This is a genomic window from Pseudomonas sp. NFX98 (assembly GCF_047784845.1).
In the GTDB taxonomy this organism is placed as follows: domain Bacteria; phylum Pseudomonadota; class Gammaproteobacteria; order Pseudomonadales; family Pseudomonadaceae; genus Aquipseudomonas.
In genome coordinates, this window is record NZ_JBLNNF010000001.1 from 173,014 (window position 1) to 544,054 (window position 371,041).

The 371,041-nt window shown below is 59.5% G+C and carries 338 protein-coding genes, 1 tRNA gene, 1 other RNA gene, 5 pseudogenes and 1 riboswitch (1 of these 346 cut by a window edge); of the genes and pseudogenes, 160 read left to right on the plus strand and 185 right to left on the minus strand.

The genetic code is table 11. The features are described from left to right. Positions 1 to 376, minus strand: the 5' portion of a protein-coding gene (locus tag ACM110_RS00745) for a LysE family translocator (RefSeq protein ID WP_416126172.1). Its footprint begins 287 nt before the window's first position; only the first 376 of its 663 coding nucleotides appear in the window; its start codon is at positions 374 to 376; its stop codon lies beyond the left edge, outside the window. A 139-nt stretch (positions 377 to 515) separates the two neighbouring features. Here ACM110_RS00745 and alaC point away from each other — a divergent pair, with 139 nt between their 5' ends. Continuing rightward, positions 516 to 1,724: an alanine transaminase gene (gene alaC / locus ACM110_RS00750; protein ID WP_416126173.1), complete on the plus strand. Its 1,209-nt coding sequence runs from the start codon at positions 516 to 518 to the stop codon at positions 1,722 to 1,724. A 159-nt stretch (positions 1,725 to 1,883) separates the two neighbouring features. Here alaC and ACM110_RS00755 read toward each other — a convergent pair whose 3' ends face one another. Beyond that, the gene (locus tag ACM110_RS00755; RefSeq protein WP_007974485.1) at positions 1,884 to 3,236 is read right to left on the minus strand and encodes a GntP family permease; all 1,353 of its coding nucleotides are present in this window, start codon (positions 3,234 to 3,236) and stop codon (positions 1,884 to 1,886) included. A gap of 81 nt (positions 3,237 to 3,317) precedes the next feature. After that, the gene (locus ACM110_RS00760) at positions 3,318 to 3,851 is read right to left on the minus strand and encodes a gluconokinase (RefSeq protein WP_416126174.1); all 534 of its coding nucleotides are present in this window, start codon (positions 3,849 to 3,851) and stop codon (positions 3,318 to 3,320) included. A gap of 215 nt (positions 3,852 to 4,066) precedes the next feature. Here ACM110_RS00760 and ACM110_RS00765 point away from each other — a divergent pair, with 215 nt between their 5' ends. The 3 genes from ACM110_RS00765 (at position 4,067) to ACM110_RS00775 (ending at position 6,603) form a co-directional block, all read left to right on the plus strand. Further along, the gene (locus ACM110_RS00765; protein ID WP_338582561.1) at positions 4,067 to 5,098 is read left to right on the plus strand and encodes a LacI family DNA-binding transcriptional regulator; all 1,032 of its coding nucleotides are present in this window, start codon (positions 4,067 to 4,069) and stop codon (positions 5,096 to 5,098) included. A 135-nt stretch (positions 5,099 to 5,233) separates the two neighbouring features. Continuing rightward, complete coding sequence (locus tag ACM110_RS00770) at positions 5,234 to 5,869, plus strand: glutathione S-transferase family protein (protein ID WP_416126175.1); 636 nt, start codon at positions 5,234 to 5,236, stop codon at positions 5,867 to 5,869. A gap of 170 nt (positions 5,870 to 6,039) precedes the next feature. Beyond that, positions 6,040 to 6,603 carry a hypothetical protein gene (locus tag ACM110_RS00775; RefSeq protein ID WP_416126402.1) on the plus strand — a complete coding sequence of 188 codons (564 nt, stop codon included), beginning with the start codon at positions 6,040 to 6,042 and terminating at the stop codon, positions 6,601 to 6,603. Between the two features lie 113 nt (positions 6,604 to 6,716). Here the strand turns inward: ACM110_RS00775 and ACM110_RS00780 are convergent, their stop codons facing one another. From ACM110_RS00780 to ACM110_RS00805, 6 genes and pseudogenes are all read right to left on the minus strand, one after another. Next, a complete protein-coding gene (locus ACM110_RS00780; RefSeq protein ID WP_416126403.1) occupies positions 6,717 to 7,256 on the minus strand; it encodes a methyl-accepting chemotaxis protein in 540 nt (179 codons plus the stop codon). A 6-nt stretch (positions 7,257 to 7,262) separates the two neighbouring features. Beyond that, positions 7,263 to 8,036 (minus strand): annotated as a pseudogene (locus ACM110_RS00785) (PAS domain-containing protein); the annotation flags it as partial. Positions 8,037 to 8,628: 592 nt separating this feature from the next. Next, complete coding sequence (locus ACM110_RS00790; RefSeq protein ID WP_416126176.1) at positions 8,629 to 9,642, minus strand: ABC transporter substrate-binding protein; 1,014 nt, start codon at positions 9,640 to 9,642, stop codon at positions 8,629 to 8,631. Next, positions 9,639 to 10,181: a sigma-70 family RNA polymerase sigma factor gene (locus ACM110_RS00795; RefSeq protein WP_416126177.1), complete on the minus strand. Its 543-nt coding sequence runs from the start codon at positions 10,179 to 10,181 to the stop codon at positions 9,639 to 9,641. Before ACM110_RS00795 ends, ACM110_RS00790 begins: the two co-directional genes overlap by 4 nt. Before the next feature lie 116 nt (positions 10,182 to 10,297). Then, positions 10,298 to 11,089 carry a phosphate/phosphite/phosphonate ABC transporter substrate-binding protein gene (locus ACM110_RS00800; protein ID WP_416126178.1) on the minus strand — a complete coding sequence of 264 codons (792 nt, stop codon included), beginning with the start codon at positions 11,087 to 11,089 and terminating at the stop codon, positions 10,298 to 10,300. Between the two features lie 142 nt (positions 11,090 to 11,231). After that, the gene (locus ACM110_RS00805; RefSeq protein ID WP_416126179.1) at positions 11,232 to 12,173 is read right to left on the minus strand and encodes a fatty acid desaturase; all 942 of its coding nucleotides are present in this window, start codon (positions 12,171 to 12,173) and stop codon (positions 11,232 to 11,234) included. Between the two features lie 327 nt (positions 12,174 to 12,500). Here ACM110_RS00805 and ACM110_RS00810 point away from each other — a divergent pair, with 327 nt between their 5' ends. Beyond that, a complete protein-coding gene (locus tag ACM110_RS00810; protein ID WP_416126180.1) occupies positions 12,501 to 12,938 on the plus strand; it encodes a GNAT family N-acetyltransferase in 438 nt (145 codons plus the stop codon). A 63-nt stretch (positions 12,939 to 13,001) separates the two neighbouring features. After that, a complete protein-coding gene (locus tag ACM110_RS00815) occupies positions 13,002 to 13,820 on the plus strand; it encodes a class I SAM-dependent methyltransferase (RefSeq protein WP_416126181.1) in 819 nt (272 codons plus the stop codon). 85 nt (positions 13,821 to 13,905) lie between these two features. Here ACM110_RS00815 and def read toward each other — a convergent pair whose 3' ends face one another. The 3 genes from def to ACM110_RS00830 all read right to left on the minus strand — a co-directional run bounded on the left by def (position 13,906) and on the right by ACM110_RS00830 (position 15,776). Next, positions 13,906 to 14,445 carry a peptide deformylase gene (gene def, locus ACM110_RS00820; protein WP_416126182.1) on the minus strand — a complete coding sequence of 180 codons (540 nt, stop codon included), beginning with the start codon at positions 14,443 to 14,445 and terminating at the stop codon, positions 13,906 to 13,908. Between the two features lie 2 nt (positions 14,446 to 14,447). Further along, positions 14,448 to 15,407 carry a YihY/virulence factor BrkB family protein gene (locus tag ACM110_RS00825; protein ID WP_416126183.1) on the minus strand — a complete coding sequence of 320 codons (960 nt, stop codon included), beginning with the start codon at positions 15,405 to 15,407 and terminating at the stop codon, positions 14,448 to 14,450. 177 nt (positions 15,408 to 15,584) lie between these two features. Then, a complete protein-coding gene (locus ACM110_RS00830; protein ID WP_046816634.1) occupies positions 15,585 to 15,776 on the minus strand; it encodes a CsbD family protein in 192 nt (63 codons plus the stop codon). A 203-nt stretch (positions 15,777 to 15,979) separates the two neighbouring features. Between ACM110_RS00830 and ACM110_RS00835 the strand changes: the two genes are divergently transcribed. Further along, positions 15,980 to 16,357 (plus strand): hypothetical protein, encoded by a 378-nt coding sequence (locus tag ACM110_RS00835; RefSeq protein WP_416126184.1) that lies wholly within the window; start codon positions 15,980 to 15,982, stop codon positions 16,355 to 16,357. 121 nt (positions 16,358 to 16,478) lie between these two features. On the opposite strand, the gene fadD1 is transcribed toward ACM110_RS00835, so the two are convergent. Next, positions 16,479 to 18,179 carry a long-chain-fatty-acid--CoA ligase FadD1 gene (gene fadD1 / locus ACM110_RS00840; RefSeq protein ID WP_416126185.1) on the minus strand — a complete coding sequence of 567 codons (1,701 nt, stop codon included), beginning with the start codon at positions 18,177 to 18,179 and terminating at the stop codon, positions 16,479 to 16,481. 356 nt (positions 18,180 to 18,535) lie between these two features. Then, the gene (fadD2, locus tag ACM110_RS00845; protein ID WP_416126186.1) at positions 18,536 to 20,224 is read right to left on the minus strand and encodes a long-chain-fatty-acid--CoA ligase FadD2; all 1,689 of its coding nucleotides are present in this window, start codon (positions 20,222 to 20,224) and stop codon (positions 18,536 to 18,538) included. Positions 20,225 to 20,449: 225 nt separating this feature from the next. Between fadD2 and ACM110_RS00850 the strand changes: the two genes are divergently transcribed. Next, positions 20,450 to 21,394 (plus strand): lysophospholipase, encoded by a 945-nt coding sequence (locus ACM110_RS00850; RefSeq protein WP_416126187.1) that lies wholly within the window; start codon positions 20,450 to 20,452, stop codon positions 21,392 to 21,394. A 41-nt stretch (positions 21,395 to 21,435) separates the two neighbouring features. After that, entirely contained in the window at positions 21,436 to 21,906 is a 471-nt protein-coding gene (locus ACM110_RS00855) for a MaoC family dehydratase (protein WP_416126188.1), read from the plus strand. A gap of 98 nt (positions 21,907 to 22,004) precedes the next feature. Here ACM110_RS00855 and ACM110_RS00860 read toward each other — a convergent pair whose 3' ends face one another. Further along, positions 22,005 to 22,472 carry a ferritin-like domain-containing protein gene (locus ACM110_RS00860; RefSeq protein ID WP_416126189.1) on the minus strand — a complete coding sequence of 156 codons (468 nt, stop codon included), beginning with the start codon at positions 22,470 to 22,472 and terminating at the stop codon, positions 22,005 to 22,007. Positions 22,473 to 22,675: 203 nt separating this feature from the next. On the opposite strand from ACM110_RS00860, the gene ACM110_RS00865 reads away from it, so the two are divergent. Both ACM110_RS00865 and ACM110_RS00870 read left to right on the plus strand, forming a co-directional pair. Continuing rightward, positions 22,676 to 22,912, plus strand: a complete 237-nt coding sequence (locus ACM110_RS00865; protein ID WP_003213031.1) for a DUF3820 family protein — start codon at positions 22,676 to 22,678, stop codon at positions 22,910 to 22,912. Positions 22,913 to 22,943: 31 nt separating this feature from the next. Further along, positions 22,944 to 24,125, plus strand: coding sequence for an aminotransferase class V-fold PLP-dependent enzyme (locus tag ACM110_RS00870; protein WP_416126190.1), 1,182 nt, complete (start codon positions 22,944 to 22,946; stop codon positions 24,123 to 24,125). Positions 24,126 to 24,127: 2 nt separating this feature from the next. Here the strand turns inward: ACM110_RS00870 and ACM110_RS00875 are convergent, their stop codons facing one another. The 4 genes from ACM110_RS00875 to zwf form a co-directional block, all read right to left on the minus strand. Continuing rightward, positions 24,128 to 24,844: an intradiol ring-cleavage dioxygenase gene (locus ACM110_RS00875; protein ID WP_416126191.1), complete on the minus strand. Its 717-nt coding sequence runs from the start codon at positions 24,842 to 24,844 to the stop codon at positions 24,128 to 24,130. A gap of 180 nt (positions 24,845 to 25,024) precedes the next feature. Further along, complete coding sequence (locus ACM110_RS00880; protein WP_416126192.1) at positions 25,025 to 25,690, minus strand: bifunctional 4-hydroxy-2-oxoglutarate aldolase/2-dehydro-3-deoxy-phosphogluconate aldolase; 666 nt, start codon at positions 25,688 to 25,690, stop codon at positions 25,025 to 25,027. A 17-nt stretch (positions 25,691 to 25,707) separates the two neighbouring features. Continuing rightward, entirely contained in the window at positions 25,708 to 26,421 is a 714-nt protein-coding gene (pgl, locus tag ACM110_RS00885) for a 6-phosphogluconolactonase (protein ID WP_416126193.1), read from the minus strand. Then, complete coding sequence (zwf, locus tag ACM110_RS00890) at positions 26,408 to 27,877, minus strand: glucose-6-phosphate dehydrogenase (protein WP_416126194.1); 1,470 nt, start codon at positions 27,875 to 27,877, stop codon at positions 26,408 to 26,410. Before zwf ends, pgl begins: the two co-directional genes overlap by 14 nt. Positions 27,878 to 28,105: 228 nt before the next feature. Between zwf and ACM110_RS00895 the strand changes: the two genes are divergently transcribed. Further along, positions 28,106 to 28,966 (plus strand): MurR/RpiR family transcriptional regulator, encoded by an 861-nt coding sequence (locus ACM110_RS00895; RefSeq protein WP_173668879.1) that lies wholly within the window; start codon positions 28,106 to 28,108, stop codon positions 28,964 to 28,966. A 106-nt stretch (positions 28,967 to 29,072) separates the two neighbouring features. Here ACM110_RS00895 and ACM110_RS00900 read toward each other — a convergent pair whose 3' ends face one another. The 11 genes from ACM110_RS00900 to edd all read right to left on the minus strand — a co-directional run bounded on the left by ACM110_RS00900 (position 29,073) and on the right by edd (position 42,583). After that, the gene (locus ACM110_RS00900; protein ID WP_416126195.1) at positions 29,073 to 29,927 is read right to left on the minus strand and encodes a D-hexose-6-phosphate mutarotase; all 855 of its coding nucleotides are present in this window, start codon (positions 29,925 to 29,927) and stop codon (positions 29,073 to 29,075) included. 114 nt (positions 29,928 to 30,041) lie between these two features. Further along, positions 30,042 to 31,388, minus strand: coding sequence for a carbohydrate porin (locus tag ACM110_RS00905; RefSeq protein WP_338582587.1), 1,347 nt, complete (start codon positions 31,386 to 31,388; stop codon positions 30,042 to 30,044). Positions 31,389 to 31,544: 156 nt separating this feature from the next. Further along, positions 31,545 to 32,705: an ABC transporter ATP-binding protein gene (locus ACM110_RS00910; RefSeq protein ID WP_416126196.1), complete on the minus strand. Its 1,161-nt coding sequence runs from the start codon at positions 32,703 to 32,705 to the stop codon at positions 31,545 to 31,547. Positions 32,706 to 32,707: 2 nt separating this feature from the next. Next, positions 32,708 to 33,553 carry a carbohydrate ABC transporter permease gene (locus ACM110_RS00915; protein ID WP_416126197.1) on the minus strand — a complete coding sequence of 282 codons (846 nt, stop codon included), beginning with the start codon at positions 33,551 to 33,553 and terminating at the stop codon, positions 32,708 to 32,710. After that, entirely contained in the window at positions 33,546 to 34,454 is a 909-nt protein-coding gene (locus ACM110_RS00920; protein ID WP_338582590.1) for a sugar ABC transporter permease, read from the minus strand. The genes ACM110_RS00915 and ACM110_RS00920 overlap by 8 nt, the downstream gene beginning before the upstream one ends. 149 nt (positions 34,455 to 34,603) lie before the next feature. Continuing rightward, positions 34,604 to 35,896 (minus strand): ABC transporter substrate-binding protein, encoded by a 1,293-nt coding sequence (locus ACM110_RS00925; RefSeq protein ID WP_338582591.1) that lies wholly within the window; start codon positions 35,894 to 35,896, stop codon positions 34,604 to 34,606. Between the two features lie 117 nt (positions 35,897 to 36,013). Further along, positions 36,014 to 37,273, minus strand: coding sequence for an AGE family epimerase/isomerase (locus tag ACM110_RS00930; protein WP_416126198.1), 1,260 nt, complete (start codon positions 37,271 to 37,273; stop codon positions 36,014 to 36,016). A gap of 179 nt (positions 37,274 to 37,452) precedes the next feature. After that, on the minus strand, positions 37,453 to 38,880 hold the full coding sequence (locus ACM110_RS00935) for an ATP-binding protein (RefSeq protein WP_416126404.1): 1,428 nt from the start codon (positions 38,878 to 38,880) through the stop codon (positions 37,453 to 37,455). Between the two features lie 31 nt (positions 38,881 to 38,911). Then, positions 38,912 to 39,643, minus strand: a complete 732-nt coding sequence (locus ACM110_RS00940; protein ID WP_338582594.1) for a response regulator transcription factor — start codon at positions 39,641 to 39,643, stop codon at positions 38,912 to 38,914. 166 nt (positions 39,644 to 39,809) lie between these two features. Beyond that, entirely contained in the window at positions 39,810 to 40,760 is a 951-nt protein-coding gene (locus tag ACM110_RS00945) for a glucokinase (protein ID WP_416126199.1), read from the minus strand. Then, positions 40,757 to 42,583, minus strand: coding sequence for a phosphogluconate dehydratase (gene edd, locus ACM110_RS00950; protein WP_338582596.1), 1,827 nt, complete (start codon positions 42,581 to 42,583; stop codon positions 40,757 to 40,759). The genes ACM110_RS00945 and edd overlap by 4 nt, the downstream gene beginning before the upstream one ends. 220 nt (positions 42,584 to 42,803) lie before the next feature. Between edd and gap the strand changes: the two genes are divergently transcribed. From gap to ACM110_RS01000, 10 genes and pseudogenes are all read left to right on the plus strand, one after another. After that, the gene (gene gap / locus ACM110_RS00955; RefSeq protein WP_416126200.1) at positions 42,804 to 43,805 is read left to right on the plus strand and encodes a type I glyceraldehyde-3-phosphate dehydrogenase; all 1,002 of its coding nucleotides are present in this window, start codon (positions 42,804 to 42,806) and stop codon (positions 43,803 to 43,805) included. A gap of 143 nt (positions 43,806 to 43,948) precedes the next feature. Beyond that, a complete protein-coding gene (locus ACM110_RS00960; RefSeq protein ID WP_338582598.1) occupies positions 43,949 to 44,413 on the plus strand; it encodes a methylglyoxal synthase in 465 nt (154 codons plus the stop codon). Positions 44,414 to 44,490: 77 nt separating this feature from the next. Further along, positions 44,491 to 45,009, plus strand: coding sequence for an RNA polymerase sigma factor (locus ACM110_RS00965; protein ID WP_416126201.1), 519 nt, complete (start codon positions 44,491 to 44,493; stop codon positions 45,007 to 45,009). A 102-nt stretch (positions 45,010 to 45,111) separates the two neighbouring features. Then, positions 45,112 to 46,077, plus strand: coding sequence for a FecR family protein (locus ACM110_RS00970; protein WP_416126202.1), 966 nt, complete (start codon positions 45,112 to 45,114; stop codon positions 46,075 to 46,077). Positions 46,078 to 46,199: 122 nt separating this feature from the next. Beyond that, entirely contained in the window at positions 46,200 to 48,788 is a 2,589-nt protein-coding gene (locus ACM110_RS00975) for a TonB-dependent receptor (RefSeq protein ID WP_416126203.1), read from the plus strand. Between the two features lie 115 nt (positions 48,789 to 48,903). Further along, positions 48,904 to 49,512, plus strand: coding sequence for a biliverdin-producing heme oxygenase (locus ACM110_RS00980; RefSeq protein ID WP_416126204.1), 609 nt, complete (start codon positions 48,904 to 48,906; stop codon positions 49,510 to 49,512). A gap of 150 nt (positions 49,513 to 49,662) precedes the next feature. Further along, positions 49,663 to 50,064: a YbaN family protein gene (locus ACM110_RS00985; RefSeq protein WP_416126205.1), complete on the plus strand. Its 402-nt coding sequence runs from the start codon at positions 49,663 to 49,665 to the stop codon at positions 50,062 to 50,064. 453 nt (positions 50,065 to 50,517) lie between these two features. Further along, positions 50,518 to 51,486 (plus strand): annotated as a pseudogene (locus ACM110_RS00990) (chemotaxis protein); the annotation flags it as partial. A 378-nt stretch (positions 51,487 to 51,864) separates the two neighbouring features. Then, positions 51,865 to 52,392 (plus strand): annotated as a pseudogene (locus tag ACM110_RS00995) (methyl-accepting chemotaxis protein); the annotation flags it as partial. A 171-nt stretch (positions 52,393 to 52,563) separates the two neighbouring features. After that, positions 52,564 to 53,913 (plus strand): CoA transferase, encoded by a 1,350-nt coding sequence (locus ACM110_RS01000; RefSeq protein WP_416126206.1) that lies wholly within the window; start codon positions 52,564 to 52,566, stop codon positions 53,911 to 53,913. A 112-nt stretch (positions 53,914 to 54,025) separates the two neighbouring features. Here ACM110_RS01000 and ACM110_RS01005 read toward each other — a convergent pair whose 3' ends face one another. Next, a complete protein-coding gene (locus ACM110_RS01005; RefSeq protein WP_416126207.1) occupies positions 54,026 to 54,889 on the minus strand; it encodes a DNA-3-methyladenine glycosylase family protein in 864 nt (287 codons plus the stop codon). Next, positions 54,886 to 56,313 carry an arginine-ornithine antiporter gene (gene arcD / locus ACM110_RS01010; protein WP_416126208.1) on the minus strand — a complete coding sequence of 476 codons (1,428 nt, stop codon included), beginning with the start codon at positions 56,311 to 56,313 and terminating at the stop codon, positions 54,886 to 54,888. Before arcD (ACM110_RS01010) ends, ACM110_RS01005 begins: the two co-directional genes overlap by 4 nt. 426 nt (positions 56,314 to 56,739) lie before the next feature. Between arcD (ACM110_RS01010) and arcD (ACM110_RS01015) the strand changes: the two genes are divergently transcribed. From arcD (ACM110_RS01015) to ACM110_RS01070, 12 genes are all read left to right on the plus strand, one after another. After that, positions 56,740 to 58,167: an arginine-ornithine antiporter gene (gene arcD / locus ACM110_RS01015; RefSeq protein ID WP_416126209.1), complete on the plus strand. Its 1,428-nt coding sequence runs from the start codon at positions 56,740 to 56,742 to the stop codon at positions 58,165 to 58,167. A gap of 33 nt (positions 58,168 to 58,200) precedes the next feature. Next, a complete protein-coding gene (arcA, locus tag ACM110_RS01020) occupies positions 58,201 to 59,457 on the plus strand; it encodes an arginine deiminase (protein WP_416126210.1) in 1,257 nt (418 codons plus the stop codon). Between the two features lie 69 nt (positions 59,458 to 59,526). Then, positions 59,527 to 60,537: an ornithine carbamoyltransferase gene (locus ACM110_RS01025; RefSeq protein WP_416126211.1), complete on the plus strand. Its 1,011-nt coding sequence runs from the start codon at positions 59,527 to 59,529 to the stop codon at positions 60,535 to 60,537. A gap of 119 nt (positions 60,538 to 60,656) precedes the next feature. Then, positions 60,657 to 61,586, plus strand: a complete 930-nt coding sequence (arcC, locus tag ACM110_RS01030) for a carbamate kinase (protein ID WP_416126212.1) — start codon at positions 60,657 to 60,659, stop codon at positions 61,584 to 61,586. Positions 61,587 to 61,598: 12 nt separating this feature from the next. Beyond that, the gene (locus ACM110_RS01035) at positions 61,599 to 61,961 is read left to right on the plus strand and encodes a DUF5064 family protein (protein ID WP_416126213.1); all 363 of its coding nucleotides are present in this window, start codon (positions 61,599 to 61,601) and stop codon (positions 61,959 to 61,961) included. A gap of 223 nt (positions 61,962 to 62,184) precedes the next feature. Continuing rightward, entirely contained in the window at positions 62,185 to 63,693 is a 1,509-nt protein-coding gene (locus ACM110_RS01040; RefSeq protein ID WP_416126214.1) for a sigma-54-dependent transcriptional regulator, read from the plus strand. A 348-nt stretch (positions 63,694 to 64,041) separates the two neighbouring features. Then, positions 64,042 to 64,425, plus strand: a complete 384-nt coding sequence (gene gcvH, locus ACM110_RS01045; RefSeq protein ID WP_150703051.1) for a glycine cleavage system protein GcvH — start codon at positions 64,042 to 64,044, stop codon at positions 64,423 to 64,425. A gap of 11 nt (positions 64,426 to 64,436) precedes the next feature. Beyond that, a complete protein-coding gene (gene gcvP, locus ACM110_RS01050; RefSeq protein WP_416126215.1) occupies positions 64,437 to 67,289 on the plus strand; it encodes an aminomethyl-transferring glycine dehydrogenase in 2,853 nt (950 codons plus the stop codon). Between the two features lie 187 nt (positions 67,290 to 67,476). Continuing rightward, the gene (locus ACM110_RS01055; RefSeq protein WP_416126216.1) at positions 67,477 to 68,853 is read left to right on the plus strand and encodes an L-serine ammonia-lyase; all 1,377 of its coding nucleotides are present in this window, start codon (positions 67,477 to 67,479) and stop codon (positions 68,851 to 68,853) included. Positions 68,854 to 68,889: 36 nt separating this feature from the next. Further along, positions 68,890 to 70,014, plus strand: a complete 1,125-nt coding sequence (gcvT, locus tag ACM110_RS01060; protein ID WP_416126217.1) for a glycine cleavage system aminomethyltransferase GcvT — start codon at positions 68,890 to 68,892, stop codon at positions 70,012 to 70,014. Between the two features lie 402 nt (positions 70,015 to 70,416). Continuing rightward, a complete protein-coding gene (locus ACM110_RS01065) occupies positions 70,417 to 70,629 on the plus strand; it encodes a cold-shock protein (protein WP_007931076.1) in 213 nt (70 codons plus the stop codon). Between the two features lie 96 nt (positions 70,630 to 70,725). Continuing rightward, positions 70,726 to 71,214 (plus strand): RDD family protein, encoded by a 489-nt coding sequence (locus ACM110_RS01070; protein WP_416126218.1) that lies wholly within the window; start codon positions 70,726 to 70,728, stop codon positions 71,212 to 71,214. Between the two features lie 87 nt (positions 71,215 to 71,301). Here the strand turns inward: ACM110_RS01070 and nadA are convergent, their stop codons facing one another. The 19 genes from nadA to ACM110_RS01165 form a co-directional block, all read right to left on the minus strand. Continuing rightward, on the minus strand, positions 71,302 to 72,360 hold the full coding sequence (nadA, locus tag ACM110_RS01075) for a quinolinate synthase NadA (protein ID WP_416126219.1): 1,059 nt from the start codon (positions 72,358 to 72,360) through the stop codon (positions 71,302 to 71,304). Between the two features lie 272 nt (positions 72,361 to 72,632). Next, positions 72,633 to 72,708, minus strand: a tRNA-Lys gene (locus ACM110_RS01080). Positions 72,709 to 72,771: 63 nt separating this feature from the next. Beyond that, the gene (queC, locus tag ACM110_RS01085) at positions 72,772 to 73,464 is read right to left on the minus strand and encodes a 7-cyano-7-deazaguanine synthase QueC (protein ID WP_416126220.1); all 693 of its coding nucleotides are present in this window, start codon (positions 73,462 to 73,464) and stop codon (positions 72,772 to 72,774) included. Between the two features lies 1 nt (position 73,465). Next, the gene (queE, locus tag ACM110_RS01090) at positions 73,466 to 74,113 is read right to left on the minus strand and encodes a 7-carboxy-7-deazaguanine synthase QueE (RefSeq protein ID WP_338582620.1); all 648 of its coding nucleotides are present in this window, start codon (positions 74,111 to 74,113) and stop codon (positions 73,466 to 73,468) included. Between the two features lie 166 nt (positions 74,114 to 74,279). Then, on the minus strand, positions 74,280 to 75,119 hold the full coding sequence (gene ybgF / locus ACM110_RS01095; protein ID WP_416126221.1) for a tol-pal system protein YbgF: 840 nt from the start codon (positions 75,117 to 75,119) through the stop codon (positions 74,280 to 74,282). 6 nt (positions 75,120 to 75,125) lie between these two features. Beyond that, entirely contained in the window at positions 75,126 to 75,623 is a 498-nt protein-coding gene (gene pal, locus ACM110_RS01100; RefSeq protein ID WP_003178634.1) for a peptidoglycan-associated lipoprotein Pal, read from the minus strand. A 52-nt stretch (positions 75,624 to 75,675) separates the two neighbouring features. Beyond that, positions 75,676 to 76,956: a Tol-Pal system beta propeller repeat protein TolB gene (tolB, locus tag ACM110_RS01105; RefSeq protein ID WP_416126405.1), complete on the minus strand. Its 1,281-nt coding sequence runs from the start codon at positions 76,954 to 76,956 to the stop codon at positions 75,676 to 75,678. Between the two features lie 17 nt (positions 76,957 to 76,973). Beyond that, a complete protein-coding gene (gene tolA, locus ACM110_RS01110) occupies positions 76,974 to 78,053 on the minus strand; it encodes a cell envelope integrity protein TolA (RefSeq protein ID WP_416126222.1) in 1,080 nt (359 codons plus the stop codon). Beyond that, positions 78,053 to 78,505, minus strand: coding sequence for a protein TolR (gene tolR / locus ACM110_RS01115; RefSeq protein WP_162488917.1), 453 nt, complete (start codon positions 78,503 to 78,505; stop codon positions 78,053 to 78,055). The genes tolA and tolR overlap by 1 nt, the downstream gene beginning before the upstream one ends. A gap of 23 nt (positions 78,506 to 78,528) precedes the next feature. Continuing rightward, positions 78,529 to 79,224 (minus strand): protein TolQ, encoded by a 696-nt coding sequence (gene tolQ, locus ACM110_RS01120; protein ID WP_007995636.1) that lies wholly within the window; start codon positions 79,222 to 79,224, stop codon positions 78,529 to 78,531. Then, positions 79,214 to 79,681, minus strand: a complete 468-nt coding sequence (gene ybgC / locus ACM110_RS01125; RefSeq protein ID WP_150717234.1) for a tol-pal system-associated acyl-CoA thioesterase — start codon at positions 79,679 to 79,681, stop codon at positions 79,214 to 79,216. Before ybgC ends, tolQ begins: the two co-directional genes overlap by 11 nt. A 127-nt stretch (positions 79,682 to 79,808) precedes the next feature. Next, positions 79,809 to 80,870, minus strand: a complete 1,062-nt coding sequence (gene ruvB / locus ACM110_RS01130) for a Holliday junction branch migration DNA helicase RuvB (RefSeq protein WP_150763668.1) — start codon at positions 80,868 to 80,870, stop codon at positions 79,809 to 79,811. Continuing rightward, the gene (ruvA, locus tag ACM110_RS01135; RefSeq protein ID WP_056852661.1) at positions 80,871 to 81,479 is read right to left on the minus strand and encodes a Holliday junction branch migration protein RuvA; all 609 of its coding nucleotides are present in this window, start codon (positions 81,477 to 81,479) and stop codon (positions 80,871 to 80,873) included. Positions 81,480 to 81,593: 114 nt separating this feature from the next. Then, complete coding sequence (gene ruvC / locus ACM110_RS01140) at positions 81,594 to 82,118, minus strand: crossover junction endodeoxyribonuclease RuvC (protein ID WP_338582626.1); 525 nt, start codon at positions 82,116 to 82,118, stop codon at positions 81,594 to 81,596. A 148-nt stretch (positions 82,119 to 82,266) separates the two neighbouring features. Further along, positions 82,267 to 83,013, minus strand: coding sequence for a YebC/PmpR family DNA-binding transcriptional regulator (locus ACM110_RS01145; RefSeq protein WP_338582627.1), 747 nt, complete (start codon positions 83,011 to 83,013; stop codon positions 82,267 to 82,269). A gap of 130 nt (positions 83,014 to 83,143) precedes the next feature. Beyond that, positions 83,144 to 84,919, minus strand: coding sequence for an aspartate--tRNA ligase (gene aspS, locus ACM110_RS01150; protein WP_338582628.1), 1,776 nt, complete (start codon positions 84,917 to 84,919; stop codon positions 83,144 to 83,146). 121 nt (positions 84,920 to 85,040) lie between these two features. After that, entirely contained in the window at positions 85,041 to 85,262 is a 222-nt protein-coding gene (locus ACM110_RS01155) for an FmdB family zinc ribbon protein (protein WP_007977333.1), read from the minus strand. 123 nt (positions 85,263 to 85,385) lie between these two features. Then, entirely contained in the window at positions 85,386 to 85,736 is a 351-nt protein-coding gene (locus ACM110_RS01160) for a ribbon-helix-helix domain-containing protein (RefSeq protein ID WP_416126223.1), read from the minus strand. Between the two features lie 257 nt (positions 85,737 to 85,993). Continuing rightward, positions 85,994 to 86,464 (minus strand): Dps family protein, encoded by a 471-nt coding sequence (locus tag ACM110_RS01165; RefSeq protein ID WP_150772351.1) that lies wholly within the window; start codon positions 86,462 to 86,464, stop codon positions 85,994 to 85,996. A gap of 309 nt (positions 86,465 to 86,773) precedes the next feature. Here ACM110_RS01165 and ACM110_RS01170 point away from each other — a divergent pair, with 309 nt between their 5' ends. Beyond that, a complete protein-coding gene (locus ACM110_RS01170; protein WP_416126224.1) occupies positions 86,774 to 87,376 on the plus strand; it encodes a cold shock domain-containing protein membrane protein in 603 nt (200 codons plus the stop codon). A 60-nt stretch (positions 87,377 to 87,436) separates the two neighbouring features. Here the strand turns inward: ACM110_RS01170 and ACM110_RS01175 are convergent, their stop codons facing one another. Both ACM110_RS01175 and ACM110_RS01180 read right to left on the minus strand, forming a co-directional pair. Continuing rightward, complete coding sequence (locus tag ACM110_RS01175) at positions 87,437 to 87,643, minus strand: SlyX family protein (protein WP_077045694.1); 207 nt, start codon at positions 87,641 to 87,643, stop codon at positions 87,437 to 87,439. A gap of 3 nt (positions 87,644 to 87,646) precedes the next feature. Then, positions 87,647 to 88,072 (minus strand): HIT domain-containing protein, encoded by a 426-nt coding sequence (locus ACM110_RS01180; protein WP_416126406.1) that lies wholly within the window; start codon positions 88,070 to 88,072, stop codon positions 87,647 to 87,649. A 916-nt stretch (positions 88,073 to 88,988) separates the two neighbouring features. Between ACM110_RS01180 and ACM110_RS01185 the strand changes: the two genes are divergently transcribed. Next, a complete protein-coding gene (locus tag ACM110_RS01185) occupies positions 88,989 to 90,317 on the plus strand; it encodes an OprD family porin (RefSeq protein ID WP_338582634.1) in 1,329 nt (442 codons plus the stop codon). A gap of 208 nt (positions 90,318 to 90,525) precedes the next feature. Here the strand turns inward: ACM110_RS01185 and ACM110_RS01190 are convergent, their stop codons facing one another. Beyond that, on the minus strand, positions 90,526 to 91,368 hold the full coding sequence (locus ACM110_RS01190; RefSeq protein WP_416126225.1) for a mechanosensitive ion channel family protein: 843 nt from the start codon (positions 91,366 to 91,368) through the stop codon (positions 90,526 to 90,528). Positions 91,369 to 91,506: 138 nt separating this feature from the next. Next, positions 91,507 to 91,992 (minus strand): YajQ family cyclic di-GMP-binding protein, encoded by a 486-nt coding sequence (locus tag ACM110_RS01195; RefSeq protein ID WP_060539637.1) that lies wholly within the window; start codon positions 91,990 to 91,992, stop codon positions 91,507 to 91,509. A 142-nt stretch (positions 91,993 to 92,134) separates the two neighbouring features. On the opposite strand from ACM110_RS01195, the gene ACM110_RS01200 reads away from it, so the two are divergent. The 3 genes from ACM110_RS01200 to ACM110_RS01210 are packed head-to-tail and all read left to right on the plus strand — an operon-like array spanning position 92,135 to position 95,719. After that, the gene (locus ACM110_RS01200) at positions 92,135 to 93,052 is read left to right on the plus strand and encodes a putative 2-dehydropantoate 2-reductase (RefSeq protein WP_416126226.1); all 918 of its coding nucleotides are present in this window, start codon (positions 92,135 to 92,137) and stop codon (positions 93,050 to 93,052) included. A gap of 45 nt (positions 93,053 to 93,097) precedes the next feature. Beyond that, entirely contained in the window at positions 93,098 to 95,134 is a 2,037-nt protein-coding gene (locus ACM110_RS01205) for a sensor histidine kinase (protein ID WP_416126227.1), read from the plus strand. Positions 95,135 to 95,137: 3 nt separating this feature from the next. Beyond that, on the plus strand, positions 95,138 to 95,719 hold the full coding sequence (locus tag ACM110_RS01210; RefSeq protein ID WP_416126228.1) for a cob(I)yrinic acid a,c-diamide adenosyltransferase: 582 nt from the start codon (positions 95,138 to 95,140) through the stop codon (positions 95,717 to 95,719). A gap of 134 nt (positions 95,720 to 95,853) precedes the next feature. Here the strand turns inward: ACM110_RS01210 and ACM110_RS01215 are convergent, their stop codons facing one another. The 4 genes from ACM110_RS01215 to secA all read right to left on the minus strand — a co-directional run bounded on the left by ACM110_RS01215 (position 95,854) and on the right by secA (position 101,677). Beyond that, complete coding sequence (locus ACM110_RS01215) at positions 95,854 to 96,798, minus strand: Nudix family hydrolase (RefSeq protein WP_416126229.1); 945 nt, start codon at positions 96,796 to 96,798, stop codon at positions 95,854 to 95,856. Continuing rightward, a complete protein-coding gene (locus ACM110_RS01220; RefSeq protein WP_416126230.1) occupies positions 96,795 to 97,427 on the minus strand; it encodes a glutathione S-transferase family protein in 633 nt (210 codons plus the stop codon). Before ACM110_RS01220 ends, ACM110_RS01215 begins: the two co-directional genes overlap by 4 nt. Positions 97,428 to 97,603: 176 nt before the next feature. After that, positions 97,604 to 98,821 carry a bifunctional glutamate N-acetyltransferase/amino-acid acetyltransferase ArgJ gene (gene argJ / locus ACM110_RS01225; protein WP_416126231.1) on the minus strand — a complete coding sequence of 406 codons (1,218 nt, stop codon included), beginning with the start codon at positions 98,819 to 98,821 and terminating at the stop codon, positions 97,604 to 97,606. Positions 98,822 to 98,941: 120 nt separating this feature from the next. Next, positions 98,942 to 101,677 carry a preprotein translocase subunit SecA gene (gene secA, locus ACM110_RS01230; RefSeq protein ID WP_338582646.1) on the minus strand — a complete coding sequence of 912 codons (2,736 nt, stop codon included), beginning with the start codon at positions 101,675 to 101,677 and terminating at the stop codon, positions 98,942 to 98,944. Positions 101,678 to 101,985: 308 nt separating this feature from the next. Between secA and ACM110_RS01235 the strand changes: the two genes are divergently transcribed. Beyond that, positions 101,986 to 102,441 carry a DUF721 domain-containing protein gene (locus ACM110_RS01235; protein ID WP_416126232.1) on the plus strand — a complete coding sequence of 152 codons (456 nt, stop codon included), beginning with the start codon at positions 101,986 to 101,988 and terminating at the stop codon, positions 102,439 to 102,441. Positions 102,442 to 102,530: 89 nt separating this feature from the next. Here ACM110_RS01235 and ACM110_RS01240 read toward each other — a convergent pair whose 3' ends face one another. Continuing rightward, positions 102,531 to 104,012 (minus strand): helicase HerA-like domain-containing protein, encoded by a 1,482-nt coding sequence (locus ACM110_RS01240; protein ID WP_416126233.1) that lies wholly within the window; start codon positions 104,010 to 104,012, stop codon positions 102,531 to 102,533. 189 nt (positions 104,013 to 104,201) lie between these two features. Between ACM110_RS01240 and ACM110_RS01245 the strand changes: the two are divergent. From ACM110_RS01245 to ACM110_RS01265, 5 genes and pseudogenes are all read left to right on the plus strand, one after another. Continuing rightward, a pseudogene (locus ACM110_RS01245) lies at positions 104,202 to 105,233 on the plus strand (cache domain-containing protein); the annotation flags it as partial. Positions 105,234 to 105,326: 93 nt separating this feature from the next. Next, positions 105,327 to 106,091, plus strand: a complete 765-nt coding sequence (locus ACM110_RS01250) for a methyl-accepting chemotaxis protein (protein WP_416126407.1) — start codon at positions 105,327 to 105,329, stop codon at positions 106,089 to 106,091. Between the two features lie 200 nt (positions 106,092 to 106,291). Further along, complete coding sequence (locus ACM110_RS01255; protein ID WP_416126234.1) at positions 106,292 to 107,413, plus strand: glycosyltransferase family 4 protein; 1,122 nt, start codon at positions 106,292 to 106,294, stop codon at positions 107,411 to 107,413. Beyond that, complete coding sequence (locus tag ACM110_RS01260) at positions 107,406 to 108,182, plus strand: DUF2334 domain-containing protein (RefSeq protein ID WP_416126235.1); 777 nt, start codon at positions 107,406 to 107,408, stop codon at positions 108,180 to 108,182. Before ACM110_RS01255 ends, ACM110_RS01260 begins: the two co-directional genes overlap by 8 nt. Next, positions 108,179 to 109,174 (plus strand): lysylphosphatidylglycerol synthase transmembrane domain-containing protein, encoded by a 996-nt coding sequence (locus ACM110_RS01265; protein ID WP_416126236.1) that lies wholly within the window; start codon positions 108,179 to 108,181, stop codon positions 109,172 to 109,174. The genes ACM110_RS01260 and ACM110_RS01265 overlap by 4 nt, the downstream gene beginning before the upstream one ends. Before the next feature lie 73 nt (positions 109,175 to 109,247). Here ACM110_RS01265 and ACM110_RS01270 read toward each other — a convergent pair whose 3' ends face one another. Both ACM110_RS01270 and purU read right to left on the minus strand, forming a co-directional pair. Next, complete coding sequence (locus ACM110_RS01270) at positions 109,248 to 109,424, minus strand: hypothetical protein (protein WP_416126237.1); 177 nt, start codon at positions 109,422 to 109,424, stop codon at positions 109,248 to 109,250. A gap of 82 nt (positions 109,425 to 109,506) precedes the next feature. Beyond that, positions 109,507 to 110,355, minus strand: a complete 849-nt coding sequence (gene purU / locus ACM110_RS01275) for a formyltetrahydrofolate deformylase (protein WP_338582659.1) — start codon at positions 110,353 to 110,355, stop codon at positions 109,507 to 109,509. A 338-nt stretch (positions 110,356 to 110,693) separates the two neighbouring features. On the opposite strand from purU, the gene mvaT reads away from it, so the two are divergent. Beyond that, on the plus strand, positions 110,694 to 111,071 hold the full coding sequence (mvaT, locus tag ACM110_RS01280; protein ID WP_007933316.1) for a histone-like nucleoid-structuring protein MvaT: 378 nt from the start codon (positions 110,694 to 110,696) through the stop codon (positions 111,069 to 111,071). Between the two features lie 101 nt (positions 111,072 to 111,172). On the opposite strand, the gene sbcB is transcribed toward mvaT, so the two are convergent. Beyond that, entirely contained in the window at positions 111,173 to 112,603 is a 1,431-nt protein-coding gene (sbcB, locus tag ACM110_RS01285; protein ID WP_416126238.1) for an exodeoxyribonuclease I, read from the minus strand. Positions 112,604 to 112,787: 184 nt separating this feature from the next. Between sbcB and ACM110_RS01290 the strand changes: the two genes are divergently transcribed. The 6 genes from ACM110_RS01290 to ACM110_RS01315 are packed head-to-tail and all read left to right on the plus strand — an operon-like array spanning position 112,788 to position 119,507. Beyond that, positions 112,788 to 113,513, plus strand: a complete 726-nt coding sequence (locus ACM110_RS01290) for an RDD family protein (protein WP_416126239.1) — start codon at positions 112,788 to 112,790, stop codon at positions 113,511 to 113,513. Continuing rightward, entirely contained in the window at positions 113,510 to 114,487 is a 978-nt protein-coding gene (locus ACM110_RS01295; RefSeq protein WP_416126240.1) for a stage II sporulation protein M, read from the plus strand. Before ACM110_RS01290 ends, ACM110_RS01295 begins: the two co-directional genes overlap by 4 nt. Further along, positions 114,474 to 116,018, plus strand: a complete 1,545-nt coding sequence (locus tag ACM110_RS01300; RefSeq protein WP_416126241.1) for a DUF4129 domain-containing protein — start codon at positions 114,474 to 114,476, stop codon at positions 116,016 to 116,018. The genes ACM110_RS01295 and ACM110_RS01300 overlap by 14 nt, the downstream gene beginning before the upstream one ends. After that, positions 116,015 to 117,181: a DUF4350 domain-containing protein gene (locus ACM110_RS01305; RefSeq protein WP_416126242.1), complete on the plus strand. Its 1,167-nt coding sequence runs from the start codon at positions 116,015 to 116,017 to the stop codon at positions 117,179 to 117,181. Before ACM110_RS01300 ends, ACM110_RS01305 begins: the two co-directional genes overlap by 4 nt. Beyond that, complete coding sequence (locus tag ACM110_RS01310; RefSeq protein WP_338582668.1) at positions 117,178 to 118,179, plus strand: MoxR family ATPase; 1,002 nt, start codon at positions 117,178 to 117,180, stop codon at positions 118,177 to 118,179. The genes ACM110_RS01305 and ACM110_RS01310 overlap by 4 nt, the downstream gene beginning before the upstream one ends. After that, positions 118,176 to 119,507, plus strand: coding sequence for a DUF58 domain-containing protein (locus ACM110_RS01315; RefSeq protein ID WP_416126243.1), 1,332 nt, complete (start codon positions 118,176 to 118,178; stop codon positions 119,505 to 119,507). Before ACM110_RS01310 ends, ACM110_RS01315 begins: the two co-directional genes overlap by 4 nt. 86 nt (positions 119,508 to 119,593) lie before the next feature. On the opposite strand, the gene ACM110_RS01320 is transcribed toward ACM110_RS01315, so the two are convergent. Continuing rightward, a complete protein-coding gene (locus ACM110_RS01320) occupies positions 119,594 to 119,953 on the minus strand; it encodes a PilZ domain-containing protein (protein ID WP_338582671.1) in 360 nt (119 codons plus the stop codon). Between the two features lie 247 nt (positions 119,954 to 120,200). Then, positions 120,201 to 120,584, minus strand: a complete 384-nt coding sequence (locus tag ACM110_RS01325) for a tetratricopeptide repeat protein (protein ID WP_338582672.1) — start codon at positions 120,582 to 120,584, stop codon at positions 120,201 to 120,203. A 170-nt stretch (positions 120,585 to 120,754) separates the two neighbouring features. On the opposite strand from ACM110_RS01325, the gene pyk reads away from it, so the two are divergent. After that, positions 120,755 to 122,206, plus strand: coding sequence for a pyruvate kinase (pyk, locus tag ACM110_RS01330; protein WP_338582673.1), 1,452 nt, complete (start codon positions 120,755 to 120,757; stop codon positions 122,204 to 122,206). 206 nt (positions 122,207 to 122,412) lie between these two features. On the opposite strand, the gene ACM110_RS01335 is transcribed toward pyk, so the two are convergent. From ACM110_RS01335 to ACM110_RS01345, 3 genes are read right to left on the minus strand one after another with little or no spacing between them, the layout of a single operon-like run. Continuing rightward, a complete protein-coding gene (locus tag ACM110_RS01335) occupies positions 122,413 to 123,162 on the minus strand; it encodes an enoyl-CoA hydratase-related protein (RefSeq protein WP_416126244.1) in 750 nt (249 codons plus the stop codon). 28 nt (positions 123,163 to 123,190) lie between these two features. Then, on the minus strand, positions 123,191 to 124,126 hold the full coding sequence (locus ACM110_RS01340) for an iron-sulfur-binding ferredoxin reductase (protein ID WP_416126245.1): 936 nt from the start codon (positions 124,124 to 124,126) through the stop codon (positions 123,191 to 123,193). Beyond that, complete coding sequence (locus tag ACM110_RS01345) at positions 124,119 to 125,225, minus strand: diguanylate cyclase domain-containing protein (RefSeq protein WP_416126246.1); 1,107 nt, start codon at positions 125,223 to 125,225, stop codon at positions 124,119 to 124,121. The genes ACM110_RS01340 and ACM110_RS01345 overlap by 8 nt, the downstream gene beginning before the upstream one ends. A 314-nt stretch (positions 125,226 to 125,539) precedes the next feature. On the opposite strand from ACM110_RS01345, the gene ACM110_RS01350 reads away from it, so the two are divergent. From ACM110_RS01350 to ACM110_RS01375, 6 genes are all read left to right on the plus strand, one after another. Then, positions 125,540 to 127,063, plus strand: coding sequence for a fumarate hydratase (locus ACM110_RS01350; RefSeq protein WP_338582682.1), 1,524 nt, complete (start codon positions 125,540 to 125,542; stop codon positions 127,061 to 127,063). A gap of 189 nt (positions 127,064 to 127,252) precedes the next feature. Then, positions 127,253 to 129,019, plus strand: a complete 1,767-nt coding sequence (locus tag ACM110_RS01355) for a sensor histidine kinase (protein ID WP_416126247.1) — start codon at positions 127,253 to 127,255, stop codon at positions 129,017 to 129,019. After that, positions 129,013 to 130,338, plus strand: a complete 1,326-nt coding sequence (locus ACM110_RS01360; RefSeq protein ID WP_338582686.1) for a sigma-54 dependent transcriptional regulator — start codon at positions 129,013 to 129,015, stop codon at positions 130,336 to 130,338. Before ACM110_RS01355 ends, ACM110_RS01360 begins: the two co-directional genes overlap by 7 nt. Positions 130,339 to 130,648: 310 nt before the next feature. Next, positions 130,649 to 131,968, plus strand: a complete 1,320-nt coding sequence (locus tag ACM110_RS01365; RefSeq protein WP_416126248.1) for an MFS transporter — start codon at positions 130,649 to 130,651, stop codon at positions 131,966 to 131,968. Between the two features lie 347 nt (positions 131,969 to 132,315). Beyond that, positions 132,316 to 132,609, plus strand: a complete 294-nt coding sequence (locus ACM110_RS01370; protein ID WP_416126249.1) for a hypothetical protein — start codon at positions 132,316 to 132,318, stop codon at positions 132,607 to 132,609. 150 nt (positions 132,610 to 132,759) lie between these two features. After that, positions 132,760 to 133,392: a flavin reductase family protein gene (locus tag ACM110_RS01375; protein ID WP_416126250.1), complete on the plus strand. Its 633-nt coding sequence runs from the start codon at positions 132,760 to 132,762 to the stop codon at positions 133,390 to 133,392. Here ACM110_RS01375 and ACM110_RS01380 read toward each other — a convergent pair whose 3' ends face one another. Together ACM110_RS01380 and ACM110_RS01385 are read right to left on the minus strand one after the other, a co-directional pair. Continuing rightward, entirely contained in the window at positions 133,393 to 133,623 is a 231-nt protein-coding gene (locus tag ACM110_RS01380; protein ID WP_150702997.1) for a hypothetical protein, read from the minus strand. 41 nt (positions 133,624 to 133,664) lie between these two features. Continuing rightward, positions 133,665 to 134,018: an antibiotic biosynthesis monooxygenase family protein gene (locus ACM110_RS01385; RefSeq protein ID WP_338582694.1), complete on the minus strand. Its 354-nt coding sequence runs from the start codon at positions 134,016 to 134,018 to the stop codon at positions 133,665 to 133,667. A 427-nt stretch (positions 134,019 to 134,445) separates the two neighbouring features. Here ACM110_RS01385 and ACM110_RS01390 point away from each other — a divergent pair, with 427 nt between their 5' ends. Then, on the plus strand, positions 134,446 to 135,375 hold the full coding sequence (locus ACM110_RS01390; protein WP_416126251.1) for an AraC family transcriptional regulator N-terminal domain-containing protein: 930 nt from the start codon (positions 134,446 to 134,448) through the stop codon (positions 135,373 to 135,375). A gap of 152 nt (positions 135,376 to 135,527) precedes the next feature. On the opposite strand, the gene ACM110_RS01395 is transcribed toward ACM110_RS01390, so the two are convergent. The 6 genes from ACM110_RS01395 to ACM110_RS01420 form a co-directional block, all read right to left on the minus strand. Beyond that, positions 135,528 to 136,583: an ABC transporter ATP-binding protein gene (locus ACM110_RS01395; protein ID WP_338582698.1), complete on the minus strand. Its 1,056-nt coding sequence runs from the start codon at positions 136,581 to 136,583 to the stop codon at positions 135,528 to 135,530. Positions 136,584 to 136,598: 15 nt separating this feature from the next. Beyond that, the gene (locus ACM110_RS01400) at positions 136,599 to 137,447 is read right to left on the minus strand and encodes an ABC transporter permease (protein WP_338582699.1); all 849 of its coding nucleotides are present in this window, start codon (positions 137,445 to 137,447) and stop codon (positions 136,599 to 136,601) included. Next, positions 137,444 to 138,352, minus strand: a complete 909-nt coding sequence (locus ACM110_RS01405; protein WP_416126252.1) for an ABC transporter permease — start codon at positions 138,350 to 138,352, stop codon at positions 137,444 to 137,446. Before ACM110_RS01405 ends, ACM110_RS01400 begins: the two co-directional genes overlap by 4 nt. Before the next feature lie 144 nt (positions 138,353 to 138,496). Continuing rightward, positions 138,497 to 139,600, minus strand: coding sequence for an extracellular solute-binding protein (locus tag ACM110_RS01410; RefSeq protein ID WP_416126253.1), 1,104 nt, complete (start codon positions 139,598 to 139,600; stop codon positions 138,497 to 138,499). A gap of 297 nt (positions 139,601 to 139,897) precedes the next feature. Further along, entirely contained in the window at positions 139,898 to 141,346 is a 1,449-nt protein-coding gene (locus ACM110_RS01415; RefSeq protein WP_416126254.1) for an aldehyde dehydrogenase family protein, read from the minus strand. Continuing rightward, a complete protein-coding gene (locus tag ACM110_RS01420) occupies positions 141,343 to 142,980 on the minus strand; it encodes a 5-guanidino-2-oxopentanoate decarboxylase (RefSeq protein ID WP_338582707.1) in 1,638 nt (545 codons plus the stop codon). Before ACM110_RS01420 ends, ACM110_RS01415 begins: the two co-directional genes overlap by 4 nt. Before the next feature lie 161 nt (positions 142,981 to 143,141). Here ACM110_RS01420 and ACM110_RS01425 point away from each other — a divergent pair, with 161 nt between their 5' ends. Then, on the plus strand, positions 143,142 to 144,023 hold the full coding sequence (locus ACM110_RS01425) for a LysR substrate-binding domain-containing protein (RefSeq protein ID WP_338582708.1): 882 nt from the start codon (positions 143,142 to 143,144) through the stop codon (positions 144,021 to 144,023). A gap of 101 nt (positions 144,024 to 144,124) precedes the next feature. Here the strand turns inward: ACM110_RS01425 and ACM110_RS01430 are convergent, their stop codons facing one another. Both ACM110_RS01430 and ACM110_RS01435 read right to left on the minus strand, forming a co-directional pair. Further along, on the minus strand, positions 144,125 to 144,739 hold the full coding sequence (locus ACM110_RS01430; RefSeq protein ID WP_416126255.1) for an NAD(P)-dependent oxidoreductase: 615 nt from the start codon (positions 144,737 to 144,739) through the stop codon (positions 144,125 to 144,127). Positions 144,740 to 144,767: 28 nt separating this feature from the next. Continuing rightward, positions 144,768 to 145,646 (minus strand): MBL fold metallo-hydrolase, encoded by an 879-nt coding sequence (locus ACM110_RS01435; protein ID WP_416126256.1) that lies wholly within the window; start codon positions 145,644 to 145,646, stop codon positions 144,768 to 144,770. Positions 145,647 to 145,862: 216 nt separating this feature from the next. On the opposite strand from ACM110_RS01435, the gene ACM110_RS01440 reads away from it, so the two are divergent. Beyond that, positions 145,863 to 146,768: a LysR family transcriptional regulator gene (locus ACM110_RS01440; RefSeq protein ID WP_416126257.1), complete on the plus strand. Its 906-nt coding sequence runs from the start codon at positions 145,863 to 145,865 to the stop codon at positions 146,766 to 146,768. Positions 146,769 to 146,938: 170 nt separating this feature from the next. Then, complete coding sequence (locus ACM110_RS01445) at positions 146,939 to 147,115, plus strand: hypothetical protein (protein WP_162837843.1); 177 nt, start codon at positions 146,939 to 146,941, stop codon at positions 147,113 to 147,115. Positions 147,116 to 147,123: 8 nt separating this feature from the next. Here the strand turns inward: ACM110_RS01445 and ACM110_RS01450 are convergent, their stop codons facing one another. Further along, the gene (locus ACM110_RS01450) at positions 147,124 to 148,020 is read right to left on the minus strand and encodes a helix-turn-helix domain-containing protein (RefSeq protein ID WP_338582713.1); all 897 of its coding nucleotides are present in this window, start codon (positions 148,018 to 148,020) and stop codon (positions 147,124 to 147,126) included. 190 nt (positions 148,021 to 148,210) lie between these two features. Between ACM110_RS01450 and pobA the strand changes: the two genes are divergently transcribed. Together pobA and ACM110_RS01460 are read left to right on the plus strand one after the other, a co-directional pair. Then, positions 148,211 to 149,395 (plus strand): 4-hydroxybenzoate 3-monooxygenase, encoded by a 1,185-nt coding sequence (pobA, locus tag ACM110_RS01455; protein WP_416126408.1) that lies wholly within the window; start codon positions 148,211 to 148,213, stop codon positions 149,393 to 149,395. Between the two features lie 79 nt (positions 149,396 to 149,474). Beyond that, a complete protein-coding gene (locus ACM110_RS01460; RefSeq protein ID WP_416126258.1) occupies positions 149,475 to 150,992 on the plus strand; it encodes an MDR family MFS transporter in 1,518 nt (505 codons plus the stop codon). Positions 150,993 to 151,126: 134 nt separating this feature from the next. Here ACM110_RS01460 and ACM110_RS01465 read toward each other — a convergent pair whose 3' ends face one another. From ACM110_RS01465 to ACM110_RS01480, 4 genes are all read right to left on the minus strand, one after another. Next, positions 151,127 to 151,975: a cache domain-containing protein gene (locus ACM110_RS01465; protein ID WP_416126259.1), complete on the minus strand. Its 849-nt coding sequence runs from the start codon at positions 151,973 to 151,975 to the stop codon at positions 151,127 to 151,129. 27 nt (positions 151,976 to 152,002) lie between these two features. Continuing rightward, positions 152,003 to 152,914 carry an ATPase gene (locus ACM110_RS01470; protein ID WP_416126260.1) on the minus strand — a complete coding sequence of 304 codons (912 nt, stop codon included), beginning with the start codon at positions 152,912 to 152,914 and terminating at the stop codon, positions 152,003 to 152,005. Between the two features lie 91 nt (positions 152,915 to 153,005). Further along, positions 153,006 to 154,004 (minus strand): NAD-dependent epimerase/dehydratase family protein, encoded by a 999-nt coding sequence (locus ACM110_RS01475; protein ID WP_416126261.1) that lies wholly within the window; start codon positions 154,002 to 154,004, stop codon positions 153,006 to 153,008. A 68-nt stretch (positions 154,005 to 154,072) separates the two neighbouring features. Beyond that, positions 154,073 to 154,966 (minus strand): LysR family transcriptional regulator ArgP, encoded by an 894-nt coding sequence (locus ACM110_RS01480; protein WP_416126262.1) that lies wholly within the window; start codon positions 154,964 to 154,966, stop codon positions 154,073 to 154,075. A gap of 96 nt (positions 154,967 to 155,062) precedes the next feature. Here ACM110_RS01480 and ACM110_RS01485 point away from each other — a divergent pair, with 96 nt between their 5' ends. The 10 genes from ACM110_RS01485 to ACM110_RS01530 all read left to right on the plus strand — a co-directional run bounded on the left by ACM110_RS01485 (position 155,063) and on the right by ACM110_RS01530 (position 169,184). Continuing rightward, positions 155,063 to 155,464: an ACT domain-containing protein gene (locus tag ACM110_RS01485; protein WP_416126263.1), complete on the plus strand. Its 402-nt coding sequence runs from the start codon at positions 155,063 to 155,065 to the stop codon at positions 155,462 to 155,464. A 6-nt stretch (positions 155,465 to 155,470) separates the two neighbouring features. After that, positions 155,471 to 156,073 carry a LysE/ArgO family amino acid transporter gene (locus ACM110_RS01490; RefSeq protein ID WP_338582724.1) on the plus strand — a complete coding sequence of 201 codons (603 nt, stop codon included), beginning with the start codon at positions 155,471 to 155,473 and terminating at the stop codon, positions 156,071 to 156,073. A gap of 176 nt (positions 156,074 to 156,249) precedes the next feature. Further along, positions 156,250 to 156,846, plus strand: coding sequence for a superoxide dismutase (locus ACM110_RS01495; RefSeq protein ID WP_008022038.1), 597 nt, complete (start codon positions 156,250 to 156,252; stop codon positions 156,844 to 156,846). A gap of 411 nt (positions 156,847 to 157,257) precedes the next feature. Further along, complete coding sequence (locus tag ACM110_RS01500) at positions 157,258 to 159,309, plus strand: putative bifunctional diguanylate cyclase/phosphodiesterase (protein ID WP_416126264.1); 2,052 nt, start codon at positions 157,258 to 157,260, stop codon at positions 159,307 to 159,309. A gap of 238 nt (positions 159,310 to 159,547) precedes the next feature. Beyond that, positions 159,548 to 160,903, plus strand: coding sequence for an imelysin family protein (locus tag ACM110_RS01505; RefSeq protein ID WP_416126265.1), 1,356 nt, complete (start codon positions 159,548 to 159,550; stop codon positions 160,901 to 160,903). A gap of 249 nt (positions 160,904 to 161,152) precedes the next feature. Further along, positions 161,153 to 162,580 (plus strand): di-heme oxidoredictase family protein, encoded by a 1,428-nt coding sequence (locus ACM110_RS01510; protein WP_416126266.1) that lies wholly within the window; start codon positions 161,153 to 161,155, stop codon positions 162,578 to 162,580. A 27-nt stretch (positions 162,581 to 162,607) separates the two neighbouring features. Next, on the plus strand, positions 162,608 to 163,672 hold the full coding sequence (locus ACM110_RS01515; protein ID WP_338582733.1) for an imelysin family protein: 1,065 nt from the start codon (positions 162,608 to 162,610) through the stop codon (positions 163,670 to 163,672). Positions 163,673 to 163,686: 14 nt separating this feature from the next. Then, positions 163,687 to 164,784, plus strand: a complete 1,098-nt coding sequence (locus ACM110_RS01520) for a DUF1513 domain-containing protein (RefSeq protein WP_416126267.1) — start codon at positions 163,687 to 163,689, stop codon at positions 164,782 to 164,784. Between the two features lie 207 nt (positions 164,785 to 164,991). Next, the gene (locus tag ACM110_RS01525) at positions 164,992 to 166,140 is read left to right on the plus strand and encodes an efflux RND transporter periplasmic adaptor subunit (protein WP_416126268.1); all 1,149 of its coding nucleotides are present in this window, start codon (positions 164,992 to 164,994) and stop codon (positions 166,138 to 166,140) included. 14 nt (positions 166,141 to 166,154) lie between these two features. Further along, entirely contained in the window at positions 166,155 to 169,184 is a 3,030-nt protein-coding gene (locus tag ACM110_RS01530; RefSeq protein WP_416126269.1) for a multidrug efflux RND transporter permease subunit, read from the plus strand. A gap of 147 nt (positions 169,185 to 169,331) precedes the next feature. On the opposite strand, the gene ACM110_RS01535 is transcribed toward ACM110_RS01530, so the two are convergent. The 5 genes from ACM110_RS01535 to colR all read right to left on the minus strand — a co-directional run bounded on the left by ACM110_RS01535 (position 169,332) and on the right by colR (position 173,043). Further along, positions 169,332 to 169,556, minus strand: coding sequence for a hypothetical protein (locus tag ACM110_RS01535; RefSeq protein ID WP_416126270.1), 225 nt, complete (start codon positions 169,554 to 169,556; stop codon positions 169,332 to 169,334). 2 nt (positions 169,557 to 169,558) lie between these two features. Next, positions 169,559 to 170,272: a lipopolysaccharide kinase InaA family protein gene (locus tag ACM110_RS01540; RefSeq protein WP_416126271.1), complete on the minus strand. Its 714-nt coding sequence runs from the start codon at positions 170,270 to 170,272 to the stop codon at positions 169,559 to 169,561. 4 nt (positions 170,273 to 170,276) lie between these two features. Next, the gene (locus ACM110_RS01545; RefSeq protein WP_416126272.1) at positions 170,277 to 170,945 is read right to left on the minus strand and encodes a class I SAM-dependent methyltransferase; all 669 of its coding nucleotides are present in this window, start codon (positions 170,943 to 170,945) and stop codon (positions 170,277 to 170,279) included. 150 nt (positions 170,946 to 171,095) lie between these two features. Next, on the minus strand, positions 171,096 to 172,370 hold the full coding sequence (locus tag ACM110_RS01550; RefSeq protein WP_416126273.1) for a sensor histidine kinase: 1,275 nt from the start codon (positions 172,368 to 172,370) through the stop codon (positions 171,096 to 171,098). Continuing rightward, positions 172,360 to 173,043, minus strand: coding sequence for a two-component system response regulator ColR (gene colR / locus ACM110_RS01555; protein WP_128872610.1), 684 nt, complete (start codon positions 173,041 to 173,043; stop codon positions 172,360 to 172,362). The genes ACM110_RS01550 and colR overlap by 11 nt, the downstream gene beginning before the upstream one ends. A 218-nt stretch (positions 173,044 to 173,261) precedes the next feature. Here colR and ACM110_RS01560 point away from each other — a divergent pair, with 218 nt between their 5' ends. Beyond that, positions 173,262 to 174,005 (plus strand): phosphatase PAP2 family protein, encoded by a 744-nt coding sequence (locus ACM110_RS01560; protein WP_416126274.1) that lies wholly within the window; start codon positions 173,262 to 173,264, stop codon positions 174,003 to 174,005. A gap of 120 nt (positions 174,006 to 174,125) precedes the next feature. Here the strand turns inward: ACM110_RS01560 and groL are convergent, their stop codons facing one another. The 4 genes from groL to ACM110_RS01580 form a co-directional block, all read right to left on the minus strand. Beyond that, on the minus strand, positions 174,126 to 175,772 hold the full coding sequence (gene groL / locus ACM110_RS01565) for a chaperonin GroEL (RefSeq protein ID WP_338582751.1): 1,647 nt from the start codon (positions 175,770 to 175,772) through the stop codon (positions 174,126 to 174,128). 49 nt (positions 175,773 to 175,821) lie between these two features. Beyond that, positions 175,822 to 176,115, minus strand: a complete 294-nt coding sequence (locus tag ACM110_RS01570; protein WP_338582752.1) for a co-chaperone GroES — start codon at positions 176,113 to 176,115, stop codon at positions 175,822 to 175,824. Positions 176,116 to 176,362: 247 nt separating this feature from the next. Next, positions 176,363 to 176,839: an FxsA family protein gene (locus ACM110_RS01575; protein ID WP_416126275.1), complete on the minus strand. Its 477-nt coding sequence runs from the start codon at positions 176,837 to 176,839 to the stop codon at positions 176,363 to 176,365. Between the two features lie 66 nt (positions 176,840 to 176,905). Then, positions 176,906 to 177,637, minus strand: a complete 732-nt coding sequence (locus ACM110_RS01580; protein WP_416126276.1) for a HugZ family protein — start codon at positions 177,635 to 177,637, stop codon at positions 176,906 to 176,908. Positions 177,638 to 177,800: 163 nt separating this feature from the next. On the opposite strand from ACM110_RS01580, the gene ACM110_RS01585 reads away from it, so the two are divergent. Further along, the gene (locus tag ACM110_RS01585) at positions 177,801 to 178,559 is read left to right on the plus strand and encodes an SDR family oxidoreductase (RefSeq protein WP_416126277.1); all 759 of its coding nucleotides are present in this window, start codon (positions 177,801 to 177,803) and stop codon (positions 178,557 to 178,559) included. Between the two features lie 116 nt (positions 178,560 to 178,675). Here ACM110_RS01585 and apbC read toward each other — a convergent pair whose 3' ends face one another. After that, positions 178,676 to 179,770 (minus strand): iron-sulfur cluster carrier protein ApbC, encoded by a 1,095-nt coding sequence (gene apbC / locus ACM110_RS01590; RefSeq protein WP_416126278.1) that lies wholly within the window; start codon positions 179,768 to 179,770, stop codon positions 178,676 to 178,678. Positions 179,771 to 180,000: 230 nt separating this feature from the next. On the opposite strand from apbC, the gene metG reads away from it, so the two are divergent. From metG to ACM110_RS01630, 8 genes are all read left to right on the plus strand, one after another. Continuing rightward, on the plus strand, positions 180,001 to 182,052 hold the full coding sequence (gene metG, locus ACM110_RS01595) for a methionine--tRNA ligase (protein WP_416126279.1): 2,052 nt from the start codon (positions 180,001 to 180,003) through the stop codon (positions 182,050 to 182,052). Positions 182,053 to 182,244: 192 nt separating this feature from the next. Beyond that, positions 182,245 to 182,814 (plus strand): electron transport complex protein RnfA, encoded by a 570-nt coding sequence (locus ACM110_RS01600; protein ID WP_416126280.1) that lies wholly within the window; start codon positions 182,245 to 182,247, stop codon positions 182,812 to 182,814. Continuing rightward, on the plus strand, positions 182,811 to 183,827 hold the full coding sequence (gene rsxB / locus ACM110_RS01605; RefSeq protein ID WP_416126281.1) for an electron transport complex subunit RsxB: 1,017 nt from the start codon (positions 182,811 to 182,813) through the stop codon (positions 183,825 to 183,827). The genes ACM110_RS01600 and rsxB overlap by 4 nt, the downstream gene beginning before the upstream one ends. Then, positions 183,814 to 184,800 carry an RnfABCDGE type electron transport complex subunit D gene (locus tag ACM110_RS01610; RefSeq protein WP_416126282.1) on the plus strand — a complete coding sequence of 329 codons (987 nt, stop codon included), beginning with the start codon at positions 183,814 to 183,816 and terminating at the stop codon, positions 184,798 to 184,800. The genes rsxB and ACM110_RS01610 overlap by 14 nt, the downstream gene beginning before the upstream one ends. Next, positions 184,797 to 185,408 (plus strand): RnfABCDGE type electron transport complex subunit G, encoded by a 612-nt coding sequence (locus tag ACM110_RS01615; protein WP_416126283.1) that lies wholly within the window; start codon positions 184,797 to 184,799, stop codon positions 185,406 to 185,408. The genes ACM110_RS01610 and ACM110_RS01615 overlap by 4 nt, the downstream gene beginning before the upstream one ends. Then, positions 185,401 to 185,988 (plus strand): Rnf-Nqr domain containing protein, encoded by a 588-nt coding sequence (locus tag ACM110_RS01620; protein ID WP_416126284.1) that lies wholly within the window; start codon positions 185,401 to 185,403, stop codon positions 185,986 to 185,988. Before ACM110_RS01615 ends, ACM110_RS01620 begins: the two co-directional genes overlap by 8 nt. Before the next feature lie 25 nt (positions 185,989 to 186,013). Continuing rightward, complete coding sequence (gene nth, locus ACM110_RS01625) at positions 186,014 to 186,652, plus strand: endonuclease III (protein WP_416126285.1); 639 nt, start codon at positions 186,014 to 186,016, stop codon at positions 186,650 to 186,652. A 106-nt stretch (positions 186,653 to 186,758) separates the two neighbouring features. After that, positions 186,759 to 186,938, plus strand: coding sequence for a PA3496 family putative envelope integrity protein (locus tag ACM110_RS01630; RefSeq protein WP_416126286.1), 180 nt, complete (start codon positions 186,759 to 186,761; stop codon positions 186,936 to 186,938). A gap of 89 nt (positions 186,939 to 187,027) precedes the next feature. Here the strand turns inward: ACM110_RS01630 and ACM110_RS01635 are convergent, their stop codons facing one another. Then, complete coding sequence (locus ACM110_RS01635) at positions 187,028 to 187,654, minus strand: response regulator transcription factor (RefSeq protein WP_338582775.1); 627 nt, start codon at positions 187,652 to 187,654, stop codon at positions 187,028 to 187,030. A gap of 519 nt (positions 187,655 to 188,173) precedes the next feature. Between ACM110_RS01635 and ACM110_RS01640 the strand changes: the two genes are divergently transcribed. After that, on the plus strand, positions 188,174 to 188,818 hold the full coding sequence (locus ACM110_RS01640) for a hypothetical protein (protein WP_416126287.1): 645 nt from the start codon (positions 188,174 to 188,176) through the stop codon (positions 188,816 to 188,818). Positions 188,819 to 188,902: 84 nt separating this feature from the next. Here ACM110_RS01640 and ACM110_RS01645 read toward each other — a convergent pair whose 3' ends face one another. Both ACM110_RS01645 and ACM110_RS01650 read right to left on the minus strand, forming a co-directional pair. After that, positions 188,903 to 190,120, minus strand: coding sequence for an argininosuccinate synthase (locus tag ACM110_RS01645; RefSeq protein ID WP_008032151.1), 1,218 nt, complete (start codon positions 190,118 to 190,120; stop codon positions 188,903 to 188,905). Between the two features lie 129 nt (positions 190,121 to 190,249). Further along, complete coding sequence (locus ACM110_RS01650; protein WP_416126288.1) at positions 190,250 to 191,155, minus strand: flagellar protein MotY; 906 nt, start codon at positions 191,153 to 191,155, stop codon at positions 190,250 to 190,252. 159 nt (positions 191,156 to 191,314) lie between these two features. On the opposite strand from ACM110_RS01650, the gene pyrC reads away from it, so the two are divergent. Continuing rightward, entirely contained in the window at positions 191,315 to 192,361 is a 1,047-nt protein-coding gene (gene pyrC / locus ACM110_RS01655) for a dihydroorotase (protein ID WP_338582782.1), read from the plus strand. Then, on the plus strand, positions 192,358 to 193,035 hold the full coding sequence (rnt, locus tag ACM110_RS01660; RefSeq protein ID WP_056853601.1) for a ribonuclease T: 678 nt from the start codon (positions 192,358 to 192,360) through the stop codon (positions 193,033 to 193,035). The genes pyrC and rnt overlap by 4 nt, the downstream gene beginning before the upstream one ends. Before the next feature lie 70 nt (positions 193,036 to 193,105). Here rnt and ACM110_RS01665 read toward each other — a convergent pair whose 3' ends face one another. Next, positions 193,106 to 193,708 (minus strand): peroxiredoxin, encoded by a 603-nt coding sequence (locus ACM110_RS01665; protein ID WP_008057532.1) that lies wholly within the window; start codon positions 193,706 to 193,708, stop codon positions 193,106 to 193,108. A 303-nt stretch (positions 193,709 to 194,011) separates the two neighbouring features. Here ACM110_RS01665 and ACM110_RS01670 point away from each other — a divergent pair, with 303 nt between their 5' ends. Both ACM110_RS01670 and bfr read left to right on the plus strand, forming a co-directional pair. After that, positions 194,012 to 194,230 carry a bacterioferritin-associated ferredoxin gene (locus ACM110_RS01670; protein ID WP_056853602.1) on the plus strand — a complete coding sequence of 73 codons (219 nt, stop codon included), beginning with the start codon at positions 194,012 to 194,014 and terminating at the stop codon, positions 194,228 to 194,230. 198 nt (positions 194,231 to 194,428) lie between these two features. After that, the gene (gene bfr / locus ACM110_RS01675) at positions 194,429 to 194,902 is read left to right on the plus strand and encodes a bacterioferritin (RefSeq protein ID WP_416126289.1); all 474 of its coding nucleotides are present in this window, start codon (positions 194,429 to 194,431) and stop codon (positions 194,900 to 194,902) included. A gap of 170 nt (positions 194,903 to 195,072) precedes the next feature. Here bfr and grxD read toward each other — a convergent pair whose 3' ends face one another. From grxD to ACM110_RS01690, 3 genes are all read right to left on the minus strand, one after another. Further along, a complete protein-coding gene (gene grxD / locus ACM110_RS01680; RefSeq protein ID WP_416126290.1) occupies positions 195,073 to 195,414 on the minus strand; it encodes a Grx4 family monothiol glutaredoxin in 342 nt (113 codons plus the stop codon). A 97-nt stretch (positions 195,415 to 195,511) separates the two neighbouring features. Continuing rightward, positions 195,512 to 197,617, minus strand: a complete 2,106-nt coding sequence (locus ACM110_RS01685; protein WP_416126291.1) for a molybdopterin oxidoreductase family protein — start codon at positions 197,615 to 197,617, stop codon at positions 195,512 to 195,514. A gap of 135 nt (positions 197,618 to 197,752) precedes the next feature. Further along, complete coding sequence (locus ACM110_RS01690; protein ID WP_416126292.1) at positions 197,753 to 198,043, minus strand: hypothetical protein; 291 nt, start codon at positions 198,041 to 198,043, stop codon at positions 197,753 to 197,755. Between the two features lie 406 nt (positions 198,044 to 198,449). On the opposite strand from ACM110_RS01690, the gene argF reads away from it, so the two are divergent. Both argF and ACM110_RS01700 read left to right on the plus strand, forming a co-directional pair. Next, positions 198,450 to 199,370: an ornithine carbamoyltransferase gene (gene argF, locus ACM110_RS01695; protein WP_416126293.1), complete on the plus strand. Its 921-nt coding sequence runs from the start codon at positions 198,450 to 198,452 to the stop codon at positions 199,368 to 199,370. Next, entirely contained in the window at positions 199,367 to 200,476 is a 1,110-nt protein-coding gene (locus tag ACM110_RS01700) for an ABC transporter ATP-binding protein (protein ID WP_416126294.1), read from the plus strand. Before argF ends, ACM110_RS01700 begins: the two co-directional genes overlap by 4 nt. An 87-nt stretch (positions 200,477 to 200,563) precedes the next feature. Here the strand turns inward: ACM110_RS01700 and ACM110_RS01705 are convergent, their stop codons facing one another. Together ACM110_RS01705 and ybaK are read right to left on the minus strand one after the other, a co-directional pair. Next, complete coding sequence (locus tag ACM110_RS01705) at positions 200,564 to 201,346, minus strand: PhzF family phenazine biosynthesis protein (protein ID WP_416126295.1); 783 nt, start codon at positions 201,344 to 201,346, stop codon at positions 200,564 to 200,566. A gap of 20 nt (positions 201,347 to 201,366) precedes the next feature. After that, positions 201,367 to 201,837 carry a Cys-tRNA(Pro) deacylase gene (gene ybaK, locus ACM110_RS01710; protein WP_416126296.1) on the minus strand — a complete coding sequence of 157 codons (471 nt, stop codon included), beginning with the start codon at positions 201,835 to 201,837 and terminating at the stop codon, positions 201,367 to 201,369. Positions 201,838 to 202,175: 338 nt separating this feature from the next. On the opposite strand from ybaK, the gene ACM110_RS01715 reads away from it, so the two are divergent. The 4 genes from ACM110_RS01715 to glpD all read left to right on the plus strand — a co-directional run bounded on the left by ACM110_RS01715 (position 202,176) and on the right by glpD (position 207,263). After that, the gene (locus ACM110_RS01715) at positions 202,176 to 203,027 is read left to right on the plus strand and encodes an MIP/aquaporin family protein (protein ID WP_416126297.1); all 852 of its coding nucleotides are present in this window, start codon (positions 202,176 to 202,178) and stop codon (positions 203,025 to 203,027) included. Positions 203,028 to 203,102: 75 nt separating this feature from the next. Then, entirely contained in the window at positions 203,103 to 204,608 is a 1,506-nt protein-coding gene (gene glpK / locus ACM110_RS01720) for a glycerol kinase GlpK (protein WP_416126298.1), read from the plus strand. Between the two features lie 95 nt (positions 204,609 to 204,703). Then, complete coding sequence (locus ACM110_RS01725) at positions 204,704 to 205,459, plus strand: DeoR/GlpR family transcriptional regulator (RefSeq protein ID WP_007971301.1); 756 nt, start codon at positions 204,704 to 204,706, stop codon at positions 205,457 to 205,459. Positions 205,460 to 205,724: 265 nt separating this feature from the next. Beyond that, a complete protein-coding gene (gene glpD, locus ACM110_RS01730; protein WP_416126299.1) occupies positions 205,725 to 207,263 on the plus strand; it encodes a glycerol-3-phosphate dehydrogenase in 1,539 nt (512 codons plus the stop codon). Positions 207,264 to 207,393: 130 nt separating this feature from the next. Here glpD and ACM110_RS01735 read toward each other — a convergent pair whose 3' ends face one another. The 3 genes from ACM110_RS01735 to ACM110_RS01745 form a co-directional block, all read right to left on the minus strand. Continuing rightward, entirely contained in the window at positions 207,394 to 208,500 is a 1,107-nt protein-coding gene (locus ACM110_RS01735) for an NADH:flavin oxidoreductase/NADH oxidase (RefSeq protein ID WP_416126300.1), read from the minus strand. Between the two features lie 251 nt (positions 208,501 to 208,751). Beyond that, a complete protein-coding gene (recJ, locus tag ACM110_RS01740) occupies positions 208,752 to 210,461 on the minus strand; it encodes a single-stranded-DNA-specific exonuclease RecJ (RefSeq protein WP_416126301.1) in 1,710 nt (569 codons plus the stop codon). 57 nt (positions 210,462 to 210,518) lie between these two features. Next, positions 210,519 to 211,061: a YaeQ family protein gene (locus ACM110_RS01745; RefSeq protein ID WP_053155117.1), complete on the minus strand. Its 543-nt coding sequence runs from the start codon at positions 211,059 to 211,061 to the stop codon at positions 210,519 to 210,521. Between the two features lie 147 nt (positions 211,062 to 211,208). Here ACM110_RS01745 and ACM110_RS01750 point away from each other — a divergent pair, with 147 nt between their 5' ends. Together ACM110_RS01750 and ACM110_RS01755 are read left to right on the plus strand one after the other, a co-directional pair. Then, complete coding sequence (locus tag ACM110_RS01750; protein WP_416126302.1) at positions 211,209 to 212,408, plus strand: CaiB/BaiF CoA transferase family protein; 1,200 nt, start codon at positions 211,209 to 211,211, stop codon at positions 212,406 to 212,408. Next, positions 212,362 to 213,330 carry a TIGR02285 family protein gene (locus ACM110_RS01755; protein ID WP_416126303.1) on the plus strand — a complete coding sequence of 323 codons (969 nt, stop codon included), beginning with the start codon at positions 212,362 to 212,364 and terminating at the stop codon, positions 213,328 to 213,330. The genes ACM110_RS01750 and ACM110_RS01755 overlap by 47 nt, the downstream gene beginning before the upstream one ends. 170 nt (positions 213,331 to 213,500) lie before the next feature. Here ACM110_RS01755 and ACM110_RS01760 read toward each other — a convergent pair whose 3' ends face one another. The 6 genes from ACM110_RS01760 to xerD all read right to left on the minus strand — a co-directional run bounded on the left by ACM110_RS01760 (position 213,501) and on the right by xerD (position 220,110). Continuing rightward, positions 213,501 to 213,788, minus strand: a complete 288-nt coding sequence (locus ACM110_RS01760) for a DUF3509 domain-containing protein (protein ID WP_338582818.1) — start codon at positions 213,786 to 213,788, stop codon at positions 213,501 to 213,503. A gap of 162 nt (positions 213,789 to 213,950) precedes the next feature. Continuing rightward, positions 213,951 to 215,306 (minus strand): transporter substrate-binding domain-containing protein, encoded by a 1,356-nt coding sequence (locus ACM110_RS01765; RefSeq protein ID WP_416126304.1) that lies wholly within the window; start codon positions 215,304 to 215,306, stop codon positions 213,951 to 213,953. Between the two features lie 119 nt (positions 215,307 to 215,425). Further along, positions 215,426 to 216,835, minus strand: coding sequence for a threonine synthase (gene thrC / locus ACM110_RS01770; protein ID WP_075945553.1), 1,410 nt, complete (start codon positions 216,833 to 216,835; stop codon positions 215,426 to 215,428). Between the two features lie 66 nt (positions 216,836 to 216,901). Continuing rightward, complete coding sequence (locus tag ACM110_RS01775) at positions 216,902 to 218,206, minus strand: homoserine dehydrogenase (RefSeq protein WP_416126305.1); 1,305 nt, start codon at positions 218,204 to 218,206, stop codon at positions 216,902 to 216,904. Between the two features lie 133 nt (positions 218,207 to 218,339). Beyond that, the gene (gene dsbC, locus ACM110_RS01780) at positions 218,340 to 219,071 is read right to left on the minus strand and encodes a bifunctional protein-disulfide isomerase/oxidoreductase DsbC (protein WP_416126306.1); all 732 of its coding nucleotides are present in this window, start codon (positions 219,069 to 219,071) and stop codon (positions 218,340 to 218,342) included. A gap of 142 nt (positions 219,072 to 219,213) precedes the next feature. Then, on the minus strand, positions 219,214 to 220,110 hold the full coding sequence (xerD, locus tag ACM110_RS01785) for a site-specific tyrosine recombinase XerD (protein WP_338582823.1): 897 nt from the start codon (positions 220,108 to 220,110) through the stop codon (positions 219,214 to 219,216). Positions 220,111 to 220,218: 108 nt separating this feature from the next. On the opposite strand from xerD, the gene ACM110_RS01790 reads away from it, so the two are divergent. Further along, positions 220,219 to 222,021 (plus strand): cation:proton antiporter, encoded by a 1,803-nt coding sequence (locus ACM110_RS01790; protein ID WP_416126307.1) that lies wholly within the window; start codon positions 220,219 to 220,221, stop codon positions 222,019 to 222,021. A gap of 152 nt (positions 222,022 to 222,173) precedes the next feature. On the opposite strand, the gene rplS is transcribed toward ACM110_RS01790, so the two are convergent. From rplS to ffh, 5 genes are all read right to left on the minus strand, one after another. Further along, positions 222,174 to 222,524, minus strand: a complete 351-nt coding sequence (gene rplS / locus ACM110_RS01795; protein ID WP_003175895.1) for a 50S ribosomal protein L19 — start codon at positions 222,522 to 222,524, stop codon at positions 222,174 to 222,176. A gap of 45 nt (positions 222,525 to 222,569) precedes the next feature. After that, positions 222,570 to 223,322 (minus strand): tRNA (guanosine(37)-N1)-methyltransferase TrmD, encoded by a 753-nt coding sequence (gene trmD / locus ACM110_RS01800; RefSeq protein WP_046820359.1) that lies wholly within the window; start codon positions 223,320 to 223,322, stop codon positions 222,570 to 222,572. A 2-nt stretch (positions 223,323 to 223,324) separates the two neighbouring features. Further along, entirely contained in the window at positions 223,325 to 223,861 is a 537-nt protein-coding gene (gene rimM / locus ACM110_RS01805; protein ID WP_053155094.1) for a ribosome maturation factor RimM, read from the minus strand. Between the two features lie 5 nt (positions 223,862 to 223,866). Then, positions 223,867 to 224,118, minus strand: coding sequence for a 30S ribosomal protein S16 (gene rpsP / locus ACM110_RS01810; RefSeq protein ID WP_416126308.1), 252 nt, complete (start codon positions 224,116 to 224,118; stop codon positions 223,867 to 223,869). A gap of 250 nt (positions 224,119 to 224,368) precedes the next feature. Continuing rightward, positions 224,369 to 225,745, minus strand: coding sequence for a signal recognition particle protein (gene ffh, locus ACM110_RS01815; RefSeq protein ID WP_338582825.1), 1,377 nt, complete (start codon positions 225,743 to 225,745; stop codon positions 224,369 to 224,371). 210 nt (positions 225,746 to 225,955) lie between these two features. Here ffh and ACM110_RS01820 point away from each other — a divergent pair, with 210 nt between their 5' ends. The 5 genes from ACM110_RS01820 (at position 225,956) to rlmF (ending at position 233,877) form a co-directional block, all read left to right on the plus strand. Beyond that, positions 225,956 to 226,768, plus strand: coding sequence for an inner membrane protein YpjD (locus ACM110_RS01820; protein WP_416126309.1), 813 nt, complete (start codon positions 225,956 to 225,958; stop codon positions 226,766 to 226,768). 12 nt (positions 226,769 to 226,780) lie between these two features. Further along, positions 226,781 to 228,025, plus strand: a complete 1,245-nt coding sequence (locus ACM110_RS01825) for a transporter associated domain-containing protein (RefSeq protein WP_416126310.1) — start codon at positions 226,781 to 226,783, stop codon at positions 228,023 to 228,025. 241 nt (positions 228,026 to 228,266) lie between these two features. Further along, on the plus strand, positions 228,267 to 229,580 hold the full coding sequence (locus ACM110_RS01830; RefSeq protein WP_416126311.1) for an MFS transporter: 1,314 nt from the start codon (positions 228,267 to 228,269) through the stop codon (positions 229,578 to 229,580). Between the two features lie 229 nt (positions 229,581 to 229,809). After that, positions 229,810 to 232,656: a valine--tRNA ligase gene (locus ACM110_RS01835; RefSeq protein WP_416126312.1), complete on the plus strand. Its 2,847-nt coding sequence runs from the start codon at positions 229,810 to 229,812 to the stop codon at positions 232,654 to 232,656. A 201-nt stretch (positions 232,657 to 232,857) separates the two neighbouring features. Next, positions 232,858 to 233,877, plus strand: coding sequence for a 23S rRNA (adenine(1618)-N(6))-methyltransferase RlmF (gene rlmF / locus ACM110_RS01840; protein ID WP_416126313.1), 1,020 nt, complete (start codon positions 232,858 to 232,860; stop codon positions 233,875 to 233,877). 137 nt (positions 233,878 to 234,014) lie between these two features. On the opposite strand, the gene ACM110_RS01845 is transcribed toward rlmF, so the two are convergent. After that, a complete protein-coding gene (locus ACM110_RS01845) occupies positions 234,015 to 234,296 on the minus strand; it encodes an HU family DNA-binding protein (RefSeq protein WP_003221909.1) in 282 nt (93 codons plus the stop codon). 407 nt (positions 234,297 to 234,703) lie between these two features. Between ACM110_RS01845 and yejK the strand changes: the two genes are divergently transcribed. Next, positions 234,704 to 235,708, plus strand: a complete 1,005-nt coding sequence (yejK, locus tag ACM110_RS01850) for a nucleoid-associated protein YejK (RefSeq protein WP_416126314.1) — start codon at positions 234,704 to 234,706, stop codon at positions 235,706 to 235,708. Further along, entirely contained in the window at positions 235,708 to 236,058 is a 351-nt protein-coding gene (locus ACM110_RS01855; RefSeq protein WP_416126315.1) for a glutaredoxin family protein, read from the plus strand. The genes yejK and ACM110_RS01855 overlap by 1 nt, the downstream gene beginning before the upstream one ends. A gap of 99 nt (positions 236,059 to 236,157) precedes the next feature. On the opposite strand, the gene ACM110_RS01860 is transcribed toward ACM110_RS01855, so the two are convergent. From ACM110_RS01860 to ACM110_RS01880, 5 genes are all read right to left on the minus strand, one after another. After that, on the minus strand, positions 236,158 to 237,093 hold the full coding sequence (locus ACM110_RS01860; RefSeq protein WP_416126316.1) for a glutathione S-transferase family protein: 936 nt from the start codon (positions 237,091 to 237,093) through the stop codon (positions 236,158 to 236,160). An 88-nt stretch (positions 237,094 to 237,181) separates the two neighbouring features. After that, positions 237,182 to 237,493, minus strand: coding sequence for a GIY-YIG nuclease family protein (locus tag ACM110_RS01865; protein WP_416126317.1), 312 nt, complete (start codon positions 237,491 to 237,493; stop codon positions 237,182 to 237,184). Positions 237,494 to 237,533: 40 nt separating this feature from the next. Then, positions 237,534 to 238,004, minus strand: a complete 471-nt coding sequence (locus ACM110_RS01870; protein ID WP_416126318.1) for a nuclear transport factor 2 family protein — start codon at positions 238,002 to 238,004, stop codon at positions 237,534 to 237,536. Positions 238,005 to 238,114: 110 nt separating this feature from the next. Next, positions 238,115 to 239,422 carry a CynX/NimT family MFS transporter gene (locus tag ACM110_RS01875; RefSeq protein ID WP_416126319.1) on the minus strand — a complete coding sequence of 436 codons (1,308 nt, stop codon included), beginning with the start codon at positions 239,420 to 239,422 and terminating at the stop codon, positions 238,115 to 238,117. Then, positions 239,412 to 240,071, minus strand: coding sequence for a FadR/GntR family transcriptional regulator (locus tag ACM110_RS01880; protein ID WP_416126320.1), 660 nt, complete (start codon positions 240,069 to 240,071; stop codon positions 239,412 to 239,414). Before ACM110_RS01880 ends, ACM110_RS01875 begins: the two co-directional genes overlap by 11 nt. A gap of 165 nt (positions 240,072 to 240,236) precedes the next feature. Between ACM110_RS01880 and ACM110_RS01885 the strand changes: the two genes are divergently transcribed. Both ACM110_RS01885 and ACM110_RS01890 read left to right on the plus strand, forming a co-directional pair. After that, positions 240,237 to 240,548, plus strand: a complete 312-nt coding sequence (locus ACM110_RS01885) for a type II toxin-antitoxin system MqsR family toxin (RefSeq protein WP_416126321.1) — start codon at positions 240,237 to 240,239, stop codon at positions 240,546 to 240,548. Beyond that, the gene (locus ACM110_RS01890; RefSeq protein WP_416126322.1) at positions 240,545 to 241,033 is read left to right on the plus strand and encodes a type II toxin-antitoxin system MqsA family antitoxin; all 489 of its coding nucleotides are present in this window, start codon (positions 240,545 to 240,547) and stop codon (positions 241,031 to 241,033) included. The genes ACM110_RS01885 and ACM110_RS01890 overlap by 4 nt, the downstream gene beginning before the upstream one ends. A gap of 64 nt (positions 241,034 to 241,097) precedes the next feature. Here the strand turns inward: ACM110_RS01890 and ACM110_RS01895 are convergent, their stop codons facing one another. The 4 genes from ACM110_RS01895 to ACM110_RS01910 form a co-directional block, all read right to left on the minus strand. After that, complete coding sequence (locus ACM110_RS01895; protein ID WP_003178331.1) at positions 241,098 to 241,862, minus strand: amino acid ABC transporter ATP-binding protein; 765 nt, start codon at positions 241,860 to 241,862, stop codon at positions 241,098 to 241,100. 10 nt (positions 241,863 to 241,872) lie between these two features. After that, entirely contained in the window at positions 241,873 to 242,970 is a 1,098-nt protein-coding gene (locus tag ACM110_RS01900; protein ID WP_416126323.1) for an amino acid ABC transporter permease, read from the minus strand. 10 nt (positions 242,971 to 242,980) lie between these two features. Continuing rightward, positions 242,981 to 244,162 (minus strand): amino acid ABC transporter permease, encoded by a 1,182-nt coding sequence (locus ACM110_RS01905; protein ID WP_338582855.1) that lies wholly within the window; start codon positions 244,160 to 244,162, stop codon positions 242,981 to 242,983. A 65-nt stretch (positions 244,163 to 244,227) separates the two neighbouring features. Continuing rightward, on the minus strand, positions 244,228 to 245,259 hold the full coding sequence (locus tag ACM110_RS01910) for an amino acid ABC transporter substrate-binding protein (protein WP_150702904.1): 1,032 nt from the start codon (positions 245,257 to 245,259) through the stop codon (positions 244,228 to 244,230). Positions 245,260 to 245,725: 466 nt separating this feature from the next. Between ACM110_RS01910 and ACM110_RS01915 the strand changes: the two genes are divergently transcribed. The 5 genes from ACM110_RS01915 to ACM110_RS01935 all read left to right on the plus strand — a co-directional run bounded on the left by ACM110_RS01915 (position 245,726) and on the right by ACM110_RS01935 (position 251,052). Further along, a complete protein-coding gene (locus ACM110_RS01915; protein WP_416126324.1) occupies positions 245,726 to 246,382 on the plus strand; it encodes an alpha/beta hydrolase in 657 nt (218 codons plus the stop codon). A gap of 99 nt (positions 246,383 to 246,481) precedes the next feature. Then, positions 246,482 to 247,957, plus strand: coding sequence for an ATP-dependent RNA helicase RhlB (rhlB, locus tag ACM110_RS01920; RefSeq protein WP_416126325.1), 1,476 nt, complete (start codon positions 246,482 to 246,484; stop codon positions 247,955 to 247,957). A 126-nt stretch (positions 247,958 to 248,083) separates the two neighbouring features. Next, a complete protein-coding gene (locus tag ACM110_RS01925; RefSeq protein ID WP_416126326.1) occupies positions 248,084 to 249,028 on the plus strand; it encodes an ornithine cyclodeaminase family protein in 945 nt (314 codons plus the stop codon). A gap of 146 nt (positions 249,029 to 249,174) precedes the next feature. Continuing rightward, positions 249,175 to 250,302, plus strand: coding sequence for an NAD(P)/FAD-dependent oxidoreductase (locus ACM110_RS01930; RefSeq protein ID WP_416126327.1), 1,128 nt, complete (start codon positions 249,175 to 249,177; stop codon positions 250,300 to 250,302). A gap of 108 nt (positions 250,303 to 250,410) precedes the next feature. Continuing rightward, positions 250,411 to 251,052, plus strand: coding sequence for a helix-turn-helix transcriptional regulator (locus ACM110_RS01935; protein ID WP_416126328.1), 642 nt, complete (start codon positions 250,411 to 250,413; stop codon positions 251,050 to 251,052). A gap of 86 nt (positions 251,053 to 251,138) precedes the next feature. Here the strand turns inward: ACM110_RS01935 and ACM110_RS01940 are convergent, their stop codons facing one another. Beyond that, entirely contained in the window at positions 251,139 to 251,915 is a 777-nt protein-coding gene (locus ACM110_RS01940; protein ID WP_416126329.1) for an ABC transporter substrate-binding protein, read from the minus strand. Between ACM110_RS01940 and ACM110_RS01945 the strand changes: the two genes are divergently transcribed. Next, positions 251,914 to 252,102, plus strand: coding sequence for a hypothetical protein (locus tag ACM110_RS01945; protein WP_416126330.1), 189 nt, complete (start codon positions 251,914 to 251,916; stop codon positions 252,100 to 252,102). The two genes, ACM110_RS01940 and ACM110_RS01945, sit on opposite strands and share 2 nt — an antisense overlap. Before the next feature lie 119 nt (positions 252,103 to 252,221). Here the strand turns inward: ACM110_RS01945 and moaE are convergent, their stop codons facing one another. From moaE to ACM110_RS01970, 5 genes are all read right to left on the minus strand, one after another. Further along, positions 252,222 to 252,674 (minus strand): molybdopterin synthase catalytic subunit MoaE, encoded by a 453-nt coding sequence (moaE, locus tag ACM110_RS01950; RefSeq protein WP_007993258.1) that lies wholly within the window; start codon positions 252,672 to 252,674, stop codon positions 252,222 to 252,224. A 3-nt stretch (positions 252,675 to 252,677) separates the two neighbouring features. After that, entirely contained in the window at positions 252,678 to 252,920 is a 243-nt protein-coding gene (gene moaD, locus ACM110_RS01955; RefSeq protein WP_416126331.1) for a molybdopterin converting factor subunit 1, read from the minus strand. Next, positions 252,917 to 253,390: a cyclic pyranopterin monophosphate synthase MoaC gene (gene moaC, locus ACM110_RS01960; protein WP_338582868.1), complete on the minus strand. Its 474-nt coding sequence runs from the start codon at positions 253,388 to 253,390 to the stop codon at positions 252,917 to 252,919. The genes moaD and moaC overlap by 4 nt, the downstream gene beginning before the upstream one ends. Positions 253,391 to 253,618: 228 nt before the next feature. After that, a complete protein-coding gene (locus ACM110_RS01965; RefSeq protein ID WP_416126332.1) occupies positions 253,619 to 255,013 on the minus strand; it encodes a PhoH family protein in 1,395 nt (464 codons plus the stop codon). 334 nt (positions 255,014 to 255,347) lie between these two features. Continuing rightward, the gene (locus ACM110_RS01970; RefSeq protein WP_416126333.1) at positions 255,348 to 256,472 is read right to left on the minus strand and encodes a polysaccharide deacetylase family protein; all 1,125 of its coding nucleotides are present in this window, start codon (positions 256,470 to 256,472) and stop codon (positions 255,348 to 255,350) included. Positions 256,473 to 256,746: 274 nt separating this feature from the next. Between ACM110_RS01970 and yaaA the strand changes: the two genes are divergently transcribed. The 16 genes from yaaA (at position 256,747) to ACM110_RS02050 (ending at position 277,159) form a co-directional block, all read left to right on the plus strand. After that, positions 256,747 to 257,526 (plus strand): peroxide stress protein YaaA, encoded by a 780-nt coding sequence (yaaA, locus tag ACM110_RS01975; protein ID WP_338582871.1) that lies wholly within the window; start codon positions 256,747 to 256,749, stop codon positions 257,524 to 257,526. An 809-nt stretch (positions 257,527 to 258,335) separates the two neighbouring features. Further along, positions 258,336 to 259,652: a nucleotide sugar dehydrogenase gene (locus ACM110_RS01980; protein ID WP_416126334.1), complete on the plus strand. Its 1,317-nt coding sequence runs from the start codon at positions 258,336 to 258,338 to the stop codon at positions 259,650 to 259,652. Between the two features lie 202 nt (positions 259,653 to 259,854). After that, positions 259,855 to 261,336 carry a mannuronan synthase gene (gene alg8, locus ACM110_RS01985; protein ID WP_416126335.1) on the plus strand — a complete coding sequence of 494 codons (1,482 nt, stop codon included), beginning with the start codon at positions 259,855 to 259,857 and terminating at the stop codon, positions 261,334 to 261,336. Positions 261,337 to 261,371: 35 nt separating this feature from the next. Continuing rightward, positions 261,372 to 262,541, plus strand: a complete 1,170-nt coding sequence (locus tag ACM110_RS01990; RefSeq protein ID WP_416126336.1) for a PilZ domain-containing protein — start codon at positions 261,372 to 261,374, stop codon at positions 262,539 to 262,541. A 9-nt stretch (positions 262,542 to 262,550) separates the two neighbouring features. Further along, complete coding sequence (algK, locus tag ACM110_RS01995) at positions 262,551 to 264,077, plus strand: alginate biosynthesis TPR repeat lipoprotein AlgK (RefSeq protein ID WP_416126337.1); 1,527 nt, start codon at positions 262,551 to 262,553, stop codon at positions 264,075 to 264,077. Next, positions 264,074 to 265,558, plus strand: coding sequence for an alginate export family protein (locus tag ACM110_RS02000; protein WP_338582877.1), 1,485 nt, complete (start codon positions 264,074 to 264,076; stop codon positions 265,556 to 265,558). Before algK ends, ACM110_RS02000 begins: the two co-directional genes overlap by 4 nt. 26 nt (positions 265,559 to 265,584) lie before the next feature. Further along, positions 265,585 to 267,162 carry a mannuronan 5-epimerase AlgG gene (algG, locus tag ACM110_RS02005; RefSeq protein ID WP_416126338.1) on the plus strand — a complete coding sequence of 526 codons (1,578 nt, stop codon included), beginning with the start codon at positions 265,585 to 265,587 and terminating at the stop codon, positions 267,160 to 267,162. 10 nt (positions 267,163 to 267,172) lie between these two features. Further along, positions 267,173 to 268,624, plus strand: coding sequence for an alginate O-acetyltransferase (locus ACM110_RS02010; protein ID WP_416126339.1), 1,452 nt, complete (start codon positions 267,173 to 267,175; stop codon positions 268,622 to 268,624). 8 nt (positions 268,625 to 268,632) lie between these two features. Further along, positions 268,633 to 269,754, plus strand: a complete 1,122-nt coding sequence (locus ACM110_RS02015; RefSeq protein WP_416126340.1) for a mannuronate-specific alginate lyase — start codon at positions 268,633 to 268,635, stop codon at positions 269,752 to 269,754. 208 nt (positions 269,755 to 269,962) lie between these two features. Then, complete coding sequence (locus tag ACM110_RS02020) at positions 269,963 to 271,528, plus strand: MBOAT family protein (protein WP_338582882.1); 1,566 nt, start codon at positions 269,963 to 269,965, stop codon at positions 271,526 to 271,528. 11 nt (positions 271,529 to 271,539) lie between these two features. After that, entirely contained in the window at positions 271,540 to 272,715 is a 1,176-nt protein-coding gene (locus ACM110_RS02025) for an alginate O-acetyltransferase (protein WP_416126341.1), read from the plus strand. Positions 272,716 to 272,732: 17 nt separating this feature from the next. Beyond that, positions 272,733 to 273,389, plus strand: coding sequence for an alginate O-acetyltransferase AlgF (locus ACM110_RS02030; protein ID WP_338582885.1), 657 nt, complete (start codon positions 272,733 to 272,735; stop codon positions 273,387 to 273,389). A gap of 209 nt (positions 273,390 to 273,598) precedes the next feature. After that, positions 273,599 to 275,050, plus strand: a complete 1,452-nt coding sequence (locus ACM110_RS02035) for a mannose-1-phosphate guanylyltransferase/mannose-6-phosphate isomerase (protein ID WP_046820474.1) — start codon at positions 273,599 to 273,601, stop codon at positions 275,048 to 275,050. 237 nt (positions 275,051 to 275,287) lie between these two features. Continuing rightward, the gene (locus ACM110_RS02040; protein WP_338582889.1) at positions 275,288 to 275,752 is read left to right on the plus strand and encodes a multidrug transporter; all 465 of its coding nucleotides are present in this window, start codon (positions 275,288 to 275,290) and stop codon (positions 275,750 to 275,752) included. Positions 275,753 to 275,799: 47 nt separating this feature from the next. Then, on the plus strand, positions 275,800 to 276,624 hold the full coding sequence (locus ACM110_RS02045) for an SDR family oxidoreductase (protein WP_416126342.1): 825 nt from the start codon (positions 275,800 to 275,802) through the stop codon (positions 276,622 to 276,624). 136 nt (positions 276,625 to 276,760) lie between these two features. After that, positions 276,761 to 277,159: a DUF4440 domain-containing protein gene (locus tag ACM110_RS02050; RefSeq protein ID WP_338582892.1), complete on the plus strand. Its 399-nt coding sequence runs from the start codon at positions 276,761 to 276,763 to the stop codon at positions 277,157 to 277,159. 133 nt (positions 277,160 to 277,292) lie between these two features. Here ACM110_RS02050 and ACM110_RS02055 read toward each other — a convergent pair whose 3' ends face one another. The 4 genes from ACM110_RS02055 to ACM110_RS02070 all read right to left on the minus strand — a co-directional run bounded on the left by ACM110_RS02055 (position 277,293) and on the right by ACM110_RS02070 (position 282,178). Further along, positions 277,293 to 278,150, minus strand: a complete 858-nt coding sequence (locus ACM110_RS02055; protein WP_416126343.1) for an efflux RND transporter periplasmic adaptor subunit — start codon at positions 278,148 to 278,150, stop codon at positions 277,293 to 277,295. Between the two features lie 7 nt (positions 278,151 to 278,157). Further along, entirely contained in the window at positions 278,158 to 278,358 is a 201-nt protein-coding gene (locus ACM110_RS02060; protein WP_338582894.1) for a DUF1656 domain-containing protein, read from the minus strand. Beyond that, positions 278,348 to 280,540, minus strand: a complete 2,193-nt coding sequence (locus ACM110_RS02065; protein WP_416126344.1) for an FUSC family protein — start codon at positions 280,538 to 280,540, stop codon at positions 278,348 to 278,350. Before ACM110_RS02065 ends, ACM110_RS02060 begins: the two co-directional genes overlap by 11 nt. 138 nt (positions 280,541 to 280,678) lie before the next feature. Further along, on the minus strand, positions 280,679 to 282,178 hold the full coding sequence (locus ACM110_RS02070) for an efflux transporter outer membrane subunit (protein ID WP_416126345.1): 1,500 nt from the start codon (positions 282,176 to 282,178) through the stop codon (positions 280,679 to 280,681). A 267-nt stretch (positions 282,179 to 282,445) separates the two neighbouring features. On the opposite strand from ACM110_RS02070, the gene ACM110_RS02075 reads away from it, so the two are divergent. The 7 genes from ACM110_RS02075 to ACM110_RS02105 all read left to right on the plus strand — a co-directional run bounded on the left by ACM110_RS02075 (position 282,446) and on the right by ACM110_RS02105 (position 292,402). Further along, entirely contained in the window at positions 282,446 to 283,414 is a 969-nt protein-coding gene (locus ACM110_RS02075; protein WP_338582897.1) for a LysR family transcriptional regulator, read from the plus strand. Between the two features lie 618 nt (positions 283,415 to 284,032). Then, positions 284,033 to 285,193 carry an efflux RND transporter periplasmic adaptor subunit gene (locus tag ACM110_RS02080; RefSeq protein WP_416126346.1) on the plus strand — a complete coding sequence of 387 codons (1,161 nt, stop codon included), beginning with the start codon at positions 284,033 to 284,035 and terminating at the stop codon, positions 285,191 to 285,193. Beyond that, positions 285,190 to 288,303, plus strand: coding sequence for a multidrug efflux RND transporter permease subunit (locus tag ACM110_RS02085; RefSeq protein ID WP_338582899.1), 3,114 nt, complete (start codon positions 285,190 to 285,192; stop codon positions 288,301 to 288,303). Before ACM110_RS02080 ends, ACM110_RS02085 begins: the two co-directional genes overlap by 4 nt. A 9-nt stretch (positions 288,304 to 288,312) precedes the next feature. Continuing rightward, complete coding sequence (locus tag ACM110_RS02090) at positions 288,313 to 288,990, plus strand: heavy metal response regulator transcription factor (protein ID WP_416126347.1); 678 nt, start codon at positions 288,313 to 288,315, stop codon at positions 288,988 to 288,990. Beyond that, positions 288,980 to 290,344: a heavy metal sensor histidine kinase gene (locus tag ACM110_RS02095; protein WP_416126348.1), complete on the plus strand. Its 1,365-nt coding sequence runs from the start codon at positions 288,980 to 288,982 to the stop codon at positions 290,342 to 290,344. Before ACM110_RS02090 ends, ACM110_RS02095 begins: the two co-directional genes overlap by 11 nt. Before the next feature lie 136 nt (positions 290,345 to 290,480). Then, entirely contained in the window at positions 290,481 to 290,705 is a 225-nt protein-coding gene (locus tag ACM110_RS02100; RefSeq protein ID WP_416126349.1) for a hypothetical protein, read from the plus strand. A 200-nt stretch (positions 290,706 to 290,905) separates the two neighbouring features. Then, positions 290,906 to 292,402 (plus strand): diguanylate cyclase, encoded by a 1,497-nt coding sequence (locus ACM110_RS02105; RefSeq protein WP_416126350.1) that lies wholly within the window; start codon positions 290,906 to 290,908, stop codon positions 292,400 to 292,402. A 110-nt stretch (positions 292,403 to 292,512) separates the two neighbouring features. On the opposite strand, the gene lpxC is transcribed toward ACM110_RS02105, so the two are convergent. From lpxC to rsmI, 18 genes are all read right to left on the minus strand, one after another. Then, entirely contained in the window at positions 292,513 to 293,424 is a 912-nt protein-coding gene (gene lpxC, locus ACM110_RS02110; RefSeq protein WP_338582905.1) for a UDP-3-O-acyl-N-acetylglucosamine deacetylase, read from the minus strand. A gap of 112 nt (positions 293,425 to 293,536) precedes the next feature. After that, positions 293,537 to 294,730 (minus strand): cell division protein FtsZ, encoded by a 1,194-nt coding sequence (gene ftsZ, locus ACM110_RS02115; protein ID WP_416126351.1) that lies wholly within the window; start codon positions 294,728 to 294,730, stop codon positions 293,537 to 293,539. Between the two features lie 71 nt (positions 294,731 to 294,801). Next, entirely contained in the window at positions 294,802 to 296,061 is a 1,260-nt protein-coding gene (gene ftsA, locus ACM110_RS02120; protein WP_338582907.1) for a cell division protein FtsA, read from the minus strand. 15 nt (positions 296,062 to 296,076) lie between these two features. Next, the gene (locus tag ACM110_RS02125; protein ID WP_416126352.1) at positions 296,077 to 296,943 is read right to left on the minus strand and encodes a cell division protein FtsQ/DivIB; all 867 of its coding nucleotides are present in this window, start codon (positions 296,941 to 296,943) and stop codon (positions 296,077 to 296,079) included. A 4-nt stretch (positions 296,944 to 296,947) separates the two neighbouring features. After that, positions 296,948 to 297,907, minus strand: a complete 960-nt coding sequence (locus ACM110_RS02130) for a D-alanine--D-alanine ligase (protein ID WP_416126353.1) — start codon at positions 297,905 to 297,907, stop codon at positions 296,948 to 296,950. Beyond that, positions 297,904 to 299,364 carry a UDP-N-acetylmuramate--L-alanine ligase gene (gene murC, locus ACM110_RS02135; RefSeq protein WP_416126354.1) on the minus strand — a complete coding sequence of 487 codons (1,461 nt, stop codon included), beginning with the start codon at positions 299,362 to 299,364 and terminating at the stop codon, positions 297,904 to 297,906. Before murC ends, ACM110_RS02130 begins: the two co-directional genes overlap by 4 nt. Continuing rightward, on the minus strand, positions 299,357 to 300,427 hold the full coding sequence (gene murG, locus ACM110_RS02140; protein WP_416126355.1) for an undecaprenyldiphospho-muramoylpentapeptide beta-N-acetylglucosaminyltransferase: 1,071 nt from the start codon (positions 300,425 to 300,427) through the stop codon (positions 299,357 to 299,359). The genes murC and murG overlap by 8 nt, the downstream gene beginning before the upstream one ends. After that, positions 300,417 to 301,634 (minus strand): putative lipid II flippase FtsW, encoded by a 1,218-nt coding sequence (gene ftsW, locus ACM110_RS02145; RefSeq protein WP_416126356.1) that lies wholly within the window; start codon positions 301,632 to 301,634, stop codon positions 300,417 to 300,419. The genes murG and ftsW overlap by 11 nt, the downstream gene beginning before the upstream one ends. Next, a complete protein-coding gene (murD, locus tag ACM110_RS02150; RefSeq protein ID WP_416126357.1) occupies positions 301,631 to 302,977 on the minus strand; it encodes a UDP-N-acetylmuramoyl-L-alanine--D-glutamate ligase in 1,347 nt (448 codons plus the stop codon). Before murD ends, ftsW begins: the two co-directional genes overlap by 4 nt. 6 nt (positions 302,978 to 302,983) lie before the next feature. Next, positions 302,984 to 304,066, minus strand: coding sequence for a phospho-N-acetylmuramoyl-pentapeptide-transferase (gene mraY, locus ACM110_RS02155; RefSeq protein ID WP_016773275.1), 1,083 nt, complete (start codon positions 304,064 to 304,066; stop codon positions 302,984 to 302,986). Beyond that, positions 304,066 to 305,433, minus strand: a complete 1,368-nt coding sequence (locus ACM110_RS02160; protein ID WP_416126358.1) for a UDP-N-acetylmuramoyl-tripeptide--D-alanyl-D-alanine ligase — start codon at positions 305,431 to 305,433, stop codon at positions 304,066 to 304,068. The genes mraY and ACM110_RS02160 overlap by 1 nt, the downstream gene beginning before the upstream one ends. Then, a complete protein-coding gene (locus tag ACM110_RS02165) occupies positions 305,426 to 306,889 on the minus strand; it encodes a UDP-N-acetylmuramoyl-L-alanyl-D-glutamate--2,6-diaminopimelate ligase (RefSeq protein WP_416126359.1) in 1,464 nt (487 codons plus the stop codon). The genes ACM110_RS02160 and ACM110_RS02165 overlap by 8 nt, the downstream gene beginning before the upstream one ends. After that, the gene (locus tag ACM110_RS02170) at positions 306,889 to 308,628 is read right to left on the minus strand and encodes a peptidoglycan D,D-transpeptidase FtsI family protein (protein WP_416126409.1); all 1,740 of its coding nucleotides are present in this window, start codon (positions 308,626 to 308,628) and stop codon (positions 306,889 to 306,891) included. Before ACM110_RS02170 ends, ACM110_RS02165 begins: the two co-directional genes overlap by 1 nt. Then, positions 308,628 to 308,921, minus strand: a complete 294-nt coding sequence (gene ftsL / locus ACM110_RS02175; RefSeq protein ID WP_338582919.1) for a cell division protein FtsL — start codon at positions 308,919 to 308,921, stop codon at positions 308,628 to 308,630. The genes ACM110_RS02170 and ftsL overlap by 1 nt, the downstream gene beginning before the upstream one ends. Continuing rightward, positions 308,918 to 309,865, minus strand: a complete 948-nt coding sequence (rsmH, locus tag ACM110_RS02180) for a 16S rRNA (cytosine(1402)-N(4))-methyltransferase RsmH (protein ID WP_416126360.1) — start codon at positions 309,863 to 309,865, stop codon at positions 308,918 to 308,920. The genes ftsL and rsmH overlap by 4 nt, the downstream gene beginning before the upstream one ends. Beyond that, a complete protein-coding gene (gene mraZ / locus ACM110_RS02185) occupies positions 309,862 to 310,317 on the minus strand; it encodes a division/cell wall cluster transcriptional repressor MraZ (protein WP_416126361.1) in 456 nt (151 codons plus the stop codon). The genes rsmH and mraZ overlap by 4 nt, the downstream gene beginning before the upstream one ends. 354 nt (positions 310,318 to 310,671) lie before the next feature. Then, positions 310,672 to 311,025, minus strand: an RNA gene (gene rnpB / locus ACM110_RS02190) — RNase P RNA component class A. A 75-nt stretch (positions 311,026 to 311,100) separates the two neighbouring features. Further along, positions 311,101 to 311,973 (minus strand): 16S rRNA (cytidine(1402)-2'-O)-methyltransferase, encoded by an 873-nt coding sequence (rsmI, locus tag ACM110_RS02195; RefSeq protein WP_416126362.1) that lies wholly within the window; start codon positions 311,971 to 311,973, stop codon positions 311,101 to 311,103. A 208-nt stretch (positions 311,974 to 312,181) separates the two neighbouring features. Between rsmI and ACM110_RS02200 the strand changes: the two genes are divergently transcribed. From ACM110_RS02200 to ACM110_RS02215, 4 genes are all read left to right on the plus strand, one after another. After that, on the plus strand, positions 312,182 to 313,993 hold the full coding sequence (locus ACM110_RS02200) for a penicillin-binding protein activator (RefSeq protein ID WP_416126363.1): 1,812 nt from the start codon (positions 312,182 to 312,184) through the stop codon (positions 313,991 to 313,993). Further along, positions 313,993 to 314,355: a YraN family protein gene (locus tag ACM110_RS02205; protein ID WP_416126410.1), complete on the plus strand. Its 363-nt coding sequence runs from the start codon at positions 313,993 to 313,995 to the stop codon at positions 314,353 to 314,355. Before ACM110_RS02200 ends, ACM110_RS02205 begins: the two co-directional genes overlap by 1 nt. A 101-nt stretch (positions 314,356 to 314,456) precedes the next feature. Next, entirely contained in the window at positions 314,457 to 315,050 is a 594-nt protein-coding gene (locus ACM110_RS02210; protein WP_007972584.1) for a phosphoheptose isomerase, read from the plus strand. Continuing rightward, a complete protein-coding gene (locus ACM110_RS02215) occupies positions 315,047 to 315,625 on the plus strand; it encodes a BON domain-containing protein (RefSeq protein WP_416126364.1) in 579 nt (192 codons plus the stop codon). The genes ACM110_RS02210 and ACM110_RS02215 overlap by 4 nt, the downstream gene beginning before the upstream one ends. 171 nt (positions 315,626 to 315,796) lie before the next feature. Here ACM110_RS02215 and ACM110_RS02220 read toward each other — a convergent pair whose 3' ends face one another. The 7 genes from ACM110_RS02220 to rplM form a co-directional block, all read right to left on the minus strand. Further along, positions 315,797 to 316,210 carry a ClpXP protease specificity-enhancing factor gene (locus ACM110_RS02220; protein ID WP_338582925.1) on the minus strand — a complete coding sequence of 138 codons (414 nt, stop codon included), beginning with the start codon at positions 316,208 to 316,210 and terminating at the stop codon, positions 315,797 to 315,799. A gap of 16 nt (positions 316,211 to 316,226) precedes the next feature. After that, positions 316,227 to 316,844, minus strand: coding sequence for a glutathione S-transferase N-terminal domain-containing protein (locus ACM110_RS02225; RefSeq protein WP_007972581.1), 618 nt, complete (start codon positions 316,842 to 316,844; stop codon positions 316,227 to 316,229). Between the two features lie 150 nt (positions 316,845 to 316,994). Beyond that, positions 316,995 to 317,777, minus strand: coding sequence for a cytochrome c1 (locus ACM110_RS02230; protein ID WP_338582926.1), 783 nt, complete (start codon positions 317,775 to 317,777; stop codon positions 316,995 to 316,997). After that, positions 317,777 to 318,988, minus strand: coding sequence for a cytochrome bc complex cytochrome b subunit (locus tag ACM110_RS02235; RefSeq protein WP_338582927.1), 1,212 nt, complete (start codon positions 318,986 to 318,988; stop codon positions 317,777 to 317,779). Before ACM110_RS02235 ends, ACM110_RS02230 begins: the two co-directional genes overlap by 1 nt. Further along, positions 318,988 to 319,581: a ubiquinol-cytochrome c reductase iron-sulfur subunit gene (petA, locus tag ACM110_RS02240; RefSeq protein WP_338582928.1), complete on the minus strand. Its 594-nt coding sequence runs from the start codon at positions 319,579 to 319,581 to the stop codon at positions 318,988 to 318,990. The genes ACM110_RS02235 and petA overlap by 1 nt, the downstream gene beginning before the upstream one ends. Before the next feature lie 268 nt (positions 319,582 to 319,849). Further along, a complete protein-coding gene (gene rpsI, locus ACM110_RS02245) occupies positions 319,850 to 320,242 on the minus strand; it encodes a 30S ribosomal protein S9 (RefSeq protein WP_003228056.1) in 393 nt (130 codons plus the stop codon). A gap of 14 nt (positions 320,243 to 320,256) precedes the next feature. Next, positions 320,257 to 320,685: a 50S ribosomal protein L13 gene (gene rplM / locus ACM110_RS02250; RefSeq protein WP_416126365.1), complete on the minus strand. Its 429-nt coding sequence runs from the start codon at positions 320,683 to 320,685 to the stop codon at positions 320,257 to 320,259. A 245-nt stretch (positions 320,686 to 320,930) separates the two neighbouring features. Between rplM and ACM110_RS02255 the strand changes: the two genes are divergently transcribed. Further along, positions 320,931 to 321,971 (plus strand): NADP(H)-dependent aldo-keto reductase, encoded by a 1,041-nt coding sequence (locus tag ACM110_RS02255; RefSeq protein ID WP_416126366.1) that lies wholly within the window; start codon positions 320,931 to 320,933, stop codon positions 321,969 to 321,971. A 109-nt stretch (positions 321,972 to 322,080) separates the two neighbouring features. Here the strand turns inward: ACM110_RS02255 and ACM110_RS02260 are convergent, their stop codons facing one another. After that, positions 322,081 to 323,217 carry an acyl-CoA dehydrogenase family protein gene (locus ACM110_RS02260; RefSeq protein WP_416126367.1) on the minus strand — a complete coding sequence of 379 codons (1,137 nt, stop codon included), beginning with the start codon at positions 323,215 to 323,217 and terminating at the stop codon, positions 322,081 to 322,083. Positions 323,218 to 323,438: 221 nt separating this feature from the next. On the opposite strand from ACM110_RS02260, the gene ACM110_RS02265 reads away from it, so the two are divergent. The 5 genes from ACM110_RS02265 (at position 323,439) to ACM110_RS02285 (ending at position 329,925) form a co-directional block, all read left to right on the plus strand. Next, on the plus strand, positions 323,439 to 324,359 hold the full coding sequence (locus ACM110_RS02265) for a GlxA family transcriptional regulator (RefSeq protein WP_178120848.1): 921 nt from the start codon (positions 323,439 to 323,441) through the stop codon (positions 324,357 to 324,359). 257 nt (positions 324,360 to 324,616) lie between these two features. Then, positions 324,617 to 326,563, plus strand: a complete 1,947-nt coding sequence (locus tag ACM110_RS02270) for a flavin monoamine oxidase family protein (RefSeq protein WP_416126368.1) — start codon at positions 324,617 to 324,619, stop codon at positions 326,561 to 326,563. Positions 326,564 to 326,740: 177 nt separating this feature from the next. Continuing rightward, positions 326,741 to 327,628, plus strand: coding sequence for a nitrilase family protein (locus ACM110_RS02275; protein WP_416126411.1), 888 nt, complete (start codon positions 326,741 to 326,743; stop codon positions 327,626 to 327,628). Between the two features lie 19 nt (positions 327,629 to 327,647). After that, entirely contained in the window at positions 327,648 to 328,850 is a 1,203-nt protein-coding gene (locus tag ACM110_RS02280) for a hypothetical protein (protein ID WP_416126369.1), read from the plus strand. A gap of 76 nt (positions 328,851 to 328,926) precedes the next feature. Continuing rightward, a complete protein-coding gene (locus ACM110_RS02285) occupies positions 328,927 to 329,925 on the plus strand; it encodes an asparaginase (protein WP_416126370.1) in 999 nt (332 codons plus the stop codon). A 94-nt stretch (positions 329,926 to 330,019) separates the two neighbouring features. On the opposite strand, the gene zapE is transcribed toward ACM110_RS02285, so the two are convergent. From zapE to ACM110_RS02300, 3 genes are all read right to left on the minus strand, one after another. Continuing rightward, positions 330,020 to 331,114: a cell division protein ZapE gene (zapE, locus tag ACM110_RS02290; protein WP_150702964.1), complete on the minus strand. Its 1,095-nt coding sequence runs from the start codon at positions 331,112 to 331,114 to the stop codon at positions 330,020 to 330,022. Positions 331,115 to 331,204: 90 nt separating this feature from the next. Further along, complete coding sequence (locus tag ACM110_RS02295) at positions 331,205 to 332,560, minus strand: tryptophan--tRNA ligase (RefSeq protein WP_416126371.1); 1,356 nt, start codon at positions 332,558 to 332,560, stop codon at positions 331,205 to 331,207. Positions 332,561 to 332,584: 24 nt separating this feature from the next. After that, complete coding sequence (locus ACM110_RS02300) at positions 332,585 to 333,214, minus strand: alpha/beta hydrolase (RefSeq protein WP_416126412.1); 630 nt, start codon at positions 333,212 to 333,214, stop codon at positions 332,585 to 332,587. A 144-nt stretch (positions 333,215 to 333,358) separates the two neighbouring features. Between ACM110_RS02300 and ACM110_RS02305 the strand changes: the two genes are divergently transcribed. Then, positions 333,359 to 333,793: a YhcB family protein gene (locus tag ACM110_RS02305; RefSeq protein WP_008016678.1), complete on the plus strand. Its 435-nt coding sequence runs from the start codon at positions 333,359 to 333,361 to the stop codon at positions 333,791 to 333,793. A gap of 188 nt (positions 333,794 to 333,981) precedes the next feature. On the opposite strand, the gene ACM110_RS02310 is transcribed toward ACM110_RS02305, so the two are convergent. From ACM110_RS02310 to ACM110_RS02345, 8 genes are all read right to left on the minus strand, one after another. Beyond that, a complete protein-coding gene (locus ACM110_RS02310; protein ID WP_416126372.1) occupies positions 333,982 to 335,367 on the minus strand; it encodes an aspartate aminotransferase family protein in 1,386 nt (461 codons plus the stop codon). An 11-nt stretch (positions 335,368 to 335,378) separates the two neighbouring features. Then, positions 335,379 to 336,851, minus strand: a complete 1,473-nt coding sequence (locus ACM110_RS02315; protein WP_416126373.1) for an NAD-dependent succinate-semialdehyde dehydrogenase — start codon at positions 336,849 to 336,851, stop codon at positions 335,379 to 335,381. A gap of 248 nt (positions 336,852 to 337,099) precedes the next feature. Continuing rightward, positions 337,100 to 337,579, minus strand: coding sequence for an Lrp/AsnC family transcriptional regulator (locus ACM110_RS02320; RefSeq protein WP_416126374.1), 480 nt, complete (start codon positions 337,577 to 337,579; stop codon positions 337,100 to 337,102). A 131-nt stretch (positions 337,580 to 337,710) separates the two neighbouring features. Then, a complete protein-coding gene (doeB, locus tag ACM110_RS02325) occupies positions 337,711 to 338,712 on the minus strand; it encodes a N(2)-acetyl-L-2,4-diaminobutanoate deacetylase DoeB (protein ID WP_416126375.1) in 1,002 nt (333 codons plus the stop codon). A gap of 3 nt (positions 338,713 to 338,715) precedes the next feature. Next, positions 338,716 to 339,906 (minus strand): ectoine hydrolase DoeA, encoded by a 1,191-nt coding sequence (gene doeA / locus ACM110_RS02330; RefSeq protein WP_416126376.1) that lies wholly within the window; start codon positions 339,904 to 339,906, stop codon positions 338,716 to 338,718. Between the two features lie 43 nt (positions 339,907 to 339,949). After that, entirely contained in the window at positions 339,950 to 340,942 is a 993-nt protein-coding gene (gene eutC, locus ACM110_RS02335; RefSeq protein WP_416126377.1) for an ectoine utilization protein EutC, read from the minus strand. A gap of 36 nt (positions 340,943 to 340,978) precedes the next feature. Next, positions 340,979 to 341,950 (minus strand): hydroxyectoine utilization dehydratase EutB, encoded by a 972-nt coding sequence (gene eutB, locus ACM110_RS02340; RefSeq protein WP_416126378.1) that lies wholly within the window; start codon positions 341,948 to 341,950, stop codon positions 340,979 to 340,981. A gap of 106 nt (positions 341,951 to 342,056) precedes the next feature. Continuing rightward, on the minus strand, positions 342,057 to 343,451 hold the full coding sequence (locus ACM110_RS02345; RefSeq protein WP_416126413.1) for a PLP-dependent aminotransferase family protein: 1,395 nt from the start codon (positions 343,449 to 343,451) through the stop codon (positions 342,057 to 342,059). 291 nt (positions 343,452 to 343,742) lie between these two features. On the opposite strand from ACM110_RS02345, the gene ehuB reads away from it, so the two are divergent. The 4 genes from ehuB (at position 343,743) to ehuA (ending at position 346,863) form a co-directional block, all read left to right on the plus strand. Continuing rightward, on the plus strand, positions 343,743 to 344,600 hold the full coding sequence (gene ehuB / locus ACM110_RS02350) for an ectoine/hydroxyectoine ABC transporter substrate-binding protein EhuB (protein WP_416126379.1): 858 nt from the start codon (positions 343,743 to 343,745) through the stop codon (positions 344,598 to 344,600). A gap of 75 nt (positions 344,601 to 344,675) precedes the next feature. After that, entirely contained in the window at positions 344,676 to 345,335 is a 660-nt protein-coding gene (gene ehuC / locus ACM110_RS02355) for an ectoine/hydroxyectoine ABC transporter permease subunit EhuC (RefSeq protein ID WP_110658949.1), read from the plus strand. Further along, entirely contained in the window at positions 345,332 to 345,988 is a 657-nt protein-coding gene (ehuD, locus tag ACM110_RS02360; RefSeq protein WP_110658947.1) for an ectoine/hydroxyectoine ABC transporter permease subunit EhuD, read from the plus strand. The genes ehuC and ehuD overlap by 4 nt, the downstream gene beginning before the upstream one ends. Next, a complete protein-coding gene (gene ehuA, locus ACM110_RS02365) occupies positions 345,988 to 346,863 on the plus strand; it encodes an ectoine/hydroxyectoine ABC transporter ATP-binding protein EhuA (RefSeq protein WP_412071275.1) in 876 nt (291 codons plus the stop codon). The genes ehuD and ehuA overlap by 1 nt, the downstream gene beginning before the upstream one ends. 131 nt (positions 346,864 to 346,994) lie before the next feature. Here ehuA and ACM110_RS02370 read toward each other — a convergent pair whose 3' ends face one another. Together ACM110_RS02370 and ACM110_RS02375 are read right to left on the minus strand one after the other, a co-directional pair. After that, entirely contained in the window at positions 346,995 to 347,726 is a 732-nt protein-coding gene (locus ACM110_RS02370; RefSeq protein WP_416126380.1) for an OmpA family protein, read from the minus strand. 103 nt (positions 347,727 to 347,829) lie between these two features. Then, positions 347,830 to 348,474, minus strand: coding sequence for an MBL fold metallo-hydrolase (locus ACM110_RS02375; RefSeq protein WP_416126381.1), 645 nt, complete (start codon positions 348,472 to 348,474; stop codon positions 347,830 to 347,832). Between the two features lie 208 nt (positions 348,475 to 348,682). On the opposite strand from ACM110_RS02375, the gene ACM110_RS02380 reads away from it, so the two are divergent. Continuing rightward, entirely contained in the window at positions 348,683 to 352,297 is a 3,615-nt protein-coding gene (locus ACM110_RS02380) for a M10 family metallopeptidase C-terminal domain-containing protein (RefSeq protein ID WP_416126382.1), read from the plus strand. A gap of 109 nt (positions 352,298 to 352,406) precedes the next feature. On the opposite strand, the gene ACM110_RS02385 is transcribed toward ACM110_RS02380, so the two are convergent. The 5 genes from ACM110_RS02385 to ACM110_RS02405 form a co-directional block, all read right to left on the minus strand. Beyond that, positions 352,407 to 355,142, minus strand: a complete 2,736-nt coding sequence (locus ACM110_RS02385) for a LuxR C-terminal-related transcriptional regulator (RefSeq protein ID WP_416126383.1) — start codon at positions 355,140 to 355,142, stop codon at positions 352,407 to 352,409. 173 nt (positions 355,143 to 355,315) lie between these two features. Beyond that, entirely contained in the window at positions 355,316 to 356,680 is a 1,365-nt protein-coding gene (locus tag ACM110_RS02390) for a DUF1329 domain-containing protein (protein WP_416126384.1), read from the minus strand. Between the two features lie 28 nt (positions 356,681 to 356,708). Then, positions 356,709 to 358,595: a DUF1302 domain-containing protein gene (locus tag ACM110_RS02395; RefSeq protein ID WP_416126385.1), complete on the minus strand. Its 1,887-nt coding sequence runs from the start codon at positions 358,593 to 358,595 to the stop codon at positions 356,709 to 356,711. 337 nt (positions 358,596 to 358,932) lie between these two features. After that, positions 358,933 to 360,615 (minus strand): fatty acid--CoA ligase, encoded by a 1,683-nt coding sequence (locus ACM110_RS02400; RefSeq protein WP_338582966.1) that lies wholly within the window; start codon positions 360,613 to 360,615, stop codon positions 358,933 to 358,935. Positions 360,616 to 360,768: 153 nt separating this feature from the next. Next, positions 360,769 to 361,398 (minus strand): LysE family translocator, encoded by a 630-nt coding sequence (locus ACM110_RS02405; protein WP_008060238.1) that lies wholly within the window; start codon positions 361,396 to 361,398, stop codon positions 360,769 to 360,771. Positions 361,399 to 361,489: 91 nt separating this feature from the next. On the opposite strand from ACM110_RS02405, the gene ACM110_RS02410 reads away from it, so the two are divergent. The 3 genes from ACM110_RS02410 (at position 361,490) to ACM110_RS02420 (ending at position 364,326) form a co-directional block, all read left to right on the plus strand. Beyond that, complete coding sequence (locus ACM110_RS02410) at positions 361,490 to 362,455, plus strand: 2-hydroxyacid dehydrogenase (RefSeq protein ID WP_416126386.1); 966 nt, start codon at positions 361,490 to 361,492, stop codon at positions 362,453 to 362,455. 33 nt (positions 362,456 to 362,488) lie between these two features. Further along, the gene (locus ACM110_RS02415) at positions 362,489 to 363,487 is read left to right on the plus strand and encodes a methyltransferase (RefSeq protein ID WP_416126387.1); all 999 of its coding nucleotides are present in this window, start codon (positions 362,489 to 362,491) and stop codon (positions 363,485 to 363,487) included. A gap of 40 nt (positions 363,488 to 363,527) precedes the next feature. Next, a riboswitch (yybP-ykoY riboswitch) is annotated at positions 363,528 to 363,651 on the plus strand. Positions 363,652 to 363,741: 90 nt separating this feature from the next. Continuing rightward, a complete protein-coding gene (locus ACM110_RS02420; RefSeq protein WP_338582973.1) occupies positions 363,742 to 364,326 on the plus strand; it encodes a TMEM165/GDT1 family protein in 585 nt (194 codons plus the stop codon). A 130-nt stretch (positions 364,327 to 364,456) separates the two neighbouring features. On the opposite strand, the gene ACM110_RS02425 is transcribed toward ACM110_RS02420, so the two are convergent. Further along, positions 364,457 to 365,275: a M48 family metallopeptidase gene (locus ACM110_RS02425; RefSeq protein ID WP_416126388.1), complete on the minus strand. Its 819-nt coding sequence runs from the start codon at positions 365,273 to 365,275 to the stop codon at positions 364,457 to 364,459. Positions 365,276 to 366,637: 1,362 nt separating this feature from the next. Between ACM110_RS02425 and ACM110_RS02430 the strand changes: the two are divergent. Together ACM110_RS02430 and ACM110_RS02435 are read left to right on the plus strand one after the other, a co-directional pair. Further along, positions 366,638 to 366,832 (plus strand): annotated as a pseudogene (locus ACM110_RS02430) (HAMP domain-containing protein); the annotation flags it as partial. Positions 366,833 to 366,946: 114 nt separating this feature from the next. After that, positions 366,947 to 367,690, plus strand: coding sequence for a methyl-accepting chemotaxis protein (locus ACM110_RS02435; protein ID WP_416126414.1), 744 nt, complete (start codon positions 366,947 to 366,949; stop codon positions 367,688 to 367,690). 100 nt (positions 367,691 to 367,790) lie between these two features. Here the strand turns inward: ACM110_RS02435 and ACM110_RS02440 are convergent, their stop codons facing one another. The 3 genes from ACM110_RS02440 to ACM110_RS02450 are packed head-to-tail and all read right to left on the minus strand — an operon-like array spanning position 367,791 to position 368,902. Then, on the minus strand, positions 367,791 to 368,414 hold the full coding sequence (locus ACM110_RS02440; RefSeq protein WP_416126389.1) for an SOS response-associated peptidase: 624 nt from the start codon (positions 368,412 to 368,414) through the stop codon (positions 367,791 to 367,793). 35 nt (positions 368,415 to 368,449) lie between these two features. After that, the gene (locus ACM110_RS02445; RefSeq protein WP_416126390.1) at positions 368,450 to 368,710 is read right to left on the minus strand and encodes a putative signal transducing protein; all 261 of its coding nucleotides are present in this window, start codon (positions 368,708 to 368,710) and stop codon (positions 368,450 to 368,452) included. Between the two features lie 9 nt (positions 368,711 to 368,719). Beyond that, the gene (locus ACM110_RS02450) at positions 368,720 to 368,902 is read right to left on the minus strand and encodes a CPXCG motif-containing cysteine-rich protein (RefSeq protein ID WP_416126391.1); all 183 of its coding nucleotides are present in this window, start codon (positions 368,900 to 368,902) and stop codon (positions 368,720 to 368,722) included. A 137-nt stretch (positions 368,903 to 369,039) separates the two neighbouring features. On the opposite strand from ACM110_RS02450, the gene ACM110_RS02455 reads away from it, so the two are divergent. Further along, positions 369,040 to 370,206 (plus strand): 1-acyl-sn-glycerol-3-phosphate acyltransferase, encoded by a 1,167-nt coding sequence (locus tag ACM110_RS02455; RefSeq protein ID WP_416126392.1) that lies wholly within the window; start codon positions 369,040 to 369,042, stop codon positions 370,204 to 370,206. Positions 370,207 to 370,305: 99 nt separating this feature from the next. Here the strand turns inward: ACM110_RS02455 and ACM110_RS02460 are convergent, their stop codons facing one another. Beyond that, positions 370,306 to 370,584, minus strand: a complete 279-nt coding sequence (locus ACM110_RS02460; protein ID WP_416126393.1) for a hypothetical protein — start codon at positions 370,582 to 370,584, stop codon at positions 370,306 to 370,308. Between the two features lie 193 nt (positions 370,585 to 370,777). Here ACM110_RS02460 and ACM110_RS02465 point away from each other — a divergent pair, with 193 nt between their 5' ends. Continuing rightward, complete coding sequence (locus ACM110_RS02465) at positions 370,778 to 370,984, plus strand: hypothetical protein (protein ID WP_034149566.1); 207 nt, start codon at positions 370,778 to 370,780, stop codon at positions 370,982 to 370,984. Positions 370,985 to 371,041 lie beyond the last annotated feature (57 nt).

The following is a 371,041-nucleotide window of genomic DNA, read 5'->3' on the forward strand; positions in this document are numbered from 1 at the left end:
TCGCACTGGGCGACGACATGGCGAGAAAAATCCCACGGAAGAATTCCTTGCGATGGGAGTTGTGGCCAACTTCGGCGGTCTCGGCCAGCAGTGCTTCATGGTGGATCGCCGAATAAATCATCTTCGCCGCGAAATACACCAGCAGCGCCGAACCGCCAATCCACAGGACCCAGCGCACGGTTTCGTATTGCAGCAAAACCGTCATGCCGGCCAGCGCCAGCACGGCGTAGATCAGGTCGCCGACGCAGGTGCCGAGCCCCAGCGCAAAGCCTTGAAAATAGCCGCGTTGCATCGCCAGGGTGATCATCGCGATGTTCGCCACGCCGATGTCCAGGCACAGCGAAAGGCTCAGCAAAAAGCCACTGGTAAATTCCATCGAACCCTTTCCTTCGGACAAATTTGTTTACTTTGAGGCTGGACAGTCTGCCACAGCTGACCGTACATTCCGCCACAGGTCACCGCAGTGACCAGCGTCGCTCGGACGGTTCCGGGCGCTTACGTTATCCGAGGCAACAATGGCCGAACAAGGTTCGCCGCGCCGCTTTGCGCGCATAGATCGACTCCCCCCTTACGTTTTCAACATCACTGCCGAGCTGAAGATGGCCGCCCGTCGTCGTGGCGAAGACATCATCGACTTGAGCATGGGCAACCCCGACGGCGCCACGCCGCCGCACATCGTCGAAAAACTCGTGCAGGTCGCCCAGCGCGAAGACACCCACGGTTACTCGACTTCCAAAGGCATTCCGCGCCTGCGCCGGGCGATTTCCAACTGGTACAAGGAACGCTACGAGGTCGATATCGACCCGGAAAGCGAAGCCATTGTCACCATCGGTTCCAAGGAAGGCCTGGCGCACTTGATGCTGGCCACCCTCGACCAGGGCGACACGGTGCTGGTGCCGAACCCGAGCTACCCGATTCACATCTACGGTGCCGTGATTGCCGGCGCCCAGGTGCGATCGGTGCCGCTGGTGCCGGGCGTGGATTTCTTCGCCGAACTGGAACGGGCCATTCGCGGCTCGATCCCGAAACCGAAAATGATGATCCTCGGCTTCCCGTCCAACCCTACCGCGCAGTGCGTGGAGCTGGATTTCTTCGAACGGGTGATCGCCCTCGCCAAGCAGTACGACGTGCTGGTGATCCATGACCTCGCTTACGCCGATATCGTCTACGACGGCTGGAAAGCCCCGTCGATCATGCAGGTGCCGGGGGCCAAGGACATTGCGGTGGAGTTCTTCACCCTGTCCAAGAGCTACAACATGGCCGGCTGGCGCATCGGCTTCATGGTCGGCAACCCGGAACTGGTCAACGCCCTGGCGCGGATCAAGAGCTACCACGACTACGGCACTTTCACCCCGCTGCAAGTGGCAGCGATTGCTGCGCTGGAAGGCGATCAGCAATGCGTACGCGACATCGCCGAGCAGTACCGGCAACGGCGTAACGTGCTGGTCAAAGGCCTGCATGAACTGGGCTGGATGGTGGAAAACCCGAAAGCGTCGATGTATGTCTGGGCCAAGATTCCCGAGGCTTATGCGCATTTGGGTTCGCTGGAATTCGCCAAGAAACTGCTGGCCGAGGCCAAGGTCTGCGTCTCGCCGGGTGTTGGATTTGGTGAGTACGGCGATGATCACGTGCGCTTCGCGCTGATCGAAAACCAGGACCGGATTCGTCAGGCCGTACGCGGGATTCGCGGGATGTTTCGGGCGGATGGGTTAGTCACTAAATAACACGATCCCCTGTAGGAGCTGCCGCAGGCTGCGATCTTTTGATCCTGCCGTACAGAGTCAAAAGATCGCAGCCTCGTTTCACTCGACAGCTCCTACAGGGATTTGCTTCACCCACAAAAAAACCGCATCGCTGCGGTTTTTTTGTGCCTGTCGAATCGCTTAGACGAACAGCGACAACAACAGAATAAAGCCAAGGCCAACCACGGAAAGGATGGTTTCCATCGCGGTCCAGGTCTTGAAGGTTTCGGCCACGGTCATGTTGAAGTACTGCTTCACCAACCAGAAACCGGCGTCGTTTACGTGGGACAGTATCAACGAACCGGCACCGGTCGCCAGAACCAGCAGCTCACGGTTCACGCCCGGAATCATCCCGACCACCGGCACCACGATGCCTGCGCCAGTGATGGTCGCTACGGTCGCCGAACCGGTGGCGATACGAATCACCGCCGCCACCAGCCACGCCAGCAGGATCGGCGAGATTTGCGCGTTCACCGCCATGTGGCCGATCACGTCACCCACGCCGCTGGTTACCAGCATCTGCTTGAAGCCACCACCGGCACCGATGATCAGGATGATCGCAGCGGTCGGCGCGAGACTCGCATCCAGCCATTTCATCATTTGGCTGGAGCCGATGCCCTGCTTGTAGCCGAAGGTGTACAGCGACAGCAGCAATGCCAGCAGCAACGCCGAAATCGGGTGACCGATGAGGTCCATGAAGGCGCGGAAGATGTTGCCATCCGGCAGCACGACGTCAGCAAAAGTCTTGAGCAGCATCAGGAACACCGGCAGCAGCACGGTCACCAGCGTGATGCCGAAGCTCGGCAGTTCAGCCGAATCGGTTTCGCGCGCCAGTTGATCCACCAGCTCCTGGTTCGGATGACCGGGGATGTGCTTGGCGATGAACGTACCGAAAATCGGACCCGCAATGATGGCTGTTGGCAGCGCCACGATCAGGCCGTACAGAATGGTTTTGCCGATGTCGGCACCGAACACGCCGATAGCCAATAGCGGACCCGGGTGCGGCGGCACCAGGCCGTGTACTGCGGACAGACCGGCCAGCAGCGGGATACCGATCTTGATGATCGACACGCCAGTGCGACGGGCAACGATAAACACCAGCGGAATCAGGAGTACGAAACCGATTTCGAAGAACAGCGGAATGCCCACCAGGAACGCGGCGAACATCATTGCCCATTGCACCTTGTCCTTGCCGAAGGCACGGATAAGGGTCTGGGCGATCTGGTCTGCCCCGCCCGACTCGGCCATCATTTTGCCAAGCATGGTGCCCAGCGCCAGGATGATGCCGACGAAACCGAGCACGCCACCGAAGCCGTCCTGGAACGCCTTGATGATGGTGCCGATCGGCATGCCGGAAGTCAGCCCGAGGAAGGCTGCGGCAATGATCAGGGCAAGGAAAGGGTGCAACTTGAACTTGGTGATCAGAACGATAAGCCCGATCACCGTGACCACTGCATCGAGCAGCAGGAACGTCTCGTGGGACATGCCAAACATTAGGGGTGTCTCCTGGTTGTTGTTGTTATTAAAGCGGGTAATTCGAAAGCCATAAGGACAGCGCTATCTCTGCAAGCAAAATTAACCGGCGCGCTTCAAGCCGTGCTCAAGCCACCAGTGATGAGCCTGAACGGCCAGCTCATCGACGCTGTGGATCGAGGCATCGAGGGCCAGGGTCAACGGCTCGCCGACGGGGGATTCGAGGGTGGCGAACTGGCTGTCGATCAACGTCGACGGCATGAAGTGACCCGGCCGGTGGGAAACGCGGTCGGCGGCGACTTCGGGGGTCAGTTCCAGGAACACGAAGCCCAGGCCCGGCAAGGCACTGCGCAAGCGTTCGCGATAAATGTGTTTGAGCGCCGAGCACGTCAGCACCGGGCGCTTACCCGTAGCGTCGACGCGGCGCAGTTCATCGCACAGGCTGTCGAGCCAGCCGGCACGGTCTTCATCGTTCAGGGGAATACCCGCGCTCATCTTTTCGATATTGGCGGCAGGGTGGAAAGAGTCGCCTTCAATGGCAGTGGCGCCGCTCAATTGGCACAGGGCCTCGCTGACGCACGTCTTGCCGCAACCGGCAACGCCCATGATGACCAGGGCGGTGATGGGATGATTCATGTAACACCTCAGCGCGCAGACAGCGCTACCTTTGCCAGTTATGACACTAGACCAAAAGCAGAAGTTGCCGACGCCTTTCTTGTCATTTTATGGGTTGCAGCATGTTCGTTCCCAACGCCAAAAAGCTAGGATCAGGCGAACCCCCGCTCACGCATTTGCAGCTGCATCGAGACAGCGCTACCTTAGTGCCTTGAATTTTGTTTGGCAAGCCGTCGATGAATCCAACTAAAAACGATAAAAATACCCGCACCACTGGCCGCCCTACCCTGAACGAAGTTGCCCGCCTGGCCGGTGTCAGCCCGATTACCGCCTCGCGCGCGTTACGCGGCGTCAGCACCGTGGCTACCGAACTGGTGGAAAAGGTGCAGAAAGCGGCGCTGGAACTCAACTACGTGGTCAACCCCGCCGCCCGCGCCTTGGCTTCGGCGCAGAGCCATTCGGTAGTGGTGTTGGTGCCGTCGTTGTCCAACCTTTTGTTCATCGACACCCTGGAAGCCATTCATCAGGTTCTTCGCCCCAAGGGCTTCGAAGTGCTGATCGGCAACTTCCACTACTCCCGTGACGAAGAAGAAAACCTGCTGCGCAATTACATGGCCTATCAGCCGCGCGGCTTGCTGCTCACCGGTTTTGACCGCACCGAAAGCTCGCGGCGGATGATCGAAGCCAGCAACATTCCGTGTGTGTACATGATGGAACTGGACAGTGCCGCCGGGCTCAATTGCGTAGGCTTCTCGCAACTGGCTGCCGGCGAAACCGCCGCCGAACATTTGCTGTCCCGTGGCCGCAAGCGCCTGGCCTACATCGGCGCACAACTGGATCAGCGCACCTTGCTTCGCGGCGAAGGTTTCCGCCGCGCTCTACAAAAGGCCAGCCTGTATGACCCGGCACTGGAAGTGCTCACCCCTCGCCCGTCTTCCGTAGGCCTTGGCGGTGAATTGTTTTTGCAGATGATCGCCAGCCATCCCGATGTCGATGCGATCTTCTTCGGCAACGACGACCTGGCCCAGGGCGCGTTGCTTGAAGCGATGCGCCACGGAATCAAAATCCCCGAGCAAGTCGCGATCCTCGGCTTCAACGACCTGCCGGCCTCAGCCCACATGGTGCCGCGCCTGAGCAGCATCAGCACCCCACGCGAAGCCATTGGTCGCCGGGCGGCGGAGCAGATGTTGACGTTGATGGCCGGCAACACCGTGGCCAAACCGGTGCAGGACATGGGGTTTGAGTTGAAGGTGCGCGAGAGTACCTGACTTTCACTCTCCCCCTCGTAGGAGCTGCCGAAGGCTGCGATCTTGTGATCTTCCTTTCAAAATTCAAGATCAAAAGATCGCAGCCTTCGGCAGCTCCTACAATTGTCTATACGCCATTCTCAATGGAGTAGCTCAATGGAACACTCACTGAAAATTCTCGGCAAAGCTTCGTCGATCAACGTCCGCAAAGTCCTGTGGACTTGCGAGGAACTGGGCCTGTCCTTTGAGCGCGAGGATTGGGGCAGTGGTTTTGCTTCGACCCATAGCCCCGAGTTCCTCAGGTTCAATCCCAACGCCCAGGTGCCTGTGATCATTGATGAGAACGGGGTGTTGTGGGAGTCCAATACCATCTGCCGCTACCTTGCCGCGAAACACCAACACCACCACGAACTGCTGCCCGGCGAACCGGCTGCGCGCGCCCGGGTGGAGCAATGGATGGACTGGCAGGCCACCGATCTCAATGCCTCGTGGAGCTACGCGTTCATGGCATTGGTGCGCAAGGATCCGGAGTTCCAGGACGCGCATCGCATCGACGTCGGCGTGCGGAGCTGGAAGCAAAAAATGGCCATCCTCGAACATCAACTTGCGACCACCAAAGCCTATGTCGCCGGGGCCAGATTTACCCTCGCCGACATTGTCATCGGCCTCTCGGTCAATCGCTGGTTGATGACTCCGATCGAGCGCCCGGACCTCCCTGCCGTCGACGAGTATTTCAAACGCCTGGCGCAGCACCCCGGCTTCCTGAAGCATTGCTGCAATGGCCTACCCTGAGCTGTCGAGCCGTACAGCAAACGTTTGCCGTCCAGCGGCAAAGGTTGACCGCAAACCCTGCTCATTTCTCCAATAAAAATCATCAACCAATTGATTTATTTGATATTTTTTCTTTAGGCACACTCTTTGCTGAAGGCATTGCACCACAAAAACCCACAAGGTCATTCCTCATGTTGGTCAGTGCAAAATCAAACCTGGTAACCCCTCTCCCCAAACGCCCTGGTGAGGATCCGACCGCCGAAGCCGCCGCCGGTCTTCAAAGCGTCATGGCCCAGGCCCTGCAAAACAATGTGCAGGCGCAAACCACGCAAGCCACTACGCAGGTCCAGGAATCGGCAACCCAATCGGCTACGCAACAGGTCAGCGAAGCCGCCAAGGTCAGCGACAATGTCGATGAGGCGTTCGCCAAAACCCGAGTGAACCTGCAAGCGGTCTATGCACCGCTACCTGAAGGCGTCAAGGACGCGATCGGGACCAAAGGCTCGGCCACGGACGAGTTCAAGGAATACATGAGTAAAACCCCGGAGCAGCGCATGCGTGATGCGATCCTTCAGGAGATGGGTCTGACTCAGGAAGAAGTCGAGCAGATGCCGCCGGAGCAGCAAAAAGCGATTGGCGAAGAAGTTGCCCAACGCATGCAGGAAAAGGCTGAAATCGCCAAGGCTGAAAAAGAACAGGAAAGTGGCGACCAGAACAAACTGCAGGTCGTCGACAAGTTCCTCGCTGCGCTCTAACAGGCCGATGTGTAGGAGCTGCCGCAGGCTGCGATCTTTTGATTTTGATTTTTTACAAACAAGATCAAAAGATCGCAGCCTGCGGCAGCTCCTACATTTGCTTGTGCTGCGTGTTAATTCAACTGCAACGTCGAGTTGAACTGGCTGATCGCATCCACCACATGCCGTGATCCCTGCTGAATCTCCAGGATCACCTCCCCCGCCTCGTTCGCCAGCTCTACCCCCAGACCGGTGCGACTCAAACTCGACTGCATGCTCGACACCGCACTCAATGACAAATCATGGTTCTTGCGCACCACGTCGACGATCTCCAGCGTCGCCTGGCTGGTACGTGCGGCGAGACTGCGCACTTCGTCGGCCACCACCGCGAATCCACGCCCGTGCTCACCGGCGCGGGCTGCTTCGATCGCGGCGTTGAGCGCCAGCAGGTTGGTCTGATCGGCAATGCCGCGAATGGTCTGCACGATGGTGCCGATGATGTCGGACTGCTTACTTACGGCATCGATGCTCAGCGCCGCTTCGTTCAGGTCTTTGGAAATGTCCTGGATGATCTGCACCGTCTGCTGCACCACCTCCGAACCCTTGCGTGCACAGACGTCGTTTTGCACCGAGGTGCTGTGGGCCGATTCTGCGGCGGTTTGCAGAGTGGTCATCTGCTGGGTGATGTCACTGGCGAATTTCACCACTTTGTACAACCGGCCCTTGGCGTCGAACAACGGGTTGTAGGACGCTTCGAGGAAGATTGTCTGACCTTGCTTGTTCTTGCGCTCGAAACGGTGCGAGTGATATTCGCCGCGATTGAGCGAGGCCCAGAAATTCCGGTAGGCCTGGGACTCGGCTTCAGCGCGATGACAAAACAGGCTGTGATGCTGGCCGACCACCTCGCTGAGCGAATACTGCATGGTCTTCAGGAAGTTTTCGTTGGCGGTGATTACCCGGCCATCCGGGCTGAACTCGATCACGGCCATGGAACGGCCGATGGCAGCGAGCATGCTTTCGTTTTCGTGTTCCTTGTTGACCCTTGCCGTGATGTCGGTAGCGACCTTGATCACGCTGTGCACTTGTCGGTCAGGACCGAACACCGGCATGTAACTGGCCTCGAGCCAGATTTCCTTGCCACTCTTGTTCAAGCGCGAAAAAGTGCCGCTGACCGGTTCGCCACGGCCCAGGTCACGCCACAATTTGGCGTATTGCTCGCTGCGATAAAACGCCTCTTCGCAGAATATCCGGTGATGTTTGCCGCGTACCTCGTCGACGCCGTAACCCATGGCGACGCAAAAATTTTCGTTGGCATCGAGCACGATGCCATCCGGCGTGAATTCAATCATCGCCATCGAACGGCTGACGGCCGCCAACTTGGCATTGGCCTCGGTCAGCGCGCAGCTAAAGCGTTCGATTTCAAGCAGGTCAGCTTTGTGATGAAGGTTAAACATGGTCGTATCACCCTAAGCGCGGTTTTTTGATTCATGAAAGTTTCAGGTCTTTCAAATCCACCACTACGTTCAATAGAACAGGCACACGCGCCCCTCCAAAAAAGGAAGGACCAGTCAGGTGATTGATGATGTTCGATCGGAGGGGGTCCCTATTGCGACACTCTCATCAAGACATCCTTCTCTTGATAGCCCGGAGTCGGGCCAGCCCTAACGTGCTCATAAGCAAACTCCTTTTCAGGACAGCTCCATTCAAGTGTGTCGGTGCCTTGAATTGCGCACTCTGGGACTAACCGTCACATTGCGGTCGACATAGTTAGTTACACCAGAGCATAGACAGGCATATGAGGCTTGCAAGGCCACTAGTCGGCCAGTATCGAGGACAAAATCGGTTCAGCTCAAAGCAGAGACAAGCGATGGGCGATTTCAGGCGAGGGTTTATCATCGGGAACGAAATTGGCGTCAGTCTTTAAATCAATCGCGAGCAGGCTCGCTCCTACAGGGGATCTCAAGCGCCCACAAATTGTTGTGAACGCTCAGGATCTATTGTAGGTGCGAGCCTGCTCGCGATGGCTATTTTCAAGTCACTTTGAAATTACAAACTCGCACTCACCTTCGTGGCCACCTCACCCGGCACCCAGCCCTTCCACACCTGCGGCTGTTCTCGCAAAAACGCTTCGGCCACTTCCCGCGGCTTCTGCCGTTTTTCACTCATCTGCCCCAGCGTCTGGTTCAGCAGATCGATCGGCAGGTCGACTTTTTCGAAGAACGCCACCAGGTCCGGGTACTGCGCCTTGAACGGTGCAGACACGCCAATCGCCAGACTGGCCGGCATCGAGCGGGTGCCCTTGGGGTTCGGGTTGTTGGCGTCGGCCAGGGTTTTCCAGGCTTCGGCGTCGAACGGCGGTTCGTCGAGCTTCACCAGTTTGAAACGGCCCAGCAACGGCGTTGGTGACCAGTAGTAGAACAACACCGGTTTGCCACGACGGATCGACGACGCGACTTCGGCATCCAGTGCCGCGCCAGAACCCGTGCGGAAATTGACGAAGCTTTCGGTGAGGTCATAGGCCTTGAGTTTCTGGCTATTGACGATTTCCGAGGTCCAGCCGGTCGGGCTGTTGAGGAAGCGGCCACGGCTCGGGTCTTCGGGGTCGCGGAACACGTCTTTGTACTTCGCCAGGTCCGCGACGGATTTCAGTTCCGGCGCCAAGGGTTTGATGCCACGCTCCGGGTCACCCTTGATCACGTATTCCGGCACCCACCAGCCTTCGGTTGCGCCCTTGACCGTGTCGCCCAGGCCGAACACTTTGCCTTCCGCGGCGGCTTTGACCCACGCAGGGCTGCGTCCGGCCCACTCTTCGCCGATCACTTGAATATCGTTTTTCGCCAGCGCCGCTTCGAGGCTGACGGTACTGCCCGGCAAAGTGTCCGTCGGGTAGCCGTAACCTTTCTCGACGATCAGGCGCAGGATCTCGGTGATGAGGCTTCCGCTTTCCCAGGTGATGTCGCCGAAGTGAATGGGCGCGGTTTTTTCCGCTGCCGGTGCCTGGTTGGCAATCAGGCTCAGGGCCAGCAGCGAACTGCCGAGCAGGGTTTTGATCGATCTCATGCGGACCTCTTGTTTTGCAGGGGGCGATTCAGGGATTGATTGGCGCTGTGTCGGGCGCACAGCGCCTCGGAGCGGGTCATGTAGACGCTGACCGAGCGCTGGGAAATGCCCAGCTCGGCGGCGATTTGCGGGTAAGTCAGGCCGTCGACCCGCGACAGCAGAAACGTCGCCCGCACCTTGCCCGGCAGACGCGCCAGCGTGCGGTCAAGGGCCTGTAGTGCCTGGGTCAGTTGCGCCAGTTCTTCGGGTGAAGGCGTTGAGGGTTGGTCAACCTGCAGCAACTGATCGAGGTGCTGACGCTCCAGATCGCGACGACGCCAAAGTTGATAAATCAGGCGCCGGGCGATCGTGGTGAGCAAGGCGCGAGGCTCACGGATGGAGACCGTCTGCGGCGCTTCGAGCAACTGCACGAAAGCTTCGGCGGCGATGTCTTCGCAACCGCTTCCCAGGTACTCGCGCAATCGCGCACAGAGCCAAGGGTAATGGGCGCGGAACAATCCGCCCACGTCATTGCGATGGGAAAGGTCGGTGCCGGACATAGAGGCTCCAGGGTTAGGGGTCGCTGAATGTCCGGTCGTCCGGTGACGCGATCCTAGCAAGGCGCTTTATTCATTAATAATATTTAAAATGCATTTTTATATTCCAGAAATGCATTTCAGCGTAACCGCCCATAGCCCAGCGCTTCAGCCTCGCGCTGATAGTCGAGCACCACCTCATAGTCGACTTCACGGGCCGGCAGCACTTCGCGCAGACCGAGGATTTTCGCCACTTCCGGCAACTCGCCCAAGGTCTGGTTCATCACCTGCCGAATCTCTTCCGCCTGTTCAACGCTGACGCTCGCAGCGGTGATGTACGGCAAGGTCGGGCTGAAGGCACTGCGGGTGACAACGCGCAGGCCGCTCACTTCCGCTTCGGCGTGCCGAGCCAGATAAGCGAAGGTGACGCTGTCGATAGCCGCCAGGTCAGCCAGGTCTTCGCGCAACCAGCGCAGGCTTTCACGATGGCTGCCGCTGATGCCGACCTCCGCGAAAAACTGCCCGTCCCGATGCAGCGGCGCCAGGCGGTGACGCAGCAGGTTCATGCCGCTGTTGGAGTCTTCGCCATTGATCACGCCACGGCTGCCGTAAAAGTCCGGCAGAGTTCGCCGCTGATCATCGGCGCGACTCAGCAGCAGGCTGCAATGGTTGCCGCCGCTGCTGTCCGGCAGCTCATATCGAGGGCGTCCCAGCACCCGGACCTGACCGCGCAAAACTGTCATCAGCGGATAGCCGCAGGTTTGCGTCAGCAGCAAGTGCGGGGATAGCCAAAGGTCGGTCAGTGACAGACCTTCGGCGTTGCGGCGCGTGGTGCCCAGACGTTCGAGGATGCGCGCCAGCCAGCGCTCGTTGGCCTGGCGGATGGGCTCGGGGGCGACGTACATCAAGAGTTCGGCGAGGTGTTGTGTCATCGAAATTGTTCCGTGCAACAAAGAACCCTTGTGGGAGCGAGCCTGCTCGCGATAGCGGTGTAACAGCTTGCATTGATGCAGCCTGATCCGGCGCAATCGCGAGCAGGCTCACTCCTACAGGGTTGAGTGTGGATCATGAAAATCACTGAAACGGATGCCGCGGACTGTCGATCGCCTTCACCCCATGCTCACGCCACAACTGGCCATACCCGCGCACCAGAAACCCGCCGCTGCGCGCCAGCCATTGCTCGCGGCGTGCGCGATAAGCGCGGGGCAAGTCGTACCAGGGCAGGCCGGGCAAGTCGTGATGCACCAGATGAAAATTGAGGTTGAGGAACAGCCAGCGCCATGGCCACGCCGCTTCATTGAGCACGGTGCGCTGCTCCGGTGCCGAGTGCGGACGATGTTCATAGTAGGAGCGAATCATCGCAATCGACAGCGCCGGCACACTGATCAGCGACAGGTAATGCCACACCGGCAATGCGCTGTAGCGCGCGATGAACAGCAGCATCAGCAGGGTCAGCGCGCCATGACTGAGCCACATCAACCAGGCCTGCCGTTCGCCGTTTTTCAGGCGTTGCAATTCTTCAGAGGCCAATGCCAGCAAGGCCAACGGCGCACCAATGGCGAAGCGGCCGAGCACGGTTTTGTTCAGCCAGTGCAGGCCCCGTTCGAACAGTGAACTGCCCTGCCATCGCTCAATGCTCAAATAGCGACTTTCCGGATCACGACCGGGAAGGGTCAGGTCTTCGTCGCGGTGATGCAGCAAATGGCTGTCGCGATACAGGGTGTAGGGATACCACACGGCGAACGGCGCATAGCCGAGGATTTTGTTCATTGCCGGCCAGCGGGTCGGGTGGCCGTGCAGCAATTCATGCTGCACCGACAGCCAGAGCACCACCACGGGAATCAGCAGCAAGGTGCTCCACCAGAGGCCCAATCGATGGCTGCCCAGCACGATGGCGAACCAGGCGCTGTACACGCCGATCAACAACAGCCAGGTCGGCCACTCGGTGCGGGCGGTCAGGCGTTGGCGCAGGGTTTCGATTTCTTCTTGATGGGCGCTATCGAAGTAATGGGGCATGGCGTTGCTCGGATCGGGGACCAGTCCCCTTCTGTGCAACGGCGCCGGGATTTCTTGCAGATTATTTTCGGTGTCGCTCCCGCATTGCGCGGGAGCGATCGGTCAGCGCAGGATCAATGGCCGAACACATTCACCTTCTTGGCTTTCTTGTCGGCGCGCTTTTCAATGGCGGTTTTCGCCGGTTTTTTCTTGTCGGCTTTCTTTGAATCCATACCTTTGGACATGATGCGTACTCCACTCACAGGGGATGTGAGATCAGGTATACACCTATCCTTGAGCACACGTTCTTTTATAATCGCCCGCTTTGCGCACCGACAGTCCGAGACCATGCCCGACACACAATTCACCCAACTCGACGAGCCACTTTGGCCATTGATGAACAAGTTTTACCGCGCTCATCAATCGTCGATGAAAGCGGTTCGCGATGCACAATTGTGGGTCGCCCGGCGCAATGAAATCGTCGGCGCGTTGTGTTTGCGTCCGGTCTCCGGCGGGCATTGGCTGACCGGGCTGTTCGTCGATCCGTCGTGTCGCGATCAAGGGATTGCTGCCGCGTTGATCACTGCAGCGGTGAAGGATTGCGAATTGCCGGTATGGCTGTTCTGTCATCCGGACTTGCGTGGTTTTTATGAGCGGCGCGGTTTTACGTTTGATCCGCCGATGCCCTACGCGATGGTCGAGCGTTTGAGTCGTTATGCCCGCAGCAAGCCGATGATCGCCATGGGCTTAGAACCGTTGGTTAGGTCGACTGTCGATAATGTGTGATCGGCCCATGCGGCCTGCGTGCTAGCCTCGCTGTCGACTTCGACTTCGCTCAGGACGCCCCCCATGAAACCTGCTCTTCTGGCTGTGACGCTGACCGCTTTGCTCGCTCCTGTTTTCAGCCATGCCGCTGCACCAACCGTGTCCGCCGAGGAATATGCCAAGGTATTGGCCGGCAGTTGGCGTGCACCGGAAAACGTCGCGCGCGATGGTTATCGTCACCCGCAACAGAGCTTGCAGTTTTTTGGCTTGGGGCCGAAGCAGACGGTCATTGAAATCACCCCCGGCAACGGCTGGTACAGCGAATTGCTGGCGCCGGTGCTCAAGGACAATGGTCATTACATCGCGGCGGTCCAGGCACCGACGGTCAGTGATTACGCACGCAAGAACGAAGAAAAGCTGAAGAGCAAATTCGCTGCTGCGCCCACTCAGTACGCCAAGGCTCAGGTGCTTGAGTTCGATCCGAAAGCCCCGGCATTCGGCCAACCGGGCTCGGCGGACACCGTGCTGACCTTTCGCAACGTGCACAACTGGGTGCTGGCGGACACCGCGCCGCTGATGTTCCAGGCCTTCTTCACAGTGCTCAAACCGGGTGGAGTGCTCGGTGTGGTGGATCACCGGGCCAAGGACGGGGCATCACTGGAGGACATCAAGCACAGCGGCTACCTGACCACCGATTACGTGGTGAAACTGGCGACCGATGCGGGTTTCAAGCTTGAGGCACAGAGCGAAATCAACGCCAATCCGAAAGACACCAAGGACTACCCCGAAGGCGTGTGGACCTTGCCGCCAGCGTTGACACTGGGCGAGAAGGATCGGGCGAAATATGTGGCGATGGGTGAGTCGGACCGGATGACGTTGCGGTTCGTCAAACCCGCGAAATAAAAAGCAGAATCAAAAGATCGCAGCCTTCGGCAGCTCCTACACGTACACCTGTAGGAGTTGCCGAAGGCTGCGATCTTTTAAAAACTCAGTCGTCGGCGTTGGGATCAAGGTCCGGGAACATCACTTCGGTAAAGCCGAACTTGCTGAAATCGCTGATGCGCGACGGGTATAACCGGCCGATCAGGTGATCGCATTCATGCTGCACCACCCGCGCATGGAACCCCGAGGCGACGCGCACGATCGGCTGGCCCTTTGGATCGAAACCTTCATAGCGAATGTGTTGATAACGCTCAACCGCACCGCGCAGACCGGGCACCGACAGGCAGCCTTCGAAACCTTCTTCCAGCGTCGGGCTCAGCGGTGTGATCAACGGGTTGATCAGGATCGTCTGCGGCACCGCTTCGGCGTCCGGGTAACGTTCGCTGTGCTCGAAACCGAAGATCACCAGTTGCAGGTCCACGCCGATCTGCGGCGCGGCCAGGCCGACACCGCCGACGCTTTCCATGGTCTGGAACATGTCGTCGATCAATTGCCACAGCTCCGGGCTGTCGAACATTTCGGCCGGCACTGGCGGGGCGATGCGCAGCAGGCGCTCATCGCCCATTTTCAGGATTTCACGAATCATGGTCAGGTTTCGTCAATGGTTGGTTTGGGTTGTGAATGATCACGGCCCAGTCCCGACACGTGGTGTTTTTCCTCATGGACGGGACCATGCTCGCCGGCAACTTTTTCGCCAGGGTCTTTACCCTCTCGCGACATGTGCTCGATCACCGCATTCATCTCCGCGCCGAGCAGCAACACGGCGGCGGAAATGTAGAAGTACAACAGCAACACGATGATCGCGCCGATACTGCCATACATGGCGTTGTAGTTGGCGAACTCCTTGACGTACAAACCGAAGCCCAGCGACGCGATGATCCACACCACCACCGCCAGCACCGAGCCTGGGGTGATGAAGCGAAACTCTTGTTTGACGTCGGGCATGACGTAGTAGATCAACGCCACGGCGACCATCAGCAAGATCACGATCACCGGCCAGCGCGCGATGGTCCAGAGGGTGACGATGAAATATTCGAGGCCGACTTGTGCGGCGATCCAGCTCATCACCTGCGGCCCGAGCACCATCAGCGCAGCGGCGACCAACAGCATGCCAGCGATGCCGACGGTGTAGATGATCGACAGCGGAAAACGCTTCCACGCCGGGCGGCCTTCGACCACATCGTAAGCGGCGTTCATCGCGCTCATCATCAAGCGCACACCGGCCGAAGCAGTCCACAGCGCAATCACGATACCCACCGAGAGCAAACCGCCCTTGGACTGCTGGAGCTGGTCAATCACCGGGTTTACCTGTTCCAGTGCCTGGGGCGGCAGCACCAGTTCCGATTGCAGGCGTAACCACGAGAAGAAGTCCGGCAGGTGCAGGAAACCGATCAGGGCGATCAGGAACAGGATGAAGGGAAACAGCGAAAACAGCATTTGATAGGCCAGCGCCGAGGCATAGGTCGACATTTCGTCATCGACGAACTCGGTGACCGTGCGCATCATCACACGGTGGATTGGCAGACCTTTCATGTCCGGAAAAATCATTCGCGTCTCCATTCGCCGCTAACAGGATTGGGTTGGAGTCGTGGCGACTCAGGGGCCGTTTTCATTCATCAAAGTAGCCTACCTGGCGACTTTGAAACAATTTCATCGCTCAAGTTCAGGCTGACACAAAAACGGCCATCCGGGGATGGCCGCTTCGTGCTTTTATCAAAGGCCGGATCAAGCCTTGTCGACACCTTTTTTTACGGCATCCTTGGCCTTGCCGACCGCTTGTTGGGCCTCGCCTTTCTTTTCTTGCACCACGCCTTCGGCGCGCATCTTGTCATTACCGGTGGCCTTGCCGACGCCTTGCTTGACGTTGCCGGCGGCTTCGTTGGCCATGCCTTTTACTTTATCGCCAGTGCTGCCCATGGTGATTCTCCTGCGTGCATTTCAATGTGAGGAAAAGTCGTTACACAAGGTTGACCGGGGGCGTTTGCGGGGAGTTTCATTTATTTTCAGCAGGACATTTCATCGTTCGATGCAGGTTGAGCTTTATGTTTGCCCGGCTACCCTTGAGAATGCGCCACGTATTGGCGCCGTGGCGCTGAAGATCCAATCCCCGCAGGAATGTTATGAAACTCGATAAAAAGCAGGCCATTGCCCGCAGAAACCAGGAACTTGGTGGTGCTGTGCTTGGCGTCAACAACTGCCACTTCACCGAACTGAACCGCAACCGCAATATCTGGTGGTTCGATATTCCGGTGGCGCGCCTGGCCGTTGGTCAGTACGAGTGGATTCACCTGCTGATGCACACCCCGGACACCGACGAACTGCTGCACCTGAAAGTGCCGACGGTGTTCCTGCGCGAGAAGCTCGAAGGCCTGGTGATTCGCAACGAAGGCAAGCGTAAAGCGGCCCTGAGCCTGGAACTGAGTGCCGACAAGGACTCGTATCTGCAGGACATGCGTCCGGCGGGCACCAACGTCAACTTCGCGCCGTTTCGTCAATAAAAAGCAAAAGATCGCAGCCTTCGGCAGCTCCTACATGGATTGTGTTTTCCTGTTGGCGCTGCCGAAGGCTGCGATCTTTTGATCTTCAACAAAAAGCCCCGCATCTGCGGGGCTTCTTGTTTTACGCGGTGGCTTTCTTCGCGTTGATCTTCTTCAGTTCTTCATCGCGCAATTCACGACGCAGGATCTTGCCAACGTTGGTGGTCGGCAATGCATCGCGGAACTCCACGGAGCGCGGGACTTTGTAGCCGGTGACGTTGGCGCGCATGTGCTCCATCACCGTTTCCTTGGTCAGGGTCACACCCGGTTTGGCGACGATGAAAATCTTGATCGCCTCGCCCGACTTCTCGTCCGGAACGCCGATGGCCGCGCATTGCAGCACGCCCGGCAGGGTTGCCAGCACGTCTTCGAGCTCATTCGGGTACACGTTGAAACCGGACACCAGGATCATGTCTTTCTTGCGATCGACAATACGCATGTAGCCATCGGGCTGAATCAGCGCAATGTCACCGGTCTTCAACCAGCCTTCGCTGTCGAACATTTCGTCGGTGGCGTCCTGACGCTGCCAGTAGCCCTTCATCACTTGCGGACCTTTCACGCACAGTTCGCCGATTTCGCCCATCGGCTGCTCGACACCGGCATCGTTGATGACTTTGCACAGGGTCGATGGCACCGGAATACCGATAGTGCCGATCTGGATGTTCTGGATCGGGTTGACCGTGGCCACCGGGCTGGTTTCGGTCATGCCGTAACCTTCGCAGATGGCGCAACCGGTAACCGCTTTCCAGCGCTCGGCGGCGGCCAGTTGCAGCGCCATGCCGCCGGACAGGGTGACTTTCAGTGCCGAGAAATCCAGCTTGCGGAAGCCTTCGTTGTTGCACAGCGCCACGAACAAGGTGTTGAGGCCGACGAAGCCGCTGAACTTCCACTTCGACAGTTCCTTGACCATCGCCGGCAGATCGCGCGGGTTGCTGATCAGGATGTTGTGATTGCCGATCAGCATCATCGCCATGCAATGAAAGGTGAAGGCATAGATGTGGTACAGCGGCAGTGGTGTGATCAACACCTCGCAACCTTCATTGAGGTTGGAGCCCATCAGCGCCTTGCACTGCAACATGTTCGCCACCAGGTTGCGATGGGTCAGCATCGCGCCCTTGGCCACGCCGGTGGTGCCGCCGGTGTATTGCAGCACCGCCACATCGCTGCTGGCCGGACTGGCTTCAGCCACTGGCTGGCCATGGCCCTTGCTCAGCACGTCGTTGAACTTGATGGCTTTTGGCAAGTGATACGCCGGCACCATCTTTTTCACATACTTGATGACGCTGTTGATCAGCAGGCGCTTGAGCGGCGGCAGCAGGTCGGCGACTTCGGTGACGATCACGTGCTTGATGCCGGTCTTCGGCACCACGGTTTCTGCCAGATGTGCCATATTGGCCAGGCAAACCAGGGCCTTGGCGCCGGAGTCGTTGAATTGGTGTTCCATTTCCCGCGCGGTGTACAGCGGGTTGGTGTTGACCACGATCAACCCGGCGCGGATGGCACCGAAAACGGCAACCGGGTACTGCAGCACGTTGGGCAATTGCACGGCGATTCGATCGCCCGGCTGCAAATCGGTATGCTGTTGCAGGTACGCGGCAAAGGCACCGGACAATTCGTACAGTTCACCGTAGGTGATTGTCTTGCCCAGGTTGCTGAATGCCGGTTTGTTGGCGAAGCGTTGGCAGGATTGCTTCAACACTGCCTGAATATTCGGGTACTCGTCTGGATTGATGTCGGCAGCAATTCCAGTTGGGTACTTATCCTTCCAAAAGTCTTCGTTCATGGAAGCCCACTCCTCAGCAACGCGAATTCAGCACCGCATTTGATGCGATTATTATTGGTGTTTGGTCATTGGTGAATCTGGCTGACAGAAGGCCGAGAAGTCACAAAGCGCGCCGAGAGTAGCAGCTTTGCCAAGGGTCGCCTAGAGCCAAAAGCGGCCTCTACGGTCACAATTGTGACTCAAGAATGACAAGCGGTCATTTTAGAGCAAAAAACCTATAAATCCCTGTAGCCCGCAGAAACCGGGGCTTAAAGCAAAAGATCGCAGCCTTCGGCAGCTCCTACGGAGAAATGCGATCCCTGTAGGAGCTGCCGAAGGCTGCGATCATTTGGAGTCGCCTCGAACTCTACATCCTGCTACGCGATATCACGCAACTCCCGCCGCAAAATCTTGCCCACCGGCGTCATCGGCAACGACTCACGCAACACGATGTGCTTGGGCACTTTGTACGCCGTGAAGTTTTCCTTGCAGTAAGCCTTCAGCTCTTCAAGGCTGACTCCAGCCTCACGGGCCACCACAAACAACTTCACCGCCTCGCCCGAACGCTCGTCCGGCACACCGATGACCGCGCAGTTGGCGACTTTCGGGTGGGCCATGACCACGTCTTCGATTTCGTTCGGGTACACGTTGAAACCCGAGACGATGATCATGTCTTTCTTGCGATCGACGATGCGCACAAAACCGTCCGGATCGATCACCGCGATATCGCCGGACTTGAACCAGCCTTCAGCATCCAGCACTTCGTTGGTCGCCTCGGGTTTCTGCCAGTAGCCCTTCATGATCTGCGGGCCCTTGATGCACAGCTCGCCCCGCTCGCCCAACGGCTGCTCGACGCCGTCATCATTGATCACTTTCAGCGTGGTGCCCGGCACCGGCAGGCCGACCGTGCCGATGCGCGACTGGTCACCGTACGGGTTGGTGCAGGCCACCGGCGAGGTTTCGGTCAGGCCGTAGCCTTCGGTGATGCGGCAACCGGTCAATTGCTCCCAGCGTTCAGCGGTGGCCTTGACCAGCGCGGTGCCGCCGGAGTTGGTGAGCTTGAGGCTGGAGAAGTCCAGGGTCTTGAAGTCCGGGTGATCCATTAACGCGACGAACAGCGTGTTCAGCCCCAGCAACGCCGAGAAGCGCCAGTTCTTCAGCTCCTTGATGAAACCACCGATGTCGCGCGGATTGGTGATCAGCACGTTGTGGTTACCGGTCACCATCATGCACATGCAATTCGCCGTGAACGCATAGATGTGGTACAGCGGCAGCGGCGCGATCATCACCTCTTTCCCTTCGCGCAGCAGCGGTTGGCCATCGGCCGCAAACTGACTCAGGCAAGCGCGCGCCTGCTGCATGTTCGCAACAAGGTTGCCGTGGGTCAGCATCGCGCCCTTCGCCAGGCCGGTGGTGCCGCCGGTGTATTGCAGCACGGCGATGTCATTGAGCCCGGCGCTCAGCGGCTTGATCCCCAGGCCTCGGCCCATGCGCAGCGCACTTTTGAAGGAAATGGCCTGGGGCAAGGAATACGCCGGGACCATTTTCTTGACCTTGCTCACCAGTGTATTGATCAGCCAGCCCTTGGCGGCGGGCATCAGGTCGCCCATCTTCGCTTCGATCAGGTACTGGATGTCGGTGTCGGGCAGCACTTCCTGGACTTTCTGCCCGAACATGTTCAGGTATACCAGCGCCCGGGCGCCGGAATCCTTGAACTGATGACGCATCTCCCGCGCGGTGTACAGCGGGTTGGTGTTGACCACGATCAGCCCGGCGCGCAAAGCGCCGAACACGGCGATCGGGTATTGCAGGACGTTAGGCATCTGCACCGCGATGCGATCCCCCGGCACCAGGTCGGTGTGGGCTTGCAGGTAACCGGCGAACGCTGCGCTGTAGCGTTCCAGTTCGGCGTAGGTCAGGGTGACGCCCATGTTGCTGAACGCCGGGCGGTCAGCAAATTTCTTGCAGGAACGCTCGAACACCTCGATGACCGACTTGTATTCCGCGACATCGATGTCCAGGGGAACGCCGGCCGGGCGTTTGTCATTCCAGAAATCAGGTTGCATTGTTCTTGTCCTCTTTACCTGAACCTATCCGGGGCCGCTGGTCTGTCATTTCAAAAACAGAGAGCGGAGCTTCACGGACACTAGCAGCTATGGCGAATCAGGCAAATATGGGTAACGGCGTCATTGACCGTGTGAATCTTCCTGCCGTGGCGTGGGCTGATGCCAGCCTCGGAATGAGCTATACAATGCAACCAACTCGCGCCCCCTGCATGGAAAGGAATCGCCATGATCCACGACACGTTCTGGCTGACCACCAGTGACCGCAGCCGTCTCTTCGTCAACCAGTGGTTGCCCGCTGGCACTCTCAAGGCTGTGATCCTGCTGGCTCACGGCATGGCAGAACACAGCGGCCGCTACGCGCGTCTGGCAGAAAAACTGTGCGATCAGGGCTACGGTGTCTATGCGCCGGATCAACGCGGACATGGCAAAACTGCCGAAAACGGGACGCTGGGCCATTTCGCCGACAGTGACGGTTGGGCCAAAGTCGTGGGCGACCTTGCGTGCCTCAACCAGCACATCGGCCAGCAGCATCCCGGCGTGCCGATCGTGTTGCTCGGCCACAGCATGGGCAGCTACATCGCTCAGGCCTATCTGCTGCATCACAGCGCCAGCCTGCACGGTGCCGTTCTCAGCGGTTCGAACTTCCAGCCTGTGGCGCTTTATCGCGCGGCACGCCAGATTGCCCGGCTCGAACGTTTGCGCCAGGGGCCCAAGGGACGCAGCGCGCTGATCGAATGGCTGTCGTTCGGCTCATTCAACAAACAGTTCAAACCGGCCCGTACGCGTTTCGACTGGCTCAGCCGCGACCCGGCGGAGGTCGATCTGTACGCCAACGACCCGCTCTGCGGCTATCGCTGCACCAATCAAATGTGGATCGATTTGCTCGGCGGGTTGCAGCAAATCAGCAAAGCGTCCAATCTCGCTCAGATCGATCCCGGCCTGCCGTTGCTGGTGATTGGCGGCGAATGTGATCCGGTGAGCGAAGGCAAGCGTCTGAAAGATCTGGCCGACGCCTTGCGCGAGGCCGGCAGCCAGAGCCTGCAACTGACCATTTACCCGCAGGCGCGGCATGAACTGTTCAACGAAACCAACCGCGATGAAGTGACCGCCGATGTGCTGGCCTGGATCAACCAGACGCTGAGCAATCCCCGGCCACACCGAACCGAATAGTTTTTTGTGAATTTTTTTATTCGTCACAGGAATTGAGACAGATGACCCAGGTTACCAACACCCCTTACGAAGCCCTCGAAGTCGGCCAGACCGCCAGCTTCAGCAAGACTGTCGAAGAGCGCGACATTCAGTTGTTCGCCGCGATGTCGGGCGACCACAACCCGGTGCACCTGGATGCCGAATACGCCGCCAGCACCATGTTCAAGGAACGCATTGCCCACGGCATGTTCAGCGGTGCGCTGATCAGCGCTGCGGTTGCCTGCGAGTTGCCTGGGCCGGGCACCATCTACATCGGTCAGCAGATGAGTTTTCAGAAGCCGGTGAAGATTGGCGACACCCTGACAGTGCGTCTGGAGATCCTCGAGAAACTGCCGAAGTTCCGCGTGCGCATTGCGACCCGCGTATTCAACCAGCGCGACGAATTGGTGGTGGACGGTGAGGCGGAAATCCTGGCGCCGCGTAAGCAGCAGAGCGTGACGCTGACCACATTGCCGGAAATCAGCATCGGTTGATGCCTCAAAAAGATCGCAGCCTGCGGCAGCTCTACAGGTGTACACAAAACTCTGTAGGAGCTGCCGCAGGCTGCGATCTTTTGATTTTGAAAAAACGTTTACGAGCGTGCGCGAGCCTGATTCCGCAGCGCTTTCACCTGATCATGATTGCGTTGCACGCCGTGATACTGACGCTCAACGATGTCACGAATGCCCACCAGGTTGTGCTTGTTGATTTTCTCCATGGCGTCTCGGTAAGCCTTCATTGCGTGATCTTCACCACGCTCGGCTTCGTTAAGCACCGCCTCTTCATCCTTGCCGGTAAACATCGACTTCACGTCGACCCAGCGACGGTGCAAATCGCCGCTGACACTGGTGGAAGTCTCGGGATCACCGCCCATTGAACGGACAGCGGCTTGCAGTTCGGCAGCGGCCGTCGCGCAGTCAGCAGAACGTTGCACGAACAGAGTTTTGAGTTCAGGGTGTTTGATGTCTTCAGCGCAAGTCTTGAACCCTTCCTGACCGTCTTTGCTGGTTTCAATCAGGTCGTTGAGTACAGAGATCGCTTCTTTATTCATGTCGGTCATTTTTCAATTCCTTGCGGTTGATGAAAGATGACTTACTCATTGCAGAGCGCATGCCAGCTCGGTAACGATTAATTTTCTTTTACTTTTCAATAACTTAACTTTATCAAAAAAATCTGTATCCGTTTTTTTTGCATGATCTGTCAATTGGCCTGCATGCAGAATGCCTGTATTTTCCGGACTGACCGAATCAAGACGACTGCGCGATGAACCCTGAAAAGCTCGAACTGCTGATAACCCGCGAAATGCCCTTCGGCAAATACAAGGGCCGCATCATCGCGGACTTGCCCGGCCCCTACCTGAACTGGTTCGCCCGGGAAGGTTTCCCCCATGGCGAATTGGGCGGCTTGCTGGCCCTGATGCAGGAAATCGATCACAACGGTTTGTCGGAACTGCTTGAACCGCTACGCGCCAAACATGGCAAACCCGCACCTCGCCACTGATTCATTAATCCCGCCCCAGATTGAGTAGCCCATGCCCGACAATACCCGCCGCGCCCGAGATGAAGCCTTCTGGCTGACCTTTGCCGATCGCTACGATCTGCAACCGGGCCCGATCAATCTGGAAAACGGTTACTTCGGTCGCATGTCGCGCACGGTGGTCGAGGAATATCAGCGCAACATCGAGCTGATCAACCGCGGTAATTCGGTTCATGTGCGCCAGCGTTTCGAACAGGGCGAGAGCGTGAAGATCCAGGCGCAGGTGGCCAAGCTGATCGGTATGCCCGGCGAGAGCATCGCCCTCACCCGCAATGCCTCGGACGGTTTGCAATCGCTGATCCGCAATTACAATCGGCTGCAACCGGGCGACCAGGTGCTGATCTGCGATCTGGAATACGACACCGTGAAGGGCGCCATGCGCTGGTTGGCACGTCATCGTGGTGTCGAAGTGATCGAGATCGATCATACGCATCCCGCCAGTTTCGACAGTTTGCTGAGCACTTACCGCGAGACCTTCGCGCGTTATCCGCGACTCAAGCTGATGACACTAACCCACGTCACCCACCGCACCGGTCTGGTGATGCCGGTGCAAGCGATTGCCGCCGCTGCCAGGGAACACGGCATCGACGTGATCCTCGACGGCGCCCACGCGCTCGGCCAGTTCGAATTCGACCTTGATGAACTGGGCATCTCTTTCGCCGCTTACAACCTGCACAAGTGGATCGGTGCGCCGTTGACCCTGGGTTTTCTCTATATCGCCCCCGAGCGTTTGGCCGACATCGACCCGGACATGGGCGAAATGCATTTCCCGATCACCGACATTCGCGCCCGCACGCCGTACAGCACACCGAACATCCCGGCGTTGCTGACCCTGCCACTGGTGCTCGAAGAGCATTGGGCCATGGGCGGATCGCCCGCCAAAGGCACGCGTCTCAACTACCTGCGTAACCTGTGGGTCGGAGCAGTGCGCGAAGTGCCGGGCATCGAAGTCCTGACCCCGGACGATCCACGGTTGTATTGCGGCATCACGGCGATGCGTTTTACCGCGCATGCCGATCAACAAGTGATGGTCGAGCGACTGCTCAACGAATACAACCTGTTCACCGTGGTACGCAGCGGCGCGGCGTGTGGTCCGTGCATCCGGATTACACCGGGGCTGACTACCACCGCTGACGACATGAAGCGCCTGACCACGGCGCTGATCGAACTGCGCTGACGTCACACGGTGTATTTGTCGAAGTCCTCGGGCCTGATTTGCGTCGACACCGCAAAGGTGTCGATACCGATGGTCATCTGCCCGAAAAAGCCATCTTCGCTGGAATCGCGGCCGAGGGTGTGAACGTTCAGGGTCGAGTCTTCCCCGCCCATGGTGGTGTAAAAGTAATCCTGATCGTTGGTCAATGCTGTCGCGGCCCGGCCACTGTATTGGCGGCTGCCGAGCACCGAGCGCGAGGCCACTTCGGGAAAGTACAGCTGCCCCACCCAGGCCACGTGCCGCTCCTCAAGATAGTTGTTGCCCGAGGTGATTCGCACGGCGACATGAATATGCAGGGCGCGGCCGGCATAGAAACCCGGAAAGATGCTGGTAAAGCGTACGTTGCCCGACTTGTCGGTGAACTGCCCGCCACGCAAGTACGTGTCGTCGTCGGTTCGCGGGATCGCACCGATATCGCCGACGTCGGCTTCAACGTCCGGATTGATTTTGCTCCAGCCCGAATAGGACCCGCGCGCATTGCAGTGCCAGATATCCACCAGCGCGTCAGTGACCGGTAGACCGGTCATGGCATCGACGATTTTCAAGCGCAGCACCAACGGAATGCCATCGGCGCCTTCGCTGATATTGCGACGGATCAGTTTCGGATTGCGGAAATACGGCCCGGCGATCTGCTCCGGGGAAAGCAGGCAAACGGGTGTTGCTGAGGTGTAGGCGTCCATGCCGTTCTCTCTTCCATAAGATGAACGCAGGCTAGCATTGGTCGGTTTTCAGGATGCGGTAACTATGTATCGCAGGATGTCCTTGTGGCTACATCACTTCTTTCAGGCAAAAAAAAACGGTGCACCGACCAAGCGCACCGTAAAGCCGTAGAACACACAACGAAGTGTCGGGTGAAGCGATCAGTCCAGCAGCGCCAGTGCCTCGGCGGTGCATTCCTGAATGCGGGCCCAGTCGCCGTTCTTGATCCACTCCGGGTCAAGCATCCAGCTACCGCCCACGCACATGACGTTTTTCAACGCCATGTAGCTCTTGATATTGGCCGGACCGACGCCGCCGGTCGGGCAGAATTTCACTTCGCCGAACGGGCCGCCCAGGGCCTTGATGGCTGCGACGCCGCCGCTGACTTCCGCCGGGAACAACTTGAAGCGGCGATAGCCCAAGCCGTAGCCTTCCATGATGCCCGAGGCATTGCTGATGCCCGGCAACAGCGGAATCGGGCTGGCGACGCTGGCTTCCAGCAGATCGCGGGTGATGCCTGGCGTGACGATGAACTGCGAGCCCGCCGCTTCGGCGGCGGCCAGCATCTGGCGGTCGAACACGGTGCCGGCACCGGTCATCAGTTCCGGACGCTGCTCGCGCAGGATCTGGATGGCCTTGAGGCCGAACTGCGAACGCAGGGTCACTTCCAGGGCGGTCAGGCCACCGGCGGCGAGGGCATCGGCCAGCGGCAGGACATCCTGCTCGCGGGCAATGGTGATCACCGGCAGGATCCGCGCCTTGGCGCAGAGGCTGTCGATCAGGGCAACTTTATCCGCCATGGAAACGGTCGGGGATGGGTTTTTCATAGCGGCTGTTCCTTGGCTCATGGGCACCAGTAAATCTCTAACGTGGGTTGCAGAAAAGCGCGAATCGGCATTGCGGCGACATCGTCACCGGCCAGTGCGGTATTCAGGGTGGTCAGCTTCGACTGACCGGAAATCGACAGAATCTTGTGCTTGGCCGAAGCCAGCAGCGCCCGGCTCATGGTCAGGCGCTGATGCGGCACGGTCGGCGCCAGCATTGGATAGCAGCGACGAATGCCGTCGGCCTGTAAGGCTTCGGCAAGGTTCGGGCTGTTGGGGAACAGCGACGCAGTGTGACCGTCATCGCCCATGCCCAACACCAACACGTCGATCACCGGCAACTCGGAGAGCAGACGGTCGGCGTGATCGGCAGCCTGTTCGAGGTTGGCGCTGGCGCTGTACAGGCTCAGGAATTGAGCCTTGGCCGCCGGGCCTTGCAACAGGTAGCGCTTGATCAGGCCGGCGTTGCTGTCGGCGTGCTCAACCGGCACCCAACGTTCGTCAGCCAGGCTGACGACCACGTTCGACCAGTCCAGCGCCTGCTTGGCCAAGTGCTGAAAAAACGCCACCGGGCTGCGGCCACCGGACACCACCAGGGTCGCAGTGCCCTGGGCATCGATCGCATCGCTCAATTGTTTGGCCACCTTCAGTGCCAGGCCTTCGGCGAGCAGCGTCGGGCTCTTGAACTCATGGGTGCTGACACCCTGAGGCAGTTTCAAATCAGATATCGCCATACCACGACCTCCCATCCCGCGTGATCAGAGCAATGGAGCTCATCGGCCCCCAGGACCCGGCCGCGTACGGCTTGGGCGCATCACCGGATTTTTTCCACCCGGCGATCAACTGGTCACACCAATTCCACGCGGCTTCGATTTCATCTTTACGGACAAACAGGTTCTGATTGCCGCGCATCACTTCCAGCAACAACCGCTCGTAGGCATCGGGAATCCGTGCGCTGCTCCAGGTGTCGGAAAAATTCAGCTGCAACGGACCGCTGCGCAGCTGCATGCCCTTGTCCAGGCCTTGATCTTTGGTCATCACACGCAAGGAAATGCCTTCGTCCGGTTGCAGGCGGATAATCAGCTTGTTGCTGATTTGCAGGCGCTGCTCGGGAGCGAAGATGTAGTGCGACGGTTCCTTGAAGTGGATGACGATCTGCGACAGTTTTTGCGGCATGCGCTTGCCGGTACGCAGGTAGAACGGCACGCCGGCCCAGCGCCAGTTGCGGATGTCGGCACGCAGGGCGACGAAGGTTTCGGTGTCGCTCTGGGTGTTGGAATTCGGTTCTTCCAGATAGCCCGGCACCGCTTTGCCTTCGCTGTAACCGGCGATGTACTGGCCGCGTACCACTTGGGTGGTCAGGCCTTCCGGGCTGATCGGCGCCAGCGCCTTGAGCACTTTGACTTTCTCGTCGCGGATGCTGTCGGCGGACAGGTCGGCCGGCGGGTCCATGGCGATCAGGCAGAGCAGTTGCAGCAGGTGATTCTGGATCATGTCCCGCAGCTGACCGGCCTTGTCGAAGTAGCCCCAGCGGCCCTCGATCCCGACTTTCTCGGCCACGGTGATTTCCACGTGGGAGATGTAGTTCTGGTTCCACTGGGTTTCGAACAGGCTGTTGGCGAAACGCAGGGCGATCAGGTTCTGGACGGTTTCTTTGCCCAGATAGTGGTCGATGCGGTAGGTGCGGTTTTCCGGGAAGAACTGCGCCACGGCGTCGTTGACCTTGCGCGAGGATTCCAGGTCCGAACCAATGGGTTTTTCCAGCACCACGCGGGTATTTTCCGCCAGGCCAACCTTCGCCAGGTTCTCGCAGATTGCGCCGTACACCGCGGCCGGGGTCGCAAAGTAGGCAATGACCCGCTGCGAGCTGCCGGCCATCTCGGCCAGGGCGACGTAGTCTTCGGACTTGAGGAAATCGACGTGCAGATAAGTCAGGCGTGCGAGAAAACGTTCGACAACGGCTTCGTCCAGCTCTTTGGCACCGACGTAGCGGCGCAGCTCGGAGGCGATGAACGTCAGGTGCTCCTGCTCGCTGCCAGGCTCGCGGGCCAGCGCGATGATCCGCGTGTCCTCATGCAAGAGGCCGGCGCCGTCGAGTTGATAAAGGGCAGGAAACAACTTTCGCAGGGCCAGATCGCCGAGGGCGCCGAACAAGGCAAAGGTGCACGGTTCAACCGTAATCGAGAGCATGATGTTTGTTCTTTTATCAAGTTAAGCTACAAATACCTTTTTTCAAGGCATCACTCAAGGGAAAATGTAGTAATAACCACAACATTTTCGCAAAATACAGATTCCGAGTGGTGGTCGGTCGGAGCCATCAGTAGGATAGGCCACCGTTATGGGCCACACCAAAGGCCCTTTTTGCATTAGCCGCGCGCTTATCGGCGCAGGTGAATCAAGGATACTCATATGGACCGCGTGCGAAATTTACTGGAACAGATCCAGAGTCGCCTTGAAGAGTTGAACAAGGCCGAACGCAAAGTCGCCGAGGTGATCCTGCTCAACCCACAGCAGGCCACCCGTTTCAGCATCGCCGCCCTCGCCCAGGCCGCTTCGGTCAGCGAGCCAACGGTCAACCGTTTCTGCCGTTCATTCGGTGTCAGCGGCTACCCCGAGTTGAAGCTTCAGTTGGCCCAAAGCCTGGCCAGCGGAGCTGCCTATGTCAGCCGAGCGGTTGAAGCTGACGACAATCCGGAAGCGTATACCAAGAAGATTTTCGGCAGCGCCATTGCGTCCCTGGACAGCGCCTTGCAGGCACTGGACCCGAACCTGATCAGCCGCGCCGTCGACCTGTTGATCCAGGCCCGGCAAATCCACTTCTTCGGCCTCGGCGCCTCCGCCCCGGTGGCGCTGGATGCGCAGCACAAGTTCTTCCGTTTCAACCTGGCCGTGACCGCCCATGCCGATGTGCTGATGCAGCGCATGATTGCCTCGGTGGCGCATACGGGCGAATTGTTCGTGATCATTTCCTACACCGGCCGCACCCGCGAACTGGTGGAAGTGGCGCGCATTGCCCGGGAGAACGGCGCTTCGGTACTCGGCTTGACCGCAGAGAATTCACCGCTGGCCAAGGCCAGTACGTTGAGCCTGAACATTCCGCTGCCGGAAGACACCGACATCTACATGCCGATGACTTCGCGGATCATTCAATTGACCGTGCTCGATGTGCTCGCCACCGGCATGACCTTGCGTCGCGGGGTGGATTTCCAGCCGCATTTGCGCAAGATCAAAGAGAGTTTGAATGCGAGCCGGTATCCGGTGGGCGACGAGTTTAATTAGGACGCATAGAGAAAGATCGCAGCCTCGTTTCACTCGACAGCTCCTACAGGTGTACACGTTTCCTTGTAGGAGCTGTCGAGTGAAACGAGGCTGCGATCTCTTGATTTCAGACCCCCACCCGCGCCTGCAAACTCAAATGCGCCCGCTCCCCCGGTTTCAGGCACAGGCTATCGGTGCCGCCGCTCGCGGCCTCCACGCAAACGAATTCGGATATCTCGTTCCAGCTCACTCCCAGCAATGGCCGTGAGCCCGGATGCCAGACCACCGTGTCAGCCGTATCGCCAGTGTCGATGCACAACGCCCGATCCCAGGCGTGGTCATTTAGCTGCAACTCGCCGTCATGCTGGAACACCCGCTGACAGCCGCCATCGACGCGCAACTCGCCTTCCTGCTGGCAAACCTGGCGGTTCAACTGATCGTAACCCTGCGCGCCTTCAAGCCCAGACAGCGCTACCTCACCAACGTCGCCAATACGCCAGTAAGCGTGCAACGCCTGACTCAACTGGCACGGCATGTCGTCCTGATGCTCGGTACTCAGGCGCAAATCCATGCGTTCGCCCAAGTGCGCATGCAGGTCCACCTGCCAGTCACACAACTCCAGCTGCCAATGCAAACGCACGCCATCGTCATCACTGCTGCTGTCGATCAACTTCCAGTCGAGCAAGCGCGCCCAACCATGGGACGGCCAGGCGTTTTCACTCGGATGCCGGCCATACCACGGCCAACACACCGGCACGCCACCGCGAATCGCGCCGACCTGCGGCCACTTCGCTGCGCACCACAACCACGGCTTTTGGTCCTTGGGCTGAAAGTGCAGCAACTGCGCGCCCTGGCGACTGAACACCGCCTGACACAGCGGATGATCAATCACCAACACGTCGCGCTTCTGATAGCGCTCCCACGCGAACACCGGACGTTCGCGCAAGGATTTGAAGAAGCGTTGTAGCGGATGCTCAAGCATGTGCCACGGTCCTGAAAATCATCTGTTGCCGGGGTGCGCCCTCCCCAAAAAAAAGCGGACAGCCTTGGCTGTCCGCAAAAATGCGCACATAGAGAGGAGCTTATCGCAGTCGCGTTAGAACACCGACTGAATTTTCAGGCCGGCGACCAAAGCGTTGTCGACTTCATCCACACCACCCGGGTGAGTGATGTACTGCAGGTTAGGACGCACGGTCAGCCAGTTGGTGACGTGGAAACCGTAGTTGAGCTCGTAGTTGTATTCGGTCTCACGCAGCGGCGAGAACAATGGATCTTCGTAGTTGCTCACACCATTGGCGGCGTTGGTCAGCTCGGCATTTTTCTTCACGTCATCGTTGACATGGATACGGGCGAAGCCGATGCCCAGGTCATCTTTCGGACGTGCATCGAACGGGCCTTTGTACACGAACATCAGCGACTGGTAGTTGTCGACGATGTTGGTGTCCTTGTCGTGGAAAGTTGCGTTGGCGGCGATGTTCAGACCGCGGCTGGCGTCACCGTTATGGCTGGTGAGTTGCTGTTGTGCAACGAACCAGTAGCCGTGCTTGCTGCTGTGGCTGCGATAGGCGTTGCCGCTGGTGGCCGCGTCATCGCCGTTGTCATCTTCACGGACGTCATCGGCGCTGGCAGTGCTTTTGTAGTAACCGACACGGTATTCGCCCGGCAGGTTGCCTGGGTTAGGCAGCCACACCAGTTCAACCGGCAGGACGGTGCCGGCAGTACCGCTGCCGCTGAGCTTGAAGCCGTTACCGTGTTCCAGCTGCGACGGGTTCTGGTTGTACGCGCCGATCTGCGCATACCACTCAGGCGAGATGTTGTACTTCACGCGGATCGCCGCTTGGCTGACCGGCCAGTTGTACCAGATGTTGGTCGCCCAGTTACCCACTTGGGAACCGCAGAACGCCAGGTTCTGGAATTCGCACGGGAAGGTGTTGAAGTCTTCGCCTTCACCGAAGTAACCGGCCTTGACGTCCAGTTTGTTGTCGAGGAACTGATGCTTGATCCACAACTGGGTCAGACGAACCATGTGGCCACGGCCGTAGACTTCCTGCGAGGAGCTCAAGGTGCCGGCACGCGGGTCGCCGACACGGTCGTTGGAGATGTTTTCACCGTTACGGTTGGTCAGCTGGATCTTGGCCTGGGTGTTGTCCCAGCCGAACAGCTTCTCCAGGTCCAGCGCCGCGCCCAGACCGAACTGGTCGGAGTAACGCGCAGTCTTGTCGTTGTTGAACCCGCCGTGGAGGTTGCCGCCCACTTCACCGACGTAATCCATTTTGATGTCGATGCCCTGCTCGATCAGCTTGGTTCGTTCGCCACCCCAATCCCCGGTCATCCATTCTGAATCGGCGCTAAACGCGTCAGCCGCGTGGACGCTACCGGCCAGTGTCATTGCTGCAATGGCAGACAACTGGCAGATAAGCTGAGCGCTGTTCTTCTTCTTCATCCCTACATCCTCGTTTTATTGTTATTAACTTTTCTTTTTCTAACGCGGTTACATCCCCTGTGGGAGCGAGCTTGCTCGCGAAGGCGCAATCACATTCAACATCGATGTCGACTGACCCACCGTCATCGCGAGCAAGCTCGCTCCCACATTGATTTCCTATCGACCTTTGAATTGCGCGACGTTGGCAGCGTGCGATTCGGTTTTCGGTAAGGCGGCAACCCCCAGGCGCTCGCCAGTATTGGCATCGAACAGCAGCACTTTCGCCGGATCGAATTGCAGGGTCAGGGTCTCGCCTACCTGCGGTGCCACGTCCGGCGCCAGACGGCAGCAGACCTTGGTGTCGTTGAGATTGACGAACACCAGCGTGTCCGGACCGGTCGGCTCTGTAACCTGAACTTCAGCGCGAATGGTCGGCAATCCATTGGCATCGCCGTTCGCCAGCATGATCTGCTCAGGACGCAGGCCAAGGATCACTTCGCGATCTTCCAGTCCGGCATCCTGCATGCTCATCGGCAGCTCGCAACGCGCCTGGCCACTGTCCAGCAGCGCGACCAGACGGCCGTCCTTGCGTTGCAGGCGCAACGGAATGAAGTTCATGGGCGGCGAGCCGATGAAGCTCGCCACAAACAGATTGGCCGGGTTGTTGTAGATGTCTTTCGGCGTACCGAACTGCTGGATGATCCCGTCCTTCATCACCGCCACCTTGTCGCCCAGGGTCATGGCTTCGATCTGGTCGTGGGTCACATAGACCGTGGTGGTTTTCAGGCGCTGGTGCATCAGTTTCATTTCGGTGCGCATCTCGACCCGCAGCTTGGCGTCGAGGTTGGACAGCGGTTCGTCGAACAGATAAATCTTCGGACGACGCGCCAGGGCACGGCCCATGGCAACGCGCTGCTGCTGGCCGCCAGAGAGTTGGCCAGGCTTGCGATTGAGCAGGTGTTCGATCTGCAACAGCTTGGCCACCCGGGCGACTTCCTCGTCGATGGCCGACTGATTCATCTTGCGGATTTTCAGACCGAATTCGATGTTCTCGCGCACGCTCATGGTCGGATACAGCGCGTAGGACTGGAACACCATGGCGATGTCGCGATCCTTGGGGCTCATGCCGCTGACGTCCTGATCGCCGATCATGATCGCGCCGCCAGTGATGGTTTCCAGACCGGCGATGCAGTTCATCAGGGTCGACTTGCCGCAACCCGAAGGTCCGACCAGGATCAGGAACTCACCGTCCTTGATCGACAGTTCGATGTTCTTCAAGGTGTCCGGCAGGCCGGCGCCATAGGTCTTGTTTACATTGCGAAGTTCGAGCGTTGCCATGATTACCCCTTGACTGCGCCGGCCGTAAGGCCGCGCACGAAATACTTGCCTGCGACCACATAGACCAGCAGGGTCGGCAGCCCGGCGATCATCGCCGCTGCCATATCAACGTTGTATTCCTTGGCGCCGGTGCTGGTGTTGACCAGGTTGTTCAGCGCGACCGTGATCGGTTGCGAATCACCGCTGGAGAACACCACGCCGAACAGGAAGTCGTTCCAGATCTGGGTGAACTGCCAGATCAGGCAGACCATGATGATCGGCGTCGACATCGGCAGAATGATCCGGCGGAAGATGGTGAAGAAGCCCGCGCCATCGAGGCGTGCGGCTTTCACCAGCGCATCCGGAATGCTCACGTAGTAGTTGCGGAAGAACAGCGTGGTGAATGCCAGGCCGTAAACCACGTGCACGAACACCAGCCCGGTGGTGGTGCTTGCCAGGCCCATCTTGCCGAGGGTGAACGACGCCGGCAGCAGCACGGTCTGGAACGGCAGGAAGCAACCGAACAGCAGCAGACCGAAGAACAACTGCGAACCACGGAAGCGCCACATCGACAGCACGTAGCCGTTCAACGCACCGATCGCCGTCGAAATCAGCACCGCCGGAACAGTGATCTTGATCGAGTTCCAGAAGTAACCGTCGACCGTGGCCCAGGCCTTGACCCAGCCGATACCGGTGACCACGGTCGGCCAGCTCAGCAGGTTGCCGGTGCTGATGTCTTCCGGGGTCTTGAAGCTGGTCAACAGCATGACCATCAATGGAATCAGGTAAAGCAATACGGCGAGGATCAGCACCGCGTAGATCGCGATGCGACTCAGGCTGATGGCAGGTTTGACAGCGAGACTAGTCATGACGCTTGGTCCTCAGCTCGGAGTACAGGTAAGGCACGATGATTGCGAGAATCGCACCGAGCATCAGAATCGCACTGGCCGAGCCCATGCCCATCTGGCCGCGACTGAACGTGAAGGAGTACATGAACATCGCCGGCAGGTCAGAGGAATAGCCCGGACCACCAGCCGTCATCGCCGCCACCAGGTCAAAACTCTTGATCGCGATGTGCGCCAGAATCATCACCGCACTGAAGAACACCGGGCGCAGGCTCGGCAGTACCACTTTCCAGTAGATCGTCGGCATGCTCGCGCCATCGATTTGCGCGGCACGGATGATCGATTGATCGACACCGCGCAGGCCGGCGAGGAACATCGCCATGATGAAGCCCGAGGCTTGCCAGACCGCAGCGATCACCAGGCAATAAACCACGCGATCCGGGTCGATCAGCCAGTCCAGGCGGAAGCCTTCCCAGCCCCAGTCCCGAAGCAATTTGTCCAGGCCCATGCCTGGGTTGAGCAGCCATTTCCAGGCAGTACCGGTGACGATCATCGAGAGCGCCATCGGGTACAGGTAAATAGTGCGGATGAAGCCTTCGCGACGGATTTTCTGGTCGAGGAAAATCGCCAGTGTCACGCCGATCACCAGCGTGATGCCGATGAACATGCCGCCGAACAGCGCCAGGTTCTTGCTCGCCACCCACCAGCGGTCGTTGTCGAACAACCGTGCGTATTGCGCCAGGCCCGCCCACTTGTAGTTCGGCAGGAATGTCGAGGTCGTGAACGACAGAACGAACGTCCACAGGATGTAGCCATAGAAGCCCACCAGAACGATGAACATGCTCGGCGCCAGCACCAGTTTTGGAAGCCAGCGTTGCAATGCATCGAACGGCGAGGCTTTGCTGAACACAGCAACAGAACTCATGGGGAAATCCAGTACGAGAGAAAAGGACTACTTTGGAAATGCTTCCCCTTGTAGGAGTGAGCCTGCTCGCGATAGCGGTGTGTCAGTCACCCAATCATTGAATGACAGATTGCAATCGCGAGCAGGCTCGCTCCTACAGGGGTCAGGCATTACTTGGCCGATTGAACCGCCGCGCCCAATTTCTTGGCGGCGTCAGCCGGGTCGGCTTTCGGGTCGTTGATGTAGTTGGTCACCACATCGAAGAACGCGCCCTGTACCGCCAGCGTGGTCGCCATGTTGTGCGCCATGCTCGGCTGCAGGCCGCCGGACTTGGCGTCTGCCAGGAAGTCCTTGGCGGCGGTCTGGGCGCAGGAGTCAAAACCGTATTTGCCCATGTCCGCCAGCATGTCGTTCCGCACCGGGATCGAGCCCTTGTTGATGCTGAAGACTTTCTGGAAGTTCTCACCCAGCACGACCTTCGCGATGTCCTGCTGACCGGCAGCGGTGCCCGCGTCTTTCTGCTTGAACACCGCCAGAGAGTCGATGTTGTAGGTGAAGGCCTTGTCGGTGCCCGGGAACGCGACGCACTCGTAGTCCTTGCCGGCGACTTTCTTGGCGGCGGTCCATTCGGACTTGGCCCAGTCACCCATGATCTGCATGCCGGCCTTGCCGTTGATGACCTTGGCCGCTTCCAGGTTCCAGTCCTGGCCTTTGCCGTCGGCGTCCATGTAGGTCGCGACTTTCTTCAGCTCGGTCAAAGCCTTGACCATTTCCGGTCCGGTCAGCGCTTTGTTGTCGAGATCGACCAGGGCTTTCTTGTAGCCATCAACGCCCATCACCGAGAGCACAACGGCTTCGAACACGGTGCTGTCCTGCCAAGGCTGACCGCCGTGGGCGAGCGGAATAAAACCCGCAGCCTTGAGCTTGTCACCCGCGGCGTAGAATTCTTCGAGGGTGGTTGGTGGTTTTTCAATGCCCGCTTTCTTGAAGACTTCCGGATTGATCCACAGCCAGTTGACGCGGTGGATGTTCACCGGCACGGCGACGTAATCACCTTCGTACTTCACGGTATCGGAGACTTTCTTGTCGAGCAGGCTGTCCCACTTCTCCGATTTGGCCACGTCTTTCAGGACATCGGTGTCGAGCAGGCCGGTAGACGCCCACTCCTGAATATCCGGCCCCTTGATCTGGGCCACGCCTGGCGGGTTACCCGCAACGGCACGGCTTTTCAGCACGGTCATGGCAGTCGCACCGCCACCACCGGCGACTGCGCCGTCCTTCCAGGTGAAGCCGTCTTTCTCGACTTGGGCCTTGAGGACATCGACCGCTGCCTTTTCGCCACCCGACGTCCACCAATGCACGACTTCCACGGAACCTTTGGATTCGGCGGCAAGAACACTGAGGGGGAGCGCAGACAGGGAAGCGAGAGAAATGACAGTAGCGAGGCGAGAAATCGCATTCATCTAGTAGTACCTTTCTTGTTGTTATGCATGCAAGTCTGGTGCTTGCGCTGCATAGGATTTTAAACAGGGGAAGCCCCTTCGCAGGTAACGAAGGGACGCGCGAATGTCACTGCATGGTTACATAGAACCGCTCTGGGACAACTGTGCCAGCGCACTGGCCATGCTCGGCGCCAGCGGCAGTCGCGGGATCAACAAGGCTTGCCAGGCGTGATACAGGTCGGGTTTTCCGGCCCAGATGTCGGCACTTGGACGGTTCAACGGGTCGAGTTCGTGATGCCAGCTGCCGTCGCAGCGGTCAATGAAATGACTGTCACAAAATTCCCAGAACAGTCGGTACCAGCGCTCGAATTGTTCATCGCCGGTGCGCTTGAGCAAGGCACTGGCGGCGGCGCTGGCTTCGCAATGGGTCCAGTGCAGGCGATGACGAACCACCGCTTTGTTGTCCCAGTCGAGGGTGTAGACAATGCCCGGCGCGCCGTCGACGTCCCAGCCATGCAGGCAATTTTGCTCGAAGAGTTTTTGCGCATCAGTGGCCAGCCAACCCGGCGTCAACATCCCGGCCTGCACCCGCGCCGCTTCGAGGTGCAGCAACAGCCGCGCCCATTCAAAGCCGTGGCCCGGCGTGGTGCCGTAGGGGCGGAAACCGTCGGCCGGGTTGTCGTGGTTGTACTCGCGCAGCGGCTGCCAGTCGCGATCGAAATGCTCGACCACCAGGTAATCGTTGGCGGCGGCGTGACCATGAATCACCCGCTCGACAATGCGCTGCGCTCGGCACAACCAGCGGTTGTCATCGGTGACATCGGCCAGCGCCAGAAACGCTTCGGTGGCGTGCATGTTGCTGTTGGCGCCGCGATAGGCTTCTTCATCACTCCAGTCACGGTTGAAGGATTCGCGCATGGCGCCCTCCTCTTCGCTCCAGAAATACGTGTCGATAATGTCGATGGCATCATCGAGCAACGCTTGCGCGCCGGGGCGTTGCGCGACCACAGCGGAGCTGGCAGCCAGCGCGACGAAGGCATGCAGATAGGCGTTCTTGCCGGTGTTGCCATCGCGGTGCTCAGCGACCGCGAACCAGCCACCGTGCACGGCATCGCGCAGCGGACCGCGCAGTGCCTCGACACCGTGATCGACCAGCTCGGCAAACCCCGGCAGGCCTTGAATGTGGGCCATGGCGAAGCTGTGGGTCATGCGCGCGGTGTTCATGGTTTCGGCTTGCGCGTCGGCCGGCAGATGACCGCGTTCATCGAGATTGCCGAAGCCTTCAGGCAGCTTCGAAGCCTTGGCGAACGCCAGCATTCGCAAGCCTTCGGCAGCGAGCCATTGCTGGTGTGCAGGTGCGTTCAGCCAACTGCTGAAAGCAGGTTGGAAGGTGTGCATGGGAGACCTTTTTTGTTGTTATGACTGAGGGGCAGTCTAAACAACGGGCGATGGCGGGCTTGTAACGAAGGGGGCGAGTTATGTCACCATTCTGTGACAAAGCAAGATCAAAAGATCGCAGCCTTCGGCAGCTCCAGGGATCGGTGTAGGAGCTGCCGCAGGCTGCGATCTTTTGACTTTCAATCTATCGAACGGGGTAACTGCAGGGTCACCCGCAACCCGCCTTCACGCAGGTTTTGCAAGCTGACTTCACCGCCATGACTATGGGCAATATTGCGCGCGATCCCCAGCCCCAACCCATACCCCTGCTGTTGCCCGGCCAAGCGGAAGTGCGGCTCAAAGACTTGCTCCAGCCGCTGCTCCGGAACCCCCGGCCCTTCATCGTCGACATGCAGGACAAATGCACTGTCGTCATCATCGATATGCAGATGCGCGTTCTGCCCGTACTTCAACGCATTGTCGATCAGGTTGCCGATGCAGCGCTTGAGCGCCAACGGTTTACCCGGATAGGCCGCGAGCGCCCGCCCCTGCTGAGTCACGCGGCCATTGCCGTTCGGCGCCAGATACGGCTCCACCAGACAATCGAGGACGTGATTGAGATCCACCGGCTCGATGTTCTCGTGGATGTCGGTGTCTTTCACGCATTGCAGCGCACCTTTGACCAGCAGCTCCAGTTCGTCCAGATCGCGGCCGAACTTGACCTGTAGCTTTTCGTCTTCGAGCAGTTCAACGCGCAGACGCAGCCGGGTAATCGGCGTGCGAAGGTCGTGGGAAATCGCGCTGAACAACTGGCTGCGCTCGGTCAGGTAACGGCTGATGCGTTCGCGCATGGTGTTGAACGCACGCCCCACTTCAACCACTTCGCTGCCACCACCTTCGGCCACCGGCTCGACGTCGGCGCCCAGTGACAGATCCCGCGCCGCCCGCGCCAAACGCTTGAGCGGTCGGCTCTGCCAGTGCACCAGCAGGCCGATGAACAGCAGCAAGAAACCGCTGGTGAGAACGATGAACCACACCTGCTGCGCCGGCAGGCCTTGCTCTTCAAGACTGGTGTACGGCTCGGGCAGCAACGAGGCGATGTACAACCATTCGCCCGGTGCCATTTGAATCTGCGTGACCAACACGGGCGGGTTCACCGGTTCCAGGGTCAGCGCGTAGTGCGCCCAGGAGCGTGGCAGCTCATCGAGCTTCAGGCCGGCATTGAAAATCCGCAGATCCTCGGGACTCACGAAGGACACCGAGATATCAGTGTCGTGACCCAGGGACTGACGCAGCACTTCGTCCACCGCTTTCATCACCGCCGCTTTACGCGGTGTGATCGGCAGGACTTCCATTCCGAGCGGTTTGTCGTTGAGCGTCACCACGAATCGCGTGCCGCCCATGCTGCGCAACTGGTCGAGCACCAGCGGTCGATAGGCCACCGGCAACGAACGAAAGTAACTGACGCTGGCCGTCATCGAATGCGCCAGGCTGCGGGCGCTGGTGACCAGTCCTTCAAGCTGCGTGGCGCGCAGTTGCGACACCCAGATCACACTCGACAACGTCTGGGCGAACAGCACCGCGAGCAAGGTCAGCAGCAACATGCGGCCGAGCAGCGAGCGCGGCACCGGCACCCTTTCTGCGAGTTTGCGCAGGGACTCAGTGACCATTGCTGGCAATCACATTGGCTGCCAATTGATAACCGCTGCCGCGTACGGTTCGAATCAGTCGCGGCGGTTTTTCCGTGTCGCGCAGACGTTGGCGCAGGCGACTGACCGCCATGTCGACGATGCGATCGAGTGGCATCAAATCACGGCCACGGGTGGCGTTGCCAATGGTGTCGCGGTCGAGGATTTGCTGCGGGTGATCGAGGAACAGTTTCAACAAGGCGAAATCGGCACCGGACAGAATCACCTCTTCACCATCGATGTGAAACAGACGATGGCTGACCATGTCCAGCCGCCAGTCATCGAAGGCCAGCACTTCACCGCCGTTGCGCTCCTGACCGAATTGCGCGCGGCGCAACAGGGCCTTGATGCGCGCCTGCAATTCACGGGGGCTGAAAGGTTTACCGAGATAGTCGTCGGCGCCCAGTTCCAGACCGATAACACGATCGGCCTCGTCGGAGCTGGCCGTGAGCATGATGATCGGCACCTGCGCCCGTCGCGGGTGCTGGCGAATCCAGCGGCACAGACTGAATCCGTCTTCGTCCGGCAGCATCACATCGAGAATCACCAGGTCACTGGGTTCGTCGTTCAAGGCCTGGCGGAAACCGGCGCCATCGGGCGTGGTACGTACCTGAAACCCGGCGCGGGTCAGGTAGGTGTCCAGCAACTCGCGTATCTCTTGATCGTCATCGACCAACAAAATCGACTTGTTGACTGAGCTCACTTCGAAGGCATCCTTGTTGTTGGAATTGGGGCGGATTATGCCTGATGAACCTCGGATATTTGTTGCCTGTTCTGGCTTCATCGCTGGCAAGCCAGCTCCCACAAGGGTCTGTGTCGCTCACAAAACCTGTGGGAGCTGGCTTGCCAGCGATGAAGGCGACACGGTCTCAAGCCTGTTCGAGCGCTACTCCCGCGCCAACAAGGCCCGAATACGGCGCCGTCACCAGCCACACCGGTATCCCCTTGAAGTAATCGCTCATGCAACCCTTGTCGGCGAAGCATCGGGCGAAACCGCTTTCGAGGAAGAAATCGGCAAACCGCGGAATCACTCCGCCAACGATGTACACCCCACCACGCCCACCGGTGGTCAGCACGTTGTTGCCGGCCACGCGACCGAGCCAGCAGCAGAATTGTTCGAGCACTTCCAGGGCAATCGGATCGCCCGCCAGCCCGGCAGCCGTGATCGCTTCCGGCGTATCCAGCACAGGCTCATGCCCGTCCACCGCACAAATCGCCCGGTAAACCCGTGGCAACCCGCCGCCACTCAACGCCGTTTCCGCGCTGACATGACCAATCTCATTGGAGATGTGCTGCCACAACTGGGTTTCGCGCGGGCTGCTCAGCGGCAAGTCGACGTGACCGCCCTCCCCCGGCAACGCGGCAAACCGGCCTTCGCCCAGATCGAGCAAAGTACCTACGCCCAAACCGGTGCCTGGGCCGATCACCACCGCCGGGCGCAACGGCTCCGGCGTGCCTTCGCAGACCACGCGGAATTCGCCGGGCTGCAAACGGGTCATGCCCAACGCCATGGCCGAGAAATCGTTGACCAGCAACAGCTGATCGACCTGCAAGGTCTGGCAGAAACCCTTGCGGCTCAAACGCCAGTGATTGTTGGTGAACTTGAATTCGTCGCCGCTCACCGGGCCGGCCACCGACAGGCATACCGAGCCGATCGAACCCGACGCCAGACCGAGCCCGCTCAGGTACAGGCTGATCGCCTCTTCCGGGCTGGCGTGGTCGGCCGTCGCCAGCACCTGGACGCTTTCCAGTTGCTGGTTTTTCCACAACGCGAACCGTGCGTTGGTCCCACCGATGTCACCGACCAAAGCCAGTTTCAATTAAGCGTCTCCAGGGCAGAAGTGAAGGCGCTGGCCCCCTGCTCTGCCGAGCTGAAGGCCATGCGCATGAAACCAAACAGTTCGCGACCGGTGCCGATGTTGTTACCCAACAGGCCCTTGGCCGGCGTGCGCGCTGCGAATTCTTCGGCGTCCACCTTAAGCTCCAGGGTGCCTTTGACGCCATCGACGCGGATGATATCGCCCTCTTGCACCCGCGCCAAAGCGCCACCGACATAAGCTTCGGGGCTGACGTGAATCGCCGCCGGGATTTTCCCCGACGCGCCGGACATGCGTCCGTCAGTCACCAGTGCAACCTTGAAGCCGCGATCCTGCAGCACGCCGAGGAACGGCGTCATCTTGTGCAGCTCCGGCATGCCGTTGGAGCGCGGGCCCTGGAAGCGCATTACCGCGACAAAATCCTTCTCCAGCAAACCGGCCTTGAATGCGTCGGCCAGATCCTGTTGATCCTGGAACACCATGGCCGGTGCTTCGACGATCTGGTTTTCCAAGGCGACCGCCGAAACCTTCATCACGCCGCGACCCAGGTTGCCTTCCATCACTCGCAAGCCGCCCTCTGGCGAGAACGCACGAGCGACCGGACGCAGAATGCTTTCATCGAGGCTTTCGGTGATGCCTTCACGCCAGACCAGTTCGCCGTTGTCGAGGAATGGTTCCTGGGTGTAGCGGCTCAGGCCGTGGCCCATGACGGTGTTGACGTTTTCGTGGAGCAACCCGGCGTCCAGCAGTTCGCGGATCAGGAACGACATGCCGCCCGCTGCCTGGAAGTGGTTGATGTCGGCCTTGCCGTTCGGGTAGACGTGGCTCAGGGTCGGCACCACCTCGGAGAGGTCGGCCATGTCCTGCCAGGTCAGTTGAATGCCCGCCGCCATGGCGATGGCCGGCATGTGCAGGGTGTGGTTGGTCGAGCCGCCAGTCGCGTTCAGCGCGACGATGGAGTTGACCAGCGAACGCTCGTCGACGATTTCGCCGATCGGCATGAAGTTGCCGTTTTGCTTGGTCAGGCGCGTCACTTGGTGCGCGGCTTCGCGGGTCAGGGCATCGCGCAGCGGCGTGTTCGGGTTGACGAAAGAGGCGCCCGGCAAGTGCAGGCCCATGACTTCCATCAGCAACTGGTTGGTGTTGGCGGTGCCGTAGAAAGTGCAGGTGCCGGGGCTGTGGTAGGAATTCATTTCCGACTCCAGCAGTTCTTCGCGGCTGGCCTTGCCTTCGGCGTAGCGCTGACGGACGTCGGCTTTCTGCTTGTTGGAAATACCGGAAACCATCGGCCCGCCCGGCACGAAGATCATCGGCAGATGACCAAAGCGCAGCGCCCCCATCATCAGGCCCGGGACGATCTTGTCGCAGATGCCGAGCATCAGCGCGCCATCGAACATGTTGTGGGACAGCGCCACGGCGGTGGACAGCGCGATCACTTCGCGGCTCGGCAGGCTCAGCTCCATGCCCGGCTCGCCCTGGGTCACGCCATCGCACATGGCCGGAGTGCCACCGGCGAACTGGCCGACGGAGCCGATTTCGCGCAGGGCTTTCTTGATCAGTTCAGGGAAGACTTCGTACGGCTGGTGCGCCGAAAGCATGTCGTTATATGACGAAACAATCGCAATGTTCGCGGAGTTCATCATCCGCAGGCTGTTCTTGTCGTCGCTGCCGCAACCGGCCACGCCGTGGGCGAAGTTGGCGCATTGCAGCTTGCCGCGCATCGGACCGTCGCTGGCCGCACCGCGAATCAATGCAAGGTAAGCCTCACGCGTGGCGCGGCTGCGGGCGATAAGCCGTTCGGTGACCTCAAGGACGCGGGGATGCATGTGTAGAACTCCAGGCTAACGGATGTGGCGACCTGATTGTCTATGCTGATCAAAGGCCGGTGTCGATGGGATGACAGACGGTTTTCTTGATCGGTTGGACCAGTTGATTCAGGTCACTCGTTGTAGATTGAATAAAATATTGCCATCAAAAAGGCTTGTTTTCTATTTTTTTGCGAATAATCTTGTAATTCCAACAACAAAACGACGGTAGCGCAGACATATGACTCTTCGAATCGCAATCAATGGCTTTGGCCGCATCGGCCGTAATGTTCTTCGCGCACTCTATACACAAGGCTACCGTCAGGATTTGCAGATCGTTGCCATCAACGATCTGGGGGACAGCGCAATCAACGCGCATCTGCTTAAGTACGACACTGTTCACGGCACGTTCGACGCCGATGTCCAGCACGATCAGGAAAGCCTGACCGTCAACGGCGACCGCATTGCGGTCAGTGCCATTCGCAATCCGGCCGAGCTGCCTTGGGCCGCTGAAAAGATTGATGTGGTGTTCGAATGCACCGGTCTGTTCACCGACCGAGCCAAAGCCGCCGCGCATATTACGGCCGGCGCACGCAAAGTGATCATCTCGGCCCCGGCCAAAGGCGCTGACGCCACCGTGGTTTATGGTGTGAACCACGACATTCTGCGCCAGTCGCACCAGATCATTTCCAACGCGTCGTGCACCACCAACTGCCTGGCCCCGGTGGCCCAGGTGCTGCACCGCGAGCTGGGCATCGAAAGCGGTCTGATGACCACGATCCACGCCTACACCAACGACCAGAACCTGACCGACGTTTACCACACCGACCCGTACCGCGCCCGTTCGGCCACCCAGAACATGATCCCGAGCAAGACCGGCGCCGCTGAAGCGGTGGGCCTGGTATTGCCGGAACTGGCGGGCAAGCTGACCGGCATGGCGGTACGTGTGCCGGTGATCAACGTATCGCTGGTTGACCTGACAGTGCAGCTGAAAAAAGAAGCCAGCGCCGAAGAAGTCAACGCCCTGCTCAAGCAAGCCAGCCAGCACTCGAAGATCCTCGGCTACAACACCCTGCCGCTGGTCTCCAGCGACTTCAACCACAACCCGCTGTCGTCGATCTTCGACGCCAACCACACCAAGGTCAGCGGCAAGCTGCTCAAGGTATTGGCCTGGTACGACAACGAATGGGGCTTCTCCAACCGCATGCTCGATAACTGCCTGGCGCTGTGCAACGCTGAATAGGCATTGATACGCCCCTGTAGGAGCTGCCGGAGGCTCGGGCCGCGTTCGGACGATCTTTTGATCTTGATCTTGTAAAAATCAACATCAAAAGATCGCAGCCTTCGGCAGCTCCTACAGGTATTTGCGACACCGAGGAGCATGCAATGATCGGTATCAGCTTTACGCAAAAGACCCTGGCGGTGCGCAAGCGCATCGCCCTGGTTGCCCATGATCACTGCAAAGTGTTTTTGCTGGACTGGGCCGAGCGACAAAAAGACAGGCTGGCGCAGCATGAACTGGTCGCCACCGGCACCACGGGGTTGTTGTTGCAACAACGTCTCGACCTGCCGGTAGAAAGCATGATCAGTGGCCCGCTGGGCGGTGACCAACAGCTCGGCGCGCGCATCGCCGAGCAACGGGTCGACATGCTGGTGTTCTTCTGGGACCCGTTCGAACCGCAGCCGCACGACCCGGACATCAAGGCATTACTGCGGGTCGCGGCAGTCTGGAACATTCCGGTGGCGTGCAACGAATGCAGCGCTGATTACTTGCTCAGCAGCCCGATGATGGATCAGGCGCACACGCACCGGATCCCGGATTACGCCACATATTTACAGGGCCGAGCATAAACCTTCACAAATCAATACTTGACCACTCGAGCGGATGATAAGCATTATCATTCGCTCGAAATGGATCAGGTCTTCCCGTGAGTCAATCGCGCTTCAATGACGTCTTCATCACCCAGCGAGTCTCTCTGCTGCGTACGCTGGAGCGGATGGTCAACAATCACAGCACCGCCGAAGACCTGCTGCAGGAAACCTACCTGCGCGTGACCCGTGCGCTCAGCGAACGGGCCATCGATCACCTTGAACCCTTTGTTTTCCAGACCGCCCGCAACCTGGCGCTGGACCATTTGCGTGCGCGACGCATCCATTCGCGCACCATGGTCGACGACGTGCTGCCGGAGGTGGTGGAAAGCATCGCCGCCCCCGCCAGCAGCGCAGAGGACGCCGCCCATGCCGAACAATTGCTCGAGCGTCTGAACGTGCGCCTCAGTCAACTCAGCCCCCGCCAGCAGCAGATTTTCATCCTCAGCCGCCTGCACGGTCACAGCTATCTGGAGATCGCCGAAAAACTCGGCGTGTCGCTCAGCACTGTGCAGAAAGAGCTGAAACTGATCATGACCATCTGCATCGGCGTCGCCGAACGGGCAAACGGCCACTGAGTCGCCCGCTGCTCGACGGTTTTATTCATCAGGGCTACCCTTGGCCCACTTTCGCGCTTCACTAAAAAAACAGCCGTGCACAGACACTGCCGAGGAAACACCGTGACGGACACCCACCGCTCCCCTTCGCCCTCACCGGCGCAGGCCACTGCAGACGCGATGGACCAGGCTATGGACTGGCTGATCGTGCTGGACAGCCCGAGCGAAGAACAGACTCGCCAGTTCCACGCGTGGCTCGCGGCCGAACCGGCGCATGCCGATGCGTTTGCCAAGGCCCAGGCGATCTGGAACGGTCCGCAAGTCACGCAATGCGCGCAAAGCCTGGCTGCGCGGCCTTCCAAAGTCACCGTACTGTCACGCCTGCGCCCGCACTGGAAACCCTTGGCCACCGCCGCCGTGCTGATCCTCGGTCTGTTCAGCTTCAGCAATCTGCCCATGCGCCTTCAGGCCGATCACCTGACCGTGGTCGGTGAACGCCAGCGCCTGCAACTGGAGGACGGTTCGAAAGTCCTGCTCAACACCAATTCGGCGTTTTCCAGCACCATCAACGATCAAAAACGCGTGGCTCGCCTGTATCAGGGCGAGGCGTTTTTTGAGGTCCAGCCCCATCGCGGCCAGCCGCTGGAACTCGACGCCGGCCTGGTGACCGCCAGCGTTCGCGATACGGCTTTTGCCGTGCGTTACCTCGACGGCGTGACACAGGTTCGCGTGCAGCGTGGCGATGTCGACCTGCGCGCCACCCGTGACGACGCGCGGATTCGCCTGACCGCCGGGGAAAGTATCCGCATCGGCCCCAACGGCTTCGATCGCCCGGCCAAACTCGATGCCGCCACCGACCTGGCGTGGGTTCAGGGTCGACTGGTTTTCGAAAACTGCCCGCTGAACCAGGTGCTCGCAGAGCTGCGTCGCTACTATCCGGGCTGGATCATCAACAACAACGAACAGTTGGCCAATGTTGCCGTCACCGGTAATTACCGGCTCGACCAGCCGCTGGACGTGGTCCGTTCGCTGGCCCACATCACCTCGGCGCAGTTGAAGGAATTCCCGGCGCTGGTGATTCTGAACTGAATGAGAATTATTTTTACTCGATAGTCATTCCCCGTACGTCTCGTTATAGCCAATGCAATTGATTCGCATCTCACCATGCCAATCAGCACCTATAAAGATTCGTGCGACACGGAGCGCTATCGATGTCCTCTCGCCTTACCCGCCAGTCCTCTTCACCGTCCCGCGTGCTGTCGCTGCTGACCGCCGCCATCCTGATGGCCGGCACTGCGCCTGTCATGGCCGCCAGCGCCGAGCAGCCTAGCCGCAACATGGGCGACTACTCGTTCGCCATCACGCCGCAACCGCTGGTCTCGGCGCTCAACGCCTTTACCGCCGTGACTGGCTGGCAAGTGGGCTTGCCGGCAGAGCTGGCTGAAGGCGTGGCGTCGCCGGGCGTGCGCGGATCGCTGCCGCCGGAAAAAGCCCTGGATCGCCTGTTGGTGGGGACCAACCTGAGCTACCGCAAACTGGGCAACAACAACATCGTGCTCGAACGCCGCACCACCGCCGGCATCCTGAACCTGCAACAGGTGACCATCAGTGCCACGCGTAACGAGCAGGACGTGAACAGCGTACCCAGCACCGTCACCGTCCACACTCGCGATGAACTGGACCGTAACAACGTCAACACCATCAAGGACCTTGTGCGCTATGAGCCGGGCGTTTCGGTGGGTGGTGCCGGTACTCGCGGCGGGATCAGCGGCTACAACATCCGCGGCATCGACGGTAACCGGGTCCTGACGCAGATCGATGGCGTGGAAATCCCCAACGGTTTCTTCAACGGCCCTTACGCCAAGACCCAGCGCAACTACGTCGACCCGGAAATCATCAAGCGCGTCGAAATCCTCCGGGGTCCGGCGTCGGTGCTGTATGGCAGCAATGCCATCGGCGGCGCAGTCAGTTACTTCACCCTCGACCCGGACGACATCATCAAGCCTGGCCAGGACGTCGGCGCACGCCTGAAGACCGGTTACAGCTCGGCTGACGAGAGCTGGCTCAAGTCCGCCACCGTGGCCGGTCGCGCCGATCAGTTCGACGGCCTGTTGCACTACAGCCAGCGCGACGGTCATGAAACCGAATCCTACGGCAGCAACAACAGCACCGGCCTGACGCGCACCGCCGCCAACCCGGAAGACGTGCGCGCCACCAACGTGCTGGCCAAGCTCGGCTGGAACTACAAGGACGACGCACGCCTGGGCCTGACCTACGAGAAGTACAAGGACGATCGCGACACCGATCAGAAAAGCGCCTACGGCGGTCCTTACTTTGCCGGCGCGCCGACCATTCCCGACAGTGTTTTGCCCGGCGGCATGTACCAGTCGCGTACCGGTAACGACACCATTACCCGTGAACGCTTCGGCCTGGAACACAGCTTCGCCCTCGACAGCCTGTTGGTGGACAACGTCAAGTGGAGCCTGAATCACCAGATCGCCAAGACCGACCAGAGCACCGACGAGGTCTACTTCCCCATCACCCGCAAGGTGTTGCGCACCCGCGACACGCTCTACGAAGAAAAGCAGTGGGTGTTCGACGCACAACTGGATAAAAGCTTCAGCGTCGCCGACACCGAACACTTGCTGACTTACGGCACCACCCTTAAGCAGCAGAAAGTCACGGGCTCGCGCAGCGGCAACGGTACGTGCCTGGCAATCGGTCGCGGCTGCTCCGCCATCGGCGCCACCAGCGCTGCCGATGTGCTGAGAAAATCCAGCGACTTCCCGGACCCGACCATCAACACCTACAGCGTGTTTGCCCAGGATCAGATCAGCTGGAACAACTGGACCTTCCTGCCGGGCCTGCGCTACGACTACACCGAGCTCAAGCCAGACATCACCCAGGAATTCCTCAACACCGTGTCCGCCGACGGTCGCGGCACCGTCAGCGACGAAAACAAGACCTGGCACAAAGTCTCGCCCAAGTTCGGCCTGACCTACGCCTTCAACGACAACTACACCTGGTACGGCCAGTACGCCGAAGGTTTCCGAACCCCGACCGCGAAGGCCTTGTACGGGCGTTTCGATAACACTGCTGCCGGCTACCGCGTGGAACCGAACCCGGACCTGGAACCGGAAAAAAGCCAGAGCTACGAGACCGGCCTGCGCGGCAACTTCGAGCAGGGCTCGTTCGATGTGGCGGTGTTCTACAACAAGTATCGCGACTTCATCAACGAAGACGCGGTTACCCCTGGCTATGACGAACCGACCTTCCAGAGCGCCAACATCAAGCACGCCACCATCAAGGGTGCGGAGATCAAGGGCCGCCTGAACCTCGACGCCTTTGGCGCACCACAGGGCCTCTACACCCAGGGCTCGGTGGCTTACGCCTACGGTCGCAACAACGACAACGGCGAGCCGATCAACAGCGTCAACCCGCTGACCGGCGTGTTCGGCCTCGGTTACGACCAGGACAACTACGGCGGTTTGCTCAGCTGGACCGTGGTCAAGCGCAAGGATCGCGTCGACGACAGCAACTTCAAGTCGCCGGACGGCGTCAGCAGCCAGTTCAAGACCCCGGGCTTCGGCATTCTCGACCTGAGCGCGTATTACAAGGTCACCGACGACGTGACCGTCAGCGGCGGCGTCTACAACCTCACCGACAAGAAATACTGGCTGTGGGATGACGTGCGCGGCTACGACAGCGTCGGCGAAGCGTCGGTAACGCAACCGGCCAACCTTGATCGCCTGACTCAACCGGGTCGTAACTTCGCGGTCAACCTGATCTGGGATATCTGACCTGACTCACCTCACTGCGCGGTTTTCCATCGCCGCGCAGTGAGGTTTTTTTACTGTCAGGCCCGTGCTTATTCGTCTCGTTACCAAGCGCCTCTTTTTCCCCCAAGGAATAGTCATGACTACTCAGGACACCGCACAACGCCCAAGCCTGCGTTCACAACGGTTGAACCAGGTCACCAACGAGCCCCACACCAAACTCGATGCACTGGTCAAAGCTCACGCGCCATTTGAAACCCAGGCCAACTTCGCCCGTTTCGTGGTGGCGCAGTACCTGTTCCAGTCGGAACTGGTGGCGCTGTACAACGATGCGGAACTGACCGCCATCGTCCCGGACCTGCCCGCTCGCTGCCGTGCCGAAGCGGCCAAGGCTGACCTGGCGGACCTGGACACCGAACTACCGGCACCGGTCGCCGGCGCAGTGAACAATCCGAGCAAGGCCGAAGCACTGGGCTGGCTCTTCGTCTCCGAGGGTTCCAAGCTCGGCGCCGCGTTCCTGATCAAGCGTGCCGTGGGCCTTGGCCTGAGCGAAACCTTCGGTGCCCGTCACCTCGGCGAACCGGCCGGTGGTCGTGCGCAAGGCTGGAAAAACTTCGTCAAGACCCTCGATGAACTGGAACTCAGCGCAGAGGAAGAAGCCGAGCTGGATAAGGGCGCCATCGATGCGTTCAACCGGTTTACGGTGTTGTTGGAGCAGGCTTACGCCACTACCCCGGAAGTCGCCTGACACCTACCTCGGATACCCCCTGTAGGAGCTGCCGCAGGCTGCGATCTTTTGATCTTGATCTTCTTGAGGTCGTAAAAAAAGATCAAAAGATCGCAGCCTGCGGCAGCTCCTACAGTTCCGATCAAGCTTCACATCTGTTTTCCTGAGTCCATGCCCACCTCCTCAAAACTCGCCCGCCTTCTCTTCGGCCTGCTGGCCTACGTCAGCCTCGGCATCGGCCTGATCGCCATTGTCATTCCCGGCCTGCCGACCACCGAATTCATTCTGCTGGCCGCCTGGGCCGCGACCAAGAGTTCGCCACGCTTGAGTGCCTGGCTGGAAAACCATCGACTGTTCGGTCCCATCCTCAGCAACTGGCGCAACGGCAAGATCATCGCGCGCCGGGCAAAAATCAGCGCGACTGTCAGCATGCTGTTATGTGCGGGACTTATGCTGGTGATGCTCGACCACGGCTGGCCGATTTATCTGGCGATTGTCGGGATGGGGCTGGGCAATCTGTGGATCTGGTCGCGACCGGAATCACTGCCGCAACACCCGTCATTTCCTCCGTGATTTTCCCCGTTTTTTATCCGCGTTTCGGCAGATTTTCCCGCGCAAACGTTCAACCATGACCGTTCGTCGGCATGCCCCTCATGCAATTTCACCCTCACGCCGATGTGCATTGAATGGCGCTAAATGGATTTGGCGAGTGGAGCCGCAAAGGCTCACAGCCAACCATTCATTCCTTCGCGAGTTCGCCCTATGTTCGACTCACTGTCCATCCGCCTGAAAATCGTCCTGCTCTCCGGTCTGTGCCTGTTAGGCGTGGTCACGTTGATCGTGGGCATGAACTTCTACCAGACCAATCAGAACGATGAGCTGGTCAGCGATTCCAGCAGCAGAATGCTCACCGACAGTGTGCAGAACCTGCTCCAGGCCAAAGCTGCCGAGCAAGCGGTGCGGGTGCAGAAGACATTCGGTGAAACCTTGACGGTGGTGACCGCCCTGGCGGACCAGATCAAGGACATGCGCAACCTGGCTGCCAAGCGTTCGCTTGAGCCCGGCGCATTGCGTGAAGAGTTGAACCTGAGTTTGAAAACCGCCTTCGAGCGCAACAGCAAAGTGCTGGGTATCTGGCTGGCCTTCGAACCCAACGGCCTGGACGGCAAGGACAGCGAGTTCGCCAATGACGCCGCCCGCCAGTCCAACGAGATCGGTCGTTTCGCCACGTACTGGAGCCGTGCCGGGGGTGAAGCGCTCAACACGATCATGGTCGAAGAGGACATGACCAAAACCACGCTGAACTTGAGCGGTACGCCTTACAACATCTGGTACACCTGCCCTCGGGACAGCAAGCGCACTTGCCTGCTCGACCCGTACGCCGATACGGTCGGCGGCAAGGAAATGTTGATGACCACCATTTCCGTACCGCTGCTGGTGGATGGCAAGTCCATCGGCGTGGTCGGCATCGACATTGCCCTCGACGCGCTGCAAGCGACGGCGGTCGACTCCCAGCGTGAACTGTTCAACAGCGCCGGGCACATGTTGATTGTCTCTGGCACTGGTGTGGTGGGTGCCTACAGCGTCGACGCCAGCAAAGTCGGCAAGAACATCGGCGACACACTGGGCGCAGACGGCAAGGACGTCCTGCAGTTGCTCAGCAGTGGCGCACCAAAGATTCTGCAACAGGGCGACTTGATTCGTGCGGTGTACCCGGTCAGCCCGATTGCCGATTCCAAGGCCTGGGGCGTGGTGATCGACCTGCCCAAGCAAGTGTTGCTGGCCGACTCGGTGAAGCTGCAAACAGTACTCGATGACGCCCAGCAAAGCGGCACGATCAAAGCGGTTGTCGTGGCGATCATTGCCGGCCTTATCGGCTTGCTGCTGATCTGGCTCACCGCCTCGGGCGTGACCCGGCCGATCAACAGCGTGGCAGAAATGCTCAAGGCGATTGCCAGCGGCGACGGCGACCTGACCCAACGCCTGCACTACAGCAAGAAAGATGAATTGGGTGAACTGGTCAGCTGGTTCAACCGCTTCCTCGACAAGCTGCAACCGACCATCGCGCAGATCAAGCAAAGCATCACCGACGCGCGCGGCACCGCTGACCAGTCTTCGGAAATCGCCCGCCAGACCAGTGAAGGCATGCAGGTGCAATTCCGCGAAATCGACCAGGTCGCCACGGCGTCCAACGAAATGAGCGCCACCGCCCACGACGTCGCCAACAGCGCATCGAACGCGGCAAATGCCGCCAAAGGCGCCGATCAGTCGGCCCGCGATGGCATGCAGATCATTGAGCGCAGCACCCGCGATATCAATCAACTGGCCGATGAAGTCAGCAAGGCTGTGACTGAAGTTGAGGCATTGGCGGTCAACAGCGAGCAGATCGGTTCCGTGCTGGAGGTGATCCGCAGCATCGCCGAACAAACCAACCTGCTGGCGCTCAACGCAGCGATCGAGGCCGCCCGCGCCGGTGAAAGCGGTCGTGGCTTTGCGGTGGTGGCCGATGAAGTGCGCAACCTGGCCAAACGCACCCAGGATTCGGTGGAAGAAATTCGCCTGGTGATCGAACGCATCCAGAGCGGCACTCGCGGTGTGGTCGCGACCATGCATTCGAGTCAGACCCAGGCCCACAGCAACGCCGGGCAGATCCAGCAAGCGGTCCAGGCCTTGAGCAAAATCAGCGACGCGGTGACGGTGATCAGCGACATGAACCTGCAAATCGCCAGCGCCGCCGAACAGCAAAGCGCCGTGGCCGAAGAGGTCAACCGCAATGTCTCGGCGATTCGCACCGTCACCGAAACCCTGACGGGCCAGGCCACTGAATCGGCGCAGATCAGCAGCCAGCTCAACAGCCTGACGACCCAGCAGATGAAATTGATGGATCAGTTCCGCGTTTAAAAAACACCGCAATCCTGTAGGAGCAAAGCTTGCTCGCGATAACGGTGGGTCAGACACTGCATAGCTGACTGTCAAGACGCCATCGCGAGCAAGCTTTGCTCCTACAAGGGGATTTCATCTACCAGAAGATTTTTTGATCTATGCTCGGCCTCTCGCTCCGGAGGGCCTTCGATGACTGATTTACTCACGTCCATTCAAGCCGCACTCGGCTTGCCGCATACGCCAATCCCGTTCACCGCCACTGGCGCCCTGCCCTCGGCGTTCGCCGTTACGGACCTTGCGTGCGCCAGCATTGCCGCCGCCGGTCAGGCTGTCGGCGAATTGTTGAATCAACAAACAGGACGCTTGCCCATCCTTGAAGTCGATCGACGCCTTTCCTCGTTCTGGTTCTCCAGTTCGATCCGCCCGGTAGGCTGGAACGTGCCGCCGCTGTGGGACCCGTTCGCCGGTGACTACGCCGCCAAGGATGGCTGGATCCGTCTGCACACCAACGCCCCTCATCACCGTGCCGCCGCTGAATCCGTGCTGGGCGCCTGCGCCGACCGTGCCGCGATGGCCAGCAAAGTCGCGCAATGGGTCAAGAGCGATCTGGAGCAAGCCGTGGTCGATGCCGGTGGCTGTGCCGCCGAAATGCGCACTTGGGAACAGTGGCAGACACATCCGCAAGGTCGGGCAGTCGATGCCGAGCCACTGATTCAATTCGCTCATCACGGCAGCCATAACGGCACGCCGTGGCAAGGCTCTGTCGCGCAACCGCTGGCCGGGATCAAGGTGCTGGATTTGACCCGTGTGCTCGCCGGCCCCGTCGCCAGTCGTTTTCTCGCCGGTCTTGGCGCCGACGTTTTACGCATCGACCCGCCCACCTGGAACGAACCGGGCGTGGTGCCGGAGATGACCCTGGGCAAACGCTGTGCTCGCCTGGATCTGCACGAAAAGGCCGACCGCGCACTGTTCGACAGCCTGCTCAAAGACGCCGACATTGTGCTCCACGGTTACCGCGCCGATGCGTTGGAGCGCTTGGGTTACGGAGTCACTGAACGAAAAAAACTGGCCCCCGGCCTGATCGATGTTTGTCTCAATGCCTACGGCTGGAACGGACCGTGGCAAAACCGTCGTGGCTTCGACAGCCTGGTGCAGATGAGCAGCGGCATTGCTGACGCCGGCATGCACTGGAAGCACGCAGACAAACCAACGCCGTTGCCGGTGCAAGCGCTCGATCACGCCACTGGGTACCTGATGGCGGCGAGTGCGATCACGTTGCTGACAGAACGCTTGAGCAGCGGCCAGGGTGGGTCGGCACGATTGTCGTTGGCGCGTACGGCGAAGTTGTTGATCGAGCATGGTCGCGGTAGCGAAGAGTTGTTGCGGGTTGAGGATGAACACGACCAGGGGATGCTGGTTGAGCAAACGCCTTGGGGGCCTGCGCATCGCTTGCACGTACCGCTAAAGATCACGGGGACGCCGTTGCAGTGGGCGGTTGCAGCTTCTGAATTGGGTTCGCATCGCGCGCAGTGGTGGTGACTGGGTGACTGCTATCGCGAGCAGGCTCACTCCTACAGGGACCGCGCACAACCTGTAGGAGTGAGCCTGCTCGCGATGACGCCAGATCAGTCAGCACACATTCCAGATCAGCTCAATCCAAACGACTCAAAGAGGTCCAAAGCAACTGCGCCGCATAACCCCGATACGGCCGCCACGCTTCAGCCCGCGCCAGCAACTGCTTCGCCGTCACCGGCCCACCCTCCAGCGCCGCCAACGCATTGATCAGCCCCACATCCCCATTCGGGAACCCATCCACATCCCGCAGTTGCCGCAGGGCAATGTACTGCGCCGTCCAGTCGCCAATCCCGTGCAACGCGAGCAATCGCGCCACGCCGCCCTCACGCCCGGGCTCAAACAACAACGGATCAGCCAGTAGCGCTTGAGCCACGCCAGACAGGGTTCGACCACGGCTTTTCGGCATCCCCAGCGTGGCCAGATCCGCCACCGCCAGAACAGCGGCCTCAGGAAATACATGGCTCAGGCCATCCCGTGGCGAAGCCAGTGGCAAGCCATATTGCGCCACCAGTTTCCCCGCCAATTTGATCGCCGCACCGACGGTAATCTGCTGTCCCAACACCGCCCGGATTGCCAATTCCAGACCGTCCCACGTCCCCGGCACGCGCAGCCCCGGACGCTCTTCGATCAAGCGTGCGAGCAATGGATCAACCGCCAGATGACGATGAATCGTGGCCAGTTCGGCATCCAGATCAAGCATCCGCCGCAGCCTTGCGACGATCTCGGGCATGGCCGACGGATCAGGAAAATCGAGCGTCAGTTCCAGTGAATCCGCTGTCGCAGGCTGGATCGACAGGGTCCCGCTTGCGCCGTTCAGGCCGATGCTGCGCGAGTAAACGCCGTCAGCCACGGTTTCCAGTCCCACAATCGCCCGTGCCGACAAAAATCCCAGCATCGCCGGCCAGTCATAAGGCGGTTCGAAACCCAGCAACAGCCTCACAGCCTGAGCAATCCGCTGTACAGCCCATACGCCGCCAATCCGGCACCACAGAGGACGCAGGTAAAGATGCCTTTTTCGATGGCGGTGAAGACAGGTTTGCCCTGTTCATGCCGGGCCTTGGCGAACAGGATCACGCCCGGCGCATAGAGCAGCGCCGAGAGCAGCAGATACTTCAAGCCGCCGGCGTACAACAACCACACCGCGTAACTCAGGGCGACGCCACCGACCAGCAGATCCTTGGTTCGTTCTGCGGAGGCGTGTTCATAGGTTTCACCGCGCCCACTCAACAACACCGCATAAGCCGCCGACCACAGATACGGCACGAGGATCATCGACGACGCGAGGTAAATCAGGCTGGTATAGGTGCTGGCGGCGAACAGGATGATCAGCAGGAAAAGCTGAATCATCACGTTGGTCATCCACAACGCATTGATCGGCACATGATTGGCATTTTCCTTGGTCAGGAACGCCGGCATGGTTTTGTCCTTGGCCGTGGCAAAGAGGATTTCGGCACACAGCAGCGCCCACGAGAGCAAGGCGCCCAACAGTGAAATCGCCAGGCCGACACTGATCAGCAGCGCGCCCCACGGACCGACGATATGCTCCAGCACCGACGCCAGCGACGGGTTCTGCAAGGTGGCCAGTTCCGGTTGGCTCATGATCCCCAGCGACAACACGTTGACCAACACCAGCAGCGCCAGCACGCCGATAAAACCGATGACCGTGGCCCGGCCGACGTCCGAACGTTTCTCCGCCCGCGCCGAATAGACACTGGCGCCCTCGATGCCGATGAACACGAACACCGTGACCAGCATCATGTTGCGCACCTGGTCCATCACGCTGCCGAAACTCGGATTGCTGCGCCCCCAGATGTCACGGGTAAACACGTCGGCCTGGAACGCCACCGCAGCGATCACGATGAACATGATCAGCGGCACTACCTTGGCCACGGTGGTCAGCAGATTGATGAACGCCGCCTCCTTGATCCCGCGCATCACCACGAAATGCACCGTCCACAGCAGCACCGACGCACAGGCGATGGCGATCGGTGTGTTGCCCTCGCCGAACACCGGAAAGAAAAAGCCAAGGGTGCTGAACAGCAGCACGAAGTAGCCGACGTTGCCCAGCCAGGCGCTGATCCAGTAACCCCACGCCGAGGAAAACCCCATGTAATCGCCGAAACCTGCCTTGGCGTAGGCGTACACCCCCGAATCGAGTTCCGGTTTGCGATTGGCCAGGGTCTGGAACACGAAAGCCAGGGTCAGCATCCCCACGGCCGTGATCGCCCAGCCGATCAGAATCGCACCGGCATCGGCCTTGGCCGCCATGTTCTGCGGCAGGGAAAAGATCCCGCCGCCAATCATCGAACCCACGACCAGAGCGATCAGCGCGCTCAGGCGAAGCTTGTGCGGGGCTTGCGACATTGTTGCGCCTCCAATGGCTTGGCAAGTATCGGGACTAATTACCGATGAACTAAATGGGTAAAGCGTAATTACGTTTATTGGATAACGCCAATTTATGTCTTTTTATTAACGCTCGATCATTTCCGACCCTCCATATACTCAATCGCTTTATAGATGAAGATTCATACAACAATTGCTTACTGAAAATTCACGCTGAAAATTTGCGTCTCAAAGAAAACGAACTAGCTTCATAAAACCAAGCAATACGATCTGTTCCAAGATTAAAACAGAAAGCCTCTAGGACGGGCCTTTCAGGAAGTCGACGGGTGCCTTCAAACAAACGAAAAAGCCCTTTTTGAATGTGAGCAGGCACTGATCCAAGTCAGCTGATTGAGTTGTAAACAGAACTACGCTGTGAACCCTCTTCACCTGCAATGGAGTCATGCAATGTCTGAAGCTCCCGGAAAACTTCGACTGGGTGCACTGGTTGCCCTGGTAGTCGGTTCAATGATCGGTGGAGGGATTTTTTCTTTGCCGCAGAATATGGCCGCCAGTGCTGACGTCGGCGCCATTCTGATCGGCTGGGCCATCACCGCCGTCGGCATGCTCACCCTCGCTTTTGTCTTCCAGACCCTCGCCAACCGCAAGCCCGACCTCGATGGTGGTGTCTACGCCTACGCCAAGGCAGGTTTCGGCGACTACATGGGTTTTTCTTCCGCCTGGGGTTACTGGATCAGCGCGTGGCTGGGCAACGTAGGTTATTTCGTATTGCTGTTCAGCACCCTGGGTTACTTCTTTCCGATTTTCGGGGAAGGCAACACGGTGGCTGCGGTGATCGGTGCGTCCGTGCTGCTCTGGGCCGTGCACCTGCTGGTGTTGCGCGGAATCAAGGAAGCCGCATTCATCAACCTGGTGACCACGGTCGCGAAGATTGTGCCGCTGGTGCTGTTCATCTTGATTGCGGTGTTCGCCTTCAAACTGGACATCTTCACCGCCGACATCTGGGGCCTGAAGAACCCTGACCTGGGCAGCGTGATGAACCAGGTGCGCAACATGATGCTGGTCACCGTGTGGGTATTCATCGGCATCGAAGGCGCGAGCATTTTCTCGGCCCGTGCGGAAAAACGCAGTGATGTGGGTAAAGCCACGGTGATCGGTTTTGTCACCGTGCTGCTCATCCTGGTGCTGGTGAACGTACTGTCGCTGGGCATCCTGACCCAACCGGAACTGGCCAAGCTGCAGAACCCGTCGATGGCCGCCGTGCTGGAGCATGTGGTGGGTCAGTGGGGGGCGGTGCTGATCAGTGTCGGCCTGGTCATCTCGTTGCTCGGCGCGCTGTTGTCGTGGGTGCTGCTGTGCGCGGAGATCATGTTCGCCGCCGCCAAGGACAACACCATGCCGGCCTTCCTGCGCAAGGAAAACGCCAACCAGGTGCCGGTCAATGCGCTCTGGCTGACCAACGCGATGGTGCAGATTTTCCTGGTCATCACGCTGTTTTCGGCCAGCACCTATCTGTCGCTGATCTACCTCGCCACCTCGATGATCCTGGTGCCGTACCTGTGGTCGGCGGCCTACGCCTTTCTGCTGGCAGTGCGCGGCGAAAGCTACGAAGGCGCGCCGGGCGAGCGGCAGAAGGATCTGATCATCGGCGCCATCGCCCTGATCTACGCGATCTGGCTGCTGTATGCCGGCGGCACCAAGTATCTGCTGCTCTCGGCCCTGCTCTATGCCCCCGGCGCGATCCTGTTCGCCAAGGCCAAGATGGAAATCAACAAACCGGTCTTCACCAACGTCGAGAAGCTGATTTTCGCTGCGGTGGTCGTGGGCGCGCTGGTGGCGGCCTACGGTCTCTATGACGGCTTCCTGACCCTGTAATTCGATTGTTTTGTCATCTGGAGGATCACTGAAATGACCACGGAAAAAGTTAAGTACGGCGTCCACTCCGAAGCCGGCAAACTGCGCAAAGTCATGGTTTGCTCCCCCGGCCTGGCCCATCAGAGGCTGACCCCGAACAACTGCGACGAACTGCTTTTCGACGATGTGCTGTGGGTGGCCCAGGCCAAGCGCGACCATTTCGACTTCGTCACCAAAATGCGTGAACGCAACGTCGACGTGCTGGAAATGCACAACCTGCTGACCGACATCGTCGCCATCCCCGAAGCGCTCGACTGGATTCTGGAGCGCAAAATCACCGCTGACTCGGTCGGCCTCGGTCTGATCAATGAAACAAGCTCGTGGCTGCGCAGCCTGGAGCCACGGCATATCGCCGAGTACCTGATCGGCGGCGTTTCCGGCGATGATCTGCCGAGCAGTTTTGGCGGCAAGTCCATCGAGATGTTCCGCGACTTTCTCGGCAAAACCAGCTTCATCCTGCCGCCGCTGCCCAACACTCAATTCACCCGCGACACCACCTGCTGGATCTACGGTGGCGTAACGCTCAACCCGATGTACTGGCCGGCACGCCGTCAGGAAACCTTGCTGGCCACCGCCATCTACAAATTCCACCCCGAGTTCACCAACGCCGACTTCCAGATCTGGTACGGCGACCCGGACAAGGACCACGGTAACTCCACCCTCGAAGGTGGCGACGTGATGCCGATCGGCAACGGCGTGGTGTTGATCGGCATGGGCGAACGCTCGTCCCGCCAGGCCATCGGCCAACTGGCGGTCAACCTGTTCAAGAACAAAGCCGTGGAAAAAGTCATCGTTGCCGGCCTGCCGAAATCCCGCGCGGCGATGCACCTGGACACCGTGTTCAGCTTCTGCGACCGCGATGTGGTGACGATCTTCCCGGAAGTGGTGAACCAGATCGTCGCCTTCACCCTGCGCCCCGACGAAAGCAAACCGGGCGGCATCGACATCCGCCGCGAGGACACCAACTTCCTCGACACCGTGGCCCAGGCCCTCAACCTCAAGGCCCTGCGCGTCGTCGAAACCGGCGGCAACAGCTTCGCCGCCGAGCGCGAGCAATGGGACGACGGCAACAACGTGGTCGCCGTGGAACCGGGGGTGGTCATCGGCTACGACCGCAATACCTACACCAACACTTTGCTGCGCAAGGCCGGGGTGGAAGTCATCACCATCAGCGCCGGCGAACTCGGACGCGGTCGCGGCGGCGGCCACTGCATGACCTGCCCGATCATCCGCGATCCGATCGACTACTAACCTATTAGCCTCGGCCCGCACTTACCGAGTGCGGACCAAGGGGATAACCGACACCTTAGGAGATCCAAAATGGCGTTCAATATCCATAACCGCAATCTGCTGAGCCTGGAACACCACACCCCTCGCGAATTGCGCTACCTGCTCGACCTGTCGCGCGACCTCAAGCGCGCCAAATACACCGGCACCGAACAGCAACACCTCAAGGGCAACAACATCGCACTGATCTTCGAAAAAACCTCAACCCGCACTCGCTGTGCGTTCGAAGTCGCGGCCTATGACCAGGGTGCCAACGTCACCTACATCGACCCGAATTCCTCGCAGATCGGCCATAAGGAAAGCATGAAGGACACCGCCCGTGTATTGGGGCGCATGTACGACGCGATTGAGTATCGGGGCTTCAAACAGGAAATCGTCGAAGAGCTGGCCCAGTTTGCGGGCGTGCCGGTGTTCAACGGTTTGACCGATGAATATCACCCGACGCAAATGATCGCCGACGTGCTGACCATGCGTGAGCACGCCGACAAACCGATCCATGAAATCAGCTATGCCTACCTCGGTGATGCCCGTAACAACATGGGCAATTCGCTGCTGCTGATCGGCGCCAAGCTCGGCATGGACGTGCGCATCTGCGCGCCGAAAGCGCTGTGGCCGGCGGACGATCTGGTGGCTCGCTGCAAAAAATATGGTGAAGAAAGCGGTGCCCGGATCACCCTCACCGACGACCCGAAAGCCGCCGTCAAAGGCGTGGACTTTATCCACACCGACGTTTGGGTTTCGATGGGCGAACCGGTGGAGGCCTGGGCCGAGCGCATCCAGCAACTGCTGCCGTATCAGGTCAACGCCGAACTGATGAAAGCCACCGGCAACCCGCGCACCAAGTTCATGCACTGCCTGCCGGCCTTCCACAACAGCGACACCAAGGTCGGCAAGCAGATCGCCGAGCAGTACCCGCACCTCAAGAACGGCATCGAAGTGACCGATGACGTCTTCGAGTCGCCGGCCTGCATCGCCTTCGAGCAAGCGGAAAACCGCATGCACACGATCAAGGCGATTCTGGTGTCGACGTTGGCGGATCTCTAAAGATTGACCACTAACCTGTAGGAGCCGCCGAAGGCTGCGATCTTTTGATCTTTGAAGATCAATAGCAAGATCAAAAGATCGCAGCCTTCGGCAGCTCCTACTCAAAAAGGACTTGCACCATGCGTATCGTCGTAGCTCTGGGCGGTAACGCCCTGCTTCGCCGGGGTGAACCGATGACCGCTGACAACCAGCGCGCCAACATCCGGATCGCCACCGAACAGATCGCCAAGATCCATCCCGGCAACCAACTGGTCATCGCCCACGGCAATGGCCCGCAAGTCGGCCTGCTGTCGCTGCAAGCGGCGGCGTACACCTCGGTTTCGCCTTATCCGCTGGACGTACTCGGCGCCGAAACCGAAGGCATGATCGGCTACATCATCGAACAGGAACTCGGCAATCTGCTGGACTTCGAAGTGCCCTTCGCAACCTTGCTGACCCAGGTCGAAGTCGATGCCAATGACCCGGCGTTCCAGAACCCCACCAAACCCATCGGCCCGGTGTACACCAAGGCCGAGGCGGAAAAACTCGCCGCTGAAAAAGGCTGGGCCATCGCCCCGGATGGCGACAAATACCGCCGCGTGGTCGCCAGCCCCAAACCGAAACGCATCTTTGAAATCCGCCCGATCAAGTGGCTGCTGGAAAAAAACAGCATCGTCATCTGCGCGGGCGGTGGCGGCATTCCGACCATGTACACCGCCCCCGGCAAACTGGAAGGTGTCGAGGCGGTCATCGACAAGGATCTGTGTTCGGCGCTGCTGGCCGAACAACTTGAAGCCGATCTGCTGGTGATCGCCACCGACGTCAACGCCGCGTTCATCGACTTCGGCAAACCCACGCAGAAATCCATCACCCGGGCGCACCCCGACGAAATGGAAAAACTCGGCTTCGCCGCCGGCTCCATGGGACCGAAGGTGCAGGCAGCCTGCGAGTTTGCGCGCCATACTGGAAAAGTCGCGGTCATCGGCTCGCTCGCGGACATCGAAGCGATCGTCCAGGGCAAGGCTGGCACCCGCATCAGCACGGCGACTCCGGGCATTACTTACTCGTAAGGAGAGACGTCTATGGCACAGTTTGAGCCAGGTCACTTGCACATCGAACGTCATGCGCTGACCCCGGATGATGTCAGCTACAACCTGCACCTCGACTATGAAGTCAGCAAGAATGACAAAGGTGAAAAAGGCATCCAGTTCACCCTGCATGGCAGCATTCAGGGCAAGGACATGTCAGAGCCGTTTTTCCTGCCCAAGGAGGAGGCCTACAACTTCGCCAGGGATGTGACGAGAATTGCCGAGAAGTACGGGATTCCGAAGACACACAGCCAGATCGGCTCGGTCCACAAGCATTACGACTTGATGTTTGAAGACATCCGGGAGCAGCTGAATATGAAATCAGGCGACCCGGTAAACCCTGAACACTTCGAGTGATCTGTACACATATTCTGTGATCAGCCACAAATCCCTGTGGGAGCGGGCTTGCCCGCGATAGCGGTACATCTGTCGCGTCAATGCCGGATCTGCCACCGTCATCGCGGGCAAGCCCGCTCCCACAGGGGACATCGCTGACCTGAAGTCCTGCGCCGGATTTCACCATTCGCCCGCCCCAAGGCATACTTGCCACCCTCCGCAATCCAGAACCCGAAAGCGCCCCATGCGTATCCACGTCAGCTTCATCGACCGCGTCGGCATTACCCAGGAAGTCCTGGCCCTGCTCGGTGGGCGCAATCTCAATCTGGATGCGGTGGAAATGGTCCCGCCCAACGTCTACATCGACGCCCCGACCCTGAGCCCGGAAGTCCTCGAAGAGCTGCGTGATGCGCTGTTCAGCGTGCGCGGCGTGCAAGCGGTGACGGTGGTCGACATTCTTCCCGGCCAGCGCCGGCACTTGCAGCTTGATGCGTTGCTCGCGGCCATGACCGACCCGGTGCTGGCGCTGGACAGCGATGGCAAGGTGCTGCTGGCCAACCCGGCATTGATCGCCCTGTACGGTCGCGAACCGGCCGGCGAAAGCATCGCCGAGCTGTTTGCCGACCCGGCGTTGCTCGATGCCTTGCTCGAACACGGCTTTCGCTTGCCGCTGCGGGAAATCACGGTCAACGGCCAGACCTTGTTGCTGGACGCCACGCCAATCACCGACGCCGGCGCCCTGCTCACGCTCTATCAACCCAACCGTATCGGTGAACGCCTGTCGGCACTGCATCACGATCACGCCGAAGGCTTCGATGCGCTGCTCGGCGAATCGCCAGTGATCCGCACGCTCAAGGTTCGCGCGCAACGGGTGGCGGCCCTCGATGCGCCGTTGTTTATCCAGGGCGAAACCGGCACCGGCAAGGAACTGGTGGCCCGGGCCTGCCACGCCATCAGCGCGCGACACAGTTCACCGTTTCTGGCACTGAACTGTGCGGCATTGCCGGAGAACCTCGCCGAAAGCGAACTGTTCGGCTACGCCCCCGGCGCGTTCACCGGTGCACAACGCGGTGGCAAACCGGGGCTGATGGAACTGGCCAACCAGGGCACGGTGTTTCTCGACGAGATCGGTGAGATGTCGCCGTACTTGCAGGCCAAGTTGCTGCGTTTTCTCAACGACGGCAGCTTCCGTCGCGTGGGCGGTGATCGCGAGGTGAAGGTCAACGTGCGGATTCTCAGTGCGACCCACCGCGACCTGGAAAAAATGGTCAGCGAAGGTCAGTTCCGCGAAGACCTGTTCTATCGCCTCAACGTGCTCAACGTCGAAGTGCCGCCGCTGCGCGAACGCGGTCAGGACATCCTGTTGCTGGCCCGCTACTTCATGCAGCAAGCCTGCGCGCAAATCCAGCGCCCGGTCTGTCGCCTGGCGCCAGGCACTTATCCAGCACTGCTGGGCAACCGCTGGCCGGGCAATGTGCGACAACTGCAAAACGTGATCTTCCGCGCCGCCGCCATTTGCGAAAGCAGCCTGGTGGACATCGGCGACCTCGACATCGCCGGCACTTCGGTCGCGCGCCAGAGCGATCATGATGTCGACAGCCTGGAACAGGCCATGGACGAATTCGAGAAAACCCTGCTGGAAAAACTCTACGTCAGCTACCCCTCGACCCGCCAACTGGCCAGCCGCCTGCAAACCTCGCATACGGCGATTGCGCATCGGTTGCGCAAGTACGGAATCCCCAACAAGGCTTGAAGCCTGACAATCTCTAATCCCCCACAGGTTTTGTGTCCTGCATGAAACCGCGCCAAAAACGACCTCCACCTGTACTGAAAGCGCTACAGCGGAACGATATCGCTACAACCCTCTCCGATCACCGCTGCGCAAGGCTTTGATCCACCTCGGCTTTTATCCACCGTAGATGCCGTATCGATTTCGCTACACACAGCCCATTTCCGCGATTCGCAAACCTACTTAAATCATTGATTCAAATAGTAAAAACAACATTGGCCGCGATCTTGCTATGTAGTTCTTCATAACCAGGGCATTGCCCAAGCATTCAATCGCGTCCACCAGACGAGTCTGGCCCCTTTAGGAGTTTCCATGAGCGAGTTGCGTTTTACTGAAGATCACGAATGGCTGCGCACCGAAGCTGACGGCAGCGTTACAGTCGGCATCACCGCTTTCGCACAGAACGCCTTGGGTGACGTGGTTTTCGTACAACTGCCTGAGCTGCAGTCCTACGACAAAGGCGCCGAAGCCGCCACCGTGGAATCGGTAAAAGCCGCCAGCGGCGTGTACATGCCGCTCGACGGCGAAGTGCTGGAAGTGAACCCGGCGCTGGACAGCAGCCCTGAACTGGTCAATGAAGATCCGCTGGGCGAAGGCTGGTTCTTCCGCTTCCAGCCTGCCGACGCTGCAGCTGTCGGCCAACTGCTGGATCAGGACGCCTACGACCGCCTGATCAAAGCCCAAGCCGAAGCCTGAGGAGCACTGACATGACTCAAGTCAACCTGACCACCGCCAACGAATTCATCGCCCGTCACATCGGCCCGCGCGCCGGTGACGAGCAAGCCATGCTCAACAGCCTCGGCTTCGACTCGCTGGAAGCCCTGAGCGCCAGCGTGATTCCGGACAGCATCAAGGGCACCAGCGTACTGGGCCTGGAAGACGGTCTGAGCGAAGCCGACGCCCTGGCGTTGATCAAATCCATCGCCGGCAAAAACCAGCTGTTCAAGACCTTCATCGGCCAGGGCTACTACGGCACCCACACGCCGTCGCCGATCCTGCGCAACCTGCTGGAAAACCCGGCCTGGTACACCGCTTACACCCCGTACCAGCCAGAAATTTCCCAGGGCCGTCTCGAAGCGCTGCTGAACTTCCAGACCCTGATCAGCGACCTCACCGGCCTGCCGATCGCCAACGCCTCGCTGCTCGACGAAGCCACCGCCGCTGCCGAAGCCATGACCTTCTGCAAACGCCTGAGCAAGAACAAAGGCAGCCACCAGTTCTTCGCTTCCGTGCACTGCCACCCGCAAACCCTCGACGTACTGCGCACCCGTGCCGAGCCGCTGGGCATCGACGTGGTTGTGGGCGACGAACGCGAGCTGAGCGACGTGACGCCGTTCTTCGGCGCCCTGCTGCAATACCCGGCAAGCAACGGTGACGTATTCGACTACCGCGAGCTGACCGAGCGTTTCCACGCTGCCAACGCTCTGGTAGCCGTGGCCGCTGACCTGCTGGCCCTGACCGTGCTGACCCCGCCGGGCGAATTCGGCGCCGACGTGGCCATCGGCAGCGCACAACGTTTCGGTGTGCCGCTGGGCTTCGGTGGCCCGCACGCCGCTTACTTCTCCACCAAGGATGCGTTCAAGCGCGACATGCCGGGCCGTCTGGTCGGCGTTTCCGTGGACCGTTTCGGCAAGCCGGCCCTGCGCCTGGCCATGCAGACCCGCGAGCAACACATCCGCCGCGAGAAGGCCACTTCCAACATCTGCACCGCGCAAGTATTGCTGGCCAACATCGCCAGCATGTACGCCGTGTACCACGGCCCGAAAGGCCTGACGCAGATTGCCAACCGCGTGCATCACCTGACCGCGATCCTCGCCAAGGGCTTGACCGCTCTGGGCCTGAACGTCGAACAGGAAAACTTCTTCGACACCCTGACCGTGGCCACCGGTGCCGACACCGCCAAACTGCACGATCAGGCACGCGCCCAACAGATCAACCTGCGCGTCGTCGACGCTGCACGTCTGGGCCTGTCCCTCGACGAAACCAGCACCCAGGCCGACGTTGAAACCCTGTGGGCCCTGCTGTCCAACGACAAGACTCTGCCGGACTTCGCAGCGCTGGCTAGCCGTGTTGAAAGCACCATTCCTGCCGCACTGGTACGCCAGTCGCCAATCCTCAGCCACCCGGTGTTCAACCGCTATCACTCGGAAACCGAGCTGATGCGCTACCTGCGCAAACTGGCGGACAAGGACCTGGCGCTGGACCGCACCATGATCCCGCTGGGTTCGTGCACCATGAAGCTCAACGCCGCCAGCGAAATGATCCCGGTCACCTGGGCTGAATTCGGTGCCCTGCACCCGTTCGCTCCGGCCGAGCAAAGCGCCGGCTACCAGCAACTGACCGACGAACTTGAAGCGATGCTCTGCGCCGCCACCGGTTACGACTCGATCTCGCTGCAACCGAACGCCGGCTCGCAAGGTGAATACGCCGGTCTGCTGGCAATCCGCGCCTACCACCAGAGCCGTGGCGAATATCGTCGCGACATCTGCCTGATCCCGTCGTCGGCCCACGGCACCAACCCGGCCACCGCCAACATGGCCGGCATGCGCGTTGTCGTCACCGCGTGTGACGCCCGTGGCAACGTTGATATCGAAGACCTGCGCGCCAAAGCCATCGAGCATCGCGAACACCTCGCTGCGCTGATGATTACCTACCCGTCGACCCACGGCGTGTTCGAAGAAGGCATCCGCGAAATCTGCGGCATCATTCATGACAACGGCGGCCAGGTGTACATCGACGGCGCCAATATGAACGCGATGGTCGGCCTCTGCGCACCGGGCAAGTTCGGCGGCGACGTGTCGCACCTGAACCTGCACAAGACCTTCTGCATTCCTCACGGCGGTGGCGGCCCGGGCGTCGGCCCGATTGGCGTGAAATCGCACCTGACCCCGTTCCTGCCGGGCCACGCCCAGATGGAGCGCAAGGAAGGCGCGGTCTGCGCGGCACCGTTCGGCAGCGCAAGCATTCTGCCGATCACCTGGATGTACATTCGCATGATGGGTGGCGCAGGCCTGAAGCGCGCTTCGCAGCTGGCAATCCTCAATGCCAACTACATTTCCCGTCGCCTCGAAGAGCACTACCCAGTGCTGTACACCGGTAGCAACGGCCTGGTAGCGCACGAGTGCATCCTCGACCTGCGTCCGCTGAAAGACAGCAGCGGCATCAGCGTCGACGACGTGGCCAAGCGTCTGATCGACTTCGGTTTCCACGCCCCGACCATGTCGTTCCCGGTGGCAGGCACGCTGATGATCGAGCCGACCGAAAGCGAATCCAAGGAAGAACTGGATCGCTTCTGCGACGCCATGATCCGCATCCGCGAAGAAATCCGCGCAGTGGAAAACGGCACGCTGGACAAGGACGACAACCCACTGAAAAACGCTCCGCACACCGCGGCGGAGCTGGTGGGCGAGTGGTCGCACCCGTACAGCCGCGAGCAAGCCGTCTACCCGGTTGCCTCGCTGATCGAAGGCAAGTACTGGCCGCCGGTCGGTCGCGTCGACAACGTCTTCGGCGATCGCAACCTGGTTTGCGCCTGCCCGTCGATCGAAAGCTACGCTTAAACGAATGAGGGGGCGGATTCATCCGCCCACTCTCTAGAACACCACCTCCCCCTGTAGGAGCTGCCGCAGGCTGCGATCTTTTGATCTTCATCAAAAGCAAGATCAAAAGATCGCAGCCTGCGGCAGCTCCTACCGGGCGCATCTCCCGTGATAGTTACGCCTATAACAAGAAACCGGAGAACAACTCATGTCGTTAAGCGTGTTCGACCTGTTCAAGATTGGCATCGGCCCCTCCAGCTCCCACACCGTCGGCCCGATGCGCGCCGCCGCGCGTTTCGTCGAAGGCCTGCGCCGTGAAGGGCTGCTGACGGCAACCACCAGCATCAAAGTCGAGCTGTACGGCTCGCTCGGCGCCACCGGCAAGGGGCACGGCAGCGACAAGGCCGTGCTGCTCGGCCTGGAAGGCGAGCATCCGGACACCGTTGACACCGAAACCGTCGCCGCCCGCCTGCAAGACATTCGCGGCAGCGGTCGCTTGAACCTGCTCGGCGAACACAGCATTGCGTTCAACGAGAAAGAACACCTGGCGATGATTCGCAAGCCATTGGCCTATCACCCCAACGGCATGATTTTTCGTGCCTTCGATGCCGCAGGCCTGCAAATCCGCAGCCGCGAGTACTACTCGGTCGGCGGTGGTTTTGTCGTCGATGAAGACGCCGCCGGCGCCGACCGCATCGTCGAAGACGCCACCCCCCTGACCTTCCCGTTCAAAAGCGCCAAGGATCTTCTTGGTCATTGCGTCAAATATGGCCTGTCCATCAGCCAGGTGATGCTGACCAACGAAAGCGCCTGGCGCCCGGAAGCGGAAACCCGCGCCGGCCTGCTGAAAATCTGGCAAGTGATGCAGGACTGCGTCGCAGCCGGCTGCCGCAACGAAGGCATCCTGCCCGGTGGTTTGAAAGTAAAACGCCGCGCCGCCGCGCTGCATCGACAGTTGTGCAAGAACCCGGAATCGTCGTTGCGTGATCCGCTGTCAGTGCTGGATTGGGTCAACCTGTACGCCCTGGCGGTCAACGAAGAAAACGCCAACGGTGGACGCGTGGTCACCGCGCCTACCAACGGCGCGGCCGGAATCATTCCCGCCGTGCTGCATTACTACATGCGATTTATCCCGGCCTCGAATGACGACGGTGTCGTGCGTTTTCTGCTGACCGCTGCGGCCATCGGCATTTTGTACAAGGAAAACGCTTCGATCTCTGGCGCTGAAGTCGGCTGCCAGGGCGAAGTCGGCGTAGCCTGCTCCATGGCTGCCGGCGCCTTGTGCGAAGTGCTTGGCGGCACCGTGCAGCAAGTGGAAAACGCCGCGGAGATCGGCATGGAACACAACCTCGGCCTGACCTGCGACCCGATTGGCGGGCTGGTGCAAGTGCCATGCATCGAGCGCAACGCCATGGGCTCGGTCAAGGCCATCAATGCCGTGCGCATGGCCATGCGCGGTGACGGGCAGCACTTCGTCTCCCTCGACAAGGTCATCCGCACCATGCGCCAGACCGGCGCCGACATGAAAAGCAAATACAAGGAAACCGCCCGTGGCGGTTTGGCGGTCAACATTATCGAGTGCTGATGCGCGCTCATCTGCACCCTTCTTCAGGAGCTGAATATGTCCACCGAACAATTGTTGAAAACCCCGTTGCACGCACTGCATATCGAACTCGGCGCACGCATGGTGCCGTTCGCCGGCTACGACATGCCTGTGCAATATCCGCTGGGCGTAATGAAAGAACACCAGCACACCCGCGATCAGGCTGGCCTGTTCGATGTCTCGCACATGGGCCAGATCCGCCTGACCGGCACCAATGCCGCCAAGGCTCTGGAAACCCTGGTGCCGGTGGACATCATCGACCTGCCGGTAGGCATGCAGCGCTATGCGATGTTCACCAACGAGACCGGTGGCATCCTCGACGACCTGATGGTCGCCAACCTGGGTAACGACGAACTGTTCCTGGTGGTCAACGCTGCCTGCAAGGATCAGGACCTGGCGCACCTGCGCAAGCACATCGGCGAGCAGTGCAGCATCGAGCCGTTGTTCGAAGAACGCGCCCTGCTCGCTTTGCAAGGCCCAGCGGCGGTAACAGTTCTGGCACGCCTGGCTCCAGAAGTGTCGAAAATGACGTTCATGCAGTTCGCCCGCGTAAAACTGCTGGGCGTGGACTGCTTTGTCAGCCGTTCGGGCTACACCGGCGAAGACGGTTTCGAAATCTCCGTGCCGGCCGACAGCGCCGAAGCCCTGGCTCGTGCCCTGCTGGCCGAACCGGAAGTTGAAGCCATCGGCCTCGGTGCACGCGATTCCCTGCGTCTGGAAGCCGGCCTGTGCCTGTACGGCCACGACATGAACACCGACACCACGCCGATCGAAGCCAGCCTGCTGTGGGCCATCTCCAAGCCACGCCGTGCCGATGGCCCGCGTGCCGGTGGCTTCCCGGGCGCTGAAACGGTATTCGCTCAGCAACAGGGTGGCGTCAGCCGCAAACGCGTCGGCCTGCTGCCACAAGAACGCACCCCGGTGCGTGAAGGCGCAGAAATCGTCAACGAAGCGGGCGAGAGCATCGGCAGCGTCTGCAGCGGCGGTTTCGGGCCGACCCTGGGCGCACCTTTAGCGATGGGTTACCTCGACAGCGCTTATATCGCTATCGATACACCGGTGTGGGCAATTGTTCGTGGGAAAAAGGTTCCTTTGCTTGTAAGCAAAATGCCATTTGTTCCGCAACGCTACTATCGCGGCTGATCGTTTGTTCCTATAAGTAACGCGGTTGCGTTAACAGTGCACTAATGTGTAACGCAACCGCCATAAAATAGTGCATCGTTTGGCTGTAAGCTTCGATTATGAACTTTGCTTATAACGATCGAAAACAATTGAACCCCTCTATCGCATAAGCCGATGCTAGTTGGCACAGCACGCCACCAACCCGAGCAAATACGGGCCTTTCACAGGGCTTGTTTTTTCTCCCATAGTTGGCGTAGAGTTTGTTCACTGTGTTTGCATGGGTCGCTTGGAATCGTGACCTGGGCAGTAGCCTACAAGTTAGCTACATCCCGTTTGACGTCTTCTTACTCTCCTGCAACCAGCCCCAGTACTCTTTCATGAGAAGGAGACTGTCATTAATTTTTGCGTCAAAGGAAATAAGAAATGTCCCAACGTCAGAGCGGTACCGTCAAGTGGTTTAACGACGAGAAAGGTTTTGGTTTTATCACTCCTGAAAGCGGTCCGGATCTGTTCGTGCACTTCCGCGCCATCCAGGGCAACGGCTTCAAGAGCCTGAAAGAAGGCCAGAAAGTGACCTTCATCGCCGTGCAGGGCCAGAAAGGCATGCAGGCTGACGAAGTACAAGCAGAAGGCTAATCTTCTGTAACGAAAAAGCCCCTGATGCTGACATCAGGGGCTTTTTTGTGCGCGTAAATCCGTAAAATGGCTTTCTTTTTCCGCCGAGAGCCTGCCATGTCGAAACACCTGCTTAACCCCCAGGGCGAATTTCCTGCCGCTGGCCTGGGTCGTCGCCTGGCAGCGATGTTTTACGACTTCCTGCTATGCACTGCACTGCTGATCGTCACCAGCGGCATCTACAAGATGATCCAGATGTGGATCATCGGTGAAGAAAAAATGCGCACGCTAACTGAAGCCGGGGCGCTTGATGGCGATCCGCTGCTCTCGACGGTATTGCTGTTCGTGCTGTTCGGTTTCTTCGCCAAATTCTGGACCTACTCCGGTCAGACCCTGGGCATGCAGGTCTGGTGCATCCGCGTGCAGAATGCCGACGGTTCATCCATCACCCTGTGGCAAGCGCTGCTGCGCTTTGTGGTGTCGATTGCCTCATGGCTGTGCGTTGGGCTCGGGTTCATCTGGTCGCTGTTCGACAAGCAACAACGCAGCTGGCATGACATGTATTCCAATACCCAGCTTGTGCGGATCCCAAAGAAACAAAAGTAACGCCCACAAAAAAGATCGCAGCCTTCGGCAGCTCCTACATCAATCCCTGTAGGAGCTGCCGAAGGCTGCGATCTTTTGCTTTTGCTCTTAAGCGTTACCCGCCAACTTCATCCGCGCCGCCTGAGTGAAATCAAGCATGCGTTTCAACGGGCGAATTGCCTGAGGAACCAGGGCCGGGTCGACGAATATCTCATTCGTCCCTTCCTTCAAGCTCTTCAGCGTGCGCTCAAGCGTATTCATCGCCATCCACGGGCAGTGCGCGCAACTGCGGCAGGCTGCGCCGTTACCGGCCGTTGGCGCTTCAATAAAGACCTTGTCCGGGCACAGCTGCTGCATCTTGTAGAAGATGCCGCGGTCGGTGGCGACGATCAGGGTCTTGTTCGGCAGGCTCTGAGCCGCTGCGATCAACTGACTGGTGGAACCGACGGCGTCTGCCAACTCGATCACCGACGTCGGCGACTCCGGGTGCACCAGGATCGCTGCATCGGGATACAGCGCCTTCATGTCTTCGAGCTGCTTGGACTTGAACTCTTCGTGAACGATGCAAGCACCGTCCCACAACAGCATGTCGGCACCGGTCTGGCGCTGGATGTAAGTGCCCAGATGCTTGTCCGGGCCCCAGATGATGGTTTCGCCGTTGTCCATCAGGCTTTCGACGATTTCCAGTGCGCAACTGGAAGTCACCACCCAGTCCGCCCGGGCTTTGACTGCCGCCGACGTGTTGGCGTAGACCACCACCGTACGCTCCGGATGCTGGTCGCAGAATGCGGAAAACTCATCGACCGGGCAACCCAGGTCCAGCGAGCACGTCGCCTCCAGGGTTGGCATCAGAATGCGTTTTTCAGGGGTGAGGATTTTTGCAGTTTCGCCCATGAACTTCACACCGGCGACCACAACGGTCTTGGCCGAGTGATCTCTGCCGAATCGAGCCATCTCCAGCGAGTCGGAGACACAGCCACCGGTTTCTTCGGCCAGGGCCTGGATGATCGGATCGCAATAGAAGTGAGCGACCAGCACCGCGTCCTGAGCCTTGAGCTCGGCAGCGATGGCGGCACGGTAGTAAGCCTCTTCGTCAGCGGTCAGCGGCTTGGGCTGCTTGGCATCGAGGTGGGCTTGAACCAGAAGGCGTTCGGAAATCTGCGTCATGTTCGCAAGACCTGCAGGCGCATTCGCGCGAAAGTCGAGTATACACCCGGCTCCGGACCCTTCAGGGTACCGCCGGGAAAGTGAGTATTCATCAGGCACGGACAGCGTTGAAGCTGGGCAAGGCTACAGAATATCCGGTGGATGCAAAAGATGATTCTGACCTGCGTCATGAAGTGCCACCCAAGGCCTGGGCAAACACAAATCGCGGGCAAAAAAAAATCCGGAAATCCTCACTTGCGTGGGCCTTCCAGACTTTTAAAACTGCTTGAAAATGGTGGGTCGTGTGGGATTCGAACCTACGACCAATTGGTTAAAAGCCAACTGCTCTACCAACTGAGCTAACGACCCGCTGTGTGGTGGCGCGTATAATACTGATTTTTAAGGACTATTCAACACCTATTTTGAAATAAATCAAAAATAAGGTGTTGGGTCACTGATTCCGGCCGCGACAAAGCCTTCCGCGCGCAGCCGGCAGCTATCGCATTTGCCGCATGCACGGCCTTCATCATCGGCCTGATAGCAAGAAACGGTCAGGCCGTAATTGACGCCAAGCTTGGTGCCGGCCTGGACAATCTGCGCTTTGCTGAGGTTTTGCAGCGGCGCCTGAATGCGGAAGCCATTGCCTTCTACACCCGCCTTGGTCGCCAAATTGGCCATGCGCTCGAACGACTCGATGAACTCGGGGCGGCAGTCCGGGTAGCCGGAATAATCCACTGCGTTGACACCGATAAAGATGTCGCGTGCGCCAAGCACTTCAGCCCAGCCTAGCGCCAGGGACAGGAAAACCGTGTTACGCGCAGGCACGTAGGTGACGGGAATACCTTCGCCCAACTCTTCCGGAATATCGATGCTGCTGTCGGTCAGCGCCGAGCCGCCCATGCCGTTGAAATTGAGACCGATGACCTTGTGTTCGACCACCCCCAAATCCCGGGCGACGCGTTCGGCGGCGTACAGCTCGGCGTGGGACCGCTGACCGTAGTCGAAGCTCATGGTGTAGCAGCTGTAGCCTTCGGCGCGGGCCATGGCCACCACGGTTGCCGAGTCCAGGCCACCGGACAGCAGGATGACCGCACGTTTTTCCGCAGTGTTCAGTTGTTCCGTCATATCAGCGCCCCGGCTCGTCATTCCAAAGATATTTATGCAGCTGCAATTGCAAGCGCACTGGCAGGTTGTCCGCCACCACCCAGTCAGCCAGGTCCCGTGCATTGAGATCATGGTGACTTGGCGAAAACAGCACTTCACCGGCACGCTTTTCCAGACCGTACTGGATCAGCTTGGAGACCGACCAGTCATAGTCTTCCCGCGAACAGATGACAAACTTCACCTGATCGTTGGGCGTGAGCAGCTCAATGTTTTCGTAGCGATTGCGGTGCGCTTCCTTCGACCCTGGAGTCTTCAAGTCGACAACGCGACTGACCCGGGAATCTACCGCCGAGATATCGATAGAGCCACTGGTTTCCAGTGACACTTCGTAACCGGCATCGCACAAGCGCTTGAGCAATGGGATGGCGTTGGGTTGCGCCAGGGGCTCGCCGCCGGTGACACAGACATAACGCGGACGGAACCCGGCCACTTGCTCGAGGATATCGTCGAGTGTGCGGATGGTCCCGCCAGTGAAGGCGTAGGCGCTGTCGCAGTATTGGCAACGCAGAGGGCAACCGGTCAGGCGCACAAAAACAGTGGGCAGGCCAGCAGTCCGCGTTTCACCCTGCAACGAGTAAAAAACTTCGGTAATTCTCAATGTGTCTTGCATAGTCGCCACGGGCGTAACAGCTAAACAGGCTGTCCGCCTCCGTCAGGCACTTCAAGGAACCCCGGCAATGCGCAGATCCCAAAAAGCGTGTTTCATAAAAAGGGCGTGAATTCTAACGAAAAAACCCGCGACAAGCGCGGGTTTCTGCGAAACGGTTCAAGCAGCCTTACATTTTCTGCAGATCGCGCTGGGCCAACTGAGCGGCGGATGTACCCGGATATTGGGAAACCACCTGCTGCAGAATGCCTTTTACCCGGTCGGTATGACCCAGGCGGCGCTCTACATCAGCGAGCTTGTACAGCGAATCAGGCACTTTGGCGTGCTTTGGATACAGCTGCGAAACCTTGGCAAATGCCTGACCTGCACCTTGCAGATCGCCTTTGGCCAGGTTCACTTCGCCCAACCAGTACTGGGCATTGCCCGCGTATTGGCTGTTCGGGTATTTGCGCAGGAATGCGGCGAAAGCCTGGCTGGCCTTGTCGAAATCCTTGGCTTTGATCAGATCGAAGGCAGCATCGTAATAGAGCTTTTCCTTCGCCGGATCTGCCGGTTCGCTACCCGCGGCGGGTGCTTGAGCGGCTGCCGCTCCTGCACTTGCGCCGGCTGCTGCAGCGGGGGCGTTCAAATCGCCACCGCCGGAAGAATTCTCAGGAGTCGCGGCTGGTGCAACGCCGGTTCCTATGCGCCGATCAAGATCCTGGTATCGCTCCAGGCTTTCTTGCTTCATGCGCGCCACATCATTTTGCAGTTCTTCAATCACGCCCTGTTGGCGCGAGATCTGATCCTGCATCGATTGCAATTGGTTGAACAGCTGGCCCTGTGCCGAGACAGGGGTCGAAACCCCTCCCCCGGCATAGGCGCCGTTCGTACCGTAACCTGCAGGCGGACTATTGCTCCCGCTATTGTTATAGCCGGAGTCGTTATCGACCACAGGAACCGCAGCCCACGCCGCAAGCGGCGCGAGACTGAGAGCCAGAACAGTTACAGCACGACGGCACGTTCGCATGACGAATTACTTACGCAGTTCGACGCGACGGTTTTGAGCCCAGGACTGCTCGTCGTTGCCGGTAGCAACTGGACGCTCTTCGCCGTAGGAAACCAGTTCCAGCTGAGCTGGGGAAACACCTTGCAGTACCAGGTAGCGTTGAACGGCTTTCGCACGACGCTCGCCCAGTGCCATGTTGTACTCACGAGTACCACGTTCGTCGGTGTTGCCTTCCAGAACAACGCGAGCGCCGTTTGCTTTCAGGTCTTTGGCGTGAACGTCCAGAGCGCGCATGGCTTCTGGCTTCAGGTCCGAGCTGTCGTATTCGAAGTAGAAAGTGGTGATTGCGCGCAGAGCAGCTTCTTCGCTCAGGGAGCCGTCAACTGCACCAGTGTTTGCGCCGTAACCAGCGTTTGGATCTACAGCGCCTTCACCGGCATTGTCGCCGCCTTTGGACGAGCAACCTACAGCTACAGCCATGGCCAGAGCCAGCGCAGCAAATTTACCAAACTTCAGCATTTCCATCGTGAAACTCCTAATGAACCCCAGTGTGTTAAGTAAAACGTATAGCGCCGCGTCAGTTCAGGTAAGGGGACCAGGAAGGTTCTCTGACTTCGCCTTGTGCGGTAGGAAGCGGGAGCCTTACGCGTCCATTGATGGACACGAGCATCAAGACTCCCCGGCCCTGCTGGCGGGTGGCGTAGATTACCATGGTGCCGTTGGGCGCAACAGTAGGCGACTCGTCCAGAGTGCTATCAGTGAGGATCTTTACACTACCGCGCTGCAAATCCTGAGCTGCCACTTTGAAATTGGTGAAACCATCCTGGCGATGAATCATTACCAGGGTCTTTTCGTCAGCCGACAGTTTAGGGTTGGCGTTGTAGTTACCGACGAAAGTTACGCGCTCCGCACCGCCACCACCGACGCTGGTTTTGTAGATCTGTGGCTTGCCGCCACGGTCGGAAGTGAAGTAGATGGTCGAACCATCCTTGCCCCAGAACGGTTCGGTGTTGATGCCGGGACCGTTGGTGACGCGGGTGATCTGACGCGAACCGAGGTTCATCACGTAGATGTCCGGGTTGCCGTCCTTGGACAGTACGAACGCCAGGCGATTGCCATCCGGCGACCAGGCTGGCGCACCGTTCAGGCCTTCGAAGTTGGTGATCTGCTCACGGCGACCGGTGTCGATGTTCTGCATGAAGATGCGCGGACGCTTCTGCTCGAACGAGACATAGGCGATGCGCTTGCCATCCGGTGCGAAACGCGGCGACAGGATCGGCTCGCGCGATTGCAGCAGGGTCACGGCGCGCGCGCCGTCATAGTCCGAACGTTGCAGCGTGTAGCGAGTGTTCTTCTCGGAAAAACGCTCGGCCGTCACGTACAGCAGGCGAGTCGAGAACGCACCCTTGATACCGGTGAGTTTTTCGAACGACTGGTCGGCGATGTAGTGCGACATGTCGCGCAGTTGATCGACGCCGCCCGACACGCTGCCGGTCAGCACTTGCTGCTCGGTAGCGACGTTGAACAGTGCGTATTGCACCTGCAGGCGACCGCCCGCCGGAACAATGCTGCCGACCATGACGTACTGGGCACCCAGTGCCTTGAAGTCACGGAAGATGATTTCGCTGGCCTGGCTAGGCTGGCTGATCATGTTCTGCTTTGGAATCGGCGAGTAGTAACCCGAGTTGCGCAGGTCGTTACCGATGATTTCAGCCATGTCGTCCGGCAGCACGCTGCCGCCCTGGTTGCCAAACGGCACCACCGCGATCGGGGTGGCTCGATCACTGCCGCTGGTGACCAGAATGTTTTTCTCATCTGCCATCGCCATTCCTGCCATGCAGCAGATAGCGATTAGCATTCCTCGAAGAAGGTTTCTCACGGGGCTAAATCCTCAGGCGTGAATGTCATCTTGAATGAACGATACGGAGCGAAATCACTCGGCTTCATTCCCTGCATTTCTGTCAAACGTCCAATATTCTTCACTGCCGCTACAGCAGACGCATCAAACGGACCGTCACCACTGGACTTGGCCACGCTGGCCGAAGTCACCGTACCGTCCGGCAACATGCCGATTTGCAGCACCACTGTCATACCTTTGCGTGCTGAAGGAGGACGAGCCCAGCCTTCCGCCGCACGAAGGCGAATCAAATCATCGAAACTGCCGGCGACTTCGTCACCCTGCTCATCTGCCAACGCCTGCTGGCGCTGCGGCGTGTCGGAAAGCAAATCGGCCAAGGCCTGGGCCTTTTTGTCTTCGGTAGATTTACGTGCCGCATCCTGCGCTTTCTTCTTCGCAGCATCGGCAGCAGCTTTCTTCTTCGCTTCATCGGCGACTTTCTTCTTCGCCTCTTCAGCTTCAGCTTTCTTCTTGGCGTCTTCGGCGGCTTTCTTCTTCGCGTCTTCGACGATTTTCTTCTTCGCTTCTTCAGCGGCCGCTTTCTTGGCCTCTTCTTCAGCGGCTTTCTTGGCTTCTTCTTCGGATTTCTTCTTGGCTATATCAGCCAATTGTTTCTCTTCGGCCTTCTTGGCTTCGGCGGTCTTCTTCGCTTCATCGGCTTTCTTGGCTTCATCAGCCTTTTTCGCCTCATCCGCTTTCTTCGACTCGTCGGCCTTCTTGGCTTCCTCGGCCTTTTGAGCCGCTTCTTCTTTCTTTTGTTCCGCAGCCTTCACCGCTTCCTGCTCGACCTTTTTCTGTTCCAACTGTTCGACTTCGGTCTGACGCGCAGCAGATTTCTGCGCTTCACCCGCAATCTTCTGATTGGTCTGGGTGGTCGCCCGACTTTTCGATTTCAGCTGGTACAGGGTCGCCTGGACAATCGGCTTGGCCGGCGGCAGCTCCGGTGTGAAGGCAAAACTGACGAACAGCATGCCGAACACCAGCACGTGCAAGCCAATCGCCCAGACACTAGGCCAGAAGTAGCTTTCCGAGGCGGACGGCTCTCGCTGTTGCTGCATCAGGGCGCCTCGGTAATCAAGCCAACGTTACCGACGCCGGCTTTCTGCAACCCGCCCATGGCGCCCATGACGGAGCCATAGTCGACACTTTTGTCGCCGCGAATGAACACTTGGGTACGCTTGCCGCTTTCGTTGCCGACGCGAATGATCTTGGTCACCGCATCGGTCATCTGCGGCAGGGTCATGGCACGATCCTGCTGCTTCTCGGTGTCGACTTCGCTGCCGAGGTTCCAGTAATAGGTCTTGTCGGATTTGATGGAAATGGTCAGGACCTGGGTGTTGTTGTCCTGCGGCAAGGCTTCGCTGGAAACCTTGGGCAGATCAACTTTCACGCCCTGATTGAGCATCGGCGCAGTCACCATGAAGATGACCAGCAGCACCAACATCACGTCGATGTAAGGCACCACGTTCATCTCGGCGACCGGCTTGCGCTTTTTGCGAGCTCGAGCGATTAAAGCCATTGGAAATTACCTGCTTATTCTTCGCTGGTGTGCACTTTGCGGTGCAGGATCGCCTGGAATTCATCGGCGAAGGTGTAGTAACGGCCCAGCAGGGTTTCGCTGCGAGCAGCAAAACGGTTGTAAGCGATAACGGCTGGAATGGCTGCGAACAGACCGATCGCGGTCGCGATCAGTGCTTCGGCGATACCTGGAGCCACAGTGGCCAGCGTCGCTTGCTGGGCGGTCGCCAGACCGCGGAAGGAGTTCATGATGCCCCAGACGGTACCGAACAGACCGATATACGGGCTCACGGACCCAACGGTGGCCAGGAACGGCAGGCTTTGCTCGAGCTTTTCTTCTTCGCGGGAAATGGCAACGCGCATGGCACGGGCCACACCTTCCATCACCGCTTCCGGGTCAACGCCCGGTTGCTGGCGCAGACGGGAGAATTCCTTGAAGCCGGCGCGGAAGATCTGCTCGACGCCCGAGTCCGGGTCTGGGTTGCTACCCGCCTGACGGTAAAGTTTGGACAGGTCGATACCCGACCAGAAGCGCTCCTCGAAGCTCTCCAGGGCACGTCGACCGGCGCGCAGCAGATTGCTGCGCTGAAAGATCATGATCCATGAGGTCACCGATGCGGCTACCAGGGTCAGCATTACCAGTTGCACCACGATACTGGCATTGCTGACCAGGCTCCACATGGAGGAATGGTCGACGACGTTAGCTTCCACGCTTTATCTCCTGCTTTGAGTGTGTACCCGCGCCGCTCACGTCGGCAAAGGCCGCTCGTAGAGCTTCGGGAATGGCCCGGGGTTTTAAACTTTCAGTGCGCACACAGGCCACCAGAAACTGCCCTTCGCAGAGCAGCGCATCATCCGTAGCCCGCCTGACCTGCTGCTTGAAGCGCAGGCTGACACGGTTCAATTCGATTACTTCAGCGCTTACCAGCAGTTCGTCGTCCAGTCGCGCCGGCGCGTGGTAGCGCGCTTCGCTGGAATGCACGACGAACAACAGGTCCTCCCCTGCCAGCTGCGATTGGGCAAAGCCCAGCTCTCGTAGCCGCTCGGTTCGAGCCCGTTCCATAAACTTGAGGTAATTAACGTAATACACGATGCCGCCCGCATCGGTGTCCTCGTAATAAACGCGACAACGATGTGCGAAAGGCTCAAGCCCGTTTTGCGCGCGCATACTCTAGTGCTTACTCCTCGGGTTGCCAATCCGGCCAGGCAACTGTTTTTCATTGTTCTGCGGCTTTCTCGCGAAAGTACGGTCCTAGGACAGCACAATGCCCGAAAATTCAGCCCGCAAAAGTTAATTAATCGTCCACGGCATCGAGAAACTCGTCTACCACGGGCATCTCGCCCAATCGTGACGGAATGTTTAAGCCGAAGTGCAGGTACGCATGCCGCGTCACCACTCGCCCGCGAGGGGTGCGCATGATGTAGCCCTGCTGAATCAGGTAAGGCTCCAGCACGTCTTCAATGGTGTGGCGCTCCTCACTGATCGCTGCAGCGAGACTGTCCACGCCAACCGGCCCGCCATCGAACTTCTCGATCATGGTCAGCAGCAGACGCCGGTCCTGATGATCGAAGCCACGTTCGTCGACATCCAGCAGGTTCAGGGCCAGGTCGGCAATCGGCTTGGTGATGTGGCCCTTGGCGCGAACTTCGGCGAAGTCGCGTACCCGGCGCAGCAAACGGTTGGCGATTCGCGGTGTACCGCGGGCACGTCGGGCGATTTCGAAGGCGCCTTCAGGGTCCAGCGGCAAGCCGAGGATATTCGCCGAACGACCGACAATCGTGGCGAGGTCGGCCGTGCTGTAGAACTCCAGGCGCTGCACAATCCCGAAACGGTCGCGCAGCGGATTGGTCAGCATCCCCGCTCGCGTAGTCGCGCCGACCAGGGTGAAGGGTGGCAGATCGAGCTTGATCGAACGCGCGGCCGGGCCTTCGCCGATCATGATGTCGAGCTGGAAATCCTCCATCGCCGGGTACAGTACCTCTTCGACAATCGGCGACAGGCGATGGATTTCATCGATGAACAGCACGTCGTGCGGTTCAAGGTTGGTCAGCAGCGCTGCGAGATCACCCGGACGCTCAAGAACCGGCCCCGAGGTGCTTTTGATCGAGACACCCATTTCCTGGGCGATGATGTTGGCCAGGGTGGTTTTACCCAAGCCCGGCGGACCGAAAATCAATGTGTGATCCAGGGACTCGTTACGCCCGCGGGCAGCCTGGATGAACAATTCCATTTGCTCGCGAACGGTCGGCTGGCCGATGTATTCGGCCAGGCTGACAGGACGAATCGCCCGGTCCTGGACTTCCTCGCGGTCACGGGGAGCACCCGTGGCGGCGATCAGACGATCAGCTTCAATCACTTAGATCATTCCCTTCAGGGCACGACGAATCATGTCTTCACTGCTCAAGCCTTTCTCCTTGATCGCGGAAATTGCCTTGCTGGCTTCCTGGGGCTTGTAGCCCAGGGAAATCAGCGCGCTGACCGCATCGTTTTCGGCGGTGTTGACCGGCGCCGGACCGTCCGGCTGGTTCGGCACCAGCGCAAACATGGCCGGCACGGTTTCCCAGGCCTTGAAGCGGTCCTTGAGTTCCACCAACAAACGTTCGGCGGTTTTCTTGCCCACCCCCGGCACCTTGGTCAGCGCCGAGGTGTCCTGGGACTGCACGCAACGGACCAGTTCATCGACTTCAAGGCTCGACATCAAGGCCAGGGCCAATTTCGGCCCCACACCATTGAGACGGATCAACTCGCGAAAAAAGTCTCGCTCACGCTTGCCGACGAAGCCATAGAGTAACTGCGCGTCTTCGCGTACGACCAAATGGGTGTGCAGCGTCAGCGGTTCACCGACCGACGGCAAGCGATACAGCGTGGTCATGGGCACTTCAAGCTCATACCCCAGACCGTTTACATCCAGAATCAGATGCGGTGGCTGTTTCTCAGCCAGAGTGCCGCGCAAACGTCCAATCACGTTACAAATCCTTGAGCGTTGGCCAGCGCTGGGCCAGCGACTGACAGAGCGAGGGGTTCGTGCCGACAAAACAGGCGCAAAACCCTCATTCCAGAAAAATGATTGCTGATGCTATCAGAGACGCAGGCGCCCGCCACGACTGCGTGCCGCACCCAGGCCGTGGGGTAACAGGCTGGAACGGGTGTGAGCATGGCAAATGGCAATGGCCAGGGCATCCGAGGCATCGATTTGTGGCTTGCTGGTCAGCTTCAACATATGCATGACCATCATTTGTACCTGCTCTTTATTGGCGGCACCGGTGCCGACGACCGCCTGCTTAACCTGGGTCGCGGTGTACTCGGCAATTTCCAAACTTTCTTCGGCACCCGCCACGATGGCCGCGCCACGGGCCTGCCCAAGCTTCAGGGCAGAATCGGCGTTACGGGCCATGAACACTTTTTCGATGCCCATGGTCACTGGCTTGTACGTCTGGATAATTTCCCGCACACCGCGATAGACAATCTGTAGGCGCTCAGACAACTCGCCAGCGCCGGTGCGGATACAGCCGGAGGCCACGTATTCGCAGCCACGGCCGGTATCACGAACCACGCCGTAACCGGTGATGCGCGAACCGGGGTCGATACCAAGAATTAAAGTCATAACGCCTGCGCAATTTTGATGCGATGTCTGAGGGTACTGTAGGAGCTGCCGAAGGCTGCGATCTTTTAGCTCTTAAAATCAAAAGATCGCAGCCTTCGGCAGCTCCTACAGGAGAGCGCACCGAAACCTGCGATCTTTTTATGAGTCATCAACCGAGCTGTGCGGCAACCGACTCCGGGATCTCCGCGTTGGAGTAAACGTTCTGCACGTCATCCAGGTCTTCGAGCATATCGATCAGCTTGAGGACTTTCTCGGCGCCTTCCAGATCCAGTTCGGCGCTGGTGGTCGGCAGCATGACGATTTCAGCGTCATCACCTTTGAAACCGGCTGCTTCCAGCGCATTACGCACGGCGTAGAACCCGGAGAACGAGGTGAATACATCGATGGAACCGTCTTCGTTGGTCACCACGTCATCAGCATCGGCTTCCATGGCCGCTTCGATCAGCGCGTCTTCATCGACACCGGCAGCGAAGGAGATCTGCCCCTTGCGTTCGAACAGATAGGCCACCGAACCGTCGGTACCGAGGTTGCCACCACACTTGCTGAACGCATGGCGAACAGCGGCCGCGGTGCGGTTGCGGTTGTCGGTCATGCATTCGACCATCACCGCCACGCCGCCAGGACCGTAACCTTCGTAGGTCAGTTCGACCATGTCGTCGGTATCGGCTGCACCTGCGCCACGGGCAACTGCCCGATCGATGATGTCGCGACTCATGTTCGCGCCAAGGGCCTTGTCCAACGCCAGGCGCAGACGCGGGTTGGAACCTGGATCACCGCCACCCTGACGGGCCGCGACAGTCAGTTCACGAATCCACTTGGTGAAAATCTTGCCTTTTTTGGCATCCTGACGTTCTTTGCGGTGCTTGATGTTCGCCCACTTGGAATGACCTGCCATAACTCGCTCCGAATTCTCTTTGAAACATTGCCCGCCACGCTGTTTCGCGCCGGCCGGCAAACAAAAAAATCTTGAACAGCTCTATCTATAAAGAAAGGGCGCATCCACGGATGCGCCCTTCTGGTCAGCCTTACTCGGCCTTTGGCGTTTCGCGCAGACGAATGTGCAGTTCGCGCAATGCCTTGGCATCGACCTGACCCGGTGCCTGAGTCATGACATCCGCCGCGCTCTGGGTTTTCGGGAAGGCGATCACTTCACGGATCGACTGGGCGCCGGTCATCAGCATCACCAGACGGTCCAGACCGAAGGCCAGACCACCGTGCGGCGGCGCGCCGTATTTCAGGGCGTCGAGCAGGAAGCCGAATTTCTCTTCCTGTTCCGCTTCGTTGATACCCAGCAGACGGAATACAGTCTGCTGCATCTCTTTGCGGTGGATACGGATCGAACCGCCGCCCAGCTCGGTGCCGTTCAGAACCATGTCGTAGGCACGGGACAGCGCGGTTGCCGGGTTGGCTTCCAGCTCTTCCGGGGTGCACTTCGGTGCGGTGAACGGGTGGTGCAAGGCGGTGAAGCTACCGTCATCGTTCTCTTCGAACATCGGGAAGTCGACGACCCACATTGGCGCCCACTTGCAGGTCAGCAGGTCCAGGTCGTGGCCGAGCTTGATCCGCAGCGCGCCCAGGGCTTCGCTGACGATCTTGGCTTTGTCGGCGCCGAAGAACACGATGTCGCCGTCGACTGCACCGACGCGATCAAGGATAGCGTTGAGGTTTTCCAGCGGGATGTTTTTCACGATCGGCGACTGCAGACCGTCAACGCCGGCAGCGCGCTCGTTGACCTTGATGTACGCCAGGCCTTTGGCACCGTAGATACCGACAAACTTGGTGTAATCGTCGATCTGCTTGCGCGGCATGCTCGCCCCGCCTGGAACACGCAAGGCAGCGATACGGCATTTCGGGTCGTTGGCCGGGCCGCTGAACACCTTGAAATCGACTTCCTTGAGCTGATCGGCAACGTCAACCAGTTCCAGCGGGTTACGCAGGTCCGGCTTGTCGGAACCGTAGCGACGCATGGCCTCTTCGAAAGTCATATGAGGGAAATCACCGAATTCCAGACCCAGCACTTCCTTGAACAGGTTGCGGATCATTTGCTCGGTCAGGCCCATGATCTCTTTTTCATCGAGGAAGCTGGTCTCGATGTCGATCTGGGTGAATTCCGGCTGGCGGTCGGCACGCAGGTCTTCGTCACGGAAGCATTTGGCAATCTGGTAGTAACGGTCGAAGCCGGCCACCATCAGCAGTTGCTTGAACAACTGCGGCGATTGCGGCAGGGCGAAGAACGAACCGGCGTGGGTACGGCTCGGCACCAGGTAGTCGCGAGCGCCTTCCGGAGTAGCACGGGTCAGGATCGGCGTCTCGACGTCGAGGAAGCCGTTCTCGTCCAGGAAGCGACGGATGCTGGTGGTCATGCGCGAACGCAGACGCAGCTTCTCGGCCATTTCCGGGCGACGCAGGTCGAGGAAGCGATAACGCAGGCGGGTTTCTTCGCCGACGTCGGAGAACTCGTTCAACGGGAACGGCGGGGTTTCCGATTCGTTCAGCACTTCCAGTTCATAACCGAGGACTTCGATCATGCCCGACGCCATGTTGGCGTTGGTAGCACCCGCCGGACGCAGGCGAACCTTGCCGGTGATCTTCACGACGTACTCGCTGCGCACGCGATCGGCGGCGGCGAAGGATTCAGCGCGGTCCGGATCGAACACGACCTGGGCCAGACCGTCACGATCACGGATATCGAGGAAAATCACCCCACCGTGGTCACGGCGACGGTGGACCCATCCGCAAAGGGTAATTTCCTGGCCTTCCAGGCTTTCGTTCAGTTGGCCGCAATAATGGCTGCGCATCATGGTCGTGGTTTCACTTCTCGTAATTCGAAATTCGGTTGGAGATCCTGCAGCAGCCCCCTGCCTTTAAAAAGGCGTCGGGTGATGCAAGAGCACACGTGTCGTTCAACTCAGGTTCCAGACCTTAGTCAGCTTTGTCGCCGCCGGCCAGGTTCTTCTTGGAACCGGTCTTGAAATCGGTCTCGTACCAGCCAGTACCGCTGAGGCGGAAGCCCGGCATGGACAGCATCTTCTTGAGCTCTGGCGCCTGACAGGCAGGGCAGTCGACCAGCGGTGCATCGCTGATCTTTTGAATGGCTTCCAACTGATGACCACAGGAAGCACATTGATAATCGTACATCGGCATGGAGGTTGTCTCGGCGATCAGATTGCTACCGCGCACGCGGGGTTTTGCGGCAAAGAGCGGGATTATATCCATTAAATGCAGCCTGTGCAGCCGTAAGACTGCACAGATCGACATGCGACCCTTTCACTGCCGAGACTGAGCCATCACCCCACAACCTCCTTCCTTCAGACTGTGTACAACACAGACCACCCGCACCAGTCCGCTGAAGTTCTTCACCCCGCCATGGCGCAAATGCACTTCGCGATCCACGTAAGACAACAACGCGCTGACCGAGCAGCCATTGAGCCGGGCGATTTCGCCCAGAATATCCCAGTAGACCTGCTCAAGTCGCAAACAGGTGGCGAAGCCATTCAACCGCACCGACCGGGACAAGGGCTGGACCAGCCCCATATCGAATTCACTGACAAACGGATCAATCCCTCTATCCTTTACCGGACCGATTGCCCCTTCGTTTCGCCTCTCTCCATAAACCATATCGTTGACACTCCTTTGCCATCTCTCGGTTTTCATAAGCACGCTTATAAAACCGCGAGGGCAAAGTTATATCCAGATGACTTTTTGACCATCTGCGTAGGATATGCCAACAGCTGAGGGCAGATCGTGGAGTGCGTCCTACGCCGTCGGTTTTCCCACGCAGACTGACGAAAACTCGGTCAACAGACAGGTGCTTTTCGAGGGATCAAGGTGACGCGCCAACAGCACCCACAGGGCGCCATTCGCGCGCCAGAGCGTTACTGATCCAGCAGGGCGCGGAGCATCCATGCGGTTTTTTCGTGAACCTGCATACGCTGGGTCAGCAGATCAGCCGTCGGCTCGTCACTGACTTTGTCGAGCAGCGGAAAGATCCCGCGAGCCGTACGGGTGACGGCCTCCTGCCCCTCGACCAATTGCCTGATCATGTCTTCGGCGGCAGGCACGCCCTCCTCCTCTTTAATAGAGGACAGTCGCGCATAAACGGCGTAGGCACCGGGCGCAGGAAAACCGAGGGCACGAATCCGCTCGGCAATCGAATCGACCGCCAGGGCCAACTCGTTGTATTGCTCCTCGAACATCAGGTGCAGGGTCCGGAACATCGGCCCGGTGACGTTCCAGTGGAAGTTATGGGTCTTCAAATAAAGTACGTAGGTGTCCGACAGCAGACGCGAGAGTCCGTCGACGATGGACTTGCGATCCTCTTCACTGATACCGATATCGATTGCCATGTTTTTCCCCTAAAGGTGATGAAATTCATCCAACAGGTGCAGGACCACTCTAGCAAGCCTGTCGCCGCATCGCAGCCCTGGATCGCCCATGAGCCTGCGACAAATCGCCCCCGACACACCGCTGGACGCCCTGATTTGAGTAGCCTGCGGCTTTGCTGTTAAATAGACAGCGTGTCGTGGGTGCCTATTTTTTCCGGGTGCTGCGCATAGGCTGATATCGGGTACGTGTCCAACGCCTCCAATTGTTCTGAAGCGAACCGTGCCTCATCAGCTCTTCCTTGTGAGCTGCCTTAACGTGAGTCAATCAAAATGTTGAAAATCGTCCACCTGCTAATAGGTGCAGCGGCCTTGCTGCTGTCCTTCATCCCTAGCCTGCGTTCCGAAGCCGTACCTTACCTGCAACAGCCCGATGCACTGTACCTGGCCCTTTTCGGCCTGCTTAACCTTACCCTTGCACCCGTCATCCCTTACTGGAACAAAGGTCCACGTCATCAACTGCAAAACCTGGTCAGCGCCCTGCTGGTTCTGGCTGTCGTTCTGCAAACCCTGACGCTGATCGCACCGATGCCCGTCATCGCCGGTCAACCTGCCGTTCTGTTCAGCCTGGTCGCCGCCCTGGCCGCTGTTTTTCTGCACCTGGCCATCAGCTTCTACAAATCGTCACCGGCTGCCGCGTCGCCAAGCTACGACATGAGCAACCGCGATACCGGCACCGTCAAGTGGTTCAATACTTCCAAAGGCTTCGGCTTCATCTCCCGCGATTCCGGCGACGATATTTTCGTGCACTTCCGGGCCATTCGCGGTGAAGGTCACCGCGTTCTGGTCGAAGGCCAGCGCGTGGAATTCTCCGTGATGAATCGTGACAAAGGCCTGCAAGCCGAAGATGTGATCGCCGCCCTGCCGCGACGCTGATCCAAGGCAAAAAAAAACCGCGAACAGCCTGGCTGCTCGCGGTTTTTTATTGCCTGCATTTCAGTAATGCGGAGGCGGTGCCTCTTCTTCGAAAGTCTCGAACTGGCCGGCCATTTCTTCCTGGCGCTTGAGCAGCGCCGCCATCTGCAGTTGCAGGCGCTCCACCGCCCGTTGCTGCGCTGCCAGCACATCATTCAACGCCTGGATGGTGTCATCCTGAAACGCCAACTGACTCTCCAGATCGGTAACGCGATCTTCCAGGCTCATGATTCAACCCTCCACGAACGTGAAATTATCGGTCAACACCAGGCGCAACCGCTCGCGAATCGCCGCGACCTGCTCTGCGCTGTACGGCTTGGCCGGATGTTTACCCCAAACCGGAGCGGGCCAGGCAGCGTCCTCTCGTTTACGCACGATCACATGCATGTGCAACTGACTGACCACATTACCCAGGGCCGCGACATTCAACTTGTCAGCATCGAACGAATCCTTGAGCAACTCCGACAAACGGGTCGTTTCCTTCCACAATTGCAGTTGATCGGCGACATCCAACTGAAATATCTCGCTGATATCGTCGCGACGAGGCACCAGGATGAACCAGGGATAATTCGAATCGTTGGACAACAGCAACCGGCACAGCGGGAAATCACCGATCGGTAGCGTGTCTTGTTGAAGTCGTGGATCTAAAGCGAACACTGCGCGCACTCCCGCCAGTTCATCAATTTTCAGCTTAGCGCCCATCCCGAAAGATCGTGCACCAAGCGACTGGACGGCAGCATACCTGCGAACGGCGCCAGCTTCACGACCAACCACACTACGACCACCTTGAGGTTCCAGTAATGGACGCCAGAGCGCCCCGGGATGAACCACTTCTAAGCAAAACGCACCATTAGCGAACCGGCGACACCACAAAAAGCGCTGAAATGACCGAAACACAACGATGCGCTCATGCTCCGGGAGCCGCCAAGCTGTATGGATTCAGTACAGCGAATAAAAATTTTTGCACCAAAACCGCACAGTGCGTCTACGCTGACTGCTTCGCATATCCGCCAATTACTCAACGGCGGGGTGAACCGGTAACGTTTTTGGTTGTCACGCCGCGGTAACAGGATGGTCAACACGATGCGAAGGATGGCGTCAAGTCCAAACACCAGCAGGATGAACCCCCCGGTTTTATGAGGTTTTTACGGCACCAAGCGGCGCATTAGAAAAAAATATCCATGGAATGCTGATTTGTGCACGCTTGTTGCATTCACACCCACATCGTCTATAAGGCACCGCTGGAAGCGGGAACCCTTTAGACCAATTAAAACAGTGGCAGGGTAGCCCGATGGAGATTCAATCGTTTCACCAGGGACTCTTTTTACCGATGCACCAGCCCAGAAAAACAGCATTAAAGTTGTCAGTCCGGTTGCATCGGGGCTGTAAATTTGCGACATCTAGCAAGCTGTTTGCGACAGGCTCGTAAAGAAGCTGAAAGGTTAGATGCGCAAGTATCGCCAACATTGTCGGCGTGATATAAGTTTGCGCCGACACAAAAAGAAAGAGCCGCCCAGATAATAAAACAGGTGGGACGGCAGTACTCTTCTAAAAACCAAAGGAGCAAATCACGATGCGCGTGATGAAGTGGAGCATGATCGCACTGGCTGTTGCAGCAGGCACCTCGCAGTTCGCAATGGCGTCCTCGCAGGACGAATCCAAGGGTTTCATCGATGATTCGAGCCTGAAACTCAAAACCCGTTTTGAGTACATGAACCGCGATTTCAAGAACGGTGCAGACAACGGTACTTCCGGTACTGCTGGCTATCGTCAGGATTCCGGTCTGAGCCAGTTGCTCACCTACGAGTCGGGCTTCACTCAAGGCACCATCGGTTTCGGTCTCGACGCCATGGCAATGGGTTCGGTCAAACTGGACGGCGGCTCGGGCCACCGCGGTAACGGCCTGTTCGCCAACGACAGCGACGGCAACCCAGAGAAATCCCAGGGCAAGGTAGGCGGTGCAGTTAAACTGCGTCTGTCCGACACCGTCCTGAAATACGGCCAGCAATTCGTTGCCAGCCCAGTATTCGCTACCGATGACAGCCGTCTGCTGCCAGAAGTTGCAACCGGTACCCTGATCACTTCCAAAGAGATCAAAGGCCTGGAACTTAGCGCCGGTCGTTTCACCGCGCTGAGCAAGCAAACCGGTATGGCCCGTGACAGCATCGGCGGTCTGACCGACGAAGACGGCAACCACGGCAAAGGCCTGAGCAACGGCATCAACATCTTCGGTGCCAGCTACGCCTTCACCGATAACTTCACCGGTGCCATCGCTGCGTCGGATGCTGAAGACTACTTCAAAAAGTACTACATCAACCTGAACTACACCCTGCCGATCTCTGATGATCAGTCCCTGAACTTCGACCTGAACGGTTACAAAACCAAAGGCGATGATCGTGGCGACCTGGTCGACGCAATCGGCGACGGCACCCTGGGCGTGGACAACAACCTGTGGTCCCTGGCAGCTGCTTACAGCCTCGGCGCTCACAAGTTCACCCTGGCCTACCAGCAGTCCAGCGGCGACAACGCTTACTACTACGGCGTTGACGGTAACAGCACCATCTTCGTATCCAACTCCATTCAGATCTCCGACTTCGTGGGCCGCGAGGAGAAATCCTACCAAGCTCGCTACGACCTGAACATGGCTACCTACGGCGTACCTGGTCTGAGCTTCATGACCCGTTACGTAATGGGTAACAACATCGAGACCAACGGTCTGGGTGAAGGTAAGGAAAACGAGTGGAACGTCGAGTCCAAGTACGTCCTGCAGGAAGGTCCAGCCAAAGACCTGTCGTTCCGTGTGCGTTTCGCCAACTACCGTGCAAACGGCGCATACCAGAACTACTCGTCTGACAACTACGACACCCGTGTAATCATTGAGTACCCGCTGAGCATCCTGTAATCAGGGTGTAATCCCGGCAGTACTGTAAAACAAAAACGCCCACCTCTTCAGGTGGGCGTTTTTTTATGCCTGCCACAAAGCTGACGCAGCGACAAACAACTTCGATTCATAACATTAGTACTTTTTGAAATGACTCGATCAAAACTCACAAAAAAGCCCAAGAGACTATTAATCTCCTGGGCTCGTACAGTAACTATTGAAAGTACGCTTACTGTACTGCCGCTTCCTGAACCACGCGAACAACCCGCTGCGGGAATGGAATATCGATACCGGCCTTTTTCAAACGATCACGGGACTGCTCATTAAACATGAACATCACATCCCAGTAATCCGCGGTCTTCACCCAGACACGCAGGGAAACAGTGATCGAACTGTCACCCAGTGTCGAAATAACCGCTTGCGGCTCCGGATCTGCCAATACGCGCGGATCCTTGGCCAGGTCCAGCAATACTTGACGAGCCTTTTGCAAGTCCGCTTCGTAATCGACACCTACGTCAAACACTACCTTGCGAGTCGGCTGACGGTTGGTGTTGGTGATGATGCCATTCGACAGGTTACCGTTTGGCACAATGATGGTTTTGTTATCACCGGTGCGCAACACGGTGTGGAAGATCTGGATACTGTCGACAGTACCGGCCACACCCTGAGCTTCGATCCAGTCACCGATGCGAAACGGGCGGAACAGCAAAATCAGCACGCCACCGGCGAAGTTCGCCAGGCTGCCTTGCAATGCCAAGCCGATGGCCAGGCCTGCCGCACCGATGGCCGCCACGAACGAGGTGGTTTCCACACCGATCATCGACGCCACGCTGACGATCAACAGAATCTTCAGAATGATGTTCGCCAGGCTGCTGATAAAGCCTTGCAACGCCAGGTCAGCATTGCGCAACGCAATCAGGCCGCCGAGTTTTTTCGTGACCTTGTTGATCAACCACCAGCCGATGGCGAGGGTGATGACCGCCAACAGCACACGGCTGCCGTATTCCATGATCATCGGGATCCAGGTTTGCGACACCTTGACCAGGTTATCTACTTCAGCATTCAAGTCCATCTACGTTCTCCTGATTTCCGGGCACCCGGCACGCGAAAAATAAACGGCAGAAAGGATCGAGCCCTCGCGGGGTCAACCATTTCTACCGTTGCTTGGGCCTCGGACGCCGAAAACGCCGAGAGGTTCCCGCTGTGTACGTCAGTCGCGGAAGTTGTTGAACTGCAGCGGCATGCCGAATTCCTTGGCGCGCAGTGCAGCGATAGCTTCCTGAAGATCATCACGCTTCTTGCCGGTGATGCGCACTTGCTCACCCTGAATGGCGGCCTGGACCTTCAACTTGGCGTCTTTGACGTGTGCGACAATCTTCTTCGCCATCTCTTTGTCGATGCCTTCCTTGAGGACGGCTTCCTGCTTCATCAGCTTGCCCGATGCGAACGCGTCCTTGACTTCAAGGCACTGCACATCGATTTTGCGCTTGACCAGGGCCAGCTTGAGGATCTCAATCATCGCTTCAAGCTGGAAATCGGCCTCTGCGGTCAGGTTGACGGTCAGGTCCTTTTCCTTGAACTCGAAGCTGCCTTTGCCTTTCAGGTCATAGCGACGATCGAGTTCCTTGACGGCGTTCTCGACCGCGTTGGTGACTTCGTGTTTGTCCAGTTCGGATACCACGTCGAACGACGGCATGTAATCTCTCCAATAAATAGGGGGCGCTCGATCAAGACGGAGCACGCCTGGCTTGCGGTAAAAATCCGCGCTGATTATAACGGGTCTTTCCCATCATTCACTGCGAGCTGTCCATGCGCGCGTCAAACAAGGCAAAAAGCTGATGTCTACCACTTGGCATGTCCTCGGCGCCGGCAGTCTCGGCACGTTATGGGCCACGCGTCTGGCCCGGGCCGGGATGCCCGTGCGGCTGATTGTGCGCGATGCCACACGCTTGCAGGCTTATGAGGCGGCCGGCGGGCTGACATTGGTCGAACACGGCGAAGCACAGTGCTACCCGGTACCCGCCGAAACACCAGACAGCGAAGCACCGATCAATCGCCTGTTGGTCGCCTGCAAAGCTTACGACGCCGAACAGGCCGTTGCGCAATTGGCGCCCCGCCTGGCCCCCGGCGCCGAACTGATTCTGTTGCAGAACGGTCTGGGCAGTCAGGACGCCGTAGCGGGGCAAGTACCGCAGGCACGCTGCATTTATGCCTCAAGCACCGAAGGCGCCTTCCGCGATGGTGACTGGCGCGTGGTGTTCGCCGGCCACGGGTTCACCTGGCTGGGCGATGCCGGCCATCCCGTCGCGCCGATCTGGCTGGACGACCTCGACGCCGCCGGCATTCCCCATGAGTGGAGCACCGAAATCCTGACCCGGCTCTGGCGCAAACTGGCGCTGAACTGTGCAATCAACCCGCTGACGGTGCTGCACGACTGCCGAAATGGCGGTTTGCAGGACCATAGCTGCGAAGTCGCTACTCTCTGCGGCGAACTCACCGAACTGCTTGAGCGTTGCGGTCAGCCTGCCGCCGCCGAGAATCTGCAACAGGAAGTAGAACGGGTGATCCACGCGACCGCCGCCAATTACTCGTCGATGTACCAGGACGTCAGCAACCGGCGCCGCACCGAAATCAGCTACCTGCTGGGCCATGCCTGCAAAGTCGCCTCCCGGCATCAATTGAACCTGCCGCATATCAATCAATTGCAGCAGCGGCTGATCACCCGCCTCCACAGCCTTGGATTGCCCAGCGACTGAGCAGCGGCTACGCTGGCCACTTGTTCCTTTGCAGCGATAAACCTGATGCCATTGCGCCAGCGCCTTGAAAACCTTCCTGTCGGCCAGAAACTGCTGGCCGCCCTGTTGGTGCTGTTGACCACTGTCCTGCTGGTCGCCAACCTGACCTTCATCAGCGCCGCGTATTACATCTCCCAGGAAAGCATGGCGCCCCAGGCCTTGCAGACCATCGGCCGCCTGGTGTCGAACCCGAGCCTGATCTCCGATGCGCTGACTTCACCGCAAAGCGCCCAACGCCTGCTCGACGAACTCAACAGCTACTCGCCGTTACGTGCCGCGGCACTGTACGACGGTCGGGGCGAACGCCTGGCGCAGTTGCAGCATGGCGATCACTTAAAATTGCCGGAACGTTACCGGCACATCGAATCGTGGCAAGCCACCGAGTTTCGCAGCAATCAAATCATCACACTGCCCCGCCCCGGTGCCGCACCTGGCCATCTGCTGCTGGTGGCCAGCAGTGAACTACCGATGGCGTTCTACACCGGGACTCTCACAGCCAGCCTCGGGATCCTGATCTTCAGTGTGCTGTTGTGGCTGGTGATCGCGCGCCAGATCAAACGCCTGATCACCCGGCCGATCCATCAACTCGAAGAGCTGTCCCGCCAGGTGACCCGTGAAGAGAACTACGCCTTGCGCGCCTCCCGGGGCAACCACGATGAAATCGGCAGCCTCGCCGAGGCATTCAACACCATGCTGTCGCGCATCGAGGCGCGGGAGCAGCAGCTCAAACGGGCGCGGGATGATTCCCAGGCCGCTTATGACCAGGCCCAGGGCCTGGCCGAGGAAACCCGCCACACCAATCGCAAGCTTGAGCTCGAAGTCCAGGTGCGCAGCAAGATCGAAAAGAAACTCACCGGGTTCCAGAACTACCTCAACAGCATCATCGACTCCATGCCATCGGCGCTGATCGCCCTCGACGAACAGCTCTACGTGACGCAATGGAACCAGGAGGCCAGCGCCCTCTCCGGCACCCGCCTGGACGAAGCCCTGAATCAACCGATCTTCCTCGCCTTCGAACCGCTCAAGCCGTTTCTGCCGCAACTCAAGCAAACCGTCGAGCAGCACACAGTGGCCAAGATCGAGCGCGTGACCTGGGTCAAGGACGATGACGCCCGCCATTACGCCTTGACGTTCTATCCGCTGATGGGCGGCGCCGGACGCGGTGTGGTGATCCGGATCGACGACATCACCCAGCGCCTGTCGCTGGAAGAAATGATGGTGCAGTCAGAGAAAATGCTCTCCGTCGGTGGTCTTGCGGCCGGCATGGCCCACGAGATCAACAACCCGCTGGGGGCGATCCTGCACAACGTGCAGAATATTCGCCGACGCCTGTCCACCGAACTGCCGAAGAACCTCGAACAGGCCGAACAGGTTGGCGTCGAGCTGTCGACGGTCAACAGTTACCTGCAAGCGCGTGAGGTGCCGCAGTTACTTGACGGCATTCAACAGGCCGGCGCCCGGGCGGCGAAAATTGTCACCCACATGCTCAGCTTCAGTCGCCGCAGCACCCGGCAAATGGCCCCGTGCGACTTGCCGGCGCTGATCGACCAAGCGGTGGAAATCGCCGGTAACGACTTCGACCTGGCAATCGGTTTCGACTTCAAGGGCCAGGCCATCATTCGCCAGTTCGATCCGGCACTCGGCCCGGTCCCCGGCACCGCCAACGAACTGGAACAGGTGCTGCTCAACCTGCTGAAAAACGCCGCCCAGGCCATCCACCAGCGCGAAGACGACAGCGAACCGGGGCGGATCATTCTGCGCACCCGGCTCAACCCGCCCTGGGCAGAAATCCAGGTCGAGGACAATGGCATCGGCATGAGCGAAAACGTGCGCAAGCGTACGTTCGAACCGTTTTTCACCACCAAGGAAATTGGCCAGGGCACCGGTCTCGGGCTGTCGGTTTCGTATTTCATCATCACCAACAACCACAAGGGCCAGATGGAAGTGCAATCGACCCTCGGGCAAGGCACCTGTTTCACCTTGCGCCTGCCACTGGCGGGCACCCCGCTCGTCTCTCAAGAACTCAATCAGCTATCGAGGTAATCCATGGGCTTTCGCTTGTCGAAGATTTACACCCGCACCGGCGACAAAGGCGAAACCGGACTGGGCGACGGCCGCCGCGTACCCAAGGATCACCCGCGGATTGAGGCCATTGGCGAGGTTGATTCGCTGAACAGTCAGGTCGGTGTATTGCTGGCCGGGCTCGCCGCGCAAAGCGCCGAATTTCCGGGACTAAAGGAAGTGATCGAGGTATTGGCGCCCTGTCAGCATCGGTTGTTCGACCTTGGCGGCGAACTGGCGATGCCGGAATATCAGGCGTTGAACGCGGCAGAAATCGAACGCCTGGAAGCGGCGATCGATGTGTGGAATGAAGAGCTGGGGCCGCTGGAGAATTTCATTCTGCCGGGTGGCTCGGCGTTGATTGCTCAGGCCCACGTCTGCCGCAGCCTGGCGCGCAGTGCCGAGCGCCGCTGTCAGCAGTTGAATGCGATTGAGCCGTTGGCCGGGGTTGGCCTGGCGTACATCAATCGGTTGTCGGATTTGTTGTTTGTGGTGGCGCGGGTGATTGCCAAGCGTCAGGGGGTTGCCGAGATTCTTTGGCAAGCGGCGGCGAAGCCTGTGATTTAGTCGGCGCCTTCAAGGACGCCATCGCGGGCAAGCCTTGCTCCTACGGGTTTCGAGTCGATCAGAACATTAGCGAACGACACGAACCAGTAGGAGCAAGGCTTGCCCGCGATGAGGCCAGCAGCCTCACCACAAAATCAAGCCTCAGGCCAAAACGCCCGAATCCCTGCCACACCCTGCGCTCCCGTCGCCCAGGCTTTCTCGACTTCCGCCGGGCCAACGCCACCGAGCAAAAACACCGGTTTGCTGAACCCTTCGATCAAGCTCGACGCCTGTTCCCAGCCCAGCGGCTGAGCCCCCGGATGCGTCAGCGTCGGCTGCACCGGCGACAAAGTCACGAAGTCCACGCCCATCTCTTCGGCCAACGCCAGTTCCTCAGCGTTATGGCAGGACGCCGCCAACCAGCGCGATGCCGGCAGCGGTCGACCGGCCGCCGCGTACTTGCGCAGTTGCGCCGAGGTGATGTGCCAACCGGCGGACGGGAAGTCTCCCAGCCACTCGAACGGCCCCTTGATCATCAACTGCGCTTTGCCGGCACACAGCCCCACCGCATCCACGGCCAGGTCGCGATACTTCGGGTCGTAACCGTTCGGCGCACGCAATTGAATCAACTTGATGCCACCGGCGATGGCTTTCTGAATGCCCCGCAACAGGGCTGGCGTTTCGAGATCTTCCGGCGTGATCAGGTACTGATCCGGCAAGCGCGCCGCCGCGACGATTGGCCGGTTGGCCTCGGGGAACTCATAGCCCGACAAATCACGCGCCGTCACCCAGGCCAATGGCTGGCCTTCGGCGCCGTGCGGCTCGCCGCTGAACGCCGAGACTTCCCAGACATCCAGCAACACCTGCTTGTCCGGGTAATCGTGGCGCACCTTGATCAACGGGCGAGCCGCATTGACCACGATGCCCAGCTCCTCTTGAAGCTCGCGGCCCAGAGCGGTTTGCACCGATTCGTCGGCCTCGACCTTACCACCGGGAAACTCCCACAGGCCGCCCTGGTGTTGGGTATCGGCACGACGGGCAATCAGGATCTTGCCGCTGTCGTCACGGATAACGGCAGCCGCTACGTGTACTCGTTTCACCGCTCGATTTCCTCCAGTCCGGCCTTCTGCCAGGCCTTGAAGGCTGGCCATTGGTAGATGGTTTCAATATAGGCCTGATCAACCGCGGACAGTTTCACCTGATAGGTGCGCAGACGCACGGCGATCGGGGCAAAGAACACGTCAGCCAAACTGATGCGACCAAACAGGTACGGACCCGCTTCGGTCGCGGCAGCACGGCACTCGGCCCACAACGCCGACATGCGTTCGATGTCCGCCTGCACATCTGCCGGAACCGGCGACAGCGCGGCGTCATGGCTCAGGTCGAACGGCATGTTGCCGCGCATGGCGAAGAAACCACTGTGCATCTGCGCGCACGCCGAACGTGCCTGGGCACGGGCGGCAGTGTCTTTGGGCCACAGGTTCGCGTCGGGAAACCGTTCGGCCAGGTATTCGGCAATCGCCAGGGAGTCGGCGATGGTGCCGTGTTCAGTCTTCAACAGCGGCACTTTGCCGGTCGGCGAATGCTTGAGTACTCGCTCGCGGGTGTCTGGCTGGTTCAGTTTGATCAGTTCTTCGGTGTAAGTCGCTCCGGTCAGATCGAGCGCCAGGGCGCCGCGCAGGGACCAGGAAGAAAGCAGTTTGTCGCCGATGATCAGGTGCAGGCTCATAGTCGGGGCCTTTCATGATGAGGGAACACGCCAGTCTAGTTGGCGACTGACAGGCCGCCATCGCGGGCAAGCCCGCTCCCACAGTGACCGCGTTGAACACAACATTTGTGTACGCCACTGAACCTGTGGGAGCGGGCTTGCCCGCGATGGGCCGGGTCGCGCTCGACCGACTCGTCTTAAGTACGGTACTCGGCGTTGATCTTCACGTACTCGTGGGACAGGTCAGTCGTCCAGATGGTTTCGCTGCAATCACCGCGACCGAGTTCGATACGGATGGTGATTTCTTCCTGCTGCATCACCGCCGCGCCCTGGGCTTCGGTGTAGGTCGCGGCGCGGGCGCCACGGCTGGCGATGCACACGTCGCCGAGGAACACGTCGATCTTGCTCACGTCCAGGTTCGGTACGCCGGCACGGCCAACGGCGGCCAGGATACGGCCCCAGTTCGGGTCGGAGGCGAACAGTGCGGTCTTGATCAGTGGCGAGTGGGCCACGGTGTAACCGACGTCCAGGCATTCCTGGTGATTGCCGCCGCCATTGACTTCAACGGTCACGAATTTGGTCGCGCCTTCGCCGTCACGCACGATGGCCTGGGCCACGTCCATGCAAACCTCAAACACCGCTTGCTTAAGCTTGGCGAACAGCTCGCCTTCAGCCCGGGTGATTTCCGGCAAGGCTGCCTGACCGGTAGCGATCAGCATGCAGCAGTCGTTGGTCGAGGTGTCGCCGTCGATGGTGATGCGGTTGAACGACTTATTGGCGCCGTCCAGCATCAGGTTTTGCAGCACGTCGCGGGCAACTTTGGCGTCGGTGGCGATGTAGCCGAGCATGGTCGCCATGTTCGGGCGAATCATGCCGGCGCCTTTACTGATGCCGGTAACAGTGATGGTCACGCCGTCGTGCTGGAACTGGCGGCTCGCACCTTTTGGCAGGGTGTCGGTGGTCATGATGCCGGTGGCGGCAGCTTCCCAGTTGTTGACCGACAGATCGTCGAGAGCGGCTTGCAGTGCGCCTTCGATTTTCTCGACTGGCAGCGGCTCGCCGATCACACCGGTGGAGTACGGCAGCACCTGGTTGGCGTCCACGCCGGTCAGCTCGGCCAGCTTGGCGCAGGTGCGCTCGGCGGCAGCCAGGCCTGGCTCACCGGTACCGGCGTTGGCGTTGCCGGTGTTGGTCAGCAGGTAACGCACCGGACCTTGCACGCGTTGCTTGGCCAGGATCACGGGAGCGGCGCAAAAGGCGTTCAAGGTGAATACGCCCGCCACGGTGGAGCCTTCGGCACAGCGCATGACCACGACATCCTTGCGCCCCGGGCGCTTGATACCGGCCGAGGCAATACCGAGTTCAAAACCGGCAACCGGGTGCAACGTTGGCAAAGGACCAAGACCAACAGCCATGAATGCGCTCCTAACTAAATGATGTCTGCACCGCTCGGCAGGAACGGTGGTTTAAATGGCAAAACGCCGCGACGGCATAGGCCGGTCGCGGCGCGGGTATTTCAGCGATTGAAACGGGTTTTACTGGATCTGCCCGTGGCAATGCTTGAACTTCTTGCCCGAACCGCAGTAGCACAGCTCGTTGCGGCCCAGCTTCTGCTCGTTGCGAACCGGTGCGGTGGCGAGGGCCACATCGACCTCTTCACCCAACTGCTCCGGCTGCTCCAGGCCTGGGGCTTCTTCATGCAGGAACTGCATGCGAGCGGCCAGTGCTTCGGCTTCCTGACGCAGGCGCTGCTCTTCTTCGATCGGATCTTCGCGGCGAACCTGAACGTGCGACAGCACGCGGATCGAGTCGCGCTTGATCGAATCCAGCAGCTCGGAGAACAGCGTGAACGACTCGCGCTTGTATTCCTGCTTCGGGTTTTTCTGGGCATAGCCACGCAAGTGGATACCGTGACGCAGGTGATCCATGGTCGACAGGTGGTCTTTCCACAGGTCGTCCAGCACGCGCAGAACGATTTGCTTCTCGAAGGTGCGCAGCGCTTCGGCGCCCGCCTGGTCTTCTTTCTCGTTGTACGCTGCAATCAGTTCCTGCATCAGTTTTTCGCGCAGGGTTTCTTCGTACAGGTGATCGTCTTCGTCGAGCCACTGCTGGATCGGCAGCGCCACACCGAAGTCGCTCTGCAACGCTGCTTCCAGACCGGCCACGTCCCACTGCTCTGGCAGCGATTGCGGTGGAATGTGCGCGCTGACGGTAGCGTTGAGCACGTCCTGACGGAAATCGGCGATGGTTTCACCGATGTTGTCGGCGGCCAGCAACGTGTTACGCATGTGATAGATCACTTTACGCTGTTCGTTGTTGACGTCGTCGAACTCGAGCAATTGCTTACGAATGTCGAAGTTGCGGCCTTCAACCTTGCGCTGAGCCTTCTCGATGGCGTTGGTCACCATGCGGTGCTCGATCGCTTCGCCAGGCTGCATGCCCAAGGCTTTCATGAAGTTCTTCACCCGGTCAGAGGCAAAGATGCGCATCAGGCTGTCTTCCAGCGACAGGTAGAAACGGCTGGAACCGGCGTCACCCTGGCGACCGGCACGACCACGCAACTGGTTGTCGATACGGCGCGATTCGTGACGTTCGGAAGCGATCACCTGCAAACCGCCCGACTCGAGCACTTGCTGGTGACGTTTCTGCCAGTCGGCCTTGATCTGGGCAATCTGCTCAGGGGTCGGATCTTCCAGCGAAGCGACTTCCACTTCCCAGTTGCCGCCCAACAGGATGTCGGTACCACGACCGGCCATGTTGGTGGCGATGGTCAGTGCGCCTGGGCGACCGGCCTGGGCGATGATCTCGGCTTCTTTTTCGTGGAACTTGGCGTTCAGGACCTTGTGCTCGATGCCTTCCTTGTTGAGCAGGTCGGACATGCGCTCGGACGTTTCGATGGTCGCGGTACCCACCAGCACCGGACGGCCGGCGGCCATGCTTTCCTTGATGTCAGTGACGATGGCCGCGTATTTCTCGTCGGCGGTCAGGAACACCAGGTCGTTGTAGTCTTTACGGGCCAGCGGCTTGTTCGTCGGAATGACGAGGACCTGCAGGCCGTAGATCTGATGGAACTCGAACGCCTCGGTGTCGGCCGTACCGGTCATGCCGGACAGTTTGTTGTATAGACGGAAGTAGTTCTGGAACGTGGTCGATGCCAGGGTCTGGCTCTCGGCCTGGATGTTCAGGTTTTCCTTGGCTTCGATGGCCTGGTGCAGGCCTTCGGACAGACGACGACCCGGCATGGTACGACCGGTGTGTTCGTCGACCAGTACAACCTGACCGTCCTGCACGATGTATTCGACGTTGCGATGGAACAGCTTGTGCGCGCGCAGTCCGGCGTAAACGTGAGTCAGCAGGCTCAGGTTGTGGGCCGAGTACAAGCTCTCGCCTTCAGCCAGCAAGCCGAGGCTGGTGAGCGACTCTTCGACGAACTGGTGACCGGCTTCGTTGAGTTCGACCTGGCGGGTCTTCTCGTCAACGGTGTAGTGGCCGGCCTTGGTAACTTCGCCTTCGACTTCTTCGACATGCAATTCCAGCTTCGGGATCAGTTTGTTGATCTCGATGTACAGCTTGGAGCTGTCCTCGGCCTGACCGGAAATGATCAGCGGGGTACGGGCTTCGTCGATGAGGATGGAGTCGACTTCGTCGATCACGGCAAAATTGAGTTCGCGCTGGAATTTTTCTTCCATGCTGAACGCCATGTTGTCGCGCAGGTAGTCGAAACCGAATTCGTTGTTGGTGCCGTAGGTGATGTCGGCGGAGTAGGCAATACGCTTCTCTTCCGGCGGCTGGAACGGCGTAACCACGCCGACCGTCAGGCCGAGGAACTCGTAGAGCGGACGCATCCAGTTGGCGTCACGACGGGCCAGGTAGTCGTTCACCGTCACAACGTGCACGCCCTTGCCGGACAATGCGTTGAGGTAAACGCCCAGTGTTGCCACCAGGGTCTTGCCTTCACCGGTGCGCATTTCGGCGATCTTGCCTTCATGCAAGGTCATGCCGCCGATCAGCTGGACGTCGAAGTGGCGCATACCCATGACGCGCTTGCCGGCTTCGCGGGCGACCGCAAAGGCTTCTGGCAACAGCTTGTCGAGGGTTTCCCCTTTGGCGACGCGGGCCTTGAACTCATCTGTCTTGGCACGCAATTGATCGTCCGAAAGGGCTACCATTTGCTCTTCGAAGGCATTGACGAGTTGCACCGTCTTGAGCATGCGTTTGACTTCACGCTCGTTCTTGCTTCCAAAAAGTTTCTTTAACAAAGGCGCAAACATATCGGCAGGATCTTCCACACTAAAGGGATGGAGGGCGGCCCCGTGAGTCGCCCGTGCAGCCCTCATGGCCGCATGCGAACGAGCATTCTACCCGGAAACGGAAGTGAGGAAAGTGGCGATATTCCACGATGCTGGCACTGCGCTTTGACGGGGCTCACTTAAAATAGGGGCGTTTTGCTCAACTTCAAGCCGTTCAGGGCAGAAGTTAGTTGTTGATTTAATGGGTAAAGCAGGGACAAAAGCAATGGGTCAGGTGCATCGGGTGCTTTCTGCTACCATGGCGACTCTGTAACTTCAGGTGTTGGATCATGGCATTTCGCCCTCTTACGGCCCGAGCACCCGCCGTTCTGCTTCGCGAAGCCAAGCCGCTCAAAGCCATTCTCGGCCACGCTCAACGCCTTGGACATCTGCAACGTCTGCTCGAAAGCCAACTGCAACCCGCCGCTCGCGAACACTGCCATGTCGCTTCGTGGCGCGAAGGCAGTTTGTTGCTGATCGTCACTGACGGTCATTGGGCTACACGCCTGCGTTACCAGCAAAAACGTCTGCAACGGCAACTGCAAATGTTCGACGAGTTCGCCAGCCTCACGCGAATCCTGTTCAAGGTCCAGCCGCCTACCGTTCAGCAAGGTGCGGTCGGGCATACCATGGACTTGTCGATTGATGCGGCGGCGACCATCCAGGCGACGGCCGATGGCATCAGCGATCCGAACCTGCGAGCGGCGCTGGAACGATTGGCTGCACACGCCAAGACCAAGAACTAGAAACAAGATCAAAAGATCGCAGCCTTCGGCAGCTCCTACATGGAAATGCGATTCCCTGTAGGAGCTGCCGCAGGCTGCGATCTTTGCTTTTAACGACGCTTGTTGCCACCTAATAAAGAACCCATCAATCCGCGCACCAACTGACGACCTATCTGATTCGCCGCCTGTTGCATCGCCGACTTCAGTGCCTTCCCTGCCGCCGTGCCGAGAAACTCTCCAGCCTGTTCGGTGAAACTCGGCTCTGCCGGTTTGCCCGGTGCCGCCTCGGGTTCCGGTGCCAGGCCTTTGCGCCCCATCAGCACTTCATAAGCCGACTCGCGATCAATCGGTTTGTCGTAACGCCCCTTGAACGGCGAGCCACCGATCAGCACGGTACGCTCAGTGTCACTCAATGGCCCGATCCGCGACTGCGGCGGCGCCACCAGAACACGCTGGACCATCTCCGGCGTGCCCTTGTCCTGCAAGGTGCCGACCAGCGCTTCGCCGATACCCAGCTCAGTCAGCACCGACAAGGCATCGAACGCCGGATTCGGCCGGAAGCCGTCGGCCACCGCTCGCAGGGATTTCTGTTCTTTGGCGGTGAACGCGCGCAAGCCGTGCTGGATGCGCAGGCCCAGTTGCGCCAGCACATCATCCGGCAGGTCGCCGGGCGACTGGGTGACGAAATACACGCCCACGCCTTTTGAACGAATCAGCCGCACCACTTGTTCCAGACGATCCTGCAACGCCTTGGGCGTGCCGGTGAACAACAAATGCGCCTCGTCAAAAAACAGCGCCAGCAGCGGTGTGTCCGAGTCCCCGCGCTCCGGCAGTTGCTCGAACAGTTCGGCCAGCAGCCACAGCAGGAACGTCGCGTAGACCTTCGGTGCCTCATGCACCAGACGACTGGCATCGAGCAAATGAATGCGCCCACGGCCATCGGCGGTCGGTTGCAGAATGTCTTCGAGTTGCAGCGCCGGTTCGCCGAACAGGGCCTCGGCGCCCTGCTGCTCAAGGGTTGCCAGGCGCCGCAACAGCGCCTGGCTGGAACCGGTGGTCATCAGCGCCGCGTCGTCTCCCAGCAGTTCCGGGTTGTCCTTGAGGTGATTGAGCAGCGCCTTCAGGTCTTTCAGATCCAGCAGCAACAGGCCTTCGCGGTCCGCGACCTTGAAGGCAGCGTATAACGCCGACTGCTGGCTGTCGGTCAATTCCAGCAGACTGCCCAGCAGCAACGGCCCCATTTCGCTCAAGGTCGTGCGCAATGGATGACCGGACTGACCGTGAATGTCCCACAAGGTCACCGGATACGCGGCCGGCTTATGGTTCAGCCAGGGCATCCCGGCAATCCGCTCGGCAATCTTGCCCTGAGGGTTGCCGGCAGCGCCCAAACCGCACAGGTCACCTTTGATATCGGCGGCGAACACCGCCACGCCGGCATCGCTGAAAGCTTCGGCCATACGTTGCAAGGTGACGGTCTTGCCGGTCCCGGTAGCGCCTGCGATCAAACCGTGTCGATTGGCCAGACGCATGGCCTGGGCGATCGGCTGCCCCGAAAGATCGGCGCCGATAACGAGTTGCAATGAGTCAGGCATTTGGTCACCCATGGTTAATCTTTGGTCGTGCATGGCCGATAGGAAAGACAACAAAGCAGACAGACACAATCTGGTAGGACATTTCCCTTAAGGAGCGACGGAAATATCACTTGCTTTCAACCATGCCCATTTTGCGTTCCTTTATAAAAGCACGCGATGGACATAAAGACCTTAGCGGAACCCCAAGCCATGAACAAAAATCTACGCTTCAGCCATAAAATCCTGCTTGCCGCCGCCCTCATCGTCATAGCCACTTTCGCCTCCTTCAGCCTGTACAACGACTATTTACAGCGCAATGCCATTCGCGAAGACCTGGACAACTATCTCAACGAGATGGGTGACGTCACTGCCAATAACATCCAGACCTGGCTGGCCGGTCGCATTCTGCTGATCGAGAACCTCGCGCAGAACATCGCCATCAACCCCGAGCCAGCCACCGTTGCCGCACTGCTTGAGCAGAAAGCGCTGACATCGACCTTCATGGCGTCCTACCTGGGCGACGCGACCGGGCACTTCACCATCCGCCCGGATGCGAAGATGCCCGATGGTTTCGACCCGCGGGTGCGCCCTTGGTACAAGGGTGCGGAAAACAGCAGCACCGCGACCCTGACCGAACCCTACATCGATGCGGCGACCGGCCAAACGATCATTTCCATGGCCATGGCCTCGAAAAAGTCCGGGCAAAGCGTCGGCGTGGTCGGCGGCGACCTGAGCCTGCAAACCCTGATCGACACCCTCAGCGCCCGCGATTTCGACGGCATGGGTTATGCCTTCCTTGTCAGCGCCGATGGCAAGATCCTGGTTCACCCGGACAAAACCCTGGTGATGAAGTCGCTGAGCGAGGCCTATCCGCAAAACACCCCGCGCATCAGCCGCGACTTCAGTGAAGTAGAGGTCGACGGCAAAACCCGCATCGTGACCTTCACGCCGATCAAGGGTCTGCCATCGGTCAACTGGTACATCGGTCTGTCCATCGATAAGGAAAAAGCCTTCTCGATGCTCAGCGAATTCCGCGCCTCGGCGGTGGTTGCGACGGTCATTTCAGTGGTGATCATCATCGCGCTGCTGGGCATGCTGATCCGTATTCTGATCCAGCCGCTGCACGTCATGACCCGCGCCATGGCCGACATTGCCGACGGCGAAGGCGACCTGACCAAACGCCTGAGCATTGTGAACAACGACGAATTCGGCATTCTCGGTACGGCGTTCAACCGTTTCGTCGAGCGCGTCCACGGTTCGATCCGCGAAGTGTCTTCGGCCACCGGCCAAGTCAACGAAGTGGCATTGCGTGTGGTGGCCGCTTCCAACTCCTCGATGTTCAACTCGGACCAGCAGGCCTCGCGCACCAGCAGCGTCGCCGCCGCGATCAATCAGCTCGGCGCCGCCGCCCAGGAAATCGCCCGCAACGCCGCGCAAGCGTCGAATCAGGCCAGCGATGCCCGCAGCCTGGCGGAAGATGGCCAGCAGGTGGTGGATCGCAGCATTGTCGCGATGAATAAGCTGTCGACCATGCTCAGCGCATCGAGCAGCAACATCGAATCGCTCAACAGCAAAACCGTGAACATCGGGCAGATTCTCGAAGTGATCACCAGCATTTCCCAGCAAACCAACCTGCTGGCGCTCAACGCGGCCATTGAAGCGGCGCGGGCCGGTGAAGCCGGGCGCGGGTTTGCCGTGGTGGCCGATGAGGTGCGCAACCTGGCGCATCGCACCCAGGAATCGGCGCAACAGGTGCAGACCATGATCGAGGAGCTGCAGGTCGGCGCCCGCGAATCCGTCAGCACCATGAGCGACAGCCAGCGCCACAGCCAGGACAGCGTGGAAATCGCCAACCTGGCCGGCGAACGCCTGAGCAGCGTGACCCAGCGCATCGGTGAAATCGACGGCATGAACCAGTCGGTGGCCACGGCGACCGAAGAGCAGACGGCCGTGGTGGAATCGATCAACGTCGACATTACCGAAATCAACACGCTGAACCAGGAAGGCGTGGAAAACCTGCAGTCGACGTTGCGGGCGTGTTCGGATCTGGAGCAGCAGGCGGCGCGGTTGAAGCAGTTAGTAGGCAGTTTCCGTATCTAGCGTCTGATCCGGCCCCATCGCGAGCAAGCTCGCTCCCACAGTGGATTTCCAGTGCAACAAAGATCCTTGTGGGAGCGAGCTTGCTCGCGATGGCGGTCCGACCAACACCACAAAACCTCCACTGATAGCGCACCCTCCGAACCCCAACCGAACATCTATTCTTCATTAAGGTCAACCAAGGAGAGCAACGGACCGGAGGAATGTTCATCGTGCATATCGCTGACATAACCATGTTCTACGCCCCTGCCAGCGGTGGCGTGCGCACTTATCTGGATGCCAAGCATCATCGCCTGTGCAACAGGCCGGGCACCCGTCACAGTTTGCTGATTCCCGGGGCTGTATTCAGTGAACAGGATGGCATCTACACCGTTCCGGCCCCCGCCCTGCCTTTCGGCAAGGGTTATCGCTTCCCCCTCCGTCTCGCGCCCTGGCGCAATGTCCTGCACGATCTGCAACCTGAACTGATCGAGGTCGGCGATCCGTACCTCACCGCTTGGGCGGCCCTGGATGCGCGGCGGCAACTGGATGTGCCGGTGATCGGCTTTTATCACTCGGATCTGCCGCTGCTGGTCAGCAACCGCATGGGCAACTGGGTAACCACCAATGTTGAAGCGTATGTCAGCAAGCTCTACGGCAACTTCGACCGGGTGCTGGCGCCGAGCCGGGTGATGGCAGACAAACTGACCGGCCTGGGCGTGAAGAACGTTTTCGTGCAGCCACTGGGCGTCGATTTGCAGATGTTTCATCCCGATGCGCGCGATCCCGGCCTGCGCGCCGAACTGGGCCTCGACGAAAACACTCATCTGCTGATCTTCGCCGGGCGCGGTTCCAAAGAGAAAAACCTGCCGGTGCTGCTCGATTGCATGAAACGCCTGGGCAAGCGCTATCACCTGCTGCTGGTCGGTTCGTCGATGCCGACTGCTGTGCCTGCCAACGTTACCGTCATCGATGAATTCTGCCCTGCCGCGCAAGTCGCCCGCCTGATGGCCAGCGCCGACGCCTTGCTGCATGCCGGCGATCAGGAAACCTTCGGCCTGGTCATCCTCGAAGCCATGGCCTGTGGCATCCCCGTGGTCGCTGTGGCAGCCGGCGCGTTCGAGGAAATCATCACCGATCAATGTGGCCTGTTGTGTGCCCCCAACGATCCATTGGCCATGGCCAACGCCGTGCGCGAACTGTTCAGCCAGGGCAGCGCGGCCGTCGGGCAGCATGCGCGGCGCCATGTCGAGCAGCATTACGCCTGGGACACCGTGGTCAACAGCTTGCTCGGCCACTATCACGCCGTACTCGGCAGCCAGTGGCCGCGAGCGGCCAATGGCTGAATCAATGCATACGCCCAGCCTGTTACTGGTGCTGCACGATGTCGCGCCGCAAACCTGGATCGATTACCAGCCATTCGTTGAAGCCGTCGACGCGCTCGGCAATGTGCCGATGACCTGGCTGGTGGTGCCGGACTTTCACAAGCACAACGATCTGCAAGCGCATCCGGATTTTTGTCGCCTGCTCTCCGAACGACTCGCCCGTGGCGATGAATTGGCGCTGCATGGCTATTTTCATTGCGATGATGGACCGATGGCAAACAATCCCCGGGACTGGTTCATGCGTCGGATCTATACCCATGAAGGTGAGTTTTACAGCCTGTCCCATGAGGCCGCCCTCGCCCGTTTGCACGCCGGCATTGAAGTGTTCCACCATAACCAATGGCCGTTGCAGGGCTTTGTCGCCCCCTCCTGGCTGATGAGCGAAGGCACGCGCCAGGCCTTGCGCCAATTGCCCTTGAGTTACACCAGTGACGCGCAGCATCTGTATCGCTTGCCGGATTTCACAGCGGTCGATGCCCCCGGACTGGTCTGGAGTGCGCGCAGTGCCTGGCGCCGGGGCTTGTCGAAACTGATCAGCGGTCAACTCGAACAACGCTGGCGACAGGCACCGGTCATTCGCCTTGGCTTGCATCCGGTGGATATGCGCCATGAATTCTCGCGTACTTACTGGCTGAAAACCCTCAAGCGTCTGCTCGACGAAGGCCGGGTTCCGATGACCAAGGCGCATTGGCTGGCACTGCAAAATAAACACGTGGAACGCGCCGCATGAGTCGCGGGATTCTGCTGTTGATCGGCCTGCTCGCCGCGGTGCTGATTCCCTGGCTGTTGGGCGGGAGTGAAACCTGGTCGCGGTTGAACAGTTTTCCACTGAGTTGGCTGCTGGTCATGTTCGGCATGATCCTCCTGTGCTGGGGGGTGAACACCCTACGCCTGCGCCTGTTGCTGGGGGATCAACGCGACAGGCTCAGCCCGGTCAAAAGCCTCGGCGTGGTGATGGCCGCCGAATTCGCCTACTGCGCCACTCCCGGCGGCAGCGGCGGGCCACTGACCATCATGGCGTTACTGGCGCGTAACGGCGTGCGTCCGGCCCGGGGCAGCGCCGTGTTCGCCATGGATCAGCTTAGCGATCTGTTGTTTTTCCTCTGCGCTCTTTGCGGGATTCTGATTTATGCGCTGTTCCAGCACCTCAGCCAGCGCATGGAGTGGCTGCTGATTGTCAGCGCCGTCTCAATGTTCGGTGGCCTGGTCTGTTGCGTGGTGGTGGCCCGTTACCACCGGTTGCTGATTCGCCTGAGCGGTAGGTTACTGGCTCGGCTCAACGTCCAGTCTGCGACACGGGTTCGCTGGGCGCGAAAACTCCTGCATTTTCTGGCGGCATTTACCGACACATTGAAGCTACCGTTTCAGACATTGATCACGGTGTTTGCTCTCACCTGCCTGCACTGGATCCTGCGTTACAGCGTGTTGTATCTGGCACTGCGCGGGCTGGGGGCGGACTTGCAGTGGGCCTGGAGTTTTCTGATCCAGATGCTTTCACTGAGTGCGGGACAATTCAGCCTGTTACCGGGCGGGGCCGGGGCGGCGGAATTGACGTCGGCGGCGCTGTTGGCGCCCATGGTGGGGAAATCCACTGCGGCGGCGGCGATTCTGATCTGGCGGGCGGTGACCTATTACTTCTATCTGCTGGTCGGCGGGCCGGTGTTCCTGCTGATGCTCGGACGCCCGCTGCTCAAGAAGCTGATGAAGCTCAAGCAGGCATAAAAAGATCGCAACCTTCGGCAGCGCCTACAAGTACTGTGTTCCCATGTAGGAGCTGCCGAAGGCTGCGATCTTTTCAAGCATCCCCGGATTTATCGTCGGACTCATCCTGCAACTGCTCCCACAACTCGGCCGCTCCCGGAAAGTCCGTGCCATCTTCCGGGCTCATGTCATCCGGGTCGTACCGGCTAAGGCAACCTTCGCCCAATGTGGCGGGCGCCTTGGAAGTGGCTTTGTCCAGTGGGTCGGCCATGCTCATATCCTCAGTGCAAAAAAAAGGACCTGTAGCGATTGAACGCCCAGGCCCTTCGAATTTCAACCGTGTCGTGTGTTGATCAGAACACCACGGTCTTGTTGCCGTGCACCAGCACCCGGTCTTCGAGGTGATAACGCAGGCCACGGGCCAACACCATCTTCTCGACGTCACGGCCGAAACGCACCATGTCTTCGATGCTGTCGCTGTGGCTGACACGCACCACGTCCTGCTCGATGATCGGGCCGGCGTCCAGCTCTTCGGTCACGTAGTGGCAGGTCGCACCGATCAGTTTCACACCACGCAGCGACGCCTGGTGATACGGCTTGGCCCCGACGAACGACGGCAGGAAGCTGTGGTGAATGTTGATGACCTTGTGTGCATATTCACTGCACAACTCGGGCGGCAGGATCTGCATGTACCGCGCCAGCACCACCACTTCGGCATCGTGATGTTTGACCAGACGCGAGACTTCGGCGAAGGCCGGCTCCTTGTCCTGTGGATTGACCGGCACGTGGTAGTACGGAATGCCGTGCCATTCGACCATGCTGCGCAGGTCGTCGTGGTTGGAAATCACACAGGCGATTTCGCAGTCCAGCTCATCGCTGTGCCAGCGATGCAGCAAGTCAGCGAGGCAGTGGGACTCGCGGCTGGCCATCAACACGACGCGCTTTTTCTGCGCGGTATCGGTGATCCGCCAGTCCATCGAGAACTCTTCGGCAATTGGCGCGAACGCTTCGCGAAAGGCCTCGATACCGAATGGCAGCGAGTCGGCACGAATTTCGTGACGCATGAAGAACCAGCCACTGAGGTTGTCCGAGTGATGGCTCGCTTCGGTGATCCAGCCGTTATGGGACGCCAGAAAGTTACTGACTTTAGCAACGATGCCGACGCGGTCCGGGCAAGAAATCACCAGCCGAAAAGTGCGCATGAGGGGGAAACTCCAGAACTTCGCAAAGGCCGCCATTCTAGCGATTGCGCAGCAAAACTGCAGTATTGATGACGTACTGTCTCGTCCGATGGCTACCGACAAGGCTCCCGGCAGCGCACAAGCCTCACGCTGTCGCAGTGAAGTTAGCCATCTACAAGCACTGGTTTGTAAATATCTGTAGCGCACGATTCGAACTATTTAACAGCACATCCAATGTCCGCCGAATTCATCGTAATTTAATTAAATAAACCCCGGTTAAATGTTTACTTGATGAAACACCCTGACTATTATTGCCGCACTGTCCCCTGCCATCCCGCGTCCTACATAAGGTAGTAACCATGTCCTTGATCAACGAATACCGTGCCACCGAAGAAGCTATCAAAGAGCTGCAAGCCCGTTTGAAGAACCTGTCCCAAGACGACAAACTGCAAACCGAGCTGGAATTCGAAGGCAAACTGCGCACCCTGATGGGCGAATACTCCAAGTCCCTGCGTGACATCATTGCTTTGCTGGATCCGGAATCCAAAACCAAGGCACCACGCGGCGGCGCAGTAAAAACTACCGGCACCAAGCGCGCTCGCAAAGTTAAACAATACAAAAACCCGCACAACGGCGAAGTCATCGAAACCAAAGGTGGCAACCACAAGACTCTGAAAGAGTGGAAAGCCAAGTGGGGCGGTGACGTGGTTGAAGGCTGGGCTACCCTGCTGGGCTAAGCCGCAGCGCTTGTCGCGTATAGATCTGCGACAAAAAATAACGCCAGCATAACGCTGGCGTTTTTTTATGCCCGGACTTTACCCGGCGCTCATGTTCGAATTCAAAGATTCAAACGTTTGCGTAATCCCTGGACATGCTCCTGCCATTGATTGAGTACGTCTTGCTGAAACGGCGTCGCAGTAAGCGCCCATTGGGCTGAGGCCTCTACAAAACTTTCCAGGGTATTCGGCGCCCCCCACTCAGGTGTCGTCAAACGTTTCTGACAGAATATTCGCCAGCGTTCTTGCTCTACCTGGTTCAACGTGTCGGGAAAGTTGCGTGCGCGATATCGAAACAATAATTCCGGCAAGCGTTCATCATCGAAAGGCCATTGCTCTTGAGCTAATTGCACCGGGTCGACGCTGCGGACTTGTTCACATAGTCGTCGATCACGGTCACCGATAAAACCGTCGTATAACTGTTGTTCAGGGTCTTGGCTGACAGAAAAATCCTCACTGGCGTAAATAGCTGAAACTTTGTCCCGCCAGACTTTCTGCGCGTCACTTAGCCGCAGTGCACGCTGCTGATACAGCGCCATATCCAGACCCAAACGTTGCTGATCTTGCGGGCGCAGTACCGACAGCGGTGCCACTACCGGGCATTTATTGATGTGGATGAGCTTCAGCGGCACCGGCAACTCTCCCTCGGCCAGATCATCGCGGCGCGTGTACAAGCGCTGACGCAGGGCTTCGGCGTCCAGATCGAGCAAGCCCTGGGGGTCGAGATGCAGGTCACAGACAATCAACGCATTCTTGTTGCGCGGGTGCCACGCCAGCGGCAATACCACGCCGACAAAGTTGCGCGCCGCGGAAAAACGTCCGGACACATGCACCATCGGTTGCAGCAGGCGAATCTGATCCAGCACCTTCTGTTTACTGCGTAGCTGAAACAGCCAGTCATACAGCTTCGGCTGCTTTTCCCGGAGCAACCGCGCCAGGGCGATGGTGGCGCGCACGTCCGACAGCGCTTCGTGGGCATTGCCATGATCGATGCCGTTGGCGGCGGTCAGGCGTTCGAGCTTGAGTGTCACCTGACCCTCGTCGTTAGTCGGCCAAACGATGCCATCGGGACGCAAGGCATACGCGGCGCGGACCACATCGATCAGATCCCAGCGACTGTTACCGCCCTGCCATTCCCTTGCGTAAGGGTCAAAAAAGTTGCGGTACAGGCTGTAGCGCGTCATCTCGTCGTCGAAACGCAAGGTGTTGTACCCCGCGCCACAGGTGCCGGGAGCAGCCAGTTGCGCGTGCACCCGGGTCATGAAATCGGCTTCGCTCAGACCGAGTTCTGCCAATTGGCCTGGGGTAATGCCAGTGATCGCACAGGCCGCCGGGTGCGGCAGGATGTCGTCACTGGGCTGGCAATAGAGGTTGACCGGCTCGTCTATTTCATTGAGATCGAAGTCAGTACGCAGCCCCGCCATTTGCAGTGGGCGATCGCAACGGGGGTTGATGCCCGTCGTTTCATAGTCGTACCAGAAGATGGAGGTCACAGGCGTTTCCTGAACTGAAGATCGACGAAGTCTAGGCGTTCATGTCCCGCTCCGGCCAGCAATCTTGTGATTCAAACATCTCTGGTTACTCACCGGGCAATACATAGTTATGTCGTTTCCCCCGACGAGGCTGCTAGCATCGGGTGACGAGACATCCCGATCAGGCCACATCATCAGGTTGCCCATGCTCGAGACCACAGCACTGCCAAGGAAAGCGACGCTGTCCCCGCCACTGGATACGCGGTATCAGGTCGAAACGCCGGAAGGCATCGACTTGCCTCTGCGCCCGGCCGGGTTGATGGTTCGTGCATTGGCGTTCGCCATCGATCTGGCGCTGCGCGGGTTGATCCTCGGCCTGCTGTTCATTGTGTTGGCGATGCTGGGGAAACTTGGCGCGGGGCTGGGTTCGTTGCTGATCTTCGCCGTGAGCTGGTGGTACATGGTGCTGTTCGAAGTCCTCAACCAGGGCCGCTCGCCGGGCAAGCAGTGGATGGGCTTGCGGGTGGTGCAGGACGACGGCACACCGATTGGCTGGTCCGCGTCGTTGCTGCGAAACCTGTTGCGCTTCGTCGACCTGCTGCCGTTCGGCTACTTCCTCGGGGCCATCAGTTGCCTGCAACATCCCAGCTTCAAGCGCCTCGGCGACATCGCCGCCGGCACGCTGGTGATCTATCGCGAACAACCGCTCACCCGCCCGCAACTGCCGCCCGCCGAACCGCGTCGCCCGGCATTTACCCTGACCCTGACCGAGCAACGCGCCATCCTCGGTTTCGCCGAGCGCCAGGCTGAACTCTCCCCCGCCAGGGTCAATGAACTGGCATCGATCCTTGCGCAACCGTTGCAGGTTCCGGCGCCACACGCCGTGGCCGAACTCAACGGCATCGCCCGCGGCCTGTTGGGGCCGGCATGAAGCAAGGTCTTTTCGAACACCGGCACATGGCCGAATGGGAGCAATTCACCCTGCTGCTGGAAAGACTGGAGCGGAACAAGGACGCCACGGGTGTCGACAGTTTTCCCGGCGACTACCGGCGCATTTGCCAACACCTGGCGTTGGCTCGCGAACGCGGCTACAGCAGTTTCCTCATCGACTCGTTGCAGCAACAAGTCCTGCGCGGGCATCAACAGCTCTATCGGCATCGCAGCCGATTGGGCGCCAACGCGCTGGCTTTCATCCTCGCGGATTTCCCGCGACTGGTACGCGAACAGTGGCGCTTCGTACTCGCCGCCAGCCTGATGTTTTTCGGCAGCCTGATCGGCTTTGCCTTGCTGGTCTATCTGTTCCCCGACCTGATCTACAACCTGATTCCGGCCGAACAGGTCAGTGAAATGCAGGGCATGTACGACCCGCAGGCCGGTCACCTCGGGCGCTCGGCGGAGCGAGCTGCCAGTGAAGACTGGGTGATGTTCGGCTACTACATCATGCATAACATCGGGATCGCTTTTCAGACCTTCGCCAGCGGTTTGCTGTTTGGCCTGGGCAGTGCGTTTTTCCTGTTCTTCAACGGTTTGACGATCGGCGCGGTGGCCGGGCATCTGACGCAAATCGGCTACGGGCAAACCTTCTGGTCTTTTGTAATCGGCCATGGTGCCTTCGAACTGACCGCCATTGCCTTGGCCGGTGCCGCCGGCCTGCAATTGGGTTGGGCATTGATCGCACCGGGACGCCTGACCCGTGCCGAGGCCTTGCGTTTGGCGGCGCGAAAAAGTGTGTTGCTGATTTGCGGGGTCATGCTGTTTCTACTGATTGCCGCGTTTATCGAAGCCTATTGGTCGTCAATGACGGCACCGACGCCCATGACCAAATATCTCGTCGGCGCGCTGCTCTGGCTGTTGGTCGCGGCTTATCTGCTGTTTGCCGGACGGGTGCGTTATGCGCCTGAGTGACGCCAGTGTGGTGATCCGCCCGCGCCCGACCTGGGAAGCCATGGACCTCGGGGTGCTCTTGAGCCAGCGTCATCGGCGCCTGCTGATGACCAGTTGGGCCATCGTGACCTTGCCGTTTTTTGCGCTGCTGTCCTGGCTGCTGTGGGAATCACCGTCCGTCGCGGTGTTCATCTTCTGGTGGCTAAAACCGGCATTCGAACGCCTGCCGCTGTACATCCTGTCCAAGGCCATGTTTGGTGAAACACCCACGCTGAAGCAGGCGCTTGTGCAATGGCCGCAGTTGCTCAAGCCGCAACTTCTGGCGAGCCTGACCTGGCGACGCTTGAGTATGAGCCGCAGCTTCCTGCTGCCGGTGGTGCAACTCGAAGGGCTGAGCGGTGAGGCGCGCCAGCAGCGTATGCAGGTGTTGTTGCAACGGGACGCTGGCGCGGCGCGGTGGTTGACGCTGATTGGTGTGCACCTGGAAACCGCACTGTGGGTCGGCTTGATGGTGCTGTTCTATCTGCTGCTGCCGCAACAGGTGGCCCTCGACTGGAGCTGGCAGTCGCTGATGACCGCCGCCACTCAGGACTGGCGCTGGCTGGAACACCTGACCAACGTCTTTTATGCCCTGGTGCTGGTGGTTTGGGAGCCGATCTACGTGGCCTGCGGCTTCAGCCTTTATCTGAACCGGCGCACGGTGCTGGAAGCCTGGGACATCGAGCTGGTGTTCCGCCGCATGCGCCAGCGTTTGAACGGCACCACCATTGCGCTGCTGCTGGCGGCGATTCTGTTGCTGCCGTCCACGCCAAGTGTCTGGGCCGCCGAACCGGTGATTACCCCTGACAGCCCGCGCCTGTTGGAACAGCCACTGACCAGCCAGGCGTCCCGAGACAGCATCAAGGCGATCCTCGATCAGCCACCGTTCAAGAACAAGGAAACCGTCACCCGCTATCGATTCGGCGAGGACAAAACCAGCGCCCAAACCCCGGACGACGACAAGATCCCGCAGTGGCTCAAAGCGCTGTTCGAGCTGTTTGACAGCCAACGCTTCGGCGCCGTGGCCACGCTGATCGAGGCCTTGCTGTGGGGCACCGTGATCGGCGCCATCGGTCTGTTGATCTGGCGTTATCGCGACTGGCTGCAAGCCTTCGTCAGCCGTCGCCCAGGCCCGGGCAAAAAAGCCTCGCGACCGATGCCGCAACAGGCGTTCGGCCTGGACCTCAACCGCGAAACCTTGCCCGCCGACATCGCCGCCAGCGCTGAAGGTCTCTGGGAGACTCACCCACGGGAAGCGCTCGGGTTGCTCTATCGCGCCCTGCTCAGCCACTTGCTGCATGACTTTGACCTCACCTTGAAAGAGGCCGATACCGAAGGCCAGGTGCTGGAACGGGTCGAGCAATTGCAACAACCGGCCTTGCTGGCCTTCAGCCGAAACCTGACCGGGCACTGGCAGAACATGGCCTACGGGCATCGTTTGCCGCCGGCGCATTCGCAGCAGGAACTGTGCAACGGCTGGCGAGCCTTGTTCGGTCCGGGAGCGGCGCATTGAACCGGCGCGCCTGGCCGGTGGTGCTCGGCATTTCAATCGCCGTGCTGCTGGCCGCATTGAGTGTTTATCTGTATCTGAAAGCCACGCCCTACCCGGCCGAAATCGATCACGGCCCCGCCCCCGAAGCGCAGGCCAATCCATACCTGGCCGCCGAACACTTCCTGCGCAAGCAGGGCCTGGTCGTCAGTCATGCCAACGGCCTCGATATCCTGCCCAGTCTGGATCCGCATCAGCACAGCCTGTTGTTGCTGGGGGATCGCTACAACATGACGCCGCGACAAATTGATCAAGTGATGAACTGGACCCGCGCTGGCGGGCGCCTGCTGTTTGTCGCCCAATCGCTGTGGGATGAAAAGACCGGGCAAAGCAATGACCTGCTGCTCGACCGGGTACAACTGCACCAATCCTTGAGCAAAGACCTCAAGGATCCACCGACCGCTGTCGACAACGATCCCTACCCGAAACTGACCAAGCTGTACCTGGAGAACGAGGACGCGCCGGCCTACGCCAGCTTCGATACCGCGTTCCATCTCGAAGACCCGAAAAACCTCGCCCAGGCCTGGGCCAACAGTGGCAAGGCCACGCACATGATGCAGCTCAACCACGGGCTCGGTTCGATCATCGTGGTGACCGACGCCGACCTGTGGAAAACTCCGGTGATCGGCCAGTACGACAATGCCTGGCTGCTCTGGTATTTGACGGCGGACACCAGCGTGACGCTGCTGTACGACACCGATCACGACAGCCTGTGGACATTGTTGCTGCGCCATTTCCCCCAGGCACTGGTCGCCTTGATTGCCCTGATCGGCCTGGCGTTGTGGCATGTCGGTGTGCGCCACGGGCCATTGCAGGAACCGGCGCCGAAAGCACGCCGGCAATTGCAGGAGCACCTGCGTGCGACTGCCGACTTCATGTTGCGGCGCAACGGTCAGCACAGCCTGCTGCAATCGCTGCAACAAGACATTCTGCGCCGGGTCCGACGACGTCATCCCGGTTATGACCAACTCGGCGTCGCCGAACAATGGCTGGTGCTTGCGCGCCTGACCGGCCAACCCACACGCGCTATCAGCCAGGCCATGAGCCCGCGACCGAAGCAGCGACTGTCCAGCGCTGAGTTCAGCCGTCAGGTCGCCCATCTGCAAACCTTGAGGAACGCCTTATGAGTGAAGCGATCGAGCCCGACGCTCCCAGCCATGCCGCGCAGCAACGCCAGCGCGCCAGTCAGTTGGCGCAAGCGATACGCGGCGAACTGCAAAAAGCCGTGATCGGCCAGAACACGGTCATCGACGATGTGCTCACCGCATTGATTGCCGGTGGCCATGTGCTGCTCGAAGGTGTGCCGGGACTGGGCAAGACCTTGCTGGTGCGGGCGCTGGCGCGCTGCTTCGGTGGCGAATTCGCGCGTATCCAGTTCACCCCTGACCTGATGCCCAGCGACGTCACCGGACATGCGGTGTACGACTTGCAGACCGAGCAATTCAAACTGCGCAAAGGTCCGCTGTTCACCAATCTGTTGCTGGCCGACGAGATCAACCGCGCGCCGGCAAAAACCCAGGCTGCATTGCTCGAAGCCATGCAGGAACGGCAAGTCACTCTTGAAGGACGCGCCCTGCCCATTGCGCAACCGTTCATGGTGCTCGCCACGCAAAACCCCATCGAACAGGAAGGCACTTACCCGCTGCCGGAAGCCGAGCTGGATCGCTTCATGCTCAAGGTGCGCATGGACTATCCCGACGCCGAGCAGGAATTGAACATGGTGCGTCAGGTCAGTCGCTCGACCCGTGCCGACATGCTCGATGTGCAGCCGCTGCGCACGGTGTTGCAGGCCAAGGATGTGCTGGCCTTGCAACGCATCGCCAGTGATTTGCCGCTGGATGATCAGGTGCTCGATTACGCCGTTCGCCTGGCTCGCACCACCCGCAGCTGGCCGGGCCTGACACTCGGTGCCGGGCCTCGGGCTTCCATTGCGCTAGTACGTTGCGCACGGGCGCGGGCTTTGTTGCGCGGTGGCGAGTTCGTGGTTCCGGATGACATAAAAGGCTGCGCACTGGCGGTGCTGCGTCATCGCGTGCGCATCGCGCCGGAACTGGATATCGAAGGGCTGGAGGTCGATCAGGTGTTGCGGCAATTACTCGATCAAGTCGCGGCGCCGCGCCTGTGAAACCCAGCCGGCTGTTGCTGCTCTGGCTCGCCTTGCTGCTGGCCATCGGCATTGCGCTGGGTGCTTTGCAGGCGCTGGAATTTGCGCTGCCGTCGTACCTTTCGCGGATCAATTGGGGTTTGCTGCTGGCGCTGCTGGCCCTGGCGGTACTCGATGCCATCCGTCTCAAACGCTTGCCCTCACCGCGTCTGCAACGGCATATGCCCGGCAGCCTGGCCCTGGGTCGCTGGAGTGAAGTACGACTGGAGCTTGAGCACGATTTTGCGCAACCACTGGACTTGCAACTCTTCGACCATGTGCCGGACGGCCTGAGTTTCGAACACCTGCCGCTGAGGGTGCAATTACAACCCGGCCAGCGCAGCTTCAGCAGCTATCGTCTGCGTCCGCTCAAACGCGGGCACTTCAGTTTTGAACACTGCGAGGTCAACCTGCCGGGCCCGTTGGGCCTGTGGTCCGACAAACGCTTGCTGAGCGTGACTGACCACACTCGTGTCTTTCCCGACTTCGCCCACCTTTATGGTGGCCAATTATTGGCTGTGGATAACTGGCTCAGTCAGCTCGGCGTACGCCAGCATCAACGCCGTGGCCAAGGGCTGGAATTTCATCAATTGCGCGAGTTTCGCGAGGGCGACAGCCTGCGCCAGATCGACTGGAAAGCCACCGCCCGCCAACGTACGCCGATTGCCAGGGAGTATCAGGATGAGCGCGACCAGCAGATCATCTTCATGCTCGACTGCGGCCGGCGCATGCGCAGCCAGGACACAGAGCTGGCGCATTTCGATCACGCGCTCAATGCCTGCCTGCTGTTGAGCTACGTCGCACTGCGTCAGGGAGATGCAGTGGGGTTCAGCACCTTTGCCAGCGATCAACCACGCTACCTCGCCCCGGTCAAAGGCAGCGGGCAACTCAACGTCTTGCTCAATACGGTCTACGATCTGAACAGCAGCCAACGCAGCGCTGACTACCAAGCCGCCATCACTCAACTGCTTGCTCGACAAAAACGCCGGGCGCTGGTGGTGCTGATGACCAACCTGCGCGATGAGGACGATGAAGAATTGCTGACAGCCGTCAAACGCCTGAGCAAACAGCATCGGGTGCTGGTCGCGAGCCTGCGCGAAGACGTACTCGACAATCTGCGGGAAACACCCGTGCAGACTTTGCCCGAAGCCCTGGCCTATTGCGGCACGGTGAATTACTTGAATGCACGGGTCGAACTCCATGAGCGGTTAAGCGCTCATGGCGTGCCGGTGCTGGATGCGCGGCCCGGGGAATTGGGCACGCAATTGGTCACGCAGTATTTGAGCTGGAAGCGAAGCGGCAGCGTTTAAGATCAAAAGATCGCAGCCTGCGGCAGCTCCTACAGGTGCAAGCATTTCAAATGTGGGAGCTGCCGCAGGCTGCGATCTTTTGATTGTCAGGCTGAAGCCGGCAACGGCTGAAAGCTGAAATACTGCTTCAACGCCTCCACCAGTTGTCCATATTCCGGCGGTGCCCGTTGCAGGGTAAACCCGGCGTCATAGTGGTGAGGCGTTGCGTCTTCGTGGCACCACAGACAACACGCCCGCAAGTCGATGACCTGTTGGCCGCCATCGCCGACGGGGATCTTCAGGCGCAAGCCGAAATCCGCGCCGATCATCATCGGCAACTGACTGATAAGCATCAGTCCGTCTTCAGAGACATTGCCCAGATAGCCAATGGGTTTGTCAGTGATGCTGTTGAACACTTTCAGAAAATACGGCAGTTGATGCCGCTCGATCCGGCGGTCAGTGAACATGCTGAATTCGCTACGCAAGGCCCTTAAGCAGGGCCGCACTAATGCTTCGGAACAGGTCTGACTGTTGTTGCCATAAAGACAAAGCGACCTGCTCTCCCCGATCCTGGTGCGACAGTCCGCGAAACCGCTGCCGCTTACTCCTGCCGATCACAGGTGTTACCTCGGTTTAGAGGCACGGCTCTAAAACCGGTTTATTCGACTATAGCTCACCGCCGCCGGTCGGCCAGCTATTGAATGACAACCAGCATCAGAACTGCGTCGGGCGTACCGCTGCGGCACTGCGGGTCGGGTAATGACCCAGGCTCTGCAAGGTTTCCAGGCGGGCGCGAGCGCGGTAGGCGTATTCGCTTTGCGGGTATGAAGCGATGATGAACTGGTAAGTCTGCGCGGCATCGATGAACATTTTCTGCCGTTCCAGGCACTGGCCGCGCATCATCGACACTTCCGGCCAGACATAAGGCCGCGCCCGGCTGGCGCGCTCGACCTTGGACAGTTCGAGCATGACCTGCTCGCAGTTGCCCCGGTCATAGGCGCTGTAGGCAAGGTTCAAATGATGGTTCATGGAAAATCGGGTGCAGCCCGTGACGCTGAGGGCGCTGATGGCAAGGGCGGCAATGAGCACGAATCGCATGGGGGATCTCCTGTCTTGAACGCTGTATCGACCCGCGGGCGGAAATCTTCAGGCTGCCGGTGCAAAGTTGTAGTGTTCAATAAAGAAAGCATTAAGTAGTGCAAACGAACAATGACTACAACTTCGGACCATAGTAGCCTCACTCAGCGCTTGAACTCAGGAGTCTTTGCATGTCCGTCCGTCGTACCAAAATCGTCGCTACCCTTGGCCCGGCCAGTAACTCGCCGGAAGTTCTCGAACAGCTGATTCTGGCTGGCCTGGACGTCGCCCGCCTGAACTTCTCCCACGGCACCCCCGACGAGCACAAGGCTCGCGCGAAGCTGGTGCGTGACCTGGCCGCCAAGCACGGTCGCTTCGTCGCCCTGCTGGGTGACCTGCAAGGCCCGAAAATCCGTATCGCCAAATTCGCCAACAAGAAGATCGAGCTGAAGATCGGTGACAAGTTCACCTTCTCCACCAGCCATCCTCTGACCGAAGGCAACCAGCAAGTGGTCGGCATCGACTACCCGGATCTGGTCAAGGACTGCGGTGTGGGCGACGAGCTGCTGCTCGACGACGGCCGCGTAGTCATGCGCGTCGATACCGCCACGGCCACCGAACTGAACTGCACCGTGACCATCGGCGGCCCGCTGTCCGACCATAAAGGCATCAACCGTCGCGGTGGCGGCCTGACCGCTCCGGCCCTGACTGAAAAAGACAAGGCCGACATCAAGCTCGCTGCGGAAATGGAAGTCGACTACCTCGCGGTCTCTTTCCCGCGTGACGCCGCCGACATGGAATACGCCCGTCAACTGCGCGACGAAGCCGGCGGCACTGCCTGGCTGGTGGCGAAGATCGAACGCGCTGAAGCCGTAGCCGACGACGAAACCCTCGACGGCCTGATCCAGGCTTCCGACGCGGTGATGGTTGCCCGTGGTGACCTGGGCGTGGAAATCGGCGACGCCGAACTGGTGGGCATTCAGAAGAAGATCATTCTGCACGCACGCCGCCACAACAAGGCTGTGATCGTGGCGACCCAGATGATGGAGTCGATGATCCAGAACCCGATGCCGACCCGCGCCGAAGTGTCCGACGTGGCCAACGCCGTGCTCGACTACACCGACGCCGTGATGTTGTCTGCCGAATCCGCTGCCGGTCTGTATCCGCTGGAAGCCGTGCAAGCGATGGCGCGTATCTGCGTCGGCGCTGAAAAGCACCCGACCGGCAAGACCTCCAGCCATCGCATCGGCAAGGAGTTCACCCGCTGCGACGAGAGCATTGCGCTGGCGACCATGTACACCGCCAACCACTTCCCGGGCGTTAAAGCGATCATCGCATTGACCGAAAGCGGCTACACCCCGCTGATCATGTCGCGCATCCGTTCTTCGGTGCCGATCTATGCGTATTCGCCGCACCGCGAAACCCAGGCGCGCGCAGCAATGTTCCGTGGCGTGTACACCATTCCGTTCGACCCGGCCTCGCTGGAGCCACACGAAGTCAGCCAAAAGGCGATCGACGAGCTGGTCAAGCGCGGCGTCGTGGAAAAAGGCGACTGGGTCATCCTGACCAAGGGCGACAGCTACCACACCACCGGTGGCACCAACGGCATGAAAATCCTGCACGTTGGCGACCCGATGGTCTGAGTGACCGGTTGCTGAAAAACAAAAGCCCCGCCATGTGAATGGCGGGGCTTTTTGTTTTGATCCTGCATGTGTGTCGTCTGATCTGGCCCCATCGCGAGCAAGCTCGGCTCCTACAGGTTTTGTGTTGGAGGCCAGTTTTGTGAACAACACCAATCACTGTGGGAGCGGGGCTTGCCCGCGATGAGGCCAGCCCTGACACAACACAATCAATGCCGTTTGATAAACCCGGTCAACGCCGCCAACGCCTCAGGCGAACGCAACCGCTGAGTGAACAACGCACCCTCTTCCTCGATCACCTTACGAATCAACTCCCGATCCGGCGCCTTCATTAATTGCTTGCTGATGCGCACCGCTTCCGGCGGCAGTGACTCAAAACGCAAAGCCATCTCCCGCGCCCTGGCCAACGCCTCTTCGCCACTGCCCAAGGCCTCCGACGCGATGCCCCACGCGGCCGCTTGTTCACCATTGAACCCTTCGCCGAGCAGCAACAACTCAGCCGCTTTAGCCTGCCCGAGCAAATGCGGCAGGATCAGGCTGGAACCAAATTCCGGGCATAAGCCAAGGTTGACGAACGGCATGCGCAAACGTGCGTCACGGCTGACGTAGACCAGATCACAATGCAGCAACAACGTCGTGCCGATGCCCACTGCCGCACCGGCCACGGCGGCGATCACCGGTTTGCGGCATTCGAGCAGGTTGAGCATGAACTGGAACACCGGGCTGTCGAGATTGCCCGGTGGTTGCTGGATGAAATCGGCGATGTCGTTGCCGGCGGTGAAGCACTCGCTGGAGCCGGTGATCAGCACGGCGTTGATTTCGGGATCGGTGTCGGCCTGTTTCAACGCCTCGGCCAAGTGACTGTACATGGCGCGGGTCAGGGCGTTTTTCTTTTCCGGGCGATTGAGGCGCAGGGTCAGCAGGCCGCGTTCGCGTTCAATCTGGATGGCATCGGTCATGGTCGTCTCGCGTCTGAAAAATCAGCGCTCAACCACGAGGCAGGAACACATCGGCCAGCAGTTGATTGCGCGGCAGCCCCGCCAGATACAGGCGCCGGGCAAAGGCGTCGACGCTGTCGGGGGCTCCGCAGAGTAAGGCCAGGGTTTGCCGGGAAACAAGCCGCAGTTGCGCCAAAGCCGCGGGCAGCTCGGCCGGGGTCCAGAGCTCAATGTTCAGGTTTGTGCGGCTCGCGGCCATGGCTTGCAGGGGCTTGGCCAGATAATGCTCATCGGCATCATGGGCCAGGTGAATGACGCGTATCTCGCCCTGGTGATCCTGGCGCAAGGCCTCACGCAGCACACCAAACAACGGCCCCAAACCGGTGCCCGCGGCCATCAACCAAAGCGGCCGGGTGTGCCAGTCCGGGTCGTAGTGCAACGCCCCGCCGCGTAATTCGCCGAGGCGGATCGGATCGCCGATGTTCAGTTGCCGGGCTGCGTCGCTGAACTCCCCCGGCAGGCGACAATCAAGGTGAAATTCGAGAAAGCGATCGTCTTCCGGCAGGCTGGCGAGGGAGTATGGCCGCGCCACGTTCCCCGCCCACAGCACCAGATGCTGGCCGGCGCTGTAGCGCAATGGCCGCTGCGGGGTCAGGCGCATGCGCAACACGCTGGGGCTCAACCAGTCGACCGCCGCGACCTCGGCCGGGCGACCATCCTGCTGCGGGTCGAAGGTGTGGACCTGCAAATCCTCGATCACCTGACACTGGCACGCCAGGCGCCAGCCTTGCTGACGTTGCTCCGCGCTCAGGGCATCGGGGCGACTGTCGCTCGGCAGTCCTTGCACGCACTGCACCAGGCAGGCATGGCAACTGCCGGCGCGACAGCTATAAGGCACCGCCACGCCGTTCTGATTCAGGGCATCGAGCAGATTGCTGCCCGCCGCCACTGACCAGTGGCGCTCGCCGACGCGTAATTCAGGCATCAACGTTTTCCCACGCCGCCGCGCAACGATTGCGGCCGTCGCGCTTGGCGCGATAGAGCGCCTGATCGGCCCGCTGCAAGGCGTCGTCGAGGTCATCGCCGAGTTCCAGCAGGGTCATGCCGGCGGACAGGCTGAGATTGCCGACATTCAGGCCGATCAACTCGACATCGGTGAAGGCGATGCGCAGCCGTTCACAGCACGAGGTCAGGCTTTCGGCATCGCAATCGGGCAGCAACACCACGAATTCTTCGCCACCGTAACGGGCCAGCACATCACCCTCGCGCAGACAGGCGCTGGCCACGCCGGCAAAGGCTTGCAGCACCTGATCGCCAGCAGCATGACCGTGCAGGTCGTTGATGCGTTTGAAGTGATCGAGGTCGATCAGTGCCAGGCCATGCACCACACCGGCGTCCATGGCGTTAAGTTCACGGGAGGCCAGCCGGAGGAAATGTCGGCGATTGAACAGTCCGGTCAGTTCGTCGGTGGCGACGAGATCTTCGAGCTGGCGCATCATCCCGCGCAGCGTGTCCTGGTGTGCCTGCAACGCGAAGCGGCGTTGCCGCATGCGATGGCGCGAGGCCTGGACATAACCGGCATAGAGCACCAGCCAGACCAGCACGATCAACAGCACGCACACCTGCAACGCCGCCAGCGCCGGGTCGGGCAACTGGAAGTGGTAGCCCTCCCACAGCGTGATCGCGCTGAAACTGAAGAACACCAGCAACGCGCAGCGCAGGAAAGCGCGCCGGGACAAATGGAACAGCCCGAACAGCAGAATCAGTACATAGAAAACCAGGAACGCACCGCGCGCGTCCTCCAGATGGGCAATCAACCAGGTTTGCCAACCCAGCCCCAGCAATACCTGGGCTTCGGTCAGGCTCGGGTCGGCAAAGCGCAGGTTGCAGCCGGAATAGAACACCGCGAACAGCGCCGCCTGGCTGATCACCACCAGCGCGCTGCCGATGGCCACGCCTGTCAGCGAGTCCTGATAGTGACCGGTAAAAAACGCCAGCCACAGCAATAGCAATGCCAAGGCATAAGTGCCGGCCGCGAGGGCAAAACGTTTGAGTAGCAGTCGCTGGATGGCGTTATGGGTCAATCGTTGACTCACCGAATGAAAGGAGACTGACAGAGCGTCCTACTCTACAGACCGTATGTCACTTTAGTGGCGTGGCCGATAAATGACCATTCAATTTTCGGGCGGATCACTGGCGTCAAATCCATGACCCACCATGCGACCAACGTTTGACTACCGGCGCGTGTGCCCTTGGACGAGGCGCGGTATACTGCCGCGCCTTTTTAGCGTCGCGCCAGCAGCCCCGGCGTGCCTTGAAAGGTGCTTGCAACCGACCGATGCACCCAAGCTGCAAGCACCTTATTTGAATGTTCCCGTCTTTTAGAGGAGCGCGACTCATGACCGTGATCAAGCAAGACGACCTGATTCAGAGCGTTGCCGACGCCCTGCAATTCATTTCCTATTACCACCCCGTGGATTTCATCCAGGCGATGCACGAGGCTTACCTGCGCGAAGAATCGCCAGCGGCCCGTGACTCGATGGCACAGATCCTGATCAACTCGCGCATGTGCGCCACCGGCCACCGCCCGATCTGCCAGGACACCGGCATCGTTACCGTGTTTGTCCGCGTGGGCATGGACGTGCGTTGGGATGGCGCCACCATGGGCCTGGACGACATGATCAACGAAGGCGTGCGTCGCGCCTACAACCTGCCGGAAAACGTCCTGCGTGCTTCGATCCTCGCCGACCCGGCGGGCGCTCGCAAGAACACCAAGGACAACACCCCGGCCGTTATCCACTACTCCATCGTTCCGGGTAACACCGTGGAAGTGGACGTGGCGGCCAAGGGCGGCGGTTCCGAGAACAAGTCGAAAATGGCCATGCTCAACCCGTCCGACTCGATCGTCGACTGGGTGCTCAAGACCGTTCCGACCATGGGCGCCGGCTGGTGCCCACCGGGCATGCTCGGCATCGGCATCGGCGGCACCGCCGAGAAAGCCGCTGTGATGGCAAAAGAAGTGTTGATGGAATCCATCGACATCCACGAACTGAAGGCCCGTGGCCCACAGAACCGCATTGAAGAAATGCGCCTGGAGCTGTTCGAGAAGGTCAACCAGTTGGGCATCGGCGCCCAGGGCCTCGGTGGCCTGACCACCGTGCTCGACGTGAAGATCATGGATTACCCGACCCACGCCGCGTCCCTGCCGGTGTGCATGATCCCGAACTGCGCCGCCACCCGTCACACGCACTTCGTGCTCGACGGTTCCGGCCCGGTTGCTCAGGAAGCACCACCGCTGGACGCCTACCCGGAAATCGTCTGGGAAGCAGGTCCGTCGGCCCGCCGCGTCAACCTCGACACGCTGACCCCGGAAGATGTGCAGAGCTGGAAGCCGGGCGAAACCGTCCTGCTCAACGGCAAAATGCTCACCGGTCGCGACGCTGCGCACAAGCGTATGGTCGAGATGCTGAACAAAGGTGAAACCCTGCCAGTAGACCTCAAGGGTCGCTTCATCTATTACGTCGGCCCGGTTGATCCGGTGCGCGAAGAAGTGGTTGGCCCTGCTGGCCCGACCACCGCGACGCGGATGGACAAGTTCACCCGTCAGATCCTCGAGCAAACCGGCCTGTTGGGCATGATCGGCAAATCCGAGCGCGGCCCGACCGCCATCGAGGCGATCAAGGACCACAAAGCCGTTTACCTGATGGCAGTCGGCGGCGCGGCTTACCTGGTGGCGCAAGCGATCAAGAAATCCCGCGTGGTGGCTTTCGCCGAACTGGGCATGGAAGCGATCTACGAGTTCGACGTCAAAGACATGCCAGTGACCGTTGCGGTCGACAGCAAGGGCGAGTCGGTACACATCACCGGTCCTGCCATCTGGCAGCAAAAGATCAGTGAAAGCCTGGCGGTGGAAGTGCAGTAAGCACTGACATCAGGTGGCGAAAAAACCGGCCCGTCGGAAACGACAGGCCGGTTTTTTTATGCCGGAAGAAATCCTCATCGACAAACGACCCATGCAATAAAACCAGCGCCGCCACACAGGTTCCATCGAGAGATCAGCGCCGTTCACATGGTATGGTGCTCCCCCTGATTTTTGCCTGTTGCCAAACGCATGCTCCCGACTTCCCGATCCCTGCGCCTGGCGCTCTATACCGTATTGATCATTGCCGGTGCTGCCATCGCTGCCACCTTGGCCATGCGCCACACCGTGCGCCAGTCAATGGTCGAAGACGCGGCTCGCGCCAATCAGCAATTGGCGTTGTACGCCACCTCCCTGCACACCCTGATCGAGCGCTACCGCGCCCTGCCCTCGGTGCTGGCGCTGGACCCGCAATTGCGCGACGCGCTCAAAGGTCCGGTGAGTGCAGAGCAACAGGACGTATTGAACCGTAAACTGGAAAAGATCAACGGTGCCGCCGAGTCCTCGACCCTGGAACTGCTCGATCAAACCGGCCTGGCCGTGGCGGCGAGCAATTGGCGTTTGCCCAGCAGTTACGTCGGCCACAATTACGGCTTCCGCCCTTACTTCAGTCAGACCCGCACCCAAGGCACCGGGCGCTTTTACGCGGTTGGGGTGACCAGCGGCATTCCCGGCTACTTCCTGTCCAGCGCCGTCACCAACGATGACGGCCAGTTCCTCGGCGCGATGGTGGTGAAGCTTGAGTTTCCGGAACTGGAACGCGAATGGCGCCAAGGCAACGACACGCTGCTGGTCAGCGATGCTCGCGGGATCATCTTCATCGCCAATCAGCCGGGGTGGCGCTATCGCCACTTGAAACCGCTGGGCGACAGTGATCACGCCGAACTCAAGGCCACCCGTCAATACGACAAGCAGCCGCTGACGCCGCTTGAGTACCAGTCAATGCGCCGCTTCGACGACAACAGCGAACTGGCGCGGGTCAAGGGCCCGGACGGCAACGCTGATTACCTGTGGGAATCCTTGCCACTGGCTGCCGAAGGCTGGACGCTGCACTTGCTGCGCCGTCCACATGTTGCCTTCGAAGACAGCCGCAACGCCGCACTCGCCGCTGCTGGTTTGTGGCTGACACTGGTGTTTCTGCTGCTGTTCCTCAATCAGCGCTGGCGTCTGGCCAAACTTCGCCAGCGCAGCCGCGAGGAGCTTGAGCAACTTGTGGAAGAACGCACCCGCGACCTGCGCACCGCCCAGGAAGGCCTGGTGCAATCGGCCAAACTTGCCGCTCTCGGGCAGATGTCGGCGGCGCTGGCCCACGAGATCAATCAGCCGCTGACGGCGCAGCGCATGCAGCTTGCTACGCTGAGGCTGCTGCTCGATCACGGTCGGGTCGACGACGCGTACAAGGCGCTCAAACCGGTGGACGACATGCTGACGCGCATGGCGGCCCTCACCGGCCACCTGAAAACCTTCGCCCGCAAAAGCCCCAGCGGCTTGCGCGAACGTCTCGATCTGGCGGCAGTTGTTGACCAGTCGCTGCACCTGCTCGACACGCGGTTACGCGACGAACAGGTCAGCACGGTGCTGCACTTGACGCGCCCGGCCTGGGTGCGCGGCGATGCGATTCGTCTGGAACAGGTGCTGATCAATCTGCTGCGCAACGCTCTGGATGCGATGCAGGACAAGCCCTGCAAGCGCCTGGAAATCCGTCTCGAAGCCGAAGAACAATTGTGGCGATTGAGCGTGATCGACAACGGCAGCGGCATCGCCGAAGAAAACCTGGCCAAGGTGTTCGATCCGTTTTTCACCACCAAACCGGTGGGCGATGGCCTGGGGATTGGCCTAGCGGTTTCGTTCGCCATCGTTCACGAATCGGGCGGTCGCCTGACGGCCGATAATCATGGCAACGGCGCAGTGTTCGCCCTGACCTTGCCCATCGACCTGGAGGTTCCTGAACCATGCTGAACTCAGTAATGGTGGTCGACGACGAAAGCAGCATCCGTAGCGCCGTCGAGCAATGGCTGAGCCTGTCGGGGTTCGAAGTACAGTTGTTCAGCCGCGCCGACGAGTGCCTGGCGCAACTGCCGAAGCATTTTGCCGGGGTGATTCTCAGCGACGTGCGCATGCCGGGCATGACCGGCCTGGAACTGTTGGCCGAAGTGCAGCGGCGCGATGCCGATTTGCCGGTGATCCTGCTGACCGGCCACGGTGATGTGCCGATGGCGGTCGATGCGATGCGCGATGGCGCCTACGATTTCCTCGAAAAACCCTTCAGCCCCGAGACCCTGCTCGGCAGCTTGCGGCGGGCGCTGGACAAGCGCAGCCTGGTCCTGGAAAACCGTGCATTACATGAGCAGGCAGACAACCGCGCCAAACTCGATACGACGCTGCTGGGCGTCTCCCGTGGCTTGCAGACGTTGCGCCGGCAAGTGCTGGATCTGGCAGCGCTGCCGGTCAACGTGCTGATCCGCGGCGAAACCGGCAGCGGCAAGGAGCTGGTCGCCCGTTGCCTGCACGACTTCGGGCCGCGCGCCGACAAACCCTTCGTCGCCTTGAACTGCGCAGCCATCCCCGAGCAACTGTTTGAGGCCGAACTGTTCGGCCACGAAAGCGGCGCGTTCACCGGCGCCCAGGGCAAGCGCATCGGCAAACTCGAATACGCCGATGGCGGCACGCTGTTTCTCGATGAAATCGAAAGCATGCCGCTGGCGCAGCAGGTGAAATTACTGCGGGTGCTGCAAGAGCAGAAGCTCGAGCGTCTGGGCTCGAACCAGAGCATTCGCGTGGATTTGCGCATCATTGCCGCAACCAAACCGGACCTGCTCGATGAAGCGCGGGCCGGGCGCTTTCGTGAAGACCTGGCTTATCGCTTGAACGTTGCCGAATTGCGCCTGCCACCGTTGCGCGACCGCCGTGAAGACATTCCCTTGTTGTACGAAGCGTTCGCCCAGAGTGCCGCCGAGCGTTTGGGTCGGACGTTTGCGCCCTTGAGCGGCCCGCAATTGAGCCATCTGCTGAGCCACGACTGGCCGGGTAATGTGCGCGAACTGGCGAACGTCGCCGAACGCCAAGTGTTGGGGCTGGGCGAGCCCGTACCGGCCGGCATCGAACCAGGGCAGTCACTGGCGGCGCAGCAAGAAGCCTTTGAAGCGCAATGCCTGCGCGCGGCGTTGACCCGGCACAAGGGCGATGTGAAAGCGGTGCTTGAAGAGCTGCAACTGCCGCGTCGCACGTTCAATGAAAAGATGCAGCGGCATGGGTTGAGTCGGGAGATGTTTCTGTAGCGCCTGTACCGGCCTCATCGCTGGCAAGCCAGCTCCCACAGGTTTTGTGTCGTGCACAACTTTCTGCATGCAACTCGGACACTGTGGGAGCTGGCTTGCCAGCGATGAAGCCAGAGCAGGCATTGTAAATTCACGAGGCCAACCAGCAATTTTCCGCTCACCAACAAACTCTAATAGGCGGATTTCCGCTCACCAATCCACCATACCCCCTCTAAACCGCCCCTCTCCCCGTTGGCACAGCTCCTGCTATAGCCCCCGCAGGCTGCGTTTAATCGCGCTCCACAAAAACAATTAAACGAAGGATCCTTCAATGGATAACTCCAACGCCCTGCCCCTTGGGTCGGCTGCCGTGCCGGCTAAAGAAAGAACCACCAGCAGTCGCATCAAGTCGATCTTCAGCGGCTCGGTCGGCAACATGGTCGAATGGTATGACTGGTACGTCTATGCCGCCTTCTCCCTGTACTTCGCCAAGGCCTTTTTCCCTAAAGGCGACACCACCGCACAACTGCTGAACACCGCCGCGATCTTCGCCGTGGGCTTCCTGATGCGCCCGATCGGTGGCTGGTTGATGGGCCTGTATGCCGACAAGGTCGGACGTAAAAAAGCCCTGATGGCCTCGGTCTACCTGATGTGCTTCGGCTCGCTGCTGATCGCCCTGAGCCCGGGTTACGAAACCATCGGTATCGGCGCGCCGATCCTGCTGGTGTTCGCCCGTTTGCTGCAAGGCCTGTCGGTCGGCGGCGAGTACGGCACCTCGGCCACTTACCTGAGTGAGATGGCGACCAAGGAACGTCGCGGTTTCTTCTCCAGCTTCCAATACGTGACCCTGATCTCCGGTCAGCTCATAGCACTGGGCGTGCTGATCGTGCTGCAAAACATTCTGACCACCGAGGAACTGTACGCCTGGGGCTGGCGCATTCCGTTCGCCATCGGCGCACTGTGTGCAGTGGTCGCGCTGTACCTGCGTCGCGGCATGGAAGAAACCGAGTCGTTCACCAAGAAGGAAAAGGCCAAGGAAAGCGCGATGCGCACCTTGATGCGCCATCCGAAGGAACTGATGACCGTGGTCGGCCTGACCATGGGCGGTACGCTGGCGTTCTACACCTACACCACCTACATGCAGAAATACCTGGTGAACACCGTCGGCATGAGCATCTCCGATTCCACCACCATTTCCGCCGCCACGCTGTTCCTGTTCATGTGCCTGCAACCGGTCATCGGCGGACTGTCGGATAAAATCGGTCGCCGGCCAATCCTGATTGCCTTCGGCGTTCTGGGTACGCTGTTCACCGTGCCGATCCTCACCACCCTGCACACCATCACGACCTGGTGGGGCGCGTTCTTCCTGATCATGGCGGCGCTGATCATCGTCAGCGGCTACACCTCGATCAACGCGGTGGTGAAAGCCGAACTGTTCCCGACCGAAATCCGCGCCCTGGGCGTTGGCCTGCCGTACGCACTGACCGTATCGATCTTCGGCGGCACCGCTGAATACATCGCGCTGTGGTTCAAGAGCATCGGCATGGAAACCGGTTACTACTGGTATGTCACCGCGTGCATCGCCGTGTCCTTGCTGGTGTACATCACCATGAAAGACACCCGTAAGCATTCGCGGATCGTCACGGACTAAGTCCACACGCGTTACACCGAAAAGGGGCAGATCGTCGGGATCTGCCCCTTTTTTTGTTGCTGAAAAAGCGCCCTGCCCGTCATCCGTGCCGCACCGATTAAATAATTTGTTACCTACGCAGCGCGGCGGATTAATCACGAGTTAATGCTCGCCCACCATCCTGAAACGGCCTGATCGATTAACTGCGATGCGCCCATTCAGTTCCTGAAAGCGGAAAAATTCGATGGTCTTAATATCTATTTAATCGATTATTTTTAACATTATTTTGCGCTTTTTTATCAGTTTAATTGGCGTAGCATGAAACCCATGCCCAAGAGACAAACGCCAAAGAACCTGGAGAATTGAAGATGAAAACCAAACTGTTCCTCGCCATCGCCCTGTCCGTACTGGCCGCCAACACCTTCGCTGCCGACGGTTTTGACCGTACTGGCTCCGCCGTCGCAGCAGACGGCTATGACCGCACCGGTTCCGCCACTGTCGCCGCTGATGGCTATGACCGCACCGGTTCCGCCACTGTCGCCGCTGATGGCTATGACCGTACCGGCGGCGCCACTGTCGCTGAAGATGGCTACGACCGTACTGGCGGCGCAACCGTCGCTGAAGATGGCTACGACCGTACTGGCGGCGCAACCGTCAGCTGAATCACTCAAGCGGCATCACAGCCCGGCTTCGGCCGGGCTTAGTCATTTCTGGGAAATGCAAAATTCGGTAACCCTTGTTCAACTGGAAATCCGCGGCAGGCCCTTGCACTATTGCTGCCTATTCGAAAGCAGCCTCAAGGAACACGGCCCATGCCCGACCACATCCATTATTACGAACCCGCCAACGGTCACGGCCTGCCTCACGATCCGTTCAACGCGATCGTCGGCCCGCGTCCCATCGGCTGGATTTCTTCACAGGATGCCGAGGGCCGCTTGAACCTGGCGCCTTACAGCTTTTTCAGCGCCTTCAACTACATCCCGCCGATCATTGGTTTTTCCAGCATCGGGCGCAAAGACAGCCTGAACAACATCGAACAGACCGGCGAATTCGCCTGGAACCTGGCGACCCGGCCACTGGCCGAGCAGATGAACCAGAGTTGCGCCATGGTCGGACCGGAGGTCGATGAATTCGAACTGTCCGGGCTGACCACCGTGGCATCGAAAGTCATTCAGGTGCCGCGAGTCGCCGAAAGCCCGGTGTCCTTCGAATGCAAGGTCACGCAGATCATTCAGTTGCAGAGAGCCGACGGGAATGTGGTGCCGAGCTGGCTCATACTCGGCGAAGTGGTCGCCGTGCATATCGCCAAGTGGCTGTTGAAGGATGGGGTGTACGACACCGCCGCGGCAGAACCGATTCTGCGCGGCGGCGGTCCGGCGGATTATTTTCAGCTGGGGCCTGAGGCATTGTTCAAGATGTACCGCCCGGGAGCGGCAAAAAAGTGATTACCAGACCAGCCCGCCTTCTTCGTCGACGCCCTTGAGGTGTGTCAGTTGCAGGGCGGCAGCTTCGTCCGCTTCTCTGGCGGTCTTGAAGGTCTGTTCTTCCAGCAGTTTGTTGAAGCGAGGCGCACCCGCGCCGCCGATGGCTTTGGTGGCGATTGCCGCGTAATACCCGCCTTCGCGGGGGATCACAGCCGATACGGCTTCGAAGGTTTCAAAGGCTTTGCGTGCCATGTCGCGCATCCTGGCTAATTGAGAATGCTGCCATTAAACCCTCAACCGGCCAGTTTGTGTACCGCTGCTCCGGACTGGCGCAGAGCTTGCGCCGCCGACACATCCTTGAAGGTGTGGAAATCCAGGCTGTTGACCACCAGTTCCTGCACCAGCTCGGCAAAGATCTCCATGGCCGGGGTGCTGAAGTACGCGGTCATGGCCTGTTGATGGGTCCAGAAGCCGGACACCAGCCACAGTTCCGGATCGCATTGCGAGTGCTGCAAGGCAAAGCTCAGGCAGCCTGGCGCTGCGCGGGATGGCTCGATCAGCGCACTCAGGCGCAAACCGAGTTCTTGAGAACGCCCGGCGCGTGCTCGAACGAAAGCCATATGACTGACGGGGATCTGCTTAGACATGTTCAACCCTCCCGGGGAGTCGCGTTGCAGCCGGGGGACGGGCTGCGACAGGATCAAAGGTTAAGGGCCGATGCGCTTGGGTCGTTAGTCGATTCCTGCCGGTGCGTTGCACAATCCTGCGAGAGTGCGCCGGCTACCTGTAACAATGTGTAAAACCCTGTCACGGTTCTGCCATACGAGTTTTATGTAGGAGCTGCCGAAGGCTGCGATCTTTTGACGTTCATCTCAAAATCAAAAGATCGCAGCCTGCGGCAGCTCCTACGGGGTTATCCGTGTTATTTGAAACCCGTCTGCGCGTTCGCCATGCTTGGTCAGGAATACGCCTCGTGCAGAATCAGGCAAGCATTTGACAGAATGTGTCTACCGCTACGGCTTGCACAAACATATGCTCTGCCCCATCACTCCTGCCCTGCCGAGGATGCCTTGCATGTCGTCGCTCGATCACTTTCAAGCCCCGCTGGACACCGAGATGGAGAAGCAGCGCGTGGAACTGGCGGCGATCATCCGTCGCAATACCGCCGAAGATGGCAGTTATGCCACTGCTGTCGGGTCGCTCTTCATGTCGCGTCATAGCCAAAACCACGAGTTCGCCCCGGTCCTCGCGCAACCGGCGTTGTGCATCATGGCGCAGGGCCGCAAGGAAGTTCGGCTGGCTGACGAATTCTTCAATTACGATCCGCTGAATTACCTGGTGGTCTCGGTTTCGATGCCCCTGAGTGGTCGAGTGGTGAATGTCTCCGCCGAAGAACCGATCCTCGCCGTGCGGCTGGACATCGATCCCACGGAAATCACCGCGCTGATCGCCGACGCCGGCCCCCTCGGTGTACCCTCCCGCCCGACCGGGCGCGGGTTGTACGTTGAACGACTCGACACCGCAATGCTCGACGCTGTGCTGCGCCTGGCTCGATTGCTCGACACGCCGAAAGACATCGCCATGCTCGCGCCGCTGATCCGTCGGGAAATTCTCTATCGGCTGTTGCGCAGCAAGCAGGGCCATCGGCTGTACGAAATCGCTATCGCCAACAGTCAGAGCCATCGCATCAGTCAGGCGATCAAGTGGCTCAATGGCAACTATGAGCAACCGTTGCGCATCGATGATCTGGCCAAGGAAGTGAACCTGAGCGTGTCGACGCTGCATCACCGCTTCAAGGCGATGACGGCGATGAGTCCGTTGCAGTATCAGAAGCAGTTGCGCTTGCAGGAAGCGCGGCGGTTGATGCTGGCGGAAGGGTTGGAAGCTTCGGCGGCGGGTTATCGGGTGGGTTATGAAAGCCCGTCGCAATTCAGCCGGGAGTACAGCCGGTTGTTCGGGGCACCGCCGTTGAGGGATTTGGCGCGGTTGCGGTTGTCGGTCTGATCCAGCATTTTTTGTGTGGCTGATGGCCCCATCGCTGGCAAGCCAGCTCCCACAAAGTTAATTGGTGGCCACAAAATTGTATGAACACCACCGAACCCTGTGGGAGCTAGCTTGCCAGCGATGGGGCCAGCTGAGGCAAAAGAAATCCTGGATCAGGCCCCGAGTACCCGGCAAGCCTCAGCCGGAAGGGTCACCGACACCGGATGCCCAACGCTCAAACCAAACCCCTGACACGGCGTGCTCAACGCAGTAAACGAAACCCCGGAACACTCAACCGTCGTTTCAATCGTCGCACCGATATCCCGCACAAACGTCACCTTGCCCAGCAAGCGATTGCCCGCTGTCGCCTGCGGTGCAGACAGTTGCAGGTCTTCCGGGCGAATCAGCATCTTCACTTTCTCACCGACGACAATGCTGCTGCAGATCGGCACTTGCAGCGCATCACCGCCCGGCAGACTGACCTTGCCGTCGCCCAGCGCCGTGGCCGGGAAGATGTTGCCGGAGCCGATGAAGTCGGCGACGAATTCGTTGGCCGGATGGCGGTAGATTTCAATCGGCGTGCCCACCTGCTGCACCTTGTGCTCACCCAGCACGACTACGATATCGGCCATGGTCATGGCCTCACGCTGGTCGTGAGTCACCATGATGGTGGTGATGTTCAGCCGTTGTTGCAGCTGGCGGATTTCCACTTGCATCGACTCGCGCAGCTTGGCGTCCAGCGCCGACAGCGGTTCGTCGAGCAGCAAAATTTTCGGGTGATTGGCAATCGCCCGGGCAATCGCCACGCGCTGACGCTGGCCGCCGGAGAGTTTGGCCACCGGACGGTTGATCATCGGTTGCAGCTGGATCAGTTCCAGCAACTCCACCACCCGCGCCTGCTGGTCAGCCTTGCTGACCCCGCGAAGTTTCAGAGGATAAGCGATGTTTTCGCCCACGGTCATGTGCGGGAACAGCGCCAGCGACTGGAACACCATGCCGAAGTTACGCAGGTGCGCCGGGGTGTGGCCGATGTCTTCGCCGTCCAGGCGGATCTCGCCGCCGGTCAGGGTTTCCAGCCCGGCAATCATCCGCAGCAACGTGGTTTTTCCGCAGCCCGACGGGCCGAGGAAACACACCAGTTTGCCTTCCGGCAAATGCAGGTTCACATCCTTTACCGCGCAGGCCGAGCCGTAATGTTTCTCGACGTTTTCCAGAATCAGACCAGACATAAATCACCTCAAGAATCAGAACGAAACGCCACCTTCACCGACCAGCTTCTCCAGCGCCCAGATCAGGACGAAGTCGATCAGCACGATCAGCACGGCAAACGAAAATACGGTTGGGTCGAGCGAAGACACGGTGCGGCTGTACATCCAGATAGGCACGGTCATGACGTCGATGGTGTAGAGGAAGTAAGTCACGGTGAATTCGTTGAACGAGACGATGAACGCCAGCAGCATGCCCGCCAGAATCCCCGACTTCATCAACGGCACCACCACATCGACAATCGCCCGCATCGGCGAAGCGCCGAGCATTTGCGCAGCCTCCTCGACTTCAGTGCCGATGGAGAGCATCGCCGCCGTGCAGTTTTTCACCACGAATGGCAGCGCCAGAATCACGTGGGCAATCACCAGGCGCGAGGTGGTCATGTGGAACGGCAAGCTGTCGAACACCAGCAGCAACGCCAGGCCCAACACCACCATCGGGAACACCAGCGGCAACGACATCAGTTGCATCGCCACAGCCTTGCCACGGAACTCGCAACGGGTCAGCGCGTAGGCCGCCGGCACCGCGATGATCGTGGCGAAAACCATGGTCAGGCACGACACCATCAGGCTGGTGGTCATCGCTTGGCCGAGGCTCAGCACGTCGCTGGAATCCGGCGAGACGAAGGTGTTCCAGGCAGCCTTGTACCATTGCAGGCTGTAGCTGCTCGGCGGGAAGTCGAGGTTCGACGCGCCGCTGAACGACATGACGATCATGGTCAGGATCGGCAACACCGCCAACAGCAGGATGAAACCGGAGAGGATGCCGGCGAACTTGCCGGTGTCACCCGGCAACAGCGACTGGCGCTTCTTGGTCAGGGTACTCATTGCGAAGCCTCCAGCATGCGCCGACGACGGCCGGTGATGTATTCGGACAAAGTCATGATCGCGAGAGTGGTGACGATCAGCACCACACCGGCGGCGGACGCGGCGGGCCAGTTCATCAGCGGGGCGATCTGGTCATGCACCATCACCGCCAGCATCGGCACGCGGCGACCACCGAGCAGCAACGGCACCACGAAACTGCTGGCGTTGTAGGCGAACACCAGCGTCGCGCCGGTGATGATCCCCGGCAGACTCATCGGCAACACCACTTGGCGGAACACCTGGAAGCGACTGGCGCCCAAGGTGGCGGCCGCTTCTTCGTAGCTGCGGGCGACGCCACGCATGGCGCTGGCAATCGGCAGCACGGCCAGCGGGAAAGCAGTTTGCACCAGACCCATCAACACGCCGTTCTGGTTGTACAACAGCATGATCGGGCGCTTGATCAGGCCCAGGCCCATCAGCGTCTGGTTGAGCATGCCGCCCGGGCCGAGAATCACCAGCCAGCCGTAGCTTTGCAGCAGCAGGTTGACCAGCAATGGCAGCAGCACCGCCGCGAGGAAAATCCGCCGCACGAACGGCGAGGTCAGGCGCGACATGGTGTAGGCCACCGGGATCGCCAGAATCACGGCGATCACCGCGCTGATCAGCGCCAGGCGCAGGGTCAGCATCAGCGATTTGAGGTAGTAGGGTTCCAGCAACTGGGCGTAGCTGGCCAGGCTGAAACCGGACCATTCCGCACCCTTGGTGCCCACGCTCATGCGCAGGACCAACAGGCTGGCGGCGATCAGCACGCCGAGAAACAGCATCGACGGCGAGAGGAAAAACCAGGCACGCGCGGTCGGCGAAACGCCAAAGCACGGGCGCGACTCAGCGGCGCTGACCGGATGGGTCAAAGGTTGGTGTTCCATAGCAAAGGGTCTCGTCAATGGAAGATCAGAATTCAGCGCGCACGGCCCCCTGTAGGAGCTGCCGCAGGCTGCGATCTTTTGATCTTTTTCAAAGCCACCGAAGAGCAGGATCAAAAGATCGCAGCCTTCGGCAGCTCCTACAGATCAGGAAGAAAAGATTTCCGTGTAACGACGAATCCATTGGTCATGCACGGAGGCCAGGAAGGCGTTGTCGTGCATGATCGCCTTCTCGGCAATTTGCTCCGGCGTGAGGATGTACGGGCTCTTGCGCGCTTCGGCGGAGATGATCGCCTTGGCGTTGACCGGACCGTTGTAGATGTCTTCGGCCATCTTGCCCTGCACCAGCGGGTCCAGAGAGTGGTTGATGAAGGCGTAGGTCATGTCGGTGTCGCCCGGACGATTCTTCGGCATCACCGACAGCATCAGGTCGGTGTAGAAACCTTCCTTCATGCCGAATGTGGCGCCCAGACCGTAGGCCGGATCGCGGATCTGTTTCGGGAAGAACGCCGGGGCGTACAGGCCGCCCATGTCCAGGGAGCCGGTGCGGAATAGTTCGGCGATCTGGTTCGGGTTTTCGCCGAGGGTCACCACGCGGTCTTTCAGTTCGGCGAGTTTCTTGAAGCCAGGTTCGATGTTGTGCTCGTCACCACCGGCCAGTTTGGCGGCGATGATGATCAGGTCCATGGCCTCGGTCCAGTTAGGCGGCGGCAGGAAGATGTTCGGTGCCGCGTCGGCGTCCCACAGGGAAGCGTAACTGGTTGGGGCTTCTTTCTGGGTGCGGGTGCTGTAGACCAGGCTGTTGCACCACAGCAGGTAACCGATGCCGTGGCCATTGGCGCCGGTGCGGTATTTTTCCGGTACGTCGACCAGGTTGGGAATGCGGTTGAGGTCGGGTTTTTCCAGCAGGTCGGCGGCGGCCAGACCTTCAGCGCCGACGCCGGCCAGGGTGATGATGTCGTACTGCGGACGATCACCGCCGGCCTTGAGTTTGGCGACCATTTCCGAAGTACTGCCGGTGCGGTCGGCGATGACCTTGCAGCCGTACTTGTCTTCGAAGGTTGCCGCGATGTTGCGCAGGGCTGCCAGGCCGGTGTCATCGGACCAGGTCAGCAGACGCAGGGTCTTGCCAGTGAAGCGTGTATCGCTGGCATTGGCCTTGACGAACGGCAAGCTCATGGCGGCCGCTGCAACCGAGGCTACGCCCACGGTCTTGATGAATTGACGTCTGTTCAGATCATGCTCGCCCATTACGGACTCCCTTTGTTTTTGTAGGTATAAGGCAGGTCGAAACTGTTGCATCCGCGCGACTGGATCAGCGTTTACCCCTCTATTTTCGGGAGGTTGATTGAACCAGTGAGTTCATCCTGAGGTTGCGCAAAACCGCTGACTATCGATAAAAACTCATTGAAGCCATGACCCCTACGCATGCCTCATGTAGGAGCGAGCCTGCTCGCGATGGGTGCACGGGCGCCGTGTATTTCCAGGCAATCCCGCGTCATCGTTTACGTCCATCGCGAGCAGGCTCGCTCCTACAGTGAGAGGCCGTCAGACGGCCCGAATCACGTGTTTGATTTCCTGAAAAGCCTGCAAGCCCCACGGCCCCAATTCACGGCCGATGCTGCTCTGCTTGTAGCCGCCCCAGGCGGTCTGCGGGAAGATCACCTGCGGTGCGTTGATCCACACAAGCCCCGCCTGCAAAGCGTTGGCGACGCGGTCGGCGGCTTCGGCATTGCGCGTGACCACACTGGCTACCAGACCGAACTGGCTGTCGTTGGCCAGGGCAATCGCCTCGGCTTCGGAGGCGAAACTGCGCACGCAAATCACCGGGCCGAAAATCTCTTCACACCACAGCGCACTGTCGAGGGGCACTTCGGTGAAAATCGTCGGCTTCAAAAAATATCCGCGCGGTAGATCCGCCGGACGATTGCCGCCGCAAATCAACTTGGCGCCGGCACTCAAACCACGATCGATATGGCCGAGCACGCGTTGGTATTGCGCCTGATTGACCAGTGCACCCATTTCCACATTCGGATCAAACGGATCAGCCACGCGAATGGCTTCTGCGCGCGCCTTCAAACGGGTGAGGAATTCATCGGCCAGTTCATCGGCGACCAACACGCGGCTGGTGGCGGAGCACATCTGCCCGGCGTTGAATAAACCGCCGCCACACGCCACTTCCACTGCCAATTCGAGATCGGCATCGGCCAGCACCAGCAGCGAAGATTTACCGCCCAGTTCCAGGCTCACGCCTTTGACGGTTTCGGCTGCGCGCTGCATGACCTGCACCCCCACCGCGTTGCTGCCGGTGAAGGAAATCTTGGCGATACGCGGGTCCGCCGACAGTGGCGCGCCAACGGCCAGGCCGGTGCCGCACACCACGTTGAACACGCCGGCCGGCAAGCCTGCTTCGGCGATGATCGCCGCCAATTCCAGCTCCGGCAGCGGTGTCACTTCGGAAGGCTTGAGCACCACGCAGCAACCGGCGGCCAGCGCCGGGGCGAGTTTCCACGCAGTGGTGACCATCGGGAAATTCCACGGCACGATCAGCCCGACCACACCGCACGGCTCACGGCGCAAGCGAGCGCTGAAATCGTCCGTCGGCAACTCCACCGCGCTGTCTTGTTTGGCGTCGAGTCCTTCAGCCAGACCGGCGTAATACTCGAACGTGGCGACCACATCGTCGACGTCGATGGCCGCTTCGAACTGTGGCTTGCCGTTGTTGCTCGACTGCAAATGCATCAACTGCTCACGACCGGCCTGCACGCCAGCGGCGATTTTGCGCAGGATCGCGCCGCGCTCGGCGCCGGTGGTTTTCGACCAGTCGGCGAAGGCTCGGGTCGCGGCGCTGACCGCTTGGTCGACCGACTGCTCATCACCGCCCACGACGGTGGTCAGCAGCGCTTCGGTCGCCGGGTTGATTACGCGCAGGTGTTCGTTGCCGGCGGACCATTGACCATCGATGAACAGACCATCCAGGGTAGTCGGGAAGGTCATTTCGACACCGCCTTCATCCACTCGGTCTGATCGATTTCGATCAGGGTCGGGCCTTGGCGATCAGTGGCTGCACGCAGCGCACCGCGCAGTTGCTCGACGCCGCTGACTGCCTCGGCAGCGCAACCGAGTGCCTTGGCTACACCGATGAAATCCGGGGTGTAGATGTCGACGCCAACCGGCTCGATGGCGCGGTTGACCATGTATTTCTTGATCTCTTCGTAGCCCTGGTTGTTCCACAGCAGCACGATCACCGGGGTGCGCGCTTCAACGGCGCTGGCCAGTTCCGGCAGGGTGAACTGCAGGCCGCCGTCGCCTATCAGGCAGACCACTGGCGGACGCGCGCCGCTCTCAGTGCTGCCACCGAGCCAGGCGCCAATCGCCGCCGGCAAGGCGTAACCGAGGGTGCCGTAACCGGTGGACGAGTTGAACCAGCGACGCGGGCGCTCCGGGTTGAACGTCAGGTTGCCGGTGTACACCGGTTGGGTCGAATCGCCGACGAACACGGCGTTCGGCAATTCATGCAATACGGTTTCAAGGAAACGGGTCTGGGCCAGGGTCGGTGCATCCCAGCTCGCGGCCAGTTCTTCACGCAGGCGCGCGGCACGCACCTGGCCCCAATCGTTGCGGCGCTCGGCCAGCGACTTGTGCGACAACGCGCTGAGCAAGGCCTGGGCGGCGTTGCGCGAGTCGGAGACCAGCGCGACGTGCGGCGGGTAATTGCGCACGGTCTGGTCCGGGTCGATATCGATGCGCAGCAGCTTGCCGGGAATCTCGAAGCCACCGGCGAAGGTCACGTCGTAGTCGGTCTCGGCCAGCTCGGTGCCGATGGCCAGAACCACGTCGGCTTCGGCGACCAGCGCACGGGTGGCGACCAGGCTCTGGGTCGAACCGATCAACAACGGGTGAGCGGATTCGAGCATGCCCTTGGCATTGATGGTCAGCGCCACCGGAGCGTCCAGCAACTCGGCCAGCTCAGTCAGCTCGGCGGCGGCATCGATGGCACCGCCACCGGCAAGAATCAGCGGACGCTTGGCGCCGGCCAGCAGTTCGGTCATCCGCGAAACGGCCGACGGCGAAGCACCGGCGCGGTCGATGTTCACTGGCAGGCTGCTGAGCAGGTCGTCGGCGTCTTCAACCAACACGTCCAGTGGAATTTCGATGTGCACCGGGCGCGGACGACCGGCTTGGAACAGCGAGAACGCGCGGGCCAGCACGCCTGGCAACTCGGACGCCGACATCAGCGTGTGGGAGAACGCCGCGACACCGGCACACAGTGCGCCCTGGTTCGGCAGCTCATGCAACTTGCCGCGACCACCACCCAACTGGTTGCGCGATTGCACGCTGGAAATCACCAGCATCGGGATCGAATCGGCGTACGCCTGGCCCATCGCGGTGGTGATGTTGGTCATGCCAGGGCCGGTGATGATGAAGCACACACCCGGTTTGCCGCTGGTGCGGGCGTAGCCGTCGGCCATGAAACCGGCGCCTTGTTCGTGACGCGGCGTGACGTGGTTGATGCTCGAACGGGCCAGCCCGCGATACAGCTCCACGGTGTGAACCCCGGGAATGCCGAACACCTGCTCAACACCGTAGTCTTCGAGTAACTTGACCAATACTTCGCCGCACGTCGCCATGTGAATTGCCCTTCTTGTTCGATTTGAGACGCCGGGCCTGCGCTGTGTTTATGATGGATTCGCAGGTCCAGGGATGGCCTCATTGGAACGGGCGACACGTAGCCGCAACAATGGATAAAAAGTCATACTAGCCATGTCCTCACGTCATACCTTGGATCCCAATGAAACGACTGCCTCCCCTGCCGGCGCTGCACACCTTTCTGATTACCGCGCAGTGCTGCAATTTCACCCGGGCCGCCGAGCAACTTCACATCACCCAAGGTGCGGTGAGCCGACAGATCGCCGGGCTGGAAGATTTCCTCGGTTATGAGCTGTTCATTCGTCAGGCTCGGGGTCTCGATCTGACGGCCGAGGGACGGGAATGGCTGCCACGGGTGCAGCAGATTTTCGGCCTGATCGACGAGGCCGTTGAGCAGATCGGCGAGAAGCGCGAAACCCTGCAACTCAAGGCGCCGACCTGCGTCATGCGCTGGTTGCTGCCGCGCCTTTTGCAATGGCAAAAGGAACGCCCGGACGTGCCGGTGGAACTGACCACCACGGTCAAGCACGGCGTGGATTTTCACCGTGAACAATTCGATGCGGCGGTGATGTACGGCACGCCACCGGACACTTCGCTGGAGTCGCAAAAACTCTTCGATGAGAAACTGACGCCGGTGTGTTCCCGGCCGATGCTCGACGGGCCGATAGCTTTGCAGACGCCAGCCGACCTGCAACAACATCTGCTGCTGCACCCGACGCGCGATGAGCGCGACTGGAAGGCCTGGTTGAAAGCGGCGGATGTGCATCTGACCAATGTCGGCAAGGGCCAGCATTTCGAAACGCTGGATCTGGCGATGTCGATGGCGTCCCAAGGGACGGGTGTGGCGATTGGTGATTGGTCGCTGATCGGCGATGACCTGGATGCCGGGCGGCTGGTCATGCCATTCGAATTGAAGGTGACTACGGGACTGGCGTATTACCTGGTGTTCCCGGAAAAACCCGGGCCTTCACCGAAGTTGCGCGAGTTGATGGGGTGGTTGGTGGAGCAGGCGCAGAGTCGCTGAATCAACGTTCCGTAGGAGCTGCCGGAGGCTGCGATCTTTTGATCTTGAAAATCAAAGTCAAAAGATCGCAGCCTTCGGCAGCTCCTACATCGATTGCGGCGTTAGTACCCGACAGTAAACCGCTGCCGCGAATGCTTCGGTGTTTCCGCTTCGTCGAGCATCGCAATCGCATAGTCCGCAAATGTGATCCAACTGCGCCCTTCGCTGCTCACCAGTAAATCATCCTGACCGAGGCGGAATGTCCCGATGCGCTCGCCTTCGACAAATTCGGCCGATGGCGACAGGAAGGTCCAGTCCAGACCCTTTTCTTCTCGCAGCGTTCCTAGAAACTCCGCACCGGCGCTGGCCTCCGCTTTGTAAGCTTCGGGGAAACCTGCGCTATCGATCACCCGAGTGCCATCAGGCAACAACAGCGAACCGGCACCGCCCACCACCAGCAAGCGTTTGACCCCTGCCTTTTTCACCGGCCCGACCACGGCGCTGGCGGGCAGCGTGGCGAAATGCGCCGCGCTGATCACCACGTCATGACCGGCAATAGCTGCCTGCAATGCGCTGGCATCGAGCGCGTCGACATTACGGGTGACCACTCCTGCACGCTGACCGATCTTCGACGTGTCGCGAGCGATGGCGGTAACGCTGTGACCGCGACGCAGGGCTTCTTCCAACAGTTGGCTACCGGCACGACCGGTGGCACCGATGATTGCGATTTTGCTCATGAACTTCTCCAGTGGATTGAACAGCGGGTTACCACTTCATCTCGCCCTTGGCGACTTTGGCACTCAGCTCCAGGGAGCTTTCTTCGCCCAGCGTCGGGAAGCGTTTTTTCATCGCCGCGATCAGCGCAGCAGAGTCTTTGGCCTTGGCGGTTTCTTCGTCGAAGGCCTGGATGTAATCGGCGGTGAACTGCACAGCGGCCAGCGAACGGGCGCTCTCGCCGAGGTAATGACCGGGCACGATAGTTGTCGGTTTCAGACTTTCGATCGAATGCAGCGTAGCCAACCAATCGGCATGGGACTGCACCGTTTGCGTGTCGGCCATCCACACATGGATGTGTTCCGCCACGACCACGCCACCGACCACGGCCTTGATCGACGGAATCCACACGAAGCTGCGATCCGGTTGTTTGCCCTCCAGGCCGACCACCTGCAACTTCTGCCCTTCGAGGATCAGGCTGTCACCCTTGAGCACGTCCGGCACGATGGTTTTGGCCGGTACGTCAGCGCCCATTTTCGGGCCCCAGAACGCCAGTTTGCCATTGACGGTTTGCTTGATGTGATCAACCGTCGGCTGCGATGCCAGCACCTTGGCTTTGGGGAATGCGGCGGTCAGGGTATCGAGGCCGAAGTAGTAATCCGGGTCACCGTGGCTGATGTAGATGGTGGTCAGTTGCTTACCGCTGGCGCGGATTTTTTCCACCACCTGTTCGGCCTGGGATTTGCCGAATTGCGCGTCCACCAGGATCGCCTCTTTCTCGCCGCTGACCAGTACCGAAGTCACCGGGAAAATCGCTTTCTCTCCGGGGTTGTAGACATCCAGCGTCAGCGTCGATGCGCTGGCGTGGGCGGCAAAACCGAGCGCGGCGCCAGCGAGTAGAACGCGTTTGAGCGTGGTGAAACCGATCATCTGTTGCTCCGTAATCCAATGGCTGTCGTGGTCCCTTGTAGGAGCGAGCCTGCTCGCGATGGTCGTAAACGATGACGCCTACTTACCGGTTGAATGCAGTGCCCGGGCGTTCATCGCGAGCAGGCTCGCTCCTACAGTGGACCAGAGCTTAGTTGCCTGACTCAGTACAAAAAATGCGATGCTTGAACATAGTTTGTTTCTGAAATCGGGCAAATCATGGATCGTCTACAAGCAATGCGCGTGTTCGTCACGGTGGTCGACCTCGGCAGCCAGTCGGCCGCCGCCGATCATCTGGAGCTTTCGCGGCCAGTGGTTTCACGGTATCTGGCGGAACTGGAAGACTGGGTCGGCGCGCGTCTGATGCATCGCACCACCCGCAAATTGAGCCTGACCGCCGCCGGCAACGAAGTGCTGCCGCGCTGTCGACAGATGCTCGATTTGTCCAGCGACATGCAAGCCGCCGTCAGCGTCCCGGAGGATGCTCCGCGCGGGCTGCTGCGGATCAGCGTCAGCACCTCGTTCGGCCAGGCACAACTGGCCGATGCCATGGCCGCCTACGTCAAACGCTATCCGGGTGTCAGCATCGACATGCAGATGCTCGACCGCACGGTAAACCTGGTGGATGAGCGAATCGACCTGGCGATTCGCACCAGCAATGACCTGGACCCGAACCTGATCGCCCGGCGACTGACGGTCTGCCGCTCAGTGATTTGCGCCTCCCCTGCCTACCTGCGCGAACATCCGACACCGCAGCGGGTCGAGGATCTGAGCCAGCACAATTGCCTGACCCACTCCTACTTCGGCAAAAGCCTGTGGCATTTCGAGCAGGACGGCGAACAGGTCTCGGTGCCGGTGCAGGGCAACATCAGCGCCAACGAGGCCACTACCCTGTTGCGCGCAGCGATGGCCGGTGCCGGCGTGGCGATGCTGCCCACTTATCAGGCCGGCGTGCACATCCACAGCGGCGAACTGGTTCGCCTTCTGCCCTCGGCCGAGCCTCGGCAGATGAACGTGTACGCGGTGTATGCCTCACGCAAGCACATGCCGGCGGCGCTGCGCAGTTTGCTGGATTTTCTGGTGGTGAGGTTTCCGGAGGAACCGGAGTGGGATATCGGCCTGTAACCCGTTCCCTTGTAGGAGCTGGCGGAGCCTGCGATCTTTTGATCTTGCTTTTCAGAAGCAACAAAAAACAACATCAAAAGATCGCAGCCTTCGGCAGCTCCTACACAACTCCCCCACCCTGACCTATGCTCAAAGTAATACCGAAGGGTATTCGTTCAGAGGTCAACGCCATGAACATCAAAACAAGAAGGTACCTCGCGATTTTCATCACCTGCGCGGTTACGCTCGGGTTGTATGGCGCGGCAGCCTGGCGCGTGGAGCAGTTGCGCAACCTGCCCCGTGAGTACGCCAGTTGCAATTTCGAGCGTTGCATTCCCCACAACGCGACCCTCAACGCCCTCCGTTAGCGAAGGGGTCAGGCCTCGTTGTCCTGATCGGCCTTCAATCGGTCGCGGAACGCCTTTGGCGAGATTCCCACCCGGCGCCGGAACAGGCGCGTGAAGTTGGTCGGATCCGAGAAGCCCAATACGTCGGACATTTCATAAATGGTCATGCTGGTGTAGGTCAGCAAGCGCTTGGCCTCCAGCAATTGACGCTCGTGCATGATCTGCAACGCCGGTTGCCCCGCCAGTTCACGGCAAGTGCCATTGAGGTGGGACACGGAAATCCCCAGCCGATGGGCCAGGTCTTCGACCTTGACGTGTTGCCGATAGGTCTCTTCCACCAACTGAATGAACCCGTTGAGGTATTCCCGGGCACGTTGCGGTCGTTGCGTGGCTGAACGTCGCTGGATCACCTGACGGCTGACCCACACCATGATCACGCTCACCAGCGAATGCATGAGCATTTCCCGCGCCGGTTGGTGGCTGGTGTATTCGTTCTGCAACGCACTGAACAGGCTGTTCAGGTACTCGGCGTCAGTGCCGGCCGGATAGCTCTCGGCCTGGGCCAGCGCATTCACCGAATGCCCGAGTTGCGCTTGAAGATGGGCGATCAGCGGCGCGGCCAGGGTGACCACGAATCCTTCGACATCCTCGGAAAAACGGAAACCGTGCACTGACAGCGGTGGCAGGATCTGGATCGCCGGTTCAGTCAATTGCGTACGCTGGCCTTCGATTTCAAGCTCTGCCTGACCTTTGAATACGAAGAGCAACTGGCATAAATCGGCGTGGCGGTGAGGTTTGATTTCCCATTGATGTTCGCGGCTGCGTTTGGAGATGGTTTCACAGTGCAGCAAGTCCGGGGTCGGCCAATCCAGGCTTTCACCGTAGAGCTTGAACACTGGAATCGAAGGCAGGTCAGGCTTGTTCATCACTTCAATCCAGGCCTCGGAATAGATGACGGGCGATAATCGCACCGATTGGCAGAATGTACAGGTATCGGCTCAGTTTTCACCTTCAATTGACAGACCCGCAAGGGAAAAATGCAAGCACTCGATCCATAAAAATTATCCACAGACCCTGGTCGCGTGGAGCTTGCGAGTCATAAAAACAATGAAAACGCTGAAAACCCAAGTTGCCATCATCGGCGCCGGTCCTTCCGGTCTGCTGCTCGGACAATTGCTGCACAACGCCGGCATCGACACCCTGATTCTCGAACGCCAGACGCCGGATTATGTGATCGGGCGCATCCGCGCCGGTGTGCTTGAACAAGGCATGGTAGAGCTGTTGCGCCAGGCCGGTGTGAGTCAGCGCATGGACGCCGAAGGGTTGGTTCATGGCGGCTTCGAACTGGCCCTCGACGGGCGCCAGGTGCACATCGACCTGCAAGCCCTCACCGGGGGCAAAACCGTGATGATCTACGGCCAGACCGAGGTCACCCGGGACCTGATGGCCGCTCGTCAGATCGCCGGCGCGCAGACCCTCTACGAGGCAAGCAACGTCGTTCCCCACGGCATGAAAACCGACGAAGCGTTCGTGACGTTCGAAAAGGACGGCGAGCACTATCGCCTCGATTGCGACTACATCGCCGGCTGCGATGGTTTCCATGGTGTGGCGCGGCAATCGATTCCCGCCGAGAGCCTGAAGGTATTTGAACGGGTCTACCCGTTTGGCTGGCTGGGGATTCTTGCCGACACGCCACCGGTGCACGAAGAGCTGGTCTACGCGCGCCACGAACGCGGTTTCGCCCTGTGCAGCATGCGCTCGGCGACGCGCACCCGTTACTACCTGCAAGTTCCGGCCGATGAAAAAGTCGAGGACTGGTCTGATCAACGCTTCTGGGATGAACTCAAAACCCGACTGCCGCAGAAGTTGGCGGACAATCTGGTGACCGGACCGTCCATCGAAAAAAGCATCGCGCCGCTGCGCAGCTTCGTGGTCGAACCGATGCAGTACGGCCGGATGTTGCTGGTCGGCGACGCCGCACACATCGTCCCGCCCACTGGCGCCAAAGGCCTGAACCTGGCAGCCAGTGACGTCAGTACATTGTTCAACATCCTGCTCAAGGTTTACCGCGAAGATCGCCTCGACTTGCTGGAGAAGTACTCGGAAATCTGCCTGCGGCGGGTGTGGAAAGCCGAACGGTTTTCCTGGTGGATGACCTCGATGCTGCACCGTTTCGAGGATCACGACGCCTTTAGCCAGCGCATCGCCGAGTCGGAGCTGGAATATTTCATCGACTCCGAGGCGGGTCGTAAAACCATTGCAGAAAATTACGTCGGGCTTCCTTATGAGGCTATCGAATAGCCTGCTACCGACTTACACTGGCGAGCATCCCCGCTCGCCCTTGCCTCGTGCGGGTCAATCACTGCCCGCAGGTTCTCCCGTGACCAATCTCAACCAGCCTGAAACGCCCAAACCGGCCATCCGCAGCGTGTTGATCGCGCTGATGCTGGCGATTTTTCTCGGCGCTTTGGACCAGACCATCGTCGCCGTGTCGATGCCGGCCATTTCCGCGCAATTCAAGGACGTTAGCCTGCTGGCCTGGGTGATTTCCGGTTACATGGTGGCGATGACCGTGGCGGTGCCAATCTACGGCAAACTCGGCGACCTGTACGGGCGGCGCAAGTTGATGCTGTTCGGCATGGGTTTATTCACGTTGGCATCGTTGTTCTGCGGCATGGCGCAGAGCATGGAGCAATTGGTGCTGGCGCGGATTATCCAGGGCATTGGCGCCGGCGGAATGATCTCGGTGAGCCAGGCGATCATCGGCGACATCGTGCCGCCACGCGAGCGCGGTCGCTATCAGGGTTACTTCAGCAGTATGTATGCGGTGGCCAGCGTCGCCGGGCCGGTGCTTGGCGGCTACATGACCGAATACCTGTCCTGGCGCTGGGTATTCCTGATTAACCTGCCGCTGGGCCTGGGCGCGTGGCTGGTAGCCAATCGCACACTGGTCGGCCTGCCGATTCCGCAACGCAAACCGATCATCGATTACCTCGGCACCTTGCTGATGATCATCGGCCTGACGGCGTTGTTGCTGGGCATTACCCAGGTCGGCCAGGGCCATTCGTGGCGCAGCGCCGAGGTCTTGGGGTTGCTCGCCTGTGCGGTGGTGGTGCTGGGGCTGTTCGTCGTACATGAGCGGCGGGCGCGGGAGCCGTTGTTGCCCATGCACTTGTTCGCCAACCGCAACGCGATCCTGTGCTGGTGCACGATTTTCTTCACCAGTTTCCAGGCGATCTCGTTGATCGTGCTGATGCCGCTGCGCTTTCAGAGTGTCACCGGCGCCGGCGCCGACAGCGCCGCCCTGCACTTGCTGCCACTGGCCATCGGCTTGCCGATTGGTGCTTATTTCGCCGGCCGCCGCACTTCCGTGACCGGCCGCTACAAACCGATGATCCTGACCGGCGCCGCACTGATGCCGATCGCGATTCTCGGCATGGCCTTCAGCCCGCCCCAAGCCTTTTTGCTCAGCAGCCTGTTCATGCTGCTCTGCGGGATATCGTCGGGCATGCAGTTCCCGACTTCGTTGGTGGGCACGCAGAATTCGGTGGAACAACGGGATATCGGCGTCGCCACCAGCACCACCAACCTGTTCCGCTCGCTGGGCGGCGCGGTGGGTGTGGCGTTGATGTCGGCGCTGCTGCTGGCGTTGTTGCAGGATTCCAGCTTCGCGCACCTGGCCGGCTCGACGCTGATTGCCGAAGGGCATTCAGGGAATGTTCTGTTGGACGGTTTGAACGCTGCACCGGGTGATGCGCAGGATGCTTTGCGTGCAGAACTGCTGCTGACATTCCGGCATTTGCTGATGGTCAGTGCGGCGGTGTCGCTGCTGGGGCTTGCAGCGGCGATTGCGATGCCGAACATGTTGTTGCGCGGGCGGGAAGACAAGGTTCGGTAGATAGACCGGGTCGCCTTCAATCGCGAGCAAGCTCGCTCCCACAGTGATCTCTGGTGTACACAAAATCTTCACTCACTGGAGATCCAGTGTGGGAACGAGCTTGCTCGCGATAGCGGTTTAACGGTCAAACAAATTCAAGGGCTGTAATACCCGACAGCCACCAGGAAATGCCCAACCTTCTTCAGGTAGGCATGCTTGTCCTCGACCTTGCCGGTCACCGGGTTCTTCCAGCGATATTCGTACTCGCCATAATCCTGCTTGGCCATCAACGCCAGCATCGGCTCACCCACCGGTTTGCCCTCGGGGTCCTTGATCTTGCTGAAATCGGTGTTGATCAAACGCAGGTTGGTGCCGTGGGCGATATAGCGCTGGGTATCCAGATCGACGACAAACACATACAGGTCATCCTGCAGATAACCACCCTTGAGCGAGTTGATCGCCGTCAGCGTGCCCTTCTCGTCCTTGGCCAGGTCCGTCGCCGCTTTGTTCAGCAAGGCCATGGCCTGTTCCGCCGATGCCCGTGGCAGGTAGTAACCGACGGCGAGAATCCGCTGGCCGACTCGCTGATAGAACACATGCTTGCGCTCGACCTTGCCGTCAGCCCAGTTCTGCCAGCGGTATTCCGCCTGCTGAATGCCGTTGCCCTCCGGCACTTTCAGGGCATCCTTGAAGGCTTTCTGCAATTCCGGGCCGAGGGTTTCCGAAACGTCCCGGCCAATCAATGCCGATGACGGCCCGCCGCTGGCGAGCATTACGCCTTTGGTGTCGAGGACAAAGACATAGCGGTCCTTGTCGACGAACTCGCCCTGACGACTGAAGGCAGCGAAGGCCTTGTCGCCATTGTCGTGGTAGTAGGCCAAGGCTTTTTCCAGCAAGGCGATGGCGGCCTTGCTGTCGTCCTTTTCTGTTCCGGCCGCATGCACCTGGCTCAGGCCCAGCGCAAACATGACGCACAGCACGGCGAACTTATGCAGAAACCCCATTGCGCATCCCTCGTTCTTGTTGATGTTTCAAGAGCGTAGACGGCTTGGGGATATGTACGAATATTCAGGAATCTGTAGCAGCTGCTGTTGCAAGTTCTGGATCTGCGCCTGAAGGGTGTTGATGTTGCGGGTGACCTGGCCGCGGAAAGCGTCGAACTCAGCGGTATTGGCCGAGCCCTGGACAGGCGCCGGGCGATTGTCCTGCTCGCTTTTGAGCACGACGATGTCCTGTTCCAAGCGCTCGATGGCGGCGCTCGGGTTGCCTTGCTTCTTCAAAGCGGTGATGTCGGCGCCGAGGCTTTTCAGCTGAGCGTCGAACTTTTCAGTGTCTGCCGGGGCACTTTTCAGCGCGGCCACATCGCCGATCAAGACTTTGACCTGGGCCTGCAATTGCGTGTTCACCGTTTGGTGCTCAGTGCTCTGGGCAGTGACCTGCGCCAGGCGCTTGTCCAGATCGGTGGTTTGCGCGGTCATCTGCGCCAGACGTTTATCCAGGTCAGAAGTCTGACCAACCACGCCTTGCTGCTGCTTGCCCTGGTCCTGCAGCTTGCTTTCCAGCTGCTTGATTTGCATCTTCAAGGCTTCGCTGTCGCTGGTGACGTTGGTCTGGCTGGCGACAACCTTGCCGGAAATATCCTGCAAGCGCCCCGCCGCTTCCTCACTGATGCGCGCGAAACTTTCCTGGGTCGCCACCAGTTGCTGTTCCATCAGCGAAATCTGCTGAAAGCTCCACCAGGCCAGGCCCGCGAAAGCAAAAAACAGCGCCCCGACCAGCGCCCATAACGGACCGGTGCTCGCCGCCTTGACCTTGGTCACCGGCGGTGTACGCGTATGCACCGCGGTGCGAGTGGTCGGCGGAAAATCATCGTCGTCGAGGATGTCTGCACGCAGGCTCGGTACATCATCGAAGTCGTCGTTGGCATCGTTACGCATGGACATTGAGTCAACCTTTGTGAAACGCGGTAATGGCTGGATGCGGCGAGTATAAACCCGACTGCCGCACCGATTGACCCTCAACCCCGTACCGGGTTCAGTGTGCGCGGATGTCCTGCGCCTTCCACCAACCGCAGAACTCATCGAGGGCCGTCCACAGACTGACTTTCGGATCGTAATCCAGATAATGCCGGGCGCGGCTGATGTCCAGGGTGAAATTTTTGTTCATCACCTGCATGCCCAGCCGCGACAGGGTGGGTTCAGGGCGGCCCGGCCACACCTTGCACACGCCTTCGTTGAGCGCCGCAACGCTGTAGGCCAAACCGTAGGAACGGTAGCGCGTAACCTGTGGGACTTCCATTTTGCGCATGACGTAATTGACCACGTCCCACAACGGCACCGGCGCTCCGTTGCTGATGTTGTACACCTTGCCCAACGCCGAGCCGCTGGCCAGCAAACTGCTGAGCAACGCTTCATTGAGGTTTTGCACACTGGTGAAATCGGCCACGTTGAGACCGTTGCCGATGATGGCCAGGCGTCCCTTGCGCTGCATTTTCAGTAGACGCGGGAAGATGCTCATGTCACCGGCACCGGTGACGAAACGCGGGCGCAGGGCCAGGGTTTCCAGACCGAACTCCTGGGCGCCGAAGACTTTTTGCTCCGCCAGGTATTTGGTCGCGGCGTAGGGATGCTTGAAGCGCTTGGGCACCTGTTCTTCGGTCAAACCCAGGTGATCGCGACCATCGAAGTAGATCGATGGCGACGACAAGTGCACCAGACGCCGCACCCGCTGTTTCAGGCAGGCCTCGACCACATTTTCGGTGACCTGCACGTTGCCTTGATGAAAGTCCTGGTAGCGCCCCCACAAACCGACGGCGCCGGCGCAGTGCACCACGGCCTCAACGTCGGAGCACAGTTCCCGGGCAAGTTCCGGGTCGCTCAAGTCGCCCTGAACGAACTCGGCGCCACGCCGAACCAGATGCTCCACACCTTCGGCCCGGCGACCGTTGACCCGCACGTCCAGGCCCTGCTCCAGGGCGAATCGCGCAAAGCGCCCGCCGATGAAGCCGCTTGCGCCGGTGACCAGAATCTTCATGTTGTGCTCCGAATATTTCAATTTGCGCTTTGCATATTGCGTAGGGCGTGGGGTCTTGACGCAGTCCGTCAGTCCAACGGCACCAGCCATTGCTTCGATGCCCGCACCAATTGATCGGTCAGCAACCCCAACAACTGACCGCCATTGCGCCAATGATGCCAGTACAGCGGCACATCGATCGGCTTATCTGGCAAAAGCTCCAGCAAAACGCCGCGTTCCAGTTGTTCGCGAACCTGCAGTTCCGGCACCAGCCCCCAGCCGAGGCCCGCTTCGGTCAGACGGATAAAGCCTTCAGACGAGGGACATAAATGGTGCTCGAATCCGCCATCGACGCCGAGGGACGCAAGATACCGATGCTGTAGGAAATCATCCGGGCCGAACACCAACGCCGGGGTTCGGGCCAACTGATCGGCGCGCACACCTTCTGGAAAATGCCGCGCAATGAAGGCCGGACTGGCCAAGGCTCTATAACGCATCGCCCCGAGCAAAACACTTCGCGCACCGGCCACCGGCCGCTCGCTGGCACACAGACACCCCGCCACCTCACCCGCACGCATGCGCTTGAGGCCGACCGTCTGGTCTTCCACGATCAAATCCAGCAGCACATGTTGTTGCGCGCAAAACTCCCCCACCGCCTGCGCCCACCAAGTGGCGAGGCTGTCGGCATTCAAGGCGATCCGCAAACGCTCCGGCAGGCCTTCTTCGTCCAGTGCCGGCACCAGGCTTTGCAAATCACGCTCAAGCAAACGGACCTGCTGCACATGGTTGAGCAAACGCCGGCCAATCTCGGTAGGAGACGGCGGCGTTGCCCGTACAAGCACCGGTTGGCCGACGCGGGCTTCGAGCAACTTGATGCGTTGGGAAATCGCCGATTGCGACAAACCCAGTACCTGCGCCGCCCGTTCAAAACCGGCCTGCTCGACCACCGCGGCCAAGGCGGAAAGCAATTTATAGTCGAACATCAGTTTTCCTAATGAGCGATCAGCACTATTGGTTTTTCTTATACAGCGTCCTGCCCGAGAATGACCAGCAAGAACTCTTGAACAGGAAATACCGACATGGCTGGCGAAACTTCATTGGCAACGCTGCTGCGCAGCATGAGCCCGCAACTCAACGCCGGCGAATACGTGTTCTGCACCCTGCGCGACGGGCAATTGCCGTCAGGTCTGGAGATCATCGGCAGCTTCCGCGAGCAGGAAGGTCTGACCGTCATTCTCGAACGTTCCCACGCCGAACAGGCCGGTTTCAGCTTCGACTACGTCGCGGCCTGGATCACCTTGAACGTGCACTCGGCCCTCGAAGCCGTCGGCCTGACCGCCGCGTTCGCCACGGCGCTGGGCAAGGCCGGTATCAGCTGCAACGTGATCGCCGGTTACTACCACGACCATTTATTCGTCGGCCAGGCCGACGCCGAACGCGCCATGCAAGCGCTGCGCGATCTGGCAGCCAACGCGGAGTAAAAAATCATGTGGCAAAGCTATATGAACGGCCTGTTGGTAGCGTTCGGCCTGATCATGGCGATCGGCACTCAAAATGCTTTTGTTCTGGCGCAAAGCCTGCGCCGGGAACATCACTTGCCGGTCGCAGCTCTGTGCGTAGCCTGCGACGCGTTGCTGGTGGCGGCGGGGGTATTCGGGTTGGCGACGGTATTGGCGCAAAACCCGACTCTGCTGGCTATCGCCCGTTGGGGTGGCGCAGCGTTCCTGCTGTGGTACGGCAGTCAGGCATTGCGTCGCGCCTTCTCGAAGCAGAGCCTGCAACAAGGCGAAAACCAGACTGTGCGCTCGCTGCGGGCGGTGATGCTCAGTGCGCTGGCAGTGACGCTGCTCAACCCGCACGTTTATCTGGACACCGTCTTGCTGATCGGCTCCCTCGGTGCGCAACAGACCGAGCCCGGCGCCTATGTCGTGGGCGCGGCGAGTGCTTCATTGCTGTGGTTTTTCACCCTGGCGTTGGGCGCTGCATGGTTGGCGCCATGGCTGGCGCGGCCGAGTACCTGGCGCATTCTTGATCTGTTGGTGGCCGTGATGATGTTTGCGGTAGCGTTCCAGTTAATCAGCGCCGGCTGATTTATTCCAAAAGGCTCTGGAACCTCTATTCCACACAGTTGTTGCGTGGTTATGCCGCACCCCCGGTGCTATGATCCGACCCTGCGCCGCAAAGAGTATAAAACTCCCCGGCGCTTGTCTGGCCGCCCGTGATCGGCCTTGCGCTCACCGCACCTGACCTGATTAGGAGATCCACCATGGCTTTCGAATTGCCGCCACTGCCTTACGCACACGATGCTCTGCAGCCGCACATTTCCAAGGAAACTCTGGAATTTCACCACGACAAGCACCACAACACCTACGTCGTGAACCTGAACAACCTGGTGCCAGGCACCGAGTTCGAAGGCAAGACCCTGGAAGAAATCGTCAAGACTTCCTCGGGCGGCATCTTCAACAACGCCGCTCAGGTCTGGAACCACACTTTCTACTGGAACTGCCTGGCTCCAAACGCCGGCGGTCAACCAACCGGCGCGCTGGCTGAAGCCATCAACGCAGCCTTCGGTTCGTTCGACAAGTTCAAGGAAGAGTTCAGCAAGACTTCCATCGGCACCTTCGGTTCCGGTTGGGGCTGGCTGGTTAAAAAGGCTGACGGTTCCCTGGCCCTGGCCAGCACCATCGGCGCCGGCAACCCGCTGACCAACGGCGACACCCCGCTGCTGACCTGTGACGTCTGGGAACACGCTTACTACATCGACTACCGCAACCTGCGTCCGAAGTACGTTGAAGCGTTCTGGAACCTGGTCAACTGGAAATTCGTCGCTGAGCAGTTCGAAGGCAAAACCTTCACCGCTTAAGCTCGATGCCAGTCAAAAAACCCGGCTTATGCCGGGTTTTTTTATGGGGGATGATTTTCAGGATATGCGGTGTCCGGGAGGCCGCCATCGCGGGCAAGCCTTGCTCCTACAGACAAATCACATACATCCGCAAAACCACGCCAATTTCCCACGATGAAACCAGCCTTCCCCCCCTTGCCCCCGCGCCACAGCCGTCTAACATCAATCAAAAGGAAAATATCTCCACATCCCCCCTCAAGTTGAAGGACTCGACAACCGACACAGTACTAATCGGACCAATACGCAAAAACTGCATATCGGCCAAGCTGCAGGCAAAATCCCGCATGGATGATTGACCCTTTGACTGCCATCACGGGATTGCCAATACTCATGGCAACTTGATGCTACCCGCACGGAACAAGGAATAGCCCTTTGAAGCTGGAACTCAAGAACAGCTTGTCGGTGAAGTTGCTCCGGGTCGTGCTCCTGTCGGCATTGATCGTCGGCGTGGTCTTGAGCTGCGCGCAGATCGTTTTCGATGCCTATAAAACACGCCAGGCCGTCGCCGGTGATGCCGAACGCATCCTCGACATGTTCCGCGACCCTTCGACCCAGGCCGTCTACAGCCTGGACCGGGAAATGGGCATGCAGGTGATCGAAGGCCTGTTTCAGGACGACGCCGTGCGCCAGGCTTCCATCGGCCACCCCAACGAAGCCATGCTCGCGCAAAAATCCCGCGAGCTGCAGCAGTCCAGCAGTCGCTGGCTGACCGACCTGATCCTTGGCAAGGAACGCACCTTCACCACCCAATTGGTCGGTCGCGGGCCTTACAGCGAGTATTACGGTGACTTGAGCATCACACTCGACACCGCAACTTACGGCCAGGGCTTTATCGTCAGTTCGGTGATCATTTTCATTTCCGGGGTGTTGCGTGCCTTGGCGATGGGGTTGGTGCTGTATCTGGTCTATCACTGGCTGCTGACCAAACCACTGTCGCGAATCATCGAGCACCTGACCGAAATCAATCCGGACCGACCCAGCGAACACAAGATTCCGCAGCTCAAGGGCCACGAGAAAAACGAACTGGGGATCTGGATCAACACCGCCAACCAGTTGCTGGAGTCCATCGAGCGCAACACTCATTTGCGCCACGAAGCGGAAAACAGCCTGTTGCGCATGGCCCAGTACGATTTCCTCACCGGTTTGCCGAACCGCCAGCAGTTGCAAACGCAACTGGACAAGATCCTCGTAGACGCTGGAAAGCTGCAACGACGGGTCGCGGTATTGTGCGTAGGCCTCGACGACTTCAAAGGCATCAACGAACAATTCAGCTACCAGACCGGCGACCAGTTGCTGCTGGCCCTGGCCGATCGCCTGCGGGCACACAGCGGACGCCTCGGCGCCCTCGCCCGCCTCGGCGGCGACCAGTTCGCCCTGGTGCAGGCCGATATCGAACAACCTTACGAAGCCGCCGAACTGGCGCAAAGCATTCTCGATGACCTGGAAGCGGCGTTTGCCCTCGATCATCAGGAAATTCGCCTGCGCGCCACCATCGGCATCACCCTGTTCCCCGAGGATGGCGACAGTACCGAGAAGCTGCTGCAAAAAGCCGAGCAGACCATGACCCTGGCCAAGACTCGCTCGCGCAACCGTTATCAGTTCTACATCGCCAGCGTCGACACCGAGATGCGACGCCGTCGCGAGCTGGAAAAAGACCTGCGCGACGCCCTGGCCCGCGAGCAGTTCTATCTGGTCTACCAACCGCAGATCAGCTATCGCGACCACCGGGTGGTTGGCGTGGAAGCATTGATTCGCTGGCAACACCCGGAACACGGGCTGGTTCCGCCGGACCTGTTCATCCCGCTGGCCGAGCAGAACGGCACCATCATTGCCATTGGCGAGTGGGTGCTGGATCAGGCTTGCAAGCAACTGCGCGACTGGCATGACCAGGGTTTCAGCGACCTGCGCATGGCGGTCAACCTGTCCACTGTGCAGTTGCACCACGCCGAGTTGCCAAGGGTGGTCAACAACCTGCTGCAAATGTATCGCCTGCCACCGCGCAGCCTGGAACTGGAAGTCACCGAGACCGGCCTGATGGAAGACATCAGCACCGCCGCCCAGCATTTGCTCAGCCTGCGGCGCTCCGGCGCCCTGATCGCGATCGACGACTTCGGTACGGGCTACTCATCCCTGAGCTATCTGAAAAGCCTGCCGCTGGACAAGATCAAGATCGACAAGAGCTTCGTACAAGACCTGCTCGATGACGACGACGACGCGACGATCGTTCGAGCCATCATCCAGTTGGGCAAGAGCCTGGGCATGCAGGTGATCGCCGAAGGCGTGGAAACCGCCGAGCAGGAGGCCTACATCATTTCCGAAGGCTGCCACGAAGGTCAGGGTTATCACTACAGCAAACCGCTGCCGGCCCGGGAATTGGGTGCCTATCTGAAGCAAGCCCAGCGCAGTAACGCGGCTATTTTGTAGAAAGATCGCAGCCTCGTTTCACTCGACAGCTCCTACAGGGTCCGTGCGTCTCTGTAGGAGCTGTGTAGGAGCTGTCGAGTGAAACGAGGCTGCGATCTTCTAATCCAACAACCGTCTTTCGTGAATAAGAAATATTTCCAAGCACACCCTTTACACATAATGCGAAAGATTTGCATTATGTGGCAGTTTTGCGCGCTGGACGCGTTATACCACCCCCTCTCGAAGCAGGATGTTCGCCATGATTCGTATGCCTCTGGCTACCGCCAGTCTGTTGGCCATCGCTATTTCCCTCGCCGGCTGCGGTGAAGGCAAAGACAAAGAAAAAGCTGCCGCTCCTGCGCCGGCTGCCAGCACCGCTGCTGCCCCGGCTGCTCCAGCCGTCGCACCTGCCGCTGCCGGTAAAGTCGACGAAGCTGCCGCCAAAGCCGTTGTCGCGCATTACGCCGACATCGTTTTCGCTGTTTACAGCGATGCCGAATCCACCGCGAAAACCCTGCAAACCGCCATCGACGCCTTCCTCGCCAAGCCGAACGCCGACACCCTGAAAGCCGCCAAGGCTGCCTGGATCGCTGCTCGCGTTCCTTACCTGCAGAGTGAAGTATTCCGCTTCGGCAACACCATCATCGATGATTGGGAAGGTCAGGTGAACGCCTGGCCACTGGACGAAGGCCTGATCGACTACGTCGACAAATCCTACGAGCACGCACTGGGTAACCCGGGCGCCACCGCCAACATCATCGCCAACACTGAAATCCAGGTCGGCGAAGACAAGGTCGACGTGAAGGACATCACCCCGGAAAAACTCGCCAGCCTGAACGAGCTGGGCGGTTCCGAGGCCAACGTCGCCACTGGCTACCACGCCATCGAATTCCTGCTCTGGGGCCAGGATCTGAACGGCACCGGCCCTGGCGCCGGCAACCGTCCGGCTTCGGACTACCTGGAAGGCAAAGGCGCCACCGGCGGTCACAACGATCGTCGTCGCGCTTACCTGAAATCCGTGACCCAGCTGCTGGTCAGCGACCTGGAAGAAATGGTCGGTAACTGGAAGCCGAACGTGGCCGACAACTACCGCGCCACCCTGGAAGCGGAACCTGCTGAAAGCGGCCTGCGCAAAATGCTGTTCGGCATGGGCAGCCTGTCCCTGGGCGAACTGGCGGGCGAGCGCATGAAGGTTTCCCTGGAAGCCAACTCCCCGGAAGACGAACACGACTGCTTCAGCGACAACACCCACAACTCGCAGTTCTACGATGCCAAAGGCGTTCGTAACGTGTACCTGGGCGAATACACCCGCGTCGACGGCACCAAAATGACCGGCGCCAGCCTGTCGTCCCTGGTGGCCAAGGTTGACCCGGCTGCCGATACCGCACTGAAAGCCGACCTGGCGGCTACCGAAGCCAAGATGCAGGTCATCGTCGATCACGCCAACAAGGGTGAGCACTACGACCAGCTGATCGCTGCCGGCAACACCGCTGGCAACCAGATCGTCCGTGACGCTATCGCTTCGCTGGTCAAGCAGACCGGTTCGATCGAAGCCGCCGCTGGCAAACTGGGCATCGCTGACCTGAACCCGGACAACGCTGATCACGAGTTCTGATCAACGCTGGCTGACTAATAAGGCGACCTTCGGGTCGCCTTTTTTATAACTGCCACAATACATCCGCCCTGTAGGAGCTGAGCTTGCTCGCGATAGCGGTAGCACATTCAACATCGATGCTGCCTGACCCGCCGCCATCGCGAGCAAGCTCGGCTCCTACAAATAAAGCAAACGATAATTCCTCTTATTCAAAACCCCCTGCCCTGTTAGACTTTGCGCCTTTATTTTGCTCGTCTTGCAGGATGTCTGATGCCCTCGCTGCCTCTTCGCTTGTCCGCACTGTTTCTGGCCCTGGGCCTGAGTGCCTGCGATGACGCCCCGCGTTTTACCAAGGCAGAACCCGGAGAAGCCCGCTCCGGGGGAAGTACAACCGTGCGCAAGACTGATCAGAACGCGTTTTCGTTGCCCTCGGCCAACCTGCCACCCTCGCGGCGTGTGGACTTCAGCGTCGGCAACAGCTTCTTCCGCAATCCCTGGGTGATCGCCCCGTCGACCACCACCGCCCGTGACGGCCTCGGCCCATTGCTCAACACCAACGCGTGCCAGGGTTGCCACATCAAGGACGGCCGCGGCCATCCGCCCGAGCCCAATGACTCGAATGCGGTATCGATGCTGGTGCGCCTGTCGATTCCCGATGATCCGCTCTATGCGAAGATCATCGAGCAGCAGGGTGTCGTGCCGGAGCCTGTGTACGGCGGGCAGTTCCAGGACATGGCCGTGCCCGGTGTTGTCCCGGAAGGCAAAGTGCGGGTCGAATACACGCCGGTAAAGATGCACTTCAAGGACGGCACCGAAGTCGAACTGCGCAAACCGAGTTTGAACATGACCCAATTGGGCTACGGCCCGATGCATCCCGACACGCGTTTCTCTGCACGGGTAGCACCTCCGATGATCGGCCTGGGTTTGCTGGAAGCCATTCCGGAAGAGGCGATCCTGGCCAACGCCGAAGCGCAGGCAAAAGACAACAACGGCATCGTCGGACGCCCGAACCGGGTCTGGGACGATGCTCAGCAAAAGACTGTTGTGGGACGATTTGGCTGGAAGGCCGGGCAACCGAACCTCAACCAACAAAACGTTCACGCGTTTTCGGGTGACATGGGCCTCACCACCAGGCTGAGACCCTTTGATGACTGCACCGACGCACAAACCGCCTGCAAACAGGCACCGAGTGGCAACGGCCCCGATGGCGAGCCGGAAGTCAGCGACAACATTTTGCGTCTGGTGCTGTTCTACACCCGCAACCTCGCCGTACCGGCGCGTCGCGATGCCGGCACGCCCGAAGTTCTGGCCGGCAAAAATCTGTTTTATCAGGCCGGTTGCCAGTCCTGTCACACACCGAAGTACACCACCGCCGCCAACGCCGCCGAACCTGAGCTGGCCAATCAAGAGATTCGCCCGTACAGCGATCTGCTACTGCATGACATGGGCGATGGACTGGCCGACAACCGCACTGAATTCAAGGCCGGTGGCCGCGACTGGCGCACTCCGCCGTTGTGGGGCATCGGTTTGACCGAAGCGGTCAGTGGCCACACCCAGTTCCTGCACGACGGCCGTGCCCGCAATCTGCTCGAAGCCGTGCTCTGGCATGGCGGCGAAGCGCAAGCGGCGCAGCAACAGGTTTTGACTTTCAATGCCGAGCAGCGCGCTGCGTTGCTGGCGTTTCTGAATTCCCTTTAATACGCATTCCACTCGCGGGAGCCCGACATGTTCCGTCCCAAATTGTTGTTCACCAGCCTTGCCGCGCTAGCCTTGGGCGCCTGTTCGCCACAGGACCCACAAGCGGTCACTTCGGCAGCGATCGCCAAATCGGTGATCCTGCCAACCTACACCCGCTGGGTTGAAGCCGACCGCCAACTGGCCGTCAGCGCCCTCGCCTATTGCGAAGGCAAGGAGACCCTGGACACCGCCCGTGCCGACTTCCTGCACGCGCAGAAAGCCTGGGCCGAGCTGCAACCGTTGCTGATCGGGCCGCTGGCCGAGGGCAACCGAGCGTGGCAAGTGCAATTCTGGCCGGACAAGAAAAACCTCGTCGGCCGCCAGGTCGAACAACTGGTCACCGCGCAGCCGCAGATCGACGCTGCCGCGCTGGCCAAGTCCAGCGTTGTGGTCCAGGGTCTGTCGGCCTACGAATACATCCTGTTCGACAGCAAGCCTGACGTGGCCAACGCCGAGCAAAAGGCCAAGTACTGCCCGCTGCTGGTCGCCATTGGTGAACGTCAGAAGCAACTGGCCGAAGAGATTCTGAAAAGCTGGAACAACACCGACGGGATGCTCGCGCAAATGAGCAAATTCCCGAACCAGCGTTACGCCGACTCCCACGAAGCGATCGCCGACCTGCTGCGCGTGCAAGTCACCGCCCTCGACAGCCTGAAGAAAAAACTCGGCACACCGATGGGCCGCCAGACCAAGGGCGTCCCGCAACCGTTCCAGGCCGACGCATGGCGCAGCCAGTCGTCCCTGGCCGGGATGGAAGCGAGTCTCGCCGCGGCCAAAACCGTGTGGGAAGGTGTCGACAACAAAGGCATTCGCGGCCTGTTGCCGAGCGAGCAAAAGCCGTTGGCCGACAAGATCGACGCAGCCTATGCCGCCTCGTTGAAACTGTTCGCCAGCAACCAGCGCTCGCTGACCGAAATGCTCAATGACGACGCCGGTCGCCAGCAACTGAACGATATCTACGACAGCCTCAACGTCGTCCACCGCCTGCACGAAGGCGAACTGGCCAAGGCGCTGGGCATCCAACTGGGCTTCAACGCCAACGACGGTGACTGATGAGGGCGAGTGCCATGCTGCGACGTCAGGCTCTGACTTTAGGGAGTTTGCTGCTGGGAGCAGTGACACTGGGCGGCTGGAAGCTGTTCAGGCAGAAGGACGCCAGCCCGCTGCTGCTTTCGGCGCGGGACGATACTGATGGCAAGCATTACGCCGTCGGATATCGGCTGGACGGCACCCGGGTGTTTGCCACCCAGGTCGGCCAGCGCTGCCACGACATCATCAATCACCCGTCGCTGCCGATCGCGCTGTTTGTCGCCCGGCGCCCCGGCACCGAGAGCTACCTGATCGACCTGCGTGACGGCACGCTGCTGCAAACCGTGACGTCGCAGCCGAACCGGCACTTCTACGGTCACGCGGTGATTCATCACAGCGGCGACTGGCTGTACGCCACCGAAAACGACACCCGCGATCCGGGTCGCGGTCTGCTCGGTGTGTACAAGTTCGAAGGTGAGCGACTGGTGCACAGCGGCGAGATTTCCACCCACGGCATCGGCCCGCATCAAGTGTCGTGGATGCCCGATGGCGAAACCCTGGTGGTGGCCAACGGCGGCATCCGCACCGAAGCCGAAAGCCGGGTCGAGATGAACCTCGACGCAATGGAGCCAAGCCTGGTCCTGATGCAGCGCGATGGCACTTTGTTGAGCAAGGAAACGCTACCCCAGCAAATGAACAGCGTGCGTCATCTGGGCATTGCCAGCGACGGCACCATCGTCGCCGGCCAGCAATTCATGGGCGCTTCGCACGAAAAATCGGAACTGCTGGCGATCAAGCGTCCCGGCCAGCCGTTCGTGGCGTTCCCGGTGCCCGAGCATCAATTGCAGGCCATGGGGCACTACACCGCGAGCGTCGCTGTACACAGTGATTTGCGGCTGGTGGCCTTGACCGCGCCACGGGGCAACCGCTTTTTCATCTGGGACCTGGACAGCGGCGAAGTGCGCCTGGATGCGCCGCTTCCCGATTGCGCTGGCGTTGGCGCGGTGGCCGACGGGTTTGTCGTGACCTCGGGCCAGGGTCGCTGCCGCTACTACGATTGCCGCCAGACAGATCTGGTTGCAAAACCGCTGGAGCTGCCGGCAGGGCTCTGGGACAACCATCTTCACCTCATCTGAAAACACCCCGCTCTTTGTAGGAGCCGAGCTTGCTCGCGATGACGGCCGCACATGCAGCATCATGCTGACTGACACACCGCTATCGCGAGCAAGCTCGGCTCCTACAAGGGCAGAGCGTGCCTGTAAAAACTGGCAGTTGGATTACCCTTCCCAGTCGCGGTAATGTGCCCCACTGTCTCACCTGATTTTCTCCAAGGAACTGGAAATATGCTGCGTCGCCGCATGCTGATCATGTTGGGTGTTGTTCTGTTGATCGTGCTGGTCCTGGCCGGTTACAAAGCCTTCTCCATCTACACGATGATTCAAGGCTTCTCCGCGCCGAAACCTCCGATCAGCGTCGCTGTGGCCACGGCGACCGAACGGCCATGGCAAGCCCGCCTGCCCACGGTCGGCACGCTCAAGGCATTGCAAGGGGTGGACCTGAGCCTTGAAACCGACGGGACTGTCATCGATGTACAGTTCGAGTCAGGGCAGAAGGTCAAGGCTGGCCAGCCGATCGTGCGGCTGGACAGCGCCGTGGAAAGCGCCCTGCTGGAAACCGCACAGGCCGACCTCGGCCTGGCGCAGGTGGATTACTCCCGCGGCAGCCAACTGGTCGGCAGCCAGGCCATTTCCAAAGGTGAATTCGACCGACTCTCGGCAGTCCTGAAAAAGAGCAAGGCCACGGTCAATCAGCTCAGGGCTGCACTCGGCAAAAAAAGCATTCTCGCTCCGTTCAGCGGCACTATCGGCATTCGTCAGGTAGATGTCGGCGACTACGTCGCCACCGGCACCATGATCGCCACCCTGCAGGACCTCAGCAGCCTCTACGTCGACTTTTTCGTGCCCGAGCAATCGGTGCCGAAGATCGCTGTCGGCCAACCGGTGCAGCTCATTGTCGCGGCTTATCCGACCGAGGAATTCCCCGGCACCATCAGCGCCATCAACCCGAAAGTCGAAAACAGCACCCGCAACGTGCAGGTCCGCGCGACCCTGGCCAACCCTGACGGCAAGCTGCTGCCGGGGATGTTCGCCAGCCTGCAGGTCATGTTGCCCGACCCGCAGCCGCGCATCGTCGTACCGGAAAGCGCGATCACGTACACGCTTTACGGCAATTCGGTCTATGTCGCCACCCAGAAAAAAGCCGAAGACGGCAGTGTGGAAAAGGACGACAAAGGCCAGCCGGTCCTTATCGCTGAACGGCGCTTTGTCGAAACCGGCGAGCGCCGCGACGGGATGGTGATGGTCACCAAAGGCGTGCAGAACGGTGAAACGGTTGTCACGGCCGGCCAGATCAAACTGGACAACGGTGCGCATATCGCCATCAGCGACGACAAGACCCTGGCCGAAAAGAACAGTCAGCCTCGCGCTGACTGATCAAGGAACCTCCAATGGCTTTTACTGACCCGTTCATCCGCCGCCCGGTGCTCGCCACCGTGGTCAGCCTGCTGATCGTGCTGCTGGGCTTTCAAGCCTGGAGCAAGTTGCCGCTGCGCCAATACCCGCAAATGGAAAACGCCCTGATCACGGTGACCACCGCGTACCCCGGGGCCAACGCCGAAACCATTCAGGGCTACATCACCCAGCCGATGCAGCAAAGCCTGGCCAGCGCCGAGGGCATCGACTACATGACCTCGGTCAGTCGGCAGAATTTCTCGGTGATATCGATCTACGCGCGCATCGGCGCCAACAGCGATCGGCTGTTCACCGAACTGTTGGCCAAGGCCAACGAGGTCAAGAACCAGTTGCCTCAGGACGCCGAAGACCCGGTCCTGAGCAAGGAAGCCGCCGACGCCTCGGCGCTGATGTACATCAGTTTCTTCAGTAAGGAACTGAGCAACCCACAGATCACCGACTACCTGTCGCGGGTGATCCAGCCAAAACTGGCGACCTTGCCGGGCATGGCCGAAGCCGAGATTCTCGGCAACCAGGTGTTCGCCATGCGCCTGTGGCTGGACCCGGTGAAACTCGCCGGTTTCGGCCTGAGCGCCAGCGACGTGACCAACGCGGTGCGCCAGTACAACTTCCTCTCCGCCGCCGGCGAGGTGAAGGGCGAGTACGTGGTCACCAGCATCAACGCCAGCACCGAACTCAAGTCCGCCGAGGCCTTCGCCGCGATCCCGCTGAAGGTCGACGGCGACAGTCGTGTGTTGCTTCGCGATGTGGCACGGGTTGAGATGGGCGCGGAGAACTACGACACCATCAGCTCCTTCGGCGGTACGCCCTCGGTGTACATCGGTATCAAGGCCACGCCCGGCGCCAACCCGCTCGACGTGATCAAGGAAGTGCGCAAGATCATGCCGGACCTTGAGGCCCAGCTGCCGCCGAACCTCAAGGGTGAAATCGCCTACGACGCCACGCTGTTCATCCAGGCTTCCATCGATGAAGTGGTGAAAACCCTGTTCGAAGCGGTGCTGATCGTGATCGTGGTGGTGTTCCTGTTCCTCGGTGCACTGCGCTCGGTGGTGATCCCGGTGGTCACCATCCCGCTGTCGATGATCGGCGTGATGTTCTTCATGCAGATGATGGGTTACTCGATCAACCTGCTGACCCTGCTGGCGATGGTGTTGGCCATCGGTCTGGTGGTGGATGACGCGATTGTGGTGGTGGAAAACATCCACCGCCACATCGAGGAAGGCAAGACACCGATGGACGCCGCCATCGAGGGCGCCCGGGAAATCGCCATGCCGGTGGTTTCGATGACCATCACCCTGGCGGCCGTGTATGCGCCGATCGGCTTCCTCACGGGGCTTACCGGGGCGCTGTTCAAGGAATTCGCCCTGACCCTTGCCGGTGCCGTGGTGATTTCCGGCATCGTAGCCCTGACGCTGTCGCCGATGATGTGCGCCTTTTTGCTGCGTCACGACGAAAACCCCAGCGGTTTGGCCCATCGCCTGGATATGATTTTCGAAGGCCTCAAACGCCGATATCAACGCATGCTGCACGGCACGCTCAATACCCGGCCGGTGGTGCTGGTATTTGCGGTGATTGTGTTGTGCCTGATTCCGGTGTTGCTCAAATTCACCAAGTCGGAACTGGCGCCGGACGAAGACCAGGGCATCATCTTCATGATGGCCAACGCCCCGCAACCAACCAACCTCGACTACCTGAACACCTACACCGACGAGTTCATCTCGATCTTCAAGGCGTTTCCCGAGTACTACTCCTCGTTCCAGATCAACGGTTTCAATGGCGTGCAATCGGGGATTGGCGGTTTCCTGCTCAAACCGTGGAACGAGCGCAGCCGGACGCAGATGCAGATCCTGCCCGATGTTCAGGCCAAGCTTGAAAGTATCCCGGGGCTGCAGATTTTTGGCTTCAACCTGCCTTCATTACCCGGCACCGGTGAGGGGCTGCCCTTCCAGTTCGTCATCAATACCGCCAACGATTACGAGTTGCTGCTGCAAGTGATGGACCGGGTGAAGAAACGCGCGATGGAATCCGGTCAGTTCGCTTTCGTCGACGTTGACCTGGCTTTCGACAAGCCAGAGGTGGTGGTGGACATCGATCGCGCCAAGGCCGCGCAGATGGGCGTTTCGATGCAGGACCTCGGCGGAACACTGGCGACCCTGCTGGGTGAGGCGGAGATCAACCGTTTCACCATCGAAGGTCGCAGTTACAAGGTCATTGCCCAGGTTGAACGCCCCTTCCGGGATAACCCGGACTGGCTGAACAATTATTACGTGAAGAACACCCAGGGTGAGCTCCTGGCCCTGTCGACGTTGATTACGGTGACCGACCGGGCGCGGCCACGGCAACTGAACCAGTTTCAACAACTCAACTCGGCGATCCTTTCAGGTGTGCCGCTGGTCAGCATGGGCGAGGCCATCGATACCGTGCGCCAGATCGCCCGGGAAGAGGCGCCCGCGGGTTTTGCAATCGACTATGCCGGTGCATCACGACAATACGTTCAGGAAGGCAGTGCGTTGTGGGTCACCTTTGCCCTGGCATTGGCGATCATCTTCCTGGTACTGGCCGCCCAGTTCGAAAGCTTCCGCGATCCGTTGGTGATTCTGGTGACGGTGCCATTGTCGATCTGTGGTGCATTGATACCGCTGTTCCTCGGCTGGTCGAGCATGAACATCTACACCCAGGTCGGATTGGTGACGCTGATCGGGTTGATCAGCAAGCACGGCATCCTGATCGTCGAATTCGCCAACCAGTTGCGCAAGGACAAGGGCCTGACAGCGCGCGAGGCCGTAGAAGAAGCGGCGGCCATTCGTCTGCGGCCCGTGTTGATGACGACCGCCGCGATGGTATTCGGCATGGTGCCGTTGATCATCGCCACGGGTGCCGGGGCGGTCAGTCGGTTTGATATCGGTACGGTGATTGCGACGGGCATGTCGATCGGCACGTTGTTCACTTTGTTTGTGTTGCCGTGCGTGTACACCTTGCTGGCCAAGCCTGATAAACCCACATAAACCTGTAGGAGCGAGCCTGCTCGCGATAAGAGCGCCGCGGTGTTTCAGGAGCACCGCGTTATCGTTCATCGCGGGCAAGCCTTGCTCCTACAACGACAATAAAAAGGCCTCGCATCAGCGAGGCCTTTTATTTGGGCTTCATTCTGTTCAACTTTGCGGCCTCATTCCTTGAGACAGACCGAACATGAACAGCAACAAATCATGGTCGGGCTGGGTAGCCACGGTTGTTTTGGCAACCCGTGGCAATGGACAATAATCGCCGTTCGCTGAACTGAGAACTTGCGTGCGTGGCTGCTCCCAGGCAGCCACCGCGAGTGAAGCAACTGCCAAGGCTCCTACCAGAAACAAACCTCGCGCAACTTCGAGTTTCATTGCTATAAACCTTTGATAGCGCTGCCAAACGCCGTCTTATAAAGGTAGACGAGTTTTTCCCAATCCGTAGGGCTGAACGACGAGTGGCGACGCAGTTGCTTCATATCATGGGCGGCCGCCTGATGGGCGGTCAGACGCTGCCGGCACTTCTCCAGATCGATCAACGCGACCTCAACCGTGGCGGCTTCACCTTCACCGGTTACACGCACGAACACGTGCTTGATGTACAGGCAACTGTGCTGCCAACGGCCCTTGTGCATGCGCGCCAGGTTGTCCGCCAACTCCTTCAGGACTCGATCATGCACCGCCTCACCGTGACGCTCGCGGCCGCCACCGGCGTACCAGTGTTCGATTTCTTCGAAGCCGTCCAGTGATTTGGTGACCAGCAACGCGCGCCATTTGTGCACCGGATCCCGCTGTGCCCCGCAAAAAACGATTTCCGGAACGCGCACGCCCAGCGCACTCACACCGGTGAGCGCATCGCGTTCGCGCAGCACCGTCGGCCGACCGAAGGGGTGCAGCAAGCTGCGGTGGATATGGCCGGTTTGTCGCTTCGCGTAGAGCAACTGACCATCGCTACCCACGACGCGCTGCACGCCACTTTCTCCTCCGCGACGGACGTTGGGCTCTTCTACCCATTCACCGCGCTGATTCCAGAAATAGTCGAAGCGGTCCTGGGAAACGACGTTCGATCCTGCTGCACACTGCACTGCCATCCTGTTACCTCTTGCGTAATACGTAAACTCGCCACATGGCATAGAGCGGCAAAAAGTCCAGACGTTCCTGAATTCTGAAACCCGCTTGTTCAAATTCCTTTTCTACCGTAACAGCCGGTAACACAAAACGATTTTGGTAACCTTCCTGCCCACGGGTTCTCTCTGCGCGCTTGCGTTTCCACGCCTTGAAATTACCGTCGACCCACAGCGAAAGGACAACGCTGTCGCGGGTGACGCGTTCGAATTCGCGCAGAATGGCCAGTCGATGCTCGGCTTCACCGATGTGATGGAGCAAACGCATGCAGAAAATGCTGTCGACGGCGTTATCAGGCAAGGCGATGTCGAATGCAGAAGTGTGCAAGGGTTGTACCCGTTTGACCACTTCGGCGGGTTGTGCCTGCGTAGCAATCTTGATCATGGACTCGGAGTTGTCGGCGCCAATGATCACCCGGTTGGGTTTTTCTGCCAGCAACGGCCAGAATCGTCCTGCGCCGCAGGGCAAATCGAGGACCAGACCCGGCTCACCGATCAGCGTCAGCGCTTTGCGCGCAAGCTGCTCATCGCGCCAATGGGACAGTCGACGGCCAAGGCCATCCTGGTGTTTACGCAGGTAGCGTTGCGCGTGTTGATCGTCGTATTTTTCGGAAAAATCCAGCTTGATTGGACCGGCCATCACCAAGGTCTCCTTGCACTTCTGATGGCATCCACCTTAGGCAGCGCAATGTCAGTGCCAAGTCATCCAATTGTGAAAAATTTGTCATGTAAAACCCTGAAGTGTTTCCAGGCTTTACAAGACAACATAGACCAAACCGGGAAAATTCAACTAAGACGCCTGCAACTGCACCTCAAAACGACAGCCATGGGGCTCCATGTTTGTCAGGCTGACGCTCCAGCCCTGGTTTTCACAGATCCGTTGCACCAACGACAATCCCAGTCCCAGGCCTTCGCCACGTTTTTCATTGCCGCGCACGAACGGCTCGAACATCGCCTCGCGTTTCTCTTCGGGAATGCCCACGCCGCTGTCCTCGACCAGGAACCCCGTGGCGGTCAAGGTTAGTCGGATGAACCCGCGTTCGGTGTAGTGCAGTGCGTTACGCAGCAGGTTTCCCATCACTGCATTGAGGAAAGTGGCGTTATAGCGAATGTTCTGTGGTTGGCCCGGATCAAAAACCAGGGTCAGGCCTTTGGTCTCGATCGGCGCGCGCCACTGACCGATCAAGCCGTCAGCCACGCCGCTGAGCGTTTGCTGCGGTGACATTCCGGCATCTTCACGCTGAGCGCGGGCGAGCATCAGGAAAGTTTGAACCAGCTCGCGCATTTCTTCGCTGGCACGGGCGATTCGCTCGACCTGTGCACGACCACGTTGATCGATGCCGGGGTTTTCCAGCAGCAATTCGCAGGAACTGGCCAACACCATCAACGGCGTGCGCAGTTCGTGGCTGACATCGCTGGTGAACAATCGCTCCCGGGTCAATGCCTGGCGCAGGCGTCCGAGGGTGGCATCGAAGGCCACGGCCAGTTCACCCACTTCATCGGCGGCATAGTCCGGCGCCAGAGGCGGCGCCAAGCCCAGCAACTGATCGCGATGACGAACCTGCCGGGCCAACCGTACAACCGGCGCCATCACCTTGCGCGCGAGGACCCAACCGAGGAAAACTGCCAACGCCAGGCTGAGCACGAAGCCGACGAGGACGACGGCAAACAGCACACGTTCACGCTCTTCGAAATCGCTCTGGTCCTGCAGCAACACATAGCGCCGACCATCGACGATCTCGACCATCGCGTGGTACGACAGCTGCTCGCGGAAGACTTCGTGAAACCCCGAATCCAGATGGCGCAAATCCTTGGGCAGCTCGAAATCACCCGGTCCGCCGCTGAAATAGAACAACTGGTCCGGTTCCGGGCGATGGCTCCAGTCGGAGACGTTGTCCATCAGCAACAGCCGTTGCAAGTCGCCGCCCAAGCCTGCCGAGATCAGTTTTTCTTCCACCAGGTGCACAGTCGCGACGATGCCCATGGCAAAGGCGCCCGCCACCAGTGCGCTCATCAGCGCAAAGGCAATGATGATCCGTTGAGCAAGGCTCTGCTTAAACTCCATCACGCCCCTCGGCCAAGCGATAACCCACACCGTGCACGGTTTGCAGCAACGGTTTGGCGAACGGTTTGTCGATCACCTGACGCAACTGGTGGACGTGGCTGCGCAGGCTGTCGCTGTCCGGGCAGTCGTCGCCCCACAACGCTTCTTCGAGAATTTCCCGGCGCAATACGTGAGGGCTTTTCTGCATCAGCACCGCCAACAGCTTCAATCCCACCGGGTTGAGTTTGAGCAATCGGCCTTCGCGGGTGACTTCGAGCGTGTCTAAATCGTAGTTCAGGTCGCCGACTTGCAAGGTGCGACGTCCGCCGCCTTGGGCACGGCGCATGACGGCCTCGATGCGCGCCGCCAACTCAGACAGGGCAAATGGTTTGATCAGGTAATCGTCGGCACCGGACTTGAAGCCCTGCAAGCGGTCGTCCAGTTGATCGCGGGCGGTGAGCATGATGACCGGGGTGTCGCGACGGGCATCTTCGCGCAGACGTTTACACAGTGTGTAGCCGTCAATGCCGGGCAGCATGATGTCGAGCACGATCAGGTCGTAATGCTCGGTGGCCGCCAGATGCAGGCCCGACAAACCGTCCTGTGCGCAATCCACGGTATAGCCTTTGAGCCCCAGGTAATCGGCCAGATTGGCGAGGATATCGCGGTTGTCTTCAACCAATAAAATTCGCATGGGCATCTTCTCCGTACGCAGTAACGGCCGTCTTGGCCCGCGCAGCTTAAGGCCAAGTGTGGCTCAGGGCTAGGATTGCGTGCGGCTGGAATGGCTGAAATCAAACGTTTGCAGGGTTAACGACTTTTTCACTATCGATTCACACGTTGACGACAGGATCGGGTTCAAACTCTGCGCGGCTGCGCATTTCAGAACACTTTCCCAACCAAGGAACCCGCATGGCTTCGACCCTTGTCCGCCCCGCTTCTCGCCCGCTCAACTTCTGGGTTTGCCTTGGAGTTCCTGCCGTTGCGGCAATCATTCTGGTGCTGCTCGAACTGACGTCTCTGGACATGGATCTGGCCAAGCTGTTCTACGACCCGGTCGCCGGGGATTTCATCGGTCGACACAGTTATTTTTTGGAAACGGTCCTGCACGATCGCGCCAAACAAGTGGTCATCGCTTTCTCGGTGTTTGCGATCCTTGGCTTTGCCGGCTCGTTTTTCATGACAAGGCTCAAGCCGTTCAAACGGGAATTGGGCTGTCTGGTGTTGTCCCTGGGTTTGGCGACTTCCTTTGTCACACCGATGAAAGCGGTGACGGCGGTGCAATGCCCGTGGAGCCTTGAGCAGTTCGGCGGCCACGAAACCTACAGTGAATTGCTGAGCCCTCGGCCGGCCACGGAAAAACCGGGCCGCTGCTGGCCGGGCGGGCATGCGGCAACCGGGTTCACGCTGTTTGCGTTGTTCTTTGTGCTGCGTGACCGTCGCCCGCAACTGGCGCGATCGGCGTTTGTTTTTGCCTTCGCCCTGGGCACGGTGTTTTCCATTGGGCGGATGATGCAGGGTGCGCACTTTTTCTCCCACAACGTGTGGACGGCAGTGTTCTGCTGGCTGATTTGTTTGGGGTCGTATTATTGGATTCTTTATCGGCCGGCTGTGAAGGCTGAACCTGAGGCAAATGCAGAGCCTGTCAGCGTCTGATCCGACGCTATCGCGAGCAGGCTCGCTCCTACAGGGATCGATGCGACCCTCAAAATGGAGGCAATAAAAAACCCCGCCTGCTTTCGCAGGCGGGGTTTTTAGTACAGGGGTAAGGCTGGCTTACATCATGCCGCCCATGCCGCCCATACCGCCCATGTCTGGCATACCGCCGCCAGCACCGCCGTCTTTCTTCGGTGCATCAGCAACAGCGGCTTCGGTGGTCAGGATCAGACCGCCGATCGACGATGCAGCTTGCAGAGCGGAACGGGTGACCTTGGTTGGGTCCAGGATACCCATTTCGATCATGTCGCCGTATTCGCCAGTCGCAGCGTTGTAACCGAAGTTACCTTTGCCGTTCTTGACTTCGTTGACCACAACGCTTGGCTCGTCACCGCTGTTGGCAGCGATCTGACGCAGCGGTGCTTCAACGGCACGACGCAGAACAGCGATACCCACGTCCTGATCAGCGTTGTCGCCTTTCAGATCGTTCAGGGTTTGCAGAGCACGGATCAGTGCAACGCCACCGCCAGGTACCACGCCTTCTTCAACGGCTGCACGGGTAGCGTGCAGGGCGTCTTCAACGCGGGCTTTCTTCTCTTTCATTTCAACTTCGGAACCAGCGCCAACCTTGATCACTGCAACGCCGCCGGACAGCTTGGCCAGACGCTCTTGCAGTTTTTCACGGTCGTAGTCCGAGGAAGTTTCGGCAACCTGTGCACGGATCTGGGCAATGCGGGACTCGATGTCGCCGGCTACGCCAGAACCATCAACGATGATGGTGTTTTCCTTGGAGATGGTCACGCGCTTGGCGCTGCCCAGGTTTTCCAGGGTAGCGGCTTCCAGGCTCAGGCCGATCTCTTCGGAGATAACGGTACCGCCGGTCAGAACGGCGATGTCCTGCAGCATGGCCTTGCGACGGTCGCCGAAGCCTGGAGCCTTGACGGCCGCGACTTTAACGATGCCACGCATGTTGTTCACGACCAGAGTCGCCAGGGCTTCGCCTTCAACGTCTTCGGAAACGATCAGCAGTGGACGGCCGGCTTTGGCAACGGCTTCCAGCACTGGCAGCATTTCGCGGATGTTCGAGATCTTTTTGTCGACCAGCAGAACCAGTGGGTTGTCCAGTTCGGCAACCATGGTTTCCGGCTTGTTGACGAAGTACGGGGACAGGTAGCCACGGTCGAACTGCATGCCTTCTACAACCGACAGTTCGTTTTCCAGGCCAGTGCCTTCTTCAACGGTGATCACGCCTTCTTTACCGACTTTTTCCATGGCTTCGGCAATGATGTCGCCGATGGAGTTGTCGGAGTTGGCGGAGATGGTGCCAACCTGAGCGATTGCCTTGGTGTCAGCGCATGGCTTGGACAGGTTTTTCAGCTCTTTGACGATGGCGATGGTCGCCTTGTCGATGCCGCGCTTCAGGTCCATCGGGTTCATGCCGGCAGCGACGGCTTTCAGGCCTTCGTTGACGATCGACTGAGCCAGAACGGTAGCGGTGGTAGTGCCGTCACCAGCGTCATCGTTGGCACGGGAGGCAACGTCTTTGACCAGCTGCGCGCCCATGTTTTCGAAACGGTCTTCCAGTTCGATTTCTTTGGCGACGGAAACGCCGTCCTTGGTGATGGTCGGAGCGCCGAAGCTCTTCTCGATGATCACGTTACGGCCTTTCGGGCCCAGGGTCGCTTTTACCGCGTCAGCCAGGACGTTGACGCCTTTGAGCATTTTCTTGCGGGCGGAATCGCCAAACAGAACTTCTTTAGCAGCCATGATCGATATTCCTTAAATACTTTGTAGTCGCGGGAAAATGAGCGGGTAATCAGCCTTCGATAACAGCGAGGATTTCGTTCTCGCTCATTACCAGCAGGTCTTCGCCGTCGATTTTCACAGTGTTGCTGCCGGAGTAAGGACCGAACACAACCTTGTCGCCAACTTTAACGGCCAGTGCACGCACTTCACCGTTTTCCAGTACGCGGCCGGTGCCGACTGCGAGGATTTCACCGCTGTTGGCTTTTTCAGCAGCCGAACCTGGCAGGACGATACCGCCAGCGGTTTTCTTTTCTTCTTCGCTGCGACGGATGACGACGCGGTCATGCAGAGGACGAAGCTTCATTGTCGATCTCTCCTAATTGTGGTTTTCATCGGCCGGTGTAGTCCCGGCGGGTTTAACAAAGTCCGGCGGTGCCGGGTGCGGTTCGTCAAGCGAACCGCGGAAGTCTGTCTGGCGTGAGCGCCAGAAACCTTGCGGTGACCGTTACATAAGGGCGCATAAGCTTATTACAAGGGCGAGGATCGAAAAAATTTCATGTCGATGCCCCGCAAACGAACACGGCACCCGAAGGTGCCGTGCCGCTGAGGTGTTACTTGGTATCGCGGTGTTCGAACTCGCCTTCGATCACATTGGGCTCACGGCCCAGAGGTTCGCGCGGTGCAGGACCGCCACGGGCCTGGAGGTCATCGGCGAACGCCCGTTGGCGGATCGCCTGCTCTTCGGCGCGCTGGCGCATTTTATTGGCCAGCAGCCGACGGCTGATCGGCAGCAGCATGATCAGGCCGATCACGTCGCTGATGAAGCCCGGCAGGATCAACAGGCCACCGGCCAACGCCAGCATCAGGCCTTCGAGCAAGGTCTGGGCCGGCAACTCGCCGCGGTTCAGGCTTTCACGGGCACGCAGTGCCGTGGCCAGGCCGGCGATGCGCAGCACGAACACGCCGAACATCGAGCCGAGAATAATCAGCAGCAGGGCCGGGAAAAACCCGATAGCCCCTGCCACCTTGACGAATACGAACAGCTCCAACACCGGGAACAGCAGAAAGAGCAACAAAAAAGGGCGCATCAAATGGTTCCTCAACGCAAGAATGCCTTGCCAGTTCACCTTAGATGACGTCGCCGTTTCGTGAATTCAAGCGTCGGCCACTTCATTTTTCGGCCAATGTTCAGCGTGAGCCAGGAAAACCAAGGCTTCGCGAACTTGTGTCGGCGTATTACACGGCGCTTGAAACGGTAGCCAGTGCAGGCTTTGACCGATGCGCAGGTGCATGCCTTCGGTGTCGATACCGACCATCTGCGCCGGCGAAGTGTTCGGCAAACCCGCCAGGTCCACGTAATGGGCAATGGCTTTGGCGTGATCCGCGTTCATGTGCTCGACCATGCTGATTTCAGCCTTGCCGGCAAACGGATTGGCCAGCGTCAGCTCATTGACCCAGTGAATCGCACCGAAGCCACCGATGTAGCGGTGACGGACCGGCGTGAGCACCCAGAAATCGAAATCATGGGCATTGTGGTAGCCCTGCGACTCCGGGAAATAGCGGTAGTAACGTTCTGCGGCCGCGTTGATTGCTTCCTCGCCTTCGAGTTGCTGCGCCTCGGCCAGATAGGTCAGGCGACCAACCGCTTGCACATCCTCGGCCCCACGCTCACCCACGAACAACGAGCATTTCGGGTCTTTTTGCAGATTGTGCGTGTGCTGGGCGATACGGCTGATCAGGATCAGCGGCCGACCCAGCTCGTCCAGGCAGTACGGAACCACAGAACCGAACGGGAAACCGGGCATTGATTTGGAGTGCGTCGAGAGCACTCCACGGTATTCCTTGAGAAGCAATTCTCGTGCATGCTTAGCCGCTTCAACGCTCAATTTATGACTCCTTATATAGAATCCGTCAGAAAAACGGACGGGCTGCTGGTGGAAAGTCCCAGCACGCCATCGGGGCAGTTCTCATGTGCAGCCAGGCCATGTCAGGTGCAGATCGAGAGGCTCTCTAAGGAAAACCACTCAGACCTGCTACCGGGGCATGCGAATGCAACTCACTGACAAAGTAATCATTATCACTGGCGGTTGCCAGGGTTTAGGCCGCTCGATGGCCGAGTATTTCGCGGGCAAAGGCGCGAAGCTGGCCCTGGTCGACCTGAACCAGGAAAAACTCGACGACACGGTAGTAGCCTGCAAGGCCAAAGGTGTCGAAGCCCGCGCTTATCTGTGCAACGTCGCCAATGAAGAGCAAGTAACGCACATGGTCGCCCAGGTTGCTGAAGACTTCGGCGCGATCCACGGCCTGATCAACAACGCCGGGATCCTGCGTGACGGTCTGCTGCTCAAGGTCAAGGACGGCGAAATGACCAAGATGAGCCTGGCACAGTGGCAGGCGGTGATCGACGTCAACCTGACCGGCGTGTTCCTGTGCACCCGTGAAGTCGCGGCGAAAATGGTCGAGCTGAACAACAGCGGCGCGATCATCAATATCTCGTCGATTTCCCGCGCTGGCAACGTCGGTCAGACCAACTACTCCGCCGCCAAGGCCGGTGTCGCCGCCGCGACCGTGACCTGGGCCAAGGAACTGGCGCGCTACGGCATTCGCGTGGCCGGCATCGCACCAGGCTTCATCGAAACCGAAATGACCTTGGGCATGAAGCCTGAAGCGCTGGAAAAGATGACGGCCGGGATTCCGCTCAAGCGCATGGGCAAGCCTGACGAAATCGCCCATTCGGCGGCGTACATCTTCGAGAATGACTATTACACCGGGCGGATTCTGGAGATGGATGGCGGGTTGCGGATCTAAAGCAAAATCAAGAGATCGCAGCCTCGCTTCGCTCGACAGCTCCTACAGGTGCAAGCCGATCCATGTAGGAGCTGTCGAGCGAAGTGAGGCTGCGATCTTCTAACAGACGCCGCGAATCAATCGTCGCTGACGCTGATGTTCGGCATCGCCGGCGTCAACGCTTCCTGCAACACGATCCGCGCGCCAACGTGGCGGGCCAGCTCCTGATATACCAGCGCTATCGGGCTGTCAGGCTCGGCGATCACCGTTGGCTTGCCGCCATCGGCCTGCTCGCGGATGGCCATAGCCAGCGGCAACGAGGCCAGCAGCTCGACGCCGTACTGGTTGGCCAGTTTCACCCCGCCGCCCTCACCGAACAGATGCTCGGCATGTCCGCAGTTCGAGCAGATGTGCACGGCCATGTTTTCCACCACGCCCAGCACCGGAATGTTGACCTTGCGGAACATTTCCACGCCTTTGCGCGCGTCGAGCAACGCCAGGTCTTGTGGTGTGGTGACGATCACGGCGCCGGCTACCGGGACTTTCTGCGCCAGGGTCAGCTGGATATCGCCAGTGCCTGGCGGCATGTCGATAACCAGATAGTCCAGGTCGCCCCAAGCGGTTTGGGTGACCAGTTGCAGCAAGGCGCCGGAAACCATCGGCCCGCGCCAGACCATCGGCGTGTTGTCGTCGGTCAGGAAAGCCATGGACATCACTTCGACGCCATGGGATTTGAGTGGCACAAACCACTTCTGGTCCTTGATTTCAGGACGGGTGCGCTCCGGGATGCCGAACATGATGCCTTGGCTCGGACCGTAGATGTCTGCGTCGAGAATCCCGACCCTGGCGCCTTCGCGGGCCAGGGCCAATGCCAGGTTGGCAGCGGTGGTGGATTTACCCACGCCACCCTTGCCGGAAGCCACGGCCACCACGTTCTTGACGTTGGCCAGGCCAGGAATCTGCGCCTGGGCCTTGTGCGCGGCAATGACGCTGGTGATGTCGACGCGGGCCGACGTTACGCCGTCGAGGCCTTCGATAGCCATTTGCAGCATCTGCGCCCAGCCGCTCTTGAACAAACCGGCGGCGTAACCCAATTCGAGCTGGACGCTGACGCGGTCGCCCTGAATTTCAATGTTGCGCACGCACCCGGCGCTGACCGGGTCCTGGTTCAGGTAAGGGTCGGTGTATTGGCGAAGGACGGCTTCCACCGCTGCGCGATTGACGGCGCTCATGGGCAACTCCGAAAACAGGACTTGGAAAAGATGACGGCTATCGTACCTTAAAAGATCGCAGCCTTCGGCAGCTCCTACAGATGTACGCCGATTCCCTGCAGGAGCTGACGAAGGCTGCGATCTTTTGATCTTCTCTCGCTGTTCATCCAATGAAACAGGCTCACAGGGTGAAAAATATGCGCCGCCGCTTTATAGTGGCCGACCTCCGTTTCATCAAGTAGCCGAGCCCCATGTCCGAGCCACGCAAGATCCTCGTCACCAGCGCCCTGCCCTACGCCAATGGTTCGATTCACCTTGGCCATATGCTGGAATACATCCAGACCGATATGTGGGTGCGCTTCCAGAAGCACCGCGGCAACCAATGCATTTATGTCTGCGCCGACGACGCCCACGGTTCGGCGATCATGCTGCGCGCGGAAAAAGAAGGCATCACCCCGGAACAACTGATCGCCAACGTCCAGGCTGAACACAGCGCCGACTTTGCCGAGTTCCTGGTGGACTTCGACAACTTCCACTCCACTCACGCCGAAGAAAACCGTGAGCTGTCGAGCCAGATCTACCTGAAGCTGCGCGACGCCGGGCACATCGCCACGCGCTCGATCACGCAGTATTTCGACCCGGAAAAGAAAATGTTCCTGGCCGACCGCTTCATCAAGGGCACCTGCCCGAAATGCGGCACCGAAGACCAGTACGGCGACAACTGCGAAAAATGCGGCGCGACCTACGCACCGACCGACCTGAAAGATCCGAAGTCGGCGATCTCCGGCGCCACCCCGGTGCTCAAGGATTCCCAGCACTTCTTCTTCAAGTTGCCGGACTTCCAGGAAATGCTGCAAACCTGGACCCGCAGCGGCACGTTGCAGGACGCCGTGGCCAACAAGATCGCCGAATGGCTCGATGCAAGCCTGCAACAGTGGGACATTTCCCGCGATGCGCCGTACTTCGGCTTCGAAATCCCTGACGAGCCGGGCAAGTACTTCTACGTCTGGCTGGACGCTCCGATCGGCTACATGGCCAGCTTCAAGAACCTCTGCAACCGCACGCCGGAGCTGGACTTCGACGCGTTCTGGGGTAAGGACTCCACCGCCGAGCTGTATCACTTCATCGGCAAGGACATCGTCAATTTCCACGCCCTGTTCTGGCCAGCCATGCTCGAAGGCGCGGGCTACCGCAAGCCGACCGGCATCAACGTGCACGGCTACCTGACCGTCAACGGCCAGAAGATGTCCAAATCCCGTGGCACCTTCATCAAGGCCCGGACCTACCTGGATCACCTGTCGCCGGAATACCTGCGCTACTACTACGCGGCCAAGCTGGGTCGTGGCGTCGATGACCTCGACCTGAACCTCGAAGACTTCGTGCAGAAGGTCAACTCCGACCTGGTGGGCAAAGTCGTCAACATCGCCAGCCGTTGCGCCGGGTTCATCAACAAAGGCAATGCCGGCGTGATGGTCGACACCAACGCCGCGCCGGAACTGACCGAAGCCTTCCTGGCCGCCGCGCCAGGCATCGCCGACGCCTATGAAGCCCGCGACTTTGCTCGTGCCATGCGCGAGATCATGGGCTTGGCCGACCGCGCCAACGCCTGGATCGCCGACAAGGCACCGTGGTCGCTGAACAAGCAGGAAGGCAAGCAGGATGAAGTCCAGGCCATCTGCGCCACGGGCGTTAACCTGTTCCGTCAGTTGGTGATCTTCCTCAAGCCTGTGCTGCCGCTGCTGGCCGCCGATGCCGAGGCGTTCCTCAACGTCGCGCCACTGACCTGGAACGACCACGCGACCTTGCTCAGCAACCATCAGCTGAACGAGTTCAAGCCGTTGATGACCCGAATCGACCCGGTCAAGGTGCAAGCCATGACCGACGCTTCGAAAGAAGACCTGACCGCCAGCCAGACCGACACCGGCGAAGCCGCCCCGGCCGGCAATGGCGAACTGGCCAAGGACCCGCTGTCGCCGGAAATCGAGTTCGACACTTTCGCGGCAGTCGATTTGCGCGTCGCACTGATCGTCAAGGCTGAGCACGTGGAGGGCGCCGACAAGCTGTTGCGTCTGACCCTCGACATCGGCGACGAGACGCGCAATGTGTTCTCCGGCATCAAGAGTGCTTACCCGGACCCGTCCAAGCTAGATGGTCGCCTGACCATGATGATCGCCAACCTCAAGCCACGGAAAATGAAGTTCGGCATCTCCGAAGGCATGGTGATGGCGGCCGGTCCTGGCGGTGAAGAAATCTACCTGCTGAGCCCTGACAGCGGCGCCAAGCCTGGTCAGCGCATCAAGTAAGTTTCTGCGGTAAACCGATCCCACAGTCGTGCCTGGTGCGACTGTGGGATTTTCATGTCTGGCCCATACTATCTATCAGGTCTGGCTTCTTGTAGGCGCTGCCGCAGGCTGCGATCTTTTGATCTTGGCTTTTCAAGGATCGCAGCCTGTGGCAGCTCCTACAGTCTCATCCAGCATGTGATATGGACGATCATGACCGAAGCACTGCTTACGCTCATCAGCACAGCCTTGATCAACAACCTCGTGTTGCACTGGCCGCTGGGCGTCGATCCGCTGTTGGCCAGCGAGCGGCGGCAGGTCCATGCGCTGGGTATCGCGACCACGTGTTTGATGCTGATCACCGGCATGCTCGGCTACGCGCTCTATCAGTGGCTGCTGGTGCCGCTGGATCTGACAGCCCTGCGTCTGTTCGTGTTTCTGCCGCTGAGCGTTTTGCTGATCGGCCCACTACTGAAGGTGCTTTCAAAGGCCTTTTCGAAGTTGTCGTTCGAAGGCCTTTGGCCGCTGCTGCTGGGCAACGCGGGCGTGCTTGGGGTAGCGTTGCTCAACGTCCAGGATGACCGTGGTTTGTTTCACGCCGCAGCCCTCAGCCTCGGTGCCGGGCTGGGTTTCTGGCTGGTGCTGAGCCTGTTCAACGACCTGCGCCAGCGCACACTTGATAATGATGTTCCCCTGCCCTTTCGTGGCTTGCCGATCGATCTGATCGGCGCCGGTCTGATCGCAGTGGCCTTTCTCGGATTCAGCGGACTGATCAAAACATGAGTCTGATTCAACGCATCGACGCGCTCTTGCCGCAGACCCAATGCGGCAAGTGCGGTCATCCCGGATGCAAGCCCTACGCCGAAGGCATCGCCAGCGGCGAGCCGATCAACAAGTGTCCACCGGGCGGCAACGAAACCATCAACGCCCTGGCCGAACTGCTGAACGTGCCGGTGCTGGAACTGGATGTCAGCCGTGGTTCTGCTCCGGCGCAAATTGCCTACATCCGCGAGGCCGAGTGCATCGGCTGCACCAAATGCATTCAGGCCTGCCCGATAGACGCCATCGTCGGTGCGGCCAAGTTGATGCACACGGTGATCATCGACGAGTGCACCGGTTGTGACCTCTGCGTGGCGCCGTGCCCGGTGGACTGCATCGAAATGCATCCGCTGCCAACGGCCACAGTGCTGCCGATTGTCGGTGGCCTGGCGTTCAGTCTTGAAGAGCACCGCGCCCGCGCTGCCAAACGCAATCACGCGCGGGACCGTTTCGAGCAACGCAACGCCCGTTTGCGGCGCGAGGAACAACAAAAAGCCGCCGAGCGCGAAGCCCGTGCACAACGTGCCGCCCAACCTAGCGAAGTGAAGCTCGACCCGGTGCAGGCAGCCCTAGAGCGCGTCCGCGCTCAGAAGGTCGCCAATGCCGATGCGGCGTTGAAAAAAGCCAAGATCGATGTGGCCATGAGCCGCGCGCAACTGACCAAATCGCTCAAGGCGTTCGGCCATCCGCCGACCTTCGAACAGCAGTCGCAGCTGATTGTCCTGCAACAACAGTTTGAAGCCGCCGAACAAGCCCTGGCGCAGCTGGAAAGCACCACGCCACCAGCACCGGCGCCCGTTTCTGCGCCAGCGCCAACGAAGGATGCCGAGCTGAAACGGGCGAAGATCCAATTGGCCATGCGCCGAGCCGAGCTGAAGAAAGCCCAGACCAGCGAAGCACCCGCCGAGCAGATCGAAGCCCTGGAACAGGCACTGCGCGAAGCCGAACGCCAGGTGGACGCCCATGCTGCCCCTTGAATCGGTCGACGAGCGTCTGCAGCAGGCCATGAAACTGGTTCTGCTGGCGACGCTGCCAGGCATGCTGGCGTTGTTCTGGTTTTACGGTTGGGGCGTGCTTATCAACCTGATCCTGGCAGGCACCGGTGCGCTGGCGGCTGAAGCGGCGGTGCTGCGATTGCGCAAGCGCGCGCTCAAGCCGACGTTGATCGACGGCAGCGCTCTCGTCAGCGCCACACTGCTGGCATTGGCCTTGCCACCTTACTGCCCGTGGTGGCTGACCGTCAGTGCCGCTGCCTCGGCCATGCTTTTCGGTAAGCATCTGTATGGCGGCGTCGGCAGTAATCCGTTCAATCCGGCGATGCTCGGTTTTGCCTTGGTGATGGTGGCGTTTCCGCAACAAATGACCCACTGGCCAGCGTCCCATGGCATGGATCTGTCGGGCGGTATCCAACAAGTGTTCGGTTTCGGCGAAAACCCGGACGCCTGGGTCCGGGCCACCGCACTGGACAGTCTGCGAATCAACAAAAGCCTGACCATGGATGAGCTGTTCGCGGCGAATCCGGCGTTTGGGCGCTTCGGCGGCCATGGCGTGGAATGGGTGAATCTGGCCTTTCTCGCGGGTGGTGCATTTCTGCTGCAACGACGAGTGTTCAGCTGGCATGCGCCGGTCGGCATGCTTGCCAGCCTGTTCATCATCAGTCTGTTGTGCTGGAACGGTTCGGGCTCCGATTCCCATGGCTCACCGTTGTTTCATCTTCTCACCGGCGCCAGCATGCTCGGTGCGTTCTTTATCGTTACGGAACCGGTATCGGGCGCCAAAAGCCCGGGTGCGCGTCTGCTGTTTGGCATTGGCGTCGGGCTGCTGACCTATCTGATTCGTACGTGGGGCGGCTATCCGGACGGCGTGGCTTTTGCCGTGCTGTTGATGAACCTCTGTGTACCGGCGCTTGATCGATTCTTTGCCGCCAGGCAGGAGCAGATTGCGCCATGAGCCGAGCGTCGAGCGTTGCCATCCTGGCGTTACTGACCATCCTCGGGATTGGCCTGAGCTATCTGGCGCAACACAACAGCGCGCCACGGATCGCGGCCGAGCAGCGCCTGATCGACAGTCGCAACCTGCTGGACCTGCTGCCGCCCGACAGCTACGACAATCAGCCGCTGGAGCAACCGCTCACACTCGAAAACACCGCACTGGGCAACAGCACGCTGATAGCGGGCTACCGGGCGACCAAGGCCAACCAGGCTTACGCCGTGTTGTTGCGCAGCCAGACCGTGGGTTACGCAGGCACCATCGACTTGCTGATCGCCATCGATCTCAATGGCAGGCTGATTGGCGTCAAAACCCTCAAGCAAACCGAAACCCAGGGGCTCGGCGCGCGAATCGCCGACTGGCCCAACGCGTGGCTTCAAGCGCTTTCCGGCAAGTCCAGAACGGATCCTGACGACAAAGGCTGGGCCTTGAAAAAGGATCAGGGACAGTTCGACCAGATTGCCGGGGCGACCATCACTTCAAGAGCCGTGATCAACGCCACCCACGACGCACTGCGCTACTTTGATGAACACCGGCAACAACTGCTCGGGAGCGCTTCCCTTGAGTAAATCATCGCCATTGCAGAACTCACTGATGCTCGCGCCACTCATCGGCGCTACCGGGTCACTGGTGAGCGCTCTGGGCCTGTGGCTGATGTTCATTGTCGTGATCAGTGTTTTTGGCCTGGGCATGAATGCCTTGCGAGCGCGGCTGCTTCCCGCGAATTATTTGCCGGCAAGCGTATTGCTCGCGGCAACACTGACCAGTTGCGCCGAACTCGGCGCGCAAGTCTGGTCGCTGCAATGGTATCAACAGGTGGGGATCTACGCAGCATTGATTGCCCTGCAATGCGTATTGCTGGAACACAGCGGATTCTTTCAAAGCACCTGGCGAGATCGTCTACGCCTGTGCGGCCTGTTCGGCGGATTGATGGTGGGCCTGGGCCTACTCCGCGAACTCGTGGGTTACGGCACACTCGGCAATCATCTACCGTGGCTGGTCGCTGCGACGCAAGCGCAATGGCAAGGCTGGATGCTGACCGACGACGGTGGCTTGCCTCTCGCCACGCTGGCCCCCGGTGGTTTCATTCTGCTGGGATTGCTGATTGCCGGATGGCAAGCCTGGCACCACCCGACACCTTCAAACTGACTGCCTTCGAGGAAACGCACTGCCCATGAATGCCGCAAAACGTCTGGAAATTTTCCGCAGGTTGCATGAAGACAACCCGGAACCGAAGACCGAACTGGCCTATTCCTCTCCGTTTGAATTGCTGATTGCGGTGATTCTCTCGGCGCAATCGACCGATGTCGGCGTCAACAAGGCCACGGCAAAACTGTACCCGGTCGCCAATACTCCTGCGGCAATCCATGCCTTGGGTGTCGAAGGTTTGTCGGAATACATCAAGACCATCGGGCTGTTCAACAGCAAAGCGAAAAACGTCATCGAGACCTGCCGCTTGCTGGTGGAGCGTCATGCCGGTGAAGTGCCGCAGACTCGTGAAGAACTGGAAGCCCTGCCCGGCGTAGGCCGCAAGACCGCCAACGTGGTGCTCAATACCGCATTCCGCCAGTTGACCATGGCCGTGGACACCCACATTTTCCGGGTCAGCAACCGCACCGGCATTGCGCCTGGCAAAAATGTGGTCGAGGTCGAGAAAAAACTGATGAAGTTCGTGCCCAAGGAATACCTGCTTGATTCCCACCACTGGTTGATCCTTCACGGACGCTACGTTTGCCTGGCCCGCAAGCCTCGCTGCGGCAGTTGCCGGATCGAAGACTTGTGCGAATACAAGCACAAGACCTCGGACGATTGAGCCACTATTGGATTTATTGATTTATCGATTGAAAAAATCTTTTTTACCCGCCGGGAGATTGTCGATATAAGGAGCCCCAAAGGCAGCCTTAGCCTGGAGTAACTAAATGAGCACTGGCAAAGAGCAAATGGACGTAGAGGATGACTTCACCCCCGTTGAGGATGCTGAAGCCGAACCTGTGGTTGAGGTAGCAAAAACCAACCTGAGCAAACGCCGTACCATCGACAACCTGCTGGAGGAGCGCCGACTGCAAAAGCAATTGGCCGATTACGACTTTGATTTATGACACCTGAAGCCTCCCGAAACGGAGGCTTTTTTCTTTGTGCCGAACCGCAATAAATGCCCGTTCATCGCGAATCGACAATGCAGATAAATTCACACTAAGCCGTTGCGTTGAGCCAACTCAATCAGATCGACCAGCGAACGCGCATTCAACTTCAACAGCAATCGGGTCTTGTAAGTACTGACGGTTTTGTTGCTGAGGAACATTCCATCGGCAATTTCCTTATTGGTCTTACCCCTGGCCAACTGTTGGAGAACCATCATCTCTCGTCCTGACAGACGATCCACCATATCGGCTTCACTCGCATTCCCCAGACTGGCACGTACGGTATGCAAGGCTTGATTGGGAAAGTAACTGTAGCCGGACAAAACCGCTTTTATTGCACTGAGCAACTCAGTCAGATCCTGTTGCTTGCAGACATAGCCGGCGGCCCCCGACTGCATGCAACGCATGGAAAAATGCCCCGGCGCCTGTGAAGTCAATATCAGAACTTTCATGGGCATCGCTGCCGAGGACAGTCGTGCAATAACTTCCAGCCCATCCAGTTTCGGTATTCCTATATCCAGAATGACTATATCTGGCATATGTTCACGGGCAAGTTGCAATGCATCCACGCCATTATCCGTTTCTGCGATGACCTCGTAGCCATGACGCTCCATCAGCATACGTACCGCAAGACGAATGACGGGGTGATCATCCACGATCAGCACTTTATTCATGGGCAAGTCCAATTTCGCTGTTCGAATTTTTAGAGCCCGCACAATAGCCTAGTCGTTTCCCCCATGGCATGCCGCTCCCCCCGGTCACCCTCACCGAGAGACATTCCCTACAAATATCACGGATTAATCTTACAAAAACTCCTCGAACTCAGCGTAACGAAAACTGTTTCAGTGCGACGCAAGCGCATTTTTCAGGAAGTTTTTTGTATCGATTTACAACTAAAAACTCTTAACAGCGGACTCCTCAGCTGCAATTCAACGAATCTTCAGCATGAAAGCCAACCTAAAAGTAACGGCTATTTTCGAAGCCTGGATTTAAAACAGAAATATCACACACAAAGTATCCACATAGTCTTACAGCGAAAAATAAAAACTGAACAATGATTAACAGAGGACCAAAAACAAGCAACACCCAAGCAATGTATATTTATAATCCACACTCAAACCAAAACACCCACAAACCAAATGTCACCCTTTATTCAATCTTCGAGAAAAGACAAAAACACATGAGTAGACAACATGATAAAAACCCAAAAGAGAATCACCAACCCCATTACTGTTATCGCGATATTTGCGACGCTATCCGAAACTTCCGCAGCCGTTTCACTACCCTTTCTGGATAATAAAGAGCGGGAAATCTACGTCTGGTTCCTGATCACTTTTCCTTTTTATTTGCTGCTTCTGTTTTTCGCCACGCTCAACTTCAACTATCGATCGCTGTACGCACCTTCAGACTTCGACAAGGGAAAAAACTTCATAAAAGTCTTGGGGGATACGGTAAGTCGCAACAGGTCTATGAGAGACCGTCGACCGCCCCGTCCTTGTACTGCACAAGCCCCGCCAGTCGAGATCGATGTACAAAATTCGCGCTCGGTTAAGAATCACATCCGGTTGCTCGAGTCACTGGAGGAGCTGTACATCATTGATGCCCGCGGGATGAGCAAAAAAGTGGAATTCAGCACATTGCTGGAAAATACACAGGAACTACAGGAAAGAAAGGCTCACGTTTTTCTGTTTCTCACAGGCGTGAAATCAGAAGATCTACTTAAAGAATGCGCGCTCAAATACTCAAAACAGGCAAAGAAACGCGGCAGCGCCACTTTCTGCGTTGTTTACAATTTGAGCTCACATGGGATGACGGTGATTGATCAGTGCTGCGACTGACCCATAACAATCGACAGGAAAAACGCTTTCAGATCGGTGGCCTCGTCGATGACGAGGCCACCCATCCATTACCCGCTCAAGGCCTTAGAACAGCTTGCGGCCTTTGTTGGCGGCGATGCGCATGCGCAGCGCGTTGAGCTTGATGAAGCCCGCTGCGTCGGCCTGGTTGTAGGCGCCACCATCTTCTTCGAAGGTGGCAATGTTGGCGTCGAACAACGATTCATCGGACTTGCGACCGGTGACGATCACATTGCCCTTGTACAGCTTCAGGCGCACGACGCCGTTCACATGCGCCTGGGACGCATCGATCATCTGTTGCAGCATCAGACGCTCAGGGCTCCACCAGTAACCGGTGTAGATCAGGCTGGCGTACTTCGGCATCAGCTCGTCTTTGAGGTGAGCCACTTCGCGGTCCAGGGTGATCGATTCGATCGCACGGTGGGCGCGCAGCATGATGGTGCCGCCTGGGGTTTCGTAGCAGCCACGGGACTTCATGCCCACGTAACGGTTCTCGACGATGTCCAGACGACCGATACCGTGTTCGCCACCGATACGGTTCAGGGTCGCCAGCACGGTGGCCGGGGTCATTTCGACGCCGTCCAGTGCGACGATGTCGCCGTTGCGGTAGGTCAGTTCCAGGTACTGCGCTTTGTCAGGAGCCTTCTCCGGGGAGACGGTCCATTTCCACATGTCTTCTTCGTGCTCGGTCCAGGTGTCTTCCAGCACGCCGCCTTCATAGGAGATGTGCAGCAGGTTGGCATCCATCGAGTACGGGGATTTTTTCTTGCCGTGGCGCTCGATCGGGATCGCGTGCTTTTCAGCGTAATCCATCAGCTTCTCACGGGACAGCAGGTCCCATTCGCGCCACGGAGCGATCACTTTCACACCTGGTTTCAAGGCGTAGGCGCCCAGTTCGAAACGAACCTGGTCGTTACCCTTGCCGGTGGCGCCGTGGGAAATGGCGTCAGCGCCGGTTTCGTTGGCGATTTCGATCAGGCGTTTGGCGATCAACGGACGAGCGATGGAAGTACCCAGCAGGTACTCGCCTTCGTAAACGGTATTGGCGCGGAACATCGGGAACACGAAATCGCGCACGAACTCTTCGCGCAGGTCGTCGATGTAGATTTCTTTGACGCCCATGGCCTGAGCCTTGGCGCGTGCCGGTTCGACCTCTTCGCCCTGACCCAGGTCAGCGGTGAAGGTCACGACTTCACAGTTATAAGTATCCTGCAGCCACTTGAGGATCACCGAAGTGTCCAGGCCGCCGGAATACGCCAGAACGACCTTGTTTACGTCCGCCATGCCATCACTCCACGGGGTTCTACGGAAAGCCGGGAAGTCTACCGCTCATACAGAATAATTTACAGTGGCGCGACAGCTTATGACGACGAAGCGACAGATTATGTCGAGAGCGCGACGATGACCGATGAGTCAGGAAGTTGCTGACGTGGCGGGTTTCGTTGCTTGAGGGGCCACTTGTTCTGGTGGCGCGCCTCGCTCCAGACGTATCGCTACCCGGCGGTTTTTCGAGCGGTTGGCGTTGCTGGAATTCGGCGCCAGCGGGTAACGCTCACCGTGAAAACGCATGGTGATTTGCGATTCGAGGATGCCGTTGGCCTTGAAGAACTCCATCACCGCCAATGCCCGGCGTCGCGACAGGTCACGATTGGTCAGGCGATTGCCGCTGTTGTCGGAATGGCCGTCGAGTTCGATGTGATTGACCGTCGGATCGGCCTTCATGAACTCCAGCATTACCTGCAACTTGGCTTTCGCGGCTGCGTCCAGATCGATACCACCGCCGGGAAAACCGACTTCGGATTGCTTCACCTGATCGAAGTTCTGCGGCAACAGCTTGGCCACGCAGCCCTGATAATCAGCAAAAGCCTTGTTGAACTTGACCGGCAACAAGCGCACTTCCGATACCCGGCCATCGCCCGAGGCATGCCGGACCACGGGACTGCGCCCGTCCATCAGGCCACTGATCAAACGCCCGGCCTGGACCTGAGAACTGTTGAACAGGACATTACCGCTGCCGATTCTCACCGTGCCCAGATTGATGTCGCCACGCCCCGGCTGCCACGGCGCAGCGGCCGCCAACAGGGTAGCCGAGCCACCGCCCATCATTGCGTTGTAGGCATTCAGACGAAACGTCGCCTGCTCGCCCGCGCGACGCACGAACTGGCCCGAACCGAAATCGGTGATCGGCTGAGTCAGGCGGCACTCGAACTTGTCACCTTCGACCGTCCACTCAATGCTCTCCAGACGAGTCTGGAAAGTGAGCGCCATCGCAGGAAGGCTGGCAAACACACTGAGCAAGGCTAAATAACGCTGGCGCACGGGAGGCTCCACTGGCTTCGACAACAAAAAGACCGACACACAGATGTTTACGGCATACCTGTTGGATATCGGAAGCTTGCGGCAAAACTTGATAGCGAGTGCCTGCAAGAGTCTTTTCCGGTAGCATTCCCCTCAGTTTGACCCGCCTGGAATCCCCTCATGTCCGACCGCCTGACCCTGCTGCGTCCCGACGACTGGCACATTCATCTTCGCGATGGTGCTGTGTTGACCAATACCGTCGCAGATGTCGCGCGCACCTTTGGTCGCGCGATCATCATGCCCAACCTGGTACCTCCGGTCCGCAATGCCGCTGAGGCCGACGGCTACCGCCAGCGGATCCTCGCTGCCCGCCCGGCCGGCAGTTCGTTCGAACCGCTGATGGTGCTGTACCTCACCGACCGCACCCAGCCTGAAGAAATCCGCGAGGCCAAGGCCAGCGGCTTCGTGCACGCCGCCAAGCTGTACCCGGCCGGTGCGACCACCAACTCGGACTCTGGCGTCACCAGCATCGACAAGATTTTCCCGGCGATCGAGGCCATGGCCGAAGTCGGGATGCCTTTGTTGATCCACGGTGAAGTCACCCGCGGCGATGTCGACGTGTTCGACCGCGAAAAAATCTTCATCGATGAGCACATGCGTCGTGTGGTCGAGCGCTTCCCTACGCTCAAAGTGGTGTTTGAACACATCACCACCGGCGACGCCGTGCAGTTCGTCAACTCGGCCCCGGCCAACGTTGGCGCAACCATCACCGCGCATCACCTTTTGTACAACCGCAACCACATGCTGGTAGGCGGGATTCGGCCGCACTTCTACTGCCTGCCGATCCTCAAGCGCAATACGCACCAGGAAGCCCTGCTCGACGCCGCCACCAGCGGCAGCGAAAAGTTCTTCCTCGGCACCGACTCGGCGCCCCACGCCCAGCATGCCAAGGAAGCCGCCTGCGGTTGCGCCGGTTGCTACACCGCTTACGCGGCGATCGAGATGTACGCCGAAGCCTTTGAACAGCGCAACGCGCTGGACAAGCTCGAAGCCTTCGCCAGCCTCAACGGCCCGCGTTTCTATGGCCTGCCGGCGAACACCGATCGCATTACCCTGGTTCGCGAAGAATGGACCGCCCCGACCAGCCTGCCGTTTGGCGAGCTGACCGTTATCCCGCTGCGCGCCGGTGAAAAACTGCGCTGGCGCCTGCTGGAGGAACACGCGTGAGTGAAGACCATTTCGACGACGAACAGGAAGGTCAAGGCGGTGGCGGCGGTTCCCGTCACCCGATGGCCGCACGGTTTCGTGGCTACCTGCCCGTTGTCGTCGACGTAGAAACCGGTGGCTTCAACTCGGCCACCGATGCCCTGCTGGAAATCGCCGCGACCACCATCGCCATGGATGAAAAGGGTTTCGTTTACCCGGATCACACCTACTTCTTCCGCGTCGAGCCTTTCGAAGGCGCGAACGTCGAAGCGGCAGCCCTGGAGTTCACCGGGATCAAGCTCGATCACCCACTGCGCATGGCAGTGAGTGAAGAGACGGCCCTGAACGATATCTTCCGCGGCGTGCGCAAGGCGCTGAAGGCCAACGGCTGCAAGCGGGCGATTCTGGTCGGGCACAACAGCAGTTTTGACCTGGGCTTCCTCAACGCAGCGGTTGCGCGTCTGGACATGAAGCGCAACCCGTTCCATCCATTCTCAAGTTTCGACACCGCGACCCTCGCCGGCCTGGCCTACGGTCAAACCGTACTCGCCAAAGCCTGCCAGGCAGCGGACATCGACTTCGACGGTCGCGAGGCTCACTCGGCTCGCTATGACACCGAGAAGACCGCCGAGCTGTTCTGCGGCATCGTCAATCGCTGGAAACAGATGGGTGGCTGGGAAGATTTCGACGACTGACAGGTCAGTTAAATCCCGACCATAAAAAAACCGGCCTCGATGGCCGGTTTTTTTGTACCTGGAGCGTGCCTTACAGTGCGGCAGCGTGCTCGGTCAGGTAAGCCGCAACGCCTTCTGGCGAAGCGTTCATGCCTTTGTCGCCTTTCTTCCAGTTGGCAGGGCAGACTTCGCCGTGCTCTTCGTGGAATTGCAGAGCGTCAACCAGACGCAGCAGCTCTTCCATGTTACGGCCCAGCGGCAGGTCGTTGATGATCTGCGAACGGACAACGCCTTTGTCGTCGATCAGGAACGCGCCACGGAATGCAACGCCGTCAGCGGACTGAACGTCGTAGGCCTTCATGATTTCCTGCTTGATGTCGGCAGCCATGGTGTAACGAACTGCGCCGATACCACCATCGTTTACCGGGGTGTTGCGCCAGGCGTTGTGGGTGAAGTGCGAGTCGATCGACACTGCGACCACTTCAACGTTGCGTGCCTTGAACTCGGACATGCGGTTGTCCAGAGCGATCAGCTCCGACGGGCAAACGAAGGTGAAGTCCAGTGGGTAGAAGAACACCAGGCCGTATTTGCCTTTGATGGCCGACGACAGGGTGAAGCTGTCTACGATTTCGCCATTGCCGAGTACGGCCGGTACGGTGAAGTCAGGGGCTTGTTTGCCTACGAGTACGCTCATTGGATATCTCCTGGTGTAGAAGCGTGAAAAACATGGTTCGCATCAGCCTGCCATCCATAGACGACAGCCCTGTGACACGAACCCGTTTCGAAAAGACCGGCCATCATACACTGCGTGTTTGACCTGTCCTCAACGGTTTTTCCCGCAGACGCAAAATCACCACGGCAAAAACGCTCCTGCGCCGCTGAAGGAAAACCGTTCGTCAGCCTTGGCAAAAAGTGCCCGCAAAGCACTTTGACAATCATTCTCGTTAACATTAAGATCCATCGCATTCGAGACATAAACAAGCGACGGTCTTCCCTTATGTATGTTTGCCTCTGCACTGGCGTCACCGACGGTAAAATCCGCGATGCGATCTATGAAGGATGCTGCAGCTATAAAGAAGTCCGTTTGGCCACCGGCGTTGCCAGTCAATGTGGCAAATGTGCCTGTCTTGCCAAGGAAGTGGTTCGCGAAACCCTGATGGAACTGCAGACAGCCCAGGCCGCGATTCCCTTTCCAGCAGAATTTACGGCTGCATAAATACCGAATTTCAAAGAACCGGACTCATGTCCGGTTTTTTTATGCCTGAAAATCAACTAGTTATGCTCTAGACGCGGAACACAAACATTCTTATTCCGATTAATTTTCATATATTATTCAATAACTTAGGTTTGACACTCTTAGTTGCTCGGCTCAAACTCTGCCTTATAGACAGCTAATACAGGGCAGGACCCCATCATGAAAGGCGACATTACAGTCATCCAGCATCTCAACAAGATCCTTGCCAATGAGCTGGTCGCGATCAACCAATACTTTCTGCATGCGCGGATGTATGAAGATTGGGGTCTGAACAAGCTGGGCAAGCACGAGTACCACGAATCCATCGACGAGATGAAACACGCGGACAAGCTGATCAAGCGCATCCTGTTCCTTGAAGGCCTGCCGAACGTCCAGGACCTGGGCAAGCTGCACATCGGCGAGCACACCAAGGAAATGATCGAGTGTGACCTGCGTATCGAGAAGACCGGCCACGCCGATCTGAAGGTAGCGATCGCTCATTGCGAAAAAGTCGGCGACTTCGGTAGCCGTGAACTGCTTGAAGACATCCTCGAGTCCGAAGAAGAACATATCGACTGGCTGGAAACCCAACTTGGCCTGATCGACAAGATTGGTATCGAGAACTATCTGCAATCGCAGATGGGTGAAGAGTAGGAGCTGTCGAGTGAAACGAGGCTGCGATCTTTGCAGCGCGCCACTCCAGTAACTTGTTGAGCAAATAAAAAGCCCCGCCACCTCGAAAGAGGGGCGGGGCTTTTTAATGGCTGGAGATCAAGGATCGCAGCCTCGTTTCACTCGACAGCTCCTACAAGGAGCCAATCGATTTAAGCTTCAGTCTTGTTGGCAACAGCGGCTTCGACAGCAGCCTTGATGGTGGTTTGCAGCGAACCGTCTGCAGCCATCTCGGTCATGATGTCGCTACCGCCAACCAGTTCACCACCAACCCACAGTTGCGGGAAGGTTGGCCAGTTGGCGTATTTTGGCAGGTTGGCGCGGATTTCCGGGTTCTGCAGGATGTCCACGTACGCAAACTTTTCACCACATGCCATCACGGCCTGCGCGGCTTTAGCGGAGAAGCCACACTGCGGGGCATTCGGCGAGCCTTTCATGTAAAGCAGAATGGTGTTGTTGGCAATCTGCTCTTTAATCGTTTCGATGATATCCATGGAGCACCTCGGCTGAACTTTCCGACTCATGGGTCGGCACGGTGGCGCATTGTAACGGAAAGCCGAGCGCCATGCTCGGTCTCTCCGTCAGATGTAATCAAGCCGCTGCCACGGTCACTGGCACGCCGTTCAACGCCGCATTTCCCGACAATTCGTCGAGCTGACACTCGTCGGTCAGGTCATTGGCGCTGGAACCCGGTTGGCCACTGGCAATCGTCATTTGCACACCGGGGCGTGCATGGCCCCAACCGTGCGGAAGGCTGACCACTCCTTTCATCATATCCGGGCTGCCGAGTACTTCCACTTCGATGACGCCAACCCGCGACCTGACTTGCACACGCTGACCGTCGCTCAAGCCACGACTGGCCAGATCCTCCGGGTTCATCAACAACTGATGGCGCGGCTTGCCCTTCACCAGACGATGGTAGTTATGCATCCATGAATTGTTGCTGCGTACATGACGGCGGCCAATCATCAGCAGCTCATCATCGGCCGGGGCCTGCAATGCCGCGAAGCGCGCCAGGTCGGCAAGGATCGCGGCAGGCGCGGCCTGAACTCGCTGGTTGGCGGTTTTCAGGCGTGGCGCCAGATTAGGTTTCAACGCCCCCAGATCAACCCCATGAGGATGATCGAACAAAGTCGCCAATGACAATTGGTGCTCGGAAGCATCGCCATACAACCCCATGCGCAAGCCGCGATCGATCATCTGCGCCGGAGCAATGGTCGGTTTCAGCTCCTTGCCGGTTTTCGCCGCAAACGCCTTGGCCAGCCCGACGAAAATCTCCCAGTCGTGCAATGCTCCCTCGGGCTTGGCGAGAATCGCGCGGTTGAAACGGCTGACGTTGCGCACCGCAAACATGTTGAACGTGGTGTCGTAGTGATCGTTTTCCAGCGCCGAGGTGGACGGCAGGATCAGGTCGGCGTATCGCGTGGTCTCGTTGATGTACAAGTCGACACTGACCATGAACTCCAGACCGTCCAGCGCTTGCTCCAGTTGACGCCCGTTCGGTGTGGACAGCACCGGGTTGCCGGCTACTGTGATCAACGCACGAACCTGCCCCTCCCCTTCGGTCAACATTTCTTCGGCCAGCGCCGACACCGGCAACTCACCGGCATATTCCGGGCGTCCGGAGACACGGCTCTGCCACAGATTGAAATGCCCGCCCGACGTCGAGGCCACCAGGTCCACCGCCGGTTCGGTGCACAACGCGCCGCCCTCGCGGTCGAGGTTGCCGGTCACCAGGTTGATCAATTGCACCAGCCAATGGCACAACGTGCCGAACGCCTGGGTCGAGACGCCCATGCGGCCGTAGCAAACCGCGCTTGGTGCGGCGGCGAAATCCCGCGCCAGTTGACGGATCTGTTCGACCGGCACCGCGCATAGCGGGCTCATGGTTTCGGCGGTGAAACCGGTGATGGCCTCGCGCACTTCATCCAGCCCCTCCACCGGCAAATGACTGTCGCGGGTCAGGCCTTCAGCGAACAACGTATTGAGCAGCCCAAACAACAATGCTGCATCGCCACCGGGACGCACGAACAGGTGCTGATCGGCAATCGCCGCCGTTTCGCTGCGACGCGGGTCGACCACCACCACTTTACCGCCGCGAGCCTGAATGGCTTTCAAGCGCTTTTCCACGTCTGGCACGGTCATGATGCTGCCGTTGGACGCGAGCGGGTTGCCGCCGAGGATCAGCATGAAGTCGGTGTGATCGATGTCCGGGATCGGCAGCAGCAAACCGTGGCCGTACATCAAATGACTGGTCAGGTGATGGGGCAATTGGTCGACCGAGGTCGCGGAAAACCGGTTGCGGGTTTTCAGCAGGCCGAGAAAGTAATTGCTGTGGGTCATCAACCCATAGTTGTGCACGCTGGGGTTGCCTTGATAAACCGCAACCGAATTTTGCCCGTGACGTTCCTGGATCGCCGCCAAGCGTTCGGCGACAAGGTTGAAGGCGTCTTCCCAGTCGATGAGTTGCCACTCGCTGCCAACGCGGCGCATCGGCTGATGCAGGCGATCCGGATCGTTCTGGATGTCTTGCAGGGCGACAGCCTTCGGGCAGATGTGCCCGCGACTGAATGTGTCCAGAGGGTCGCCCTTGATCGAAGTGATCTGCACGCTGCCTTCGAGTTCGGTGGTTTCGATGGTCAGGCCGCAGATGGCTTCACACAGGTGGCACGCACGGTGATGGAGAGTCTTGGTCATGGCCAGTCTCTGTTTTGTTCTGGGCGGGCAATAGCGACCGCGGGAACAAAACTATGGCGCCAGCCCGGCCACCGCGCCAGCGACGTTCGTCTTGTGAATCGATGACCATCAGGCCAGCCGATTTAGCCGCGTCGATCAGCTCGCCGGAAGCCTGGGCGGCGCCTGCAACTGGATTTCCTGGATGGTTTCGATCTGCTCGTGGGCGACATGCACGCCGGTCAGTTCGCCGATCAACCGCCAATGCTCATCGAGCCCGGTGCTGATGGTGGCCATGCGGTCGATCATGCGGCGACCGGCGTCCCGGGTCACCGGGTCGCTGCTGCGCAGCAATTCGAAGGACATCGACGTCATGGAGGCGGTCAAGTGAGTCAGGGAGCGGGCCGTGAGGCCGAGCAATTCCATTAGCTGTTGTTCTTTCGATTCCATCGCGGTGGCTTCCTGCGTCGCTGGTGATTTATTTATAACCCAGCACTTTGCATTAGCAAATGTTTCGGACCAGACGCGCGCGCGTGAGGCCCGAGAACAACCAGTCGGAAACCGACCATCAGCGCACCGCCGCCGCACCGCCTGATTGCCAAGCTGAGCAGGCGCGGTGTACAAATGCCTGGCTGCTGTCAGGAAACAGGCTTCAAAAGCGCTACTGCGGTTATCCCGTAGCCCCTCTGAAATCCCCTAAAAACCGTAGCCCTATTGGTAAGACGCGACATTTAATTATAAGATCGCGCCTTCCCCTATTTCGTCGCCCCGTGCGGCTTACGCCGCAGGTCTCGCCCGTTGTTCCGTTAAACAAGGCTTTGAGCATCTGCGGTTTGTAGCAAAAAGGTAGTCAATGATGAGCGCAAGGCACTTTCTCTCCCTGATGGATTGCACGCCCGAAGAGCTGGTCAGCGTGATCCGTCGAGGCGTTGAGCTCAAAGACCTGCGTAACCGCGGCGTACTGTTCGAGCCCCTGAAAAACCGCGTGCTCGGGATGATCTTCGAGAAGTCCTCGACCCGCACCCGCATTTCCTTCGAAGCCGGCATGATCCAGCTCGGCGGCCAGGCTATTTTCCTGTCGCCGCGTGATACCCAACTGGGCCGTGGCGAGCCGATCGGCGACTGCGCGATTGTCATGTCGAGCATGCTCGACGCGGTGATGATCCGAACCTTTGCCCACAGCAATTTGACCGAATTTGCCGCCAACTCGCGCGTGCCGGTAATCAACGGCCTGTCCGATGATCTGCATCCATGCCAGTTGCTGGCCGACATGCAAACCTTCCTCGAGCACCGCGGCTCCATCCAGGGCAAGACCGTGGCCTGGATCGGCGACGGCAACAACATGTGCAACAGCTATATAGAAGCGGCGATCCAGTTCGACTTCCAGTTGCGCATCGCCTGCCCGGAAGGTTACGAGCCGAATCCGGAATTCGTGGCCAAGGCCGGGGACCGCGTCACCATCGTCCGCGATCCGAAGGATGCCGTGCGCGGCGCCCATCTGGTGAGCACCGACGTCTGGACCTCCATGGGCCAGGAAGAGGAAACCGTCAAGCGCTTGAAGTTGTTCGCCCCGTATCAGGTCAATCGCGCACTGCTCGATCTGGCCGCCAGCGACGTGCTGTTCATGCATTGCCTGCCGGCCCACCGCGGCGAAGAGATCAGCGTCGACCTGCTTGACGACTCGCGCTCGGTAGCCTGGGATCAAGCTGAAAACCGTCTTCACGCACAAAAGGCCCTGCTCGAGTTTCTCGTCGAGCCGGCGTATCACCACGCATGAGCCAGCCATTACTGCTAAACCTGCGCAACCTCGCCTGCGGCTATCAAGACCAGCGCGTGGTGCAGAACCTCAACCTGCATTTGAACGCGGGCGACATCGGTTGCCTGCTCGGTTCCTCCGGTTGCGGCAAGACCACCACCCTGCGCGCCATTGCCGGTTTCGAACCGGTGCACGAAGGTGATATCCAGTTGGCCGGCGAGACCATCTCCAGCGCCGGTTTCACCCTCGCGCCGGAGAAACGTCGCATCGGCATGGTGTTCCAGGACTACGCGCTGTTTCCGCACTTGAGCGTGGCCGACAACATCGCCTTCGGCATTCGCAAGCATCCGCAAAAGGATCGCGTGTCCGAAGAGTTGCTGGAGCTGGTCAACCTCAAAGGCCTCGGCAAGCGCTTCCCTCATGAGCTTTCCGGCGGTCAACAGCAGCGTGTTGCCCTGGCCCGCGCCTTGGCGCCGGAGCCGCAATTGCTGCTGCTCGACGAACCGTTCTCCAACCTCGATGGCGAGTTGCGCCGCAAGCTCAGCCATGAGGTGCGCGACATTCTCAAGGCTCGCGGCACCAGCGCGATTCTGGTAACCCACGATCAGGAGGAAGCCTTCGCCGTCAGCGATCACGTCGGCGTGTTCAAGGAAGGCCGGCTGGAACAGTGGGATACGCCCTACAACCTCTATCACGAACCGCTGACGCCGTACGTGGCCAGCTTCATCGGCCAGGGGTACTTCATTCGTGGCCAGTTGAGCAGCCCGGAGTCGGTGCAGACCGAGTTGGGCGAGTTGCGCGGCAACCGCGCCTACACCTGGCCGGTCGGTGGTGCAGTGGATGTGCTGCTGCGTCCGGACGATATCGTTTATGCGCCAGACAGCGCGTTAAAAGCGCGGATCGTCGGCAAGTCGTTCCAAGGCGCGTCGACGCTGTATCGCCTGCAACTGCCGACCGGTGCACAGCTGGAATCGATCTTCCCGAGCCACGTCGATCATCAGATCGGCGCCGAAGTTGGCATTCGTGTTGCGGCGGAGCACCTGGTGTTGTTCCAGGCATCCGGCAGCACGGCGGCGCAGATCCCGGTGGTTGAATCGGGTGTTCGGCGGTACAGCACCGCTCACTGACACGGATCAAAAGATCGCAGCCTTCGGCAGCTCCTACAGGTGTACACGAACCAAGTAGGAGCTGCCGAAGGCTGCGATCTTTTGCTTTCAGCCCAACATCAGCGTGCCGCTGGCCACCAGCGTCGCATTCCCGCCTATCTTCACCCGATCCCCTTCCAGCCGGCAGAACAATTCTCCACCCCGCGCAGAACACTGATAAGCCGTCAGACTCGACTTGCCCAGACGTCCGGACCAATACGGAATCAGACTGCAATGGGTCGATCCGGTCACCGGGTCTTCATTGATGCCAATCGCCGGTGCGAAATAGCGCGAGACGAAATCGTGTTTATTGCCCCGCGCGGTCACGATGGCGCCCAGCCATGGCAGTTTCGCCAGTGCGACCATGTCCGGTTTGCAGTCGAGCACGGCCTGCTCGGACTCCAGCACCACGAACAACTCGTTCGAACCCAGCACATCGACCGCTTCCACCCCGAGTGCACGCTCGACGTCCAGGGTCACGCCCACTTCCGAAGGGATGATCGACGGGAAATCCAGCCACAAACGCCCACCCTCACGACTCACGCTCAGCGGGCCGGACTTGCAGGTAAAGTCCAGGCGCTCAACGGGCTCCTTGTAGATTTCGAACAAAACGTAAGCGCTGGCCAGCGTCGCGTGACCACACAATGGCACCTCGGTGGTCGGGGTGAACCAGCGGATGTGCCAGCCCTGCCCTTCTCGCACCACAAATGCGGTTTCGGCGAGGTTGTGTTCCGCGGCGATCTTTTGCATCAACTCATCGGCGAGCCATGCATCCAGTCGATAAACCATCGCCGGGTTGCCGCTGAAGGGCCGATCACTGAACGCATCGACCTGATGAAACTCAAGCTGCATGAGACTTCTCCTTTATAAGCTCAAGCGCGGCCGATATCGGCGAACGTTGCCTGGGTATGTTCAGCCAGCACGGCGGGCGCCAGTTCGACTTCCAGGCCACGACGCCCCGCGCTGACATGAATGCTCGCGAAGGGCTGGGCCGAACTGTCGATAAACGTGCGCAAGCGCTTCTTTTGCCCCAACGGACTGATGCCACCCAACAGATAACCGGTGGAACGCTGGGCCGCCGCCGGGTCGGCCATTTCGACTTTCTTCACCCCGGCCGCATGGGCCAGTGCTTTCAGATCCAGAGTCCCGCCAACCGGTACCACCGCCACCAGCAATTCACCTTTTTCACTGGCCGCCAACAAGGTCTTGAACACTTGCGCCGGGTCCAGTCCGAGTTTTTCCGCCGCTTCCAACCCATAGGACGCAGCCTTCGGGTCGTGTTCATAACTGTGCACACGGTGTTCGGCCCGAACCTTTTTCAGCAAATCCAATGCGGGTGTCATGACAGCTCCAGACTTGGCGGCAGTAGAAAAATCCTGCGCCGAATTCTAGGACATTGATTCGCAAAAGGCTCTATTCCGGCGCCGTTTGAAGGTGCCACCCACCGTCGCCAGTCACGATCATTCACCGGACTAATAGTTTGTTTGTGACCAATGGTTCACTTTCGACCTTTGACAGCCGTGTTTCTTGTCTATATTTTTTCGTTTCTGAAACTGTACGAAAAGTCTTACCGCAGTGCCCTGCTGTAAACCGGGAACAGGATGGGGATCCTGCCTCGGTGAAAAACGCGCTTTGACCACAATGGACTGAAAGCGCCAGACAAGAAAAAAATGAGGTTTCAATGACAACTGCTTTACAACAACCGTCGCTCTCGAGCCAATGCTTGGCCGAGTTTCTGGGTACTGCACTTCTGATCTTTTTTGGTACAGGTTGCGTTGCCGCGCTCAAGGTCGCGGGTGCCAGCTTTGGCTTGTGGGAAATCAGCATCATCTGGGGCGTCGGCGTGAGCATGGCGATCTACCTGACCGCAGGTGTTTCCGGGGCTCATCTCAACCCTGCCGTGAGCATCGCGTTGAGCATTTTTGCCGACTTCGAAAAGCGCAAATTGCCCTTCTACATTTTCGCCCAAGTGGCCGGCGCCTTTTGCGGCGCTCTGTTGGTGTACTCGCTGTACAGCAACCTGTTCTTCGATTTCGAACAAACTCACCACATGATTCGCGGCACCGAAGCCAGCCTGGAATTGGCGTCGGTATTCTCCACTTTCCCCAACCCGAGCCTGTCCACGGCACAAGCATTCCTCGTCGAAGTCATCATCACCGCCATCCTGATGGGCGTGATCATGTCGCTGACCGACGACAACAATGGCCTGCCCAACGGCCCGCTGGCACCGATCCTGATCGGCCTGCTGATTGCGGTGATTGGCAGTTCGATGGGGCCACTGACCGGTTTCGCGATGAATCCTGCCCGTGACTTCGGCCCTAAGCTGATGACCTTTTTCGCCGGCTGGGGTGAGATTTCCCTCACTGGCGCACGCGATATTCCGTACTTCCTGATCCCGGTTTTCGCACCGATAGTCGGTGCCTGCCTCGGTGCAGCGGCCTACCGCGGAATCATCGCCCGCCATCTGCCAAATGCCGTACCTGCTACAAAGGACACAACAACGGCCATTGACGGCAAACCGAGAATTTCTTGATACCGTTGGCGCATGATCCTGCCGAAAAGATCGCGCGCCAGACCTCACTCCCTTATTTCGTCCAAGGCAATCGACATGACCGACACTCAGAATAAGAACTACATCATTGCCCTCGATCAGGGTACGACCAGCTCCCGCGCGATCATTTTCGACCGCGACGCCAACGTGGTCTGCACCGCTCAACGGGAGTTCGCGCAGCATTACCCGCAAGCAGGCTGGGTTGAACATGACCCGATGGAAATCTTCGCCACCCAGAGCGCGGTGATGGTCGAGGCCCTGGCGCAAGCCGGCCTGCATCACGATCAGGTCGCGGCCATCGGCATCACCAACCAGCGTGAAACCACCGTGGTCTGGGACAAGAACACCGGTCGACCGATCTACAACGCGATTGTCTGGCAGTGCCGCCGCAGCACCGAGATCTGCCAACAGCTCAAGCGCGATGGCCACGAGCAATACATCAGCGACACCACAGGCCTGGTCACCGACCCGTACTTCTCCGGCACCAAGCTCAAGTGGATTCTCGACAACGTCGAAGGCAGCCGCGAACGCGCGCGCAACGGCGAACTGCTGTTCGGCACCGTCGACAGCTGGCTGATCTGGAAATTTACCGGCGGCAAGGTGCACGTCACCGACTACACCAACGCCTCGCGCACGATGCTCTTCAACATCCACACCCTGGAGTGGGACGCGAAGATGCTGGAGGTGCTGGATATCCCCCGCGAAATGCTCCCGGAAGTGAAATCGTCGTCGGAAATTTATGGCCGCACCAAGAGCGGCATCGCCATCGGCGGTATCGCTGGCGACCAGCAAGCCGCGTTGTTCGGTCAGATGTGCGTTGAAGCCGGTCAGGCGAAAAACACCTACGGCACCGGTTGCTTCCTGCTGATGAACACCGGCGACAAAGCCGTGAAATCCAAACACGGCATGCTCACCACCATCGCTTGCGGCCCACGCGGCGAAGTGGCCTATGCGCTGGAAGGCGCGGTGTTCAACGGTGGCTCCACCGTGCAATGGCTACGTGACGAATTGAAGATCATCAACGACGCCCACGACACAGAATACTTCGCCAACAAGGTCAAGGACAGCAACGGCGTGTACCTGGTGCCCGCCTTCACCGGCCTCGGCGCGCCCTATTGGGACCCGTACGCCCGTGGCGCATTGTTCGGCCTGACCCGCGGTGTTCGAGTGGACCACATCATCCGCGCCGCGCTGGAGTCGATCGCCTACCAGACCCGCGACGTGCTCGACGCCATGCAACAGGATGCCGGCGAGCGCCTCAAAGCCCTGCGCGTGGATGGCGGTGCGGTGGCGAACAACTTCCTCATGCAGTTCCAGGCCGACATCCTCGGCACCCAGGTCGAGCGTCCGCAAATGCGCGAAACCACGGCGCTGGGCGCGGCTTACCTGGCGGGTCTGGCCTGCGGTTTCTGGGGTAGCCTGGAAGAGTTGCGTGGCAAAGCGGTCATCGAACGCAAATTCGAACCAACACTGGACGAAGCCGCGAAGGAAAAACTCTACGCCGGCTGGAAAAAAGCCGTCAGCCGCACTCGCGATTGGGCGTCTGAAGACGAGGCTGAATAAGCCCGCTTGCGGATTGGTATCAGCTTGTAACTGGTAGGGAGCAGATTCCTGCGGCATCATGGGCAAATTTTGCACGGCAGCCCAAAGGACGCCCCATGAATCTGCCTCCCCGTCAGCAGCAAATCCTCGAGCTTGTCCGCGAACGCGGCTATGTCAGCATCGAGGAAATGGCCACGCTGTTCGTTGTTACCCCGCAAACCATCCGCCGCGATATCAATCAGCTCGCGGAAGCCAATTTACTGCGTCGCTATCACGGTGGCGCGGCTTACGATTCCAGTGTTGAAAACACCGCCTACGCCATGCGCGCCGACCAGATGCGCGATGAGAAGCAGCGCATCGGCGAAGCCATTGCCGCGCAGATCCCCGATCACGCCTCGCTGTTCATCAACATCGGCACCACCACCGAATCCATCGCGCGCGCGCTGCTCAATCACAGCCATCTGAAGATCATCACCAACAACCTGCACGTGGCTTCGATGCTCAGCGCCAAGGACGATTTCGACGTGCTGCTGACCGGCGGCAATGTGCGACGCGACGGTGGTGTGGTGGGTCAGGCCAGCGTCGATTTCATCAACCAGTTCAAGGTCGATTTTGCTCTGGTCGGCATCAGCGGCATTGATGAAGACGGCAGCCTGCTGGATTTCGATTATCAGGAAGTGCGGGTGTCCCAGGCGATCATCGCCAACGCCCGACAGGTGATCCTCGCCGCCGACTCCAGCAAATTCGGGCGCAACGCCATGATTCGCCTGGGGCCGATCAGCCTGGTCGATTGCCTGGTCACCGATCAGCAACCATCCCCGGCGCTGGCGCAGTTGTTGAACCAGCACAAAGTCCGGTTGGAGGTTGTTTAACAACCTGTAGGAGCACGGCTTGCCGGCGATGGCGTACTCATGACCGCCATCGCCGGCAAGCCGTGCTCCTACACAGGCACCACCCCCACCTACTTCACCAAATGTTCGTAAATTTTCCTTTATCAGCCCTTCGATGAGTATTTTCAATCGAAGCTGACTGGCTGTGCGCGTCTTTATGGGCTAGTATTTTCGCAAATGAACATTCATGTTCGAATTCAAATACAGAAACCAACAGAACTGATAAAAAGTTCCGAGGCCTTAGCCGATGCCGACTTCTACCTTGCCTACGCCCCCTCTTGCCGAGGTCTACGATATCGCCGTCATCGGTGGCGGGATCAATGGCGTGGGGATCGCAGCGGATGCCGCCGGCCGCGGTCTCTCGTTGTTCCTTTGCGAAAAGGATGACTTGGCCAGCCACACCTCCTCGGCCAGCAGCAAGCTGATCCACGGCGGTCTGCGCTATCTCGAACATTACGAATTCCGCCTCGTGCGCGAAGCCCTGGCTGAACGTGAAGTGCTGCTGACCAAAGCCCCGCACATCGTCAAGCAAATGCGCTTCGTGTTGCCGCACCGTCCGCACCTGCGTCCGGCCTGGATGATCCGCGCCGGCCTGTTCCTGTATGACAACCTTGGCAAACGCGAACAGCTCCAGGGTTCGAAAAGCCTGAAGTTCGGCCCGGACAGCGCCCTGAAAAGCGAAATCACCAAAGGCTTCGAATACTCCGACTGCTGGGTCGACGATGCGCGTCTGGTGGTCTTGAACGCCATGGCGGCCCGGGAAAAAGGCGCCCACGTCCACACCCAGACCCGTTGCGTCAGCGCACGCCGCACCAAAGGCCTGTGGCACCTGCACCTTGAGCGCGCCGATGGCAGCCTGTTTTCGATCCGCGCCAAAGCGCTGGTGAATGCCGCCGGCCCGTGGGTCGCCAAGTTCATTCGTGATGACCTGAAAATGGAATCGCCGTACGGCATCCGCCTGATCCAGGGCAGCCACCTGATCGTGCCGAAGCTGTACGAAGGTGAACACGCGCACATCCTGCAAAACGAAGATCAGCGCATCGTATTCACCATTCCGTACCTGAACCACTTCACCCTGATCGGCACCACCGACCGCGAATACACCGGCGACCCGGCTGCCGTGGCGATCACCGACGGCGAAACCGACTACCTGTTGAACGTGGTCAACGCCCACTTCAAAAAGCAGATCAGCCGCGACGACATCCTGCACAGCTATTCCGGCGTGCGCCCGCTGTGCAACGACGAATCCGACAACCCGTCAGCCGTCACCCGCGACTACACCCTCGCGCTGTCGGGCAGCGGTGAAGAAGCGCCGCTGCTGTCGGTGTTCGGCGGCAAGCTCACCACCTACCGCAAACTGGCCGAGTCGGCGCTGGCACAACTGGCACCGTACTTCACGCACATCAAGCCGAGCTGGACCGCCAACGCGCCGCTGCCGGGTGGTGAAGACATGACCACTCCGCAGGCGTTGAGCTCAAAAATCCGCGACAAGTTCGACTGGATTCCGACCGAGATTTCCCGTCGCTGGTCCACCACTTACGGCAGCCGGACCTGGCGCATGCTCGAAGGCGTTCAAAACCTCAGCGATCTGGGCGAACACATTGGCGGCGGTCTCTATACCCGTGAAGTCGATTACTTGTGCAGCGAAGAATGGGCGACCACCGCGCATGACATCCTGTGGCGCCGCAGTAAGCTCGGCTTGTTCACCACGCCGGCGGAACAGGAAAAGCTCAAGGATTATCTGAACAAGGTCGAGCAGAACCGCAGCAAGATTGAAGCGGCCTGATCGACAAGCCGAACTGCAAAGATCAATAGATCGCAGCTTCGTTTCACTCACAGCTCCTACAGGGGAATTCGTTCCTCTGTAGGAGCCGTGAGTGAAAAGAAGCTGCGATCTTTTGACGTATTTGGCAGGTTTAGTCGCGAAGGTCCGACTCGTGGATGGGTTGATCACGATGAGTCGCCCGTTGATACTGCGCCGGCCAGATGGCTTTGCGTCCCCCGAGATCATCATCCGCGTGCAGCGGCCAGTACGGATCGCGCAACAGCTCGCGAGCCAGGAAGATGATGTCCGCCTGACAGGTGCGCAGAATGTGCTCGGCCTGCGCCGGGTCGGTAATCATGCCCACGGTGCCGGTCGCGATTTCCGCCTCCTTGCGGACCTTTTCGGCGAAGCGCGTTTGATAGCCGGGGCCGGTAGGAATTTCCGCATTGACCGCCGTGCCACCCGACGACACATCGATCAGATCCACGCCAAGGGTTTTGAGGCGACGCGCCAGCTCAACGGTTTCGTCTGGATTCCAGCCATCCTCCACCCAATCCGTGGCCGAAACCCGAACAAACAAAGGCAGCTCTTCCGGCCACACCGCGCGCACCGCTTCGGTGACCTGCAACACCAGGCGAATGCGGTTCTCAAATGAACCGCCGTACTGGTCACGCCGTTGATTACTCAGCGGTGAAAGAAACTGGTGCAGCAGATAGCCATGGGCCGCATGCACTTCCACCACTTTGAAACCGGCTTCCAGCGCACGTTTGGCTGCATCGACAAAGGCCTGAATCACATCGGCGATTTCAGCATCGTCGAGCTGTTTGGGTTGTGTGTGCTGTGGGTCAAAAGCAATCGGTGACGGGCCGACCGGCAACCAGCCGCCGTCTTCGGCTTTCACGCTGCCATGCTTGCCGAGCCACGGCCGATAGGTGCTGGCCTTGCGCCCCGCATGGGCCAGTTGGATGCCGGCCACGCCGCCCTGGGCGGCAATGAAGCGGGTGATGCGTTGCAAGGGTTCAATCTGTTCATCGTTCCACAGGCCAAGGTCTTGCGCGGTGATGCGCCCGTCGGCAGTGATCGCCGTAGCTTCGGTGAACACCAGCCCCGCCCCGCCGATGGCACGGCTGCCGAGGTGGACCAGATGCCAGTCATTGGCCAGGCCATCGACGCTGGAATACTGGCACATCGGTGATACCGCGATGCGATTGAGCAGGGTCAGTTGGCGAAGGGTATAGGGTTCAAGCAGCAGACTCATGGGGCACCTCTCGAATCAGTGGTCAGGCTCCAGGGTTCTGTTTGAAAGTCGACGAGTGACAGGAAAAAGGTACAGCACCCGCCCCCGCGGGCAAAAGAATTCGACAAGACGTCACAAGGATAATCAAGCAGTGCTTAGAGCCTAGTCGACATCGGGGCTCAATGGGGGATTCAAGAAAAGATCGCAGCCTTCGGCAGCGCCCACAGGCGTGTAGGAGCTGCCGAAGGCTGCGATCTTTTGATCTTTGACGCTCAACGCGGTTCGATGTGGGCAATCATCAGCTGAACGGTCTCATTGCCACGAAACTCGTTCACGTCGAGCTTATAGGCCAGTTCCACCCACTTGATGGTCGGATTCGGCCAGACATCGCGGTCGATACCAAAGGCAATGCCATCGAGCTTGACCGAGCCGCACTCACTTCTGAGCACCACTTTCAGGTGGCGCTCGCCGACGACGCGTTGCTCGACGAGTTGAAACACCCCGTGAAACAGCGGCTCCGGAAAATGCTGTCCCCAAGGACCGGCATGGCGCAGTGCACGGGCCAGTTCCAAGTGAAACTCCTCGACCGCCAGGGTGCCGTCCGACAGCAGGCGTCCGGTCAAGTCTTCTTCGCGCAATTGCCGACGCACTTCAGCGTCAAAGGCTTCGGCGAACAACGGGAAATTCGCTTCCGGCAATGTCAGGCCTGCCGCCATCGCATGGCCGCCGTACTTGGTGATCAGGTTCGGATGCTGCGCCGCCACCACGCTCAGGGCGTCGCGGATGTGAAAGCCCTGGACCGAACGGCCCGAGCCCTTAAGCAGGCCATCGCCGGCATCGGCGAAAGCAATTGTCGGACGGAAATAACGCTCTTTCATACGCGACGCGAGGATACCGATGACCCCCTGGTGCCACTCGGGATCGAACAGGCACAAGCCGAACGGCATCGATTCCACCGGCAAATCCTTGAGCTGCGCCAGCGCTTCACGCTGCATGCCTTGCTCGATGGATTTGCGGTCCTGGTTCATGCCGTCCAGTTGAGCGGCCATTTCACCGGCCAGCCCGGCGTCTTCAGTGAGCAGGCATTCGATGCCCAGGCTCATGTCATCCAGACGCCCCGCCGCGTTCAGGCGCGGGCCGACGATAAAGCCAAGATCGGTGGAGGTGATGCGTGCGTGATCTCGCTTGGCCACTTCCAGGATCGCCTTGATCCCCGGTCGGGCACGGCCGGCACGAATCCGCTCCAGGCCTTGATGCACGAGAATCCGGTTGTTGGCATCCAGCGGCACCACGTCGGCAACGCTGCCCAACGCCACCAGATCCAGCAGTTCACCGATATTCGGCTGCGGCTTGCTCGCATACCAGCCGAGTTCGCGCAAACGCGCACGCAAAGCCATCAGCACATAGAAAATCACCCCGACACCGGCCAGCGCCTTGCTCGGGAACTCGCAGCCGGGCTGGTTCGGATTGACAATGGCGTCGGCCAGCGGCAGCTCATCACCGGGTAAGTGGTGATCGGTGACCAGCACGCTGAGCCCGGCCTTTTTCGCCGCCGCCACGCCTTCGACGCTGGAGATGCCGTTGTCCACGGTGATCAGCAGTTGAGGCTGACGCTCCAGCGCCACCGCGACGATTTCCGGCGTCAGGCCGTAGCCATAGTCAAAACGATTGGGCACCAGATAATCAACATGCGCCGCACCCAGCAAGCGCAACCCCAACGTGCCGACCGTACTCGCGGTTGCGCCGTCGGCGTCAAAGTCACCGACGATCAGAATCCGCTGACGCTGTTCCAGCGCGGTCACCAGCAAATCCACGGCCGCCTCGATACCCTTGAGCTTCTGGAACGGAATCAGCCGCGCCAGGCTCTTGTCCAGTTCGACTTCGGACTGCACGCCCCGCGCCGCATACAGGCGGGTCAACAGCGGCGGAATATCACCGAGGAACGGCAAGGTGTTGGGCAGCAGGCGAGGTTCGATGCGCATGGGGTGACAGGTGCTTCTCTTGAGTACGTAGGATAAAACCGGATGACGTGCGAGGACTCAGCCGCGCTCGCCCGACAACCATTGCAATTGGACTTCGTGCTGACCACGGTCATCGGTGACGAAAATCGTCCCTTCGCTGATCATCACGTCCCACTTGATGACGCGCGGCATGTCTTTGGCCAGGGTCTCCAGGACTTCCTGAGGCACGGCAGCGATGTGGACGTTTTTCAGGTTCTTGATCGCCGGGATCACCTTGCCTTCCCAGACGCGCAGGCTGCCATACGCCAGCAGGCTGGTGCGTTCAGTGCGACGCGAACACCAGGTCAGGCGATCGGCATCCGGTTGGCCGACTTCGATCCAGTGCAGGACACGGTCATCCAGGCTTTTTTCCCACAGGGCCGGTTCATCCACTTCTGACAGACCACGGCCAAAAGACAGCTGCTCGTTGTACCAGAGGGCGTAGGCCAACAGGCGCACGGTCATGCGCTCTTCGGTTTCCGAAGGATGACGGGCGATGGTCTGCTTGACGCTCTCGTAGACGCTGCGGTCGAGGTCGGTGAGGTTCAGTTCAAACTTGTAGGTCGTGGACGGCTGGGCCATGAACGGGCTTCTTGATACGAGGAAAGGCGGCAAGTCTAACCGATGCGGCAGGTATTCATCGAATTGAAGGCAATCTCGCTCGGGCGCCTGACAGTCGGCTATGTTAAAACTCTGTATTCGCTCAACCCTTGTCCTACAGGATCCCGTATGTCGTCCACCGCCAAACCGCTTTCAGGCCTCAAAGTCATCGAATTGGGCACGTTGATTGCCGGCCCTTTTGCCTCGCGCATTTGCGCTGAATTCGGTGCCGATGTGGTCAAGGTCGAATCCCCGGACGGTGGCGATCCGCTGCGCAAATGGCGCAAGTTGTATGAAGGCACTTCGCTGTGGTGGTTTGTTCAGGCGCGCAATAAAAAGTCGCTGACCCTGAACCTCAAGCATCCCGACGGCCTGGCGATCCTGAAAAAACTGCTGAGCGAAGCGGACATCCTGATCGAGAACTTCCGCCCGGGCGTGCTGGAAAAACTCGGCCTGGGCTGGGACGTCTTGCACGCACTGAATCCAAAACTGGTGATGGTGCGTCTCTCGGGCTTCGGCCAGACCGGACCGATGAAAGATCAGCCGGGGTTTGGTGCAGTCGGCGAGTCGATGGGCGGCTTGCGCTACATCACCGGTTTCGAGGATCGCCCACCAGTGCGCACCGGAATTTCCATTGGCGACTCGATTGCCGCGCTTTGGGGCGTCATCGGCGCGCTGATGGCTTTGCGTCACCGCGAGGTCAATGGCGGTCAGGGGCAAGTGGTGGACGTGGCGCTGTATGAGGCGATCTTCGCCATGATGGAAAGCATGGTCCCGGAGTTCGATGTGTTCGGCTTCATCCGCGAACGCACCGGCAACATCATGCCCGGCATCACGCCGTCATCGATCCATACCAGCGCCGATGGCAAACATGTGCAGATCGGTGCCAACGGCGATGCGATCTTCAAACGCTTCATGCTGATCATTGGCCGCGAAGACCTGGCCAACGATCCAATGCTGGCCAGCAACGACGGTCGTGACAGCCGCCGTGACGAGCTCTACGGGGTCATCGATCGCTGGGTCAACTCACTGCCGCTGGACACGGTTCTTGAGCGGCTGAATCAGGCCGATGTACCGGCCAGCCGGATCTTCAGCGCCGAAGACATGTTCAGCGATCCGCAGTACCTCGCCCGGGAAATGTTCCTGCAGGCCAAGCTGCCGGACGGCAAAGACTTCAAGATGCCGGGAATCGTGCCGAAACTCTCTGATACACCCGGTGATTGTGAATGGGTCGGGCCGCAACTGGGCGAGCACAATGCGCAGGTACTCCAGGAACTTGGCTATGACGCGTCGCAGATCACACAGCTGCGCAAAGACGGAGCCATTTGAGCTGAAGCGTCTGTTTGCGCAATTCATCCAGCACTGCCTGTGGCGGAACGGGCGGGTGCTGTGTGCTTTGGCGGGTATGCTGCTGATCGCCGCGCTGGCGCCTATGGCACTGGCGCAACCCAAGGAAACCCTGATCTGGCTCAAGCGTGATCTGCCACCGCTGTTCATTTTCGAGGGCCCGAAAAAAGGCCTGGGTGTCATCGATCAATTGCTGCCGAAGCTCATGGCCGGCATGCCTCAGTACCAGCACAGCGTGATGAGGGTCAATCGCGCGCGCGGATTGCAGATGCTCCACGAGCCATCCCTTACCTGCGATGCGGCATTGAACTGGAGCAAGGAACGGGACACCTGGATCGCGTTTTCCACTCCGGTATTCCGCGCCATGAGCAACGGCCTGGCCGTACGGCGTGTTGATCGCGAAGTGCTGGCGCCCTTCATCAAGGAGGGCGAAGTGGATTTGGCCGCCCTGCTCGCTACCGGCAGTGTGAACTTGGGGGTCATTGCCGAACGCAACTATGGCGAGTACCTCGACACCTTGCTTAAACAGGCGCCGCCCAAGGCTCTGACACGCCATTACGGCAATGACGCCTTGGGCAGTTTGCTGCAAATGCAACGCCTTGGACGCTTGCAACTGCTGTTGGGCTATCGCCCGGAAATCCGCTACCAGGCGCAGCAGCAAGGGATCGCCGAGAATGAATTGCAGTTCTTCCCGATCCGCGGCACTGGCAAATACCTGTCCGGATACATCGGCTGCACCAACACGCCGCAAGGCCGACAGGCGATCATCGAGATCAACCAACTGCTGCGCGCCCTGCCCCGCGATCACCTGAGCGAGGCCTACGCGGCGTGGCTCGACCCGGAAAGTCGCAGCGAATACCTGGAAGCTTCCAAAGCATTTTTCGAGCAACAGGCCGGGCAGTGAAAAATCCCGGGCAAAAAGAAACCCCGAGAAGTGGGGAGACGACTCGGGGTTAAACGTGGCCTACATAAAGACCCGTAGCAACAAGCTACAAGCACCGGAGCACAATGCTTGATCTTGCTGGTAAAGGGTCTGACTGACTTGGGCGCAGGAAGGTTCCCACAAAACTCAATTCAGTTTCGGCTGGCCAGCAGCCGGTCCTGAGCGGCATTGCGCAACGCCGCGATCACACAAGGCTCCAGGCGTCCTTCAGCAATCAACACATCGCGATGCAAGCCATCGACCACATCGGTCAGCGAGCGTTTGTCGATCAACTGCGCCTGACTGAACTCCCGGTCGACCACCACTGCACCGGTCGCGTTCGTCAATGTGACCCGGCATTCGCCATGAAGGCCTGACGGGGTCAATGTCACCTGGTACGGGCTCAGAGCCTCACCGAGCAAGAGACTGATACTTTCCATCTCGATCACCACTCAATAGTCCGAAAACAAAGTGCCTGGGGCGTGTCTACAGTAAATGACCGCCGGCCCGAGAAGAAAGTTCTGGATACCGAGTGCGGGACAATCCGCGCCTCGAGTCAAAAGAGCATGCACGGCAAAGATGACAGAGAAAAAACAGGCGCGTCACGTCTGTCGGGTTCGCTGACCGATATCGATCCATCCCCCCAACAACCCGCGCAATTGACCATCGGCACTGTAAAACGGCACGGTCCACTGGTAGATGTCCCGCAGGCCATGCTTGAACAGCAATTGCCGCTCGTTGAACCGTGACTTGCGCGTGCTTAACTGAGCCATGAACTCGGCATGCAAAAGCTCGGCGGTTTCTTTAGGCAAGACTTCAAGCTCGATCAACAGTCGTCCCTGCATCTGATCAAAACGGGCCGACAGGCTCTCCTCATAGCTTTTGTTGCACATGAGCAAACGTCCTTGCCGGTCTCGAACAAACACTGGGTCAGGCATTGCGTCCATCAACGTGTGCTGGAACGCCAACTGATCGCGGAGGCCACTCTCGGCGCCCTTACGCTGTTCGATTACAGTGGCCAGTCGACGATTCCAGATCAGCGATATCAGCGCGAACAGGCTGACGATCAACACACTCCAGCAAACCTGCCTGCTAATCCCCGCCCAGATTGAGGGTGTCGTTGCGGGCGCAACCTCATGAAACCATTTGTGGCGAATGGCTCGCAGTTCGGCAGGCGGAAAAGCCGCCAGTGCTTTACCGAGGATGCTCAACAGCTGCGGCTGAGCTTTGTGTACTGCCAGATAATCAGCGTCCCATTTGCCCTCGATCGCTTCACTGGTCCTGAGCCGCCCTGGCGGATAGAGTCGCGCTCCGATTTCATTGTCGATGGTCGCGTACGCTTCGCCGCTCTCGACCAATGCCCGGGCTTCAGCGTGAGTCTTTACCGAACGCAATTCGATGGACGGGTGGTCGCGACGAATCACGGCCTCCAGCGCATGCCGCGTCGGCAGCACCAGCACCTTTTTCGCCAGTTGTTCCAGCGAGTGCACAGCAGGGGCCTCTGCATGCCCGACAAACACCCAGCCAGCGCCGCCGAAGGCATGACTGAAATCGAGAAATGCCCTGCGTTCGTCGTTCACGGACAGCATCGTGCTCATATCGGCAGCGCCGCTTTCCAGACGACCGAGCAACTGCTCGGTGGAAAATGTCTCGTCGTAGACAAACTGCAACCCTGTCATGGCGCTGATGTGCTCCAGCACATCGTGATGGAAACCACTCCAATGACCGCGCTCGTCCTTGAACAGATACAAGGGATATTGTGTCAACGCGACGACGACTGGCGAATGCTCCGCCAACCACTGGCGCTCCTGCGGATCGAGCTCGATCAGAGGCCCGGTAGCCGTCATGTCAGTTTCATACGCTACCAATTGCGCCGCCATCGCCCCCAGACTCAGCCCCAGGAGCACAACCAAAATCATCCAGCTCAAGGCTGGCATCAACACTGCGAAATACGGCATTACCACATCCTTGCGCTCGGTCCGCCCGTCCTCAATAGGCGATTTCCCGGCCAGTGTGGCATGCAAAAACAACAAAGCCCGTCAGGAGACGGGCTTCAATGTGTGACAGGTTTTGCCGGTTACAAAGGCTTACCGCGGTTGCCATGCTGACTGACAAAGGCCTGCACGGCTTTCAGGTCGTTCGGCAACACGGTGCAACGCTCGTCTCGCTCAAACAAATCAGAAAGATGTACAGGGAGTTCGAGTGCTTTTCCTACACCGGCTTTCTCCACGGCGTCCGGGAATTTGACCGGATGCGCCGTACCGAGGATCACCATCGGGATATCCAGGCTGCGACGGCATTCGCGCGCGGCCTTGACGCCGATGGCGGTGTGCGGGTCCAGCACTTCGCCGGTCTGCTCGTAGACTTCGGCGATGGTTTCGCAGGTTTGTGCGTCATCCACGGCCAGCGAGTCGAACAGTTTGCGGGCTTCGGTCCAGCGCTCTTGCTCGACGCTGAAACCACCGCCCTGCTTGAAGCTGTCCATCAAACCGGCAATCGCTGCGCCGTTGCGACCGTGCAGGTCGAACAGCAGGCGTTCGAAGTTCGACGAGACCATGATGTCCATTGATGGCGACAGCGTGGCGTGCAGGGTTTCCTTGACGTACTGGTTGCCGCTCATGAAGCGGTGCAGGATGTCGTTGCGGTTGGTGGCGACGATCAACTGGTTGATCGGCAGGCCCATGTTGCGCGCCAGGTAACCGGCGAAAATGTCGCCGAAGTTGCCGGTCGGCACCGAGAACGACACCGAACGCGCCGGGCCACCCAACTGCAGGGCTGCGTGGAAGTAGTAAACGATCTGGGCCATGATCCGCGCCCAGTTGATCGAGTTCACGGCCACCAGGCGAGTGCCCTTGAGGAAGCCCTGGTCGGCGAAGCTCGCCTTGACCATTTCCTGGCAGTCATCGAAGTTGCCTTCGATGGCGATGTTGTGGATGTTCTCACCGAAAATGGTGGTCATCTGCCGGCGCTGCACTTCCGATACGCGGTTGTGCGGATGCAGGATGAAGATGTCGACGTTTTCGCAGTGCTTGCAGCCTTCGATGGCGGCCGAACCGGTGTCACCGGAGGTAGCGCCGACGATCACCACGCGCTCGCCGCGCTTTTCCAGCACGTAGTCGAGCAAACGACCGAGCAGTTGCAGGGCGAAGTCCTTGAACGCCAGGGTCGGGCCGTGGAACAGCTCCAGCACCCATTCGTTGCCGTTCAGCTGACGCAGCGGCGCAACGGCGCTGTGGGCGAACACGCCGTAGGTTTCTTCAAGAATCTTTTTGAAATCGGCGTCTGGAATGCTGCCGGTAACGAACGGGCGCATGACGCGAAAAGCCAGCTCGTGATACGGCAGGCCAGCCCAGGAAGCGATTTCTTCCTGGGTGAAACGTGGCAGGTTTTCCGGGACGTACAGACCGCCGTCGGTAGCAAGACCGGCCAGCAGGACGTCTTCGAAATTCAGGGCCGGTGCCTGGCCGCGGGTACTGATGTAACGCATGACTGACTCCAATGGACAGTGTTCGTAATGCCGGGCCAGCACGCTGGCCCGGTGAACGATAACGGCTTAGTTCAGGTGCTCGACACGAATCCGTACAACCGGACCGACCACGCCCGCCAAGGCTTCCAGGGCGGCGATCGCATCGTTGATGCGCTGCTCCAGTACGCGGTGGGTCAGCAGGATCATCGGCACCAGGCCGTCGTGCTCCTCGGCTTCCTTCTGCATGATCGACTCGATGTTGATCCCGCGCTCCGAGAGGATGCTCGCCACCTGGGCCAACACGCCCGGATGGTCCTTGGCCTGGATGCGCAGGTAGTAAGCGCTTTCGCAGGCTTCGATTGGCAGGATCGGGTGCGCCGACAGCGAATCCGGCTGGAAGGCCAGGTGCGGCACGCGGTTTTCCGGGTCGGAGGTCATGGCGCGAACAACATCCACCAGGTCGGCGATTACCGACGAAGCGGTCGGCTCCATGCCGGCGCCGGCGCCGTAGAACAACGTCGAACCGGCAGCATCGCCGTTGACCATCACCGCGTTCATCACGCCGTTGACGTTGGCGATCAGGCGATCAGCCGGGATCAGCGTCGGGTGCACGCGCAGTTCGATACCGGATGCGGTGCTGCGCGCCACGCCCAGGTGCTTGATGCGGTAACCCAACGCTTCGGCGTAGTTCACGTCAGCGGTGGTGAGTTTGGTGATGCCTTCGGTGTAAGCCTTGTCGAATTGCAGCGGAATGCCGAACGCAATCGAAGCCAGGATCGTCAGCTTGTGGGCTGCGTCGATGCCTTCAACGTCGAAGGTCGGATCGGCTTCGGCGTAACCCAGAGCCTGGGCTTCGGCCAGTACGTCTTCGAAGGTACGACCCTTCTCGCGCATTTCCGTCAGGATGAAGTTGCCGGTGCCGTTAATGATGCCGGCGACCCAGTTGATACGGTTGGCGGACAGACCTTCACGGATCGCCTTGATCACCGGAATGCCACCAGCTACCGCCGCCTCGAACGCAACGATCACACCCTTCTCGCGAGCCTTGGCGAAAATTTCATTACCGTGAACAGCGATAAGCGCCTTGTTCGCGGTGACCACATGCTTGCCATTCTCGATGGCCTTGAGTACCAGCTCGCGGGCAACGGTATAGCCGCCCATCAGCTCTATGACGATGTCGATCTCAGGGTTCGTGGCCACTTCGAAGACATCGTTGGTAATCGCAATACCGGTCGTTTGGAACTGAGGCTTTGGCGTGCGCATGGCAATTTGAGCCACTTCGATCCCACGCCCGGCACGACGAGCAATTTCCTCGGCGTTGCGCTGAAGTACGTTGAAGGTACCGCCACCGACGGTCCCTAACCCACAGATGCCTACTTTGACCGGTTTCACTGTGAACTCCCCATAAAACGGCCGACTCAAGGCCGGCCGTGAAAACAGCCGCATGCTCGCGGCTCTCTATTAATGGCCCGGCGATGTCGCTGCCGGACCATGCTCGTCAATGGCTGACCGTGACGATGCGAATTTACTTCGCGCCCAGCGCCAGTTTGGCGACTTGTGGCGCAGGCTGGTAGCCCGGAATGACCTGACCGTCGGCCAAAACGATGGCCGGTGTGCCGTTCACGCCGATCGACTGACCGAGGGCAAACTGCTTGGAAACCGGGTTATCGCACTTGGCGGCCTTGATTTCCTTGCCGTCGACCATTTTATCCATGGCCGCTTTCTTGTCTTTCGAGCACCACACCGCTTGCAGTTGCTCGTCACCCGGAGAGCCCAGGCCCTGGCGCGGGAACGCCACGTAACGCACTTCGATGCCGCGCTTGTTCAGCTCCGGGATCTCGGCGTGCAGCTTGTGGCAGTACGGGCACGTGGTGTCGGTGAACACGGTGATGTGCGATTTGGTTTCGCCGATGGCCGGGTACACCACGGTTTCAGCAACCGGGATGTCGTTGACCAGCTTGGAGATGCCCAGGCGTTCAGTCTTCTCGGTCAGGTTGACCGGTTTGCCGTCCTTGAGCTGGAACATGTAGCCCTGAACAACATATTGGCCGTCGGCGCTGGCGTAAAGAACGCGGCTGCCCCTGAGCTTGACTTCATACAGGCCTGGCAGCGGACTGGCGGTGATGGTCTCTACCGGCACTTCGAGCTGGAGGTTTTCCAGGCTTTTACGAATGGCTTTGTCGGCCGCGTCATCGGCGACGGCAAAGGTGCTGACCAACGCAATGGCGGCGGCGGCGAAAATCTGGGTCAGACGCATGAGAACTCCTGAAGGCGGACAAATGGGACAACCAGAACGCCGGTACCAAAACACCGGGTCATAACCGCCCATCGTGCAAACCGGCAAAGCCTATCACATAAGGCCGGCGTGGCCGAATGCGGCTGACGCAAGACATTATCGGTCAACCGCGCGGGTGGTGTTTGGCATGCAAATCCTGCAATCGCGCCCGGGCGACATGGGTATAGATCTGAGTTGTGGACAGGTCACTGTGGCCCAACAGCATCTGCACCACCCGCAAATCCGCGCCGTGGTTGAGCAAGTGCGTAGCGAACGCATGGCGCAGCGTGTGCGGCGACAGCGACTTGCCGATGCCCGCGACCTTGGCCTGGTGCTTGATGCGGTGCCAGAACGTCTGCCGGGTCATCTGCTCGCCGCGCAGGCTGGGGAACATCACATCGCTTGGGCGTCCGCCGAGGAGTTCACTGCGGGCATCGCGCATGTAGCGCTCGACCCAGACAATCGCCTCCTCGCCCATCGGCACCAGCCGCTCCTTGCTGCCTTTGCCCATCACTCGCAGCACACCTTGACGCAAATTGACCTGTTCCAGGGTCAGGCTGATCAACTCCGTTACCCGCAGGCCACAGGCGTAAAGCACTTCGAGCATGGCGCGATCGCGCTGGCCGATCGCCTCGCTCAGGTCCGGCGCCTTGAGCAGCGCTTCTACGTCAGCTTCCGACAACGATTTAGGCAACGGCCTACCGAGTTGCGGCATGTCGACGCGAAGGGTCGGATCGACGGCGATCAGTTTTTCCCGCAGCAAATAGCGATAGAAGCCTCGAACACCGGAGAGGAATCGCGCAGTGGAACGGGGTTTGTAGTTTTGCTCCAGGCGCCAGGCCAGGTGATCAAGAATCAACTCCCGGCCCGCGTTCACCAGTTCCAGTCCTTTCTCCTGCAACCAGCCGTTGAACAGGGCCAGGTCGCTGCGATAGGCATCACGGGTGTTGTCGGAAAGTCCTTTCTCCAGCCAGAGGGCGTCGAGGAATTGGTCTATCAAGGGATGATCGATGGCAGGCATGGGCACTCAAACGCGCAGCCTTGGGGCTGGCGCAAAAAAATCAACATGAACGGTAGATACGACCGCTAGTCTTTCATAGCCTGCAAATTCAAGGAACAGGGAGCAGCAATGAGCGAACAGCAGATTTTGTTGGCATTTGGCGGAATTGGCGCGGCGGCACTGGGGTGCCAATGGCTGGCGTGGCGCCTGAAGCTACCGGCGATTCTGTTTCTTTTGCTGACCGGGGTTTTGGTCGGCCCGGTGTTGCACTTGCTGGATCCACAGGAAATGTTCGGCCCGTTGCTGATGCCGCTGGTGTCGCTGGCGGTGGCGCTGATTCTGTTCGAAGGCAGCCTGACGCTGCACTTGTCGGAGTGGCGCGAGATTGGCAGCGTCGTTCATCGACTGGTCACCATTGGTGCCCTCTCGACCTGGGTAGTCATCGCCGTCGCCACTCACTGGCTTTTGGGCTTCGACTGGATGCTGGCCATCCTCTTCGGCAGCCTGACGCTGGTCACCGGGCCGACCGTGATCGTTCCGATGCTGCGCGTCGTGCGCCCGAAAGCCTCGATTGCCAACATTCTGCGCTGGGAAGGCATCGTCATCGATCCGATCGGCGCGCTGCTGGCGGTGGTCGTCTACAGTTTCATCATCGCCAGTGCCGAGGGCCACGGGCTCAAGGAAAGTTTGCTGACCTTTGGTGGCGTGATTCTGTGCGGTAGCCTGTTCGGCATTTTTGGTGGCTGGTTGCTCGGTACTCTGATTCGCCGCCAGTGGCTGCCGGAATACCTGCACAACCTGGCAGCGCTCGCGGCTGTGCTGGGGATTTTCATCATCGCCAACGAGGTGATGCACGAATCCGGCTTGCTGGCCGTGACGCTGATGGGCATGTGGCTGGCCAACATGAAAGGCGTGGATGTGCGGCACATCCTGCACTTCAAGGAAAACCTCAGCGTCCTGCTGATTTCAGGATTGTTCATTCTGCTGGCAGCTCGACTGGACCTGAACGCCATGATCGGACTCGGGCCTTTGGTGCTGATTTTGCTGCTGGTCATTCAACTGATTGCCCGTCCTTTGAATGTGCTGATTTCTACGGCAGGCTCAAGCCTGAGCTGGCGCGAACGGGCGCTGCTGGGATGGATCGCGCCTCGCGGTATCGTGGCGGCAGCGGTGTCGGCGATATTTGCGATTCGCTTGCATGAGGCCGGTCACGAAGGCGCGCTGCTGCTGGTGCCGCTGACCTTTGCCGTCATCATCGGCACCGTGGTGCTGCAAAGCGCGACAGCGCGGCCATTGGCGCGTTTGCTGAAGGTGGCTGAGCCGGCGCCGAGCGGCTTCCTCATCATCGGCGCCAACGGCCCGGCCCGCACGCTGGGCAAGGCGCTGCAACAACTGGGCAGCCGCGTACTGCTGACCGATTCGAGCTGGGAGAACATTCGAGCGGCACGTATGGAAGGCCTACCGACTTATTTCGGCAACCCGGCCTCTCAACATGCCGATGCGCATCTGGATCTGGTGGGACTCGGACATTTGCTGGCGCTGTCACCGTCAGGCGAAATGAACACACTGGCGCTGATGCGCTTTCGACACGACTTTGGCCATCAGCGGATGTTCGGCCTTGCCAGCGGCCAGGAAAGCCGTCGCACCGACAAGCATCGGACAAGCCTGGAACATCGTGGTAATCAACTGGGCAGTGAGGCGCTGACCTACGGCAAATTCGCCAGTCAGCTCAGTCAGGGTGCCGAGCTGTACAGCACGACGTTGACGGATGGTTTCGGCTGGGAGGATTACCGGGCACTGCATGGCGATCGCGCGACTTTGCTGTTCCTGCGCGATGACAGTGGCTGGGTGCATGTGGTGACGCCGGATAGCCCGCTCAAGCCTGCGGCGGGGTGGACGTTGCTGGCGTTGATTCAACCCGAGACGGAGTGATCCCAAAAGATCGCAGCCTTCGGCAGCTCCTACATGGACTCTGAATACATCCTGTAGGAGCTGCCGAAGGCTGCGATCTTTTTCAGCATTACCAAATTTCAGGCAACAAAAAAGCAGCCCGCAGGCTGCTTTTTTTGCATCGGAAGCTGGACTTAAGCCAGTTTTTCCTTGATGCGAGCTGCTTTACCCGACAGGTCGCGCAGGTAGTACAGCTTGGCTTTACGTACGTCACCGCGACGTTTAACAGCCATGCTGTCGATCTGCGGGGAGTAGGTCTGGAAAGTACGCTCTACGCCAACACCGTTGGAGATTTTACGAACGGTGAATGCACTGTTTACGCCGCGGTTACGCTTGGCGATAACAACACCTTCGAACGCTTGCAGACGCGAACGGTCGCCTTCCTTTACTTTTACCTGAACGACAATGGTGTCGCCCGGTGCAAAGGTAGGGATCTCTTTGGTCATCTGCTCTGCTTCGAGTGCAAGGATGATTTTGTTAGTCATGCTGTGCTCCTAAGGTAAATCGTCGGATTTACCATCGATACGTTGTTAACTATCGTCCCGCTCGCGGATGTATTCCTCGAGCAGCTTCTTCTCTTCTCCAGAAAGCGAGCGGCTTTCCAGAAGATCGGCGCGTCGTTCATAGGTCCGACCAAGGGACTGCTGTAAACGCCAACGCCGGATGTGCGCGTGATTGCCACTTAGCAATACGTCGGGAACACGCTGATCCGCATACACCTCCGGTCGGGTGTAGTGCGGGCAATCCAGCAAACCATCCGTAAAGGAATCTTCCTCGGCGGAGTCCGCATGCCCTAAAGCTCCAGGCAGCAGTCGTGTAACCGCATCGATCAGGACCATCGCCGGCAGCTCGCCGCCAGACAGTACATAGTCGCCAATCGACCACTCTTCATCGACATGAGCATCAATAAAACGCTCGTCAATGCCTTCATAGCGGCCGGCAATCAGGATCAATGCATCCAGATTCGCCAACTCGCGTACCGCCGACTGAGTCAGTTGACGGCCTTGGGGGGACAGGTAAATCACCTTCGCTCCCTCCCCGGCGACTGCCTTGGCCTGAACCAGAGCATCTTCCAGGGGCTTGATCTTCATCACCATGCCCGGACCACCGCCAAATGGGCGATCATCCACAGTGTGATGTCGATCCGTCGTGTAGTCTCGCGGGTTCCAACAGGTGAGCTGCAAGAGCCCCTGTTTCACCGCCCGACTGGTGATGCCGTACTCGCTGATGGCGGAGAACATCTCGGGAAACAAACTGATCACTTCTACGCGCAAGTTAGCCACGCTTAGAAGTCCGCGTCCCAATCCACCTTCATCTCGCCTGCTGCCAGATCGATGGCCAACACGCATTGCTCGGTATACGGCAACAGGCGTTCGCGATCATCCAGGCTGCCAGCGCAAGGCTTGACCACCATTACATCATTCGAGCCGGTCTCCAGCAGGTGATCGATCTTCCCGAACAGTTGCCCGAGGGTGTCGATGACCTTGAGACCTTCCAGCTGGTACCAGTAGTACTCGCCGTCGGTCAGTTCAGGGAACAGGTTGCGCGGCACGCAGATCTCATAACCGGCCAGAAGACGAGCTTCTTCACGATCATCGAGACCCTTGAGCTTTGCGACCAGGAACTTGTCGTTCCCGCGTCCGCTGACCAGCTCTACCTGCTTTACATTGCCGTCACGCTTGAGCGTCCAGGTTTTGTATTCCAGCAGGTTCTTAATCGGATCAGTAAAGGAGTACACCTTCACTTCGCCGCGAACGCCGTGAACCGAGTAAATCTTGCCGATAACGATCAAATCATCAGCAACAGCTGGCGTCGCGTTCATATTGCTCAGGCCGTAGCCTTAGCAGATTCCTTCAACAACTGAGCAACGCGCTCAGAAGGTTGTGCACCAACGCTCAGCCAGTAGGCTACGCGCTCTTGGTTCACGGACAGACGGACTTCTTGACCACGAGCAACAGGGTTGAAGAAACCAACCTGTTCCTTGTGCGAACCGTCGCGCGGGTTGCGGCTGTCGGTTACGGTCAAGTGGTAAAACGGGCGCTTTTTGGAGCCGCCAAGGGCAAGACGGATTGTTAGCATGTGAACATCGTTCCTGTAGTCGGTGCTGCAAATCTAAAGGCACAGCGGGCATAGGTGCCCGAAAGGCCGCATATTCTAAGGAATATCCGGACTTTTGCAAATGACTTTTTCCGGCGACCTATCGGTCGCCATGCAGATTTGCTATAGAGCCGTCGTTGAAAACGGCCGGTCAGCTCCCGCCAAGTGCGGGTTTGCTGTGTATCCCACGTCCGTGTAGGGCAGCGCCGGTACGACGACCGGCGCGGATTCTTTACATTTTCGGCATGCCGCCACCGGGTAGCATTCCGCCCATGCCGCGCATCATCTTGGCCATTCCGCCTTTCGCGGAGAATTTCTTCATCATCTTCTGCATCTGCTTGTGCTGCTTGATCAAGCGACCGATGTCCTGCACCTGCGTGCCGGAACCCATGGCGATACGGCGTTTGCGCGAACCGCTGATCAGCTCAGGGTCGCGGCGCTCGGCCGGGGTCATGGAGTTGATGATGGCTTCCATCTGCTTGAACTGCTTCTCTGCCGCAGTCTGGGCATTGCCCATTTGCGCCAGGTTCACGCCGCCCATGTTCGGCAGCTTGTCCATGAGGCCGCCGAGGCCGCCCATGTTCTTCATCTGTTGCAGCTGATCGCGGAAGTCTTCGAGGTCGAAGCCCTTGCCCTTCTTCAGCTTCTTGGCCAGTTTGTCGGCCTTGTCCTTGTCGAGGGTCGCTTCCGCCTGCTCGATCAGACTGAGCACGTCGCCCATGCCGAGGATGCGCGAAGCAATACGCTCAGGGTGGAACGGGTCGAGCGCTTCGCTCTTCTCGCCCATACCGATGAACTTGATCGGCTTGCCGGTGATGGCACGCACCGACAGCGCAGCACCGCCACGAGCATCGCCGTCGACCTTGGTCAGGATCACACCGGTCAGCGGCAGCGCATCACCAAAGGCCTTGGCTGTGTTGGCGGCGTCCTGGCCGGTCATGGCGTCGACCACGAACAGGGTCTCGACCGGGTTGATCGCGGCATGCAGCGCCTTGATCTCGCCCATCATCTCTTCATCGATGTGCAGACGGCCGGCGGTATCGACGATGACCACGTCGATAAATTTGAGTTTTGCTTCCTTAATAGCCGCTTGCGCGATCTCGACCGGCTTCTGGCTCAGGTCGGACGGGAAGAAGGTAACGCCGACTTCACCGGCGAGCATTTCCAGTTGCTTGATCGCCGCCGGACGGTAAACGTCCGCGGACACGACCATGACCGACTTCTTCTTGCGCTCTTTAAGGAAGCGCGCAAGCTTGCCGGCGGTGGTGGTTTTACCAGCACCCTGCAAACCGGCCATTAGGATGACCGCTGGCGGCACTGCGCTCAGGTTCAGATCTTCGTTGGCCGCGCCCATCAGGCTTTCGAGTTCGGCCTGGACGATCTTCACGAAGGCCTGGCCCGGTGTCAGGCTGCGCGACACTTCGGTGCCGACGGCACGTTCCTTGACCGAATTGACGAAGTCCTTGACCACCGGCAGGGCGACGTCGGCTTCGAGCAACGCCATGCGTACTTCGCGCAGGGTGTCTTTGATGTTGTCCTCGGTCAGCTTCGCCTTGCCGGTGACATGGCGCAGCGTCTGCGAGAGACGGTCGGTTAAGTTTTCAAACATTGCGCGATCCTTTCAGGCCCTGTGTAGACCGGGATAATGGCGGCCCGGACCGGACTAAACATGTGCTCGGCGAGCCTGCGGCGTGGGCAGGTCGCGGATTATAGCGAAGACTGCGTCCGGCGGACACCTCGTCGTCAGCTTGCGTGGTCTTTCGTGTCGCGTGGGTTCTATGCCAAACTCAGCGCCTTTCGGGCTTGCCTAACAGGACTTATGCTCCCCTTGTCACCCAGTTTGCTTACCACCCTCGCCGCCGCTTGTTTATATGCCGCTGCGACTCTCTATCAAGGCACTCGCCTGGCCAACTGCGCCAAGGCGAACAAACGCCTGCTGGTCACGCTAGGCGTACTCGCCGTGCTGGCCCACAGCGCCAGCCTCTTCGCCCACCTGCTGACACCGATTGGCCTGGGCCTGGACTTCTTCAGCGCCGCCAGCCTGATTGCCGCAGCGGTCATCGCCCTGACCCTGATCGCGTGTTCACGCATTCCGGTGGAAAACCTGCTGGTCTTGCTGTTCCCGCTCGGGGCCGCGACCGTGCTGCTGGCGCAGTTCGCCCCTGCCGGCACAGTGCAGATCATCGACGAGGCGCCGGGCATCCTGGCCCACATACTATTGTCGATCCTCGCCTACGGCATGTTCACCATTGCGGTATTCCAGTCGCTGCTCCTGCTTCTTCAGGACCATCAGCTCAAGCACAAACACCCGTCCGGCCTGATCAAGAACTTCCCGCCGCTGCAAACCATGGAAAGCCTGCTGTTCGGTTTCCTGTGGGCCGGCTGGACGCTGTTGTCGATGTCGCTGATCTCCGGATGGCTGTTCGTCGACAACCTGTTCGCGCAACATCTGGTGCACAAAACCTTGCTGGCCTGTCTGGCCTGGATCGTCTTCAGCGTGCTGCTCTGGGGCCGTAACCGCCTCGGCTGGCGCGGACACAAGGCCATTCGCTGGACCCTCGCCGGATTCTGCCTGCTGATGCTGGCGTATTTCGGCAGCAAGCTGGTCCGTGAATACATCCTGCACATCTGACGGGCGGCATTAATGGACGAATTGCCCTTAGGGCCGATGATTGCCGTAGTGGTCCTGCTGATTTTATGGTCGGGGCTGTTTTCCGCCATTGAAGCCGCGCATCAACACTTGCTGGCCAAGCGCAACGCTTCGCGTTCTAGCGATAAGCCCCCGGCCAGACTGAGCTTCCCGCTCGACAGCCTGATCTTCTGCAATACCCTGTGTCGCGCGTTGGTGGTGGTCATCTGCACCCTGCTGGCAATTTTCACCTGGGCCGAAAACGGCCCATGGGCAGCCTGCCTCGGCGCGGCCGCCATCCTGTTGGTGTTCGCCGATTATTTGCCGCGTGCCCTCGCCGTCCGCCACCCGGATGCAACCCTCGCCTTTGGCAACAACCTGCTGCGCATACCGCTGAAAATCGTTTACCCGGCAGCCTGGTTGCTCAACAACTTCAGCCAACTGCTGATGCGCCCGTTTGCCCGCAAGGCCAAAGTCGTCCAGCAGAGCGAAGACGAGCCGCCAAACGACCAGCATGACGATCGCGAGCCCGCAGTCCATCGCCAGCATCCATTGCCAGGCATCCATGCGCTGGACAACATCACGGTCAACGACATTCTGGTACCGCGCAGTGAAGTCGACGGGATCAACCTCGACGACCCGATTGAAGAAATCATCGAACAATTGCGCAAAAACACGCGCACGCGCCTGCCGGTGTTCCACAGCGATATCAACCAGGTCGAAGCGGTGCTCAACACCCGGCAAATCGGCCACCTGCTCCCCGATGGCAGCCTGACCCTGGAAGCGCTGATGGCGGCCAGCCGCGAACCTTACTTCGTACCGGAAAGCACCCCGTTGCAGCTGCAACTGCTGAACTTCCACAAGCAGCAGCGTCGCCTGGGCATGGTGGTGGACGAGTACGGCGAAGTGCTCGGCATCGTGACCCTGGAAGATATTCTCGAAGAAATCGTTGGCGAGTTCGAAAGCCAGCAAAGCCTCAATAATCCGCACATTCATCCACAGGCCGATGGCCGCCTGGTGATCGATGGCGCCGCGTCAATCCGCGAGCTGAACAAAAGCCTTGGCTGGCACCTGCCAAGCGACGGCCCGAAAACCCTCAACGGTCTGGTGACTGAAGCGCTGGAAACCATTCCAGAGAGCGCCGTATGCCTGAAAATCGGTCGCTATCGCCTGGAAATCCTTGAGACCGAAGACAATCGTGTCACCCGGGTATTGATCTGGCACACCGGCCCAGCCCCCGTCGCGGCCGCCGTCAATTAAGCGCGTTTTCGCCTCTTGTTGAATCGTTAGCCACCTTCCTATAATCGAGGTGCTTACCCAAGCCTCGCCGGCCCCGTGCTTACCCCGCACACCGCAAGTTCCGGCCCGACCATCGGCAAACTCCGCAGCAAACCGACGACTGTTCCTACCTGGAACAGCGACCGTGCCTTCACCCACATCCCTGGGTTCTCGACCATAATAATTCGCTCCACTGGGGCACATGACTGTCAGGGATAACCGCATGACAACCAGCACGACTTACGACGACGCACCTGCGCAACCGACGAACTCCGCCACCCGCGTGGCCACCGCGAGCTTCATCGGCACTGCCATCGAGTTCTACGACTTCTACGTTTACGCCACCTCGGCAGCGCTGGTGATCGGCCCGGTGTTCTTTCCGCAGACGTCCGGCACGGCCCAGATGCTGTCGGCCTTTCTCACATTCGGCATCGCGTTTCTTGCGCGCCCCTTGGGGTCGGCATTGTTCGGTCACTTCGGCGATCGCATCGGCCGCAAATCGACCCTGGTCGCCTCTCTCCTGTTGATGGGCGTGTGTACCACGCTGATCGGCATGCTGCCGGGTTACGACAGCATTGGCGCCTGGGCGCCGATCCTGCTCTGCGTGCTGCGGTTCGGCCAAGGCCTGGGACTGGGCGGTGAATGGGGCGGCGCAGCTTTGCTCGCCACGGAGAACGCCCCCAAAGGCAAACGTGCCTGGTTCGGCATGTTTCCACAGCTCGGACCTTCGATTGGCTTTCTAGCGGCGAACGGTTTGTTCCTGACCCTGGCCATGACGCTGAATGATGAACAGTTCCGCTCGTGGGGCTGGCGGATTCCGTTCCTGCTCAGCGCCGCGCTGGTGATGGTTGGTTTGTACGTGCGCCTCAAGCTGCATGAGACCCCGGTGTTCGCCAACGCCATGGCCCGCCAGGAACGGGTGAAAATCCCGCTGGTTGAGCTATTCAGCCAATACTGGCTTCCCGTTCTGCTGGGTGCTGGCGCCATGGTGGTGTGTTACGCGCTGTTTTACATTTCGACAGTGTTTTCGCTGAGCTACGGCGTGGCGACACTCGGATACAGCCGTGAAACCTTCCTTGGACTGCTGTGCTTCGCCGTGCTGTTCATGGCCGCCGCTACCCCGCTGTCCGCATGGGCCAGTGATCGCTACGGACGCAAACCGGTGCTGATCATCGGTGGCGTACTGGCGATTCTGTCCGGTTTCCTGATGGAGCCGTTGCTGACACAGGGCTCGACCTGGGGCGTGGCACTATTCCTGTGCATCGAACTGTTCCTGATGGGCGTGACGTTTGCGCCAATGGGCGCTCTGCTGCCGGAGCTGTTTCCCACGCACGTGCGTTATACCGGCGCGTCGGCGGCCTACAACCTGGGCGGTATTGTCGGGGCCTCGGCGGCGCCATTCTTCGCGCAGAAGCTGGTGGCGATGGGTGGCTTGAGTTACGTCGGCGGGTATGTGTCCGGGGCGGCGGTATTGAGTTTGATTGCCGTGCTGTGCTTGAAGGAAACACGGCATAACGATTTGAATCAGATCGCCTGACAGATCGCTATCGCGGGCAAGCCCGCTCCCACAGGGTTTGGTGTCGTTCACAAAATAGCAATACGACACATAACCTGTGGGAGCTGGCTTGCCAGCGATGGGACCCTCACTGACAAAACACAACTCAACTTTTCCCCCACCCATTGTCACCTCGCTCTACGCGCATCCGCTCATCCCCGCTATACTTCCCGGCTTTTCCTGAATAAATGCCAATAGGGTCCCGCCGCGCATGGATAAGACCTACCAGCCGCACGCCATTGAAACTTCCTGGTACAACACCTGGGAGTCAGAGAATTACTTCGCCCCGCAAGGCGCGGGCGAGTCCTACACCATCATGATCCCGCCGCCGAACGTCACCGGCAGCCTGCACATGGGTCACGGCTTCAACAACGCGATCATGGACGCCCTGATCCGTTTCCGCCGCATGCAGGGTCGCAACACCCTGTGGCAGCCGGGCACCGACCACGCTGGTATCGCCACGCAGATGCTGGTGGAGCGTCAGCTCGAAGCCAAAGGCCAGAACCGCCACGACCTGGGCCGTGAAAAATTCCTCGAGAAAGTCTGGGAATGGAAGGATGAGTCCGGCGGCAACATCAGCCGTCAGATCCGTCGCCTTGGTTCGTCCGTAGATTGGAGCCGCGAGCGCTTCACCATGGACGACGGCCTCTCGGAAGCCGTTAAAGAAGCCTTCGTGCGCCTGCACGAAGACGGCCTGATCTACCGCGGCAAGCGCCTGGTCAACTGGGACACCAAGCTGCACACGGCAATTTCCGACCTCGAAGTGGAAAACCACGACGAGAAAGGTTTCCTGTGGAACCTGAAGTATCCACTGGCCGACGGCGCCAAGACCGCTGAAGGCAACGATTTCCTGATCGTCGCGACCACTCGCCCGGAAACCATGCTCGGCGACTCCGCCGTGGCCGTTAACCCGAACGATGAGCGCTACAAAGCCCTGATCGGCAAATTTGTCGAGCTGCCACTGGTTGGCCGCCGCATCCCGATCATCGCCGACGATTACTGCGACCCTGAATTCGGCACCGGCTGCGTGAAAATCACCCCGGCCCACGACTTCAACGACTATGAAGTCGGCAAGCGTCACAACCTTCCGCTGCTGAACATCTTCGACAAGAACGCAGCCGTTCTGCCAGCCTGCCAGGTGTTCAACCTCGACGGCACACTGAACGAAACCATCGACGGCAAGATCCCGGCCGAATACGCCGGTCTCGACCGTTTCGAAGCGCGCAAGCAGATCGTCGCCGCGTTCGACGCTGCCGGTCTGTTGGTCAGCGTTGACGACCACGGCCTGAAAGTGCCGAAAGGCGATCGCTCCGGCACCGTCATCGAGCCTTGGCTGACCGACCAGTGGTACGTGTCCACCAAGCCTCTGGCCGAGCCTGCGATTGCCGCCGTTGAAGACGGCCGTATCCAGTTCGTGCCGAAACAGTACGAAAACATGTACTTCTCCTGGATGCGCGACATCCAGGATTGGTGCATCAGCCGTCAACTGTGGTGGGGCCACCGGATTCCGGCCTGGTACGACGAGTCGGGCAAGGTCTACGTCGGTCGCGACGAAGCCGAAGTGCGCGCCAAGCACAACCTCGGCTCGGACGTTGCGCTGCAACAGGACAACGACGTTCTCGACACCTGGTTCAGCTCGGGCCTGTGGACGTTCTCCACCCTCGGCTGGCCGGAACAGACCGAATTCCTGAAGAAATTCCACTCCACCGACGTGCTGGTCACCGGCTTCGACATCATTTTCTTCTGGGTTGCCCGGATGATCATGCTCACCATGCACTTGGTGAAAAACGAAGACGGCACACCGCAAGTTCCGTTCAAGACTGTGTATGTGCACGGTCTGGTGCGTGATGGCCAAGGCCAGAAGATGTCCAAGTCCAAGGGCAACGTCCTGGACCCGCTGGACATCATCGACGGTATCGAGCTGGAAGAGCTGGTGCAGAAACGCACCTCCGGCCTGATGCAGCCGAAACTGGCGAAGAAGATCGAGAAGCAGACCCGCGACGAGTTCGCCGAAGGCATCGCCAGCTACGGTACCGATGCCCTACGCTTCACCTTCTGCTCGCTGGCGTCCACCGGTCGGGACATCAAGTTCGACATGGGCCGCGTCGAAGGCTATCGCAACTTCTGCAACAAGATCTGGAACGCCGCGCGCTACGTGCTGGACAAGGGCGAAGACTGTGGCCAGAACGGCGAAGCCTACGAATTGTCACTGGCTGATCGCTGGATCATTTCGCAGTTGCAACGCACCGAAGCCGAAGTGACCCGTCAGCTCGACCAGTTCCGTTTCGACCTGGCCGCACAAGCCTTGTACGAGTTCATCTGGAACCAGTATTGCGACTGGTACCTGGAACTGTCCAAGCCTGTGCTGTGGGACGAAAACGCGCCGGTAGAGCGCCAGCGCGGCACCCGTCGCACCCTGGTTCGCGTGCTGGAAGTTGCCCTGCGCCTGGCGCATCCGTTCATGCCGTTCATCACTGAAGAAATCTGGCAGCGCATCGCACCGCTGGCAGGCATCGAAGGCAAGACGATCATGCTGCAACCTTGGCCAGTGGCCAATGAAACGCGCATCGATCCGGCCGCCGAAGACGACATCGAATGGCTCAAGGGCTTGATGCTCGGCACTCGCAACATCCGTGGCGAGATGAATATCGGCCCGGGTAAACCGTTGCCGCTGTTCCTGAAGAACGTCAGCGCCGAAGATCAGCGTCGTCTGACCGAGAACGAAGCGCTGCTGAAGAAACTGGCGCGCCTCGAATCGATCACCGTGCTGGCTGCTGGCGAAGAAGCTCCGCTGTCCGCGACTGCACTGGTCGGCGAGATGGAAGTGCTGGTGCCAATGGCCGGCCTGATCGACAAAGGTGCTGAGCTGGCGCGTCTGGACAAGGAAATCCAGCGTCTGCAAGGCGAAGTGCAGCGCGTCGGCGGCAAGCTGTCCAACGCCGGTTTCGTTGATAAGGCGCCAGCTGAAGTCATCGAGAAAGAACGCGCCAAACTGGCCGAAGCCGAACAGGCTCTGGGCAAGTTGGCCGAGCAACATGCGCGGATTGCCAGCCTGTAACGGCAAATCGCAATAAAAAAGGGAGGCCCATGTGGCCTCCCTTTTTTATTCAGCCCGTTTTTCTGTAGGAGCAAGGCTTGCCCGCGATGGCGCTTTCGGAATCGTCATCGCGGGCAAGCCTTGCTCCTACAGGTCCCCGCCTACCCATCGACTGTGGGACAATGCCCACCACTTTCAGCCATACCCGAATCGACCACTGCCATGACCACCCCCCGCACACCCAAACCTGCGCGCAAGAAGCCTGACTCCGCGACCCCGGCCAAAGCTGTGGAGCCCCGCGAAAAGGCCAGCCTGCATCCGCGCAACCGCCACCAGGGTCGTTACGACTTCCCGGCGCTGATCAAAAGCACGCCGGAATTGAAGAAGTTCGTGATCATCAATCCGTATGGCAAGGAAAGTATCGACTTCGCCAGCCCGGACGCGGTGCGCGTGTTCAACCGGGCGCTGCTCAAGGCGTTCTATGGCATTGCTCATTGGGACATTCCGGCGGACTACCTTTGTCCACCGGTTCCGGGCCGTGCCGATTACGTGCATTTCCTGGCTGACCTCCTGGCCAGCGTCAACGACGGCAAGATCCCACGCGGTGCGTCGGTCAATGTTCTGGATATCGGTATGGGCGCCAACTGCGTTTATCCGCTGATCGGTCACAGCGACTACCGCTGGCACTTCCTTGGCTCGGAAATCGATCCAACGGCCGTTGCTTCTGCCAAAGCCATCGTCCAGTCCAACGGGTTGAACAAGGCCATCCAGTTGCGTCAACAGACCAATCCCAAGCACATCCTGCTGGGCTTGCTGGAACCTGGCGAACGCTTTGACCTGACCATGTGTAACCCGCCGTTCCATGCCTCGATGGCCGAAGCGACCAAGGGCAGCGAGCGTAAATGGCGCGCATTGGGCCGCGCCGATCCGAAACGCAAACTGCCGGTGCTGAACTTCGGTGGGCAGTCAGCTGAATTGTGGTGTGAAGGGGGCGAAGCACGTTTCGTGACGCAATTGATCGCCGAGAGCGCGAATTTCCAGCATAAAGTGCTGTGGTTCAGCACCCTGGTCTCGAAAGCCTCGAACCTGCCAGCCATCGAGACGGCACTGCACAAGGCCGGCGTACTGGAAAGTCAGGTGGTGGAGATGTCTCAAGGGCAGAAACAAAGCCGCTTCGTCGCCTGGACCTTCCAGACCAAATCCGAGCAGCAGATCTGGCGCCAAGAGCGCTGGACACGCTAAAGCAGAGTCACTGCGCGGCCTCTGTGCAGGAGCTGCGGAACGCTGCGATCTTTTGATGTTGATTTAAAACAAGATCGCAGGCACAAAAAAACCGTGCCCGGATTGCTCCGGCGCACGGTTTTTTTTATCGCTGCGTCTTACTTGTTCACAGCGTCGGTCAGGCCTTTGGCCACAACCAGCTTGATCACTTTCTTTGCAGGGATTTCGATGGCAGCGCCAGTCGAAGGGTTACGGCCGGTACGGGCAGGACGCTCAGTCACTTTCAGTTTGCCGATACCTGGCAGAGTGATTTCGCCGCCGTTTTCCAGCTGATCAGCAACGATTTGGCCCAGTTGGTCCAGAGCGTTACGCGCGGTGGTTTTTGGCGCGTCGATAGCTTCAGCGATGTCGGCGATCAGTTGGTCTTTAGTAAGAGCCATGTAGTGTTCCTTCCCTATCAAATTCATATGGATTGCAGAGTGCAGTGTCAGCCATCGAGCCCGATCTTCTGGATCCGGCACCCTCGGCGATAACCGCGACGAGTCGGGTTATAGATACCGAAATCAGGGTTTGGTTCGACCTGACAATTGCTGACTGCACGCTTAACGCAGTGACTTCGCGTAAGACCGGGCAAAACTAGCACAGAGACGGGGAAATATCCGCCTCTAGCTACCCATTTGGTCAGCTTTATTGCTCTAAATCGGGAAAAAAATGCATAAGCGCCGCCGGTCGCCCGGGATTTGACCTTCGCAACGCGCCAAAACCAGTGGTTGCGGTACACTTGGCGCTTTTTCGGGGAGCTCGCCCTGCTCTCTCCAACCAGCCGCCCCCATCAGCCGAGAAGCCCATGCCGATCCGTCATTGCATCGTCCACCTGATCGACAAAAAACCCGACGGCACGCCCGCAGTTCTTCACGCTCGCGACTCTGAACTGGCCGAGTCCGCCGCCATCGAGAACATGCTCGCCGACCTCAACGAAAGCTACAACGCCAAGCAAGGCAAAGCCTGGGGGCTGTTCCATCCTGAGTCCGGTGCCTTTCCCTTCAGCGGCTGGCTGAAGGAATACCTCGACGGTGGCCAGGACTTCACAGCCTTCAGCCGTGTGGCGGTGGAACACCTGCAAAAGCTGATGGAAGAATCCAACCTGTCGGTCGGCGGCCATGTGCTGTTCGCGCATTATCAGCAAGGCATGACCGATTACCTGGCCATCGCCCTGCTGCACCATAGCGAAGGCGTGGCGGTGACCGACCAACTGGACGTCACACCGTCCCGTCACCTGGACCTGGGCCAATTGCACCTGGCGGCGCGCATCAACGTCTCCGAGTGGCAGAACAACAAACAGTCCAAGCAGTACATTTCCTTCATCAAAGGCAAAAACGGCAAAAAGGTTTCGGAATACTTCCGCGACTTCATTGGCTGCCAGGAAGGCGTTGACGGTCCGGGCGAAACGCGCACCTTGCTCAAGGCGTTCAGCGATTTCGTTGAAAGCGAAGACCTGCCGGAAGAGTCCGCCCGCGAGAAAACCAAGACGCTGGTCGAGTACGCCAGCAGCCAGGCCAAGCTCGGCGAACCGATGGGCCTGGAGGAGCTGTCGGAACTGATCGACGAAGAACGCCCGAAAGCCTTCTACGATCACATCCGCAACAAGGATTACGGCCTGTCGCCGGAGATCCCGGCCGATAAGCGCACCCTGAACCAGTTCCGCCGTTTCACCGGCCGCGCCGAGGGCCTGTCGATCAGCTTCGAAGCGCACCTGCTGGGCTCGAAGATCGAGTACGACGAAGAAGCCGGCACGCTGATCATCAAAGGTCTGCCGACCTCGCTCACTGACCAGCTCAAGCGCCGCAACTGATGCTCGGCAACGTACTGAAGAAATTCCTGCTGATCCTGCTGGTGGTTGTGGTCTATCAGAACTGGGGCAAGATCGAGCGGATGTTCAACCCTTCGCAAGTGGTGTCCGAGCAGACTCAGGCCAAAGCCAACGTCGTGCTCTATGCCACCGAATGGTGTGGCTACTGCAAACTGACCCGACGCTTTCTCGATCAGAAAGGCATTCCGTACAAGGAATTCGATATCGAGAAGGATGCGGTGGCGCGCAAGGACTATGAAGCCCTGGGTGGTGGCGGCATTCCGATTATCGATGTGAACGGAACGCTGATTCGCGGGTATGACCCGGACGCGATTCTGGCGGCGCTGAAATAACTGTGGGAGCGAGCTTGCTCGCGATGACGGCGGCACATTCAATATCAATGTGACGGGTGCACCGCTATCGCGAGCAAGCTCGCTCCCACAAACGGTCCGTCAGCAGGCTTCGATACGAAAACCAAACCGCGGAAAGTGCACATGCACCACGCCGCCACGTTCATCCTCGCGACGCACGATCAACTCTTCGCGACCGGCAAACAACAACTCGCCCCTCACCGGATCAACGCCATAGTCCGTGGCCGCGATCAGCACCTGCTGACCCGCCTCGAACCCGTTGGGATCAACGAACTGCTCGTCCGGCAATGCCGCTGGCGTGGCATTGCGCGCAACGTCCAGCGCTTCCTCGGATGTCATCTCGCTGGAGGCGCCATGACCAAAGCCCAGCACCCGCGCGTGCCACGCACTGACCGCCGGATAAGCATCGACCAATGGCGCAGTGACCGGCGTCGCCTTGAGGAACCACAAGGAATGCGCCAGCGCGAAGTCGGCAATCGACGGCTCACCGAACAGGAAGTCGCCCTGCTCGCGCTGCAATTGCAGCTCCAGGCGCGACATGATGGTGGGCCACTGATGCTTGGCCAGCTCGGCGGACAGTTTTGTCGCACTGCCACCGCTGAACAATCCGGCGCGGTCGGCGAGAAACGCCTTGATCGCTTCCGGCGGCAAACTACCGAAGCGCACAGCGACCGATTCCGGCTGAAACACCAGGCTGACCGCATGCTGGAACACCACCGAATCAGCCCATGTGGCGAACGAAGCGGCGATCATTTCCTGACCTTCCGGGAAGAACGCCGGCAGGGCTTTTTCCTGTTCCAGTCGGCGGGCGATCAACGCTGTATCGCAATAAATATCTGCGCCAACCTGCAACACCGGGGTCTTGCGGTAGCCACCGGTCAGCGCCGTGAGATCAGGTTTTGGCATCACCGGGGAAATCTTCACCGAGCGCCAGGACAGTCCCTTGAAACCCAGCAGCAAGCGGGCCTTTTCAGCGAAAGGGGACGTCGGGTAATGATGAAGAATCAACTCGGACATGCTCGGCTCCGCCGCAAAGATCAGGAATCCGCAGCTTAGCGCGCAATCACGTGGCAGCCTACCGATCTGCCTGATGGGAACCAATCAGTCAGATTGATAAGCCGGCAGCGGCGCTCGCCACTAGACATTCCTTGGCGCTTTTCCGGAGTTTTTTGATCAGCCGTTCCTGGCGCAATGCTTCGCTTTTGTCGCGACAGACTTCGGTATAGACCAGCGCCATGGCCGGGCTGGAAAGAAAGAAGCGTGCACCCTTTCCGCTTTGATGCTTGGCGAAGCGACGCACGGGATCGTCACTGATCCCGCAATAAAGCGAACCATTGGCCGCGCGCACGAGGTAGACGAACCAGGGTTTGCTCGCGGGCGTTTCGAAGTCGGCAGGGTTTTCGCTGAGGGAGGTCACGTGACGATCAGTGCTTGAAAGGAAACAAGCCGCGATCTTATCAGCGACTGGCCTGAAATGCCTTCAGCCCCTTCAGGGCCTGAGCGCGAACGGCGTTGCGCACCAACGGAGTCCAGCCCAGCAGCAAGCCCTTGAAACCCAGGGCCTGACGCGACCATGTCCACATATCAAAGCTGTCGTGGTGCTCGCAGATCTTGCCATCGCGGAAGACGAAACGGGCCTGAATGTCGTTGATCACGATGTTGCCGGTCTGGCTGAACAGATAGGTCGCGACCCAATGCGCGCCGCCGATGCGCTCGTCGGCACGGACGTTGTCGAAGGTCAGGGAAAAATCCTTGGCCCGAGTGGTGAGCATGCGCCACATATCGCCCGCCTCACGACCGCGAAGCTCGCCAAACGCCGGATCGCTGAACACCACGTCATCGGTGTAACAGGCCGCCATTGCTTCGGCATCGAGGCGCTGGAAAGCTTGGTAGAACCGGGTGATCAAGGCGCTGTGGGCTTCACTCATGGGCAGACTCCCTGTTGTGCAAAATGGCGTCGAAAGATTGCCTGCACGATAGTCTGCAAACGGGAGAAACACTATCGGCATTCGCGAGCCGAATACCGATAGTGTCGGGATCAGACTTTCTCGCTTTCCACCTGAACGTACAGCGCACGCCCGGCGCCGAGACCGGCAATGATCGCGCCGCTGCCGATGACCGCGAAAATCCAGCCGATGGCTGACCAGCCGCCGGTCCAGTCATGCACGATGCCCACCGCGAACGGCCCCATCGACGCCAGGGTGTAACCGAAACCCTGGGCCATGCTCGACAGGTTTGCTGCCACGTGTGAATCCCGCGAGCGCAACACGATCAAGGTCAACGCCAGGCTGAACGTGGCGCCCTGCCCCAGACCGAGCACGATCGCCCACCCCCACAAGCCTTCAATCGGTGCATATAGGCAGCCGAACAGGCCGCCGAGGGTCAGCGCCATCACAATCACAATCGCCAGACGCTGATCCTTGCCGCGAGTCGCCAGCCACGGCGCCGCCAGGGAGCTGATCAGTTGAACGATCACCGAACCCGACAGCACCAGCCCGGCCTGAGTCGGGGTCAGGCCACGACCGATGAGGATCGACGGCAACCAACCGAACACGATGTAGGCCAGCGACGATTGCAGGCCCATGTACAAAGTCACTTGCCAGGCCAACGGGTCGCGCAGTAAACCGCGAACGCGATAGGCGACGTTGTGCGCACCGTGTTTCTGGCCGACTTGCGGCAACCAGAACAGCGCAGCGGCCAGTGCTGGTATCACCCAGAAACCCAGGCCCAAGGCCCAGCTCTTGTCGAAGTGCTCACTGAGTGGCACGGTCGCACCCGCCGCCATCGCCGCGCCCAGGCACAGGGCCATGGTGTACACGCCGGTCATGGTGCCGGCCTGTTTCGGGAAGTCGCGTTTGACGATGCCCGGCAGTAACACGCCGATCACGCCGATGCTGGCACCGGCCAACACGCTGCCGGCGAACAAGCCGATTTCGCCAAACGAGCTGCGCAGAATGATCCCGCCCGCGAGTGTCAGCAGAATGCCCAGCACCACGCGCTCGGCGCCGAAACGTCGCGCCAGCAGCGGCGCCAGTGGCGCGAACAGGCCGAGGCAGAGCACCGGCAGTGTTGTCAGCAAACCGGCCTGGGAGGCCGACAGACCGAGAGACTTCGACACTTCGCTGAGCATCGGCGCCATGCTCGACAACGCCGGGCGCAGGTTCAGCGCCACCAGCACCAGGCCCAGCAGCAACAGCCATGGCCGGCGCAAGACAGGATGGGTTTGCTGGACCTGTTCGTCATCGGCCTCAGCGTCGATCAGCAGCTCTTCCAGCTCCGCCGCACGCTTGGTTTCTGCGATCTTGCCTGGGTTGCTGGGCATGGTGTTCTCGGTTTCAAGGTTCATTGATCAACTGCCTCGACAGCGCTTTGGCCCGTTCCGGGTCACGTTGTTCGACGGCATCGAGCAGTTCGATGTGCAGGTCGAACACTTCCTGGCGTCGGGGAGTGATGTTCAGGCAGTGGCGCAATTGCGCGCCAACCACGCTGGAGAAATAGCGATACAACTCGCTGAGCGTCGGATTGTGCGCGGCGTCCACCAAGCGACGGTGGAACACCAGATCGCACGCGATGTAAGTGTCGAGGTCGCCGTGATAGTGACTGCCGCTGACACCCAGGGCTTCGCGCAGCGCCACCAGATCCTCATCGGTGCGGCGCAACGCAGCCAGACCGATAGCCTCGACTTCAAGGATGTGCCGGGTTTCGCGCGCTTGTTCCCGCGAACAACTGGACAGCGCCTTCAGGGTATCCAGAGGATCAACCACCGCGCGCAGATAACTGCCGTCGCCCTGGCGGATCTCGATCAGCCCGGAAAACGCCAATACGCGCATGGCTTCACGCACCGTGTTGCGGCTAATGCCCAGTTCTGCCGACAGCTCAGGCTCGGTGGGCAAGCGCTGGCCGACTGTCCAGACGCCTTGGGTGATGCGCAGGCGCAACTGATCCAGGGCCTGATCAACGAGGGATCGTTTAACTAATGGAGAAATTTCAGACATAGGACTCGCCCTTTCATCCAATCATAGGATGAATTTTCTGACATGTTAGTCAGCTCCGTGTAGGACGGCAACCGCCTACGGTCATAGGGCAGGTAAAAGAGCATGATTTTCGACTGGTAAAAATTACCCTTTAAGGGTAATTTTAAGAGAAGGTTAATTAACGCTATGGAAAAGCACACACCCCATTACGACTTGGCGGTGATCAGGGAAGAAGTGCGCAGACTCGGCAGCGATGCATTTTCAATGACCGCTCGAGACGGCGGCCGAAGGATGGGGCTGAGTCTGTCGCAGATGCTACGAATCGTTTATTTGCTTGAGTTCCGGATGCTGCATAAATCGATGACGACCTATGCCGATCATCGAATCTGGCAAGACGTCTATCACACAACGTTTCAGGATCGGGAGATTTACATCAAAGTGACTTATCGCCCGGGCGGTAGGCATCCAGTAATCTCCTTCAAGGAGAAAAACCAATGAAAACACAGCAATGCGTCAGCTGCGGCACTCTCGACGGAATGCGGCATTTTGATGGACGCAGTTTTACTGTTGACTACAAACAGGTAGCACGACGGGTACACGACATTGCAGGTTGGGAATGTCAGGTCTGTGGCGAGATCGAATTCGATCATGACACCGACAGCGCCGAGCGTTACTCCAATGCGAGCGATCGCCTGCTTGAAGACTACTTCCAGGTTATTGCCAGCGAGATGAAACGCATCCGCCGCAAACTGCACCTCACGCAGAAGGAAGCAGTGAAGCAACTCTCTGGCGGCGGGCACAATGCCTTTTCCCGCTATGAGCGCGGCGAGCTAGCCCCACCTCAACCCTTGCTCACATTGATGCGTCTGCTGGATCGTCACCCTCACCTGCTCGCCGAAGTACAAGCGATGAACGAAGGCACCGAATTACGGCAGTTATTGGCCGAGCGGTTCCCTGAGCAGGAAGCGGCACAGATGTCCTGAACCAAACCCCAGGCAAAAATAAACCCGGAGCTCAGTCCGGGTTCATTTCACTGCCAAGAGCCAATCAATGCAAAATCTGACTCAAGAACAGCTTGGTCCGATCATTCTGCGGATTGTCGAAGAAGTCGTTCGGTGCAGCCTGTTCGACGATTTCACCCTTGTCCATGAAGATCACGCGGTTGGCCACGGTGCGGGCGAAGCCCATTTCGTGGGTCACGCAGAGCATGGTCATGCCGTCTTCGGCCAGGCCGATCATGGTGTCGAGCACTTCCTTCACCATCTCCGGGTCCAGCGCCGAAGTCGGTTCATCGAACAGCATGATTTTCGGTTTCATGCACAGTGCACGGGCGATCGCCACACGCTGTTGCTGACCGCCGGACAGTTGCCCCGGATACTTGTGCGCCTGCTCCGGAATGCGTACGCGTTCCAGGTAGTGCATGGCGATTTCCTCGGCCTTGCGCTTGGGCATCTTGCGTACCCACATCGGCGCCAGGGTGCAGTTCTGCAAAATGGTCAGGTGCGGGAACAGGTTGAAGTGCTGGAACACCATGCCGACTTCACGACGGATCGCTTCGATCTGCTTGAGGTCGTTGGTCAGCTCCACGCCATCGACCACGATGCGGCCTTGCTGGTGTTCTTCCAGACGGTTGAGGCAGCGGATGGTGGTGGACTTGCCGGAACCCGACGGCCCGCACAGGACGATACGCTCGCCTTGCTTGACGTTGAGGTTGATGTCCTTCAGTACGTGAAACTGGCCGTACCACTTGTTCACGCCCTGCATCTGAATAATGCCTTCAGGGCTCACAGGCTGTTTGATTGCTTCGCTCATAAAAGAACTCCTAACGCTTGTGGCCAGTGTCGAGCTTACGTTCCAAATGCATGGAGTAGCGCGACATACCAAAACAGAAAATCCAGAACACCAGGGCTGCGAACACATAGCCTTCAGTGGCCATGCCCAGCCATTTCGGGTCAGCGGCGGCTTGCTTGACGCTATTGAGCAGGTCGAACAGGCCGATGATGATCACCAGGCTCGTGTCCTTGAACAGCGCAATGAAAGTGTTGACGATGCCGGGGATCACCAGCTTCAGGGCTTGCGGCAGAATCACCAGGCCCATGCTGCGCCAGTAACCGAGGCCCATCGCCGCGGCCGCTTCGTACTGACCTTTAGGGATCGCTTGCAGGCCACCGCGCACCACTTCGGCCACGTAGGCCGACTGGAACAGGATCACGCCGATCAGCGCCCGCAGCAGCTTGTCGAAGTTCATGCCTTCAGGCAGGAACAACGGCAGCATCACCGAAGACATGAACAGCACCGTGATCAACGGCACGCCGCGCCAGAATTCGATGAAGGTCACGCAGACCACACGAATCGCCGGCATGTTCGAACGACGGCCCAGCGCCAGGACAATCCCCAGCGGCAACGCGCCGGCGATACCGACGGTGGCGATCACCAGAGTCAGCATCAGGCCGCCCCACTGGCTGGTCGCCACGGCAGGCAGGCCCAACACGCCGCCATGCAGCAGGCACCAGGAAATGATCGGGTACAACACCAGGAAGCCCAGGCCGTACACCGCTTTACGCGGGAAGCGTGAGATGAACAGAGGTGCCACGCCAATGACCGCCAACCACACGGTCAGGTCCACGCGCCAGCGCAGTTCCGGCGGGTAGTAGCCGTACATGAACTGGCCGAAACGCTGCTGGATGAACACCCAGCAGGCGCCGTCCTTGGTGCAGTCGGCGCGGGTGGTGCCGACCCAGTTGGCGTCGATGATCGCCCACTGCAGGATCGGTGGAACCACCAGGTAGATCAGGTAGAACGCGAACAGGGTCAGCAGGGTGTTGAGCCAGCTGGAGAACATGTTCGCGCGCATCCACGCCACCACACCGATGCTGCTGCTCGGTGGAGGCATGTCAGGTTTGAAAGTATGAGTACTCATGCGCTTTTCCTTACCGCTCGATCAGCGCAATGCGCTTGTTGTACCAGTTCATCAGCAGGGAAATGCTGATACTGATCGCCAGGTACACGCTCATGGTGATGGCAATCACCTCGATCGCCTGCCCGGTCTGGTTCAGCACCGTACCGGCAAACAACGACACCATTTCCGGATAACCGATACCGGCCGCCAGCGAGGAGTTTTTCGCCAGGTTCAGGTATTGGCTGGTCAGCGGCGGGATGATCACGCGCAGGGCTTGCGGGATGATCACCTTGCGCAGGGTCGGACCGTTGCGCAGGCCGAGCGAGTGCGCCGCTTCGGTCTGGCCATGGCTGACCGACTTGATGCCCGAACGCACAATTTCGGCGATGAACGCCGCGGTATAAACGGTCAAGGCCAAGGTCAGTGCCAGCAGCTCCGGGATCAACACCCAGCCACCGACAAAGTTGAAGCCTTGCAGTTTCGGCATTTCCCAATGTACCGGCGCGCCGAAAATCAGTGCGCACAAGGCCGGGATCACCAGGAACAACGCCAGGCCGACCCAGAACTTGTGGAACGGTACGCCAGTCGCTTCGAAGCGCTTGGTGGCCCAGCGATTCATCAGCACGATGGCGACAATGGCGACCACGACGCTGATCACAAACGCCCAGAACCCGTCGGCCATCAGCGCGGCCGGCATGTTCAGGCCACGGCTGCTGACGAAGAAGGTGTCACCGAAGTTGTGGCTGTTACGCGGCCCCGGCATGGTCAGGAACACGGCGAAGTACCAGAACAGGATCTGCAGCAGCGGCGGAATGTTACGGAAAACTTCCACATAAACTGTCGCCACTTTGGCGATGATCCAGTTCTTCGACAGCCGTGCCACACCGACGATGAAACCGAGGATCGTCGCCAGGATCACGCCAATGAAGGTCACGAGCAGGGTGTTGAGCAGACCGATGACAAACACTCGGGCATAGCTGTCCGATTCGGTGTAGTCGATCAGGTGTTGAGCGATGCCGAAACCGGCACTGCGCTCCAGAAAGTCGAAACCGGAGGTAATGCCCCGGTGCTGAAGGTTGGTTTGCGTGTTGTCGAACAGAAACCAGCCTAACGAGACCACCCCGATAATCGTGATGATCTGGAATACCCACGCACGCACTCGTGGATCGCTGAGGCTGAGCCTCTGCTTTGGTGCGCCGATTGAATTTTGCATGAAGTGCCCCGGAAATAATGGAACAGAACATCACCCGGTGGTTGGCCCACCGGGTGATAGAACCATCAGCGCACTGGTGGTGCGTATTGGATGCCGCCAGCGTTCCACAAGGCGTTCAGCCCGCGGTCGATTTCCAGCGGAGTGTTCTTGCCGAGGTTTTTCTCGAACACTTCACCGTAGTTGCCGACTTGCTTGACGATCTGTACGACCCAGTCTTTCTTCACTTTCAGGTCTTTGCCGTATTCACCGTCGGTACCCAGCAGACGGGCTACGTCCGGGTTCTTGGTGGCCTTGGCTTCAGCTTCGACGTTCTTCGAAGTGATGCCGGCTTCTTCAGCGTTGAGCATGGCGTAGCCAGTCCAGCGCACGATAGCCAGCCACTCGTCGTCGCCATTACGCACGACCGGGCCCAGAGGTTCTTTGGAAATGGTTTCCGGCAGAACCACGTAGTCCTTCGGCGAAGCCAGCTTGCTGCGCTGGGCGAACAGTTGGGACTTGTCGGAGGTCAGCACGTCGCAACGACCGGATTCCAGCGACTTGGCGCTTTCATCGGAGGTGTCAAAAGTGATCGGGGTGTATTTCAGACCGTTGCCGCGGAAGTAGTCGGAAACGTTCAGCTCGGTGGTGGTACCGGCCTGGATGCAAATGGTCGCGCCGTCCAGCTCTTTAGCGCTTTTCACGCCCAGCTTGTTGTTTACCAGGAAGCCGATGCCGTCGTAGTAAGTGATGAAGCCCGGGAATTTCAGGCCCATGCCCGCGTCACGGGAGCTGGTCATGGTGGTGTTGCGCGACAGAATGTCGATTTCGCCGGACTGCAGCGCGGTGAAGCGCTCCTTGGCGTTCAACTGGCTGAACTTGACCTTGGTCGCGTCACCGAACACGGCAGCGGCGACAGCGCGGCAGTAGTCAGCATCGATACCAACGATCTTGCCGGTGGAGTCTGGAACCGAGAAGCCAGGCAGGCCATCGCTGACGCCGCACTGTACGAAACCTTTCTTCTGCACTGCATCCAGGGTCGCGCCCGCCTGAGCGAACCCACTGACGCCGAGTACTGCGGCTGCAGTCACGACTGCCAGGGTGGATTTCAACATCTTCATTCAAACCTCCAGTTTTGCTCTTGTTGTGTCGGAGCGTGAGTCCAGTCGCACCCTTTTGAGGCGTTGTTGACCCGTGTTGGCTTATTTGAGGGTCAACCGACGTAGGACCGTAGCCATGAGTCTAGTAGGAGAAAATCCACATAATGGACAACTCACTTCTCACCAATCGGCCGAACGGGCTGTAGCCCTTTCACGTTCGCGAAGCCCGTAGCGGCCGCTGGCGAACATCCATCACCGGATTTTGTAATCCCACCACCAACCTTGGCCTGATAGTGTTACCGACAGACGTGGGATTATTCGTACAGACATCGCCATAGCAAAGCCCGTACCACACCGGCCGCTAAAGCGGTTAAGCGACAGGTCAATAGCAAAAGTTGTAGCCTTGCGACATCTTCGTAACTGATCAACCAGACGCGCACTGAGACTTCGCACTCAATCAGAGCGCACGCACAAAATTGGAGCAGACATGACCGAGCCCTTGATTCTTCAGCCCGTAAAGACCGCAGACGCCTGCGTGATCTGGCTGCACGGCCTGGGCGCCGACCGCTACGACTTCCTGCCGGTAGCCGAAGCCCTGCAGGAAACCTTGCTGAGTACCCGATTCGTTCTACCCCAGGCACCGACCCGCGCCGTCACCATCAACGGCGGCTACGAGATGCCGAGCTGGTACGACATATTGGCCATGAGCCCGGCGCGCGCGATCAATCGCGAGCAACTGGAAGTGTCGGCGGACCGGATCATTGAATTGATCGAAGCGCAGCGAGCCAGCGGAATAGACGCCTCGCGAATTTTCCTGGCAGGTTTTTCCCAGGGTGGCGCCGTGGTGTTTCACACCGCATTCCTGAAATGGCAGGGACCACTCGGTGGCGTACTTGCCCTCTCTACTTATGCGCCGACTTTCAGTGATGAACTGCAATTGTCCGCCAGCCAGCAGCGTATTCCGGTGCTTTCACTGCACGGTCAGTACGATGACGTGGTGCAAAACTCGATGGGCCGCAGTGCCTACGAGTATTTGAAGCAGCATGGTGTCACCGTGACATGGCAGGAATACCCAATGGGCCACGAAGTGTTACCCGAGCAGATCCGCGACATCGGCGCCTGGCTCGCCGAGCGCTTGCGCTAAGCCTTTTATGCTTAAAAACGCCCTTTGATCCATCCCACTACGCCGCGCCCGATTCTTGCATTACACTGGCCGGCGTACATTCCTTAACCAATTGATGAGATGACCGTGCTCAAAGCACTCAAGAAAATGTTCGGTAAAAGCGAGACTGAGCAACTCGCGCCAGTCCCCAGCGCTCCGTCTCACACTCCCAGCCACCGCACCGACGGTAATCAGCCTGGCCGGACCGCCCCCGTAGCGGCACCGAAACACGAGCCGGCCATCGAGCCAGCGGCGCCAACCGTGGCCGAACAACCGCGCAGCGAAACGCCAAAACCGACCAAGCCGCGTCGCGAACCGAAGCCAAAAGCCCCGGTCATCCCGTGGAAACTCGAAGACTTCGTCGTTGAACCCCAGGAAGGCAAAACCCGCTTCCACGATTTCAAACTCGCCCCAGAGCTGATGCACGCCATTCAGGACCTGGGCTTCCCGTATTGCACGCCGATCCAGGCGCAGGTGCTGGGTTTCACCCTCGCCGGCAAAGACGCCATCGGCCGCGCCCAGACCGGTACTGGCAAAACCGCTGCGTTCCTGATCTCGATCATCACCCAGTTGCTGCAAACCCCGCCGCCAAAAGAGCGCTACATGGGTGAGCCACGGGCACTGATCATCGCGCCGACCCGCGAACTGGTGGTGCAGATCGCCAAGGACGCCGCCGACCTGACCAAATACACCGGCCTCAACGTCATGACGTTCGTGGGTGGCATGGACTTCGACAAGCAGCTCAAGCACCTCGAAGCCCGCCACTGCGACATCCTCGTGGCCACGCCCGGCCGCCTGCTGGACTTCAACCAGCGCGGCGACGTGCATCTGGACATGGTCGAAGTGATGGTGCTGGACGAAGCCGACCGCATGCTCGACATGGGTTTCATCCCGCAAGTGCGCCAGATCATTCGCCAGACCCCGCCAAAGAATGAGCGTCAGACGCTGCTGTTCTCCGCGACCTTCACTGAAGACGTGATGAATCTGGCCAAGCAATGGACCACCGACCCATCGATCGTCGAGATCGAATCGCAGAACGTGGCCAACGAAAACGTCGAACAGCACATCTACGCGGTGGCTGGTGCCGACAAATACAAACTGCTCTACAACCTGGTCAACGACAACGGTTGGGAGCGGGTGATCGTGTTTGCCAACCGCAAGGATGAAGTGCGGCGCATCGAAGAACGCCTGGTGCGCGACGGCATCAATGCCGCGCAACTGTCCGGCGACGTGCCGCAGCACAAACGCATCAAGACTTTGGAAGGCTTCCGCGAAGGCAAGATCCGCGTGCTGGTGGCGACTGATGTTGCCGGTCGCGGCATCCACATCGACGGCATCAGCCACGTGATCAACTTCACCCTGCCGGAAGTGCCGGACGACTACGTCCACCGCATCGGGCGTACCGGTCGCGCCGGTGCGGACGGCGTGTCCATCAGCTTTGCCGGTGAAGACGACTCCTACCAGCTACCGTCCATCGAGGCGTTGCTGGGCAAGAAAATCAGCTGTGAGACACCACCGACGCATCTATTGCGGGCGGTTGAGCGCAAACGTCCATAACGGACGAGGTGCAGAAAGAGGCGCAGCCCGGAAACGGACTGCGCTTTTTTTTCGTTTGGATGTTGCTCGCGATAACTAAAAGTCCATAATGGACAAATTAGTTTATACCCATCCCCGGAGCCGACCATGTCCAGTACGCCTCATGTGATCTATCAAGCCCAGGCTCGCGAATTGCTGGCGCAAGTCGATGTGCCGCAGATCCTGCGCAAAATGTTCCGTGACCTGGCGACCGGGCAAGCCGTGCAACCGGCGCAGCAACTGGTGGAGTTTCCGCAAGGCGCCGGCGACTTCATCAACTACCTGGGCGTGTTGGCCGAAGACGGCGTTTACGGGATCAAGACTTCGCCGTATATCGTGCGCGAACAAGGCCCGCTGGTGACGGCGTGGACGCTGCTGATGTCGGCACAGACCGGCCAGCCGCTGCTGCTCTGCGATGCCGGTGAACTGACCACAGCCCGCACCGCCGCGACTACCGCTGTAGCGGTCGATGCACTCGCGCCGCTCACCGCCACTCGCCTGGCCATCATCGGCAGCGGCAAAGTGGCCCAGGCGCATCTGCATTACGTGAAGCGCCTGCGCGGCTGGCAGAGCATCAGCCTGTACGCACCGAACCTGAGCGACGACGTGGAAACCGTCGCCCTGCTGAAAAGCATCGAGCCGCGCCTGAACATCGTCGACAGTCGCGAAGCCGCCGCTCAGGACGCCGACGTGATCATGCTCTGCACCTCGTCTGCCGGCCCGGTAATCGATCCTTCGACGCTGAACAAACCGGCGCTGATCACCTCGATCAGCACCAACGCCCCTCGCGCCCACGAAGTGCCACCGCAGAGCCTCAATGACATGCAGGTGTTCTGTGACTATCGTCTGACCACCCCAGGCTCGGCCGGCGAAATGCTGATTGCCGGTGAACAGCATGGTTGGGACAAGAGCGCGATCATCGGCGACTTGCCTGATCTGATCAGCGAGAAGGTCCAGCGTCCCGGTTACGACCGTCATGTGTTCTTCCGCTCGATTGGTTTGGGCCTGGAAGACATCGCGCTGGCGAATGCCCTTTACCAAATGCAGCGCTAACACCACACCCCTTGTAGGAGCTGTCGAGTGAAACGAGGCTGCGATCTTTTGATCTTGCCATTAAAAAATCGCAGCCTCGTTTCACTCGACAGCTCCTACAGAGGTCATCGATACCATTGGCATTTGCGCCCCAACAGGAGACGTTCATGAGCCAGGCAGATTTCATCATCATCGGCGGCGGGATCGCCGGCGCTTCCACCGGTTTCTGGCTGTCGCAGCACGCACGCGTGATCGTGCTCGAACGTGAATCCCATCCGGCCTATCACTCCACCGGACGTTCGGCGGCACTGTTCACCGCTGCCTATGGCACCCCGCAAGTTCGCGCACTGACCCAGGCCAGTCGAGATTTTTTCGACGCACCACCCAGCGGTTTCTGCGAACACCCGCTGCTGACGCCGCGCGGTGAAATGACCGTGGATTTCACCGGCGATCCGGCCGAACTCAACAATCAATACCTGAGCGCCAAAGCCACGGTGCCGGAGATGCAGTTGCTCAGCGCTGAAGAGGCCTGTGTACGCCTGCCGATCCTGCGCCGGGAAAAAGTCCACGGCGCGATCTACGATCCGACTGCCAGCGACATCGACACCGATGCCTTGCATCAGGGCTACCTGCGCGGCATCCGCCGCAACAAAGGCGAAGTGCACACCGACACCGAAGTGCTCGGCCTGAGCCGTGATGCCGACGGTACATGGCACGTGCAAACCAATACCCAGACCTTCAGCGCGCCGATCATCATCAACGCCGCCGGTGCCTGGGCCGACAAGATCGGTGAACTGGCCGGTGCCCGACCACTGGGCCTGCAACCGAAACGCCGCGCCGCCTTCATCTTCGCCGGTCCCGAGGGCGTGGACATCCACCATTGGCCGATGCTGGTCAGCCTCGACGAATCGTTCTACATGAAACCCGACGCCGGGATGTTCCTCGGCTCGCCGGCCAACGCCGACCCGGTGGAACCCCACGACGTGCAGCCCGAAGAGCTGGACATCGCCATGGGCATCTACCAGATCGAAGAAGCCACGACCCTAACCATTCGCCGTCCGACCCGGACCTGGGCCGGGTTGCGAAGCTTCGTCAGCGATGGCGATTTGTTGTCCGGTTTCGATCCGCAGGTGCCGGGGCTGTTCTGGGTCGCGGCACAGGGCGGCTACGGCATCCAGACTTCACCGGCCATGGGCCAGGCCAGTGCCGCGCTGGTACGCGGCGAGGCGCTCCCTGAGCAACTCACCCGTTTCGGTCTGAGCGCCAAGATGCTGTCCCCTGCCCGCCTGGGCTGAGCCTTATCCTCAGGTGACGTGCCGACGCGATTGCGGCACACTTTCGGTGCCCCGTTTTGCGGGGCGCTGAAGCTGCCCGGAGTTCCACTGTATGAAGAGCCGAACCGCATGAACGCACCCGAAAAAGACCCGGCCCTGAACGACACGTCCCTGGATAACTTCCGGGCAATCGCCGATGCCATCGCCACGTTGTTCTTTCCTCACGCCGAGGTGGTGCTGCACGACTTGCGCACGCAAAAGGTCGATTACATCGCCAACAACCTGTCGAAACGGATGATCGGTGACGACTCGGCACTGGAAGACATGCTCAGTGACGATGTCAGCGAACGAAACATCGGGCCGTACGAAAAGCTCAATTGGGATGGTCAGAAGATTCGCAGCCTCAGCACGGTGCTGCGCGACAGCGAAGGTCATCCGCTGGCGGTGCTGTGCATCAACCTGAATATTTCGCTGTTCGAGAATGCCAAGGCTGCACTGGACCTGTTCCTGTCGCCGACCAAACTGATCCCGCAACCGGACTCACTGTTTCGCGATGACTGGCAGGAGCGCATCAACACCTTCCTCCACGCCTGGTTGCGCGAGCGTCAGCTGAGCCTGAACCTGCTGACCCGCGATCACAAACGCGAACTGGTGCTGGCCCTGCACGCCGAAGGCGCGTTCAAGGGCAAGAGCGCGTCGAACTATGTGGCCAATGTGCTGAACATGGGGCGGGCGACGGTGTACAAGCATTTGAAGGAATTGAAGGGCTGAAGATCAAAAGATCGCAGCCTGCGGCAGCTCCTACATTGGATTGCATTCCCCTGTAGGAGCTGCCGCAGGCTGCGATCTTTTATCGATCAATCGCCGTAGATATCGGACTTGAAGTACTTCTCGGAAATCTTCTGATACTCGCCATTCGCCCGAATACCATCGATAGCCGTGTTCAACTGGCTAACCAACTCGGCATTGCCCTTGCGCACTGCAATCCCCGCCCCCTCGCCCACGTATTTCGGATCCTTCAGCTCCGGCCCGACAAACGCATAACCCTTGCCGCGTGGCATCGACAGGAAGTCATTGAGCGGAATGGTGTCGGCAAAAATCGCATCGAGACGACCGGCCGCCAGGTCCATGTAGATCTCTTCGTTGTTGCCGTAACGCTTGACGGTGATGCCCTTGGGCTCGAACACCTCAGTGGCGTAACGGTCGGTGGTGGTCGCGCGCTGCACACCGATGGTCTTGCCCTTGAGGCTGGCGTACTGGTCATCCACCACCGCACCGTCCTTCATCACCAGACGCGAGGAAGTGAAATAGTACTTGTGGGTGAAATCCACCGACTTCTTGCGGTCTTCGTTGATGGTCATGGACGACAGCGCCATGTCGATTTTCTTCACTTTCAGGGAAGGAATCAGACCGTCGAATTCACCTTCGACCCACACACATTTGACCTGCATCTGCGCGCACAAGGCATTGCCGATGTCGTAGTCGAAACCGATGATTTCACCTTTGTCGGTTTTCGAGGCAAACGGTGGATACGCCGCTTCGATGCCGATGCGCAGGGTTTTCTCGGCGGCAAACACAGAGTTGCACGCCAACAGGCTCAGGGCCAGACCGGTGATGAGGGGGAATTTCTTCATGTTCGTTCTCTCGCGGGTTGTTGTTGGTTTGGCAAGACAGAAGAAAGAGCAGAAACAGGGGAAAATCTTTTTTGTACTTATAATTCCATACTGGACTTTTATGTATTATCCGTCAATCAGGCAAATGCAGCCCGTGCCGGCCGGTGGTCGGGTGGTGAATCCGCAGGTTTTTTGTTGTTACGAATGACGCTATCGCGAGCAAGCTCGCTCCCACAGGGATCTTCACTGTAAACAGGTTTTGTGTACGACTCAGAACCTGTGGGAGCGGGCTTGCCCGCGATGACGGGCTAGAGGACGCCGCAGGAACTACTGCTTCCAGCGATCCGCCGCCGCATGATCACTGTCACGTCCCTCAACCCAACGCGGCCCGTCGCTGGTGTTTTCTTTCTTCCAGAACGGTGCGCGGGTTTTCAGGTAATCCATGACAAAGGCGCAGGCATCGAACGCTGCCTGGCGGTGGGCGCTGGCGGCGCCGACGAAGACGATCGGCTCCCCCGGTTCCAGGGCACCGATGCGGTGCAACACTTCCAGCTTGAGCAGCGGCCAGCGTTGCTCGGCCTCGACGGCGATCTTGCCGAGGGCTTTTTCGGTCATGCCCGGATAGTGTTCGAGGAACATCCCGGCGACGTCGAGACCGTCATTGAAGTCGCGCACGTAGCCGACAAAACTCACCACCGCGCCGACGCCGACATTGGCATCGTGCATGGCGTTGACTTCAGCGCCCGGATCGAACGCTGTGGACTGCACACGAATGGCCATGATTCAGCCCCCGGTCACGGTCGGAAAAAACGCCACTTCGTCGCCGTCGCTGACCGGCTCGTCGAGCTGGCACAGGTCTTCATTGCGCGCGCACATCAGGTTTTGCTCACTCAGCACCTCGGCGCCGTCACGCTGAACCAACAGCGCCCGCACGTCGTCAACGGTGGCGAATTGACCTTCGACCTTTACCGAATCCACACCCATCGCCTCGCGATAACGGGCGAAAAACTTCACGGTAACGTTCATGGCTGGTCCGCCTGGAAATGCCCGCTCTTGCCGCCAACCTTTTCCAGCAAACGCACGCTTTCGATGGTCATGCCGCGGTCCACAGCCTTGCACATGTCATAGATGGTCAATGCGGCGACGCTGGCAGCGGTCAGGGCTTCCATTTCAACGCCGGTCTGCCCGGACAGCTTGCAGCGTGCCTCGATGCGCACGGTGTCGTCGCCTTCGGCACTGAGTTCGACCTTCACACCCGTCAGCATCAATGGATGGCACAGCGGAATCAGGTCACTGGTTTTCTTTGCCGCCTGAATGCCGGCAATACGCGCCACGGCGAAAACATCCCCCTTGGGATGACCGCCGCTGACGATCATCTGCAGCGTTTCGGGGAGCATGCGCACCAGCGCTTGGGCCGTCGCCTCACGGAACGTCACGGCTTTTTCGGTGACGTCGACCATGTTGGCGCGACCTTGGGAATCGAGATGAGTCAGCACGGGATTACTCCTGATCAGGAGCGTCGATTGTAAACCTGCAGGTCAATTTTCCGCACGCACGATTGTCCGATCACCACATTCCCAACGTAGGAGCTGCCGAAGGCTGCGATCTTTTGATTTTCAAGGCGAAGATCAAAAGATCGCAGCCTTCGGCAGCTCCTACAGGGGAATTGTGCCGGGCATATAATAACCGGGCGGTTTTGAGGCCGCCCGGTTTTGTTGATGCGGCTATAGATGCGTTTCGGCGTATTCGGCCAGGATCGAACGTGGCACCCCTTGCAGGGTGATGTGCACCCCGTTCGGGAAGTCCTTGAAACGTTCAGTGAGGTAGGTCAGCCCGGAGCTGGTCGCGGACAGGTATGGGGTATCGATCTGTGCCAGGTTGCCCAGGCACACCACTTTGGAACCGGCGCCGGCACGGGTGATGATGGTTTTCATCTGGTGCGGCGTGAGGTTCTGGCATTCGTCGATCAGGATCAGGCTCTGCTGGAAGCTGCGGCCCCGAATGTAGTTGAGAGATTTGAACTGCAACGGCACTTTGCTGAGGATGTAGTCGACGCTGCCATGGGTGCTTTCGTCATCCATGTGCAAGGCTTCGAGGTTGTCGGTAATGGCGCCCAGCCACGGCTCCATTTTTTCCGCTTCGGTGCCGGGCAGGAAACCGATTTCCTGGTCCAGGCCCTGCACGCTGCGGGTAGCGATGATCCGGCGATAGCGCTTGCTGACCATCGTCTGCTCGATTGCAGCGGCCAGGGCCAGGATGGTTTTACCTGAACCGGCCGCGCCGGACAGGTTGACCAGATGGATATCCGGATCGAGCAAGGCGTACAGCGCCAGGCTCTGATAGATGTCACGTGGTTTCAGGCCCCAGGCTTCCTGATGCAGCAATGGCTCCTGATGCAGGTCGAGGATCAGCAGCTTGTCTTCCTCGATCTCCTTGATCCAGCCGACAAACCCCTGTTCATCGATGATGAACTCGTTGATGTGCACCGCCGGCAGGTTGTCGATCAGTTGCACCTGATGCCAGGTGCGGCCGTGGTCCTGACGGGTTTCGACCTTGCTCACACGGTCCCAGAAGGAGCCGGTCATGTTGTGGTAGCCGTTGGGCAGCAACGATACGTCGTCGACCAATTGGTCGGTGCTGTAGTCCTCGGCCGCGATCCCGCAGGCGCGGGCCTTGAGGCGCATGTTGATGTCTTTGGTGACCAGCACCACGGGCTTCTTCGGATCGCGTGCGTGCAGGTCGATCAGCTGGTTGATGATTTTGTTGTCGTTCAGGTGCTCGGGCAGAATCAGGTTCGATTCAGCCTGCTTGCTCATCAGAATTGACAGCAAGCCTTTCGGTCCGCTCTTGCCACGCTGGATCGGCACACCCTGCTCGACGTCCTCGGGTGAGGCATCGCCCAGGGTCTTGTCGATCAGGCGAATGGCCTGGCGGCATTCGGCGGCAACGCTGTGGTGCCCGCTCTTGAGCTTGTCCAGCTCTTCAAGCACGGTCATCGGGATGGCGACGTGGTGTTCTTCGAAGTTGAGCAGCGCGTTTGGATCGTGAATCAATACGTTGGTATCGAGTACATAAAGGATTGGCTGGTTGGAAGAAGAGCTACGTCCGTGATCATCCATACTCGGTCACCTTTGTGGGAGCCATTCGACGCAATACCTTGGCGGTGCTGCGCCTCGAAGTGACTGCCGAATTCACCTGCGGGGACTCAAGTGACTGCATACAGAGCTGGGTCTTGGGAGACGCCACCTGTGTTGCAGGTTTCGGCGGTCTGTCTTCGTAATACTCCAAAACACATGACAGAAAAAAGTACTTTGACGTTTTTTTGAAGTTTATTTTTCAGATTGACCAATAGCACTTGGCGGACTGCCATCATCCGTTTACAGTCGGAAGTCAACCTGCTTCGAAACCCCTCAAAAAATTGCCAGAAACCCAATGTTTCCGGGCTTTTACCGTTTATCGAAACCCGTCCTGACAATCCTCCCAACCGATCCCGCTCTGTGCCGTTTGCGTCATCAACCACGGCAGCGTCGTTTTCACCCCGTCCTGTTTCACATTGAAGTTGATCACGCCATGACGCCACAGCAGCATCAGGGTCAATACCCGTTGCCCGCTCTGGCTGGCCTTGAGCTTGCCTGCGCCGTCCTGGGCATCGATGTCCCACAACGCCACCTGCAAGCCCTGGGACTTGTAGAAGCCCTCGGCATCCGAGCGGCGCTGGCCATCGGGCGGACGGAACAGCGGCACATAGTTTTCCGGCAGCTTGCCTTTGACCAGTTCGACGCTGCGTCGCACCGAATCCTGCCAGTCCTGCCAGTGACTGTGCGAGCGGAACTCCCAGCCTTGCACGCCGACGCATTGGGTTGAATAGGTCGATTGCAGGCTGCTGACCGAACGGTCGGCCAATCGCGCCTGAATGTCCTTGCCGAGAACGAAGAACGTACCGCTCATGTTCGCCTTGCGCAGGTACTCGCTGACCCAGTCCGTGTTGTCCGGCACGGCATTCGCGGCACTGTCGAATGTCAGCAGGAACAGGCGGTCGTGCATCGCTTCGCCGTCGCGCTCATAGTCGCCAAAATGATCGACTTCACTACTGGTTTGCGGGAACAGCGCCGCCTTGCGCAGTTGCTCGTCCAGGTACTGGGCATGGAACAACCGGCTCGGTTCGGCCCACTTGATGTAGTAGCTGTCTTCGCTGATCTGGAACTTGCCGGCCTGCTCATGCAGCGTCGGCATGTCCTCGACCAGAAAACAGAAGGACGCATCCTGATCGCAACTCTGCTGGGCGAAATTGAAGTTGCTCAGCAAGCGTTGCCACATGCGCTCGCGCACACGATTGACCGACTCCATATTGACCGTGCGCAGGCCCAGGCGCTGGGCCATCCCCGCCTCATCCAGCGACTCGCTGGCCAGCAGTACACGGGCGAACATGAGGATTTCAGCGCGTGAGGCCACGTCGAACAACGTCGGGTTGTTGAGTTTTTCAGGCCAGGTGCCGCGATCAAGCGTCGCCACATCGCCCGGTGCCGCCAAGGCACCGAAGCTCAGAAGCCACGCTGTGAATAGAAGAACGATACGCAATGGGATGTCTCCATAACAAAACCCGCGCGGCACTATATCGCGGGAAGATCAAAAGATCGCAGCCTCGCTGCGCTCGACAGCTCCTACAGGGATTCACGTCCACCTGTATCTCGGATCATCCCGTTTTTACGCCAACTCGGTCCTGTAGGAACTGTCGAGCAACGCGAGGCTGCGATCTTGTCCCATGACACCACCGATCACCTATTACCCCCATAGCTGGAGTCAACACGAACAACCCCCTAGAATCGCCGCCACGATTAAAGGAGACGACTTCATGCTGATGGTGATTTCCCCCGCCAAGACCCTCGACTACGAAACACCGCCGGCGACCCAGCGCTTTACCCAGCCGCAGTACCTCGATCACTCGCAAGAACTGATCATGCAGTTGCGCGACCTGACGCCAGCGCAGATCAGCGAGTTGATGCACGTCTCCGACAAGATCGGTGGCCTCAATGCCGCGCGTTTCGGCAGCTGGACACCTGCTTTTACCCCGGAAAACGCCAAGCAGGCGCTGCTGGCATTCAAGGGTGACGTGTACACCGGCCTGAATGCGCAAACCTTCAGCGAAGCCGATTTCGATTATGCCCAGCAACACTTGCGCATGCTCTCCGGCCTGTACGGCCTGTTGCGCCCGCTGGACCTGATGCAGCCTTACCGTCTGGAAATGGGCACCAAACTGGCCAATGCCCGCGGCAAGGACCTGTATGCCTTCTGGGGCACGCGCATCAGTGAGTGGTTGAACGAAGCCTTGGCCGATCAGGGCGATGACGTGTTGCTCAACCTGGCTTCCAACGAGTATTTTTCGGCGGTCAAACGCAACGCCCTGAACGCACGGATCATCAACACCGAGTTCAAGGACCTGAAGAACGGTCAATACAAGATCATCAGCTTCTACGCGAAAAAGGCCCGGGGCATGATGAGCCGCTTCGTCATCGAAGAACGCATCAACGACCCGGCAGCCCTCAAACAATTCGACGTCCAGGGCTATCGCTACAGCGCCGAGCAGTCTAAACCGGACAGTCTGGTGTTTCTGCGCGATCACGCACCAGAGTGATGCAAGAGGTCGGCGCACGACGTTCAGAACGCTCGCGCGCCGATCATTGATCGACCCGATATTTCCCGCCTTATTCGCCATTTTAATGGCGCCAAAAATACATCATTCGTTTTTCTAACTTTAGTTTCACTCGACTTCGATCTTTTTTTTCAGTAGTGGCACTGAAAATTTTTATTGGTAGTGGCAAAAAACTATCCCCTCGAATAATCCGCCTATATATAAAGGGCGAAACGGCAAGTGCTATCAATTTGAGAGCAGTGCCATCTTTCTCAATATTTCAAAAAATTTCAGATTTCACGATAGGCGGATCGGAACTATGTCCGAATGCACCGCTCATACCACCGGTAACGATTCTCACAGAGCTTGTAGGAGATAACTTACGCAGAACAGAGATCCATGTAGCGAAGTTGTCACATTAACTTTCGCGGACTAATCCCTGATTTGGACAACACAGAAGGACAGGAGATAACGCATGTTGACTATCCCCTATAAGGCCATGGCAGCGCCCCTATAAACGTGCTCACCTGGGCACCCAACCGCTTGATCTACGGGCTTTCAGCCTGACATCGAGCGCGCACGACCGTTGCACGAACATCCTCAGAATAGAGGATCGGCTGCAAAACAGGGCAAGTCATAACAATAAGGCCTGGTTTCGCACACCTTGAGTGCACTTATTTAGACACTCGTAACTTACATGCCAACTCACGGCATTGTTGCGCCTGTTAGCCGCACTTGCGAGTGCACTATGACCGCTGAACACCATTAACTCCGGCCATCTAATGGCTCGATAAAACACAGAGGTAATTGCGATGCGCATCAGCATATTTGGTTTGGGTTACGTTGGCGCTGTCTGTGCCGGTTGCCTGTCTGCACGGGGCCATGACGTCGTTGGCGTCGACGTTGCCAAAGACAAGATCGATATGATCAATGCCGGTAAATCACCGATTGTTGAACCGGGTCTGGGCGAACTTCTGGCCCAGGGTATCCAGACCGGTCGTCTGCGCGGTACTACCAACTTCGCCGAGGCGATTCGCGACACCGACCTGTCGATGATCTGCGTCGGCACGCCGAGCAAGAAGAACGGCGACCTGGAACTGAACTACATCGAAGCCGTGTGCCGCGAGATCGGTTTTGTCCTGCGTGACAAGACCACCCGCCACACCATCGTGGTGCGCAGCACCGTGTTGCCGGGCACCGTGGCCAACGTGGTCATCCCGATTCTCGAAGACTGCTCCGGCAAGAAAGCCGGCGTCGATTTCGGCGTTGCCGTGAACCCTGAGTTCCTGCGCGAAAGCACCGCCATCGCCGACTACGACCTGCCGCCAATGACCGTCATCGGCGAGTTCGACAAGGCATCGGGCGACGTTCTGCAATCGCTGTACGAAGAACTCGACGCGCCGATCATCCGCAAGGACATCGCCGTCGCCGAGATGATCAAGTACACCTGCAACGTGTGGCACGCCACCAAAGTGACCTTCGCCAACGAGATCGGCAACATCGCCAAGGCTGTTGGCGTCGACGGTCGCGAAGTGATGGACGTGGTTTGCCAGGACAAGACCCTGAACCTGTCCCAGTACTACATGCGCCCAGGCTTCGCTTTCGGCGGCTCCTGCCTGCCGAAGGACGTGCGTGCCCTGACCTACCGCGCCGGTTCGCTGGACGTGGAAGCACCGCTGCTCAACTCGCTGATGCGCAGTAACGAGTCCCAGGTGCAGAACGCCTTCGACATCGTTTCCAGCCACGACAAACGCAAAGTCGCCCTGCTGGGCCTGAGCTTCAAGGCCGGCACCGACGACCTGCGCGAGAGCCCGCTGGTTGACCTGGCGGAAATGCTGATCGGCAAGGGCTACGACCTGAGCATCTACGACAGCAACGTCGAGTACGCCCGTGTTCACGGCGCGAACAAGGACTACATCGAGTCGAAGATCCCCCACGTCTCGTCCTTGCTCAACTCCGACTTCGACGCGGTGATCAACAACTCCGACGTGATCATCCTCGGCAACCGTGACGAGAAATTCCGCGCCCTGGTCAAGGACGTCCCGCACGGCAAGCAAGTGATCGACCTGGTCGGCTTCATGTCCAAGGCCACCAGCGTCAGCGGCCGCACCGAAGGTATCTGCTGGTAACACGGTGTTTGCACGGCAACTGTGCGAACACGATGTAGGAGCTGACGAGTGAAACGAGGCTGCGATCTTTTCAGGATCACTTGAGTACCAAGCGAAAGATCAAAAGATCGCAGCCTTCGGCAGCTCCTACATGACCTTGCACGTTTTGTAAGCCTGCCTTAACCCATTCGGGCCTCGCCCGAGATCGAGACGGATGCAGATTATGCACAGGCTAAAACACGGCCTACTCCAGGCCGCCGGTTGGCTGTTTTATCTCAGTTTACTGATGGGCATCGCCATGGCGTTGCCTGTGTCCACGTTCGACTCCGAGTCGAAGGACTTCATTTTCCTGATCGGTATCGTCGGTATCTGGCGTTACTCGATGGGTGCCACGCACTTTCTGCGCGGCATGCTGTTTCTGTACGTGGTCTACCCGCACCTGCGGCGCAAAGTGCGCAAGCTGGGCAAGGCGGCGGACCCGTCCCATGTATTTTTGATGGTCACCAGTTTTCGTATCGACGCGCTGACCACCGCGCAGGTCTACAGCTCGGTGATCCGCGAAGCGATCGACTGCGGCCTGCCGACCACCGTGGTCTGCTCCATCGTCGAAATGTCCGATGAGCTGCTGGTGAAAAGCCTGTGGAAGCGGATGAACCCGCCATCGCATGTGAAGCTCGACTTCGTGCGCATTCCCGGCACCGGCAAACGCGATGGCCTGGCCTACGGTTTCCGCGCCATCTCCCGTCACTTGCCGGATGACCGCGCCGTGGTCGCCGTGATCGATGGCGACACCGTGCTGGGCGAAGGTACGGTGCGCAAGACCGTGCCGTGGTTCCAGCTGTTCGGCAACGTTGGCGGCCTCACCACCAACGAGTTCTGCGAAGTACGCGGCGGCTACATCATGAGCGAATGGCACAAGCTGCGTTTCGCCCAGCGTCACATCAACATGTGCTCGATGGCTTTGTCCAAGCGCGTGCTGACCATGACCGGCCGCATGTCGGTGTTCCGTGCCACCGTGGTCACCAACCCGGAATTCATCGCCGACGTGGAAAGCGACTCGCTGCAACACTGGCGCCTGGGTCGTTTCAAGTTCCTGACCGGCGACGACAAGTCGAGCTGGTTCAGCCTGATGCGCTTGGGCTACGACACGTTTTACGTGCCCGACGCCGCGATCAACACCGTCGAGCACCCGCCGGAAAAGAGCTTCATCAAGGCCAGTCGCAAGCTGATGTTCCGCTGGTACGGCAACAACCTGCGGCAGAACTCCCGGGCCCTCGGCCTTGGGGTGAAACGCCTCGGTGCGTTCACTTCGGTGGTGCTGTTCGATCAGCGCGTGTCGATGTGGACCTCGCTGCTGGGCCTGACCGTAGCGATCATCGCCAGCTTCAAGTACGGCACCGCGTTCATCCTGGTGTACCTGCTGTGGATCGGCATCACCCGCCTGATCCTGACCCTGTTGCTGTCCTGCTCCGGTCACCGGATCGGCCCGGCCTACCCGGCGATTCTCTATTACAACCAGATCGTCGGCGCGCTGGTGAAGATCTACGTGTTCTTCCGCCTCGACCAACAGTCCTGGACTCGCCAACCCACTTCCCTGACCCGTGATCTCGCCAGCTTTCAACGTTGGTTCAACACCTGGTCGTCTCGGACCATGACCTTCTCCGCCGGCAGCATTTTTGTCGCCGTGCTGCTGATGATGGTCTGACCGCCCCTTATTGAATTAACAAGGAAATCGCCCCTATGAATACCGCCGTCAACGCCAACGTAGTGCATGAATCCGAAGCCCAGCGCCAACACGCCCGAGTGAAAATCCCGGCCAAGCTGCGCTTCTTCGGCCCTGACCGTACGCCGGTCGAAGCCCGGGTCATCGACCTGTCCGCTGGTGGCCTGGCGTTCAACGCCGGTCAACTGCCGCTCAAGGTTGGCGACAAGTACAAGGCTCGTCTGCAATTCGTCATCGACAACCTCGGCCTGGCCATGGACGTGGAATTGCAGGTGCGCTCCTACGATCGCGAGACCGGTCGTACCGGCTGCCAGTTCCAGAACCTGGAACCACAAGACATCTCGACCCTGCGCCACCTGATCACCTCTCACCTGGCCGGCGACATCGTCAGCATCGGTGAAGTACTGGCGACCCTGCAGCGAGACAACTTCACCAAAGCGCGCAAGATCAAGGACGGCGGCCACGGCATGAGCGCGTTCGGCCGCATGAAAGCCGTGACCTTCAGCCTCGGCGTTTTCGTTATCGGCCTGGCGGCATTCGGCTTCATCTTCAAGTCGGTGTATGGCATGTATTTCGTCAGCCACGCCCAGGCCGGTCTGGTCAGCGTGCCGGGCGTGAACATCACCATGCCCCGCGACGGCACCGTGCAGAGTCTGGTCAAAGCCGACGGCGTCGCCGCCAAAGGTGCACCGCTGGCGACGTTCAGCACCAGCATGCTCGACGTACTCAAAGGTCACCTGGAAGACGATCAACTGTCCCCGGCCAAGGTTGAAGAACTGTTCGGCAAGCAAATGACCGGCACCCTGACTTCGCCGTGCGATTGCACCGTGGCCCAGCAAATGGTCGCCAACGGTCAGTACGCCAGCAAGGGCGACGTGATCTTCCAACTGGTGCCACGCAACACCGAAGCCAACGTTGAAGCACGCTTCTCCTATCGCCAGTTCGGCGACGTCCTGCCAGGCACCGCCGTGCGCTTCCAGATCGCCGGCGAAGACAAGACCCGCACCGGCAAGATCGTCAGCAGCACCAGCCTGAAAAGCGCCGACCTGTCTTCCGACATCCGCGTCCTGATCCAGCCTGACGAAGCCCTGGACAGCACCCTCGCCGGCCGCCCGGTGGAAGTGAACAGCGACCGTGGCCCGAACCTGAACTGGCTGATCGACAAAGCCATGGCTGCTGGTCTGTAACCGGAGGACATGCCCGTGACGATCATCCGTCTTCTGAGAACACCGAGATCCCTGTGGGAGCTGGCTTGCCAGCGATTGGATCACTGCGGTGTTACTGAAACACCGAGCCGCCTGAATCGCTGGCAAGTCGAAACGTCGCACCGCAGCTCCCACAGTGGATTGGTGGTGTGCTCGCTGGCATTGGCAGTCAGCCTCGCCGGCTGCGCCGGCCTGCCCGACCAACGCCTGGCCAACGAAGCGCTCAAGCGTGGCGACACCGCGACCGCCGCGGCGAACTATCAGCAACTGGCAGACCTGGGCTACAGCGAAGCCCAGGTCGGTCTGGCTGACATTCAGGTCGACAGCCGCGACCCGGCGCAGATGAAGCAGGCCGAGGCGACTTACCGCGCCGCCGCCAGCGTTTCACCGCGTGCCCAGGCGCGCCTCGGTCGTCTGCTGGTGGCCAAGCCCGGCTCCACCGAAGCCGAGCAGCACGAAGCCGAAACCCTGCTGAAGAAAGCCTCCGCCGCTGGCGAAGGCAACACCCTGATTCCGTTGGCGATGCTGTACCTGCAATACCCGCACAGCTTCCCCAACGTCGACGCACAGAAACAGATCAGCCAATGGCGCGCCGAAGGCAAGCCGGAAGCAGGCCTGGCGCAAGTGCTGCTTTATCGCACCCAAGGCACCTACGACCAGCACCTGGACGATGTGGAAAAGATCTGCAAAGCCGCGATCAACACCACCGACATTTGCTACGTCGAACTGGCCACGGTCTATCAGAAAAAAGCCCAGCCTGAACAACAGGCCGAGCTGATCAAGCAAATGCAGGCCGGTCACGCTCGCGGCACTGTTTCCGCACAACGCGTGGACAGTGTCGCCCGTGTGCTCGCCGATTCGACCCTGGGCACAGCCGACGAAAAAACCGCGCAGTCACTGCTCGAACCGATCGCCCCGGGCTACCCGGCATCTTGGGTGACCCTCGCGCAACTGCTCTACGACTACCCAGAACTGGGTGACGTCGACCAGATGATGAAGTACCTCGACAACGGCCGCGCCGCCGATCAGCCCCGCGCCGAGCTGTTGCTGGGCAAGCTCTATTACGAAGGCAAAATGGTCCCGGCCGACGCCAAGGTCGCCGAGGAACATTTCCAGAAAGCCGTCGGCCGCGAAGTCGCCGCCGATTACTACCTCGGCCAGATCTATCGCCGTGGCTACCTGGGCAAGGTCTATCCGCAGAAGGCTCTGGATCATCTGCTGACCGCTGCGCGCAACGGCCAGAACAGTGCCGACTTCGCCATCGCCCAACTGTTCTCCCAAGGCAAAGGCACCAAGCCTGACCCGCTCAACGCTTACGTCTTCAGCCAACTGGCCAAGGCCCAGAACACTCCGCAAGCCACCGAGCTTGCGCAAACCCTCGAAGCCCAACTGCCGCCTGCGCAGCTTGCCGAGGCCCAGCGCCTGTTGAAACAGGAACAGGCCGTTCGCGGCAACTTGAGCCAGAACGCGTTGCCATTGCACGCGCTGCAAGAAGAAGACGGTGAGGAAACCCTATGAAGTTGAATCCATTCATGAAGGCCGGTATCGGCCTGACGTTCGCGCTGATCTGGTCTTGCCCGACGCTCGCTGCGATGACTGAAGAAACCAAGAACTACGGTCTGGACGTGAAAATCACCGGTCAGTCCGAGGACGATCGTGACCTCGGCACCCAGGGCGGCGGCGATGTCAACGGTCTCGGCCTTGACCTTCGTCCTTGGGTCTACGGCGAAAGCGGCGCGTGGAGCGCCTACGCCATGGGTCAGGCGGTGACGTCCACCGACATCATCGAGACCGACACCCTGCAACAGTCCGATGGTGCCGAAAACACCGACAACAATGATCGCGAAACCAAGAAAAACTACTTGGCCATGCGTGAGTTCTGGGTCGGCTACAGCGGCTTCACGCCTTACCCGGGCGAGGTCCTCAAGTTCGGTCGCCAACGCCTGCGCAACGACGACGGTCAATGGCGCGACACCAACATCGAAGCCTTGAACTGGACCTTCGACACCACCCTGCTGCGCGCCAACGTCGGTATCGCCGAACGCTTCAGCGAGTACCGCACCGACCTCAAGGAACTCGCGCCAGAGGATAAGGATCGCCTGCACGCCTACGCCGATGCGGCGTACCAGTGGACACCGGGCAACTGGGTCGGCATTCGCGGCCACCACACCCACGACGACGGCAAACTTGACTACGCAGAACCCGGCGTCGCGAGTGATTCGCTGGACAAGAAACAGAACGGCGACATCAGCTGGCTCGGCCTCACCGCCGATAGCGATGCCTACAACTGGCGCAACACCAACACCGTCAATTACTGGGGCAGCATCACCGGCATGAGCGGCGACCGCGACACGGTCAACCCGCTGAACGCCGATGGCACCGCGCCCGCGCAAGCCAAACGCAGCGGCGATGTCGATGGCTGGGCCACCGACCTGGGTGTGCGCCTGCGCCTCGATCCGCAATGGCAGGTCGGTGCGGCCTACGCTCGCGCCAGTGAAGACTATGAACAGAACGGCCTGGAAAGTAACCGCTCGAACTACACCGGTACTCGCTCGCGGGTACACCGTTTCGGCGAAGCATTCCGTGGCGAAATGAACAACATGCAATCGGCCACGCTGTTCGGTTCGTGGATGCTCAACGACGAATACGACGCCAGCCTGATCTACCACAAATTCTGGCGTGTCGACGGCAACAAGCCGGTCGGCAGCAACGGCATCGACGCGGTACAGAACAACACCGACGACGTCACCGGCGCGATCCTCTCCAGCACCTCCCTGCCGCTGAACGATGGCGAGAAAGACCTCGGTCAGGAAATGGATCTGGTGGTCACCAAGTACTTCAAGCAAGGCCTGTTGCCGGCATCGATGAGCCAGGCGATCGACGAACCTTCGGCGCTGGTGCGCTTGCGTGGCGGCGTGTTCAAGCCGGGCGATGCGTACGGCAAGGAAGTCGATTCGTACATGCACCGCGCGTTCATCGACGTGATCTGGCGCTTCTGATGCACATTGCGAAGGGAGTCTCCCAGATGAATCATCAAGCCCGAAAAGGCTCGATCAGCCTGCTGGCCGGCGCGATGTTGCTGGCCAGTGCGACGGCCTTCGCCAATGTGGAGCCAGTTGCAAAACCGGCGACCGTGGCCAAGGAACTGCAACAGGCCAAGACCTACACCGTCAGCAGCGCACCGACCGCGCCGCTGGAGCTGGCCACGCCGACATTGCCGGACATTTCCGGCTACACCGCCGAGGCCATCGCCGCGAAAATCGTGCGCAGCAAGGCCGGCAAGATCAGCGTGCGCCGGATGATGCAGGAAGACGCCCTGAAGGACTTCATCGGCGGCGACAACAAGATGGCCGAGTGGGTGGTGCGTCAGCACGGAATCCCGCAGGCGATTTTCGTCGACGACGGCTACATGAACCTCAAGGACCTGGCGAAGAAGCTGCCCAAGCAGTACTTCAGCGAAACCTCGCCGGGCGTATTCCTGGCGAAACTGCCGATCGTGGTCGGCCGTCACGGCATCCTCGAAATCGACAAGCAGACTCAGGAACTGCGCCTGTCCCAGGAGGCCGGATCGTTCCTGGTCAACGACGGCCAGCTGTTTGTACGTGACACGAAAATCACCGGCTGGCGCGAGAAGGACAACGGTCCGGCGACGTTCAAATCGCCGAAGGAATTCCGTCCGTTCCTGCTGGCCTGGGGTGGCACCGAGACCTACATCGCCAACAGCAAGATGGCCAGTTTCGGCTACGCCAACAGTAAGTCCTACGGCGTGAGTATTTCCCAATACACGCCGAACATGGCCAAGGTGCTCAAGCGTCCTGAACCGACCGGCTGGATTGTCGGTTCCGAGTTCTCGGACATGTGGTACGGCTTCTACTGCTACGAAACCAGCAACTTCGTGGTCAAGGGCAACACCTACAAGGACAACATCGTCTACGGCATTGACCCGCATGACCGTTCCCACGGCCTGATCATCGCCGACAACACGGTGTTTGGTACCAAGAAGAAGCACGGGATCATTATTTCCCGTGAGGTCAACGACAGCTTCATCTTCAACAACCGCAGCTACGACAACAAGTTGTCGGGCCTGGTGATCGACCGTAACAGCGTGAACAACCTGATCGCGCACAACGAGATCTACCAGAACCACACCGACGGCATCACCCTCTACGAGAGTGCCGACAACCTGCTGTGGGGCAACAAAGTCGTCAGCAACCGCCGCCACGGCATTCGCATTCGTAACAGCGTGAACATTCGCCTCTACGAAAACATCGCCATGGCCAATGGCTTGACCGGCGTCTACGGCCACATCAAGGACCTGAGCGACACCGACCGTGACATCAAGCTCGATCCGTTCGACGCCCAGGTGTCGCTGATCGTGGTCGGCGGTGAACTGGCGGCCAACGGCAGCGGCCCGCTGTCCATCGACTCGCCGTTGAGCGTCGAGCTGTATCGCGTGTCCATGCTCGCCCCGACCAAATCCAGCGGCATCAGCTTCTCGGGGATTCTCGGCGAGCGCCAGGATGAAATTCTCGACCTGCTGGTGCGCCAGCAGAAAGCCGTGCTGATCGACCCTGTCGAACGCCAGACCGAAATGCGGGACTGAGGATAATTTTATGCACCCACACTTGATCAAATTACTCAGCCTGTCGGCCCTGACCGCCGGCATTCTCGCGGCCAGTACCGGCGCGCGTGCCGATGAAGTTCAAGCACCGAAGTTCAGCGCCGAACCGTGCTGCAGCCTGTGCCCGGCCGCCCACGACGCGAAGAATTACACCACGCGTTATCAGCAGAATTTCACCACGCTGGTGCAGGCTCAGGGCGACTGGCTGTTCCGTACGCAGGAAGACTTGCGCACCGAATTCGACACCACCCCGGCTGGCTACAAACGCATGAAGCAATTGCACGATGCGTTCAAGAGCAAAGGCGTGGAACTGGTCGTTGTTTACCAGCCAACGCGTGGCCTGGTGAACCGCAACAAGCTCAACCCGGGCGAGAAAGCCAGCTTCGATTTCGACAAGGCGCTGACGAACTACAAGACCATGCTCGGCCGTTTCGCGGCCATGGGCTACGTAGTTCCGGACCTGTCGCCGCTGACCAACGAGCAACTGCCAGACACCCTGCCCGCCCACGATTTCTACTTCCGTGGCGACCAGCACTGGACGCCATATGGCGCCCAGCGCACGGCAAAAATCGTCGCCGAAAAGGTCAAGCAGATCCCGGCCTTCGCCGACATTCCCAAGCGTGAATTCGAGACCCATAAGTCGGGTCGCATGGGCAAGACCGGAACATTGCACAACATGGCCGGTCAACTCTGTGGCACCAGCTACGCGATCCAGTACATGGATCAATTCACCACCGAGCCGAAAGGCGAAGCAGGCGATGGCGATCTGTTCGGTGATTCCGGCAATCCGGAAATCACCCTGGTCGGCACCAGTCACAGTGGCAAGAACTACAACTTCGCCGGTTTCCTCGAAGAGGCCATCGGCGCCGACATTCTCAACGTGGCGTTCCCCGGCGGTGGCCTGGAAGGTTCGATGCTGCAGTACCTGGGCAGCGACGAGTTCCAGAAGAACCCGCCGAAAATTCTCATCTGGGAATTCTCGCCGCTCTATCGCCTCGACCAGGAAACCATCTACCGCCAGATGATGGCGCTGCTGGACAACGGTTGCGAAGGCAAGGATGCACAGATGTCGGGGAGCACCACCCTGAAGCCGGGCAAAAACGAACTGATGGTCAACAGCAAAAACCTGAACCTGCAAAACAGCAGTCACCAGGTCGATATCCGCTTCGCCGACACCTCGGTGAAAACCCTGCAAGCCACCCTCTGGTACATGAACGGTCGCCACGAGGACATCAAGATCGACAAACCGGAAACCTCCGACACTGACGGGCGCTTCGCCTTCGAGTTGCGCACGGACGAAGACTGGGCCTCGCAGAATCTGCTGGCCGTCGAAATCCAGGGTCCTGAGAAAACGGATGCCGCGCCACAGAAAGTCGAAGCGAAAATCTGCAAACGCAACGTATTCCCGAGCGCTGAGCAACGTACCGCTTCGGCCGGGCAATGAGGTCTGCTATGCGAAATCCGAAACTGAAAAACCTGTTGGCACCGACGCTTTTGAGCCTGGCGATGTTCGCCGGCGCGACACAAGCGGCTGCGCCACTGCGTCCGCCACAGGGCTATTTCGCGCCGATCGAGAAAGTCAAAACCGGCGACAAGAGCGAAGGCTGTGATGCGATGCCGACGCCGTACACCGGCTCGCTGCAATTTCGCAGCAAGTACGAAGGCTCGGACAAGGCCCGTTCGACCCTGAACGTGCAATCGGAAAAAGCCTTTCGCGACAGCACCGCCGACATCACCAAGATCGAGCGCGGCACCAGCAAGCGCGTGATGCAGTTCATGCGCGACGGTCGCCCGGAACAACTGGAATGCACGCTCAACTGGTTGACCGCGTGGGCCAAGGCCGATGCGTTGATGTCCAAGGACTTCAACCACACCGGCAAGTCGATGCGCAAATGGGCGTTGGGCAGCATGGCCTCTTCGTACATTCGCCTGAAGTTTTCCGATTCGCATCCGCTGGCCAACCATCAGCAAGAGTCGCAGCTGATCGAAGCCTGGTTCAGCAAGATGGCCGACCAAGTGGTCAGCGATTGGGACAACCTGCCGCTGGAAAAAACCAACAACCACTCGTACTGGGCTGCCTGGTCGGTGATGGCAACCTCCGTCGCCACCAACCGCCGCGACCTGTTCGATTGGGCCGTGAAGGAATACAAGGTCGGCGCCAATCAGGTCGACGCCCAGGGCTTTTTGCCCAACGAACTCAAGCGTCAACAACGGGCGCTGGCCTACCACAACTACGCCCTGCCGCCGCTGGCGATGATCGCCAGTTTCGCTCAGGTCAACGGTGTGGATCTGCGTCAGGAAAACAACGGCGCATTGAAACGCCTGGGTGATCGCGTGCTGTCCGGGGTGAAAGACCCGGATGAGTTCGAAGAGAAGAACGGCAAGGAACAGGACATGACCGACCTGAAGGTCGACTCGAAATTCGCCTGGCTCGAACCGTTCTGCTCGCTCTACACCTGCGCGCCGGATGTGCTGGAGAAGAAGCATGAGATGCAACCGTTCAAGACCTTCCGCCTCGGCGGCGACCTGACCAAGGTCTACGACCCGGCGAATGAAAAGGGCAAGGGTTCTTAGAACAACGCCTTTCTCCTGTAAGAGCTGCCGAAGGCTGCGATCTTTAGATCTTGCTTTCAAAGATCAAGATCAAAAGATCGCAGCCTCCGGCAGCTCCTACAAGGGTCGGTGTCAGGTTTGAGTTTTGTGAGTTAGCCCCCGGTTTTTCGTGGGGGGTTTGGGGGGGCCGTTGGCCCTTGACTGTTGGTTCAAACAAGGAGAGATCGGGATGGTTTTTTCGTCCAACGTGTTCCTGTTTTTGTTCTTGCCGATCTTTCTCGGCTTGTACTACCTGAGCGGGCAACGCTATCGCAATTTGCTGCTGCTGATTGCCAGCTACGTGTTCTACGCCTGGTGGCGTGTGGACTTCCTCGCACTGTTTGCAGCCGTCACGCTGTGGAACTACTGGATCGGCCTGAAAGTCGGCGCCGCAGGCGTACGGACCAAACCGGCGCAGCGCTGGCTGCTGCTCGGCGTGGCCGTCGACCTGTGCATCCTCGGCTACTTCAAGTACGCCAATTTCGGCGTCGACAGCATCAACGCGATGATGACGTCGGTGGGCCTGGAGCCGTTCATCCTGACCCACGTGCTGTTGCCGATCGGGATCTCGTTCTACATCTTCGAGTCGATCAGCTACATCATCGACGTCTACCGTGGTGATACCCCGGCGACCCGCAACCTGATCGACTTCGCGGCGTTCGTGGCGATCTTCCCGCACCTGATCGCCGGCCCCGTGCTGCGTTTCCGCGACCTGGCGGATCAGTTCAACAACCGCACTCACACCCTCGATAAATTCTCCGAGGGCTGCACGCGGTTCATGCAGGGTTTCATCAAGAAGGTCTTCATCGCCGACACCCTCGCGGTGGTGGCCGACCATTGCTTCGCCCTGCAAAACCCGACCACGGGTGATGCCTGGCTCGGCGCCCTCGCCTATACCGCGCAGTTGTATTTCGACTTCTCCGGTTACAGCGACATGGCCATCGGTTTGGGCCTGATGATGGGTTTCCGCTTCATGGAAAACTTCAAGCAGCCGTACATCAGCCAGTCGATCACCGAGTTCTGGCGTCGCTGGCACATCAGCCTGTCGACCTGGTTGCGTGACTACCTCTACATCACGCTGGGCGGTAATCGAAAAGGCACGCTGACGACCTATCGCAACCTGTTTCTGACCATGCTGCTCGGTGGTCTGTGGCACGGCGCGAACATCACCTACATCGTCTGGGGTGCGTGGCACGGCATGTGGCTGGCGATTGAAAAAGCCCTCGGCCTGAACACTTCGCCGCGCAGCTTCAACCCGATCCGCTGGGCGCTGACCTTCCTGTTGGTCGTGATGGGCTGGGTGATCTTCCGCGCAGAAAACCTGCACGTCGCCGGGCGCATGTACGGCGCGATGTTCAGCTTCGGCGACTGGTCGTTGTCGGAACTCAACCAGGCCAGCCTCACCGGCCTGCAAGTGGCGACCCTGATCGTGGCTTACGTGACCCTGGCGTTCTTCGGCCTGCGCGACTTCTACAGCAATCAGCCGCCAGCCAAGACCAAGCCTGCGGTGAACGTCGACAGCGACGGCCCGGCCGCCAGCGAACCCGGCCTGATCAAAGCCGCGCCTGGGGATAACCCGGCGAGCATCCATCAGCCTGGCTACACCGTCGGCGTCGACGCCCAGGTGCAACCAGCCTACTGGACCGCTGACTGGTCGCGTTACGCAATGCGTGCGCTGGTGCTGCTGCTGTTCATCGCCTCGATTCTCAAACTCTCGGCGCAAAGCTTCTCGCCGTTCCTTTACTTCCAGTTCTGAGGGATCTGACCATGACCCGCTCATTACGCATCTTCTACATCGCCCTGTTCCTGGTGACGCTGCTCGCCTTGGGCGTGTGGTCGGTTCGCAGCTTCATGGGCTTCAGCACCAACGCCGACGCGACGGTGCTCAACGGCCGCTGGACCAAGGCTGTAGAGACCCACTACGACGATGAGTTTCCAATCAAGCGCCTGGGCACCAACCTTTGGGCTGCGCTGGATTTCAAGCTGTTCAACGAAGGTCGTCCGGGCGTGGTGCTCGGTCGCGACCAGTGGCTGTACAGCGACGAAGAATTCCACCCGATCGTCAACGAAGAGCTGAACCTGCAAGGCAACTACGCGCTGGTCGAAGGCGTGCGCCAAACCCTGAAAGCCAAAGGGGTACAACTGGTGATGGCGGTGGTGCCGGCCAAGGTGCGCCTGTACCCGGAACACCTCGGCGAGGTGAAACCGGCGAGCATCCACGCCAACCTCTACAAGGACTTCCATCAGCGCCTGGCCGCCGACCGGATTCCTGCGCCTGACCTGCTCGGCCCGTTGCAACAGGCCAAGCAGAACGGCAAGCAAGTGTTCCTGCGCACCGACACCCACTGGACCCCGGAAGGTGCCGAGATCGCGGCGAACAAGTTGGCCAAGACCATTGCTGACAAATTCCCGCTCAGCGGCGACCCGCAAAACTTCGTCACCGAACCTGCGGAAACCGTCACGCACAAGGGCGACCTGCGTCTGTTCCTGCCGCTGGACCCGCTGTTCGAAAACCTGATGCCGGCGCAAGAGCCTTTGCAAAAGCGCAACACCGTTGCAGCCCAGGACCAGCCGGCCGGTGACGACGCCCTGTTCGCCAACACCGAAGTGCCGGTGGCCCTGATTGGCACCAGTTACAGCGCCAACCCCAACTGGAACTTCGTCGGTGCACTGAAACAAGCCCTGCGCAGCGACGTGGTCAATTACGCCGAAGACGGCCATGGCCCGATTCTGCCGATGCTCAGCTACCTGAAAAGTGATGCTTTCAAGAACAGCCCTCCGCAGGTGCTGATCTGGGAGTTTCCTGAACGATATCTGCCTGTGAACAACGAAATCGGCGACGCCGACCCGCAGTGGGTCGCAGAGCTTAAACAAGCCGGCGCGCGCCAACAAAACGTAGCAATCAACACTAAATCCGAGACGCCCGACCGGGCGCAAAACTGAAAGAGAGAGGTACTACCATGACTTTCAAGACTACTCCTCGTCGTCTCGCCAAGACCTTTGCACTGGTTGCTGGTATGAGTGTGCTCTCGATGCAGGCCTTCGCCGCTGGCGACGCCGCGCTGTATGGCCCGACCGCGCCGAAAGGCTCGAGCTTCGTGCGTATCTACAACGCCAGTAACGCCGAAGTCAGCGCCACCGTCGGCAGCACCAACCTGAGTGATGTCGCGCCGCTGTCGAGCAGTGACTTCAGCTTCATGCCGGGCGGTGACTACAGCGCCAAGGTCGGCAGCCAGAGCCTGCCGGTGAAACTGGCCGGCGATCACTATTACACCCTGGTCAACAACGCCAGCGGCGCGCCGCAACTGATCGAGGAGCCGCCGTTCAAGAACAAGCAGAAATCCCTGGTGCGCGTGCAGAACCTCAGCGACAAGACGCTGACCCTGAAAACCGCCGACGGCAAGACCGACGTGGTGCCGAACGTGGCCGCCAAGGGCCGTGGCGAACGTGAAATCAACCCGGTGAAAGTCAGCCTGGCGCTATACGATGGTGCAACGAAAGTCGGCGACGTGAAACCGGTCGCCCTGGAACGCGGTGAAGCGGCAGTGCTGTACGTCACCGGTAACGGCAGCAGCCTGTCGCCGGTCTGGGTGAAACGCCCGGTATCGACGCGCTGATCAATTTGTCCGGTTGACCCATCCCCCTGTGGGAGCGGGCTTGCCCGCGATGCAGACGACTCGGTGAAACTGATACATCGAGTTGATGCCATCGCTGGCAAGCCAGCTCCCACAGGAACTGAGATGTCAATCAGGACACGGAACAAGAACAAGAGTGAAACGACACAACGTTCGTCGCTCTAACCAAACGATTTTCAAGGAGTAACAACATGATTCCGGTGATCTTGTCAGGTGGTAGCGGTTCACGTCTCTGGCCGCTTTCGCGTAAGCAATTCCCGAAACAGTTCCTGGCCCTGACCGGTGAACACACGCTGTTCCAGCAAACCCTGGAACGCCTGGTGTTCGAAGGCATGGACACGCCAATCGTGGTCTGCAACAAGGACCACCGCTTCATCGTCAACGAGCAGTTGGCAGCGCGTAAGCTGGAAACCCAACGCATCCTGATGGAGCCGTTTGGGCGCAACACCGCGCCGGCCGTGGCCCTGACCGCGATGATGCTGGTCAATGAAGGTCGCGACGAGTTGATGCTGGTGCTGCCGGCCGACCACGTATTGGAAGACCAGAAAGCCCTGCAACGCGCGTTAGCCCTGGCCACCGTCGCCGCCGAAAACGGCGAAATGGTGTTGTTCGGCGTACCGGCCACCAAACCGGAAACCGGCTACGGCTACATCAAGTCGACCAACGATTCGTTGCTGCCTGAAGGCGTCAGCCGTGTGTCGCACTTCGTCGAAAAACCGGATGTGAAACGCGCTACCGAATACGTCCAGTCCGGTGGCTACTTCTGGAACAGCGGCATGTTCCTGTTCCGCGCCAGCCGCTTCCTCGAAGAACTGAAAAAGCACGATCCGGACATCTACGACACCTGCCTGCTGACCCTGGAGCGCAGCGCCCAGGACGCCGACACCGTGAGCATCGACGAAGCTACCTTCGCCTGCTGCCCGGACAATTCCATCGACTACTCGGTGATGGAAAAAACCCAGCGCGCCTGTGTGGTGCCGCTGACCGCCGGCTGGAGCGACGTCGGCTGCTGGTCGTCGCTGTGGGAAGTCAATGCAAAAGACGCCAACGGCAACGTCACCAAGGGCGACGTGGTGATCCAGGACAGCAAGAACTGCATGATCCACGGCAACGGCAAACTGGTGTCGGTGATCGGCCTGGAAAACATCGTCGTGGTGGAAACCAAGGACGCCATGATGATTGCGCACAAGGACAAGGTCCAAGGCGTGAAACAGATGGTCAACACCCTCAACGAACAGGGCCGCAGCGAAACCCAGAACCACTGCGAAGTCTATCGCCCGTGGGGCTCCTACGACTCGGTGGACATGGGCGGCCGTTTCCAGGTCAAGCACATCTCGGTCAAGCCGGGCGCGTGCCTGTCGCTGCAAATGCACCACCACCGCGCCGAACACTGGATCGTGGTCAGCGGCACCGCCGAAGTGACCTGCGATGAGAACGTGTTCCTGCTCACCGAGAACCAGTCGACCTACATCCCGATTGCGTCGGTCCACCGCTTGCGCAACCCGGGCAAGATTCCGCTGGAGATCATCGAAGTGCAATCGGGCAGCTATCTGGGTGAAGACGATATCGAGCGGTTTGAAGATATCTACGGTCGCTCGACCCCGATCGAGCGTGGCGTGTCGGTGAAAACCATCGCGCAGTAAGCCTCTGTAAACCTTAAGCCCCCGGCCAGCTCGTTGCGTTCCCTATCCGCAGCGGGTTGGCCGGGTTTTTTGTTCAAGCAAGAGCAAAAGATCGCAGCCTTCGGCAGCTCCTACAGGAAACCGTATTCCCCTGTAGGAGCTGCCGAAGGCTGCGATCTTTTGACTTTGCTCTTCCCATCGCCAACCCCACCCGCGCTTAGGTAGGATGGTCCTCTCTATTCCCGAGGTTGGCGCGACATGTTCATCGGCATCCTGCTGGTCATTACCTGGCTGATCCTGTTGCTGCGCTATCCGGCCAAGGCCTTGCCTGTGTCCGTCGCCGCCGCCGTGGGCCTGGGCATCGTTGCCACCTGGGTCATCTGGATGGACCACCGCGAACTCAAGCAACTGCAACGCCTGGAGTTGCGCATCAGCTACGCGCCGCAGCACTGCCCCGCCGACCGCCCGCTGCAACTGACCATGAACAACGGCAACGACGTACCGCTGACCGAATTGCGCTGGCGTGTTGCTGCCTATGCGCCCGGCGACACGGTCAACCTCGCCGACAATCAATACACTGCCCCACGCTACCGTGGCCCCGGCGAATTGCAGGCCGGTGGCAACTGGGAAGACTGTTTGCCGCTGCCACCACTGCGCCCCGGCTACCGCCCGGAAACCCTGGAGTTTCGCGCCGAGCGATTGCAGGGTAGTTTCTCTGACTGAGCTTTCCCCACAGAGCCTCCCCCCACTGTTTGCACAAGGACCGCGCCATGCCCGTTGCGTTGATTACCGGTTGTTCCAGCGGCATCGGCCGCGCCCTCGCCGATGCGTTCAAGGCTGCCGGCTATGAAGTCTGGGCCAGTGCGCGCAAGGCTGACGATGTCGCGCTACTGAGCGCCGCAGGTTTCACGGCCGTGCAACTGGACGTCAACGACGGCGTCGCCCTTGAACAGCTCAGCGAACAGATCAATCAAACACACGGCGGCCTCGACGTGTTGATCAACAACGCCGGTTACGGCGCCATGGGCCCATTGCTCGATGGCGGTGTGCAGGCGATGCAACGCCAGTTCGAAACCAATGTGTTCGCCATCGTCGGTGTCACTCGGGCGATGTTCCCTGTACTGCGCCGGGCCAAAGGGATCGTGGTCAATATCGGCAGCGTGTCCGGCGTTCTGGTCACTCCGTTCGCTGGCGCCTACTGCGCTTCGAAAGCCGCCGTGCACGCCTTGAGCGATGCACTGCGCATGGAACTGGCGCCGTTCGGCGTGCGGGTCATGGAGGTGCAACCGGGCGCTATCGCCTCCAGTTTCGCCAAGAATGCCGGCCACGAAGCCGAGCAATTGATCAGCGAACAATCACCGTGGTTCCCGCTGCGCGAAGGCATTCGCGCCCGGGCCAAGGCTTCCCAGGACAACCCGACGCCAGCCAGTGAATTTGCAGCCGGATTGCTCAAATCCGTGCAACAGAGCAAGCCTCCGCGACTGATTCGTCTGGGCAATGGCAGTCGTGCGTTGCCGCTGCTCGCCGGGCTGTTGCCCAAGGGGTTGCTGGAATCGGGATTGATGAAGCGGTTCGGGTTGCGTGGGCAGCTCTGAGATCCCATTGACCCAATCGCGGGCAAGCCTTGCTCCTACAGGATTAGCGCGATCCCAAAACTTGCGTATGGCCTGTAGGAGCAAGGCTTGCCCGCGATGGCGCCCTAACAGACACCACAGAATTTCAGGTATCAACATGACCGACTACACCGAATACTTCGACGAAGTGATCCAGGCCCACGTCGCCATCGAACAATGGCTGGCCGAGGAACGCGACGCATCTGAACTGGAACAACTGCTGACGCGATTCTCGCCGCAGTTTTCCATGGTTTCGCCATTGGGCCGGGTGCTGGATTTTGCTGCGCTGAACGAGTTGTTCACGCTGGCGGGCGGCAAGAAACTCGGCTTTCGCATCGAACTCAGCGAGTTGCGCGGCATTGCGCTGTACGACGGTGGTGCGACCGTGAGTTATCGCGAACAACAGACCGATGCCACCGGGTTGCACTCGGATCGCCGCTCCACCGTCGTGTTCGAAAAACAGGCGGATGGCCGCGTGATCTGGCGGCACTTGCATGAGACGTTTTGCAAGGAGTGAACCCCGCTTGTAGCAGCTGCCGAGCCTGCGAGGCTGCGTTCGAGGACGCAGTCCTCGCAAAATCCCATCTACCTGTACGAACACTTCGACGACTGCTTCGCAGCCGAACGCAGCCTCGCAAGCTCGGCAGCTGCTACAACGCTTGTTTAACCACCACCGTACAAGTAATCCCCGCCGCCAACAGCACGCCCTCCGGCACTTCATCGATGCGAATGCGCACCGGCACCCGCTGCGCCAGGCGTACCCAGTTGAATGTCGGGTTCACGTCGGCGATCAGTTCGCGGCTCTCCGGGTTGTCGCGGTCGTAGATGCCGCGCGAAATGCTTTCCACATGGCCCTTGAGCACTTCACCGCTCATCAGTTGCATGTCGGCCTGATCTCCGACGCGCACGTGGGGCAGTTTGGTTTCTTCGAAGAAGCCGTAGACCCAGAACGAATTCATGTCGACCACAGCCATTTTCGCCTCGCCGATGCGCGCATAGTCGCCGCGATGCACATTGAGGTTGGTCACGTAGCCGTCCACTGCTGCGCGCACCTCAGTGCGTTTGAGGTTGAGCTCGGCGGCTTCCAGTTGCGCTTGTGCCTGCTGGTAATCGGCCAGTGCCGAGTCGGCGAGGTTGCTGGCGTCGTCGCGGTTCTCCCTGGAGATCACCAGGTTGTCCATGTCGGCGCGACGGTGGGCGTTGACCTTGCGCATCTCCCAGGTCGCCTTGCGCGATGCCACCAGGCTTTGCGCCTGCTTCACCGCAAGGCGGTAGTGCTCGGGATCGATCTGCATCAGCAAATCGCCCTTCTTCACCAGTTGGTTGTCGCGCACCGGTACGTTCACCACTTCGCCGGTGACGTCGGCGGCGACGTTGATGATGTCGGCGCGCACGCGGCCGTCGCGGGTCCACGGGGTTTCCATGTAATGCACCCACAAGGTCCGGCCGATCCATATCGCCAGCGCCAGCACCAGCAGGGTCGCGAGCAGGCTGAAAAACTTTTTCATCAGGGCCTCAACGGTAGACAGTCAGCGCCATGGCGCCGAACAGACAGGTAAACAGACTCAGGCGCAGCAGCGCCGGGTGCCAAAAGAAGCGGTACAGGTCGAAGCCGGACAGGAACCGGTCCAGCGCCCAGGCCACCACCGCGGCAATCAAAAACATCAGGGTCATGGTCGGCATGTACACGCCGTGGAAGGCGATTTCACGGGGCATGTTCAAGTCCTTCAGGCTTGGCAATGGCGTAGGCGGCAAGCGGCGATTGCGGGTCGAGCAACGAGGTGCGGATGAAGTGCAGGTAGCTCTTCACCCGACGCAACGCCGAGGTGTCGAAGTGCGGGGCAAAGGGTTCGTCGGTGGACTGCACGCGGCTGATGGCGTGATCGACAGCGACCAATGCGCGCTCGAGATTGCTCGCGTTCGGTTGCAGGAAAAGCCGCACCAGCGAGCGCCCCATCACCCGGATCGACTGGCGCCACGGCTGGGATTCGGCATAGGCCGGATGCACCGGCAAAATCGCTTGTTCCTTGCGCAACTCGATGATCGCGTGTCCGACCTCCAGCACCACGAACATCCAGCGCAGCAGGTTGCGCTGCACTTGCGGTTGTCCCGCCGCAAAGCCGTAGGCCTGATGCACCAGGTCGCGAGTGCGACTTTCGAAACTCGACGCCAGGCCCTTGAGCTTGCCACTGATGGCGTACACCACCTGACCGCGCAAATCCTGCTCAAGCCGGCGCCATAGCCAGCGACTGTTGGGCGGCAGAATGATCGCCCCGGCCGCCGCGCACACCAGCATGCCGAGCACCATGGCGATGTAGTCGTTGATGAAGGTGTAGGGGTTGTAGACGGTCAGGTTGTCCGGCACCGAACCGGTGCTGAAGAAGATCAGCAAACCGAGCCCGACCCCGGCGTATTGCGGCCGCGACGCCAGGAACGAACCCAGCACGATGACCGGCGCGAGCATCACGCACAGCAACGGAAAACCGTCGATCCACGGAAAGATGAAGAACATCTCGACGAAGCCGATCAGCGCCCCGAGTAACGTGCCGCACGCCATCTGGAACGCCATGCGCTTGGGGTTCGGCGTAGCAGCAGACAAGCCCACGGTGGCGGCCGCGATCAGGGTCATGGTCGCCCCGCTCGGCCACGCCGTGGCCACCCAGTAACTGCCCAATACAACGAGGATGAACGCCGCGCGAATCCCCGACGCCGCAGCAGCCATCCAGTTGGTTTGCGGGGTGAACGGCTCGTCCCATTGCTCGCGCGCATGGCTGTGATCGGCCAGGGACGCGTGGGTCTGTGCATAACTGTGCAGGTCATCGACAAAGCGATAGAGCAGTTCATAAGCAGTGTGAAAATCCAGCAGCTCGGCGTCGCTCGGATCGCTCTCCTGGAACATCGCCCGCAGGCTGCGCACCCGCGCCGGCAAACCTTCCTTGTAAGCCGTCAGCGTCGTGACCAGCCGCGCGGCATCGGCGCTGGTCAGGGCGCGGCCGCTGAAGCCATCGAGCAGTTCGGCCAGATCCTGCAAACCCGGTTTGATCGCCGCCACCGCATGATCGGTGCCGCTGCTGCGCAGGCGCTCCAGCAACTGGTGCAAGGCGTTGAAACGGGTGGTGATGCCCATGAACTCGCTGTTCAAACGACTGAGCCGACCGTTGCGTCGACGCATGTGCGGGTCTTCGAACACGGTGACGCTGCGCAATCCTTCCAGGCCTACGGCCTCAGCGATGAAACGCACGTTGCTGGCTTCGAAGGCCTCCGGCCGACTGCGGCCGCGCAAGCCGTCGGTGACGAACAAGGCGAACACGCCGAAGCGCTGATACAAGGCATTGCGCATGGCGGCGCTGGCGGATTGCGGCAGGATCGCGGCGCTGACCAGGGTCGAGCAGAGAATCCCCAGGGAGATTTCCAGCACTCGCCAGACCGCCATCATGAAGGCACCGTCGGGATGCGCCAGCGCTGGCAGTCCGACCATTGCGGCGGTGTAACCGGCCAGAACAAAACCATAGGCGCGGAAATTACGACTGCGCGTCGCGCCGGCCGTGCAGATGCCAACCCAGATCGCCAGCGAGCCGAGAAACAGTTCGGTGTTCTGCGCGAACAATGCAATCAACGCCACCATCACCGCCGACCCGGCCAAGGTGCCGAGGAAGCGATAGAAACTCTTGGCGAACACCTGACCGCTTTGCGGCTGCATGACGATGAACACAGTAATCATCGCCGTGCGCGGCTGCGGCAACTCCAGGCGCATGGCCAGCCACAACGTGAGAAACGCCGCGATCAACACCTTGAAAATGTACACCCAGGTCACGCCGTCGCTGCGTGCCCAGTCAAAGAAACCCCGGCGCCATTCAAGGGAATACAGCCAGCGCAAATGTGCGGGCAAGGAAGTCATGAAATCCTGCTCATCAAAATTCGAAAAAACCCGGACCCTGTGGGAGCCAGCCTGCTGGCGATAGTGGTGTATCAGTCCACACCCATGTTGGATGTGCCGACCTCATCGCCAGCAGGCTGGCTCCCACAGGTACTACATTCACCTCAGCAGAACCGGGGTTTTCGGTGGCTGGGTTTGTTCGGCTTTCGGCACATCGTTGCCGGCACCCAGTCCACCGCCGAGGGCCGTCACCAATTCGGCGTGGGCACTCAAACGCGCCGCCTGCACCTGCTGCTGCACTTGCTGCTGTTTGAACAACAACGTCTGGGCGTTCAGCACGTTGAGGTAATCGGTGAGGCCGCGCTGGTAGGCGATCATCGCGATGTCATAAGTCTTCTGCGCGGTGGCCACCGACTCGGCGGCGAAGGTTTGCTGCTTGTCCATCGACTCGCGGCGGATCAGCTGGTCAGAGATGTTTTTCAGCGCGTTGACCAGGGTCTGGTTGTAATGCGCGACGGCGATGTCATACCCGGCCGAGGCTTCACCCAGCTCCGAGCGCAAACGCCCGCCGTCGAAGATCGGCAAGGAAATCGCCGGGCCGACGCTGTAATTGAGTTTCTTGCCGGTCAAAAACTCCAGCGCCCCGCCGCCGGTTGCCATGTAGCCGAGGCTGCCAACCAGATCGACGTTGGGATAAAAACCGGCATGGGCCACATCGATGCCCCGTGCCTGCGCCGCCACTTGCCAACGACTGGTGACCACGTCCGGACGTTGACCGAGCAATTGTGCGGGCAACGACGACGGCAGTTTCAACGCGGCGGCCAATGACAGCGTCGGCCGTTGCAACTGCGCACCGTCCCCCGGCCCTTTTCCAGCGAGCGCGGCGAGTTGGTTGCGGCTCAGGGCGATTTCTTCATCCAGTGCATCGATTTGTCGGTGGGTTTCCGGCAGCGGTGTCTCGGCCTGACTGACCTCGAAATGAGTGCCGATGCCGCCGTTCAAGCGTTTCTGCGCCAATTCAAGAATCTGCTGTTGCTGCTGCAAAGTCGCTTCGACGATGTCCCGCTGTGCGTAATGCAACGACAGTTCGATGTAGACGCGCACGATGTTGTTCTGCAATTCGAGCTGGGCCTGACGCGCTTCGGCGACGCTCATGTGGGCCATGTCCACGGCACGCTCGGTGGCATTGCTTTCGCGGCCCCAGAGGTCAAGCGCATAACTGAAGCCCAGCGCGGCGTTGTTGTCCCAGGTCGTGGTGTTGGCCAGATCGCCCGGCCCGTAGAACTGATCGGTGGGCCAGTTATGGCGCTTTAACGTGGACTCGCCGTTGATCTGCAATGATTCGGCCGCTTCGGCAACACCGGCCATCGACTTCGCCTGCCGAACCCGTGCGGCGGCCATGGCCATGGTCGGACTGCCTTGCAGCGCGAGCTCGATCCAGCGGTTCAGTTGCGGATCGCCGTAAGCCTGCCACCATTGCGCGGTGGGCCAATGCGCATCCTGGGCGGCGCTCTGGATGGCTTCGTCGGTGGCCAGAGAACTGGCCTCCAGCGCCTTGCCCTGCGGGGCAATACCTCCGGTTCCGATGCAGCCGCCGATTGCCAGGGATAAAGCCAAAACACTGAGCGGCTGAAGCGCTCTGCTGATGCGACGCGGCACTGCTGAAGATTCCTGAGATGGAGGGAATACCCTGTAGGAGCTGCCGCAGGCTGCGATCTTTTGATCTTGCTTTAGAAAACAAAAAGCAAAAGATCGCAGCCTGCGGCAGCTCCTACAGGGATCGGCGCAATTCTATGGGTGGGCGGTGTAGGCGATAAGCTGGGATTCCTGTGAATCTTTGTTACCGTTAACGAGATAATCCCTTGGTCGGGGTCTCAGACTCTGAAACTTCGTGTCACAATTTGTCATCGAACCCGAGAGCACCCCATGGACACTTTGCAAAACATGCGCGCCTTCAGTTACGTGGCCGAAGCCGGCAGCTTCACCGCCGCCGCCGTGCAACTGGACACCACCACCGCCAACGTCTCGCGCGCGGTCTCCAACCTGGAAGCCCACCTGCAAACCCGTCTGCTCAACCGAACGACCCGACGCATCGCCCTGACCGAAGCCGGCAAGCGCTACCTGCTGCGCTGCGAGCAGATCCTGGCCTACGTCGAAGAAGCCGAAGCCGAAGCCAGCGACGCCCACGCACGTCCGGCCGGCCAACTGAAAGTGCACACCATGACCGGCATCGGTCAGCACTTCGTGATCGACGCCATCGCCCGCTACCGCAAGACCCACCCGGACGTGACCTTCGACCTGACCATGGCCAACCGCGTACCGGACTTGCTGGACGAGGGTTACGACGTGTCCATCGTCCTGGCCCGCGAACTGCCGGACTCGGGCTTCGTCTCCCAGCGCCTGGGCATCACCTACAGCATCGTTTGCGCCTCCCCGGCCTACGTCAAAGCCAACGGCTGCGCACAAAAACCCAGCGACCTGCTCAACCACGCCTGCCTGCGCCTGGTGAGCCCGGTCATCCCCCTGGAAAAATGGGCCTTCGACGGCCCCGATGGCCAGGAAATGGTCACCATCAACAGCTCACCGTTCCTGGTGAACTCCGCCGACGCGATGAAATCAGCGATCACCAGCGGCATGGGCGTTGGCGTGCTGCCGCTGTACGCAGCGATCGACGGCTTGCGCGACGGCACGCTGGTGCGCGTCATGCCCAAATACCGCTCGCAGGAACTGAACCTGTATGCGATCTACCCTTCGCGGCAATATCTGGATGCGAAGATCAAGACCTGGGTTGAATACCTGCGGGGGTCGCTGCCGGAGTTGTTGGCCGCGCATCAGGCGGAATTGGCGGCGTACGAATTAAGCGGGAGTCTGGGTGGGGTTCGGGTGGCGAATTGAGTCGCATACCTGTAGGAGCGAGCCTGCTCGCGAAGAACCTGAGGGCACCGAGGTGAATCAGGTTTGCCGCGTTATCGTTAACGTCCATCGCGAGCAGGCTCGCTCCTACAGTTGATTTGCATGCACCTGCAAGAAATTGGTCGACTGGCAGGCCGCCATCGCTGGCAAGCCAGCTCCCACAATGGAGCGGCGTACACCCACGCTTTTCACCACTCAACAGGCCGAGCGTTAGCTCGCCTGCCGCTTTTGATCCACCCGCCCCATCACGCCCTGAGCCTGTCCGTCAACCGGAGGCGATGCCCCCGGATGAATGCCGGAGCGAAGGAACACCGAGCTCTAGCGAGGTGCCGTACGTAAGGGGCGAGCGTTTTTTTGCTTACTTTTTTGAGGCGTTTGTCAAAAAAGTGAGTCGCCGTAAGGGCGAAACCGCCAGCCGCCGTTACCGAAGAAACGGATATGTACCCAAATCCAAAAGCGCCTGGTCGGCTATAAGGCCGCCAAGCCCGCCAAGGCCCAAACTGACAGCGCCGTCAGTTAGCAGTCACCTTCCCGACCCCCAAACAGGTTTATAAAGGAAAATACCTTTCGACCAAAAACCAGCCCTGGCGCCCCACTCGCATGCGAATCCAGCAAAAACCCGCCCTGCTCGTCGCCCTCCTGATCATCCTGGCAGCGCTGGGCCTGTGGTACGCCACCAAACCCGCCAAGGCAAAACTCGCCGCGCCCACCGCCATCCCCGTGCGCGTGGTCAGCGTCGCTGAAAAAGACGTCCCCCGCTTCGTTAGCGGCATCGGCTCGGTCCTGTCCCTGCACAGCGTCGTCGTCCGCCCACAAATCGACGGCATCCTCACCAAAATCATGGTCAAGGAAGGCCAACTGGTGAAAAAAGGCGACCTGCTGGCCACCATCGACGACCGCTCGATCCGCGCCAGCCTCGATCAGGCCCAGGCACAACTCGGCGAAAGCCAGGCGCAACTGCAAGTGGCGCTGGTCAACCTAAAGCGCTACAAACTTCTGAGCGTCGACGACGGCGTTTCCAAACAGACCTACGACCAGCAACAAGCGCTGGTCAACCAACTCAAGGCCACCGCCCAAGGCAATCAGGCTTCGATTGATGCCGCCCAGGTGCAACTGTCCTACACGCAGATTCGCTCCCCGGTCACGGGTCGCGTCGGCATTCGTACCGTGGATGAGGGCAACTTCCTGCGCATGACCGACACTCAGGGCCTGTTCACCGTCACCCAGATCGACCCGATCGCCGTCGAGTTCTCCCTGCCGCAGCAAATGTTGCCCACCCTGCAAGGCTTGATCAGCGATCCGCAACACGCTCAGGTAAAGGCCTACATCGGTGCCGACACCGACGGCGAAACCGGCAACCTGCTGGGCGAAGGCCACCTGACCCTGATCGACAACCAGATCAACGCCAACACCGGCACCATCCGCGCCAAGGCCGAATTCAATAACGCTGGGCAGAAGCTCTGGCCGGGCCTGCTGGTGACGGTAAAGATTCAGACCGCGCTGGATAAAGATGCGCTGGTCGTACCGCCCAACGTCGTACAACGTGGTCTCGACCAGCATTTCGTCTACCGCCTCAATGGCGACAAAGTCGAAACCGTGCCGGTGCAAATGGTCTATCAGGACAGCGGCCAGAACATCATCAAAGGCGTGCAGCCTGGGGATAAGTTGGTCAGCGACGGTCAGTCGCGACTCAAGCCCGGCTCGACGGTGCAGGTGCTGACCGATCCGCCGCAAGTGGTGCAATCGGAGTCGGCGCCATGAAGGGCCATGGTTCGGTTTCGGCCTGGTGCATCGATCACCCGGTGGCGACCATTCTCCTGACCTTTGCCTTGGTGCTGCTGGGCGCAATCGCCTTCCCGCGGCTGCCCATCGCGCCGCTGCCGGAAGCCGAATTCCCGACCATCCAGGTCGCCGCACAACTGCCCGGCGCCAGCCCGGAAACCATGGCATCGTCGGTCGCCACCCCCCTCGAAGTGCAATTCAGCGCCATCCCCGGCGTGACTCAAATGACGTCGAGCAGTGCGCTCGGCTCGACCAACCTGACCCTGCAATTTACGCTCGACAAGAGCATCGACACCGCCGCTCAGGAAGTGCAGGCCGCGATCAACACCGCCGCCGGCAAGCTGCCCAAGGACATGCCAAACCTGCCGACCTGGCGCAAGGTCAACCCGGCCGACAGCCCGGTGCTGATCCTCAGCGTCAACTCCTCGCTGATGCCCGGCCCGGAGCTGAGCGACCTGACCGAAACCCTGTTGTCCCGTCAGCTCAGTCAGGTCGACGGTGTAGGACAGGTCGCCATTACCGGTCAGCAACGTCCGGCGATTCGTGTCCAGGTATCAGCCGATAAACTGGCGGCGATCGGCCTTACCCTCGCCGACATTCGACTGGCGATCCAGCAAACCAGCCTCAATCTGGCCAAAGGTGCGCTGTACGGCGAGTCGAGCATTTCAACGCTTTCGACCAACGATCAACTGTTCCATCCCGACGAATACAGCCAGCTGATCGTTTCCTACAAGGATGGCGCACCGGTTCACCTCAAGGATGTCGCCAAAGTCGTCAACGGTTCGGAAGATGCCTACGTGCAGGCTTGGGCCGGCTCACAGCCGGGCGTGAACCTGGTGATCTTCCGCCAGCCCGGCGCCAACATCGTCGAGACCGTGGATCGCATTCAGGCGGCACTGCCGGGGCTGGAAGCGATGCTGCCTGCCTCGGTGCAGGTCAAGGTGCTGATCGACCGCACCCAGACCATCCGCGCGTCCTTGCATGAAGTGGAAATCACCCTGTTGATTGCCGTCATGCTGGTGGTGGCGGTGATGGCGTTGTTCCTGCGTCAACTGTCGGCCACGTTGATCGTATCGGCGGTACTCGGCGTGTCGCTGATCGCCAGTTTTGCCCTGATGTATGTGATGGGTTTCAGCCTGAATAACCTGACGCTGGTGGCGATCGTGGTGGCCGTGGGGTTTGTGGTCGACGATGCGATCGTGGTGGTGGAAAACATTCACCGCCACCTGGAGGCCGGTGATGGCATGCGCGAGGCGGCGATCAAAGGCGCCGGGGAAATCGGTTTTACCGTGGTGTCGATCAGTTTCTCGCTGGTAGCGGCGTTCATTCCGCTGCTGTTCATGGGCGGCGTGGTCGGGCGGCTGTTCAAGGAATTCGCCCTGACCGCCACCTCGACCATCATGATTTCGGTGGTGGTCTCGCTGACATTGGCGCCAACCCTGGCCGCGCTGTTCATGCGTGCGCCGGTGCATCACGCCCACGACAAACCGGGCTTCGGTGAACGCCTGTTGGCGTGGTACGAAAAAGGCCTGCGCCGCGCCCTCGCCCACCAGAAAACCATGATCGGCGTGTTCGCTGTGTCGCTGGCTTTGGCCGTCGCTGGCTACATCTTCATTCCCAAGGGTTTCTTCCCGATTCAGGACACCGGTTTCGTCCTCGGCACCACCGAAGCCGCCGCCGATATTTCCTACGGCGACATGGTGAAAAAACACTTGGCGATGGCCGAAATCGTCGCCGCCGACCCTGCGGTCGAAACCTTCTCGCACTCGGTCGGTGTGTCCGGCAGTAACCAGACCATCGCCAACGGCCGGTTCTGGATCACTCTGAAAAAGCGTGGCGACCGCGATGTCTCGGCCAGCCAGTTCATCGACCGGATTCGCCCGCAATTGATGAAAGTACCGGGCATCGTCCTGTACCTGCGTGCTGGCCAAGACATCAACCTCAGCTCCGGTCCGAGCCGCGCCCAGTATCAATACGTGCTCAAGAGCAACGATGGCCCGACCCTCAGCACCTGGACCCAGCGCCTGACGGAAAAACTGCGGGCCAATCCGGCGTTCCGCGATATTTCCAATGACCTGCAACTGGGCGGCAGCATCACTCACATCAGCATCGACCGCAGCGCCGCGGCCCGTTTCGGCCTGACCGCCAGCGATGTCGACGAAGCGCTGTACGATGCATTCGGCCAGCGCCAGATCAACGAATTCCAGACCCAGATCAACCAGTACAACGTAATCCTGGAACTGGACACCAAGCAGCGCGGCAAGGCCGAAAGTCTCAACTATTTCTACCTGCGCTCGCCCCTGAGCGGCGAGATGGTGCCGCTGTCGGCGCTGGCCAAATTCGATGCGCCGACCATCGGCCCGCTGTCCATCGCCCACGACGGCATGTTCCCCGCCGCCAACCTGTCGTTCAACCTGGCGCCCGGCGTAGCGTTGGGTGATGCGGTGATCATGCTCAATCAGGCGAAGGCCGACATCGGCATGCCGGCGGCCATCAGCGGTAATTTCCAGGGCGCGGCGCAGGCGTTCCAGAGTTCGCTGGCCAGTCAGCCGTGGCTGATTCTGGCGGCGCTGGTGGCGGTGTACATCATTCTCGGCGTGCTCTACGAGAGCTTCGTACATCCGCTGACGATCATTTCGACGCTGCCTTCGGCCGGCCTCGGCGCGGTGATCATGTTGTGGATCTGCGGCCAGGATTTTTCGATCATGGCGCTGATCGGGCTGGTGTTGCTGATCGGTATCGTGAAGAAGAACGGCATCCTGATGATCGACTTCGCCCTCGAAGCGCAGCGCAACGGAGGCTTGTCGCCGGAGGAGGCGATCTTCAAGGCCTGTATCACGCGGTTCCGGCCGATCATCATGACCACCCTCGCCGCCCTGCTCGGCGCCCTGCCGCTGATGCTCGGCTATGGCACCGGCGCCGAACTGCGCCAACCCTTGGGGATCGCGGTGGTCGGCGGCTTGCTGGTGAGCCAGGCGCTGACGCTGTTCACCACGCCGGTCATATACTTATGGCTGGAGCGATTATTTCATCGGCACACTCTCTCACCAGCGCCTCCGCCCGTGCCGGCGCTGGCGACCACAGACTGAGGCGGGGTCATGCGCGTTCTGATTATCGAAGACGAAGAAAAAACCGCGGACTATCTGCACCGCGGCCTGACGGAACAGGGTTACACCGTGGACCTCGCCCGCGATGGGGTCGAGGGCCTGCACCTGGCGCTGGAAAGCGACTACGCGGTGATCGTCCTCGACGTGATGTTGCCGGGCCTCGATGGCTTTGGCGTGCTGCGCGCGCTTCGTGCACGCAAGCAAACCCCGGTGATCATGCTCACCGCCCGCGAGCGTGTCGAAGACCGCATCAGAGGCCTGCGCGACGGCGCCGACGATTACCTCGGCAAGCCGTTTTCCTTCCTTGAACTGGTGGCGCGCCTGCAAGCGCTGACCCGCCGCAGCGGCGGTCATGAACCGGTGCAAGTGAGCATCGCCGACCTGTGGATCGATTTGATCAGCCGCAAGGCGACCCGCGCGGGCGCGCGTCTGGACCTGACCGCCAAAGAGTTCTCGCTGCTCAGCGTTTTGGCCCGACGTCAGGGTGAAATCCTCTCGAAAACGGCGATTGCCGAGATGGTCTGGGACATCAATTTCGACAGCGACGCCAACGTCGTCGAAGTGGCGATCAAACGCCTGCGGGCCAAGCTCGACGGGCCGTTCGAAGAGAAATTGCTGCACACGATCCGGGGCATGGGTTATGTGCTGGAGAGCCGTGGTGTCCAGTAACTCGATTGCGCTGCGCCTGAGCGGGATGTTCACGCTGGTGGCGCTATTGGTGTTTTTGTTGATCGGTTGGGCGCTCTACCAACAGGTCGACAAGGGGCTTGGCTTGTTGCCCGAAGCGGAACTGGACGCGCGTTACAGCGTGCTCGAATCCACCGTCGGCCGTTACGGCACGCCCGAGCATTGGGTGAAAATCAACAACAAGCTCAAGTTGCTCGGCGAAGAAGACAAGCGCATCAGTTTCTGGATCGTCAGCGGCGATCCGCACTACGAATACGGCAACCCGACGCCGCAGATCCGCGCATTTGCCGACGGGCCGCTGGGCATGCGCGACATGCAACTGCCGGATCAGCCCTACCCGCTGAAAGTGCTGGTCAGCCAGTTCCCGGCCAAGGACCAGCGCCCGCCGCTGCGCTTCATGATCGGCATCGACACCGAGACCTTTCACCAGACGCAACATCAACTGCTGATCGCCCTGATTGCACTGGCGATTGTCGGCGTGCTGATGGCTTCCGCGTTGGGGTATTGGGTGGCACGGATCGGCCTCAAACCGTTGATCAAACTGTCCCATGAAGCCCAGCGGCTGGCCCCGCCGTTGCGCTCGGGGCGCTTGCGACTGTCGCCGTTGCCGCCGGAACTGAATCAGTTCGTCAACTCGTTCAACTCCACGCTGGAGCGGGTCGAACAGGCCTACTCGCGGCTGGAATCGTTCAACGCCGATGTCGCCCATGAACTGCGTTCGCCGTTGACCAACCTGATCGGCCAGACCCAGGTGGCGCTGACTCGCGGACGTTCCGCCGAACATTACTTCGAGGTGCTGCAATCGAACCTCGAAGAGCTTGAACGGCTGCGCTCGATCATCAACGACATGCTGTTCCTCGCCAGTGCCGACCAGGGCAGCAAGGCCACCAAGCTGACGTCCACTTCGTTGGCTGATGAGGTGGCGACGACCCTGGAATACCTGGACTTCATTCTCGAAGACGCTCGGGTCGAGGTGCAGGTCAGCGGTGATGCCCAGGTGCGAATCGAGATCGCGCATCTGCGCCGGGCGCTGATCAATCTGTTGAGCAACGCGGTGCAGCACACCGAGCCCGGGCAAGTGATTCAGGTACGCATCGAAGCCGAGGAGCATCAGGTCAGTATTGGTGTCGCCAACCCCGGATTGCCGATTGCCAGCGAGCACCTGCCGCGCCTGTTCGAACGCTTCTACCGTGTCGACGCTTCGCGTAGCAACAGCGGCAACAATCACGGTCTGGGGCTGGCGATCGTCAAGGCGATTGCGTTGATGCACGGCGGCGATGTGTTTGTGCGCAGTGACCATGGAATGAACACCTTCGGTATCCATCTGCCTGTCTGACAGGTTCGGGCCGCGTTCGGACGATCTTTGCTTTTTGCGTAACAGTCCTTTCATGAATCCGCTCTTTTTCCCGGCGCCCGACATCCCTATCTTTGCCTGCACCAAACAGCACTTGCCAAGCAAGAAGGTTTTAAAGATGTCCAACAGTATGGGTATTGCCAGCGCTTTCGTTTTGTCCTCTTTGTTCCTGTCTCCGTTCGCCATGGCTGAAGAGTCGCAGGCCTTCGTCGCGCACAACACTGCACGCGCCGCCGCTTTCGAAGAGCAGCAGATCGAGATGACCGCCAAAGCCCAGGAAGCCACCCAGGCCCCGCAAGCATCCAGCGCTCAGGACCAGACCCAGGCCCTGAAAGACAGCTGATTGCTGCACCTCGCTCCAGTTTCCCTCGACACTTTTCATCGGCTCTTCCCCTTGGAAAGTTGTCCGCCAAGCCGCTGCCATCAGCGGCTTTTTTTCGTTTTGACTTAGCTGTTGTTCATTGCAAATGCCGCAACGATGGCCGCCGGCTGCTAGGGTTATGGGACTACGCTTACCCAGTCATTCCAGCAGACATCAGCCCCATGACCGAACGCCGTACCCCACCCCCTTCAGGCAGCACCGGACGGCCCGAGATCCTGGTCATCCTCGGCAGCAGCCTGACGGTCATCGCGATTCTCAGCATCGTGACCTTTTTGCTGATCCGCGAACACGCCAATGCCCAACAAGCAGCCACTCGCAGCGCAACCACCGTCGCACAATTGATCGACGCCGACGTGCTGCGCACGGTGGAACTCTACGACCTGACCCTGCAAGGCCTGATCGCCGCTGCGCAACGGGACGACCTTAAACAGGTTTCAGCGCAGATTCGCCATCTGGTGCTCTTCGACCGTTCCACCACGGCCCGCTACAAGGGCGACATCCTGTTGCTGGACAAGCACGGCGAGGTGCTGGCCGACTCGTCGTTGATCGACCCCAAACCGGGCAACTTCGCTGATCGCGATTATTTCCTCGCCCATGCCTTCAACCGCGACAGTGGCATGTTCATCAGCCGGCCGTTCAAACCTCGCTGCGACTGTGCCTACAGCGACGAATGGCAAATCAGCTTCAGTCGGCGCATCTCTTCGCCCACGGGGGAGTTTTTAGGTGTGGCGGTGGCTTCGATGCGCCTGGCTTACTTCGATCAGTTGTTCAACAGCCTGGACATCGGCACCGGCAGCACGCTGGCCATCATCAACGACGACGGTGTCCTGCTGGCGCAAAAACCTTTTCTGGAAGGCAACTCGATCGGCAAAAGCTTCGCCACCCGGCCCAACGTCGTTCGCATGTTGCGTGAGGGCAGTGGCAGCTTCGATAGCGTATCCAGTGTCGACGAGCACCAACGCCTGTACACCTTCAGCCGGGTCGGCAACTTGCCGCTGACGGTTATCGTCGCCCTGTCCGGTGATGAGGTGTTCGCCACCTGGAACCGCACCGCCATTGTGATCAGCGGCGCCACCGGCATCCTCTGCATCGCGTTGCTGTGGCTGACCTGGCTGCTCTGCCGCGAGCTGCGTCTGCGCTATAACGCCGAGCAAGAGTTGGCGCAACTGGCGGCCACCGATGCCTTGACCGGCGTGGCCAACCGGCGAACCCTCGATCAGACCCTGCGCCACGAATGGTTTCGGGCCCAGCGGTCGGGCAAACCGATGTCGGTGCTGATGATCGATGCCGATCACTTCAAGGCGTTCAACGACCGTCACGGCCACCAGGCCGGAGACGAAGCACTGCGTTCACTGGCCGAGGTCATTGGCGCCAACGTGCACCGCCCCACAGATCTGGTGGCCCGCTACGGCGGCGAGGAGTTTTCGGTGATCCTGGCGGAAACCGGCCATGAAGGCGCGCGGCAGATCGCCGAGCATATCCGTGCGCAGGTGGAGCAACTGCCCTTGTTGGCGCCTGATGAATCGCCGATGACAGTGAGCATTGGCATCAGCACCTGGAACACCGCGAGCGACATCAGCCTGGAGCAATTACTGTTTTTGGCGGACAAGGCGCTGTATCAGGCCAAGGAAAGGGGGCGGAATCGGGTGGTTGGATGAGAGAATCCCTTCCAATGTAGGAGCTGCCGAAGGCTGCGATCTTTTAAGCCCGGAGGCATAAAAAAAGGCCACCCGAAGGTAGCCTTTAAAAAACTAGAGAGGTTTTTTACTTACACGGCCGCAACAGGGCGCATGTAAGAGATCGGTGCAGTGCTGGCATCTTCGAACGTCACGACTTCCCAGGCATCTGTCTGCTCAATCAACTTGCGCAGCAGCTGGTTGTTCAGTGCGTGGCCGGACTTGAAGCCCTTGAACTCACCAATCAGGCTATTGCCCAGCAGGTAGAGGTCACCAATTGCATCGAGAATCTTGTGCTTCACGAATTCGTCTTCATAACGAAGGCCGTCTTCGTTCAGTACACCGTCCGAATCAACCACGATAGCGTTTTCAACGCTGCCGCCGAGTGCGAGGTTGTGCTTGCGCAGGTACTCGATGTCACTCATGAAACCAAAGGTACGGGCGCGGCTGACTTCTTTTACGAACGAAGTGCTGGAAAAATCCACGCTTGCACTTTGTGTGCGGTCACGGAAAACCGGGTGATCGAAATCGATCTCGAAGCTCACCTTGAAACCTTCGAAAGGGACGAAAGTGGCGCGCTTGTCGCCGTCTTCCACTGTCACTTCACGCAGGATGCGGATGAACTTCTTGGCGGCGTCCTGTTCTTCCAGGCCAGCCGACTGAATCAGAAATACGAAGGGTCCAGCGCTGCCATCCATGATCGGGACTTCGGACGCGGAGAGCTCGACGTAGGCGTTATCGATGCCCAGGCCAGCCATGGCCGAGAGCAAGTGCTCCACCGTATCCACTTTGGTGTCACCGTTGACCAACGTGGTCGACATCGTGGTTTCACCAACGTTTTCCGCGCGGGCAGGAATCTGCACCGCAGGGTCCAGGTCGGCACGAACAAACACGATGCCGGTGTCGACAGGCGCAGGCTTGAGGGTCAGGTAGACCTTCTCCCCGGAGTGCAGACCTACACCTGTGGCACGGATAATATTTTTCAGTGTGCGTTGTTTAATCATGGCTTGGGCCGCTTCAGCGCAAATTGCGAACTGGTATCAACAAAGGCTGGCGATGATAGCAGACCACGCCTTTGCTGAACACCAATCACCTTCATAGCCCTGATACATTTCATCAATCGGCCTGACGACGCAGGAAAGCCGGGATGTCCAGGTAATCCAGATCGTCTTGCGGATTCATCTTCGCGGCAGCCGCAGCACCGGCCTGAGCCTGGTTGCGCATGACGGTCGGACGGTCCAGGTCGCGGTAGTTCACCGTTGGAGCTTCCTGACGAACAGGGGCTTGTTGTTGTGGCTGCGAAGCCATCGAAGTGTGAACGGTATTGTCGATGACCTTAACAGGCTTCTCGATTTTAGCGCCCAGACCGGTCGCAACGACAGTCACGTGCAGCTCGTCGCGCATGTCCGGATCGATAACGGTACCGACCTTGACCATAGCATGCTCGGAAGCGAAGGCTTCGATGATGCTACCCACGTCGGAGTACTCACCCAGGGACAGGTCAGGACCGGCGGTGATGTTCACCAGGATGCCGCGTGCGCCTTGCAGGTTCACGTCTTCGAGCAACGGGTTGCGGATGGCCGCTTCAGTCGCTTCACGTGCACGGTTCGGACCGCTGGCGCAGCCAGTGCCCATCATCGCCATGCCCATTTCGCTCATCACGGTCCGTACGTCGGCAAAGTCGACGTTGATCATGCCCGGACGCTTGATGATGTCGGAGATACCGCGAACGGCACCGGCCAGTACATCGTCAGCCTTGGCGAAAGCCGACAGCAGGCTGGCGTCTTTACCGAGGATGGTCAGCAGCTTCTCGTTGGGAATGGTGATCAACGAGTCGACGCTTTCAGACAGCAGACGAATACCTTCGTCGGCCAGCTGCATGCGCTTGCGGCCTTCGAACGGGAACGGACGGGTCACCACCGCAACGGTGAGGATCCCCATTTCCTTGGCCACTTCGGCAATGATCGGCGCAGCACCGGTACCGGTACCACCGCCCATGCCAGTGGTGATGAACACCATGTTGGTGCCCTGCAGGACTTCGGCAATGCGCTCACGGTCTTCGAGAGCGGCCTGACGACCTACTTCAGGGTTGGCGCCGGCGCCCAGACCTTTGGTCACACCGGTACCCAGTTGCAGGATGGTCCGCGCGCTGATGCTCTTCAGCGCCTGGGCATCAGTGTTGGCGCAGATGAACTCAACGCCTTCAATGTTGCTCTTGACCATGTGGTTGACAGCGTTGCCGCCGCCTCCGCCAACACCGATAACCTTAATGACCGGGCTTGCGGGGATGTTGTCTACGAGTTCGAACATTTTCCCTCTCCTTTACGTTCTCTAGTTTTTTCGCCTACTGCGTGTATCTACAACGGTGCTGCGGTAAATCTTCAGAAATTGCCCTGGACCCAGCTCTTGATGCGATCGAGCAAGGCGCCTTTCGGCTCTTCGTTGCTGTAGCTGTCGCGACTGCCGATGCCCGAGAACGAAATGCCGTCGGATTGCTTCTGCAGGCCGTACATCAACAGGCCAACACCAGTGGAATAAATCGGGTTGCGGACCACGTCATCCAGGCCCTTCACGCCGTGAGGCACGCCCAGGCGTACCGGCATGTGGAAGATTTCCTCGGCCAGTTCGGTGGCGCCTTCCATCTTCGACGTACCGCCGGTCAGCACGATGCCGGCCGGGATCAGGTCTTCGTAGCCGCTGCGACGCAGTTCGGCCTGGATCAGCGTGAACAGCTCGTCGTAACGCGGCTCGACCACTTCGGCCAGGGCCTGACGGGACAGCTCGCGCGGTGGACGGTCGCCAACGCTTGGCACCTTGATGGTTTCACCGGCACCGGCCAGTTTGGCCAGGGCGCAGGCGTAGCGAATCTTGATTTCTTCGGCGTACTGGGTCGGAGTGCGCAACGCCATGGCGATGTCGTTGGTCACCTGGTCGCCCGCAATCGGGATCACTGCGGTGTGACGGATCGCGCCTTCGGTGAAGATCGCGATGTCGGTGGTGCCGCCACCGATGTCCACCAGGCACACGCCCAGTTCTTTCTCGTCGTCGGTCAGTACCGAGTAGGCCGAAGCCAGTTGCTCGAGAATGATGTCGTCGATTTCCAGACCGCAGCGACGCACGCATTTTTCAATGTTCTGTGCGGCGTTGACAGCGCAGGTGACCACGTGAACCTTGGCTTCCAGGCGTACGCCGGACATGCCCAGTGGCTCGCGGACGCCTTCCTGGTTATCGATCACGTAATCCTGCGGCAGGGTGTGCAGCACGCGCTGGTCAGCCGGGATCGCCACAGCCTGGGCGGCATCGAGCACGCGCTCGAGGTCGGCAGAGCTGACTTCGCGATCACGAATCGCCACGATGCCGTGGGAGTTCAGGCTGCGGATGTGATTGCCGGCCACGCCGACAAATGCCGAGTGAATGCGGCAACCAGCCATCAGCTGCGCTTCTTCGATCGCGCGCTGGATCGACTGCACGGTGGACTCGATGTTCACCACCACGCCTTTCTTCAGGCCACGGGACGGATGGGTACCGATCCCGACGATATTCAGCGTGCCGTCGTCCCCGACCTCGCCCACCAGCGCCACCACTTTGGAGGTGCCGATATCGAGACCGACGATCATTTTGCCGCTTTGCACGTTTGCCATGGGTCCTGCCTCTTCTTAATTCTTCGCGACAGCGGGTTGGGCTGTCGTGGGCGCTACAGGTTCCCGCCAGCCAACAGCGAGGCCGTTGGCGTAGCGCAGATCGATGCGCGCAATGTTCGTAATCTGTTCTTTGAGCGTCTTGTCATAGATGGCAATGAAGCGGCGCATCTTTTCCACCAGGTTGCCGCGTCCCAGCAGCAGTTCGATTCCGGGGCCCGCGCTGCCGGGGCCAGTGGTCAGGAACCAGCTGCCTCGCTCACGCAACTCCAGGCGCGCAATCGAGAAGCCCATTGGCCTGAGCATCTGGCTCAGGACCTGGTATTGCTGCATCACTTGCTGCTGGGCCCGTTGTGGGCCGAACAGCTGTGGCAGGTGTTCGTAGTTCGCCAGCTCACGCGGGGTGAACGCCTGGCCCTGGTTGTTCAACAGCGACTCGTCGCCCCAGCGGGCCACCGGCAGTTGTTCTTCCAGGCGGATGACCACTTGATCCGGCCATACCCGACGCACTTCGGCGTGGGCAATCCATGGCATCTGTTCCAGCTCCGAGCGCATGCTCGCCAGGTCGACGGTGAAGAAGCTCGACGCCACGTACGGGGCAATCCGCTGCTGCACCGCTTGCTGGCTGATGTAACTCAAGTCGCCCTGCACGTTGATCTTGGTGATCGGCCGGTCGGCGTACGGCAGCAATCGCTGTGCACCTTCGTAAGTACCGAACCCCAATGCCACCAGCAACACCGGCCAGAACAGGCTTTTCAGAAAACCGAAATTGGCTTTCGGCAGGCGCGCAGACATCGGCTCTTTGGCCACCATTCGGCTGGCACCCCGCGGCACCGGCTTGCGGCCGGGTACGGGTGGCTGATGTCGGACTTGAGCGCCGTGCATGGTCTTAACCTCTCGACTCTTCAACACTGGCGGCCAGGATGGCCAGGACCAGTTGCCGGAAATCCAGACCGGCAGCACGGGCCGCCATCGGCACCAGGCTGTGATCGGTCATGCCCGGCGCCGTGTTGACTTCCAGGAACCAGAACTGCCCGTCGGCGTCCTGCATCACGTCCGCCCTGCCCCAACCGGCGATACCCAGCGCCTCACAGGCTTTCGCCGTGAGGTCCATGAGTTCCTTTTCCTTGGCGCTGTCCAGCCCGCACGGAATGCGGTACTGGGTATCGTTGGCGATGTACTTGGCGTCGTAGTCGTAGAAACTGTGCGTCGTGCCCAGGGCGATTGGAGGCAACACCTGGTCTCGCAGGGTGGCGATGGTGAACTCCGGACCTTGAATCCATTGCTCAACCAACACTTGCGAATCGTAGGTACTGGCCGCTTTCCATGCGTCGATCAATTCCGGCGCGGAAGTCACTTTGGCCATCCCGATACTTGAACCTTCATGCGCCGGTTTGACGATCAAAGGGAAGCCCAGTTCCGTCGCTGCCGAAATACAATCGGCCTCGCTGCGCAGCACGGCGTGACGCGGCGTCGGAATCCCGAGGCTGTGCCAGACCTGCTTGGTGCGCAGCTTGTCCATGGCCAGTGCCGAGGCGAGGATGCCGCTGCCGGTGTAAGGAATACCCAGGCATTCGAGCAGGCCCTGCATGCTGCCGTCTTCACCGCCACGACCGTGGAGGATGATGAAGGCGCGGTCGATCTTTTCACTCTGCAGACGCTGCAGCAGGTCATCACCGACGTCGAGGCCGAACGCGTCCACGCCCGCGCTTTGCAGCGCGTCGAGAACAGCGTTACCCGACTTCAGGGACACTTCGCGCTCGGCACTCTTGCCGCCGAACAGCACGGCGACGCGGCCGAAATCTTTCGGCGCGATCGTGGAGACGAGGTTGGCGTAGGCAGCAGTCATTTCAACTTCCCCTTCTCCGGCGCGGCAACCGCACCGGCGAACAACTCACTTTTCAACAGTTTTGGCGCGAGGCCGCCGATATCACCGGCGCCCTGGCACAGCAGGATGTCGCCGGCACGCAGCAGCGGCTTGACCACTGGCGCGAGGTCGACACCACGCTCGATGTAGATCGGATCAAGCTGGCCGCGCTGGCGGATGCTGTTGCACAGCTTGCGGCTGTCGGCACCCGGAATCGGCTCTTCGCCCGCCGGATAGACTTCCATCAGCAGCAGCACGTTGGCATCGGCCAGTACATTGACGAAATCGTCGTACAGATCGCGAGTGCGGCTGTAGCGGTGCGGCTGGTAGACCATCACCAGTCGGCGATCCGGCCAGCCACCGCGCACGGCTTTGATCACGGCGGCGACTTCGGTCGGGTGGTGACCGTAATCGTCGACCAGCATTACGTTGCCGCCCTCTACCGGCAGTTCGCCGTAGACCTGGAAGCGGCGGCCGACACCCTGGAACCCGGACAGGCCCTGGACGATGGCTTCATCGCTGACGCCCTCGTCGGTGGCGATGCAAATGGTCGCCAGTGCGTTCAATACGTTGTGGTTGCCCGGCATGTTCACCGAGACATCCAGCGGCTCGCGGTCAGGACGCAGCACGGTGAAGAAAGTCTGCATGCCTTGCTGGCGCACATTGATCGCGCGTACGTCGCAGTCGTCGCCGAAGCCATAAGTGACCGTCGGACGTTTGACCTGCGGGAGGATTTCACGCACGACCGGATCGTCCAGGCACACCACCGCCAGACCGTAGAACGGCAGGTTGTGCAGGAACTCGACGAAGGTTTTCTTCAGTACATTGAAGTCACCACCGTAGGTCGCCATATGATCGGCGTCGATATTGGTGACCACGGCCACCAGCGGTTGCAGGTGCAGGAAACTGGCATCGCTTTCGTCGGCTTCGGCGATCAGATAACGGCTGGTGCCGAGCTGGGCATTGGTGCCCGCGGCATTCAGACGGCCACCGATGACGAACGTCGGGTCCAGCCCACCGGCAGCGAATACCGAAGCGATCAGGCTGGTGGTGGTAGTTTTGCCATGGGTACCGGCGACGGCGATGCCGTGGCGATAGCGCATCAGCTCAGCCAGCATTTCAGCACGCGGCACTACAGGAATACGGCGTTCCAGCGCGGTGGCAACTTCCGGGTTGGACGTGTTTACGGCGCTCGACACCACCAGCACGTCAGCAGCGGCAGCGTTCTCGGCACGGTGGCCGATGAAGATCTCCGCACCAAAGGATTCCAGGCGCTCGGTGACCGGCGAAGCCTTCAGATCGGAACCGGACACTTGATAGCCCAGGTTCAACAACACTTCGGCAATCCCGCACATGCCCACACCGCCGATTCCAACGAAGTGGATACGACGGATGCGGCGCATTTCCGGTTGCGGCATGGCTTTCTGATTCTCAACCATGGGCCACCTCCAGGCAGGTATCAACCACGTTACGGGTGGCATCGGGTTTTGCCAGACGGCGGGCCGCTTGGGCCATTTCTTCGAGTCGTTGCGGTTGCATCAGGACCTCTGTCAGGCGCGCGGCAAGGTCCGCTGCGCCAGTCGTTCTTTGCGGCATCAGGAAGGCTGCGCCTTCACGGGCCAAATAATCGGCGTTGCGGGTCTGGTGATCGTCAATCGCATGGGGCAAAGGCACCAGCATCGAGGGCAGACCGGCGGCAGCCAGTTCACTGATGGTCAGCGCACCTGCGCGACATACCACCAGGTCGGCCCAGCCATAGGCTTGGGCCATGTCTTTGATGAAGGGCTGCACCTGCGCCTCGACGCCAGCCGCGCGGTAGCGCTCTGCAGTCACTTCATCATGGTTTTTGCCGGCCTGATGGAACACGTCCGGGCGCAGGTCGACGGCGACTTGCGACAGGGCTTCAGGCAGCAACTTGTTCAACGGCTCTGCGCCAAGGCTTCCGCCAAGGATCAGCAAACGCGCCTTGCGACCGGCCAGGGCTGGTCGCGGTGTTTCGAGGAACAGTTCGGTGCGCACCGGGTTACCGGTGGTCCGACGGCTGTTCGACAGGGTAAAGGTGTCGGGGAACGCTTCACAGACTCGGGCGGCCAACGGCACCAGCAACCGATTGGCGGTACCGGCCACGGCGTTTTGTTCATGAACGATCACCGGCACGCCGGCCAGTTTGGCGGCAACACCGCCAGGACCGGTCACAAAGCCACCAAAGCCGACCACGCAGGCCGGGCGCAGCTGACGAATGATCGCCCGCGCCTGCCATACGGATTTGAGCAACATGAACGGTGCCTTGAGCAGGGACAATTTGCCCTTGCCCCGCAGACCGCTGGCGTTGACCCGATGCAGCTCAATGCCGGCCGCCGGGACCAGTTCGTTCTCGATGCCGCGCGGCGTGCCCAGCCAATGCACGGTGTAACCGCGCGCCTGGAACTCGCGGGCGCAGGCCAGCGCAGGGAACACGTGGCCGCCAGTGCCGCCAGCCATGATCAATACGTTAGCGCCCATGGTTCGGCTCCTCGGCGAAGTCGCTCTCATGGAACTCCATCTCTTCACTGCCCAGGTGGGTTCGACTCTCCCACTCGATGCGCAGCAACAAGCCGAGACAGGCACAGCAAATCACCAACGAACTGCCGCCATAACTGAGGAACGGCAAGGTCAATCCCTTGGTCGGCAACAGGCCAACGTTCACGCCGATATTGATCAGGAACTGACCGATCCACAGGAACGACAAACCGTAGGCCACATAAGCCGCGAAGAACTGCTTGGCCTTCTCGGCCCACAAACCGATGTACATGCCGCGAATACAGACGAAGACGAACAGCGCGACCGTGCACAAGGAACCCACGGCGCCCAACTCTTCGGCCAGGACCGAGAACACGAAGTCGGTGTGCGCTTCCGGCAGGTAGAACTGTTTCTGCACGCTATTGCCCAGGCCAACGCCCAGCCACTCGCCGCGACCGAACGCGATCAAGGCCTGGGACAGCTGATAGCCGGCACCGAACTGGTCGGCCCACGGGTCGGCGAAGTTGGTCAGACGCGCCATTCGATACGGCTGCATCTGGATCAACAGCACCACCGCGCCAACCGCGAGCACCACCATCAGAGAGAACCGGAACAAGCCGACCCCGCCGAGGAACAGCATCGCCGCCGCTGCGCCCATCATTACGACGGTGGCACCGAAGTCGGGCTCCATCAGCAACAGGCCCGCCATTGGCAGCAGAACGATGAACGGCTTGAAGAAACCCATCCAGCTTTCACGCACTTCTTTCTGGCGACGCACCAGATATCCGGCGAGGTAAATCACCACGAACACCTTGGCGATTTCGGACGGCTGTACGTTGAAGAAACTGAAACCGATCCAGCGCATCGAACCGTTCACTTCACGGCCGATGCCGGGGATGATCACCATCACCAGCAAGCCGAACGCGCCCAGCAGCATCAGCCAGCCCAGGCGTTGCCACGTGGCGATCGGAATCATCATGGTGACGATGCAGGCACCGAGCCCCAGCACCACATAGATAAGGTGGCGAATCATGTAATACAGGGCGCTGCCCGACTGCACGGCGGCCACTTCAGTGGAGGCCGAGGCAATCATGATCAGCCCGAGGCCGAGCAACGCCAGGCACCCGGCGAGCATCGGGAAGTCGAGGTCGATACCGCGCCCGGTGATCAGTGGCGATGGGTACGGCTTGATGATGTTCATCAGGCTCATGCCAGTTCCTCCACAGCTTGGACGAACTGGTGACCACGGTCTTCGTAGTTCTTGAACATGTCGAAACTGGCGCAGGCTGGCGACAGCAGCACCACGTCACCCGGATGCGCAGCGGCGCGGCATTGCTCAACGGCTTCAATCAATGAGCCAGCGTGAATCAGCGGTACGGCATCGCCGATGGCCTCGCCGATCTTGTCGGAGTCGCGGCCCATGAGAATCACGGCGCGGCAGTTGGCCGCCACCGGATCACGCAGGTCGTTGAACTCGGCACCTTTGCCATCGCCACCGGCGATCAGCACGACCTTGCCGTCGATGTCCGCGCCCAGGCCTTCGATGGCTGCCAGCGCGGCGCCAACGTTGGTGGCTTTGGAGTCGTTGTAATAGCCCACGCCATCCAGGTCACGGACCCATTGGCAGCGATGCTCGAGACCGGCGAAGGTGCGCAGGGCCGAGAGCATGGCGTCGAACGGCAGGCCGACGGCATGACCGAGCGCCAACGCCGCGAGGGCATTGGACTGGTTGTGTGCACCGCGAATTTTCAGCTCGCGCACCGGCATCAGGTTCTGGAATTCGAAGGCCAGGTATTTCTCGCCGTTTTCTTCACGGATACCGAACGCCTTGAAATCCGGTTTGGTCAGACCGAAGGTCCAGCACGGCTGGCCCTCGCCCATCAGCGGACGGCTCAGGGCGTCCTGACGGTTGACCACGAACTGCTTGGCACCACGGAAGATCCGGTGCTTGGCCAGGTGATAAGCCGGCAGACCGCTGTAGCGGTCCATGTGGTCTTCGCTGATGTTGAGCACGGTCGCCACTTCGGCGTTGAGCTGGTCGGTGGTTTCCAGTTGGAAACTCGACAACTCCATCACGTACAGCTCGATGTCGTCGCTCAGCAGGTCCAGCGCTGGCGTGCCGAGATTACCGCCGACGGCGACACGTTTGCCGGCCGCAGCCGCCATCTCGCCTACCAGGGTGGTCACGGTGCTTTTTGCGTTGGAACCGCTGATGGCCACGATCGGCGCCTTCGCGTTACGCGCGAACAGCTCGATATCGCCGGACAATTTCACGCCACGGGCAGCGGCAGCCTGCAAGGCCGGGGTCGCGAGGGCCAGGCCGGGGCTCACGTAGAGTTCGTCGGCACGGCACAGGAATTCGACGTCCAGCTCGCCACAACGCACTTCCACGTGCGGATAGTCACGCTTGAGCGTGGCCAGTTCCGGTGGATTTTCCCGCGTATCGGCCACGGCAAACGCCACGCCCCGGTTCGCCAGGAAGCGAACCAGGGACATGCCGCTCTTGCCGAGGCCGACAACGATGCGGAAGTGGTCAGAAGCGATCAGAGACACGAGTTTCTACCTCAGCTTCAGGGTGGCAAGGCCGACCAACACGAGAATCACGGTGATGATCCAGAAACGGACGATCACACGCGGCTCGGGCCAGCCCTTGAGTTCAAAGTGGTGGTGAATCGGTGCCATGCGGAATACGCGGCGACCGGTCAACTTAAAGGAGGCAACCTGAATGACCACTGACAGGGTTTCCATCACGAACACGCCGCCCATGATGAACAGGACGATTTCCTGACGAACGATCACCGCGATGGTGCCCAGGGCTGCGCCCAGCGCCAGTGCGCCGACGTCACCCATGAAGACTTGTGCCGGATAGGTGTTGAACCAGAGGAAACCAAGGCCCGCACCGATCAACGCGCCGCAGAACACGATCAGCTCGCCCGCGCCCGGCACATAAGGAATCAGCAGGTATTCGGCGAATTTCACGTTACCCGACAGGTAGCAGAAAATGCCCAGGCCACCACCGACCATCACGGTCGGCATGATCGCCAGGCCGTCGAGGCCGTCGGTCAGGTTGACCGCGTTGCTCGAACCGACGATCACAAAGTAGGTCAGCACGATGAAGCCGGCGCCCAGCGGAATGCTGTAGTCCTTGAGCATCGGCAGGATCAGCGTGGTTTCCACCGGAGTGGCAGCGGTCATATAAAGGAAGATCGCCGCGCCGAGGCCAAACACCGACTGCCAGAAATACTTCCAGCGGCTTGGCAAGCCACGGGAGTTCTTCTCGATCACTTTGCGGTAGTCGTCGACCCAGCCGATGGCGCCGAACAGCAAGGTCACCAGCAACACGACCCAGACGTAACGGTTGCTCAAGTCAGCCCACAACAGGGTGCTGACGCCGATGGACGACAGGATCAACGCGCCGCCCATGGTCGGTGTGCCGGACTTGGAAAGGTGAGATTGCGGACCGTCATTACGAACGGACTGGCCGATCTGACGGTTCTGCAGGGTGCGGATCATCCACGGGCCATAGCACAGCGACAAGACCAGCGCGGTCAATACACCGAGAATCCCGCGCAGGGTCAGGTACTGGAAGACCGCGAAGCCTTTGTAGAACTGTTGCAGATACTCCGCTAGCAGCAGCAGCATTAATGTTTCTCCAGGCTGGTCCCGCACAAAGCGGCGACGATGTTTTCCATCGCGGCGCTGCGCGAGCCCTTGATCAAAATGGTGGTGTTTGTGTCTTGCTCGGCGCCCAGGGCCTTGATCAGTTCAGCCTGCGTGCTGAAGTGAAAGGCTTGCGGGCCGAAGGCGTTGACGGCGTGAACCATCATGGGTCCGACGGCGTACAGCGCGGAAACCTTGCCACGGGCGTACTCGCCCACGTCGCGATGCCCCTGCTCCGCCCAATCGCCCAACTCGCCGATATCCCCGAGCACCAGAACGGTGCGTCCGGAAAAGCCGGCGAGTATATCAACGGCGGCGCACATCGAGGTGGGGTTTGCGTTGTAAGTGTCATCGATCACGCGCATGCCGTTGGTCGCGATTTGCGCAACGGTGCGCCCCTTGACCGGTTGCACCGCGCCAAGGCCAGTGGCGATACCGAATAGCGAAACGCCCAAGGCATGGGCAGCCGCCGCAGCGGCCATGGCATTGGCCACGTTGTGGGTGCCGAGCAGGTTCAATTGCACACGCTCCACACCTTCGGGGCTGTGCAGGTTGAACGCCGGGCAACCGCGTGCATCGGTGGCCAGATCACTGCCGTAGAAATCGGCGCTGGTATTGCTCAAGGCGAATGTCAGCACTTTGCGATCACCGGCGCGCGCCTTCCAGATACCGAACGCCTTGTCGTCGAGATTGAGAACGGCGACGCCATCGGCCTCCAGCCCTTCAATAATCTCGCCCTTGGCTTCGACGATTTTTTCCGGCCCGCCGAACTCGCCAACGTGGGCGGTCCCGGCATTGTTGAGAATGGCCACGTGGGGTTTGGTCATGGCGACGGTGTAGGCAATTTCACCCAGGCGCGAGGCGCCGAGTTCGATCACGGCGGCGGTATGCTCCGGCGCCAGTTCGAGCAGGGTCAGCGGAACGCCGAGGTCATTATTCAGATTGCCACGGGTCGCCAGCACCGGACCGCGCGTGCGCAGGATGCTCGCGAGCATTTCCTTGACCGTGGTCTTGCCGCTGGAACCGGTGACGGCTGCGACCTGATGCGTGAAGGCTTTGCGGTTCAGCGCGCCCAGTTGCCCCAGCGCCTGACGGGTATCGCTGACCAGCAATTGCGGCAATGTGCTGTCGGCCACTTCACGCTCGACCAATGCCGCCACGGCGCCTATGGCCGCCACGTCATTGAGGTAGTCATGACCATCGAAGCGCGGACCGGCCAAGGCAATGAACAACTGACCCGGTTTGATCGCACGGCTGTCGATGCTGACACCGTCGAAGCTGGCATCGGCAGAAATCAGGCGGGCATTCAGCGCGCCGGTCAATTCGCTCAGTTTCAAGGCTTTAAGCATGGGCCACCTCCCACGCGGTCAGGGCATGATCAGCCTCGACCAGGTCGGAGAAGGCGTGGCGTTCGCCATTGATTTCCTGATAGTCCTCGTGACCTTTGCCGGCCAACACGATCACGTCGTCCGCCGAAGCACTCGCGATCAACTGGGCAATCGCCTGGCCACGGCCAGCGACGAAGGTGACTTTATCCACAGCCGTGAAACCGGCGCGGATGTCGTCAAAAATCACTGAAGGATCTTCGGTGCGAGGGTTGTCATCGGTGACCAGCACGCCGTCGGCCAGACGCTCGACCACTTCCGCCATCAGCGGACGCTTGCCGCGATCGCGATCGCCGCCACAGCCGAACAGGCACAGCAACCGACCTTTTACGTGTGGACGCAATGCCGTCAGTACTTTTTCCAAAGCATCCGGGGTGTGGGCGTAATCGACCACCACCAATGGTTGAGTACCACCGCCGAGGCGCTGCATGCGACCGGCCGGGCCTTCGAGTTTCGGCAATACCTTGAGAATTTCGTCCAGCGCGTAATCCAGACCGAGCAAGGCGCCGACCGCTGCCAGTACGTTGCTCAGGTTGAAACGGCCGAGTAAGGTGCTGCGCAGATGGTGCTCGCCCTGCGGCGTCACCAGCGTGGCGCGCACGCCTTCGTCGTCGAAATGCGCTTCGCGGCAATAGAGGTAGGCGCTGCTGTCGAGCAGGCTATAGGTGATCAGCCGCGATTCAAGTTTTTCGGCGGCCAGTTGCCGGCCGAAATCATCGTCGAGGTTCACCACACGGCACTTCAAATCGTTCCAGGCAAACAGTTTGGCCTTGGCTTCGCCATAAGCCTGCATGGTGCCGTGATAGTCCAGATGATCGCGGGACAGGTTGGTCATCACTGCTACATCGAATGCCAGCGCAGTGACACGGCCTTGATCCAGACCATGGGAAGACACTTCCATCGCGACCGCTTTGGCACCGGCCTTTTTCAGGTCGCCCAGGGTCGCTTGCACGGCAATCGGATTCGGCGTGGTGTGCAGGCCGCTTTCCAGCGCGCCGTAGAAACCGGAGCCGAGCGTGCCGACGATGCCGCAGTGCTGGCCGAGCAGGTCCAGTGCCTGGGCAACCAGTTGGGTCACGCTGGTCTTGCCGTTGGTGCCAGTCACGCCCACCAGGTTCAGGTGATGACTCGGCTCGCCATAAAAACGCCCGGCGATGTCCGACAGCTGCACCGCCAGGCCTTTGACCGGAATCAATGGCACGTCAGTGATCGGCAGCACAGTGGCGCCTTCCACTTCATAAGCCACGGCAGCCGCTCCCCGCGCCAGTGCATCGGTGATGTGTGCACGGCCATCAAATTTGCCGCCCGGCACCGCGAGGAACAGGTCCCCGGCACGTACGTTGCGACTGTCCAGCGCCAATTCACGGATCAACAGATCGTGGCCGGCGTGGGGGAATATCTTGTTCAGACTTAATGACATCAGCCGCGCCCTCCATTGGCTTTCAGTGGAACGACCGGCGTAGCGTTCGCTTGTTGAGTAGGTGGCAGGTTGTCCGGGGTGACGTTCATCAGGCGCAAGGTGCCGGACATCACACGGCTGAATACCGGCGCCGATACCAGGCCACCGAAGTAACCGGCCTTGGTCGGTTCGTCGATCACCACCACGATGGCGTACCGCGGATCGCTCATCGGGCCGAAACCGGCGAACAGCGAGCGGTAGGAGTTCTCGGCATAGCCTTTGGTGCCGACCGAAGTTTTACGCGCAGTACCGGACTTGCCGCCCACGTGATACGCCGGCACCTGCGCACGGAATACACCGCGCGGGGCTTCGATCACTTGTTGCAGCATGCCTTGCATGGTTTTCGCGACAGCTTCCGGCAATACCTGGGTGGTTTGCGGCGCCTTGTCGGTTTTGATCAGTGTCAGCGGTGCAAGACGACCGTTGTTGGCCAGCGCCGAGAAGGCGTGCACCAGCTGGATCGCCGTCACCGAAATACCGTAGCCATAGGACAGCGTTGCGGTTTCAGCCTTGCGCCACTCGCGGTAGTTCGGCAGGTTGCCGACGCGCTCGCCCGGGAAGCCAAGACCGGTGTCCTGGCCGAGGCCGACTTTCTGCGCCAGACGGAAAATGGTTTCGCCGCCGATATCGAACGCGACCTTACTCATGCCGACGTTACTGGAATTGATCAGAATGCCGGTCAGGTCGAGCACCGGACCTTCGGTCTTGGAGACGTCCTTGATGGTGTACTTGCCGATCTGCAAGGAGCCCGGGTACACCTCGACGGTATCGCTCGGTTTCCAGCGCCCGGTTTCGATCGCGGCGCTCATCGAGATCGCTTTCATGGTCGAGCCTGGCTCGAACACGTCGATCATCGCGCGGTTACGCATCATCGCCGGCTGCAGGTTGCGACGGTTGTTCGGGTTGTAGGTCGGCTGGTTGACCATGGCGAGGATCTCGCCGGTCTTCACGTCCATGATCACCAGGCTGCCGGCCTTCGCGCCGTTCTCGATGATCGCGTTACGCAACTCGCGGTTGGCCAGGTATTGCAGGCGCAGGTCAATGGACAACGCCAAGGGCTTTCCGGCCTTGGCGTTTTTGGTGACTTGGACATCTTTGATCAACCGGCCGCGCCGGTCCTTGATCACCTGTCGTTTGCCGGGCACCCCGGCGAGCCATTCGTCGTAGGCCAGTTCGACACCTTCTCGACCGTGATCGTCGATGTCGGTGAAACCGACCATATGCGCGGTGACTTCACCGGCAGGGTAGAAACGGCGGAACTCTTCGATGCCGTAGACGCCGGGCACTTTCAGGTCGAGCACAGCCTGGCCTTGCTCAGGCGTCAGCCCGCGCACCAGGTAAATGAATTCTTTATTGGCTTGTGCTTCGAGACGCTCGGCCAAGGCTTTCGGGTCTTGCCCGAGTGCGGCAGCCAATGCTGGCCATTTCTCTTTGGCCAGCTGCATTTCCTTGGCGTTGGCCCACAGCGTCGTCACCGGCGTACTCACGGCCAACGGCTCGCCGTTACGGTCGGTGATCAGACCACGGTGAGCCGGAATCGGAATGTGACGAACGCTGCGCGCGTCACCCTGACCTTTAAGGAAGTCACGGTCGACCACTTGCAGGTCGATGATGCGCCAGGCAATCGCTGCCACCATGACGCCGAGCAAACCCACCACCAGGCGGAAACGCCACGGAAAGAGTGCGCCTTCGAGTTTCATCATGGCGCCACCATCTGCACTTCGGCGGCACCGGGAATGCGCATTTTCAGTTGTTCGGTGGCCAGCACTTCGATACGGCTATGCGCCGTCCAGGTGCTCTGCTCAAGAATCAACCGGCCCCATTCAGCCTGCGCCTTGTCGCGCACGCTCAACTCGTTGTACAGCGAGTTCAGCAATTGGCGATTCCAGTGCGCGCTGTAGGACACGCCGATCGCAGAAACGAGCACGCCAACAAACAGCAGCAGCATGAAAAAGCTTCCGCCGGGCAGTGGCTTGGCGAAAAGCCTGCTCACCGCAGCTTCTCCGCCACACGCATGACAGCGCTACGGGAACGTGGGTTGGCTTTGAGTTCGGCGTCGGAGGCCGTCTGCGCTTTGCCATGGACTTTGATTTTCGGTTCGAAGGCGACGTGCCGAACCGGCAGGTTGCGCGGCAGGTTGTCGGCTTCACCCTTCACCAGCTTGCGCATGAACAATTTGACGATACGGTCTTCAAGCGAGTGGAAGCTGATCACCACCAGGCGACCGCCCACTTCCAGGCATTCCAGTGCGGCTTCGAGGCCGGATTCCAGATCGCCCAGTTCGTTGTTGACGTGAATACGCAAGCCCTGGAACGCACGGGTCGCAGGGTTCTTGCCCTTTTCCCATGCCGGGTTGGCGACTTTCAATACTTCAGCCAGATCGGCGGTACGCTCGAACGGTTTGATGTCGCGACGCTCGGCCACGGCACGGGCCATGCGACCGGAAAAACGCTCTTCGCCGTATTCCTTGAACACCCGGGCGATTTCTTCCGCGGGCGCGGTGTTGACGAACTCGGCCGCACTGATCCCGCGGGACGGGTCCATGCGCATGTCGAGCGGGCCATCGTTGAGGAAACTGAAGCCGCGCTCAGGGTCGTCGAGCTGCGGCGAAGACACGCCGAGGTCGAGCAAAATACCGCTGACCTTGCCGTGCAGACCGCGCTCGGCCACTTCGGATCCGAGCTCGGCAAAGCTGCGCTGCACAACGACAAAGCGGCCGTCTTCGGCCGCTAGCGTCTGCCCGGTGGCAATCGCTTGAGGATCCTTGTCGAATCCCAGCAACCGGCCATCAGGACCGAGCTGACTGAGGATCAACCGGCTATGCCCGCCGCGCCCGAACGTGCCATCCAGATAGCAGCCATCAGGACGTACGGCGAGAGCCTCGACGGCTTCGTCAAGCAGTACGGTGATGTGGTTAAAGCCGCTATCAATAGTCACAGGATCAAATCACGCAGTTCGTCAGGCATGGCGCCCGGTTGTTGAATAGCAGCCAGGTCAGCGGCAGCAACCGCATCCCAGGCATCCTCGTCCCACAATTGGAACTTGTTCAGTTGGCCTACCAACATCGCGCGCTTATCCAACCTGGCATATTCACGAAGACGCGGTGGAACCAGAAAACGACCACTGCCATCGAGCTCGAGGTCGACGGCATTACCAATCAGTAAACGTTGCAGGCGGCGGTTCTCTTCGCGAAGCGAAGGCAGTGCGCGCAGTTTGGTTTCAATAATTTCCCACTCATCGAGGGGGTAAACACACAAACACGGATCAACGGCATCAATTGTGACGATCAACTGACCGGAACTACGCGAAACGAGCTCGTCACGGTACCGGCTCGGCATGGCGAGACGGCCCTTTGCATCGAGACTGATAGCGTTGGCTCCGCGAAACACGTCAGCGTTTCTCCAAATTCTAGCGTTTTGAGTTCAAAAAACCCACTTCATGCCACTTTCCGCCACTTGCGCACACTATAGGAATGCGCCCACCACACCGTCAAGGCGCGGATTAAAGGAAAACCCTTACAGAACTGAGATTTAGGAGCATAAAAGGAGGGGTAACGAGAATTCGGCAGGTAAAACTGCCCGATAACTTGAATCAGCACGGAAGGCTGCGTTCGGAAGTTAAAGTAATTTATTAAGAGTAAGATTTTTTCGGTATTACAACAGGGGTTCTGCAGATGATTGTGTAAGAAGGTAAATTGCTATCACCGCCCCCTGCTCAATGATTTAAGCAGAGGAGAGAAAAAGGTGGAGAGTCGATCTGTAAGCCGGGTTCTGTCTTGAACAGTCATTCGTCTACGATGGCCATCACTGGACATCTTTAGCAACCTACCCGGTCCCAGCGCGGGCCACGCCTTGGGACCCTATTTGGTCTTGCTCCAAGTGGGGTTTACCTAGCCACGAACTGTTGCCAGACGTGCGGTGCGCTCTTACCGCACCTTTTCACCCTTACCGTCGCCGAAGCGCTTAGGCGGTTATTTTCTGTGGCACTTTCCGTAGGCTCACGCCTCCCAGGCATTACCTGGCACTTCGCCCTATGGAGCCCGGACTTTCCTCCCCCCCCTAATTTTCATAGAGGGCAGCGACTGTCCGATCGACTCTCCGCCGCGAAGGTTAACGGCAGAGCGCCCGAAGAACAAGCGCTAAACGCCTTTGAGCATGCCTACGCGTCGGGTTTTATTCGCTTTTCTGTTTATCCAGCGCGACCTGATAAAGAACATTCTTACGCTCGCCGGTAATTTGCGCCGCCAATGCCGCAGCACGCTTGAGCGGCATTTCTTCGAGCAACAGATTCAGAATGCGCATCGCCTCACTGCTGACAGCATCTTCGGACTCTGGCGCCGTCCATCCCGCCACCAACACCACGCATTCTCCGCGCTGCTGATTGCTGTCCGACTCGACGAACTGGCGCAATTCGGCCAGAGGCAAGCCCTTGAGGGTTTCGAACGTCTTGGTCAGTTCGCGAGCCAGCAATGCCGGACGCTCGGCGCCGAACACCAGCTCCATATCCTGCAGACATTCAAGGATGCGGTGCGGGGCTTCGTAAAAGATCAGCGTGCGCGGTTCTTCCTTTATCGCCTCAAGACGAGCGCGTCTTCCCACCGCCTTGGCCGGAAGAAACCCTTCGAAGATAAAACGGTCCGACGGCAACCCTGCCGCCGACAATGCCGCGATCAACGCACAGGCACCCGGCACCGGCACCACATTGATCCCGGCAGCGCGGGCCTGACGCACCAGGTGATAACCCGGATCGGAAATCAGCGGCGTCCCGGCATCGGAGATCAGCGCCACATCGTCGCCAGCGAGGAGACGGGTAATGAAACGACTGCCCTCATCGCGCTCGTTGTGCTCATGGCAAGCTGCCAGCGGCGTCTGGATACCGAAGTGCTGCATCAAACGCTGGGAATGGCGGGTGTCCTCGGCGGCGATCAACGCGACATCGCGAAGGATTTTCAGCGCACGCGCACTGATGTCGTCCAGGTTGCCGATGGGCGTCGCCACCACATAAAGCGAGCCAGCAGCGGAATTCAAAGCACCTGGAGCAGTCAAAGCGCACACCTCATGATCGATAAAGCCGCCATTGTAACGCGTCGCGACGCTCGCGATACGCGCAAGCAGCACTCGGTTTTGCGGCCGTTTGTGCCGCACCGCAACATTTTTACCAGCTAAATTGATCGATTCATGCCAGTAACATCGCGCCCCGGCCAGTGCTTGGGTACAATTCCACGCTAATTTGATCGAGTATCAGGAACACTACATGATCGCTTGCCTGCGGCTGTTCACTGCCCTCTGCCTCGCTGCCTTGCTGGCGGCTTGCGCCAGCTCGCCCTCCTCCAGCCTTGGCGAACTTCCTCGGACCCCGGATGCCAGTATCGAGCAACTGCTCGAGAAGGCAGCCCAAAGCAAATCGCCGGAAGACGCCGCCCTGTTGCGCCTGAGCGCAGCGGACCTGGCCTACCGTCAGGGCAATGCCGCCCAGTCCGCGCAAATCCTGCAACAAGTGCCCGTGGAGCAACTCAAGCCCGGCCAGCAGGTATTCGCCAGCACACTGGCCGCAGAGCTGGCCATGACCCGCAACCAGCCGAAAGCTGCGCTGACCGCTTTGAGCCATCCAAGCATGCAGCGCTTGGGCGAATTGCCGGAAGAGCAACAGATCCGCACCGGCACCGTTCGCGCCCGCGCCCTTGAAGCCGATGGCCAGACACTGGCCGCCGCAAAGGAACGCATCTTTATCGCGCCGATGCTCAAAGGTGAAGCCGCCAGCAAAAACCACGAAGCGATCTGGGCACTGATCGCTTCGCTGCCGACCGACCAATTGCAGCCAAATACCACTGACGATCTCGGCGGCTGGATGGGCCTGGCGTTGGCGGTGAAAACTGCCGGCACCCTGGAACAGCAGCAGGCCGCCATCGACAACTGGCGCAAGCAGAATCCAAAACACCCGGCCGCCGTTGAACTGCCGCTGCCCCTGACCAAGCTCAAAGAACTGGCCAGCCAGCCCCTGGGCAAGATCGCTCTGCTGCTGCCACAGGATGGCCCGCTGGCCTCGGTCGGCAAGGCGCTTCGCGAAGGTTTCATGGCCGCGCACTACCAGGCACAACAAGCCGGACAGAAGCCGCCAGCCATCGAGTTCTATGACAGCTCGCGCCTGACGTCCATGGACGAGTTCTATCGCAAGGCCCAGGCCGATGGCGTGCAACTGGTGGTCGGCCCACTGGAGAAGCCGCTGGTCAAACAGCTGAGCACTCGCCCGCAATTGCCGATCACCACATTGGCGCTGAACTACAGCGAAGGCGATCAAGGCCCGGCGCAACTGTTCCAGTTTGGTCTTGCCGCAGAAGACGAAGCCCGTGAAGTGTCCCGCCGCGCTCGCGCCGACGGCTTGCATCGCGCAGCCATCATGGTGCCGAAAGGCGAATGGGGCGACCGTGTACTTCGGGCGTTCAGCCAGGACTGGCAAGCGAACGGCGGCAGCATTGTCGCCACCGAACGCGTCGACCAGCCGGTTCAACTGGCCCAGCAGATTGCCGACATGTTCCAGCTGCGCCAGAGCGAAGGTCGCGCCAAGAGCCTGCAAAGCACGGTCGGTTCGCAAGTCGCCGCCCAGCCTTCTCGCCGCCAGGACATCGAGTTCATCTTCCTGGCCGCCACGCCACAACAGGCGCAACAGATCAAACCGACCCTGAACTTCCAGTACGCGGGTGACGTTCCGGTCTACGCCACTTCCCACGTGTTCAGCGCCAGCGGCGACGTAAACCAGTACAACGACATGAACGGCATTCGCTTTTGCGAAACCCCATGGCTGCTGGATGCCAACGATCCGCTGCGCCAGCAAGTCACGGCACAATGGCCGCAAGCGGCCGGCAGCCTGGGTCGCCTGTACGCAATGGGCGTCGATGCCTATCGCCTGGCGCCACGCCTGGGACAACTCAAGGCCCTGCCGGACAGTCGCATTGAAGGCCAGTCGGGTAGCCTGAGCATGACCCAGAACCAGCGTGTCGTACGGCAGTTGCCGTGGGCCGAGTTCGTCAGCGGTCAGGTTCAACGCCTGCCGAACACACCTCGCTGATGCCTGACAGGTCACGCCAGCAAAGCGGCAAGGATGCCGAGCGCCATGCGCTCGCGCATCTTCAACAACGAGGGCTGCGCCTGCTGGCGCAGAACTGGTTGTGTAAACGCGGCGAGCTTGATCTGGTCATGCTAGATGGCGATACAGTAGTATTCGTTGAAGTTCGCTACAGAAAAAACACTCAATGGGGTGGCGCGCTCGATAGCGTCGATGAGCGCAAACGGCAGAAACTGATTTTTGCCGCGCAGTATTTTCTTCAGCGTGAGTCACGCTGGGCCAATTCCCCTTGCCGCTTCGACGTGGTTGCCATTGATAGCAACTTCGATCAGTTGAACTGGTTGCAGAATGCTTTCGACAGCTGATCGCCTGCGCCACGAAGCGGACACCACCCAACATTTTTGCTCTTTGTTTTGCGGGCTGCACTTTCACGTGCCGGACAGCCGCGCTCATTAAGGTCACACAGATGGACATGCAATCGCGAATTCGCCAGCTTTTTCAGGCCAGTATCGACACCAAGCAACAGGCGATGGAAGTACTTGCACCGCACATCGAGCAAGCCAGCCAGGTCATGGTCAACGCCCTGCTCAACGAGGGCAAAATGCTCTCCTGCGGCAATGGCGGCTCTGCCGGTGACGCCCAGCACTTCTCGTCGGAGCTGCTCAATCGCTTCGAACGCGAGCGCCCGAGCCTGCCGGCCATCGCGCTGACCACCGACAGCTCGACGATCACCTCGATCGCCAACGACTACAGCTACAACGAAATCTTCTCCAAGCAGATCCGTGCGCTGGGTCAACCCGGCGATGTACTGCTGGCGATTTCCACCAGCGGCAACTCGGCGAACATAATTCAAGCGATCCAGGCCGCACATGATCGCGAAATGATTGTCGTAGCTTTGACCGGTCGCGATGGCGGCGGCATGGCGTCGCTGCTATTGCCCGAAGACGTGGAGATTCGCGTACCGGCCAACGTCACCGCACGTATTCAGGAAGTCCACCTGCTGGCGATCCATTGCTTATGCGATCTGATCGACAGCCAACTGTTCGGGAGTGAAGAATGACCCCTAATCGCCTCGGCCTACTGGCCCTGACCCTGTGCCTCGGCATCAGCGGCTGCACCTCAGTGGTGAATGCCAGCCGTGAAGCACCGATCGAAGATGACCGTGGCACCCGCACCTTCGGCAGCAAGATCGACGATTCCCTGATCGACACCAAAGTCGGCGTGAACATTGCCAAAGCCGACCCCGCGCTGGATAACGACTCGCACATCGTTGTCACCAGCTTCAACGGCGTCGTACTGCTCGCCGGTCAAACTCCGCGCGCCGACCTCAAGGCCAAGGCCGAACAGGCTGCCGCTGCCGTTCAGCGCGTGAAGACGGTACACAACGAAATACAGGTTCTGCCACCCTCCGGCTTCCTTGCCCGCCAGAATGACACCTGGCTGACCTCCAAGATCAAGACCCAGATGCTGACCGACCCGAACATCCCCGGCTCACGCATCAAGGTTGTCACCGAAAACGGTATCGTCTACCTGTTGGGCTTGCTGACCAAACAGGAAGCCGCCCAGGCAACCAATCTGGTGCAAGGTGTTTCCGGTGTGCAGAAGATTGTGAAGCTGTTTGAGTACATCGATTGATGCAAACCGCTTATTGATCTGAACGCTACCGTGTAGGAGCTGCCGCAGGCTGCGATCTTTTGATCTTAAAAAGCAAAGTCAAAAGATCGCAGCCTCGTTCCACTCGACAGCTCCTACGTTTGAAGGTGGTGAAGTAATAAAAAAGGCGATCCATTCGGATCGCCTTTTTTATTACTTCACCACCTTCAAACTTGGCCGCCCGCTTGGTCGCGGCGGCTCGCTGTCCGGTGGCGGAAGATCATCATCCGGCTCGATGTCGTCGTCTTCGCCCATAGGCGACTCCAGATCAAACACCATGCCTTGACCGTTCTCCCGGGCGTAGATCCCCAGGATCGATGCGATAGGCACGTAAAGCGTATGCGGCACACCACCGAAGCGGCCTTCGAAGCTCACCGCGTCGTTGTCCATGTGCAAATGACGCACGGCTTGCGGCGATACGTTCAGGACAATCTGCCCGTCGCTGGCAAAACCCTGCGGCACCTGTACCGAGGGATACTCGGAATTGACCAGCATGTGCGGGGTACAATCGTTATCAACAATCCACTCGTAGAGCGCGCGGACCAGATAAGGTCGACTGGAGTTCATAGCGGCTCCTTAAGCCTTAGCGCATATCGCGTTCGACACCAGACAGACTCGCCTGGAAAGCCTCACGCGCAAACTGGCGCTCCATGTAATCAAGCAGCGGCTTGGCAGGCCGCGGCAGTTCTATACCCAGAATCGGCAATCGCCAGAGTATTGGCAATAGGCAGCAATCCACCAGGCTTTGTTCCTCACTGAGGAAAAACGGCTTGTCGGCGAACAACGGCGACACGCCAGTCAGGCTTTCACGCAACTCTTTACGCGCCACGGCGCGAGCGGCTTCCTTGGTCCGCGAATCCAGGATCAGATCCACGAGCCCACACCAGTCGCGCTGGATGCGATGGATCAACAGACGGCTGTTGGCACGCGCCACCGGATAAACCGGCAGGAGTGGCGGGTGCGGATAACGCTCATCCAGGTATTCCATCACCACCGTAGATTCCCACAACGCCAGGTCACGATCGACCAGGGTGGGCAAACTGCCGTAAGGGTTCACTTCGATCAGTTTAGGCGGCTGGCGGCCAGCTTCCACATAAATGATCTCGGCGCTGACACCCTTCTCTGCCAGTACGATTCGCACTCGGTGGGAATAGTGGTCGGCGGGGTCGGAGTAACAGGCCAACCGATTGGTCACGCCCATGGCGGTCCTCCTCGCTTGTAAAAATTATCGTAAGCGGAAAAACGAGCGCGCCCAGAGGGCACCTCCCGTAACGCCTGTAAGACCAGGCTCGTTACACTTTCAGAGGCGCCCTTGGGCGCGCGCGATTAACAGCAATTGCTTGAAGCTTTATCAGTGCACGTCTTTCCAGTATTCACGCTTGAGCAAGTAAGCGAATACGAAGAAGAACGCCAGGTACAGCAATACATACGTACCGATGCGCTGATGTTGCAGCTTAACCGGGTTAGCCGAGTAAGCCAGGAAGGTTACCAGATTCTTGACCTTCTCATCGAACTGCTCTTCGGTCAAAGCACCGCTTTTCGGCACGATGGTCAGCTGATCGCACGCTTCATGGGTCAGCGGCGTACCGGTCAGCGGGTCATATTGCTTCTTGCCGTCTTCGACGATCTGAACCTGTTTGCAACCGACAACCTGACGACCTTGCAGGCCGACCAGCACGTTCGGCATACCGACGTTCGGGAAGACCTTGTTGTTCACGCCCCAAGGACGCGACGGATCTTCATAGAACGACTTCAGGTAACCATAGAGCCAGTCGGTACCGCGAACGCGAGCAACCAGGGTCAGGTCGGGTGGTGCCGCACCGAACCAGGTCTTGGCGTCAGCCGGCTGCATGCCGATGCTCATGTGGTCGCCGATCTTGGCGCCGGTGAACACCAGCTTCTCAAGCATCAACTCGTGAGGAATGCCCAGGTCATCGGCAACACGCTCATAACGCTGGAACTTGGCACTGTGGCAACCCATGCAATAGTTGGCAAACGTACGTGCGCCGTCCTGCATGGCAGCCTTGTCGGAAACGTCGATGTCGACTTTTTCCAGCTCGGGACCGCCGTGTTCAGCAGCGAAAGCGAATACCGGCAGTGCGGCAAGCATCAATACAGCAAATAGTTTTTTCATCAGCCAGTCACCCTTTCCGGTACCGGTTTGGTCTTCTCGAGCCGGGTGTAGAACGGCATCAGAATGAAGTAGGCGAAGTACAGGAAGGTACATACCTGCGACAGCAGCGTACGACCTGGAGTCGGAGCCAGAACGCCCAACACACCCAGGATCACGAAGGAGATGCAGAACACCCACAGCCAGATCCTGCTCAGCCAGCCTTTGTAGCGCATCGACTTGACCGGGCTACGGTCCAGCCACGGCAGGACGAATAGCATGGCAATCGAAGCGCCCATGGCAATTACGCCCATCAGCTTGTCCGGAATCGCCCGCAGAATTGCGTAGAACGGCGTGAAGTACCAGACCGGAGCAATGTGCTCTGGGGTCTTGAAGGCGTTCGCCACTTCAAAGTTCGGCTTCTCGAGGAAGTAGCCGCCCATTTCCGGGAAGAAGAACACGATCGAACAGAAGATGAACAGGAACACCACCACGCCGACGATATCTTTCACGGTGTAGTACGGGTGGAAGGCAATGCCGTCCAGCGGTATGCCGTTTTCGTCCTTGTGTTTCTTGATGTCCACGCCGTCCGGGTTGTTCGAACCCACTTCGTGCAGCGCCAGAATGTGCAGCACCACCAGACCGAGAATCACGATCGGCAAGGCCACCACGTGCAAGGCGAAGAAGCGGTTCAGGGTAATACCGGAAATCAGGTAGTCACCACGGATCCACTGGGTCAGGTCGTTGCCGATGACCGGGATCGCACCGAACAGCGAGATGATCACCTGGGCGCCCCAGTAGGACATCTGGCCCCATGGCAGCAAGTAGCCCATGAAGGCTTCAGCCATCAACGCCAGATAGATCAGCATGCCGAAGACCCACACCAGCTCACGCGGCTTCTGGTACGAACCGTAGAGCAAGCCACGGAACATGTGCAGATAGACCACGATGAAGAACGCCGAAGCGCCGGTGGAGTGCAGCAGACGCAGGATCGAGCCGTACTCGACGTCGCGCATGATGTATTCGACGGAAGCAAATGCCTCTTCCGCAGACGGGGTGTAGCTCATGGTCAGCCAGACACCGGTGACGATCTGGTTGACCAGAACGAGCAATGCCAGGGAGCCAAAGAAATAGAAGAAGTTGAAGTTCTTCGGGGCGTAGTACTTGCTGAGATGGTCTTCCCACATTTTGGTTGCGGGGAAGCGCGCATCAACCCAATCCATGAACTTGCTCATCACGCTTTCTCCGTATCGACGCCAATGACAATGATGTCGTCGGTCTCATAGGAATGCGGGGGAACTGGCAGGTTCAAAGGCGCAGGTTGCGACTTGTAGACGCGGCCAGCCAGGTCGTAGTGGGAGCCGTGGCAAGGGCAGAAATAGCCACCTACCCAGTCCTTGCCCAGGTCAGCAGGTGCCACTTCGGGACGGAAGGTCGGTGAGCAACCCAGGTGGGTACAGATACCGATCAGCAGCAGAATTTCAGGTTTGATCGACCGAACTTCCGGGTCGACATAGGTCGGTTGTGTCGAGTTCTTGGAGGTCGGGTCAGACAACTGGCCCTCGATCTTTTTCAGATTCCCCAGGATTTCCTGTGTACGGCGGACGATGAATACCGGCTGGCCGCGCCACTCAGCAATCATCTGCTGGCCTGGCTCGATTTTGCTGACATTCACTTTCACCGGTGCACCTGCGGCTTTCGCCTTGGCACTGGGAAACCATGACCCCACGAACGGGACCGCAGCCCCCACCGCTCCTGCAGCACCCACCACGGATGTGGCTGCTACCAAGAAGCGACGCCGGCCTGCATTCACGCCGTCATTGCTCATTCAGTCCTCTCCCATCAGCTTTGTGGCCTGTTAAATCAGGCATCTACTAAGTAAATCTATGTACTTATAAAAATTTTGCCGAATGGTAATGAAAAGCCCCAATTCTGACAAGGTAATTACCCCAGGGCACCACTGCCAAGCCTTGTAGTATAGGGGGTCTACGGCTGTGGCAAGTTGTCACAGCGCAATTCTTTGATAAATCGCACGCATAAAAAAACGCCCGGTTCCGTGAGGAATCCGGGCGTTCTTTTTTGAACGTGGAAGCGAATTAACGCTTCGAGTACTGCGGACGCTTACGCGCTTTACGCAGACCAACTTTCTTACGTTCAACTTCACGTGCATCGCGGGTTACGAAGCCGGCTTTACGCAGAGCGCTGCGCAGAGTCTCGTCGTAGTCCATCAGAGCGCGAGTGATACCGTGGCGGATTGCGCCAGCTTGACCACTTACACCACCGCCGATCACGGTGACGTAGATGTCGAACTTCTCGACAGTCTCAGTCAATTCCAGCGGCTGACGAACTACCATGCGGGCAGTTTCGCGGCCGAAGAAATTATCCAGCGAACGGTTGTTGATGGAGATGTTACCAGTACCCGGACGCAGGAAAACGCGTGCGGTTGCGGTCTTGCGACGGCCAGTGCCGTAATTTTGAGTCGCCGACATAATGTACTATTCCGTTAAAACTTCAGTTCTTGGGGCTGCTGAGCAGTATGTGGGTGTGCAGCGCCCGCATAGACTTTCAGCTTACGGTACATGTCGCGACCCAGCGGGTTCTTAGGCAGCATGCCTTTGACCGCGGTCTCGATCACGCGCTCAGGGGCCTTGGCGATCAGCTTTTCAAAGTTGATCGACTTGATGCCGCCCGGGAAACCGGAGTGGGAGTAGTAGATTTTGTCAGTGGTTTTAGCGCCAGTAACACGGATCTGCTCGGCGTTGATTACGACGATGTAGTCGCCGGTGTCAACGTGAGGAGTGTACTCAGCTTTATGCTTGCCACGCAGACGGCTCGCGATTTCGGTGGCCAGACGACCCAGGGTCTGACCAGCAGCGTCGACGACAAACCAGTCGCGCTTTACTGTTTCCGGTTTAGCAGTAAAAGTTTTCATTCTTTATAGCCTCAGGGGCCGCCCTGTAAATTAGACGGCGGATCTTACTGAATAGTGCGTACTTTGACAAGTCAAAGGCAGCCGGATACAGACGCTTTCGGGGGCTCGGGTCGGCGCGTCCGTTCAACGGCAAGATTCTTCGGCGGCGGCGCATCACTTCCACTGCAGAAAGAGGTGCGCAATTATGCAGATTGCGAAAAATATTTCAACCTGCTTTTATGATTGTTTTGCCCAAGGAGCACCCGATGGACTATCGCCAGCTAGGCCGGACCAATCTGAATGTGAGTGCCCTCTGCCTCGGAACCATGACCTGGGGCGAGCAAAACAGCGAGGCAGACGCCTTCGCCCAGATTGAACGGGCCAAGAGCGCAGGGATCAATTTCATCGACACGGCCGAGATGTACCCGGTGCCGCCCAAGGCCGAAACCTACGCCACCACCGAACGCTACATCGGCAATTACTTCAAAAGCCGCGGTGATCGTGCCGACTGGATCCTCGCGAGCAAGATTGCCGGGCCGGGCAACACCATCGACTACATCCGCGACAAGAATCTTCGGCACAATCGACAGCACATCACCGAAGCTGTGGATGCCAGCCTCCAGCGCCTGCAGACCGACTACATCGATCTGTACCAACTGCACTGGCCGGAGCGCAGCACCAATTTCTTCGGTCAGTTGGGCTACAAGCACAAGATCGAAGCCAACCTGACGCCGCTTGAGGACACCCTCGAAGCACTGGACGAACAGGTCAAGGCCGGCAAGATCCGCCACATCGGCCTGTCCAACGAAACCCCGTGGGGCACCATGCGCTTCCTCGCCCTGGCCGAAGCCCGTGGCTGGCCACGTGCCGTTTCGATCCAGAACCCGTACAACCTGCTCAACCGCAGCTTCGAAGTCGGCCTGGCGGAAATCGCCATTCGCGAACAGTGCGGCCTGCTCGCCTATTCGCCACTGGCGTTCGGTTTCCTGTCAGGCAAGTACGAAGGTGGCGCGCGCCCGCCAAAAGGTCGCCTGAGCCTCTACAGCCGCTTCAGCCGTTATTTCAACCCGCAGTCGGAAGCCGCATGCAGCCGCTATGTGGCACTGGCCCGTGAACACGGCCTGGACCCGGCGCAAATGGCCCTGGCATTCGTGACGCAGCAGCCGTTCGTGACCAGCAATATCATCGGCGCGACCACGATGGAGCAACTGGAGAGCAACATTGCCAGTTTTGATCTGAAGTTATCGGATGAAGTGCTGGAAGGGATCGAGGCGATTCACAAGGATCATCCGAATCCGGCGCCATAATTTGTCATGACCACGAAAAGATCGCAGCCTTCGGCAGCTCCTACAGGGTGTACGCCAATTCCGTGTAGGAGCTGCCGAAGGCTGCGATCTTTTCAACCATCACCGCAGATCAAAGCGACCGCGCAATGATCTCCTTCATGATCTCATTGGTCCCCGCATAAATCCGCTGCACCCGTGCATCCGCCCACGCCCGCGCAATCGGGTACTCCCACATGAAGCCGTAGCCACCATGCAACTGCACACACTCGTCGAGCACCTTGCATTGCAGGTCAGTGCCCCAATACTTGGCCATCGCCGCCGTCGGTACGTCGAGCTTGCCTTGCAGGTGCAGTTCCAGGCAGCGATCGACGAAGACCCGGCCGATTTGAATTTCGGTCGCCATCTCCGCCAGTTTGAAACGAGTGTTCTGGAAATCGGCAATAGCCTTGCCGAACGCCTTGCGGTCGCGGGTGTAGTCCAGCGTCCATTGCAGCGCCGCTTCGGCTGAAGCCAGGCCAACAATGGCCACGGTAAGGCGCTCCTGCGGCAACTCCTGCATCAGGTAAGCGAAGCCCATCCCGGCCTGGCCCAGCAGGTTTTCCTTCGGCACGCGCACGTCCTGGAAGAACAGTTCCGAAGTGTCCTGGGCTTTCATGCCGACTTTTTCCAGGCGCTTGCCCTTCTCGAACCCCGGCGCATTCGCCTCGACCAGAAAAAGACTGGTGCCTTTTGCGCCAGCCTTCGGATCGGTCTTGGCCACGACGATGACCAGGTCGGCGAGAAACCCGTTGGTGATAAAGGTCTTCGAGCCGTTGATCACGTACTCATCACCATCGAGCACCGCAGTGGTCTTCACCCCTTGCAGATCAGAGCCCGCGCCCGGCTCCGTCATGGCGATGGCAGTCACCATCTCCCCGGAAACCAGCTTCGGCAGGTATTTGTGTTTCAGCGTTTCACTGCCGTAATGCAGGATGTACGGCGCCACAATGTCCGAATGCAGGGAGAAACCGATGCCGGTCAAACCCAGGCGCGCGACTTCCTCGATCACCACCGCACTGTAGAGAAAGTCCGCCCCCAGCCCGCCGTACTCTTCCGGCAGGTGCGAGCACAACATCCCCGCCTCGCCCGCCTTGTTCCAGAGTTTACGGTCGATATAGCCCTGTTTTTCCCATTGCCCATGGAACGGCACCGCCTCTTTTTCGAGGAACGTTCGCACGCTGTCGCGGAAAAGCTCGTGCTCGGAGCTGAACAGGGTTCTGGGGATCATGCGGCACCTTTTCTTTGTTTTTAGAAGGAGTTGACCTTCAGAGACTATGCCTCGCTTCCGATACAGGACACTGGACACATCCGACAAAAAATAAGACGATCCAGCCGTCTGGTGACCACTTTCCCCTATAAGAATAAAGTTGAATTATGTCTAACCAAGCCTCCACGCCCCTGCGGCGCGTCAGCATCCTGGCCATCGACCGGGTTTTCGCTTCCACCCTCATGCAAGCCAAGGATTTCTTCCATCTCGCCAGCCTGCGCTACGGCAAGCAGCTGGGCCAAGGCCTCACCCCGGCGTTCGAAACCCGCCTGGTCAGCCCCGATGGCAAACCGGTCAACACCTTCAGCGACGTGATGATTCCGGTGGATGGCGGACTGGAAAATGCTGACATTATCGTGCTTCCAGCCTTCTGGGACGATTTCGATTCGCTGTGCAAACGTTATCCACAGGTCCTGCCCTGGCTGCGCCAGCAACATGCGCGCGGCGCGGTGCTGTGTGGCGAGGCCACGGGCGTGTTCTGGCTGGCCGAAGCCGGGTTGCTCAACGGCAAGGAAGCGACCACTTACTGGCGCTTCTTCAACGCCTTCGCCGAACGCTTCCCACAGGTCCAGCTCAATCAGGACAAGCACCTGACCGACGCCGACAACCTGTATTGCGCAGGCGGCACCACCTCGGCCTGTGATCTGTACATTTACCTGATCGAACGTTTCTGCGGGGCCAACGTATCCCAGGCTGTGGCACGGGATATTCTGTATGAAGTCCAGCGCAGCTATTCGCCAGGACGGATCGGTTTCGGCGGACAGAAGCTGCACCAGGACGTGATCATCCTGCAGATCCAGCACTGGCTCGAAGAACATTTCGCCGACAAGTTCCGCTTCGAAGACGTCGCCCGCGAACACGGCATGAGCATCCGCAACTTCATGCGCCGCTTCCAGACCGCCACCGGCGACAAACCGCTGCACTATTTGCAACGCCTGCGCATCGAAACCGCCAAGGGCCTGTTGTCCGGCAGCCGCAAGAGCATCAAGACCATCAGCTACGAAGTCGGCTACGACGATGCCAGCTTCTTCGCGCGGTTGTTCCGCCAGCACACTGAGTTGTCGCCGAACCAGTATCGGCAGCAGTTTCAGCAAGCGGCGTAACAACTAAACCCTGTGGGAGCGAGCTTGCTCGCGATGAGGCCAATACATCCAATAGAGATGTTGGATGATAGTCCGCCATCGCGAGCAAGCTCGCTCCCACAGGTTCTAGTGGTGAATCCACCGAAAGGCTTCTTTTTCCTACGCAAAACCCGGAATACAGAACCACGAAGCATACGATTTGGCTGATGGTCGCCAACCCCTTTGCCACGCAACTATGTCCCAGCACACACCTTCAGTGCTGACATGGACGTTCAACAGTGACTATCGGATCAAGCTACAACTACCCCTCAATCATTGCCGGGGAAACCAGGCGAACAAAACGCTCGGCCAAAGACAAATGGGCTGCCCGCTTTCCAAATCCACCCGACTTGTGCTTCGACTACCGGGCCTTGGTCGAGCAAAAAGACGGTATCGCCAAGGCAACTGACCCCAATCATAGAATCTGCATCATTGGCGCCGGCGTGACAGGCCTGACTGCCGCCAGAGAGCTTTATCGCTGCGGCTTCACCCAGATCACACTCATCGAACAATCCAGACGCATCGGCGGCAGGCACCTGACCGTCCCCGGAAGCCCCAACTCGGCAGCGAGCCATACACCATTTGAAATGGGTGCCATGCGCATGCCGTTTTTCAACCGGGCGGATGAGCCGCCGACAGAAGGCCGCTCGCTGATGGCTTACTACGCCCAAGCGTTTGACCTGGCACATTCGGATTTTGCCAACCCCGGAAGCCCGTGGGTCACATCCACCGGGATCTACCTTCGTGAAGGCAGCCTGGGAGGCGGAGCAACTCCGCAGATGCTGATATGGAAGAACGAAGACGGCTTGACCCCGCCTCCTGGCGAGGAACTGCAAAAGGTCTACGCCAAATGGAAAGCCTTTGCCGATCAAATGACCCGGCAGGTTGCAGAAAGTTATGCCGGCCCGGAGTGGGAAGCCATGTGGGCCGCCATCGTCGATAAATACCAGAGCGTTTCCTTTAGGGATCTGGTCAGCATGCCGGCCCTTCAAGCCTGGGATAAACGCGCCCCCGGGGATTTTGGCGGAATGGGCATGACCGCCGAGGAGTCGGCGATTTTCTACGCCATTGGTATCGGCGACGGCAGTTGGGGCGCCTTTTACGACGTGTGCTGCCTTTATCCCCTGCGTACGGCCATTTTTGGTTTCAGCAGCCAGTTGCAACTGATTCACGGCCGGGTAGATGCCAATGGTGATCCTCTCGCTTCACCCCACTTGCACAGTGAAGCTGTTTACGACTCGACAGGGCTGAGCTTCGACAGACCTCGCTACATCGGGCTCGCCGCACTGGACGAATGCCTGTTGTTCATGAACATCGATGAAACCGGAAAATCCGTCTACGAACACAGCCGTGAACGAAGCAATGGCCTGCTGACGGACTCATCTGTCACCCGACTCAAAAAGCTTACCAACCGGCAAACCCGCGTGTACTTCAATTGGAAACACAGCCTGCCCGAAGAAACCCAGGAGCACTTCGATGACTTTGACTCGGTCATCGTCACCCTTCCGTCCTGGCTGATCGAAACCCGAATCAGGCTCGAGGATTTCACCCAAGAGATGCTGCCATCCGAGACGATCAATGCCTGGAAAACGGCGCACTGGGAAACCAGTTGCAAGGTGTATGCGCCATTGAAAAAGTCGTTCCTTTCGAACAACACCAAAATCCCGCAAGCCATCGTCACCGACAGCTTCATCCATGACGTCTACACCTATCGCTACAACGACAATTACAGCTATGACTGCATATTGCTGAGTTACACATGGGAGGATGACGCCACCAAACTCGCCACATTCACCGACAAAGAGCTGGTCAGCAAGTGCGTCAAGGAACTGGACCGCATCCTAGTGAATTCTGCCAACGTCCAGCAGCGCATTTCGCCCTATGTCGGTATTGATCAAGCCGTGGTGCAACGCTGGATAACCGATAAAAACGCCTTGGGTTGCGCAAAGCTCTATCGGCCCGGCACGTATTACGACGCCGTCGGCTTGATGAAATACAACAGAGACTTTGGACATGTTTCAGGTTTGTACTTTTCCGGCGAATCGTTTTCAGTCGACGCCGGTTGGACGGAACCTTGCTTGCGGGGAGCGGTGGACGCAGTCATCCATATCTGCAACAAAACCGACGCCTCTTTCAATGGCGATTTTTCCATGACCAATTACCCGCATTACCAAGTCAAACCCTGATCCTGCTTCGGAGCCATGCACGCGATGTGCTGGCTCATCCTCCCCGCGCCGTTAATGCATCTTCGGACAAGGACTACACCCGTACCGGAAGCGGCTGACTTCCGCCCGCTTGCTGTTTCACCTCTTATAAACACGCACTTAAACGGCGTGAAAAACAATAAAAAGAGGTTATCGGGAATGAGCAATCCAACCAGTCCTGTTCGTGTAGCAGTCGTGCAGTTCGATCCACAAGTCGGCATCGAGAATCGTGAAGGCAATCTGCGTCGAAGCCTGGAATTGGCTTTAGAGGCGGTAGACGGCGGTGCGAATCTCATCGTCCTGCCCGAGCTTTCCAACACAGGTTATTTCTTCAGCACCCGCCAGGATGCCTTCGACCATTCGGAGTCAGTGCCCGATGGGCCAAGTGTGCAGACCTGGATGGATTTCGCGCGTCAGCACAAGGTTTACCTTGTCGCTGGTTTGGCCGAACGCGACGGCATGCGACTCTTCAACACCGGCGTTCTTTGCGGGCCTGACGGCTTTATCGGCAAGTACCGCAAAGCCCATTTGTGGAATCTGGAGAAACTCTGGTTCACACCGGGCGACCTGGGTTTCCCGGTTTTTGAAACGCCCATCGGCCGCATCGGACTATTGATCTGCTGGGACATCTGGTTCCCGGAGGTGCCGCGAATCCTCAGCCAACAAGGCGCGGACATCATTTGCAGCCTGAACAACTGGGTCTGGACGCCACCGCCGCTGTTCGACGAGGCCGGCAAATGCATGGCGTCGTATCTGACGATGACCGCAGCTCACGTCAACAACGTGTTTATTGCCGCCGCCAGCCGGATCGGCGAAGAACGCGGCGCTCGCTACCTGGGTTGTTCCCTGATTGCCGGAACCAATGGCTGGCCAATAGGCAACGTGGCATCGGCGGACCAACAGGAAATCCTGTTTGCCGACATCGACCTGACCAGTTCCCGCAGCGCACCGATCTGGAACAACCTGAACGACCTGCATCGCGATCGCCGAACGGATCTCTACGATCAAATGCTCGGCTGCACCCAACACGCTTGTCTTCCGCGCTGATAAAAGGGGGACCTGACTGATGGAAATCACAACCGACAAAAAACCGCTGCCCCGCAGCTCTTCTTTTGATCTGGCGGTCATCGTGCTGCTGATCGGCATCGCTGTGCTGGCTGTCTGGCTTTCATTTTCCTACCGTTCCTTGTGGTCTGCTCACTGGCCGAGCTACAGCGACATGGTGTCCTCGCTGCCCGAACCGAGCGCATGGCTGCGCTGGGTCGTGGGCGACATCAGCGAAGTGGCGTTCTACAAACACGAGTTCGCTTCGATTGGGCTGCTAGCAGGCGCCTACCTCGCCTACTGGGCAAATCGAACGGGGAAATCCTGGCAAGGTTTTGCCATTTCCTATGGAACGGGGCTTTGGCCGTGGCTGGTCACCAGTTCATTGCTCGGGTTGTTGCTGAGTAACCTGCTATGGGGCTGGACGGTGAACGCCAATGACTGGCAACCCACATTCGCCGCGTTTGTATCGCTGCCTGCGGCGATGGTGCTGATGTTCGGCGGCGGCTGGAAGGTGGCGATCAACGGCGCAATCCTGGGCGCCGCACTCGTCACGCCCATGTGCCTGCTGATCGTCAACTACGTGTGCAACCCGCTGGTCTTGCCCGCAGTGATCGGCAATGTCCTGGGCATGGCGATTGCCAGCGTCCTGGCGTTCCTGCTCTGTCGCTATTGGCCAGCGCTGATGAAGTCCGAGCAACCCGAGATACCAGCCCTCACGACCGTAGCGCACGTCACCAAAAAGGCACCGGACTACGGCGTGATCTGGAGTTTGCGTCGGGTACTGGCGGACTTTTCCGAAGCGCCGTTCTTCGGCAATGAACTGGCCAGCCTTGGCCTGCTGGCAGGCGCATTGCTGGCGTACAGCTTGAACCCCATGAGCCCCGCGTATGGATCGGGGCTGCTGCCGCACATCATTGCCGGCCAGGCACTGACGTCAGCCATCGGGGTGCTGATCTGGCGCCGACAGTGGATGTTGCTCGGCTGGTATCCGACTTACGTGCCACTGGTGTCAGTGGTTCCTGCGGCGATTCTGGCCTACGGCGGCAGTTGGCAGGTGATCGTTTCCAGTGCCCTGCTGGGGGCGCTTGTTGCGCCGCCTCTGGCGTGTGCACTGTCCAGACGATTACCGGCGGACATGCACGCCTACATTGGCAATGTGCTCTCCATGGCTATCAGCACGCTATTGATCGTTCCACTGATCGGCTACCTGATCGCGGATTAACGCCTCCAGCCTTCGGCTGTATCACGGCCAGAAACCGGGTACAGCCACTTTTCATGACAATCAATCGAGGTATGACATGGACCTGCCCAAACTGGCCATCGCAGCGCTCGGCGGAACGGTAAGCATGCAAGCAAGAAATGCCGGTGAAGGCGTTATTCCGACCGTCAGCGGCGAAACCCTGTTGGCCTCCCTTCCGGAACTGTCGACGCTGGCCCGAGTGACCGTTGAGACGCTTGGCCTGCTACCCAGCGCCTCGCTGGATTTCGAGTTTTTGCTGAGCGTCTTGTCCTGGGCAAGCTTTCAGGTAAAACAGGGCGCCGTGGGGGTCGTAATCACTCAAGGCACCGACACTCTCGAAGAATCAGCGCAGTTTTTCGATTACCTGTGGCCCCACGACACGCCACTGGTGCTGACCGGCGCCATGCGTTCAGCAGCACAGCCAGGCGCCGACGGACCGGCGAATTTGCTGGATGCGTGCCGCGTCGCCTTGGCTGACGGCAGCCGGCAGCGCGGTGTTCAGGTGGTGATGAACGGGGAGATACATCGAGCGAATAGCGTGCGCAAAACCGATTCACTTGCGCTGCAGGCATTTTCCTCTCCGGTTACCGGACCCGTTGGCCTGTTGATAGAGGATTGCGTTCGTTACCTGCGTCCGCCGGTCCAACGCGCGGTACTACCCTTGCCGCAGCAGACCACTCAGAAGGTCGCACTGCTCGAGGCATCGCTCTCGGCAGACACCCTGCTCCTGGAGAACATCCTCGCCCTCGGCTACGACGGGCTGGTGATCGCCGGTTTCGGTGCCGGTCACGTCTCGCAGCGCTGGGCGACGAACATTGAGCGCATCGCCGAAAAAATCCCGGTGATCATTGCGACACGCACCGGTTCGGGTTCCACCGCGCAAGCCACTTACGGCTTTGACGGCAGCGAGATGGACCTGATCCGCAAAGGTGCCTTGATGTCTGGATTTCTCTGTCCGCGCAAAGCCAGGATTTTGCTGTGGCTGCTGATTGGCTGTCAGCGACAGCATGAGTTGACGCGCTACTTGAAAGGCAACATCCAGCATCGATGTGACTGACATACCGCCATCGCGAGCAAGCTCGCTCCTACAGGGGTTTTCAGCGTACAAAAAAGGCCTGCAATTGCAGGCCTTTTTACTTTTCCGAATAGCCCTACGGCTTGTGCGCCCGGGACAGGAATTCGTGGGACTGCATTTCCAGCAGACGGCTCAACGTTCGCTGGAACTCGAAGTTCAAGCGACCGCCGGTGTACAGATCCTTCAGCTCGACTTCAGCAGAAATGATCAGTTTCACGTTACGGTCGTAGAACTCGTCGACCATGTTGATGAAGCGTCGGGCGATGTCGTCGGTGGTGACGCTCATCTGCTCGACGCCGCTGAGCAGCACGGCGTGGAAAATCTTGCCCAGTTCGATGTAGTCGTTCTGGCTGCGTGGGCCGTCGCACAGCTCACGGAATTCGAACCAGGCCACGTCATCGCAGGTGCGCAGGGCACGGATTTCGCGGTTCTCGATCATCAGCACGTCGTTCTCGACCGCTGCGGTGCATTCCGGTGTCAGCGCGCGGAAGCTCTTGCGCAGGCTTTCGTGGGACGCCTCGTCGAGCGGGAAGTGGAACAGTTCCGCTTGTTCGAGGTGACGCAGACGGTAATCGACGCCGCTGTCGACGTTGACGATCTCGGTGTTCTGCTTGATCAGCGCGATGGCCGGCAGGAAGCGCGCGCGTTGCAGGCCGTCCTTGTACAGACCGTCCGGCACGATGTTCGACGTTGCGACCAGGGTCACGCCGTTCTTGAACAACTCTTCCATCAGCGTGCCGAGAATCATGGCGTCGGTGATGTCGGAAACGAAGAATTCATCGAAGCAGATCACCCGGGCTTCGGTGGAGAAACGCTTGGCGATGATGGTCAGCGGGTTTTTCTCGCCACCCAGGGTCTTCATCTCTTCGTGCACGCGCTTCATGAAGCGGTGGAAGTGAGTGCGAGTCTTTTCCTTGAACGGCAGCGCTTCGAAGAAGGTGTCGACCAGGTAAGTCTTGCCGCGACCTACGCCGCCCCAGAAGTACAGGCCCTTGACCGGGGTCTGATCCTTTTTGCCAAACAGTTTGCCCAGCAGGCCCGGTTTGTTCTGCTCGGCCGCGACCAGATCGTCGTACAGGCGCTGCAAATGACGCACGGCCGTTTCCTGCGCGGCGTCATGGAAGAATTCCGGGCGTTTCAGATCAGCTTGATATCGTTCTAGGGGCGTCATAATTCGTTAGCAAGGCAACAAAAACGGGCCGACACTGTAGCGACGGCCCGCAGGAATGGCAATCGGCCCTTGGTAGGGCCGAACCGTTGTTTATTCCTGAACCGGGGTCAGGGCGATCCGCAAAGCCTCGATGGCAGCGTCACGCGCAGCGCTGGCAGCGAACACAGGGCTGTCGGCAACGCACTCGCCTTCCAGCCACACGCTGAAGCTCAGGTCTTCATTGCGCACGTCCAGTGGCTGGCCGGATTGCAGCTGCTTGGTCACCTGACCGGCGGTCTTGCCGTCGGCGAAATTACGCGACAACAGCAGTTGCTCGCCATCGGCCGCCAGCAGACGGAAGCGGAAACTGCCGTCGTCTTCGCGGAAGCTGACAAAACGCGCGGCTTTCGCAGCTTTTTTCTTGGTGGTCGCCGCCACTTGGGTCTGGGCCACGAAAGAACGCAGGCCAACGGCTTCACGCAGTTCGTTGAGGAACGGCGTCGCTACCGAACGGGCTTTTTTCGCGCCGTGCTGCAGGATGTCTTCGAGATCCGCCGGACGTTCGATCAACTGGTAATAACGCTCGCGAGACTCGCCCAGCTCGTTGTCGAGCAACTGGAACAGACGATTTTTCGCCTCCCCCCAGCCCAGGCCTTGCAACAGTTCACTGCGGAACTCGTCGGCCTGCGCCGGAGTAGCAAAGGCCTGGAACAAGGTGAACAGGTGCGAGTTATCTGGATCTTTCGCTTCGCCCGGCGCGCGGGAGTCGGTGACGATCCGCGAGATCGCGTCCTTCATCTCTTTGGCGCTGCTGAACAACGGGATGGTGTTGTCGTAGCTCTTCGACATCTTGCGGCCATCCAGGCCCGGCAACGTGGCGACGCTCTCTTCGATCAACGCCTCGGGCATGGTGAAGAATTCTTTGCCCTGGCCAAACAGATGGTTGAAACGCTGGCCGATGTCGCGGGCCATTTCCACATGCTGGATCTGGTCGCGACCGACCGGCACTTTGTGCGCGTTGAACATCAGAATGTCAGCGGCCATCAGTACCGGGTAGCTGTACAAGCCCATGGTGATGCCGGCGTCCGGGTCTTCGCCGGTCTCGACGTTCTTGTCCACCGAAGCCTTGTAGGCGTGGGCGCGGTTGAGCAGGCCCTTGGCGGCGACGCAGGTCAGCAGCCAGGTCAGCTCGGGGATTTCCGGGATGTCGGACTGGCGATAGAACGTCACGCGGTCCACATCCAGGCCACCGGCCAGCCAGGTCGCGGCGATTTCCAGACGCGAACGCTGGATGCGCAGCGGGTCATCGCACTTGATCAGGGCGTGGTAATCCGCCAGGAAGTAGAACGAATCGGCATTGCTGTCACGGCTGGCAAGGATCGCCGGGCGGATGGCGCCGGCGTAGTTGCCCAGATGCGGCGTGCCGGTGGTGGTAATGCCGGTGAGGATACGGGTACGAGTCGTCATGGGTAATCGCTTGTCAGACTGCAATCAATTCGAGAGGCGCGGCAGGATCAGATCCTTGAGATCGGTCAGCTTGCCATGAAAAAAGTGTCCGCATTCTGCCACTTTCAGCAGCTCATGGGGACGTTCGAGCTTGTCGGACCATTGGTAAACCAGCTGTGGATCGATCACTTCGTCGGTTTCCGGCTGAATCACAGTGAGCTCGCCGTGTTGCGGCAGTTGATCCTGATCGCCCAGGCGCATCACCGCTGGCGCCACCATGAACAGGTGCTTGAGCTGTTCGCCCTGCGCTTCCAGACGTCCGCCGAGACTTGCTGCAACAAAACCGCCGAAGGAGAAACCGAACAGGGTCAGCGGCAGATCCGGGTGTTTTTCCCGAAACCATGCGGCAACAGCCTGGGCATCATCGACTTCACCGGTGCCCATGTCGTGGGAACCTTCGCTGGCGCCAACGCCGCGATAGTTGAAGCGCAAGGTGATCAAACCGGCATCGCGCGCGGTGCGCTGCAGGGTCGAGACCACTTTGTTGAGCATGGTGCCGCCCTGCACCGGGTTTGGATGACAGATCAGTGCCAGGCCGCGCGGGTGTTCGCTGTCCAGGTAAAGTGCTTCCAGTTGACCAACCGGGCCATCAATCACTACAGGGGTTTCACGCATCAGCAAGGAAAGAACTCCGTGACCTCGAATCGGGTCGACTCGTCTAGCAAATTGTCTGCAACTGTCTATTGCGAGCGAATCGCGGTATACAGCGCAGGTTCGAGCCGTTAACGTAAAGCAAAGCCGTTTATAGAGGAAGGACTCGTGGAACACTCGCTCTTAGTTTGGTTGTTGCCGACTCTTGCCCTGGTTGTGGGTGTCGCCATTGGTTTCCTGATCGCTCGCCTGGCGCCGAATGCCGCGCCTAGCAGTACCCAACGTCAGCTGGACGATATTCAGGAACGCTTCGACAGTTATCAGAACGAAGTGGTGACCCACTTCAACAGCACCGCGACACTGGTCAAGAAACTGACTGCGAGCTATCAGGAAGTGCAGGATCATCTCGCCGAGGGTGCCAACCGCCTGGCCCTGGACGAGCAGACCCGCCAACGCTTGCTGGCCTCCCTGCACGCCGACGCGGCGCAGGCACCACGGGAACGCCTGACGCCGCCGCGCAATCAGGAACCGCCACGCGACTACGCGCCCAAAGCCCCGAACGCCCCGGGCATGCTCGATGAGCATTACGGCCTGAAGAAGTAATCAGGTTTCAGGCGATGTAAAAAGCCCCCGGACAAGTGATTGTCCGGGGGCTTTTTTGTTTTTGACGAGTCAATTGAGGCGGGTAGGAGCTGTCGAGTGCAACGAGGCTGCGATCTTTTGATTCCAAGAAGCAAGATCAAAAGATCGCAGCCTGCGGCAGCTCCTACAGGTGACCGTTGTGGCGGGGGTTAGCCCAACACTTCGCCAGCCACCTGATCAATCGCATCCTTGGTGATACCAACAATCAGGTCCGCCTCAGCCTCGGTCAACACCAGCGGCGGTGCAAAACCAAGGATGTCGCCATGGGGCATGGCCCGGGCGATCATGCCGCGCTCCAAACACGCCGCCGACACTTTTGGCCCCACCTTCAAGGCCGCATCGAATGCCGTGCGCTGTTCACGATCAGCCATGAACTCGACCGCCGCGAGCATACCGTCACCGCGCACTTCGCCCACCAGCGGATGGCCTTCGAGCGTCTCGCGCAGCCGACGGTTGAGATAGGCGCCAACCTTGTCGGCATTGGCCGTAAGGTTCTCCCGCTCCAGAATGTCGAGGTTGGCCAATGCCGCCGCCGCGCAGATCGGATGCCCGGAATACGTCCAACCATGACCCATGGCACCTTGGGATTCAGAGGCTTTTTCGACCACATCCCAGACCTTTTCGCCGACGATCACTGCCGACAAAGGCGCATAAGCGCTGGTCAGGCCTTTGGCCGTGGTGATCAGGTCCGGGCGCATGCCGTAACGCTGGCTGCCCATCTTCGAACCCAGTCGACCGAAGGCGCAGACCACTTCGTCGGCGATCAGCAGCACGTCGTACTTGTTCAGCACTGCCTGGATCGCCGCCCAGTAACCGGCCGGTGGAACGATGATGCCGCCAGTGCCCATCAATGGCTCGCCGATGAAGGCTGCAACGGTGTCCGGCCCTTCGGCGAGGATCATTTTTTCCAGTTCGTCGGCGCAGTAGCGCACGAACGCGGCTTCATCCATGCCGGTCGGCGCCTTGCGATACCAGTGCGGACACACGGTGTGCTTGATGCCTTCGGCCGGCAGGTCGAAATGCTGATGGAAGCTCGGCAGGCCGGTCAGGCTGCCGGTCATGATGCCCGAGCCGTGATAACCACGATCGCGGGAGATGATTTTCTTCTTCTGCGGGCGACCGAGCACGTTGTTGTAATAACGCACCAGTTTGATCTGGGTCTCGTTGGCATCGGAACCGGACAGGCCGTAGTAGACCTTCTTCATGCCTTCGGGCGCCCAGTCGATGATGCGGCTCGACAGCTCGATGATCGCCTCGGTCGAGTGCCCCATGTAGGTGTGGTAATAGGCCAGTTCCTTGGCTTGCTTGTAGATTGCGTCGGCGACTTCGGTACGGCCGTAGCCAATGTTCACGCAATACAGGCCAGCGAAGGCGTCGATCAGTTCACGGCCTTCGTGGTCGCGGATGCGGATACCCGAGGCGCCCTTGATGATGCGGCCCTTGAGTGCGCCGCTGGCGTGGTCATGGGCGTGAGTCGAAGGGTGCATGAAGTGCGCGCGGTCTTGCTCGAACAGGGTGTCGAATTCTTGGCTCATGGTAGATCTCCTCAGAACTGGCCTTGATGGTGCAGGCAGAAGTATTTGGTTTCGACAAAGGCTTCGAAGCCCTCGGTGCCGCCCTCGCGGCCCAGCCCCGAGGCTTTCATGCCACCGAACGGGATCGGATGGCCGGTGAACTTGACGCCATTGACTGCGACCATCGCGTGGTCGAGTCGGCGGATCAGCGGGTAAATCAGGTCCAGGCGATTGGAACAAATGTAGGCGGCCAGACCGTATTCGGTGTCGTTGGCCATCTCGACGGCCTGATCGAGGGTGTCGAATGGCATCACCCCGGCGATTGGCGCGAAGTTTTCTTCGCGGTAAATGCGCATTTGTGGTGTGACGTCGGCCAACACTGTTGGCTGGTAAAACAAACCGCCGAGGGCATGCGCCTCGCCGCCCACCAGCCGCTGCGCGCCATGTTGCAGGGCATCGGCGACACGTTCGGCGGTGACATCGAAGGCGGCCTGATGCATTAACGGGCCAATGTCGACCTGTTGCTCGCGGTCGCCGATCATGGCCGGGCCGACCTTCAACTCACGCACGGCTACGGCAAAGCGCTTGAGGAATTCCGGATACACCGAACGCTCGACCATGATCCGGTTGGCCGCACAGCAATCCTGGCCGGAAGTCTGGAATTTGGCCGCCACCGCGACTTTCACCGCCAGCTCCAGATCAGCATCGGCGCAAACAATGAACGGCGCGTTGCCGCCCAGTTCCAGTGCAACCTTTTTCACGTCCTGCGCTGCGGCTTGCAGCACCAACTTACCGACACGGGTCGAGCCGGTGAAACTCACCGAGCGCACGCGGTTGTCCTGCACCAGGGTTTGCATGACCATCTGCGGTTCGCCCAGTACCACGTTGAACACGCCGGCCGGGAAACCCGCTTCCTCGGCGAGTTGCGCCAGGGCGAATGCCGAGTAAGGCGTTTCATGGGCCGGTTTGATCACCACGGTGCAACCGGCAGCCAGGGCTGCGGCGGCTTTGCGGGTGATCATCGCCGAAGGGAAATTCCATGGCGTCAGTAACCCGCAGACGCCGACCGGCTCTTTCAATGTGCCCAGATGTGCACCGGGAATGTGGCTGGGAATGTTTTGCCCATTGAGGCGTCGGGCCTCTTCGGCGAACCACGGAATGAAACTGGCTGCGTAGGCAATTTCGCCACGGGACTCGGCCAGGGACTTGCCCTGCTCCAGGCTGAGAATCCGCGCGAGGTCTTCCTGATGCTCGAGAATCAATGCTGCCCAGCGCCGCAAAATCGTCCCACGCGCCTCAAGGCTTTGTTTGCGCCAATCGGCGAACGCGCAGTGCGCGGCATCGATGGCAGCGACGATTTGCGGCTGATCGAGCATTGGCACATGACCGATCAGTTTTTGATCCGCGGGGTTATGCACAGCGATGCTGTGGCCGCTGTCGCTGTGCACCCAATGGCCATCGACATAGCAAAGGGCCTTGAACAGCAGTGGATGTTTGTAAGTCATGGCGTTCACTCCAATCCGTGTGCGTGGAACCATGCTAGGGCAGCGAAGCCGTGGGGATTTGGCGTTTGGAGGGGTGCGGCAGGTGGTTTTTTCTGATTGGGCGGGGTCAATCGTGGATTTTTGCGGTTGAAGTAAATCCATTGTAGGAGTGAGCCTGCTCGCGATGGCGGCACATCAGTCAACACAAGGGTTGACTGTAAGGACGCCATCGCGAGCAGGCTCGCTCCTACAGGGTTACTGTGGTGATTTCAGGATTCTTGAGAGAGTTCGGCCGGCAAGGCGCCGCCGGTCTTGATGGTTTTGGTGACGATGTAGGTGAAGTAGCGTTCGATGCCCAGGTCGTCGAGCAGCAGCTGATCGATGAAACGCTGGTAATGATCGATGTCCGGTGCCTGGATCATCGCCATGTAATCGACGCCGCCACCGGTGGCATAACAGAACGCCACCTCGGGCGCTTCGCTCATGCGCTGTTCGAAGCGTCGCATGTCCTGCGCGGTGTGCCGGGCCAAGGTGATTTCCACCAGCACCTGCTGACTTTTGAACACCGCGTTCCAGTCGATTTGCGCACGGTAGCCCTTGATCAGGCCGAGGGCCTCAAGTTTGCGCACACGCTCCCAGGCCGGGGTCACTGAAAGATTGATCGCCTCGGCCAGGCTCGACTTGGTGATACGCCCGTCGTCAGCGAGGATTCGCAGGATTTTCAGGTCATAGCGATCGAGTTTGTGCATGGGTGGCGATCTCGTGAATGTTTAAGAGCCCCTGTGGGAGCGAGCTTGCTCGCGATGGCGGTATTTCAGTTACATCAATGTTGGATGTGCCGACGCAATCGCGAGCAAGCTCGCTCCCACAGGGATTGTGGTCAGGTCAGTACTTCGGCGATAACCGCAATGGTATCGCCACACCCCACCAGCCCAGGAAAGTGTCGCGCCGCGAGCAAACCGCTGCGCGCCGCGCGGTATTCCACCGGGGCCACGCCGCTGCGGGTAGCGTCGTAGACACGGGCGATCACTTCGCCTTTGTTCACGTTATCACCCAGGTCGCGACACATTTCCAGCAGGCCGTCGTGCTCGCTGGCGATGAAGCAATCGCCGTCGGGCATGTCGAGCATGATCGACGGCGCCGTCTGCACTTCGCCCTCAATAATCCCGGCATGCACCAACAGATTGCGCACCCCGCGCTCGGCAATCGCCACGCTGCGCGCCGTGGACGAACCACCGCCGCCCAACTCGGTCGTGACGAAGATTTTGCCTTGGGATTCGGCGGCGGTGTCGTACATCGCCCCGGCATCGAGCTCCAGCATGCGCATGCTGTACGGCGCATTGAACGCACGCATGCCTGCCTCGCATTGCGCCTGTTGCTGTTTGTCCGGCAGCACATGACACGCGGCGAACGGCAGGAAATCCAGGGTGCGCCCACCGGAGTGGATGTCCAGCACGATGTCGGCCAGAGGCAGCAAAGTGCGGGTGAAATAGTCGGCGATCTTCTCTGTCACCGTGCCATCCGGCTTGCCAGGAAAGCTGCGGTTGAGGTTGCCCTTGTCGATCGGCGAGGTGCGCCGCCCGGCATGGAACGCCGGGGTGTTCATGAACGGCACGATGATCACTCGCCCGCTCACGTCCTCGGCCGTCAGGCTTTGCGCCAGTTTGCTCAACGCCACCGGGCCTTCGTATTCGTCGCCGTGGTTACCGCCGGTGAGCAGCGCGGTCGGTCCCTGACCGCGCTGGATCACCGTGACCGGGATCATCACCGCGCCCCAGGCGGAATCGTCCCGGGAATACGGCAGCTTGAGAAAACCGTGCTGCACGCCTTCGCGGGTGAAATCCACGGTTGCGCTGATCGGGTTGTCAGGCAGTTCACTCATGGCTCAATCCTTCACGAACAATTGGCGAGGCACATTGCACAACGTCTCGACGCCGGTTTCGGTGATCAGAATGCTCTCGGTGATTTCCAGTCCCCAGTCATCCATCCACAGGCCCGGCATGAAGTGGAACGTCATGCCCGGTTGCAACACGCTGGTGTCGCCGGGACGCAGGCTCATGGTGCGCTCGCCCCAATCCGGCGGGTAACTGATACCGATCGGGTAGCCGCAACGGCTGTCCTTGTGGATGCCGAATTTCTCCAGCACCTTGAAAAACGCTACGGCAATGTCGCCGGTGGTGTTGCCCGGTTTTGCCGCTTCAAGACCGGCAGCGATGCCTTCGACCACGGCTTTCTCGCCATCAAGGAAATGCTGCGGCGGTTTACCGAGGTAGATCGTGCGCGACAACGGACAGTGATAGCGCTTGTAGCAACCGGCGATTTCAAAGAAGGTGCCGGCGCCCTTTTCGAACGGCGAATCGTCCCAGGTCAGGTGCGGCGCACTGGCATCCGCCCCCGTCGGCAACAGCGGCACGATGGCCGGATAATCGCCGCCATGACCATCAGCACCAAGAATGCCGCTGCTGTAGATCTCGGCCACCAGTTCGTTTTTGCGCATGCCCGGTTCGATCCGTTCGAGGATCCGACCGTGCATCTTTTCAACGATGCGCGCGGCGATGCGCATGTAGGCGATTTCCTGCGGCGACTTGACCGCACGCTGCCAGTTCACCAGCCCGACCGCGTCGATCAGTCTGGCCTTCGGCAGGTTTTTCTGCAGCGACAGGAACGCGGCGGCGCTGAAGTAATAGTTGTCCATCTCCACGCCGATGGTCAGCGCATCCCAGCCACGGGCGCTGATCACTTCCCGCGACAGGTAGTCCATGGGATGACGTTCCCGCGACTGCACATAAATGTCCGGGTAACCGACGATGTTCTCTTGCTGCATGAACACCGTGCGCTTGGCGCCGTTGGCGTCTTGCCCGCGACCGAACCACACCGGTTCGCCATCGAGGGCCAGCAGCACGCATTGATGAACGTAGAACGACCAACCGTCATAGCCGGTCAGCCAAGCCATGTTCGACGGATCGGTGACCAGCAACAGCTCGATGCCCTGCGCCTGCATGGCCACTCGCACCTTGGCCAGACGCTGGGCGTATTCCTCCCGTTGGAACGGAAGATTGACGACTATCTGAGACATGCACATGCCCTCTGATAAATGACGCACGGATGAAAAAAGCGGTTTAACTGCCGAACTGAAAACCTTTGCCCGCCGAACGCGCACGCTCGAAAGCCAGGTTGGCCATGGCCGTGTCCTGGGCACCGGTGCCGGTGAGGTCGCACAAGGTGATTTGCGTTGAATCCGTGCGACCGGGCCGTTGGCCGGCCAGCACCTGCCCCAGTTCTGCGAAGCCCGATTCGTCGCTGACAACGCCTGCAGCGAGGGCGTGATGCAGCTCGCCGAGAATGCGCGTCTGGCTCAAGCGATCCGCCACGTAGCGGTCGACCTTTGCCAGCGCACGGGGGGAAATTTCGTTCTTGTGCTCGGCGTCGGAGCCCATGGCAGTGATGTGCAGACCGGGGTGCAAATGACGCACATCGATCAACGGCTCGCGACTCGGCGTGCAGGTGATCGCGATGTCGACGTCGGCCATGGCCTCGTCGATACTTGCGCACGGTTTGACCGCCAGGCCTGTGTCGCGAGCCAGCTCGACGCTGAAGGCCTGGGCCTTGGCAGAATCCCGCGCCCAGACCCGCACGCTGTCGATCGGCCGCACCAGGCGCAGGGCTTGCAGCTGTAACGCTGCCTGCTCACCGGCACCGATCAGCGCCACGCTGCGGCTGTCTTCGCGCGACAACGCTCGCGCCGCCACGGCACCGGCCGCCGCTGTACGCACGGCCGTCAGGTAACCGTTATCCAGCAGCAAGGCATCCAGCAGACCGGTGCGAGCGGACAGCAACATCATCATGCCGTTAAGACTCGGCAAACCGAGTTTCGGGTTGTCGAAGAAACCCGGGCTGACCTTGATCGCAAAGCGTTCCAGGCCCGGCAAATAGGCGGTCTTCACGTCGACTTCGCCGTTATGTTCAGGGATGTCCAGGCGCAGGATTGGCGGCATGGCCACGGCAGCGGTCGCCAGCAGCACGAAGGCCTGCTCGACAGCTTCGATGCTCGGCAGATCCAGCGCCACGCAGGCACGCAGATCGGCTTCGCTCAGCAAGGTGATTTCACTCATCAACGCGGCACTCCATTGAATCGTTATTGTTGGAATTCAGGCATCGGCGCCGTTCAGCACACGCAGGTGCTGATCGATATCGACGTTGCGTCCGCTCACCACCACCACGACCGGCCCGCGCGGCTCGATCAAGCCTTCGAGCAACGCGGCAATTCCCACCGTCGCCGCGCCTTCCAGCACCAGGCGTTCTTCGCGGTAGGCGTGGCGGATGGCATTGGCGATGGAGGCTTCGCTGAGCAGGTGCAGGTGATCGCAGGTGTCGCGGGTCATGGCAAAGGTGAAACGGTTGTCGAGGCCGATGCCACCGCCGAGCGAGTCGGCGAGGGTCGGCAGCTCTTCGACTTCCACGGGACTCCCGGCCGCAAGACTGGCGTGCATGGCCGCGCCGCGCTGCATGCTGATGCCGTGGGTGACGATCTGCGGGTTGGCACTTTTCAGCGCCAGCGCCACGCCGGCGAACAGACCGCCGCCGGACAACGGAATCAGTACCTGAGAGACGTCCGGTTGCTGTTCAAGGATCTCCAGCCCCAGCGTGCCCTGCCCGGCGATGATTGCCGGATGGTCGAACGGCGGCAGCAGCGTCGCGCCCTGCTCACGGGCAATCCGCTCGGCCTCGCGCTGGGCGTCATCCTGGGACTGGCCGACAATTCGGACCTCGGCGCCGAGATCCCGGATGGCCTGGACTTTGTTTCCCGGCACCAGATGCGACAGGCAAATCGTCGCCTTCACACCTTGTTGCGATGCGGCGTAAGCGAGCGCCCGCCCATGATTTCCGGTCGACGCAGCAACGACGCCACGCGCCTTTTGCTCGGCACTGAGCTGCGCCACGGCATTGCTCGCACCACGCAACTTGAAGCTGCCGGTAATTTGTCGGGATTCGAGCTTGAGGTAAACCGGCACGCCCACATGCCGCGACAGACTGGGTGAATGCTCCATCGGCGTACAGCGGACCAGCGCGGCGATGCGCTGGCGGGCGAGGTAAATATCGTTGAGCTGTAGCGCTGACATGACCGCATCCCGAAGAGGTATTGGGCGCAGTCTAAGAGGGCTGGATTGTCGCGCTGAATGTACTAGGGCAATTTAGTCGAGAAAATTTTCGGCGTCTTTTTTCCACTCAAAAGTCGTGGATTTGCGGGTACTGGCCGAAGATTTCGCGCATGCCCATCAGCGCATCGCGCATCTCGTCGTCGCTGCATTCGGCGCCGACGCACACCCGCACCGCCCGTGGCCGGGGCGTGCCGCGCACGGTGAACGGGTCGGGCGATGTGACCGCAATATGCTTGTGGCGCAATGCGCGTACCAGGCTGTCGAGCTCCCAGTGCGGCGGAATTCCGATCCAGGCATTCAGCGCATGCGGGTGCTGGCCGAGCAGGTATTCGCCGAGGTATTCAGTGACCATCGCCTGACGCCCGCCCAATAATTTGCGCTGCAAACCCACCAACGTGTCGGCGCGCCCGTCGCGAATCCAGCGCGCGGCGATTTCCGAAACCATCGGCGTGGCCATCCAGCTGTTGACCCGCAAAATGCTTTCGGTGCGCAACGCCAGCCGCTTGGGCACTACCAGATAACCGATGCGCAAACCGGTGAGCACCGACTTGGTCATGCTGGTGCAATAGAACGACAGTTCCGGCAAGTAATGGCTGATCGGCGGCGCGCGACGCTCATCGAGCAGCGGTCCGTAGACATCGTCTTCGATGATATGCACGCCGAAGCGCCGGGCAATCTCGGCGATTTCGCGTCGACGGTTGTCCGGCATCAGGCTGGTGGTCGGGTTGTTCAGGTTCGGTGTGCAGACCAGCGCGGTGATGCGTTCATTGCTGCACATGTCCTCGAAATGCTCCGGATCAATGCCGTAGCGATCCATTTCCAGGCCTTTGAGGGTAAAGCCCAACACCTGGGAATTGCCGATCACGCCATGGTCGGTGATGCCTTCGCAGAGCACCACATCATCAGGCCCGGCCAGCGAGGCCAGGGCCAGGAAAATCCCGTGGGCCGCGCCGTTGGTGATCAGGATGTCGTCGCGTTCGACCCGCAAGCCCTGACGCCCGATCCAGTGCATCGCTGCCTCACGGTGCGATTCGAAACCGGCGATGGGGCGAAACGCGTGAATCCATGGCTGATCTTCTTCGGTGCTGAGTTCGCGGCAGGTCTCGCGCCAGAACTGGTCGTGCTCGCGGGTGTGCATGATCCGCGTGATGGAAAAGTCCACCAATGCGCGTTCGGGACTGTCGAGAATATAGGTGGCGACACGATCGCTCATGCGCCGCGACACGAAACTGCCGCGCCCTACTTCGCAACGTACCAGGCCCTGACGCTCCAGTTCCTTATAGGCATTGGTGACTGTTTGCACGCTGATGCCCACCGCATCGGCCACCTGTCGTTGCGGCGGCAGGCGCTGATCGTTGACCAGCACGCCCTGCTCAATGTCGTCGGCAATCGCCTGCACCAGGATCTTGTACTTCGACTCGCCGCTGCGGGCGATTTCCAATGCTGCCTTCCACTTGTCCATCGGCGCCGAACCCACGTATTTGCCAGTGCCGACAGCATCCCGCGAGAAACCATGCAAAGCAATTGTCCTAGTGCAATGCAATGTGGCACAGGGCTTTTGTATGCTCGGTCCAAGGTCGATGCACAGGCTGCTGAACCTGCCGCCAATAACAACCAATCGATCTGTACCGGAACTGTGCCCCCAAGCTTCGGCTCAACAGGAAAACGGCTCTCGTACGCTTTGCTCTTGTCACACTGCCTCCTACCACAGAGCCGTCAACGACGGGTCCACAAGAAACAGGAGATTTTATCGATGAGCAATTCCCTTCCCCGCAGTTCCCATGTGTTGCGTCACCTGTTCGTGGCTTGCGCGATGTTCGGCCTGGCCGCCAGCGCCAATGCCGCCACGACGCTGGAAAACATCACCAAAAACAGCAGCATCCGTATCGGCTACGCCAACGAAACCCCGTTCGCCTTTACCGAGACCGATGGCCGGGTCACCGGTGAATCGCCGGAAATCGCCAAAGTCATCTTCGCCAAAATGGGCATCAAGCAAGTCGATGGCGTGTTGACCGAGTGGGGCTCGCTGATTCCGGGCCTGCGCGCCGGGCGCTTCGACGTGATCGCCGCCGGCATGTACATCACACCGGAACGCTGCAAACAGGTCATCTTCACCGATCCGCAATACCAGTTGCCCGACGCTCTGCTGACCGCCAAAGGCAACCCGAAGAATCTGCACAGCTATGAAGACATCGCCAAGAACCCGGATGTGAAACTGGCGATCATGGCCGGTACGGTCAACCTGAAATACGCACGGGATTCCGGGGTGAAGGATGCGCAAATCCTCCAGGTGCCGGACACCACCGCCCAGTTGCAAGCCGTGCGCGCCGGTCGCGCCGATGCCGCCGTGGGCACCCAACTGACCATGAAAGGCCTGGCCGCCAAGGGCGGTGAAAAGGTCGAAGCGGTCACCGAATTCAAGGATGACCCGTCGCATACCGGTTACGGCGCCCTCGCCTTCCGCCCGGAAGACAAGGACCTGCGTGACGCGGTCAACGCCGAACTGAAAAAGTGGTTGGGCTCTGAAGACCACCTCAAGACGGTCGCACCGTTCGGCTTCGATAAATCCAACGTGACCAGCAAAACGGCTGCCGAGCTCTGCGCTCAATAGTCGAGACAGGCATGGCGCATTGGCGCGATGCCTGGCCCTGCTGACTCCGGATGTTGAACCACGCAGGTGTGAACAATGGGTGAATTACTTCCGCTATTGATACAAGGCGCCTGGGTCACGCTCCAGGTGACCTTCTTCGGCTCGATCCTGGCGATTGTCGCGGCCATCCTGGCAGCGCTGGGGCGCATGTCGCCGTGGCGTCCGCTGAGCTGGTTCTCGGTCGCCTACATTGAAGTGTTTCGCGGCACGTCGTTGCTGGTGCAGCTGTTCTGGCTGTTTTTCGTATTGCCGCTGCCACCGTTCAATCTGGAACTGAGCCCCTACAGCGTGGCCATCGTCGGCCTCGGCTTGCACATCGGTGCTTATGGCGCCGAGGTGATGCGCGGTGCGATCAGCTCCGTGGCCAAGGGTCAGTATGAAGCGGCGACCGCGCTGAACTTCAGCGGCTACAAACGTTTTCGCCGGATCATTCTGCCTCAGGCCTTGCTCGCGGCCATCCCACCGGGCACCAACCTGCTGATCGAATTGCTGAAAAACACCTCACTGGTGTCGCTGATCACCTTGTCCGATCTGAGCTTTCGCGCTCGGCAACTGGATCAGGCCACGTTCCAGACGTTGGAAATCTTCAGCCTGGCGCTGGTGATGTATTTCATCCTCGCGCAAGCGATCAACCTCGGCATGCGCAGCATTGAGCGTCGGCTGGCGCGCGGCCGGATGCGTGGAGGTCTGTCATGACCCTGTTCGACTGGACATACGCCTGGCAGATCCTCCCCGATTTGCTGCGCGCTTCGCTCAACACCGTGGGCATTACCCTGATCGGCTTCCTGATCGCCATTGTGCTGGGGCTGTTCCTCGCCATCGGCCGACGCAGCCGCCTGTACTGGTTGTCGTGGCCGATCGCCGGGATGATCGAATTCATCCGCAGCACGCCGCTGCTGATCCAGGTGTATTTCCTCTACTACGTGCTGCCCAACTACGGGGTCAGCATGACGGCCATGCAAGTGGGGATCATCGGCATCGGCGTGCATTACGCCTGCTACATCGCCGAGGTCTATCGCGGCGGGCTCGATGCCGTGCCTCGTGCGCAATGGGAAGCGGTGACCGCGCTGAACATCGCGCCGTACAGCGCCTACCGCAACATCATTCTGCCCCAGGCTTTGCGGCCGATCCTGCCGCCGCTGGGCAACTACCTGGTGGCGATGCTCAAGGACACGCCGGTGCTGTCGGCCATTACCGTGGTTGAAATCATGCAGCAGGCCAAGAACATCGGTTCCGAGAACTTCCGCTACTTGGAGCCGATCACCATGGTCGGTCTGTTTTTCCTCGCCCTGAGCATCGCCCTGGCTTATCTGGTACGGCGCCTCGAATTGCGCCTGGAGCTACGCTAATGACTTCTCCACTCTCGACTTCCAACGACCTTTCCCGGCGCGGCAACCTGACGCCGCTGCATCCGCAAGAGGCCACGGCCATGCATCAACCGAAAGCGGTCAAGCCGATTGTCAGCTTCCAGGACGTCACCAAAAGCTATGGCAATTTCACAGTGCTCGATCACTTGAACCTGGACGTTACGCCGGGCGAGAAAGTCGCGATCATCGGCCCCAGCGGCTCTGGGAAATCCACGCTGTTGCGGGTATTGATGACCCTCGAAGGCATCGATGACGGACTGATCCGCATCGAAGACGATTTGCTGACGCACATGCCCAATCGCAACGGCGTGCTGGTGCCGGCCAATGACCGGCACATCCGCCGTGTGCGCGGCAAGATCGGCATGGTGTTCCAGAGCTTCAACCTGTTCCCGCACATGACGGCGTTGCAGAACGTCATCGAGGCGCCGGTGCAGGTGTTGGGGATGAAACCCGCCGAAGCACGGGAGCGTGCGGCGGATCTGCTGGAGCTGGTAGGACTGGGCAGCAAGCTGGGGCATTACCCTTCGCAGCTGTCCGGTGGCCAGCAGCAACGGGTGGCGATCGCTCGCGCCTTGGCCATGCGGCCGAAAGTCATGCTGTTTGACGAAGTGACTTCGGCGCTGGACCCGGAACTGTGCGGTGAAGTGCTCAACGTGATCCGCAAGCTCGGCGCCGAACATAACCTGACCATGCTGATGGTCACCCACCAGATGGGCTTCGCCCGGGAGTTCGCTGATCGCGTGTGCTTCTTCTACAAGGGCCAGATCCACGAACAGGGCACCCCGGCGCAGATCTTCGAACATCCGCAGCAGGAGCGGACGTGTGCGTTTCTCAGTGCGGTGAAGGAAGCCAATTAACCGGAGTAACCTCCTGAAACAAATGTGGGAGCGAGCCTGCTCGCGATGGGGCAGTCACATTCAACATTGATGTTGACTGACCGGCCGCCATCGCGAGCAAGCTCGCTCCCACAGGTTTTTTGTCGCTGGTGTTATGGGTACTGCTGAACAGTGCCCGGCTGTTGCTGGCCGCCATACTGCTGGCCAGGAATCGCCTTGAGGTTGACCTCTACACGGCGGTTCTGCGCACGGCCATTGACGTCGCCGTTGCTGGCCACCGGGTTGTCCGGGCCGGCGCCACGGGCGCTGAGGTTGGTGCCGCTGACGCCTTGCGAGGTCAGGTAAGTCGCAACGCTTTGAGCGCGGCGCTGGGACAGGTCCATGTTGTGCTGACGGCTGCCGGTGCTGTCGGTGTAGCCGACGATCTCGATCTGGTTCTGGTTGAACTCTTTCAGCGAACCGGCCAGGTTATTCAGCGGCTGGTAAAAGCTCGATGCGATGTTCGCCGAATCGGTGGCGAATGTGATGTTGCCCGGCATGATCAGCTTGATCTGATCGCCCTGGCGCTGCACTTCGACACCGGTGTTGGCCATGCTGGCCCGCAGTTTTTTCTCTTGCTGGTCGGCGTAGTAGCCGTAACCGGCAGCGGAAGCACCCACTACGGCGGCGCCGATCAGTGCGCCCTTGCCACGGTTGTTGTGGTCGATGGCGGCGCCGGCCAACGCACCGGCCAGTGCCCCGAGGCCACCATATTTCGCGGTCTTGCTCATGCCTTGGGAACCGCTGTCAGCCTGACCCTGATTGTCATAAGGGTTAGGCGAGGCACAGCCGGACAATACGGCCACTGCGGTAGCGACAATCATCAAACGACGCGTGGTGAACATGAAGAGCTCCTACTTTTTGCATTCTGTGGTGCAACGGACGTAAGCATCGAACCTTTGCGGGCGTTGGATTGCTTCCCGGGATAAAAATTCCGCCCGTTACAATTCAAGCCCGAACAAACGGGTTTTCGCGCATTTCATCGCCCAGTCGGGTGTCGGGACCATGCCCGGCCACGACGATCGCCTCTTCATCGAGGGTATACAGGCGTTGCTTGATCGAACGCACGATCGTCGCCTGATCACCACCCCACAAATCCGTGCGCCCTACCCCGCGCTTGAACAGCGTATCTCCGGCGATCAGCAGCCTGGCGTCGGCAAACCAGAAACTCATCGACCCCGGCGTATGGCCCGGCGTGTGCAGCGCCACACCGCAGCCGCAGGCCAGTTCTTCATCATCGTCCAGCCAGCGATCCGGCGACGGCACCGGCGTGTAGGGAACCCCGAACATCTGGCATTGCATTTCCAGATTGTCCCAGAGGAATTGATCCTCCTTGTGCAGATGGAGCGTAGCGCCGGTTTTCTCCTTCAACTGGCCGGAGGCCAGGAAGTGATCAAGGTGCGCGTGGGTATGAATGATGCTGACCACCTTCAAACCCAAGGCGTCGAGGCGGGCGAGGATCAACTCATGATTGCCACCCGGATCGACGACGATGGCCTTTTTCGTGACCGGATCGCCAATGATCGTGCAATTGCACTGCAAAGGCCCGACGGGGAAGGTTTCGCGGATCAATGTGGGCGTTACGGAATTCATAAAAGGCCTGAGCGGAAAATGTTGAGGTGCGTTTGGCGCATTCAGGATTCTACCTCGTCCGCCGATACAAAACCCGCGCAAGCCATATGTCGGACTGATACAAAAAAATAGTGGCCATATGATGCCAAGCGCACTGTTTCTCATGCAAAATTGCAATCTGTAGCGGCCGCATTCAGGAAGGGTCGCAGCCTACCCCAGGAATTTTCAAATGCCTCGTACCTATAGCATGACTTCTTCACTGACCGGCATTAAAGCGGTCGACAGCTTAATTTCCGGTTTCCAGTGGGAAAGTTCCAAGTGGTGGGTCCCAGGGGCTGCGACCAATCTGACTTACAGTTTCACCGCGCCAGGTATTTCTTACTTTCCGACTAACTACAGTGCCGACAACGAGTACAAGGACATGTACGCGCTGACCCCGGCGCAGCAGACGGCGGTAACCGGCGCGCTCGCTTCTTGGAGCGCGGTGGCCAACATCACCTTCCAGCTCACCAGCGATAACGCCTTCACCGTGGGTGATATGCGGTTTGGGGGCTATGCGCAACTGGACAACGACTCGGCGGCATGGGGGTATTTCCCGTCCGACGACCAAAGCGGCGGCGACGTCTGGATCGGACCGAATACCAATGATCCGACGCCCGACAAAGGCAGTTACGACTTCATGACGTTTATCCATGAAGTAGGTCATGCGATTGGCCTCAAGCACCCCTTTTCGCCGGGAGGCCTGAACTCCATTACGCTCGATCCGGCCCTGGATGACGTCGCATTGACGGTCATGAGTTACAACAACTCGTACTCCTACTTGCCCACGACACCTATGTTGCTCGATATCCTGGCCATCCAGAGCCTCTACGGTGCCAACAATCTGTGGATGACGGGCAACAACACGTATTCCTGGGCACCGACCCAGTCTGTTTTTGAAACCATCTGGGATGCAGGTGGTAACGACACCATTGATGGCGGCAATCAGTTGGCGGCCGTGCGCATCAACCTTAATGAAGGCGAGTTCAGCCAGATCGGCAAGGCGTTCACCGACCAGAATGGCAATGCCTTCAACGAAGGTCTGGCGATTGCCTTTGGAGCGAAAATAGAAAATGCCATCGGCTCGGCTTTTGACGACTCGCTGATCGGTAACACCTTGGGCAACTTTCTCAACGGCGGTGCCGGGGCCGACACCATGAACGGCGGTGCGGGCAACGACACCTACATCGTCGACAATGTCGGTGACGTGGTCATTGAGAATGGCACCTCGCTCTCGGAAATCGATACGGTGTACGCCGCGATCAATTACACCCTGGGTAACAATGTCGAAAACCTGATTCTGTCCGGTGCAGCGAACCTCAATGCCACGGGCAACGCCCTGAACAACATGTTGAGCGGCAACAGCGGCAACAACATCCTCGACGGCGGCGCCGGCACCGACTATATGGTCGGCGGCACCGGCAACGACACTTACATCGTCGACAATGTCGGTGACGTGATCGTCGAAACCAGCACCCTGCTCAACGAAATCGACACGGTTCTAGCCTCGGTCAGCTACACCCTGAGCAGCAACGTGGAAAATCTCACCCTCACCGGTTCGGCCAACACTACGGCGATTGGCAATGCACAGAACAATGTGCTGACCGGCAACGATGGTGACAACACGATCAACGGCGGCGCCGGGCTGGACACCATGATCGGCGGCAAGGGCAGCGACGCCTATGCCCTGGACCAGGCTGGCGAACTGGCCTTGATCCAGGAGAACGCCAGCGAAGGCACCGACAAGCTGTTCATCACCTACACCGCCGCACAGGGCAATACCGTCGACCTGAACACCAGCAACCTGGTGAACGTCGAGAACGTCACGCTGCTGGGTGCCGGCAACTTCGCCTTGCTCGGCAACAGCCTGAACAACACCCTGGTCGGCAACGCCGATGGCAACTTCATCAATGGTGGTGCCGGTGCCGATATCATGGACGGTGGCGCGGGCGGCGACACTTACTTTGTCGATAACGTTGGCGACGTGGTCATCGAAAATGGCACCTCGCCGTCGGAAATCGATTCGGTGTATGCGTTCGTCGACTATGCGCTGGGCAACAATGTTGAAAACCTGACTCTGGCCGGGAGCGCACTTATTGCCATGGGTAACGCGCTGAACAACGTGCTGATCGGTAACGATGGTGACAACACGATCAACGGTGGTGCCGGGCTGGACACCATGATCGGCGGTAAAGGCAACGATACCTACGCACTGGACCAGGCCGGCGAGTTGGCTTTGCTCCAGGAAAATGCCAATGAAGGCACCGACAAACTGTTCATCACTTATTCGGCTCCGCCGCAGAGCAGCACGGTTGATCTGAACATCAGCAACCTGCTCAACGTTGAAAATGTCACCGTGCTGGGCAGCGGCAACTTTGCGCTGCTCGGCAACAGCCTGAACAACACTCTGGTCGGCAATGCCGATGCCAACTTCATCAATGGCGGCGCCGGTGCCGATATCATGGATGGCGGCGCGGGTAACGACACTTATTTTGTCGATAACGCCGGCGATGTGCTCATCGAGAACGGAGCCTCGCTCTCGGAAATCGAGACGGTGTACGCCTTCATCGATTACACGCTGGGCAATAATCTCGAAAACCTGATGCTTGCCGGGACTACCAACCTGAATGCCACGGGCAACGCCCTGAACAACATGTTGAGCGGCAACAGCGGCAACAACATCCTCGACGGCGGCGCCGGCACCGACTATATGGTCGGCGGCACCGGCAACGACACTTACATCGTCGACAATGTCGGTGACGTGATCGTCGAAACCAGCACCCTGCTCAACGAAATCGACACGGTTCTAGCCTCGGTCAGCTACACCCTGAGCAGCAACGTGGAAAATCTCACCCTCACCGGTTCGGCCAACACTACGGCGATTGGCAATGCACAGAACAATGTGCTGACCGGCAACGATGGTGACAACACGATCAACGGCGGCGCCGGGCTGGACACCATGATCGGCGGCAAGGGCAGCGACGCCTATGCCCTGGACCAGGCTGGCGAACTGGCCTTGATCCAGGAGAACGCCAGCGAAGGCACCGACAAGCTGTTCATCACCTACACCGCCGCACAGGGCAATACCGTCGACCTGAACACCAGCAACCTGGTGAACGTCGAGAACGTCACGCTGCTGGGTGCCGGCAACTTCGCCTTGCTCGGCAACAGCCTGAACAACACCCTGGTCGGCAACGCCGATGGCAACTTCATCAATGGTGGTGCCGGTGCCGATATCATGGACGGTGGCGCGGGCGGCGACACTTACTTTGTCGATAACGTTGGCGACGTGGTCATCGAAAATGGCACCTCGCCGTCGGAAATCGATTCGGTGTATGCGTTCGTCGACTATGCGCTGGGCAACAATGTTGAAAACCTGACTCTGGCTGGCACCAGTAATCTCAATGGCACCGGCAACACGTTGAACAACGTGCTGATCGGCAACAGTGGCAACAATACCCTGGACGGTGGCGCTGGCGCGGACTTCCTCACCGGCGGTGCTGGAGCCGACACCTTTGTCTTCAGCGCGCTGAGCGACATGGGTACGAATGCCCGCCGCGATGTCATTACGGACTTCAACAGTCTGCAGGGCGATAAAATCGATCTGTCGAAGTTCGATGCGAATCTGGTGAGCGCCGGTCTTGATGGATTCACCTTCATCGGCACCGGCGACTTCACCGGCGCGGGCCAGTTGCGTTTTGTCGACCATATTCTCTCGGGCAATGTCAGCGGCAACGCAGGTGCAGACTTCGAGATCCAGTTGGTGGGTGTGAACTCCTTCAGTGCCAACGATCTGGTGGCCTGACGGTTTCGTCTTCAGCGCAAGAACCGGTCTGGCATTCAGACCGGGTGACCAATGAAAACGCCCCGACTTAGCCGGGGCGTTTTCATTGGTGGATGCACGTGATCCTCAACTACCCCAACACCCCCAACGCTTTCGCCCGCGCCACCGCCTGCGTACGCCGTTCAACGCCAAGCTTGCTGTTGATATGGCTGGCATGGGTCTTGACCGTGTGCAGGGAGATAAACAGTTGATCGCTGATTTCCTGGTTCGAGCAGCCTTGGGCAATCAGGCGTAGTACCGCCAATTCACGGGTGCTGAGTTGCTCCGCTGGAGCGCATTCCAGCGTCGCACGGGCGGTCACGGTTGGCAGTCTTGCTGAAAGGTCCTGGGAAACAGGCGTCGGCGCGTTGAGTTGAAGCTGTCCGCGCAGCCAGTCCGGATGCTCTGTCAGCAAGCTATCAAACGGCTGCAGCACACCGCCGCCAGCGGCATCCATTGCCTGACTCAGCGCCTTGCGCGCCTCAGGCTCGCGCCCTGTGCCGAGCAACAGCGAAACCTTTTGCGTCAGCGCCATCGCACTGAGCATTTGCCGACCGCTTTGCTGACCGTGTTCGAGCAGTGCATTCAAACGCCCTTCAGCCAGCATGGGTTGCCCTTTGATGACCTCCAGCAACGCTTGTTGCAGTTCGATGTGCAGCGGCAGTTGCGGGTGAAATTCCGGAGGTGCCGCAGCATTCTCGCCGTTATAGGTTTGCCCCAGTCGTGCCAGCCATGCCTCCGCCAGATCGATACGCCCCTGGGCCAGCCAGAGTTCGCATTTGACCAACGTGATCATCGCCAGGTAGTAGATCGGCGGTACGTCCCAGATGTGCATCAGCCGCTCCGCTTCGGCAAGTTCGGCGAAGGCCTTGGCGAATTCACCGCTGCTGCCTTCAAGCCGGGCAATCACGCAATGCCCGATCAACACGCTGATGTCACGACAGGCGCGCGCTTCACTCAAGCCGGCCTGCAAACGCAGCCGTGCCGCTTGCGGCTGCAAACGCAGCGCCAGCAAGAAACCTTCGTACAATGTCAGCCGCGCGCGTACGGCATAGAGTCGCTGCGGTGACAGCCCTTGCAGGCGTTGCAGGCCCTGGCGGACCTCATCCAGCGAACGCAGGATTTCGCCCCGGGCTTGCAACACTCGGGCACGGTCGTAATGTGCCAGCGCTTCGAACAACGGATTGCCGACCCGTTGCGCCAGCTCCAGGGAGTCACGATTCAACCCGCGCGCCCGCCATAAATCGCCATCGGCAATGGCCAGGTTGGACAGCGTCGAGAGGCACATCAATCGCTGGCCGTAACGTTTGCCTGGAAGGCTCTCCAGCGCTTCGGTGCAATAGCGCAGCGTGAGTTCACGATTGCCGCGACCGCGAGCGATGATCCCGCTCAAGGCCAGCCATTGCGCCAGCATCGATTTTTGCGCAGTGGCTGAAGGGGCCGGCAGGAAGCGGCTCAAATGACTGGCCAGCTCCTCGGCGGCGTCCAGTTGACTGGCCAGGCCCAGCGCCCAGCTATAGAGCACGATCAGCCGGGGAGTACTGATCAGCAGGCTGTCGGGCAAGTCCATTTTCCAGCGCAGCAACATGCCGACATTCTGTTCGGCCAGCAGTTGTTCTTCGGAAAGGTTCTGCACCAGGTTCGCCGCGACGTCCAGATGCCCGGCACGCAACGCCTGCTCCACCGCTTCGTCGAGCAGCCCCTGGGCATTGAACCAACGGCAGGCACGCAGGTGCAGACTGGCGGCCGGGACCATCGACTGCGCGCCAGGTCGCGTGCGCAGCAAATCGGAAAAAAGATGATGGTAGCGATACCAGTGGCCATGTTCGTCCAGCGGCACCAGGAACACCTGGTGGGAGGCCAGAAACCGCAGGATCTCGGCACTGTCATGGGCATCACGAACGGCGTCGCACAATTCGCTGCAAAAACGTTCCTGCGGCGCGGTGTCGTAGAGGAAGGCCTGCACTTCGGCGGGCAGGCAGTCGATCACTTCTTCAAGCAAGTAATCACGAATCAACCCTTCCCCGCCATGGAGCGCCTGGGGCAATGCACCTTGGGCACCCGCTTCGGATGCCGCCAGCAACCAGAAACGCAAACCGGCTACCCAGCCTTCACTGCGCTGGATCAGGTTCTCCAGCGCTTCACCGCGCAAGGAACTGCTGTGCCGATCGAGCAGGCTCAAGGCTTCATCGTGAGTCAGGCGCAAGTCCTGTTCATGCAACTCAAGCAGTTGCCGTGACAGGCGCAGCCGCGCCAGATGCCAGTCAGGACGCTGGCGACTGGTGACCATCACCAGCAAACCATCGGGAAGGTGGTTGAGGAAAAATTGCAGGCAGCGATCGAGAACCGGTCCCTGGGCCAGGTGATAGTCATCGAGCACGAGCAACAGCGGCGTCGCTGTCGAGAGGTGTACAGCCAGTTCGTCGAGCAGGCCATCCAGCCACTCTTCGAAGGCGAACGGCTGATGCCGCTGACGCATTTTCAGCAAGCCGAGGGACTGCCTGCCCAGTTGCGGATAAAAGTCTTGAAGGCCTTCGAGCAACCGCTCGAGGAATCGACCCGGGTCGCTGTCCCGTGGACTCAATCCCAGCCACAAGCTTTGCCAATGGGCCGGTAGCGCCTGACAGAACTCCACCGCCAATGAACTTTTGCCGAACCCCGCCGGTGCGCTGACCAACAGCAACCGACCACCGAGCCCCGCACTCAGACGCTCGCAGAGACGCGGCCGCAGCACATGGCCGTCGGGCAATGGCGGTCGAAAAAAACGCCCGTCCAGCGCGGCGACAGCGACGCTTGCAGGACCTGGGGGTGGGGACAGATCAGTCATGGCCGGCTCTTGTTTGAAATGCGGGTGGCGGCGTTGCAGATGTCCGCAGACTAGCTGTAAACGAAGAGGGAATGAAGGTTATTGCTACAAATGGCTACAAAAAGTCTACGAACAAAAAAACGCCCCGAACCAGTCGGGGCGTTTCCAGAGGATGCAGCTCTGCTGAGTCGCTGTTAGCGAACACCATCCTGACGCAACGCCGCCGGGGTGAAGTCGCTGGTGGTGGCAGTGAAGCCGAAGTCATACGCCGACTTCTCTTCGTTCTTCATGCCCAGCGCCAGGTAACGACCCGATTGCAGGTCATACAGGGCTTCGAGGGCGTACCACGGCACTTGCTTGTCGTAGTAGTTCTCGGCATGCGCCTCAGCCACGCGCCACAGTTGACCGCGACCGTCGTAGTGATCGATCACCGCTGCTTGCCAGGTGTCTTCGTCAATGTAGAAGTCACGCTTGGCGTAGATGTGGCGCTGACCTTCCTTCAGGGTTGCAACCACATGCCACACACGACGCAGCTCGTAGCGAGCCAGGTCCTGGTTGATGTGACCGGCCTTGATGATGTCGGCGTACTTGAGCTTCGGATCGTCGAGCTTGTAGGCGTCGGAGCCGATGTACATCTCTTTCTTGCCTTCGAGCTTCCAGTCGTAACGATCCGGTGCACCGTTGAACATGTCCAGGTTGTCGGAAGTACGCAGGCCGTCGGCTGCAGTACCCGGGCCGTCATAGGACACTTGTGGGGCACGACGCACACGACGCTGACCGGCGTTGTAGACCCACGCCGAACGCGGTTCCTTCACCTGGTCGAGGGTTTCGTGCACCAGCAGCACACCACCGGCCAGACGCGCCGGGGCAGTCACTTTCTGCTTGAAGTAGAACAGGATGTTGCCCGGGTTCGCCGGATCGTAGTCCTTCATCTTGTCACGGAACACGAACTGGTCCTGGAAGTACACCAGGCTGAACGAGCCGTTAGGTTGCGGCGTGGCCTGGGTTACCAGACGCGTAACGCTGCCACCGCGATAACGGGTGATGTGGTTCCAGATGACTTCAACGCCGCTTTTCGGAATCGGAAACGGAATGGCGGTTTCGAAGTTTTCCAGGCCGTTGCCGCCGGACACCAGTTTGGTGTCGGTGGCGTTCTTCTTGATGGCGGCGAACACGTCATCCGGCACAGTGGCACCGCGATGGGACGGGTAGACCGGCATCTTGAAGGTTTCCGGGTAGCGCTTGAACATTGCGTACTGACCCGGCGCGAGCTTTTCCTTGTACTGGTCGACGTTCTGCGCGGTGATGGTGAACAGTGGTTTTTCACCTGGGTACGGATCCGACAGGAAGCCTTTGCTGTCGACACTGCCGGCGTTCTTCGGCAGTGGTTTCCAGGCCGGGATCGAACCATCGGCGTTGCCCGCCATTTCAGCGCCCATCGGGGTCAGGCTCTTGCCCAGCTTATCCGCTTCGGCCGCCGGGACCGCCGCCATGACACTGGTCGCCAGCAGCGAAAACCCCAGAACACCGGCGTGGAACAGACTCTTTGTTATTTTCATAATTACGTTCGTCCTGAAAATACAGTGCTTAGAAGTTCACGCCGAAGCTGAGCGCAACGAAGTCGCGATCATCCACGGTGGTGTACTTGCCGTCGAAGAAGTTGGTGTATGCCAGGCTTGCGGTGTAGGTGTTCTGGTACTCGGCATCAAGACCCAGGCTGACCGCTTTGCGACCTTCCTCGAAGTTGCCGCCAGGACCGGGCGAGTAACCTTCAACGTCGTGAGACCAGGCCACGTTAGGCTTGAGGTTCACACCGGCGAACACGTCGTTGTATTCCCAGATGGCACGACCGCGGTAGCCCCAGGAGGTGGCTGTGGTGAAGCCTTCGTCGTTGCAGTTGCGGTTGAGGTTGTTGGTCGGCGTACCAGGGCCGGCACCGGCGATGGTGCTGGTGTTAAGTGCCTGGCAAGTATTCTGTCCGCCGGTAGCTGGCAGCTCACCAGGACCGTAGACCGGGTCACGGCCATAACGAACGTCAGAGGTGCTTTCCAGGCCGCCGACGTGGGTTACGCCCACTTCGCCCACCAGGGTCAGACGGCTGGCGCCCATGACCTGGTCGAAGAAGTGCGTCAGGGTGGTCTGGAACTGGGTCACTTCCTTGCGGCGATAACCGTGCAGATCCGAACCCGGTGGGGCGGAGAGCAGCGAAGCATTGGTCAACGCGCCGCCCAACGGACGTACGCCGGCGAACAGAATGTCGGTGGAGTTGAGCTGCACCGGTGCGTTCGGACGGTAGCTGACTTCACCGCTCCACGCCGTACCGGTAGGCAGGGTGGTGGAGAAGCTCAAGCCGTAGAGGCGGATGTCTTCTGGATACTCGACGAAGTAGCTCGAGTTACCCGCGACGATCAGTGGCGCCAGAGCACGCAACTGTGCCGGCAAGGCTGCAACGCCGGCAAAGGTCGACGCTGGTGCACCGGTGGCGCTGAAGATCGGCGCGCGGCTGTGGTAGTTCATGAAGTAGGCACCGAATTCGGTGTCCAGCGGGTCGAACATGTACTTGAGGGACGCGCCCCACTGGCCGCTGTCGCGCGCATCGCGATCCGGACCACGGCGTACCAGCACACCTTCGTTGTCGACGTCGACGCCCAGTCGGGTCAGCGTAGGCAGTGCCGCGGCCGGAATGGTCGAGCGCTTGTTCAGCACGCGCAGGTTGTTGTCGCAACCGTCGGCAATGATGTCGGGCTGAGAGAAGAACGTGCCGCAGTTGTCGACGACGGTCTGGTCCCATTCCAGTTGATAGAAGGCTTCAGCCGACAGGTTCTCGGTGAGGCTTTGGGACACGTAGAACATGTTGACCGGAATCAGGCCTTCCTTGATCTCGGCACCTGGACGGCGGAACGCGGATACGTCGATCGGGTTGATCGAGTTGATGCCGCTGCCGATGAACGTACTTTCACCCCAGCTCACTACCTGTTTGCCAAGGCGAACCGAACCCGGCTGATCGGCAATGGAGTAATTGTGGTAGACGAAGGCGTCGAGGATCTGGCCGCCGGAGGACTTGGCGCCTTCCTTGCGGTTGCTGTCGCTGATGTCCTTGAACGGACGGCTTTCGTCCTTGAGTTCAAAGTCGTACCAGTATTTGCCACGGACGAAAACACCGGTGTCGCCGTACTTCAACTCAAGGTCATGGATGCCCTTGAAGATTTTCGAGAAGGTGTCGCCGCTCTTGAAGTTCAGGTGACCGTCATCGGAAGTCTGGGACAGGCCTTTGCCACCGTTGTTGACGCCGATGAGGTTCTTGTTGGCGCTTTCAGTTGACCAACTGGCACCGATCGACAGGGACGAGTCGAACTGACCTTCGATTTCACCAACGTTGAAACTGACGCCGAATGCAGGCCCGGCGAGCGTAGAGGCAAGGCTGACGGCCAGAGGCAGTTTTGCCCGGCGCCAGAACTGGTTTACTGATGTCATCGACGCTACTCCATGTGCATTTTATTGTTATGGCAGTGAGCACTTTTAAAAACGCTTGGATGACAGGGAGCCATGGCGTCCCAAAGTCATTCCAAAGTTGCATCGCCCCGGTTTGTGCGTTTGCTCCGTTCTTAAAAATCCTTGAGCGGACTATAGCCAGCAGGCAGTAGTGCTTGATCCCTCTAAAGTGTGATTTGCGCCTGCCAGCCACTCTGGAACAGTCCTTTGCCATGCCGACAACTGTCGGCACGGCAAGAATGGCTCAAAATTCGGATTTGACAAGCCAAGCGCTTGCTTGGTGGGGCTGGCGTGCCATTTCGGGCACGCCAGAAGACGCTCAAAGCGTCGAAAGGAAGGTGCTGTTGGTAGCCTGCCATTCGATGATGTCGACGCGAATTTTCTTCTTGTCGAGCTTGCCGACACTGGTCTTGGGAATTTCAGTAACAAGGGCGATCTGACTCGGGATGGCCCACTTGCTAAGGTGCCCCAGCTCCACGAATGGCTTGAGGTGTTCCTTGAGTTCCCGGGCCCCGATCTCATGGCCTTCACGAAGCACCAGCAAGGCAAACGGCCGCTCGCCCCACTGTGGATCGGCAATGCCCACTACTGCTACTTCGCGTACCGCCACGTGACGACTGATCAGGTCTTCGAGGTCGAGGGAGGAGATCCATTCTCCGCCAGTCTTGATCACGTCCTTGATCCGGTCGCGGATATCGATCACGCCCATGCTGTCGAGGGTCGCCACGTCACCGGTGTGCAACCAGCCCCCGGCCCAGAGCTCGGCCCCCTTCTGCGGTTCGTTGAAATAACCCTCGGTGAGCCACGGCGCGCGCAGCACCAGTTCGCCCTGGGTCTCGCCATCGGCGGGCAGGAAGTTGCCCTCGGTGTCGACGATTGCCGCCTCCACCAACGGCCCGGGCACGCCTGCCTTGATCCGGTAAGTGGTGCGTTCGTCTTCGCTGCCGGCCATCAGCTCATCGTTGAGGTGCGCGCACGATACCAGCGGCCCGGTTTCCGACATGCCGTAAGCGGCGGTCAACTGAATGCCCTTGGCCTTGGCCGCTTCGTACAACGCACGATTGAGCGCACTGCCGCCGATGACGATTTTCCAGCCACCGAAATCGGTGTTTTGCGCACCCTTGGCGTTGAGGACCATTTGCAGGATGGTCGGCACACAGTGAGAAAAGGTGACCTTTTCCTTGCGCCACAGCTCCACCAGGAATTCCGGATCGTAGCGACCGGGATAAACCTGCTTGAGCCCGAGCATGGTCGCCACATACGGCAGACCCCAGGCGTGGACGTGGAACATCGGGGTGATCGGCATGTACACGTCGTTGGTGCCCAGCAGGCGCACGCTGTCGATCGCACCCATGATGGTCGACACGCCCATGGTGTGCAGCACCAGTTGGCGATGGGTGAAGTAAACGCCCTTGGGATTGCCGGTGGTGCCGGTGGTGTAGAACGTGGTCGCGACCGAGTTTTCGTCGAAGTCCTGGAAGTCGTACTGCGTACTTGCCGCCGCCAGCAACTGCTCGTACTCGCCGATCAGGTTCGGCAGGTCAGCGGTTTTCTCCGGCAGGTCGGTCAGCAGCAGGGTTTTCTCGACCGTGGTCAGGTGCCCGGCGATCGCGTTGTACAGGCCCACGAACTCGCTGTTGACCAGCACATAGCGGTCCTCGGCGTGATTCATGGTGTAGAGGATCTGCTCCGGCGACAAACGCACGTTGATGGTGTGGATCACCGCACCGATCATCGGAATGGCGAACATGCATTCCAGATAACGATGACTGTCCCAATCCATCACTGCCACGGTGTCTCCGGGCTTCACTCCAGCCGCCGTCAACACGTTGGCCAGCCGTGCGACCCGCTCGATCAGGGTCGGGTAGCTGTAGCGCAACTGGTCGCGGTACACGATTTCGCGGGTTTTCTCATAACGCGCGCCGGACATGAGCAGCCGTTTGATCAGCAGCGGATACTGGTAAGCGCCTTCGGCTGGGGGAATAACGCGTGTCTGCAACATAAGAATCCCTTTTCTGACTGCACGGTCGTGGCTGAATAAGTACGCACTGTAGTGCCCTTGTTCGCCAGCCAAATCAGCCAAAGGAATGATTTGCAGAGCCGCACAAATGCTAGCGTTGCGCCAGCATTTGCGGGTTATCGAGGATCGTTACGGTCAGTGCATCTCGGTAAACGCGAGCTTCACGCCGATTGCGATCAACACCGCGCCCATGGTCCGGTCGAACCAGTGCCCCATACGGGCAAACCCGGCACGCACGCGCTGCTGGCTGAACAGCATGGCCACCAGGCAGAACCAGATCGCCGTGGCCACCGCCAGGTAAACCCCGTAACCGGCCTGCACAGCGAGCGGCGTGTGCGGATTGATCACCACGGTAAACAGCGACAGGAAGAACAGCGTGGCTTTCGGGTTAAGACCGTTGGTCACAAAACCGGAAGTGAAGGCGCCACGTGCAGTGCGCTCGCCGGCCTCCTTGTGCAGATCGTCAGTCACCGCTTTGGCCGGTTGCGCCCGCAGTGCCTTGAAGCCGATGTACAGCAGATAAGCAGCGGCAGCCCATTTCAAGGCGTTGAACAGTACGATCGACTGCGACACGATCAGGCCGATCCCCAGCAGCGAATACCCCACGTGCAGGAAAATCGCCGTACCGACGCCCAGCGCCGTCCAGGTGCCGGCGCGACGACCGTGGGTTACGCTTTCACGCACCACTACGGCGAAGTCCGGGCCGGGGCTGGCGACGGCCAGCAGGTGGATCAGGGCAACGGTCAAGAACTCGGTCCAGTACATGGGGGCTCCTTTAGGCCAAGCGTAACTATTTATTTCATCTGGTAGGCTCGGCAGATTACGCCTTCAGTTCATTGCACAAAAGGTACAGTTGATGACGAACATTCGCCGCGCCGTTTTCCTCGACCACCCATCCCTGGACCTGGGCGATCTCGACCTCAGCCCGCTACGCGATTGCTTCAGCGATTTACAGCTGTTCGCCCAGACCTTGCCGGATCAGGTCATTGATCACCTCAAGGGCGCCACCGTCGCCATCAGCAATAAAATCCTGATCGATGCCGCCGCGATGGCTGCCAGCCCCGACCTCAAGCTGATCCTGATCACCGCCACCGGCACCAATAACGTCGACCTCGCGGCCGCCCGCGCCCACGGGATTACCGTGTGCAACTGTCAGGGTTACGGCACGCCGTCCGTGGCGCAACACACGATCATGCTGCTGCTCAACCTGGCGACGCGCCTGACCGACTATCAGAAAGCCGTCGGTGAAGGTCGCTGGCAGCAGGCCAAGCAGTTCTGTCTGTTGGACTACCCGATCGTTGAACTGGAAGGCAAAACCCTCGGTCTGCTCGGTCATGGCGAACTGGGCGGCGCGGTCGCGCGACTCGCCGAAGCTTTCGGCATGCGCGTATTGCTGGGCCAGATTCCGGGGCGCCCTGCCCGGCCCGACCGTTTGCCGCTGGCCGAATTGCTGCCGCAAATCGATGCGCTGACCCTGCACTGCCCGCTGAATGAACACACCCGTCACTTCATCGGTGCCCGCGAACTGGCCTCGATGAAACCCGGCGCGTTCGTGGTCAACACGGCCCGCGGCGGCCTGATCGATGAGCAAGCACTGGCCGATGCCTTGCGCAATGGCCACCTCGGCGGCGCTGCGACCGACGTGCTGAGCGTCGAGCCGCCCATCAACGGCAATCCATTGCTGGCCCATGACATCCCGCGCCTGATCGTCACCCCGCACAATGCCTGGGGCAGTCGCGAAGCGCGTCAGCGCATCGTCGGGCAAGTGACCGAAAATGCCCTCGGATACTTCAGCGGTAAGGCACTGCGGGTCGTCAGTTGATAAACTGCGGCACTTTTTTCCACAGGAGCAGTTATGGATCCGCGCAGTGAAGTACTGCTTCGTCAGGCTGAATTATTCCAGGGTTCGGTATTGCTGGCCGGTTTGCCCGCCGACGATTTGCTCGGCCGCCTGCCCGCCGCTCACGGCTGGTGCTGGCATGCCGGTGACCAGGCCGCGCTCGACGTCCGTTTCGCCGAGCGCAGCCATTTTGGCGTGAATGTGCCCGAACAGGCTTTCGAGGCGGCCGTGGTGTTTTTGCCCAAGTCCAAGGACCTGACCGATTACATCCTCAATGCCGTGGCCTCGCGCCTGGAAGGTCGTGAGGTGTTTCTGGTCGGCGAGAAAAAGAGCGGCATCGAAGGCGCGGCCAAGCAACTGATGCCTTTCGGCAAGCCGCGCAAGCTCGACAGCGCGCGGCATTGCCAGCTCTGGCAAGTTACGGTGGCCAACGCCCCCGCTGCCAAATCGCTGGAAAGCCTGGCGCAGGAATATGAACTGCCGCTGACTGAAGGCCCGCTTAAAGTCATCAGCCTGCCGGGTGTGTTCAGCCATGGCCGACTGGATCGCGGCAGCGCGCTGTTGCTGGAACATCTGGACAAACTGCCAAGCGGTCATTTGCTGGACTTCGGTTGCGGCGCGGGTGTGTTGGGCGCGGCGGTCAAGCGGCGTTATCCGCACAATCAGGTGACGTTGCTCGACGTGGATGCATTTGCCGCCGCCAGCAGTCGCCTGACGTTGGCTGCCAACGGTCTGGAAGCTGACGTGATTACTGGCGACGGTATCGATGCCGCCCCTATGGGTTTGAGCGCGATTCTGAGCAACCCACCGTTCCATGTCGGCGTGCATACCGATTATTACGCCACAGAGAACTTGCTGCGAAAAGCAGCCAAACATCTGAAAAACGGCGGCGAACTGCGCTTGGTGGCCAACAGCTTCCTGAAGTATCAACCATTGATCGAAGAGCATCTGGGCGTCTGCGCCATCAAGGCGGAAGGACAGGGTTTCCGAATCTACCGAGCCAAACGCGGCTGAAAATTTGTTCTTGCCGAATGGATTTTGCGTAGGCAGAATCCGCTCCGTCCTAGGGGAGTAGTCTCCCACGAGCGCCATGCTCGTCCGGCATACGTCAACATACTTGGTCCTCAGACCATGGCGTATGCGACCCAAGCGTCCGCATCAGACGGATCGCCAGGGTTTGACAAGACCTATGACACGAACACCTTACCCGGGGCGGGAAGGCTGTACGTGTCATAGCCGTGTCGACCCGCCCCTTAGGAAAACCCCTGATGCTGGATTCATTACTCGTACCCACCGCAATCGTTGCCTTGGCCGAAATCGGCGACAAGACGCAACTGCTCGCGCTCATTCTCGCTGCCCGCTTCCGCAAACCGTGGCCGATCATCGCCGGCATTGTTGCCGCGACCCTGGCCAACCACGCGGCGGCCGGTGCGGTGGGCGCTTGGGTCGGAGGTTTCTTCTCGGATACGTTGCTGCACTGGATCCTCGCGGCGAGCTTCGCAGCGACCGCGTTGTGGACCCTGGTGCCGGACAAGATGGATGACGACGAAGCCAGCACCGCCCGCAAATTCGGGCCGTTCCTGACCACGCTGATCGCGTTCTTCCTCGCGGAAATCGGTGACAAGACGCAAATCGCCACCGTGATGCTGGCCGCGCAATATCCGGAATTGTGGCTGGTGATCATCGGCACCACCGTCGGGATGTTGATCGCCAACGTGCCGGTGGTTCTGGCGGGTAACTTTGCGGCGGACAAATTGCCGTTGACGCTGATTCGTCGCCTGGCGGCGTCTGCGTTCTTCATTCTGGCGATTGTCGCGGTGTACAAGGCGATGCAGGCTAGCGGGTGGGTTTGATACCGCGTCATCGTTCATCGCGAGCAAGCTCGCTCCCACAGGGTTCAGCGTCGAGCACAAAACCAATGTAGGAGCGAGCCTGCTCCGGGCGGCGTTCCGACGATGAGGCCAGCAGCCTCACCGCATGAGATCAGGACTTTTTGGCCTGCTCATACAACGGCATCACCTTCGGAATCGCCGCCTGCAACGCCGCGATCCGACTGGTGGAAGCCGGGTGAGTGCTCATGAACTCCGGTGGCGAACCTTCCGAGGCCTTGGTCATCTTGTTCCACAGGGTGATCGCGGCATTCGGGTTGTAACCGGCGCGGGCGGCCAGCTCCAGACCAATCAGGTCTGCTTCGTTTTCATTGGCGCGACTGTTGGGCAAGGTCATGCCGTAGTTGGCCACGGTATCGGCCAGCGCCAGTGTGTCTTGCCCCAACCCGAACAACGCACCTGCGCCCTGCTTCGCCATTTCCATGCCGTACGCCTTGGACATCGCCTCACGACCGTGTTCACGCAGGGCGTGGGCAATTTCATGGCCCATGACCGCGGCGATTTCATCGTCGGTCAGTTGCAGGCTGTCGATCAACCCGGTGTAGAAAATGATCTTGCCGCCAGGACCGCAGTTGGCATTGAGTTCGTCGCTCTTGATCAGGTTGACTTCCCACTTCCACTGGGCCGCATCCGGACGGAAGTTCGGCGCCTGGGCAATCAGTCGGTCGGCAATCGCCTGCACGCGCTTGGCATCGCTACTGGTCTTGTCCAGCACACCTTTGCTGGACGCCTCGCCCACGGTCTTCTGATAGGACTGGGCATACATCTGGTCGACCTCTTGCGAGGACAACATGCTGAACATGTATTGCTTACGCTCAACCCCCACAGCACCGCCGCTGGTGGTATTGACAGACTGGCAACCGGCGAGCAGCAGAGCTGTGCCCAGCGCACACGAAACCAATGTCTTGTTCATCAAAAAACTCCCTGAAAACTTGACCGTATCCTAGGCGCGGAAAGGTATCGGCGCCAGATACAACGGGATATATGACGCGCATTTCAGACAAAGCTCTCTTCGCCGTAGGAAAAAATTCACAAACCCGCGCAAGCCACGGCGGCCAATCCGCCGGCAATGATTCATTTGCGACATCGAGCTCTCCAAAACAGTCATTTCACCCACACCCGCTCATGCCCCTTCAACCCCCTGCCGATACACCTCCGCAGACGACCTTTTGCGTGCGGAGCACCCATGAAATTCAAATCGATCCAGTTTTCCGTGGCGGCCCTGGCCGGCGCCATCGTTCTAAGTGTCGTGGCGGCCCTGGTCGTGTACGCGCTGTTTTCCGGTGCCCGGACGCAAGACATGGTCCAGGAGCGGACCCAGGCGCAGTTCGAGCAAGTCATCGAACAGCGCCTGACCTCGCTGGCGCAAACCCAGGTCAGCCAGATCCAGCGTGAACTCGAAGCGCCGTTGCTGATTGCCGGCGGCCTGGTGCGGGTCAACGCACTGATCGGCACACCGGGCGCTGATGGCAAAGCTGCGCTGAGCCTCAGCCGTGAGCAATTGATCGGGTTGATCAAGGAAAACGTGGCCAAGAACCCGAAGATCCTCGGCACCTACATCGGTTGGGAAAAAGACGCACTGGATCACAACGATGCGGCCTACGTCGGCACACAGGTCGTGGGCATCGATGCCAGCAACGGTCGCTTCCTGCCGTGGTGGTTTCGCAATGAAGACGGCAGCCTGGGCCTGGACAAACTGGTGGACGTCGACGACCAGAAAACCCTGTCCACCGGCGTGCGCGCCAGCGAGTACTACCTGTGTTCGAAGGAAACCAAAAAATCCTGCGTGATCGATCCGGCGCCCTACAAGGTCGGCGACAAAATCGTCATGCTCGCCTCCTTCATTGAACCGATCATGCTCAACGGCGCCTTCCAGGGCATTGTCGGTGCCGACCTGTCGGTGAACTTCATCCAGGAAATGCTGCTGGGCGCCAACCAGAAACTCTACAGCGGCGCCGGGGAAATGGCCCTGATCGGCGGCAATGGCCGGATCGTTGCCTACACCAAGGACCCGAGCAAATTTGGCGAGAAGGTCAGCGACATCCTCGACAGCAAACAGATTGCCAACATGGCCAATCTCAAGCGCGGCGAAGTCACTTACACCGTCGACAAGGCCCAGGGCCGGATCGAGTTGTACCTGCCGTTCGGCATCGGCCAGACCGATGCGCGCTGGACCCTGATGCTGCAATTGCCGCTGAACGCGGTGATGGCCGACCTGCAAACACTTCAGGCCGACCTGAACGCACAGCGCAAATCCGACACCTTCGGCATGGCGATGGTCGGTCTGGTGATTGCCGGTATCGGCTTGCTGGTGATCTGGCTGGTGGGCCACGGCATTGCCCGTCCGCTGAAGCAGATGGTCGCCATGCTCGATGACATTGCACAGGGCGAAGGCGACCTGACCCGCCGCCTGACCAGTGACCGCGCCGACGAACTCGGTTCAATCGCCAAAGGCTTCAACACCTTCCTTGCCAAGTTGCAGGTGATGATCACCCAAGTGGTGACTTCGGTGCAGAGCGTCAGCGATTCCTCGGAACACACCGCCGACATCGCCATCCGCACCAACACCGGCGTGCACAAGCAAATGGCCGAGATCGATCAGGTAGCCACCGCCGTGCAGGAAATGACCGCCACCGCTCAGGACGTTGCGCGCAACGCAACCCAGGCCGCGCAAGCCGCCAGCCATGCCGACCAGGCTGCCAGCCAGGGCATGGCGATCGTGCGCGACACGTCCAACTCCATCGGTGCTCTCGCGGTGGAAATCGGCCGGGCGGTCGGCGTGGTGCAAACCCTGGCCAAGGACAGCGAAAACATCAACGCGATCCTCACCGCCATTCGCGGGATCGCCGAACAGACCAACCTGCTGGCCTTGAACGCGGCCATCGAAGCGGCCCGCGCCGGTGAACAGGGTCGTGGTTTTGCCGTGGTGGCCGACGAAGTGCGCAATCTGGCGCAGAAAACCCAGAAGGCCACCGAAGAAATCCAGACCATGATTCAACAGCTGCAACAGGGCACGCGGGATGTGGTGCGGGTGATGGAAGACAGCCAGAACCGCACGGACGAAAGCGTGCAGCACGCGGCCAAAGCGGCCGAAGCGCTGGAAACCATCACTCAGGCGGTATCGGTGATCAACGACATGAACACCCAGATCGCCAGCGCTGCCGAGGAACAAAGTGCGGTGGCGGACGACATCAATCGCAACGTGATCAACATCGGGCAAGTGGCCAATGAAGTGGCGGGTGGCGCGGATGAATCGAGCGCCGCCAGTGCGGATTTGACCAAACTGGCTGAGCAGCAGCGGCGGTTGATCAATCAGTTCAAGGTTTAAAAGCAAGATCAAAAGATCGCAGCCTTCGGCAGCTCCTACAGGGTGTACGCCAATCCAATGTAGGAGCTGCCGAAGGCTGCGATCTTTTCGATAACACCACTCAACCCGGAGTCAAACACTCCGGCCCATTGAGCTTCGGATCATTGACCATATTGGCCAGCACCCGCTCGCGCAACGCGGCAGGCTCACTGGCCAGCAACCCTTGCAAGACATGCAGCGGCGTCTCGGGATCGAGCCACGCCGCCTGCCCTGCCTCATCGAGAATCAACGGCCTGCGCTGACTCGCCGCTGGCTGAGTGATCACCGCCGTGCTCAACCACACCTGCTCCTGCACCGGATACGCTTCCCAGATCGCCGCAAAAAACAGTGACGAACCCTCCCCCGGCGTCAGCCAGAATGGGCGCTTGCGCGTGGTGCCACGCCATTCATAGAAACCATTGGCCGGTAACAGGCAGCGGCGTTCGCGCAAGGCTTGGCGAAACATCGGTTGCTCGGCCACGGTTTCGGCGCGGGCATGGGCCGGCGTACGGGACAGATCGGTCAGCCATGGCGGCGTCAGGCCCCAGCGGGCACGGGAGAGCTCACGCTGGCCGTCCGGGCCGGCACGCAGCATCAACACCGAATCATTGGGGGAAATGTTCCACTGCGCCTGCTGATCGGCGGGAAAACCGGGCAGGGTCGCGAAGTCGCGGTTCCAGCGAAACAGGGCATAACGTCCACACATGGGGCAGCACAACTCTTGATCAAACGAACACCAGCCTAACAGACCAGCGTGCCGGGAAAACTCTCCGGTTCATCGCCGGACAGCGGCAGCGCGGCATTGTACGCACTGATCAGCTCACGGGCGTATTCGGCCTGGTCGTTATCCACAGCCAAACCCAGCAAACCGAAAATCGGCAGTTCACCGGTGGCGCCCACCAGATCGCGCCCCACCAGATGCGCCTCTACACCTTCGCTGGCGAGCATGCCTTGCAGCAATTCGCCTTCCATCAGGTTTTCCGGTTCGTAAATGCGCTGCATACACGCTCCTCATTCGTTCTCGCTGAAAACTTCCAGAAACCAATCCTCTCCGTGAACCTGCAACACGAACGTGATTGGCCGGCAACACACCTGACAGTCTTCAATATAGGTCTGATCGCCACCGGACAAGTCCACGGTCGTCTCGACTTCCTCACCACAATACGGACATTCATACTGCGCAGCTTCCAGCATCGCGGTCTCCCAGGTGACTTGTGCGTATAATCGCCGGTCTATTTGCAGGGCTATTTTTGTCTGACTACTTTCAGACCGTACCCCGCCGGTTTTCGATCAGAACCTTTACTTACCCTAGCCGTTTCTAACAAGAGAGCATGATGGGCGAATTCGATGCCATCCGACCTTACGACGACAGCGAAGTCCCAGCGGTGCTGGCCCGGCTGCTCGGCGACAAGGCGTTTCTAGATATCCTCACCCACTTCCGCTTCCCGCGTTTTGCCGGCGCTTTAGGTTGGGCGCTTAAACCCCTTATAGCTCATCGGCTGCGCCGTGAGTTCGCCGGCATCACGTCGGTGGCCACTTTGCAGGACAAGGTCGAGCATTACGTTGACCACACCATCGAACGCGCCACGGACGGAGTCACTTACACCGGCGTGGAACAGTTCAAGTCCGGCAGCGCCTATCTGTTCATCGCCAACCACCGCGACATCGTGATGGACCCGGCCTTCGTCAACTATGCCGTGTACCACGCCGGCCTGCCGACCCCGCGCATCGCCATCGGTGACAACCTGCTGCAAAAGCCCTTCGTCAGCGACCTGATGCGCCTGAACAAGAGCTTCATCGTGCACCGTTCGATCACCGGCCGTCGCGAGAAAATGGCGGCCTATCAACTGCTGTCGGCGTACATCAACCATTCGATCCGCAACGATTGCGCCTCGATCTGGATCGCCCAGGCCGAAGGCCGCGCCAAGGACGGTGACGACCGCACCGAATCGGCGATCCTCAAGATGTTCCACATGAGCCGCAAGGACGAGCCGTTCGGCGAAGTCATCCGTTCGCTGAACCTCACGCCTGTGTCGATCAGCTACGAATACGATCCGTGCGACCAGGCCAAGGCCCGCGAGCTCTTCATCCGCGCCACCACCGGCAGCTACACCAAGGTGCCGGGCGAAGATGACGTGAGCATCGCCAAAGGCATCACCGGCTACAAAGGTCGGGTGCATGTGAACTTTGCCGCGCCGATCACCGAGCTGTTCGAAGACACCAAGCAATTGGCGGTCGAGATGGACAAGCAGATTCTGGGCGGTTATCGCTTGTTCCCGGTGCATTACCTGGCTTACGCACAGTGGAAAGATGCCGATCCACAGTTGGCAGTGCCAAACGCTACAGAGATGTTCCCGGCTGACGAACTGGCCAAGGCCCAAGAACAATGGCAGCAACGCCTGGACGCCTGCCCCGAGGAACATCGCCCGTTCCTCGTGCTGCAATATGCGACGCCGGTGCGCAATCAGTATCGGGTGAAGGCTGGGTTGCCGCTTTAAAACAAGATCAAAAGATCGCAACCTTCGGCAGCTCCTACGCAGGATTGATGTTCACCTGTAGGAGCTGCCGAAGGCTGCGATCTTTTGCTTTGAAAGGGTTCAGACCTGCGTGCTGATCCACGACACCAGCAGCGCCAGCCCCATGCAGGCAAAGCCGAAGCTGTAGAAAAACCGGTTCATGCGCAGCGTGGCCCAATCCAGTGTCGGTTCTTCGCTGGGACGACTCTGGCGCTGAGCCTGGAGGCTGGCCATCGCGCGCTGCTCGCGCCGACGGGTGGCGTGCAGCAGCCAGCCGCCCGGGAAGGCGAAGAGCAAGGCCAGCAGGTTGATCAATTTGGCGGGATGGGCGGTAAACAGCGTCATCAAATGCAGCGACATCACGAACCTCAAACAAAACCGGTGTGGCAGGCGCCAGACCGACGACCGCGGCGCGGATTCTACCGAAAGCCTCTGTGCCTGCACTCCCCTTTGCGACAAATTACCCGGCAAATGACAAATGGCTGTCCGGCGTCACCGCTTCGTCATCTGCATCGGCGACCATGCGCGCCTCGAAACCGACACGGACTGCGTCATGCTCCACGCCGAAAACCAGGATCGCCTTTACCTCATCGCTCACAACGACGAACAACAGACCCTCGTCGGCAGCCTCGCCTTCAATGTTCAGGACCGTCACTGGCTGGTGTATTGCGCACTCGGCGGCCATCAACACGCCGATTTGCCGGAGGCGGATTTGCTGACGGGCGTGAGCGTGCTGGATTTTTACTCGCAAGCTGCGTGATTCCCCACCCCCTGTAGGAGCCGAGCTTGCTCGCGATGGCGGCATGACATTCAACAT

Coding starts and splice junctions, on each gene's coding strand:
- ACM110_RS02400 (WP_338582966.1), bottom strand. CDS start 360,615: ATGTTGCAGACACGCGTTATTCCCCCAGCCGAAGGCGCTTACCAGTAT.
- edd (WP_338582596.1), bottom strand. CDS start 42,583: ATGCATCCCCGCGTCCTTGAGGTCACCGAACGGCTTATCGCCCGCAGC.
- ACM110_RS01320 (WP_338582671.1), bottom strand. CDS start 119,953: ATGTTCACTGACCGCCGGATCGAGCGGCATCAACTGCCGTATTTTCTG.
- ACM110_RS01240 (WP_416126233.1), bottom strand. CDS start 104,012: ATGCCTGACTCATTGCAACTCGTTATCGGCGCCGATCTTTCGGGGCAG.
- ACM110_RS02080 (WP_416126346.1), top strand. CDS start 284,033: ATGCGAATCCAGCAAAAACCCGCCCTGCTCGTCGCCCTCCTGATCATC.
- metG (WP_416126279.1), top strand. CDS start 180,001: ATGTCCGAGCCACGCAAGATCCTCGTCACCAGCGCCCTGCCCTACGCC.
- ACM110_RS01630 (WP_416126286.1), top strand. CDS start 186,759: ATGAGCACTGGCAAAGAGCAAATGGACGTAGAGGATGACTTCACCCCC.
- ACM110_RS01335 (WP_416126244.1), bottom strand. CDS start 123,162: ATGACCGATGCCATCCAGATTGAACGCGAACGCGGCCTGCTGACCCTG.
- ACM110_RS01915 (WP_416126324.1), top strand. CDS start 245,726: ATGACCGAGCCCTTGATTCTTCAGCCCGTAAAGACCGCAGACGCCTGC.
- ftsA (WP_338582907.1), bottom strand. CDS start 296,061: ATGGCAAACGTGCAAAGCGGCAAAATGATCGTCGGTCTCGATATCGGC.
- ACM110_RS01860 (WP_416126316.1), bottom strand. CDS start 237,093: ATGTCCGAGTTGATTCTTCATCATTACCCGACGTCCCCTTTCGCTGAA.
- ACM110_RS01235 (WP_416126232.1), top strand. CDS start 101,986: ATGGCATTTCGCCCTCTTACGGCCCGAGCACCCGCCGTTCTGCTTCGC.
- nadA (WP_416126219.1), bottom strand. CDS start 72,360: ATGACGCAGATTTCCGAACGCCTTCTGGTTCAAGCCCACCTCGATGCC.
- ACM110_RS00960 (WP_338582598.1), top strand. CDS start 43,949: ATGATCGGTATCAGCTTTACGCAAAAGACCCTGGCGGTGCGCAAGCGC.
- glpD (WP_416126299.1), top strand. CDS start 205,725: ATGCCGACTTCTACCTTGCCTACGCCCCCTCTTGCCGAGGTCTACGAT.
- ACM110_RS01690 (WP_416126292.1), bottom strand. CDS start 198,043: ATGGAATCGAAAGAACAACAGCTAATGGAATTGCTCGGCCTCACGGCC.
- secA (WP_338582646.1), bottom strand. CDS start 101,677: ATGTTTGCGCCTTTGTTAAAGAAACTTTTTGGAAGCAAGAACGAGCGT.
- ACM110_RS01155 (WP_007977333.1), bottom strand. CDS start 85,262: ATGCCGATGTACGATTATCAATGTGCTTCCTGTGGTCATCAGTTGGAA.
- ACM110_RS01350 (WP_338582682.1), top strand. CDS start 125,540: ATGACCGTGATCAAGCAAGACGACCTGATTCAGAGCGTTGCCGACGCC.
- ACM110_RS02315 (WP_416126373.1), bottom strand. CDS start 336,851: ATGACTTACAAACATCCACTGCTGTTCAAGGCCCTTTGCTATGTCGAT.
- ACM110_RS00860 (WP_416126189.1), bottom strand. CDS start 22,472: ATGACCGACATGAATAAAGAAGCGATCTCTGTACTCAACGACCTGATT.
- rsxB (WP_416126281.1), top strand. CDS start 182,811: ATGAGTCTGATTCAACGCATCGACGCGCTCTTGCCGCAGACCCAATGC.
- ACM110_RS02380 (WP_416126382.1), top strand. CDS start 348,683: ATGCCTCGTACCTATAGCATGACTTCTTCACTGACCGGCATTAAAGCG.
- dsbC (WP_416126306.1), bottom strand. CDS start 219,071: ATGCGTCTGACCCAGATTTTCGCCGCCGCCGCCATTGCGTTGGTCAGC.
- ACM110_RS01055 (WP_416126216.1), top strand. CDS start 67,477: ATGTCGTTAAGCGTGTTCGACCTGTTCAAGATTGGCATCGGCCCCTCC.
- ACM110_RS01475 (WP_416126261.1), bottom strand. CDS start 154,004: ATGAAGATTCTGGTCACCGGCGCAAGCGGCTTCATCGGCGGGCGCTTT.
- ACM110_RS02055 (WP_416126343.1), bottom strand. CDS start 278,150: ATGAAAAAGTTTTTCAGCCTGCTCGCGACCCTGCTGGTGCTGGCGCTG.
- ACM110_RS01465 (WP_416126259.1), bottom strand. CDS start 151,975: ATGGGGTTTCTGCATAAGTTCGCCGTGCTGTGCGTCATGTTTGCGCTG.
- moaE (WP_007993258.1), bottom strand. CDS start 252,674: ATGGCCATTCGTGTGCAGTCCACAGCGTTCGATCCGGGCGCTGAAGTC.
- ACM110_RS01640 (WP_416126287.1), top strand. CDS start 188,174: ATGATAAAAACCCAAAAGAGAATCACCAACCCCATTACTGTTATCGCG.
- ftsZ (WP_416126351.1), bottom strand. CDS start 294,730: ATGTTCGAACTCGTAGACAACATCCCCGCAAGCCCGGTCATTAAGGTT.
- ACM110_RS00850 (WP_416126187.1), top strand. CDS start 20,450: ATGATCCACGACACGTTCTGGCTGACCACCAGTGACCGCAGCCGTCTC.
- ACM110_RS01665 (WP_008057532.1), bottom strand. CDS start 193,708: ATGAGCGTACTCGTAGGCAAACAAGCCCCTGACTTCACCGTACCGGCC.
- ACM110_RS02160 (WP_416126358.1), bottom strand. CDS start 305,433: ATGCTTAAAGCCTTGAAACTGAGCGAATTGACCGGCGCGCTGAATGCC.
- ACM110_RS01940 (WP_416126329.1), bottom strand. CDS start 251,915: ATGAAGAAATTCCCCCTCATCACCGGTCTGGCCCTGAGCCTGTTGGCG.
- ACM110_RS01575 (WP_416126275.1), bottom strand. CDS start 176,839: ATGCGCCCTTTTTTGTTGCTCTTTCTGCTGTTCCCGGTGTTGGAGCTG.
- ACM110_RS01440 (WP_416126257.1), top strand. CDS start 145,863: ATGGATCGTCTACAAGCAATGCGCGTGTTCGTCACGGTGGTCGACCTC.
- ACM110_RS00865 (WP_003213031.1), top strand. CDS start 22,676: ATGAACCCTGAAAAGCTCGAACTGCTGATAACCCGCGAAATGCCCTTC.
- ACM110_RS01930 (WP_416126327.1), top strand. CDS start 249,175: ATGAGCCAGGCAGATTTCATCATCATCGGCGGCGGGATCGCCGGCGCT.
- ACM110_RS02220 (WP_338582925.1), bottom strand. CDS start 316,210: ATGAACTCCAGTCGACCTTATCTGGTCCGCGCGCTCTACGAGTGGATT.
- ACM110_RS01190 (WP_416126225.1), bottom strand. CDS start 91,368: ATGGACTTGAATGCTGAAGTAGATAACCTGGTCAAGGTGTCGCAAACC.
- purU (WP_338582659.1), bottom strand. CDS start 110,355: ATGCGCACTTTTCGGCTGGTGATTTCTTGCCCGGACCGCGTCGGCATC.
- ACM110_RS02310 (WP_416126372.1), bottom strand. CDS start 335,367: ATGAGCCAAGAATTCGACACCCTGTTCGAGCAAGACCGCGCGCACTTC.
- ACM110_RS02165 (WP_416126359.1), bottom strand. CDS start 306,889: ATGTCATTAAGTCTGAACAAGATATTCCCCCACGCCGGCCACGATCTG.
- ACM110_RS01560 (WP_416126274.1), top strand. CDS start 173,262: ATGGCTTCGACCCTTGTCCGCCCCGCTTCTCGCCCGCTCAACTTCTGG.
- ACM110_RS00925 (WP_338582591.1), bottom strand. CDS start 35,896: ATGAATGCGATTTCTCGCCTCGCTACTGTCATTTCTCTCGCTTCCCTG.
- ACM110_RS01480 (WP_416126262.1), bottom strand. CDS start 154,966: ATGTTCGACTATAAATTGCTTTCCGCCTTGGCCGCGGTGGTCGAGCAG.
- ehuD (WP_110658947.1), top strand. CDS start 345,332: ATGACCCTGTTCGACTGGACATACGCCTGGCAGATCCTCCCCGATTTG.
- ACM110_RS02090 (WP_416126347.1), top strand. CDS start 288,313: ATGCGCGTTCTGATTATCGAAGACGAAGAAAAAACCGCGGACTATCTG.
- thrC (WP_075945553.1), bottom strand. CDS start 216,835: ATGCGTTACATCAGTACCCGCGGCCAGGCACCGGCCCTGAATTTCGAA.
- rlmF (WP_416126313.1), top strand. CDS start 232,858: ATGACCACCCCCCGCACACCCAAACCTGCGCGCAAGAAGCCTGACTCC.
- ACM110_RS01025 (WP_416126211.1), top strand. CDS start 59,527: ATGGCGTTCAATATCCATAACCGCAATCTGCTGAGCCTGGAACACCAC.
- ACM110_RS02275 (WP_416126411.1), top strand. CDS start 326,741: ATGAGCAATCCAACCAGTCCTGTTCGTGTAGCAGTCGTGCAGTTCGAT.
- ACM110_RS02210 (WP_007972584.1), top strand. CDS start 314,457: ATGGACATGCAATCGCGAATTCGCCAGCTTTTTCAGGCCAGTATCGAC.
- def (WP_416126182.1), bottom strand. CDS start 14,445: ATGATTCGTGAAATCCTGAAAATGGGCGATGAGCGCCTGCTGCGCATC.
- ACM110_RS02105 (WP_416126350.1), top strand. CDS start 290,906: ATGACCGAACGCCGTACCCCACCCCCTTCAGGCAGCACCGGACGGCCC.
- ACM110_RS01325 (WP_338582672.1), bottom strand. CDS start 120,584: ATGCGATTCGTGCTCATTGCCGCCCTTGCCATCAGCGCCCTCAGCGTC.
- ACM110_RS01715 (WP_416126297.1), top strand. CDS start 202,176: ATGACAACTGCTTTACAACAACCGTCGCTCTCGAGCCAATGCTTGGCC.
- eutC (WP_416126377.1), bottom strand. CDS start 340,942: ATGAGTGAAATCACCTTGCTGAGCGAAGCCGATCTGCGTGCCTGCGTG.
- ACM110_RS02035 (WP_046820474.1), top strand. CDS start 273,599: ATGATTCCGGTGATCTTGTCAGGTGGTAGCGGTTCACGTCTCTGGCCG.
- recJ (WP_416126301.1), bottom strand. CDS start 210,461: ATGCGCATCGAACCTCGCCTGCTGCCCAACACCTTGCCGTTCCTCGGT.
- ACM110_RS02020 (WP_338582882.1), top strand. CDS start 269,963: ATGGTTTTTTCGTCCAACGTGTTCCTGTTTTTGTTCTTGCCGATCTTT.
- bfr (WP_416126289.1), top strand. CDS start 194,429: ATGAAAGGCGACATTACAGTCATCCAGCATCTCAACAAGATCCTTGCC.
- ACM110_RS01375 (WP_416126250.1), top strand. CDS start 132,760: ATGCCCGACCACATCCATTATTACGAACCCGCCAACGGTCACGGCCTG.
- arcA (WP_416126210.1), top strand. CDS start 58,201: ATGACCACGGAAAAAGTTAAGTACGGCGTCCACTCCGAAGCCGGCAAA.
- ACM110_RS00875 (WP_416126191.1), bottom strand. CDS start 24,844: ATGGACGCCTACACCTCAGCAACACCCGTTTGCCTGCTTTCCCCGGAG.
- ACM110_RS01200 (WP_416126226.1), top strand. CDS start 92,135: ATGTCTACCACTTGGCATGTCCTCGGCGCCGGCAGTCTCGGCACGTTA.
- ACM110_RS01520 (WP_416126267.1), top strand. CDS start 163,687: ATGCTGCGACGTCAGGCTCTGACTTTAGGGAGTTTGCTGCTGGGAGCA.
- ACM110_RS01925 (WP_416126326.1), top strand. CDS start 248,084: ATGTCCAGTACGCCTCATGTGATCTATCAAGCCCAGGCTCGCGAATTG.
- ACM110_RS01145 (WP_338582627.1), bottom strand. CDS start 83,013: ATGGCAGGTCATTCCAAGTGGGCGAACATCAAGCACCGCAAAGAACGT.
- ACM110_RS01835 (WP_416126312.1), top strand. CDS start 229,810: ATGGATAAGACCTACCAGCCGCACGCCATTGAAACTTCCTGGTACAAC.
- ACM110_RS02200 (WP_416126363.1), top strand. CDS start 312,182: ATGATCGCTTGCCTGCGGCTGTTCACTGCCCTCTGCCTCGCTGCCTTG.
- ACM110_RS01395 (WP_338582698.1), bottom strand. CDS start 136,583: ATGTCTGGTCTGATTCTGGAAAACGTCGAGAAACATTACGGCTCGGCC.
- ACM110_RS02045 (WP_416126342.1), top strand. CDS start 275,800: ATGCCCGTTGCGTTGATTACCGGTTGTTCCAGCGGCATCGGCCGCGCC.
- ACM110_RS01670 (WP_056853602.1), top strand. CDS start 194,012: ATGTATGTTTGCCTCTGCACTGGCGTCACCGACGGTAAAATCCGCGAT.
- ffh (WP_338582825.1), bottom strand. CDS start 225,745: ATGTTTGAAAACTTAACCGACCGTCTCTCGCAGACGCTGCGCCATGTC.
- ACM110_RS02025 (WP_416126341.1), top strand. CDS start 271,540: ATGACCCGCTCATTACGCATCTTCTACATCGCCCTGTTCCTGGTGACG.
- queE (WP_338582620.1), bottom strand. CDS start 74,113: ATGCAAGACACATTGAGAATTACCGAAGTTTTTTACTCGTTGCAGGGT.
- fadD2 (WP_416126186.1), bottom strand. CDS start 20,224: ATGCAACCTGATTTCTGGAATGACAAACGCCCGGCCGGCGTTCCCCTG.
- ACM110_RS01645 (WP_008032151.1), bottom strand. CDS start 190,120: ATGGCGGACGTAAACAAGGTCGTTCTGGCGTATTCCGGCGGCCTGGAC.
- ACM110_RS02295 (WP_416126371.1), bottom strand. CDS start 332,560: ATGACGACTCGTACCCGTATCCTCACCGGCATTACCACCACCGGCACG.
- ACM110_RS00980 (WP_416126204.1), top strand. CDS start 48,904: ATGACTACTCAGGACACCGCACAACGCCCAAGCCTGCGTTCACAACGG.
- ACM110_RS02420 (WP_338582973.1), top strand. CDS start 363,742: ATGCTGGATTCATTACTCGTACCCACCGCAATCGTTGCCTTGGCCGAA.
- ACM110_RS02075 (WP_338582897.1), top strand. CDS start 282,446: ATGGACACTTTGCAAAACATGCGCGCCTTCAGTTACGTGGCCGAAGCC.
- ACM110_RS01870 (WP_416126318.1), bottom strand. CDS start 238,004: ATGAGTGAAGCCCACAGCGCCTTGATCACCCGGTTCTACCAAGCTTTC.
- ACM110_RS01195 (WP_060539637.1), bottom strand. CDS start 91,992: ATGCCGTCGTTCGACGTGGTATCCGAACTGGACAAACACGAAGTCACC.
- ACM110_RS01470 (WP_416126260.1), bottom strand. CDS start 152,914: ATGTCCATGCGTAACGATGCCAACGACGACTTCGATGATGTACCGAGC.
- ACM110_RS01760 (WP_338582818.1), bottom strand. CDS start 213,788: ATGGAAAGTATCAGTCTCTTGCTCGGTGAGGCTCTGAGCCCGTACCAG.
- ACM110_RS02385 (WP_416126383.1), bottom strand. CDS start 355,142: ATGACTGATCTGTCCCCACCCCCAGGTCCTGCAAGCGTCGCTGTCGCC.
- ACM110_RS01905 (WP_338582855.1), bottom strand. CDS start 244,162: ATGCAAAATTCAATCGGCGCACCAAAGCAGAGGCTCAGCCTCAGCGAT.
- petA (WP_338582928.1), bottom strand. CDS start 319,581: ATGAGCAATGACGGCGTGAATGCAGGCCGGCGTCGCTTCTTGGTAGCA.
- ACM110_RS01065 (WP_007931076.1), top strand. CDS start 70,417: ATGTCCCAACGTCAGAGCGGTACCGTCAAGTGGTTTAACGACGAGAAA.
- mraY (WP_016773275.1), bottom strand. CDS start 304,066: ATGCTGCTGCTGCTAGCGGAGTATCTGCAACAGTTCTACAAAGGCTTC.
- ACM110_RS01340 (WP_416126245.1), bottom strand. CDS start 124,126: ATGCCTGAATTACGCGTCGGCGAGCGCCACTGGTCAGTGGCGGCGGGC.
- gap (WP_416126200.1), top strand. CDS start 42,804: ATGACTCTTCGAATCGCAATCAATGGCTTTGGCCGCATCGGCCGTAAT.
- lpxC (WP_338582905.1), bottom strand. CDS start 293,424: ATGATTAAACAACGCACACTGAAAAATATTATCCGTGCCACAGGTGTA.
- ACM110_RS01855 (WP_416126315.1), top strand. CDS start 235,708: ATGCTCGGCAACGTACTGAAGAAATTCCTGCTGATCCTGCTGGTGGTT.
- ACM110_RS01545 (WP_416126272.1), bottom strand. CDS start 170,945: ATGGCCGGTCCAATCAAGCTGGATTTTTCCGAAAAATACGACGATCAA.
- ACM110_RS01790 (WP_416126307.1), top strand. CDS start 220,219: ATGAGCGAACAGCAGATTTTGTTGGCATTTGGCGGAATTGGCGCGGCG.
- ACM110_RS02260 (WP_416126367.1), bottom strand. CDS start 323,217: ATGATCCCCAGAACCCTGTTCAGCTCCGAGCACGAGCTTTTCCGCGAC.
- glpK (WP_416126298.1), top strand. CDS start 203,103: ATGACCGACACTCAGAATAAGAACTACATCATTGCCCTCGATCAGGGT.
- rplM (WP_416126365.1), bottom strand. CDS start 320,685: ATGAAAACTTTTACTGCTAAACCGGAAACAGTAAAGCGCGACTGGTTT.
- colR (WP_128872610.1), bottom strand. CDS start 173,043: ATGCGAATTTTATTGGTTGAAGACAACCGCGATATCCTCGCCAATCTG.
- ACM110_RS02215 (WP_416126364.1), top strand. CDS start 315,047: ATGACCCCTAATCGCCTCGGCCTACTGGCCCTGACCCTGTGCCTCGGC.
- ACM110_RS00905 (WP_338582587.1), bottom strand. CDS start 31,388: ATGAAGAAGAAGAACAGCGCTCAGCTTATCTGCCAGTTGTCTGCCATT.
- ACM110_RS01510 (WP_416126266.1), top strand. CDS start 161,153: ATGCCCTCGCTGCCTCTTCGCTTGTCCGCACTGTTTCTGGCCCTGGGC.
- ACM110_RS00855 (WP_416126188.1), top strand. CDS start 21,436: ATGACCCAGGTTACCAACACCCCTTACGAAGCCCTCGAAGTCGGCCAG.
- ACM110_RS00830 (WP_046816634.1), bottom strand. CDS start 15,776: ATGGGCAGCACTGGCGATAAAGTAAAAGGCATGGCCAACGAAGCCGCC.
- ACM110_RS00815 (WP_416126181.1), top strand. CDS start 13,002: ATGAAACCTGCTCTTCTGGCTGTGACGCTGACCGCTTTGCTCGCTCCT.
- ACM110_RS00825 (WP_416126183.1), bottom strand. CDS start 15,407: ATGATTTTTCCGGACATGAAAGGTCTGCCAATCCACCGTGTGATGATG.
- ACM110_RS01705 (WP_416126295.1), bottom strand. CDS start 201,346: ATGCAGCTTGAGTTTCATCAGGTCGATGCGTTCAGTGATCGGCCCTTC.
- ACM110_RS01370 (WP_416126249.1), top strand. CDS start 132,316: ATGAAAACCAAACTGTTCCTCGCCATCGCCCTGTCCGTACTGGCCGCC.
- ACM110_RS02125 (WP_416126352.1), bottom strand. CDS start 296,943: ATGCACGGCGCTCAAGTCCGACATCAGCCACCCGTACCCGGCCGCAAG.
- ACM110_RS02010 (WP_416126339.1), top strand. CDS start 267,173: ATGCACCCACACTTGATCAAATTACTCAGCCTGTCGGCCCTGACCGCC.
- ACM110_RS00775 (WP_416126402.1), top strand. CDS start 6,040: ATGTTGGTCAGTGCAAAATCAAACCTGGTAACCCCTCTCCCCAAACGC.
- doeB (WP_416126375.1), bottom strand. CDS start 338,712: ATGAGTGAACTGCCTGACAACCCGATCAGCGCAACCGTGGATTTCACC.
- ACM110_RS00795 (WP_416126177.1), bottom strand. CDS start 10,181: ATGTCCGGCACCGACCTTTCCCATCGCAATGACGTGGGCGGATTGTTC.
- ACM110_RS02410 (WP_416126386.1), top strand. CDS start 361,490: ATGACGAACATTCGCCGCGCCGTTTTCCTCGACCACCCATCCCTGGAC.
- pal (WP_003178634.1), bottom strand. CDS start 75,623: ATGGAAATGCTGAAGTTTGGTAAATTTGCTGCGCTGGCTCTGGCCATG.
- nth (WP_416126285.1), top strand. CDS start 186,014: ATGAATGCCGCAAAACGTCTGGAAATTTTCCGCAGGTTGCATGAAGAC.
- ACM110_RS01515 (WP_338582733.1), top strand. CDS start 162,608: ATGTTCCGTCCCAAATTGTTGTTCACCAGCCTTGCCGCGCTAGCCTTG.
- zwf (WP_416126194.1), bottom strand. CDS start 27,877: ATGCTCTCGATTACGGTTGAACCGTGCACCTTTGCCTTGTTCGGCGCC.
- ACM110_RS01000 (WP_416126206.1), top strand. CDS start 52,564: ATGACTGATTTACTCACGTCCATTCAAGCCGCACTCGGCTTGCCGCAT.
- ACM110_RS00760 (WP_416126174.1), bottom strand. CDS start 3,851: ATGAATCATCCCATCACCGCCCTGGTCATCATGGGCGTTGCCGGTTGC.
- ACM110_RS01165 (WP_150772351.1), bottom strand. CDS start 86,464: ATGGCAATCGATATCGGTATCAGTGAAGAGGATCGCAAGTCCATCGTC.
- gcvP (WP_416126215.1), top strand. CDS start 64,437: ATGACTCAAGTCAACCTGACCACCGCCAACGAATTCATCGCCCGTCAC.
- ybaK (WP_416126296.1), bottom strand. CDS start 201,837: ATGACACCCGCATTGGATTTGCTGAAAAAGGTTCGGGCCGAACACCGT.
- ACM110_RS01420 (WP_338582707.1), bottom strand. CDS start 142,980: ATGGCGACGTGCGGCGAAGTATTGGTCAAGTTACTCGAAGACTACGGT.
- ACM110_RS01300 (WP_416126241.1), top strand. CDS start 114,474: ATGCGCCTGAGTGACGCCAGTGTGGTGATCCGCCCGCGCCCGACCTGG.
- ACM110_RS01425 (WP_338582708.1), top strand. CDS start 143,142: ATGAAACGACTGCCTCCCCTGCCGGCGCTGCACACCTTTCTGATTACC.
- ACM110_RS02285 (WP_416126370.1), top strand. CDS start 328,927: ATGGACCTGCCCAAACTGGCCATCGCAGCGCTCGGCGGAACGGTAAGC.
- ACM110_RS02230 (WP_338582926.1), bottom strand. CDS start 317,777: ATGAAAAAACTATTTGCTGTATTGATGCTTGCCGCACTGCCGGTATTC.
- ACM110_RS01365 (WP_416126248.1), top strand. CDS start 130,649: ATGGATAACTCCAACGCCCTGCCCCTTGGGTCGGCTGCCGTGCCGGCT.
- ACM110_RS00975 (WP_416126203.1), top strand. CDS start 46,200: ATGTCCTCTCGCCTTACCCGCCAGTCCTCTTCACCGTCCCGCGTGCTG.
- ACM110_RS01585 (WP_416126277.1), top strand. CDS start 177,801: ATGCAACTCACTGACAAAGTAATCATTATCACTGGCGGTTGCCAGGGT.
- ACM110_RS00780 (WP_416126403.1), bottom strand. CDS start 7,256: ATGACCACTCTGCAAACCGCCGCAGAATCGGCCCACAGCACCTCGGTG.
- ACM110_RS01170 (WP_416126224.1), top strand. CDS start 86,774: ATGTTGAAAATCGTCCACCTGCTAATAGGTGCAGCGGCCTTGCTGCTG.
- ACM110_RS01265 (WP_416126236.1), top strand. CDS start 108,179: ATGAGTCGCGGGATTCTGCTGTTGATCGGCCTGCTCGCCGCGGTGCTG.
- ACM110_RS02040 (WP_338582889.1), top strand. CDS start 275,288: ATGTTCATCGGCATCCTGCTGGTCATTACCTGGCTGATCCTGTTGCTG.
- ACM110_RS01830 (WP_416126311.1), top strand. CDS start 228,267: ATGACAACCAGCACGACTTACGACGACGCACCTGCGCAACCGACGAAC.
- ACM110_RS02375 (WP_416126381.1), bottom strand. CDS start 348,474: ATGAATTCCGTAACGCCCACATTGATCCGCGAAACCTTCCCCGTCGGG.
- ACM110_RS00930 (WP_416126198.1), bottom strand. CDS start 37,273: ATGCACACCTTCCAACCTGCTTTCAGCAGTTGGCTGAACGCACCTGCA.
- ACM110_RS02390 (WP_416126384.1), bottom strand. CDS start 356,680: ATGAAAATAACAAAGAGTCTGTTCCACGCCGGTGTTCTGGGGTTTTCG.
- ACM110_RS01310 (WP_338582668.1), top strand. CDS start 117,178: ATGAGTGAAGCGATCGAGCCCGACGCTCCCAGCCATGCCGCGCAGCAA.
- ACM110_RS01880 (WP_416126320.1), bottom strand. CDS start 240,071: ATGTCTGAAATTTCTCCATTAGTTAAACGATCCCTCGTTGATCAGGCC.
- yejK (WP_416126314.1), top strand. CDS start 234,704: ATGCCGATCCGTCATTGCATCGTCCACCTGATCGACAAAAAACCCGAC.
- xerD (WP_338582823.1), bottom strand. CDS start 220,110: ATGCCTGCCATCGATCATCCCTTGATAGACCAATTCCTCGACGCCCTC.
- ACM110_RS01495 (WP_008022038.1), top strand. CDS start 156,250: ATGGCTTTCGAATTGCCGCCACTGCCTTACGCACACGATGCTCTGCAG.
- ACM110_RS02065 (WP_416126344.1), bottom strand. CDS start 280,540: ATGACTTCCTTGCCCGCACATTTGCGCTGGCTGTATTCCCTTGAATGG.
- ACM110_RS01765 (WP_416126304.1), bottom strand. CDS start 215,306: ATGCCGTATTTCGCAGTGTTGATGCCAGCCTTGAGCTGGATGATTTTG.
- ACM110_RS01890 (WP_416126322.1), top strand. CDS start 240,545: ATGAAAACACAGCAATGCGTCAGCTGCGGCACTCTCGACGGAATGCGG.
- alg8 (WP_416126335.1), top strand. CDS start 259,855: ATGCACAGGCTAAAACACGGCCTACTCCAGGCCGCCGGTTGGCTGTTT.
- groL (WP_338582751.1), bottom strand. CDS start 175,772: ATGGCTGCTAAAGAAGTTCTGTTTGGCGATTCCGCCCGCAAGAAAATG.
- ACM110_RS02015 (WP_416126340.1), top strand. CDS start 268,633: ATGCGAAATCCGAAACTGAAAAACCTGTTGGCACCGACGCTTTTGAGC.
- fadD1 (WP_416126185.1), bottom strand. CDS start 18,179: ATGAACGAAGACTTTTGGAAGGATAAGTACCCAACTGGAATTGCTGCC.
- eutB (WP_416126378.1), bottom strand. CDS start 341,950: ATGTCAGCGCTACAGCTCAACGATATTTACCTCGCCCGCCAGCGCATC.
- ACM110_RS00915 (WP_416126197.1), bottom strand. CDS start 33,553: ATGACTAGTCTCGCTGTCAAACCTGCCATCAGCCTGAGTCGCATCGCG.
- ACM110_RS01965 (WP_416126332.1), bottom strand. CDS start 255,013: ATGGATGATCACGGACGTAGCTCTTCTTCCAACCAGCCAATCCTTTAT.
- ACM110_RS01935 (WP_416126328.1), top strand. CDS start 250,411: ATGAACGCACCCGAAAAAGACCCGGCCCTGAACGACACGTCCCTGGAT.
- ACM110_RS02100 (WP_416126349.1), top strand. CDS start 290,481: ATGTCCAACAGTATGGGTATTGCCAGCGCTTTCGTTTTGTCCTCTTTG.
- ACM110_RS01435 (WP_416126256.1), bottom strand. CDS start 145,646: ATGATCGGTTTCACCACGCTCAAACGCGTTCTACTCGCTGGCGCCGCG.
- ACM110_RS01295 (WP_416126240.1), top strand. CDS start 113,510: ATGAAGCAAGGTCTTTTCGAACACCGGCACATGGCCGAATGGGAGCAA.
- yaaA (WP_338582871.1), top strand. CDS start 256,747: ATGCTGATGGTGATTTCCCCCGCCAAGACCCTCGACTACGAAACACCG.
- ACM110_RS01405 (WP_416126252.1), bottom strand. CDS start 138,352: ATGGAACACCAACCTTTGACCCATCCGGTCAGCGCCGCTGAGTCGCGC.
- ACM110_RS01635 (WP_338582775.1), bottom strand. CDS start 187,654: ATGAATAAAGTGCTGATCGTGGATGATCACCCCGTCATTCGTCTTGCG.
- argF (WP_416126293.1), top strand. CDS start 198,450: ATGAGCGCAAGGCACTTTCTCTCCCTGATGGATTGCACGCCCGAAGAG.
- ACM110_RS01535 (WP_416126270.1), bottom strand. CDS start 169,556: ATGAAACTCGAAGTTGCGCGAGGTTTGTTTCTGGTAGGAGCCTTGGCA.
- ACM110_RS02405 (WP_008060238.1), bottom strand. CDS start 361,398: ATGTACTGGACCGAGTTCTTGACCGTTGCCCTGATCCACCTGCTGGCC.
- ACM110_RS02170 (WP_416126409.1), bottom strand. CDS start 308,628: ATGAAACTCGAAGGCGCACTCTTTCCGTGGCGTTTCCGCCTGGTGGTG.
- ACM110_RS01825 (WP_416126310.1), top strand. CDS start 226,781: ATGGACGAATTGCCCTTAGGGCCGATGATTGCCGTAGTGGTCCTGCTG.
- ACM110_RS02455 (WP_416126392.1), top strand. CDS start 369,040: ATGATGGGCGAATTCGATGCCATCCGACCTTACGACGACAGCGAAGTC.
- ACM110_RS01185 (WP_338582634.1), top strand. CDS start 88,989: ATGCGCGTGATGAAGTGGAGCATGATCGCACTGGCTGTTGCAGCAGGC.
- ehuB (WP_416126379.1), top strand. CDS start 343,743: ATGAGCAATTCCCTTCCCCGCAGTTCCCATGTGTTGCGTCACCTGTTC.
- ACM110_RS01485 (WP_416126263.1), top strand. CDS start 155,063: ATGGCTGGCGAAACTTCATTGGCAACGCTGCTGCGCAGCATGAGCCCG.
- aspS (WP_338582628.1), bottom strand. CDS start 84,919: ATGATGCGCAGCCATTATTGCGGCCAACTGAACGAAAGCCTGGAAGGC.
- ACM110_RS01445 (WP_162837843.1), top strand. CDS start 146,939: ATGAACATCAAAACAAGAAGGTACCTCGCGATTTTCATCACCTGCGCG.
- ACM110_RS01685 (WP_416126291.1), bottom strand. CDS start 197,617: ATGACCAAGACTCTCCATCACCGTGCGTGCCACCTGTGTGAAGCCATC.
- ACM110_RS01400 (WP_338582699.1), bottom strand. CDS start 137,447: ATGAGTACCCTGACCAAGAAGCGCCAGTCGCTGTTGCCGGGTGACACC.
- ACM110_RS01415 (WP_416126254.1), bottom strand. CDS start 141,346: ATGACCTTCCCGACTACCCTGGATGGTCTGTTCATCGATGGTCAATGG.
- ACM110_RS02030 (WP_338582885.1), top strand. CDS start 272,733: ATGACTTTCAAGACTACTCCTCGTCGTCTCGCCAAGACCTTTGCACTG.
- ehuA (WP_412071275.1), top strand. CDS start 345,988: ATGACTTCTCCACTCTCGACTTCCAACGACCTTTCCCGGCGCGGCAAC.
- ACM110_RS01945 (WP_416126330.1), top strand. CDS start 251,914: ATGTTCGTTCTCTCGCGGGTTGTTGTTGGTTTGGCAAGACAGAAGAAA.
- ACM110_RS00880 (WP_416126192.1), bottom strand. CDS start 25,690: ATGAAAAACCCATCCCCGACCGTTTCCATGGCGGATAAAGTTGCCCTG.
- ACM110_RS02235 (WP_338582927.1), bottom strand. CDS start 318,988: ATGAGCAAGTTCATGGATTGGGTTGATGCGCGCTTCCCCGCAACCAAA.
- apbC (WP_416126278.1), bottom strand. CDS start 179,770: ATGAGCGCCGTCAATCGCGCAGCGGTGGAAGCCGTCCTTCGCCAATAC.
- ACM110_RS01410 (WP_416126253.1), bottom strand. CDS start 139,600: ATGGGCGAGCATGATCTGAACAGACGTCAATTCATCAAGACCGTGGGC.
- gcvH (WP_150703051.1), top strand. CDS start 64,042: ATGAGCGAGTTGCGTTTTACTGAAGATCACGAATGGCTGCGCACCGAA.
- ACM110_RS01530 (WP_416126269.1), top strand. CDS start 166,155: ATGGCTTTTACTGACCCGTTCATCCGCCGCCCGGTGCTCGCCACCGTG.
- ACM110_RS01220 (WP_416126230.1), bottom strand. CDS start 97,427: ATGAGCCTGCACCTGATCATCGGCGACAAACTGCTTTCTTCCTGGTCC.
- ACM110_RS02435 (WP_416126414.1), top strand. CDS start 366,947: ATGGCCGAGATCGATCAGGTAGCCACCGCCGTGCAGGAAATGACCGCC.
- ACM110_RS01525 (WP_416126268.1), top strand. CDS start 164,992: ATGCTGCGTCGCCGCATGCTGATCATGTTGGGTGTTGTTCTGTTGATC.
- arcC (WP_416126212.1), top strand. CDS start 60,657: ATGCGTATCGTCGTAGCTCTGGGCGGTAACGCCCTGCTTCGCCGGGGT.
- doeA (WP_416126376.1), bottom strand. CDS start 339,906: ATGTCTCAGATAGTCGTCAATCTTCCGTTCCAACGGGAGGAATACGCC.
- ACM110_RS01570 (WP_338582752.1), bottom strand. CDS start 176,115: ATGAAGCTTCGTCCTCTGCATGACCGCGTCGTCATCCGTCGCAGCGAA.
- ACM110_RS01360 (WP_338582686.1), top strand. CDS start 129,013: ATGCTGAACTCAGTAATGGTGGTCGACGACGAAAGCAGCATCCGTAGC.
- ACM110_RS02265 (WP_178120848.1), top strand. CDS start 323,439: ATGCAAGCCAAGGATTTCTTCCATCTCGCCAGCCTGCGCTACGGCAAG.
- ACM110_RS00800 (WP_416126178.1), bottom strand. CDS start 11,089: ATGACACAACACCTCGCCGAACTCTTGATGTACGTCGCCCCCGAGCCC.
- ACM110_RS02395 (WP_416126385.1), bottom strand. CDS start 358,595: ATGACATCAGTAAACCAGTTCTGGCGCCGGGCAAAACTGCCTCTGGCC.
- ACM110_RS01385 (WP_338582694.1), bottom strand. CDS start 134,018: ATGTCTAAGCAGATCCCCGTCAGTCATATGGCTTTCGTTCGAGCACGC.
- ACM110_RS01390 (WP_416126251.1), top strand. CDS start 134,446: ATGTCGTCGCTCGATCACTTTCAAGCCCCGCTGGACACCGAGATGGAG.
- murG (WP_416126355.1), bottom strand. CDS start 300,427: ATGGGCGCTAACGTATTGATCATGGCTGGCGGCACTGGCGGCCACGTG.
- argJ (WP_416126231.1), bottom strand. CDS start 98,821: ATGGCTGTTGGTCTTGGTCCTTTGCCAACGTTGCACCCGGTTGCCGGT.
- ACM110_RS01290 (WP_416126239.1), top strand. CDS start 112,788: ATGCTCGAGACCACAGCACTGCCAAGGAAAGCGACGCTGTCCCCGCCA.
- ACM110_RS02300 (WP_416126412.1), bottom strand. CDS start 333,214: ATGCGTGAAACCCCTGTAGTGATTGATGGCCCGGTTGGTCAACTGGAA.
- grxD (WP_416126290.1), bottom strand. CDS start 195,414: ATGGATATCATCGAAACGATTAAAGAGCAGATTGCCAACAACACCATT.
- ACM110_RS01450 (WP_338582713.1), bottom strand. CDS start 148,020: ATGAACAAGCCTGACCTGCCTTCGATTCCAGTGTTCAAGCTCTACGGT.
- ACM110_RS01910 (WP_150702904.1), bottom strand. CDS start 245,259: ATGAAGATGTTGAAATCCACCCTGGCAGTCGTGACTGCAGCCGCAGTA.
- ACM110_RS02440 (WP_416126389.1), bottom strand. CDS start 368,414: ATGTGTGGACGTTATGCCCTGTTTCGCTGGAACCGCGACTTCGCGACC.
- ACM110_RS01070 (WP_416126218.1), top strand. CDS start 70,726: ATGTCGAAACACCTGCTTAACCCCCAGGGCGAATTTCCTGCCGCTGGC.
- ACM110_RS00810 (WP_416126180.1), top strand. CDS start 12,501: ATGCCCGACACACAATTCACCCAACTCGACGAGCCACTTTGGCCATTG.
- ACM110_RS01820 (WP_416126309.1), top strand. CDS start 225,956: ATGCTCCCCTTGTCACCCAGTTTGCTTACCACCCTCGCCGCCGCTTGT.
- ACM110_RS02445 (WP_416126390.1), bottom strand. CDS start 368,710: ATGCAGCGCATTTACGAACCGGAAAACCTGATGGAAGGCGAATTGCTG.
- ACM110_RS01160 (WP_416126223.1), bottom strand. CDS start 85,736: ATGGTTTATGGAGAGAGGCGAAACGAAGGGGCAATCGGTCCGGTAAAG.
- pgl (WP_416126193.1), bottom strand. CDS start 26,421: ATGGCGATATCTGATTTGAAACTGCCTCAGGGTGTCAGCACCCATGAG.
- ACM110_RS01355 (WP_416126247.1), top strand. CDS start 127,253: ATGCTCCCGACTTCCCGATCCCTGCGCCTGGCGCTCTATACCGTATTG.
- ybgF (WP_416126221.1), bottom strand. CDS start 75,119: ATGCGAACGTGCCGTCGTGCTGTAACTGTTCTGGCTCTCAGTCTCGCG.
- zapE (WP_150702964.1), bottom strand. CDS start 331,114: ATGACGCCCCTAGAACGATATCAAGCTGATCTGAAACGCCCGGAATTC.
- tolB (WP_416126405.1), bottom strand. CDS start 76,956: ATGCTAATCGCTATCTGCTGCATGGCAGGAATGGCGATGGCAGATGAG.
- ACM110_RS00910 (WP_416126196.1), bottom strand. CDS start 32,705: ATGGCAACGCTCGAACTTCGCAATGTAAACAAGACCTATGGCGCCGGC.
- ACM110_RS00765 (WP_338582561.1), top strand. CDS start 4,067: ATGAATCCAACTAAAAACGATAAAAATACCCGCACCACTGGCCGCCCT.
- moaD (WP_416126331.1), bottom strand. CDS start 252,920: ATGAACGTTACCGTGAAGTTTTTCGCCCGTTATCGCGAGGCGATGGGT.
- ACM110_RS01610 (WP_416126282.1), top strand. CDS start 183,814: ATGCTGCCCCTTGAATCGGTCGACGAGCGTCTGCAGCAGGCCATGAAA.
- rimM (WP_053155094.1), bottom strand. CDS start 223,861: ATGAACGCGACGCCAGCTGTTGCTGATGATTTGATCGTTATCGGCAAG.
- ACM110_RS01895 (WP_003178331.1), bottom strand. CDS start 241,862: ATGAGCGAAGCAATCAAACAGCCTGTGAGCCCTGAAGGCATTATTCAG.
- ACM110_RS02000 (WP_338582877.1), top strand. CDS start 264,074: ATGAAGTTGAATCCATTCATGAAGGCCGGTATCGGCCTGACGTTCGCG.
- rhlB (WP_416126325.1), top strand. CDS start 246,482: ATGACCGTGCTCAAAGCACTCAAGAAAATGTTCGGTAAAAGCGAGACT.
- ACM110_RS01380 (WP_150702997.1), bottom strand. CDS start 133,623: ATGGCACGCAAAGCCTTTGAAACCTTCGAAGCCGTATCGGCTGTGATC.
- ACM110_RS02450 (WP_416126391.1), bottom strand. CDS start 368,902: ATGCTGGAAGCTGCGCAGTATGAATGTCCGTATTGTGGTGAGGAAGTC.
- ACM110_RS01875 (WP_416126319.1), bottom strand. CDS start 239,422: ATGAACCTTGAAACCGAGAACACCATGCCCAGCAACCCAGGCAAGATC.
- ACM110_RS01725 (WP_007971301.1), top strand. CDS start 204,704: ATGAATCTGCCTCCCCGTCAGCAGCAAATCCTCGAGCTTGTCCGCGAA.
- ACM110_RS02130 (WP_416126353.1), bottom strand. CDS start 297,907: ATGACTGCTGCCTACGCCAACCTCGTCTCCACGATCGCGCCGAAAGAT.
- ehuC (WP_110658949.1), top strand. CDS start 344,676: ATGGGTGAATTACTTCCGCTATTGATACAAGGCGCCTGGGTCACGCTC.
- ACM110_RS02415 (WP_416126387.1), top strand. CDS start 362,489: ATGGATCCGCGCAGTGAAGTACTGCTTCGTCAGGCTGAATTATTCCAG.
- murC (WP_416126354.1), bottom strand. CDS start 299,364: ATGGTTGAGAATCAGAAAGCCATGCCGCAACCGGAAATGCGCCGCATC.
- ACM110_RS02085 (WP_338582899.1), top strand. CDS start 285,190: ATGAAGGGCCATGGTTCGGTTTCGGCCTGGTGCATCGATCACCCGGTG.
- ACM110_RS02205 (WP_416126410.1), top strand. CDS start 313,993: ATGCCTGACAGGTCACGCCAGCAAAGCGGCAAGGATGCCGAGCGCCAT.
- pyk (WP_338582673.1), top strand. CDS start 120,755: ATGTCCGTCCGTCGTACCAAAATCGTCGCTACCCTTGGCCCGGCCAGT.
- rpsP (WP_416126308.1), bottom strand. CDS start 224,118: ATGCTAACAATCCGTCTTGCCCTTGGCGGCTCCAAAAAGCGCCCGTTT.
- ACM110_RS01255 (WP_416126234.1), top strand. CDS start 106,292: ATGTTCATCGTGCATATCGCTGACATAACCATGTTCTACGCCCCTGCC.
- ACM110_RS01755 (WP_416126303.1), top strand. CDS start 212,362: ATGACGCGTCGCAGATCACACAGCTGCGCAAAGACGGAGCCATTTGAG.
- ACM110_RS01550 (WP_416126273.1), bottom strand. CDS start 172,370: ATGGAGTTTAAGCAGAGCCTTGCTCAACGGATCATCATTGCCTTTGCG.
- ruvC (WP_338582626.1), bottom strand. CDS start 82,118: ATGACTTTAATTCTTGGTATCGACCCCGGTTCGCGCATCACCGGTTAC.
- ACM110_RS00835 (WP_416126184.1), top strand. CDS start 15,980: ATGAAACTCGATAAAAAGCAGGCCATTGCCCGCAGAAACCAGGAACTT.
- ACM110_RS01205 (WP_416126227.1), top strand. CDS start 93,098: ATGCCATTGCGCCAGCGCCTTGAAAACCTTCCTGTCGGCCAGAAACTG.
- ACM110_RS01035 (WP_416126213.1), top strand. CDS start 61,599: ATGGCACAGTTTGAGCCAGGTCACTTGCACATCGAACGTCATGCGCTG.
- ACM110_RS01250 (WP_416126407.1), top strand. CDS start 105,327: ATGTTCAACTCGGACCAGCAGGCCTCGCGCACCAGCAGCGTCGCCGCC.
- ACM110_RS00790 (WP_416126176.1), bottom strand. CDS start 9,642: ATGAGATCGATCAAAACCCTGCTCGGCAGTTCGCTGCTGGCCCTGAGC.
- ACM110_RS01430 (WP_416126255.1), bottom strand. CDS start 144,739: ATGAGCAAAATCGCAATCATCGGTGCCACCGGTCGTGCCGGTAGCCAA.
- ACM110_RS00920 (WP_338582590.1), bottom strand. CDS start 34,454: ATGAGTTCTGTTGCTGTGTTCAGCAAAGCCTCGCCGTTCGATGCATTG.
- ACM110_RS01210 (WP_416126228.1), top strand. CDS start 95,138: ATGGGCTTTCGCTTGTCGAAGATTTACACCCGCACCGGCGACAAAGGC.
- rpsI (WP_003228056.1), bottom strand. CDS start 320,242: ATGTCGGCGACTCAAAATTACGGCACTGGCCGTCGCAAGACCGCAACC.
- ACM110_RS01900 (WP_416126323.1), bottom strand. CDS start 242,970: ATGAGTACTCATACTTTCAAACCTGACATGCCTCCACCGAGCAGCAGC.
- ACM110_RS02060 (WP_338582894.1), bottom strand. CDS start 278,358: ATGCCCCGTGAAATCGCCTTCCACGGCGTGTACATGCCGACCATGACC.
- ACM110_RS01990 (WP_416126336.1), top strand. CDS start 261,372: ATGAATACCGCCGTCAACGCCAACGTAGTGCATGAATCCGAAGCCCAG.
- ftsW (WP_416126356.1), bottom strand. CDS start 301,634: ATGAGCCTGATGAACATCATCAAGCCGTACCCATCGCCACTGATCACC.
- ACM110_RS02280 (WP_416126369.1), top strand. CDS start 327,648: ATGGAAATCACAACCGACAAAAAACCGCTGCCCCGCAGCTCTTCTTTT.
- ACM110_RS01540 (WP_416126271.1), bottom strand. CDS start 170,272: ATGGCAGTGCAGTGTGCAGCAGGATCGAACGTCGTTTCCCAGGACCGC.
- ACM110_RS02255 (WP_416126366.1), top strand. CDS start 320,931: ATGGACTATCGCCAGCTAGGCCGGACCAATCTGAATGTGAGTGCCCTC.
- ACM110_RS00770 (WP_416126175.1), top strand. CDS start 5,234: ATGGAACACTCACTGAAAATTCTCGGCAAAGCTTCGTCGATCAACGTC.
- ACM110_RS01260 (WP_416126235.1), top strand. CDS start 107,406: ATGGCTGAATCAATGCATACGCCCAGCCTGTTACTGGTGCTGCACGAT.
- ACM110_RS01750 (WP_416126302.1), top strand. CDS start 211,209: ATGTCGTCCACCGCCAAACCGCTTTCAGGCCTCAAAGTCATCGAATTG.
- ACM110_RS01980 (WP_416126334.1), top strand. CDS start 258,336: ATGCGCATCAGCATATTTGGTTTGGGTTACGTTGGCGCTGTCTGTGCC.
- ACM110_RS02370 (WP_416126380.1), bottom strand. CDS start 347,726: ATGTTCACCACGCGTCGTTTGATGATTGTCGCTACCGCAGTGGCCGTA.
- ACM110_RS02050 (WP_338582892.1), top strand. CDS start 276,761: ATGACCGACTACACCGAATACTTCGACGAAGTGATCCAGGCCCACGTC.
- ACM110_RS01175 (WP_077045694.1), bottom strand. CDS start 87,643: ATGAGCCTGGAAGATCGCGTTACCGATCTGGAGAGTCAGTTGGCGTTT.
- ACM110_RS02465 (WP_034149566.1), top strand. CDS start 370,778: ATGCTCCACGCCGAAAACCAGGATCGCCTTTACCTCATCGCTCACAAC.
- ACM110_RS02225 (WP_007972581.1), bottom strand. CDS start 316,844: ATGGGCGTGACCAATCGGTTGGCCTGTTACTCCGACCCCGCCGACCAC.
- ACM110_RS01270 (WP_416126237.1), bottom strand. CDS start 109,424: ATGGCCGACCCACTGGACAAAGCCACTTCCAAGGCGCCCGCCACATTG.
- rplS (WP_003175895.1), bottom strand. CDS start 222,524: ATGACTAACAAAATCATCCTTGCACTCGAAGCAGAGCAGATGACCAAA.
- mvaT (WP_007933316.1), top strand. CDS start 110,694: ATGTCCTTGATCAACGAATACCGTGCCACCGAAGAAGCTATCAAAGAG.
- ybgC (WP_150717234.1), bottom strand. CDS start 79,681: ATGCGCGCGCAAAACGGGCTTGAGCCTTTCGCACATCGTTGTCGCGTT.
- gcvT (WP_416126217.1), top strand. CDS start 68,890: ATGTCCACCGAACAATTGTTGAAAACCCCGTTGCACGCACTGCATATC.
- ACM110_RS01700 (WP_416126294.1), top strand. CDS start 199,367: ATGAGCCAGCCATTACTGCTAAACCTGCGCAACCTCGCCTGCGGCTAT.
- alaC (WP_416126173.1), top strand. CDS start 516: ATGGCCGAACAAGGTTCGCCGCGCCGCTTTGCGCGCATAGATCGACTC.
- ACM110_RS00985 (WP_416126205.1), top strand. CDS start 49,663: ATGCCCACCTCCTCAAAACTCGCCCGCCTTCTCTTCGGCCTGCTGGCC.
- ACM110_RS01040 (WP_416126214.1), top strand. CDS start 62,185: ATGCGTATCCACGTCAGCTTCATCGACCGCGTCGGCATTACCCAGGAA.
- pyrC (WP_338582782.1), top strand. CDS start 191,315: ATGTCCGACCGCCTGACCCTGCTGCGTCCCGACGACTGGCACATTCAT.
- ACM110_RS01490 (WP_338582724.1), top strand. CDS start 155,471: ATGTGGCAAAGCTATATGAACGGCCTGTTGGTAGCGTTCGGCCTGATC.
- arcD (WP_416126209.1), top strand. CDS start 56,740: ATGTCTGAAGCTCCCGGAAAACTTCGACTGGGTGCACTGGTTGCCCTG.
- ACM110_RS00805 (WP_416126179.1), bottom strand. CDS start 12,173: ATGCCCCATTACTTCGATAGCGCCCATCAAGAAGAAATCGAAACCCTG.
- tolA (WP_416126222.1), bottom strand. CDS start 78,053: ATGCAGCAACAGCGAGAGCCGTCCGCCTCGGAAAGCTACTTCTGGCCT.
- ACM110_RS01735 (WP_416126300.1), bottom strand. CDS start 208,500: ATGAGTCTGCTGCTTGAACCCTATACCCTTCGCCAACTGACCCTGCTC.
- ACM110_RS02345 (WP_416126413.1), bottom strand. CDS start 343,451: ATGGACAAGTGGAAGGCAGCATTGGAAATCGCCCGCAGCGGCGAGTCG.
- ACM110_RS01600 (WP_416126280.1), top strand. CDS start 182,245: ATGACCGAAGCACTGCTTACGCTCATCAGCACAGCCTTGATCAACAAC.
- ACM110_RS01885 (WP_416126321.1), top strand. CDS start 240,237: ATGGAAAAGCACACACCCCATTACGACTTGGCGGTGATCAGGGAAGAA.
- ACM110_RS02460 (WP_416126393.1), bottom strand. CDS start 370,584: ATGTCGCTGCATTTGATGACGCTGTTTACCGCCCATCCCGCCAAATTG.
- arcD (WP_416126208.1), bottom strand. CDS start 56,313: ATGTCGCAAGCCCCGCACAAGCTTCGCCTGAGCGCGCTGATCGCTCTG.
- ACM110_RS01505 (WP_416126265.1), top strand. CDS start 159,548: ATGATTCGTATGCCTCTGGCTACCGCCAGTCTGTTGGCCATCGCTATT.
- queC (WP_416126220.1), bottom strand. CDS start 73,464: ATGACGGAACAACTGAACACTGCGGAAAAACGTGCGGTCATCCTGCTG.
- ACM110_RS01745 (WP_053155117.1), bottom strand. CDS start 211,061: ATGGCCCAGCCGTCCACGACCTACAAGTTTGAACTGAACCTCACCGAC.
- ACM110_RS00755 (WP_007974485.1), bottom strand. CDS start 3,236: ATGTTTGGCATGTCCCACGAGACGTTCCTGCTGCTCGATGCAGTGGTC.
- ACM110_RS00900 (WP_416126195.1), bottom strand. CDS start 29,927: ATGCTTGAGCATCCGCTACAACGCTTCTTCAAATCCTTGCGCGAACGT.
- ACM110_RS01845 (WP_003221909.1), bottom strand. CDS start 234,296: ATGGCTCTTACTAAAGACCAACTGATCGCCGACATCGCTGAAGCTATC.
- algG (WP_416126338.1), top strand. CDS start 265,585: ATGAATCATCAAGCCCGAAAAGGCTCGATCAGCCTGCTGGCCGGCGCG.
- algK (WP_416126337.1), top strand. CDS start 262,551: ATGCCCGTGACGATCATCCGTCTTCTGAGAACACCGAGATCCCTGTGG.
- ACM110_RS00870 (WP_416126190.1), top strand. CDS start 22,944: ATGCCCGACAATACCCGCCGCGCCCGAGATGAAGCCTTCTGGCTGACC.
- ACM110_RS01615 (WP_416126283.1), top strand. CDS start 184,797: ATGAGCCGAGCGTCGAGCGTTGCCATCCTGGCGTTACTGACCATCCTC.
- ACM110_RS02425 (WP_416126388.1), bottom strand. CDS start 365,275: ATGAACAAGACATTGGTTTCGTGTGCGCTGGGCACAGCTCTGCTGCTC.
- ACM110_RS02320 (WP_416126374.1), bottom strand. CDS start 337,579: ATGCACAAACTCGATCGCTATGACCTGAAAATCCTGCGAATCCTCGCT.